Origin of the sequence: Tenacibaculum pelagium, from assembly GCF_014062345.1 — a bacterium.
GTDB lineage: Bacteria > Bacteroidota > Bacteroidia > Flavobacteriales > Flavobacteriaceae > Polaribacter > Polaribacter pelagius.
Genome location: NZ_JACGLS010000001.1, coordinates 57,672 through 519,044 on the forward strand (window position 1 = coordinate 57,672; position 461,373 = coordinate 519,044).

The 461,373-nt window shown below is 30.2% G+C and carries 439 protein-coding genes, 2 tRNA genes and 2 other RNA genes (1 of these 443 cut by a window edge); 232 read left to right on the forward strand and 211 right to left on the reverse strand.

The annotated features are described in order from the left end of the window. Window positions 1-43: 43 nt before the first annotated feature. From H3Z83_RS00235 to H3Z83_RS00260, 6 genes are all read right to left on the reverse strand, one after another. On the reverse strand, window positions 44-2,155 hold the full coding sequence (locus tag H3Z83_RS00235) for a M1 family metallopeptidase (RefSeq protein ID WP_182123471.1): 2,112 nt from the start codon (window positions 2,153-2,155) through the stop codon (window positions 44-46). A 64-nt stretch (window positions 2,156-2,219) separates the two neighbouring features. Next, a complete protein-coding gene (locus H3Z83_RS00240) occupies window positions 2,220-2,711 on the reverse strand; it encodes a DUF6702 family protein (RefSeq protein ID WP_182123472.1) in 492 nt (163 codons plus the stop codon). A 30-nt stretch (window positions 2,712-2,741) separates the two neighbouring features. Continuing rightward, entirely contained in the window at window positions 2,742-3,536 is a 795-nt protein-coding gene (locus tag H3Z83_RS00245; RefSeq protein WP_182123473.1) for a peptidase associated/transthyretin-like domain-containing protein, read from the reverse strand. Between the two features lie 92 nt (window positions 3,537-3,628). Beyond that, window positions 3,629-4,405 (reverse strand): carboxypeptidase-like regulatory domain-containing protein, encoded by a 777-nt coding sequence (locus H3Z83_RS00250; protein ID WP_182123474.1) that lies wholly within the window; start codon window positions 4,403-4,405, stop codon window positions 3,629-3,631. Beyond that, window positions 4,402-5,223, reverse strand: coding sequence for a carboxypeptidase-like regulatory domain-containing protein (locus H3Z83_RS00255; RefSeq protein WP_182123475.1), 822 nt, complete (start codon window positions 5,221-5,223; stop codon window positions 4,402-4,404). Before H3Z83_RS00255 ends, H3Z83_RS00250 begins: the two co-directional genes overlap by 4 nt. Before the next feature lie 4 nt (window positions 5,224-5,227). Next, the gene (locus H3Z83_RS00260) at window positions 5,228-6,007 is read right to left on the reverse strand and encodes a carboxypeptidase-like regulatory domain-containing protein (protein ID WP_182123476.1); all 780 of its coding nucleotides are present in this window, start codon (window positions 6,005-6,007) and stop codon (window positions 5,228-5,230) included. Window positions 6,008-6,077: 70 nt separating this feature from the next. Here H3Z83_RS00260 and pepE point away from each other — a divergent pair, with 70 nt between their 5' ends. Then, a complete protein-coding gene (gene pepE, locus H3Z83_RS00265) occupies window positions 6,078-6,785 on the forward strand; it encodes a dipeptidase PepE (RefSeq protein ID WP_182123477.1) in 708 nt (235 codons plus the stop codon). Between the two features lie 38 nt (window positions 6,786-6,823). Here pepE and folD read toward each other — a convergent pair whose 3' ends face one another. The 7 genes from folD to H3Z83_RS00300 all read right to left on the reverse strand — a co-directional run bounded on the left by folD (window position 6,824) and on the right by H3Z83_RS00300 (window position 12,368). Further along, the gene (gene folD, locus H3Z83_RS00270) at window positions 6,824-7,702 is read right to left on the reverse strand and encodes a bifunctional methylenetetrahydrofolate dehydrogenase/methenyltetrahydrofolate cyclohydrolase FolD (protein ID WP_182123478.1); all 879 of its coding nucleotides are present in this window, start codon (window positions 7,700-7,702) and stop codon (window positions 6,824-6,826) included. 71 nt (window positions 7,703-7,773) lie between these two features. Next, entirely contained in the window at window positions 7,774-9,102 is a 1,329-nt protein-coding gene (gene ffh, locus H3Z83_RS00275; protein WP_182123479.1) for a signal recognition particle protein, read from the reverse strand. Window positions 9,103-9,199: 97 nt separating this feature from the next. After that, window positions 9,200-9,724, reverse strand: a complete 525-nt coding sequence (locus H3Z83_RS00280) for a DinB family protein (protein ID WP_182123480.1) — start codon at window positions 9,722-9,724, stop codon at window positions 9,200-9,202. Between the two features lie 36 nt (window positions 9,725-9,760). Further along, window positions 9,761-10,363: a hypothetical protein gene (locus H3Z83_RS00285; protein WP_182123481.1), complete on the reverse strand. Its 603-nt coding sequence runs from the start codon at window positions 10,361-10,363 to the stop codon at window positions 9,761-9,763. 63 nt (window positions 10,364-10,426) lie between these two features. Then, window positions 10,427-10,981, reverse strand: a complete 555-nt coding sequence (locus tag H3Z83_RS00290; protein ID WP_182123482.1) for a DUF1572 family protein — start codon at window positions 10,979-10,981, stop codon at window positions 10,427-10,429. Between the two features lie 50 nt (window positions 10,982-11,031). Next, entirely contained in the window at window positions 11,032-11,499 is a 468-nt protein-coding gene (msrB, locus tag H3Z83_RS00295; protein ID WP_182123483.1) for a peptide-methionine (R)-S-oxide reductase MsrB, read from the reverse strand. 2 nt (window positions 11,500-11,501) lie between these two features. Then, window positions 11,502-12,368, reverse strand: coding sequence for an alpha/beta hydrolase (locus H3Z83_RS00300; RefSeq protein WP_182123484.1), 867 nt, complete (start codon window positions 12,366-12,368; stop codon window positions 11,502-11,504). 125 nt (window positions 12,369-12,493) lie between these two features. Between H3Z83_RS00300 and H3Z83_RS00305 the strand changes: the two genes are divergently transcribed. Both H3Z83_RS00305 and H3Z83_RS00310 read left to right on the forward strand, forming a co-directional pair. Further along, window positions 12,494-13,300: a M48 family metallopeptidase gene (locus H3Z83_RS00305; protein ID WP_182123485.1), complete on the forward strand. Its 807-nt coding sequence runs from the start codon at window positions 12,494-12,496 to the stop codon at window positions 13,298-13,300. 70 nt (window positions 13,301-13,370) lie between these two features. Further along, window positions 13,371-14,666, forward strand: coding sequence for an MFS transporter (locus H3Z83_RS00310; protein ID WP_182123486.1), 1,296 nt, complete (start codon window positions 13,371-13,373; stop codon window positions 14,664-14,666). Window positions 14,667-14,668: 2 nt separating this feature from the next. On the opposite strand, the gene H3Z83_RS00315 is transcribed toward H3Z83_RS00310, so the two are convergent. The 8 genes from H3Z83_RS00315 to H3Z83_RS00350 all read right to left on the reverse strand — a co-directional run bounded on the left by H3Z83_RS00315 (window position 14,669) and on the right by H3Z83_RS00350 (window position 27,154). After that, a complete protein-coding gene (locus H3Z83_RS00315) occupies window positions 14,669-16,291 on the reverse strand; it encodes an RluA family pseudouridine synthase (protein WP_182123487.1) in 1,623 nt (540 codons plus the stop codon). A 45-nt stretch (window positions 16,292-16,336) separates the two neighbouring features. Next, window positions 16,337-18,106: an AMP-dependent synthetase/ligase gene (locus tag H3Z83_RS00320; RefSeq protein WP_182123488.1), complete on the reverse strand. Its 1,770-nt coding sequence runs from the start codon at window positions 18,104-18,106 to the stop codon at window positions 16,337-16,339. Between the two features lie 73 nt (window positions 18,107-18,179). After that, a complete protein-coding gene (locus H3Z83_RS00325) occupies window positions 18,180-19,952 on the reverse strand; it encodes an AMP-dependent synthetase/ligase (RefSeq protein WP_182123489.1) in 1,773 nt (590 codons plus the stop codon). Window positions 19,953-20,029: 77 nt separating this feature from the next. Beyond that, window positions 20,030-21,316, reverse strand: a complete 1,287-nt coding sequence (gene thrC / locus H3Z83_RS00330; RefSeq protein ID WP_182123490.1) for a threonine synthase — start codon at window positions 21,314-21,316, stop codon at window positions 20,030-20,032. 8 nt (window positions 21,317-21,324) lie between these two features. Next, window positions 21,325-22,257, reverse strand: coding sequence for a homoserine kinase (locus H3Z83_RS00335; protein WP_182123491.1), 933 nt, complete (start codon window positions 22,255-22,257; stop codon window positions 21,325-21,327). Next, a complete protein-coding gene (locus H3Z83_RS00340) occupies window positions 22,254-22,889 on the reverse strand; it encodes a class I SAM-dependent methyltransferase (protein WP_182123492.1) in 636 nt (211 codons plus the stop codon). Before H3Z83_RS00340 ends, H3Z83_RS00335 begins: the two co-directional genes overlap by 4 nt. 9 nt (window positions 22,890-22,898) lie before the next feature. Then, window positions 22,899-25,340 carry a bifunctional aspartate kinase/homoserine dehydrogenase I gene (thrA, locus tag H3Z83_RS00345; RefSeq protein ID WP_182123493.1) on the reverse strand — a complete coding sequence of 814 codons (2,442 nt, stop codon included), beginning with the start codon at window positions 25,338-25,340 and terminating at the stop codon, window positions 22,899-22,901. Between the two features lie 251 nt (window positions 25,341-25,591). After that, the gene (locus H3Z83_RS00350; protein ID WP_182123494.1) at window positions 25,592-27,154 is read right to left on the reverse strand and encodes a hypothetical protein; all 1,563 of its coding nucleotides are present in this window, start codon (window positions 27,152-27,154) and stop codon (window positions 25,592-25,594) included. A gap of 134 nt (window positions 27,155-27,288) precedes the next feature. On the opposite strand from H3Z83_RS00350, the gene H3Z83_RS00355 reads away from it, so the two are divergent. The 10 genes from H3Z83_RS00355 (at window position 27,289) to ilvA (ending at window position 39,645) form a co-directional block, all read left to right on the forward strand. Continuing rightward, window positions 27,289-28,464 carry a 2-isopropylmalate synthase gene (locus H3Z83_RS00355; protein ID WP_182123495.1) on the forward strand — a complete coding sequence of 392 codons (1,176 nt, stop codon included), beginning with the start codon at window positions 27,289-27,291 and terminating at the stop codon, window positions 28,462-28,464. Next, window positions 28,464-29,846: a 3-isopropylmalate dehydratase large subunit gene (gene leuC / locus H3Z83_RS00360; protein WP_182123496.1), complete on the forward strand. Its 1,383-nt coding sequence runs from the start codon at window positions 28,464-28,466 to the stop codon at window positions 29,844-29,846. Before H3Z83_RS00355 ends, leuC begins: the two co-directional genes overlap by 1 nt. 1 nt (window position 29,847) lies before the next feature. Beyond that, window positions 29,848-30,426, forward strand: a complete 579-nt coding sequence (gene leuD, locus H3Z83_RS00365; protein WP_182123497.1) for a 3-isopropylmalate dehydratase small subunit — start codon at window positions 29,848-29,850, stop codon at window positions 30,424-30,426. Window positions 30,427-30,432: 6 nt separating this feature from the next. After that, window positions 30,433-31,548, forward strand: a complete 1,116-nt coding sequence (leuB, locus tag H3Z83_RS00370; RefSeq protein WP_182123498.1) for a 3-isopropylmalate dehydrogenase — start codon at window positions 30,433-30,435, stop codon at window positions 31,546-31,548. A 474-nt stretch (window positions 31,549-32,022) separates the two neighbouring features. Further along, window positions 32,023-32,937, forward strand: a complete 915-nt coding sequence (locus tag H3Z83_RS00375; RefSeq protein WP_182123499.1) for a branched-chain amino acid transaminase — start codon at window positions 32,023-32,025, stop codon at window positions 32,935-32,937. Then, on the forward strand, window positions 32,915-34,597 hold the full coding sequence (ilvD, locus tag H3Z83_RS00380) for a dihydroxy-acid dehydratase (RefSeq protein ID WP_182123500.1): 1,683 nt from the start codon (window positions 32,915-32,917) through the stop codon (window positions 34,595-34,597). The genes H3Z83_RS00375 and ilvD overlap by 23 nt, the downstream gene beginning before the upstream one ends. Before the next feature lie 10 nt (window positions 34,598-34,607). Next, on the forward strand, window positions 34,608-36,341 hold the full coding sequence (gene ilvB / locus H3Z83_RS00385) for a biosynthetic-type acetolactate synthase large subunit (protein ID WP_182123501.1): 1,734 nt from the start codon (window positions 34,608-34,610) through the stop codon (window positions 36,339-36,341). Between the two features lie 2 nt (window positions 36,342-36,343). After that, the gene (gene ilvN / locus H3Z83_RS00390) at window positions 36,344-36,868 is read left to right on the forward strand and encodes an acetolactate synthase small subunit (protein WP_182123502.1); all 525 of its coding nucleotides are present in this window, start codon (window positions 36,344-36,346) and stop codon (window positions 36,866-36,868) included. Between the two features lie 4 nt (window positions 36,869-36,872). Beyond that, window positions 36,873-38,378, forward strand: a complete 1,506-nt coding sequence (gene ilvC / locus H3Z83_RS00395; protein WP_182123503.1) for a ketol-acid reductoisomerase — start codon at window positions 36,873-36,875, stop codon at window positions 38,376-38,378. 4 nt (window positions 38,379-38,382) lie between these two features. Next, window positions 38,383-39,645: a threonine ammonia-lyase gene (gene ilvA / locus H3Z83_RS00400; RefSeq protein ID WP_182123504.1), complete on the forward strand. Its 1,263-nt coding sequence runs from the start codon at window positions 38,383-38,385 to the stop codon at window positions 39,643-39,645. Here ilvA and H3Z83_RS00405 read toward each other — a convergent pair. Further along, entirely contained in the window at window positions 39,642-40,820 is a 1,179-nt protein-coding gene (locus H3Z83_RS00405; RefSeq protein WP_182123505.1) for an aspartate aminotransferase family protein, read from the reverse strand. The genes ilvA and H3Z83_RS00405 overlap by 4 nt on opposite strands. A 5-nt stretch (window positions 40,821-40,825) precedes the next feature. After that, window positions 40,826-42,466 (reverse strand): OstA-like protein, encoded by a 1,641-nt coding sequence (locus tag H3Z83_RS00410; protein WP_246337424.1) that lies wholly within the window; start codon window positions 42,464-42,466, stop codon window positions 40,826-40,828. A gap of 138 nt (window positions 42,467-42,604) precedes the next feature. Between H3Z83_RS00410 and H3Z83_RS00415 the strand changes: the two genes are divergently transcribed. Next, complete coding sequence (locus tag H3Z83_RS00415) at window positions 42,605-44,038, forward strand: pyridoxal phosphate-dependent decarboxylase family protein (protein WP_182123506.1); 1,434 nt, start codon at window positions 42,605-42,607, stop codon at window positions 44,036-44,038. A gap of 19 nt (window positions 44,039-44,057) precedes the next feature. Here H3Z83_RS00415 and H3Z83_RS00420 read toward each other — a convergent pair whose 3' ends face one another. From H3Z83_RS00420 to H3Z83_RS00435, 4 genes are all read right to left on the reverse strand, one after another. Then, complete coding sequence (locus tag H3Z83_RS00420) at window positions 44,058-44,630, reverse strand: DUF1572 family protein (protein WP_246337426.1); 573 nt, start codon at window positions 44,628-44,630, stop codon at window positions 44,058-44,060. Window positions 44,631-44,633: 3 nt separating this feature from the next. Then, window positions 44,634-45,905, reverse strand: a complete 1,272-nt coding sequence (locus H3Z83_RS00425; RefSeq protein WP_182123507.1) for an adenylosuccinate synthase — start codon at window positions 45,903-45,905, stop codon at window positions 44,634-44,636. 33 nt (window positions 45,906-45,938) lie between these two features. After that, complete coding sequence (locus H3Z83_RS00430; protein WP_182123508.1) at window positions 45,939-46,388, reverse strand: Fur family transcriptional regulator; 450 nt, start codon at window positions 46,386-46,388, stop codon at window positions 45,939-45,941. Window positions 46,389-46,460: 72 nt separating this feature from the next. Next, entirely contained in the window at window positions 46,461-48,677 is a 2,217-nt protein-coding gene (locus tag H3Z83_RS00435; RefSeq protein WP_182123509.1) for a RelA/SpoT family protein, read from the reverse strand. 143 nt (window positions 48,678-48,820) lie between these two features. On the opposite strand from H3Z83_RS00435, the gene mqo reads away from it, so the two are divergent. The 4 genes from mqo (at window position 48,821) to H3Z83_RS00455 (ending at window position 53,019) form a co-directional block, all read left to right on the forward strand. After that, window positions 48,821-50,296 (forward strand): malate dehydrogenase (quinone), encoded by a 1,476-nt coding sequence (gene mqo / locus H3Z83_RS00440; RefSeq protein ID WP_182123510.1) that lies wholly within the window; start codon window positions 48,821-48,823, stop codon window positions 50,294-50,296. A 229-nt stretch (window positions 50,297-50,525) separates the two neighbouring features. Continuing rightward, window positions 50,526-51,086 carry an RNA polymerase sigma factor gene (locus tag H3Z83_RS00445; RefSeq protein ID WP_182123511.1) on the forward strand — a complete coding sequence of 187 codons (561 nt, stop codon included), beginning with the start codon at window positions 50,526-50,528 and terminating at the stop codon, window positions 51,084-51,086. Continuing rightward, window positions 51,073-51,891 carry a hypothetical protein gene (locus H3Z83_RS00450; protein WP_182123512.1) on the forward strand — a complete coding sequence of 273 codons (819 nt, stop codon included), beginning with the start codon at window positions 51,073-51,075 and terminating at the stop codon, window positions 51,889-51,891. Before H3Z83_RS00445 ends, H3Z83_RS00450 begins: the two co-directional genes overlap by 14 nt. Window positions 51,892-51,957: 66 nt before the next feature. After that, complete coding sequence (locus H3Z83_RS00455; RefSeq protein ID WP_182123513.1) at window positions 51,958-53,019, forward strand: hypothetical protein; 1,062 nt, start codon at window positions 51,958-51,960, stop codon at window positions 53,017-53,019. Between the two features lie 16 nt (window positions 53,020-53,035). On the opposite strand, the gene H3Z83_RS00460 is transcribed toward H3Z83_RS00455, so the two are convergent. Further along, window positions 53,036-53,932 (reverse strand): sterol desaturase family protein, encoded by an 897-nt coding sequence (locus H3Z83_RS00460; RefSeq protein ID WP_182123514.1) that lies wholly within the window; start codon window positions 53,930-53,932, stop codon window positions 53,036-53,038. Between the two features lie 133 nt (window positions 53,933-54,065). On the opposite strand from H3Z83_RS00460, the gene rpsF reads away from it, so the two are divergent. Genes rpsF through rplI form a run of 3 tightly spaced genes read left to right on the forward strand, consistent with a single transcriptional unit; the run spans window position 54,066 to window position 55,172 of the window. Continuing rightward, complete coding sequence (gene rpsF, locus H3Z83_RS00465) at window positions 54,066-54,407, forward strand: 30S ribosomal protein S6 (RefSeq protein WP_182123515.1); 342 nt, start codon at window positions 54,066-54,068, stop codon at window positions 54,405-54,407. Between the two features lie 3 nt (window positions 54,408-54,410). Further along, window positions 54,411-54,707 carry a 30S ribosomal protein S18 gene (gene rpsR / locus H3Z83_RS00470; protein WP_068705048.1) on the forward strand — a complete coding sequence of 99 codons (297 nt, stop codon included), beginning with the start codon at window positions 54,411-54,413 and terminating at the stop codon, window positions 54,705-54,707. Between the two features lie 15 nt (window positions 54,708-54,722). After that, window positions 54,723-55,172: a 50S ribosomal protein L9 gene (gene rplI / locus H3Z83_RS00475; RefSeq protein ID WP_182123516.1), complete on the forward strand. Its 450-nt coding sequence runs from the start codon at window positions 54,723-54,725 to the stop codon at window positions 55,170-55,172. A gap of 259 nt (window positions 55,173-55,431) precedes the next feature. Here rplI and lysA read toward each other — a convergent pair whose 3' ends face one another. The 3 genes from lysA to H3Z83_RS00490 form a co-directional block, all read right to left on the reverse strand. Then, entirely contained in the window at window positions 55,432-56,637 is a 1,206-nt protein-coding gene (lysA, locus tag H3Z83_RS00480) for a diaminopimelate decarboxylase (RefSeq protein ID WP_182124357.1), read from the reverse strand. A gap of 288 nt (window positions 56,638-56,925) precedes the next feature. Beyond that, window positions 56,926-58,164 carry a peptidase T gene (gene pepT / locus H3Z83_RS00485; protein ID WP_182123517.1) on the reverse strand — a complete coding sequence of 413 codons (1,239 nt, stop codon included), beginning with the start codon at window positions 58,162-58,164 and terminating at the stop codon, window positions 56,926-56,928. Window positions 58,165-58,275: 111 nt separating this feature from the next. Next, a complete protein-coding gene (locus tag H3Z83_RS00490; protein WP_182123518.1) occupies window positions 58,276-59,346 on the reverse strand; it encodes a DUF3810 domain-containing protein in 1,071 nt (356 codons plus the stop codon). 128 nt (window positions 59,347-59,474) lie between these two features. On the opposite strand from H3Z83_RS00490, the gene dnaB reads away from it, so the two are divergent. From dnaB to bshA, 5 genes are all read left to right on the forward strand, one after another. Then, window positions 59,475-60,989, forward strand: coding sequence for a replicative DNA helicase (gene dnaB / locus H3Z83_RS00495; protein ID WP_182123519.1), 1,515 nt, complete (start codon window positions 59,475-59,477; stop codon window positions 60,987-60,989). Between the two features lie 80 nt (window positions 60,990-61,069). Beyond that, a complete protein-coding gene (locus H3Z83_RS00500; protein WP_182123520.1) occupies window positions 61,070-61,831 on the forward strand; it encodes a hypothetical protein in 762 nt (253 codons plus the stop codon). Continuing rightward, window positions 61,832-63,091, forward strand: a complete 1,260-nt coding sequence (locus H3Z83_RS00505; RefSeq protein WP_182123521.1) for an asparagine synthetase B — start codon at window positions 61,832-61,834, stop codon at window positions 63,089-63,091. It begins immediately after the preceding gene. 62 nt (window positions 63,092-63,153) lie between these two features. Continuing rightward, complete coding sequence (locus H3Z83_RS00510) at window positions 63,154-63,999, forward strand: transketolase (RefSeq protein WP_182123522.1); 846 nt, start codon at window positions 63,154-63,156, stop codon at window positions 63,997-63,999. A 132-nt stretch (window positions 64,000-64,131) separates the two neighbouring features. After that, complete coding sequence (gene bshA, locus H3Z83_RS00515) at window positions 64,132-65,262, forward strand: N-acetyl-alpha-D-glucosaminyl L-malate synthase BshA (RefSeq protein ID WP_182123523.1); 1,131 nt, start codon at window positions 64,132-64,134, stop codon at window positions 65,260-65,262. A gap of 88 nt (window positions 65,263-65,350) precedes the next feature. Here bshA and aroB read toward each other — a convergent pair whose 3' ends face one another. Continuing rightward, window positions 65,351-66,409, reverse strand: a complete 1,059-nt coding sequence (gene aroB, locus H3Z83_RS00520) for a 3-dehydroquinate synthase (RefSeq protein ID WP_182123524.1) — start codon at window positions 66,407-66,409, stop codon at window positions 65,351-65,353. Between the two features lie 102 nt (window positions 66,410-66,511). On the opposite strand from aroB, the gene H3Z83_RS00525 reads away from it, so the two are divergent. From H3Z83_RS00525 to hisIE, 12 genes are all read left to right on the forward strand, one after another. Further along, complete coding sequence (locus tag H3Z83_RS00525) at window positions 66,512-67,675, forward strand: proline dehydrogenase family protein (RefSeq protein WP_182123525.1); 1,164 nt, start codon at window positions 66,512-66,514, stop codon at window positions 67,673-67,675. Continuing rightward, entirely contained in the window at window positions 67,675-67,977 is a 303-nt protein-coding gene (locus H3Z83_RS00530; RefSeq protein WP_182123526.1) for an LETM1 domain-containing protein, read from the forward strand. The genes H3Z83_RS00525 and H3Z83_RS00530 overlap by 1 nt, the downstream gene beginning before the upstream one ends. 62 nt (window positions 67,978-68,039) lie before the next feature. Continuing rightward, window positions 68,040-69,812: a translational GTPase TypA gene (typA, locus tag H3Z83_RS00535; RefSeq protein ID WP_182123527.1), complete on the forward strand. Its 1,773-nt coding sequence runs from the start codon at window positions 68,040-68,042 to the stop codon at window positions 69,810-69,812. A 95-nt stretch (window positions 69,813-69,907) separates the two neighbouring features. Next, a complete protein-coding gene (locus H3Z83_RS00540; RefSeq protein WP_182123528.1) occupies window positions 69,908-70,489 on the forward strand; it encodes a hypothetical protein in 582 nt (193 codons plus the stop codon). 235 nt (window positions 70,490-70,724) lie between these two features. Then, the gene (gene hisG / locus H3Z83_RS00545; protein WP_182123529.1) at window positions 70,725-71,582 is read left to right on the forward strand and encodes an ATP phosphoribosyltransferase; all 858 of its coding nucleotides are present in this window, start codon (window positions 70,725-70,727) and stop codon (window positions 71,580-71,582) included. Window positions 71,583-71,587: 5 nt separating this feature from the next. Next, entirely contained in the window at window positions 71,588-72,877 is a 1,290-nt protein-coding gene (gene hisD / locus H3Z83_RS00550) for a histidinol dehydrogenase (protein ID WP_182123530.1), read from the forward strand. Next, window positions 72,870-73,895, forward strand: a complete 1,026-nt coding sequence (gene hisC, locus H3Z83_RS00555; protein ID WP_182123531.1) for a histidinol-phosphate transaminase — start codon at window positions 72,870-72,872, stop codon at window positions 73,893-73,895. The genes hisD and hisC overlap by 8 nt, the downstream gene beginning before the upstream one ends. Before the next feature lie 3 nt (window positions 73,896-73,898). After that, window positions 73,899-75,032, forward strand: coding sequence for a bifunctional histidinol-phosphatase/imidazoleglycerol-phosphate dehydratase HisB (gene hisB, locus H3Z83_RS00560; RefSeq protein WP_182123532.1), 1,134 nt, complete (start codon window positions 73,899-73,901; stop codon window positions 75,030-75,032). Between the two features lies 1 nt (window position 75,033). Next, window positions 75,034-75,621: an imidazole glycerol phosphate synthase subunit HisH gene (hisH, locus tag H3Z83_RS00565; RefSeq protein ID WP_182123533.1), complete on the forward strand. Its 588-nt coding sequence runs from the start codon at window positions 75,034-75,036 to the stop codon at window positions 75,619-75,621. After that, a complete protein-coding gene (gene hisA / locus H3Z83_RS00570) occupies window positions 75,618-76,331 on the forward strand; it encodes a 1-(5-phosphoribosyl)-5-[(5-phosphoribosylamino)methylideneamino]imidazole-4-carboxamide isomerase (RefSeq protein ID WP_182123534.1) in 714 nt (237 codons plus the stop codon). Before hisH ends, hisA begins: the two co-directional genes overlap by 4 nt. Beyond that, window positions 76,325-77,077: an imidazole glycerol phosphate synthase subunit HisF gene (gene hisF, locus H3Z83_RS00575; protein ID WP_182123535.1), complete on the forward strand. Its 753-nt coding sequence runs from the start codon at window positions 76,325-76,327 to the stop codon at window positions 77,075-77,077. Before hisA ends, hisF begins: the two co-directional genes overlap by 7 nt. Then, the gene (gene hisIE / locus H3Z83_RS00580; protein WP_182123536.1) at window positions 77,074-77,661 is read left to right on the forward strand and encodes a bifunctional phosphoribosyl-AMP cyclohydrolase/phosphoribosyl-ATP diphosphatase HisIE; all 588 of its coding nucleotides are present in this window, start codon (window positions 77,074-77,076) and stop codon (window positions 77,659-77,661) included. The genes hisF and hisIE overlap by 4 nt, the downstream gene beginning before the upstream one ends. A 129-nt stretch (window positions 77,662-77,790) precedes the next feature. On the opposite strand, the gene H3Z83_RS00585 is transcribed toward hisIE, so the two are convergent. Continuing rightward, complete coding sequence (locus tag H3Z83_RS00585; RefSeq protein WP_182123537.1) at window positions 77,791-78,411, reverse strand: hypothetical protein; 621 nt, start codon at window positions 78,409-78,411, stop codon at window positions 77,791-77,793. Between the two features lie 120 nt (window positions 78,412-78,531). Next, window positions 78,532-79,326, reverse strand: coding sequence for a tRNA 2-thiocytidine(32) synthetase TtcA (gene ttcA, locus H3Z83_RS00590; RefSeq protein ID WP_182123538.1), 795 nt, complete (start codon window positions 79,324-79,326; stop codon window positions 78,532-78,534). Window positions 79,327-79,413: 87 nt separating this feature from the next. Here ttcA and H3Z83_RS00595 point away from each other — a divergent pair, with 87 nt between their 5' ends. The 3 genes from H3Z83_RS00595 to H3Z83_RS00605 are packed head-to-tail and all read left to right on the forward strand — an operon-like array spanning window position 79,414 to window position 82,108. Continuing rightward, window positions 79,414-80,565, forward strand: coding sequence for a class I SAM-dependent methyltransferase (locus H3Z83_RS00595; protein WP_182123539.1), 1,152 nt, complete (start codon window positions 79,414-79,416; stop codon window positions 80,563-80,565). A gap of 38 nt (window positions 80,566-80,603) precedes the next feature. Further along, window positions 80,604-81,188, forward strand: a complete 585-nt coding sequence (locus H3Z83_RS00600; protein ID WP_182123540.1) for a Crp/Fnr family transcriptional regulator — start codon at window positions 80,604-80,606, stop codon at window positions 81,186-81,188. Further along, window positions 81,185-82,108, forward strand: coding sequence for an EamA family transporter (locus H3Z83_RS00605; protein WP_182123541.1), 924 nt, complete (start codon window positions 81,185-81,187; stop codon window positions 82,106-82,108). Before H3Z83_RS00600 ends, H3Z83_RS00605 begins: the two co-directional genes overlap by 4 nt. Here H3Z83_RS00605 and H3Z83_RS00610 read toward each other — a convergent pair. From H3Z83_RS00610 to H3Z83_RS00655, 10 genes are all read right to left on the reverse strand, one after another. After that, window positions 82,083-82,898, reverse strand: a complete 816-nt coding sequence (locus tag H3Z83_RS00610; RefSeq protein ID WP_182123542.1) for a DUF1853 family protein — start codon at window positions 82,896-82,898, stop codon at window positions 82,083-82,085. The two genes, H3Z83_RS00605 and H3Z83_RS00610, sit on opposite strands and share 26 nt — an antisense overlap. Before the next feature lie 9 nt (window positions 82,899-82,907). After that, the gene (locus H3Z83_RS00615; RefSeq protein WP_182123543.1) at window positions 82,908-83,411 is read right to left on the reverse strand and encodes an OmpH family outer membrane protein; all 504 of its coding nucleotides are present in this window, start codon (window positions 83,409-83,411) and stop codon (window positions 82,908-82,910) included. Window positions 83,412-83,473: 62 nt separating this feature from the next. Continuing rightward, window positions 83,474-84,376 (reverse strand): tRNA (adenosine(37)-N6)-dimethylallyltransferase MiaA, encoded by a 903-nt coding sequence (gene miaA / locus H3Z83_RS00620; protein WP_182123544.1) that lies wholly within the window; start codon window positions 84,374-84,376, stop codon window positions 83,474-83,476. Continuing rightward, window positions 84,377-85,195: an ion transporter gene (locus tag H3Z83_RS00625; RefSeq protein ID WP_182123545.1), complete on the reverse strand. Its 819-nt coding sequence runs from the start codon at window positions 85,193-85,195 to the stop codon at window positions 84,377-84,379. It lies immediately after the preceding gene. Window positions 85,196-85,234: 39 nt separating this feature from the next. After that, complete coding sequence (locus H3Z83_RS00630) at window positions 85,235-86,332, reverse strand: exonuclease domain-containing protein (protein WP_182123546.1); 1,098 nt, start codon at window positions 86,330-86,332, stop codon at window positions 85,235-85,237. 31 nt (window positions 86,333-86,363) lie between these two features. Next, window positions 86,364-87,044: a YggS family pyridoxal phosphate-dependent enzyme gene (locus H3Z83_RS00635; protein ID WP_246337428.1), complete on the reverse strand. Its 681-nt coding sequence runs from the start codon at window positions 87,042-87,044 to the stop codon at window positions 86,364-86,366. Then, on the reverse strand, window positions 87,034-88,272 hold the full coding sequence (locus tag H3Z83_RS00640; RefSeq protein ID WP_182123547.1) for a DUF1015 domain-containing protein: 1,239 nt from the start codon (window positions 88,270-88,272) through the stop codon (window positions 87,034-87,036). The genes H3Z83_RS00635 and H3Z83_RS00640 overlap by 11 nt, the downstream gene beginning before the upstream one ends. Before the next feature lie 3 nt (window positions 88,273-88,275). Further along, window positions 88,276-89,229, reverse strand: a complete 954-nt coding sequence (locus H3Z83_RS00645; protein ID WP_182123548.1) for a D-2-hydroxyacid dehydrogenase — start codon at window positions 89,227-89,229, stop codon at window positions 88,276-88,278. Window position 89,230: 1 nt separating this feature from the next. Then, complete coding sequence (gene serC / locus H3Z83_RS00650) at window positions 89,231-90,295, reverse strand: 3-phosphoserine/phosphohydroxythreonine transaminase (protein WP_182123549.1); 1,065 nt, start codon at window positions 90,293-90,295, stop codon at window positions 89,231-89,233. Between the two features lie 54 nt (window positions 90,296-90,349). Further along, on the reverse strand, window positions 90,350-91,411 hold the full coding sequence (locus H3Z83_RS00655) for an acyl-CoA reductase (RefSeq protein WP_182123550.1): 1,062 nt from the start codon (window positions 91,409-91,411) through the stop codon (window positions 90,350-90,352). Window positions 91,412-91,482: 71 nt separating this feature from the next. On the opposite strand from H3Z83_RS00655, the gene H3Z83_RS00660 reads away from it, so the two are divergent. The 3 genes from H3Z83_RS00660 to H3Z83_RS00670 all read left to right on the forward strand — a co-directional run bounded on the left by H3Z83_RS00660 (window position 91,483) and on the right by H3Z83_RS00670 (window position 93,800). Beyond that, complete coding sequence (locus H3Z83_RS00660) at window positions 91,483-91,833, forward strand: 4Fe-4S dicluster domain-containing protein (protein ID WP_182123551.1); 351 nt, start codon at window positions 91,483-91,485, stop codon at window positions 91,831-91,833. A 114-nt stretch (window positions 91,834-91,947) separates the two neighbouring features. Further along, the gene (ychF, locus tag H3Z83_RS00665) at window positions 91,948-93,039 is read left to right on the forward strand and encodes a redox-regulated ATPase YchF (protein WP_182123552.1); all 1,092 of its coding nucleotides are present in this window, start codon (window positions 91,948-91,950) and stop codon (window positions 93,037-93,039) included. A gap of 89 nt (window positions 93,040-93,128) precedes the next feature. Continuing rightward, a complete protein-coding gene (locus H3Z83_RS00670; RefSeq protein ID WP_182123553.1) occupies window positions 93,129-93,800 on the forward strand; it encodes a DUF2461 domain-containing protein in 672 nt (223 codons plus the stop codon). On the opposite strand, the gene H3Z83_RS00675 is transcribed toward H3Z83_RS00670, so the two are convergent. Next, entirely contained in the window at window positions 93,792-95,129 is a 1,338-nt protein-coding gene (locus H3Z83_RS00675; protein WP_182123554.1) for an MATE family efflux transporter, read from the reverse strand. The two genes, H3Z83_RS00670 and H3Z83_RS00675, sit on opposite strands and share 9 nt — an antisense overlap. Before the next feature lie 102 nt (window positions 95,130-95,231). On the opposite strand from H3Z83_RS00675, the gene H3Z83_RS00680 reads away from it, so the two are divergent. The 4 genes from H3Z83_RS00680 to H3Z83_RS00695 are packed head-to-tail and all read left to right on the forward strand — an operon-like array spanning window position 95,232 to window position 97,865. Continuing rightward, window positions 95,232-95,624 carry an acyl-CoA thioesterase gene (locus H3Z83_RS00680; protein ID WP_182123555.1) on the forward strand — a complete coding sequence of 131 codons (393 nt, stop codon included), beginning with the start codon at window positions 95,232-95,234 and terminating at the stop codon, window positions 95,622-95,624. A 30-nt stretch (window positions 95,625-95,654) separates the two neighbouring features. After that, the gene (locus tag H3Z83_RS00685; protein WP_182123556.1) at window positions 95,655-96,773 is read left to right on the forward strand and encodes a DEAD/DEAH box helicase; all 1,119 of its coding nucleotides are present in this window, start codon (window positions 95,655-95,657) and stop codon (window positions 96,771-96,773) included. Beyond that, window positions 96,773-97,399, forward strand: a complete 627-nt coding sequence (locus H3Z83_RS00690; RefSeq protein WP_182123557.1) for a trimeric intracellular cation channel family protein — start codon at window positions 96,773-96,775, stop codon at window positions 97,397-97,399. Before H3Z83_RS00685 ends, H3Z83_RS00690 begins: the two co-directional genes overlap by 1 nt. 4 nt (window positions 97,400-97,403) lie before the next feature. Continuing rightward, the gene (locus H3Z83_RS00695) at window positions 97,404-97,865 is read left to right on the forward strand and encodes a MaoC family dehydratase (protein WP_182123558.1); all 462 of its coding nucleotides are present in this window, start codon (window positions 97,404-97,406) and stop codon (window positions 97,863-97,865) included. Between the two features lie 56 nt (window positions 97,866-97,921). Here H3Z83_RS00695 and H3Z83_RS00700 read toward each other — a convergent pair whose 3' ends face one another. Continuing rightward, window positions 97,922-98,353, reverse strand: a complete 432-nt coding sequence (locus H3Z83_RS00700) for a hypothetical protein (protein ID WP_182123559.1) — start codon at window positions 98,351-98,353, stop codon at window positions 97,922-97,924. Window positions 98,354-98,468: 115 nt separating this feature from the next. Between H3Z83_RS00700 and H3Z83_RS00705 the strand changes: the two genes are divergently transcribed. Next, window positions 98,469-99,044, forward strand: a complete 576-nt coding sequence (locus H3Z83_RS00705; RefSeq protein WP_182123560.1) for a LysM peptidoglycan-binding domain-containing protein — start codon at window positions 98,469-98,471, stop codon at window positions 99,042-99,044. A 180-nt stretch (window positions 99,045-99,224) separates the two neighbouring features. On the opposite strand, the gene H3Z83_RS00710 is transcribed toward H3Z83_RS00705, so the two are convergent. After that, complete coding sequence (locus H3Z83_RS00710) at window positions 99,225-100,436, reverse strand: RsmB/NOP family class I SAM-dependent RNA methyltransferase (RefSeq protein WP_182123561.1); 1,212 nt, start codon at window positions 100,434-100,436, stop codon at window positions 99,225-99,227. 61 nt (window positions 100,437-100,497) lie between these two features. On the opposite strand from H3Z83_RS00710, the gene recG reads away from it, so the two are divergent. Further along, window positions 100,498-102,594 carry an ATP-dependent DNA helicase RecG gene (gene recG / locus H3Z83_RS00715; RefSeq protein ID WP_182123562.1) on the forward strand — a complete coding sequence of 699 codons (2,097 nt, stop codon included), beginning with the start codon at window positions 100,498-100,500 and terminating at the stop codon, window positions 102,592-102,594. 4 nt (window positions 102,595-102,598) lie between these two features. Here recG and H3Z83_RS00720 read toward each other — a convergent pair whose 3' ends face one another. Then, the gene (locus H3Z83_RS00720) at window positions 102,599-102,997 is read right to left on the reverse strand and encodes a hypothetical protein (protein ID WP_182123563.1); all 399 of its coding nucleotides are present in this window, start codon (window positions 102,995-102,997) and stop codon (window positions 102,599-102,601) included. A 102-nt stretch (window positions 102,998-103,099) separates the two neighbouring features. Here H3Z83_RS00720 and H3Z83_RS00725 point away from each other — a divergent pair, with 102 nt between their 5' ends. Together H3Z83_RS00725 and H3Z83_RS00730 are read left to right on the forward strand one after the other, a co-directional pair. After that, window positions 103,100-103,759 (forward strand): class I SAM-dependent methyltransferase, encoded by a 660-nt coding sequence (locus H3Z83_RS00725; RefSeq protein WP_182123564.1) that lies wholly within the window; start codon window positions 103,100-103,102, stop codon window positions 103,757-103,759. 89 nt (window positions 103,760-103,848) lie between these two features. Beyond that, window positions 103,849-104,283, forward strand: a complete 435-nt coding sequence (locus H3Z83_RS00730) for a hypothetical protein (RefSeq protein WP_182123565.1) — start codon at window positions 103,849-103,851, stop codon at window positions 104,281-104,283. A 70-nt stretch (window positions 104,284-104,353) separates the two neighbouring features. Here the strand turns inward: H3Z83_RS00730 and H3Z83_RS00735 are convergent, their stop codons facing one another. The 11 genes from H3Z83_RS00735 to H3Z83_RS00785 form a co-directional block, all read right to left on the reverse strand. Continuing rightward, entirely contained in the window at window positions 104,354-105,844 is a 1,491-nt protein-coding gene (locus H3Z83_RS00735) for a hypothetical protein (protein WP_246337430.1), read from the reverse strand. A gap of 55 nt (window positions 105,845-105,899) precedes the next feature. Then, entirely contained in the window at window positions 105,900-106,532 is a 633-nt protein-coding gene (locus H3Z83_RS00740; protein WP_182123567.1) for a hypothetical protein, read from the reverse strand. Between the two features lie 49 nt (window positions 106,533-106,581). Next, window positions 106,582-108,882 carry an FdhF/YdeP family oxidoreductase gene (locus tag H3Z83_RS00745; protein WP_182123568.1) on the reverse strand — a complete coding sequence of 767 codons (2,301 nt, stop codon included), beginning with the start codon at window positions 108,880-108,882 and terminating at the stop codon, window positions 106,582-106,584. Then, the gene (gene fdhD / locus H3Z83_RS00750; RefSeq protein WP_182123569.1) at window positions 108,872-109,675 is read right to left on the reverse strand and encodes a formate dehydrogenase accessory sulfurtransferase FdhD; all 804 of its coding nucleotides are present in this window, start codon (window positions 109,673-109,675) and stop codon (window positions 108,872-108,874) included. Before fdhD ends, H3Z83_RS00745 begins: the two co-directional genes overlap by 11 nt. A 160-nt stretch (window positions 109,676-109,835) precedes the next feature. Continuing rightward, window positions 109,836-111,017 carry a class I SAM-dependent methyltransferase gene (locus H3Z83_RS00755; protein ID WP_182123570.1) on the reverse strand — a complete coding sequence of 394 codons (1,182 nt, stop codon included), beginning with the start codon at window positions 111,015-111,017 and terminating at the stop codon, window positions 109,836-109,838. Window positions 111,018-111,019: 2 nt separating this feature from the next. Further along, the gene (locus tag H3Z83_RS00760; protein ID WP_182123571.1) at window positions 111,020-111,706 is read right to left on the reverse strand and encodes a hypothetical protein; all 687 of its coding nucleotides are present in this window, start codon (window positions 111,704-111,706) and stop codon (window positions 111,020-111,022) included. 2 nt (window positions 111,707-111,708) lie between these two features. Then, the gene (locus H3Z83_RS00765; protein WP_182123572.1) at window positions 111,709-112,611 is read right to left on the reverse strand and encodes an ATP-grasp domain-containing protein; all 903 of its coding nucleotides are present in this window, start codon (window positions 112,609-112,611) and stop codon (window positions 111,709-111,711) included. Between the two features lie 38 nt (window positions 112,612-112,649). Beyond that, entirely contained in the window at window positions 112,650-113,309 is a 660-nt protein-coding gene (locus H3Z83_RS00770) for a pyridoxamine 5'-phosphate oxidase family protein (RefSeq protein WP_182123573.1), read from the reverse strand. Between the two features lie 2 nt (window positions 113,310-113,311). Next, window positions 113,312-113,827 (reverse strand): GNAT family N-acetyltransferase, encoded by a 516-nt coding sequence (locus H3Z83_RS00775; protein WP_182123574.1) that lies wholly within the window; start codon window positions 113,825-113,827, stop codon window positions 113,312-113,314. Further along, window positions 113,824-114,114, reverse strand: a complete 291-nt coding sequence (locus H3Z83_RS00780) for a DUF1272 domain-containing protein (protein ID WP_182123575.1) — start codon at window positions 114,112-114,114, stop codon at window positions 113,824-113,826. Before H3Z83_RS00780 ends, H3Z83_RS00775 begins: the two co-directional genes overlap by 4 nt. Then, window positions 114,114-114,632, reverse strand: coding sequence for a DinB family protein (locus H3Z83_RS00785; RefSeq protein WP_182123576.1), 519 nt, complete (start codon window positions 114,630-114,632; stop codon window positions 114,114-114,116). Before H3Z83_RS00785 ends, H3Z83_RS00780 begins: the two co-directional genes overlap by 1 nt. Window positions 114,633-114,713: 81 nt before the next feature. On the opposite strand from H3Z83_RS00785, the gene pdxR reads away from it, so the two are divergent. Next, complete coding sequence (pdxR, locus tag H3Z83_RS00790) at window positions 114,714-116,192, forward strand: MocR-like pyridoxine biosynthesis transcription factor PdxR (protein WP_182123577.1); 1,479 nt, start codon at window positions 114,714-114,716, stop codon at window positions 116,190-116,192. On the opposite strand, the gene prmC is transcribed toward pdxR, so the two are convergent. Beyond that, a complete protein-coding gene (gene prmC, locus H3Z83_RS00795) occupies window positions 116,182-117,024 on the reverse strand; it encodes a peptide chain release factor N(5)-glutamine methyltransferase (protein ID WP_182123578.1) in 843 nt (280 codons plus the stop codon). The two genes, pdxR and prmC, sit on opposite strands and share 11 nt — an antisense overlap. A 1-nt stretch (window position 117,025) precedes the next feature. Continuing rightward, entirely contained in the window at window positions 117,026-117,517 is a 492-nt protein-coding gene (locus H3Z83_RS00800; protein WP_182123579.1) for a GNAT family N-acetyltransferase, read from the reverse strand. 53 nt (window positions 117,518-117,570) lie between these two features. Here H3Z83_RS00800 and H3Z83_RS00805 point away from each other — a divergent pair, with 53 nt between their 5' ends. From H3Z83_RS00805 to H3Z83_RS00860, 12 genes are all read left to right on the forward strand, one after another. Then, window positions 117,571-118,035, forward strand: coding sequence for an NDR1/HIN1-like protein (locus H3Z83_RS00805; protein ID WP_182123580.1), 465 nt, complete (start codon window positions 117,571-117,573; stop codon window positions 118,033-118,035). A 4-nt stretch (window positions 118,036-118,039) separates the two neighbouring features. Then, the gene (gene ribD, locus H3Z83_RS00810) at window positions 118,040-119,080 is read left to right on the forward strand and encodes a bifunctional diaminohydroxyphosphoribosylaminopyrimidine deaminase/5-amino-6-(5-phosphoribosylamino)uracil reductase RibD (RefSeq protein ID WP_182123581.1); all 1,041 of its coding nucleotides are present in this window, start codon (window positions 118,040-118,042) and stop codon (window positions 119,078-119,080) included. Further along, window positions 119,073-119,684 carry an HAD-IA family hydrolase gene (locus H3Z83_RS00815; RefSeq protein ID WP_182123582.1) on the forward strand — a complete coding sequence of 204 codons (612 nt, stop codon included), beginning with the start codon at window positions 119,073-119,075 and terminating at the stop codon, window positions 119,682-119,684. The genes ribD and H3Z83_RS00815 overlap by 8 nt, the downstream gene beginning before the upstream one ends. Further along, the gene (locus H3Z83_RS00820; RefSeq protein WP_182123583.1) at window positions 119,681-120,544 is read left to right on the forward strand and encodes a DMT family transporter; all 864 of its coding nucleotides are present in this window, start codon (window positions 119,681-119,683) and stop codon (window positions 120,542-120,544) included. Before H3Z83_RS00815 ends, H3Z83_RS00820 begins: the two co-directional genes overlap by 4 nt. Beyond that, complete coding sequence (locus H3Z83_RS00825) at window positions 120,544-121,158, forward strand: IMPACT family protein (protein ID WP_182123584.1); 615 nt, start codon at window positions 120,544-120,546, stop codon at window positions 121,156-121,158. The genes H3Z83_RS00820 and H3Z83_RS00825 overlap by 1 nt, the downstream gene beginning before the upstream one ends. An 88-nt stretch (window positions 121,159-121,246) precedes the next feature. Continuing rightward, the gene (locus tag H3Z83_RS00830; RefSeq protein ID WP_182123585.1) at window positions 121,247-122,062 is read left to right on the forward strand and encodes a hypothetical protein; all 816 of its coding nucleotides are present in this window, start codon (window positions 121,247-121,249) and stop codon (window positions 122,060-122,062) included. A 203-nt stretch (window positions 122,063-122,265) separates the two neighbouring features. Continuing rightward, on the forward strand, window positions 122,266-124,038 hold the full coding sequence (gene rpsA, locus H3Z83_RS00835; RefSeq protein WP_182123586.1) for a 30S ribosomal protein S1: 1,773 nt from the start codon (window positions 122,266-122,268) through the stop codon (window positions 124,036-124,038). A 148-nt stretch (window positions 124,039-124,186) separates the two neighbouring features. Beyond that, window positions 124,187-125,578, forward strand: a complete 1,392-nt coding sequence (glmM, locus tag H3Z83_RS00840) for a phosphoglucosamine mutase (protein WP_182123587.1) — start codon at window positions 124,187-124,189, stop codon at window positions 125,576-125,578. A gap of 100 nt (window positions 125,579-125,678) precedes the next feature. Continuing rightward, window positions 125,679-127,145, forward strand: a complete 1,467-nt coding sequence (locus tag H3Z83_RS00845; protein ID WP_182123588.1) for an aminotransferase class V-fold PLP-dependent enzyme — start codon at window positions 125,679-125,681, stop codon at window positions 127,143-127,145. A gap of 1 nt (window position 127,146) precedes the next feature. Next, window positions 127,147-128,199 (forward strand): M14 family zinc carboxypeptidase, encoded by a 1,053-nt coding sequence (locus tag H3Z83_RS00850; RefSeq protein ID WP_182123589.1) that lies wholly within the window; start codon window positions 127,147-127,149, stop codon window positions 128,197-128,199. Between the two features lie 82 nt (window positions 128,200-128,281). Continuing rightward, window positions 128,282-128,761 (forward strand): Lrp/AsnC family transcriptional regulator, encoded by a 480-nt coding sequence (locus H3Z83_RS00855; RefSeq protein WP_182123590.1) that lies wholly within the window; start codon window positions 128,282-128,284, stop codon window positions 128,759-128,761. A 123-nt stretch (window positions 128,762-128,884) separates the two neighbouring features. Next, complete coding sequence (locus H3Z83_RS00860; RefSeq protein ID WP_182123591.1) at window positions 128,885-129,427, forward strand: PepSY-associated TM helix domain-containing protein; 543 nt, start codon at window positions 128,885-128,887, stop codon at window positions 129,425-129,427. Here H3Z83_RS00860 and H3Z83_RS00865 read toward each other — a convergent pair. From H3Z83_RS00865 to H3Z83_RS00915, 11 genes are all read right to left on the reverse strand, one after another. Continuing rightward, entirely contained in the window at window positions 129,424-130,119 is a 696-nt protein-coding gene (locus tag H3Z83_RS00865; RefSeq protein WP_182123592.1) for a pseudouridine synthase, read from the reverse strand. The two genes, H3Z83_RS00860 and H3Z83_RS00865, sit on opposite strands and share 4 nt — an antisense overlap. A 2-nt stretch (window positions 130,120-130,121) precedes the next feature. After that, the gene (locus H3Z83_RS00870; protein WP_182123593.1) at window positions 130,122-131,327 is read right to left on the reverse strand and encodes a multidrug effflux MFS transporter; all 1,206 of its coding nucleotides are present in this window, start codon (window positions 131,325-131,327) and stop codon (window positions 130,122-130,124) included. 87 nt (window positions 131,328-131,414) lie between these two features. After that, complete coding sequence (locus tag H3Z83_RS00875; protein WP_182123594.1) at window positions 131,415-131,804, reverse strand: DUF6438 domain-containing protein; 390 nt, start codon at window positions 131,802-131,804, stop codon at window positions 131,415-131,417. A 90-nt stretch (window positions 131,805-131,894) separates the two neighbouring features. Beyond that, the gene (locus H3Z83_RS00880) at window positions 131,895-132,911 is read right to left on the reverse strand and encodes a hypothetical protein (protein ID WP_182123595.1); all 1,017 of its coding nucleotides are present in this window, start codon (window positions 132,909-132,911) and stop codon (window positions 131,895-131,897) included. Window positions 132,912-133,916: 1,005 nt separating this feature from the next. Further along, window positions 133,917-136,190: an ATP-binding cassette domain-containing protein gene (locus H3Z83_RS00885; RefSeq protein ID WP_182123596.1), complete on the reverse strand. Its 2,274-nt coding sequence runs from the start codon at window positions 136,188-136,190 to the stop codon at window positions 133,917-133,919. Window positions 136,191-136,199: 9 nt separating this feature from the next. Beyond that, window positions 136,200-136,763 carry a TetR/AcrR family transcriptional regulator gene (locus tag H3Z83_RS00890; RefSeq protein WP_182123597.1) on the reverse strand — a complete coding sequence of 188 codons (564 nt, stop codon included), beginning with the start codon at window positions 136,761-136,763 and terminating at the stop codon, window positions 136,200-136,202. A gap of 3 nt (window positions 136,764-136,766) precedes the next feature. Next, entirely contained in the window at window positions 136,767-137,318 is a 552-nt protein-coding gene (locus tag H3Z83_RS00895; protein ID WP_182123598.1) for a dihydrofolate reductase family protein, read from the reverse strand. Window positions 137,319-137,549: 231 nt separating this feature from the next. Then, a complete protein-coding gene (locus tag H3Z83_RS00900) occupies window positions 137,550-138,551 on the reverse strand; it encodes a metal-dependent hydrolase (RefSeq protein WP_182123599.1) in 1,002 nt (333 codons plus the stop codon). Between the two features lie 171 nt (window positions 138,552-138,722). After that, on the reverse strand, window positions 138,723-139,973 hold the full coding sequence (locus H3Z83_RS00905; protein WP_220455429.1) for a phosphatidylserine decarboxylase: 1,251 nt from the start codon (window positions 139,971-139,973) through the stop codon (window positions 138,723-138,725). 101 nt (window positions 139,974-140,074) lie between these two features. Continuing rightward, the gene (locus H3Z83_RS00910; RefSeq protein WP_182123600.1) at window positions 140,075-143,368 is read right to left on the reverse strand and encodes an ABC transporter permease/M1 family aminopeptidase; all 3,294 of its coding nucleotides are present in this window, start codon (window positions 143,366-143,368) and stop codon (window positions 140,075-140,077) included. A 2-nt stretch (window positions 143,369-143,370) separates the two neighbouring features. Beyond that, complete coding sequence (locus H3Z83_RS00915) at window positions 143,371-144,258, reverse strand: ABC transporter ATP-binding protein (protein ID WP_182123601.1); 888 nt, start codon at window positions 144,256-144,258, stop codon at window positions 143,371-143,373. A gap of 208 nt (window positions 144,259-144,466) precedes the next feature. Between H3Z83_RS00915 and H3Z83_RS00920 the strand changes: the two genes are divergently transcribed. Both H3Z83_RS00920 and H3Z83_RS00925 read left to right on the forward strand, forming a co-directional pair. Further along, a complete protein-coding gene (locus tag H3Z83_RS00920; RefSeq protein ID WP_182123602.1) occupies window positions 144,467-145,255 on the forward strand; it encodes a sensor histidine kinase in 789 nt (262 codons plus the stop codon). Continuing rightward, window positions 145,252-145,944, forward strand: a complete 693-nt coding sequence (locus H3Z83_RS00925) for a LytR/AlgR family response regulator transcription factor (RefSeq protein ID WP_182123603.1) — start codon at window positions 145,252-145,254, stop codon at window positions 145,942-145,944. The genes H3Z83_RS00920 and H3Z83_RS00925 overlap by 4 nt, the downstream gene beginning before the upstream one ends. Before the next feature lie 26 nt (window positions 145,945-145,970). Here the strand turns inward: H3Z83_RS00925 and H3Z83_RS00930 are convergent, their stop codons facing one another. Beyond that, entirely contained in the window at window positions 145,971-146,522 is a 552-nt protein-coding gene (locus tag H3Z83_RS00930) for a 1-acyl-sn-glycerol-3-phosphate acyltransferase (protein WP_182123604.1), read from the reverse strand. A gap of 105 nt (window positions 146,523-146,627) precedes the next feature. On the opposite strand from H3Z83_RS00930, the gene rmuC reads away from it, so the two are divergent. Next, window positions 146,628-147,971 carry a DNA recombination protein RmuC gene (gene rmuC, locus H3Z83_RS00935; protein WP_182123605.1) on the forward strand — a complete coding sequence of 448 codons (1,344 nt, stop codon included), beginning with the start codon at window positions 146,628-146,630 and terminating at the stop codon, window positions 147,969-147,971. A gap of 43 nt (window positions 147,972-148,014) precedes the next feature. Here the strand turns inward: rmuC and H3Z83_RS00940 are convergent, their stop codons facing one another. Continuing rightward, window positions 148,015-150,021 (reverse strand): IPT/TIG domain-containing protein, encoded by a 2,007-nt coding sequence (locus H3Z83_RS00940; protein ID WP_182123606.1) that lies wholly within the window; start codon window positions 150,019-150,021, stop codon window positions 148,015-148,017. A 26-nt stretch (window positions 150,022-150,047) separates the two neighbouring features. Then, window positions 150,048-151,322 carry a serine hydroxymethyltransferase gene (gene glyA, locus H3Z83_RS00945; protein WP_182123607.1) on the reverse strand — a complete coding sequence of 425 codons (1,275 nt, stop codon included), beginning with the start codon at window positions 151,320-151,322 and terminating at the stop codon, window positions 150,048-150,050. A gap of 201 nt (window positions 151,323-151,523) precedes the next feature. Here glyA and fahA point away from each other — a divergent pair, with 201 nt between their 5' ends. The 4 genes from fahA to H3Z83_RS00965 all read left to right on the forward strand — a co-directional run bounded on the left by fahA (window position 151,524) and on the right by H3Z83_RS00965 (window position 155,649). Further along, window positions 151,524-152,804 carry a fumarylacetoacetase gene (gene fahA / locus H3Z83_RS00950; protein WP_182123608.1) on the forward strand — a complete coding sequence of 427 codons (1,281 nt, stop codon included), beginning with the start codon at window positions 151,524-151,526 and terminating at the stop codon, window positions 152,802-152,804. 186 nt (window positions 152,805-152,990) lie between these two features. Continuing rightward, window positions 152,991-153,677 (forward strand): hypothetical protein, encoded by a 687-nt coding sequence (locus H3Z83_RS00955; protein WP_182123609.1) that lies wholly within the window; start codon window positions 152,991-152,993, stop codon window positions 153,675-153,677. 134 nt (window positions 153,678-153,811) lie between these two features. Then, window positions 153,812-154,816 (forward strand): AraC family transcriptional regulator, encoded by a 1,005-nt coding sequence (locus H3Z83_RS00960; protein ID WP_246337432.1) that lies wholly within the window; start codon window positions 153,812-153,814, stop codon window positions 154,814-154,816. Further along, a complete protein-coding gene (locus tag H3Z83_RS00965) occupies window positions 154,816-155,649 on the forward strand; it encodes a DUF2911 domain-containing protein (RefSeq protein ID WP_182123611.1) in 834 nt (277 codons plus the stop codon). The genes H3Z83_RS00960 and H3Z83_RS00965 overlap by 1 nt, the downstream gene beginning before the upstream one ends. A 47-nt stretch (window positions 155,650-155,696) precedes the next feature. Here the strand turns inward: H3Z83_RS00965 and H3Z83_RS00970 are convergent, their stop codons facing one another. Beyond that, window positions 155,697-157,253: a DEAD/DEAH box helicase gene (locus H3Z83_RS00970; RefSeq protein WP_182123612.1), complete on the reverse strand. Its 1,557-nt coding sequence runs from the start codon at window positions 157,251-157,253 to the stop codon at window positions 155,697-155,699. A 71-nt stretch (window positions 157,254-157,324) separates the two neighbouring features. Beyond that, window positions 157,325-157,717: a bacillithiol system redox-active protein YtxJ gene (gene ytxJ / locus H3Z83_RS00975; RefSeq protein ID WP_182123613.1), complete on the reverse strand. Its 393-nt coding sequence runs from the start codon at window positions 157,715-157,717 to the stop codon at window positions 157,325-157,327. A 140-nt stretch (window positions 157,718-157,857) separates the two neighbouring features. Here ytxJ and clpB point away from each other — a divergent pair, with 140 nt between their 5' ends. From clpB to H3Z83_RS00995, 4 genes are all read left to right on the forward strand, one after another. After that, window positions 157,858-160,461 carry an ATP-dependent chaperone ClpB gene (gene clpB, locus H3Z83_RS00980; RefSeq protein ID WP_182123614.1) on the forward strand — a complete coding sequence of 868 codons (2,604 nt, stop codon included), beginning with the start codon at window positions 157,858-157,860 and terminating at the stop codon, window positions 160,459-160,461. A 109-nt stretch (window positions 160,462-160,570) separates the two neighbouring features. After that, the gene (locus H3Z83_RS00985; protein WP_182123615.1) at window positions 160,571-161,131 is read left to right on the forward strand and encodes a DUF4956 domain-containing protein; all 561 of its coding nucleotides are present in this window, start codon (window positions 160,571-160,573) and stop codon (window positions 161,129-161,131) included. After that, complete coding sequence (locus H3Z83_RS00990; RefSeq protein ID WP_182123616.1) at window positions 161,131-163,032, forward strand: PEP/pyruvate-binding domain-containing protein; 1,902 nt, start codon at window positions 161,131-161,133, stop codon at window positions 163,030-163,032. The genes H3Z83_RS00985 and H3Z83_RS00990 overlap by 1 nt, the downstream gene beginning before the upstream one ends. Window positions 163,033-163,035: 3 nt before the next feature. Then, window positions 163,036-163,533 (forward strand): SixA phosphatase family protein, encoded by a 498-nt coding sequence (locus H3Z83_RS00995; RefSeq protein WP_182123617.1) that lies wholly within the window; start codon window positions 163,036-163,038, stop codon window positions 163,531-163,533. Window positions 163,534-163,536: 3 nt separating this feature from the next. Here the strand turns inward: H3Z83_RS00995 and H3Z83_RS01000 are convergent, their stop codons facing one another. Further along, window positions 163,537-164,259 (reverse strand): DUF6503 family protein, encoded by a 723-nt coding sequence (locus H3Z83_RS01000; protein ID WP_182123618.1) that lies wholly within the window; start codon window positions 164,257-164,259, stop codon window positions 163,537-163,539. 99 nt (window positions 164,260-164,358) lie between these two features. Between H3Z83_RS01000 and smpB the strand changes: the two genes are divergently transcribed. The 5 genes from smpB to H3Z83_RS01025 all read left to right on the forward strand — a co-directional run bounded on the left by smpB (window position 164,359) and on the right by H3Z83_RS01025 (window position 168,025). Next, entirely contained in the window at window positions 164,359-164,817 is a 459-nt protein-coding gene (gene smpB, locus H3Z83_RS01005; protein ID WP_182123619.1) for an SsrA-binding protein SmpB, read from the forward strand. Beyond that, entirely contained in the window at window positions 164,817-165,710 is an 894-nt protein-coding gene (locus H3Z83_RS01010) for a UbiA family prenyltransferase (protein ID WP_182123620.1), read from the forward strand. Before smpB ends, H3Z83_RS01010 begins: the two co-directional genes overlap by 1 nt. Continuing rightward, window positions 165,697-166,278, forward strand: a complete 582-nt coding sequence (locus H3Z83_RS01015) for a Maf family nucleotide pyrophosphatase (protein ID WP_182123621.1) — start codon at window positions 165,697-165,699, stop codon at window positions 166,276-166,278. The genes H3Z83_RS01010 and H3Z83_RS01015 overlap by 14 nt, the downstream gene beginning before the upstream one ends. Before the next feature lie 53 nt (window positions 166,279-166,331). Further along, window positions 166,332-167,282, forward strand: coding sequence for a transketolase family protein (locus tag H3Z83_RS01020; RefSeq protein WP_182123622.1), 951 nt, complete (start codon window positions 166,332-166,334; stop codon window positions 167,280-167,282). 116 nt (window positions 167,283-167,398) lie between these two features. Beyond that, on the forward strand, window positions 167,399-168,025 hold the full coding sequence (locus H3Z83_RS01025) for a porin family protein (protein ID WP_182123623.1): 627 nt from the start codon (window positions 167,399-167,401) through the stop codon (window positions 168,023-168,025). Window positions 168,026-168,092: 67 nt separating this feature from the next. Here the strand turns inward: H3Z83_RS01025 and H3Z83_RS01030 are convergent, their stop codons facing one another. Further along, entirely contained in the window at window positions 168,093-168,971 is an 879-nt protein-coding gene (locus H3Z83_RS01030; protein ID WP_182123624.1) for an FKBP-type peptidyl-prolyl cis-trans isomerase, read from the reverse strand. Window positions 168,972-169,050: 79 nt separating this feature from the next. Between H3Z83_RS01030 and H3Z83_RS01035 the strand changes: the two genes are divergently transcribed. Beyond that, window positions 169,051-169,440, forward strand: coding sequence for an RNA-binding S4 domain-containing protein (locus H3Z83_RS01035; protein ID WP_182123625.1), 390 nt, complete (start codon window positions 169,051-169,053; stop codon window positions 169,438-169,440). Window positions 169,441-169,466: 26 nt separating this feature from the next. Further along, window positions 169,467-169,970, forward strand: a complete 504-nt coding sequence (locus H3Z83_RS01040; RefSeq protein WP_182123626.1) for a phosphoribosyltransferase domain-containing protein — start codon at window positions 169,467-169,469, stop codon at window positions 169,968-169,970. Here H3Z83_RS01040 and H3Z83_RS01045 read toward each other — a convergent pair. After that, on the reverse strand, window positions 169,962-170,480 hold the full coding sequence (locus H3Z83_RS01045) for a shikimate kinase (RefSeq protein ID WP_182123627.1): 519 nt from the start codon (window positions 170,478-170,480) through the stop codon (window positions 169,962-169,964). The two genes, H3Z83_RS01040 and H3Z83_RS01045, sit on opposite strands and share 9 nt — an antisense overlap. A gap of 107 nt (window positions 170,481-170,587) precedes the next feature. On the opposite strand from H3Z83_RS01045, the gene H3Z83_RS01050 reads away from it, so the two are divergent. The 6 genes from H3Z83_RS01050 to H3Z83_RS01075 all read left to right on the forward strand — a co-directional run bounded on the left by H3Z83_RS01050 (window position 170,588) and on the right by H3Z83_RS01075 (window position 177,934). Then, window positions 170,588-170,660 (forward strand) — tRNA-Lys (locus tag H3Z83_RS01050). A 40-nt stretch (window positions 170,661-170,700) separates the two neighbouring features. Continuing rightward, a tRNA-Leu gene (locus tag H3Z83_RS01055) sits at window positions 170,701-170,784 on the forward strand. A 135-nt stretch (window positions 170,785-170,919) separates the two neighbouring features. Continuing rightward, window positions 170,920-171,711, forward strand: a complete 792-nt coding sequence (locus H3Z83_RS01060; RefSeq protein ID WP_182123628.1) for a carboxypeptidase-like regulatory domain-containing protein — start codon at window positions 170,920-170,922, stop codon at window positions 171,709-171,711. A 99-nt stretch (window positions 171,712-171,810) separates the two neighbouring features. Beyond that, window positions 171,811-175,476, forward strand: a complete 3,666-nt coding sequence (gene purL, locus H3Z83_RS01065; protein WP_182123629.1) for a phosphoribosylformylglycinamidine synthase — start codon at window positions 171,811-171,813, stop codon at window positions 175,474-175,476. 206 nt (window positions 175,477-175,682) lie between these two features. Continuing rightward, window positions 175,683-177,101, forward strand: coding sequence for a cytochrome P450 (locus tag H3Z83_RS01070; RefSeq protein WP_182123630.1), 1,419 nt, complete (start codon window positions 175,683-175,685; stop codon window positions 177,099-177,101). A 410-nt stretch (window positions 177,102-177,511) separates the two neighbouring features. Then, a complete protein-coding gene (locus tag H3Z83_RS01075) occupies window positions 177,512-177,934 on the forward strand; it encodes a helix-turn-helix domain-containing protein (RefSeq protein ID WP_182123631.1) in 423 nt (140 codons plus the stop codon). Between the two features lie 271 nt (window positions 177,935-178,205). Here H3Z83_RS01075 and fabG read toward each other — a convergent pair whose 3' ends face one another. The 9 genes from fabG to H3Z83_RS01120 form a co-directional block, all read right to left on the reverse strand. After that, on the reverse strand, window positions 178,206-178,952 hold the full coding sequence (gene fabG, locus H3Z83_RS01080; RefSeq protein ID WP_182123632.1) for a 3-oxoacyl-[acyl-carrier-protein] reductase: 747 nt from the start codon (window positions 178,950-178,952) through the stop codon (window positions 178,206-178,208). Window positions 178,953-179,046: 94 nt separating this feature from the next. Continuing rightward, a complete protein-coding gene (locus tag H3Z83_RS01085) occupies window positions 179,047-182,016 on the reverse strand; it encodes a M16 family metallopeptidase (protein WP_182123633.1) in 2,970 nt (989 codons plus the stop codon). 105 nt (window positions 182,017-182,121) lie between these two features. Beyond that, a complete protein-coding gene (sucD, locus tag H3Z83_RS01090) occupies window positions 182,122-182,994 on the reverse strand; it encodes a succinate--CoA ligase subunit alpha (protein ID WP_182123634.1) in 873 nt (290 codons plus the stop codon). Window positions 182,995-183,056: 62 nt separating this feature from the next. After that, window positions 183,057-183,983: a UDP-3-O-(3-hydroxymyristoyl)glucosamine N-acyltransferase gene (locus H3Z83_RS01095; RefSeq protein ID WP_182123635.1), complete on the reverse strand. Its 927-nt coding sequence runs from the start codon at window positions 183,981-183,983 to the stop codon at window positions 183,057-183,059. 37 nt (window positions 183,984-184,020) lie between these two features. Continuing rightward, window positions 184,021-184,587, reverse strand: a complete 567-nt coding sequence (gene efp, locus H3Z83_RS01100) for an elongation factor P (RefSeq protein WP_182123636.1) — start codon at window positions 184,585-184,587, stop codon at window positions 184,021-184,023. A 52-nt stretch (window positions 184,588-184,639) separates the two neighbouring features. After that, complete coding sequence (gene lpxA, locus H3Z83_RS01105; RefSeq protein WP_182123637.1) at window positions 184,640-185,425, reverse strand: acyl-ACP--UDP-N-acetylglucosamine O-acyltransferase; 786 nt, start codon at window positions 185,423-185,425, stop codon at window positions 184,640-184,642. 4 nt (window positions 185,426-185,429) lie between these two features. Further along, entirely contained in the window at window positions 185,430-186,821 is a 1,392-nt protein-coding gene (locus H3Z83_RS01110) for a bifunctional UDP-3-O-[3-hydroxymyristoyl] N-acetylglucosamine deacetylase/3-hydroxyacyl-ACP dehydratase (RefSeq protein WP_182123638.1), read from the reverse strand. Further along, window positions 186,814-187,854 (reverse strand): UDP-3-O-(3-hydroxymyristoyl)glucosamine N-acyltransferase, encoded by a 1,041-nt coding sequence (gene lpxD, locus H3Z83_RS01115; RefSeq protein WP_182123639.1) that lies wholly within the window; start codon window positions 187,852-187,854, stop codon window positions 186,814-186,816. Before lpxD ends, H3Z83_RS01110 begins: the two co-directional genes overlap by 8 nt. A gap of 57 nt (window positions 187,855-187,911) precedes the next feature. Next, window positions 187,912-189,147: an HD domain-containing protein gene (locus H3Z83_RS01120; RefSeq protein ID WP_182123640.1), complete on the reverse strand. Its 1,236-nt coding sequence runs from the start codon at window positions 189,145-189,147 to the stop codon at window positions 187,912-187,914. A 148-nt stretch (window positions 189,148-189,295) separates the two neighbouring features. On the opposite strand from H3Z83_RS01120, the gene porX reads away from it, so the two are divergent. The 5 genes from porX to H3Z83_RS01145 are packed head-to-tail and all read left to right on the forward strand — an operon-like array spanning window position 189,296 to window position 193,472. After that, the gene (gene porX, locus H3Z83_RS01125) at window positions 189,296-190,843 is read left to right on the forward strand and encodes a T9SS response regulator signal transducer PorX (protein WP_182123641.1); all 1,548 of its coding nucleotides are present in this window, start codon (window positions 189,296-189,298) and stop codon (window positions 190,841-190,843) included. Further along, a complete protein-coding gene (locus tag H3Z83_RS01130; RefSeq protein ID WP_182123642.1) occupies window positions 190,843-191,406 on the forward strand; it encodes a DUF1287 domain-containing protein in 564 nt (187 codons plus the stop codon). The genes porX and H3Z83_RS01130 overlap by 1 nt, the downstream gene beginning before the upstream one ends. Window positions 191,407-191,445: 39 nt before the next feature. Next, window positions 191,446-191,859 carry a tRNA (adenosine(37)-N6)-threonylcarbamoyltransferase complex ATPase subunit type 1 TsaE gene (gene tsaE, locus H3Z83_RS01135; protein WP_182123643.1) on the forward strand — a complete coding sequence of 138 codons (414 nt, stop codon included), beginning with the start codon at window positions 191,446-191,448 and terminating at the stop codon, window positions 191,857-191,859. Window positions 191,860-191,863: 4 nt separating this feature from the next. Next, window positions 191,864-193,060 carry an alanine dehydrogenase gene (locus tag H3Z83_RS01140; protein WP_182123644.1) on the forward strand — a complete coding sequence of 399 codons (1,197 nt, stop codon included), beginning with the start codon at window positions 191,864-191,866 and terminating at the stop codon, window positions 193,058-193,060. 40 nt (window positions 193,061-193,100) lie between these two features. Beyond that, the gene (locus tag H3Z83_RS01145; RefSeq protein WP_182123645.1) at window positions 193,101-193,472 is read left to right on the forward strand and encodes a DUF4258 domain-containing protein; all 372 of its coding nucleotides are present in this window, start codon (window positions 193,101-193,103) and stop codon (window positions 193,470-193,472) included. Here the strand turns inward: H3Z83_RS01145 and H3Z83_RS01150 are convergent. Together H3Z83_RS01150 and H3Z83_RS01155 are read right to left on the reverse strand one after the other, a co-directional pair. Continuing rightward, on the reverse strand, window positions 193,469-194,059 hold the full coding sequence (locus tag H3Z83_RS01150) for a YdeI/OmpD-associated family protein (protein ID WP_182123646.1): 591 nt from the start codon (window positions 194,057-194,059) through the stop codon (window positions 193,469-193,471). The two genes, H3Z83_RS01145 and H3Z83_RS01150, sit on opposite strands and share 4 nt — an antisense overlap. Before the next feature lie 13 nt (window positions 194,060-194,072). Then, complete coding sequence (locus tag H3Z83_RS01155; RefSeq protein ID WP_182123647.1) at window positions 194,073-196,271, reverse strand: RecQ family ATP-dependent DNA helicase; 2,199 nt, start codon at window positions 196,269-196,271, stop codon at window positions 194,073-194,075. 146 nt (window positions 196,272-196,417) lie between these two features. On the opposite strand from H3Z83_RS01155, the gene H3Z83_RS01160 reads away from it, so the two are divergent. The 7 genes from H3Z83_RS01160 to H3Z83_RS01190 all read left to right on the forward strand — a co-directional run bounded on the left by H3Z83_RS01160 (window position 196,418) and on the right by H3Z83_RS01190 (window position 201,726). After that, window positions 196,418-196,618, forward strand: a complete 201-nt coding sequence (locus tag H3Z83_RS01160; RefSeq protein WP_182123648.1) for a hypothetical protein — start codon at window positions 196,418-196,420, stop codon at window positions 196,616-196,618. A 1-nt stretch (window position 196,619) separates the two neighbouring features. Further along, window positions 196,620-197,441 carry a twin-arginine translocase subunit TatC gene (tatC, locus tag H3Z83_RS01165; protein ID WP_182123649.1) on the forward strand — a complete coding sequence of 274 codons (822 nt, stop codon included), beginning with the start codon at window positions 196,620-196,622 and terminating at the stop codon, window positions 197,439-197,441. Further along, the gene (locus H3Z83_RS01170; protein ID WP_182123650.1) at window positions 197,416-197,766 is read left to right on the forward strand and encodes a carboxymuconolactone decarboxylase family protein; all 351 of its coding nucleotides are present in this window, start codon (window positions 197,416-197,418) and stop codon (window positions 197,764-197,766) included. Before tatC ends, H3Z83_RS01170 begins: the two co-directional genes overlap by 26 nt. A gap of 76 nt (window positions 197,767-197,842) precedes the next feature. Further along, the gene (lptB, locus tag H3Z83_RS01175) at window positions 197,843-198,577 is read left to right on the forward strand and encodes an LPS export ABC transporter ATP-binding protein (protein WP_182123651.1); all 735 of its coding nucleotides are present in this window, start codon (window positions 197,843-197,845) and stop codon (window positions 198,575-198,577) included. A 105-nt stretch (window positions 198,578-198,682) separates the two neighbouring features. Beyond that, window positions 198,683-199,966: an APC family permease gene (locus tag H3Z83_RS01180; protein ID WP_182123652.1), complete on the forward strand. Its 1,284-nt coding sequence runs from the start codon at window positions 198,683-198,685 to the stop codon at window positions 199,964-199,966. Further along, window positions 199,967-200,857, forward strand: a complete 891-nt coding sequence (locus H3Z83_RS01185; RefSeq protein ID WP_182123653.1) for a mechanosensitive ion channel family protein — start codon at window positions 199,967-199,969, stop codon at window positions 200,855-200,857. It abuts the gene before it with no gap. Continuing rightward, the gene (locus H3Z83_RS01190) at window positions 200,857-201,726 is read left to right on the forward strand and encodes a YihY/virulence factor BrkB family protein (protein ID WP_182123654.1); all 870 of its coding nucleotides are present in this window, start codon (window positions 200,857-200,859) and stop codon (window positions 201,724-201,726) included. Before H3Z83_RS01185 ends, H3Z83_RS01190 begins: the two co-directional genes overlap by 1 nt. 40 nt (window positions 201,727-201,766) lie before the next feature. Here the strand turns inward: H3Z83_RS01190 and H3Z83_RS01195 are convergent, their stop codons facing one another. After that, window positions 201,767-202,507, reverse strand: a complete 741-nt coding sequence (locus tag H3Z83_RS01195; protein ID WP_182123655.1) for a CDP-alcohol phosphatidyltransferase family protein — start codon at window positions 202,505-202,507, stop codon at window positions 201,767-201,769. 106 nt (window positions 202,508-202,613) lie between these two features. Between H3Z83_RS01195 and H3Z83_RS01200 the strand changes: the two genes are divergently transcribed. The 3 genes from H3Z83_RS01200 to H3Z83_RS01210 all read left to right on the forward strand — a co-directional run bounded on the left by H3Z83_RS01200 (window position 202,614) and on the right by H3Z83_RS01210 (window position 205,237). Continuing rightward, entirely contained in the window at window positions 202,614-203,003 is a 390-nt protein-coding gene (locus H3Z83_RS01200) for a hypothetical protein (RefSeq protein ID WP_182123656.1), read from the forward strand. After that, on the forward strand, window positions 203,003-203,977 hold the full coding sequence (locus tag H3Z83_RS01205; RefSeq protein WP_182123657.1) for a YheT family hydrolase: 975 nt from the start codon (window positions 203,003-203,005) through the stop codon (window positions 203,975-203,977). Before H3Z83_RS01200 ends, H3Z83_RS01205 begins: the two co-directional genes overlap by 1 nt. 75 nt (window positions 203,978-204,052) lie before the next feature. Next, entirely contained in the window at window positions 204,053-205,237 is a 1,185-nt protein-coding gene (locus H3Z83_RS01210; RefSeq protein ID WP_182123658.1) for a lipoprotein N-acyltransferase Lnb domain-containing protein, read from the forward strand. Here H3Z83_RS01210 and aroQ read toward each other — a convergent pair. From aroQ to H3Z83_RS01225, 3 genes are all read right to left on the reverse strand, one after another. After that, complete coding sequence (aroQ, locus tag H3Z83_RS01215) at window positions 205,214-205,630, reverse strand: type II 3-dehydroquinate dehydratase (RefSeq protein ID WP_182123659.1); 417 nt, start codon at window positions 205,628-205,630, stop codon at window positions 205,214-205,216. The genes H3Z83_RS01210 and aroQ overlap by 24 nt on opposite strands. A 101-nt stretch (window positions 205,631-205,731) precedes the next feature. Beyond that, window positions 205,732-206,235 carry a hypothetical protein gene (locus tag H3Z83_RS01220; RefSeq protein WP_182123660.1) on the reverse strand — a complete coding sequence of 168 codons (504 nt, stop codon included), beginning with the start codon at window positions 206,233-206,235 and terminating at the stop codon, window positions 205,732-205,734. Window positions 206,236-206,405: 170 nt separating this feature from the next. After that, the gene (locus H3Z83_RS01225) at window positions 206,406-206,936 is read right to left on the reverse strand and encodes a DUF3575 domain-containing protein (protein ID WP_182123661.1); all 531 of its coding nucleotides are present in this window, start codon (window positions 206,934-206,936) and stop codon (window positions 206,406-206,408) included. A gap of 99 nt (window positions 206,937-207,035) precedes the next feature. Here H3Z83_RS01225 and H3Z83_RS01230 point away from each other — a divergent pair, with 99 nt between their 5' ends. Then, a complete protein-coding gene (locus tag H3Z83_RS01230; RefSeq protein WP_182123662.1) occupies window positions 207,036-207,956 on the forward strand; it encodes a tyrosine recombinase in 921 nt (306 codons plus the stop codon). A 23-nt stretch (window positions 207,957-207,979) separates the two neighbouring features. On the opposite strand, the gene ffs is transcribed toward H3Z83_RS01230, so the two are convergent. Further along, window positions 207,980-208,078, reverse strand: an RNA gene (gene ffs, locus H3Z83_RS01235) — signal recognition particle sRNA small type. 162 nt (window positions 208,079-208,240) lie between these two features. Between ffs and H3Z83_RS01240 the strand changes: the two genes are divergently transcribed. The 4 genes from H3Z83_RS01240 (at window position 208,241) to H3Z83_RS01255 (ending at window position 213,368) form a co-directional block, all read left to right on the forward strand. Then, on the forward strand, window positions 208,241-208,759 hold the full coding sequence (locus tag H3Z83_RS01240; protein ID WP_182123663.1) for a DUF4199 domain-containing protein: 519 nt from the start codon (window positions 208,241-208,243) through the stop codon (window positions 208,757-208,759). Window positions 208,760-208,839: 80 nt separating this feature from the next. Beyond that, window positions 208,840-209,796, forward strand: coding sequence for a glycosyltransferase family 2 protein (locus tag H3Z83_RS01245; RefSeq protein WP_182123664.1), 957 nt, complete (start codon window positions 208,840-208,842; stop codon window positions 209,794-209,796). Between the two features lie 33 nt (window positions 209,797-209,829). Continuing rightward, window positions 209,830-211,539: a phospho-sugar mutase gene (locus H3Z83_RS01250; protein WP_182123665.1), complete on the forward strand. Its 1,710-nt coding sequence runs from the start codon at window positions 209,830-209,832 to the stop codon at window positions 211,537-211,539. Then, a complete protein-coding gene (locus tag H3Z83_RS01255) occupies window positions 211,539-213,368 on the forward strand; it encodes an ABC transporter ATP-binding protein (protein ID WP_182123666.1) in 1,830 nt (609 codons plus the stop codon). The genes H3Z83_RS01250 and H3Z83_RS01255 overlap by 1 nt, the downstream gene beginning before the upstream one ends. Before the next feature lie 37 nt (window positions 213,369-213,405). Here the strand turns inward: H3Z83_RS01255 and H3Z83_RS01260 are convergent, their stop codons facing one another. From H3Z83_RS01260 to H3Z83_RS01270, 3 genes are read right to left on the reverse strand one after another with little or no spacing between them, the layout of a single operon-like run. Next, entirely contained in the window at window positions 213,406-214,827 is a 1,422-nt protein-coding gene (locus H3Z83_RS01260) for a CCA tRNA nucleotidyltransferase (protein ID WP_182123667.1), read from the reverse strand. A 3-nt stretch (window positions 214,828-214,830) separates the two neighbouring features. Beyond that, a complete protein-coding gene (locus H3Z83_RS01265) occupies window positions 214,831-215,379 on the reverse strand; it encodes an L-threonylcarbamoyladenylate synthase (RefSeq protein ID WP_182123668.1) in 549 nt (182 codons plus the stop codon). A 3-nt stretch (window positions 215,380-215,382) separates the two neighbouring features. Next, entirely contained in the window at window positions 215,383-216,333 is a 951-nt protein-coding gene (locus tag H3Z83_RS01270; protein WP_182123669.1) for a Stealth CR1 domain-containing protein, read from the reverse strand. Window positions 216,334-216,537: 204 nt separating this feature from the next. On the opposite strand from H3Z83_RS01270, the gene pseB reads away from it, so the two are divergent. Genes pseB through pseI form a run of 5 tightly spaced genes read left to right on the forward strand, consistent with a single transcriptional unit; the run spans window position 216,538 to window position 221,435 of the window. Next, on the forward strand, window positions 216,538-217,569 hold the full coding sequence (gene pseB, locus H3Z83_RS01275; RefSeq protein ID WP_182123670.1) for a UDP-N-acetylglucosamine 4,6-dehydratase (inverting): 1,032 nt from the start codon (window positions 216,538-216,540) through the stop codon (window positions 217,567-217,569). Next, window positions 217,569-218,720 carry a UDP-4-amino-4,6-dideoxy-N-acetyl-beta-L-altrosamine transaminase gene (gene pseC, locus H3Z83_RS01280; protein ID WP_182123671.1) on the forward strand — a complete coding sequence of 384 codons (1,152 nt, stop codon included), beginning with the start codon at window positions 217,569-217,571 and terminating at the stop codon, window positions 218,718-218,720. Before pseB ends, pseC begins: the two co-directional genes overlap by 1 nt. Further along, entirely contained in the window at window positions 218,713-219,408 is a 696-nt protein-coding gene (gene pseF / locus H3Z83_RS01285) for a pseudaminic acid cytidylyltransferase (RefSeq protein WP_182123672.1), read from the forward strand. The genes pseC and pseF overlap by 8 nt, the downstream gene beginning before the upstream one ends. Then, a complete protein-coding gene (locus H3Z83_RS01290; protein WP_182123673.1) occupies window positions 219,398-220,432 on the forward strand; it encodes a GNAT family N-acetyltransferase in 1,035 nt (344 codons plus the stop codon). Before pseF ends, H3Z83_RS01290 begins: the two co-directional genes overlap by 11 nt. Further along, on the forward strand, window positions 220,416-221,435 hold the full coding sequence (pseI, locus tag H3Z83_RS01295) for a pseudaminic acid synthase (protein ID WP_220455430.1): 1,020 nt from the start codon (window positions 220,416-220,418) through the stop codon (window positions 221,433-221,435). Before H3Z83_RS01290 ends, pseI begins: the two co-directional genes overlap by 17 nt. A gap of 116 nt (window positions 221,436-221,551) precedes the next feature. On the opposite strand, the gene H3Z83_RS01300 is transcribed toward pseI, so the two are convergent. Together H3Z83_RS01300 and H3Z83_RS01305 are read right to left on the reverse strand one after the other, a co-directional pair. After that, complete coding sequence (locus tag H3Z83_RS01300) at window positions 221,552-222,565, reverse strand: hypothetical protein (RefSeq protein ID WP_182123674.1); 1,014 nt, start codon at window positions 222,563-222,565, stop codon at window positions 221,552-221,554. Window positions 222,566-222,673: 108 nt separating this feature from the next. Continuing rightward, window positions 222,674-223,489, reverse strand: a complete 816-nt coding sequence (locus tag H3Z83_RS01305; protein WP_182123675.1) for a 2,3,4,5-tetrahydropyridine-2,6-dicarboxylate N-succinyltransferase — start codon at window positions 223,487-223,489, stop codon at window positions 222,674-222,676. A 115-nt stretch (window positions 223,490-223,604) separates the two neighbouring features. Here H3Z83_RS01305 and ruvX point away from each other — a divergent pair, with 115 nt between their 5' ends. The 6 genes from ruvX (at window position 223,605) to H3Z83_RS01335 (ending at window position 227,663) form a co-directional block, all read left to right on the forward strand. Continuing rightward, window positions 223,605-224,015 carry a Holliday junction resolvase RuvX gene (gene ruvX, locus H3Z83_RS01310; protein ID WP_182123676.1) on the forward strand — a complete coding sequence of 137 codons (411 nt, stop codon included), beginning with the start codon at window positions 223,605-223,607 and terminating at the stop codon, window positions 224,013-224,015. A 54-nt stretch (window positions 224,016-224,069) separates the two neighbouring features. Beyond that, entirely contained in the window at window positions 224,070-224,657 is a 588-nt protein-coding gene (gene def, locus H3Z83_RS01315; RefSeq protein ID WP_182123677.1) for a peptide deformylase, read from the forward strand. Between the two features lie 27 nt (window positions 224,658-224,684). After that, entirely contained in the window at window positions 224,685-225,104 is a 420-nt protein-coding gene (locus H3Z83_RS01320; protein ID WP_182123678.1) for a DUF5606 family protein, read from the forward strand. Window positions 225,105-225,198: 94 nt separating this feature from the next. Further along, window positions 225,199-225,978, forward strand: coding sequence for a nucleoside triphosphate pyrophosphohydrolase (mazG, locus tag H3Z83_RS01325; protein WP_182123679.1), 780 nt, complete (start codon window positions 225,199-225,201; stop codon window positions 225,976-225,978). Window positions 225,979-226,016: 38 nt separating this feature from the next. After that, a complete protein-coding gene (locus H3Z83_RS01330) occupies window positions 226,017-226,742 on the forward strand; it encodes a (S)-benzoin forming benzil reductase (RefSeq protein WP_182123680.1) in 726 nt (241 codons plus the stop codon). Between the two features lie 219 nt (window positions 226,743-226,961). After that, complete coding sequence (locus tag H3Z83_RS01335) at window positions 226,962-227,663, forward strand: DUF3667 domain-containing protein (RefSeq protein ID WP_182123681.1); 702 nt, start codon at window positions 226,962-226,964, stop codon at window positions 227,661-227,663. Window positions 227,664-227,723: 60 nt separating this feature from the next. On the opposite strand, the gene H3Z83_RS01340 is transcribed toward H3Z83_RS01335, so the two are convergent. From H3Z83_RS01340 to H3Z83_RS01370, 7 genes are all read right to left on the reverse strand, one after another. Beyond that, the gene (locus tag H3Z83_RS01340) at window positions 227,724-228,332 is read right to left on the reverse strand and encodes an alpha-ketoglutarate-dependent dioxygenase AlkB family protein (RefSeq protein WP_182123682.1); all 609 of its coding nucleotides are present in this window, start codon (window positions 228,330-228,332) and stop codon (window positions 227,724-227,726) included. A 60-nt stretch (window positions 228,333-228,392) separates the two neighbouring features. After that, on the reverse strand, window positions 228,393-229,589 hold the full coding sequence (locus H3Z83_RS01345) for a hypothetical protein (protein WP_182123683.1): 1,197 nt from the start codon (window positions 229,587-229,589) through the stop codon (window positions 228,393-228,395). 86 nt (window positions 229,590-229,675) lie between these two features. Continuing rightward, a complete protein-coding gene (locus H3Z83_RS01350) occupies window positions 229,676-232,114 on the reverse strand; it encodes a M1 family metallopeptidase (protein WP_182123684.1) in 2,439 nt (812 codons plus the stop codon). A gap of 119 nt (window positions 232,115-232,233) precedes the next feature. Next, window positions 232,234-232,815 carry a DUF4252 domain-containing protein gene (locus H3Z83_RS01355; protein WP_182123685.1) on the reverse strand — a complete coding sequence of 194 codons (582 nt, stop codon included), beginning with the start codon at window positions 232,813-232,815 and terminating at the stop codon, window positions 232,234-232,236. Window positions 232,816-232,876: 61 nt separating this feature from the next. Then, window positions 232,877-233,380 carry a DUF4252 domain-containing protein gene (locus tag H3Z83_RS01360; RefSeq protein ID WP_182123686.1) on the reverse strand — a complete coding sequence of 168 codons (504 nt, stop codon included), beginning with the start codon at window positions 233,378-233,380 and terminating at the stop codon, window positions 232,877-232,879. A gap of 12 nt (window positions 233,381-233,392) precedes the next feature. Then, complete coding sequence (locus tag H3Z83_RS01365) at window positions 233,393-233,872, reverse strand: hypothetical protein (RefSeq protein ID WP_182123687.1); 480 nt, start codon at window positions 233,870-233,872, stop codon at window positions 233,393-233,395. Beyond that, window positions 233,859-234,368, reverse strand: a complete 510-nt coding sequence (locus tag H3Z83_RS01370; RefSeq protein WP_182123688.1) for an RNA polymerase sigma factor — start codon at window positions 234,366-234,368, stop codon at window positions 233,859-233,861. The genes H3Z83_RS01365 and H3Z83_RS01370 overlap by 14 nt, the downstream gene beginning before the upstream one ends. A 159-nt stretch (window positions 234,369-234,527) precedes the next feature. Here H3Z83_RS01370 and H3Z83_RS01375 point away from each other — a divergent pair, with 159 nt between their 5' ends. Next, window positions 234,528-235,979, forward strand: coding sequence for a S41 family peptidase (locus H3Z83_RS01375; RefSeq protein WP_182123689.1), 1,452 nt, complete (start codon window positions 234,528-234,530; stop codon window positions 235,977-235,979). Here H3Z83_RS01375 and H3Z83_RS01380 read toward each other — a convergent pair. Together H3Z83_RS01380 and H3Z83_RS01385 are read right to left on the reverse strand one after the other, a co-directional pair. Continuing rightward, entirely contained in the window at window positions 235,976-236,869 is an 894-nt protein-coding gene (locus H3Z83_RS01380; protein ID WP_182123690.1) for a DUF72 domain-containing protein, read from the reverse strand. The two genes, H3Z83_RS01375 and H3Z83_RS01380, sit on opposite strands and share 4 nt — an antisense overlap. A gap of 3 nt (window positions 236,870-236,872) precedes the next feature. Beyond that, window positions 236,873-237,826: a patatin-like phospholipase family protein gene (locus H3Z83_RS01385; protein ID WP_182123691.1), complete on the reverse strand. Its 954-nt coding sequence runs from the start codon at window positions 237,824-237,826 to the stop codon at window positions 236,873-236,875. A gap of 49 nt (window positions 237,827-237,875) precedes the next feature. Here H3Z83_RS01385 and H3Z83_RS01390 point away from each other — a divergent pair, with 49 nt between their 5' ends. The 6 genes from H3Z83_RS01390 (at window position 237,876) to H3Z83_RS01415 (ending at window position 246,322) form a co-directional block, all read left to right on the forward strand. Beyond that, entirely contained in the window at window positions 237,876-238,919 is a 1,044-nt protein-coding gene (locus H3Z83_RS01390) for a WD40/YVTN/BNR-like repeat-containing protein (protein WP_182123692.1), read from the forward strand. 88 nt (window positions 238,920-239,007) lie between these two features. After that, window positions 239,008-241,947, forward strand: coding sequence for an amidohydrolase family protein (locus H3Z83_RS01395; RefSeq protein WP_182123693.1), 2,940 nt, complete (start codon window positions 239,008-239,010; stop codon window positions 241,945-241,947). A gap of 19 nt (window positions 241,948-241,966) precedes the next feature. Beyond that, window positions 241,967-243,262 carry an amidohydrolase family protein gene (locus H3Z83_RS01400; protein ID WP_182123694.1) on the forward strand — a complete coding sequence of 432 codons (1,296 nt, stop codon included), beginning with the start codon at window positions 241,967-241,969 and terminating at the stop codon, window positions 243,260-243,262. A 173-nt stretch (window positions 243,263-243,435) separates the two neighbouring features. Further along, window positions 243,436-244,227 (forward strand): TrmH family RNA methyltransferase, encoded by a 792-nt coding sequence (locus tag H3Z83_RS01405; protein ID WP_182123695.1) that lies wholly within the window; start codon window positions 243,436-243,438, stop codon window positions 244,225-244,227. A gap of 14 nt (window positions 244,228-244,241) precedes the next feature. Further along, on the forward strand, window positions 244,242-245,456 hold the full coding sequence (locus H3Z83_RS01410; protein ID WP_182123696.1) for a peroxiredoxin family protein: 1,215 nt from the start codon (window positions 244,242-244,244) through the stop codon (window positions 245,454-245,456). 77 nt (window positions 245,457-245,533) lie between these two features. Next, a complete protein-coding gene (locus H3Z83_RS01415; protein WP_182123697.1) occupies window positions 245,534-246,322 on the forward strand; it encodes a hypothetical protein in 789 nt (262 codons plus the stop codon). A 331-nt stretch (window positions 246,323-246,653) separates the two neighbouring features. Here the strand turns inward: H3Z83_RS01415 and H3Z83_RS01420 are convergent, their stop codons facing one another. From H3Z83_RS01420 to H3Z83_RS01435, 4 genes are all read right to left on the reverse strand, one after another. After that, window positions 246,654-247,052, reverse strand: a complete 399-nt coding sequence (locus H3Z83_RS01420; RefSeq protein ID WP_182123698.1) for a GlcG/HbpS family heme-binding protein — start codon at window positions 247,050-247,052, stop codon at window positions 246,654-246,656. Between the two features lie 159 nt (window positions 247,053-247,211). Continuing rightward, on the reverse strand, window positions 247,212-248,045 hold the full coding sequence (locus H3Z83_RS01425) for a helix-turn-helix domain-containing protein (RefSeq protein ID WP_182123699.1): 834 nt from the start codon (window positions 248,043-248,045) through the stop codon (window positions 247,212-247,214). Window positions 248,046-248,094: 49 nt separating this feature from the next. Beyond that, a complete protein-coding gene (locus tag H3Z83_RS01430) occupies window positions 248,095-249,090 on the reverse strand; it encodes a PLP-dependent cysteine synthase family protein (RefSeq protein ID WP_182123700.1) in 996 nt (331 codons plus the stop codon). A 90-nt stretch (window positions 249,091-249,180) separates the two neighbouring features. After that, a complete protein-coding gene (locus H3Z83_RS01435) occupies window positions 249,181-251,277 on the reverse strand; it encodes a S9 family peptidase (protein ID WP_182123701.1) in 2,097 nt (698 codons plus the stop codon). Between the two features lie 138 nt (window positions 251,278-251,415). On the opposite strand from H3Z83_RS01435, the gene H3Z83_RS01440 reads away from it, so the two are divergent. The 4 genes from H3Z83_RS01440 to H3Z83_RS01455 all read left to right on the forward strand — a co-directional run bounded on the left by H3Z83_RS01440 (window position 251,416) and on the right by H3Z83_RS01455 (window position 255,533). Then, window positions 251,416-251,739 (forward strand): YbaB/EbfC family nucleoid-associated protein, encoded by a 324-nt coding sequence (locus H3Z83_RS01440; RefSeq protein WP_182123702.1) that lies wholly within the window; start codon window positions 251,416-251,418, stop codon window positions 251,737-251,739. Between the two features lie 5 nt (window positions 251,740-251,744). Then, window positions 251,745-252,038, forward strand: a complete 294-nt coding sequence (locus tag H3Z83_RS01445; protein WP_246337437.1) for a DUF2752 domain-containing protein — start codon at window positions 251,745-251,747, stop codon at window positions 252,036-252,038. Between the two features lie 6 nt (window positions 252,039-252,044). Further along, complete coding sequence (locus H3Z83_RS01450; protein WP_182123703.1) at window positions 252,045-252,374, forward strand: CCC motif membrane protein; 330 nt, start codon at window positions 252,045-252,047, stop codon at window positions 252,372-252,374. A gap of 180 nt (window positions 252,375-252,554) precedes the next feature. Beyond that, the gene (locus H3Z83_RS01455) at window positions 252,555-255,533 is read left to right on the forward strand and encodes a DEAD/DEAH box helicase (protein WP_182123704.1); all 2,979 of its coding nucleotides are present in this window, start codon (window positions 252,555-252,557) and stop codon (window positions 255,531-255,533) included. Between the two features lie 65 nt (window positions 255,534-255,598). Here the strand turns inward: H3Z83_RS01455 and rocD are convergent, their stop codons facing one another. The 3 genes from rocD to H3Z83_RS01470 form a co-directional block, all read right to left on the reverse strand. After that, on the reverse strand, window positions 255,599-256,843 hold the full coding sequence (gene rocD, locus H3Z83_RS01460; protein WP_182123705.1) for an ornithine--oxo-acid transaminase: 1,245 nt from the start codon (window positions 256,841-256,843) through the stop codon (window positions 255,599-255,601). A 140-nt stretch (window positions 256,844-256,983) separates the two neighbouring features. After that, window positions 256,984-257,367, reverse strand: coding sequence for a DUF6768 family protein (locus tag H3Z83_RS01465; protein WP_220455432.1), 384 nt, complete (start codon window positions 257,365-257,367; stop codon window positions 256,984-256,986). Between the two features lie 5 nt (window positions 257,368-257,372). Further along, complete coding sequence (locus tag H3Z83_RS01470; RefSeq protein WP_182123706.1) at window positions 257,373-257,918, reverse strand: RNA polymerase sigma factor; 546 nt, start codon at window positions 257,916-257,918, stop codon at window positions 257,373-257,375. Between the two features lie 171 nt (window positions 257,919-258,089). Here H3Z83_RS01470 and H3Z83_RS01475 point away from each other — a divergent pair, with 171 nt between their 5' ends. Both H3Z83_RS01475 and H3Z83_RS01480 read left to right on the forward strand, forming a co-directional pair. Further along, window positions 258,090-258,566, forward strand: a complete 477-nt coding sequence (locus tag H3Z83_RS01475; protein ID WP_182123707.1) for a lipocalin family protein — start codon at window positions 258,090-258,092, stop codon at window positions 258,564-258,566. A gap of 17 nt (window positions 258,567-258,583) precedes the next feature. Beyond that, on the forward strand, window positions 258,584-259,279 hold the full coding sequence (locus H3Z83_RS01480) for an OmpA family protein (RefSeq protein ID WP_182123708.1): 696 nt from the start codon (window positions 258,584-258,586) through the stop codon (window positions 259,277-259,279). 70 nt (window positions 259,280-259,349) lie between these two features. Here the strand turns inward: H3Z83_RS01480 and H3Z83_RS01485 are convergent, their stop codons facing one another. Next, window positions 259,350-259,646 carry a hypothetical protein gene (locus H3Z83_RS01485; RefSeq protein WP_182123709.1) on the reverse strand — a complete coding sequence of 99 codons (297 nt, stop codon included), beginning with the start codon at window positions 259,644-259,646 and terminating at the stop codon, window positions 259,350-259,352. A 103-nt stretch (window positions 259,647-259,749) separates the two neighbouring features. Between H3Z83_RS01485 and H3Z83_RS01490 the strand changes: the two genes are divergently transcribed. From H3Z83_RS01490 to H3Z83_RS01510, 5 genes are all read left to right on the forward strand, one after another. Next, a complete protein-coding gene (locus H3Z83_RS01490) occupies window positions 259,750-260,379 on the forward strand; it encodes an NUDIX hydrolase (RefSeq protein WP_182123710.1) in 630 nt (209 codons plus the stop codon). Between the two features lie 54 nt (window positions 260,380-260,433). Next, on the forward strand, window positions 260,434-261,264 hold the full coding sequence (locus H3Z83_RS01495) for a lysophospholipid acyltransferase family protein (protein WP_182123711.1): 831 nt from the start codon (window positions 260,434-260,436) through the stop codon (window positions 261,262-261,264). A 14-nt stretch (window positions 261,265-261,278) separates the two neighbouring features. Then, window positions 261,279-262,370 (forward strand): M42 family metallopeptidase, encoded by a 1,092-nt coding sequence (locus H3Z83_RS01500; protein WP_182123712.1) that lies wholly within the window; start codon window positions 261,279-261,281, stop codon window positions 262,368-262,370. 34 nt (window positions 262,371-262,404) lie between these two features. Then, complete coding sequence (locus tag H3Z83_RS01505) at window positions 262,405-262,947, forward strand: NUDIX hydrolase (protein WP_182123713.1); 543 nt, start codon at window positions 262,405-262,407, stop codon at window positions 262,945-262,947. Between the two features lie 133 nt (window positions 262,948-263,080). Then, window positions 263,081-264,709, forward strand: coding sequence for a class I SAM-dependent methyltransferase (locus tag H3Z83_RS01510; RefSeq protein WP_182123714.1), 1,629 nt, complete (start codon window positions 263,081-263,083; stop codon window positions 264,707-264,709). 46 nt (window positions 264,710-264,755) lie between these two features. Here H3Z83_RS01510 and H3Z83_RS01515 read toward each other — a convergent pair whose 3' ends face one another. The 4 genes from H3Z83_RS01515 to H3Z83_RS01530 all read right to left on the reverse strand — a co-directional run bounded on the left by H3Z83_RS01515 (window position 264,756) and on the right by H3Z83_RS01530 (window position 269,580). Beyond that, window positions 264,756-267,275 carry a PIG-L family deacetylase gene (locus tag H3Z83_RS01515; RefSeq protein ID WP_182123715.1) on the reverse strand — a complete coding sequence of 840 codons (2,520 nt, stop codon included), beginning with the start codon at window positions 267,273-267,275 and terminating at the stop codon, window positions 264,756-264,758. Window positions 267,276-267,359: 84 nt separating this feature from the next. Beyond that, on the reverse strand, window positions 267,360-267,812 hold the full coding sequence (locus H3Z83_RS01520) for a hypothetical protein (protein WP_182123716.1): 453 nt from the start codon (window positions 267,810-267,812) through the stop codon (window positions 267,360-267,362). A gap of 25 nt (window positions 267,813-267,837) precedes the next feature. Further along, window positions 267,838-268,101 carry a hypothetical protein gene (locus tag H3Z83_RS01525; protein WP_182123717.1) on the reverse strand — a complete coding sequence of 88 codons (264 nt, stop codon included), beginning with the start codon at window positions 268,099-268,101 and terminating at the stop codon, window positions 267,838-267,840. A gap of 54 nt (window positions 268,102-268,155) precedes the next feature. Continuing rightward, window positions 268,156-269,580: an ATP-dependent DNA helicase gene (locus tag H3Z83_RS01530; RefSeq protein WP_182123718.1), complete on the reverse strand. Its 1,425-nt coding sequence runs from the start codon at window positions 269,578-269,580 to the stop codon at window positions 268,156-268,158. A gap of 103 nt (window positions 269,581-269,683) precedes the next feature. Here H3Z83_RS01530 and H3Z83_RS01535 point away from each other — a divergent pair, with 103 nt between their 5' ends. The 3 genes from H3Z83_RS01535 to H3Z83_RS01545 are packed head-to-tail and all read left to right on the forward strand — an operon-like array spanning window position 269,684 to window position 271,771. Then, window positions 269,684-270,418 carry a hypothetical protein gene (locus H3Z83_RS01535; RefSeq protein WP_182123719.1) on the forward strand — a complete coding sequence of 245 codons (735 nt, stop codon included), beginning with the start codon at window positions 269,684-269,686 and terminating at the stop codon, window positions 270,416-270,418. Further along, window positions 270,402-271,223: a DUF3822 family protein gene (locus H3Z83_RS01540; RefSeq protein ID WP_220455433.1), complete on the forward strand. Its 822-nt coding sequence runs from the start codon at window positions 270,402-270,404 to the stop codon at window positions 271,221-271,223. The genes H3Z83_RS01535 and H3Z83_RS01540 overlap by 17 nt, the downstream gene beginning before the upstream one ends. Beyond that, entirely contained in the window at window positions 271,223-271,771 is a 549-nt protein-coding gene (locus H3Z83_RS01545) for an RsmD family RNA methyltransferase (protein ID WP_182123720.1), read from the forward strand. The genes H3Z83_RS01540 and H3Z83_RS01545 overlap by 1 nt, the downstream gene beginning before the upstream one ends. A gap of 41 nt (window positions 271,772-271,812) precedes the next feature. On the opposite strand, the gene H3Z83_RS01550 is transcribed toward H3Z83_RS01545, so the two are convergent. Then, window positions 271,813-273,432: an ABC-F family ATP-binding cassette domain-containing protein gene (locus tag H3Z83_RS01550; RefSeq protein WP_182123721.1), complete on the reverse strand. Its 1,620-nt coding sequence runs from the start codon at window positions 273,430-273,432 to the stop codon at window positions 271,813-271,815. A gap of 181 nt (window positions 273,433-273,613) precedes the next feature. Between H3Z83_RS01550 and H3Z83_RS01555 the strand changes: the two genes are divergently transcribed. Both H3Z83_RS01555 and H3Z83_RS01560 read left to right on the forward strand, forming a co-directional pair. Then, complete coding sequence (locus H3Z83_RS01555) at window positions 273,614-274,975, forward strand: hypothetical protein (protein ID WP_182123722.1); 1,362 nt, start codon at window positions 273,614-273,616, stop codon at window positions 274,973-274,975. Between the two features lie 164 nt (window positions 274,976-275,139). Further along, window positions 275,140-276,966, forward strand: a complete 1,827-nt coding sequence (locus H3Z83_RS01560) for a DEAD/DEAH box helicase (protein WP_182123723.1) — start codon at window positions 275,140-275,142, stop codon at window positions 276,964-276,966. A gap of 70 nt (window positions 276,967-277,036) precedes the next feature. Here the strand turns inward: H3Z83_RS01560 and H3Z83_RS01565 are convergent, their stop codons facing one another. The 6 genes from H3Z83_RS01565 to H3Z83_RS01590 all read right to left on the reverse strand — a co-directional run bounded on the left by H3Z83_RS01565 (window position 277,037) and on the right by H3Z83_RS01590 (window position 283,981). Further along, the gene (locus tag H3Z83_RS01565; RefSeq protein WP_182123724.1) at window positions 277,037-277,876 is read right to left on the reverse strand and encodes a prohibitin family protein; all 840 of its coding nucleotides are present in this window, start codon (window positions 277,874-277,876) and stop codon (window positions 277,037-277,039) included. A 33-nt stretch (window positions 277,877-277,909) separates the two neighbouring features. Continuing rightward, window positions 277,910-278,809 carry a cation diffusion facilitator family transporter gene (locus H3Z83_RS01570; protein ID WP_182123725.1) on the reverse strand — a complete coding sequence of 300 codons (900 nt, stop codon included), beginning with the start codon at window positions 278,807-278,809 and terminating at the stop codon, window positions 277,910-277,912. 68 nt (window positions 278,810-278,877) lie between these two features. Continuing rightward, complete coding sequence (locus H3Z83_RS01575; RefSeq protein WP_182123726.1) at window positions 278,878-281,031, reverse strand: TonB-dependent receptor; 2,154 nt, start codon at window positions 281,029-281,031, stop codon at window positions 278,878-278,880. A gap of 109 nt (window positions 281,032-281,140) precedes the next feature. Continuing rightward, a complete protein-coding gene (locus H3Z83_RS01580) occupies window positions 281,141-281,473 on the reverse strand; it encodes a hypothetical protein (protein ID WP_182123727.1) in 333 nt (110 codons plus the stop codon). Window positions 281,474-281,500: 27 nt separating this feature from the next. Further along, window positions 281,501-281,893, reverse strand: coding sequence for an acyl-CoA thioesterase (locus H3Z83_RS01585; protein ID WP_182123728.1), 393 nt, complete (start codon window positions 281,891-281,893; stop codon window positions 281,501-281,503). 66 nt (window positions 281,894-281,959) lie between these two features. Then, complete coding sequence (locus H3Z83_RS01590; protein WP_246337439.1) at window positions 281,960-283,981, reverse strand: vWA domain-containing protein; 2,022 nt, start codon at window positions 283,979-283,981, stop codon at window positions 281,960-281,962. A gap of 131 nt (window positions 283,982-284,112) precedes the next feature. Between H3Z83_RS01590 and H3Z83_RS01595 the strand changes: the two genes are divergently transcribed. Next, window positions 284,113-284,451, forward strand: a complete 339-nt coding sequence (locus tag H3Z83_RS01595; protein WP_182123729.1) for a hypothetical protein — start codon at window positions 284,113-284,115, stop codon at window positions 284,449-284,451. Here H3Z83_RS01595 and H3Z83_RS01600 read toward each other — a convergent pair. Further along, window positions 284,441-284,839, reverse strand: a complete 399-nt coding sequence (locus H3Z83_RS01600; RefSeq protein ID WP_182123730.1) for a group III truncated hemoglobin — start codon at window positions 284,837-284,839, stop codon at window positions 284,441-284,443. The genes H3Z83_RS01595 and H3Z83_RS01600 overlap by 11 nt on opposite strands. A gap of 70 nt (window positions 284,840-284,909) precedes the next feature. Here H3Z83_RS01600 and H3Z83_RS01605 point away from each other — a divergent pair, with 70 nt between their 5' ends. From H3Z83_RS01605 to H3Z83_RS01630, 6 genes are all read left to right on the forward strand, one after another. Further along, window positions 284,910-285,506, forward strand: coding sequence for a Crp/Fnr family transcriptional regulator (locus H3Z83_RS01605; RefSeq protein ID WP_182124365.1), 597 nt, complete (start codon window positions 284,910-284,912; stop codon window positions 285,504-285,506). Between the two features lie 73 nt (window positions 285,507-285,579). After that, window positions 285,580-286,923: an adenylosuccinate lyase gene (purB, locus tag H3Z83_RS01610; RefSeq protein ID WP_182123731.1), complete on the forward strand. Its 1,344-nt coding sequence runs from the start codon at window positions 285,580-285,582 to the stop codon at window positions 286,921-286,923. Continuing rightward, a complete protein-coding gene (locus H3Z83_RS01615; protein WP_182123732.1) occupies window positions 286,923-287,339 on the forward strand; it encodes a hypothetical protein in 417 nt (138 codons plus the stop codon). The genes purB and H3Z83_RS01615 overlap by 1 nt, the downstream gene beginning before the upstream one ends. Window positions 287,340-287,342: 3 nt before the next feature. Then, entirely contained in the window at window positions 287,343-288,119 is a 777-nt protein-coding gene (locus H3Z83_RS01620) for a TerC family protein (RefSeq protein ID WP_182123733.1), read from the forward strand. Between the two features lie 448 nt (window positions 288,120-288,567). Beyond that, window positions 288,568-290,976 carry a TonB-dependent receptor gene (locus H3Z83_RS01625; protein WP_182123734.1) on the forward strand — a complete coding sequence of 803 codons (2,409 nt, stop codon included), beginning with the start codon at window positions 288,568-288,570 and terminating at the stop codon, window positions 290,974-290,976. A 12-nt stretch (window positions 290,977-290,988) separates the two neighbouring features. Continuing rightward, window positions 290,989-291,549, forward strand: a complete 561-nt coding sequence (locus H3Z83_RS01630) for a Ger(x)C family spore germination protein (protein ID WP_182123735.1) — start codon at window positions 290,989-290,991, stop codon at window positions 291,547-291,549. Window positions 291,550-291,641: 92 nt separating this feature from the next. On the opposite strand, the gene msrA is transcribed toward H3Z83_RS01630, so the two are convergent. Further along, window positions 291,642-292,298, reverse strand: a complete 657-nt coding sequence (gene msrA / locus H3Z83_RS01635; RefSeq protein ID WP_182123736.1) for a peptide-methionine (S)-S-oxide reductase MsrA — start codon at window positions 292,296-292,298, stop codon at window positions 291,642-291,644. 139 nt (window positions 292,299-292,437) lie between these two features. Between msrA and dnaX the strand changes: the two genes are divergently transcribed. Further along, window positions 292,438-294,135, forward strand: a complete 1,698-nt coding sequence (gene dnaX / locus H3Z83_RS01640; protein ID WP_182123737.1) for a DNA polymerase III subunit gamma/tau — start codon at window positions 292,438-292,440, stop codon at window positions 294,133-294,135. Here dnaX and H3Z83_RS01645 read toward each other — a convergent pair. Then, a complete protein-coding gene (locus tag H3Z83_RS01645; RefSeq protein WP_182123738.1) occupies window positions 294,132-295,949 on the reverse strand; it encodes a cation:proton antiporter in 1,818 nt (605 codons plus the stop codon). The two genes, dnaX and H3Z83_RS01645, sit on opposite strands and share 4 nt — an antisense overlap. Window positions 295,950-296,031: 82 nt before the next feature. On the opposite strand from H3Z83_RS01645, the gene H3Z83_RS01650 reads away from it, so the two are divergent. The 3 genes from H3Z83_RS01650 to H3Z83_RS01660 all read left to right on the forward strand — a co-directional run bounded on the left by H3Z83_RS01650 (window position 296,032) and on the right by H3Z83_RS01660 (window position 300,071). Then, window positions 296,032-296,859 carry a universal stress protein gene (locus H3Z83_RS01650; protein ID WP_220455434.1) on the forward strand — a complete coding sequence of 276 codons (828 nt, stop codon included), beginning with the start codon at window positions 296,032-296,034 and terminating at the stop codon, window positions 296,857-296,859. Then, window positions 296,859-299,054 carry a SulP family inorganic anion transporter gene (locus tag H3Z83_RS01655; RefSeq protein WP_182123739.1) on the forward strand — a complete coding sequence of 732 codons (2,196 nt, stop codon included), beginning with the start codon at window positions 296,859-296,861 and terminating at the stop codon, window positions 299,052-299,054. The genes H3Z83_RS01650 and H3Z83_RS01655 overlap by 1 nt, the downstream gene beginning before the upstream one ends. A gap of 69 nt (window positions 299,055-299,123) precedes the next feature. Beyond that, complete coding sequence (locus H3Z83_RS01660) at window positions 299,124-300,071, forward strand: tRNA dihydrouridine synthase (RefSeq protein WP_182123740.1); 948 nt, start codon at window positions 299,124-299,126, stop codon at window positions 300,069-300,071. Window positions 300,072-300,252: 181 nt separating this feature from the next. On the opposite strand, the gene H3Z83_RS01665 is transcribed toward H3Z83_RS01660, so the two are convergent. From H3Z83_RS01665 to H3Z83_RS01680, 4 genes are all read right to left on the reverse strand, one after another. Further along, window positions 300,253-301,314, reverse strand: coding sequence for an alanine/ornithine racemase family PLP-dependent enzyme (locus tag H3Z83_RS01665; RefSeq protein WP_220455435.1), 1,062 nt, complete (start codon window positions 301,312-301,314; stop codon window positions 300,253-300,255). After that, window positions 301,311-302,390: a DUF1611 domain-containing protein gene (locus H3Z83_RS01670; protein ID WP_182123741.1), complete on the reverse strand. Its 1,080-nt coding sequence runs from the start codon at window positions 302,388-302,390 to the stop codon at window positions 301,311-301,313. Before H3Z83_RS01670 ends, H3Z83_RS01665 begins: the two co-directional genes overlap by 4 nt. A 24-nt stretch (window positions 302,391-302,414) precedes the next feature. Further along, window positions 302,415-302,588, reverse strand: coding sequence for a hypothetical protein (locus H3Z83_RS01675; protein WP_182123742.1), 174 nt, complete (start codon window positions 302,586-302,588; stop codon window positions 302,415-302,417). A 360-nt stretch (window positions 302,589-302,948) separates the two neighbouring features. Then, window positions 302,949-303,509 carry a helix-turn-helix domain-containing protein gene (locus tag H3Z83_RS01680; RefSeq protein ID WP_182123743.1) on the reverse strand — a complete coding sequence of 187 codons (561 nt, stop codon included), beginning with the start codon at window positions 303,507-303,509 and terminating at the stop codon, window positions 302,949-302,951. A 252-nt stretch (window positions 303,510-303,761) separates the two neighbouring features. On the opposite strand from H3Z83_RS01680, the gene H3Z83_RS01685 reads away from it, so the two are divergent. Next, on the forward strand, window positions 303,762-304,067 hold the full coding sequence (locus H3Z83_RS01685) for a hypothetical protein (protein ID WP_182123744.1): 306 nt from the start codon (window positions 303,762-303,764) through the stop codon (window positions 304,065-304,067). Between the two features lie 187 nt (window positions 304,068-304,254). Here the strand turns inward: H3Z83_RS01685 and H3Z83_RS01690 are convergent, their stop codons facing one another. Both H3Z83_RS01690 and H3Z83_RS01695 read right to left on the reverse strand, forming a co-directional pair. Continuing rightward, a complete protein-coding gene (locus tag H3Z83_RS01690; protein ID WP_182123745.1) occupies window positions 304,255-305,568 on the reverse strand; it encodes a DEAD/DEAH box helicase in 1,314 nt (437 codons plus the stop codon). Between the two features lie 92 nt (window positions 305,569-305,660). Next, complete coding sequence (locus H3Z83_RS01695; RefSeq protein ID WP_182123746.1) at window positions 305,661-306,320, reverse strand: hypothetical protein; 660 nt, start codon at window positions 306,318-306,320, stop codon at window positions 305,661-305,663. 103 nt (window positions 306,321-306,423) lie between these two features. Between H3Z83_RS01695 and miaE the strand changes: the two genes are divergently transcribed. Both miaE and H3Z83_RS01705 read left to right on the forward strand, forming a co-directional pair. Further along, the gene (gene miaE, locus H3Z83_RS01700) at window positions 306,424-307,005 is read left to right on the forward strand and encodes a tRNA-(ms[2]io[6]A)-hydroxylase (RefSeq protein WP_182123747.1); all 582 of its coding nucleotides are present in this window, start codon (window positions 306,424-306,426) and stop codon (window positions 307,003-307,005) included. Beyond that, window positions 307,005-307,442, forward strand: a complete 438-nt coding sequence (locus tag H3Z83_RS01705) for a DUF4268 domain-containing protein (protein WP_182123748.1) — start codon at window positions 307,005-307,007, stop codon at window positions 307,440-307,442. Before miaE ends, H3Z83_RS01705 begins: the two co-directional genes overlap by 1 nt. A gap of 42 nt (window positions 307,443-307,484) precedes the next feature. Here H3Z83_RS01705 and H3Z83_RS01710 read toward each other — a convergent pair whose 3' ends face one another. Next, window positions 307,485-307,823 carry a DUF4870 domain-containing protein gene (locus tag H3Z83_RS01710; protein ID WP_182123749.1) on the reverse strand — a complete coding sequence of 113 codons (339 nt, stop codon included), beginning with the start codon at window positions 307,821-307,823 and terminating at the stop codon, window positions 307,485-307,487. Window positions 307,824-308,004: 181 nt separating this feature from the next. Here H3Z83_RS01710 and H3Z83_RS01715 point away from each other — a divergent pair, with 181 nt between their 5' ends. After that, on the forward strand, window positions 308,005-308,502 hold the full coding sequence (locus tag H3Z83_RS01715) for a CAP domain-containing protein (protein ID WP_182123750.1): 498 nt from the start codon (window positions 308,005-308,007) through the stop codon (window positions 308,500-308,502). 4 nt (window positions 308,503-308,506) lie between these two features. Here H3Z83_RS01715 and acs read toward each other — a convergent pair whose 3' ends face one another. Further along, the gene (gene acs / locus H3Z83_RS01720; protein ID WP_182123751.1) at window positions 308,507-310,414 is read right to left on the reverse strand and encodes an acetate--CoA ligase; all 1,908 of its coding nucleotides are present in this window, start codon (window positions 310,412-310,414) and stop codon (window positions 308,507-308,509) included. A gap of 78 nt (window positions 310,415-310,492) precedes the next feature. Between acs and H3Z83_RS01725 the strand changes: the two genes are divergently transcribed. Then, window positions 310,493-311,269, forward strand: a complete 777-nt coding sequence (locus H3Z83_RS01725; protein WP_182123752.1) for a sulfite exporter TauE/SafE family protein — start codon at window positions 310,493-310,495, stop codon at window positions 311,267-311,269. Here the strand turns inward: H3Z83_RS01725 and H3Z83_RS01730 are convergent. Then, window positions 311,266-311,736, reverse strand: a complete 471-nt coding sequence (locus H3Z83_RS01730) for a Dps family protein (protein WP_182123753.1) — start codon at window positions 311,734-311,736, stop codon at window positions 311,266-311,268. The genes H3Z83_RS01725 and H3Z83_RS01730 overlap by 4 nt on opposite strands. 113 nt (window positions 311,737-311,849) lie before the next feature. On the opposite strand from H3Z83_RS01730, the gene H3Z83_RS01735 reads away from it, so the two are divergent. Next, window positions 311,850-312,791: a hydrogen peroxide-inducible genes activator gene (locus H3Z83_RS01735; RefSeq protein WP_182123754.1), complete on the forward strand. Its 942-nt coding sequence runs from the start codon at window positions 311,850-311,852 to the stop codon at window positions 312,789-312,791. 36 nt (window positions 312,792-312,827) lie between these two features. Here the strand turns inward: H3Z83_RS01735 and H3Z83_RS01740 are convergent, their stop codons facing one another. Beyond that, the gene (locus H3Z83_RS01740; RefSeq protein ID WP_182123755.1) at window positions 312,828-314,489 is read right to left on the reverse strand and encodes a SulP family inorganic anion transporter; all 1,662 of its coding nucleotides are present in this window, start codon (window positions 314,487-314,489) and stop codon (window positions 312,828-312,830) included. Window positions 314,490-314,634: 145 nt separating this feature from the next. Between H3Z83_RS01740 and pyrR the strand changes: the two genes are divergently transcribed. Genes pyrR through H3Z83_RS01765 form a run of 5 tightly spaced genes read left to right on the forward strand, consistent with a single transcriptional unit; the run spans window position 314,635 to window position 317,780 of the window. After that, the gene (gene pyrR / locus H3Z83_RS01745; protein WP_182123756.1) at window positions 314,635-315,189 is read left to right on the forward strand and encodes a bifunctional pyr operon transcriptional regulator/uracil phosphoribosyltransferase PyrR; all 555 of its coding nucleotides are present in this window, start codon (window positions 314,635-314,637) and stop codon (window positions 315,187-315,189) included. A 24-nt stretch (window positions 315,190-315,213) separates the two neighbouring features. After that, window positions 315,214-316,146, forward strand: a complete 933-nt coding sequence (locus tag H3Z83_RS01750; protein ID WP_182123757.1) for an aspartate carbamoyltransferase catalytic subunit — start codon at window positions 315,214-315,216, stop codon at window positions 316,144-316,146. A gap of 2 nt (window positions 316,147-316,148) precedes the next feature. Further along, complete coding sequence (locus H3Z83_RS01755) at window positions 316,149-316,481, forward strand: hypothetical protein (protein ID WP_182123758.1); 333 nt, start codon at window positions 316,149-316,151, stop codon at window positions 316,479-316,481. 36 nt (window positions 316,482-316,517) lie between these two features. Then, window positions 316,518-316,838, forward strand: a complete 321-nt coding sequence (locus H3Z83_RS01760; RefSeq protein ID WP_182123759.1) for a T9SS type A sorting domain-containing protein — start codon at window positions 316,518-316,520, stop codon at window positions 316,836-316,838. Continuing rightward, window positions 316,839-317,780, forward strand: a complete 942-nt coding sequence (locus H3Z83_RS01765; protein ID WP_182123760.1) for a ribonuclease Z — start codon at window positions 316,839-316,841, stop codon at window positions 317,778-317,780. It begins immediately after the preceding gene. On the opposite strand, the gene H3Z83_RS01770 is transcribed toward H3Z83_RS01765, so the two are convergent. Continuing rightward, a complete protein-coding gene (locus H3Z83_RS01770; RefSeq protein ID WP_182123761.1) occupies window positions 317,777-318,139 on the reverse strand; it encodes a CoA-binding protein in 363 nt (120 codons plus the stop codon). The two genes, H3Z83_RS01765 and H3Z83_RS01770, sit on opposite strands and share 4 nt — an antisense overlap. Window positions 318,140-318,233: 94 nt before the next feature. Here H3Z83_RS01770 and H3Z83_RS01775 point away from each other — a divergent pair, with 94 nt between their 5' ends. Further along, entirely contained in the window at window positions 318,234-320,684 is a 2,451-nt protein-coding gene (locus H3Z83_RS01775) for a TonB-dependent receptor domain-containing protein (RefSeq protein ID WP_182123762.1), read from the forward strand. 77 nt (window positions 320,685-320,761) lie between these two features. Here the strand turns inward: H3Z83_RS01775 and H3Z83_RS01780 are convergent, their stop codons facing one another. Continuing rightward, window positions 320,762-321,769, reverse strand: coding sequence for a 3-oxoacyl-ACP synthase III family protein (locus H3Z83_RS01780; RefSeq protein WP_182123763.1), 1,008 nt, complete (start codon window positions 321,767-321,769; stop codon window positions 320,762-320,764). Between the two features lie 147 nt (window positions 321,770-321,916). On the opposite strand from H3Z83_RS01780, the gene H3Z83_RS01785 reads away from it, so the two are divergent. From H3Z83_RS01785 to H3Z83_RS12900, 6 genes are all read left to right on the forward strand, one after another. Continuing rightward, window positions 321,917-324,163, forward strand: a complete 2,247-nt coding sequence (locus H3Z83_RS01785) for a carboxypeptidase-like regulatory domain-containing protein (protein ID WP_182123764.1) — start codon at window positions 321,917-321,919, stop codon at window positions 324,161-324,163. A gap of 123 nt (window positions 324,164-324,286) precedes the next feature. Continuing rightward, entirely contained in the window at window positions 324,287-326,197 is a 1,911-nt protein-coding gene (gene htpG, locus H3Z83_RS01790; protein ID WP_182123765.1) for a molecular chaperone HtpG, read from the forward strand. 90 nt (window positions 326,198-326,287) lie between these two features. Next, window positions 326,288-327,616 carry a hypothetical protein gene (locus H3Z83_RS01795; RefSeq protein ID WP_182123766.1) on the forward strand — a complete coding sequence of 443 codons (1,329 nt, stop codon included), beginning with the start codon at window positions 326,288-326,290 and terminating at the stop codon, window positions 327,614-327,616. A 61-nt stretch (window positions 327,617-327,677) separates the two neighbouring features. Continuing rightward, a complete protein-coding gene (locus tag H3Z83_RS01800; protein ID WP_182123767.1) occupies window positions 327,678-329,474 on the forward strand; it encodes a DUF885 domain-containing protein in 1,797 nt (598 codons plus the stop codon). A 155-nt stretch (window positions 329,475-329,629) separates the two neighbouring features. Then, the gene (locus tag H3Z83_RS01805) at window positions 329,630-330,475 is read left to right on the forward strand and encodes a T9SS type A sorting domain-containing protein (protein WP_182123768.1); all 846 of its coding nucleotides are present in this window, start codon (window positions 329,630-329,632) and stop codon (window positions 330,473-330,475) included. Between the two features lie 87 nt (window positions 330,476-330,562). Beyond that, window positions 330,563-331,735, forward strand: a complete 1,173-nt coding sequence (locus H3Z83_RS12900; RefSeq protein ID WP_220455436.1) for a nuclear transport factor 2 family protein — start codon at window positions 330,563-330,565, stop codon at window positions 331,733-331,735. Between the two features lies 1 nt (window position 331,736). Here H3Z83_RS12900 and H3Z83_RS01815 read toward each other — a convergent pair whose 3' ends face one another. Both H3Z83_RS01815 and H3Z83_RS01820 read right to left on the reverse strand, forming a co-directional pair. Next, entirely contained in the window at window positions 331,737-332,156 is a 420-nt protein-coding gene (locus H3Z83_RS01815; RefSeq protein ID WP_182123769.1) for a hypothetical protein, read from the reverse strand. Then, window positions 332,143-332,721, reverse strand: coding sequence for an RNA polymerase sigma factor (locus tag H3Z83_RS01820; protein WP_317167209.1), 579 nt, complete (start codon window positions 332,719-332,721; stop codon window positions 332,143-332,145). Before H3Z83_RS01820 ends, H3Z83_RS01815 begins: the two co-directional genes overlap by 14 nt. A gap of 148 nt (window positions 332,722-332,869) precedes the next feature. On the opposite strand from H3Z83_RS01820, the gene H3Z83_RS01825 reads away from it, so the two are divergent. From H3Z83_RS01825 to H3Z83_RS01850, 6 genes are all read left to right on the forward strand, one after another. Further along, window positions 332,870-333,214, forward strand: a complete 345-nt coding sequence (locus tag H3Z83_RS01825; RefSeq protein ID WP_182123771.1) for a DUF6249 domain-containing protein — start codon at window positions 332,870-332,872, stop codon at window positions 333,212-333,214. Window positions 333,215-333,306: 92 nt separating this feature from the next. After that, window positions 333,307-334,632, forward strand: coding sequence for a hypothetical protein (locus H3Z83_RS01830; RefSeq protein ID WP_182123772.1), 1,326 nt, complete (start codon window positions 333,307-333,309; stop codon window positions 334,630-334,632). A 59-nt stretch (window positions 334,633-334,691) separates the two neighbouring features. After that, window positions 334,692-336,023 carry a M28 family peptidase gene (locus tag H3Z83_RS01835; RefSeq protein ID WP_182123773.1) on the forward strand — a complete coding sequence of 444 codons (1,332 nt, stop codon included), beginning with the start codon at window positions 334,692-334,694 and terminating at the stop codon, window positions 336,021-336,023. Beyond that, a complete protein-coding gene (locus H3Z83_RS01840) occupies window positions 336,023-336,601 on the forward strand; it encodes a YdeI/OmpD-associated family protein (RefSeq protein WP_182123774.1) in 579 nt (192 codons plus the stop codon). The genes H3Z83_RS01835 and H3Z83_RS01840 overlap by 1 nt, the downstream gene beginning before the upstream one ends. Continuing rightward, entirely contained in the window at window positions 336,595-337,482 is an 888-nt protein-coding gene (locus tag H3Z83_RS01845) for a TIGR01777 family oxidoreductase (RefSeq protein ID WP_182123775.1), read from the forward strand. The genes H3Z83_RS01840 and H3Z83_RS01845 overlap by 7 nt, the downstream gene beginning before the upstream one ends. After that, a complete protein-coding gene (locus tag H3Z83_RS01850; RefSeq protein ID WP_182123776.1) occupies window positions 337,475-338,152 on the forward strand; it encodes a GNAT family N-acetyltransferase in 678 nt (225 codons plus the stop codon). Before H3Z83_RS01845 ends, H3Z83_RS01850 begins: the two co-directional genes overlap by 8 nt. Window positions 338,153-338,181: 29 nt before the next feature. Here H3Z83_RS01850 and H3Z83_RS01855 read toward each other — a convergent pair whose 3' ends face one another. Continuing rightward, the gene (locus H3Z83_RS01855) at window positions 338,182-339,009 is read right to left on the reverse strand and encodes a hypothetical protein (RefSeq protein ID WP_182123777.1); all 828 of its coding nucleotides are present in this window, start codon (window positions 339,007-339,009) and stop codon (window positions 338,182-338,184) included. Window positions 339,010-339,221: 212 nt separating this feature from the next. Then, window positions 339,222-339,959, reverse strand: a complete 738-nt coding sequence (locus H3Z83_RS01860; protein WP_182123778.1) for a hypothetical protein — start codon at window positions 339,957-339,959, stop codon at window positions 339,222-339,224. A gap of 273 nt (window positions 339,960-340,232) precedes the next feature. Here H3Z83_RS01860 and H3Z83_RS01865 point away from each other — a divergent pair, with 273 nt between their 5' ends. After that, entirely contained in the window at window positions 340,233-342,233 is a 2,001-nt protein-coding gene (locus H3Z83_RS01865) for an alpha-ketoacid dehydrogenase subunit alpha/beta (protein WP_182123779.1), read from the forward strand. A gap of 70 nt (window positions 342,234-342,303) precedes the next feature. On the opposite strand, the gene H3Z83_RS01870 is transcribed toward H3Z83_RS01865, so the two are convergent. The 10 genes from H3Z83_RS01870 to hemA form a co-directional block, all read right to left on the reverse strand. Further along, a complete protein-coding gene (locus tag H3Z83_RS01870) occupies window positions 342,304-343,608 on the reverse strand; it encodes a dihydrolipoamide acetyltransferase family protein (protein WP_182123780.1) in 1,305 nt (434 codons plus the stop codon). 228 nt (window positions 343,609-343,836) lie between these two features. Then, the gene (hemF, locus tag H3Z83_RS01875) at window positions 343,837-344,739 is read right to left on the reverse strand and encodes an oxygen-dependent coproporphyrinogen oxidase (protein WP_182123781.1); all 903 of its coding nucleotides are present in this window, start codon (window positions 344,737-344,739) and stop codon (window positions 343,837-343,839) included. 28 nt (window positions 344,740-344,767) lie between these two features. Next, a complete protein-coding gene (locus H3Z83_RS01880; RefSeq protein ID WP_182123782.1) occupies window positions 344,768-345,514 on the reverse strand; it encodes an EI24 domain-containing protein in 747 nt (248 codons plus the stop codon). 60 nt (window positions 345,515-345,574) lie between these two features. Further along, window positions 345,575-346,192: a TlpA family protein disulfide reductase gene (locus tag H3Z83_RS01885; protein ID WP_182123783.1), complete on the reverse strand. Its 618-nt coding sequence runs from the start codon at window positions 346,190-346,192 to the stop codon at window positions 345,575-345,577. 20 nt (window positions 346,193-346,212) lie between these two features. Continuing rightward, complete coding sequence (gene hemE, locus H3Z83_RS01890) at window positions 346,213-347,244, reverse strand: uroporphyrinogen decarboxylase (RefSeq protein WP_182123784.1); 1,032 nt, start codon at window positions 347,242-347,244, stop codon at window positions 346,213-346,215. A 1-nt stretch (window position 347,245) separates the two neighbouring features. Continuing rightward, window positions 347,246-347,692, reverse strand: a complete 447-nt coding sequence (locus H3Z83_RS01895; RefSeq protein ID WP_182123785.1) for a protease complex subunit PrcB family protein — start codon at window positions 347,690-347,692, stop codon at window positions 347,246-347,248. A 12-nt stretch (window positions 347,693-347,704) separates the two neighbouring features. Continuing rightward, window positions 347,705-348,994, reverse strand: coding sequence for a glutamate-1-semialdehyde 2,1-aminomutase (gene hemL, locus H3Z83_RS01900; protein WP_182123786.1), 1,290 nt, complete (start codon window positions 348,992-348,994; stop codon window positions 347,705-347,707). A 2-nt stretch (window positions 348,995-348,996) separates the two neighbouring features. Continuing rightward, a complete protein-coding gene (gene hemB, locus H3Z83_RS01905) occupies window positions 348,997-349,962 on the reverse strand; it encodes a porphobilinogen synthase (RefSeq protein ID WP_182123787.1) in 966 nt (321 codons plus the stop codon). A 3-nt stretch (window positions 349,963-349,965) separates the two neighbouring features. Beyond that, window positions 349,966-351,552: a hydroxymethylbilane synthase gene (hemC, locus tag H3Z83_RS01910; RefSeq protein ID WP_182123788.1), complete on the reverse strand. Its 1,587-nt coding sequence runs from the start codon at window positions 351,550-351,552 to the stop codon at window positions 349,966-349,968. After that, entirely contained in the window at window positions 351,536-352,804 is a 1,269-nt protein-coding gene (gene hemA, locus H3Z83_RS01915; protein WP_182123789.1) for a glutamyl-tRNA reductase, read from the reverse strand. The genes hemC and hemA overlap by 17 nt, the downstream gene beginning before the upstream one ends. 212 nt (window positions 352,805-353,016) lie before the next feature. Here hemA and H3Z83_RS01920 point away from each other — a divergent pair, with 212 nt between their 5' ends. Genes H3Z83_RS01920 through H3Z83_RS01935 form a run of 4 tightly spaced genes read left to right on the forward strand, consistent with a single transcriptional unit; the run spans window position 353,017 to window position 356,058 of the window. Beyond that, the gene (locus H3Z83_RS01920) at window positions 353,017-353,904 is read left to right on the forward strand and encodes a helix-turn-helix domain-containing protein (RefSeq protein ID WP_182123790.1); all 888 of its coding nucleotides are present in this window, start codon (window positions 353,017-353,019) and stop codon (window positions 353,902-353,904) included. A gap of 23 nt (window positions 353,905-353,927) precedes the next feature. Then, window positions 353,928-354,434: a TrmH family RNA methyltransferase gene (locus tag H3Z83_RS01925; protein ID WP_182123791.1), complete on the forward strand. Its 507-nt coding sequence runs from the start codon at window positions 353,928-353,930 to the stop codon at window positions 354,432-354,434. Then, on the forward strand, window positions 354,434-355,465 hold the full coding sequence (gene hemH, locus H3Z83_RS01930; RefSeq protein ID WP_182123792.1) for a ferrochelatase: 1,032 nt from the start codon (window positions 354,434-354,436) through the stop codon (window positions 355,463-355,465). The genes H3Z83_RS01925 and hemH overlap by 1 nt, the downstream gene beginning before the upstream one ends. Window positions 355,466-355,467: 2 nt before the next feature. After that, the gene (locus H3Z83_RS01935; protein WP_182123793.1) at window positions 355,468-356,058 is read left to right on the forward strand and encodes a CopD family protein; all 591 of its coding nucleotides are present in this window, start codon (window positions 355,468-355,470) and stop codon (window positions 356,056-356,058) included. Between the two features lie 15 nt (window positions 356,059-356,073). On the opposite strand, the gene recR is transcribed toward H3Z83_RS01935, so the two are convergent. Next, window positions 356,074-356,691: a recombination mediator RecR gene (gene recR / locus H3Z83_RS01940; protein WP_182123794.1), complete on the reverse strand. Its 618-nt coding sequence runs from the start codon at window positions 356,689-356,691 to the stop codon at window positions 356,074-356,076. Window positions 356,692-356,784: 93 nt separating this feature from the next. On the opposite strand from recR, the gene H3Z83_RS01945 reads away from it, so the two are divergent. The 21 genes from H3Z83_RS01945 to H3Z83_RS02045 all read left to right on the forward strand — a co-directional run bounded on the left by H3Z83_RS01945 (window position 356,785) and on the right by H3Z83_RS02045 (window position 380,271). Beyond that, window positions 356,785-358,248 (forward strand): aminoacyl-histidine dipeptidase, encoded by a 1,464-nt coding sequence (locus tag H3Z83_RS01945; RefSeq protein WP_182123795.1) that lies wholly within the window; start codon window positions 356,785-356,787, stop codon window positions 358,246-358,248. Between the two features lie 195 nt (window positions 358,249-358,443). Further along, complete coding sequence (locus tag H3Z83_RS01950) at window positions 358,444-359,136, forward strand: hypothetical protein (protein WP_182123796.1); 693 nt, start codon at window positions 358,444-358,446, stop codon at window positions 359,134-359,136. A gap of 5 nt (window positions 359,137-359,141) precedes the next feature. Continuing rightward, window positions 359,142-361,892, forward strand: a complete 2,751-nt coding sequence (locus H3Z83_RS01955; protein WP_182123797.1) for a TonB-dependent receptor — start codon at window positions 359,142-359,144, stop codon at window positions 361,890-361,892. Window positions 361,893-361,898: 6 nt separating this feature from the next. Further along, on the forward strand, window positions 361,899-363,164 hold the full coding sequence (locus H3Z83_RS01960) for a DUF4249 domain-containing protein (RefSeq protein WP_182123798.1): 1,266 nt from the start codon (window positions 361,899-361,901) through the stop codon (window positions 363,162-363,164). Window positions 363,165-363,175: 11 nt separating this feature from the next. Further along, complete coding sequence (locus H3Z83_RS01965) at window positions 363,176-364,849, forward strand: hypothetical protein (protein ID WP_182123799.1); 1,674 nt, start codon at window positions 363,176-363,178, stop codon at window positions 364,847-364,849. A gap of 42 nt (window positions 364,850-364,891) precedes the next feature. After that, window positions 364,892-365,482 (forward strand): acyl carrier protein phosphodiesterase, encoded by a 591-nt coding sequence (locus H3Z83_RS01970; protein ID WP_182123800.1) that lies wholly within the window; start codon window positions 364,892-364,894, stop codon window positions 365,480-365,482. Then, window positions 365,483-366,337 carry an RluA family pseudouridine synthase gene (locus H3Z83_RS01975; RefSeq protein ID WP_182123801.1) on the forward strand — a complete coding sequence of 285 codons (855 nt, stop codon included), beginning with the start codon at window positions 365,483-365,485 and terminating at the stop codon, window positions 366,335-366,337. A gap of 52 nt (window positions 366,338-366,389) precedes the next feature. Beyond that, entirely contained in the window at window positions 366,390-366,881 is a 492-nt protein-coding gene (locus H3Z83_RS01980; RefSeq protein ID WP_246337443.1) for a hypothetical protein, read from the forward strand. A 55-nt stretch (window positions 366,882-366,936) separates the two neighbouring features. Beyond that, window positions 366,937-367,617, forward strand: a complete 681-nt coding sequence (gene trmD, locus H3Z83_RS01985; protein ID WP_182123802.1) for a tRNA (guanosine(37)-N1)-methyltransferase TrmD — start codon at window positions 366,937-366,939, stop codon at window positions 367,615-367,617. Beyond that, window positions 367,607-368,353: a glycosyltransferase gene (locus H3Z83_RS01990; RefSeq protein ID WP_182123803.1), complete on the forward strand. Its 747-nt coding sequence runs from the start codon at window positions 367,607-367,609 to the stop codon at window positions 368,351-368,353. Before trmD ends, H3Z83_RS01990 begins: the two co-directional genes overlap by 11 nt. Window positions 368,354-368,360: 7 nt before the next feature. Further along, entirely contained in the window at window positions 368,361-369,749 is a 1,389-nt protein-coding gene (locus tag H3Z83_RS01995; protein ID WP_182123804.1) for an ArnT family glycosyltransferase, read from the forward strand. 143 nt (window positions 369,750-369,892) lie between these two features. Next, window positions 369,893-370,240 carry a 50S ribosomal protein L19 gene (gene rplS / locus H3Z83_RS02000; protein WP_182123805.1) on the forward strand — a complete coding sequence of 116 codons (348 nt, stop codon included), beginning with the start codon at window positions 369,893-369,895 and terminating at the stop codon, window positions 370,238-370,240. Between the two features lie 743 nt (window positions 370,241-370,983). Continuing rightward, a complete protein-coding gene (locus tag H3Z83_RS02005) occupies window positions 370,984-373,209 on the forward strand; it encodes an NADP-dependent isocitrate dehydrogenase (protein WP_182123806.1) in 2,226 nt (741 codons plus the stop codon). Window positions 373,210-373,426: 217 nt separating this feature from the next. Then, on the forward strand, window positions 373,427-374,242 hold the full coding sequence (gene murQ, locus H3Z83_RS02010) for an N-acetylmuramic acid 6-phosphate etherase (protein WP_182123807.1): 816 nt from the start codon (window positions 373,427-373,429) through the stop codon (window positions 374,240-374,242). Beyond that, window positions 374,235-374,474 carry a DUF6095 family protein gene (locus H3Z83_RS02015; RefSeq protein ID WP_182123808.1) on the forward strand — a complete coding sequence of 80 codons (240 nt, stop codon included), beginning with the start codon at window positions 374,235-374,237 and terminating at the stop codon, window positions 374,472-374,474. Before murQ ends, H3Z83_RS02015 begins: the two co-directional genes overlap by 8 nt. A gap of 1 nt (window position 374,475) precedes the next feature. After that, window positions 374,476-375,528 carry an ATP-grasp domain-containing protein gene (locus H3Z83_RS02020; protein WP_182123809.1) on the forward strand — a complete coding sequence of 351 codons (1,053 nt, stop codon included), beginning with the start codon at window positions 374,476-374,478 and terminating at the stop codon, window positions 375,526-375,528. A gap of 134 nt (window positions 375,529-375,662) precedes the next feature. Then, the gene (locus tag H3Z83_RS02025; protein ID WP_182123810.1) at window positions 375,663-376,604 is read left to right on the forward strand and encodes a hypothetical protein; all 942 of its coding nucleotides are present in this window, start codon (window positions 375,663-375,665) and stop codon (window positions 376,602-376,604) included. Between the two features lie 43 nt (window positions 376,605-376,647). Continuing rightward, entirely contained in the window at window positions 376,648-377,466 is an 819-nt protein-coding gene (locus H3Z83_RS02030; RefSeq protein ID WP_182123811.1) for a hypothetical protein, read from the forward strand. A gap of 5 nt (window positions 377,467-377,471) precedes the next feature. Continuing rightward, entirely contained in the window at window positions 377,472-378,125 is a 654-nt protein-coding gene (locus H3Z83_RS02035) for a hypothetical protein (protein WP_182123812.1), read from the forward strand. Between the two features lie 17 nt (window positions 378,126-378,142). Beyond that, on the forward strand, window positions 378,143-379,087 hold the full coding sequence (locus tag H3Z83_RS02040; protein ID WP_182123813.1) for a hypothetical protein: 945 nt from the start codon (window positions 378,143-378,145) through the stop codon (window positions 379,085-379,087). Then, window positions 379,084-380,271 (forward strand): gliding motility-associated C-terminal domain-containing protein, encoded by a 1,188-nt coding sequence (locus H3Z83_RS02045; protein WP_182123814.1) that lies wholly within the window; start codon window positions 379,084-379,086, stop codon window positions 380,269-380,271. The genes H3Z83_RS02040 and H3Z83_RS02045 overlap by 4 nt, the downstream gene beginning before the upstream one ends. 5 nt (window positions 380,272-380,276) lie before the next feature. Here the strand turns inward: H3Z83_RS02045 and H3Z83_RS02050 are convergent, their stop codons facing one another. Then, window positions 380,277-380,771 (reverse strand): DinB family protein, encoded by a 495-nt coding sequence (locus H3Z83_RS02050; protein WP_182123815.1) that lies wholly within the window; start codon window positions 380,769-380,771, stop codon window positions 380,277-380,279. A gap of 241 nt (window positions 380,772-381,012) precedes the next feature. Between H3Z83_RS02050 and H3Z83_RS02055 the strand changes: the two genes are divergently transcribed. Further along, a complete protein-coding gene (locus H3Z83_RS02055) occupies window positions 381,013-381,759 on the forward strand; it encodes a hypothetical protein (protein WP_182123816.1) in 747 nt (248 codons plus the stop codon). Between the two features lie 57 nt (window positions 381,760-381,816). Here H3Z83_RS02055 and rny read toward each other — a convergent pair whose 3' ends face one another. The 4 genes from rny to H3Z83_RS02075 all read right to left on the reverse strand — a co-directional run bounded on the left by rny (window position 381,817) and on the right by H3Z83_RS02075 (window position 384,203). Further along, window positions 381,817-383,382: a ribonuclease Y gene (gene rny, locus H3Z83_RS02060; protein ID WP_182123817.1), complete on the reverse strand. Its 1,566-nt coding sequence runs from the start codon at window positions 383,380-383,382 to the stop codon at window positions 381,817-381,819. 47 nt (window positions 383,383-383,429) lie between these two features. Next, window positions 383,430-383,556: non-coding RNA, 6S RNA (gene ssrS / locus H3Z83_RS02065), on the reverse strand. A 56-nt stretch (window positions 383,557-383,612) separates the two neighbouring features. Beyond that, window positions 383,613-383,900 carry a cell division protein ZapA gene (locus H3Z83_RS02070; protein WP_182123818.1) on the reverse strand — a complete coding sequence of 96 codons (288 nt, stop codon included), beginning with the start codon at window positions 383,898-383,900 and terminating at the stop codon, window positions 383,613-383,615. 12 nt (window positions 383,901-383,912) lie between these two features. Further along, complete coding sequence (locus tag H3Z83_RS02075; protein WP_182123819.1) at window positions 383,913-384,203, reverse strand: hypothetical protein; 291 nt, start codon at window positions 384,201-384,203, stop codon at window positions 383,913-383,915. A 146-nt stretch (window positions 384,204-384,349) separates the two neighbouring features. Between H3Z83_RS02075 and H3Z83_RS02080 the strand changes: the two genes are divergently transcribed. The 4 genes from H3Z83_RS02080 (at window position 384,350) to H3Z83_RS02095 (ending at window position 389,508) form a co-directional block, all read left to right on the forward strand. Then, the gene (locus H3Z83_RS02080) at window positions 384,350-386,041 is read left to right on the forward strand and encodes a M23 family metallopeptidase (RefSeq protein WP_182123820.1); all 1,692 of its coding nucleotides are present in this window, start codon (window positions 384,350-384,352) and stop codon (window positions 386,039-386,041) included. Between the two features lie 12 nt (window positions 386,042-386,053). After that, on the forward strand, window positions 386,054-388,498 hold the full coding sequence (locus H3Z83_RS02085) for a TonB-dependent receptor (RefSeq protein WP_182123821.1): 2,445 nt from the start codon (window positions 386,054-386,056) through the stop codon (window positions 388,496-388,498). Between the two features lie 185 nt (window positions 388,499-388,683). Next, a complete protein-coding gene (locus tag H3Z83_RS02090) occupies window positions 388,684-389,088 on the forward strand; it encodes a hypothetical protein (RefSeq protein ID WP_182123822.1) in 405 nt (134 codons plus the stop codon). A gap of 18 nt (window positions 389,089-389,106) precedes the next feature. Then, window positions 389,107-389,508, forward strand: a complete 402-nt coding sequence (locus H3Z83_RS02095; RefSeq protein WP_182123823.1) for a hypothetical protein — start codon at window positions 389,107-389,109, stop codon at window positions 389,506-389,508. 34 nt (window positions 389,509-389,542) lie between these two features. On the opposite strand, the gene H3Z83_RS02100 is transcribed toward H3Z83_RS02095, so the two are convergent. Then, window positions 389,543-389,971, reverse strand: coding sequence for a DUF3995 domain-containing protein (locus tag H3Z83_RS02100; protein WP_182123824.1), 429 nt, complete (start codon window positions 389,969-389,971; stop codon window positions 389,543-389,545). A 48-nt stretch (window positions 389,972-390,019) separates the two neighbouring features. On the opposite strand from H3Z83_RS02100, the gene hutI reads away from it, so the two are divergent. From hutI to H3Z83_RS02115, 3 genes are all read left to right on the forward strand, one after another. Further along, on the forward strand, window positions 390,020-391,252 hold the full coding sequence (hutI, locus tag H3Z83_RS02105) for an imidazolonepropionase (protein ID WP_182123825.1): 1,233 nt from the start codon (window positions 390,020-390,022) through the stop codon (window positions 391,250-391,252). Window position 391,253: 1 nt separating this feature from the next. After that, window positions 391,254-392,252: a formimidoylglutamase gene (locus H3Z83_RS02110; RefSeq protein WP_182123826.1), complete on the forward strand. Its 999-nt coding sequence runs from the start codon at window positions 391,254-391,256 to the stop codon at window positions 392,250-392,252. A gap of 111 nt (window positions 392,253-392,363) precedes the next feature. Further along, window positions 392,364-394,451 carry a tetratricopeptide repeat protein gene (locus tag H3Z83_RS02115; protein ID WP_182123827.1) on the forward strand — a complete coding sequence of 696 codons (2,088 nt, stop codon included), beginning with the start codon at window positions 392,364-392,366 and terminating at the stop codon, window positions 394,449-394,451. 73 nt (window positions 394,452-394,524) lie between these two features. Here the strand turns inward: H3Z83_RS02115 and H3Z83_RS02120 are convergent, their stop codons facing one another. The 4 genes from H3Z83_RS02120 to H3Z83_RS02135 form a co-directional block, all read right to left on the reverse strand. Beyond that, window positions 394,525-395,463, reverse strand: coding sequence for an NAD(P)H-dependent flavin oxidoreductase (locus tag H3Z83_RS02120; protein ID WP_182123828.1), 939 nt, complete (start codon window positions 395,461-395,463; stop codon window positions 394,525-394,527). Between the two features lie 76 nt (window positions 395,464-395,539). Further along, window positions 395,540-396,043 (reverse strand): hypothetical protein, encoded by a 504-nt coding sequence (locus H3Z83_RS02125; protein WP_182123829.1) that lies wholly within the window; start codon window positions 396,041-396,043, stop codon window positions 395,540-395,542. Window positions 396,044-396,047: 4 nt separating this feature from the next. Further along, window positions 396,048-397,235 (reverse strand): tRNA 2-thiouridine(34) synthase MnmA, encoded by a 1,188-nt coding sequence (gene mnmA / locus H3Z83_RS02130; RefSeq protein WP_182123830.1) that lies wholly within the window; start codon window positions 397,233-397,235, stop codon window positions 396,048-396,050. A gap of 102 nt (window positions 397,236-397,337) precedes the next feature. After that, window positions 397,338-398,033: a toxin-antitoxin system YwqK family antitoxin gene (locus H3Z83_RS02135; protein ID WP_182123831.1), complete on the reverse strand. Its 696-nt coding sequence runs from the start codon at window positions 398,031-398,033 to the stop codon at window positions 397,338-397,340. A 51-nt stretch (window positions 398,034-398,084) separates the two neighbouring features. On the opposite strand from H3Z83_RS02135, the gene H3Z83_RS02140 reads away from it, so the two are divergent. After that, entirely contained in the window at window positions 398,085-398,681 is a 597-nt protein-coding gene (locus tag H3Z83_RS02140) for an adenylosuccinate lyase (protein ID WP_182123832.1), read from the forward strand. Continuing rightward, a complete protein-coding gene (locus tag H3Z83_RS02145; RefSeq protein ID WP_182123833.1) occupies window positions 398,668-399,732 on the forward strand; it encodes a serine hydrolase domain-containing protein in 1,065 nt (354 codons plus the stop codon). The genes H3Z83_RS02140 and H3Z83_RS02145 overlap by 14 nt, the downstream gene beginning before the upstream one ends. Here the strand turns inward: H3Z83_RS02145 and H3Z83_RS02150 are convergent. The 3 genes from H3Z83_RS02150 to H3Z83_RS02160 form a co-directional block, all read right to left on the reverse strand. Then, window positions 399,729-400,568 (reverse strand): sterol desaturase family protein, encoded by an 840-nt coding sequence (locus tag H3Z83_RS02150; protein ID WP_182123834.1) that lies wholly within the window; start codon window positions 400,566-400,568, stop codon window positions 399,729-399,731. The two genes, H3Z83_RS02145 and H3Z83_RS02150, sit on opposite strands and share 4 nt — an antisense overlap. Before the next feature lie 99 nt (window positions 400,569-400,667). Then, a complete protein-coding gene (locus H3Z83_RS02155; protein WP_246337445.1) occupies window positions 400,668-401,090 on the reverse strand; it encodes a GNAT family N-acetyltransferase in 423 nt (140 codons plus the stop codon). A gap of 29 nt (window positions 401,091-401,119) precedes the next feature. After that, window positions 401,120-401,644, reverse strand: a complete 525-nt coding sequence (locus H3Z83_RS02160) for a YkgJ family cysteine cluster protein (RefSeq protein ID WP_182123835.1) — start codon at window positions 401,642-401,644, stop codon at window positions 401,120-401,122. Between the two features lie 101 nt (window positions 401,645-401,745). Between H3Z83_RS02160 and argS the strand changes: the two genes are divergently transcribed. From argS to H3Z83_RS02180, 4 genes are all read left to right on the forward strand, one after another. After that, complete coding sequence (gene argS / locus H3Z83_RS02165) at window positions 401,746-403,521, forward strand: arginine--tRNA ligase (protein ID WP_182123836.1); 1,776 nt, start codon at window positions 401,746-401,748, stop codon at window positions 403,519-403,521. A gap of 34 nt (window positions 403,522-403,555) precedes the next feature. Next, entirely contained in the window at window positions 403,556-404,944 is a 1,389-nt protein-coding gene (gene lpdA, locus H3Z83_RS02170; protein ID WP_182123837.1) for a dihydrolipoyl dehydrogenase, read from the forward strand. 80 nt (window positions 404,945-405,024) lie between these two features. Further along, window positions 405,025-406,794: an amidohydrolase gene (locus H3Z83_RS02175; protein ID WP_182123838.1), complete on the forward strand. Its 1,770-nt coding sequence runs from the start codon at window positions 405,025-405,027 to the stop codon at window positions 406,792-406,794. 120 nt (window positions 406,795-406,914) lie between these two features. Continuing rightward, on the forward strand, window positions 406,915-407,370 hold the full coding sequence (locus H3Z83_RS02180; protein WP_182123839.1) for a heavy metal-binding domain-containing protein: 456 nt from the start codon (window positions 406,915-406,917) through the stop codon (window positions 407,368-407,370). A 328-nt stretch (window positions 407,371-407,698) separates the two neighbouring features. Here H3Z83_RS02180 and ettA read toward each other — a convergent pair whose 3' ends face one another. From ettA to H3Z83_RS02240, 12 genes are all read right to left on the reverse strand, one after another. Further along, window positions 407,699-409,390 carry an energy-dependent translational throttle protein EttA gene (gene ettA / locus H3Z83_RS02185; protein ID WP_182123840.1) on the reverse strand — a complete coding sequence of 564 codons (1,692 nt, stop codon included), beginning with the start codon at window positions 409,388-409,390 and terminating at the stop codon, window positions 407,699-407,701. Window positions 409,391-409,409: 19 nt separating this feature from the next. After that, window positions 409,410-409,592, reverse strand: coding sequence for a CAL67264 family membrane protein (locus H3Z83_RS02190; RefSeq protein WP_182123841.1), 183 nt, complete (start codon window positions 409,590-409,592; stop codon window positions 409,410-409,412). 153 nt (window positions 409,593-409,745) lie between these two features. Then, window positions 409,746-410,291: a dihydrofolate reductase family protein gene (locus tag H3Z83_RS02195; RefSeq protein WP_182123842.1), complete on the reverse strand. Its 546-nt coding sequence runs from the start codon at window positions 410,289-410,291 to the stop codon at window positions 409,746-409,748. Between the two features lie 101 nt (window positions 410,292-410,392). Continuing rightward, window positions 410,393-412,420: an NADPH-dependent 2,4-dienoyl-CoA reductase gene (locus H3Z83_RS02200; protein WP_182123843.1), complete on the reverse strand. Its 2,028-nt coding sequence runs from the start codon at window positions 412,418-412,420 to the stop codon at window positions 410,393-410,395. 97 nt (window positions 412,421-412,517) lie between these two features. After that, window positions 412,518-413,387 carry a pirin family protein gene (locus H3Z83_RS02205; protein ID WP_182123844.1) on the reverse strand — a complete coding sequence of 290 codons (870 nt, stop codon included), beginning with the start codon at window positions 413,385-413,387 and terminating at the stop codon, window positions 412,518-412,520. A gap of 139 nt (window positions 413,388-413,526) precedes the next feature. Next, window positions 413,527-413,964 (reverse strand): MarR family winged helix-turn-helix transcriptional regulator, encoded by a 438-nt coding sequence (locus H3Z83_RS02210; RefSeq protein WP_182123845.1) that lies wholly within the window; start codon window positions 413,962-413,964, stop codon window positions 413,527-413,529. Window positions 413,965-413,999: 35 nt separating this feature from the next. Next, window positions 414,000-414,248: a glutaredoxin family protein gene (locus H3Z83_RS02215; RefSeq protein WP_182123846.1), complete on the reverse strand. Its 249-nt coding sequence runs from the start codon at window positions 414,246-414,248 to the stop codon at window positions 414,000-414,002. Between the two features lie 100 nt (window positions 414,249-414,348). Beyond that, window positions 414,349-414,579: a GNAT family N-acetyltransferase gene (locus H3Z83_RS02220; RefSeq protein ID WP_182124371.1), complete on the reverse strand. Its 231-nt coding sequence runs from the start codon at window positions 414,577-414,579 to the stop codon at window positions 414,349-414,351. Between the two features lie 48 nt (window positions 414,580-414,627). After that, window positions 414,628-415,056 (reverse strand): (4Fe-4S)-binding protein, encoded by a 429-nt coding sequence (locus H3Z83_RS02225; RefSeq protein WP_182123847.1) that lies wholly within the window; start codon window positions 415,054-415,056, stop codon window positions 414,628-414,630. Window positions 415,057-415,074: 18 nt separating this feature from the next. Next, window positions 415,075-415,605, reverse strand: coding sequence for an NADPH-dependent FMN reductase (locus H3Z83_RS02230; RefSeq protein WP_182123848.1), 531 nt, complete (start codon window positions 415,603-415,605; stop codon window positions 415,075-415,077). Beyond that, on the reverse strand, window positions 415,606-416,016 hold the full coding sequence (locus tag H3Z83_RS02235) for an OsmC family protein (protein ID WP_182123849.1): 411 nt from the start codon (window positions 416,014-416,016) through the stop codon (window positions 415,606-415,608). It abuts the gene before it with no gap. Next, window positions 416,016-416,366, reverse strand: coding sequence for a DoxX family protein (locus H3Z83_RS02240; protein ID WP_182123850.1), 351 nt, complete (start codon window positions 416,364-416,366; stop codon window positions 416,016-416,018). The genes H3Z83_RS02235 and H3Z83_RS02240 overlap by 1 nt, the downstream gene beginning before the upstream one ends. A 162-nt stretch (window positions 416,367-416,528) precedes the next feature. On the opposite strand from H3Z83_RS02240, the gene H3Z83_RS12995 reads away from it, so the two are divergent. Beyond that, on the forward strand, window positions 416,529-417,488 hold the full coding sequence (locus tag H3Z83_RS12995; protein WP_182123851.1) for a bifunctional helix-turn-helix transcriptional regulator/GNAT family N-acetyltransferase: 960 nt from the start codon (window positions 416,529-416,531) through the stop codon (window positions 417,486-417,488). 47 nt (window positions 417,489-417,535) lie between these two features. Here the strand turns inward: H3Z83_RS12995 and H3Z83_RS02250 are convergent, their stop codons facing one another. After that, complete coding sequence (locus tag H3Z83_RS02250; RefSeq protein ID WP_182123852.1) at window positions 417,536-419,155, reverse strand: isocitrate lyase; 1,620 nt, start codon at window positions 419,153-419,155, stop codon at window positions 417,536-417,538. 83 nt (window positions 419,156-419,238) lie between these two features. Then, window positions 419,239-420,834: a malate synthase A gene (aceB, locus tag H3Z83_RS02255; RefSeq protein ID WP_182123853.1), complete on the reverse strand. Its 1,596-nt coding sequence runs from the start codon at window positions 420,832-420,834 to the stop codon at window positions 419,239-419,241. 150 nt (window positions 420,835-420,984) lie between these two features. Between aceB and H3Z83_RS02260 the strand changes: the two genes are divergently transcribed. The 4 genes from H3Z83_RS02260 to H3Z83_RS02275 are packed head-to-tail and all read left to right on the forward strand — an operon-like array spanning window position 420,985 to window position 426,946. Then, window positions 420,985-422,463: a helix-turn-helix domain-containing protein gene (locus tag H3Z83_RS02260; RefSeq protein ID WP_182123854.1), complete on the forward strand. Its 1,479-nt coding sequence runs from the start codon at window positions 420,985-420,987 to the stop codon at window positions 422,461-422,463. 60 nt (window positions 422,464-422,523) lie between these two features. Then, window positions 422,524-424,152: an acyl-CoA carboxylase subunit beta gene (locus tag H3Z83_RS02265; protein WP_182123855.1), complete on the forward strand. Its 1,629-nt coding sequence runs from the start codon at window positions 422,524-422,526 to the stop codon at window positions 424,150-424,152. Window positions 424,153-424,175: 23 nt separating this feature from the next. Further along, on the forward strand, window positions 424,176-426,173 hold the full coding sequence (locus H3Z83_RS02270) for a DUF3352 domain-containing protein (protein ID WP_182123856.1): 1,998 nt from the start codon (window positions 424,176-424,178) through the stop codon (window positions 426,171-426,173). A gap of 56 nt (window positions 426,174-426,229) precedes the next feature. Then, window positions 426,230-426,946, forward strand: a complete 717-nt coding sequence (locus tag H3Z83_RS02275) for a YebC/PmpR family DNA-binding transcriptional regulator (protein WP_182123857.1) — start codon at window positions 426,230-426,232, stop codon at window positions 426,944-426,946. Window positions 426,947-427,048: 102 nt separating this feature from the next. Here H3Z83_RS02275 and H3Z83_RS02280 read toward each other — a convergent pair whose 3' ends face one another. The 3 genes from H3Z83_RS02280 to H3Z83_RS02290 form a co-directional block, all read right to left on the reverse strand. Beyond that, complete coding sequence (locus H3Z83_RS02280; protein ID WP_182123858.1) at window positions 427,049-427,222, reverse strand: hypothetical protein; 174 nt, start codon at window positions 427,220-427,222, stop codon at window positions 427,049-427,051. Between the two features lie 393 nt (window positions 427,223-427,615). Further along, window positions 427,616-427,759, reverse strand: a complete 144-nt coding sequence (locus tag H3Z83_RS02285) for a hypothetical protein (RefSeq protein WP_182123859.1) — start codon at window positions 427,757-427,759, stop codon at window positions 427,616-427,618. A gap of 500 nt (window positions 427,760-428,259) precedes the next feature. Further along, window positions 428,260-430,293 (reverse strand): vWA domain-containing protein, encoded by a 2,034-nt coding sequence (locus tag H3Z83_RS02290; RefSeq protein WP_182123860.1) that lies wholly within the window; start codon window positions 430,291-430,293, stop codon window positions 428,260-428,262. 214 nt (window positions 430,294-430,507) lie between these two features. Between H3Z83_RS02290 and H3Z83_RS02295 the strand changes: the two genes are divergently transcribed. Then, window positions 430,508-430,786: a hypothetical protein gene (locus H3Z83_RS02295; RefSeq protein ID WP_182123861.1), complete on the forward strand. Its 279-nt coding sequence runs from the start codon at window positions 430,508-430,510 to the stop codon at window positions 430,784-430,786. Here the strand turns inward: H3Z83_RS02295 and H3Z83_RS02300 are convergent. The 10 genes from H3Z83_RS02300 to H3Z83_RS02345 all read right to left on the reverse strand — a co-directional run bounded on the left by H3Z83_RS02300 (window position 430,774) and on the right by H3Z83_RS02345 (window position 440,478). Next, complete coding sequence (locus tag H3Z83_RS02300; protein ID WP_182123862.1) at window positions 430,774-431,835, reverse strand: AMP-binding protein; 1,062 nt, start codon at window positions 431,833-431,835, stop codon at window positions 430,774-430,776. The two genes, H3Z83_RS02295 and H3Z83_RS02300, sit on opposite strands and share 13 nt — an antisense overlap. Further along, window positions 431,825-432,742 carry a CPBP family intramembrane glutamic endopeptidase gene (locus H3Z83_RS02305; RefSeq protein WP_182123863.1) on the reverse strand — a complete coding sequence of 306 codons (918 nt, stop codon included), beginning with the start codon at window positions 432,740-432,742 and terminating at the stop codon, window positions 431,825-431,827. The genes H3Z83_RS02300 and H3Z83_RS02305 overlap by 11 nt, the downstream gene beginning before the upstream one ends. 3 nt (window positions 432,743-432,745) lie before the next feature. Then, a complete protein-coding gene (locus tag H3Z83_RS02310) occupies window positions 432,746-433,783 on the reverse strand; it encodes an o-succinylbenzoate synthase (RefSeq protein ID WP_182123864.1) in 1,038 nt (345 codons plus the stop codon). Beyond that, complete coding sequence (locus H3Z83_RS02315) at window positions 433,780-434,295, reverse strand: SRPBCC family protein (protein ID WP_182123865.1); 516 nt, start codon at window positions 434,293-434,295, stop codon at window positions 433,780-433,782. The genes H3Z83_RS02310 and H3Z83_RS02315 overlap by 4 nt, the downstream gene beginning before the upstream one ends. A gap of 5 nt (window positions 434,296-434,300) precedes the next feature. After that, a complete protein-coding gene (locus tag H3Z83_RS02320) occupies window positions 434,301-434,978 on the reverse strand; it encodes a metal-dependent hydrolase (RefSeq protein WP_182123866.1) in 678 nt (225 codons plus the stop codon). 27 nt (window positions 434,979-435,005) lie between these two features. Continuing rightward, window positions 435,006-435,938, reverse strand: coding sequence for a 1,4-dihydroxy-2-naphthoate octaprenyltransferase (gene menA, locus H3Z83_RS02325; protein WP_182123867.1), 933 nt, complete (start codon window positions 435,936-435,938; stop codon window positions 435,006-435,008). A 58-nt stretch (window positions 435,939-435,996) separates the two neighbouring features. After that, on the reverse strand, window positions 435,997-436,776 hold the full coding sequence (locus H3Z83_RS02330; RefSeq protein ID WP_182123868.1) for a (Fe-S)-binding protein: 780 nt from the start codon (window positions 436,774-436,776) through the stop codon (window positions 435,997-435,999). A 61-nt stretch (window positions 436,777-436,837) separates the two neighbouring features. Continuing rightward, window positions 436,838-438,154 (reverse strand): 4Fe-4S dicluster domain-containing protein, encoded by a 1,317-nt coding sequence (locus tag H3Z83_RS02335; RefSeq protein ID WP_182123869.1) that lies wholly within the window; start codon window positions 438,152-438,154, stop codon window positions 436,838-436,840. Between the two features lie 42 nt (window positions 438,155-438,196). Continuing rightward, window positions 438,197-439,162, reverse strand: coding sequence for an MlaD family protein (locus H3Z83_RS02340; RefSeq protein ID WP_182123870.1), 966 nt, complete (start codon window positions 439,160-439,162; stop codon window positions 438,197-438,199). 65 nt (window positions 439,163-439,227) lie between these two features. Continuing rightward, the gene (locus H3Z83_RS02345) at window positions 439,228-440,478 is read right to left on the reverse strand and encodes an N-acetylmuramoyl-L-alanine amidase family protein (protein WP_182123871.1); all 1,251 of its coding nucleotides are present in this window, start codon (window positions 440,476-440,478) and stop codon (window positions 439,228-439,230) included. A gap of 93 nt (window positions 440,479-440,571) precedes the next feature. On the opposite strand from H3Z83_RS02345, the gene H3Z83_RS02350 reads away from it, so the two are divergent. Together H3Z83_RS02350 and H3Z83_RS02355 are read left to right on the forward strand one after the other, a co-directional pair. Further along, a complete protein-coding gene (locus H3Z83_RS02350) occupies window positions 440,572-443,280 on the forward strand; it encodes a putative LPS assembly protein LptD (protein WP_182123872.1) in 2,709 nt (902 codons plus the stop codon). 15 nt (window positions 443,281-443,295) lie between these two features. Further along, window positions 443,296-443,676: a Rid family detoxifying hydrolase gene (locus tag H3Z83_RS02355; RefSeq protein WP_182123873.1), complete on the forward strand. Its 381-nt coding sequence runs from the start codon at window positions 443,296-443,298 to the stop codon at window positions 443,674-443,676. A gap of 153 nt (window positions 443,677-443,829) precedes the next feature. On the opposite strand, the gene H3Z83_RS02360 is transcribed toward H3Z83_RS02355, so the two are convergent. Then, window positions 443,830-445,002, reverse strand: a complete 1,173-nt coding sequence (locus H3Z83_RS02360) for a THUMP domain-containing class I SAM-dependent RNA methyltransferase (RefSeq protein ID WP_182123874.1) — start codon at window positions 445,000-445,002, stop codon at window positions 443,830-443,832. 113 nt (window positions 445,003-445,115) lie between these two features. Between H3Z83_RS02360 and H3Z83_RS02365 the strand changes: the two genes are divergently transcribed. From H3Z83_RS02365 to H3Z83_RS02385, 5 genes are all read left to right on the forward strand, one after another. Next, entirely contained in the window at window positions 445,116-445,841 is a 726-nt protein-coding gene (locus tag H3Z83_RS02365; protein ID WP_182123875.1) for an SAM-dependent methyltransferase, read from the forward strand. Further along, window positions 445,838-446,521 (forward strand): ZIP family metal transporter, encoded by a 684-nt coding sequence (locus H3Z83_RS02370; RefSeq protein ID WP_182123876.1) that lies wholly within the window; start codon window positions 445,838-445,840, stop codon window positions 446,519-446,521. Before H3Z83_RS02365 ends, H3Z83_RS02370 begins: the two co-directional genes overlap by 4 nt. Before the next feature lie 104 nt (window positions 446,522-446,625). Next, on the forward strand, window positions 446,626-447,132 hold the full coding sequence (locus H3Z83_RS02375; RefSeq protein WP_182123877.1) for a hypothetical protein: 507 nt from the start codon (window positions 446,626-446,628) through the stop codon (window positions 447,130-447,132). A 48-nt stretch (window positions 447,133-447,180) separates the two neighbouring features. Next, entirely contained in the window at window positions 447,181-448,821 is a 1,641-nt protein-coding gene (locus H3Z83_RS02380; protein WP_182123878.1) for a sensor histidine kinase, read from the forward strand. A gap of 64 nt (window positions 448,822-448,885) precedes the next feature. Further along, a complete protein-coding gene (locus H3Z83_RS02385) occupies window positions 448,886-449,527 on the forward strand; it encodes a response regulator (protein WP_182123879.1) in 642 nt (213 codons plus the stop codon). On the opposite strand, the gene H3Z83_RS02390 is transcribed toward H3Z83_RS02385, so the two are convergent. The 3 genes from H3Z83_RS02390 to H3Z83_RS02400 are packed head-to-tail and all read right to left on the reverse strand — an operon-like array spanning window position 449,524 to window position 452,069. Continuing rightward, window positions 449,524-449,892: a cupin domain-containing protein gene (locus H3Z83_RS02390; RefSeq protein WP_182123880.1), complete on the reverse strand. Its 369-nt coding sequence runs from the start codon at window positions 449,890-449,892 to the stop codon at window positions 449,524-449,526. The two genes, H3Z83_RS02385 and H3Z83_RS02390, sit on opposite strands and share 4 nt — an antisense overlap. Window positions 449,893-449,942: 50 nt before the next feature. After that, window positions 449,943-450,491, reverse strand: coding sequence for a hypothetical protein (locus tag H3Z83_RS02395; protein ID WP_182123881.1), 549 nt, complete (start codon window positions 450,489-450,491; stop codon window positions 449,943-449,945). Window positions 450,492-450,545: 54 nt separating this feature from the next. After that, window positions 450,546-452,069, reverse strand: coding sequence for a helicase HerA-like domain-containing protein (locus tag H3Z83_RS02400; RefSeq protein ID WP_182123882.1), 1,524 nt, complete (start codon window positions 452,067-452,069; stop codon window positions 450,546-450,548). 85 nt (window positions 452,070-452,154) lie between these two features. Here H3Z83_RS02400 and H3Z83_RS02405 point away from each other — a divergent pair, with 85 nt between their 5' ends. Further along, the gene (locus H3Z83_RS02405; protein ID WP_182123883.1) at window positions 452,155-452,787 is read left to right on the forward strand and encodes a 7-carboxy-7-deazaguanine synthase QueE; all 633 of its coding nucleotides are present in this window, start codon (window positions 452,155-452,157) and stop codon (window positions 452,785-452,787) included. Between the two features lie 29 nt (window positions 452,788-452,816). Here H3Z83_RS02405 and H3Z83_RS02410 read toward each other — a convergent pair whose 3' ends face one another. From H3Z83_RS02410 to H3Z83_RS02445, 8 genes are all read right to left on the reverse strand, one after another. Beyond that, window positions 452,817-453,338 (reverse strand): hypothetical protein, encoded by a 522-nt coding sequence (locus H3Z83_RS02410; protein WP_182123884.1) that lies wholly within the window; start codon window positions 453,336-453,338, stop codon window positions 452,817-452,819. 97 nt (window positions 453,339-453,435) lie between these two features. Further along, window positions 453,436-454,389, reverse strand: coding sequence for an acetyl-CoA carboxylase carboxyltransferase subunit alpha (locus tag H3Z83_RS02415; protein ID WP_182123885.1), 954 nt, complete (start codon window positions 454,387-454,389; stop codon window positions 453,436-453,438). A 98-nt stretch (window positions 454,390-454,487) separates the two neighbouring features. Continuing rightward, window positions 454,488-455,387: a DMT family transporter gene (locus tag H3Z83_RS02420; RefSeq protein WP_182123886.1), complete on the reverse strand. Its 900-nt coding sequence runs from the start codon at window positions 455,385-455,387 to the stop codon at window positions 454,488-454,490. Continuing rightward, the gene (locus H3Z83_RS02425) at window positions 455,374-456,459 is read right to left on the reverse strand and encodes an LptF/LptG family permease (protein WP_182123887.1); all 1,086 of its coding nucleotides are present in this window, start codon (window positions 456,457-456,459) and stop codon (window positions 455,374-455,376) included. Before H3Z83_RS02425 ends, H3Z83_RS02420 begins: the two co-directional genes overlap by 14 nt. Window positions 456,460-456,471: 12 nt before the next feature. Next, window positions 456,472-457,602, reverse strand: coding sequence for a tRNA guanosine(34) transglycosylase Tgt (gene tgt / locus H3Z83_RS02430; protein WP_182123888.1), 1,131 nt, complete (start codon window positions 457,600-457,602; stop codon window positions 456,472-456,474). Between the two features lie 54 nt (window positions 457,603-457,656). Then, window positions 457,657-458,550: a 23S rRNA pseudouridine(2604) synthase RluF gene (gene rluF, locus H3Z83_RS02435; protein ID WP_182123889.1), complete on the reverse strand. Its 894-nt coding sequence runs from the start codon at window positions 458,548-458,550 to the stop codon at window positions 457,657-457,659. 66 nt (window positions 458,551-458,616) lie between these two features. Next, the gene (locus H3Z83_RS02440; protein WP_182123890.1) at window positions 458,617-459,564 is read right to left on the reverse strand and encodes a PorP/SprF family type IX secretion system membrane protein; all 948 of its coding nucleotides are present in this window, start codon (window positions 459,562-459,564) and stop codon (window positions 458,617-458,619) included. Window positions 459,565-459,571: 7 nt separating this feature from the next. Further along, a protein-coding gene (locus H3Z83_RS02445) for a T9SS type B sorting domain-containing protein (protein WP_182123891.1) crosses the window boundary here: on the reverse strand, window positions 459,572-461,373 show its 3' end. It continues 12,751 nt past the right edge of the window; only the last 1,802 of its 14,553 coding nucleotides appear in the window; its start codon lies beyond the right edge, outside the window; the stop codon is at window positions 459,572-459,574.

The window sequence follows — 461,373 nt, forward strand, 5'->3', positions numbered from 1 at the left end:
AGGCGATATAATTAATTATATCGCCTTTTTAAATTTATGGTTTCTAGCTTTTTATTTTATTCTTAAACTTATCAAACTTATTCATAGTTTTCTTTGGCCAACTATTATTTGTAGTATCAACATCAGCAGTTTCCAAATCAGGATCTATAGTAATACTTTTTAGTTCTTTATCTGATGAAAAAACTTTACTAATTTCTTTATCATTTAATCTCCAAATTTCAGCAGGGTATGTTTTTTTCTCTTTTGTTCCGTCTTTATATGTAAATTCAACTATAATAGGCATTACTAATCCACCAGGTTTGTTGTAAGTTATTTCATAATGATACTTATTTTGTTTTTTTGAAAACCCTAAACCAGCAGAAGTATCTTCATTAAAATTAACAGAACCATCGTTGTTTTTAGAAGTATAAAACTTTTTAACTCCTTTAATTCCAATATCAGTTACATCAGTTGTATAAAACCAACCTCTCCAGAACCAATCTAAATCCATTGCAGAAGCATCTTCCATTGTTCTAAAGAAATCTGCAGGAGTAGGGTGTTTAAACTTCCATCTTTTTGCATAGGTTTTAAAAGCATGGTCGAATAACTCGTGCCCCATAATGGTTTCTCTTAATATCCATAAGGCAGTTGCAGGTTTACCATAAGCATTGTTTCCAAACTCATATACATGATCTCCTTTAGACATGATAGGTGCGATTTTAGATTGATCACCAGCCATGTATTTTACAATGTTTTTAGGGTAACCTCTAGTGATAGGGAAGTTCTTGTCATAATCTAACTCTGCTAACATTTCCATGTAAGAGTTTAAGCCTTCATCCATCCAAGTCCATTGTCTTTCATCAGAATTTACAATCATAGGGAAGAAGTTGTGTCCAACTTCATGAATGGTAACTTTAATCATTCTATATTTGGTTCTATCAGAATACGTTCCGTCTGGATTTGGTCTTCCAGGATTGAAACAAATTTGTGGGTATTCCATTCCCATTTGTCCATCAACAGATATTGCTTTGTGATAAGGATAGTCAAATGTATATCTAGAATATGTTTTTAATGTTTGTGCAACGGCTCTAGTAGAGTGCTCACCATAAAGCGGATTAGCTTCTTTAGAATATAAAGATTCTGCCATTACAGTTTTACCATTTATATCAACCGCCATAGCATCGAAAATAAATTTACGTGAAGTAGCAAACGCGTAATCTCTAACATTTTTAGCTTTAAATTTCCAAGTTTTAGTTTTGTTAGAACGACCTTGTTCAATTTTTGTAGCCTCTTCTTGAGTTCTTACAATAACAGGATTATCAAAGGTTTTCCTCGCTTTTTCAAAACGTTTTAATTCTGTTTTAGAAAAAACTTCTTTTCTGTTTTGTAGTACTCCTGTTGCACCTAACATGTGATCAGCAGGAACAGTAATATTTACATCAAAATCTCCAAATTCTAGAGCAAATTCACTACGTCCCCAAAATTGATCGTTTTGCCAACCTTCTACATTATCATAAACACACATTCTTGGGTAGAACTGTGCAATAACGTAATTGTTATTTCCGTCTTTTTCAAAATGCTCAAAACCTGATCTTCCTCCTTGAGTTCTATGATTATTGATGTTATACCACCAAGAGATATTAAATTTAAACGTTTCTCCAGATGCTAATGGTTTCGTTAAATTAATACGCATCATAGTTTGATTGATCGTATGTGATAAATTACTTCCATCTGTATTTGTTACACTTGTAATTTTAAATCCACCATCGAAAGGCTTTTCAGGAAAAGCTCTATCAAATCTTCTTTTACTTAGCTTTTTTCGAACTTTACCAGAACTGATATCTGGTGTTTTAGAATCAGCAGCACGCATATTTTGATCTAACTGAACCCATAAATATGGTAATTCATCTACCGAATTATTATGATAGGTTATTGTTTCGTTACCAGTAATTCGTTGTTTATCATCGTTTAAAACAATATCCATCGTATAATCAACCTTCTGTTGTGTGTACTCTTTTCCTGGAGCACCAGAAGCTGTATGTTGATTGTTAGGAGTCGGTAACTCTTGTTTTAATTGTCTAAACTTATTCTTATTGGTATGTCCTTGTTTTGTTTGTGCAACTAAAGCGGTTGTAACAAATAAAAAAGCAAGTACAAACGAAGTTATTTTCTTCATGAGTTTGTTGTTTGTTTAATTGTGGTTGAATTTAATAATTAGTAAAAGATAAACTCATAAAATGTTAAAAATTTAACAAACCTTTATCGTTTTTTTTTGTTAAAAATAAACTTTTACGCTCTTTTTTAATTGATGCTTTTATTAGGTTTTGTTGGTCTGGAAAGTATTTTATTAAAACATCATTTTGAATTTCGATAGATTCTATAGATAAAACATTTTCTATTTCAAGATAAAAATAAACAATGTTTCCATCGTATTCTTTTCCAATAAAATTATATTCAATTTTTTGATTATTAATAAGAACTTTAAAATGCTCTTTTAAATACTTGAAGAAATATTCATCAGAATTTTTTAGTTCTTTTTTAGTGGATAACTGTAGGTCTACATTATAATCTTGATTGATGGCAGTTTCTATATCATCCATAAAAACATTCATAATCATTTGAACAGAATGTGTTTCTTCTTTATACTCAATTTCTGTTAAAGCTATGTAGTATTTGTGAACCGAAAAAGATAATAGTGGCACTATTAATAAAACAACGAATAATTTTTTCATACTTCGTTAAAAATCAATTATTGCGCCAAATTAGTGTTTTTCGATAAGTTTAAGATAATTTGTGTGTTCTTTTCTTAGGATATTAATAACTTTTAAAGTTTCATTTTTTTTGTACAAGTTCTCAATACCTAATGGATTGCAATATTCAAGAAAATGATAATATCTATCAACTGGAATTTTTAATTCTATAAAAAAGAAATCTTCACCTAACTCATTTAAAAGTTTAGCGGGTAAATTTTCTTTAAAAGCTAGTTCACTTCTAAGTTTTTTTAATTCTCTTACTTGTTTAAAAGGAATAACATTTGTTGTACCGAATCCTTCAAAAGCTTTTGTAGGGTCAGTTCTAGCTATAATAGGTTTTACGCTAGTATTTATATGATCTTTTGAGTTATTTGTATACTTTATTTCAGTAAAATCACTGGCTTTTTTAGCAACCTCTAATTTAGGATTGCGTTTTACTTTTTTTAAATCACTACTAAGTGAACCGGAAAGGTTATTGTTTTGAAGAGAAACTTCTTCTAGCTCATAAACTTCTTTTTCTAAAGTTGTTCTTTTTCTATAAACATTAAAATCGTTTGGAGAAAGTTTTTCGAATATAATTTTATATCCTATTGATGAGAAACGAATGGAATCACCTGGTTTAGCAAAAATTCGATATTCTCCTTTCTCGTTTGAAAATGTTGCTTGACTTGTTGTGAAGTTTACAACGTGTGCATTTTCTAAAACGCCGCTTTCGTTGTAAATAATTCCAAATAATGTTTTACGTTCTTCTTGAGAAAAAACAACTTGGGATAGAAAGATAAAGAGAAGCAGTACTTTTTTCATGATAATCTATGATTAGTGTACTTCTAAAGATACGAAAAATTTAGTAAAAATTAAAGTGCTTAAATTTGCGGGAAATGAAAGGTAAACTTAATTTATTGATATGTTTTTGGGTTCAATTTTTTAAAATCAATGGCTTTTTGTTCTAAAAATTTGAACATAGCAATTTTTTCACGGTAATTAATTGTACTAAAATCATTATCAGATTCGCAATAATGTACAAATCGTAAAACATCTTCATTTTTAAGGTTTAAGTGATGTTTAATATAATCTTTATAGTTAGCATGTATGAATGTAATTCTCTTTTCTTCTTCTTCGATAGCCTTTAGCTTACGAAGTTTTTTAATTCTACCAGAAATTCTATTAATTATGTGATCGATAGAAAGTAAATTACCGCCTCCTAAAGCTGTGTATAATTTTCTTTCAGCTGGAGTAAGAATTCTTGAGCCTGCATATGGCAACTTTAAAGATTTAGCATCAATAGTTTTTTCCGTTTTTATTTTTTTACTGTCTGAACTTAAATAGCCCAATAAATCATGATTTCTAATTTTAACTTCATCTAATTCATAATTTATTTTTTCTAGAAAAATATTATTCTGCTGTATCCCGAAATGAGTGATTTTTACTTTATAGGTTTTAGTTTTATAACCTATAGATGAAATTTTTAAACTATCGTTTGATTTGGCTAAAATTCTGAATTCTCCAGATTCATTAGAGAATGTTCCTTGATTGGTGTTTTTATTAATGATATGAGCATTTACAATAGGCCCTATTTTATCTTTAATTTCTGCATACAAAAACTTTCTACTTTCTTGAGCTGTGGCTTTTGTAAAAATTATTAATAAAGAGAAGAGTAGTAACTTAAGTTTCATTCTCGTAAATTTATAATTTTTAAATAACCTTTGCTTTCTTCTTGTAGTATTTTTATTACATCAATTTTTTTATCATCCTTATATAATTGTTCAATATTTAGAGTATTACAATACTCTAAAAAATGCAAATAATTTTCTTTTGGAATTTTTAATTCATTAAAAAAGAAACTAGCACCAAATTCAGAGATTAACATTTTAGGAAAATTTTCTTTGAATGCAATTTCTTTTCTGACTCTTCTTTTTTCGGCAGCATGCGCATCTGGTCCAGACCCAAATGAACCACCTACACCAGCAAACTTGGTTGTAGGGTCAGTTTCTTTTCTCATGTCAGGAGCTTTTGATCTATCAATTTCATCAATAGTATTAATAACAGCTTTTTCAAAATCAATCATAGAAAAATCTAAGGCTCCTTTAGATTTTACTATCGCAACATCTTCGGGAGTTTGTTTCATATCTCTAGAAAGTATTCCGAATAGATTGTGTTTTTTTAGAGCTACTTCATCCAATTCAATTATATTTCTTTCAAGAATAAAAGAGTTCACTTGCATCCAAAAATGATTAGAATTTACAATAATGATCTTGGTTTTATAACCTACAAATGAAATTTTTAAACTGTCATTCGGTTTCGCTAAAATTCTGAACTCTCCACCTTCATTTGTATAAGTACCTTGATTTGTGTTAGTGTTAATAATGTGCGCATTACTAATTTCAGCGATGTTATCTGTAATTTTAGCGTATAAGAATTTTCTTTTTTCTTGTGCTAAAGATTTTGAAATTATAAATGATAAAATAAAAGTTACGAGTAGTTGTTTTTTCATGCAATTATTTTTGAGTTACTCTGGTATTTTCTTTTTCTATTAAGTAAGGAGAGTTTTTACTGTTATCAATTAAAACTGAAGTTAACTCTAAAAGTTTCTCTTTATAAAATAAATTCATAATGCCTTTAGAAATACAGTGTTCAATGAATGGATTGATGCTTTCTCTTTTAATTTTTAACTGTTGAACAAAGAAACCATCAGTAAAATATTGTCGTATTTTTTTTATGTTTTTATCTTCAGCTTTTAACTTTCGGAGTAATTTTTTCTGTTTTGTTTTTCCGTTTAAAGCATTTATTAATCCAACAACACTAAAAGATAAACCAGATTCTATTTCTACGGTATTATCTTTATCTGGTTTTTTAGAATTTGCGTATGGTAGTTTTAATGTTTTTGCATTTACAATTGGCCCATTATGCGGAAGTATATCTTTATCTATTTCAAAAATTCCTTTTTTCCTTTCAAGAACAACTTCATCTAGCATATAGTTTTTACTATCAAGAAAAATATTGATTTTTTTAGTACTAATATTTTTATCAGTTATTGCTTGCTCTTTAAATTCAATATTTAAATGAGATATAATCAGGATATCATTTTTTGAAGCAAGAATTTCAAACTTTCCATTCTCGTTTGAAACTGTACCAATGTCTAATTTTTTATTGATGATGTGAACATCTTGCACAGGAATACTGTCCAAATAAATATGCCCAGAAATAATTTTCTGATTATTCTGAGATAGAATTGTAGAGGTTATAATTGTAAATAATATGAATGCAATTTTTTTCATCTAACAAATAAACTACCTAACAGTCTTAAAAATGTTTTAATAGAGTGGTAATTTTTTGTTAATTTGAAGTATGAAGAAATTAATAATCGCAAGCACATCAACAGTTCACGGTAGTGGATATTTAGAATATATTTTACCACCACTTTCTACTTTTTTTAAAGAAGTAAAAACGATTTTGTTTATTCCGTATGCTCGTCCTGGAGGTATTAGTTATGATGATTACACTGAAATAGCTAAAAAGGCATTTAATAAAATTGATAAAAGAGTAATTGGAATTCATGAGTTTGAAAACCCTAAAGAAGCTATAAAACAAGCTGAAGGTATTTTTACTGGAGGTGGTAATACTTTTGAATTGGTAAATCAATTGTATAAGAATGATATAGTTGATACTTTAAAAGAAACTGTTGATAGTGGAACCCCATATTTAGGCACAAGTGCCGGAAGTAATATTTGTGGCGTAACGATGATGAATACTAATGACATGCCAATTGTATATCCACCAAGTTTTAAAACGTTAGGTTTAATTCCGTTTAATATCAATGCACATTATTTAGATCCAATAAAAGGATCTACACATATGGGAGAAACTCGTGAAACAAGAATAAAAGAGTATCATGTTTTTAATGAAACAGCTGTTTTAGGATTAAGAGAAGGAAGTTGGCTAGAGGTTAAAGGAGAGTCAATAGTACTAAAAGGTAACCTAACAGCAAGATTGTTTAAAAAAGATAAAACTCCAGTTGAATTAGAAGCGAATAAAGAAATCAATAATTGGTTTTAATAAAAAAACTCCAAACTAATGTTTGGAGTTTTTTTATTTTATGAGTTTCTCCTATTACAAGCGAGTAATGTATTTTTTAAAAGCATAGCAATTGTCATTGGTCCAACACCACCAGGAACAGGTGTAATGAAACTTGCTTTTTCGGACACTTCTTTAAAAGCAACGTCACCAACCAAACGGAAACCTCTTTTTTTAGAAGCATCTGCTACACGAGTTATTCCAACATCAATAATAGTTACGTCTTCTTTAACCATATCAGCTTTTAAGAATTCTGGTATTCCTAAAGCAGCAATGATTATATCTGCTTTTAAAGTTATTTCTTTTAAGTTTTTAGTTCTACTATGTGTTAAGGTAACAGTAGCGTTACCAACTTTTCTTTTTTGAGCAAGTAAAATACTCATTGGGCTACCTACAATATGACTACGTCCAATAACGACAACATTCTTTCCGCTAGTTTCTACATTGTAACGATCTAATAATTCTAAAATTCCGAAAGGAGTAGCAGAGATAAAAGTAGGTAGATTTAAAGCCATTTTACCCACATTTGTTGGATGAAATCCATCTACATCCTTATCAGGATCTATCGCCATTAAAATCTTTTGTTCATCAATATGATCGGGTAGAGGTAACTGAACTATAAATCCGTCAATCTCTTTATCTACATTTAAAATAGCAATTTCGTTTAACAATTCTTCTTCGGTTGTATCTTCAGAAAGTCTTATTAAAGTTGATTCAAATCCAACGCGTTCGCAAGCTTTTACTTTTGCATTAACATAGGTTAAACTTGCTCCGTCGTTACCAACTATAATGGCTGCTAAATGAGGTGTCTTTTTCTCGTTACTTTTTAATTCTGATACTTCAAGAGCAATTTCTTCTTTAATATCTGCGGATGTTTTTTTACCGTCTAGTAAAATCATTGTTGTTGTGTTGTTGTGTGTTTGTTGAGTTGTGTATATAAAAAAAGAGAAGCCGAAGCCTCTCTTTTGCATTATCTCATGCCTTTCATCATTTGCATCATTTTTCTTCCGCCGCCACCTTGCATCATCTTCATCATCTTGCTCATTTGGTCAAATTGCTTCATTAATTGATTTACTTCTTGCACTGATGTACCAGAACCTTTTGCAATTCTTTTTTTACGGCTTGCATTTATCGTAGTCGGTGTGCTTCTTTCTACTGGAGTCATCGATTGAATGATTGCTTCAATTCCTTTAAAAGCATCGTCATCAATATCTACATCTTTCATGGCTTTACCAGCACCAGGAATCATTCCAACTAAATCTTTCATGCTACCCATCTTTTTGATTTGTTGAATCTGATTTAAGAAATCATCAAAACCAAACTGATTTTTAGCAATCTTCTTTTGTAATTTTCTAGCTTCGTCTTCGTCGTATTGTTCTTGAGCACGTTCTACTAACGAGATAACATCTCCCATTCCTAAAATACGATCAGCCATACGATCAGGGTGGAATACATCAATAGCATCCATCTTTTCACCTGTACCGATAAATTTAATAGGCTTGTCTACTACTGTTTTAATAGATAATGCAGCCCCACCACGAGTATCACCATCTAATTTAGTAAGTATAACCCCATCAAAATTTAAAACATCATTAAAGGCTTTAGCTGTGTTTACGGCATCTTGCCCTGTCATAGAATCTACAACAAATAATGTTTCTTGCGGCGTAACAGCTTTGTGAATGTTAGAAATTTCATTCATCATTTCTTCATCAACAGCTAAACGACCAGCGGTATCAATAATTACCACATTTTTGCTATTCGCTTTTGCATGTTTAATTGCGTTTAATGAAATTTCAACAGGATTTTGGTTTCCTTCTTCCGCATAAACCTCTACACCAATTTGTTCGCCAACTACACGTAACTGATTAATAGCGGCAGGACGATAAATATCACAACCAACTAATAAAACATTCTTAGATTTTTTAGTTTTTAAGAAGTTAGCAAGCTTACCAGAAAAAGTAGTTTTACCAGAACCCTGTAAACCAGACATTAAAATTACAGTTGGAGATCCCCCTAAATTAATACCAACAGTATCACCACCCATTAATTCGGTTAATTCGTCTTTAACCAATTTAACCATTAATTGCCCTGGATTTAATGTAGTTAATACATCTTGACCAAGAGCTTTTTGTTGTACTGTTTTAGTAAATTGTTTAGCTATCTTAAAGTTAACATCGGCATCTAATAAAGCTCTACGAACTTCTTTTAGAGTTTCTGCAACGTTAACTTCGGTAATTTTCCCGTGTCCTTTTAGCGTATGTAACGCTTTATCTAACTTTTCGCTTAAATTATTAAACATGTATCGGCTTCATTTTTAGAGGCACAAATATAAGAATTTTGTTGATAGATTCTGGCTTTTTTTTAAGCTCTTTATGAGGTTGTTAACTTTAATAAGGTTAGTGTTTCTCTTTTAAAATTGTAGCATGATGCTCTGTATGATAAGCTGTCCACATAATAATTTCACGCACAGGCATTTTACCAATTAAAGGATGTGGTAAAATCAAGTTATCTAGATATTTATCTTTCCATTTATTCGTTTTATGTTGCAATTTTTTATTTTGTATTTGTAGTGTATTAAGTAGTTGTTGATACTTCTTTTGATCTGGAGTTTTTACCCCAATATTAAACTCTCTTGCTTTATCTTGATTTTTAGACAACTTTTCTTGATAACGATTTACGACATCATTATAAGCTCTAACTTCTCTATTTGAGTTTCCGAATTTATATTTTAATATGAATTTAGGAAAACTTAAAGCATGATTTACTTGTTTAATCGAATCTACTAAATGATCTATATGCTGTCCCGTTGTCCATTTACCTTGAGGTCCTTTATTAAAACTATCCTCAGGTTGATCTTCTAGCCAGTTAAATAACTTTTGGTGTTTTTCTTCTAATAAATCGATTATAGCTTCTTTGTTCATTCTCTATAAGTTAAAAGTTAAATATACAAAGAATAATTAGTATAGTTTTCTTCTTTTATAACCAATAATCAACCCAATTAATCCAATAATCGGAAAACTAATAAATAAAGGCATTAGAGCTGTTGTACTAATTATAAACTTAACACTGATTGTAGCTATAAAGAAAATTATTCCTAAGATGATCCAAATAGAATCATGTTCTAACCTTTTTTTATCTGAAGCAGTTGGTTTCTTGTTTACTAATACTTTTAACGAATCCCAATCCCAGAATAATAATAGAATAGTTGCCAATAGCATAAGTCCTGTAATAATTGGTGTTCCATTAAAATCATACGAAATAGTAATTATAAAAACGTTAGCTATGATTGGTAAAAACATCACAGCTCCTAATTTTGGATAACGTTGGGTGATTAATAATGAACCAGCAACTAATTGAACGAAACCTAGAAATTTCCAGTATATACCAGACAGATATAAAGTTTCAAAAAAATGCCATGCGCTGTTAATTGGACTTTCAGCTCCGCTTTCAGCAGTGAAACGCAACCCTTGTAGTTTAACAATACTAGCAAAAATAAATGCAAATCCGATTAAATAGCGAGTGTAAATGATAAATAACTGTGCCCAAGTATTTTGTTTCATCAGAATAAGTTTTAGTAGTTTAGTTATTCTGAAGACGATAGACACATAAAAATGTTACCTAATTTATAAGTCATCAGTAAAATGAACTCTTTTTTTTTCTTTAGAAAATTTATCGGAATTATATTCTTTTGAGGTGCCTTTTGCTACCGATAATGTTTTCCATTTATCACCCAATAAAAGCTTACCTAAAAAAACAATTTGACCTATGTGATATGAATAATGGCATAGTTGTCTGTTAATGGCTTCTGTTACTGTATGTCCATGATTTCTGATATAAACAATGGTATCTTTATTCTCTTCATCAATAGAGTTTATAGCTTTAAATAAACATTCCCATCCCATTTCCCAGTAAGCAATAACTTCTTCTTTAGATGTAAATGAATTGATAAATTCATCATCTCTATTACGCCATTCTTTTTCTCCATCTTCAGTTAAAAAATTGGTCCAACGAGATTTCATATTTCCAGCGATATGTTTTACAATAATAGCAATAGAATTATCATCAATATTTGATAACCAGAAAAACTGATCATCTGTTAATTGAGCAAAGGTTTTATCACCTAATAGTTTATAATATTCAAATTGTTTTTTTACACTTGGTAAGTAAGATGCATCCATAAAAAAAAGCTGATATTTAAATCAGCTCTAAGTTACAATATTTTAATAAATTATTTCTTTGGAATAAACTCTAATGCGGCTCCATTTATACAATGTCGTTCTCCTGTAGTTTCTCTAGGACCGTCGTTAAAAGAATGCCCTAAATGACCGCCACAAGTATTACATTTTAATTCAGTACGAGCATATCCAATTTTATAATCAACATCTAATTCAACATTGTTTTTTATGGCTCTATCAAAAGAAGGCCACCCAGAACGAGAATCATATTTATGATCTGATTTATACAAAGGTGTTCTACATGCAGCACACACGTAAATTCCTTTTTTATAGTTTTTATTTAAAGAGCTAGAATTTCTATGTTCAGTGCCAGCTTCTCTAAGAATATAATATTGTTTAGGAGTTAATAGTTTTTTCCATTCTTTATTGGTTTTTGAAACCTTGTACGTTTTTTTGCTTTGAGCGTTTCCTGAAAAATTAAATAAAAAAGTTAAAATAAATATTGATAAAAGTCTTTTCATGCTTACTGAGTAATAAAATCCACAATACTGGAAGTTACCTTTTGATTACGTAAGATTTTGGTATGTCCTAATCCGTTAGTAATTAAAAGTTTTCCATTTTGTAGATTTTGACGTATTTGTATAGCACTACTTACAGGAACATCTCCATCATTTGAGTCATGAACAACTAGCGTAGGTATCGTGACCTTTTTAGCAACTACACTAGAAGAATGTAAATCAATATCTGTTTTCCATTGATTATCAAATCCGTTCTTTATTTTTTTTGCTACAATTGGTTTAACCTTTAAGTTGTTTATGAAATTTAAAATAACTTCAGAAATTTTATCTGCTGAACCTACAGTAACTAACTTTTTAATTTCAAAGTCTTCTGCTATAGCATTTAGTAGGCACATGCCTCCAAATGAATGTCCAACTGCAGCATCAAAAGGACCAAATTGCTTGTTAATTTCTTCAATTGTATCTAAAAATTCAGGCATCATGGTAGTTTTTCCTGTTGATTCTCCATGAGAAGGACCATCGAAAGAAATAACCATATATCCTTTTTCGAGTAATTTATCGGCAATCATAAATAATTGTGTACTTCTTCCTGCCCATCCATGAACTAATAAAACTTTCTTTTGAGAATATCCGTAAGATAAAACTTGTATTTCTTTTGATATAGCTGGTACGGTTATTGTTTTCTTTTGTGCACTCTCTAACATTACCTTTTCTCTTTTAGGCATTGAAAATTTTACAGGAGTAATAAAAAGTTTTGTGCCAAATTTAGCAGCTAATGAAGTGGAAAAAAACTGTAAGGCTTTAGCAATTGCAATAACTGATTTTGGTATAGTTAAGCTAGGAGGTAATATTTTTGAATTTTTAAAATTCATAAAAATAGATTTTTAAGATAAAGATAGAATTTGTAATTTTAAAGACACAATATGTTTGTTAAAATGTGACATTTTTTTAAATCTGTGTCATAATAACATAACTGAAATTAATAAAAACATAAAAAATGAAAAGAATTATAGCTTTAGCATTTCTAGCAGTATTTTTAGTAGACTGTAGTACAGTACCTATTACGGGTAGGAAAAGAGTAAACTTTGTTAGTGATGCCCAAATATTACCAGCAAGTTTTGCTCAATATCAAGGTTTTTTAAAAGAAAATAAATTATCAACTAATGTTACAGAAACAAATGAAGTAAAAAGCGTTGGTAAAAGAATTGCATCCGCTGTAGATAGATTTATGAGAGCCAATGGTATGCAAGCTGAAGCAAATTCTTATAAGTGGGAATTTAATTTAGTAGAAGATAATACAGTAAATGCTTGGTGTTTACCTGGAGGTAAAGTAGTTTTTTATACAGGTATTATGCCTATTTGTGCGAATCAGAATGGTGTAGCAGCTGTTATGGGGCACGAAATTGCGCATGCTTTTGCTAAGCATGGTCAAGAGCGTATGTCTTCAGCACAAATGCAACAAATAGGAGGGTTGGCTGTAGCTTTAGGTACCCAAAATAGCAAAAAATCGCAGTTATGGAATATGGCTTACGGTATTGGTTCGCAAGTAGGAATGCTAGCATTTAGTAGAACTCATGAAACCGAAGCAGATAAATTGGGTTTAGTATTTATGGTAATGGCTGGTTATGACGGAAATGAAGCTGCTGAAGTATGGGTTCGTATGAGTCAAAGAGCAGGATCTAAAAATGCTCCACCAGAATTTTTAAGTACACACCCATCTAACCAAACAAGAATTCAAACATTAAGAGCTTTCTTACCTGAAGCTAAAAGGTTAGCTGCTAAATACAATGCAACAAGGAATTAAGTAGTACAATAAATTTATAGTATATTGCAAACCGTTCATTTTTAATGAACGGTTTTTTTATTCAATATATATGTACAAAATAGGAGATAAGAAATTAATTAACGCTTGGGCATTTTACGACTGGGCAAACTCAGTATATTCATTAGTAATTAGTACAGCGGTTTTTCCGTTATATTATAGTGCAGTTACTAAAGGTAAAACTGTTCGTTTTTTAGGAATGGATTGGGAACATCCTGATAGTTTGTATAGTTATGCTTTATCTTTTTCTTTTTTAGTAGTAGCTTTAATTTCTCCTATATTATCAGGTATTGCAGATTATACGGGAAGTAAGAAGAAGTTTATGAAGTTCTTTTGCTGGCTGGGTGGTTTATCGGTAGCAGCATTATATTTTTTCGATGGAGTAGATACTGTATGGATAGGTATTTGGTTTACTATTTTAGCAAGTATTGGTTTTTGGGCTAGTTGGGTGTTTTATAATGCATATTTACCAGAAATAGCATTGCCAGAACAGCAAGATAGAGCAAGTGCCAAAGGATTTATTTATGGATATATAGGGTCGGTAATTTTATTATTGATCAATTTAGGAATGATTATGTTCCCTGATACTTTAGGCATTACTACAGGAATGGCTTCTAGGCTTTCTTTTGTAATGGTTGGTATTTGGTGGATTGGTTTTGCACAAATTACTTTTCGTAAATTACCTGACGATATCTATAATAAACAACCAGATAATGATTATATATGGAAAGGATATAAAGAGTTACAAATTGTATTTAAAGAGGTGTTGAATTATACAACTTTAAAACGATTCTTATTAGCCTTTTTCTTTTTAAGTATCGGAGTACAAACAATTATTTTAATGGCAGCTATTTTTGGTTCATCAGAATTAGGATTACCATCTGTAAATATGATTATTACTATTTTACTAGTTCAAATTGTTGCAATTTTTGGTGCTTTTTTCTTTTCTAGATTTTCTGATAGGTATGGAAATTTTACTGCACTTAAAGTTACCATAGGCATATGGATGTTAGTTTGTTTTGCAGCTTTTATGTTAGATAAAAATCAAGAAAATGTTGCTTTATATTTTTATGGATTAGGTGGATTATTAGGTTTAGTACAAGGAGCAATACAATCATTAACTCGTTCTACTTATTCAAAATTATTACCAGAAACAGAAGATCATGCTACTTATTTTAGTTTTTATGATGTTACTGAGAAAATAGCAATTGTACTAGGAACAGCAGTGTACGGAGCTTTATATGCAATTACAAACTCAATGCAGTGGAGTGTACTTTGTTTAGCGGTTTTCTTTCTAATATCATTTATTATTTTAAGTACGCTTAAGAAAACTAAATACGTAGAATAATCTTAGAAAGAAACAGGTGAAGTAATATTCATACTCTCTTTAGTTTTTGGATGCACAAATGTTATGCTCTCAGCATGTAAGTATAATCTATCCTCTTTTTGTCCATATAAATCGTCTCCAATAATCGAAGTATTTAGACCTAAAGAATGAGCAGCATGTATACGTAATTGGTGTGTACGACCTGTAATAGGGTAGAAGTAAACTTTTGTTTTGTTGTTTTTTACCTCAATAGTTTCCCATTTTGTCACAGCATTTTTACCATGCGTATAACAAACCAATTGCTTCGGTCTATCTTCAAGGTCTACTCGTAACGGTAAATCGATTTCTCCATTGTTTTTAGAAAGTTTTCCATTTAACAAGGCAACATAGCGTTTATGAATAGTTCTATTGATAAATTGGGCTTGAAGAGCTTTGTACGTGTCTTCATTTTTAGCTATCAATAAAATTCCAGAAGTAGACATATCAAGTCGATGTACAACTAATGGACCTGTAGCTTCAGGGTATTTTTTTTTCATCCGAGAATGGACAGAATCTTCAATTTCTTTTCCAGAAACAGTTAATAAATCATGAGGTTTATTAATAACTGATATAAACTCATCTTCATAAATAATTGAGATCTCTTTCTTTATTTTTAATTGAACATATAAAGGGTTCTCATTTACAGTAATCCCTTTTAACATGTGAGTTAAAATAGGTTTGCATTTACCAGTGCAAGCTGGATAGTAGTTTAAATGCTTTCTAACGTAAGTTTTTGAAGGTTTGCCCCACCAAAATTCTGCCATACAAATAGGAGTGAGGTTATTTAAAAAAGCATATTGTAATAGTTTAGGTGCACAACAATCTCCAGAACCAGCAGGTATATTTTGTGTAGAATCTTTAAAAATGTCTAATGAATTTTGTTTTTCATTTGAATTATTTAAAAAAATATAGTGCTTAAAAATTTCTTGTTGCACCCAAGCAGATAGTTCTTTTCGTTGATTTTTTAATTGTTCAATTTTATTTTGAAAACCTAAATACTCTTTTTTGACAGGAGCAATTTTATGTTTTAAATATACTTCATATTCTCGTAAATAGAATTCTTCATTTATATTTAATTGATTGTCTTGTTGATGTTCTAATTTTCTAAGTTTTCTTCTTTCTTTAACCTTAGTTTGTTCTTCAGTTAGTAAACTTTCATGAGAAGCCTTTGTAGTTAAGTATCTACTTTTGATATCTTGATAATCAATACTGTTTTCTAGTTCTAAAATTTGTTTGTTTATCCGATTAAGATTCTCTTCAGTTTTTAAATAAAAACCATTTTTTTCTAAAACATCATAAACTGGGGGTACAAAATGTTTGTGCTGTGTACTATTAGCAATTTTACCAGAAAAAGCTGCTAGATAGCCAATACTTCCTTCAGTATTTTTAACAACCAAAACTCCAAACATTTTACCTAAAGCATCATTGCTATAAGGATTTTTAATTCCAAAGTCATGAGAGAAGTCTGATTGTGTTTTTAAATATTCTTGTAATTCATCAGAAGCTATTTTAGCTAGCGTATGGGGAGTGTAATTGTAAGGGTAATCAAACGCATCTGGTAATGAAATAGAATTAATATCTGAATTGAAATGAATAAACTTAGTCATAATGAAAAAAGAAAAAGTGTTGCTTTCACAACACTTTAAATATTATTATTTATAAATTTTATCGTATAAATCTTTATAAATCTCTTTAATAATTTTACGTTTCATTTTCATGGTAGGAGTAAGGTGTCCACCATCTATAGACCACTCTTCTGGTGTAAGTTCAAAACGTTTAATCATTTCCCAGTTTCCAAACTTAGAGTTACATATGGTAACTTCTTCTTGAATACGTTCAATTACTTTTGGATTTTGAATTAAATCAGCATTGTCTTTTAAATTTAAGTCATGTCTTTGTGCCCATTCTCTTACAAATTCAAAATTTGGTTGAATAAAAGCAGCTGGCATTTTTTCTCCTTCACCAATTACCATTACTTGTTCGATAAAACGTGACTGTTTTAATTCTCCTTCTAATAACGGCGGAATAACATATTTACCTCCTGATGTTTTAAACATTTCTTTGGTACGTCCTGTTATTTTTAAGAAGCCATCTTTACAGATATCTCCTTTATCACCAGTATGAAAATAACCGTTTTTAATAACCTCAGCAGTTTTTTCAGGGTCTTTGTAATATCCTTGCATTACATTAGGTCCTTTCACTAAAATTTCACCGGTTTCAGCTAATTTTATTTCAACTCCTTCAATAATTTTACCTACAGTACCAACTCTAAATCCACCATTACGTACATCGTTTACTGTAATTACTGGAGATGTTTCGGTAAGTCCATAACCTTCCATAACAGGCATTCCTGCAGCAGCAAAAACTCTAGTTAAACGAGGTTGTAAGGCAGCAGAACCAGAAACCATTAGTTTTAATTCTCCCCCTAAAGCAGCTTGCCATTTTGAAAAGATAAGTTTACGAGCAACACCTAATTGCTTTTCATACCACCATCCATTAGCTCCGTATGGTTCGTATTTTAACCCTAAATCGATAGCCCAAAAGAATAACTTCTTTTTAACACCAGTTAAATCAGTTCCTTTGGCATAAATTTTATCGTAAATTTTCTCGTATAATCGAGGTACTGCAGTCATTACGTGAGGCTTGATCTCTTGAGCATTTTCACTTAATTTATCAATAGCTTCAGCAAAATAAATTGAGACTCCACAATACTGATATAAATACAAGATCATGCGCTCGAAAATATGACAAATTGGTAAGAAGCTTAAACCACGTTCTTGACCATAAGTAAGAGGAACTCTTTTTTCACTTGCTAAAACATTCGATACGATGTTACCATGAGAAAGCATTACACCTTTTGGTCTACCTGTAGTTCCAGAAGTATAAATTAAAGTAGCTAAAGTATCTGAAGTTACAGCGTTTTTACGTTCTTCAACTTCATTTTGATTGCTATCATCTTTTCCTAACTCTAAAATTTCATTCCAACTTTTCTCGTTAGCAATGTCATCAAAAGTAAAAACTTCTTTAAGCTTAGTATTTCCTTTAATTTGGTTTAACTTCTCTAAAATAGTTTCGTCAGAAACAAAACAATAAGTAGCCTCTGAGTGATTTAAAACATATTCATAATCTTCTTTAGAGATTGTAGGATAAATAGGAACATTTTGAGCTCCTGTTTGTAAAATACCTATATCACAAATATTCCACTCTGTGCGGTTATTTGTTGAAATTACTGCAATTTTATCATCTGGTTGAACCCCTAATCTAAGTAAACCTCTACTAATTGTATTAGCTTTGTCAATATATTCTTTGGTAGATATAGATTGCCACTTACCATTGTACTTGGTAGTAAAAGCTTTTTCTAAGTTATAAGTTTCTTGTTGATAATAGGGAAAGTCAAAAAGACGTGTAATTTCAATCGACATAAATTCATTTTTTTTGCGCCATGCAAATTATGAAAAATACCCCGATTGCACAAGTTAAACCTTAAGGGTTGATTTATTGTGAATTATATATTTTTTTATATAAATCGTTATATTTTTCTAAGATAATTTTCCTTCTCATTTTTAATGTTGGAGTTAAATGTCCAGCATCTGTTGTCCATTCGTCAGGTGTAATTTCAAACTTTTTAATTTGTTCCCATTTACCAAATCTCTTATTGTAATAATCTATTTCTTTCTGAATACGATCTACTAGTTTTTGATCGGTAGAAATACCATTAATTTTATGATTGTGTCTTTTAGCCCATTCATTTACAAAATCGAAAGATACTTGAATTAATGCTGCTGGCATTTTTTCACTTTCTCCAATAACCATTACTTGCTCTATAAAGCGAGACTTTTTTAATTCACTTTCTAAAACAGCAGGAGCAATGTATTTACCACCTGAAGTTTTAAAAATTTCTTTTTTTCTATCTGTGATTTTTAAAAATCCATCCTCATCAATTTCTCCAATATCTCCTGTGTGAATATACCCGTCTTTAATAGTTTCATTGGTTTGTTCAGGGGTTTTATAATAGCCCATCATTACATTTGGCCCTTTAACCAAAATCTCTCCATCATCAGCAATTTTAACCGTTACATCTTGAATAACTCTGCCAACGGTTCCTATTTTAAATCCTTTACTACGCATATCTGTTACCGATACTGCAGGAGAAGTTTCGGTCATACCATAACCTTCAAAAACCGGAATTCCAGCTGCTGTAAAAACTCTAATTAATCTAGGTTGCATTGGTGCACTACCAGCAAGCATAAAGTCTAAATTTCCACCCAAAGCTTGTTGCCATTTTGAAAAGATAAGTTTACGAGCTATTTTTAATTGAAATTCATACCACCAGCCATTTTCTTTATAAGGTTTATAGTTTTCTCCTAATTTTAAAGCCCAAAAGAATAAACGTTTTTTTAAACCAGATAAATCACTTCCTTTATCTACTATTTTATCAAATACTTTTTCTAATAAGCGAGGTACTACTGCCATAAAGTTAGGTTTTATTTCTCGAAGATTATCACCTATTTTTTCAATACTCTCTGCAAAATGTATTTCAAAGCCCATGTATTGACAATAATATGAAGATGCTCTTTCGAAAATATGACAAATAGGTAAGTAACTGATAGCTATTTTTTTATTATCGTTTAAATTTATTGCCTTTGCTGTAGAGAAAATATTACTCACTACATTATGATGAGAAAGCATAACACCTTTAGGTGTTCCAGTAGTTCCAGAAGTATATATTATAGTTGCTAAATCAGATGCTTGTATTGACTTTTTTCTCTGTTCAACTTCAGGTTGTATATCATTATTTTCTCCTAATTCTAAAAATGAATTCCAATCATAGTCAGTCTTAATCTCTTCAAAAGTAAATACATTTTTTAACTGAGTTTGATCTTTTACAGCCATTACTTTTTGATACAAATCATCATCAGAAACAAAACAATAAACACTATCAGAATGGTTTAAAATATAGGCATAATCTTTTTCAGAAAACGTTGGATATAACGGTACATTTATCGCTCCAATTTGCATCGTTCCAATATCTAAAACATGCCATTTGGGTTGATTGTTAGTTGTAATTACAGCTATTTTATCTCCTTTTTTTATGCCTAAACTTAATAAAGCTCTACTTACTTGATTAGCTTGTTGTATGTACTCTTGCGTTGAAATATTTTTCCAAGTTTCATTTTCTTTATACACTAAGCATTTTTGCTGTGGATAGGTTTTTAATTGATGATAAGGAAAATCGAAAAGACGCGTAATCTCAGTAGATTTATGCATAAGGGAAAGTTGATTTGGCATAAATCTATGAAAAAAAAGTGAAAGGAGGTTTCTAAAAACCTCCTTTCACTATATGATTAAGAATTTAAAAAAGTTTTTAAATTTTTATAAGAACTTATTTGTAAAGAACTCTTTTTCTTATTCATAATTGATTGAATTTGCTTCGGAATAGCTACTTGTAAGTCCAAAGTCTCTTCAACCACTTCTAAAAACTTTACAGGATGTGCTGTTTCTAAAAACAGACATAATGTGTTTGAATTGTTCTTTAAATACTCTTTAGCACCTAAATAACCTACAGCTCCATGAGGATCGGCGATGTATTTGCTGCTTTTGTAAATAGCCTTCATTGCTTCTCGCGTTTCTTTATCAGTAAATGAGTAAGATGAAAAAGTATTTTTTAGTGAGTCTAAATCGTTATTAAACAATTCTTGAATACGTATAAAGTTACTTGGGTTTCCAACATCCATAGCATTAGAAATTGTAGCTTTAGATGGCTTAGGGTTATAAACACCATCTTTTAAATAATTAGGAACGGTGTCATTTACATTAGTAGCTGCTACAAAATGCTTAATAGGTAATCCTAATTTTTGAGCCATGATACCTGCACAAATATTTCCGAAATTTCCACTAGGAACCGAAAATACTACTTCCTTTTGCTGTTTGTGTACTTGTTTGTACGCAAAGAAAAAATAAAACAATTGTGGTAACCAACGTGCAATATTTATAGAATTAGCTGAGGTTAAGGTACGTTCTATTTCGCTATCTAAAAAAGCAGTTTTTACCATATCTTGGCAATCATCAAAAACACCATTTACTTCCAAAGCAGTAATGTTTTGGCCTAAAGTAGTCAGTTGTTTTTCTTGAATGTCACTTACTTTTCCACTTGGATAGAGTATTACCACGTCTACACCTTTTACTCCTAAAAAACCATCGGCAACAGCACCACCTGTATCACCAGAAGTAGCTACTAATACAGTAACTTTATTGTTGTTATTTCTATTAAAATAGCCCAAGCAACGCGCCATAAAACGAGCACCTACATCTTTAAATGCCATGGTAGGACCGTGAAAAAGCTCTAAGATTCCAATATTTTCTTCAACTTGAACAATAGGAAAATCAAAGGATAATGTTTCTTTGATAATTTGCTGCAAGGTTTCAGTAGGTATTTCATCACCTACAAATTGTTTGATCGCTTGATAGGCAATTTCCTCATTGGAATAATCTTCAATATTTTGAATGAAATCGTTATCTAAAGGAGTAATATTCTCAGGAAAGTACAATCCACGATCAGGAGCTAATCCATTAACAACAGCTTCTTGAAAGCTAACCTTTGGTGATTTTTTATTAAGACTATAATAGTTCATTGTTGTATTTATTTTGTTTCTAAAACTTTAACTCCTAGCGTATTTATTTTTGACGTAAAAAGATTAAAATCAATGTTTTTGTCACTGTAAGCATTTTGTATAGCTTTGTATACATTAGTTGCTGATTTTTTACCTTTACATAAGGCAAAAATTGTAGGGCCAGAACCAGATATTCCTGCTCCTAAAGCCCCAGCTTTGATAGCTTCATTCTTTACTAAATCAAAATGAGGAATTAAATGTTTTCTCGCAGGTTCTACAATAACATCTGTTAACGAATTAGCGATTAGTTGATAATCATTGGTATGCAACCCACTTACTAATCCGCCTACATTAGCCCATTGTGTAATGGCATCTTTTAAAGGAACGTTTTCAGGTAAAACTTCTCTAGCATCTTTTGTCTTTACTTCAATTTGAGGATGGATGGCAACCAATTGTAGTTCATCAGGTACGGGAAGTTTTACAATGTCTAAAGGTTCATAACTTCTTATTAAAACAAACCCACCAAATATTGCGGCTGCAACATTATCAGCAATAGGAGTACCGCAAGCAGCTTCTTCGCCTAGCATAGCGAATTTTGTTAGTTCTAAAGTAGAAAATGGTTTACCTAATAATTCATTAACCCCAAAAGCAGCTCCACCAGAACTTGCAGCGCTACTTCCTAAACCACTACCTGGAGAATATCCTTTGTGCATGGTAATTTCAATACCAAAATCAACTGGATGTTGTTTTAGCATAGCCAATGCAACTACACCTGCTACATTTTTAGTAGGGCCTGAAGACAAACCATTAGCACCGGTTATTTGTGTTATTTTTACTCCTTTTTTTACTGTTTTTGTAAAAGTCATTTCGTCTCCAATGGTATCTACGGCAAAACCCATAGAGTCAAAACCACAAGAAACGTTAGCAACAGTTGCTGGAGCAAATATTTTTATATAATTCATTTTTTTGCAATTAAAAACAAGTCAGTATCACCTTTGATAGTACCTTCTTGATATTCTTTTGTATAATTTTCTAGTAACTGAAATTTATTATCCTGTATAGCTTCAATTAAATATTCTGGATTATGGTAATGAATAAACATGCGATTTTTTCCATCAAAACTTGTTTTAAATACTGAATCAGTATCATAATCTCCGATCATTGTACTTATGTAAAGTATCCCATTTTTGTTTAAGCAGCTATATGCCTCATTAATTAATTGAACACTTTCTTCCTTTGAAATATAAGGGAAACAAAAACCAAAAACTATAATATCAAACTTCTGATGTAAATTTTTAATATTCCTGCAATCTAAGAGTTTAAAATTTGCATTAGGCACATTCTCTTTTGCTAATTGAATCATGTTTTCAGTAGCATCAATACCCAAAATTTTAAAATCATTCCTGCTAGAAAGTAAATACTTTGTAATATTAACAGGGCCAGAAGCCACATCTAAAACCGTTTGATGAGCTTTTTTAGTGTGTTTTAAAAGTTTATTATAGCTATGATGGTACACCGTAGCATCCATGAATTTATCATGATATTGCTGTGATATCTTATTATAAGTTTCAATGATATTTTTATACTTATCCACTACCATAATTTAATTGTTGCCTATTCTAATTACATCAGCAAAAATTCCAGAAGCAGTTACATCAGCACCTGCTCCAGCACCTTTTATTTGCAAAGGGTTTATAGAGTATCTATCTGTAAAAAATAAAACAATATTATCACTACCTTCTAAATTATAAAAAGGATGATCAGCTGGAATATGTTGTAAACCAACATTAGCTTTACCATTTTCAAATTCAGCAACATATTTTAATCGACAATTTTTATCATTAGCTTCTTTAAACATTTTTTGAAAATGTGCTTCAAATTCAGTTAAACTTTTGTAAAAGGCATCATTATCACTTGTGTTTAAGCTTTTTTCAGGTAAAAAAGAGTTGTTGTCTATGTCAGATAACTCAAGTTTATAACCACTTTCACGAGCCAGAATTAGAATTTTTCTAGCAACATCAACTCCACTTAAATCAATTTTTGGATCAGGTTCAGTAAATCCTTGCTCTTGTGCAACTTTAACTACATCATGAAAAGTGTTTTGATTATTAAAATTATTGAAAACAAAATTTAATGTACCTGATAAAACTGCTTGAATTTTATGAATTCTATCACCAGAAGCAACAAGGTTTTTTAAAGTATCTATAACTGGTAATCCAGCACCAACATTAGTCTCAAATAAAAACGGCGCGTTATATTTACTAGAAACTCTCTTCAGTTTTTTATAATTATCTAAATCAGATGCACAAGCAATTTTATTACAAGTAACTACAGCTATATTATTACGTAAATAGTTTTCATAAACTTCAGAAACTTTCTGATTGGCTGTATTGTCAACAAAAACAGAGTTACGAAAGTTATAGGATTTTACTTCTTCAAAAAATGATTGTAAAGAACTTTCTTTTCCATTTGCTAAGCTATCTTTCCAAATAGATAAATCAATACCCTCTTCATTAAAATACATTTTTCGTGAATTTGAAATTCCAATTACTCGAATATTTAATTTCAAATTTTCTTTTAAGAATTCTCTTTGTTGATGTATTTGTGCTAAAAAGCGTTCTCCTACATTTCCAACTCCAGTAACAAATAGGTTTAATTGCTTTATTTTTTCTTCAAAAAACTGCTCATGTAAAGTATTCAAGGCTTTTTTAGCATCAGAACTATTAATAACAGCTGAGATATTTTTTTCTGAAGCTCCTTGTGCAATGGCTCTAACATTTACATTATTTTTACCCAAAGCACTAAACATTTGACCACTTAAACCTTGGTGGTTTTTCATGTTGTCACCTACCAATGCAATAATTGCTAAGTTATTTTCTACTAAAACTGGATTTAGTTTATGTTGTTGAATTTCAAAAGAAAATACTTCGTTTAAAGACTTTTCAGCAAGCAAGGCATCTTCTTCATAAATACCAATACATATAGAATGTTCTGATGAAGCCTGTGTTATCAATACTACATTAATATTTTGTTGTGACAACGTTTCAAACATGCGTTTAGAAAAACCAGGAATGCCCACCATACCACTACCTTCTAGGGTAAGCAAATTAATATTTTCAATATGTGTAATTCCTTTTACAGGCTTGTTATTTGTTGATTCTTTTGAAATAAGAGTTCCTTGGTTTTCTGGGTCGAAAGTATTTTTTATTCGAATAGGAATTTCTTTTTCTAAAACAGGCTGAATAGTAGGAGGGTACAAGACTTTTGCACCAAAATGAGATAATTCCATAGCTTCTTCATACGAAATCTGAGTAATTGGAAATGCTTGTTTTACCACTCTTGGATTCGCAGAGTACATACCGCTAACATCTGTCCAAATTTGTAATTCATTGGCTCCTAAAACAGCTGCATAAATAGCTGCAGAATAATCAGAACCTCCACGGCCTAAAGTAGTTGTTTCGCCTTTTTCATCAGCAGCTATAAAACCACCTAAAATAGTTATGTCAAACGAATTATCTTCAAAATAATTGATGCAATTTTTGTAAGTAAGATTAAAGTTTACTTGTGCGTTTAAAGAGTCATTATTTGTAATTATAAGTTCTCTACTGTCTTTATGAGTTGCATTTAATAATTCTTTGGCAGCATTTGCAATAATGTAAGAAGATAACCTTTCTCCGAAACTAGCAACTTTTGCAAGTGTTTTAGAAGAGAGTTCTTGTAATAAAAAAACACCTTCATATATCGCCTTTAATCGATTAAACAATTGTTGAACTTCTTGAATTACTTCTGATTGATTTTTAGAAATAATAAGTTCTTTAATTATAGAAAAGTGCAATTCTTCTAATTCGCTAATAGGTTTAGCGATTAGATTGTTATCTTTTAATGCTAATTGTGCGGTGGTAAGTAGTTTATCGGTAGTTTTTCCAAAAGCAGATACTACAATAACTGTTTTTTCTTGATTAGAAACTTGTTTTACAATGTGTAAAACTTTTTTAATGTTTTGATGATTGGCAACTGATGATCCACCAAATTTTAAAACTTTCATAATAAAATATGTAAAATTATAAACTGATTTTGTGTGAGTTATCTTTTTTGAATCTTTCAAAAATATAACTATAGCCTAAGATGATATGTAAATGTAGAACCCCTAAAGGGTACCCGTAATAATTGTAGAAAATGTTGTGCCAACAAAAGAGGTCGTAAGATTCACGACTGATAAAGAATTAATATTTTCTTTGTTGTTTAACATCAATCCAAAGTTATACTTTTTTTTTAATAAAGCTTATTTTTTATAAATTATTTTCTCAGACGCTTTTTAGCTTTCTCTTGAATAATTTCAGAAACAGATTTGTTTTCTATTTTACTTTCTAACCATGAAAGGATATCTAGGTACAAAAAAGCTCTTTTTTCATATGGATGATTTTCGTATATTTTTAATCGACTATGAATCTTTTTAAATTCATTTTTTATTTGATGTGGAAAAACATCGCCTAGAGATTTAATAGAAATAATAAATTCTTTTTGAACTTCCTGCAAGTTTTCCATTTTTAATAAAAACTTATAGGTTTCTTTAAACTGTATTTCTAAATGATAGTCCAAACCACATTCGTAATGAGCAATTAAATTTAAAATTCTGGCAAAACATTGTAAATCTTCCCCTACATACAATTTTTTTGCATTAATAATTTTAGAGAGATATTCAATACACTTTTTATTTTCTCCCATTCCAAAATATAAACAAGCAATTTTGTAGTATAATGTTATAATATGATGTCTGTCTAAACGATTATAGTACTCTTTAATTTTAGAGTTAATAGTATTAACTAAATACTCACCATCTTTAAATGTTCCTTTTAAGAAATGTTTATGTAATTGATTTGTGTAGAAATATTGAAAAATTAAAATTTCAGTATTACCATTTATTGGAATTCTCTTTTCATCTATAGCAGATTCAAAATAGGAAAGCTCTTTGTTAAACTCTTTTTCATGCTGAATGAAAAACAAAGATTCTAGTAAGTAATTCATTCCTTTTAAATAAAAAATAGGATTGAGCTGTATCATTTTTGGATACTCTCTAAAAAGGTTCATCCAATTAGAGGAATACTTATAACCATGTAAGAAATTCTGAGTTAAAAAACTTCGCCATAAATGTGCTTTGTATAACCATAAACGTTCTCTAAAACCTAATAAGTTGAAATCAAAAGAAGGCAAGTGTGACTCAAAATAAGTGTTGATTTTTATTAGTTCTTTGTCGTTACGAGCATACCCTGTTTTTAGTAAAATACCATAGAGTTGAAGTGATAAATTAGACAACTTACTTGTAATAACATTTTGCTGACTTAATTTTTTTGCTTGTATTGTTAATTCGTCAGCTCTAGTATCTATGCTTCTAGTTATGTATTGACTTTCAATTACCTTTTCGAACTCTACAATTTCATAAGCAACATTTTTTTCCTCATTTTCAATAGCCATTATTTTTGCTTTGTCTAGCAATTTTAAGCTTTGTTTATATAATCCTTTTTGATACAATACTGTAGCAAAATCTATTTGTTCACGTATTTGCACCCTTATGTTTTTATGAACAGGGTTCATTCGTAAACTAATCAATATTTGTTTATACAAATGAGCTTTTAAATTAGAAAGTTGTTGTTTGCTAACAATACCACTATTAATAATAGATTTCTCATCATATTTTTTTTGCTTTTCTAAAAATTTAAAAAGAGTGAAAAATTTAGCTTCCATATTACCATCTAAACGACCAATATACAGGTGGAATTGACGCTTTTCTGATTTTGTTAAAGATTGAATCAGAATAAATAAAGAATCATTTTGTTGGTTAGCTCTTGTAAAATAATTCATTTTAAGATGTTATTGGTCAGTTTATTAGCTTTTTGTTATTGTTTTTTGATGTCGTAAATGATATTTGAAAAAATAGCACTTCTGAAAAGCCAATATATACATTTGATTGATATAATGACAATTATTTAAATAGAATGAATAACGATAAAATCCAAATTTTCGATACTACTTTAAGAGATGGAGAACAGGTTCCTGGTTGTAAACTGGATACTAAACAAAAATTAGTAATAGCGGAACGACTAGATTTTTTGGGAGTTGATATTATAGAAGCTGGTTTTCCTGTTTCGAGCCCAGGTGATTTTACTTCTGTTAATGAAATAGCAAAGATTGTTAAGAACGCAACAGTTTGTGGATTAACCAGAGCCGTTAAAAAGGATATTGAAATAGCAGTGGAGGCATTAAAAGTAGCTGTGAAACCCAGAATTCATACAGGAATAGGAACTAGTGAATCTCATATTAAATACAAATTTAATTCTTCTCAAGAGGAAGTAATAAGAAGAGGAAGAGAAGCAGTTTCATATGCTAGAAACTTTGTAGATGATGTAGAGTTTTATGCAGAAGATGCTGGTAGGACTGACAATGCATTTTTAGCTAAAGTTTGTGAAGAAATGATTAAGGCTGGAGCTACAGTATTAAACATTCCAGATACTACGGGATATTGTTTACCAGACGAATATGGAGCAAAAATCAAGTATTTAAAGGATAATGTAAAGGGTATTGATAATGTAACTATTTCTTGCCATTGTCATAACGATTTAGGTTTGGCAACTGCAAATTCAATTGCTGGAGCAATCAATGGAGCTCGACAAATAGAATGTACGGTAAATGGAATTGGAGAGCGTGCTGGAAATACTGCTTTAGAAGAGGTGGTGATGATTTTAAAACAACACCCTTATTTGAATTTACAAACCGACATTAATACTAAATTATTATACGATACAAGTATGATGGTTCGTGAAAGCATGGGAATGCCTGTTCAGCCTAATAAAGCAATTGTTGGAGCAAATGCTTTTGCACATAGTTCAGGAATACATCAAGACGGAGTGATTAAAAATCGTGAAACCTATGAGATTATTGATCCTGCAGATGTAGGAGTTACAGAAAGTGCTATTGTATTAACAGCTAGAAGTGGTAGAGCAGCTTTGGCTTATAGAGCTAAGAGAGTAGGATATGAGCTTACCAAAATTCAGTTAGACACGGCTTATAAGACCTTTTTAAAATTTGCAGATAAGCAAAAAGAAGTAATAGATGAAGATATTCATCTAATAATGAAACAAGTCAATAAAATCTCTAAAATAGCTATTGCCTAATGGGAAAAACATTATTTGATAAAGTTTGGGATGCCCATGTGGTAGATTCAATCAAAGATGGACCACAAATTTTATACATAGACAAGCATTTAATTCATGAAGTAACAAGTCCACAAGCGTTTAACGAACTTAAAGAACGAAACATACCAATAGCGAGACCTGATAAAATTGTGGCTACAGCTGATCATAATACGCCTACAGTAAATCAACATTTACCTATTAAAGATGAGCTTTCTAGAAATCAATTAGAACAGTTAACAAAAAATTGTAAGGAGAATGGTATTACTTTGTATGGTCTAGGTCATAAATACAACGGAATTGTACATGTAATGGCTCCGGAGTTAGGAATTACACAACCAGGTATGACGATGGTTTGTGGAGATAGCCATACATCTACTCATGGAGCGTTTGGAACTATTGCTTTTGGTATAGGCACGAGTCAAGTAGCACAGGTATTTGCTAGTCAATGTTTATTGTTAGAAAAGCCAAAAAGTTTACGAGTATCTGTTAACGGAAAACTTAAAAAAGGTGTACTACCCAAAGACGTAATTCTATACATTATTTCTCAATTAGGAACGAATTCAGGAACAGGATATTTCTGTGAATATGCAGGAAATGTTTTTGAAGAAATGTCTATGGAAGGCAGAATGACGGTTTGTAATATGAGTATTGAAATGGGAGCAAGAGGAGGAATGATAGCTCCTGATGAAACTACTTTTAAATATGTGAAAGGAAGAGAGTTTGCTCCTAAAGGTTCAAAGTTTGATAAGAAAGTAGCGAAGTGGAAAATGTTAAAGACTGATGAAAATGCAGTTTTTGATAAAGAATACACTTTCAAAGCAGAAGATATTGAACCAATGCTTACTTACGGAACAAATCCAGGAATGGGAATTAAGATTACTGAGACTATTCCACAGGAAAATGATGCTTCTTTTGAGAAATCTTTATCATATATGAACTTTCAAAAAGGAGAAAGTTTAGTTGATAAGAAAATTAATTATGTTTTTATAGGTAGCTGTACAAACTCTAGAATTGAAGATTTTAGAGTTGCAGCTTCATACGTAAATGGAAAACAAAAAGCACAAAATGTGAATGCTTGGTTGGTACCAGGATCACAACAAATCGCTAGACAAATTCAAGAAGAAGGTTTACAAACTATTTTCGAAAGCGCTGGTTTTGAGTTAAGACAACCTGGATGTTCAGCTTGTTTAGCGATGAATGATGATAAAATTCCGGAAGGAGAGTATTGTGTTTCAACTTCAAACAGAAATTTTGAAGGGCGTCAAGGACAAGGTGCAAGAACTATTTTAGCAAGTCCTTTAATGGCAGCTGCAACTGCAATAGAAGGTAGAATTATAGACATCACAAAACACTTAAATTAAGATGGAAAAGTTTGTAAAATTGATTGACACGGCGATTCCGTTATCAACAGAGAATATAGATACAGATCAAATAATTCCAGCACGCTTTTTAAAAGCAACTGATAAAAAAGGTTTTGGAGATAATGTATTTAGAGATTGGAGATTTCATAAAGATGGAACAACTAATGAAGATTTTGTTTTAAATAATGAAAAATATAGAGGAAGCATATTAGTTGCGGGCGATAATTTTGGTTGTGGTTCTAGCAGAGAACATGCTGCTTGGGCATTAGCAGGCTATGGTTTTAAAGTAGTAATTAGTAGCTTTTTTGCAGATATTTTTAAAGGAAATGCATTAAATAATGGAATCTTACCGATACAAGTATCACAAGATTATTTGAAGAAGCTATTGCGAAAAACAAGCAATGACCCTGAAGCAATTCTAATTGTAAATTTAGAAAATCAAATATTGAAAACACCAGTAGGTAATACTGAATTTGAAATTAATTCATACAAGAAATTGTGCTTATTAAATGGATATGATGACATTGATTTTTTAATCAGTAAAAAAGATAAAATTAAAAATTTTGAAGAAGCAATTTAAAAGTATATGAAATTTAATATAGCAGTAATTCCAGGTGACGGAATAGGACCAGAAGTAATAGAACAAGCTAAAAAAGCATTAAATGCTGTAGCAGATGTTTATGATCATACATTTTTATATAAAGAAGCTTTAATGGGAGCTTGTGCTATTGATAAAACAGGAAACCCTTTACCTGATAAAACATTGACTTTGTGTAAGCAATCGGACGCTATTTTATTTGGAGCTATTGGAGATCCTAAATATGATAATGACCCAACAGCTAAAGTGCGCCCTGAACAAGGGTTGTTACGTTTACGAAAAGAGTTAGGTTTATTTTCTAATCTACGACCTGTAAAAGCTTATGATAAGTTGATTAAAAATTCACCCTTGAAAGAGGAAGTTATAAAAGGAACTGATATTGCTATTTATAGAGAGTTAACAGGTGGTGTTTATTTTGGAATTAAAGAGTTAAGTGATGATGGAAAAATAGCTTTTGATGGATGTTCATATTCAGAGGAAGAGATTGAAAGAGTTGCCCATTTGGCATTTAAAGCATCACAAACCAGACGTAAAAAATTAACCTTAGTTGATAAAGCAAATGTTTTAGAAACTTCAAGATTGTGGCGTAAAACTGTGACTAATTTAGCAACTCAATATCCAGATGTTAAGCTTGAATTTTTATTTGTAGATAACGCTGCAATGCAACTAATTTTAAATCCAAAACAGTTTGATGTAATTTTAACTGAAAACTTGTTTGGAGATATTATTTCAGATGAAGCAAGTGTTATAGGAGGTTCTATTGGTTTGTTAGCTTCAGCATCCATAGGAAAAGAAAATGCTTTATTTGAGCCAATTCACGGATCGTTTCCACAAGCAAAAGGGAAAGATATTGCAAATCCGTTGGCTTCAATTTTATCAGCAGCGATGTTATTAGAGCATTTAGGTCTACATGAAGAGGCTCAAACAATTGAAAAGGCTGTTGAAAAATCTTTAGAACTAGGAATTACTACAGAAGATATTAATTCAGAAAAGGCATTTTCAACAAGTAAAGTAGGAGATTTTATTGCAGATTATATTCAGCATCAAGAAGATAGTAATTTAAATTTCCAGAATATTCATATGGGACAAATCACTATTATTTAATTAATTTTTAAAAATTAATTAGGATAATTAAAATTTTATTCTAAATATTTGTGGCATCAAATGAAAAAACAAATTTTAAATATCATTTCTATTATTGTCATTGTGATTATTTCACAAGGATAGGGAATGCATTTAGATAACTATAAATTATAAAAAGGCTTCCTACATGTAGGAAGCCTTTTTTAGTTAGAACAAATATGAATTTAAGCATACATAACGTAGTAATCTTAATTATTGTCATTATTAACTCACCACCGAGTTGATACAGATAATTATTGCTATACAATAAAGCCTGTGTCAATTTTGATACAGGCTTTTTTTATGCATTGAATATGAGAGAATTAAAATCATAACTAACTGAAAATCAAAGATATTTGTTTTGAATCCGTCAAGTAGATATCATCAATAAGAACAAAAAAAATCATTTATAAAAAGACAATAAAATAATTTCGAATAGCAAAACAACAAGCAACAATGTATTACAACGAAGAAAGTGTAATTTATTATAACGGAAAATTTATCAAAGCAAAAGAAGCATCAGAAAATCCATATAGTCAAAGCTTACACTATGGAAATGGTGTTTTTGAAGGCATAAGAGCTTACAACACACCAAATGGAACAAGAATTTTTAAATCAGAAGAGCATTATAAAAGATTAAAATATGGTGCCGAAGTAATGGGTATCCAATTTAATTATACAGCAGATGAATTAACAAAGCTAACCTATGAGTTATTAGAGCGCAATGGATTAAAAGATGCCTACATCCGTCCATTAATTACTACAGGAGCTAATATGAGTTTGTTAACTTCTAATGAAACCAACTTAATTATTCAGTGTTGGGAATGGGGAAAGTATATGGGAGATAAGTTACTCCGAGTGAAAACATCTTCGTTTCAACGTCCAAACCCTAAGTCTTGTTTTGTAGAAGCTAAAGTAACTGGGCATTACATCAATTCAATTTTATCAACAAATGAAGCAAAGAATAATGGCTATGATGAAGCTTTATTGTTAGATATGAACGGGAACGTAGCAGAGTGTTCGGGAGCAAATATTTTTATGCAAAAAGGAGGGAAATTATATACACCACCAAGAGGTCATATTATGGCAGGAATTACAAGAGCAACAGTAATTGATTTATGTAAAGAGACAGGTATATCTATTGAAGAAAAACATTTCACATTGGAAGAGCTTAAAAATGCAGATGCTTGTTTTTTTACAGGTACAGCTGCTGAAGTAGTAGGACTACAATCATTAGATGACTACAAGTTTCCTTTAGATTGGGAGAAGTCATACGGGTATCAATTAATGAAATTATATAAAGACGAAGTATTAGGCCTTATGTCAAAAAAGAAAAGCGAGTTAAGTAATGAAATTAAACAAGCACAGTAGTAGATTAACGCAAGACGAATCTCAACCAGCATCACAGGCAATGTTATATGCGGTTGGGTTAACTGATGAAGACATGAGTAAAGCTCAAGTTGGTATTGCGAGTACAGGTTATGATGGTAATCCGTGTAACATGCATTTAAACAATTTAGCAGCAGAAGTTAAAGTTGAGTGTAAAATTACCGATATGGTTGGATTAGGTTTCAATACTATTGGAGTCTCAGATGGGATTTCTATGGGAACATCGGGTATGAATTATTCGTTAGCATCTAGAGATATTATAGCTGATTCAATTGAAACAGTTATGAATGCACAAAGTTACGATGCATTAGTTTCTGTAGTTGGTTGTGATAAAAATATGCCAGGAGCAGTAATAGCAATGTTGCGGTTAAACCGTCCATCAATTATAATGTACGGCGGAACCATTGCCTCTGGAAATTACAAAGGAAGGAAATTAAATATTGTTTCTGCTTTTGAAGCTTTAGGTCAAAAAGTTGCAGGAGAGATTGATGAAGATGAATATATGGAAATTATAAAAAGAGCCATTCCTGGAGCTGGAGCTTGTGGAGGTATGTATACCGCAAATACAATGGCTTCTGCTATAGAGTGTATGGGTTTTTCATTACCATATAATTCATCAATTCCTGCAGAAAACCCTAATAAATTATCGGAAGCTGAAAGAACAGCTTTAGCCATTAAAAACTTATTAGAATTAGATTTAAAACCATTAGATATTATTTCTAAAAAATCATTAGAAAATGCAATTGCATTAGTAAACGCCCTTGGAGGTTCTACCAATGCAGTACTACACTTTTTAGCAATTGCACATGCTGCTGATATTGAATTTACTTTAGATGATATTCAAAAAGTCACTGATAGAACTCCTTTAATAGCTGATTTAAAACCATCAGGAAAATATTTAATGGAAGATGTACATGGAGTTGGAGGAACGCCAGCAGTAATGAAATACTTATTAGATAATGAATATTTACATGGAGATTGTTTAACGGTAACAGGAAAAACTTTAGCCGAAAATTTAGCAGATGTTGAACCTCTTTCTTTTGAAGATGAGCAAGATGTAATATATCCAAAAGATAAAGCTCTAAAGTCATCAGGAAATATTCAGATAATTTACGGAAATCTAGCCGCTGAAGGAGCTGTAGCAAAAATATCTGGAAATGAAGGTTTACTTTTTGAAGGAAAGGCTGTGGTATATGATGGAGAACAAGCTGCCAATGAAGGAATATCAAATGGTGAAGTAGAAAAAGGAGATGTAGTAGTTATTAGATACGTTGGTCCAAAAGGAGGTCCAGGAATGCCAGAAATGCTAAAACCAACTTCATTAATAATGGGAGCAGGTTTAGGAAAATCAGTCGCTTTAATTACAGATGGTCGTTTTTCTGGAGGAACTCATGGATTTGTAGTAGGACATATTACACCCGAAGCACAATCTGGAGGAACTATAGGTTTACTAGAAACTGGAGATAAAATAAGAATTAGTGCGGAAGATAACTCTATAAATGTTTTGATTTCTGATAAAGAATTAGCAGAAAGAAAATCAAAGTGGATAGCTCCAGCATTAAAACATAAAAAAGGAATACTATATAAATATGCAAAAACTGTTGCATCAGCATCTAAAGGATGTGTAACGGACGCATTTTAACATCATAAATATGAATACAAAGACCCAAACACAATCTAAAACAGATTCAAAACAGAAAGTACATGTTTCAGGTGCAGAAGCTGTTGTAAAATGTTTATTAGAAGAAGGAGCCGATTTAATTTATGGATATCCTGGTGGGGCAATTATGCCTGTATATGACGAATTATATAAATATCAAGACAAGATTAATCATGTATTAACTCGTCATGAGCAAGGAGCAACACATGCAGCACAAGGATTTGCAAGAGCAACAGGTAAAGTAGGGGTCGCCATTGCAACTTCAGGGCCTGGTGCTACGAACTTAATTACTGGTATTGCAGATGCACAAATAGATTCTACACCAATGGTATGTATTACAGGGCAAGTGACAGAACATTTATTAGGGTCTGATGCATTTCAAGAAACAGACATTGTAGGAATTTCTACACCAGTTACTAAATGGAATTATCAAATAACAAAAGCGTCAGAAATACCAGAAGTATTTGCAAAAGCATTTTATATAGCTAAATCAGGAAGACCAGGACCGGTACTAATTGATATCACTAAAAATGCACAATTTGAAACTTTTGATTTTGAATATGAAAAATGTACTTCAATACGTAGTTATAAAGCAAAATCTAAAGTCAATATAGAAGAAGTAAAAGAAGCAGCAGCACTAATCAATAGTGCTAAAAAGCCTATGGTAGTTTTTGGGCAAGGAGTTATTTTAGGAGAAGCAGAAGAGGGGTTTAAAAAGTTTATAGAAAAAACAGGAATTCCATCAGCATGGACAATTTTAGGTTTATCAGCATTACCAACAGATCATGAATTGAATGTAGGTATGGTAGGAATGCATGGTAATTATGCACCTAATAAATTAACCAATGAATGTGATTTATTAATTGCTGTAGGAATGCGTTTTGATGATCGTGTTACTGGAAATTTAAATACCTATGCTAAACAAGCAAAAGTAATTCATTTTGAAATAGATCCAGCAGAAGTAGATAAAAATGTAAAAACAGATGTAGCAGTTTTAGGAGATGTAAAAGAGAGTTTAGCAGAAATTTTACCGTTTGTGAATAAAAACTCGCATGAAAACTGGCTTCAAGAATTTAGAAAATTAGATGCTATTGAGTTTGATAAAGTTCAAAAAGATGATTTATACCCTACTAAAGAAGGACTTACTATGGGAGAGGTGTTGAAGGAAATTAATAATGCTTCAGGTGGAGATGCAGTAATTGTATCTGATGTAGGGCAACATCAAATGTTTGCTTGTCGCTATGCTAAATTTAATCAAACTAAAAGTAATATAACTTCAGGAGGATTAGGTACGATGGGATTTGCACTACCAGCAGCAATTGGAGCAAAAATGGGAGTGCCAAATAGAGAAGTGGTTATGATAGCTGGAGATGGAGGTTATCAAATGACAATTCAAGAGTTAGGAACTATTTTACAAACGAAAGCAGCTGTTAAAATTGTTGTTTTAAACAATGAGTATTTAGGAATGGTACGTCAGTGGCAACAATTGTTTTTTGATAAAAGATATGCATCAACAGAGATGACGAATCCTGATTTTATAGCTATTGCGAAAGGGTATAGTATAGAAGCAAAAAGAGTTACAAAAAGAGAAGATTTAGAAAGTTCAATTCAAGAAATGATGGAATCTAAAGACGCATACTTTTTAGAAGTTTGTGTTGAAAAAGAAAACAATGTATTTCCAATGATACCAACAGGAGCATCAGTTTCAGATATAAGATTAGAATAATTATGGAAAATAGACAAACATATACAGTTTCGGTTTATACAGAAAATAATGTGGGATTGTTGAATAGAATTTCAGGAATCTTTTTAAGAAGACATATTAATATTGAAAGCATGAATATTTCTAAATCGGAAATAAAAAGTGTTTCAAGAATCACATTGTTAGTAAAAGTAACTGAAGAACAGATTAAAAAGATTATTGGACAAATAGAAAAACAAGTAGAGGTAATCAAAGCTTATTATCATACAGATAAAGATACAATATATCAAGAGTCTTGTATGTTTAAACTAAGCTCAGATTTACTGATGGAAAATGATGAAATACAAACTATTATTAATAATAGTAAATCTAGAGTAATTAATATTAATAAGGAATTTTTTGTGCTTGAAAAATCAGGAACAAAAGAAGAAATAGAAGAATTATATCGCACATTAGATAAACATGGAATTATGCAGTTTATTCGTTCAGGACGTATTGCAATAACCAAAGATGAAATGAGAATATCCACTTTATTATCAACAAACAACTAAAAAAATGACAACAAATTATTTCAACACGCTATCGTTAGCAGGAAAATTAGAACAACTTGCAAAATGTAGGTTTATGGATTCTTCGGAATTTTCAGAAGGAGTTAAAGCATTAGAAAATAAAAAAGTCGTTATTATTGGTTGTGGTGCTCAAGGTTTAAATCAAGGTTTAAATATGAGAGATTCAGGTTTAGATGTATCTTATGCATTACGACCTGCTGCAATTGAAGAAAAGAGAGCTTCTTATAAAAATGCTACTGAAAACAATTTTAATGTTGCAACATTTGAAGAGTTAATACCTACTGCAGATTTAGTATTAAACTTAACACCAGATAAGCAACATACACGAGTTGTAAAAACAGTAATACCTTTAATGAAAAAAGGAGCAACATTATCGTATTCTCATGGGTTTAATATTGTTGAAGAAGGAATGAAAATTCGTGAAGATTTAACAGTAATAATGGTAGCACCTAAATGCCCAGGAACAGAAGTAAGAGAAGAGTATAAAAGAGGTTTTGGAGTACCAACATTAATAGCGGTTCACCCAGAGAATGACCCAGAAAATAAAGGATGGGCACAAGCAAAAGCTTATGCAGTGGCTACAGGAGGACATAAAGCAGGAGTTTTAGAATCGTCTTTTGTAGCTGAGGTAAAAAGTGATTTAATGGGTGAACAAACCATTTTATGTGGCGTATTACAAACAGCATCTATTTTATCTTTTGATAGAATGTTGGAGGAAGGAATTGAACCTACATATGCTGCTAAGTTAATTCAATATGGTTGGGAAACAATTACAGAAGCTTTAAAACATGGAGGAATTACTAATATGATGGATCGCTTATCAAATCCAGCAAAAATAAAAGCATTTGAAATATCGGAAGAGTTAAAAACAATATTAGAACCATTGTTTGTTAAACATATGGATGATATTATGTCTGGTCATTTTTCTAAAACAATGATGGAAGATTGGGCAAACGATGATGTAAATTTATTATCATGGAGAGCAGCAACTGGAGAAACAGCTTTTGAAAAAACTGAAGCAACAGAAGTAGAAGTGAGTGAACAAGAATATTTTGATCATGGAACTTTAATGGTAGCTTTTGTAAGAGCAGGAGTTGAGCTAGCATTTGATACAATGGTAGCATCTGGAATTAAAGAAGAATCAGCGTACTACGAGTCTTTACATGAATTACCATTAATAGCAAATACAGTAGCAAGAAAGAAATTATATGAAATGAATCGTATTATTTCAGATACAGCAGAATATGGGTGTTATTTGTTTGATCACGCAGCAAAACCGTTATTAGTTGATTTTATGAAAAAAGTGAATACTTCTGTCATAGGTAAATCATATGCATCTTCTAATGAAGTAGATAATTTAAATTTAATTAAGGTAAACGAAGCTGTGCAAGGCCATCCAATTGAAAAAATAGGAAAAACCTTAAGGGCGTCAATGACAGCAATGAAAACAATAAGTCAAGAAGAGAAAAAAGAAGCAGTAGTTTTCCATTAAAAATATGCAAATCCAAACAACATATACACCAACTATAAAAGCAGTTGAGGAAGCTGTAGCTACATTGAAAGGTGTGGCTGCAGAAACTCCTCTGTTAAAAAATTATATTTATTCAGAGAAATTTAAAGCAAATATTTTTTTAAAACGTGAGGACTTACAACAGGTTAGATCTTATAAAATTAGAGGAGCCTATAATAAAATAAATTCAATATCTGATGAAGAACGGCGAAATGGAATCATTTGCGCAAGTGCAGGAAATCACGCTCAAGGAGTAGCCTTTGCTTGCAAAAAATTGAAGATTCATGGTACAATTGTAATGCCATCACCAACTCCAAAACAAAAAGTAGAACAAGTTAAGATGTTTGGTGGTGATTATGTTGATATTGAATTGACAGGAGATACTTTTGATGATGCATATAAACTTGCAAAACATGTATGTGATACACTTGGAAAAACTTTTGTACATCCATTTGATGATGAAAAAATTATTGAAGGACAAGCAACAGTTGGTTTAGAGATTATTAAACAATTTGAAACCCCTATAGATTATGTATTTGTACCTGTAGGAGGAGGAGGGTTAGCTTCTGGATTATCAAGTGTGTTTAAACAGTTATCACCTCGTACAAAAATTATAGGAGTAGAGCCTGAAGGAGCTCCTTCCATGAAAACATCTATTTCAGAAAATAAAAATGTGAAACTAGATAAAATTGATAAATTTATTGATGGTGCTGCTGTACAACAAGTAGGGAATTTAACATTGAATATTTGTAAAGAAAATTTAGATGACATGATAACGGTTCCTGAAGGGAAAGTTTGTCAAACTATTTTAGACTTATATAATAAAGAAGCTATTGTAGTAGAACCAGCAGGTGCTTTAACTATTGCTGCATTAGATTTTTATGCTGAAGAAATTAGAGATAAAAACGTTGTTTGTGTAATTAGTGGTAGCAATAACGATATTACAAGAACAGCAGAAATAAAAGAAAGAGCTTTATTGTATAATCAATTAAAACATTATTTTATTATTCGATTTCCACAAAGAGCAGGAGCTTTAAAAGAGTTTGTAATAGACGTTTTAGGGAAAAATGATGATATTACATACTTTGAATATTCCAAAAAAACAAGTAGAGAAAACGGGCCCGCTGTAGTTGGGATAGAACTAATTAGACGAGAAGATTTAACTCCTTTAATTAGACGAATGAAGCAGCGTAATTTTTATGGAGAGTATTTAAATGATAAACCTAACTTATTTGAGTTTTTGGTTTAGAGTCTATTTAATTCTTTTAAAATAATATCACATCCTTCATTAATTTCTTCGTCTGAAATAGTTAATGGAGGAGTGATTCTTATTGCAGAACCTTCAAAAAGCAACCAAAAAAGAATAACTCCTTCTTCTAAACAATTTAAAATAACTTTTGAAGCTATTTCAGGAGAATCAACTAAAAGAGCTAACATTAACCCTTTGCCTCTAATTTCTTTAACAGCTTTATGATTTTCGAACTTACTTCTAATCAACTCTTCTTTTCTTAAAGTTTCTTCGACGAGGTTAGTAGAAGTGACTTCTTCTACAGTAGCTAATCCAGCACTTGCAATAACAGGATGCCCACCAAAGGTAGTGATATGTCCTAGTTTAGGGTTTTCTTTAAGGCAATTCATTATATCAAAAGAAGAAATAAAAGCACCAATAGGCATACCACCTCCTAATCCTTTTCCTGTAATAATTATATCAGGTGTTACGTTGTAATTTTCAAATCCCCAAAACTTTCCAGTGCGTCCAATTCCAGTTTGGATTTCATCTAAGATTAATAAAGCTCCAACTTCTTCACAGCGTTGCTTAACTTTAGTTAAAAAATCGTTTTTAGGCTCAATAAAACCAGCACCACCTTGAATGGTTTCTAAAATTACTCCTGCTGTATTTGTAGTAATTTTTTCTATATCTAATTCATTATTAAACTCGATAAATTTAGTTCCAGGAATTAAAGGTCTAAAAGCACGATTTTGTTGTTCAGCTCCACAAACACTCATGGCACCTTGTGTATTACCATGATATGCGTTTTTAGCAGCAATAATTTCACTTCTATTAGTAAAACGTTTGGCTAATTTTAAAGCTCCTTCAGTAGCTTCGGTACCTGAATTTACTAAATAAACAGAAGATAAGTTTTTAGGTAGTGTATTGGCTAAAGCTTTGCACAATTCTAATTGAGGTTTTTGAATGAATTCCCCATAGACCATCACATGAGTGTAAGTATCTAACTGGCTTTTTATAGCTTCATTTATTTTTGGATGATTGTGACCTAAACTATTAGCGGAAACCCCAGCAACAAAGTCTAACATCTTTTTACCATTACTATCATAAATATAGCTTCCATTTGCATGAGAAATCTCTATAGCTAAAGGATATGGAGTTGTTTGACCTTGGAATTTTAAAAAATCTTCTTTCATTTCAATTATTTAATTTTAATATCATTGAAATTTATTTTCTTAGATTTTTCTTTTTTTACACTTTCTTCAATAAACTGTTTTTTAGCTTTTTTTATAGCTTCTTTCGAGCTTTTAACTTTAGAAGGTATTTTTGAATTATCTTTCACAAAAATATCTTCAACTGTTTTTGGTTGTTCATCTCCTCTCCAAATAAATCCTTTAAATTTTTTCTCTTCTGCAGGAAATTCAGAAGGAGGAAATGTTTTACCTTCAGTGTTTTTGAAATATTTAGTTTGCGTTATCTCACTATCCTTCAGGGTAAATTCAATATCACTGGCTATCTCTTTAGTAATGGTTTCTAGTTTTTGAGACTCTTCATTTCTATTATAATATAAAGATTCTGCGTTACCTTTTACCAACATAGTTCTAAGATCATTACCTTCAAATTTACCATAAATGTTACGTCCTTTAATTTGATTGTAATCGTCTTCAGCAATAGAATCTTTCTGAATCATAAAGGCATTTTTTAGCACTTTTAAAGAGTCTAGTTTATTAGTTTCTTTATTGGTAAGTATTTGAATACTATCACCCGTAATCTGGCTTTTACCCGACCAAAGAATTGGGTTGTTAAACATTCGGGTTACTCCGGTAACTTGACTTGTATATATAGAATCGCATTTTCCTTGTAAATCTGATTTAAATATTTTAGCATTGTTAAAAATTCGTACAATTCTATTTTCAGGTTTACCAGTCAATAATATTTTATCACCAGATACATACATAGAATCTTTATCAATCTCTGATATAGCTACAGCTCTGTTAATAATAAATAAAGAATCTTTATGTTCGAATAATTCAGCATAATTACCTTTGGTTACCATTTTCTGAACAGTATCTATAACTTTTATGTTATTGGTTGCAGATGCAAATCCTTTTCTTTTATCATAATATAAACTATCAGCTAAAATGGTTCTTTCTTTTAAAAAGAGCTTTGCGTTTTTCACAAAGTATGAAATGTCAGTATTGGTATCAAAAAAGCCTTTTTCAGAATATATTCTAGTACTATCTTTTAAATTAGTAATCGTACTTGGTCCATACAAATAAGCTAAGTTTGAGTTTGTGTAATAATCTAAATGATCAGATTCAAGATTGTTTTCTGGATTTACAACTGTTACTTTCGATTTTGCGGTGAACTTTTTATCTTTTAAGAAATAAGTACCTCTAATACTTTTTAACGTGTTTTTTTTATCACGAATTGTACCGCCGTTTGGATAATATAAAAGTTGATTAATTCTATCGAAATGAAGGGTATCTGTATTCATCTTCATCTCTTTATCATTAATCTCTACATTTCCCCAAGATTTAGCTTTTTTACTATTTCCGTCATAAATTGAAAAGTCACTATATTGAATAATACTATCTCCTTGTTCAATTACAACTTCTCCTATGGCTTTAAATAAGTTCTTTTTTTGAAAAAACAACGCTCTTTTACAATCTAAGGTAGCGCCTTCATGCTCCATTTTAACCTTACCAATTAATATAGTTGCTCCAGGAAATTGATCTTCGTCGGCAGTACTTAATTCAGTAGAAAGTATTTTAATTTTTTTCGTTTGAGAAAAACTTCCAAAGGCGAATAATAAAAATGTTAAAAGAAATAGTCTTTTCAAAATAAAATAATTTGATGCACAAAAATAATGAAAAGAACGTGCCATATTTCTTAATAAACAAATAAAATTATTCAATTAAAATAGAGTAGAGGTTTTGTAATTGACTAATTTTGTTACTTAATTTAAAAACTTGTTTTTATGAGCGCCCATTTTGATTTGTCTTTAGAAGAAATGAAATCTTATGGTTATAAAATTGTTGACCTAATTGCTGAACATTGGGATACCTTAAATGATAAAAAGCCAGTTACTTCTGCAACTCGTAAAGAAATGGACAATCTATTTTTACAAGAGGCACCAAATACTGGAATGAAAGCAAATGAAGTGTTGGATTTTGTGATGGATAATGTAATACCAAACAGTACTGTTATTTCGCATCCAAAAGCATATTCTTTTGTGCCTGGTCCAAGTAATTTTATAAGTACTATGGCAGATAGTTTGGCTACAGGTTTTAATATTTTTTCTGGCGGATGGGTAGCTTCACCTGCTGCAGCTGAACTAGAAATAGTAACCATGAACTGGCTATTAAAAATGTTTAATTTTCCTGTAGAAAAAGGAGGAGGGATTTTTACTAGTGGTGGTTCTATGGCAAATTTAACAGCTTTAGTTACTGCTCGTAGAATTAAATGTGGAGATGATTTTTCGAAAGCGGTAATTTATTTGTCAGATCAAGCGCATTCATCAAATATAAAAGCGATTCGTGTTTTAGGATTTAAAAAAGAGCAAATACGAATTTTACCTACAGATATTGAGTTTAGAATTAGTATTAATAAATTAAAAAACGCAATTGCCAAAGACAGGTTAGAAGGTTTACAACCATTTTGTTTTATAGCATCCGCAGGAACTACAAATACAGGTACCGTTGATCCGTTACATGATATTGCTGATATTTGTGAAGAAGAAAATTTATGGTTTCATATTGATGGAGCTTATGGTGGTGCAGCAATATTATCTAAAAAAGGGGCAAAGGCTTTAAGAGGAATAGATAGAGCAGATTCTTTAACTGTAGATCCACATAAATGGTTTTTTCAACCTTATGAAATAGGATGTTTATTAGTAAAAGATGCTTCATGGTTAAGTAATACTTTTAGCGAAAAACCTGAATACTTACGTGATATTGAAGGTAATGAGTCTGAGATTAATTTTTATGATTACGGTATTCAATTAACGCGTCGTTTTAGAGCGTTAAAATTCTATATGTCTATTAAAACGTATGGATTAGATACTTTTAAAGAAGCGGTAACTTATAACATTCAGTTAGCAGATGAAGTTGAAAAGATATTGCGAAAAAGTAGAAATTGGGAAATAATTTCTCCAGCAACTTTAGCCGTGATTAATTTTAGATACAATCCTATTGGATTGAATTTATCTGAACCAGAAATAGATGCCTTAAATCAACAGATTTCAAAAAGAATGATGGAGTCTAAAGAAGCTCTCTTAGTAACAACTATTTTAAATAAACAAGTTGTGTTGCGAATGTGTTTAATTAATCCGAAAACAACAATAGACCATGTAAAGGAAACATTTCTTTTATGTAATAAATTTGCTGAAGAGGTTTTAGCAGAAAAGAAATAAAATAAAAGAGGAACTCTAATTAATGAGTTCCTTTTTTATTTTGTTCAAATTGAGCTTGCATAAACTCTTTAGATTTTCCTTTAGCGATAGAGGCTGTTTGCCATTTATCATTCAAAATCATTTTACCAACATAAGCAATTTGTCCGATATGATATGGATAATGTGCTATTTGTCTTGTAATACTATCGATTAATTTATGCTGTTTATTTCTTATATAAATTGGCTGCTCAAAATTAGATTCATTTATTGAGTTTAAAGCAGTAAATAAGCAATCCCAACCAAGCTCCCATTTTTCTTTTAATTCTTCTTTTGATAGGTTTTGAGGTTCAAATTCTTGGTCTCTGTTTCGAGTATTTTTTTCTCCGTCGGAAGTAAAAAAGTCTGTCCAACGAGATAACATGTTTTCAGAGAGATGAATGATAATAGAAGCAATGCTATTACTTTCTTCGTTGTATCTCCAATGGAAATCTTTTTCTTCTAATTGTGCAATTGTTTTGTCTGCGACTTCTTTATAAGAAAGAAATTGCTTTATAATATTATCTAAATAATCTTTTATCATAATAAAAAAAGGAGCTCCTAAGAGCTCCTTCAATTTTTATCTATTAATTGTTTGTTTTCTATCAGGACCAACTGAAACTATTTTAACCGGAACTCCCGTTTCTTTTTCAATAAAAGCAACATAGTCTAGTAAGTTTTTAGGTAATTGATCAGCAGAAGTCATTTTTGTTAAATCCTCATCCCATCCTTTAAATTCAGAATAGTTTACCGATACGTTTTCTGGTTCGATATTGTATGGTAAATGTGTAATCTCTTTTCCTTTATAATTATATGAAGTACATACTTTTAAGGTGTCGAAACCAGAAAGTACATCTCCTTTCATCATCATTAATTGTGTAACACCGTTTACATCTACAGCATATTTTAAGGCAACTAAATCTAACCATCCACAACGACGCGGGCGACCAGTAGTTGCTCCAAATTCATGACCAACTTTAGCCATAGTTGCTCCATCCTCATCAAATAATTCAGTAGGAAAAGGACCAGAACCAACACGAGTAGTATATGCTTTAAAAATACCGAATACATCTCCAATTCTGTTTGGTGCCACTCCTAAACCAGTACAAGCACCTGCAGCTGTAGTGTTAGAAGAGGTAACAAATGGATAGGTTCCGAAGTCAATATCTAATAAAGAACCTTGTGCTCCTTCAGCTAAGATTGATTTTCCTTCTTTAATTGCATTGTTTAAAAACTCTTCAGAATCGATAAACTGTAATGTTTTTAATTTTTCAATTCCTTTAGAAAATTCAGCTTCTAATTCATCTAAATCATAATCTATCTGAACATTGAAAAAATCTAGCATTTTAATATGCTTAGCAGTTAAAGCTTTGTATTTTTCTTTCCAGTTATCTAATTCTAAATCTCCAACACGCATACCGTTTCTACCAGTTTTGTCCATATATGTAGGGCCAATTCCTTTTAATGTAGAACCGATTTTAGCTTTTCCTTTCGAAGTTTCAGAAGCAGCATCTAGTAAGCGGTGTGTTGGTAAGATTAAATGTGCCTTTCTTGAAATTAATAATTTAGAAGTATAATCGATATTATGAACATCTAAATTTTCTAATTCTTTTTTAAAGATAACAGGATCAATTACGACTCCATTACCAACTACATTTAAAGCTGTTTTATGAAAAATACCAGATGGAATTGTATGTAAAACATGCTTGTATCCATCAAAAATTAAAGTATGACCTGCATTGGGTCCTCCTTGAAAACGTGCAATAATATCATAGTTTCCTGTAAGAACGTCTACAATCTTACCTTTTCCCTCGTCTCCCCATTGAAGTCCGAGTAATAAATCTACTGCCATTTTAGTGTGTTGTTAAGTGTGTGTTTGTTGTTGTTATTTTGTGTTTCGTTTTGTTCCGTAGAAATAAAGAGAGTGGTTGTGGATGTCTATATCAAAAACGTCTTCAATCGTTTTTTTGATAATTTGAATTCTCGGATCGCAAAATTCTTTTACTTCACCAGAATCAGTAAGTATTACGTGATCATGATTTTTATCGAAGTAACTTTTTTCATAACGCGCCATAGACTGTCCGTCGAATTGATGCTTACGTACCAGACCACAATCTAATAGTAAATCCATTGTATTATAAAGCGTCGCTCTACTAACACGATAGTTTTTATTCTTCATTTTGATATATAATGATTCAATATCAAAATGCTCTTCAGCATCATATATTTCTTGTAAAATAGCATAACGCTCAGGCGTTTTACGATGCTTGTTTTCTTCTAAAAAAGAAGTGAAAACTTTTTTTACAATTTCTTGATTTTCGGCTGAGTTACTCATTTAATTTAAATTTACGAAAGAACAAATTTACTGTTATTTATTGATAATAAAACAAGTAATTTAAAATGATATTTACAAAGTATTAACACGATCAACTTTTTGTACACCTTCAACCTTTTTCATGCTTTCAATCAACTTGTTAAGTTGCGCTTTGTTTTTTACACTTAATGATAGCTTACCGTCAAATATACCATCGTCTCCAGAAATATTAATACTATGAATAAACACATCCATACTGTTAGAAATTATACGAGTAATATTGTTAACAATCCCTTTATTGTCAATTCCAGATAAATGCAAAATAGCTGTAAACTCTTGTTTAGTAGAATCGATCCATTTTGCAGGCATTATTCTATAGGCATAATTTGATTGCATAGAAATTGCATTCGGGCAATCTTTTTTATGAACTTTGATACCTTCGTTTATCGTAACGAAACCGAAAACTTTATCTCCCGGAATTGGTTTACAACATTTGGCTAATGTGTAATCTAAAGTTTGCTCATCTTTACCAAAAACTAAAGCGTCATAGTTACTTGTAACTTCTTCTTTATCTACAATCTCTTTAGAAGGATTTCTTCTAAATGTATTTTTAAAGAAGCCCATTAAGCCACTATTTCGTTGAGCTACGTATTCTTTTAATTTTGTGTTATCAATAGCTCCATTACCAACTCTAAAAAATAAGTCAAAACTGGTTTTTAATCCGAAATAAGAAGCAATCTCATGTATAATTTTATCATTTGTATTTATTTTTAAATGACGTAGTTTACGTAACAATATAGCTTTACCTTCTTCAGCAATTACTTTCTCCTCAGCTTTTAAGGCTGACTTAATTTTGGTTCTTGCACGTGCCGTCATAACAAAATCTAACCAACGAACATTTGGTTTGTTGTTGTTAGCTGTTAGGACCTCTACTTGATCACCACTTTTTAACTCGTAACTTAAAGGAACTAATTTTCCATTTACTTTTGCACCACGACATTTTAGTCCAACATCTGTGTGTACAGAAAAAGCAAAATCTAAAGCAGATGCTCCTTTTGGAAGCGACTTTAAATCTCCTTTAGGTGTGAATACGTAAATCTCTTTAGCATATAGGTTTAGTTTAAAATCCTCAACGAAATCAACAGCATCTAAACTTTGATTTTCTAAGGTTTCTTTTAAACGATTTAACCAACCTTCAAGACCGTTTTCTTTTACTTGTCCTTGCTTATATTTAAAATGAGCTGCATATCCTTTTTCTGCAATTTCATCCATTCTTTCCGAACGAACTTGTACTTCAACCCATTTAGCTTTAGGTCCGATTACTGTAATATGTAAGGCTTCGTAACCAGTTGATTTAGGTTGAGAAATCCAATCTCTTAAACGTGCTGGATTAGGTTTGAAAAAATCTGTTACGATGGAATAAATTTTCCAAGCATCAAACTTTTCATCTAGAGAAGTTGGTTCGTAAATAATTCGTATTGCGAACTTATCATACACTTCATCAAAGGTTACATTTTGCTTTCGCATTTTTCTACGAATAGAAAAAATGGATTTAAAACGACCTTTAATTTCGTACTTAAAACTTTCTTTGTCTAAAGCCTCTTTTAAAATAGAAGTAAAACTATCAATATATTTTTGTTGCTCTTCTTTACTATCTTTTATTTTGGTTAAGATATCGTTATAAACATCAGGCTCTGTATATTTTAACCCTAAGTCTTCAAGTTCAGTTTTAATATTGTACAAACCTAATCTGTGAGCTAATGGAGCATAGATATATAAGGTTTCAGAAGCTATTTTTACTTGCTTATGAGCAGGCATCGCATCCATAGTTTGCATGTTATGCAATCTGTCAGCAATTTTAATTAAAATCACTCTTACATCATCGTGTAATGTAAGCAGCATTTTCCTGAAATTTTCTGCTTGAATAGAGTAATCTTGCTCTTTTTTTAAGTTAGAAATTTTGGTAAGACCACTAACAATTCGAGCAATGTTTTCTCCAAACAAACGCTCCATGTCGTCAATAGTATAATGTGTGTCTTCAACAACATCGTGAAGTAAAGCAGCAGCAATCGATGTAGCTCCTAAACCAATTTCATCAGCAACAATTTTAGCCACTGCAATGGGATGAAAAATATAAGGTTCCCCAGTTTTTCTACGCTGTTCAGAGTGCGCTTCTACAGCAATATCAAATGCTTTACGTATCAGTTTTTTATCTTCATCAGATAATGTTTGGTAGGTTCCTTTTAATAAATCTTTATACCTATTTGCTATTTCTTTATTTTCCTCTTCTATCGTTGCATTATAACTCATACATTAAAACTCTTTTGTTAGTTTCCAATCAAAATAAAAGTAATGTAAAGAAACTGATTGAGCAAGTTTTCTTAAGAAATGTTCTACGGTAATTTTGGAATGATAAAATCTTATTATTTTTACGTTCAATCAATCAAAAAAATATGAATTTAGAAAAGGAGTACGATTTAATTTGTGTTGGAGGAGGCATAATGAGTGCTAATTTGGCATTGTTATCTAAGTTACTGAATCCAAAAATGAAGATTTTAATCTTAGAGCGCTTAGATGAAGTTGCTAAAGAAAGCTCTGCTGCCTGGAATAATGCAGGAACAGGGCATTCTGCTTTATGTGAATTAAATTATTGTCCTGAGGATAAAGATGGAAAAATTTCTATTGATAAAGCAGTTAAAATTTGTAAACAGTTTGAAATTTCAAAACAGTTTTGGTCGTACTTGGCAAATGAAAATTTGATTGAAAATCCTACTGATTTTGTTTCATCAGTAAAGCATCATAGTTGGGTTTTAGGAAAGATGAATAGTGATTATCTTGAAAAAAGGTATGAAACCTTAAAAGAGCATTTTATGTTCGACTCTATCAAATTTACTCGTGATTTTGATAAAATGAAGACTTGGTTTCCTTTAATTATGAATAATAGGAAAGATGATGAAGTAATGGCTGCTTCAAGAATTGATAGAGGAACTGAAGTAAATTATGGTGTTTTAACAAAATCACTTTTTTCAATTTTAGAGAATGAATTTGATACTCCGGTGCATTGTAATATGGAAGTGTTAGATGTAGATCCAGATACAGATTTGGATTGGACTGTTGAAGTAAAGAATACAATAACTAAAGAAGTTTATCAAGTAGATGCAAAACATGTATTTATTGGTGCTGGTGGAGGAAGTTTATTATTACTTCAAAAAGTTGAGATTGAGGAAAAAGAAGGTTATGGAGGTTTTCCAGTAAGTGGTGAGTGGTTGGTTTGTAAGAATGAAGAGATTATTAAACAGCATAACGCAAAAGTATATAGTAAAGCAGGAATAGGAGATCCGCCAATGTCTACACCTCATTTAGATACTCGTTATATTGATGGTAAACGTCAATTAATGTTTGGACCTTTTGCAGGTTTTAGCCCTAAGTTTTTAAAAGAAGGATCGAATTTAGATTTATTAAAATCAATTCAATTTGATAATATTTCACCAATGCTAGGGGCTTTTTGGCATAATTTACCTTTAACAAAATATTTGCTAGAGCAAGTTACCATGTCTCATAAAGACAGAATGGAATCTTTAAGAAAGTTTGTAAAAGACGCTAAAGATGAAGATTGGGAATTAATGGTTGCAGGTCAAAGAGTTCAAATTATTAAGAAAGATGATTTTGAAGGCGGAAAGTTGCAATTTGGCACTGAGGTTATAAGTAGTAAAGATGGTAGTATAACTTGTTTATTAGGTGCTTCTCCAGGAGCATCAACTGCAACAGCAATTATGTTAGAGGTTTTAGAAAAAGCATTTCCAGAATTAATAACTTCTATAGAAGGAAAAAGGAAACTTGAAAATATAATTCCTTTTTATAAAAAGAAGCTAAATGAAAAGTTTTTTAAGGAAGAGTTAAAAAAGTGTAAAAAAACACTAAGGCTTTAGATATAGAGTGTTTTTCCTGTAAGTCAATACGTTAAATAACAATATATTTGCAGTATAATTCAGTGGTAAAGACTTGAAACTTATAAGTCCCCCTGAAATATCATTCTATTATGATATTTAAATCTCCAACTTTATTTTAAAGTCGGAGATTTTTTTTGTTCTTCAAGCAACCCTTTTTTAAATTGTGGAGTCTATATATTTGTAAGCAATGAAAACTTAATTATTTGAATTGAAAATTATTCAACTACATAACAAACAATCTACACTAATTAAAAAAGCAAGTGAGCAAAATAGAGAAGCTCAACAAGTTTTATTTGATCAGTTTTCACCTAAAATGTTAGGAGTTTGTAGACAATATGTAAAAGATATTCATCATGCAGAAGATTTAATGCTACAGGGTTTTTTGAAGGTTTTTAATAATCTGAAGAAATTTAAAGGTGATGGAAGTTTTGAGGGATGGATTCGAAGAATAATGGTAAATACTTGTATAAGTTATTTGCGTAAAAAGAATCCGATTCAATTAACAGATGAAGATTATGTTTTTAATGACGCTTCTATCGATAATATTGAAAATACTTCAGTAGAAGATATTCAAAAGCTAATAGATCAATTACCAGATGGATATAAGTTAGTTTTTAACATGTACGCTATTGAAGGTTATAAGCATTCTGAAATTGCTAATAAGTTAAATATTTCAGAAGGTACATCAAAGTCGCAATTATTTAAAGCTAGAAAATGGTTGCAAGAGAGTTATATTAAAGTTAATGAGGTTAAAAATGCAGACAAATAAAATAGATAAACAAATTGCTAATAAGCTTAAAAATAGAGAGCTTAAGCCATCAGTATCAGCTTGGGAGCGTTTAAGCAATCAGTTAGATGAACAACAGGCTTCTAAAAAAAGTATTTGGTATAAATATGCTGGTTATGCTGCAAGTATTTTGTTGTTAATTAGTTTAGGATTTTCATTTTTTTCTGAAAGTACAGTTGAGAATAGAAAAGAAATTATATCAAACGTTACTATAGATACTTTGCAACTTAATGATGATAAAGTTGACGTTAAAGAAATTATTAATGTAGAAAATGCTCTTGCAACGAAAGAAGAAAAAGAGGTAGAAGATAAAGTTACAGAAAAGAAAATAGAAGATAAGGTAATTAACTACCAACAAAAGAAAAGTTATAGCATTGCAAGCGTAAATAAAAGTTTAAACAGAGTAGAGGAGATTAAAAAAGAAGATGTTCCTAATCAGGTTATGATTGCGATTGCTGATAAAAAAGTAATTAAAGAAACAAGTGTAATAAAAAAAGAAGGTATTAAATCAAGAGTAAAAGTGAATGGAGATGATTTATTATTTGCAGTTACGCATTCACCTCAAGAAGTACAAGAGTATTATGCTAAGTACAAAATAAACAGAAAAGAAGTTTTAAATACCATTCAAGAAGAGTTGATAAAATCTAATTTAAAAATTGATCCAGAAACTATTTTAGCAGAAGTTGAATTAGATATTGAAGAAACTGATTTTCAACAAAACTTTATGAATAAATTAAAAGTAAAACTATCAGATGTAATTGTTGCATTTGCAGATAGAAATAAATAAAGCGCTTACCAATTATCGATAATTAAACTAACCTAATTATTATCCGTTTAATTTAAAATTTAAGAAATGAAAAGAATACTATTATTAGTGTTGTTTGTAACAACTATTGCCCAATCTCAAGAGAAAACATTTGAGAATGAAGTTCAAAGAATCTCTAGAAAAATTGATAAAATAACGAAGCAACAAAAAGATTCGTTAAAACAAAAAGTTAAAGAGATTAATTTAGATCTTGAAAAAAATAAGATTACTTCTGCAGAAGCTACAGCGTTAAAAAAAGAAGCAGCCGCATACCATGCTGCACAAATAGAAAAAAGAGTAAGTGTTCAAGAACAAAACTTACAACAGTTAGTTCAAGATAAAATTGATGGAAATATTGCTAGTAGCGATGAAGATTTTGAAGATAATTCATTTAGCATTGGAGGAGCAAAATTTAAACTAGACTTCTCTAACAAGGATAAAGAGAAAAAGAAAAGAAGAAAAGATAAACGAACTACAACACAACTTGTTTTTGCCTTAGGGGTAAATAATGTGTTAACCGATAATAGTTTTAGTTCTTTAAACGATTCTAATTATAAATTTTGGCAATCACATTTTTATGAATTAGGATTTACTTGGAAAACGCGTATATCAAAAGAACCATCAAAAACCTATTTTAAATACGGACTTTCATTTCTTTGGAATAATTTAAGAGCAGAGAATAATCAGTATCACGTAGTTAATGGAGACGAAACATTATTAAACGTAAATGCAAATAATCTTAGTGAAAGTAGATTAAGACACGTACAAATGACTTTTCCAATGTATTTAGAGTTTGATTTTTCTAAAAACAAAAAATATTCAGATGATAAGATTGTAGATAGAACACATAAGTCAGTTCGATTAGGAGTAGGAGGGTTCTTCGGATTTAAACTAGGAACACGTCAATATCTTGAATATAAAAATGCTGAAGGTGTAAATATTGAAGAAGTTCAGAAAGATGGATTTAACACCAATACCATAAACTATGGTTTAAGTGCCTATATAGCTTACAAAGGTTGTGGACTATATGCTAAGTATGATTTGAATCCATTATTTAAAAACACAGATACTAGAAATATTTCATTAGGATTACGATTTGATATTAATTAACAAAAAAGGAGAAGCATTAAACTTCTCCTTTTTTATTTTCTTCCCATTCTTTGCGTAAATCTCCAGATAATTTACCGCTTCCATCATGCCTCCATCCCGGAGGTTTTAAAAAATATAAAATACGTTTATTAAAGGAGGTTTTAGAAGTAAAAGAATCTTTAAACATATTATACCATTCTATAAAGGCAATTTTAATAGGATTGTAAGTGTTGATATTTGACACTAAACCATAAACAGGTTTTTCTACTTCAGGTTCAAAGGTACCAAACAGTTTATCCCAAATAATAAAAATACCAGCATGATTTCTGTCTAAATATTGCGGATTTGTAGCATGGTGTACTCTATGATGACTAGGCGTGTTAAATATAGCTTCAAACCAATTAGGCAATTTGGTTATTAATTCGGTATGAATCCAGTATTGATATAATAAACTAACACTCATTTGCATTAATATCATTATTGGATGAAATCCTAAAAGAGCTAACGGAGCCCAAAAAATAAAAGTATAAAAACTACCAGACCAAGTTTGTCGTAAAGCAGTACTCAAATTATATTTTTGAGACGAATGGTGTACAACATGGCTTGCCCAAAACAATCTACTTTCATGCGCAATTCTATGATTCCAATAATACACTAAATCTTCAGCAAATAGCAGAAGTATCCATGACCACCAAACAAACGGAATTGTAAAAAAACGATATTGATATAAAAAAGTAAAAAAAGCAAGAACTAAAGCTTTGGTAAATAGTCCTATAAAAACATTACCTAATCCCATAGTTATTGATGTTATCGCATCTTTAAATTCATAATCAGCTAGTTTTACTTTAACAGTTAAAATAACTTCAATTATAACTGTAGCAATAAAAAAAGGAATAGCATAGTGTATTATATTTGGTAGCTCAGGAACTTGCATAAAGACATTCTAATTATAAAAGGAAACAAACTTACATAAAATCAATAAAATAAATAAGTACTAAATACTTGTTAATAGGATATAATATAACTATATTTGCAGGCTTAAAAATAAAATTTTAAACATTTTAATTATGAATCATTACGAAACTGTTTTCATTTTGAATCCCGTTTTATCTGAAACTCAGATAAAGGAGACAGTAAAGAAGTTTGAGGACTATTTACTTTCTAAAGGTGCTGAAATGATTTCTAAAGAAGATTGGGGCTTAAAAAAATTAGCTTATCCAATCGAAAAGAAGAAAAGTGGATTTTACCACTTATTAGAGTACAAAGTAGCAGGAGAAGCTATTACTGCTTTTGAATTAGAGTTCAGAAGAGATGATAGCGTTATGCGTTATTTAACTGTAAAGTTAGACAAGCATGCTGCAGCTTGGGCTGAAAAAAGAAGAAATCGTGTTAAATCTGCAAAAAAGTAAGAAATGGCATCAATAGATCAACAAGCAAAAGGAAACAAGCAAGGAGAAGTACGTTACTTAACTCCGCTTGATATTGAGACAAAGAAAGAAGCTAAATACTGTCGTTTTAAAAAGAATGGTATTAAATACATCGATTATAAAGATGCAGACTTCTTAATGTATTTAGTAAACGAGCAAGGTAAAATTTTACCAAGACGTTTAACAGGAACATCATTAAAGTATCAACGTAAAGTGGCACAAGCTATTAAAAGAGCACGTCACTTAGCATTAATGCCATACGTTGGTGATTTGTTAAAATAATAAAGAAGTAGAAACATGGAATTGATATTAAAACAAGACGTAGAAAACTTAGGTTTTAAAGACGATGTTGTAACTGTTAAGAATGGTTATGGTCGTAACTACCTAATACCTCAAGGATATGCAACTTTAGCTACTTCTTCAGCTAAAAAAGTATTAGCTGAAAATTTAAAGCAACGTGCTTTTAAAGAAGCTAAATTAGTAGAAGATGCTACTAAAATAGCTGAAACTGTTAAAGGTTACGAATTAAAGATTGCTTCTAAAGTAGGATTTGGAGATAAGTTATTTGGTTCAGTAAACAACATTGATGTTGCTGCTGCCATAGCTAAAGCTGGAACTGAAATTGATAAGAAATTTATCAAAGTTACTGGAGGTAACGTAAAAAGATTAGGAAAATACAACGCTGCTGTACGTTTACACAGAGCAGTAGTTGCTGATATTGTATTTGAAGTAGTTGCTGAAAAGTAATCTTTAAATAACATATAACACCTATAAAGCCTACTCATTTGAGTAGGCTTTTTCTATTTTAAGAACGTCTTTTTAAGAGAGAAAAGTGATTAAACTATAATAAAGGGGGATTTTCCTATTAGTTTAATTGAATTAATTCGTGATATTTGTAATGTAATTAAAGATAGGGGACTTTATTACAACGTTTTAAGATATAGTCTTTTGAGGGGTTGATTATATTTTAAAAAAACTCTGATCTTAGTAGATCAGAGTTTTTATTTTATATAATATGTTCTTCTTGATTATTTAAAATATCGTTTATAGTTTCTCTTTTTCGTATTAAAAAATCTTTTCCTTTATAAATCATTACTTCTGCGGGTTTGTATCTTGAATTGTAATTTGAAGCCATTGAAAAACAATAAGCTCCAGCATTAGAGAATGCTAAAATATCATCTTCAGATATTTCATTAATCCTTCTATTAATTGCAAAAGTATCAGTTTCGCATATATAACCTACAACACTATAAAAGCGCTCTCTACCAGTTGGGTTTGAAATGTTTTTTATATGATGGTAAGAATCGTATAGCATAGGTCTAATAAGATGATTAAAACCGCTATCGATACCTGCAAAAACAGTAGACGTTGTTTGTTTTACCACATTTACTTTTGTTAAAAAATGACCAGCATCACTAACTAAATACTTTCCAGGTTCAAACATTAAGGTAATATCTTTACCATATTCTTTACAAAACTGATTGAATCGAAGTGATAGTTTTTTTCCTAACTCTTCAATATTCGTAGAAATATCACCTTCTTTATAAGGTACTTTAAAGCCACTACCAAAATCAATAAAATCTATATTTTTAAATTCCTTAGTAACATTAAATAAAATTTCTGCAGCTCTTAAAAAAGTATCAATATCTAATATATCAGACCCAGTATGCATATGAATTCCATTAATGTGCATACCAGTGTTTTGAATCACTCTTTTTATATGTGGGATTTGATGAATAGAAATTCCGAATTTAGAATCGATATGACCTACCGAGATTTTACTATTTCCACCAGCCATAATATGTGGGTTAATACGAATACATACTGGTGTTTTAGGATGTTTTTGTCCGAATAATTCTAATATAGAAAGATTATCGATATTTATTTGAACTCCTAATTTAGCAACATCTTCAATTTCTTTTAACGATACGCAGTTGGGTGTATAAATAATATCTTTAGGGTTAAAGCCAGCTAGTAATCCTAATTTTACTTCTTGAATAGAAACTGTATCTAAACCACTTTTTAAATTGTTAAATACTTTTAATATATTAATGTTTGAAAGTGCTTTTACTGCATAGTTTATTTTTAATTTTTTTACCTTAGAAAAAGCGCTAACGAATTTAGTATACTGACTAATTATTTTTTCAGTATCGTAAACATACAAAGGTGTTTCATACTTTCTTGCTAAATTTAATAAGCTATTTTCATCCATATTATTTGCTTTTAATGAAGCAAAAATATTTAAGTAAATATGTACAGAAAATAAAATATAAAAATCATACAAATTGTTGTTTTTTGTAAAATACAGGAAATTACTATTGAGAAATAGGGGGTTTTCCTATCGTCTGATATTCTAAAAAAAAACATATTTGCAATGAAATAAATATAAGGGGATTTATTTCACATGATTGATATTTTCTTTAAGGGGTAGAAAAATATCATAAAAAAACTCTAGCTTCGGCTAGAGTTTTTGATTTTTATAACTGAAATGTTATTTTGATTAACTATTCTTTTCAGCTACTTTCTGAGCAATACCAACAATTACTTCAGTAGCTTTTAAAATGCTTTCAACAGGAACATATTCATAGCGTCCATGAAAATTATGACCTCCTGCGAAAATATTAGGACATGGTAATCCTTTATATGATAATTGAGAACCATCGGTACCACCACGAATTGGTTTAATTAATGGAGTAATTCCCATATCTTTCATTACTTCTTCAGCGATATCAACAATATGCATTACAGGAGTAACCTTTTCTTTCATATTATAATACTGATCTTTAATATCAACAGTAATTAGTTTTTGACCACGTTTAGCGTTTAAAACTTCAGCTAAATCTAATACAGCTTGCTTACGTTTATTAAACAAATCCATATCATGATCTCTAATAATGTACTGTAATGTAGTTTGTTCTACTTTTCCTTCCATATTATGTAAATGGAAAAAACCTTCGTAACCAGATGTTCTTTCAGGAACTTCATCTTCTGGTAAAGCGTTGATGAACTCACTAGCGATGGTCATAGAGTTAATCATTTTTCCTTTTGCATATCCTGGGTGTACAATTTTACCATTAATAGTAACCTTTGCTCCGGCTGCATTAAAGTTTTCATATTCTAATTCACCAATCTGACTACCATCCATCGTATAAGCCCATTGAGCTCCAAATTTTTCTACATCAAACATGTGAGCTCCTTTACCAACTTCTTCATCAGGAGGGAAGCATACTCTAATTTTACCATGTTTAATTTCTGGATGCTGAATTAAATATTCCATTGCTGAAACAATTTCAGTAACACCAGCTTTATCATCTGCACCTAATAATGTTGTACCGTCAGTAGTAATAATAGTTTGTCCTTTGTACTGTAATAAATCCTCAAAATAATCTGGAGATAAAACTATGTTTTGTTCTTCATTTAAAACAATGTCTTTACCATTATAATTCTCATGGATTTGAGGCTTAACATTAGCTCCAGTAAAATCAGGACTAGTATCAATATGCGCTACAAAACCAATTGTTGGTACTTCGTAATCTAAATTACTAGGTAGTGTTGCCATTAAATAACAGTTCTCATCTAAATCAACATCTTCCATTCCAATCTCTTTCAATTCTTTTTCAAGAACACGAGCTAAATCCCATTGTTTCTCTGTACTAGGAAAAGCTGGATTGTTTGGATCACTTTCAGTATCAATAGTTACGTATTTTATAAATCGATCGATGATATGTTGTTTGTTCATTGGTATATTTTTAAGAAGTTCAAAAATAGTTATTTCAGTTGTATTTTATCAATTAATTTTATGACTTTACAAATACATTTATACACTAAATAGCCTCAGTTTATTTAAGTTTTAATTATCCTGTTTATAATAAGCAATTAATAAATCTACCACATAACTGTAAGACTTAATTCCTTTGGTTTGATTATTTGCTTTTAAATAAGAGTTATAGCCTTTTTTTAAATAAGGCTCAATAGGGTTATCAAACTGTTTCCAGTGTAAATAGCTATCTCTATAATCTTTGTAAATACCTTTGTTTACTGACTTTTTAATTTCCTTAGCGATTTCTTTATCGTGCTTATAAACTTGACCAATGCAATAATTATAAGCCATTCGATACCCCGAATATTTAAAGTACAAATCATCATTTGCAATTGATGATAGAAAACCAACAAAATTAGCATCATTTTCTGCTGCCCAACCTATTTGATGTGCCATTTCATGGCAGGTAGTTGAGGGATATCCTGTTTTTGGAATCATATCGTTTATTTGAGCTTCACCAGTAATAGGATTGATATAACCTGCAGTTCCGTTATAAGATTGAAACAAGCTCACTAAGGAGCTTTTTATAGAGGGAATTTTATAAATTAATTGAGGGTAAGTCTTCGATAAATTATCATATCCATTAGGAGCTAGTTTGTAAATTTCTTTTTGAGAATATGGAGTTTCAATTTTTAAAGTATCATTTTTTGTAATTTGTAAATGAACTTTATTTAGTTCAGAAACAATTTGTTTTGTTGTTTTTACTAACTCTTCAGTAGAATATTTTGATTGTTGTAAGCCTAAATTTTCAGCTAATGGCTCTCTAAAATAATTTAAGCCCCAAAAAGCATAAAAACAAAAATAAACGATTGATAAAATTGCTATAAACTTTAAAGTATGATGTAAAAGGTTTTTAAATCTGTTTTTAATTAATTGATATAGTCCTCTTGCAAAAAAGAAAATTAATATAAAGCCTAAAACATCACCAAAAGAAAATGGAACCCATCCTAAAATGAAACGAAAGAATTTTGAGATGTATTTGTAAATTCCATTACTATAATATTGTTCAATTATTGATGACCTTTGGCTTAAAAATTGCACTAAAAAGATCTGAATTGGTAATGCTATTGCAAGGAAAAAATATTTTTTTTTGTGATGCATGACATCAAAAATAAGAAAGTTGATACGTTATCAACAAGTTAATAACAATTTTGTTTACAAAATTTGTGTATAAAGAAAGTTGAACATCGCTCCTACAAATATCATCTTAAAAATTTACATTTGCTGTTATGGAAAGAACTCAATCCGTTAGGGGAACAAAAATTGACAAGTCAAAAATAATTAGTTTAGAAAAAGGAAAACTCCCTCCGCAAGCTTTAGAATTAGAAGAAGCTGTGTTAGGGGCAATGATGATAGATAAGAAGGGGATAGATGAAGTAATTGATATTTTACACCCTGATGCTTTTTATGACAAACGCCATCAAGAAGTATATGCGGCGATTTATGCATTATTCCAAAACTCGGAGCCGATTGACTTACGTACGGTTTCAAATCAATTGAAAAAAGATGGAAAGTTAGATTTAGCTGGAGGAGACTTTTATTTGATCGGTTTAACCCAAAAAGTTGCGTCATCTGCACACATTGAGTTTCACTCTCGTATCATATTAGAAAAATATATTCAGCGTAAGCTAATTAGTATTTCTTCTGAAATCATTGAAAATGCTTACGATGAAACAGTTGATGTTTTTGATTTATTAGACGATGCAGAAGGAAAATTGTTTGAGGTAACACAAGGTAATCTTAAAAAAGGAGCGGAGAAAGCCGATTCGTTAGTACAACAATCGATTAATAAAATTCAAGAGATTTCTACCAAGGAAGGTATGAGTGGTTTAGCCACTGGTTTTACCAAATTAGATGCGTTAACTTCTGGTTGGCAACCTTCCGACTTAATTATTATCGCTGCGCGTCCAGGTATGGGTAAAACAGCATTTGTAATTTCGATGGCTAAAAATATGGCAATTGATTTTAACCATGCAGTTGCGGTATTCTCATTAGAGATGTCGTCGGTACAGTTAATTACGCGTATGATTTCTTCTGAGACTGGATTAACATCAGAGAAGTTACGTAAAGGTAATTTAGAACCACACGAATGGGAGCAGTTAAATGTGAAAGTTAAAAAGCTTTCTGATGCACCTATTTTTATTGATGACACGCCAGCCCTTTCAATTTTCGATTTACGTGCAAAAGCACGTCGTTTAGTATCGCAACATAACGTTCGTATTTTAATTATTGATTATTTACAGTTAATGACAGCTGGTGGATCTGGAGGAAATCGTGAACAAGAAATTTCAACAATTTCGCGTAACCTTAAAGCATTAGCAAAAGAATTAAGTGTACCTGTAATTGCATTATCACAATTATCGCGTGCGGTTGAAACCCGTGGAGGATCTAAGCGTCCGTTACTATCCGATCTTCGTGAATCTGGAGCGATTGAGCAAGATGCCGATATTGTATCGTTTATATTTAGACCAGAGTATTATGGAATGACAGAATGGGATGATGATGATCATTCTCCATGTGAAGGACAAGGAGAGTTTATTGTTGCAAAGCATCGTAATGGTGGATTAGATAATATTCGTTTAAAATTTACAGGGCATTTAGCAAAATTCTCAGATTTAGAAGAAGGTTTTAGTAGTGAATTCCAATCGAGTATGAACTCTAGTTTTAACGATGAAATTTCATCGAATAATTTCCCTTCGGCAGAAGATGCTTTTGGTCCAAGTGATGATGGAGTTCCGTTTTAAACTTAAATAAATTATAAAATATATAAGAATACACAATTGCTAATTAGTAATTGTGTATTTTAGTTTTTAAAAGAATTTTTATGAAGAACTTTTTATTTTGTTTGTCAATACTATTGTCAAATAGTATTTATTCTTGTGATTGTGGGGTTGAGACAGTAGTGAATAAATTTGCACATTCAACTTTTGTAGCTAAAGGGAAAATAATAAAAAATTATAATAATTTAAAAGGAGAAAATATATACAAAGCGGATATTGAAATAAAAGACCTTTATAAAGGGAGCAAAGTAAAGTCTGTTTTTGTTTATGGTAGAAGTGATAATAAAATAGGGACATCCTGTGATATTTTTATACCAGAAGGAACAGAATTAATTCTTTACGCTCACAAAGATAAATTTAATAGGCTGATAATAGGTATGTGTTCGGGACTACTTTATCTAAATAGAAAAACTTATTATAGTAAAGAGAAAAAGACAAGAGAGTTAAAGATGTTAAAATCTTTATCTAAGTTGAAAGAAAAAGATATAAACAAAGTTAAGTTATATTCTTCTGAATTAAGTGATTCATTAGCTACTTTAAAAGGCGTTGATTCAAAAAAGAAATATGGAGTTTATAAATTAAAATTTTCTAAAAAATTAAAACTAAAAGATATAAAAACTGTAGATGGTTTCACAGAAAAAAGTATTGATAAAAGAGTGAAAAGAATCTTAACTAATACTACTTGGGAGCTTTTAAAAGATAGAGATTCAGTAAAATTAGAAAGTAATTACAACTATTTTATAGATATTTATCATTATCCAAAAGATAAAAAAAACAAAAGTTTTTACACTAAATTTAATTTATAGATGAAAAAACTTCTTTACACATTAGTATTGCTACTATTCTCAAACTCAATTTGGGCATCATTTATTTATGTACCAATGAGTCATGATAGTCAGAAAAATCATTTAAAAGCGTATGGCATTGTTTATTATGCGTTGCAAAATGGTTTAAAGGCAAAATGGTTATTAAATTACGATGGAGGCGCTTTTTTAATTGAGAATAACGAATCAGTAGAAAAAGAGTGTAAAATTAGAGGAGTTTCATACCAGTTAATTTCTGATGCGAAGTCGGCTTTAATCTTAGAAGAAATATCTTCCCCATCTAAAAATCAAGAAGCAGTAACTTTAGAAAAAGCACCGAAAATAGCGGTGTACTCACCAAAAAGTAAAATGCCGTGGGATGATGCGGTTACAATGGTGCTAACCTATGCAGAGATTCCGTTTGATGTAATTTATGACGAAGAAGTTTTAAATGATAAACTGTTATTATATGAGTGGTTACACTTACATCACGAAGATTTTACAGGGCAATACGGTCGTTTTTATGGAGCTTTTAGAACAGCGCCATGGTATATACAGCAAAAGAAAGATGCAGAAGCATTAGCTACAAAATTAGGATACGCAAAAGTTTCAGATGAAAAAGGAGCAGTGGCTAAGAAAATCCGAGACTATGTTATTGGAGGTGGATTTATGTTTGCCATGTGTTCTGCAACCGATAGTTTCGATATTGCTTTAGCAGCCGATGGAGTAGATATTTGTGAAGGAATGTTTGATGGTGATGCATCCGAACCTAATTATCAATCGAAGATAGATTTTAATAAAACCTTTGCTTTCAAAGACTTCGAACTGATTCGTAATCCAACTACTTATGAATTTTCTTCTATTGATATGACTCGTAAGCGAAGAATAAAAAAAGAAGTAGATTATTTTACATTGAATGAATACTCTGCAAAATGGGATCAAGTTCCTACGATGTTAACGCAAAATCATACGCAATTAGTAAAAGCGTTTATGGGACAAACAACTTCTTTTGATCGTAATACTATAAAATCAACGATCATGGTTTTAGGAGAAAATAAAACCAACGGAGAAGGACGCTATATTCATGGAACCAAGGGAAAAGGAATGTTTACGTTTTATGGTGGGCATGATCCTGAAGATTATCAGCATAGAGTAGGAGATCCTAAGACCGAATTAGACTTGCATCCAACTTCGCCAGGTTATCGCTTAATCTTAAATAATGTGTTATTTCCAGCTGCTAAAAAGAAAAAGCAGAAAACCTAAAAAAAGTAATTGGCAATTGTATTTTAAACTGTTACTTTTGTCCGTATAAAACAAAAACAATAATGTCAACAACACAACAGCTTCAAGATTTTACACAACAGGTTCGTAGAGATATCGTTCGTATGGTACATGCAGTTAGCTCAGGACATCCAGGAGGTTCTTTAGGGTGCGCAGAGTTTTTTACTTGCTTATATCAAGAAATCATGGATTATTCTACTGATTTTAAAATGGATGGTGAAAACGAAGATTTATTCTTTTTATCCAACGGACATATATCACCAGTTTACTATAGTGTATTAGCTCGTAGTGGATTTTTTCCTGTTGCTGAGTTGGCTACTTTTAGAAAATTAGATACACGTTTACAAGGACACCCAACAACGCATGAGCATCTACCAGGTATTCGTATTGCTTCAGGTTCTTTAGGTCAAGGAATGAGTGTTGCTATTGGTGCAGCTCAAGCTAAGAAGCTAAACGGAGACGATAAAACTGTGTATACTTTACATGGTGATGGTGAGTTACAAGAAGGTCAAATTTGGGAAGCTGCAATGTACGCTGCTGGTAAAAAAGTTGACAATTTAATCGCAACTGTTGATGTAAATGAAAAACAAATTGATGGCACTACAGATCAAGTATTAGCAATGGGAAGTTTAAAAGCAAAGTTTGAGGCTTTTGGATGGGATGTTTTAGAAATAAAAGAAGGAAATAATGTAGAAGCTATTTTAAGTGGAATGGCAGACGCAAAAACTCGTACAGGTAAAGGAAAACCAGTTTGTGTGTTATTATACACAGAAATGGGGAATGGTATTGATTTTATGATGCATACACATGCGTGGCATGGTAAAGCACCTAACGATGAGCAATTAGCTGAGTCTTTAGCGCAAAACCCAGAAACATTAGGAGATTATTAATAGTTTCTTTTTATCATAAAAATTAAATCCCGCTTTTTACAGTGGGATTTTTTTATGTTTTTCTTCACAAATAAGCGTAAGTAATAGCTTAAATTTACGTCATTAATTACAGATAAATAACCAAGCATAAATATGAGAATAGGAATTGTATGTTATCCTACATTTGGAGGAAGTGGAGTAGTAGCTACAGAATTAGGAATGGCATTAGCAAATAAAGGTCATGAAGTTCATTTTATAACCTATAATCAACCTGTTCGACTTGATTTTTTCTCTCACCGCTTACATTTTCACGAAGTAGTTTTAGAAGAATATCCACTATTTCAATATCAACCTTATGAATTGGCTTTATCAAGTAAAATGGTTGAAGTCGTAGAGAAATATAATTTAGAAGTTTTACATGTGCATTATGCGATTCCACATGCTTACGCTGCTTATATGGCTAAAAAGATGCTGGAAGATAAAGGCATTAACGTAAAAGTAGTTACTACTCTACATGGTACCGATATTACTTTAGTTGGTAGTCACCCAACCTATAAAACAGCAGTAGAGTTTAGTATTAACAAATCAGATGAAGTAACTACGGTTTCTAATAGTTTAAAAGAAGATACTCTTCGTTTATTTAATATTGAAAAAGATATTAAAGTCGTTTATAATTTTATCGATGGTGAAAAATATGCAAAAGCACACCAAACAGAATGTAAGCGTATCGCTTTAGCAAAACCAGAAGAAAAGATACTAACACACGTTAGTAATTTTCGCCCAGTAAAACGTACTAATGATGTAATTAGAATTTTTAATAAAGTTCAAAAAGAAATTCCTTCTAAATTATTAATGGTAGGCGATGGACCTGAAAGATTAAATGCTGAAAACCTAGTAAAAGAGTTTGGTTTAGAAGACAGAGTTTTGTTTTTAGGAAATAGTAACGAAGTAGAGAAAATATTATGTTATTCTGATGTGTTTTTATTACCGTCAGAAACGGAAAGTTTTGGACTAGCTGCTTTAGAAGCTATGGCAGCCAGTACTGCTGTTATTTCTACAAATAGAGGAGGTTTACCAGAAGTTAATATTCATGGAAAAACTGGATATTTAAGTGAGTTTGGTGATGTTGACGATATGGCTAAAAATGCAATTGCTATTTTAAAAGATGAGGCAGTTTTAGAGAGATTTAAAAAGAATGCAAAAGAACATATTAAATTATTTTCTTTACAAAACATATTACCAGTTTACGAAGAAATATATAAAAGTTGTTCTGTAACAGTTTAATCACAGGGCTATAGCCTAGGATTTAATTCTTTTGTTCTTGAGCCGAAGTAATTTATTAAAAAAAGGCGGCCAAACTTGGTCGCCTTTTTTAATTTGTATAAAACTGTAAACTTTCTTTAATTAATTGGCTAGACACTTTACAATCTATTTTAAAATTTTCGTAATTATTTAAGAGTACAAAATTGATTTCTCCTCCTACATTTTTCTTATCGTGTTTCATTAATTCCATAATAGAAGAAAAATCTTCATCTAAAATTTCAACTTTGCCATAAATAGCAATTATGGATTCTTTAATTTCTTTTAATTTATCCTTTGGAAAACCTAAGAGCTCTGATGATATATATGCTTCGCAAATCATACCAATAGCAATGGCTTCACCATGCGTAAGGTTTTCTTTATGTTCACTATCTAAAAAGTAAGATTCAACTCCGTGACCAATAGTATGCCCCCAATTTAAAACTTTACGAACATTTTGTTCTTTCGGGTCTTTTAAAACAACGTCGTTTTTAATTTCTATCGAGCGATGAATTAAATCGATAATATTTAATTCAGCATTATCTTTTATATCATTAAATAACCGAATGTCGTGAGTCATACCATATTTAATAATCTCAGCGGTACCAGATCTAATTTCTCTAGCGTCAAGTGTGTGTAAATATTCAGGATCTAATACGATCATTTCTGGATTTGCAAACAAGCCAATTTGATTTTTTAAAACCCCTAAATCTATTCCAGTTTTTCCACCAACTGATGCATCAACCATACTTAATAAGGTAGTAGGAATGTTTACAAAATCAATTCCGCGCTTAAAAGTTGAAGCTACAAATCCACCTAAATCAGTAATCACCCCACCACCTAAAGTTATTAGTAAACTTTTACGATCTGCACCTAATTCTGTCATCACATTCCAAACACCAACACAAGTTTCTATATTTTTATGAATTTCACCAGCATCAATCTGAATCACTTCAATATTTTTATCTGTCGCCAATAATTGCATAAATCTAGGATAACAATGTGTTAACGTATTGTCATCTACCAGAATAAAAATAGAAGAGTAGTTTTTAGCAGCGATTAAACCTGCTAATTCAGCATAAGCTTTCTCATTAAAATGAATTGGATATGTTACTGCTTGAATTGACGTCATTTCTTTAATAAGTTTAAAGCGAAATTAAAGAGAAAAAGTTAATTTATTTCATAGTTCTCTTTTATATTTGCGATACAACAACTAATATTTATTCAAGGTAAAATGAAACTTTTTGATAATACTGAGATAGCTTTTAAATTAAAGTCAGATTCTGAATTAGAGCGTGCTTATTTTTTATTTAAAATGATACAAAACCAACCAATGGTTCGTATCGGTACTGCTGTAACAAATTTTGCTTTAAAAGCACATTTACCAGTTGAGGGTTTAATTCGTTCTACTGTTTTCGATCATTTTTGTGGTGGAGTAACAGAAGACGATTGTTTACCTAATATTGAAAAAATGTATGAAAAAGGTAATGTTCATAGCGTTTTAGATTATTCGGTAGAAGGAAAAGAAGACGAAGCTCAGTTCGACGATGCTTTAGCAATGACTTTAAAAACAATTGATTTTGCTGAAGAGAAAAAATCTATTCCTTATGCTGTTTTTAAACCAACAGGTTTTGGACGTTTTGCTTTGTATCAAAAATTAACAGAAGGAGAAGAACATACTGAAGAAGAAAAGATAGAATGGAACAGGGTAGTAGAGCGTTTTCATACAGTATGTAAAGCAGCGGTAAAAAAGGATGTTCCTTTATTAATTGATGCTGAAGAAAGCTGGATGCAAGATGCAGCTGATGATTTGATTGAAGAGTTAATGGAAGAATACAACAAAGAAAAAGCGATTGTATTCAACACCTTACAAATGTATCGTCATGATCGTATGGAGTATTTACGAGGTTTATACCAAAAAGCGCATCAAAAAGGATATCATATAGGAATGAAAGTTGTTCGCGGAGCTTATATGGAAAAGGAGCGAGAAAGAGCTGAAGAAAAAGGATATGCTTCTCCAATTTGTAAAGATAAACAAGCTACTGATGATAATTATAACGAAGCAATTCGTTTTATGATGGAACATAAAAACATGGCTATTTTTGCAGGAACTCATAACGAAGAGAGTTCTTATTTATTAATGGATTTAGCAAAGGAATACAAAATTGAATCAAACGATAATCGTATGTGGTTTGGTCAGTTATACGGTATGAGCGATCATATTAGTTTTAATTTAGCCAAAGGAGGTTATAACGTAGCTAAATATGTTCCTTTTGGTCCAGTTAGAGATGTAATGCCTTATTTAATTCGTAGAGCAGAAGAAAATACTTCTGTTGCAGGACAAACATCAAGAGAGTTAAATTTATTGAAAACAGAAAGAAAACGTCGTAAAGTATAATGAATACGGTTGACGAAATAAAAGAAGCCATTCAAAAAAATAAGAAAAGGCTAGCTAAAGAACTTACCGAAAGTAAGGAGCTAGTCTTTTTAATAAAAAAGTCAATGACTACTTCGCTTTCATCCGAAGAAAAAGATAAAATTAAAGAGCAGTTATTAGATATTTGTAAAGCCGTACCAGCATTTACAGTTTTTATGTTGCCAGGAGGCGCATTATTACTCCCATTATTAATAAAATTAATTCCTGATATTTTACCTAGCGCCTTTAGAGAAAATGATGAAGAATTAGAAGAAAAAAAATAATTTCATTTCATTATCGTATTCATTTTTAAAACACTAATTTTGCAGCTTCAAAATAAGCAAGAATGCAATCAATTAGAAACATCGCTATTATAGCCCACGTTGACCACGGTAAAACAACTTTGGTAGATAAAATTATAGATCAAGCTAAAATTTTAGACGATCGTAAAGAACGTACAGATTTATTGTTAGATAATAACGATTTAGAGCGTGAAAGAGGAATTACGATTCTTTCTAAAAACGTATCTGTAAACTATAAGAACACTAAAATTAATGTAATTGATACACCTGGTCACGCCGATTTCGGAGGAGAAGTAGAACGTGTATTAAAAATGGCTGATGGTGTTTTATTATTAGTTGATGCATTTGAAGGACCTATGCCACAAACTCGTTTTGTATTAGGTAAAGCTTTAGAATTAGGATTAACGCCAATAGTAGTTGTAAATAAAGTAGATAAAGAAAACTGTACTCCTGATTTAGTTCACGAAAAAGTTTTCGATTTAATGTTTGCTTTAGAAGCAACTGAAGAGCAATTAGACTTTACTACCATTTATGGTTCTGCAAAAAACAATTGGATGAGTACTGATTGGCAAAACGAAACTGATAACATCGTACCTTTATTAGACGCTGTATTAGAATCTATTCCAGAAACTAAATACAATGCTGGTACACCACAAATGCAAATTACTTCTTTAGACTTTTCATCTTTTACAGGAAGAATTGCAATCGGACGTATTTTCCGTGGAGACTTAGAAGCTGGTAAAGATTACATGTTATGTAAAGCTGATGGTTCTAAGAAAAAAGTAAGAATTAAAGAATTGCACGTATTCGAAGGAATGGGTAAAGTTCAAGTAGATAAAGTACCTTGTGGAGATATCTGTGCTATTACAGGTATTGAAGGATTTGAAATTGGTGATACAATTGCAGATTTAGAAAACCCAGAAGAATTACCAAGAACAGAGATTGATAAGCCAACAATGAGTATGTTGTTTACCATTAACAATTCTCCTTTCTTTGGTAAAGAAGGTAAGTTTGTAACATCTCGTCACTTACGTGATCGTTTATTTAAAGAGATGGAGAAGAACTTAGCGTTACGTGTTGACGAAACAGATTCAGAAGATAAATTCAACGTTTTCGGACGTGGAGTATTACACTTATCTGTATTAATCGAAACAATGCGTCGTGAAGGATACGAATTACAAGTAGGTCGTCCACAAGTAATCATTAAAGAGATTGACGGAAAGAAACACGAACCAATGGAAACATTATCTATCGATGTTCCTGAAGATGTTGCTTCTAGAGCGATTAACTTAGTTTCTCTTAGAAAAGGAGATTTATTAGTTATGGAGCCAAAAGGAGATTTACAACATTTAGAGTTTACAATTCCATCAAGAGGTTTAATTGGTTTACGTAATAAAATATTAACTGCAACAGCAGGTCAAGCAATTATTAACCATAGATTTAGCGAATACGGACCTTATAAAGGTGATTTCTCTGAAGATTTAAAGGGAGCTATCGTTTCTTCTATTACAGGTAAAGCAACTGCTTATGCTATCGATAGATTACAAGATAGAGGACGTTTCTTTATTGATCCTAACCAAGAGATCTATGCAGGTCAGGTTGTAGGAGAAAACAGTAAAGTTGACGATATGGCTGTAAACTTAATTAAAGGAAAGAAGTTAACAAACGTTCGTTCTTCAGGAAATGACGATTCTGTTAAGATTGCTCCGAAAATTGATTTCTCTTTAGAAGAATGTATGGAATACATTAGAAATGATGAGTATTTAGAGGTTACTCCAGAGAGTTTACGTATGCGTAAAATTAACTTTGTGAAGTAATTTATTATACAAAATATACTATATTTAAAAACCACCTATTTAGGTGGTTTTTTATTTTCTAATTATACAGATTCTTATATTTGAAAAAAAATGATATGAAAAAATTACTTATAATACTTTTTTTAATATTTACTTCAGTTAGTAATTCACAAAGCATTAAAGAGAAAGAGTATCATCCTTATGGAAGTATAAAAGAAAGGCTAGAGTATTATGAGATAAGACAGAAGAATTTTAAAGACTCTGATTATAAAGAAGCATTTGATGCTTCATTAAAAAAGAATAAAGAAAATCTTATAAAGAGGTTGAAAGGTAAATGGATTTTGAGAGATATAAAGACTGACCCTTATATATACAGAAAGGAAGTTACATATTATACTAATCCACATGAATCATTACTTGAAATCACTAACGATAGTATTTTTAAATATTTATTAAATCTAAAAACCCAAAAAAAATTATACCAAAGAAAAGAGAAAATTAATTTTATAGATATTTCATTAAATTATTGGAGTGATTGTACCAATTTAGTTTTTTCTAATAATCAGATATGGAGATTTTCATTAACTGAAGATTTTAAATTTTTAAGAACTTCTTGTGGAGAAATGAGTATTAATGGTAAGGCAGTACTTGTTTCTCATATAGGAGAAAACACAACCTTTTATGAAAAAGTAAAATAAGTTTGCATAAATCAATTTATTTTCTAAATATTTGTAGCAACAAAAAATAAGACATGATTTTTAATCAATTACATCATCATTTTCATACTTGTACTCAAGCGAGCTGAAAATGTATTGATTAAAAACAACATATATTTTAAAACCCGTTTGAGTAAATCAAACGGGTTTTTTGTTTCTACAGGCGCCAAGAAATAAAACTTCACCAAACGATTTACTCAAACACATTCAATTAAAAATGAGTAAATTAAAAATAGCCATACAAAAATCGGGAAGATTAAATCAGGATTCTCTTCAAATACTAAAAGAATGCGGAGTTTCTATAGACAATGGTAAGGATCAGTTAAAAGCTTCCGCAAGTAATTTTCCTATCGAAGTATTCTATCTAAGAAATGGAGATATTCCGCAATATTTAAACGACGGTGTGGTTGATGTTGCTATCATAGGTGAGAACCTATTAATAGAAAAAGGAGAAGGAATTCAATTTGTTGAAAAGCTAGGATTTTCAAAATGTAAGGTTTCTCTTGCAATTCCTAAAAATGAAAATTATAGAGGAGTAAACTTCTTTCAAAACAAAAAAATAGCTACGTCTTACCCTGAAACCGTTAAAAAATTTCTTCAACAGAATAAAATTGAAGCTCAGTTACATATTATAAATGGTTCTGTTGAAATAGCACCAAATATTGGATTAGCAGATGGTATCTGTGATATTGTATCGAGTGGTTCTACATTGTTTAAGAATAATTTGAAAGAGGTAGAGGTGTTATTAAAATCAGAAGCAGTTTTGGCAGTATCACCGAAAATTGAACAAGTGCAAAAAGAAATATTAGATAAGCTTCAGTTTCGAATTCAATCTGTTTTAAAGGGAAGGAAATCAAAATATGTATTGTTAAATGCACCCAATGACAAGCTTGAAAAGATCATCAGTATTTTACCAGGAATGAGAAGCCCAACTGTATTGCCTTTAGCTGAAGAAGGTTGGAGTTCTGTTCATTCCGTATTAAACAGAAATGAGTTTTGGGAAATAATAGATGAATTAAAAAATAATGGAGCTGAAGGAATTTTAGTTTGTCCAATAGAAAAAATGGTTGTGTAAATAGTATGAAAACAATTAAAAATCCACCAATAAAAGAATGGACTTCTATTTGTAAAAGAGCCACTTTTGATCAAGGTAATCTAGAGAAAAAAGTAATTACAATTTTAGAAGATGTTAAGCAAAATAAAAACGAAGCATTGATTCGATATACTGAATTATTTGATAGAGTTGAGCTTTCTTCTGTAGAAGTAACCAATGAAGAAATAGCATTGGCAAAAACTTTAGTTTCGGAAGAATTGCAAGAAGCAATTCAACTAGCAAAAAGTAATATTGGAATGTTTCATGCTTCTCAAAAAGAACAAGAAACAAAAGTAGAAACAACTAGGGGAATTACTTGTTGGAGGAAAAGTGTGGCTATTGATAAAGTAGGATTATATATTCCTGGAGGAACAGCACCTTTGTTTTCAACCATTTTAATGCTAGGTATTCCGGCAAAAATAGCGGGATGTAAAGAAATAGTTTTGTGTACTCCGCCGAATGTAAAAGGAGAAATTGATCCAGCTATTTTGTATACCGCATCTTTAGTTGGAGTAACTAAAATATTTAAAGTTGGAGGGGCTCAAGCAATAGCTGCAATGGCATATGGAACAGAAACAGTTCCAAAAGTGTATAAGATTTTAGGTCCAGGAAATCAGTATGTAACTAAAGCAAAAGAATTGGTGCAACAAGATGGTGTTGCCATTGATATGCCAGCCGGACCAAGTGAGGTATTGGTGATTGCCGATGAAACTTCCAATCCAGGATTTATAGCGGCAGATTTACTCTCTCAAGCAGAACATGGAGAAGACAGTCAGGTTGTGTTAGTAGGAACAGATGAGTCCGTTATTGAACAAGTTAATAATGAGTTAAAGCTTCAGCTTAATCTTTTAGACAGAAAAGAAATAGCAGAAAAAGCTCTTGGAAATAGTTTTTCAGTTGTATTAAACTCTAAAGAACAATGTATTGAGTTTAGTAATGTATACGCTCCAGAACATTTAATCATAGCATCTTTAGAGCCTTTCAATTATATCGAAGGAATCACGAATGCAGGATCTGTTTTCTTAGGGAATTATAGTTGTGAAAGTGCAGGAGATTATGCCAGTGGAACTAATCACACATTACCAACTAACGGATGTGCTAAAAATTATAGCGGAGTTTCTTTAGACAGTTTTGTAAAGAAAATTACATTTCAGGAAGTAACTCAGCAAGGAATATTAAATATAGGAAATGCCATAGAGTTAATGGCAGAAGCTGAAGGCTTACAAGCACACAAAAATGCAGTTACCATAAGATTAAAAGAGATTAACAATGTTTAATTTAGAGAAAATAGTTCGTTCAAATATTCAACAGTTAAAAGCTTATTCGTCTGCGAGAGATGAATTTAAAGGCGTTGCTGATGTATATTTAGATGCCAATGAAAATCCGTTTGGAACTTTAAATCGTTATCCAGACCCACAACAAATTCGTATTAAAGAAAAACTTTCAGAAATTAAAAAAGCCAATTTAGATCAGATTTTTGTTGGTAATGGAAGTGATGAAGTAATTGACTTAGCTTTTCGAATTTTTTGTGAACCGGGGAAAGACAAAGCTTTAACTTTTTCTCCTACATATGGTATGTATGACGTATCTGCTGGAATAAATAACATTGAGTTAATCAAACAGCGACTTTTAGCCGATTTTCAAATTAATTTAAATCAGTTACAACCATATTTAGAAATGGATGATGTAAAACTGATTTTTATATGCTCACCAAACAACCCGACGGGCAACATTATTAACAAAGACGATATCATATATATCCTCAAAAATTTTAATGGAGTTGTTATCATTGATGAGGCTTATATTGATTTTAGCACAAAAGAATCTTTTATCAGTGAAATTAAGAATTATCCAAATTTAATCGTGAGCCAAACTTTTAGCAAAGCATGGGGATTGGCTGGAGCAAGAGTGGGTACAGCATATGCAAATTCAAATATTATAGACCTATATAACAAAGTAAAGCCACCGTATAATGTGAGTTCTTTGAATCAGAAAGCCGTTTTAGTGAGCTTAAATAATCAATCAAAATTCGGAATTGAAAAGAACATCATCTTAATAGAAAGAGCAAAGGTAATTGATCAATTATATAAAATCCCAATGGTGAAAAAGATATATCCTACAGAAGCCAATTTTGTATTGATTGAAGTTGAAGATGCTGATAAATTATACAAAGACTTAGTGGAAAAGAAAATAATTACAAGAAATAGGAATACAGTTATAAACAATTGTTTACGTATCACAATTGGTAGTCCAGAAGAAAATCAAAAACTAATCAACACACTAGAAGAACTATAAAAAATGAAAAAAGTATTATTTATAGATAGAGACGGAACTTTAATTAAAGAACCAGCAGACGAACAAACAGATTCTTTTGAAAAGCTTGAATTTTATCCGAAAGTATTCCAAGGATTGAGTAAAATAGCCAAAGAATTAGAATTTGAATTGGTATTGGTAACCAATCAAGATGGACTGGGAACAGAAGTATATCCAGAAAATACATTTTGGCCAGTGCACAATTTTGTAATGAAAACGTTGAAAGAAGAAGGAATAGAATTTTCCGAAGAAATCATAGATAGAACCTTTGCAAAAGATAATCAACCTACTAGAAAACCGAATACAGGTTTATTGAATAAGTATTTTTCTGAAGAATATGATTTAGCCAATTCATTTGTAATTGGAGATCGATTAACGGATGTTGAACTTGCCAAGAACCTAGGTTCAAAAGGAATTTATATTAATGATGAAACTTATTTTGGTGCTGATGAAATAACTGTTAAAAGAAGCGAGCTAGATGAGTTCATAGCATTAGAAAGTAATGACTGGAATACAATATACGAGTTTCTTAAACTAAAGGACAGGTTTGCTACTATAGAAAGGAATACGAATGAAACCAAGATAAAAATAGCCGTTAATTTAGACGGAACAGGAAAGAGTGATATCAATACAGGAATTGCTTTTTTTGATCATATGTTAGATCAAATCGCAAGACACGGGCAAATGGATTTAACGATTAAGGTAAATGGAGATTTAGATGTTGATGAGCACCACACAATAGAAGATACAGCAATAGCTTTAGGAGAGGTTTTTGCAAAAGCTTTAGGTAATAAGTTAGGTATAGAGCGTTATGGGTTTTGTTTACCTATGGACGATTGTTTGTCTCAGGTTGCTATAGATTTTGGTGGACGAAACTGGTTGGTTTGGGATGCTGAATTTAAACGTGAAATGATTGGTAAAATGCCAACGGAAATGTTCTATCACTTTTTTAAATCATTTACCGATGGAGCAAAATGTAATTTGAATATAAAAGCAGAAGGCACCAATGAACACCACAAGATAGAAGCAATATTTAAAGCATTTGCAAAGGCTATTAAAGTGGCTGTTAAAAGAGATACCTCTAAGATGATTTTACCATCAACCAAAGGAACATTATAAAATGATAGTCATTATAAAATATAACGCTGGAAACATTCGATCTGTACAAAACGCAGTTGCTCGTTTGGGATATGAAAGTATCATAACCGACAACCCAAAAGAGATTAGAGAAGCTACTAAAGTAATTTTTCCAGGAGTTGGAGAAGCCAGTTCAGCTATGAGTTATCTAAGGGAAAGAAAGCTAGATGAAGTTATTTTGTCTTTAAAACAACCTACGTTAGGTATTTGTTTAGGATTACAATTAATGTGTAAATCTTCAGAAGAAGGAAATACTATTTGTTTAGGAATTTTTGATACGGAAACAAAACAGTTTCTACCCGAAGATAAGGTACCGCATATGGGGTGGAATAGTTTTTCAAAAAAAGAAGACACTACCTTGCTAAAAGGAATAAACTCAACTGATGATGTATATTATGTACATGGCTATTATGCAGAAACCTGCAACGAAACTATTGCTACTTGTAATTATATCAAAGAGTTTAGTTCAGTAATGCAAAAAAATAATTTTTACGCGATGCAGTTTCATCCAGAAAAGTCGGCAAGTGTGGGAGAACAATTATTAAGGAATTTTTTAGAATTAGAAAAATGAGAATTATACCAGCTATAGATATTATTGAAGGAAAATGTGTTCGTCTTACAAAAGGAGATTATAATACAAAGAAAATATATAATGAAAACCCAGTAGAGGTTGCCAAAGAGTTTGAAGCCAACGGAATTCAATACTTACATTTAGTAGACCTAGATGGAGCCAAATCGAGTAAAATAATCAACTATAAAGTGTTAGAGGAAATAGCTTCTAAAACTAGTTTAAAAATAGATTTTGGAGGAGGTTTGAAGTCTGATGAAGATTTGAATATAGCTTTTGAATCAGGAGCAAGTCAAATAACAGGAGGAAGTATTGCTGTAAAAAAACCAGATACTTTTATCAATTGGTTATCAAAATATGGAAGTAGTAAAATTATACTGGGGGCAGATTGTAAAAATAGAAAAATAGCAACCCATGGATGGATGCAAACATCGGAAATAGATGTAGTAGATTTTATTAAGGATTATGAAGAGATAGGGGTGCAAAATGTTATTTGTACTGATGTTGCTAAAGATGGAATGTTACAGGGGACTTCTAATAATTTATACAAAGAAATTCTTAAGAATTCCAAGGTGAATTTAATAGCAAGTGGAGGAGTTTCTAATATAGAAGACTTATACAAAGTTAAAGAGATTGGGTGCGAAGGAGTCATTATAGGAAAGGCGATTTACGAAGGTAGAATAACGCTAAAAGAATTACAGGAATTATGCTAAAGAAAAGAATCATACCTTGTTTAGATATAAAAAACGGAAGAACCGTTAAAGGAGTAAACTTTGTTGATATCAAAGATGCTGGTGATCCCATTGAATTAGCAAAGAAATATGTAAAAGATGGAGCAGATGAATTGATTTTTTTAGATATTACTGCTACACTAGAAGATAGAAAAACCTTAATAAGTTTAGTTGAAAAAATAGCTGAAGAAATAAATATTCCGTTTACTGTTGGTGGTGGAATTAGTTCTGTGGAAGATGCATTAGCTCTGATTAAGGCTGGCGCTGATAAAGTTAGTATTAACTCTTCGGCGGTAAAAAATCCACAACTAATAGTTGATTTAAAAGAACGTTTCGGAAGTCAATTTGTGGTGGTGGCAATAGATACAAAAAGTGTAGATGGAAGGGGTAAGGTATTTACCAAAGGAGGTACTTATGAAACCAGATGGGAAACCCTACAATGGGCAAAAGAGGTTGAGGAATTAGGTGCTGGTGAAATACTATTAACCTCGATGAATAGTGACGGAACTAAGGGTGGGTTTGATATTGACATAACAAAGAAAGTTAGTGAACTAGTAAATATACCAGTGATAGCCTCTGGTGGTGCAGGGAAAGTAAAACACTTTGAAGAGGTTTTTACAAAAACTCAAGCCAGTGCAGGATTAGCAGCGAGTATTTTTCACTTTGGAGAGATTCCAATACCAAGATTGAAAGAAGCATTAAAAACAAACAACATACTAGTAAGATGAATATAAATTTCAATAAAAATAAAGACGGATTAGTCCCAATAATTATACAAAACAATAATACTCTACAAGTGTTAATGCTAGGGTACATGAATGAAGAAGCTTTTATAAAGACTAAAAAAGAAGGAAAAGTTACTTTTTATAGTAGAAGTAAAAATAGATTATGGACAAAAGGGGAAACCTCAGGGAACTATTTGTTTGTAAAAGATATTTTATTGGATTGTGATAATGACACTCTTTTAATAAAAGCTGATCCGGTCGGACCAACATGTCACAAAGGTTTTACATCATGTTTTGCAGAAGAAACATCTAAAGGTTTTTTATATAGTTTAGAAAGTACAATACACAATAGAATAGACAATAATATAGAAGATTCGTATACCAATAAATTATTCAAAAGAGGAATTAACAAGGTTGCTCAAAAGGTAGGTGAAGAGGCTATAGAATTAGTTATAGAGGCTAAAGATGATAATGAAGAACTATTTAAAAATGAAGCTGCTGATTTATTATACCACTACATTATTCTTTTAAAAGCAAAGGGTTATAAAATAGAGGATATTGAAAATGTATTAAAGCGAAGAAATTGAATTTTCTTCGCTAACGGTTTTGTATATGAAAAGTAGCGAATTTTTTGCACTAACTTTAGCAATTCCGAGAGGATTCGGACTTAGTCGAATTCGCCGTAATTGCGGTTATACATTGTTACCAAATAGTTTTTACATTCCAACATAATCAGTTTTATTAATTTCTAAATTCCCAATTCGGTCGTTTTTAATTTTTATAGAGTACCAAACTCTCCAAATGTTACTTGTGTCAGGAACTCCTAAATTTGAATTCAAATAAACTGTGTTCCCTTTAGTACTGTCTATTTCGGTTGTCAAAAGATTACATTTTTCGTAGAATTCTGGAATAAGTGATTTTTCAAAATTAGTTCTATCGATTTGTTTTTTGTAAACAATAGAGTCGGTCAAAAGTTTAAAATCAGTTACCATTTTGTGAGAATGGTCTAAATAAGCTTGTTCTCCGTTTTGAGCTAAATTCCGAACAATTGAACTATCGTTTAAACTATAAGTTTTTAATTCAAGAGTATGTTTTAAATCAGAAATTTTAAATTCTTTTTTACTGGAAATGGTATCAAGAATTATAGCCCAATAATTATTAATTGTATCATTTTTCTTTTTCGATTGGATAGTTTCTATTTCTTTTTTTAGTTCAGATTTCGTTTCTACTTTTATTTCCGTTTTTGACTTAAATTCAGATTGTGTTTTCTTCGATTTTTTTTGGTTACAACTTGATAGAATCAAAAGTGTTAATGTTAAAATTAAAAGTTGTTTCATTGTTCGGTTTTCAACTGTTTGGTACTTTTTTAGGAATATGAATTCGTTTTAATAATTTATATCCAACGTTAGCGAAGTTATGTTTTTAATATTAGAATATCAAGAGTAGAAAAACTGCTTTTAATAAAGAGTTTCTACAGTTATTCTATCATTCAAATTCTCAAAGTCATATAAGTTTTTATCTAATAAGTGAGAAGGAAATACATTTTGTAGGGCATTCATCATAATCGCATTTCTATTAGGAAAATCATTTTCCCAATCAGCAATCATTTGTTTTACTTTTTTACGCTGTAAATTTTCTTGAGAACCGCATAAATTACAAGGAATTATAGGAAAGTTCATGATATCAGAATACTGTTCAATATCACATTCCTTACAAAAAGCCAATGGTCTTAAAATAACTAAATCGCCTGCATCATTTTTAAATTTAGGCGGCATTGTTTCTAACTTTCCAGAAAAGAAAAGGTTTAAGAAAAAGGTTTCTAAAATATCGTTTCTATGATGTCCTAAAGCCAATTTATTACATTTTAAATCTTTGGCAGCTTCATATAAAGTTCCTCTTCTTAGTCTAGAACACAAGCTACAAGTAGTTTTTCCTTCAGGGGTTTTATCCATAACTACTTTATACGTATTCTTTTCTATAATTTTATATTCAACTTTTAAATTTTCTAAATAATTAGGCAAAACTTCTTCTGGAAATCCTGGTTGCTTTTGATCAAGATTTACCGCAATAAGGTCAAAAGAAATTGGCGCTACTTTTTGAAAATACATTAACATATTTAATAAAGTATAGCTGTCTTTACCACCCGATAAACAAACCATAATTCTATCTCCATCATCAATCATTGTGTATTGGTTGATTGCTTCTGCAACCGAACGTTGTAACTTCTTTGTTATTTGCTTTGTATTTTCCATAGTACAAAATTACTATTTTGATGTAAGAAGTGTAAAATGTATTTGAATAATAATTTATTAAATCATAATCTTATTTACATTTGCAGTATGAATGAATTCCAACAATTAAGAGATACACTTAATCAAAGTGTTTTAGATAACAATTTTGTTAAACTTACTTTAAGTAAACCAACTCGTAAGAGTGATGGTTTACCTAATGTGTATGTACGTTTAATAAAAATTAAAGGAGCTGAAATGTTTCAGTTTACCTATCATTATACTACGAATGATAAAGTGAAAAATTATACGCTTTCTGAAGCAATATCTGAATTAGAAATCTTATTGATGGATAATTTTAGAGCAGCTACCTTATTTACTTTAAAAAACGACCTGTTGGTATTTATTTCTAAAAAGAAAAAAGTATCCTATAAACTAAACGCAGCCAGTTTTAAAAACAAGTTACCAGAAACACACGATAAACCTAAAGAGCGTTTAGCAGAAGCAGGAAGTTATTTACAACATCTAGGAATTACTGATAAAAACGGAAAGGTAATTCATAAAATGGCGGATAAATACCGTCAAATAAATAAGTATCTAGAGATTATTGAAGGTTTACTAAAATCTACCAAGTTGCCTAAGAAGATTAATATTGTTGATATGGGTTCTGGTAAAGGTTATTTAACATTTGCTTTGTATGATTATTTAGTAAATCAAAAGAAATACAACGCTACAGTAACCGGAATTGAATTGCGTACAGAGTTGGTAAACTATTGTAATGGTGTTGCACAAAAATCTGAGTTTAAAAACTTATCGTTTGTAGCAAAACCTATTCAAGAATACGACAATAATAAAATTGATATACTAATTGCTTTACATGCCTGTGATACAGCAACCGATGACGCTATTTATAAAGGTTTATCAGCAAAAGCAGAATTAATTATTTGTGCACCTTGTTGCCATAAACAAATTCGTCAGCAAGTAAAAGGAAAAGAGCAGGAGAGCCCGTTATTAAAATATGGTATTTTTAAAGAGCGTCAGTTTGAAATGGTAACCGATACTATAAGAGCTTTAATTCTTGAAAAGAACAATTATAACACTAAAGTTTTCGAGTTTATTAGTAACGAACATACACGTAAAAATGTGATGTTAGTTGGTACTAAATCATCTAAAAAAAATGATGAAGTTAGAATTGATAATAAAATAGCTAGTTTAAAAGAAGTATATTCAATTGACAATCATTATTTAGAAACTCTTTTATAAAGTTTAATTAAGTTATTTTTTATACTTATTTTAGATTAATGAAAAGAGATATCTCCATAGCTTTTAAAGATTTAAATTTATCTGATAAAGATCTTAATTTCTTGTTCAGTATTTTTAAAGAGGAAGTTTTTGAAAAAGGGAGTTATATTCTAAACACCAATGAACAAATAAAACATCAATATTATGTCTTAAATGGCTGTTTAAGAACTTTTTTTATTGATGAAGCAGGTAAAGAGCATACAATTCAATTTGCGGTTAATGATTGGTGGATTACCGATTATATTAGTTATTTTTTAGAAGAAGAATCAACATTAACTATAGAAGCTATTGAAAAATCAGTTCTATTAAGAGTAGAAAAAAAAGATTTTGAAGAAGCCTTAGCTAGAATTCCACAAATAGAGCGTTTTATTAGGAAAAAGGTAGAGCGCTTTTTAGCGAAGTCTCAAAAGAGAACTTTACAAGCCTTGTCTCAATCAGCAAAACAACGTTATCTTAATTTTTCTAAAACCTATCCAAATATTGAGCAGCATGTAAAGAACTATCATATTGCTTCTTATTTAGGTATTGCTACTCAAAGTTTAAGTAGAATTAGAAAGAAAATTGCTAAAAAATCAGATTTATGAAAAATTCTAAGCTATTAATTATAGCTGCTTTTTTCTCAATATATTTTATATGGGGATCAACTTATTTATTTAATAAAATTGCTGTTACCGAAATTCCTCCATTGTTTTTAGGCGGTATTCGTTTTTTTACTGCGGGTGTATTAATTATGTTGATCGCTAGATTTATGAAAATCTCCTTAAAATTATCAAAAAGTCAATTCATCAATTCAGTAATTGCTGCTTTTCTATTCTTAGTATATGGTAATGGTGTTTTTGTTTGGGCGCTAAAATACGTTGATAGTGGTTTTGCAGCACTTTTAGCTTCAACGCAACCCTTGTTTGTACTTTTTTTATTACGCTTAATAGACGGACAAAAAATGCAGCGAAAATCGGTAATTGGTGTATTACTTGGTGTTTTTGGAATGTATTTATTGGTAAGTCAGAAAGAAATTTCTACTTCAGAAGGTAGTGTTTTAGGTATTTTTATGATTTTAAGCTGTGTACTAAGTTGGAGTTATGGTAGTGTTTTTGTTTCAAAAGCTGATTTGCCTAAAAACTACTTAGTAAGTACAGGTTATCAAATGTTAATTGCTGGTTTTTTACTTGGAGTATCTAGTTTAATATTTAAAGAAACATGGATTTCTCCATTAAGTTGGTCAAATAAAGCACAAGTTTCAGTAACAGTTTTGATAATTTTTGGAAGTATTGTTGCCTTTACCGCATTTAACTATTTACTAAAAGTAGTGTCTCCAGAAAAAGTAGCCACATCTGCATATGTAAACCCTGTAATTGCTTTATTATTGGGATGGTACTTGTTAGATGAACAGCTTACAGAACAATCGGTAATTGCTTCAATTATTCTATTAACTGGGGTTTATTTTATTACTTCAAGAAAAAGAATAGCAAAGATTAAAGTTACCACCAAGTCACAAAAAATTTAAAAAGTTCTCCATTCGGTTTTTTAATCCAACAAAGAGGAGCGTTTTCTTCTTTTATATAGATATCTAATCTATTTGTGTATTCTGTAAAATTCAACCAAGTAACATTTGCATGAGGTTCAATTAGCCAATTATGTTTATTGGGCATATAAAATTTACATTCACTGAATTGTTGAAGCTCTTTTGAGTTAATATAAAATCCACGAATACAATCGTTGTTTATTAAGGTAAATTCATTTTCAAAATCATTAAAAGGAACAAATAATTGTGCTTTAAAATATACCCGCTGTTCAATTTCTTTAGCGGTTAAATTTAATTTTTCTAAATATGGTTTACACTGGTTAGAATAGAGTAGAGGAAGCTGTTTATTCTTTAACTTATTTAACTTTTGAATAAAAGAATCTCGTCTATTTGGTCCAATCCAATGCTCAATTTCTGAATTCCCTACAGTTTTATCATGCAAGTAAAATTTGTAGATAATTTCTAAGTGAATTGGCTTTTTATCTTTTAGTAAAAGGCAATCTAATTCACCAAGAGTCCTTTTTCCTTCTTGAATTTGAATGTTTTCAGAAAGCATTTTTATAGATGAATCTTGTTGCAATTCAGAAGATACAAATCGTTCTACTAATTTACCCAAACGTAATTTTTGCGTAATTGTACTAGAAAAGGAAGTTGTTTTTATTGATTTATTTTCAAATTGTTGTAAATCTAAAACACCTTTTCCATGCCATAGAAAAGGTGTTTTTAAAAATCCTTCGTATTGAAGTTGTATATCTTTAGAATTTTTATCCATTAATGATAATTATTCTTTAATGCCTAATTTATCTAATACTAATTGAGTGATGTCAAACTTTTCATCAATATAACCGAACTGATTTCCGTTTGTAGTTAAAATCTGAGTATATCCGTTTGCTTTGGCAACTTCAGCAATAGTTTCACTTAGCTTTTTGTATAGAGGACGCATATTATTATCTCGTTGAACTTGTAACATAGTAGACCCATTTTTACGAAATTTTCCTATTTCTTGTTCCATATTTTGTAACTCTTGGATTCTATTATTTTTATCAGTTTCTGTCATTATATCTTCTTCAGCTTTAAAAGAGTCAACTTTCGCTTTATATTCTTTAGCTTTTATTTGAAATGTTGAATCTAATTTTTTGCCATAGTTTTCAACTCTTCGTAAAACATTTTTCATTTGTGGCATTTTACCAATAATTAAGTCACTATTTACAGTACCTAATTTAGTTTGAGAAAAAGTAATCGTTGATAAAAGCGTTACAGCTAAAAATAAAATTTTTGATTTCATGTTTTTTTGATTGTTTTGTCGCAAATATATAAAAGTGAATGCCCTAAGTTCTTTAAAATTCGTTAAATTTTAGTTTCAAGTATTTTAATGATGTTTTGAACATCGTCTTGAAAATCAAACCAAATAATGTTTTTATCTTTTCGAAACCAAGTGCCTTGTCGTTTTGCGAATCGACGAGTATTCTTTTTAATTTCTTCAATAGCAAATTCTTTAGTGAAATTTCCATCAAAATACTCGAATAACTCTCTATAACCAACAGTTTGTAGTGCATTAAGTGCTTTATTAGGATACATATTCTTAGCTTCGTCTAATAACCCATTGTTAATCATAATATCTACACGACGATTTATACGATCGTACATAATTTCTCTATCAGCAGTTAATCCTATTTTTATAGAATTGAAATTACGTGGGGTTTTTGGTTTATTTTTATAGGAAGCATAAGTATTACCAGTACCGATACAAATCTCTATTGCTCTAATTAATCGATGAGGGTTATCAATAGCTATTGAATTATAGGTTTCAATATCTAATTCTTTTAATTTTTCTTGTAAATGTTTTATTCCTTTTTCTTGTAGTTCTATATTTAGGTTTTCTCTGATACTAGCATCTACCTCAGGAAAATAATCTAAGCCTTTTAAAACAGCATCAACATATAATCCGCTACCGCCAACCATTATTTGAATTGGGTTTTTCTTAAATAATTCATCTAATTTAGATAGAGCATTTTTTTCAAATTGACCAACTGAATAATCATCGAAAATACTTCTATTTTGAATAAAATGATGTGGTGCAGCATCCATTTCTTCTGGATCAGGAACAGCAGTTCCAATACTCATTTCTTTATAAAACTGACGAGAATCGCAAGAAATAATATCACAACCAAAATGTTTCGCCAATTTAATACTTAAAGCTGTTTTTCCGATAGCAGTTGCGCCAACAATGGTAATTAATGTGTTTTTCATTTATTCATGTAATTTACCACCACATTGATTACAAAAAACAGCACTATCATTATGTCCTTCGTAAGAGCAACTAGGACAAGATTGTGTATTTAAATCAATATCATTAACCTTTACCATTTCGGAGCTTACAATTCCTGTAGGTACAGCTATAATACCGTAACCTAAAATCATAATAATACTAGCTACAAATTGTCCCAATGGTGTATGAGGAGCAATATCTCCATAACCAACAGTTGTTAGTGTAACTATTGCCCAATAAACACTTCTAGGAATGCTTGTAAATCCATTTTCTCCACCTTCAATCAAATACATTACCGTTCCTAAAATGACACATAGAATTAATACAAAGAATAAGAATACTGCTATTTTAGCTTTACTAGCTCTTAACGCTTTCATGAAATTATTAGATTCTCCAATAAATCGAGCTAATTTTAAGATTCTAAAAACTCGTAATAATCGTAGTGCTCTTAAAGCAACTAAACTATGAGTTCCTGTAAAGAAAATTGCTAAATATTTTGGAAGCGTAGATAATAAATCAATAACTCCATAAAAACTAAAAATGTATTTACTAGGCTTTTTAATTGAGATAATTCGAACAATATATTCTATGGTAAAAAGGATGGTAATTATCCATTCCGAAATATTTAAAAGTTCTCCATGTTCTTTTCCTATTGACGGAACACTTTCTAGCATTACTAAGACAATACTCGCTATAATTGCTATTAATAATACAACATCAAATAGCTTTCCAGCCGGAGTGTCTGCTTCATAAATTACTTCATGAAGTTTTTCTTTCCAATTTTTATTGTTTTTTTTCAAAAGAAAAAGTTTGATTAAAATGAATGGTTTAAAACAATATTACAAATTATTTTCAACTTGCAATCTTACTATTTTTGAAACCTTATTTTTAAGCAAATAGTTTTTTATAATTGTTTTAGCGAGTTCCTTATTTTCAATAGGAGTAATCATCGACTTTAAAATAGCCATTTGATTTTCTTGAAATGCTAAATTGGTATAGGTGTAACCAATAACCTCATTGTTCTCAACTAAAATAACTGCATGTTCTTCAGGTATACGACCTTTATCAATAATTAATAGATTATCATGATTAAAGTTTTTATCAGTAATTTTCTTCTTACGGATAATATTAAACTTAGGATTTAACTTCTCTAATTCTTCATGATATTTTAAACGAGTAAATAGCAAATTACCAGTTTCTTCATAGCTAACATCATTAATTCTTTTTATTATTTTTTGAGCTTTACTAGTATCTTTTAAAAACAATTTATTTACTTCTTGTTTTAAGTTTTTACCTCTACCAATAAAAATAATATTCCCTTCTTGATTATGAACATAAAACACACCTTGTGTTTCAGGTAATTTTTCAAGAATCTTTACATAACGTTGTTTTTCTTGTCTGTTGTCGTGGTATTTAATTGATTGTTGAACAATCTCTTTATCCACATCTTTTTCTAATAATAACTTAAACAACTGTACCGTTGCTAATGCATCTCCGTTTGCTCTATGACGATCAGACATTGGTATTCCAACAAACCTACATAACTTACCTAAACTATGTGAGGGAGCTTCAGGAATTAACTTCTTACTTACGACTACAGTACAGATCGTATTTCGCTTATAATCATAGCCTAAGCGTCTGTATTCCGTTCCTAATATTCGATAATCAAAAGCAGCGTTATGAGCGATAATTGTACAATCTTTAGTGATTTCAACTATTCGTTTTGCTACCTCATGAAATTTAGGAGCATTACGTAACATCTTATTGTTAATACCAGTAAGTTTAACAACAAACTCTTGAATTTCCTTTTCAGGATTTACTAAACTAATAAATTGATCTATGATTTGATGACCATCAAATTTATGAATAGCAATTTCGGTAATGCCTTCTTCATTAAATTTTCCTCCTGTAGTTTCAATATCTAAAATTGCGTACAATCCTTTTTCTTTTTAGCTAATTAATGTAAAACTAAACAATATAATTTCTAACTCCAAAAATAGAACTACCAATACGTACCATATTACTTCCTTTTTCTATAGCCAATTGATAATCACCACTCATTCCCATTGAAAGCGTTGATAAATTCGGGTATTTTTCCTGATTTTTAGAAAAGAAGGTCTTTAACGATAAAAATTCTTCTGTTAATTGTTCTTGATTATCAGTAAAAGTTGCCATCCCCATTAAACCTACCACCTTAACATTTTCTAATTCTGATAATTCTTCTGAAGTTAATATATCTTCGATATCAGTAAATGATAATCCAAATTTAGTGTCTTCTTTAGCGATTCTTGCTTGTAGCAAACAATTAATTATTCTATCGTGTTTTTTTGCTTGCTTATTAATTTCTTTAAGCGTTTTAAAACTATCTACACCATGAATCAAATTAACAAAATGCGCCATGTATTTTACCTTATTACGCTGTAAATGTCCAATCATGTGCCATTCGATGTCTTTTGGTAAAACATCGAATTTAGTAACCATTTCTTGAATTTTATTCTCTCCAAAAACTCGTTGACCAGCATCATATGCTTCTTGTATGTCTGCAATGGGTTTTGTTTTAGAAACTGCAACTAGTGTTACATTCTCAGGTAAATTAGATTTTATTTTTTGGAGATTTTCTTTAATTCCAGTTATCATATCAAAACTCATAAATAGTTAAAGCACTTCTTAATTTAGGTTCTATATAAGTAGTTTTTGGAGGCATTAATAAACCTGCATCAACGATTGTTTTTAATTCATTAATATCTGTAGGCAGCATACCAAATGACACTTTAAAATCTCCACTATCTACCTTTGTCTTTAATTCTAAACCATCCGATTTATCTTGAGAATATAAAATCTTAGAAGCATTTCTAATATCATTAATTCCTAAAATAGGTTTTAGTACCGTGGTGTATAAAATTTGTGCATCTAATTGACTCAAAGAATCTGTAAAATTATAGGCTGATTTACGTAAATATAAAGCGTAAAACTCCCCATTTAAATACATACTAAAATGATGCTTCTCTTTAGGTTTATATAATTCTTGACCTCGGTTTTCAATTCTAAAAAAAGTGTCTAATTCAATCAAGAACTCATCTGGAGTTAAACCATTTAAATCTTTTATAAATCGATTGAATTCATAAATGCTTAATTGGTTTTCTGGAAGTAAATAACTCATAAAAAAGTTATAATCTTCATCACCAGTATGATTTGGATTTTCTTTTTCTAAACGTTGTGCTAATAAACAAGAAGATGTTGAGCGATGATGGCCATCTGCAATATATAATGTATCAATATTTGCAAACGCATTTGCAATTTGCTGAATATCGCTTTTATCATTTACTACCCATAACAAATGTGTGTCTTTATCAGTTGTTGCAAATTGATATTCTGGTCTTTTGTTTTTATATTTTTGAATAACTCCATCAATAGAATTGTTATCTGGGTAGGTGAGGAGCACTGGTTCTGCATTGAAGCCTGTATTCTTCAAATAATTTTCAAATAATAATTCACGTTCTCTTAAAGTACCTTCATGTTTTTTAATAACATTATTATGATAATCGTCAACAGAAGTTGCCGCAATAATACCGCAAAAAGAATTGGTAGGAGTTATCTTTTGATAAATATAAAAACCTGGTGTTTCATCTTGAGTAAAGATATCATCTTCTTTAAATTCTAAATAGCGATTGTGCACCAATTTAAAACGTTGCTCTCCACTAATATCTTGTTTATGATATTTATAACCTGGGTTAATAACATGCAAAAATGTATATGGGTTAAATGCTAATTTAGCATCTAACATTTCAGGAGTATAAATCTCGTAAGATTTAGAGGAAACTAAAGCTATTTTATCTCGTGTAGCTCTAACTGCTTTAAAAGGTTTTACAATTGCCATAAATTATTCAGAAAGTAATTCGATAATTTGTTTTGCTAACTCTATGCCTATTCTATCTTGAGCTTCAATAGTTGAAGCACCAATATGTGGTGTAAAAGAAATCTCAGGATTCATTAATAACTGAATTTCTGGAGTTGGTTCATTTTCAAAAACATCTAATCCTGCGTATTTTACTTTACCGCTTTCAATAGCATTTACTAAAGCTACTTCATCAATAGTGCCTCCTCGTGATGTGTTAATAATACCAACACCATCTTTCATTGAATTAAATTGATCTTCTTTTAAGATATATTCTTCTTGAGAAGGAACATGCAACGTTATAAAATCAGCAGTTTTTAATACCTCATTAACAGGTTGCGTGATTATATCGATATCAATTGATTGACCATTAAAGAAAGAAATGTTTATGGTTTGCTGCTCGATTAAAGAGTCTGCAGCAATTACATTCATTCCAATACCTAAAGCTATTTTAGCTACTTCCTGTCCAATATTTCCTAATCCAATAATTCCTAATGTTTTACCTTTTAATTCAACTCCATTAGAAAATTGTTTTTTTAATGCTTTAAAACGAGAATCTCCTTCTAAAGGCATATCACGATTAGATTGGTGTAAAAAGCGCGTTATTCCGAATAAATGAGCAAATACTAATTCGGCAACAGCATTCGATGAGGCAGATGGCGTGTTAATAACATGTACACCATTATCTGTAGCGTATTCAGCATCAATATTATCCATACCAACACCTGCACGACCAATTAATTTTATACTAGGACAAGCTTCAATCAACTCTTGACGCACTTGCGTTGCACTTCGTACTATAATTGCATCTATATTGTGTTCGTTAATATAATTTTCTAATTGATTTTGAGCAACCTTGGTTGTAATTACTTCAAATCCTCCTTTTTCTAAAGCTTCTTTACCGCTGTTAGAAATTCCATCGTTTGCTAATATTTTCATTCTATGCTTTTCGTTCTAATTCTTGCATTACATTTACTAATGCTTGTACGCTGTATAATGGCAATGCGTTATACATACTTGCTCTATATCCGCCAACGCTTCTGTGACCATTTAAACCATTAATATCGGCTTCTTTCCACATGGCATCGAACTTTTCTTTTAATTTTTCATCAGTTAAATTAAAAGTAGCATTCATGTGACTACGATCTTCATTAACTACAATTCCTTTAAATAAAGGATTTCTATCTATTTCGCTATATAAAAGAGCTGATTTCTGTTCATTTACTTTTTCAATAAACTCTATTCCTCCTAATTCTTTTAACCATTTTAAAGTTAACATTGAAGTATAAACTGCAAATACAGGCGGAGTATTAAACATACTATCTTTATCAATAAAAACTTGATAGTTTAACATTGAAGGAATGGTACGTTCTACTTTTCCTAAAATATCTTCTTTTACAACCACTAATGTAGTTCCTGCTGGTCCCATATTTTTTTGAGCCCCTGCATAGATTAAATCAAATTTTGAAAAATCTAACTGACGAGAAAAAATATCTGAACTCATATCACAAATCATAGGAACTGAAGCTTTAGGAAAACTTTTCATTTGCGTTCCGTAGATTGTATTATTACTGGTGCAATGAAAATAATCTACATCAGTTGGTATTTCATATCCTTTAGGAATATAGTTGAAATTTTTATCTTTAGATGAAGCTACTTCTATTAACTCTCCAAACAATTTAGCTTCTTTAATTGCTTTAGAGCTCCAAGTACCTGTGTTTAAATATGCTGCTTTATTATTTAATAAATTATAAGCTGTCATTAAAAACTGAGCACTTGCTCCACCTTGTAAAAACAACGCTTTATATCCTTTGTTTTCTAATCCTAATAATTCTAGAACTAAACTACGAGCATTTTCTATGACATCAACAAAAGGTTTACTCCTGTGAGATATTTCGATTAAAGAAAGATTATCATCATTAAAATTGATAATAGCTTCAGAAGCTTTTTGTAACACTTCTTCAGGTAAAATACATGGTCCTGCGCTAAAGTTATGCTTTTTCATTAGTAAGTTGTGTTTTGTTACCACAAAGGTGCAAAATTTATAAAGAGTTATTCTTTAAATTTTTGATAAAAATTCTAAAGTATTCACTCCATCAGCATAATCCCATAATTGTGGATTTTGCGTTTGTCCGAAAGCAATTTCATTTTCAATAAAATCTTTTGCTACTATACATTGAATTTGTTCACGTTCTTCCCAAAGCTTTATTTTTAAATCATCTACATTATCATAATATTCATAAAAAACAGAAGCAATAGGAGAGGCGTAGCTTGCATCTTCTTTAATCATTAAAAAACCATTTTCTAAAATATCGAACTCACTCATTAAATACACTGCTTTATTATAATCATAATTATTAGCGTATTTAGCGTTATTGATTATTTCTTGCTGATTGAACATTCCTTTAAAGAAATTATCAAAATCATATCCTTTCGGAATAAATAATTTAGAAACCGAACGACAGCCTAAACCGAAATAACGAAAAATATCTTCACTCAGGTTTTCAAAATCTTTTTCAGACTCATTACCAGTAATTACTGCAAGTGAATTTCTGCTTTTTCTAATAATACTCGGTTTATCTTTAAAATAATATTCAAAATAACGAGCGGTATTATTGCTTCCTGTTGCAATTACAGCATCAAATCCGGTTAGTTTTTGTTCCGTAAACTCAATTCTACCTTTTAATTCAGGTTCAACGTATTCTAGATATTTTGCTAAGAAAGGTAGTAAATGCTTATCATTTGAAGATTGCTTAACCAAAACTGAATGCCCAGAAATTAAAACAGAAAGAAAATCATGAAATCCAACTAAAGGAATGTTTCCTGCCATAATAACAGCAACTTTTTGGCTTTTATTATTCCCTAAACTTTCATCAATAATCCACTTATTAATATTCTCTTGTGTTAGTGCTTTCGACCAACTTTCAGTTGCAAACAATAAGTTTTCTTTGGTAAACCAAGTGTTATTTTCTCCAGCAACTTTTAATTGATGTTTAAATCCATCAAAAAACAAATCGTTATGCTCAATGTTTTCTTTTTTAGCAATTTTTTTTTGAGAGAATTGACTTAAAAAAACACCTAATTTTACAAAAGCAGAGATTCTATTTTGGATTGTATCCATTTATTTTGTTTATAAATTAATTTGGAACTATTTTTGCGCATGCAAAGTTACAAAACTGAAAGAGATTTATTATGGCAATTATTATAACAGATGAATGTATAAATTGTGGGGCTTGTGAACCTGAATGCCCGAATACAGCAATTTATGAAGGAGCAGATGATTGGAAGTATGCTGATGGTACTGATTTAGAAGGTGATGTTATTTTACCAAATGGTAAAAAAGCAAATGCAGATGAAGATCAAGAACCAATTTCTGATGAAATATATTATATCGTAGCAGATAAATGTACAGAATGTAAAGGGTTTCATGAAGAACCTCAATGTGCAGCTGTATGTCCTGTTGATTGTTGTGTACCTGATGACGATAATGTAGAAACAGAAGAAGAATTATTAGCTAAGCAAAGTTTTATGCATAACGAATAGTATATAAATTTAAAAATAAAAAATCCCAAATTATTTATTTGGGATTTTTTTATATCTAGATTTGAGAAGAAAACAACTATATTTGCACTCGCAAATTTTCAATAAAACAATAGAATGAAAGCTGGAATTGTAGGATTACCAAACGTAGGAAAATCAACTTTATTTAACTGTTTATCTAATGCAAAAGCACAAAGTGCAAACTTTCCTTTTTGTACTATAGAACCTAATATTGGAGTAGTTAATGTTCCTGATACTCGTTTAGAAAAATTAGAAGAGTTAGTAAATCCTGAAAAAGTAATTCCTGCTACAGTAGAAATTGTTGATATTGCTGGTTTAGTAAAAGGAGCAAGTAAAGGAGAAGGTTTAGGAAATCAATTTTTAGCAAATATTCGTGAAACTGATGCCATTTTACATGTTTTACGTTGTTTTGATAACGATAATATTATTCACGTAGATAATTCGATAGATCCTGTAAGAGATAAAGAAACGATTGATATTGAATTGCAATTAAAAGATTTAGAAACTGTTCAAAAACGTTTAGAACGTGTAAAAAGAACAGCTAAAACTGGTAATAAAGAAGCTCAGGTAGAATTAGAAATTTTATTAAAAGTTGAAGCTACTTTATTAGAAAGTAAATCGGTTCGTTCGTTAGAATTTTCTGAAAAAGAACTAGAGTTTGTTCAACCTTTACAGTTTATTACTGCGAAACCAGTATTATATGTTTGTAATGTTGATGAAAACTCGGCTGTTTCAGGAAATGCATATGTTGATAAAGTAAAAGAAGCTGTCGCACATGAAAATGCTGAAGTAATTGTTTTAGCAGTTGGTACAGAAGCAGATATTACTGAGTTAGAAGATTATGAAGAGCGTCAAATGTTTTTAGCTGATATCGGTTTAGAAGAACCAGGTGTTTCTCGTTTAATTCGTTCAGCTTATAAATTATTAAATCTACAAACATATTTTACAGCTGGTGTAAAAGAAGTAAGAGCTTGGACTGTTTTTATTGGAGCAACTGCACCACAAGCAGCAGGGGTTATTCATACTGATTTTGAAAAAGGATTCATTAGAGCTGAGACAATTAGTTATAGCGATTATGAAAAATATGGTAGCGAATCAAAAGTAAAAGAAGCTGGTAGAATGCGTGTAGAAGGAAAAGATTATGTTGTGCAAGACGGAGATGTTATGCATTTTAGATTTAATGTATAATCTAAAATTATTTATAAAAATCATAAACGCTATTGATGTAATTCAGTAGCGTTTTTTTGTATCTTAGATTTTTAAAATTCGAATTTTTTATGCAATTAGATAAAACCGCTTTTCAATTTTTAAAGGAGTTAAATAACAATAATAATAGAGATTGGTTTGCTGACAATAAAAAGCTATATGATGCTTCTTTAGCAAACACAAAAGATGTCTTTTCTAACATACATCAAAATTTAGAAAAGCATGATGATATTGAAAAGCAAAAAATATATCGTATTTATAGAGATGTTCGTTTTTCTAAAGATAAAACGCCTTATAACCCAAGATTTGCTGTTTCTTACTCTAGAAGTGGGAAACAATTACGAGGTGGTTATTTTTTACAAATTAAACCTGGTGATACTGTTTTAGGGGGTGGATTTTGGCAGCCTGAAAAGGATGATTTATTTCGTATCCGTAAAGAATTTGAATTAGATGATTCAGAGATTAGGGATATTTTAGCTGAAGAAAAATTTGTAAAATATTTTGGAGGTAAATTAGAAGGCGAGGAGTTAAAAACAGCTCCAAAAGGATTTGACAAAGAACATAAATCCATCGATTTAATTCGTAAAAAAGGATTTATAGCTGTTCGTAAGTTTACAGATAAAGAAGTTCTTTCTCCAAATTTCATCACCGAAATAGATAATTCATTTAAAGCTTTACGTCCTTATTTTAATTTAATGAGTGATATTTTAACAACCAATTTAAACGGGGAGAGTTTAATTTAAATTCAATCTTATTTCCTTTTTCAAGTATAAATAGGTAACCAACGTTGATAAAATATCAGCTATTGGAAAAGACATCCATACACCATTTACACCATAAAATTTAGGTAATATATAAACTAGTGGTATTAAAAAGATTCCTTGCTTTAATAACGTAAGTATTAATGCAGGAAAAGCCTTTCCTGCTGCCTGAAAATATGCAGAACCTATTAATTGCGTAGTAATAACTGGTGTTGCCAAAAAAGCAATGATTAAAGCATTTGGTGTTAAACTTAATAGTTCTTTATCATCTGTAAAAACACTTACTAATTGATCTGGAAATAGCATAATTCCAATAAAAACTAGCGTAGCTATTCCAGTTCCATAAAGAATAGATGTTTTAATCGTTTCTTTTACACGTTTAGAATCATTAGCTCCGTAATTATAACCAGCAATAGGTAAAAAGCCTTGTGTTACTCCTAAAACAGGAAATAAAGCAAACATCATAACTCTATTAATAATTCCATAAATAGCGATTGATATTTCTCCTCCGTATTTGAATAAAGTATAATTTAAGATGATAATTAATAAGCTTATGGTACCTTGCCTTATAACAGTTATACCCCCCAATGCTACAATTTCTTTTAAAATTGATATGTTAATTTTAAAATATTTAGGAACAATTTTAAGCTCCGTATTTTTTGATAAGAAAAACCATAGCACAAACAAACCGCTTACAGCGTAAGAAATGGAAGTTGCTAAACCGGCTCCAAACATTCCTAAATCCATAATTTTTATAAAAACTATATCTAGTATGATATTAGAAATTGCTGGGAAAATCATGGTAAACATTGCATAATTAGGTTTACCTACAGCTCTTATTACTGGATTTCCCATCATGGCAAATGCTAAAAAAGGAACTCCCCAAATAATTACATGAAAATATTCGGTTGCAGGAAATACAATATCTCCATTTGCACCAAATAATTGTAGAATAGGGAAGCAAAAAAAAGTACCTATAAAAACAAATAAGAAAGATAACGCAACTGTTAAACTAATTTGATTACCAAAAACTTCAAAAGCTTTCGGTATGTTTTGTTTTCCTAAGGCCCTAGAAATTATTGAACTTCCTCCAATACCAATTCCCATACCAATAGATGAAATTAAAAAAGCTATAGGTAAAACAACTGTTATTGCCGCAATTGCCATAACGCTAATCCATCTTCCAACAAAAATGGTGTCAACAATCATGTTTAAAGACATCACTAAAATTCCAATTGAAGCAGGAATAGCTTGCTTTAACAAGAGTTTGCTTATTTTTTCTGAGCCAAATTTGCTGGTTATTTTGTTCATATTTAATTTCTAGCACTCGAATATCTAAAATATTCTAATACCGAAACCAAATCACACTAACATTTAAGTAATAATTAACACCAATCGTTGTAAGTTTGTTAAATGAACTTTTTTGAAAAGAAACACATAGTATCTCCTCTTGAAATAGATGAATATAACCACGTAAATAATGTAGTTTATGTACAGTGGATGCAAGATGTATCTAACGATCATTGGCATTTATTAATCAAAGATATTCCAAAACCTGATTATGTTTGGTTTGTAATCCGTCATGAAGTTGATTATAAAAGTCAAGCAATTTTAGGTGATGAAGTGAGAATTAATACTTGGGTAGGGAAAACAGAAGGAATAAAATCTATCCGCCATTATGAAATTTATAAAGGAGAAACTCTTTTAGTAAAATCGCAAACTACTTTTTGTTTGTTAGATGCTAAAACACAAAGACCTAAAAGAATTACACAAGAAATTAAAAACCTATTATTACCTGTAAAATAAGCAATATCTTTGCACTTATAAATATAGAAAATGACAACATTTAAAGCATTAGGAGTAAGAAACGAATATGTTAAAGGATTAAAAGAGTTAGGAATAACAACTCCGACGGATGTGCAAAGAGAAGCAATACCTTATTTATTAGAAAATAACGCTGATTTTATTGGGTTAGCTCAGACTGGAACAGGAAAAACAGCAGCTTATGGTTTGCCAATTCTTCATAAGATAGATGCTTCTAAGAATACTACACAAGCGTTAATTCTATCTCCAACAAGAGAGTTAGTGCAGCAAATAAAAAAACAACTATTTAAGTTTACTAAGTATGTAGATGATAGAATTTTTGTTGAAGCTGTTTATGGTGGAGAGAAGATTGAACGTCAAATAAAAAACTTAAAAAGAACTACCCATATAATCGTAGCAACTCCTGGTCGTTTAATTGATTTAATAGAACGTGGTGACGTTGATTTAAAAAATATTCAAACTTTAGTTTTAGATGAAGCCGATGAAATGCTAAGCATGGGATTCAAACTAGAGTTGAATCGTATTTTAAAATATACCTCAGGAACTAGAAAAACCTGGTTGTTTTCTGCAACAATGCCAGAAGAGATTAGAAGTATTGTAAAAAAATACATGAATGCTTCAGCAAAGCAAATTGAAATTAATAAAAACACATTGGTAAATGCCAATATTACACATCAGTTTGTACAAACTACAATTCCTGAAAAAGTAAATGTTATTATTAAGTTTTTAGAAAAAAGACATGCTGAAAGAGGTATCATCTTTGCTAGAACCAAAGCAGGAACTCAAAAAATAACTAAGCAGTTAAAAGAGGAAGGTTTTTCGGTTGAAGCTTTAGAAGGTGATATGCAACAGAAAGAGCGTGATAAAGTAATGCGTGCTTTTAAAAATGAGAGCCTTCAGGTTTTAGTTGCTACAGATGTTGCAGCAAGAGGTATCGATGTGCAAAACTTAGGATTTGTAGTTCATCATCAATTACCAGAAAAATTAGAATATTATACACACAGAAGTGGGAGAACTGCAAGAGCAGGGAAAAAAGGAGTTTCTTTAGTTTTAGTTCTAAACAATGAAAGAAGTAAAATTAAAGAGGTTGAAAGAACACTACAAATTCAAATTTCTGAAATAAATATCTAATGAATATTATTTACGCCATAGACATTGCTGGTACTTTTGCATTTGCTATAAGTGGAGCATTGGTTGCGATAAAAAAAGACTTTGATGTTTTTGGAGTAATTATTATTGCCTTTGTTACTGCAGTTGGTGGAGGTATGATTCGTGATGTTTTAATTAATGCACATCCAATAAATTGGATTGGAGATATTAATTATATCTGGACAATCTTAACCGCTGTAGCTATAACTTTTCTATTTAAAAGTAAAATAGCTCCACTTAGAAAAACAATGTTTTTGTTTGATACCATTGGTATAAGTGTATTTACCTTACTTGGTTTGCAAAAAGGACTAGCCTATAATTTGCATCCATTTGTTGCTTTAGTTATGGGAATGGTTTCAGCTGTTTTTGGTGGTGTAATAAGAGATGTACTTACTAGAAAAGTTCCACTAATATTTAAAAAAGAAATTTACGCTTCAGCATGTTTAGCTGGTGGGGTAATCTATTTAGTTCTATTAAAATTTAATATTAATGAAGATGTTCGATTTATAATTGCAGCATCAGCAATTATTTTGATTAGAACCGTTGTCGTTAAATATGAATTAGAATTACCTAGAATTAAGAAAGATATATTAGGAAACAAAAATTAATAACATGAGTAAATTAGTTCTTTCAAATTTAAATGAATTAGAAAGTTTACATGGAAAATCATTACCAGTAGGTGAGTGGTTTACCGTAACTCAGCAAATGATTAATGATTTTGCCAATGCTACTTTAGATAAACAATGGATTCATGTTGATGAAGAAAAAGCAGCTAAATATTCGCCAACAGGAACAACCATAGCTCACGGATTTATGTCGGTTTCTATGCTATCAGAGTTAATTTCAGATTTAATAGAAATTAAAAGTGTAAAAAAGGGATTGAACTATGGATTAAATAAAGTTCGTTTTCCTAATTCAGTACCAGTAAATAGTAAATTACGGTTAGTTAGTTCAATAAAACATATTGAAGATATGCATAACGGAAAAAAACTAACTTTCGATTGTAAAATAGAAATTAAGGGGCAAGAAAAACCAGCTTGTGTAGCCGAATTTATTTTTGTTTTGTTTGAATAAAAAAACGCTGCCTAAAAACATAGACAGCAAATAGAATATTTAAAATTTAGTTTTCTTTAAGAAAGCCAACCTTTTGCTTCAGATTTTTTAGCATAGTAGTATAAGAAAACTCCAATAATAATTACCATTATTGGCATAACCATTCCACCAGGTCCATATACTTCGGCAGCTCTACTCATAAAAAAATTATAAAACATTTGAATTACAATACCAATTAATGAAATTAAAAAAACTGGTTTTGCTAGTTTCTTTTTCATCAAAAGTAAAACACATCCAAGTAGTCCTGCAAAAACTGCAATAGCAAAAGCGGCTGTATACCAAGCAGGAATATCATCGTATAAAGCTCTTTCTGCTTCTGGTAATGCAGCCTTCATCTCATCAGTCATATAGGCTTGAGCCACATATGCCATTACACCCATAGCGTTCCATATTAAAGCAATAATACCTGTTACCCAAAATACGGTATTGGGTTTGTTTGAATTTGTCATAAGAAAATTTTTAAGTTAGTTGATGTTAAAAATAAGTAATTAACTGAACTAAATCAAAACTTGAATTTTACGTAAAGATTTATATATTTGAGAATGACTATTTAACATTACTGTTATGAAAGTAAAATTAGCTTTAATTATCACTCTTTTTTTTGGTATAAATATTTTTTCGCAAAGCAATAAACTTCCTGAAGGATGGGATCAGATTTTATTAGAAGGTAAACCTGCTTATATGAATTTAATTACTGGTGATGTTTCTAAAAAAAGACCTACTAAGCCAGCCACTAAGCCAATTAAAAAGAAAGAATTTGATCCAACAATAACACACATAGTTAAAAAAGGCGAGACACTAAGTAGTATTGCCAGGAAGTATGGTTTTAATTTGGCAAAATTGTATCAGTTAAATAATATGACCAATTTTGACAATGTAGAAATTGGTGATGAAATAGTGATAGGTTATGTTAAAAATGAAAAAGAGAAAGAAGCTTTTTTTAAAGGGAATATAAATTCTTCAGATAATGTACCTGAGAGTATAGATGAAGTTAAGAATAATAATCACCATGTTGTTGCTTCTGGTGAAACATTATATAGAATTGCCACAAACAATAAAATATCAGTAAATAAATTAAAAGCTTTAAATAACTTAAAGAACAACGCCATTTTTGTGGGTCAAAAGCTAAGAATTAAATAATCAATCTTAAAATACTGTTAAACTGAATGATTTATCGTAACGAATTAAGAAAACCATCGTCATATAAGTGTAATTACTTAACGAGTTAGTTTAGTGATTAGTTAGTTTTTAATAGTTGATTGAAAAAAGGCTCGAGATATTATAATCTCGAGCCTTTTTAATTTTATTGAATTGTATTGTTTACTTTCTAACTAATTGAGCCATATAAAATCCATCATAACCAGATTGATGAGATAACACTTTATGGTCTTTAACAAAAGTAAAGTCTTTTCCTTCGTCTGAAGCTAAGAAAAATTCAACTTGCTGTTGATTTTCTGATGGTAATACAGAACAAGTGGCATATACTAATTTACCACCAGGTTTAACCATTTTAGAATATTTTTGTAGAACTTCTTGTTGTACTCCTTTAATATTTTCTAAAAATTCTGGTTGCAATTTCCATTTACTATCTGGGTTTCTACGAATAACTCCTAAACCAGAACATGGTGCATCAATTAAAACTCTATCCGCTTTTCCATGTAATTTTTTAATCACTTTTGTAGAGTCGATAACTTTACAATCTATATTATGTACTTTGTTTCTACGAGCTCTAACTTTTAATTTTTTTAATTTGCTCTCGTAAATATCCATTGCTATAATTTGCCCTTTATTTTCCATTAAAGAAGCAATATGCAGTGTTTTACCACCTGCACCTGCACAAGTATCAATTACTTTCATACCAGGTTCAACATCTAAGTAAGAAGCTACTAATTGTGAAGAAGCATCCTGTACTTCAAAGTAACCTTTATGAAAAGCCTCTGTTTTAAAAACATTAGCACGCTCTACTAAACGTAAGGCATCATCATGACCTGCTATAAATTCAGTATCAATTCCTTCTGCTTTTAAGTCTTTTTGTAAGTGTTCTTTCGTTACATTTAAAGTGTTTGTACGTAAAATAACTTCCGCTTTTTTATTTAAAGCAGCAATTTCTTTCGTCCAAATTACTTCTCCTAATTCTTCAACACCTAATTCATCAATCCAATCAGGAATAGACTCTCTAAATTTTCTGATTTTAGATAGCTCATCAAAGCGTCCTTTTATTCTTCTTGTAGGCGTATCTTCAATTTGATTCCAATCCGGTAATTTAATTCCTCTTAAAACACACCAAACAACAAATAAACGCCATAAATCAGGACGTGCATAAGGTACTTTTACATTTGCAATTTCAGCATATAAACGTTGCCATCTAACAATATCATATATGGTTTCTGCAACAAACTTTCTATCGCGTGCTCCCCAACGTTTATCTCTTTTTAAAGCTTTTTCTACAGCCTTATCAGCATATACTCCGTCATTAAATACGTCACGTAAACTATCAATCACAGCATACGTTAAATTTCTATGTAATCTCATTTGATGAATTTAAGAGTGCAAAGATAGTTGATTTTAATGGCTTTTTGTATTTTCGTTCTTAATGAATTTAAATCACCCTGTAACATATATAAAAGGTGTTAGTGTTGCTAGAGCAGAGCTATTATATACCGAATTAGGTATTAAAACTTGTAACGATTTATTGCACCTTTTTCCGTTTAGATATATCGATAAAACTCAGTTTTATACGATTAATCAATTACAACAAAATTCTTCTGAAGTTCAGATAGTTGGTAAAATTACTGGGGTAAAAGAAGTAAAGCAAAAAAGAGGAAGTAGGCTGGTGGCTACTTTTGCTGACGCTACAGGTTCTATCGATTTAGTTTGGTTTAAAGGAGCTAAATGGATTAAAGATAGTTTAAAAATTGATACACCTTATGTAATTTACGGTAAGTTAAACTGGTATAATAACACAGCCAATATGCCGCATCCAGAAATGGAAACGGTTAAAGAGTATAAGAGTAAATTGCAAATGGCAATGCAGCCAGTATATCCATCAACTGAAAAGCTAAGCAATAAAGGGATTAGTAATAAGGTGATGCGCAGCATGCTCCAAAATTTATTACAACAAGTTTTTAGTAATATTGAAGAAACACTTCCTAACAGTTTATTAAACGAACATCAGTTATTAGGAAAGCGAGATTCATTGTTAAATATACATTTTCCTAAAAATCAAGAATTATTAGCCAAAGCTCAGTATCGATTAAAGTTTGAAGAGTTATTTTTTATTCAGATGCAATTATTGCAAAAGAAACTCATCAGAAAATCAAAAATTAAAGGATATGTTTTTGAACAGGTAGGAGAGGAGTTTAATAACTTTTATAAAAACCATTTACCTTTTGATTTAACAAGCGCTCAGAAAAGAGTTTTAAAAGAAATACGAAAAGATATTGGCTCTGGTGCACATATGAATAGATTGTTACAAGGTGATGTTGGCTCTGGTAAAACGATTGTAGCTTTATTGTCTATGCTAATAGCGATTGATAACGGATATCAAGCAACTATAATGGCGCCAACAGAAATTTTAGCCACACAACATTACAACGGAATAGTTGAATTACTCGCTGAAACTGATATAAAAGTTGATTTACTAACTGGGTCGAGTAAAACTAAAAAAAGAAGAGAGATTCATGCAGGATTAGAAGATGGAACTTTACATATTTTAATAGGTACTCATGCAATTTTAGAAGATAAAGTAAAATTTAAGAATTTAGGAATTTCAATTATTGATGAACAACATCGTTTTGGAGTAGCACAACGCTCTAAAATGTGGCAAAAAAACGAATTACCACCGCATGTTTTAGTAATGACAGCAACCCCAATTCCTAGAACATTAGCAATGTCTGTTTACGGTGATTTAGATATTTCAGTAATTGATGAATTACCTCCAGGGCGTAAAGAAATTAAAACTGTACATCGCTATGACAGTAATCGTTTAGGGGTATTTAAATTTTTAAAAGATGAAATAGCCAAAGGCCGTCAAGCTTATGTTGTATATCCATTAATTCAAGAATCGGAAGCAATGGATTATAAAGATTTAATGGATGGTTATGAAAGTATTGTTCGCGATTTTCCTGCTCCAGAATATCAAATAAGTATTGTTCATGGTAAAATGAAACCTGCGGATAAAGATTATGAAATGAATCGTTTTGTAAAAGGCGAAACGCAAATAATGGTAGCTACAACGGTTATTGAAGTAGGAGTTAATGTACCTAATGCTTCTGTTATGGTTATAGAAAGTGCTGAACGTTTCGGATTGAGTCAACTACATCAATTAAGAGGTAGAGTAGGGCGTGGAGCTGAACAGAGCTACTGTATTCTGTTATCTAGTTATAAACTTTCTTCTGATGGTAAAACTCGTTTACAAACCATGGTCGAAACTACTGATGGTTTTAAAATTGCTGAAGTTGATTTAAAATTACGTGGACCCGGTAATATTATGGGAACTCAGCAAAGTGGAGTTTTAAATCTTAAAATTGCTGATGTAGTGAAAGATACCTCAATATTATATGCTGCCCGTCAAACAGCAATAAATGTATTACAGGATGATCCTGCTTTATCTAAGTCAGAAAATGCTAGTTTATTAAAAGTTTTTACTCAAATTCAGAAAACAAGTGGTCTTTGGAGCAATATTAGTTAATTTTTTAAAATTCAACAGTAATTGAAGTATCATGATATTTTTTATTACTAACAAAATAATCGTATTCGATAAATAAAATCTTTTTATATTTTCCTTTTAAAATAGATTTATAGTATTTCAATTCATCAATTGATTTTGCATTGTGTAAAACTCGTTCATCATTATTGTTAACCTTACCATGAATGGAAATCTGATAAATACTTTTTAGTTTTGAACCTTTGTAACTAGTAGAAAAAACAATTTTATCTACTTTAAATATCTGTTCTTGATTGTTATACTTTTTAGGGTTTTTATAAAATAGATTTTTGTATTTCTCTTTTATCTTATTCGTTTTTATATTTGTTTTTTGAGCATAAGAAACTCCACATGTCGCTAAAATCAATAAAATTATTATTTTCTTCATTTTAATTAAGTTTTTGATTATGTGATGATTACCTATAAAGCTACTAAAAATAAATTAAAGTTATGAATTTAGATCTTACAATAATCTGCATTACAGTTAATTATGGTTGAAAAAGTAAAAAAGCCATGGCCAACAAAAAAGGCAATGGAACAAGTTTATGAAATGAATCTTTGGGGAGGTAACACATCAGAGTTTTATTCTGGAGAAGGCTCTCACAAAGCAAATATTATTGAACCATATTTAGCTGTGATAAGGTCATTTTTAAAATCATTTAAAGAACCACTTACAGTGTGTGATTTAGGCTGTGGTGACTTTAATGTAGGGAAAGAGTTAGTTCAGTATTCGAAAAAATATATAGCAGTTGATATTGTTCGAAATCTTATAGAGTATAATAAATCTGTTTTTCAAAAGGACAACTTAGAGTTTCATTGTTTAGATATAGCAAAGGATGATTTACCTATGGGAGATTGTGCCATAATAAGGCAAGTGTTACAGCATTTATCAAATAAAGAAGTGAAAAATGTAGTAGAAAAACTATCCGTTTTTAAATACATTATTTTAACTGAACATGTTCCTGAAGGAGAATTTATTCCTAATAAAGATATTATTTCAGGACAAGGTATTCGATTAAAAAAACAAAGTGGTATAGACTTGTTAGTTTCTCCATTTAATTTAAAAATTAAAAAGAAAAGACAATTATTGAGAATTCCTTTAAAAAACAAAAAAGGAGTTATTATTACTACTCTGTATAAAATGTTTTAGAAAACAAAAAACATTAAATTATAATTTTTTACTTTTAAGGACGTTCTATTAACTAATTAAAAATCAATAATTCCAAATCTTTAACCCTTATGAAAAAAATAATCCTTTTAGCAACTTTATTTATCTCTGCAGTTGGTTACTCTCAAATAGAGTTTATTGATACTGCCAGAACAGAAGTAGTAGCACATGTAGAATTTGTATACATAGAAAAAGTTGGAGACGAATCTTATAGTATATTTTATAAGAATATGAATGACCCAATAAATGAATATGTATCATTTACATTTAAAAACGAGAATGATGACTTTAATAAATTACATCAGTTTTTGGTAAGTGGTTTTGAAAATCCGGGACAAGTATATAAGGTTAAAGCAAATGGAGACGCTGTTTATTTTAGATACGAACGTCAAGATGATAATGAAGTAAAAGTTCAAATAAAACAATATATAAGTAGAGATCCTGATGTAACTACGGTTTCTAAATTTATTAGTGTAGATGAAGTAAATAAGTTATTTCAAAAATAATTTCAATTTATAATAAAAAAGCAGCTAATAAATATTTATTAGCTGCTTTTTTATTGAATCAATTATATAATTACTTCATACTTAAAAAAGAAAAGTTATAACTCATCCCGAAATTTAAATAAGTGCTACTTAAACTACCGCCACGAGCTTTAACATATCCAAGACCTCCTCTTATATTTAATTTATCTGTAAGTTTATAATTTATTCCCATACTTGGCTTTACAATTAAACCTTGCCCTGTACTAATTCCACCACCTCCAGCAGCTCCTCCTAACACTTGAGCAAAAATAGATGTCGTATTGTTAAAAAATGTATTTGATTGTACACCTAAACCAACAATACCTTCAGCATAAGCACCAGCATCACCAAAATTAGCAAAAGATGTTTGTCCTGCTCCGTAGATGTATTTGTTTAAGAAAAAGTTGATCTGCAACGATATTTGATGCATGTTTTGATTAAATCCACCATTTCTAGCAGCATCAAGATATAAATCTTGTTTTATTATTGCTTCAAAACCTTTAAGTTTTCCGTTATCAAATTCTCTTTGATCAGAAATAGTTCCATCTTTATCTACATAATATTTTAAACCAAATCCTAGAGTAGAGGAAATAAAGTGAGAATCTGGACTCATCATGTACCCTTTATTAATAGAAGCGTAAACATTATCAAATAACTTTTGTTCTATCGATAAGTCTGGGTAAATTAAAAAACCTCCTTTAGTATCAACGCCACCGCCACCTCCGGCACCGACTCCAAATTTCGCTAAGATATTCGTTCGGTTTTTATTCATTGATAAATGATAACCTCCTCCTAAGAAAACATCCATATAACCAGCTTGAATACCATGATAAGCACCGTCAGCTTTTACAAAAAAGAAAACATTATCATTTACATAAGAATTCAATTCAAATCCTGCTAAGCGAATTGTACGCCCTTTAATCATTTCTCCTCCAGTAAACTGAGATTCACCCTTAACTGATAAATTATTTAAATGCACTAAAAGAGAAAGTCTATTTGCTTGAGACTTCCATGAAGACTCTTTTAGATTTTCAATTGAAAAACTATTTTCTCTATCCTTAAAGTTAGATGCTTCGAATGATAATGGAATTTGAACAGCAACATTAAACTGATTGCTATTAATATCTCCACCATCAAAAAAGTTAACATAGCTATATCCTGCTGTAGCAGAAAAATGTTTAAAATCGTATCCTAAATTAAAGTGAGGTAATATGAATGCGCCTCCACCATCAGGTGCAGCAGCTCCACCACCTCCTCCAAAATGGAAGCCAGCATCGATAAATAATTTATCTGTTAATTTTTGTTGAATACCTGCGTTAACACCTAAGGTAAAAAAACCACCTCTAATACCACCTACAGCACCATAAAGTCCAACACCAGCATAACTCCAATCATTGAGTTTTAAATTATAATGAAGCCCTGTGAAATCCATATTAGCTTCATTGTCTGGCATTTTAATAGATAGAAAGTCTACTTGTCCAAAACCTATTTGGGTCTTTTTTTCTGGGGCTTCAGTTTGAGCATAAAAAAAATGAACACTCATAAAAAAACTTAGTATGAGTGTTCGTTTGAAAATTTTATATTTCATTAAAATTTAATTAATTGTGTATTTTTTGACGTTCACCATCAACATAAGAAGCAATAAAGGCATCTTTAAAACCTATCTTAATAAGTTCTCTTTTTAGATATTTAGCTTCATTTAAAGTTTCAAACAATCCTATAGAATATTTGAAGAATCCATTGTCTTTAGTAACTGTTGAAGGTATGGTTGAAGACGATAATAATGGGTAGTTTTTACTTGAGAAAATCCCTATTTGCACAGAGTAAATTGTTTCTCCAGAAGATATATCAGCTTTAGCATCTGCTACAGAAAGACCGTTATTACCTGCGTTAAAACCATCTTCAGAATCAAAAGATTTACCGTTTCTTTTTGCTCTAGCTTGAGCTCTGCTAATACTATCAATAACTCTTATTGATTCTTCTTTTTTAATTTCAGCTATATCAGACGAAGACATTGAAGCACCTCCCTTGGTATAAAAATAATACGTTGCACCTAATGCTGCACCCAATAATAATCCTAATAGAATAGGAGTAATTTTAGATTTCTTTTTAAAACTAGAAAAATCTTCTTGAACTTTGGTTAATTCAGTTTCAGCTTCTTCTCGTTTTAATTTTGAGTTATCTAAATCTTCTTGTATTAACTTAAACTTGTCTTCTTCAATAAAAGGCATAATTTGGGCTTGATTTTGTTAAATTCAACGACTAAAATACAAATCTTTTTTAATTAACGTTTTTTTCAACAGTTATTATTATTGTTTTTGAAGCTGGCGTATGACTTATTCTCGCTTTACTTTGAATAGGAACTAGCACATTCGCTTCTGGAAAATACGTTGCTGTACATTGTTTTGGTATGCTGTAAGGAATTACTAAAAACCCTTTAGCATATCTTTTTTCTCCTTTAAAATGACTTATTAAATCTACTTTATTGAGTTTAGATAAACCTTGTTCTTTCATGTCATCAGGATTCATAAACACAATTCTACGTTCGTTTAAAACTCCTCTATAACGATCATCTAATCCGTAAATAGTGGTATTATATTGATCGTGCGTACGAATAGTCATCAGCATAAACTGATTATTTTCTAAAACAATATCTGTAGGTAAATTATTTGTAAAATTTGCTTTACCTGTTAGTGTAGGAGAGAAGTTATTATCTCTAGCATTATTAGGTAAATAAAATCCTCCTTTTTTGCGCACCCTACTATTATAGTTATCAAAACCAGATATCGTTGCTTCAATTTTATCGCGAATTAAATCGTAATTTGAAGCTAAATCACTCCATTTTACAATACTGTTTTTTAAAGTAGCTTCAGCCATTTTAGCAACAATAGTAGGTTCGCTTAACAAGTATTCTGATAAAGGATCTAAATGCCCCTTAGATTGATGCACAACACCCATTGAGTTTTCTACTGAAACAAATTGTTCACCAGAACTTTGAACGTCTTTTTCTGAACGTCCTAGACAAGGTAAAATTAAAGCTTGTTTACCATGTATTAAATGACTTCTGTTTAACTTGGTAGAAACGTGTACTGTTAAATCACAATTTCTTAAAGCATCAGCTGTGTATTCTGTATCGGGAGTAGCAGAAATAAAATTACCTCCCATACCAATAAATACTTTTGCTTTATTAGCATGCATAGCTTCAATAGCAGCTACTACATCATAACCATGTTTTCGTGGAGTTTTAAATTTAAATTCTCTCTCTAGACTATCTAAAAAAACGTCTTTAGGTTTTTCCCAAATACCCATAGTACGATCTCCTTGTACATTAGAATGACCACGAACAGGACAAGTACCAGCTCCTTTTTTACCAATACTCCCTTTTAAAAGTAATAGATTTACAACTTCACGAATATTATCAACAGCATTTTTATGCTGTGTTAACCCCATGGCCCAACAAATAATTATCTTATCGTTATTTATTATAAGCTCAGTAGCCTCTTTTATTTCTTTTAAACTTAAACCAGTTTGAGGGAGCAAACTTTCAATACTATAATTGTCTAAATCTTCTAAAAACTCATCTATTCCATATGTTTTTTCTTTGATAAACTGATGATTGAAAACTGAATTTGGTTTCTCATTTTCTCTTTCTTTCATCAATTTTAAGATGATTTTTAATAATGCTACATCACCATTGATTTTAACTTGAAGAAATAAATCGGTTAATTTTTGACCTGAACCTAACCATTTTAAAGGATTTTGAGGATCAACATAATTCATTAATCCAACTTCTGGAAGTGGATTAATAGTCATTATTTTACCTCCATTCTTTTTAGTTTCTGATAATGCTGTTAACATTCTTGGATGATTTGTTCCAGGATTTTGCCCCATAACAATCACCAAATCAGCATGATTAAAATCGTCTAAAGTAACCGATCCTTTACCAATGCCTAAGGTCTCTGAAAGTGCACTACCACTACTTTCATGACACATATTAGAACAATCTGGTAAGTTGTTAGTACCAAACTGACGCACAAAAAGTTGATATAAATAAGCGGCTTCATTACTCGTTCTACCAGAAGTGTAAAAAATAGCTTCGTCTGGTGAGTCTAAATCGTTTAATTCTTTCCCTATCAGCTTAAAAGCATCATCCCAAGATATTTCTTCATAATGAGAACTTCCTTCTTTTAAAACCATTGGATGTGTGATTCTTCCACTTTTTCCGATTTCATAATCAGACCATTCAGACATTTCTTCAACAGAATGCGTAGCAAAAAATAGGGGAGAAACTCTATTTTTAGTAGCTTCTTCAGCTATTGCTTTTGCTCCGTTTTCACAGTATTCAGCTAAAAAAGCTCTTTTTTCATCTGGATCGGGCCATGCACAACCAGGGCAATCAAAACCATTTATTTGATTGATGTTTTTTAGTAAACTGATTCCTTTAGCAACACCAGTTTCAGTAAAAACATGATTTAAAGCTGATTTAATTGCTTTTGTTCCTACTGCTTTTTCAGGAATATCTATAAGCTCAATTCCTGTTAATTTTTCAGGCGGTTGTGCCTGTATTTTTTTATCGCTCATAATTAATATATTGAGGATTTGAATAAATAGTCATTTTCTCGTCTCTGCTAAAACCAATCAAACAAATTCCGAATTCTTTAGCAAAATCAACAGCTAAAGATGAACATGCAGATACTGCAATTATTATTGGAATTTTTGCTAGAAAAGCTTTCGATACAATCTCGTAAGAAACACGTCCGCTAACCAACATATAATTGGCATTTTTAAGCTTATTATTATTAAGTAAATCACCAACACATTTATCAACTGCGTTATGACGTCCAATATCTTCTTTTATAGTTAATAGCTCTTTTTTTGAATTAAAAACTGCACATGCATGGCTTCCGCCAGTTTTCTTAAATAAAAACTGCAAATCACTCATTTTTAAAAACATATCAATACTTATATTAACTGATTCTTTAATATTGTTTTTTAATGAATTACCATTTGTTTTTAAATCACCTAATTCTTTTTTACCACAAATTCCGCAAGAGGAAACCGACAAAAGAGTTCGTTTATTTAAATAACCTTTACCTAAACTTTCTTTAGAGATATCCACATTTAAAACAGCTGAAAAATCATCATTGTTTTCAATAAAACTAATGTTTAAATTTTCCTCTTTTTTATATATGTCTTCAGCATATAATAAGCCTCTTACAAGCTCTACGTCATTGCCCGGAGTTCTCATAACAACGGTATAGGCTTCTTTATTTATATTAATTTGTAATGGAGCTTCAATAACTAAGTTGTCTTCTATTTTTGATGAAGATTTTTTTGAAAGCTTTATAGATTGGTAAACACTTGCTTGTTTCATGTTATAAACAAATGTACTTAAAAGTAAGGGAATTGAAAAGCCTTGTTTGAGTCAAGGCTTTTCGGCATGTTTTATTACCCCTTAACGAACAAAACACGCCTGAGATAGGGACTCATTTGCTTAACAAACGGTAAAAAACTAGATTTATTGCAGTAAGGGCCTAATTAATTTTTACACAATCAATAACAATTAATTCATTGTTCATATCTGTAGAAAAAAACAAATAAACATCTCCACCATCTTTTAACTTTGTTTCTTTTCTGATTTGAGCAACGGTTTTAGGGAAATTTCTTGTAGTAATATTTGCCTTTTTCGCGGTAATATGCTTTTTTAATTTCTTTTTATTGTAGGGAAATACATTTTGAATTTTAAAAATTCTACCTGGAAAATCTTCTAATACTTCTTTTGAGGTATATAAATGAGAATGTTGATGAAGCTTATTTACTTTTAACTGATGACTTACTTCAGAAAATCCACCAGATTTTAATATAGCAGCATTAGGTTCGTATAAGTAATTTTCAGGTAACGAGTAAGTTGAGTCAGCATCTAAACTTAATTTAAGATAAAAATATTGAATACTGTTTTTCAATATGTTAGATGTTTTTACCTCAATAACCCCTTTAAAACTTTGTTCGAGTAAAAAAAGCAACTCTTTTACTTCGTTATTTACCGATACTATATGAATTTCTTTGACAAATTTCAATTCATTTATAGTAGAAGTGATATCTAATATTGGAGAGTTTTTTATTAAAAGTGTATCTGATTTTTCAAACAAAAAATCAATATTTTCAGGAACATTAGGTAAACAATCTTTCAATAAAAAGACCTTTCCTTTTAAATCATTTCTTCTTGAAGGGTCAATATAAATACAATCGAATTTTTGAGTAGTTCTTTTTAAATATTCTAATCCGTCTTGTGCAATTGTTTTAATGTTATCTACTCCAAATTCTTGGTAGTTATAGTTGACTATTTCAGATAGTTTCTGATTAATTTCACAATGAATAACTTCATCAAAATGTTTTGAAAAAGCAAAACAATCAACACCAAAACCACCTGTTATATCAATAATTGATTTTCCTTCAATAATTTTAGACTTATAATTAGCAGTAATTTCAGACGAAGTTTGTTCAATACTTAGCTTAGGAGGATAGTAGATATTACTACAATTAAACCAAGTTGGTAGCTTTTTTTGAGATTTTTGTTTAGCTATTATTTGGTTCGCTAACTCTTGTATAGTTACATTTTTAAAAGGACTTCCTTTTAAAATTAACTCATTAATGTTTGCTTTTAAATTTTCGTTTATAAAAAGCTGAACATCTTTATGTAAAATATCTTTATTCAAAATTAATTATAACCTTTTACATCACCCATATCTAAAGTACCGATAGGCAACTGATGTTTCGTTGGTAAAATTGCACCCGACTGGGTTGTTGCCCAATCATTCCAAGTGGCTTTCATACCTCCAGTAGGTATAATAGATACCCACATTTTGAATGAAGTAGGTTTTCCTGATTCGTCTAAGATCCATAAATATGAATCTCCAGGAGTCGAACCTCCACTAGTGTAAGTTATCATTAATGCTTTTTTATCATTATATGAAACAACTTTACGTTTAATTCCATCTTCAAAAACCTTATAAGGAGCAACTAACCAAAAACTATCATTGTTAAAATAATCAGTTGCTTTTTTTAGTATTTCTGGATTATCAACCAATTTAGCATCAACGAAAACTTTACTTTTTTCAGGTGATTTTGTGTCTAGAATAATTTTATTATTATCCCAAGATACATCCACTGTATTTTCTTGTTTATCCCATTTATAAAAATGTTTACCTCTAAATGACCATTCTAAAAAGCGAGTGTTTTTATACGCTTCATAATTCAATATATTTAACATTTTCGAAGCTAAAGCATCTGCCTCAATACCTTCTTCACCTTTAGGTAAACTTTCATTACTAGTATAATATAAAACTCCTAGCCCTACTGTAACAAATAACAGTATTACTCCAATTATTTTAAAGACTTTTTTCATGATTAGGCAGTTATTAATTGTTTGATACCTTTAGCAAGTTCATCAGCAGCTTTTGGATAATTTCTAAACCATAATTCAGGTTCAATTAATTCTAATTCAGCAATCGCTAGTTTATTATCATTATCCATAAAAACATCTACACGCGCATAAATAGGCAGTTCTTTACAAGCTTTTACAGCATTTTCAGCAAATTCTATTTCAGACTGAGTAGGAGAGTAGTCGTGTACCGTTCCTCCAAAATCATCTTGCACTCTAAAATCTCCGTGTTTTGCTATTTTTAAAACAGCGTGGGTATACTTACCGTTCATTACCATTAAAGATATTTCTCCTTTATCAACGATGTTTTTTTGAAAGGGCTGTAGAATCATAGCTTCTTCTGAAATTAATTTAGAAAAAACTTCTTCATGCTCTACAATATTTTCTGGGTTAATCTTATATGTATGTCTTCCTCCACCAGAAATACATGGTTTTAATACAAACTCAGTTAACTTATACAGATTTGCTAATTCTTGTAAATTTCTTTTCTCAGCAAGTTCAACAAAATAAGATTCACAGATATGAACTCCGTTTTTTTGTAAATCTAACAAATAGTGTTTGTCAATATTCCAACGAATAATATTTTCAGAATTTAATAAAATTGTTTGTTGACTTACTTTATTTAACCAAACAGAAAATTCAGAAAAACGATCAAAATAATCCCAAGTAGTTCTGAATAAAATATATTTAGTTGACGACCAATCAAAAGTTGCGTCATCCCAAGCAAGTCTCCCAACTTTTAAACCTTGTTTTTCTAAAGCAATTTTTACATAATTGTCTTCATCTAAAACATTTTGAATATAAATATCAATTTCTTTAGGATTAATATACCTAGGGTCGGTAAGAATAATTACATCATAAATTTTCATAGGCGAAATTTACGATAATTTACGATGCAATAAAATGATTATTTGTTTTGTTGATAATAGGCTAAAACATGTTCTGGTATTGAAACACCTTCTATTAATTTTTCATCAGAAACAGGATATTCTGCAACTTGTTTTATAGGAACAACACCAGCCCATATCGGCAAACTGTAATCTTCTGGTTCATCATTAACCCCTACATCTCTAATTTTTGCAGAAGCAGTTTCTATGGTAAACTCTACGACTAAAGTTCTATCTAATTCTTTTTGATGCATTGGGCGAAGTGAACCCCAATGATTAGGCATCATTTGATTAACAATCCACCCTAAAATTTGCGATTTATCGCTGTCTTTTTCTATCTTTTTTAAGCTTCCAAAAAGTGTAGCAGAACGATAGTTAACAGAGTGATGTAATCCAGATCGTGCTAAAACTAATCCGTCTAAATGCATTACGGTTATTGATGTTTCTTCACTTTTTAAAATAGATAGCAGCATTCTGTTTGCTGTAGAGCCGTGAATATATATTTTATCATCTCTACGTGCATATGCCATCGGAATAGTAATTGGTTTACCGTCATATATGTAGCCTACATAACATAGAAAACCTGCATCTAAAATGGTATTAATTTTTTCTACATCATAAATAGCTCTATTCTGACCTCGCTTTACACGATTCAGTTTAGTTTTTTCGTATTCTTTCATAATTATATTTTTTTAGAGAAAACGATATTATCGTACCCTTTACCATTTACTAAAAAGCTTAATTCACCTACATTTTTAAATTCATTTTTTTCGTAAAATCGAATCGCTCTATTATTCTTAACATAAACTGAAAGCCACATCGTGTCAAATTGCAATTTCTTTGCTTTTTGCTCAGTGAAATCTAAAAAATGCTTCCCTAATTTCATCTGTAAAAAATCAGCAAGAATATAAATTCTTTCTAATCGACAACTGTTTTTTGACTCCACATTTTCGTGAGTGGCTTTTAATACAAGTTTTACGTAGCCAACAGGCAATTCATCTACATAGAGAATAAGAAATAAATTATTATTGTTTTTAATATCCTCTCTAGTTTTTACTACTGAAAAAGATTTAGTCAAGTATTTTAACAAATCTGTTTTATCTTCAATAAAATTCCCATGAGATTCTACATAAGTAACACGCCCTAGCAACGCTAAAATCTCAGCGTCAGATTCTTTTGCTTTTTTTATTTCAATCATCTTTTTTCCGGTGAAATATTTTTAAATTTTTCTGAATTTATTTTAGTCTTATCCAAATCTTTTGGTTTAAAAACTTTATCTGTAGATGCTGGATATTTCTCAATCATTTTTGAAGGTCGGATCGGTCTATTCACAAAATTACCTGAACAACTTGGGCACACATTCTCAAATATTTCTAAAGCACAAGTTTTACAATAAGTGCACTCAAAAGAACAAATCATTGCTTCTGTTGATGTGTTGGGTAAATCTTTACCACAATGCTCGCAGTTTGGTCTAATATCTAACATTATAAATAGCGTTCTTTAATAACTTCTATATGCCAAACACTATGACCTAATAAAATAAAAGCACAAGCTCTTGCAGAAACTGGTGAATTACTTGCTGCTCCCATGTTACTTAAATTTTCTTCAGAAATACTATTGATGAGATTTATAGAGTTTAAACGAGTTACAGTAAATTCATGAAGTAAAGCTTCGATAGTTTTTTCATTAGCTCCTGAAGGTTCTATATAAACATCTTGATCAAATCCTATTAAAGGAGTTGTGTCTTTTCTTGCAATTCGAAAAAAACGGTACATAAATATTCGCTCTGTATCAATAATATGTTGTAAAACTTCTTTAATACTCCATTTTTCTGGCTGATATTTATATTCTAATTTTTCATTTGGAATTGAAGAAAAGAAATCAATTACCATTTTTTTGTCATCTTCAAAACCAGTTGCTAATTCTGTATTATCAGATACTTTATTAATATATCTTTTATAGTACTCGTTGTATTCTGTTGATTTTAAATCTTGTTTAATCATTCTTTAGTTGTTTTGTTATCCAAAAATACTACTTTTATGGACTACAATATTCGTCCAGAATAAAAATAATAAATAGTCCAGATGTTTCCGTATAAAACCAGCTTAATATTAAATAGAAAAAGTAAAGAACCTTTGTATTTACAACTATCTAATCAATTTATTAATTTAATTAAAGAAGGGAAGTTGACTTCTGGAACTAAATTAATTGGCTCAAGAAGTTTAGCAGAATTACTAAATATACACAGAAAAACGGTGGTTTCGTGTTATGAGGAATTGAGTTTACAAGGTTGGGTAGAAAGCATTTCTAAAAAAGGAACTTTTGTACATAACAACTTGCCCTTATTAGATCAGTCTAAATTGATAGAAGCTCAATCAAAGAATGAGAAAAACAAATCAGGATTTACATTTTATGCTAATGAAATTTTTCCTCATAAAGTAAGTGTAAAAAAAGAAAACACAATCTACATAAATGACGGAACATCAGATGGAAGATTGATTCCTACTGAAGAAATTGCAAGAACATACCGAAGAATTGCATCTAAAAAGAACATCTATAAAGAAATGGGCTATGGCTCTACTTTTGGTAATGATAAATTACGATTAACTTTAGTAGAATACTTAAACACTACTAGAGGTTTACAAATTACAAAAGATAATATTCTAATAACTCGAGGAAGTCAAATGGGAATCTGGTTATCTTCTCAGTTATTACTAAAAAGTAAAGATGTAATTGTTGTAGGTGAAACTAACTACGCTTCTGCAGATTATAATTTTTTAGATCAAAAAGCTACTTTAAAAAGAGTTGCTGTAGATGAGAATGGGCTTGTAATAGATCAGATTGAAGAGCTCTGTAAAAAACAACAGATAAAAGCTGTTTACGTTACTTCACACCATCATCACCCAACAACAGTAACCTTATCAGCCGAACGAAGAATTCATTTATTAAACTTAGCTAAAGAGTATAATTTTGCGATTATTGAGGATGATTATGATTACGACTTTAATTACAATCATGCACCTATTTTGCCGTTAGCAAGTCATGATAATAACGGAAATGTTATTTACATTGGTTCTATTTGTAAAACTGTGGCACCAGTTTTTAGAATCGGTTATTTAATAGCTTCTAAAGAGTTTGTAAATGAAGCAGCAAAACTCCGTGGATTTGTAGATAGACAAGGAGATGCACTTTTAGAATTAACGTTTGCTGATTTTATTAAATCTGGTGATTTAGATCGTCATATAAGAAAGGTGATGAAAATTTATAAGCAACGTAGAGATTTATTTTGTCAATTATTAAAAGACAAATTAAGTAATTATTTTGAGTTTAAAATCCCAAAAGGAGGAATGGCTGTTTGGGTAAAACTAAATAAGAAATACTCTTGGAAACAAGTAGAAATTGAAGCAAGAAAGCATCAATTGGAAATAGGCGAGTGGCAACGCTATGATTTAGCAAACACAAAACATAATGCAATAAGAATTGGGTTTGCCTCTTACAATGAAGAAGAAATTCATAAACTGATTTCTGCTTTAAAAATAACAATGATTGCTATTACAAACTAGCTTTAATCATTCTATCATTACCAAATAAATCTTTACGAAGTTCTATGTTTTTAAAGCCCTTTTCTTTTAGCATATCAACGGTTTCTTTTCCTAAATATTGATTGATTTCAAAAAACAATAATCCCTTTTTAGTAAGCGATTTTTTAGCTAAATCAGCGATCTTATTATAAAAAATCAACGGATTGTCATCTTCTACAAACAATGCTAAATGAGGTTCATTTTCTAAAACATTGTTTTTTATCTCTATTTTCTCAAGGTTTCTTACATAGGGTGGATTTGAAACAATAATATCGTATTCTTTAAGCTCATCAGTTTTTAGAATATCCTTTTTAATAAAATCAACCGAAACATTATTTAAAGTAGCATTCTTATTTGCAATTTTTAAAGCTTCTTCAGAAACATCAATTGCACTAACCGTTGCTTCAGGTAAATATTCTGCAAGTGTAATAGGTATGCATCCCGTACCGGTACCAATATCTAAAATAGTAACATTTGAATCCTTATCAGCCTCAGATAAAATCCATTCTACTAACTCTTCAGTTTCTGGTCTAGGTATTAGAGTATTGGTATTAACTTTAAAAGGTAATCCATAAAACTCAGTATAACCTAAAATATACTGTATAGGTTCTTCATTTTTTAATCGAATAATAGCTTCATGAAATAATTCTTTCTTTTCTTTAGTAATTTCAAAACCTGGTTTCATTGTTAAATCAATTCGTTGAAAACCTAAATATTCTTCGATTAAAAAAAAGAAAAAAGTATCTATTTCTGTTTGAGGATATAAACCCTCAAGCTCTTTATTAAAAAAAGTTCTAATATTCTTAAGTCTCATTTTATAATTCTTTTAGCATCCATACACTACAAGAATAATGCCCTGTATTTCCCAAAGGCTTTTCTAAACTTACAAATCCGTTTTTTCTATATAAAACTCTAGCTGCTTCCATATAAGGCATAGTTTCTAAGTAACATTGCTCAAAACCTTTTGATTTAGCATTAGATAAGCAATGGTTTATTAATTTACTTCCTAATCCTTTTCCTCTCGCAATAGGCAAAAAATACATTTTCTGTAGTTCACAAACATTTCCTTCAAAATTATCAAGAGAAGCAAAACCTGCGCCTCCAATAATTTTATCATCTTGCTCTATTACAAAGTAAGAAGATTTCTCTTTTTGATATGTTTCAAACATTTCATCAGTAGCCTTATCTTCATAAGCTGTTCCTGTTTTTGGAGCTCCAAACTCAATTAAAACATCACGAATGACTTGTGCTATTTGTGCGTTATCTTCAGGTTTAATTTCTCTTATAATAAAATCAGAAGTAATCATAGGAATATAGTACTTTTGCAAGAGCAAAGTACCAAAAAAAAACACGAATACACATGAAGAAATTTGTTTATTTTTTAGCATTAATCGTATTAATTATTAGTTGTTCTATAAAAGAGAAACCTGTTTTCTTAAAGGTAGATGACATTAAAATAATTTCTTTTGTTTCTGATACTGTTAGAATTGGTGCAAATGCTTTCTTTAAAAACCCAAATGATATTGGAGGCAAGATTTCAACTGATGAAATTAAAGTTATCATAAACGGAGTTGAAGTAGCGCAAGTTTCATCTGATGAATTTAAAGTTCCAGCTCGTGAAGATTTCACAATTCCCTTAAAAGTAGTTATTCCTGCTAAAAAAGTATTTGATAACAATAAAAACGGAATTTTAGGAGGTATACTAACATCATTATTAAATCAAAGTTTAAAAGTGCAGTTTAAAGGTGATTTAAACTATAAAGTTTTTGGTATTTCTCATACGTATCCAATAGACAAAACTGAGGACGTTAAAATAAAGCTATAATTTTTTGAATCACGAAAAATACATACAACGCTGTTTACAACTTGCTAAAAACGGAATTGGAACCACAAGACCTAATCCATCTGTAGGTGCAGTTGTAGTTCATAATAATAAAATTATAGGAGAAGGTTATACATCTCCTTATGGAGGAAATCATGCTGAAGTAAACGCTATAAATTCTGTAACAAATACAGAACTTTTAAAAGAAGCTACTATTTACGTTACGTTAGAACCGTGTTCACATTATGGAAAAACACCGCCTTGCGCTGATTTAATTGTAAAAAGTAAGATTCCTAATGTTGTTATAGGATGTTTAGATACAAATAGTCTAGTAGCAGGTAAAGGAATCGAACGACTCGAAAATTCTGGTTGCAATGTAGTTGTTGGAATTTTAGAGAAAGAATGTAAAGAACATCACAAACGATTTTTTACAGTTCAAAATAAAAAACGCCCTTATATTATTTTAAAATGGGCAGAAACAACTAATGGATTTATAGCTCCGCTAACTAAAAATGCACAAAAACCTGTTTGGATTTCCAATCAATACTCACAACAGTTAGTGCATAAATGGAGAAGTGAAGAGCATGCTATCCTAGTTGGTACGAATACGGTTATTGCTGATAATCCATCATTAAATGTTCGTAGTTGGACAGGAAACAACCCTATTAGAATTGTTTTAGATAAAAATTTACGAATTCCTACAGATGTAAATGTTTTTGACAATAACGTAAAAACAATTGTTTTAACAGGTTCAAAAAACAAAATTGAACCCCAAGAAGATCTACTTTTTAAACAAATAGATTTTTCTCCTAATCTAGCTGAGCAAGTTTGTACTGTTCTTCAAGAAGAAAATATTCAATCAATAATTATAGAAGGAGGTGCTAAAACTTTACAAACTTTTATTGATGCTAATTTATGGGATGAGGCTAGAGTTTTTACTGGTCTAAATGAATTTAAGAGTGGGGTAGAAGCACCTGTTTTAAAAGGAAAATTAAAAAAAGAAGAAAGCATCGGAAGCGATGTATTAAAGATATATATAAATGATTAAAAATATCATTTTTGATTTTGGTGATATATTCATCAATTTAGATAAAGAAGCTACTTATAAAGAGTTAGCAAAATTAGGAGTTACTGAGATTACTGATGAAATGTTACAACAATATTATCAGTATGAGATGGGACTTATTTCAACTGAAGAGTTTATCAACTTTTTTTATGAAAAATTTTCAATCCCTAAGAAAGATTTAGTTTTTGCTTGGAATGCGATTTTATTAGATTTCCCTAAGCATAGATTAGCCTTTTTAAAGAAGTTAGTAGTCACTAATAAATACCGCATTTTCTTATTAAGTAATACAAACGACTTACATATTTCTTGGATCCAAAACGATTGGGGAATGAAATTATACAATGAGTTTAAAAACTGTTTCGAACAATTTTATTTGTCTCACGAAATCAATTTTAGAAAACCAAATGCTAATATTTATGAGTTTGTTTTAAATGAAAATAAATTAGAAGCTTCGGAAACTATTTTTATTGATGACACTAAAGAAAATACAGATGCAGCTAAAGAATTAGGAATGCATGTTTGGCACTTAATCCCTGGAGATGATGATGTAGTTGATTTATTAAAAAGAAAAGAGTTTATAGCGTGATTTATTTAGTTTTAAGTATTCTAATTTCGAGTTTATTATTTGTTATTTTCAAACTCTTTGATGTTTTTAAAATCAATACGCTTCAAGCCATTGTTGTTAACTACGCAATTGCTTTATCGTTTGGATTGTTTACATCAAGTACACCTTTATCTATTTCAGAAATTACACAACAACCTTGGTTTACCGGTGCTTTCTGTTTAGGTTTCTTATTCATATCGGTATTTAATGTGATGGGGATAACCGCACAAAGAAACGGATTGTCAGTAGCGTCAGTTGCAGGTAAAATGTCTGTAGTAATTCCAATTATTGTTGGAATATTTGTTTATAAAGAGAGTGTTGGTTTAGTAAAAATTATTGGAATCTTAATGGCTTTGATTGCTGTTTATTTATCATCAGCAAAAAGCGATACCTCTCCTGTAAAATTTAAAAACCTACTATTTCCTTTATTACTTTTCGTAGGCTCAGGTTGTATTGATGCTGGATTAAAATATGTAGAATCTACTTATGTTTCAGACGGAGCTGTACCAATGTTTTTAGCCACTATTTTTGGTTGTGCATTTATATTAGGAACTTTTGTTGTAATCACTCAAATGATTAATGGTAAATTTAAGTTTCATTGGAAAAATTTAGTAGGAGGAATTGCTTTAGGAATCCCTAATTATTATTCAATGGAATTTTTAATAAAAGCTTTACAAACAAAAGGTTTAGAAAGTTCAACATTATTTACCATTAATAATGTATCTATTGTAATATTAACCACAGTTTTTGCATTGGCTTTCTTTAAAGAAAAGCTGATTAAGAAAAATTGGATTGGTATTGGGTTGGCAGTAATTAGTATTTTATTAGTAGCTTCGGCATAATGAGCGAGATTAAAGACACTTATAAAACAATTGATGTTCCTTCAGAAGAAACATTATTTAAAGACCGTAATAGTAAATTTTTCGGATATGCTTTTCCTGTTTTTAATGAGAGAGATGTAAAAGAAGCTATTGAAGGCTTAAAAAAGAAGCATCATACTGCACGTCATTTCTGCTATGCATGGCAATTTGGCACAGAGACTATTCGATTTAGAGCTAATGACGATGGTGAACCAAGTAACTCTGCTGGAATGCCAATTTATGGTCAAATACAAGCTTTTGATGTGACTAATATTTTAATCGTATCTGTTCGTTATTTTGGAGGAACTAAACTAGGAGTAGGGGGATTAATTAATGCATATCGAAATTCAGCACAACTCGCTTTAGAAGCTTCAGAAATTATTGAAAAAACGATTGATATTCGATATAAACTTTCTTTTGGATACGATATGATGAATAAAGTACAACGTATTGTAAAAGAGCGAAACCTTAATATTATTGGTCAAAAATTAGAAATGGATTGTGAATACACGATTTCAGTTCGTAAAAAAGAAGCGCAAATGATTTTCGATATTTTTGATAATCTATTTAAAGTTGAGATTATAGAAATCGTATAGTAAGTTTAGTAAGCTCTTTAATATACTACACAAATGAAAATTTATATATTTATTGATTTTTAAAATGAGTTAAAAAAATATTATTATAATGGTAAAGAAAAAGAATAATATTCAAACATGGATAGCAATAGTTTCAATTATAGTCCCGATTTTAGTTACATTTTTCATTAAACTTATAGAAAATGAAAATAAAGAACTTAGTATTTATTTTAAGCAAACTGAAAAAGTTTTAATAAAAAAGACTACAATTAATAATAATATAGCATTATCCTATGATTCTATAAATGTTGAAAATATTTCTATAGCGGAAATTATAATTGAGAACTCTGGAAATACACCTTTAACTAAGTTAGATTTTGAAAAAGAGGGGTTTGAATTAATAGTAACGCCTAATGTAAAAAAAAATAAAAATAATACATTACCTTATTTGATGGATGTTACTTGCAGTGAAAATGCCAAGCAAAGAGGTTCTGAATTAAGTTTTTCAAGTAACGAAAAAAATGGAGTTATTGAATATCTGCCTTCTTTATTGAATAAAGGAGATAGAGTAATTCTTGAAGTTTACATTCCATTAGACACAAAAATTAATTTAGATTATAATGGAAAAATAAAAGGAGGCATGATAAAATCTCCTATTTTGTATTCAGATATTAAAAAAACGTCAAAATTAGAAGACTTAATCACTTCAATTAATAACATCTTTTTATTTAAATATTTTACAGTAATCTTATTTGCTTTGCTTTTTAGTACTATGATTATAGGAGCAATATCTTTAGAATCACTATCTACAAATGATACGAATAAGTGGTCAGACATGAATATTCAATCAAAGTTTTTTATGATTCTTATGATTCTTTTTTCTCTTTTATTTCTAATACTATTAATTGCTTCTGTTATAATATAATTTTTTTAATTAAAATTATCTTGTCACCCATTTAAAAACCTAAACCTTTGTAGGTTATCTCAATAAAACTTCGTAAATTTGCACGCCTTTTTACAAGAACAGATTTATAAAAGGTGTAAAACATATTTATATAAGTTTAATTTCTCTTGGCGTTAGTATTGTTAAAAATCTGACTAACAAAAAGATACAAAGTAATTTTCAGGATGTCTGAAGAAACAAAAACAGTAGCTGCTGAGGCAGTGAACCCAGCAGAATTTTTAGCAACTTTTAACTGGCACAAATACGAAGAAGGTATTGATGAAGTTGATGAAGCTAAATTAAAAGAATTCGAACAAGCGTTAGAAGGAACAGTAGGTTTCGTAAACGAGCGTGATGTAATCGAAGGTAAAGTAACAAGAATTACTGATAGAGATGCAATTATCGATATCAATTCTAAGTCAGAAGGAGTTATTTCTTTAAACGAATTCCGTTACAACCCTAACTTAGCTGTTGGAGATACAGTAGAAGTATTAGTTGACAAAAGAGAAGATTCTTCTGGTCAATTAGTATTATCTCATAAAAAAGCTCGTGTAATTAAAGCATGGGATAGAGTAAATAACGCTCACGAAACTGGTGAAATCGTTAACGGTTTTGTTAAGTGTAGAACTCGTGGAGGTATGATCGTTGATGTATTTGGTATTGAAGCTTTCTTACCAGGTTCTCAAATTGATGTGAAGCCTATTAGAGATTACGATCAGTATGTAGAAAAAACTATGGAGTTCAAAGTTGTTAAAATCAACCACGAATTTAAGAACGTAGTAGTTTCTCATAAAGCGTTAATCGAAGCTGATTTAGAAGATCAAAAGAAAGAAATCATCGGTCAATTAGAAAAAGGACAAGTATTAGAAGGTGTTGTTAAAAACATTACTTCTTATGGTGTCTTTGTTGATTTAGGTGGTGTTGACGGATTAGTACATATTACTGATTTATCTTGGTCTCGTATCAACCACCCGAACGAGGTTGTTGAATTAGATCAAAAATTAAACGTTGTAATCTTAGACTTTGATGATAACAAGTCTAGAATCCAATTAGGATTAAAACAATTATCTGCTCACCCTTGGGAAGCTTTAAACTCTGAATTAAAAGTTGGAGATAAAGTAAACGGTAAAGTAGTTGTTTTAGCTGATTACGGTGCATTCGTAGAAGTTGAAGAAGGTGTTGAAGGATTAATTCACGTTTCTGAAATGTCTTGGTCTACACACTTACGTTCTGCAGGAGACTTCGTAAAAGTTGGAGATACAGTAGAAGCTCAAATCTTAACATTAGACCGCGAAGAGCGTAAGATGTCTTTAGGTATGAAGCAATTACACCCAGATCCATGGACTGATATTACTACTAAGTACCCTGTAGGTTCAACGCATACTGGTACTGTACGTAACTATACTAACTTCGGTGTATTCGTAGAATTAGAAGAAGGTATCGACGGATTAGTTTATATCTCTGATTTATCTTGGACTAAGAAAATTAAGCACCCATCAGATTTCGTAACTGTTGGTGATAAATTAGAAGTTCAAGTATTAGAATTAGATGTTGAAAACCGTAAGTTAAACTTAGGACATAAGCAAACTCAAGATAACCCTTGGGATGCTCACGAAGCTACGTATGCTATCGGATCAACTCACGAAGGTACAATCAAAGAGAAAAATGATAAAGGTGCAACAGTAACTTTTGCTGATGGTATCGAAGCATTTGCTCCAACTCGTTTCTTAGAAAAAGAAGACGGATCTAAATTAGCTAAAGGTGATACTGTACAGTTCATCGTTACTGAATTTAGTAAAGAGTACCGTAGAATTGTTGTTTCTCATACTTCTATCTTTAAAGAAGAAGAAAAGAGAAATATCAAAGCTGCTGCTAAAAAAGCCAATGATGCTGAAAAAACTACATTAGGTGATATCGGTGGATTAGCTGAATTAAAGAAGAAAATGGAAGGGAAATAAATCTCTGATATTATAAACTTTATAAAACCGCTACATATGTAGCGGTTTTTTTATGCACTTAATTGTAACATTTGTTACAGTTAAAGCCTTCTAAGTTTTATCATATTTTCTTAAATACCGTTATATTTGTGTTCAAATAAAAATTAATATGACACTTATCAAATCTATATCAGGAATCAGAGGTACAATCGGTGGAAACACTGGTGATAATTTAACTCCTATTGATGCTGTAAAATTCGCTTCTGCTTACGGAGCTTTTATAAAAAAGAGAAATCCAGATGCTAAAAAAATCAAAGTAGTTTTAGGTAGAGATGCTCGTATATCGGGTAAAATGATAAGTAATTTAGTAGCAAATACTTTAGTTGGTTTAGGTATAGATGTAGTTGATTTAGGTTTATCTACCACACCAACAGTAGAAGTTGCTGTTCCGTTAGAAAAAGCTGAAGGAGGAATAATTTTAACCGCTTCGCACAATCCAAAACAATGGAATGCTTTAAAATTATTAAATGAAAAAGGAGAATTTTTAAATGGTGAAGATGGTGAAGAAATTTTAAAGCTAGCTGAAAGTGAAGATTTTTCTTTTGCTGAAGTTGACGATTTAGGTAAGTACAGAAAGAATAAAAAGTATTTAAAAAAGCATATTAAAGAAGTTTTAAAACTAGATTTAGTAGATGTAAAAGCTATTAAAAAAGCAAAGTTTAAGGTTGTTGTTGATGGAGTTAATTCTACAGGAGGAATCTTTATTCCTGCTTTGTTAAAAGAATTAGGCGTAAAATGTATTGAGTTATATTGTGAACCAAACGGAGAGTTTCCACACAACCCGGAACCTTTAAAAGAACACTTAACGGATATTTCTGAATTAGTCGTTAAGAAAAAAGCTGATTTAGGTATTGTAGTTGATCCAGATGTTGATCGTTTAGCTTTAATTTCTGAAGACGGTTCTATGTTTGGAGAAGAATATACATTAGTTGCTTGTGCTGATTATGTTTTAGGAAGATTAGGTGGAGGAAATACAGTTTCTAACTTATCATCATCAAGAGCTTTACGCGATGTAACAGAAAAACATGGCGGAACCTATACTGCTTCTGCAGTAGGAGAGGTTAATGTTGTACAAATGATGAAAGATACTAATACTGTTATTGGTGGTGAAGGTAATGGGGGTATTATTTATCCAGAATCTCATTATGGACGCGACTCTTTAGTTGGTGTGGCTTTATTCTTATCGCATTTAGCTCATAAAAAAATGTCTTGTAAAGAACTAAGAGATTCTTATCCAAGCTATTTTATGAGTAAAAATAAAATCCAATTAACACCACAAATTGATGTTGATAAGATTTTAGAAACCATGGCTAATAAGTATAAAAACGAAGATGTTAATACGATTGATGGTGTTAAAATCGATTTTGAAAACGAGTGGGTACATTTACGTAAATCGAATACTGAGCCAATTATTAGAATTTATACAGAAAGTACAAGTCAAGAAGCTGCTGATGCATTAGCTGTTAGAGTTATTGATGAAATAAAAGAAGTAATAAAATAATACTCTATTTAAACAAAAGATAGTATTTAGTTAATATTATAAATGTTTTAGAAAAGGTCATTTAAGAGCCTTAATTTTAAACCCCAATACGAATCAGATTATGAATTTAGAACAGTTTTTTGATACTTTTAGAAAAAACATTGTAGGTATCAACCAGACTTATAAATCACCTTATGGTGAGCAAAAAATGATTTATTCTGATTGGACTGCTAGCGGTAGATTGTATAGACCTATCGAAGAGAGCTTATTAAATAAATTTGGTCCATTTGTAGCCAATACACATACCGAAACTTCTACTTCAGGTGCTGCTATGACATTAGCATATCATGAAGCTAGAAATATTATTAAGAACCATGTGAATGCATCAAAAGATGATGTTTTAATCACGGAAGGATCTGGTATGACAGGAGTTGTAAATAAGTTTCAACGTATTTTAGGTTTAAAAATTACGGAGAGTTTAAAAGATCATACCGAAGTTCCTGAGGAATTAAAGCCAATCGTTTTTGTATCTCATATGGAGCATCATTCAAACCAAACTTCTTGGATCGAAACGATTGCTGATGTAGTAGTAGTTCCTTGTAACGATGCTGGTTTAGTATGTTTACATAAGTTTGAAGAAACGATTCAACAATATAAAGACCGACCTATAAAAATAGCTTCAATAGTTGCTGGATCGAATGTAACAGGTATTAAAACTGATTACCATAAAGTAGCTGCATTAATCCATAAATATGGCGGGCTTTGTTTCGTTGATTTTGCATGTTCTGCACCTTATGTAGATATTGATATGCATCCAGAAAAAGAAGATGAGTATCTAGATGCTATTTTCTTTTCTCCTCATAAATTCTTAGGAGGTCCTGGTAGTTCTGGCGTTTTAATTTTTAATAAAAAGTTATATAAAAACATGGTTCCTGATAACCCAGGAGGAGGCACAGTTAGTTATACTAACCCTTGGGGAGGTCATGATTATTTTGATGATGTAGAAACTCGTGAAGACGGTGGTACACCAGCTTTTTTACAAACGATAAAAATAGCATTGTGTATTCAGTTAAAAGATCAAATGGGAACTGATAACATGAAAAAACGTGAAGATGAAATTAATCCCTTACTTTTTGATTGTTTAGAAAATATTGATGGCGTTAAAATATTAGCACCAAATCATAAAGATAGATTGAGTATTTTTTCTTTCTATTTTGAAAAATACCATTTTAATTTAGTGGTTAAATTATTAAACGATCGTTTTGGTATTCAAACGCGTGGAGGTTGCTCATGTGCTGGTACTTATGGTCATTTTTTACTAAATGTAGATCAAGATACTTCTCACAAAATTAAAGATCAGATTTTAGAAGGTTGTAACACAGAAAAACCTGGTTGGGTTCGTTTATCGATTCACCCTACAATAACTAATGAAGAAGTAAAATTTATTTGTAATTCTTTAAAGACTCTTGCTAACAATATAGAAGAATGGTCTAAAGATTATAAATATGATATGATTAAAAACGATTATATACATACTTCTGTTGAACCTGTTGAAAAGGAATTAGTAGCAGATTGGTTTTCTTTATAATATGACAAAAGTAACTACCACTTTTTTAGAAGATAATTACTCAAAAATTAAAGAAACTAAGATTTCTGGTAGGTGGATTACCCTAAAAGATATTAAACCTTTATTTGATGATTTACATATATCTATTAATTTTAATATAGCTGGTAAATCTGAGGAAGATAGAGATATTTATAAATTAAAATTTGGCTCTGGTGAAAGAAGAATACTTATTTGGAGTCAAATGCATGGAAATGAAAGTACAGGTACTAAAGCTGTATTTGACTTTTTAAATTTTATAAAACTATATCCTGATTCAGAAATTGTAAAATCTGTTTTAGATAACTGTGAACTTATTATTGTTCCATTATTAAATCCTGATGGGGCAGAGGTCTATACAAGAGTTAATAGCAATAACATTGATTTAAATAGAGATGCAGTTGACTTAAAAGCTAAAGAAAGTAAAGTTTTACGTAAAATTTTAGACGGCTTTAATCCCGATTTTTGCTTCAATTTGCATGATCAACGAACAATATTTGGGGTAGAAGGAACCAATAACCCTGCAACAATATCTTTTTTAGCTCCATCTGAAGAAGAGACCAGAGAAATTACAAAAGGAAGAAAAGAGACAATGAATGTAATTGTAGCTATGAATTCTTTATTACAACAATTAATTCCTAATCATATTGGTCGTTATACGGATGAGTTTTATCCGACAGCTACAGGAGATAATTTCCAAAAATTAGGACACAATACAATCTTAATAGAAGCTGGTCACTTTCCGGATGATTACGAAAGAGAAATCGTAAGAAAGTATAACTTTTATGCTTTATTACAAGGAATTCATCATATTTCAATAGCTGATAATTTTAAAAACCATACAAGTTATTTAGCTATTCCAAACAATATCAAGAACTTCTACGATGTAATTTATCGTTCGAAAAATAATGAAAAAGATGTCGCTTATCAGTATGCAGAGAAAGTAGAAAATGGTAAATTTGCACTGGCTTTAACTAAAGAAAAAGAAGGCAATTTATCTTCATATCTTGCTCATAAAGAATTCAATAAAAAACAATAATCTTTAAATTTTTCTCAACAAAAGCTTCTTATAATTAGAAAAAATATATATTTTAGCAATACTACTTGAAGAAAACAAAAAAATGAAGAAGTTCGTATTAGATGAAATTGATCATCAAATTTTAGACATTTTAATCGAGAATGCTCGTACACCATTTACAGACATTGCAAAAAAGTTACTAGTTTCAGCTGGTACCATTCACGTACGTGTAAAAAAGATGGAAGATGAAGGTATTATTCAAGGTTCAACACTTACGTTGAATTATGAAAAAATGGGATATTCTTTTATTGCTCATGTGGGTGTATTCTTAGAAAAAACATCTATGACACAACATGTTTTAGATAATTTACGATTAATACCAAATGTTACCGTAGCCTATGTTACTGCTGGTAAGTATAATATTTTTTGTAAAGTAAGAGCAAAAAGTACTAACGATGCAAAAGATATTATTTATCAAATAGATGATATTCATGGTGTTAACAGAACAGAAACTATGATTTCTTTAGAAGAAAGTATTAACGATAAAAAACGTTTAATGCACGCTATTTTTAAAGAGATATAATCTTTTTATAGATTTTAGAAAAGAGTTACAGAAATGTAGCTCTTTTTTTTGCATTTAATTTACTCTTAACTTTACTTATTTAGATTAATTCTAATATATTTGAAAGCTGATAAACTATTTTAAATGAAAATCACAAACCGTAGCTTACACAGAGATTTCGCTTACTTTTATGTAGGTTTAATTATAGCTTTCTCTTTTTCTGGAATTATTTTAAATCATAGGCAAGATTGGTATCCTATGGATTATACTTATGAAAACCAAGATGTTGAATTGAGTCTACCAGAAGACGCTAAAAATATTACAAAAGAGTTTTTAATTGAACAAACCAAAGGTCTTAATGTAAAATACGATGGTCATAGAGTTCGTAATGAAAAACTTAGAATTTACTTTAAAGATAATGCAGTTTTAGACGCTGATTTAAAAACAGGAAAAGGTAGTTTAGAGTTTAAACGAAAAGTACCAATTATTGGTCATTCTATGTATTTACATAAATCAACAAATAGTTTTTGGATTTGGTATTCTGATATTTTCGGTTTGGCAATGTTATTAATAGCAATCACCGGAATTCTAATTCCAGTAGGAAAAAATGGATTTTCTAAAAGAGGGTGGAAGTTAGCTATAGTTGGCATGCTTTTTCCAATACTTTTTTTAGTTTTATTTTCTTAAATAGACCATTTAAAACGATCAAAAATAATAGACCAATCCATAGGAAATTCAGCTTTTATTAACTGATTTTCTTCTGAAAACGGATGTTTAAATTCAAGAGAATAGGCATGTAAAAAAAGGTTTTTACAATCAAAATTATCAATAAACATTACATTGTGATTTTTATCTCCGTATTTAGGATCTCCTATTAGCGGGTGGCTAATTTTATTTGTATGAATACGTAACTGATGTAATCTCCCAGTTTTGGGCTTCATTTCTACTAAACTATATCTTGAAGTATCATAAGGTTTTACAGGAATATCTACGATTGTTTTATCAATTGTTTTAAAATGAGTTTCTGCATCTTTATACACATTAGCATCTCTACCTTTAACAGGTGAATCTATAACTACCGATTCTGGTGAATGTCCTCTAACAACCCCATAATAAGTTTTCTGAATTTCATTATTTGTAAACAACTCTTGAAATTTAGAAACATATTTAGTTTCTTTTGCTAGCAATATTATCCCTGAAGTTTTTCTATCTAAACGGTGAATAGGATAAAACTTCTTTTCAAAATTTTTAAAGAGCAATTGTAATAGCGATTCTTCATCAGCAACATTTCTAGAATGGTGAGCGTGATGTACAACTACATTGTTAGGTTTAGATACACAGATGATATACTCATCTTCATATAAAATATCAACAGTCATAACTACTTAGTAAATGATTTTAAATAAACTAGATTAAATAAAATTAATGATAAAGTACCACAAATTAAAAACCCTACAAATAGAGGTAGAGTAGTGGTTACAACAAATTTACCTATATATGTCGCAATGGGTACTGCCATAATTGTAGATACAAATCCATTGATTGCTGCACCAATTCCAGCAATATGACCAACTGGTTGCATTGCTAAAGCTCTTAGATTTCCAAAAAGGAAACCGATGGCAAAAAATTGCAATCCAAAAAAGGTTAATAATATTGTTATACTAGGGTTTTCTTTCTGATAAAAAAGAAAAATATAAGCAACAGGAATTAAGGTAAATACAATTAAAAAAATAGAAACTAACTTTTGCATTCCTAGTTTCATTACAAGTGTTCCGTTTAAAAAAGTAGCAAATCCAACTGAAATTGCTAAACCAGCAAATATGTATGGAAATTCATCAACTAGATTATATTGCTCTTGAAAAATTTGTTGTGAAGCGCTTAAGTACACCATAAACGACCCTGTAATAAAACCAGAAATCAATGTAAAAACTATTGCCTGTTTATGTTTTACAAACTCTTTTGTTCCATCAACAAAAAGATTTAACGATAGTTTTATTTTATTCTCTTCTTTTAAAGTTTCCGGCTGACGTTTCCATAACCAAAACATTACTAAAACTCCAAAAATTAATTGACTATAAAATATTGATTTCCATCCATAAGCATCTAACATTAATTTACCTAAAGCTGGTGCTATTACCGGAACCAAAATAAAAATAACAACAATAAACGACATGATTTTCGCCATATAATCACCACTAAAACTATCTCTAACCATAGCGATACTTATGGTTCTTGGAGCAGAAAGTCCGATACCTTGTAAAATACGTCCAAAAACCATCATTTCTAAACTAGTAGCACTTACACATATAAAACTAGCGATGACAAAAAGTAAAAAACCTCCATAGATAACGGGTTTTCTTCCTAAACTATCAGAAACAGGGCCAGATATTAATTGACCAAACCCTAATCCTAAAAAAATCATGGTTACTAATAGCTGATTATCATTAGAGTTTTGTTGAACACTAAGACTAATTCCTATTTGTTCTAAAGCAGGTAATAACGCATCGATAGACAAGGCTACTAACGACATTAAAGATGCCATTAAGGCAATAAATTCAAGCTTTGATTGCTCTTTTTGTTTTTGCATTCAGCAAATGTACTGCCTTTATTGCGACTAGAAAGTTATTCGCATAAAAAAGACCACTTTTACATGGTCTTTTAAAACAAACAAAAATTATGACTTTATTTTTTCAAGCAATATCATTAAATTTTTAATCTTTTCTTTGTGCTGAGTAACTAACTTGTTTCCTTTTATTTTTAAAACTACATTAGGTACATCTCTTTTAATTTTCTCTTCAGATGAAAAAGCAATTGTTTCGAGCTCTTGTTTTATTTCTTCAATTTCTTTTGATGTTAGTTTAAACTCATGTTTACCTTTTAAATCAACATTTTTAAGACCTTCATACATTACTTTTCCATCCTCAAAAATGTACATATCAAACACAGGGCATTTTCCTAAACACGCTGTTTTACCATAATATAGTAATGCGTCTTCTTTTAAGTGCTTTGAAGAAGAGCAGCTTACTATAAAAAAAGTGACTAATATTATAAATGAATATTTCATATTTCTTTTTTAGATTAACGCCATCGAGAGCTTTTTAGTTAAGTTGAAGGGTAGAGGGGTTCTATACTCACTCTCAACAGCGTTTATTTTTTAATGTCTATGTCTACATTTAGTTTTTAATGGATTTCCAAACGTATTAGCTTGTTTCCATTTACCTGCCTCAGGTAACTCAAAAGAAGTTGAATTTCCTTTTCCTCTAAGTTGCAAGTTTTTACGAATATGATCTCTAAACTCTACTAATTCACTTCTATTATACATTAGTAAAATTTTCTTCTCAGCACCTGTATTTCCTGCAGGTTTTTCTTTTTTAGTTACAAATGTGGCAAATACTTCAGCTACATCTTCTCCAGGATTTGTAGAAGCATACTGTGTTACATATCTGTCCTTATACTTATCATAAAATTTTTGCTGTGAACTCTGATCTTTTTTAGCTTCTTCATATTCAGACCAAATGTCTTTCCAATGCTTACTATGCAATTCATTTATATAAGAATTCTCTTTAGCGCAACCTTCGCCAGGATAATAATTTTTACAATCTCCAGAACTAATAGAAGAGTCTAATTGAGTATTATCTAGCGTTAATACATGACCAAATTCATGAATAATTGTATACGCTAATTCTCCATTAGCATTAAAGCTTCCTTCGAAGGCATAATTAATTGCAATTCCCATTTTCCAGCTAGATAAATCTTGCTTAATTTCAACTACAAAACCAGCACTTCCTGTTATATCACCATTGTATATAAGGAATTCGCCCATTTTAGATCTTTGATTTAAAGGGACAATCTTTTTTACCAAATCCCAAATTTGATTGTGCTTAGCAACATCTTTTTGATATTCTAAATCTTGTCCAGAAACTTTATAGTCTTTAATTTTAGAAATGTTATCACCTTCAACTTTGTATAACGTTATTTCTCCTTCACTTCCTTGTTCTTGGTTTCCTGAGTTAGAGGAGTCCCCAGAATTTGAATTTCCAGAGCCAGAATCTCCTGAATTTCCGACAGCATCAGTTGGAGATAAAACAATTTCGTCTTTACTACACGAACTAACCACTAATATTGATAAAACAATGAAAAGAGGTATAATTAATCTTTTGATTTTTTTCATAATGTTTAAGTTTTAAATAGTTAAATAGTTCCGCGCGGCTATATTACTTAAACAGTGAAAGTTAAGATTACCCTCAAAAAATATTTCTGCATATTCATTGATTTATTTTACAATAAAATTCTATAACTAGCGTTCTTGTTAAAACTTCTATTTAACATAATATTAATTATAGTACAAATATAGAGTAATTTCTGTATAGTCGTATTTCAGGCTATTTACACATAATTGTAGATATAGTGCCTTTAGGTCTATATCGTCAACAATTATGTTAAAAGAAATTACGGCTATTTAACTTGTAGGTTTATTTGATAGCTATAATTCTCTATTATGTAAAATATCCCAGAAAGTTCTGTACTCTCTAATAAACTGTAGAACTTGGGTCATTAAACTGATAAGCGGTTTGCTTCGCAGAGTTGTTAAAACATTTGTATCTATAATTAGCCGTTATGTAAAATTGCCTCTTGCAAATGCTCGATTGCTTTTTAAAACTTAAAGCTAAAAAGCTTTTATTTTTAAACACAATTATCCAACGCTTGCCAACGCCAAAAAAAGCAAAACCTTTTAGCTTCTAATTAAATTCAGAAATTGCATTGAAGTTCTCGTTGTAAAAAAATCTCATAAACATTTAGTAAGCTTCACGCAACAGTATAAAATTTTCCAACCGCATTATCCACGCCTTAAAATTTCTATACACTTGCTCGTTTAGTCTTTCAATTGAACTTTTTTTAATAGTAACTTTTAATATTATGTAAAGTAGAATTCAATATTTTGAAGTTCTAATTGTTTAATTTTTATCTTTTTTTCTTGATAAAAAAAGAAACAAAAAAATCAAGACTGCACAAAACTTTGGAAACAATTAACGGTTAGCTACGCTATATTTTAGGAAACATTGTAACAAACCAAGACTGTAAAGAACTTGTTTTGGTGTATAGAAATACTAAGAATAATAGTAACTAAACCCCTAAAATATGGTCGCTCCACTCACCTATTGTTTTAGCCAAAGTTTTATGAGGTCGGCAAATTCGAACTATTATAAAGATTTAAAAATTTCGAAGTATAACTTTCGCTTTTCATCTGAAGTTCTATTGGTGTTCCTTCAAAAATCAATTCTCCTCCATTTTTACCGCCTTCAGGACCAATATCTATAATCCAATCTGCATTATTCATAATATCTAAACTATGCTCAATAACAATTACCGAATTTCCCTTATTCACTAATTTTTCTAATAGTTCAATAATCTTGGTGATATCAGATAAATGCAAACCTGTTGTTGGTTCATCAAGAATATAAATGTTTCCTTCTTTATGCAGCTCACTTGCCAATTTTACACGTTGACATTCACCACCAGATAAAGTTGATAATGGTTGCCCTAATTGCAAATAACCCAATCCTACTTCTTGAAGGACATTTAGTTTTTTTAGAATTTTCCTGTCGTTAAAAAAATCGATTGCTTGATTTACTGTTAATTCTAAAACATCTACAATTGTTTTTGTATTCAATTTGTGATATAAAACGTCACGCTTATAGCGATTTCCGTTACACTTTTCACAATTAGTTTTTATTGGATCCATAAATGCTAAATCCATTAAAATATATCCTAAACCTTTACAATTTTCACATGCTCCATCTGCATTAAAACTATACAATGAAGCCATGGTTGTTGGATTTTCTTTTTCGAATAAATCACGAATTTGATCGAATACTCCTGTATATGTTGCTGGATTTGATCGAATAGATTTACCTACAGGAGATTGGTCGATAACTATTGCATCTGGGTGTGCTTTTAAAAACTCCTTATGAATTAATGAACTCTTACCAGAACCTGCAACACCAGTGACACAAACAAATACACCTTTAGGAATCTTAACATTTATATTCTTTAAATTATTAGCTGTGGCATTCTTAATCTCAAAAAAATTAGACCAATTTCTAAAGTTCTTTTTTACTGGGATTTTTTGATTTATATATTTACCAGTTAGTGTTTTTGCTTTTAATAATTCATCAAAATTTCCTTGAAATACGACTTCTCCTCCTCTACTACCTGCGTGTGGTCCCATATCGACAATGTAGTCGGCAATTTTTATTAAATCTGGGTCATGTTCAACCATTAAAATTGTATTTCCTTGGCTACGTAACGCTTTTAACAAATCTGCAACTAAATCTACATCTCTTGGGTGCAAACCAACACTTGGTTCGTCTAAAACGTATAACATTTCAGTTAAACTATTCCCTAACTGCTTTGCTAATTGAATACGCTGTGCCTCACCACCTGACAATGTTCCAGTTGCTCTTGAGAGATTTAAATATCCAACACCAATTCTTATAAGGTTGTCTGTTCGTTTTATAAGTTGTTCTAAAACTGTTTCTGCTTCTTGACTTTTAATAGACTTTAAAAAACTATGTAATTCTGTAAGTTGCAAAGTCCCTAATTCATAGATGTTTTTATCATTAATTCTACACTCTAAAGCTTCTTTCTTTAATCGTGCTCCATGACAATCTGTACAGATTGTAGTTTTTACAAAATGTGTTATAATTTTTTGTCTTGATTTAGAAAGACTATTGAAATCTTTCTTTAAAAAACCTCTATTTATTTTTGTAACTATACCATTAAAGTTAGCATCAAATCCTTGTTCTCCTTCACTTAATTTAAACTTTAGACCATCTGCATAAAACAAGGTTTCCTTTTCTTTGGCAGTATACGCTTTTAATGGTTTATCAATATCAAAAAAGCCAGAGTTGACTATCAATTTCCAAGCTAAAGAATTGACTTTAAAATCTGGGAAGAGAATTGCTCCTTGCTTTAATGATTTGTTCCAATCAATGATTCCGTTAATATCTAAATCATTTATCGAACCTGCTCCTCCACATTTGTGACACATCCCTTCTGGTGAATTTGGAGAAAAATGATTTGACATACCAACTGTTGGAAAACCAATTCTTGAGAATAACAATCTTAAAAATGCAGAAATTTCAGATAATGTTCCAACATTTGAACGTGAATTACCTACAATTCGTTTCTGTTCTAATAGAATTACTGGAGAAAGGTTTTCAATTGAATCGTAGTCCGCTTGGTCGTATTTTGGCAAACGACTTCTTGCAAACGTGCTAAAAGTATCATATAGCTGTCTTTGAGCTTCAGCAGTTATAGTTTCAAATACTAAAGAAGATTTTCCGGATCCTGATAATCCTGTAAAAACTACTATTTGATTTCTTGGGATTTCAACATTGATATTCTTTAAATTATTTTGCCTCGCACCTTTTATCTTTATATGCTTCATTTTGTTGTGTTATATTCTTCCAAGTATCCAATCAATACCTTTATAAAAATCATGGATAGTTAATACTCCTATATCTGTTTTTTCATTTTGAGAGGCAGCAGCTAATGCAAAACCATGTGTGTAATCAACAATCACATCTGCAAACAGAATACCTTCAGTTTCATCATTAACTAACAAAATGGCATGTTCTCTAATAGAATTTGTAAGACTAATTAACTCCTGATTAATTAATGAGTGGTCTCCTAATAGTAATCTTGATACATTAGGGTGTTTAAAAACACATTCGCAATAGCTTCCTAATAGTTTTCTAATTACATCTTTAGAATCTTTAGTTTTAGGAATATTATTTACGTTCTTATAAACAATTTCGACAAGGCTTTTTATAATATCTTGACGTGAACCTACATGATGTTTTAAAGCCATAGCAGTAACTCCAAATACACTCGCTAATTTTCTAAACGAAAGCCCAGTTTCTCCTTGTTCATCAAGAATTTTAAGCGCTCCTTTTAGAATGTCATCTTTTGACAATATTAATTTATCATTTGTTGGCCTACCTAATGATTTACTTGTCATATTCTATGTATTTAATACTTTATAGTGATTTTGTATAAAGCCAAATTTCATAGGTTTTGAATTAATTAATTCTAAATCAATATCCTTATCCAATGTTCCAAATAATCGTTTTCCTTTACCAATTAGAATAGGAATTTGTGTAAGCGTAATTTCTTTAATAAAACTATCATTAATAAATGATTGCACTAGTTTTCCACCATCTATATAAGCTTTTTTAAGACCTTTCTTATAAAGCAGTTGCATTAAATCTTTAGGGTTTAAAGCCTTAATAGTTACTTGTTCTTGTAATGATTCTGGAACATTACCTTGAGTTAATGTTCTACTCAAAACATATACAGGTATTTTATAAGGCCATTGTTCAAAACCGAGTACAGTTTTAAACGTACCGCTTCCCATTACTAATACATCTATATTTTTTGTAAACTCCTCAAAACTATTATCATTCTCATCTATACCATACTTCATTAACCAATCTAAAGAGTTGTCTTGCCTCGCGACAAAACCATCTAAACTTGAAGCCATAAAGACGTAACCATTTGCATATTTATCTTCCATATTATTTGAATTAAAAATGTAAATATACAGTGTATAATTTAAACATCAAAACTATACTTTCCATTCCACACATATTACACTTCCCTCCTACGTCGTCATGTAAAAAGTGTTCCATTAACATTGTAGAAGAAACTTTTAGAGAAGGTTTTTGAATAAAATTACATTAGTTAAACTTTGCTTTACCCAAGCAAAGTAACATAACGCAAAACATTATAGAACAAATAAGAAACATTAATTCCCTTTTATACGTAACCACAATTTTTTCATTAAAAACTGAGCATCACGTTTAGTTTTAGGAACTTCAGTAACTAATAACTTATCATTATTCTCTTCTAATTTATAAGAAAATGAAAAGAAATGCTTGTCATCTTTTCTTGGAATTAATCCAAAACGTAAATCATTAAAAATCCAGTTCTCGTCCTTTTTTTCTATAATATACCATCCTTTACTAATAGCTAATAATCTTTTAGTATTTGGATATTTAAGTAAATGTTCTGATTGTTTACGTTGTTTTAAGAATGGCTTAAAACGTATTGGTTTGGTATCAAAAAAAGAATAATCTGCTATTAGGTATTCATTTGGAGTATCAATATTAGCATTCCATAATATTATATTTAATGGTGATGGTCTTGTGCTAATTTGCGTATAATCTATCTTTTGATTTTCTAATGCCTCCTTAAATCTTTTTTCAACAATAATTTTTATTACTAATGTTAAAACTAAGTAAGAAGTCGACATCAATAATCCAATAGTATTTAAACGGTGTCTTTTTTTAGAAGTACGCTTATAAAAAAGTACCGATATCGTAAATATTAAAAAAGGTAAAGTGTAAAAAGGATCAATTACAAATATTGAATTTAAGGCTAAACGTATTTTAAAAGGCCAAAATAATTGGGTTCCCCAAGACGTAAATGTATCTAAAAGTGGATGTGTAAATAGTCCTAAAAAAAACAATTTAGTCCAAGGTTTCCATCCAAGATTATATTGTTTCTCTACCTTATTTACAATCCAGCCTAAAATTGGAGCTACCAATACACAAAAAAGTATGGAATGACTAAAGCCTCTATGCCACTCTAAAGCTGTAACAGTATCGGTAAAATTACCCAAAAGAACATCTAAATCAGGAATAGTACCAGCGATAACTCCGTATAATAAAGCTTTATTCCCAACTTTTTTTCCTAAAATAGCTTCCCCTACGGCTGCTCCAAGTACAATTTGTGTTAATGAATCCAAATGAAGTTAATTGAGGTACAAAAATAAGTCTTTTAAAATCTCTTTTCAATAAGACTTTCATATGTTTTGTTTACAACATCTGATTCATTTTGCATAAAAAAAATACGACTAAACAGTTAGTTTAAGCTAATTGCTTAGTCGTATAGTAGATAAACAATATTATACTAAATACTATTTTGGGCTATCTGGGCAACCGCTAATACTTGTTCCATAGTAGCGATATTTATTACAGTCATCTATTTTTGGTGCTTTTCCTTCTTGGAATAGTAATATAATATCTGAACCTCCAAATAAAAAGTACCCAAACTCTTCTCCTTTAGCTATGTTTCTTCCTTGGGTAGCACTCATATGAACACCGGAGACTTGACACATTCCCACTGGAACAACAGCAACTATTCCCATATCACCTTCACTACTTGAAGTAGTATCTATGGTAAGAATCCCTCTAGCTTGATTAAATTGATACCCCTCACCAGGTTCTCCTGGCGAATCTGAATTGTCTGGAGCGTCAAATTGGTTGTTATCATTGATGTTAACTTCTAAATACGTTAATCCATTAACAGCTCTACATTCATCTACCATACCTGCTACAGGTGAATGAAAACGATGATAAGAATATGGTCCTAAAAAATAATGAACAAAAGTACCATTTGCAAACTTATCTGCATGTGGACTATCGTCTAACAACTTTTCAATATTACCTATAATATGAGTTTTCTTTAAAACTGTTTGAGTAATATTAGAGTCTGAACTTAAAATATTTGAATTTTCATCTATTTGATACATTTTTCTAAAAGTGCAATCTGCTGGAGCAGTTACTACTGCGCTATCGCTTGGAAAATCTATTGGTCTTAATCCTGGATTCAATTCTCTAGCAAAAAACTGATTGAACGTTAGCCAACCACTAGGACTATTAGGTTTTCCATTTACTAAAGAATCTTCAATTCTATAATAAGGTGCATACTGTTTAAAAGACTCCCAAATAGTATCGTTAAAAGACTCAGGGGTGTTTAAAAAATCTCCCCAAAGATTAGCATAAGCAACCAACCAATCATTAAAGCCATCTATATTTTGAACTATAATATTTTCATCTGCCCCAACTTTTTGATCTAACAAGAAATAAAAATGACACAATCGGTCATAAACCTCTTGCGCATATCCAGTCTCTGGGTCTTGCCATCCTTCGTGACCACTTTGATGAGGAATCCAACGACTAAACTCTGTGATAAAACTAATCCACCCAGGAATAGTCGTTGGCCAAGATAGTAAGTTAAATAGTTTTTCATTTAATCTTCCGTCAGCAAAGTTTTTTGCTTTGGTAATGGACTCTGTTAATAATTCTGAAAGAGAAGCATCGCTTTCTAGCCATTCTTTTATAAAAGCAATGGCATCATTTGTTGTTGAAAAGTTTTGAATTTTCATAATACATAAATTTAGTTAGTTAATTTCTCTATAAGGTAAAGTACTCTTAAATGAAAACCCAGAAGGTTTACCCTAATTTATATTGAGCTATATTCCTAAATTTAATTGAGTTTTATCTCGTGATTATTTTCAAACAAATCAGAAATAATATACTGATGTGAATCTAATGTAACCTCTCTAAAATATCCTAATAAATCTTGCGATGTGGAGTATCTATTTGTCGCTATCTTTAGTTTTCCATTTGCAGTATTCCAATCTTCAAGAAAACGTCTTAATGCTTTATTTACGTTCTCCTCTCCTATCATTTTTTGCAATTCATACATATTAATAGCACCCTTAGCATAGTACACATAATCTTGGTTTTCTACTAACGCAAGTGAAGGCTCATCAATAACTACTCTCTCTTTTCCCTTCTTATAATCATCTTTTTGAATCTCTAAAAACTGAAGTATTTTTTCTTCAGAATAATGTTGCTTCAAAACCATCATCGCAGCGTACTGTGACAAAGTTTCTAAAATAAAATGTCTACCTTTTACATTAGCTGCTTCTACTTGCATGCCAAACCATTGATGTGCAATTTCATGTGCAGTTACATAAAATGCCATATCAACCTCTTTTTCATCATCAATATCTAACACAAAACCTATAGATTCTGAAAAAGGAATCGTTCCTGGAAATGATTGAGCAAATTGTGCATAACGTGGAAACTCCATAATTCGTAATTGCTGGTATTGATAAGGACTGAAATTTTTACTGTAATAGTTTAAAGATGCTTTCATAGAAGCCATCATTCGATCAATGTTATACGTATGTTCTTTATGATAATAGATTTCAAGATCAACAGATTTTGCAATAGAATCTTGAATAGTATTCCATGTATCCTTCTTTACTTCATATGCAGCTGAAACTATAGAATAAAAATTAATTATTTGCTTTTCTGTTTTATAGTGAAAATAATTACGATTGTTTTCAGACCATTGCTTTAATAAATTACCTGGTACTAAAGCTGTTTGATCTTTTGATGTACCAATAACCATCTCAAAATTAATCCCGTTTGAATCACTTCCTGATCTAGCATTCACTAATTCGTTAGCATTATTTCTATTCAATTTATTAGATCGCTTAGGTAAATTATAATCTTCTCGTTCACGATTATCTTTAAGTTCATACTTGTTATTGTATCCTATCGTTGGTAAATCTGAGTTATTAAAAAATGTTCCGTTATTACTTATATTTACATTAGAGTCTCCTAATTCAAACCCTTTTGTAGTAAAACTTTGTTTAAAATACATTTTTACAGAGTCACCAGGTTTTAAAGCTGTATTTAGATTGAAAATTGAGTAACTAAATTTATTATAGCTATCATCAATTGTAAAACCACTTTCAAAAGATATACTATCTAAAGCAACATTATCTTCAATAAGTTTTTGAATATGAATAGATGTTATGTCATCAGCTGTTGTATTTTTTAAAATGTAATATCCTTCAGCAGTGTAATCTCGTGTTTCAGGGTATAATTCTAGTTGTAAGTTTACATCTACTAATTTAGGTTGTGATATGTATTCAAATTGCTTTAATTCTTTTTCATAATCTACTCTAAATGCTGTGGTCTCTGAACTAGTCCAATAGGTGTTTAAAATATTCGTATTATAAAATATAAAGCTTCCAAGAGCTATAAATCCAAGTAAAACTATACAAGTGAGTTTTAAAAGTGGACTACTCAATCTATCTTTAACAATTTTAATACGCTTTAATAAGTTTGTTTCAATTCCTCTAACTGAAACCAAAGATCCTATGATTAATAATAATAATCCGAAAAGAAACCAATACGATTTAATGAATAAATAAGGTTTTAAAAAATGATCGTAGCCATTCATGTCTGAATAAGTACCTAAAGAGTTCCCTCCAAACATATATAAATCGTGATTGAATCCGAATGCACCTAGAGTTATATTAGCTATAAAGAAGATAACAACTAACATAACACCAACAAACTTATGATTAACAACCGATTGAATAAAAAATGCGATGCACGTATATAATGACAAAAACGGTAAGATTTCTAGGAAGAAACCTGAAAAATAAACCTTAGGTTCATAGTTATAATAACCACTTAATGTTTGAAATATAATTCCTGAACAAATTAAGGCGAGTATTAAGACGATATAAATTAAATTTAATCCAATATACTTACCTAGCAGCTTGATAAAACTTGACATTGGTGTAGCATCATAAATTAAATTCAACTTAGCTCCTCTCTCCTTCCAAACCAATTCTCCTGAATAAAAAACTAAAATGATAAGAAAGAAATAAATGGATGTTTCTTGAAGCTCTTCAACAATAAAATAGGTTGCAGGATAGCTATCAACACCATAAACAGTACCTAGATTTACTGAATTGAATAAGATTATAATCATACCACAAATTACAATACCCCAAAATGAAGCTTGTTTGCAAATACTTATAAAATAAAACCAAGAAAATTGTTTTAACTGTGTCCATTTTGATAATAATCCATATTGTTTTTTAGTAGCAGGTATAGTTATATTACTAGCTTCATATGATTTCTCAATATCTAATACCTTTACTCTCTTTCTTTTAATTTGCTTTTCTTTAACTACATTAAAATTGAACTTTTTATAACCATAAATAAGTGCTATAATTCCAAGAAAAATCCAAAACAATTTATTTAACATTAATGCTCCTAAAAAAGGAAGTTCTTCTGTGCTCTTCTCTATTGCTGACCAAGATTTGGTTGCAAAAGTTGTGGTGGTTAATGAAAATGGATCTAGAATGGCTTGCCAAAAATCATTAGTAATGGCTTTGGTTAACATAAATACAACAAATAAAATGATACCTTGTGTATATACTACCACTAAATTTCGAGTTAAAGCACCAGTAACAAAAAATAGCGATGCTCCAAAAAATAAGGTTGGTAATGTTAATATTAGAAAGGTTTTTACATACAGAAAAGCATTAAATTCTAATAAATCCTCTGGAGTATTCCATGGCATAAATTCTCCCAACATCATACCAAATAAAATACCTGAAAATGCAAATAGTAAAACTGTAAAGGATCCTAAAAATCGACCTAATAAATAATCTTTTTTATGGATTGGTGTTGAAAAAACAAGAGATTCAATATTATACTCAAAATCTCTCAACACTGAAACTCCCATAATCATTGAGGCAAGAATCATAAATATCCCTGTAATGGCACCCATTGTTTTTGCAATTACTAATGGAGAGTTTTTTTTCATAAGCCCTATATCTGAACCTTGAGTAATAAAATCAACCCCTACAATTGAGAATAGAAACAGGAATAAAAAGAATACATAAGTATCTGAACGTTTAATTCTATATTGTATTTCGAACTTAAAAATTTGAAACCACATAATTAGTTAGATTTAAAGTTGTTATTACTAAATATTTGAGAAAAATACATGTCTTCTAACTCTGCATTAATTAAAGAAAATCCGTTTCCGGGATTCACTTCACTTAAAATATGTATCGTAGGTTTTCCAAGAAATAACTTTTCACTGATTACTTGATAGTTTTGCTTGTAAAGATCTAATTCTGATTTTTCGATCGTCTTTTTATAGACTTTATCTTTTAAGCCTTCAAGAATTTGTAACGGATTTCCTTTTAAACAAACTTGTCCTTGATTAATAATCGCCATGTTAGTACAAAGCTCTTTAACATCATCAACAATATGTGTAGATAAAATAACTACGGTATGCTCTCCTAGCTCACTTAATACATTGTAAAAACGATTACGCTCTAATGGATCCAAGCCAGCAGTTGGTTCATCTACAATAAGTAGTTTAGGATTATTAAGTAAAGCTTGTGCAATACCAAAACGTTGCTTCATTCCTCCAGAAAATCCTTTAAGGTTTTGCTTTCTTACGTCATATAAATTGGTTTTATGCAAAAGTGCTTTCACTAAATCTTTACGTTCTCCTTTATTTGAAATTCCTTTAAGCATTGCAAAATGATTCAGTAAAACTTCTGCCGATATTTTTGGGTATAATCCAAACTGTTGTGGTAAGTAGCCTAAAACCTGTCGCAATTCATTTTTTTGCTTTAACACATCAATATCTCCAAGAGTAATAGATCCTGTATCGGCTTCTTGTAATGTTGAAATAATTCTCATTAAAGTAGATTTCCCAGCTCCATTTGGCCCTAATAAACCAAACATTCCTGTAGGTATTTCTAACGACACATTTTGTAATGCTTTAACACCATTATCATAAGTTTTACTTAAGTTATCAATAATTAGTTTCATTATATTCTATTTAAGATTGATGCTGACAAACGTACTTATGCTATTAAATACCTGAAAGAAAGTGGGCTGTATAGAAATAAAGCTGGGATATACATATTTTAATAAGTGATGAAGTATGTTTATTTCGGTTTATAAAACGTTTATATACTGTTTTAGGTCGTTTATCAACTAATTTGTGTACGGAGCTTTATTTAAGTATTATTGACCCATGAATTTTAAATTTCTAAATAGAAAGAAAATAATTACGATACGTAATTTCCGCATAGTACTTACTGTTATTGGGCTAATCATTGTTTTTTTTAATGATATTTTTGGTAAACTTGAAGGTTTTGTAGAATTTCTTGCCTTCTATTTTATTATTGTTATCATAACAATTTTACATTGGTTATTTGTAAGTATAAGGTCTATTATCAACCTGAAAAATGAAAAACAGAAAACGGAATTAATGCATTTGCAATCGCAAGTGAATCCTCATTTTTTCTTCAATATGCTAAACAATTTATATGGGTTGGTTGACAAAGACAGTGAGAAAGCAAAAAAGCTGATTTTAAAACTATCAGACATGATGCGCTACAGTATATATGAAGGGCAAAAAGAATATGTAACTTTACAAGAAGAAGTAGATTTTATTAGTAACTATATTGAGTTACATAAAATGCGTTATCATAAAAACATCAATATAAAATTTGATACTACGATTGATGATGAGAATTTAAAGGTATTACCCTTACTCTTTATTATTTTAGTAGAAAATGCTTTTAAACACGGAGTTGAAGTTTTAAGAAATAATGCTTTTATAAACCTTTCAATTACCTCAAAACAAAATGAGATTTTTTTGAAAATTGAAAACAATTTTGACAAAGAAGAAAATAGTAAAAAAGGAATTGGTTTAGAAAATTTAAAAAGGAGATTAGAGTTAGTATATCCTAAAAAACATCAACTAACAAGTTCAATAAAAGATGATGTTTATACAACAGAGTTAAAGCTAAAAGTATGATTAACTATATAATTGTTGACGACGAACATATTGCACACGATATTATAAAAGGGTATTGTGATGCCTTACCTAATTTAAGCTTTATACAGCATTGTTATGATGCTATAGAAGCGATGGAATCTTTGAGAAATAACAATGTTGATCTGATATTTTTAGACTTAAATATGCCCAAATTAAAAGGTTTTGAGTTTTTAAAAGCATTACAAAATCCACCAAAAGTAATTGTTACAACTGCATATCAAGAGCACGCATTAGAAGGATACGAACTTAATATTGTAGATTATTTACTAAAACCTTTTAGTTTTGAGCGTTTTATAAAAGCAATTAATAAAATCGATGTGTCAAATACAAAAGCTAGTGTAGCCTCTACTCTAACTTCTAAATCTGATGAAAGAATTTTTGTGAAGTCTAGCAAAAAAATGATTCAAATTAATCTTAAAGATATTTTGTTTGTAGAAGCTATTGGGAATTATTGCAAAATAATCACAGTAGATGATGAGATTCAAATAAGAGAAAAAATTTCTGACTTTATCAATGTATTACCTACTGATAAATTCTTTCAAGTACACAAATCATTTATCATCTCTAAGAATCATATCAATTCTATTGAAGGAAATAGAATATTTATAAACGACTTTATTATTCCAATAGGAAAAGTTTACAAAACAAACCTTAATAAAATATTTTAGATGAAATTTTGTTAATCCGTAAAAAACTACGCTTTATCTGGAACATGAAATAATTCTGGTTTTGCTCCTTTAATCCCTCTATAAAAGTCATAGAAGTGATTAAAATCTTTTTTCATATCATCAGTTGTATAATAAGGTTCAGATAATTTTACTTGCTTGTTTTCAAAATCAAACGTAAACATTACTATTGGTACATTAGCCCCTTTAGCAATATAGTAGAATCCTGTTTTCCATTCTGTAACCTTTTTACGAGTACCTTCTGGCGATAAAGCTAAACGAAACTCATCATGCTTATTAAACACATCAACAATAGCATCTACTTTATTATTGCTTTTAGATCGATCTACAGGCGCACCACCTAAAGCTCTAAAAATGAATCCAAATGGAGGCTTAAATAACGATTTCTTTCCTATAAAGTTAATTTTAACATTCCACGAATTTCTAGCTAATACAGCAATAGGAAAATCCTTCCAGCTAGTGTGTGGCGCACCAATAACTATATATTTTTTTAAATCTCTAGGAAAATCACCTACTAGTTTCCATCCTAAAATTTTGGTGTATATAAATTTAGAAATCATTTACTTTTATTAAACGCCAATGATACGGTTTTCCTTATAAAAATCAAATAATTTTACCCTATCTTGTCTTATATTTGTTTACTTAATAAATTTACTGAAAATCTAATGAATACTACTCTTTTAATTGTATTAGTTGCTTTAACTACCCTAATTTTAGGTTTTATTATTGGCAACTTATTATCTAAATTAAAGCTAAAACAGTTTATTACCGATTTAGAAAAAGAAATTTCTTCTTTAAAAAATAATCACTCAAATATCGAGATTCAGAAAAAGGATATTCAAAATAGATTAGAAGAAAAATCGAAAGAAACAGAAGAGATTAGAAGAGAAAAAGAATTTTCATCAATAGAGCTTGCGAGGAAAAATGAAGAATTGAAGAATTTGCAAATAAAATTGAATGAAAACAAAGATGAAGTTGAAAAATTACAAGAAAAATTCTCCAAAGAATTTGAAAATCTTGCTAATAAAATTTTAGACGAAAAATCAACAAAGTTTACAGCTCAGAATAAAGAAAATATCCAAAATATTTTAAATCCATTACAAGAGAAAATCAAAACTTTCGAAAAGAAAGTGGATGATTCTCAAAAAGAAAGTATTTCGATGCACTCTGCCCTTAAAGAACAATTATTAGGTTTAAAGGAACTAAATACTCAAATGAGCAAAGAGGCTATCAACTTAACTAAAGCGTTAAAAGGAGATAGCAAAACACAAGGTAATTGGGGAGAGTTGGTATTAGAACGTGTTTTAGAAAAGTCAGGTTTAGAAAAAGACAGAGAATATTATGTGCAACAAAGCTTTACTAATGATGAAGGTGCTCGTGTATTGCCAGATGTTGTAATCCATCTACCTGACAATAAGAAAATGATTGTCGATTCTAAAGTATCATTAACTGCTTATGAACAGTTTGTAAATACTGAAGATGAAAATGAACAAGAGCGTTTTTTAAAAGAGCATGTAAATTCTTTAAAACGCCATGTAGAGCAATTGTCAGAAAAGAAATACGAAGATTTGTATAAAATTGAATCTCCTGATTTTGTTTTATTATTTGTTCCTATTGAACCTGCTTTTGCTGTGGCTTTAAATCAAGATAATACTTTATACAATAAAGCTTTTGAAAAGAATATAGTAATTGTTACTCCTACTACGCTATTAGCTACATTACGTACCATCGATACTATGTGGAATAACGAAAAACAACAACGAAATGCTATCGAAATAGCTCGTCAAGCAGGGGCTTTATATGATAAATTTGATGGCTTACTAAAAGATTTAATCGGAATTGGTAAGAAAATAGATGCTTCTAAAGCTGATTATAATTTAGCCATGAATAAATTAGTAGACGGACGAGGTAATCTAATTACAAGTGTAGAAAAGTTAAAAAAAATGGGAGCTAAAGCAAAAAAGGCATTACCCCAAAATATAATAGAAAGAGCTCAAGATGAAGAATAAAAAAAAGCGACCAAATGGTCGCTTTTTTTATTTTATATCAATGTTATTCAACGAGGTCTCCTATATATAAATTGTAATCTGTATAATAAGAATTTAATACTTTTGTTTCATAAATGTAGGGTATACTATTATGTTTAAAAGAAAAAACCCTTCTATGATCATTATAAGAAATTCTTAAACCAGGTTTATACATTTCAGTCCAGCTATTAGCAGTAGTGTCGTATTTATAAACTTTATCACTTACATAATGAATTTCATTATTAAAAACATAAGAGGCTGTTTTAGCTTTTGGATTAGGATTATCTGCTAATCGTTCCCAAATACCATTTTCTATATTTAATCTCCAAAAATCTGAATATTGATTTCCATCAGCTCCATTATTAAAATATACAAAATTGTCTTTTACATCCATACATACATAACGTCCTCTATATCTTTCTTTATTAAAAGGGATGTCTGTAAATTTAGACCAACTATCTAAATCAACATTATATTTCCACAGTTGAGAAAAATCTTTTCCTGCGACGAAATAAATATCATTTTTGTAGGTAAAACCATCACCAAAATTCGCATAATCATCCTTTTCTAAGGGGATATGACTTAGTTTAGTAACATTTCCTGTATTTATATCTAACTTAAAGAAATTTTCATGGGTTGCGGTTGATGTAACACCATAAATTTGATTTTGATATTCAGAATATACTAGTTTTTGGCTAAAACTATTAATTACTAAATCATCCTTAAATACGATTTTATGCTCAACATTCCATTTACGATCATTGAAGTTATAACTATAAAGGTATCTACCGTCAGTTGCTCTATCAGTAGCTAAAATATAAACTTTATCTTTTGAGGCGGTTAAATATGCGTCTCTAAAAGGAGGAAACTCTTTTTGCTTAATTTTATAAAAAGGATTGATTACTTTTATAGTAAAGTCTGAAACAATCTCTTTATCTGGAGAAACTTTCCAAACTAAAGGATGCTCTCTTTCTTCTCCTCCATAAATAGCTATTTCAGTTACTCCATTATTTTCAAAATAACCTATTTTCACACCACCAAAGTAAATAGAAGATCTAGCTTTAGATTCAGGTATTTTCCTATCAAAACTTACTACATGATTGTCCGCAAAATAAACTTCTCTAGGGAAATTGGTGAATTTCGGTTCATATAAAGAAAATCCATCATAAGAGGAATAATCATCTTGACTAAATACTCTAATTTTGGTGTTATTATAAACGGCATCATTAGGAACTATAATTCTCATGCTATCTCTATAAACCTTTACTATTTCTGCTCTAGCAGTTCCAATATAAGCCTTGCTATGGTAATTGTATGAAACATTATCAAAATGTTTTCCAACTACAGTAATGGTATCTGAATAAAACGCTGACTTTGGTTCTACACCTGTAATAATTGGCTTATAGAGCTGTAATATACCATCTTTAGCATATTCTTTTCTATAGGCTTCTATAGTAATAGTTGATCTTTCTTTTTCCGGTTTTGGAACTATAAACTCGATTTCATTTTCTGTTACCGATAATATTTTGGCATAAGAATATCCATATCTCAATTCTAAAGCTCTCATATCTTCAGCAGGAAAGTTCTCCCCTACAAGCTTTACGGTATCACCAATATGTGCTACGTTTGGTAAACAAGAGTTTAAGTTTATTTTAGCACTACCCTTAGACAGAAAAGAGAAACGCTCTCCTTGATACGTCTCATTTTCTGTCTCTATATATGCATTGTAAAAATATTCAACGTCAGGATATAAACCATGATTAATCCTGAGTGTGTATCTTCCATTCTTTATTTTGGTGTCAACCAAGTGATTTACATTATAATATATGTTGTTTGAATTAGCAAATAGCTCAAAACCATAGCTAACAACACTCTCTTTACCCATATCAACAATATTACCAGTTAAAATAACACCCCCTCCTGAAGGAATTGCTGCTGGTAATGTTTCAATAATCGGAATTAACGAGCCTTCTTCTTCATCCTTACATCCAATTAGTAATGTAAGAGCAATCAATAAAATACTCTTTCTCATTTTTTATTTAAAAACCTTTTTGAAGTTTACATTACAAATAATCTCTTATCATGCATTAAATCATATACCTTCTCTCCTATTTCTTCTAATTTTTCATCATTAGAGGCATTCATTAAAACTTCATCAATTAAATCTACAACTGTTTGCATGTCTTCTTCAACTAAACCACGAGTAGTAACTGCAGCAGTACCAACTCTAATTCCTGAAGTTACAAACGGACTCTGAGTATCAAATGGCACCATGTTCTTGTTAACCGTAATTTCAGCTTTACCTAAAGCTTCTTCAGCTTCTTTACCAGTAATATCTTTATTACGTAGATCAATTAACATACAGTGGTTGTCTGTTCCACCAGAAATAATATCATATCCTTTAGCTACAAATGCTTTTGCCATCGCTTGTGCATTTTCTTTTACTTGAATTTGATACTCTAAAAACTCATCAGTTAATGCTTCACCAAAAGCCACTGCTTTTGCTGCAATAACGTGCTCTAATGGTCCACCTTGATTTCCTGGAAAAACTGCTGAGTTAATCAATGTTGACATTTTCTTTAATTTTCCAGATTTTAATTTTAATCCAAACGGATTTTCAAAATCTTTACCAATCATAATCATTCCTCCACGAGGTCCACGTAAGGTTTTGTGTGTAGTTGTAGTTACAATATGACAATGAGGTAATGGATCAGATAAAATTCCTTTTGCTATTAAACCAGCTGGATGTGAAATGTCAGCCATTAAAACTGCACCAACACTATCAGCTACTTCTCTAAACTTTTTAAAATCTATATCTCTAGAATAAGCAGAAGCTCCTGCAATAATTAACTTTGGTTTGTGCTCTTTAGCTTGTTGCTCTAAATGATTATAATCAATGATTCCTGTTTCTTTATCTACTCCGTAAAAAACAGGATTGTATAATTTTCCTGAAAAATTTACCGAAGAACCATGGGTTAAATGCCCTCCATGTGATAAATCGAATCCTAAAATAGTATCACCAGGATTTAAACAAGCTGCAAAAACAGCCGTATTTGCTTGAGAACCTGAATGTGGTTGTACATTAACATATTCAACTCCGAACAACTCCTTAGCTCTATCAATAGCGATTTGCTCTACAATATCTACCACTTCACATCCACCATAATAACGTTTACCTGGATATCCTTCGGCATATTTATTAGTTAAAATAGAACCCTGAGCTTGCATTACTTGCTCGCTTACAAAGTTTTCAGAAGCAATCAATTCTAAACCGTTTAGTTGACGCTCTTTTTCTTCTTGAATTAAATCGAATATTTGATGATCTTTTTGCATCTGTATGTGTTGTTTATAAGTAGCCAAATGTACTAATTTTATCAATCAAACTTTATGCAAAAACTGCATTATTTTTAACCAAAACAATTCATTTATTAACTATGTAAATTTTAAGTAATCATTTAAAATTTCTAGTCTTTAAATTGATTAAAATTGAAAAAAAATATGTAGGTTTGGTATATAAAACAACAAACAATTTCAATGGAGATAACAGCTAATAATCCTAAAAGAAAATCTTGGTTACAAGTAAATAGTAACTCAGATTTTCCTATTCAAAATATTCCTTTCGGTGTATTTATAACTAAAGATGATATTATTACTATTGGTACTAGAATTGGTGATTTTGCTATAGATTTAGGGGCATTACATCAATTAGGGTATTTTGAAGGAATTCCACTTACTGATGATATTTTCTTACAAGATACTTTAAACGATTTTATTGCAGATGGTCGTAAAACATGGCGTTTAGTACGTAATAGAATTGCTGAAATTTTTGATGTAACTAACGGGAAGTTACGTGATAATGCAGAACATAAAGATAAAATTATCTTCAGAATGGAAGATGTTGAAATGCAACTTCCGGTTTCTGTTGGAGATTATACCGATTTCTACGCAAGTAAAGAGCATGCTACCAACGTAGGTTCTTTATTTAGAGATCCTGAAAATGCTTTATTACCAAACTGGTTACACATTCCAATTGGTTATCATGGTAGAAGTTCTTCTATTGTACCTTCTGGAACGCCTATTCATCGTCCAATTGGGCAACAAAGACCAAGTGAAGGTGAAACTACACCAAACTTCGGACCTTCAAAATTATTAGATTTTGAATTAGAAATGGCTTTCATTACTACAGTTGCGAATGATTTAGGTGATAGAATCCCTATCGAAGAAGCTGACGAATACATCTTCGGATTAGTATTATTTAACGATTGGTCTGCTCGTGATATTCAAGCGTGGGAATATGTTCCTTTAGGTCCTTTCTTAGGGAAGAACTTTGCATCTACTATTTCTCCTTGGATTGTGACTTTAGATGCTTTAGAGCCTTTTAGAGTTGATAACCCGAAGCAAGTACACGAGCCTTTACCATATTTAAAGAAAGAAGGTAAAGACAGTTTAGATATTAATTTACAAATGGCTATAAAACCAGAAGGTAAAGAAGAAACCGTTGTTTGTAATTCTAACTTTAAATATATGTATTGGACAATGGCACAACAATTAGCGCATCATACTGTTAATGGTTGTCCTGTAAACGCTGGAGATATGATGGGATCTGGTACAATTTCTGGACCTACAAAAGATAGTTTTGGTTCTATGTTAGAATTAACTTGGAGAGGTCAAAACCCAATTAAAATGAATGATGGTTCTGAGCGTAAATTCATAAATGATAACGATACTGTTATCATGAGAGGATACTCTCAAAACGACCAAGTTCGTATTGGTTTTGGAGAATGTACTGGTAAAATATTACCTGCTAAAGAGTAGTAAAATAATAAAATTAGTTTTTAAAAAGATGTTCGTTTCGAGCATCTTTTTTTATTTACAAAAATATCTAAAACCTATATAAATACTGTGCATATACCGTATTTGTACGCTTCTACCCTCTATATTTTTGATTCGAAACTGATTTCCTCATTTATTTGTTTTTGTAATTAATAAACATTTAATTTTATGAAAAAATCAGTATTATTTCTATTCACATTTATTTTGGTTAATGTCTATAGTCAACAAAATGTCAAATCTTTTAATTTCAAAAAAGGAGAAGTACTAGATATAATTTTACTAACTGGTAGTCCAGAATTTAAAGAAGGATTTGAAAAATATAAGAAAACTATATTACCTGTTGGATTTGAATATGGGTATCAACCCCAACCAGGTTTTAAAGCATCTAAATTAATTTTAGGTAATTATTTACCTAAAAGTTTTCTTATAGGTAAATGGGGAAATAAAGAAAAACGAGAAAATTTTCTCGAAAATATCGTAAATAGAGTTCCTGACTTTCATAAGCAACGTAGAAGCACATTTGCTTATTTTGGATTAAGCTATTATACTTTATCAAAAGATTTAAAATTTACCGTGAATTTAAATACATATAATGTGGTAACTTCTTTTTGGAAAAAAAATAATACAGATTTTTATACTTTTACTAAACAATGGGAAAAAGATGTTTTTGCTACTGGAGGTAAATTTATTTTAAAACTACCTAAAGGAATTTCACCAGTCGGTTATAATTATAATCCTGATTTATTTACCATTATTGAATGGAAAAATAAATCTGATTATGAGAAGTTTGTAGAAAAACATCCTCTAGGTTTTTATTCTAAATTAAAAAACGTTCATCAATTTATCATTGATTAACTTGCCTAAAAAATCAGCTTATTTTTATGCTAACTATTTTAAATCAATTAGTCTATTTTGGATTCTTTCAAAGCCTTTTTTTACTAGTAATTTACCTTTTTTCTTCTAAAAAAAGGACAAAAATAAATGGATTTATGGCTTTTTTAATAGCGATACTTTTTATTGGTCTATTAGGAAAAGTAGTTCATAACACTGAGGTTTTTGGCAAAAATTTTAGACTTATTGCGCTTTCTGAATTTTCAGCTTTACTATTTGGTCCTACAATCTATCTTTTCACGAGTAGTGTTTTAGAAAAGAAATATTATACTTTTAAAAGGCTTGTACATTATATACCTGGTTTTATGTACTCTGTATTTATTCTGATCTATTTTATAATTCCATCAGATGCAATTATTATAGAGCGCTCTAAAACAGGCGAATTAATGCGTGTAATTTATATGTGTCATGCAGTAGGATTAATAGTTAACCTAACCTATTGGTTTTTAAGCTGGAGTATTTTTAAAAATTTTTCTAAAAAAATGAAAAATGAAATTTCTTATGAAATACAAAATCAGTTTCTTTTTAGGTTTTTAATCATTATTGGTTGCTGTCTATTCATTTGGTCGGTATTATATATAACTAGCTTATTAGGTATTGATATGATTGAACGAAAAGCGCGTCCATACATATGGATTGTTTTAACTTTAATTATTCTTTTTATTACTTACTACTCTATGATATCTCCACAGGTCTTACAAATAATACCTGAAGAATTAGAAAATAAAAAGTACAATAAATCTAAACTAAGTTATCAAGATCTAAATACGTTAAAGCATGAGTTAGAACTTATAATGATAGAAAAAAAACCGTATTTAAATAGTAAGCTTTTAAAAAGTGAGTTAGCACAATTATTAGGCGTAAATAATCCTGAATTAGCACGTTTGTTAAATGAAAATATTGGCATGAACTTTTTTGAATATGTTAATTATTATCGTATTAAAGAGTTTGTAACCTTAGCCCAAACAGAAAAAGCTAAACAATTTACTTTTTTTGGTTTAGCCCAAGAATCAGGTTTTCATTCAAAAACTACTTTTAATAAATCTTTTAAAAAATTGATGGGAAGTTCACCTTCTGAATATTTTAATAAAAATTTACAATAATGAAAAAATATATAATTCTTCTTAGTTTAATTTTATCCAATGCAATTACTGCACAATTAAAAATTCCGCAACTAAGCCCGACTGCAACAATTACTCAAAATATAGGATTAACTGAAGTAACAATAAACTATTCGAGACCAAGCGTCAGAAATCGTGTTATTTTTGAAAAAAATGCATTACTTCCATTCAATGAAATATGGAGAACTGGTGCAAATACAGCCACCAAAATAAGCTTTTCTAATGATATTAATATTCAAGGTGATACATTAAAAAAAGGAAATTACAGTATTTTAAGTATTCCGAAATTAAATTCATGGGAAATAAGATGGTATTCTTATGATAGTGGGAACTGGAATACTTATGTTGATAAAACTCCTCTATTAACTATCGATGTTAATGTTAAAAAAGTACCGCAATTAATAGAAACTTTTGAAATAAGTTTTCAAGATATAACTTTAAAAAGTGCTTCTTTAGTTTTACAATGGGAACATACTGTTTTAAAGATTCCATTAACAATTAACGAAAAAGAAAAGATATTAAATTCAATTAAAAAAACTTTAGCTGGTGCCTCAAGTTTCGATTATTACCAAGCTGCTTTATATTTACATGAAACAAAAACAATGCTTCCAAAAGCTTTAGAATATATTAAAAAAGTAACCAAATCTAAAAAAGCTTTATTTTTTCAAGTTACAAGAGAAGCTTTAATACTAAAAGATTTAGGGGAAAATAAAGAAGCAGTAAAAGTAGCTAAAAGAGGGTTACTGCTTTCTAAAAAAGCAAAAAACAATGATTTTATAAAACTTAATAATAAAATAATAAAAGGACTTAATTAGGAAATAAAAAAGCTCATTTCGTTAAGAAATGAGCTTTTTTATTTTATTTATTCCTCCTCTGGTGGTGGATGACCATGAATTTCTTCATAAATCTCATCAAAATTATTTCGTAAGTGTGAATTTAACTTTTTACGATAATCATCTTGCAACCAATCTATAAAGTTATGCGTACTCTTACAAATACATTTAGAATATCTAAAAATTCTATCATCTATTTCTCCTCCCAGCTTTTTTGCTAAAATTAATGCATCAAAAACATCCTCACTATTTTCAATACACATTTTTGCATGATGAACTATCGACTTCTCTAACACTTTTTTTGATGATTGTCCAGCTTGAATCGTATCAATATAAACTCTTTTAACATCAAAATATAAATCTTTAGAATTTGAAAATTCAGCTTTTACCTCTGCTGGTAATTCATATCTAAAATCACTCTCAATTTCTTCGTCAGATAATAAGTTGTCTAAATAGAAATTCGGAGCTCTAAACATTTTTTGCCAATCTAAATCAGCTCCCCAAGGACCAAAACGATGGAAATTATTACCTAAATCAATAACATTAAATTCTGATTTCCCAGGTAAAATACGAGACCCTCTACCAATCATTTGATAATATAAAGTCAATGATTTTGTTGCTCTATTCAAAATAATTGATTTTACAGAAGGTTCATCAAAACCAGTAGTTAAAATACTTACTGATGTTATAATTGCATTTGGAGTTTTATGAAACCATTTTAAAATAAAATCACGTTCCTTTTTAGTGTTTGTATTATCTAAATGAGCAATTGGGTATCCAGCCTTTTTAAACGTATCAAATACGTGCAATGAAGTATTGATACCGTTATTAAATATCAACGTTTTAGTTCCCTTAGCACGTTCTTCATAAGCTTGTAAAAGCTTAGAAAGCATATCTGTATTGGTATATAAATCTTCAGAAGATTTAACTGTATAATCACCATTCGCTCCAATTTCTAAAGATGTTAAACCAACATTGTATGAAAATACATTTGCTTTAGCTAAAAACTCATTCTCAATCAAAGTCCCAATACTTTCTCCTGCAATTAACTCATTGTAATTGTCTCTCATCGGAAGTTTAATATTTGAACTTAATGGTGTAGCTGTTACACCAAGTACAAATGACTTATCGAAAAACTTGAATAATTTAGTAAATGAATTGTAATGAGCCTCATCAATAATAACTAAACCAACATCAGAAATATCAAGCATATCGTCATTTAAACGATTGTTTAATGTTTCAACCATTGCAACGAAACAATCATATTGATTTTGATCATCTAAACTTGCTTTAGAATCAATAATTTTATTATCAACTCCAAACTCTCCCAACATTTTAGCCGTTTGCTTACAAAGCTCAATTCTGTGGGTCATTATCAATACTTTCTTTTGATAATGCTTTAAATACTGACGAGTAATTTCAGAAAAGATTACCGTTTTACCACCACCAGTTGGTAACTGGTATAGTAAATGGTAATTTTCAGGTGCATTCTCAAAACTTTTAAAAATTCTGTGCAATGCCTCTTTCTGATAATTGTATAGATTTTTTCCTTTAGTTTCTTGTGAAGTTGTTGTCTCGTTACTCAATTACTTATAAATTTTGGAATACGCAAAAATACGAGCTATTTCTAGAAAAACCAGTGAAAACAGCATCTTTTTTAGAATTTTCTCAAATCAATTTGTGCAATATCATAATGTGATGCATGCGCAATCGCTTCTCCGTTTTTAATCACCAATAACTGAGGAGATTGGTGTAAAACTTGAAACTCATACCCTATTTCATTAGAAATCTCTCTGTAGTTTAACAAGTCTAAATAATAGACTTTAAAATCTTTTAGTTCTTCATCAAAACTACTTACAAAGCGCTTAATCACCATACTACTAATTCCACATCTCGTAGAATGTTTAAAAATAGCTACAGGTTCATTTTTAGATTGACTTTTAATCTGTGCTATTTGCTCTAAAGAAGTTAATGGAATCCATTTAATAAATGATTCTTGTTCTTCTTTTTTAACTGTTTTATTTCCAAATATTGAGTTTAATAATCCCATTTAATGTTTTTTTACTCTGTCGATTTATTATTCAAAACCTTTCAATCAGTCAAAAAGTCAGCAAAAACAACTCCTTAGCGACATTTTGACTGTTTCTGTTCTTTAAATTTGGTTGGTATTAATTTTGACTTTAGCCAAGTATGAATTTTAACAATTATACAATAAAATCACAAGAAACCATTCAACAAGCGCAACAATTAGTGCAAGCAAATGGAAATCAGCAAATAGAAAATGAGCATATTTTCAAAGCTTTATTTACAGTTGATGAAAATGTGTTACCATTTATATTAAAGAAACTCAACATTAATATTGATGTTGTTCAACAAATTTTAGACAAACAATTAGAAAGTTTTTCTAAAGTTTCTGGTGCAGAATTAATGCTTTCTCGTGAAGCAAGTAAAACGCTTAATGAAGCGTCTATAATAGCTAAAAAAATGAACGATGAATATGTTTCTATCGAACATTTAATTTTAGCAATTTTTAAATCAAAAAGTAATATTGCTCAAGTTTTAAAAGATCAAGGTGTAACTGAGAAATCATTAAAATTAGCAATAGACGAATTACGTAAAGGAGAAAGAGTTACTTCACAAAGCGCAGAAGAAACTTATAATTCTTTAAATAAATACGCTAACAATTTAAACCAACTAGCACAAGACGGAAAATTAGATCCAGTTATTGGTCGCGATGAGGAGATTCGTAGATTATTACAAATTTTATCTCGTAGAACTAAAAACAATCCAATTTTAGTTGGTGAACCTGGAACAGGTAAAACCGCTATCGCAGAAGGTTTAGCACATAGAATCATCCGTGGTGATGTTCCTGAAAATCTAAAAGATAAAGTAATTTTCTCCTTAGATATGGGTGCTTTAATTGCCGGAGCTAAATTTAAAGGAGAATTTGAAGAACGATTAAAATCAGTAGTAAAAGAAGTAACAACTTCTGATGGAGACATTGTATTATTTATCGATGAAATTCACACTTTAGTTGGTGCTGGTGGCGGTCAAGGTGCTATGGATGCTGCAAATATTTTAAAACCTGCTTTGGCTCGTGGAGAATTACGCGCAATTGGTGCCACTACCCTAGATGAATATCAAAAGTATTTTGAAAAGGACAAAGCTTTAGAACGACGTTTTCAAAAAGTAATTGTTGATGAACCAGATACAGAAAGTGCTATTTCTATTCTTCGTGGAATTAAAGATAAATATGAAACACACCATAAAGTTAGAATTAAAGACGAAGCTATTATTGGCGCGGTAGAATTATCGCAACGTTATATTACCAATCGTTTTTTACCAGATAAAGCTATTGATTTAATGGATGAAGCGGCTTCTAAACTTAGAATGGAAATCAATTCTAAACCAGAAGAATTAGACGTTTTAGACCGTAAAATAATGCAACTAGAAATTGAAATTGAAGCGATTAAACGTGAAAATGATGAAGTCAAACTAAAATCTCTAAACGCAGATTTAGCCAACTTAAAAGAAGAACGTAACGAGATTAATGCTAAATGGCAATCAGAAAAAGCTGTAGTAGATACTGTTCAGAAATTAAAAACTGATATTGAAAACTATAAGTTAGAAGCTGATAAAGCTGAGCGCCAAGGTGATTATGGAAAAGTAGCCGAGTTACGCTATGGTAAAATAAAAGAAGCGCAAGAAGTACTTGAAAAGCAACAAGAGGTATTAGCCAATCAAAGTGAAAATGCTTTAATAAAAGAAGAAGTAACTTATGATGATATTGCGGAAGTAGTTGCAAAATGGACAGGTGTACCTGTAACAAAAATGTTACAATCTGAACGTGAAAAATTATTAAAGCTAGAAGACGAATTACACAAACGTGTGGTTGGACAAGAAGAAGCTATTGAAGCGGTATCTGATGCAGTTCGTAGATCAAGAGCTGGATTACAAAATCCGAATAAACCAATTGGTTCTTTTTTATTCTTAGGAACGACTGGTGTTGGTAAAACAGAATTAGCAAAAGCATTAGCAGATTATTTATTTGATGATGAAAATGCAATGACTCGTATTGATATGAGCGAGTACCAAGAGCGTCATTCAGTAAGTCGTTTGGTAGGAGCTCCTCCAGGATATGTAGGTTATGATGAAGGTGGACAATTAACAGAAGCGGTTCGTAGAAAACCATATTCAGTAGTATTGTTAGATGAAATAGAAAAAGCACATCCAGATACTTTTAATATTTTATTGCAGGTATTAGATGAAGGTAGGTTAACAGATAATAAAGGGCGTGTTGCAGATTTTAAAAACACTATAATTATCATGACTTCAAATATGGGAAGTCATATAATTCAGGAAAAATTTGAAAATATGAAAGGTGATATCTATACAACTATGGATTTAGCCAAAACAGAAGTTCTTGGTTTATTAAAGCAAACGGTTCGTCCTGAGTTTATTAATAGAATTGATGATATTACTTTGTTCGCTCCTTTATCTCAAGATAACATCAAACAAATTGTAAAATTACAATTGAATAGTGTTAAGAAAATGATAGCAGAACAAAACATTACACTAGATGCAACGGATGAAGCTGTTGATTATTTAGCAAAAAAAGGATATCAACCAGAGTTTGGAGCGAGACCTGTTAAACGTGTTATTCAAAAAGAAGTATTGAATCAGTTATCTAAAGAAATATTATCAGGTAAAGTAACAACTGATAGTATCATTTTACTAGATGCTTTTGATGATAAGCTCGTGTTTAGAAATCAATCGGATTTAGTAGAGAATTAATAGTAAGTTTTTATAGTTAAACAAAAGCCAAAACCTTAGTGTTTTGGCTTTTATCATTAAAAGAAATGCTAAATATTTCTTATTTTAGTAGAAATAACACAACCAAACTATGAACGAATTTTTACTTAAATTGGTTATTAACATTATTATATCTGTTATAATAATTCGTTTTATCTACTACAAATCAACAAAAAACAGTGATTATGTCTTTACGTATTTTGTTATTGGTTTAATTGTTTTTTTACTGTGTTATTTACTTAAAAGCATAGAACTTCAATTAGGTTTTGCATTAGGGTTATTTGCTATTTTTGGGATTCTTCGTTATCGTACTTCTGCTATTAGCATTAAAGAGATGACTTATCTTTTTTCGATAATAGGCTTATCAATAATCAATTCATTAACAGAATGGTCTTATTATAAAGAGCTTTTAGTTTCTAATATTATAGTGATTGTTTTTATTGGAGTTTTAGAAAATATTTTCACCCATAAAAAACTAAAATCTACTACAATCACATATCCTAATTCAAATCAACTTAATTTAAAAAATCAAAGAGAATTAATAAAATCTATTGAGAATGATTTAAATGTTACTATTCAAAAAATTGACGTGAAGAAGATAGATTACCTTAATAACACTACGGATATAACGATACACTATTCCACAGCTTAATGAACTATAAACTTGTAATATTAGCTTTTTTATTATGCTCGCTTGGTGTAAACTCACAAAGCTATAAAAGTAGTTTAGCCTCCAAAGCTGATTTTGACAAACTATCATATAAACCTTTGTCTAATAAATACGGTATTGTTAAATCTTTAAAAGTTGTCTATGATTTAAAAAACAAAAAGCTTTATTACACTAATAGTGAACAATATAAATATCATTATGAATTTGTTATAAATTATTTAGGAATAACTCAAGAGCTTCAAAACTTCAACAACTATAACTATAATGAGGCTCATAAAAATAAACGCTATTTATTAGCTAATATAAATTACTACAATAACCTAAACACTTACACCTTAGAGCTCTCACCTGCTGATGAAATGAATATAAAAGACATTTCATTTTTATATAAAGAAATTAAAAGTACTTCTTATTTTAAAAAATTTAAGTTTTTTTTAAACACCTCAAGATTAGTCGCAGAAAAACAAAATTTAACTATACCCTTTATAACTGTAGATAAAATCTATGGAAATCAGATATATCAACCTATTTCATTAAATAAATCTTATGGAAAACTACGTTTTATCGATATTGATAATCTAAAAAATGAGAATATAATTAAAACAGATATTGTTGTTGTAAATAAACCAGTGTTAAGCTTACCTATTGTAAATGGGATTATAACAACTAGAATGCAAACTCCATTGAGCCATATTTCTGTTTTAGGAATTAACAGAAAAATTCCAGTAGCTACTTATAAAAAAGCATACACAAATAATCATCTTAAAAAGTTAAAGAATCAATATGTTTCATTTGAGGTAAAACTAGATACTTTTTACGTTAAACCTATTTCAGAAAAGAAATTTGAAAGAAAAACTAAACCCAAAAAGAAAAGGTTGAAAAACCTAAAAATAAGAGGAGATATTGACTCATTAATTTCAGGTAAATACCTAAATTATAAAATGATTGATATCGTTGGTGGTAAAGCAGCTAATTTTGGAGAATTATATAAACTTGCTCAAACAAATAATTTTAAAGTTCCTGAATGTTCATTTGCCATACCTTTCCATTATTATTTACAACACATTAAAAATCAAAACATTTACGAGTTAATAGACAAAACCATCAACGATTATAATACCAACAAAAATGATAGCCTTCTTTTTATCAATTTAAAAAACATTCGAAAGAAAATTAAAAAAGCTCCCATAAATACTTCCTTAATTACCAACACAAATAATAGAATTAGTAAAAATTGTGCATATAAAAGAATCCGATTTAGAAGTTCTACTAACGCAGAAGATATTATTGGTTTTAGTGGTGCTGGCTTATACACTTCGAAAACAGGTATTTTAAACGACACTAAAAAAACTTTTGAAAAAGCCATTAAAAAAGTATGGGCTAGTTTATGGAACAAAGAAGCATTTTTAGAAAGGGAATTATTTAATATAAATCAAAAAACTGTAGCAATGGGTATTTTAGCACATCGTTCTTTTCCTAATGAAATTGCTAACGGAGTCGCTATAACCAAAAATTTATATAGAAAAGATTTTTATGGAAATGTAATTAATATGCAGCTAGGAGAAGAACCTGTTGTGAATCCTAATAAAGATATTACGAGTGAGCAAATTTTGTGTTATGAAGGTGCTGATGTTGAGCTTTATAATAAAAAGAAAGCAATAGAAATAATAACTTATTCGAGCTTAAGTAAGAATAAATTAATACTTAATGATCAAGAGATTTTAAGTTTAGCAAAACAATTGAATGTTATAAAAAAGCACTTTTATAAAAAAGTATACAAAAGACGAAAATCCTTTCTTAATTTTGGTTTAGATATAGAATTTAAAATTGATGGAGACAATAGAGATTTATATATCAAACAAACCAGATACTTTAACGATTAGAAAATGAAATATTTTAAACTTTTTATACTATTATTCTTAGTAAGTTCATGTACTCAAAAAGAGACTGAAACAACTACTTACTATTTAATTCGTCATGCAGAAAAAGATAGGACTGATAAAACGAATAAAAATCCAGATTTAAATAATAAAGGATTAGAAAGAGCTAAAAAGTGGTCGGAAATATTAAAAAATGTAGAATTTGATATGATTTATTCCACTAACTATAATAGAACCCAACAAACGGCTAAACCAACTGCAGATAGTAATAACCTAGAAGTTTTATCATATAATCCAAATGATATGTATAATCTTAAGTTTCAAAAAGAAACTATAGGAAAAACAGTTTTAATAGTTGGGCATAGTAACACTACTCCATTTTTTGTCAATAAAATTTTAGAAAAAGAAAAACATCAACAAATAGATGATCGCAATAATGCTAACTTATATATTGTTAATGTTCAAAATGGTATAAAAACCGATATTCTATTAAAAATAGAGTAATATTTACTCTAGCTTAATATTTTCTAAAACAATTTCTGAAACTTTTTTAAGCTTTCCTTCTTCGTATAACTTATCAATAGTATAAAAATCTATCTCTTTGTTTAAAGGCTTGTAGTTATTGTAATCAACAAATCGAATTCCATCAATAAAATTCTCCTTTTTAACATCTCTAAAACGAATTCCTCCTCCGTTTGTATGATATTTATAGGCTAAATAATCTAGTTGAAAATTATCTTTAGCAAACCAATAAATAAACACGTCGTCAAAATCATCTCCTCCACCCTCTTCTGCAAAAGTTATTTGAATTTTAAAATATTCTTTTCCTTTTATTACTACTTCTCCAAGTAATTTTTTATAAACTGCATTATCGTTTAACCCAACAGGAAGAATAGAAAAATAATGTACCGAATTAACTGAGTTTCCATACCTATTTTGGTCTTTCTCAGACAATTCTACTAAACTATCATTTATAAATCGTTGAAATCCGTTATTTGATAGAATATCTTTTATTTTTATTGAATCTCTATCAATAAATCTTGTAAACTCATAATTTCCTTGACTCCTTTCAGCTTCATAATGATTTTTTCTAAAATCAAAAGACATCTTTGAGTTTAGGACTTTATTTAATTTCGAATGATTTATTGAATTGTCAACGATTTGCTGAGCTGTATATTCTGACTTGCAAGCCATAAATAATACTATTATTAGTAGAGAAAAATATCGCATAAAATTTGTTTGTTTTAGTCGTTTAATATTTCTCAAATTTACATTTCACAACACAAACTAAAGCTTTATATTTGTTAATATTATGTGAACCCCCAGAAGATGCAGAAAAACATTAACATCCAAAATAAAAAAGCTCGTTTCGAGTTTGAAATACTCGACAAATACACGGCTGGAATTCAATTAACTGGGACAGAAATAAAATCTATTCGTCAAAGTAAAGCTAGAATTACAGAGAGCTTTTGTGAGTTTAACGATCGCGGAGAGCTTTTTGTTGTTAATATGTATATTGAGGAATATGCTTTTGGAAATCACTACAATCATAAGCCAAAAAGTGAACGTCGTTTACTATTAAATAAGCGTGAATTAAAAAAGTTACATCGAGAAGTTGAAGCTAAAGGAAATACAATAGTTCCTTTGCGTTTATTTCTTAACGAAAATGGATGGGCTAAATTAGATATAGCTTTAGCAAGAGGAAAAAAGACGCATGACAAGCGTCAAACAATGAAAGATAGAGATAACAAAAAAGATTTAGCACGAATTAAAAAATCTTTCAATTAATGTTCGCTGTTTTTTTTAACATTATAAAATGGAAAAGACTTTTATATTTTTCATTTGTTTTATTTTTATTTAAGTACTGCTTTTTACATGGTTACGGTTTTAAAACTGCTCTTTCTTTTTTCGATTTAAGTCTTTTAACTCTTTCTTTTTCTTCATTATTTGCTTCTGGGCATTTAATTAATTACTCTTACCGGAAACATATTAAAAAAGTTTTTTCTGTAAAAAATTCTAAAATTGCAGCTTACACTTTAATGGCAACAGGTTTATGCTTTGGTATATTATTATCATTTAAAATCAATAAACCTTATTATAGTTTAATTTTTGTTTTTTTAGCCTTTATAGAATACATGTATTCTTTTAGTTTTTTTAAAAAGAACTTCTTCAATAACCTATTCAAATCTTTTTTAATTCCGTTTGCTTTAATTTGCCTTTTATGGTTTGATTCTCCTATAAATTTAAATTCTTCTCAGTGGGATTTATTCTTTCAGCTCGAGTTAACAGTAATTATATATGCTATAATTTCTTTTTTAAGCAATCTAGCTAAAGACTTACTAATGGATGTTAAAAATATTGATGAAGATAATTTTAAAAAGCATGAAACTATACCTATTTTATTAGGGAGAAAAAGAGCTAAAAACATAACTCTTTTATCATTAGTATTTTTATGTGTTATTGTATTTACTGTTGCTTTGATTTTTAGTCATAATAAATACATTTTCTATACTATTATTTTTCTAGGAACAGTTCCTGAACTATATCTTATATATCGTTTATTAAATTCATCTTCTTCTAAAGATTATGAATCTTTATATAAAATTGCAAACATTATCTATTTAATAGGAGTATTAAGTGTTCCTATTATTGCTTACTACTTTAAATATGTTATCGGATAAACTATCAAACTATAATATAATTCTTGCTTCTAAATCTCCTAGACGACAACAACTTTTAGCAGATTTAGATATCCCTTTTGAAGTTAAAACTAAAGAGGTTGAAGAAATTTATCCAAACGAACTTGAAGGTTCAGAAATAACTGATTTTTTAGCAGATTTAAAATCTAAACCTTTTATAAATGATTTATCTGAAAATGATCTTTTAATAACTTCTGACACTATTGTTTGGGCAAACAATAAAGCTTTAGGAAAACCTAAAGATTATACACAGGCCTTTAATATGCTTAAAGAACTATCTGATAATACTCATAAAGTTATAACTTCAATATGTATTACTGGTGAAAAATTTAAAAAAGTGATTAACGATACTACAATTGTTACATTTAAAGAATTAACCGATAATGAGATTGATTATTATATAAATACCTATAAACCTTTTGATAAAGCGGGGGCATATGGAATTCAAGAATGGATAGGTAAAATAGCAATTACTAAAATTGAAGGAAGTTATTTTAACGTCATGGGCTTTCCTGTTCATAAATTATATAAAGAATTAATAAAATTGTAGTTGTACATTTTTATAAAAGATTATTTTTGACACGTATTTACACAACATAACTGATGAAAAAATATACATATACAGAAAAGAAAGATACCCGATCTGGGTTTGGTGACGGTTTAACTGAACTAGGTAAAATAAATCCTAACGTAGTAGCATTATGTGCTGACTTAACAGGGTCGTTAAAAATGGGAGATTTTAAAAACAATCACCCTGAGCGTTTCTTTCAAATAGGAATTGCAGAAGCTAACATGATGGGGATTGCTGCTGGTTTAACCATTGGAGGTAAAATTCCTTTTACAGGAACTTTTGCTAACTTTTCTACTGGTAGAGTTTACGATCAAATTCGTCAATCTATTGCCTATTCTGATAAAAATGTAAAAATATGTGCATCTCACGCTGGTTTAACGCTTGGTGAAGATGGAGCTACACATCAAATACTAGAAGATATTGGATTGATGAAAATGCTACCTGGTATGACAGTTATTAATACTTGTGATTATAGTCAAACAAAAGCAGCTACTATTGCTATTGCTGATTATGAAGGACCTGTATATTTACGTTTTGGTAGGCCAAAAGTACCTGTTTTCATGACTGATGAGCCTTTTGAAATAGGTAAAGGAATTAAATTAACCGAAGGAGCTGATGTAACTATTGTAGCAACTGGTCATTTAGTATGGGAAGCTTTACAAGCTACTGAACAACTTGAGGCTAAAGGTATTTCTGCTGAAGTTATAAACATCCATACAATTAAACCTTTAGATGAAGACATCATATTAAAATCTGTAGCTAAAACTGGTTGTATTGTTACTGCTGAAGAACATAATAAATATGGAGGTTTAGGAGAAAGTGTTGCTCGTTGTTTAGCTACCAACAACCCTACTCCACAAGAGTTTGTTGCTGTAAACGATAGTTTTGGTGAATCTGCTACTCCAGCTGAATTAATGGAAAAATATGGTTTAAATGATAAAGCAATAATTAATGCTGTAGAGAAAGTAATTTCTAGAAAATAATTTTATTTTTCAATATTATAAGAAGCATCATTTTACAAGTTAAAATGATGTTTTTTAATTTTTACTCAATAATTTAATTAAAAATAAGTTTTAATAACACACTTAAATCAATAAACATGAAAAAAGTAATTTTAATAGTATTTCTATTTTTAGGAGGAATGCAATTAGCACAAAGTCAAATTCAATTTGGTATTAAAGGAGGTATAAACTATAACTCAGATTCTTTTCAAGACGTAAAAACTGATGTTCTTGAGGGTGCAAAAAGCAAAACAGGTTTTCATGCAGGTGTTTGGACTCGTATAAAAATTCCTGTTATAGGTTTATACTTAAGACCAGAATTAGTTTATACTCAATTAAGTAATAGTGCTACATTTTATCCAGAAGGGAAAAGTGTAAACGTAGCAAACAAAACGACAACTACTTTCGATTTTAAAAAAATTGATATTCCTGTTTTACTTGGTAAAAAGGTATTTAAAGTTGCACATATTTTTGCGGGTCCGTCATTTCAATACATTTTAAATTCAGATTTTGATATTAATGATTTAAAAGAAGTTGATTCTGAAGGTTTTTCACTAGGACTGCAGTTTGGTGCTGGAGTAGAATTAGGAAAATTAGGATTAGATGTACGTTGGGAAAGAGCACTATCTGATACTGAAATGAAATTTGTAGATAGTAATTCTTCTAATGTAAACTTTGATACTCGCGTTAATCAAATTATATTAGGTTTATCATATAGGTTTTAAACTAAATATTAAACCTAAAAAAACCGAAGTTTATAAACTTCGGTTTTTTTAAATCTAGAAAATATAATTATCTAATATTTCTATTTAAGTAATCTGGTAATGTTGGGTTATTAGGATCGCTAAAATCATTTCTTGGATCTCCATCTCCGTTTGCATCTTCATCTTTGGTTAATTTACCATCACCATCATCATCTGTATCCCTATAATTTGCAATTCTATCTTCATCTGTATCATCATTTCTAGGATCACCATCTTCATCAACATCTTCAAATATTGAAGGTACCCCGTCCTGGTCGTCATCTGTATTTTCTACAAAATCCCATAATTCAATATAAAATAATAAGTTTTCATTAGGTGCTATAGAACCATCTCTACTACCTAAATTTCTATAACCCAATCCAGAAGGTATAAAAATAATTCCTTTCCCTCCATTAACATAAGTGATTGGTCCATTATTTGTAACATTTTCACCTCCTTTAAAATGAACAAAACTATGAGTCCATCCTCTAATTACTCCACTTAAAGAAAACCAAGTTGTATTATTATCAAAATCAGGACTTAAACTGTCTTTTTTAATAATTCTTTGTCCTCTATATTTAGAGTAAACAGAGTCCATAACAGTAGGGTTCCCGTTTGGTGTAGGACTTACTGGAGTACCTACTCTATTTACATAATAATATAATGTATAATCTATATCATTTTCTTTAACTTCTTTAGTCACTAACTTTGGATCATCAAATAATGAAGTTTGACCATTATCAATTACTTTAACAGAATCTAAAGTAGCATTATAATAATTGTTCTTTAAAAAAGTAATTAAAGAATCTTTATCTTTCACCGCTTGAGCTTCGTGATCGAAATTAACTACAGAACCATTATCACTTCCACATGAATATAATAAAACACTAACTATAGCGAAATAAAAAATATGCTTAATTTTTATCATTTAATCTTGAAATTTTAACGCGCAATTTACCATTTTTATACCTTTGTAAAAAACGAAAAGATAAATTTTAACTTTTTATATGAGAATCGATAAATATTTATGGTGCATTCGTTTATTTAAAACGCGAAGTATAGCTACAGAAGCTTGTAAAAAAGGACATATTAAGATAGATGGTACTAATTTAAAACCTTCAAAAGAGATTTTTGGAAATGAAGAAATTACTGTTCGTAAAAACCAGATTAACTATAAAATAAAAGTTTTAGACATTCCTCCTAACCGAGTTGGAGCTAAATTAGTTGATTTATACCGAAAAGATTTAACTCCTAAAGAAGAATTTGAAAAAACAGAATTATTAAAATATTCTAAAGATTATTATCGCAAAAAAGGAACTGGAAGACCTACTAAAAAAGATCGACGTGATATAGACGATTATTATGAGGATTCTGATAAAAATGATGTTAATTTGTAATATCTTTCAAAAAAATAATAACAGATATGATTGCTTCTGATACTATTATACTTAACAACACAGAAATTGAACAAAAAACTCGTCGAATAGCGTTTCAAATATACGAAAGCAATAGTAACGAATCAGAAATAATTATTGCTGGTATTGCTGATAACGGTTATTTGTTTGCTGAAAAAATCGCTACAGTTTTATCACAAATATCTCCATTACAAATACAATTATGTAAAGTTTCTATAGATAAGAAGAATCCGATCAATTCTATCTCTACTTCTTTAGAAGTAGGACAATACGAAAACAAGTCATTAGTATTAGTTGATGATGTATTAAATTCAGGAACTACATTAATATATGGAGTAAAGCATTTTTTAAATGTTCCTTTAAAACGATTTAAAACAGCTGTTTTAGTGAATAGAAACCATAAAAAATATCCTGTTAAAGCTGACTTTAAAGGAATTTCTTTATCTACATCTATCAAAGAACATATTACAGTTCATTTTGATAAAAAAGAAACTATTGCTTACTTAACATAGTAGTTCATATATTTCTGTTATAGTCTCTTCTACAGTTTTATTATCGCTACCAACAATTATAACCGATTGATTGTAATAAAAGCTTCTTTCAAATAAATGTTTGGCTATATATTCTGGTATATCAGTATTTTTTAACTCTGCTACCAACGGTCTTTTAGATTTTTCATTTATCAATCGATCAACCAAAGTAGGAATTTTCAACCTTAAATAAATAGATCTTACTGATTTATTCTCGTTAATTAGATGCATATTTCCTGCATAACAAGGTGTCCCTCCTCCTAGTGCCAAAATAAAATCATCTTCTAAATTTAAAAGCTCTTTTAAATAGAAATGCTCTTTTTTTCTGAAATAAATCTCTCCGTTTATTTTAAAGATATCAGAAATTGATTTTCCTTCTTTCTTTTCAATATAATCATCTAAATCAATGAAACGAAGTTCCATTTTTTTTGCTAATAATCTCCCAATTGTAGATTTTCCACTGGCCATATAACCCACCAAAACTATTTTCATAAACTAATAATTAAGCAATTACAAATATGAGTAAAAATTTTATAAAAAAACCTTTTCTCATTTAAAGAACAGTTGTATATTTGCAACCGCTTTCACAAAGAAGCAATGACCGGGTAGCTCAGTTGGTAGAGCATCTCCCTTTTAAGGAGAGGGTCCTGGGTTCGAGCCCCAGCCCGGTCACTATAAAAAGTTAAGCTTCTGCTTAACTTTTTTAGTTTTAGCACATATGGCGGAATTGGTAGACGCGCAGGCTTGAGGGGCTTGTGTTCGTAAGAACGTGCAAGTTCGACTCTTGTTATGTGCACTCATTAATTATCAAGCGCCTATTCTTTTAGAGCGCTTTTTTTGTATAAAATATTTACGGAATAGTATTTGCATTTCATAAGCAATTTCACAGTTTATTAACTTGTTTCGTTCTAATAATTCTTATTATTGCATTATGCAGAAAACATACTTACCCCTACTAGTACTTTTATTTATATCTTTTATTGGTTTTTCTCAAAATCAAAAACTAAAAGGTCAAATTATTCACGCAGAAACTAAAAAACCTTTAAGTGCTGCTCATATATTGAATTTAAATACTGTTACTGGTACCATTACTAACGAAAAAGGGCTATTTGAATTAACCTCAAAAGCTAATGATACAGTTTTAGTATCCTTTCTTGGATTCTCTTCTATCAAGCTAAAAGTTACAAACGATCTTTTAAAAGGAAATGAAGTTGTTATTTCTTTAGAGGAAAAACCTGAAGAAGTAAAAGAAGTTGTTATTAAATCTACCAAGTTAATTGGTGTTTTAGAAGTAGATGTTAAGCAAGTACCTAAAGACCGTTTTACAAGAATTCATATTAATGGATTACCACAAACCTATGAAATTGGTAAACCTCAAAAAATATCATCTCCTATAGCTAAACTCTTAAATCCAGTTGATTTAGTTTATAATCTCTTTGGGAACAAACCAAAACAGCTCAAGAAGCTAAAAAAACTAAAAAAAGAAGATGACTTGCGTAAAATGCTAGCCGGTAAATTTGATAGAGAAGTAATGATGGAGTATCTAGAGATGGATAAACAGGAGTTAACCAAATTACTTTCTGACTGTAATTACTCTGAATACTTTATCAAAAAAGCAAGTGATTTACAGCTAATTGAAGCAGTACTTAACTGCTATGAAAATTATAAAGCTTTACAAAAAGGGAAAATAGAACGAGATAGAATTCCAGCGAATAGAAATTAAAATAAAAAGTAGCAAATTTTGCTGCTTTTTTTATGCTTTTATTTCATTTTAAAAAACTAAATTTACGCTCTTAAAACAACACACAAACACAACAACATAATGATTCATTTCTTCGGAAACCAAAACAGTAAAGTTTTTGCTGTTCAAGCAACAAAAGAATTATCTACTGAAACAATTTCTAAGTTATCTTGGTTATTTGGCAACCAATCTAAAATAAACACGGCGTCTCTTGACGCCTTTTTTATTGGCCCAAGAGCAGCTATGATAACTCCTTGGAGTACGAACGCAGTAGAAATTACACAAAACATGGGGATTTCTGATATTATCAGAATTGAAGAATTTGAAGCTGTAAATGCTGATTTTTCTGATTTTGACCCTATGATTTCTCAGAAATTTAATGGTTTAAATCAAGATACTTTTACAATTGATATTCAACCTGAACCTATTATAGAGATTGATGATATTAATGCATACAATCAACAAGAAGGATTAGCATTAAACACTGAAGAAGTTGAATATTTAGAAAGTGTAGCAGTAAAAATAGGAAGAAAATTAACGGATTCTGAGGTTTTTGGATTCTCTCAAGTAAATTCTGAACATTGTCGTCATAAAATATTTAACGGTACATTTATCATTGATGGAGAAGAAATGCCTACTTCTTTATTCAAGTTGATTAAAGAAACGTCAAAACAACATCCTAACGATATTGTTTCTGCATATAAAGATAATGTTGCCTTTGTAAAAGGACCAAAAGTGGAACAGTTTGCACCTAAAAGTGCAGATAAGCCAGATTTTTATGAAACAACAGACTACGAATCTGTTATTTCTTTAAAAGCGGAAACACATAACTTCCCTACTACGGTAGAACCTTTCAATGGAGCAGCAACAGGGTCAGGAGGAGAAATCAGAGATAGATTAGCTGGAGGAAAAGGTTCTTTACCTTTAGCTGGAACAGCTGTTTATATGACTTCGTATTCTCGATTAGAAGAAAACCGTCCTTGGGAACAAGGAATGGATGAACGCAAGTGGTTATACCAAACTCCAATGGATATTTTAATTAAAGCTTCTAACGGAGCTTCTGATTTTGGAAATAAATTTGGACAACCTTTAATTTGTGGCTCTGTATTAACTTTTGAGCATGAAGAGGAAGCTAGAAAATTAGGCTTTGATAAAGTAATTATGCAAGCTGGAGGTATTGGCTATGGTAAAAATGAACAAGCTTTAAAAGATACTCCAAAAGAAGGTGATAAAATTGTAATTCTTGGTGGAGAAAACTATCGTATTGGTATGGGAGGTGCAGCAGTTTCTTCAGCTGACACCGGTGAATTTGCTTCAGGAATTGAATTAAATGCTGTACAACGTTCTAACCCAGAAATGCAAAAACGTGCTGCCAATGCAGTTCGTGGTATGGTAGAAAGTAAAGAAAACTTTATTGTTTCTATACACGATCATGGTGCAGGCGGACATTTAAATTGTTTATCTGAATTAGTGGAAGATACTGGTGGTAAAATTGATTTAGACAAATTACCTGTTGGAGACCCTACCTTATCTAATAAAGAAATTATTGGTAACGAATCTCAAGAACGTATGGGATTGGTTATTGCTGAAAAACATATTGAAACATTAAATAAAATTGCTGACCGTGAACGTTCTCCAATGTACACTGTTGGTAATGTAACAGGCGATCATCGTTTTACTTTTGAATCTGAATCTAACGGAAATAAACCGATGGATTTAGCTTTAGAAGATATGTTTGGTAGTTCACCTAAAACAATTATGAATGACAAAATTGTAGTTCGTAATTATGAAGAAGTAAATTATTCAAAAGAAAATTTCACCAACTACCTAGAACAAGTTTTACAGCTAGAGGCTGTTGCTTGTAAAGATTGGTTAACTAATAAAGTAGACCGATGTGTTGGTGGTAAAGTAGCAAAACAACAATGTGTTGGTCCATTACAAATTCCACTGAACAATGTTGGGGTTATGGCATTAGATTATAAAGGTAAAGAAGGAGTTGCGACCTCTATTGGACACTCTCCTATTTCTGGTTTAATAAATCCAGAAGCAGGAAGTAAAAACTCTATTGCTGAAGCTTTAACTAATATTGTTTGGGCACCATTAAAAGACGGTTTACAATCGGTATCATTATCAGCAAACTGGATGTGGCCTTGTAAAAATGAAGGAGAAGATGCTCGTTTGTATAAAGCTGTTAAAGCTATTTCTGACTTTGCAATTGATTTAGGAATCAATGTTCCAACTGGGAAAGACTCTTTGTCAATGAAGCAAAAGTACCCTAATGAAGAAGTTATTTCCCCAGGTACTGTAGTAATCTCAGCAGCAGCCAACTGCAATGATATAACTAAAGTAATAGAACCGGTTTTAAAACCAAATAATGGAAGCATTTACTATATCAATTTATCGCAAGATAAGTTTAAGTTAGGAGGAAGTTCTTTTGCTCAAATTGTAAATAAAATAGGAAACACTACTCCTACTATTACTAATAACGACTTCTTTAAATCTGCTTTCAATGTAATTCAAAATCTAATTAAGGAAGATAAGATTGTTGCAGGTCATGATGTAGCTTCAGGAGGATTGATTACGACTTTATTAGAATTATGTTTTGCTGATGTAAATGTAGGAGCTGATGTTGATTTATCTCAAATCAATGAAAATGATAGTATCAAATTATTATTTGCTGAGAATTCAGGAATTGTATTCCAGGCTGATGCTTCCGTAGAAAATATCTTATCAGAAAATAATATTCAATTCTTTACTATTGGTACAGCTAATAATTCTGAAAAAATAACTATCAAAAACAATGAAGACAATTTCTCTTTTGATGTTGCTGAAATGAGAGATGTATGGTATAAAACTTCCTATTTATTAGATAATAAACAAACAGCAAACGGTTTAGCTAAAGATAGATTCGATAACTATAAAGTTCAACCTTTAAAATATACCTTTCCTACTAACTTTACTGGTAAGTTAAAAGATACGGTTGGTAGTGTAAGTAAAAGACCTAAAGCAGCCATTATTCGTGAAAAAGGTTCAAATTCTGAACGAGAAATGGCTAACGCTATGTATCTGGCAGGTTTTCATGTCAAAGATGTTCATATGACGGATTTAATTTCTGGTCGTGAAACTCTAGAAGATATTCAGTTTATTGGTGCTGTTGGTGGTTTCTCTAATTCTGATGTATTAGGTTCTGCTAAAGGATGGGCTGGTGCATTTTTATACAATGAAAAAGCCAATACAGCTTTAAAGAATTTCTTTAATAGGAAAGACACTTTATCTGTAGGTATTTGTAATGGTGCTCAATTATGGATGGAATTAGATTTAATTAACCCTGATCATAAAGTACACGGTAAGTTAGTTCATAACGATTCTAAGAAGCATGAAAGTTCATTTACCTCTGTCAAAGTACAAGAAAACAACTCTGTAATGCTATCATCATTAGCAGGAACAGAATTGGGTGTTTGGATTTCTCATGGTGAAGGAAAATTTGATTTACCTGAAGCTGAAGAAAATTATGATATAGTTGCTAAATATGGATATGAAGGCTACCCCAATAATCCAAATGGTTCTGATTATAATACAGCAATGTTATGTGACAAAACTGGTCGTCATTTAGTAACGATGCCACATATAGAGCGTTCTACTTTCCAATGGAACTGGGCTAATTATCCTGATGGTAGAAAAGATGAAGTTTCTCCTTGGTTAGAAGCTTTTGTAAATGCTCGTAAATGGGTAGAAAACGTTAAATAATTACTAAGTGTAACAAATGTTACATTCAATTATATGAATATTTATTAATTTAGTATTATAACTATTCTTAGTATAGAATTGAAGGGCTATATTAAAAATACTAAAGTTAGAAGGACACATTTTTAATGTGTCCTTTCTTTTTTTGCTATATATAAATAAGTGTCAAAAACTTTACATTATATTGTTACCTTATTATATATAAGGATATGAATACACCCGATACTACTCTAATTTCATTAAAAGATTTAAAAACTCCTAAAGGAAGTTTTCTTTCAGGAAATTTAAATGACTTTAAGAAGAAGAATAAACATCGTATTCTTGAAGAGTGGGTTAAGGAGTATGGCGAACTTTTTACTATAAAATTAGGTCCTATAAAAGCTTTAGTTTCAGCAAATCCGGATATTAACAACACTATTTTAAAACAGCGTCCTGAAAAATTCAGGCGACTTTCTAAAATCAATGAAGTCTTTATTGAAATGGGCTTTCATACAGTTTTTAATGCTGAAGGAGAACATTGGAAAAAACAACGTAAACCCGTTGCTGAAGCTTTAAATGTTAGAAAAGTTAAAGGCTACTACCCTATTATTAAAGAAAAAACTTCAAATTTAATTTCAAAAATTAACGGCTATAGTAATTCTAATAAAGATTCAATTGAAATAATTAATGACTTTATTGCTTTTACAATTGATGTTACTACCGAAATAGCTTTTGGTTATAAATTAAATACAATACATAATAAGGAAGATAGTTTTCAAAATCATTTAGAATTAATTTTTCCAATGATTAATGAAAGGATTACAGCCCCGATACCAATGTGGCGTATTCTACCAAATAAAAGAGATAAAAAATTAAAAGAATCTCTTAAATCTATTGAAGTTATTATTTATCAATTTATTAAAGAAGCTAAGCAACGTTTAATTGAAAACCCCGAATTAAAAGAAAATCCTTCCAACTTTTTAGAAGCTTTATTAGTTGAAAGCGAAAAAGAGGATACTGTGTTTGATGAGAAAACATTATACGGAAATGTTATTGCAATGCTTTTAGCGGGTGAAGACACTACTTCAAATACTTTATCTTGGACTCTTTACTACTTAGCACAACATCCTAAAATAGTTGATAAAATTAGAAAAGAGTCTATTAATTGTTATTCAGGTAATGTTGCTGACGAACATAATCAGTTAGTTAATTTAAAATATACTAATGCTGTAATTCAAGAAGCCATTAGACTTAAACCTACTACTCCAATATTATTTTTTCAAGCTAATGAAGATACTGTAATAAATAATTTATCTATCCCTAAAGACACTAGAATCATTTTACAGAATAGCCACGCATCAATGCAAGACAATAATTTCTCTAATGCTAAACAATTTAATCCTAATCGTTGGATAACTTCAGAGTGTCCATATAAAAACCACAATCCAAAAGTTATCAAAGCTTTTGGTGGAGGTTCTAGACTTTGTCCTGGAATGTATTTATCTATGATTGAAATGACAACTGTAATTTCTAGTATATGTAAACAGTTTGATTTAAATCTTTCTGTAAATCCTTCTAAGGTTGAAGAAAATTTTGCTTTTACCGTATTTCCTGAAAATTTATTAGTTAAGTTTACAAAAGTAAACTAACATTATACATTAAATTGTAACTACACATTGTTTTTAGCCGTATAAAACATCTAATTTATACATAAAAAGGTAAAATATATCCTTATAATTAAACTTTTAGCTTATAAAGAGTTGTTTACACTACTAAATCAGCTATAAATACAAATGTAAACACTATTTATTACTTAAAAAATCAGTTACATTTGTAAAAACCAATTGTTTCTTAATCTAACCTAAAAGAATAAGCTTTTTCTATTAAAACCACTTAAACAATTGTTTATTAGTTATTTAAGTGTTATCATCTCTAGCTCTTATTGGTGTTATTTCGGCTTTTTTTGAAAATAATTGCAATTTTATTTGTTTACAATTATAAAAACACATATCTTTACAATCGTAAACAGCAATTATCTGTTTACATATATAAACAACAAATGATTGAACGTTTAAAAACAATATTAGATTATTACAATTTATCTGCTTCAAGTTTCGCTGATATAATTGATGTACCAAGATCAAGTATTTCTCACCTGCTCTCTGGAAGAAATAAACCGAGTTTAGATTTTATAATTAAAGTTGAGAAAGCTTTTGATGAAATTGAATTGAATTGGTTAGTGTATGGTAAAGGAAGTTTTCCTAAAAGTGCCCTACCTCAAATAAATGAAGATTCTATAAAAAAAGACAAACCTTCATTGTTTTCTGAAAATAACGCATTTGAACAAATACCCGAAAAAAAATCAAATACGCGATTGTCAGAGACTCCTAAAAAAAAGGAAGAATCGGCTCATTTTAAAGAAATTAAAAATATTGTGGTTCTTTATGAAGATGGAACCTTTCAAGATTATAATAAAAGATAAATAAAAATGATTCCCTAAAACCCCTAACCCCTCTTTAATAAGGTATAAAATTCAAAAACCCCTTATTATTTGTTCCCCCGGCAAGTATTTGAATTTTATAATTTATTAAAAAACTAAACTCCCCTAGCTTTTCCCCTAAAGTTATGTTTAGTAATTGTCCCCCAGACAAACCCCTCATGCTTGCCCTTACAAGCACAAAACCTCTTAAGTAAAAAAAGTCTGTATCAAAATTTTGATACAGACTTTTTTATATAATTTATGTTTTGAAATACTATGTTAACATTCCTCCGTCTACAGATAAAGTTTGTCCTGTTACATAAGCACTCATATCAGATGCTAAAAACACACAAGCATTTGCAATATCTTTAGGAGTTCCTCCTCTTTTTAAAGGAATTTCGTTTCTCCATCCTTCAACAACTTTTTCATCTAATTTAGCTGTCATTTCAGTTTCAATAAATCCTGGAGCAACAACGTTACTACGGATATTTCGAGAACCTAATTCTAAGGCAACAGATTTTGAGAATCCTAAAATACCAGCTTTTGATGCTGCGTAATTTGCTTGACCAGCATTACCTTTTAATCCAACAACAGAACTCATATTGATAATAGATCCTGCTCTTTGTTTCATCATCGGACGAATTACAGCTTTTGTTAAATTAAAAACTGATTTTAAATTTACTTCGATTACTTTATCAAAATCATCTTCAGAAATACGCATTAATAAATTATCTTTAGTAATACCTGCGTTGTTTACTAATACATCGATTGTACCGAATTCAGTTAAAACATTTTTTGCCAATTCTTGAGCTGCATCAAAATCAGCAGCGTTAGATTGATATCCTTTTGCTTTTACTCCTAAATCTTTCAATTCATTTTCTAAAGCCGTTGCAGCATCTACAGATGAACTGAAAGTAAATGCAACATTACATCCTTGATTTGCGAACTCTAATGCAATTCCTCTACCAATTCCACGAGTGGCTCCAGTAATAATTGCTGTTTTATTTTCTAAAAGTTTCATTTATTAGTTGTTTTAATGGGTCAAATATAAAAAGAAAATCCCGCTAAAAATTAATCTTTAGCAGGATTTTAATATGATTTATAATTAAATCAACTTATGATTTAATCTTCTTTTTATCTACATAGTTAAATAAGTAATCAACATCTAGCTCTTTAATCTTACCTAACTTTTGTAAAGATTTTACATTTAAATCTTTCTTATTACCAATAACCATTACGTTATATGACTCTCCTTTTACGTTTTTATCGAAAAACGATTTTAAATCTTCGATAGTCATATCTTTAATAGTATTGTACATTGCTTCTCTATTGTCATTATCAATTCCTAATTTCTTTAATCTTTCGTAAGACCAAAAGATATTAGATTTTGTAATTCTTTGAGCAGCTAACTTTTTTAATGTTGCATTTTTAGCGGCATTAAATTGCTTTTCTGCTTCTGGCATGTTATTCATTAACTCCATCATAGCATCTACAGCCTGCTCTAATTTATTAGCCTGAGTACCAACATATGCCATAACATAATTTGGATCGTCTTTTTTTCTTGCATTACTATAAGATGCAAATGCAGAATATGCTAAAGATTTACTCTCTCTAATTTCTTGGAATACAATTGAAGATAATCCGCTACCAAAATAAGTATTGAATAATGTTGAAGCTGCTAAGTTTTCTGGTTTAAAAGGCTCTCCTTTTGCTAAAAATAACATTTCAGTTTGCACCATATCGTAATCAGTAAAGAAAACATTACCTCCTGTTTCAGACTCTGTATATTTTTTAGCAGCAGGATAATCTTTAAACTCTCCATAAACTTTATGAGATTTATTTAAAGCAGCTACAGCCGCATCAACATCTTTACCGTAGTAAAAAATACGTTGCTTATAGTTTTTAAGTCCCTTAATTACGTTAACTAAATCTGTTGGATCTATTGCTTTTAATTCATCAACTTGAAAAATATCTCTTAATGGTGAATTCTCTCCATACTTTCCATAGTTCATTAAACCTCCCCAAAGAATATTTCCTTTTTGAGTTTTACCATCTTGACGTCCTTTATAAATTTTTTCTACATACTTATCGTAAGCTTCTTGGTCTGCTTTTGCATTGTCCCATAAATCTTCTAATAATTCAAGTCCTTTAGGTAAATTTTCTTTTAAACCTCTTAAACCTACATATGTTTTATCATCTTGAGCACTAACATAATAATCTACTCCTAACTTATAAAACTCTTTTTTAATTTCTTCAGCAGAATATTTATCAGTTCCAATATATTCAAGATAACCAGCAGCTAAACTTAACTTCTTGTCATTATCTTTACCCATATCGAAAATAATGTTCAAATCAAATAAATCATTATTTTCATTTAAAACATAAGAAACTTTAATATCATTATCTGTTTTAGTTTCTTTAATTGCAGTTTTATAGTCTACAAATTTTGGTTGTAATGGCTCAGATTTTACTTTATTAAAAGCTGTAATAAATTCAGAACTCTTATCTCTATTTAACTTAACTGGAGTAATTCCTGGGTTTGATACTTTAACAATATTCTTATCTTCTCCCTTACGCTTATAAGTAACAACGTAATTATCTTGGTAAAACTTGTTTGCAAAGTCCACTAATTCTTGCTTAGATACTTTCTTTAGATCATCTAAAAATTTCACTTTATCTGCCCAGTTTTCATGGTGAATAAATGCATTAAAGTAAGCACCAGCTAAAGCAGTATTGTTTTCATATTGACGTGTTTGACTTAACTTTAAATCATTAACTACAGCCTCAATCATCCACTCATCAAACTCACCTTTCTTTAACTTTTCAATTTGCTCTAATAATAATGCTTTTACTTCGTCTAAAGTTTGACCTGATTTTGGACTACCAGTAAATGAATGGTAACCATAATCATTTAAAAATGTTGGTGAACAACTAGCTCTCTGAACTGCTTGTTTTTGATTTAAATTTAAATCAATTAAACCTGCATTACCATTAGCCATAATCATATCAACTAATGTAACTAACTTTTCATCTTTAGTATTTACTCCTCCAGATCTGAATGCAATAGAGATTGATTCAGAAGTTGGTCCAAAAACTTCTTTAATAATTGGTTGAGTTATTGGATCTTCTTTTGGTAATACTGGATGTTCTAATTCTTTCTTTTCAAATTTTCCAAAAGTTTCATTTACTTTTTTAATGGTAGCATCAAAATCTAAATCTCCAACTAAAACTACTGCCATATTATTAGGCACATAATATTTGTCGAAATAATTATTGATATCAATCATTGAAGGATTCTTTAAATGCTGTGCCGTACCAATAGTAGACTGCTGTCCGTAAGGATGTTTAGGAAATAAACCATCTAACATTGCTGCATAACGCTTACGCCAATCATTATCCTGACCTCTATTAAATTCTTCAAAAACAGCTTCTAATTCTGTATGAAATAAACGTAAAACTAACGTACTAAAACGCTCAGATTCTAAATCTAACCATTTGTTTAATTCGTTAGCAGGTATTTTATTTTTATATACTGTTTCTTCAAACCAAGTATGTGCATTTGTACCTGTTGCTCCTAAAGAAGCAGTCATTTTATCATACTCATTCGCAACAGAATAGTTAGATGCTTCTAAAGAAACTTTATCAATTTCTTTATAAAGTGCTAATTTTTTATCTGCATCTTCTTCTGTTCTATGCTGTTCATATAAATCAGAAATTTTCTTTAAATATTCTTTTTCTTTCTCCCAATCAGCAGTACCAATTTTATGAGTTCCTTTAAAAACCATGTGCTCTAAATAGTGCGCTAATCCTGTTGATTCTTTTGGGTCATAGTTTGAACCTGCACGAACTGCAATATAAGTTTGAATTTTAGGTTCATCAGTGTTTTTACTTAAGTATACTTTTAAACCATTGTCTAAAGTATACAAACGTAATCCTGTTGGGTCGTTTGTAACAGTTTCGTATTTAAAACCGTTTGCACTTGTGTGCTCTTCTGTTTTTACTTCATTATTTGAAGTTGTACTTTTTTTACAACTAACAACAGAAATAAATAACAAGCTAAGTAATAGCAATTTAAATGTTTTCATTCTTTTTTGGGTTTGATTAAATTAAAAAATCCGTTGAATTTACAAATTCAACGGATTCTAAAGAAATATATTTTATTCTTTTAACAGTTTTTTATCATAAAAAAACTAAGCTAAAACTTTTGCTACCATTTCCCCAATTTTAGCTGGAGAACTCACTACGTGCACTCCGTTTTCTGCTAAAATTTTCATTTTTGCTTGTGCTGTATCATCTGCTCCACCTACAATTGCTCCGGCGTGCCCCATTGTACGACCAGCTGGTGCAGTTTGACCTGCGATAAAACCAACAACTGGCTTACGGTTACCATCAGCTTTAATCCATTGAGCAGCTTCTGCTTCTAAGTTACCTCCGATTTCACCAATCATAACGATTGCTTCAGTATCCTCATCATTCATTAATAACTCAACAGCTTCTTTAGTAGTTGTTCCAATGATTGGATCTCCACCAATACCGATAGCTGTAGTAACTCCAAATCCTTGTTTTACAACTTGATCAGCAGCTTCATAAGTTAAAGTACCTGATTTAGAAACGATACCTACTTTTCCCTTTTTGAAGATAAATCCTGGCATAATACCAACTTTAGCTTCATCAGGAGTAATAACTCCTGGGCAGTTAGGACCTACTAAAGTACAATCTAATTGATCGATATAAGCTTTTACTTTTACCATATCAGCAGTAGGAATTCCTTCAGTAATACAAATAATTACTTTGATTCCTGCTTCTGCAGATTCCATAATAGCATCAGCAGCAAAAGCTGGTGGTACAAAAATAATAGAAGTATCTGCTCCTACTTTTTGTACAGCTTCATCAACTGTATTAAAAACTGGTTTACCTAAATGCTCTTGCCCTCCTTTACCTGGAGTAACACCACCAACAACGTTGGTACCATAATCAATCATTTGACCAGCGTGGAAAGTTCCTTCGCTACCAGTAAAACCTTGTACAATAATTTTTGAATCTTTATTTACTAAAACACTCATGGGTTTTTATTTTAATTTTTGCATCACAAAAGTAATCGTTTGATATTGATTTGTGAAAATTTTTATTTGTTTTTTTGCTCTTTTAAAAATCGTTTGATTCCTGCTATTTCTTTTAGCTTTTCTCTCGACTCTGAAATTGGAGTTCCGAAGTAGGTTTTTCCACCTTCTACAGACTTTGTTACTCCTGTTTGTCCAAGTATAACAGCTTTTTTCCCAATGGTTATTCCGCTGTTTGTTCCTACTTGCCCCCAAATAGTTACTTCATCTTCAATAATAACACAACCTGCAATACCTGTCTGCGAAGCGATTAAACACTTTCTACCAATAACAGTATCATGACCTACATGAACTTGGTTGTCTATTTTTGTTCCTGCTCCAATAGTTGTATCTCCAGTTACTCCTTTATCAATCGTACAAGATGCTCCTAAATCTACATTATCTTCTAAAATAACTCTTCCTCCAGAAATTAATTTATCAAATCCTTCTAGTCTGTTTTTATAGTAAAAAGCATCAGCTCCTAAAACAGTATTTGCATGAATAGTTACATTATTACCTATAACTGAATTACTATAAATTGTAACGTTTGGGTGGATAACACAATTCTTTCCTATAATAACATTATCTCCAATAAACACATTGGGTTGAATAATTGTTCCTTCTCCAATAATAGCAGATTCAGAAATACTTGCTTTTGAAGCTATAAATGGATTGAAATGTTTTGTTATTTTATTAAAATCACGAAAAGGATCATCAGAAATCAATAAAGCTTTTCCTTCTGGACAATCAACTTTTTTATTAATTAAAACTGTTGTTGCTGCAGAGTTTAAGGCTTTATCGTAATACTTAGGATGATCAACAAAAACAATATCTCCTGCTTCAACTACATGTATTTCGTTAATACCTGTAATTGAAAAATTTTTATCACCAACAAAATCTACATCCAATAATGTAGCTATCTGTTGTAAAGTTTGTGCTTGTTTAAATTTCATTTAAAAAAAGAAATTCCCGCTACTGCGGGAATAATGTTTATTCTTTTATACGCTCTTGGTAAGTACCTTTAGTCGTTTCAATTTTAATTTTATCACCTTCATTAATAAATAAAGGAACATTTACACGAGCTCCTGTTTCTACAGTTGCTGGTTTTGTTGCATTTGTAGCTGTATTACCTTTAACTCCTGGTTCTGTGTGCGTAACTTCTAATATTACACTTGTTGGCATCTCTACAGATAGAGGCATCTCATCCTCTGAATTGATGATTATAGTAACGATCTCTCCTTCTTTCATTAATTCTGGAGCATCTAATGCATTTTTTTCCAATGTAATTTGAGAATAATCAACTTGATTCATGAAGTGAAACGTATCTCCTTCACTATATAAGTATTGAAATTTGTGAGTTTCAACTCTAACTGCATCAATTTTTCTTCCTGAAGGAAATGTATTATCTACAACCTTACCACTGGTAACACTTTTTAATTTTGTTCTTACAAAAGCAGGTCCCTTTCCTGGTTTAACATGTAAAAATTCAACAACTTTATAAATATCGTTGTTGTATCTCATGCATAATCCATTTTTTATATCTGATGTTGTTGCCATTTTTATTTGTTATTATTTTTTAAAATTTACTATATATCTATTAGTAATTTTATTAGTTAGATTTAAAATATCCTTTCATAATTCCACGATGTGAATCTTTTATAAACTGAATTACTTCATCACGTTCTGAAGTAGCTTCCATTTCAGCCTCAATAATATCTATCGCTTGGGAATTATTGTAATTTTTTTGAAATAAAATTCTATATATATCTTGAATTTCTCTAATCTTCTCAGTAGTATAACCTCTTCTTCTTAAACCTACAGAATTGATACCTACATATGATAAAGGTTCACGTGCAGCTTTTACATAAGGAGGTACATCTTTACGAACCAATGAACCACCGGTAACAAATGCATGATTACCTACTGAAGCAAATTGGTGTACCGCTACCATACCCGCTAAAACTACATTATCACCTACATTTACATGCCCCGCTAAAGTTGTATTATTTGAAAAAATACAATTATTACCAACAAAACAATCATGAGCTACGTGACAATACGCCATAATTAAACAATTGTCCCCAATTACAGTTTTCATTCGGTCTGTAGTTCCTCTATTTATAGTAACACATTCACGTATTGTTACGTTATCACCAATCTCTACAGTTGTATCCTCATCATTATATTTTAAATCTTGAGGAATTGCTGAAATTACAGCTCCTGGAAAAATTCGACAGTTTTTACCAATCCTTGCTCCTTCCATTATAGTTACATTAGAACCAATCCAAGTTCCTGAGCCAATTTCAACATTTGCATGTATTGTTGTAAATGGTTCGATAACTACATTTCGTGCAATTTTTGCTTGTGGATGTACGTATGCAAGTGGTTGATTCATAGTCTTATTTTACTTTTGAAATTTGCGCCATTAATTCTGCTTCACATACTAATTTCCCATTAGCATATGTATAAGCTTGCATATGACAAATACCTCTTCTTATTGGTGTTATTAATTCAGCTTTAAAAGTTAAAGTGTCTCCTGGTAATACTTTTTGTTTGAACTTAACATTATCCATTTTCATGAAATATGTTAAATAGTTTTCTGGATCTGGCACTGTATTTAAAACTAAAACTCCACCACACTGCGCCATCGCTTCAACTTGTAAAACACCTGGCATTACTGGTGCTCCTGGAAAATGTCCCACAAAGAAATTTTCATTCATTGTAACATTTTTCATTCCCACTACATGCCTATCTGACAACTCTAAAATTCTATCAATCAATAAAAATGGAGGTCTATGAGGTAAAATATCCATTATTTGATGGATATCCATCAATGGAGGTAAGTTTAAATCATATTTAGGAACGTTGTTACGTTTTTCTTGCTTTATAATTTTAGCTAATTTCTTAGCGAATAAAGTATTAACTAAATGCCCAGGTTTGTTTGCTATTACTTTACCTCTAATTCGAGTACCTACTAATGCTAAATCCCCAATAACATCTAATAACTTATGTCTTGCAGCTTCATTAGCCCAATGCAATTCCAGGTTATCTAAAATTCCATTAGATTGAATTTTGATATCATCTTTATTAAAAGCCTTCTTTAATTTTTCTGTAGTAGAAGTAGATAATTCTTTATCTACATAAACAATTGCATTGTTTAAATCTCCACCTTTAATTAAATCATTTTCAAGTAGCATTTCTATTTCATGCAAAAAACTAAAAGTTCTTGCTGCAGAAATATGCTCTTTAAAATCAGACATTTTATTTAAAGTAGCATTTTGTGTTCCTAAAATTTTAGTTCCAAAATCTACCATTGTTGTTACTTGATACTCATCTGAAGGCATTAAAATAATTTCGCTTCCAGTAGCTTCATCTTTATATGAAATTATTTCTTTAACAACATATTCTTCAATTTCAGCTTCTTGCTCTACAATTCCTGCTTGCTCTAATGCTTCAATAAAAAATTTAGATGAACCATCCATAATTGGAGGCTCTGATGCGTCAATCTCAATAATTAAGTTATCAATATCTAAACCTACTGCTGCTGCTAAAACATGCTCAGAAGTTTGAATTTGTACTCCTTTCTTCTCAAGATTTGTTCCTCTTTGAGTATTTGTAACATACTCCGCTTTTGCTTCAATTACTGGCTTTCCTTCTAAATCAACACGTACAAACGCAAATCCATGATTTATTGGAGCTGGTTTGAAAACCATTGTTACCTCATTACCAGTATGTAAACCTACACCAGATAATGTAATTTCATTTTGTATTGTTTTCTGTTGTTTACTCATTGTTTGTTTTTTGAGTATTTAACTCTTTTTCAATTTTATGTATTGTTGATGCTAATTTAGGTAAGTTTTTAAAGTAAACATATGATTTACTATAATCTGAATACCCAAAAGCAGGTGTACCTTGTACTACTTCTCCTTCTTTTAAACTCTTGCCAATACCAGATTGTGCTTGAATTCTAACATTATTGCCTATTGTTATATGGCCAACAATACCTACTTGACCGCCAATCATACAATTCTCGCCAATTTTTGTAGATCCTGCAATACCTGTTTGTGAAGCTATTACGGTGTTTTTACCAATCTCAACGTTATGCGCTACTTGAATTTGGTTATCTAACTTTACTCCTTTTCTGATAATTGTTGAACCTAACGTAGCTCTGTCTATTGTTGAATTAGACCCTACATCAACATTATCTTCGATAATAACGTTTCCAATTTGAGGTATTGCCTTGTACTCTCCATCTTCATTGGGTGCGAAACCAAATCCATCAGAACCAATTACTGTTCCTGAATGAATCTTACAATTTTTTCCTATTTGAGATTCTGAATATACCTTAACACCTGCAAAAATTACTGAATTATCTCCAATTACTGAATTATCTCCAATATAAGAATTAGGATAAATTTTTACATTTTTACCTAAAACAACATTTTCACCAATATAAGCATAGGCTCCAACATATTCGTTTTCTCCTATTGTAGCAGAAGAAGCAATAAAATGAGGATTTTCTCTACCAGATTTATTATTCTTTACTTCATTATAAAACTCTAAAAGCTTTGAAAATGCTTTATATGCATCGTCAACTTTAATCAGAGTCGATTCAATTTCTTTTTCTGGCTGAAAGCTTTTATTTACTATGGTAACTGAAGCCTTTGTAGTATATATAAAAGAATTATACTTTGGGTTTGAAAGAAAGGTTAAAGAACCAACCGTTCCTTCTTCTATTTTTGAAAGTTTAGATACTTCAGCATCTGGATTACCCACAATGTTTCCTTCTAAAATATCGGCTATTTGTTTTGCTGTAAATTTCATCAATTGCAAAAGTAATTATTTTTGTTTAATTACTTATTATTACATCATTTTTAAAGATTAATTAATCATTTTTTTAGGGTAACATAAGAAATACTTTACCACAGGTTTGGTTAAAGCTTTTAAGTTCAACTGATCTGAAGCCTTTGCTATATCTTTTAATTTCCCTTTCTTTGTGTAAATTTTTATTGGCTTATCTGTATTATAAGCCTGATTTTTAATTTTATTTGAAAAAACAAAATAGTTTAAATCCTCTTCTTTAATTTCTAAATGACTTTTAACAGAGTCATTTACTTCTTTTAAGTATTTCTCTGTAAAAGGCTTCTCTTGAATTTCAATTTTAAAAAGATTTCTATGAATAATCATTTTAGCTAATGAGGACAAAATAAAATCATCGTGATGTACCCATTCTTTTATCGCTGACAATACATCATAATCATCTAACTGAGAAAAAACATCTAATGTATCATTCGAAAAATTACTTTCTGAAATTGGCGTATATAAAAAGTATTTAAAAGCGGAACTGGCTGGTAATTCAATACCTTTCATTGCTAATTCTTTCGCTCTTCTTAAAACATTTACCAAAATGTTTTCGGCTACTAATCCTGTTTTGTGCAAATAAACTTGCCAATACATTAAACGACGTGCAATGATAAATTTTTCTACAGAATAAATTCCTTTTTGCTCTATAACTAACTCATCGTTTACAACATTCATCATGGCTATTAAACGATCTGAAGATATATTTCCTTCTGTTACTCCTGTGTAGAAACTATCTCTTTTTAAATAATCTAACCGATCAATATCTAATTGACTAGAAATTAGTTGATATAAAAACTCTCTATGGTAATTCCCTTCAAAAATCTTGATTGCTAAACTTAATTTTCCATCAAATTCATCATTTAAAGCCTTCATAAACTTTAACGAAATCTCTTCATGAGTAATACCATTAACAATACTGTGCTCTAAAGCATGAGAAAATGCCCCGTGACCAATATCATGTAATAAAATAGCAATGTATAATGCGTTAGCTTCATCATCAGAAATTTCAACGTTTTTCATTCTAAGCACTCGTACTGCTTTCTGCATTAAATGCATACAACCTATAGCGTGATGAAAACGTGTATGATTTGCTCCTGGATACACTAAATTAGACAATCCCATTTGTGTAACCCTTCTTAATCGCTGAAAGTAACGATGTTCGATTATATCAAAAATTAATGAATTTGGTATGGTTATAAATCCATAAATAGGATCATTAATTATCTTTTGTTTATTCGTTTTTCTGCTTTTCAAAATTTATAAATACTACTATTCTAAACAAAAGAATCATAATTAATCTACAAAAGCAAATTAACAAAAGCTTTATTAACGTATTTTTAGCTTTTAAAACACAACAAAAACACTTTTCAGCGTTATTTTAGTGTAAATACATGAAAGCTATATGAGAAACATAGAAATACTTTGGGTAGATGATGAAATTGATTTACTAAAACCACATATTTTATTTTTAGAAAAGAAAAACTATTCCGTTACTACTTGCACAAACGGAACAGATGCTATTGACTTGGTTGAAGAACAAAATTTTGATATTGTTTTTTTAGATGAAAATATGCCAGGTATTACCGGTTTAGAAACACTTTCTGAAATCAAACAGAAAAACACTAACCTTCCTGTGGTTATGATTACCAAAAGTGAAGAAGAGTATATTATGGAGGAAGCAATTGGTTCTAAAATTGCTGATTATTTAATAAAGCCTGTAAACCCAAATCAAATATTATTAAGCTTAAAAAAGAGTTTAGATCATTCTCGTTTAGTTTCTGAGAAAACTACTTCAAACTATCAACAAGAGTTTCGAAAAATCTCTATGGATTTAGCCATGGTAAACTCCTATGAAGAATGGAATGACGTATATAAAAAGTTAGTACACTGGGAGCTTGAACTTGAAAACATTAATGACACTGGAATGTTAGAGATTTTAGAATCTCAAAAAGCAGAAGCAAATTCACTTTTTTTCAAGTTTATAAAAAAGAATTATCAAGATTTTTTAACTAGTGATGATAAACCCACTTTTTCTCATACGCTATTTAAAGATTATGTAGTTCCCAATCTATCAAAAGACAAAGGAGTTTTATTGGTTGTTATTGACAACCTTAGATTTGATCAATACAGAGTTTTAGAACCTTTTATTAACAACTACTATAAAAAAGAAGAAGAATATTCTTACTACAGTATTTTACCAACTGCAACCCAATATGCAAGAAATGCTATTTTCTCAGGTTTAATGCCTTCTGAAATGGAGAAAAGGCATTCTAATTTTTGGAAAAATGATACTGATGAAGGAGGTAAAAATTTATTTGAAGCTGACTTTTTAGATGCTCAAATTAAAAGGTTGAGTTTAAATATTCAACATGAATATTATAAAATAACTTCATTAAAAAGTGGAAAGGATTTAGCTGATAATTATAACGGAACAAAACAAAATGATTTAACTGTTGTTGTTTATAATTTTGTTGATATGCTTTCGCATGCTAAAACCGAAATGGAGGTAATTAAAGAACTTGCTGGAGACGATAAAGCTTACAGATCATTAACAGTTAGTTGGTTTAAAAATTCTCCTTTATTCGATATTATTCAAAAGGCACAAAAGCTAGGTCAAAAATTAATTATAACTACCGATCATGGAACCATTAACTCTAAGAATCCTACAAAAGTAATTGGTGACAAAAACATCAGTTCTAACCTTCGTTATAAAACTGGCAGAAGCTTAAGTTATGAGGATAAAGATGTGTATGCTATTAAAAATCCTAAAGACATATTTTTACCAACAATAGCTATAAATAGTCCATTCATTTTTGCTAAAGAGGATTTGTTTTTTGCCTATCCAAACAACTATAATCATTTTGTTAAATATTATAAGAATACTTATCAGCATGGGGGTGTTTCTTTAGAAGAAATGATTATTCCATGTGCTGTATATAATCCTAAGTAATGAGGTTTTTACTTTTCTTTTTATTAGTATCTCAACTTAGCTTTACTCAAGAGGACAAGTTAAGTTTAGCTGGTTTAGAATTAACACATCAAAAAGTAACTTATGATCCTAGTTATTTTTCAATTCCCTATCCTAATGGAGACGTACCAAAAAACAAAGGTGTATGTACAGATGTGGTAATTCGCGCTTATCGAAAATTAGGAATTGATTTACAAAAAGAAGTTCATGAGGATATGAAGAAAAATTTCTCTTTATATCCTAAAATTTGGGGATTAAAAAGAACTGATAAAAATATTGATCATAGAAGAGTTCCTAATTTAATGACTTTTTTCAGTAGAAAAGGTATTGTAAAATCAAAAACTCAAAACACCAAAGATTATATTCCTGGAGATATTGTTTGTTGGAATTTACAAGGTGGGATTACTCATATCGGTATTGTAGTCAATAAAAAGTCTAAAGATGGGTTACGATACATGATAGTTCACAATATCGGCGCAGGTCAAGTAATTGAGGATTGTCTTTTCGATTTTAAAATCATTGGACATTACAGGTACAAAAACTAAATTTTCTTAACATTTTATAGTTCATTATTTTTGCATTCTATGAACAAAAATTACTCTTTAAACGAATTAACTACAATAGCTCAAGAAGTTGTAAAAAAAGCTCAAAACAAAGTATTACTTTTTAATGGTGATATGGGGGTTGGTAAAACAACTTTAATAAAAGAGATTTGTAAAATTCTTGGTGTTGATGATGTTGCCCACTCTCCTACTTTTTCTTTAGTAAATGAATATAAAACGAATGATAATGAGACTGTTTATCATTTTGATTTTTATAGAATTGAAGATGAAGAAGAAGCTTATGATATGGGAGTTGAAGACTATCTTTATAGCAATAATTGGTGTTTAATTGAATGGCCCGAAAACGTTAAAAATTTACTACCTTTAGATGCTGTTGAAGTAAAAATCATGCTTTTAGATGATGGTCAACGTAATATCCAACTAAAAACCAACTAATTAAATGGGGTCTATCTCACCTTTTACCAAAGAACAGTTAATGCCACAGCCTGAAATGCTTGAAATACAAAAGCAAAAAGGTGAATTATTTATAGGGCTTCCAAAAGAAACTCATTTTGAAGAAAAACGTATTAGTTTATCTCCAGATGCTGTTTCAGCTTTAGTAGCTCATGGTCATAGAATTGTTATTGAAACTGGTGCTGGTGACGGGGCAAATTATAGCGATAAGGAATATTCTGATGCAGGAGCAAAAATATCATATGATATAAAAGAAGCTTTTGCGTGTAATATTGTGCTTAAAGTTGAACCACCATCGTTAGATGAGATTGAAATGATAAACCCACAAGCAATTTTAATTTCTGCTTTACAGCTTAAAACTCAGGATAAAAAATACTTTGAAGCTCTAGCTAAAAAACGAATTACAGCTATTGCTTTTGATTATATAAAAGATGAACACGGTGTATACCCAATTGTAAAATCATTAAGTGAAATAGCAGGTACTGCATCTATGCATATTGCAGCAGAACTGATGACTTCCTCTAATGGTGGAAATGGATTATTATTAGGTAATATCGGTGGTGTTCCTCCTAGTGATGTAGTTATTTTAGGCGCAGGTACTGTTGGTGAATTCGCAGCTCGTTCTGCTATTGGCCTAGGTGCTCGTGTTAAAGTTTTTGACAATTCGATTACCAAGTTAAGGAAATTGCAACACTGTGTACATTCTCCTATTTACACTTCAACTGTACAGCCAAAAACATTAGCAAAAGCTTTAATGCGTTGTGATGTTGTTATTGGTGCTATTCGTGGTAAAGATCGTTCTCCTGTAATTGTTACCGAAGGAATGATCGAACAAATGAAAGATGGTGCTGTTATTGTTGATGTAAGTATTGATCGTGGTGGATGTTTCGAAACTTCAAAAGTTACTACACATAGTAAACCTACCTTTACCGAACATGGTGTAATTCATTATTGTGTTCCTAATATACCGTCTAGATACGCACGTACAGCTTCAGTATCTATTAGTAATATTTTCACTCCTTATTTATTAAATATAGCAGAAGAAGGTGGATTTGAAAATGCTGCTCGTTTTGATAAAAGTTTACGTAACGGTATGTATTTTTATCATGGTATATTGACAAATAAAACTGTAGCTGATTGGTTTGACATACCTTACAGAGATATTAATTTATTGATTTTATAAACTCTTTTTTACTTACTTTTGCTCCTCTAAATTTTAAATTATGCAGTGGTTAAAACGTTTTGGTATTTACTTTATTGGTGTAGCATTAGGTACGCTTATTGTTGCCTTCTTTTGGAGTAAAAAGAAAGTTTCGTTTGATTATGGTATGGATGCACGTACACTAAAAACTATTCGCATAAAAAAACGCTTATTTTCTGATAATGCTAAACAGATTATAGAAAATTCTCAGATAGATACAACTACTATAAATACTATTTTAAAGTTTGGGGATGTTGATTTTGGAAAAAGTAAACCTCGAATAAAACCTTGCGCAGAGTATTTTATTACAGGAAAAGATAGTTTAAATCATATTGATTTATATGTAATACGTTGTGACTCTACTGCAACTATTGATAAAATTACAATAAACTAACAGTTTTTATATTTATCGTGTAACCCAACTCCATTTAAAATCATTGGGATAATTTTTTCTAATCTTTTTAATTTGGTAGCTTCTCGTTTTGCTTCAGTAATATGATCAGCAAATTCTCTTTTTTTACTTAAAGTAAATTTTTCAAAAGAAATTTTTAATTTCTCATCATCAAATGCTGATTGTAATTCTGGTGGAATTATTAAAGGTTTTGTATTTCTTGTTGGCTTTAATTCTTTTCCTTCCTCAGAATTTTTAATAGCTTCCAACGCATATTTCTTTACTAAATCAGGATTAATATCACTTAATTTATAAAACCTCCATTGACGCATAGCATTAGTTTTTCCTTCTTGAGCATTTTCTAAAACCTTTTCATCATCCTTTAAAAAACTCCCTTGAAAAAACCACATTCCACAATAGTTTTTAAAAGCTGCTATTCCTAAAATATTTTTCCCTTTATAAACATATACAGGAGCACTCCATTTTATAGTTTCTTTTAAAGGAAGTTCTAACAAAACAGAACGCAAGAGGTTTAATTCTTGCGTCCATGTATTTTTATCGTTAATATATTGTGTTACTTCTGAGTTCATTAATTATGAATCTTTAGTTAGCTATTTCGCTTGTAAACTTAATACGCATTAAACGTAATTCATCGTCATCATAATCACCGTCAAACTCATCTAAAGCTTCTTGAATTTTGTCGGTTTCAGCTTCCATAAAATACTCGTGAATTTCTTCTTGCTGATCTTCATCTAATAAATCATCCACAGCATAATTTATATTCAATTTTGTACCAGAAAATACAATAGCTTCCATTTCTTTAATTAACTCTGGCATTTCTAGCCCTTTTGATTTTGCTATATCATCTAAAGGTAATTTTCTATCCGTATTTTGAATGATAAACAGTTTCAATCCTGAATTTACACCAGTACTTTTAACAATTAAATCATCAGCACGCATGATATCATTCTCATCAACATATCTAGAAATCAACTTTACAAAGTCTTTTCCGTACTTTCTTGCTTTACCTTCACCAACTCCATGAACCTTGGCTAATTCATCTAAAGTTATAGGGTATTTGAGTGCCATATCATCTAACGAAGGATCTTGAAAAACCGCAAACGGAGGTACGCCTAAACGTTTACCTACACTTTTACGTAAATCTTTTAGCATTCCTACTAGCTTATCATCAACACTTGCACCCGATGATTTTTCATTAGTAATTATTGTTCCGTCATCATCTGTATCATACACATGATTTTCAGTCATCATAAACGGCTCAGGATTTTCAATGAATCTCTTTCCTTTCTCTGTTAGCTTTAAAACACCGTATTGCTCGATTTCTTTTTTTATCAAATCTACCACCAACACCTGACGAATTAACGCCATCCAGTAGTGATTATCCTTTTCTTTACCAATTCCAAAAAAAGGTTGCTCGTTTGTTTTATGAGAGTTTAATAATGCATTTTCTTTACCAATTATAGTATTTACCACCTCTTTCGGTTTATACATCTCAAGAGTATTTTTTATAACCGATAACAAAATAACTACTTCGTTTGTAGCTTCGTGCTTCTTTTTAGGATTACGCATATTGTCGTCCATATCAGCACCTTCTCCATTAACAGCATCAAACTCTTCTCCGAAGTAATGTAATATATACTTACGCCTATTCATAGACGTTTCTGCATAACCAACAACTTCTTGTAATAAAGCATGGCCAACCTCCTGCTCTGCTACAGGTTTGTTAGCCATAAATTTTTCAAGCTTCTCAATATCTTTATAAGAATAGAACGTTAAGCAATATCCTTCACCTCCATCACGACCTGCTCTACCTGTTTCTTGATAATAACTTTCTAAACTTTTAGGAATATCATGGTGAATTACATAGCGAACATCTGGCTTATCGATTCCCATACCAAAAGCAATAGTTGCAACAATAACATCACAATCTTCCATCAAAAACATATCTTGATGTTTGGCTCTTGTTTTAGCATCCAATCCTGCATGATAAGGAAGTGCGTTAATTCCGTTTACTTGTAGTACTTGCGCTATTTCTTCAACTTTCTTACGACTTAAACAGTAAATAATTCCTGTTTTTCCAATTCGTTTTTTTATAAAGCGAATAATATCTTTCTCTACATCTTTAGTTTTCGGACGAACTTCGTAAAATAAATTTGCTCTATTAAAGGATGCTTTGAACACATTAGCATCACTCATTCCTAAAGTTTTTAAGATATCTTCTTGAACCTTTTCGGTTGCTGTAGCTGTTAAACCTATAATTGGCACATTATCTATTTGCTTGATAATGTTACGTAAGTTTCTATATTCTGGTCTAAAATCGTGCCCCCATTCAGAAATACAATGTGCTTCATCAATAGCTACAAATGATATTTTTTGCTTTCTTAAAAACTCAACGTACTCTTCTTTTATTAAAGATTCTGGGGCTACATATAATAATTTGGTGATTCCTGACTCAATATCAGCCTTTACTTGTGCTACCTCAGACTTGTTTAAAGATGAGTTTAAAACATGCGCAATTCCATGATCTTCAGAAATACCTCTAATAGCATCTACTTGATTCTTCATCAAGGCTATTAAAGGAGATACAACAATCGCTGTTCCTTCTTTCATTAAGGCTGGTAATTGGTAACATAACGATTTACCTCCACCAGTTGGCATAATTACAAATGTATTTTCATTGTTTAAAATGCTGTTAACAACATCTTCTTGTAGACCTTTAAATTGGTTAAAACCAAATATTTTTTTTAATGATCCATATAAATCCGACTGCTCTATATTCATCTCCTAATATCAAAAATTAAAAATGCAAACTAAATTACAAAAAAACCTAATACAAATAGAAACAAACTTTCTTTTTATTAAAAAGATTTTCTTCTTAATTATTTCTATTTTTACACTTTAAAAATTACTTAAAACTTTTTATTAAATTGAAAGACGCAAACGCAATTCTCTCAACAGCAAAAGAAACTATACTTTTAGAAAGTAATGCTATTGCTAATTTAGTAAATTTATTAAACACTTCTTTTATTGATACTGTAAAAATCATTTATAACTTAATTAAAAAAGTTATAACTAATTATTCTGGTTATCTTTATTTTAATAATTTAATTAACCTAAAAATATTTTAAGATGGCAGAGAAAGAAATGTCTTTTTTAGATCATCTTGAAGAGTTAAGGTGGCATTTAGTTAGAAGTTTTGCTGCAATATTTATTTTAGCAATTATCATTTTTGCAAACATTAACTTTGTTTTTAATGATATCTTATTAGCACATTTAAAACCTGATTTTGCTACTTATAAATTCTTTTGCAATGTGTTTTCTTCAATAGGAATTGATAGTAGTTTTTGTAATATTAAATTTAAACAAACTCTACAAGCGCTTAACCCGACACAACAATTAATGACCGGTATTTGGTCTTCTCTAATTTTAGGCTTTGTTCTTGCTTTTCCATACGTATTATGGGAGTTTTGGCGTTTTATTGCTCCTGGGCTACATTCTAGTGAAAGAAAAAAATCTAGAGGATTTATTTTCACTTCTTCCTTATTGTTCTTTCTAGGTATTTTATTTAGTTATTATGTTATTTTACCAATGTCGGTATATTTCTTTTATAACTTTGAAATTTCTGATGCTATTGAAAATAACTTTAAGTTAGAAGCATATATAAATTTAATTACAAACACACTGTTAGGTGTCGCTGTTTTTTTCGAACTACCTGTTGTTATATTTTTCTTAACTAAAATAGGATTGGTTACTCCTGAGTTTTTAAAAAAATATAGAAAGCATGCTTTGGTCGTGGTTTTAATTTTATCAGCAATTATAACTCCTCCAGACATGGCTAGTCAAATAATTGTATCAGTACCCATTATGATTTTGTATGAATTAAGTATTCATGTATCAAAATTTGTATTAAAAAAACAACAAAAGAATGTCTCAAAAAGTCCAAGAGTTTAACGACTATAGAGCTAAAATGAATGATAAAATTTTAGCTTCTGACAATAAAATTGTTAAACGTATATTTAACTTAGACACGAATGCCTTTAAAGAAGGTCATTTACCTGTTAAAACCAAAGAGTTATTAGGTTTAGTAGCATCAGCTGTATTACGTTGCGATGATTGTATTGCTTACCATTTAGAAAGCTCTCATAAAAATGGAGTTACCAAAGAAGAAATGATGGAAACCATGAGTATTGCTACTTTAGTTGGTGGTACTATTGTAATCCCTCATTTACGTAGAGCTGTTGAATTTTGGGAAGCTTTAGAAGAAGAAAACAGTTAACAGATAATTAAGTTATCAATTCATAGATTTATAGTAATTTCGTACTGCTATCAACTTGAAAATTTAATCCACATTAATGAAATTAAGAGCAGAAGACATACAAAAAGTTTACGGTAGTAGAAAAGTTGTAAAAGGAATTTCTTTAGAAGTAGAACAAGGAGAAATTATTGGTTTACTAGGACCAAACGGAGCCGGAAAAACAACTTCTTTCTACATGATTGTTGGCATGGTAAAGCCTAATAACGGTCATATTTTTTTAGATGATGAAGAAATTACCGATGATGCCATGTATAAACGTGCTCAAAAAGGTATTGGTTATTTAGCCCAAGAAGCATCTGTTTTTAGAAAATTATCAGTTGAAGATAATATCATGTCTGTTCTAGAATTTACAGACAGAACAAAAGCTGAAAGAAAACAACGTTTAGAAGAGCTGATTGATGAGTTTAGTTTAGATCATGTTCGTAAAAACCGAGGAGATTTACTATCAGGTGGAGAGCGTCGTAGAACAGAAATTGCTCGTTGTTTGGCTTCTGACCCTAAATTCATTTTGCTAGACGAACCTTTTGCTGGAGTTGACCCTATTGCTGTCGAAGATATTCAAGGAATTGTAGCGCAACTTAAAAACAAGAACATTGGTATTTTAATTACCGATCATGATGTGCAAGCTACGCTAGCAATTACAGATAGAACTTATTTAATGTATAATGGAGGAATTTTAAAAGAAGGTACTCCTGAAGAATTAGCTGAAGATGAAACCGTACGTAGAGTATATCTTGGTAAAGATTTTGAATTGAAAAAGAAGAAGTTTTAATCGCAAGGCGATAGTCTATATTTATTTTCAGATGCTTATCTAGCGTAGATTACTTTCTTAAAATCTTAATTCCTATATTTAAGTTTTCTAACTAAACTTAAGATCATGCCTAAAAAAATTGGTTTAAAAGAAGCAATGTCTATCGGTATTGGCGGAATGGTTGGTGGTGGAATCTTCGCTGTACTTGGATTAGCAGCTGCATTAGCTAAGGGAGGAACTCCTATTTCGTTTTTAATTGCTGGTTTAATTGCCTTAATTACTTCATATAGCTATGTAAAATTATCTTTAAAATATCCAGATAGCGGAGGGACTGTTAAGTTTATAAATCAAGGATTTGGAATAACTGTTTTTAGTGGAGGAATTAATAACCTACTATGGTTTAGTTATATTATCATGCTATCTCTATACGCTTCTGCTTTTGGTTCTTATGCTCCAAATTTATTTCAATTGACGAGTGATAAGGTTATTGATTCTCATATTTATGCTACTGCTATTGTACTTATTGCTGCGTTTATTAATTATTACAGCATTGTTGTTGTTGGAAAAATAGAATCTTACGCAGTTATTATTAAACTAATTATATTATTAGGTTTTGTTGGTTTCGGACTGTATGGCTTATTTGGAAATCCACACTTAGAACAATTATCTCCTGAACACTGGGAATCTCCCTTCAAACTATTAACCGCCGGAATGGTGATTTTTGTAGCTTACGAAGGCTTTGAATTAATTGCCAATGCTGCTCCTGATATAGAAAACCCTGAAAAGAACATTCCGAGAGCCTATTATTGGTCAGTAATTTTTGTAATCTTTTTATACATAATAATAGCAGCAATCACTGTCGGCTCATTAGCATTTAGCGATATTGCTACAGCTCAAGACTATGTACTGGCAGAAGCAGCAAAACCTATGTTAGGTAAAGCAGGGTTTACCATTATTACCATTGCTGCATTAATTTCTACATTCTCAGCGATTAATGCTTCGCTTTATGGAGGAAGTAAAGTTAATTATGAAATAGCCGAAGATGACGAATTACCAAAGCAATTTACTTGTCAACTATGGAATCAGCCCATAGGTTTATTAATTACTACGATAGCAACAATAATTTTAGTAAATACTTTAGAGTTGGAAAGTATTTCAACAGCAGGAAGTGTTGGATTTTTACTAATTTTTTCTATTGTAAACTTTACTGGATTTAAATTATCAAAACAAATCAACGGAAAAAATAGCATTCCTATTATTGGAGCGATTTTATGTTTTTTAGCTATGATTGCCTTATTAATACAACATTACTCGACAAGTAAAACTGATGTATTCATAGCTATTGGAATTATTGCTTTTAGTTTTTTAGTTGAATTTATTTACAAAAAAACTGAAGAAAAAAAAGTTTAAATGAACGAAGGAATTAAAAATATCAACAAAACACTTTTACAATGGAAAGATGAAGCTATTAATTACTTACCAAAGATATTATTGGCTATTGTAGTTTTTCTTACTTTCTACTTTCTTGCTAAGTTTATTAGAAAATTTAGCATTCGATTTTATCAAAAATTATTTAAAAGTAAACCTGAAGCTGTAGGTCTTATATCTTCGATAATTTATTTTATCATCCTATTAATGGGCACTTTTTTAACGCTTGAAGTTTTAGGTTTAGAAAGTGTACTTACAAAATTACTTGCTGGTGCTGGAATTGTTGGTATAGTAGCTGGTTTTGCCTTTAAAGACATAGCTTCTAATGCTTTTGCTGGATTTTTATTAAATGTACAGCGTCCATTTAAAATTGGTGATTGGGTATCTCTTGATGAAACCTTTGGTACTATTCTAGAAATTGGTATGATTACCACATCGGTGAAAACTATTTCGGGACAAGAAGTCTTTGTTCCTAATCAACTTATTTATAATAATACCTTTACCAACTACTCCACTTTTGGCAAACGGCGTGTTATTTTTAAAAGTGGAGTGTCTTATGGAGATGATCTAGACTTAGTAAGACGGGCATCATTAGAAGAGGTAGATAAAATTGAAGCTGTGTTAAAAAATGAAGTAATTGATTTTTATTTTACTGAAATAGCGAGTTCTACTTATAATTTTGAAGTTCGTTTTTGGATTAAATTCAATTATCAAAAAGATTATTTAAATGCCATGAACGAAATTATTATGCGTATTAAAAAGCGTTTTGAACAAGAAGATATTTCTTTAGCCTATGCAGTTACTACGTTAGACTTTGGTGTAAAAGGAGGCGTGAATATTTTTGATAAACCCATTGTTACAAGAACAGAATAATGCTAACATTTTTCAAAAAAGTAGTTGACCATTTTTTCAATAGTAATACTTTTCAAAAAGGAGCTGCTTTAGCGTATTATGCAGTGTTTTCTATATTCCCAATCATTATTATAGTTATTTCAATATTAGGAATTGTTTTTGGTAAACAAGCAGTAACAGGAGAAGTTTTTCATCAACTTAAAGATATTCTAGGAACAGAAGGAGCTACTCAAATACAAAATATTATAAAACAACAGCATGTTAATCATAATTCTATCATAACTACAATTGTAGGGTTTGCTACTTTAATATTAAGTGCCTCTGGTATGTTTAGTCAAATACATAATGCTTTTAATAATATTTGGAATATTAAATCAAAACCTAAAAACAGCATTATTCGTTATTTCACTAAGCATCTTTCTTCTTTTGGACTCTTAATGCTTTTGTTTTTTACGCTAATAGTAAGTACTTCTGTTAATGCTTTTTTAATGAAACATTCCGATCGCTTACATAGTGATTATAGAATATCTTTTTTATATGAACATTTTTCCTCTTTTATCGTCATTGCTATTTTATTTGCAATTATGTTTAAGTTTTTAGGAGATGCTAAAGTTAATTGGAAACCTGCGATTTTAAGTGGTTTATTCACAGCATTCCTATTTATCTTAGGGAAAATTGGGATAGCAATAGTTATTGGTAAAAGTCATTTATCTACAACTTTTGGGTCAGCAAGTATTTTAGCATTAATAATGCTTTGGGTGTATTACCTTTCACAGATTATATTTTTAGGAGCTTCTTTTTTAAAAGTTTTATGCGATAAAATGAAACTACCTATTTTACCTAATCAAGATGCTGTAAAAATTGTACAACAAGAAATAAATAATAGCTAGAAGGTCTTATTCTTGATAAAAAATTAAAGTAAATAACTGTTTATACTTTCTTTAAATTATTAATCATTGATAATGCCACGTACATTATAATTATTAATGGAATCGCTACAAATTTTAATACAACTAGTATTAAAATTGATATTAATAAAAACACATACTTTAAAACATTCTCTTTAAATCCGTAGGTTTTAAACTTTAAGGCAAATAAAGGAATTTCAGCATTCATTAAAAAAGTTAACAACACTGTTATTAGTATTAAAAAATACTGATTATGAATAATATCTAAATAAAATGATTGTGCTGAAAACTCAGCAATTAACGGTAACGAAATAACAAATAGAGTCATTGCTGGAGTTGGTATACCTATAAAAGAATCTGATTGGCGGGTATCAATATTAAAATTTGCTAATCGATAACAGGCTCCTAGAGTTAACAACAAGCCTATATATGGTAAGTAACTCCCTGTTGATTCGTACATATCAATTCCAAAATAACCTGCTGCATCAATATTTAAAGCATTAACTAACAACTGCAACATAACAATACCAGGCACTACTCCACTAGTTACCATATCTGCTAAACTATCTAACTGTTTACCAAGCTCTCCTTGTACATTTAATATTCGAGCAGCAAAACCATCAAAAAAATCAAATCCTATACCTGTAGCTACTAAAATTGCTGTAGTAACAAAGTCTCCTTTTATTGCAAAAATTATTGCAATTGTACCACACAATAAGTTTCCTAAGGTTAATAAATTAGGAATGTGTTTTTTAATATTCATAGTATTCAATATTTGAAGCGAAAATAAGAAATCATTTTATGAGTTTTACATTTTAGGTATTTTTTGTCATATTTGTTATTAATCATACTAAATTTCAATTTTAAATATGACTTTCTCAACTTCTTTTATCAAAAAATTCTCTTGGTTTACAATTATAGTCGCTATTTTATATATTATTGGTGAAGGTTATTTTATGTTTCTATATGGACAACCTCATTTACATACATTAGCTGACTTAATTGCTGTACTGTTATTATTTTTTGGAGGGATTATGACTTTAAAGTATAATAACTTAGGAATTATTTGTGGTGCTTGGGGATATAGTTTTTGTATAAATTACAGAACTTGGGTTTGGAGGTATTACGCTAAAATTGAAGGAGTTTCAGATGCTAGTACAGATAATGTAGGTAATATTTTGTTTTTCCTGCTATTATTTTCTTTTATAGCTTTTTTAATTTCTATTTTATTAAATCTACCTAAAACAAAAATTAAATAATGCCTATTTTAACTAGCGATTTTAATCCAAGTTTGCCTTTTAAAAGTGCTCACTTTAATACAGTATATCGTCCTTTATTTATGAAGGATACGATTGATTATGAGCGAAAAAGAATTACAACTTGGGATCATGATTTTATTGATTTAGATTTTTCATTTATAGGCTCAAATTCTATTGTATTATTGATTCATGGGTTAGAAGGAAGTTCACAATCTAATTATATGATTACCAACGCTAACCATTTAAACAACTTAGGATTTGATACTGTTTGTATGAATTTAAGAGGTTGTAGCGGTGAGGATAATTTATTGTTAGAAACCTATCATAGTGGAAAAACTGATGATGTTTATTTTATCGTAAATCATTTAATTTCAAATTATAAATATGATAATATTATCATGCTTGGATTTAGTTTAGGTGGTAACTTAACTTTAAAATATTTAGGCGAATACGATACACCTTCAGTTATAAAAGGAGGAATAGCGGTTTCAGTCCCTATTGATTTAACAACTTCCCAAGCTGAGTTAACGAAACTTAAAAACAAAGTATATCTTAATGAGTTTCTAAGAACTATGAAGCTTAAATTATTAGAAAAAGCTGAGAAATTTCCTGATTACAAACTAAATAAAGATTTATTATTTAAAGCTACAAAATTCCGCCATTTAGAAAAACAATATACAGTTCCTGTTTTTGGTTTTGAAAGTTCAGAGGATTATTGGTTAAAGGCTAGCGCCAAACCTTTTATTCCAGAAATAACAGTTCCTACACTACTCATAAACGCTTTAGATGATAGTTTTTTATCAAAAGAATGCTTCCCTATAGAGGAAGCTAAAAACTTATCAAAATTCCATTTATTAACTCCAGATTATGGTGGACATGTTGGTTTTATGTCTTCATTTACAAATACAGAAAATTATTGGCTAGAACAGAAAATTGGTCAGTTTATAAAACAGCAAATTGGAATTCAATTTTAAAATATTAGTTCATAAAACTAATGAATTCTTAATTAAGATTTAGATATTTGTAAGCATCTAATTTAGATAACAATTATGATTAAAAAACACATTACCTTATTAGTTTTAGTACTTTGGAGTATCTTATCTTTTTCTCAAACTTCAAGTACGCTAAGTTTATCTAAATTTTCACAAATAAGTATTATTACTTCGGGTCCTGGTGAAGCTTTGTATGAAAAATTTGGTCATACAGCTATTAGAGTTAAAGACCCTATGCTGCAATTAGATTTAATCTATAATTATGGGATTATCAATTTTGAAAACCCTAATTTTTATATTGATTTTACTAAAGGTTTTATGAAATATAAGTTAGCTCGATATCCTTTTTATTTAGCCTTAAAAAGCTCACAAAAAGATAAACGTTGGGTTAAAGAACAAGTACTTAATCTAACTGAGAAGCAAAAAAATAAAGTTTTTCAATTTTTAGAAATAAATGCAGCTCCCAAAAACGCGAGTTATTTTTATGATCCTTTTTTTGATAATTGTGCAACTAAACCTCGTGATATTATTCAAAAAGTTTTAGGCAAAAACTTAGTTTTTAAAGATAGTTTTGTTAAAAATGACTTATCTATTAGACAATTAATGAATAGAGAAATTCACCCAAATACTTGGGGAAGTTTAGGTATAAACATTGCTTTAGGGAGTAAATTAGATAAAATTGCTTCACCTACCGAATATTTATATCTCCCAGATTATGTTTTTGAAGCTTTACAAGAATCAAAAGTTAAGAAGAATAATAAAGAAGAAAACTTAATTTCAAAAACGAATACTTTATTAGATTTTAAAGAAAAAGAATCTAACCCTGATTTAATATCACCTTTCTGGGTAATTCTATTATTATCAATAATAGGAATATTTATAACTTATAAAGATTACACAAAGAATAAAAGAAGTAAATGGTTAGATTTTTTAATTCTATTTATTACTGGGATATTTGGAGTCTTAATTCTATTTCTTTGGTTTTTCACCAATCACTCAACAGCGCCAAATAATTTTAATTTCTTATGGGCATTTGCCCCTAACCTAGTTATTTCTTTTGTTTTATTAAAGAGTAATTTACCAAAGTGGGTTAATTTATATTTTAAAATGACTCTTATTTTACTTTCTTTAATACCTCTTATTTGGGTTGTTAAAATACAGTTATTCTCTTATACACTAATTCCTTTCTTTATTTTCTTAGGAATTCGTTATTGGTTTTTACAAAAAACTTTGAATCGCTAATTCATAGCTCTGCAAACCAAAACCAGTTATTACTCCTCTTGCATTTGGAGCAATATAACTTACATGACGAAATTCTTCTCGAGAATGTACATTGGATATATGCACTTCTATAACAGGAGTTTCAATACCTTTAACAGCATCTCCTATGCCTACTGATGTATGCGTATAAGCAGCTGCATTTAAAATAACACCATCGTAATCGAAACCAATTTCGTGTAATTTATCAATCAACTCTCCTTCAATATTAGATTGATAATATTCTAATTGAATATTAGTGTACTTATCTTTTAATGCTTTAAAAAAGTCTTCAAAAGAATTAGCTCCGTAAATTTCGGGTTCTCTCTTACCTAATAAATTTAAGTTAGGTCCGTTGATTATAATCAGTTTCTTCATACTAGTTATTTCTGAAAAGTAAAAATACTGTTTTTAAATTTTAAGTATAAAAAAAAGGAAGCAATAAATTGCTTCCTTTTTCTCTTATTATCCTTATCAATTTAAAAGTATAATGCAAAACCGATTAATCCTTGAAATAAACCTTCTTGACCATCTTCAATACCAACATTATATCTTACTGCTGGCTTAATACTAACATTTTCTCCTAAAAAATAAACATAACCAGCCTGTAAACCTAACCAATTTACACTATTCCCATCAGATGAAGCTCCTGTAAAATCAATCCCTACTGGAAACTGACCTCCTAAATAATACTCAGCTCCTACTTTATAAGTAAAAGTTCCTTTAGTAAAAGAAGAGTCTCCATACCCTAAACCTCCTTTAATTGCGAAGTTTTCTGCTATAAAATAACCTCCGTCTAAGCCTAAAGACCAAGCTGTATTTCCATCAGAAGATGCTAAAGAAAATGCTGTGCTTCCTCTTGTAGCTGACCCTGTATTTGCTTCAATCACCCATTTTCCTTTTGCTGTTTGTCCATTAATCTCCTGTGCATTTGCACTAAAACCAAATGCTACCATAGCAATTACTAATAATATTTTTTTCATAATTTTTTATTTTATTACTACGAAAATAATTTAAAAACCCAATTACACAATGTTAATTATATACTTTATTTCTCCTAAAAAAACAATCATCTAATTACCAAGTCGTTATATTATTTAATAAAAAAAGGAAACAATTTCTTGCTTCCTTTTTAAGTTATATTTTGATTTAATTACCAAGCGTAACCTAAAGATAAACCTAATTTAGGTAAGAAACCTTCAATACCAGTTGAAGATATAGAACCACTTGTAGAAATTGATGCATATTGAGCTCCAAAGTTTAAATCTAATGCAAAACCAGAATCTCCTCCACCAAATACCCATTGGTATCCAGCAACTGCTCCAGCACCAAAGAAAGAAAAATCTCCAGACTCACCTGCAGAATCTAAAGAAGTTGTAGAGTAAGATACTACTGGTGCAGCATACCATCCTCTTGGAGTATTATCTGCAAAATAAAATTTATACTTTCCTTCAGCTCCGAAACCATTAGATTTAGCATCAACCTGACCTCCTGTTGTATTAACTTTTAAACTTGAATAAGCAACAGCTAATTCAATCGAACTGTTATCAGAAACAACTCTTTCATAACCTACTTCAAAAGATCCAAAAGCTAAAGCTAAAGGGTTAGCTTTAATTACATTTTTTTGCGCATTTGCTGTAAAAGCTCCTGCTACCATAGCAACTACTAATAATAATTTTTTCATGATTTTTTTTAATTTATAATTATAAGTTTGTTTTGCTAAAATAAATTTATTTTTAACTTCGGCATAAGTTTTTTTTAAAAAAAAAGCATATAAAAAATAATGATCTGGAAATCAACCCTATATGATTACTCTAATTTTCTTAAACTAGAAAGAGGACTCTCTAAAAACTCTATTTCTAGTTACCAAAGAGATATTAAAAAGCTAGTTTTATTCTTAGAATCTACAAATAATAATGTATCCCCTACTCATATCAATTCGGAAAACATTCAGCAATTCATTTATAACGCTAGTAAAAGTATTAATTCAAGAAGTCAGGCTCGTTTAATATCTGGATTGCGTAGTTTTTTTGATTATTTAGTTTTTGAAGATTATCGAAAAGATAACCCAACAGATTTAATTGAAAGCCCTAACATAACTAGAAAATTACCAGATACACTTGAAAAGGAAGAAGTAGATAATTTAATAGCTGCTATCGATTTAAGCAACCCCCAAGGAGAACGCAACAAAACCATTATTGAAACTATTTACAGTTGTGGATTACGTGTAAGTGAACTAATTAATTTACAACTATCAGATTTATTTTTTGACGAAGGTTATATCCGTGTTTTAGGGAAAGGAAACAAATACCGTTTTGTACCTATACATATAACTACCATTCTTCGATTAAATTTTTATACCAGAGAAATTCGTTCTCGAATTACACCTAAAGAAAATGAAGAAGATATTGTTTTTTTAAACAGAAGAGGAAAACGACTAACTAGACAAATGATTTTTATAATTTTAAAAGAGTTAGCAATAAAAACCAACCTTAAAAAGAGTATTGGTCCACACACATTACGTCATTCTTTTGCTACCTATTTATTAAAAAACGGAGCAGATTTACGTGTAATTCAACAATTGTTAGGTCATGAAAGTATAACAACAACAGAAATTTATGTGCATTTAGACACTAGTTATCTTCAAGAAGTTGTTGATATGCATCACCCTAGAAGTAGTTTAAATTTAAAAGAAGAAGAATAATTTACGAAACTATCGGGTACAAAAAAAGGCAAGCTACCTACATCACACTGCTACAACCTAATACCCTTGCTGCGTTCCCGCCCTGGGGGATTCAAAGGGAGCTAGTTGTGTAGGACTTGCCGCTGCAAATTTACAGCCTTTTTTGAAAAAAACAACGAAAAAAATATAGTATTTTTTGTAACATTTTTAACTCTTTGAATACTAATGTATTGTTTGGTATTTTTTTATTATAAAATCTACAAAACAAAAAACTATATATTTGTTAAACTAACTAAAATTAAACAATGGAAAATCAAACAAACAGTAAAAGCATTATTTTAAATTATGGTCTATTAACAGGTGGAGTTGCTATTTTATTAGGTTTAGTAGCTTATGCTATGGGGAATACATACAATCCAGGTGTTATACTTAGTATTTTAACCTATTTAGTCCCTATCGTTTTAATCGTTTTAGGAATTAAAAAATTCAAACAGAATAACAATGACTATTTAGCTTGGGGGCAAGCTGTTAAGATAGGTGTTGGTATTGCTTTAATATGGGGGTTATTAGCCGTTATTTTTGGTTACTTACTTGAAAATGTTATCGACCCGAATTTAATTGAACAAAAAATGATCGTTTTAAGAGAAGGCTTCGAAAAATGGGGTTTAGATGAGGATATGATTGAACAGCAATTGGAAGCACAACAAAATACAAATCCTCTTTTAGCGTCTTCTATGGCATTATTGTTTTTTGCTTTTATAGGCTTTGTAGTTTCTGCAATAGCAGGTGCAATTATGAAAAAAACTGAAGAAAACGATTATTAAGAATTGTTTAAGAAAGTAATGGTTATAATATCTGCCAAAGACTTCGTAACTTTACACTTTAAACATTTGGAATATATACTATGGATATATCGGTAGTAATACCACTTCTTAACGAAGAAGAATCTTTACAAGAATTACACGATTGGATTGCAAAAGTTATGCAATCCAATCGTTATTTATACGAACTTATTTTTATCGATGATGGTAGTACAGATACCTCTTGGGAAGTTATCGAACAGCTATCTTCAAAAAACAAGGCCGTAAAAGGAATTCGTTTTCAAAAAAACTACGGAAAATCACAAGCTTTAGATGCTGGTTTTGGTTTAGCTCAAGGACGAGTTGTCATAACCATGGATGCCGATTTACAAGATAGCCCTGATGAAATTCCTGAATTATATAACTTAATCGTTAACGATAATTTCGATTTAATTTCTGGATGGAAAAAGAAGCGTTACGATAATGTTGTTACCAAAAACATTCCTTCTAAACTCTTTAATTGGGCAGCTCGTAAAACATCAGGTTTAAAATTACATGATTTTAATTGTGGATTGAAAGCCTATAAAAATGAAGTAGTTAAAGCTGTAAAGGTTAGTGGCGAAATGCACCGTTACATTCCTGTTTTAGCAAAAAATGAAGGGTTTAATCGTATTGATGAAAAAGTTGTGCAACATCAAGCACGTAAATACGGCGTAACCAAATTTGGAATGGATCGTTTTGTTAATGGTTTTTTAGATTTAATTACCATTTCATTCCTTTCAAAATTCGGGAAACGCCCAATGCACTTTTTTGGTTTATGGGGTAGCTTAATGTTTATCTTTGGATTTTGCGCTGCTTTTTTTATTGGCGCAATGAAATTATACCGTTTATCTGCAGGTATAAAAACCATTTTAGTGACTAGTAATCCTTGGTTTTATATCGCACTAACTTCAATGGTTTTAGGTACTTTATTATTTTTAGCAGGCTTTTTAGGTGAGCTAATTATTAAAAGTAATCCGCAACAAAAACATTATAGTATTAAAGAGAAATTGAATTTTTAAAACTCGTATCTTTGTACGTTTTTAATTTGACACATGAAAGAGATCTTAAACAAGGCTAAACTATGGCTTTCTGATACATTTGATTCAGAAACAAGAAATGAAATTCAACAATTAATCGATACTAAATCTGATGATTTAGCTGATCGTTTTTATAAAAATTTAGAGTTTGGTACTGGTGGTATGCGTGGTATAGTAGGTGCTGGTACTAATAGAATTAATAAATACACTTTAGGAAAAGCCACACAAGGCTTAAGTAACTACTTACTGCAATCCTTTCCAAATAAAGAATTAAAAGTTGCTATTGGTTACGATTGTCGTCATGACAGTAAATGGTTAGCAAAGGTTGTTGCTGATGTATTCTCTGCAAATAATATTAAAGTGTATCTTTTCGAAGATATGCGTCCTACACCAGAATTATCTTTTGCTGTAAACCATTTAGGTTGTGATGCTGGTATCGTTTTAACTGCTTCTCACAATCCGCCAGAATACAACGGTTATAAAGTGTATTGGAACGATGGTGGGCAAATTGTACCTCCACAAGACCAAGAGATAATTAACGAAGTAAATTCTTTAGAGTATACAGATATTCACTTCAATGCTAATGAAAACTTAATTACTTCAATAGGAAGTGAAATTGATGAAGCTTTTTGGAAAGCATCTATAGAAAACGGAACTTTTGATATAAAAGGAAGAAAAGATTTAAAAATTGTATTTACTTCTTTACACGGAACTTCTATCAAATTAATTCCTGAAGTTTTAAAACGTGCTGGTTATACTCAAGTACATATTGTAGAAGATCAAGCAACTCCTGATGGAGATTTCCCAACTGTGGCTTCTCCAAACCCTGAAGAACCTGCTGCATTAAAAATGGCTGTAGATTTAGCCAATGAATTAGATGCTGATATCGTTTTAGGAACCGATCCTGATTCAGATAGAATTGGTATTGCTGTTCGTGATACTGATGGAAACATGAAATTGTTAAACGGAAATCAAACCATGGGTATGATGACCGATTTTCTAATCAATGATTGGAAAAAACAAGATAAATTAAACGGAAAACAATTTGTAGGTTCTACTATTGTTTCTTCTAATTTTGTAAATGAAATAGCTGATTCATACGGAGTAGAAACCAAAGTAGGTTTAACCGGTTTTAAATGGATTGCTAAAATGATTAAAGACCATCCTGAACTAAATTTCATAGGGGGTGGTGAAGAAAGTTTTGGTTATATGGTTGGCGATTTTGTTCGCGATAAAGATGCTGTAACCTCTGCCCTACTAGCTTGTGAAATTGCTGCAGACGCAAAAGCAAATAATAGCTCTTTTTATAAAGAATTATTAAATTTATATACCAAAAATTACTTTTACAAAGAACATTTAATTTCTATAGTTAAAAAAGGAATGGATGGCGCAGCACAAATCAAACAAATGATGGTTGATTTACGTAACAATCCATTTACTGAAATTGATGGCTCTAAAGTTGAATTTTTATGTGATTATCAATCTTCGATAAAAAAGAATTTAATCACTGGAGAAGAATTTGTTATGGATATTCCAAAATCTAATGTGTTAATTTATCATACTGAAGATGGAACTAAAATAGCTGCTAGACCAAGTGGAACTGAACCTAAGATTAAATTCTATTTTAGCGTGAAAGCTCCTTTAAATAAAATAAGCGAAGCTGTTGAAGTTGAAAATAACTTAGATGCTAAAATCCAACGAATTATTAAAGAATTAAACTTATAATGCAAAATTTTAAGCGAATATTAATATACACATATCCTTACAAAAAGTATGCTTTTCTAAACATACTTTTTAATATACTTTATGCCGTATTTAACGTTTTATCTGTTCTAGCTTTTATTCCTGTACTAGGAATACTATTTAACACTAGTGAAAAAGTTAGTACACCACCAAAGTATGATGGATTTGAAAGCTTATCAAACTATACACAAGAAAGTTTAAATTATAAAGTTTCTCGACTAATTGAAAGCGGTGGAGCTGAAGATGCATTATTATTAGTTAGTGGGCTCACATTATTTTTATTCTTTTTTAAAAATTTATTTAGATACTTAGCTTCTTATTTTATTGTCTTCTTACAAATGGAGACAATTCGTGATTTAAGAAACGTCTTATTTCAAAAATACATTAATCTACCTTTACCATTTTTTTCTGAAAAACGTAAAGGTGACGCTATTTCGAGAATCACTGCTGACATTAATGAAATACAAGCCTCTTATTTATCAACCTTAGAAACTTTAGTTAGAGAGCCCTTAACTATTATTTTCACCTTGATTTCTATGTTTTTAATAAGTGCAAAACTTACACTATTTGTATTTATTCTACTACCTGTTTCAGGATTAATCATTTCTTCAATTAGTAAAAAATTAAAAATGTCTTCTCTTTTATTACAAAGAGAAAATAGTAGTTTTCTTTCTATTATTGAAGAAAGTCTTTCTAGTTTAAAAATTATTAAAAGTTTTACTGCTGAAAATTTAATAATAAAAAAATATGAGAAAATAGTAGATAACCTATACAGGCTCACGACCTCTGTATGGCAGAGAAAACTATTAGCTTCGCCTTTGAGTGAGTTTTTGGGGACAATTACTATTGTTGCTATTTTATGGTTTGGTGGACGTTTAGTTCTTACAAATAACAGCGATTTACAACCCCAACAGTTTTTCGCCTATATAGGTTTATTTTATCTTATTTTAAATCCATCAAAAGCTATTTCAACTGCTTTTTATGCTATTCAAAAAGGAAATGCTTCGGCAGAAAGAATACTTGAGATTTTAGATACAGAAAATCCTTTAAAAGATATTGATGCTGCTATTGATAAAACTTCATTTGACTCGGAAATTAAAGTTGATAATATTTCTTTTAAATATGAAAACGATTATGTTTTAAAAGACTTCTCATTAACCATTCCTAAAGGTAAAATGATAGCCTTAGTTGGTCAATCTGGTAGTGGTAAATCTACTATTGCTAATTTATTAACTCGTTTTTACGACATAAATAAAGGAAGTATTTCAATTGACGGAGTTGATATTAAAAACATTAAAAAACATTCCTTACGCCAGTTAGAAGGTTTAGTTACTCAAGATTCAATTTTATTTAACGATTCTATAAAAAATAACATCACTTTAGGTATTGAGAATAAAACGGATGATGAAATTATTGAAGCTGCTAAAATAGCCAATGCTCACGAATTCATTAAGGACCTGCCTAACGGATATGATACTAATATTGGTGATAGCGGAAATAAATTATCTGGAGGACAAAAACAACGTTTAAGTATTGCAAGAGCTGTACTTAAAAATCCACCAATAATGATTTTAGATGAAGCTACATCTGCTTTAGATACTGAATCTGAAAAATTAGTGCAAGATGCTCTAGAGAAAATGATGCAGAACAGAACATCTATTGTTATTGCACATCGATTATCAACTATTCAAAAAGCTGATCTTATAGTTGTAATGCAAAAAGGACAAATTGTAGAGCAAGGCACACATGAAGAATTAATTTCTAAAAAAGGTACTTATAAAAAGCTTGTAGAAATGCAGTCTTTAGGATAAATAAAAAAAGAGAAGTTTAAAACTTCTCTTTTTTTATTTATCCTATTTCTAACCCTAACTTCTTCCCCTTCTCAATCATAAATTGATAAGAAGCTTCATGCTCGTTAGGTATTTTACCATCTAAAATAGCTTCTTTTATAGCCTCTTTTATCTGACCAATTTCTCTACATGGTTTTAAGTTAAATGCCTTCATAATTTCTTCACCTGTAATTGGTGGCTGGAAATTACGCACTCTATCACGCTCTTCAACTTCTTTAATTTTTAAACGTACAAGTTCAAAATTCTTATGATAACGTTTAAATTTCTTTGGATTCTTAGTTGTAATATCCGCCTCACATAAAGTCATTAAACTTTCTACATCATCTCCAGCATCAAATACTAAACGACGAACAGCTGAATCGGTAACTTCGCTTGCTAAAACAATAGGACGAGAACTTAATAAAACCATTTTTTGAACAAATTTCATTTTATTGTTCAAAGGCATGCGTAAACGTTTAAATAGTTTAAACACCATTTTTGATCCTACAAATTCATGCGCATGGAAAGTCCAACCTATTTTTTTGTGATAACGTTTCGTAGGTGCTTTACCTATATCATGCAATAATGCAGCCCAACGTAACCAAACATCATCTGTGTTTTTAGCAATATTATCAACAACTTCTAAGGTATGATAAAAGTTATCTTTGTGTTTTTGTCCATCAACATCCTCTACTCCTTTTAAATCTGTTAATTCTGGCAATATCCTTTTTAACAAATTTGTTTTTTCAAGTAACAAAAACCCTATTGAAGGAGTATTTGATTCTAAAATCTTATTTAACTCAACAATGATACGCTCTTTGGTAATAATATCAAGTCTCGATGCATTTCTTGAAATTGCTTCTAAAGATTCTTGCTCTATTTTAAAATTTAACTGAGTAGCAAAACGAATTGCTCTCATCATTCGCAACGGGTCATCAGAATACGTTATATCTGGGTTTAAAGGAGTTCTAATTACTTTATTATCTAAATCTTCTATTCCTCCAAAAGGATCTAACAATAATCCAAATGTATCTTTATTCAAGCTTAGTGCTAACGCATTGATTGTAAAATCACGTCTATTTTGGTCGTCTTGTAAAGTTCCTTCCGTTACTTCTGGATTTCTACTATCTTCAGTATAAGATTCTTTACGAGCTCCAACAAATTCCACTTCAATATCTTTTAAACGCAACATTGCAGTTCCGTAGGTTTTAAAAACCTGAACTTTGGGTTTATGAGGAAGTAATTCTGCTACTTTTTGGGCTAATTCTATTCCACTGCCAATTGTTACAACATCAATATCTTTTGCTGTTCCTCTTTTTAAAATAAAATCACGAACAAAACCTCCTATTACATAACTTTCTAGTTGTAATTCTTCAGTTGCTTTAGATATATATTGAAATATTTCAGCTGAAATCGCTTCTTTGTAATATTGTTGTTGCATCGATTATTCTCTTATCACAATCACAGAATCGCCATCTATTTTCAAAATTCTAGATGATTTTTCTGATTTCTTTTCCTGGTGCAAATCTACCACATAATCTACACTATTTAAAATAGCTTTACTTATTTCTGAAAATGATTTAGGGGTTGGTTCTCCACTAATATTAGCTGATGTAGAAACAATAGGTTTTCCAAATTCTTCAATTAAATCAACACAAAACTCATCTTTAGGAATTCTAATTGCTATAGTATTATCCTTAGCAATAGTATTATCTGCTAAATTTTTAGGAGCATTGTATATGATTGTTGTAGGTTTTGTTGCCTCTTTTAATATCTCTAAAGCTTTGTCAGAAACTTCGTTTAGATATTCTATCAACATTTCAATAGAAGAAACTAAAATGATTAAACTCTTAGACTCTTCTCTATTTTTAATCTCATAGATTTTTTTTACAGCTTCTATATTAGTAGCATCACATCCTAAACCCCAAACAGTATCTGTTGGGTATAAAATCGTCTTACCTTCTTTTAGTTTATTTACTATTTCCTTTAACATAAGTTATAAAATATATCTTTTATCAAGCCAATCCAAAAAGAATGTAAGTTTATCTTTCGGGCATTGATCTAAACTTTGTAAATTTAAAAACAACTTATTTGATTTATTTACCATTGTATTTAATTTATATTTAGATAAGAAAAAGAATTTATCTCTATTTATATAAATCAATTGATAATCGTCTTTTAAAGTGCAGGTTTTGTTTTTAATTTCTATATGGTTTGCTAATCCTTGTGGAGTAAATTGATCAACACTTCTAAATTTATATTTAATATTGTTTATTTCAATATCAGGATTATTTTCAAAAAAAGTTTTAAATGTTGATTTTCTTAGCGGAGCAGGAATATGTTGAAACTTATAAAACTTCTTTTTAAACCCTACTACTTCAGCAGCTTTTTGTTGTGCTCGCTTATGCTTAGGTTTAATTTTATCTTCTTCTGATGGAGGAAAAATTTTCTTACGAAGTTTTTCTTCTTCAAACTTTAACCATTTACCTCTTATTAATGGCTTTTTGTCTATAAAGAAATCAGAAACTTTAACTTCATTTAATAAAAAGAAATCGTCATTAAAATAGATAAAATGTTCGGCTAATCCTGGTATGTTATATAATTTAGTTTCTACTGGTCTATTAGAAAACACTGGTAAATAGCTACTATGTTCTTTGAAAATATCTTTATGATCAATTATAAAAACATTCTCATATTCTCCCGCATTTTTGTTTTTAATAAAATTAGGAGTTTGATTATCAGTTACAATAAAAATATTTCTAATAAACTTAGCATATCTAAGTATTGAATTAACAGAATATTTTATCTCTTCTACTTGATCTAAACGAGTTCTAAATTCTTTATTCTTAGTAATTTTTTTATCATTTAAATAAGGTAACATTTTTAACTGATGCTGTTCATCTTTACCATCAACCCAAGTAATTACTGCATCTATAGGATAACTCATAGTATCTTATTATTATAAATTATAAAAACTCATGCATTATCATTTATTTATGCCTGTTATAAACAATAAGTTTTCACTGACAAATTTACCATAATTTATACCATTCAAAAATTGATTTTAGGGTTTCTTAAGTTCTACACTTTTAAAAGCTATAAAATATGTATTTTTACAATCTATTTTAAATAGATTTAGAATTAAAAATTTATGTTAAACTTAAATAACCAATCTGTTTTAATTACTGGTGGTACTGGTTCATTTGGTAAGATGTTTACCAAATTAATTTTAAGCAGATTTCCAGATGTTAAACGTCTTGTAATTTTATCTAGAGACGAGCAAAAACATTTTCAAATGGCTCAAGAGTTTCCTGAGTCTAAATATCCTCAAATTCGTTATTTCATTGGTGATGTTAGAGATTTAAAACGATTAGAGAGCGCTTTTGAAGATATCGATATTGTAATTCATGCTGCTGCAATGAAGCACGTTCATTTGGCTGAATACAATCCAATGGAGTGTGTGAAAACTAATATTAATGGAGCTGAAAATGTTATAGATGCAGCTTTAAAATGTGGTGTGAAAAATGTGGTTGCCTTGTCTACGGATAAAGCCGCTGCACCTATTAATTTATATGGTGCTACAAAATTAGCTTCTGATAAATTGTTTATTGCTGCCAATAACATAAAAGGAAAAAGAGACATTAAATTCTCTGTTGTTAGATATGGAAATGTGATGGGATCTAATGGTTCTGTAATGCCTTTCTTTTTAAATAAAAAGAAATCTGGAGCAGATTTTTTACCTATTACGGATGCTGAAATGACACGATTCAACATCTCTTTAGAAGATGGATGTGAAATGGTTTTTTATGCTATTGCAGAAGCATGGGGAGGAGAAGTTTTTGTTCCTAAAATTCCTTCGTATAAAATTACTGATGTAGCAACTGCAATTGCACCTGAATTAGAACAAAAAACAATTGGAATAAGACCAGGTGAAAAGTTACATGAAGAAATGATAACTTCTTCAGATTCATACAATACAGTAGATTTAGGAAGATATTATGCAATTTTACCACAACAATCTCCATACTCTACTTACACAAAAGAAGAGTATAAAAAAGCTTTTAATGCTGTGGATGTACCTAAAGGATTTTCATATGATTCGGGTAACAACGAGGATTGGGAAACTATTGATAGTTTAAGAGAATTAGTAAAGAAACATGTAGATCCAAATTTTGAAGCTTAATGAGTGATTTTAAAATCCCATATGGAAGACAAAATATTCAACAAGATGATATAAACGCTGTTGTTGAAACTTTACAAGCAGATTTTTTAACTCAAGGTCCAAAAGTTAGAGAATTTGAAGAGAAGTTCGCAGCTTATGTTGGTGCTAAATATGCTTTAGCAGTAAATAATGCTACTTCTGGTTTACATTTATCAGTTTTAGCAATGGGCTTAAAAGAAGGTGAACGTGTAATTACAACACCAATTACTTTTGCTGCTTCTGCTAACTGTGTTCGTTTTGCTGGTGGTGAAGTTTGGTTTGCAGATATAGATCCTGACACTTATTTATTATCAATAGAAAGTACTCGAAAACTTATTGAAAGTAAGCCAAAAGGATTTTTTAAAGGAATTATTCCTGTCGATTTTGCTGGTTTACCAGTAAACTTAGAAGAATTTAGAAAGTTAGCCAACGAGCATGATTTATGGATTATTGAAGATGCTTGTCATGCTCCTGGTGGATATTTTGTAGACTCTAACAATCAAAAACAATATTGTGGAAACGGTAATTATGCAGATATTGGAGTATTTTCTTTTCACCCTGTAAAACATATTGCTTGTGGTGAAGGTGGAATGTTAACTACTAATTCCGAAGAAGTTTATAAAAAATTATCTCTATTAAGAACTCATGGAATTACAAAAGAAAATATGAGTGAAAACCACGGAGGTTGGTTTTATGAAATGCAAGAACTTGGGTTTAATTATAGGTTAACCGATTTTCAATCGGCTTTAGGAATAACACAATTAGCAAAGAATAATGACGGAGTTATTAGAAGAAATCAAATTTCTGATACTTATAAAAAAGCTTTTCAAGGAAAAATAAAATTTCAAAGTTTACCTGAAGGAAGTTATAACGCGCATCACTTATTTGTTATTGAAGTTGAAAATAGAAAAGAGTTATACGACTTTTTAAGAAGTCATAATATTTTCGCTCAAATACATTATATCCCTGTTCATACATTACCATACTATAAAGAAATTGGTTATGGAAATGCTGATTTATCTAATGCAGAAAACTACTATGCTAAATGTATTAGTTTACCAATGTTTCCTAGTTTAACTGATAAAGAACAAGAATTTGTAATAGCTAAAGTTTTAGAATTTATTAATGACTAAAATTGCCATTATACCAGCTAGAGGCGGAAGCAAGCGAATTCTAAAAAAGAACATTAAAGATTTTTTAGGAAAACCAATTATTGCTTATTCTATTGAAGCTGCAATAAAAAGTAATCTTTTTGATGAAGTTATAGTTTCTACTGATAGCGAAGAGATAGCAGAAATAGCAAAACAGTTTGGAGCTAAAACTCCTTTCTTAAGAAGTGAAAAAAACTCAGATGATTTCGCAACCACTTTTGATGTAATCAAAGAAGTTTTAGGATGGTATTCAGCCAATGATAAAAATATAGAAACAGCTAGTTGTATCTATGCAACTGCGCCATTTATTACTAGTGATTTATTAAAACAAGCAGAACAAAACTTAACAACTAATCAATTTGACACTGTTTTTCCTGTCATTCGCTTTGGTTTCCCAATACAAAGAGCTATTAAGAAAACAAACGATGCGGGTAAAATGGATTTATTTCAACCTGAACATTTAAACAGTAGATCTCAAGATTTAGAGCCTGCTTTTCAAGATGCTGGACAATTTTACTTCTTTAAACCAAAGGAAGTTTTGAAAAAGAAAAAATTGTGGACCAATAATTCTGGTATTATTGAAATTGATGAATTATTGGCTCAAGATATTGATACAGAAACCGATTGGAAATTAGCAGAACTTAAATATCAACTTGCTTTTGGAAAATAAAAAAAACGCATATAAAGTTTTAGATACTCAATCTTTTTCAAAAGACCACTACTCTATTGTACCTATTCGTTTTGAGGATAGATTACAAATAATGAAATGGCGCAATGAACAAATGTATCATCTACGTCAAGCTAAAATACTTACTGAGGAAGATCAAAATTCATATTTTAAAAACATCGTCTCAAAATTATTTGAGCAAGAAAAACCTAATCAGATTTTATTCTCTTATTTAAAAGGAAATGAATGTATTGGTTATGGTGGTTTAGTTCACATTAATTGGATTGATAAAAATGCTGAAATCTCTTTTATCATGGATACATCTCTAGAAAAAGAGCATTTTAACTTTCATTGGAAAACGTATTTAAGTTTAGTAGAACAAGTTGCGTTTAATGAATTAGTCTTGCATAAAATATTTACTTATGCATTTGATTTAAGACCTCATTTATATACTGCTTTAGAAGAAAGCAATTATAAAAGAGAAGCTATTTTAAAAGAGCATTGTTTTTATAATAATGAGTTTAAAGACGTTATTATTCATTCGAAAATAAACTACAACATCAATTTTAGAAAAGCTAAAAAAGAAGATGTTCGCTTATTATTTGATTGGTCTAATGATCCTTTAACACGTCAAAACTCATATCAGTCAGAAGAAATTAATTTTTATGATCATGAAAAATGGTTTCACAATAAAATCAATGATAAAAACTCTCTTTTACTAGTCGGAATAACTAACAATAAACCTGTAGGGTTGGTTAGATTTGATATAAAAAATGAAAATAGTACTATAGGTATAACTATTAATAAAAACTTTAGAGGTAAAAAATTAGCTCCAAAATTACTAATCGAGGCTAGTAAAATCTATTTTAAAGAATTTACAAAACCTGTTTTAGCTTATATTAAAAAGGAAAATATTGCTTCAGTAAAATCTTTCGAAAAAGCGAGTTTTTGTTATTATAAAGAAGAAAAAATTAATCAAATAGACAGTTACGTTTATAAATTAGAACAACATGATGCCATCAAATAGATGTTTTATTATTGCTGAGCTATCAGCAAATCACAATGGAAGTAAAAAGGTAGCTATTGAAACAATTAAAGCTGCTAAAAGAGCTGGTGCTGATGCTATTAAATTTCAAACTTATACAGCTGATACTATTACTTTAGATTCAAAAAAAGACGATTTTAAACTAAAACAGGGTACTATTTGGGATGGAATGTATTTACACGATTTATACAAACAAGCATATACGCCTTGGGAATGGTTTAAAGATTTATATAGAATTGCTAGAGAAGAAGGTTTAGAGGTTTTCTCTTCTCCTTTTGATAAAACTGCTGTCGATTTATTAGAATCTTTAGATAATCCAATTTATAAAATTGCATCCTTTGAAATCACGGATATTCCGTTAATAGAATATTGTGCTAAAACAATGAAACCTATTATAATTTCTACAGGAATTGCTACTGATGAAGATATTCAATTAGCAGTAGATACATGTAGAAATGTTGGAAATAACGATATTACTTTATTAAAATGTACATCATCTTACCCTGCTCCAATTGAAGAAGCTAATTTGGTAATGATAAAAGATTTAAAAGAAAAATTTGGAGTAAAACCTGGTCTTTCAGATCATACCATGGGAATTGTAACACCTGTAGTAGCTGTTACTTTAGGAGCTAAAGTAATTGAAAAACATTTTATTTTAAACAAAGAAATTGGTGGTCCTGATGCTTCTTTTTCTTTAGATGAAACTGAATTTACACAAATGGTAAATGCAGTGAGAGCTGCTGAAAAAGCTAGTGGAGAAATTAGTTATCAACTAACAGATAAAATGAAAAGTGGTAGAGAATTTTCTCGATCATTATACATTACTGCTGATGTTAAAAAAGGAGATATTCTTACAGAAGAAAATATTCGTTCAGTTAGACCAGGTTTCGGAATGCATCCAAAATATTATAATGATGCTTTAGGTAAAAAATTCAATAACGATTTTGAAAAAGGAACAGCTTTAAGCAAAGAATGTTTCGAATAAATTAAGCTAGTTCTTAATAATTTATAAAACCATCTTTCATTTTTAAAAGTAATGAAAGATGGTTTTATGCTTATGTTGGTTGATAAAATAATTTTGTTCAAAATATCTTATCACTTCTAATAATCTAACTTGTTATAGTTAATATATTTTTCTTGATATTTATAAACATCTATTATCACTTTCTTTTTATTTTCAATAATTTTAGTATCATCAAAATTAAAAAAGTCTATTATAGATTCTTTATATATACCTTTTAAAGTAATTAAGGCAGTACTAATAGTACCCGTAATGTGAGTTGGGTATTCATTATTTAACAAGAAATCTAACTCTATATTAAATTTATTTCTTCGGATTTTAAAACTAAGTTCTTTTTCTAAAATTTTCAATTCCTTATTATCTTCTCTTTTATGAGGAATATATAAGATCTCTTTATCTTTATAAAATTCTGAAATTCTTTTTAAAGTCGTAAAATAATCTTCAAAAAGTAAAATTTTACTATCTACAACAGCTGTTCCAATAAGATAAACCTTATTACTTTCCTCTTTTTTAGAGTCTTTTTTTAACGAATGCAACCAAGTAAAATCATTTTGAATGTATTCATGATTTTCATAATTGGGTAAATTATAAAACGTGAAGAAATTAACGTCGGTTACATCCTCATCAATTTTTATTTTATTTGAAGCATAAATTTTTTGAATTAAATCATATTTAAATCCAACTTTATTTTTTCCTTTAAATAATGAAAATCGTTTAGTTAAATTCCCTGTAGCTTTATATTCCTTAGCGATAGCAATAGTTGCAGCACCATCGTCTAAAATATATAGTTTCTTATAATTAAGATTATTTACAAAATAAGACGCTATTGGAAAAGCACGAGTAAATAAATATTGATATTTTTCTTTTTTTAATTTCTTTACCAACTTTAGCCAAGAAACACCATAAGAAGTCTTTTTTTTGGTTCTTATAATATTATTCCAATCTCCTGATTTTTCAATCAAAAAATTTATAGTGCCATCTTCTCTTTTATTAGACTTAATAATTAGTAAAGTATCAGCTATTTTAAATTGTTTTCGTGCTTCAATTGCTCCTAACATTTCAAGCGACGTTCTTATAAAAAAAACAGATTTCATTTTTTGAATTATAGTTTCCCTTTTAAATGTTAGGCTAATCTTATTTATATAAATCTTATCTCAACTACTACTCCAAGTAATAATCTCAGTGAATTGTTTAAAAATAATCTATACCGCTACATCATACTCTCTAAGAGCATCATTTAACGAAGTTTTCTTATTAGTACTTTCTTTACGCTTACCTATAATCAATGCACAAGGAACTTGGTATTCACCTGCAGCAAATTTCTTCGTATAACTTCCAGGAATAACTACTGATCTTGCAGGAACTCTTCCTTTCATCTCTACTGGTTCGTCTCCAGTAACATCAATAATTTTTGTACTCATTGTTAATACTACATTAGCTCCTAATACAGCTTCCTTCTCTACTCTTACCCCTTCCACAACAATACAACGAGAACCAATAAAAGCTCCATCTTCTATAATCACAGGAGCAGCTTGTAAAGGCTCTAAAACTCCACCAATACCAACACCTCCTGACAAATGCACATTCTTACCTATTTGAGCACAAGAACCAACTGTAGCCCAAGTATCAACCATTGTACCTTTATCTACATAAGCACCAATATTCACATAACTTGGCATTAAAATAGTACCTGCAGAAATATAAGCTCCATGACGTGCTACAGCGTTAGGAACCACACGAATTCCTTTAGCTTCGTAATCTCTTTTTAATGGAATTTTATCGTGATATTCGAAAATACCAGCTTTTAGAGTTTCCATTTTTTGAATAGGAAAATATAAAACTACTCCTTTCTTAACCCACTCGTTTACTTGCCATCCATCAGCTGTTGGTTCTGCTACACGTAACTCACCTGCATCTAATAAATCAACAACTTTTCTAATAGCATTAATTGTAGTTTCTTCTTTTAATAAATCGCGATTATCCCACGCTTTTTCTATAATTGATTGTAATTCAGTCATTTCAATAATTTTCTACAAATATAAAATCTCTATTTCAATATAACGCGAAGATACATTTTTTAAACAGATGCTTGTACCATGTTTAAAATCCGTATTTTTGCCAAAAACAAAGCATGTGGGAAGAATTTTAGCCATCGATTTTGGAAAAAAAAGAACTGGTATTGCGGTTACTGATGAATTACAAATAATAGCATCAGGATTAACTACTGTAAATACTAAAGAGTTAATTCCTTTTTTAAAAGACTATGCTAAAAAAGAAAACGTAGAGCTTTTCATTATTGGTAAACCAAAACAAATGGATAATACTGATAGTGAGAGCGAAGAATTAATACTACTTTTTTTAAAAAAATTAGAAAAATCAATTCCTAATATTCCTATAAAAAGAGAAGATGAACGATTTACTTCTAAAATGGCTTTTCAAACAATGATTGATAGCGGTTTAAATAAGAAGCAACGCCAAAATAAAGCTTTGGTTGATGAAATCAGTGCTACCATCATCTTACAATCGTATTTATACAACAAATAATTTTCTAGCAAAACCATTCTTTGTATTTTTGCACTCTTAAAAAATTAAAAATACATGATTTTACCAATTGTTGCTTACGGAGATCCCGTGTTACGTAAAGTAGGAACAGAAATCGATAAAGACTATCCGCAGTTAGAAAAGTTAATTGCTGATATGAAAGAAACGATGTACAATGCACAAGGTGTAGGTTTGGCTGCTCCACAAATTGGAAAAGCAATTCGTTTATTTTTAATTGATGCCTCTCCTTTTGCTGATGATGAAGATTTATCGGAAGAAGATAGAAAAGCTTTAGAAAACTTTAATCATGTATTTATCAACGCTAAAATTGTTGAAGAAACTGGTGATGAATGGGCTTTTAACGAAGGATGTTTAAGTATTCCTGATGTTCGCGAAGATGTATTTCGTCAAGAAACTATTACGATTGAATATCAAGATGAAAACTTCGAAAAGCATACGCAAACTTTAAGTGGATTAGCAGCTCGTGTTTTTCAACATGAATACGATCATATCGAAGGGGTTTTATTTACCGATAAATTATCTTCTTTAAAGAAAAGATTAATTAAAAAGAAATTAGAAAATATTTCTAAAGGAAAAGTAAACGCAGGATACAGAATGCGTTTTCCTAACGCCAAAAGAAAATAAGTCTTTAAGACATTAAAATATTATAATATGGAATTTAACAAAATTATTGCCGTAACTGGTAGACCAGGTTTATTTGAAATTTTATCTCAAACAAAAACAGGAGTAATCGTAAAATCTATCGTAGATGGTAAACGTTTTCCTATTACAGCTACACACAATGTTAGTTTATTAGAAAACATTGCTATTTATACGTACGAAACAGAAGTTCCTTTAGCTGAAGTTTTTAAAGCTATGGCAGATAAAACTGAAGGAAAAGAAGCTATTTCTCATAAAGAAAGTGGTAAAAAATTAGAAAGCTTTTTTGCTGAAGTTTTACCAGATTATGATAACGAAAGAGTATATACTTCTAACATTAAAAAAGTAGTACAGTGGTTTAATACTTTAGTAAAAGCTAATTTTGATTTTAGTACATTAGCTCAAGTAGCAACTACTGAAGAAGAAGAATAAAACAGTTCCTGTTATAGTTAAAACTGACTTCTTTAAGTTTTAAAAAGTTTGTTTTCTAACTTTAACAATAGTTTTAAACATTACAATTCGTTATATGAATACTCGTAAGGAACAATTAGACGCTTTTAATCGTTTGTTAGATATTATGGACGAACTTCGTGAGAAGTGTCCGTGGGATAAAAAACAAACTTTAGAAAGCTTACGTCATTTAACAATTGAAGAGACTTACGAATTAGCTGATGCTATTCTAGACAATGATTTAGAAGAAATAAAAAAAGAACTAGGCGATGTGCTTTTGCACATCGTCTTTTATGCTAAAATAGGAAGCGAAAAACAAGCTTTCGATATAGCCGATGTTGCCAATTCTATTTCAGATAAATTAATTGATCGTCACCCACATATTTACGGAGATGTTGTAGTTGAAAACGAAGAAGAAGTAAAACAAAATTGGGAAAAATTAAAACTAAAAGAAGGTAAAAATTCTGTTTTAGAAGGAGTTCCTAAAAGTTTGCCTGCGGTTGTAAAAGCCAATCGTATTCAAGATAAGGTGGCTGGTGTAGGCTTCGATTGGGAAGAGCCACATCAAGTTTGGGAAAAGGTTCAAGAAGAACTTGATGAACTAAATGAAGAAATAGAGAAAGGAAATCAAGAAAACATCGAAAAAGAGTTTGGTGATGTACTTTTCTCTATGATTAACTACGCACGTTTTATCAACGTAAACCCTGAAAATGCTTTAGAAAAAACGAATAAAAAATTTATCAATCGTTTTCAATACTTAGAAGAAGCTGCTAAAAAAGCAGGAAAAGATCTTTCTGATATGTCTTTAACAGAAATGGATGTTTTTTGGAATGAATCAAAAAAACTCTATAAGTAGATACTAGCTTCAAAAACACTTTTTAGTACCTTTACTCTATGAATATTATAATAATTACAGGAGGAAGTAAAGGAATTGGCAAAGCATTAGCTGAAAAGTATGCTCAAGAAAACTACAAAGTATATTCTTTATCTAGAAGTATTGTAGACTTACAAAACGTCACTCAAATTTCAGTTGATTTATCAGATACAAAAGCTACTCACAATACATTTAAAATGTTACTAGATGAAGTTAAAAAAAACGATATTTCATCCATAACATTGATTAATAATGCTGGTAGATTAGGCACTATTGCTAATATTGAAAACATTTCTTCTGAAGACATCACCAAAAGCATTCAACTAAACACCACCACTCCACTAATTTTATCTAGCTTATTTATTAAAGAAACACAACATTTAACATGTAAAAAACAGATTATCAATATATCTTCTGGCGCCGCAAAGAATCCTTACGAAGGTTGGTCTGTATATTGCACTTCTAAAGCAGCGATAGACATGATGACTAGAACCATATCCGCTGAACAAAATGAACTTAAAAATGGTATAAAATGCAATGCTATTTATCCTGGAGTTGTAGACACCAATATGCAAACTAATATTCGTAATACAGATGAAAAAGACTTTAAAAACTTACAACGTTTTATCGATTTAAAGAAGAATAACGAATTATACACACCTGAATTTGTTGCTGAGTCTATATATACCATAGATACTCAAAATAAGCTTAATAATGGAGATATTGTGGATATTAGAAGTTTTTAAAAAGACATTATTAAAATTACCCATCCTAAGTTATTACTTAATTATGAATTAACTTTCTTTGATTTGATTCTTAGCCTATTTTCTAATATCTTTCGCTAACAATTGAACATTAATCATTAAAAACGGATTTACATTTTCAAACAAGTTGTGTGTAATTAAAAAATAATACATTCTAGAATGAAACATTGGACTAAACTAGAAATACTAAAACTGAATTAAATGACTTGTATTTCTTGTAAAACTGAATTTAATACAAAATTTTGCCCTAATTGTGGAGAAAAATCTGAAATTAAAAAAATTACCTTAAAAACAATTTTTGAAGATGCTATTTCTTCTATTACAAATATGGATAAAGGATTTCTTTATAATTTAAAGACACTTTTCTTAAATCCTAAAAAAATATCAACCGATTATATTCTCGGGAAAAGAAAAGAAATACTTAACCCTATTTCTTTTTTAATTCTTTCTGTTTCAATTTATTTAATTGTAGAAGATTTATTACATATACCTAAAGAGAACACTGAAATTCATAATCTTCCTGAATTATACATTGGAAAAATAGCTTACGCTATGGGTAAATATATACATGTATACCTTAAATACTTTTGGATATTATCTATTATACCATTATCTATATCTACTCAATTAATTTTTCGGAAATATAATTTTATAGAACATCTAGCTATTAACTCATTTATTATTGCACAAGCTACTATTATAGGAATAGTTACTTTCCTTATTCTAAGAATAGATTTACCTATTAATCCTTTCGTATATCTATCAATATTATGGTTGGTTTATCAAGTATTTATGACAAAAAAAGATAAAATAGAAACATTTTTTATGTCATTTGCTGTCTTGGTAATATATATTTTATTGTTAATTATAATTGGTATTGGAATTGGACTAATTATGGTATAAAATACTTTTGTTAAATCATTTACCTTGGCCACATAATTATGTCAAATAATTAAAGAATAACTATCCCTCAATAGTTCTAAATGTTAAATTAATTCTTGGTTGGTGTTTCATTTTTGTAGGCGGTAAACGATGTAACCAATGAGTTTGTGTTTCATCTTTCATTACCAGTAAAGAACCATGTTCTAAAACTTTATAAACTGTTTCTTTTGTTTGTTTATGCTTAAATCCGAATTTACGTTCTGCTCCGAAACTTAATGAAGCTATTGCTCCATTTTCTTTTAAATCTTTTTCTCCATCCGAATGCCACGCCATTCCTTCTGAACCATCGTGATATAAGTTTAATAAACAGGAGTTATAAGTTTCGTTGGTTTCTTTTTCTACCAATGCTTTTAACTCTAATAATTCTTTGGTAAAAACTAGTGCTGTTTTTGTTCTGTTAGAATACGAGTATTCAAAAGGTTTTTCAGCATACCAAGCTACTTTACGTTTGGTGATTATTAGTTTTCCAAAAATAATTGCTTCATCATTTTTCCATTCGATATTATTTAAAAGATGCTCATAATAATTATTTGCTTTTTGCTTAGATAAAACAATTCCATAATAATTTACAGTACCATCTTTAGGTAATAAATTTACAGGTGATTCAGAAAATTGTGAGAATAAATCCATTATGATAAAAGTAAAAAACTCCTGCTATTTACAGGAGTTTTCTTACTTAATATTTAAATTTTAATTTCTAAACTTATTTCGTGTAATAATACGTTTGAGTTTTTCTTTTAAATCTCGTCCGGTATCATAGATCATTTGTTCGTTCGATGGAAAACGTTCTCGTCGTAATTGTGTTAAATTAAAAAACGAATCCTCTAGAGCTCTTCTATCGCCATCGTAATTTGCGTAAACATGTTCAAAAACAAATTCACTCTCTATTGGAAAACGTTCTAACAACTGATTATTTGCATTATTAATATATTTTACGACTCCAATGACCTTACTACTTTTAAACTGCGTAAATCGATAGAACTGACATCTTATCTTCTTAAACTTATCAACCTTAATCTTGTTACCTAAACTATCTTTTACAAATCCGCCATTATCATCTAATAAGTATTTATAACCGTCTTTAATTTGTTTCTCTTTAATGATTTCTTTTTCATGAATCTGTTCTGGCGAAACATCAATTCTTCTAAAGTTTAACTCCAAATCAAAATCATAACTAATTCGATTATCTCTTCTTGAATGATACTGTGTCCATAAATCATTTAAACCATACGTATCAATCGCTAATAAATCGTCTTCTAACCTTCTTGGAATAACTTGATGTGTGTCGTTATTTACAGATACAAAAACAAAATCGATTCCTTTTTGGTGTGCTTCTTCTATTAAAACTCTTGTGTCTTTATAATTAGAATTGATTTTATTTAAATATTGAAACTCATCGAAAGCTCTTCTATAATTCATTTTATTACGAGTTCCTTCTTTTAACAAGCTAACTGCATTTTCATATAAAGCTGCTGAATAATTTTCTTTAGCTTCTATAATTCTGTCATCGTAATTTACAATATCAAAATCGGCATTTCTACCAGAACGTAAAATTTTTAAAGGTAATAAAGGTTTTATCTTTTCTTGTCGGTTATTTAAACGCTGATATAATGTATAAATAGCTTCTAAATTATCAGGATGATTTTCTTTTTCTAAAAATGAAACCTTGGCTAAATCTCTATCCGTTGCTTTTTTAAATGCATCTCTAAGCATTACCACATAAGGCTGATTCTTTTCTTTAAACTTATTTTTAGCTAAGTTTTTTACTGATAAAGAAATTGCCTTATCATAGTTACCTGAATTAATCGCTTTTTCGGTAGATTTTACGCTACTACATGAAGAAATTATAATAGCAGTTAATAATAGTAGTAAAGTAGTTTTTCTCATGTTATTTTGGTTTCGATAGAAAAGACAAGTATTATGCCAAAACTAAGAATTCTATCACTTAAAAAATCAACTTTTATACTTTTAATTTACTCAAGCAGTTTAGCCATTGCAGTCTTAACAATTTCTACATTTCTTGCTCTATTTATAGGCTTAAATTCTTTTTGTTTTAAAACAATTTGGCGTAATAAATTTACACCTACCTGATCGAAATTATATTGCTTGTATTGAATTCCTTTAGAAACAATATCATCTGCTAAATTTTGAATAGCTTCTGAATTATTACTCTTTGCAATCTTATCGAAAGCTTTTTTGTACAAAGATTGTATTTTTTTATTCTGACTTAAAAACATTCCCGACATAACGTTACCTGCAATAAATGTTAGCTCATCATCATTTTTTTCTTCTAAATAAATACGAGTTAAAGGTGTAGCAATAATCTTTTTAACCTCAACTGGTAATGTTTTAGATTTTTGAATCGCTAATGCTTTATCTACATAATACATTCCCACTAACGACTTACCTAAAACCGAATATGATTTACTTTGTAGTCCTTTTTCGAAAACTGGTTTTAACTCTGGATCAGTTAATTTTCCTAAAGTTTCAATAGCAGAAGCTTGTACTAATGTTTTAAGATCATTCATTGCTATTTGTTTAATCTTAGCAATTACATTTTTCTTAGAATATTTATTTATTAAGTTGATGTTCTCTAAAGCTAAAATTCTGATTTTATAAAAATCATCACTCATTGCATTTGCAATTGCATTAAACGCTTTTTTATCATCTTGTCTTTGTGCAACTTCTAACAAAGCTTCTTTTCTATGCGCGTAATTATCTGCATATTTTAACTGATGAATATAATCGCTTAAAACTTTATTCTCTTTAATATCACATAGTAAAACACCATCAGCATTTACTTGAATTAAATTTGGTTGTTTTATAAATGGAAAGGTAAATGACGCATCTTTTCCTTCTACAAAAACATTATGACGTGTACGTTTTCCATCTTCAAAAATATCAATAGCAAAAGGGAATTTAAATTCATTTGCTTGATTTTGAATAACATTAACCGTTACTGTTTTTCTTAACTTATTATAATCGTAAGAAATCTCTAATTTAGGATGCCCGCTATTAAAATACCATTGATTAAAAAACCAGTTTAAATCTTTTCCGCTTATTTCCTCAAAAGCCAAACGCAATTGATGTGCTTCTCCAGTACTATATTTATGGTCGGTTAAGTATTTATTTAAGCCTGCATAAAAAGCTTCATCACCTAAATAATTACGCAACATGTGTAAGATTGCTCCCCCTTTGTTGTAACTAACAGCATCGAACATATCTTCTTTATCATCATAATTAAAACGTACTAAGTGCTTGTCATAATTTTGTCCACTTTTGTAACCTTCTATATCTTCTAATAAATGAGCATCTGCATTATCTTTTCCGTATTTATATTCTCTCCATAAATACTCACTGTAGTTAGCAAAACTTTCGTTTACTGTTAGGTTACTCCAGCTTTCTGCAGTAACTAAATCTCCAAACCAATGATGGAAAATTTCATGCGCAATTGTATTTTCTTGTACATTATCATCAATTAATTCACCAGGCATTTGGTATGCTTGTTCACCATGAATAACCGCAGTCGTATTTTCCATCGCGCCACTTATATAATCACGACCAACAATTTGGGCATATTTATTCCATGGATATTCGATTCCTGTTATTTTTGAGAAAAATTGAAGCATTTCTGGTGTATTACCAAAAATCTGTTTTGCAAAAGGTGCATACTTTTTCTCAACATAATAATCAACCGGAATATTCTTATAGGTATCTTTTACAATCTCATACTCTCCTACTCCCATAAAAAACAAATACGGAGCATGTTTTTGTGTAAAATTCCAATAATCAGTTCTTGTTCCGTTTGCATTTGCTGTTTGCTTCTCTAATTTTCCATTAGAAAGTGTTACAAACTTATTTGGAACAGTAATATAAATTTCTTGTGATGTTTTCTGATTTGGTGAATCTATTGTTGGAAACCAACAACTACTTGCTTCTGTTTCTCCTTGTGTCCAAACCTGTGTTGGTTTGTTTTTATCTAAACCTGTTGGATTGATAAAATACAATCCTTTAGCTGATGTTATTGCAGCACTTCCTTTTTGTTTTACTTTTTCTGGACGTGCTGTATATTTAATATAAACCGTAAAATCTTCTGTTCGTTTATACTTACGTGGTAAATCAATAATTAATTGAAAATCGTCATAATTATAATCTAAAGGCTGATTATTCATCGTTACTTTATGAATAATCATTGCTTTTGCATCTAAAGTTAATTTATCAGTTTCATAAAAATGAGGACTAAGAGTAATCCACTCTTCACCATTCAATTGTTTTTCTTTAAAATTAAAATCAACTTTAAGTTTTGTGTGAATTATATCGTGGATTTTATCTTTCTCTGCTTTATAACTTTGAGAAAAAAGAGCTAGTGCAAAAAGACAAACTAATAGTGTAAGGGTTTTCTGAAACTTCATAAAATCTTTTCTTTAGGTTTCAAAAATAGGAAAATCTATCGGGAGGCTTGTTAATGAGGCGTTAAAAAGAAAAGCCATCGCATATGCGATGGCCTAACATTATACTAAGTTTGCACTTTTTAACTCTTAGGAGCTATCATTAGTGTATCTGTTTGCATTTCTTTTCTAAAAAAGTCTTTAATTTTTACTAATCCTTCTCCAGTTTCTTCTGTCTTCACCTTCTGTAACATCTCCATCATTTTACCAGGATTCATTTTATCACCTAAAACTCTTGCTACTCCAACTCCAAATTCTTTCATATAAACCACAGCAATTACTTCTTTAATTGCATCTGCTTCACCCGAGTAATAAATTGTTCCTTTACCTCGCTTATCATTAACTCTCATCAATGGCTTATAATCGGTATTTTTCATTACCTCCTTTATTTTTTTAGCTTCTGATTTCATTTCAGTTTCTGAAGCTTTATTTTGAGGTAAAAAAGCGATATTAATTTTCTTGATAGAATTAAATGCTTCTTTCTCTTCTACAGAAACATTGTCTTGTATATAAGAACTTAATAAGCTTGCTGATAAATCTAAACGGAAGAATTGTTTTTTTTCTTGCGTTTCTATTAAATACCCTTGTAAGCTTTGTTCTTTTTTACAAGATGTAAAAAGAACAACTGCCATTAAAACGGTTAGTATGTATGCTTTTTTTATCATAGTTTGATTCATAGAAAAAGTATAACCAAATTGCTTCGGTTATACTTATGCTCTTTAATAATTATTTTTTCTTTTCGTAGTCATTAGCGATTTCTGCTAACTCGTTCATATTAATCTCTCCTAATAAGGATATTACTGTTGATGATGGCTTATCATCATTCTTGATAGATTTATTGCTTTTTACAAACATTAAAACTTCATTTACGATATCTTTATTTTTAGAGGCTTTAATATAAATTTTCACTCTATTTCCTTTGTCTTTAACACGAACTAACTGTGTCATTTTACCACTCTTAATTGCTGAGTTCACCATTCTTTCCATATCAGAAGCAATAGACATATTTTCTGTTGAAAAAACCTTTAACTCTTTTAAGCCTTTTGCGGTGTTAAACACTTTCATGTCTTTAGACTGTGCGTCTGGGAATTTTCTTAATAAATCGAAGGCGTCTTTAGTTACTACTACTGCAGATACATCATCTAAATCTTCTAATTTATCAAACATTCCTTGTGCATTTGCTGCTATTGTCGATAACATTAATGCGAATATAAATACTACTTTTTTCATCTTACTTTGGTTTTACTTGTTTACGTTTAAAATTTCGTTTGCTTTACTAAATGTATTTGGTAATGTGTTTAATTGTTGTACAGCGTTGCTACCTTTTGAAATGTTGTTTGAAACTGCATATAATGCTTCGTTTCCTTTGTTTAAATTGATTGAAACCATTTGCAATGCTTCTTTAATTTGTGCAAATTGTTTTCGTTGCTGATACTCTTTGTATTGTTCATTACCTATAAACACACTAAATAATAAGGCTACTGACGCTGCTACTGATAACCATTTCCAGTTCTTCTTAGTTTTCTCAGGTTTTAACTGAATGGTTTTAGTATAAGTTTCATCCTTACTTTGTTTAAAATAGTTAAACATCATACTGTACTCTTGCAAATGCGGTGCCACATTGTTCGAAGTAAAATACTGTTGTAGTATTTGTTCTTCTTGTAGCGTAGTTTCAGCGTCTAGATATTTATCTACTAATTTTTCTATGTTAGCTAACTCCATAGTTATGTTGTTTTATTAATTCTTGTCTTATTGTTTTTCTTGCTCTCGATAAAGCTACTCTAACAGCGGTTGGTTTCATGTCCACCATTTTACATATCTCATCAAAATCGTATTGTTCTATATCTCTTAATTGAATAATTATTTTTTGCTGTTCTGGTAATTTTTCAATTAATTCATGTACTTTATTTACAGTATCATTATGTTCTACTTTCTTATCTAAAGACGTTTCTTTTTCTTTATAATTACTATGAACTAAAGTTAAATTACTTGCTTGCTTTGATTTTAATCGATCATAACAATAATTTTTTGTCATGGTCATAGCAAACGCTTCTACATTTCTATAGTCAGATAACTTCTCTTTACTTCTCCATAATTTAAATAACAATTCTTGCGTAGCATCTTCAGCTTCTTCTGTAGAAACTAAAAGTCTTTTTGCTAAACGAAAGACTTTGTCTTTAAATGGTAGTACAACTTTTAAAAAGTCTGATTGGTTCATTGTTTAGTTGATTAATTTTGTAAACTTCATTTTAAAACTACGTCTTAATTATCAGGTTTACATAACTACGACGAAGTAGTTTCAAGTTTGTTACATCAATTATAAAAAAAATAATATTATTGATTAAATTGCGTTGGTATTATTACTAATATATTCCTTATGAAATTATTTAAAACAACTCTTATTTTATTTTTTTCAATATTAATTATTTCTTGCAGTAGTAAAGATGATACACCTGCTAATATTGAAGTACAGGATTTTGTTTGGAAAGGATTAAATGCATACTATTTGTGGCAAGATCAAATTCCTGATTTATCTGATAGACGTTTTAATAATGATCAAGAATTATATAGTTACTTATCAGGTTTTAACGATCCAAATAATTTATTTAATAGTTTATTGGTTGCTAATGATACTTTATCTAGACTAGTTGATGATCTTAATACCATCACAACTCCAGTTATAAGAAATAGTACAACTAATGGTCTTGAATTTGGTATTATTGCCGAACCAGGAAATGTCGACAATGTAATTGGCTATGTAACTCATATTTTGCCAAACTCTGATGCTTCAACCAAAAATATAGCTAGAGGTGAGTTTTTCTATGCCGTAGATAACACTCAATTAACAAGAGGAAATTTTGAATCTTTATTAATAAATGGCTCAAATAACTTTACGCTAAATATGGCTGATTTTAATGGAGTTACAATTACCCCAAATGCAAAAAATGTAGCTTTAGAAAAATTAAATCATGATTACTCTCCTATTTTTATGGAATCAGTAATTAATAATGGAGCGAACAATATCGCATATTTAATGTATAACAATGATTTTTCTACTAACTATTTAAATGATTTAAATAATACTTTTTTAAATTTTAAAAATCAATCAGTAAATCAATTAGTTTTAGATTTAAGGTATAATATCGGAGGAGGTAGTTTTGCTAAAAACATCACCAAAATTGGTTCGATGATTACAGGTCAATTTAAAGATGAAGTTTTTATAAGAGAACAATGGAATTCAAAAGCACAACCTTGGTTTGAAGCTAATCAACCTGACTCTCTATTAACTAAATTTACTGATAAATTAACACCTACTACTTTAATAAATAGTCTTAATTTAACTGATGTTTACATCATTTTAAACGGAAACAATTTTAGAGGCTCTTCTGCTATCGAACTTCTTGTTAATAGCTTAAAATCTCATATAAATGTGCATGTAATTGGAAATAACACAGCAGGACAAAACAAAGGATTAATTACTCTATATAATTCGGAAGATTATAACTTTTTAAATAAAAACAACAACCATACGTTTGCTTTACAACCTGTTGCCTTAACATATTTTAATAAAGATAATCAAACATATAATGATGGTATTACTGTAAATATGTCTCTTTGCCAAAATGAAGATGCTTTAAATCTTGGTATTTTAGGAGATAATACAGATCCTATTTTAAATAGAGTATTAAACTACATTACAACAGGAAGTGTTGGTGCAAATCCAACATGTAATGTCAATAATTTTGAATATTTATACAATTCAATAAGACCTCAAAGAGAAAACGATAGAGGTGTCTTTATTGAGCAAATACTACCTAATACTCATTAAAGTAAACTCATTTGTTGATTATTCTCTTCATTAGGTACTTTTAATTTAGTTCCTAACTCATTGTTTAGTTTTTTAATAAAGTATGCTGCCAATAAAGGAGATTCTACTTCTAAATTTTGATGGATAAAAAAATGAATGTTTTGCAAACCTAAATCTCTCCATTCTTTTAATCTCATAACCCAATCATCTAAACGAGTATAATCTGACGGATGATTAGCACCAACATAGCGTACAAAAGCTTCATTGTTTGTTAATCGCATATGTAACATATCTCTTCTTCCTGCTGTATCCACTAAAACATTTGCTATATTATTCTCTTCAAACAATTTAGTATAGTCGTTAAAAATTGCTTTATCCTCATACCAATCTTTATGTCTAAGTTCAATTGCTAAAGGAATTTCTTTAGGCCAACTCACTACAAAATTTTGAAGTGCATCAAAGTTTTTAGGGCCAAAATTAGAATGCATTTGTAAAAATATCGTTCCTAGTTTTTCTTGTAAGTGTGCAGAATTATCTAAATAAACATTTACAGTGTCTTGTACTCCTTGTAATCGTTTCCAATGACTTATTTCCTGCCCTATTTTTGGAAAAAACTTAAAATTATCAGGAGTCTTTAATTTCCATTTTTCAAATTGTTCAGCCGGGAATTGACGATAAAAAGTAGCATTCAACTCAATAGAGTTAAATTGTTTTGAATAATATTCTAATTCATCTTTTGTTCCTCTAGGATAAAATCCTTTTAAATCTGCTTTATTCCATTTAGCACAACCAACGTATACATTAGGAGCATCAACTTTATCATAAGAACTCAATAAATCAACAGTACTTTGATGAGTATTAGGTAACGAAAAATCTATTAATTCTGGATGATCTACTTTTCCAAATTTCATATACTAAGCATTTTCTAGACCTTCTTCTATCTCTTGATTATCGATCATTTCTGGTCTAAACTCACTCATCTTATCATCATTTAATTTTTTAGCATATTTATAACCAGATTTCCACCATTTTTTCATTTTCTCTTTTTCGAAAACTAATGAATTTGTGGTTAAAACTGTTGGTGTATAATATAGATTTAACTTAACATCGTTTTGTTTTGCTGATAACTTACCAATAGTAATATTATGTTTCTCAACATTTTCTAGCATAAAATCAAACGTATCCATCATTAAAGAAAACGGGTTCTTAGCTGGCAATCTATTAATTTGAGTTACCTCTGTGGCTAAAATAATAGCATCTACTTCTTTAGCTCCACGCAAAATAGCTTCACGAATTGGCACTAAACTTCCAAAACCACCATCGGCATATTGACAATGATTTTTCTCTAACAAACTCATAAAAGGAACATAATTACACGAACCCCAAATCCAATCGCAAAAATCATCATAAGAACAATCTAAAATAGATTTATATTCTATTTGATTTGCCGTTAAATTAGATACCGTTACTACAACATCTTTATTTGATTCTCTAATTCGGTTATACATTTTTTTAGTAACACTCTTTTTTATGAGTTTTCTTAGATTTTTACTTTCACCAAAAGTCTTACGTCCATTTAAAAAATTCCAAAAAGTATTTCTATGTCGAATAGAAATTACTTTAGCTCCATTTACTTTTTTTATCTTAAAAGGACTATTACTAAAAATTGCTTTTTGATCTACAGATGTATAAATTTCTTTTAATTCATCCACCATACCTAATGCCAAATGAGAAACCATTAAACTACCTGTTGAAGTTCCTAAAAACATGTCGTATTTCTTTCCTTTTTGCTTCATTAAATATTGAGCAACACCACCAGCAAATGCCCCTTTGCTTCCACCTCCAGAAATTACTAACGCTTTTTTCATGAATTAAATTTGATTTACCTATTTTTAGTTCTGTAAAAATATCAAAAAAATGAAGAGATTCTCACTTTTAATTTTAGTCGTAATTATTTCTTATTCCTGTAAAAAAGAATACCAACCTAGAAATATTGATTCCATTAAAATTATAGAATTTAAAAGAGATAGTTCTAGTATTAGAGCAATACATGTTATAAACTCAGATTCTATTTATTATACAGGATCTAAAGGAGATTTTGGAGCTACTTTAAATGGAGGTAAAACTTGGGATAATTTTACAATTAAATATCAAGACTCTATACTTCCTCACTTTAGAAGCATTGCTTATAGTAAAAATGGTGCCTATATTTTATCTATTTCAAATCCAGCTCTTTTGTACAATATAGGTTTTTATGGTCCCAAACTAGTTTACAAAGAAGAACACGAAAAAGTTTTTTATGATAGTATGAAATTCTTTCCTGATGGAGTTCGCGGAATTGCTGTTGGAGATCCTACCGAAAATTGTCCTTCAATTATTTTAACTTCTGATGGAGGAAACACGTGGAAAAAGCTATCATGTGATAAACTACCTCTATTTGAAGAAGGAGAAGCTTTTTTTGCTGCTAGTAATACTAACATTGCTATTATTAATAAAACCGTGTGGATTGCTTCTGGTGGTAGTAAAGCAAGAATTTTAAAATCTACTGATTATGGTAATACTTGGGAGATTTATGATACTCCTATAATCCAAGGTGATGGTCCGCAAGGAATATACTCAATCGATTTTTATGATGAAAATAATGGAATTGCCATTGGAGGAAATTACGCAAAACCAAATGACAATTGTGCTAACAAAGCTATTACCAAAGATGGTGGTAAAACTTGGACTATTGTAGCCGATAATCAAAACCCTAATTACAAAAGCTGTGTCCAGTATGTTCCAAATACAAACGGAAAAGAAGTTTTTGCAGTTGGCAAAACAGGAGTTTCTTTCTCTAATGACGGAGGACATACTTGGAACGAAGTGAGTAATGACTCATATTATACAATTCAGTTTGTAGATAGTAACTCTGCTTGGTTATCTGGACATCAAAAAATTGGAAAACTGACACTTAAATAGTTCTTAATTATTTGTTAAAATAAACGTCAATTCAGCACAAATAAATACCTTTAAAATACCTTTAAAAAAAATAATTAACCAACCTAAAATGAAAAAAACACTCATACTACTGTTATTGTGTGTATCCTCTATTTATTCGCAAGAATACTTTCCGAGTAATACAGGTGTAAAAACATCAAAAAACAAACTATATGCTTTTACAAACGCTAAAATTTATGTTAGCCCTAGTAAAATCATCAAAAAAGGAACTTTACTTATTAAAGATGGTAAAGTTGTAAATTCAGGTAAATCTGTAAATATTCCCAATGGTACAGAAGTTATCGACCTAAAAGGAAAAACTATTTATCCATCTTTTGTTGATGCTTATTCAACTTTCGGAATCACTGCTCCTAAAAGAGAAAGTGGTCGTGGTAAAGGTCCTCAATACGATGCTAATAGAAAAGGATATTACTGGAACGATCATATAAGACCAGATGTTGATGCTTTCAACGATTTTAAATTTGATGCAAAAAAAGCAAAAGAATTATTAAGTCTTGGTTTCGGAACAGTAAATACACATTTAGAAGACGGAATTATGCAAGGTAATGGAGTTTTAGTTGCTTTAAATCCGAATACTACAGATGCTTATAGAGTATTAAATAAGCAATCAGGAAATTATCTTTCTTTTAGTAAAAGTAAAAAATCACGCCAATCCTACCCTACTTCTCGTATGGGAGCTATGGCTTTGTTAAGACAAGCTTATATGGATGCTGATTGGTATGCTAAAGGTAATAGTAAGAATACTGATTTAGCATTAGAAGCTTTAAATAATAAAAAAGATTTCCCTCAAATTTTTAGAGGCGGAAATTACTTAGATGATTTACGTGCTGATAAAGTTGGAGACGAATTCGGAATTCAATATACAATTGTTGGTGGCGGAGATGAATACCAACGTATAAATGACATTAAAAACACTAATGCAACTTTTATCATCCCAATCAATTATAGAAAAGCATACGATGTTAGCGATGCTTTTTTAGCTGATAAGATAGCATTAAGCGATATGCGTAAATGGAACCAAGAGCCAGCAAATCCTTCAATTTTAGCAAAAAACAATATTCCTTTTGCTTTAACAACTTATAAATTAAAAAAAGCAAAAGACTTTACAGGAAATTTACAGAAAGCTATTAAGTATGGTTTAACTAAAACCAAAGCATTAGAAGCTTTAACAACCATTCCTGCAAATATTCTTAAAAACAATAAAATTGGTAATTTAAATGCAGGAAGTTATGCTAACTTCTTAATTACTTCTGGTGATATTTTTGATGCTAAAACGACTTTATATGAAAATTGGGTACAAGGTGATAAAAACATCATAAATCCAATGAATATTAAAGATATTACAGGAGATTATACTTTATCTATTAACGGAAAAACATATGATTTAGCTATTACTGGTAAAGGAGCAAAACAAACCGGATCAATAAAAAAAGGAGAAGAAAAAATAAATTCTAAGTTTACTTTTAAAGATAATTGGGTTTCAATTACTTTAAGAGAAGGTGATGATTTTACACGTTTATCTGGTATTATCGAAAATAATCAGCTAAAAGGTACTGCTATTGATAATAACGGAAACGAATCTAACTGGTCAGCTGTTTTTAAATCTAAAAAAGATAAAAAGAAAGATGACAAAAAGAAAGGCGAAAAAACTCCAGAAATAGTTGCGGTTTCGTATCCAAACATAGGTTATGGTAACTTTAATAAACCACAACAAGAAACTATTTTAATTAAAAATGCTACAGTTTGGACTTCAGAAAATGGAGAAACTTTAAACAACACTGATGTTTTAATTAAAAATGGAAAAATTGCTCAAATCGGAAATAATCTTTCAAGTCGTGGAGCTAAGGTTATAGACGGTACAGGAAAGTACTTAACTACTGGTATTATTGATGAACACTCACATATTGCTACAACTGCAGTAAACGAAGCTGGTCATAACTCGACTGCAGAGGTTACTATTGAAGATGTTGTAGATCCTGACGATATTAATATTTATAGAAACATTGCTGGTGGTGTTACTTCTATTCAAGTTTTACACGGTTCTGCGAACCCTATTGGTGGTCGCTCTGCTATTTTAAAATTAAAGTGGGGAGAAAATGCTGATGGGTTAATTTATAAAAACACACCTAAATTCATAAAGTTTGCTTTAGGTGAAAATGTAAAGCAATCTAACTGGGGAGATATGCAAACAGTACGTTTTCCACAAACTCGTATGGGAGTTGAACAAGTTTATATCGATTACTTTCAAAGAGCAAAAGAATACGATGCTAAAAAGAAAAGTGGACAACCGTATCGTAAAGATATCGAGTTAGAAACTTTAGCTGAAATTATTAATAAAGAGCGTTTTATTTCTTGTCACTCTTACGTGCAATCTGAAATAAACATGTTAATGAAAGTTGCTGAAAAATTCGGTTTTAACATCAATACATTTACCCATATTTTAGAGGGATATAAAGTAGCAGATAAAATGAAAAAACACGGAGTTGGTGGATCTACATTTGCCGATTGGTGGGCATATAAATACGAGGTTAACGATGCAATTCCTTATAACGCTGCAATTATGCACAATCAAGGAGTAACCGTTGCAATTAACTCTGATGATGCAGAAATGTCTCGTCGTTTAAACCAAGAAGCTGCAAAGTTGGTAAAATATGGCGACATGTCTGAACAAGATGCTTGGGCTACCGTAACTATAAATCCTGCAAAATTATTGCACCTAGATGATCGTACAGGTAGCATTAAAGTTGGTAAAGATGCTGATGTAGTTTTATGGAGTGGTAATCCTTTATCAATCTATACAAAAGCGGAAAAAACAATTATTGATGGTACTGTTTATTTCGATATCGAAAAAGATAAAGAAAAGCGTAAAGCAATTAAATCAGAACGTTCTAAGCTGATTAATATGATGTTACAAGAAAAATTAAAAGGTGCTAAAACACAAGCTCCTGTAAAGAAAACTAAAAAATTATTCCACTGTGATACCGAATAAAAATTTAAAAATATCAAACATGAAAATTAATTTAATTTATGGTTTATTATGTTTCTTATTTTTAGGAAACATCGTAGCACAACAAACACCAGCTCCTAAGCAAACTCAAGATTATAGCATTGAAGGTGCTACTGCTCATTTAGGAAACGGACAAGTAATAGAAAACTCATTAATCATGTTTTCTAACGGAAAAATATCTTTCGTAGGAAATGCTAATATGAAAATTGCACGTCAAGGTACTGTTATCAATGCCAAAGAAAAACATGTCTACCCAGGATTTATCGCAGCAAACTCTTCTTTAGGTTTAGCTGAAATTGATGCGGTACGTGCAACAAGAGATGTTGATGAAGTTGGTAGTATGTTACCTCATATTCGAAGTATTATTGCTTATAATACTGAGAGTAAGGTAATCGAAAGTATGCGTCCTAACGGAGTATTTATGGCACAAATAACTCCAAGAGGAGGTGTTATTTCTGGTACTTCATCAGTAGTACAATTCGATGCTTGGAATTGGGAAGATGCTACTTTAAAAACTGATGACGGTGTTCATATGAATTGGCCTAATAGTTTTAGCCGTGGTCGCTGGTGGTTAGGAGAAGACCCTGGATTAAAACCTAACAAAAATTATCAAAAAGGTATTACTAAAATTAAGGAATACATTAATAATGCTAAAGCTTATTTAAAAGGTAATAAATCTTCTAAGATTTTACCTTATGATGCTTTAGAAGGAGTTTTAAACGGATCACAAAAAATGTTTGTTCATGTTGGTGGACAGAAAGGAATTACTGATGCTGTAAATACTTTAAAAGAGTTAGGAATTAACAACATTGTTATTGTTCATGGTCAAGAAGCAGAAAAAGTAGCTGACTTATTAAAAAAGAACAATATTCCTGTAATTTTAGAACGTGCACATCGTTTACCAAATACCGAGGATGAAGATTATGATTTACCATTCCGTTCTGCAAAAATATTGTCAGATGCTGGTATCTTAATTGGTTTAGGTATGGAAGGCGATATGGAACGTATGAGTACTCGTAATTTACCTTTCTATGCAGGTACTTATGCTGCTTATGGTTTAGGTAAAGAAAAAGCTTTGCAGTTAATCACTCAAAACAACGCGAAAATCTTAGGTATAGATGATAAAGTAGGAACTCTAGAAGTTGGTAAAGATGCAACACTATTTATCTCAAAAGGTGATGCTTTAGATATGCGAACTAATATTTTAACCGATGCATTTATACAAGGGAGAAAAATTAGTTTAGAAACGCATCAAACAAAACTTTGGAAGCGATATTCTAACAAGTATAAAAAATAAATAAAAAGCTCGGTATAACTACCGAGCTTTTTTAATTCAAACAAATCTGTTAAAAATTATCCCCTTACTTAACTTTTAATCACAAAGTTTAAATTATTAATACAATATTGTATTGCAAATATTAAACGAAAAACTATAAAATAAAATACCTAATATTGGGTATTTTTGTAGCTATGAAACAAATTAGTAGTACACAGAATTCATATATAAAAGACCTATTAAAGCTTCAAGATAAATCTCGTGAAAGAAAAAAGAAAGGATTGTTTATTATTGAAGGTCAACGTGAAATTTCTTTAGCTATAAAAGGGAATTATCAGATAGACACTATGCTGTTTGTTCCTGAAATGTTTTCTAAAGAAAATTTAAATCAAATTCAGCAACACACTTCACAATGTATTGAAATTACCAAAGAAGTATATCAAAAACTAGCATATCGTGATACTACCGAAGGTGTTATTGCTGTTGTAAAATCTAAAAAATTTAGTTTAGATACTGTTAATTTTAACACCTCTACTCCACTTATTTTGGTATTAGAAGGAATTGAAAAGCCTGGAAATATTGGTGCTATACTTCGTACTGCCGATGCTGCTAATGTAGATGCTGTTTTTATTGCTGACCCAAAATCCGATTTATTCAATCCTAATATTATCCGTTCAAGTGTTGGCTGCGTTTTCACTAATCAAATCGCTGTGGGTTCATCAGAAGAAATGATTGATTTTTTACAAGCTAAGAATATCAATATTTATAGTGCTACCCTGCAAAACTCAAATCAATATCATAAAAACGATTACACGCAAGCAACCGCTTTAGTAGTTGGTACAGAAGCTACTGGAATAACTCAAATTTGGCGAGATAAAGCCACTCAAAACATCAACATACCTATGCAAGGAGAAATAGATTCTATGAATGTTTCGGTTGCTGCTGCTATTTTAACCTTTGAAGCAAAACGACAAAGAGGTTTTTAAATCACACATTTATTATGAGATACTATATTACTTTTATCGTACTTGCTATTTTTATTTCGTGTACTAAACAACAACCTCGAACCTTAGAGTTAGGAACGTATAGAGCTGTTTTAAAAATTCAAGACAATCAAGAATTACCATTTATTTTTAATGTTAAGAATGATACTTTAATTGAAATTTATAATGCAGATGAGATTATCGAAGTAGATGAAATCACTTATAAAAACGATTCTATTTATATTCAAACTCCAGTTTTCGAGGGCTATATAGTAGCCAAAATTACAAACGAAGAATCTTTAAATGGATATTTTATAAAGCCTAGTTTAAATAGAATAGTTCCTTTTAAAGCTGAAGGTCATGACAACACCAGATTTAAAATGAATAAAGATGCTTCTGTTAACATTAATGGAAATTGGGAAACTGTTTTTAGTCCAAATTCAAAAGAAGATCGCTATATAGCCAAAGGTATTTTTAAACAGATTGAAAATAAAGTAACAGGAACTTTTAGAACAACTACCGGTGATTACCGTTATTTAGAAGGTGTTGTTGATGGAGATTCTTTAAAGCTTTCAACTTTTGATGGTGCGCATGCATTCTTATTCACTGCTAAAGTTACCGATTCTACCATGACGGGTAATTTTTATTCTGGTAATCATTGGAAAGAACCATTTGTAGCCAAACTAAATAATAGTTATGAGTTACCAGATGAAAATAAATTAACTTCTTTAAACGAAGGATTTAAAACTTTTAATTTTTCATTTCCTGATGAATCTGGTAAGCTAGTTTCATATAGCGATGAACGTTTTAAAAACAAAGTAACTATTGTACAAATTATGGGAACTTGGTGCCCAAATTGTTTAGATGAAAGCAAATATTATGTGGAGTATTTGAAAAATAATCCTAACAAGAATATTGAATTTGTTGCTTTGGCTTTTGAAATAGATAAAACCCAAAAAAAAGCTTTCGAAAAAATTAATAGATTAAAAGATAGATTAGGCATTAATTATCCAATACTATTAGCACAATACGGAGGTTCTGATAAAAAGGAAGCTGCTAAAAAGCTACCAATGCTAAATCATATTCTTTCCTATCCAACAACTATATTTATTGATAAAAAAGGAATTGTACGTAAAATACACACAGGCTTTAACGGACCAGCAACAGGACAAAAATATATTGGTTTTAAAAATGAGTTTGAAGCTTTTGTTAATCTATTAGCTAAAGAATAAGTTTAGTTTGATTCTTAACCAAAAACAAATAACTTTCGCTAACGTTAAATATTAATCATTAAAACAACTCCGCCGTATTGAAAAAAATATTTACACTTTTATTAATCTTTACCTTTTCGAGTTCTTATTCTCAAGAGAAAATAAAATTAGTTGAATACACTTCAAGTAAATGTGAAGAGATATACTTTGAAAACATTAATAAAGTTAACTCCAGAATAATTAATAAAGAATTAATTAATGATATTTTAAATATTAGTGTTTTAACAACAACTAGCTGTGATAATACTGAGATTGGAGAAATTGAAGTTAAAAACGATACTTTAAACCTAATTCATCATACAAAAAGAGATTTCATAGAACCAATTACAAAAATTATTGTAAAAAATGATTCTATTCAAGTGATTGAAAAAGCCACTCATATTGAAGAAATTACAGAATGTGAGTGCGTATACAAACTCAACTATTTGATAAAAAACATTGAATTAGAGAAATTTATTGTGACTTTAAATAGTAAGATAATTGAAGAATCTGAACATCAATTTAAAATTAAAAGAGACAAAGCTACATTTGAAATTGTAAAAGGAGACACTATAAATTTAATTGATATTTACGGACTAAAACAAAAATTACATATTAAATACAGAAAAGATGGAAAACTAATTTCTAAACTATATTTTAAAGATGGAGAGAAAATTTCTGGTTTAGCAAGAGTCTTTTATGATTTTTTCGGTTTCGATAAAGCTGAAACTTATATAGAAAAAGGAAAGTTCACTAAGAGAAAATATTATAATAAAGGAAAACTAATAAAAACTTGTGATACAATGGGAGGATTTGAAGAAGACACTAAATGTGTATATCAAAAATAACTATTGCTAACAATAGCTATCGAAAACCCTTAATTTTTATTCCAAATTAACATTTATAACTTCTATAATATTTCACTAATTTCGAATTTCTAAATTGTATTACAAATACTTTAATTAATAATTACAGAGATGTAATATTTGTACTTAATTTATAAGTATTTAGATAATTAATAATTGTCCATATGGACTCCATATAATGAAAGTTTGTATCGCCGAAAAGCCGAGTGTAGCTCGCGAAATAGCTAATATATTAGGTGCCAATACCAAACTAGATGGTTATTTCATAAAAAAGGGGCAGCAATTGCTACCCCTTATAAATTTTGTTATATAATTAGATTGCGTTTGCACCAGCTTCAGCTACAGTATGATCGTTCTCTACAGAACTACCACTTACCCCTACAGCACCAATTACATTTCCGTTAGCATCTTTTAATGGTACACCTCCAGGAAAAGTAATTAATCCATTATTAGAGTGTTCTATATTATATAAAGCTCCTCCTGGTTGAGATAACTCACCAATAACACCCGTATTCATATCAAAGAAGCGAGAAGTTTTTGCTTTTTTAATAGAGATATCTAACGAACCTAACCACGCTCCATCCATACGTGCAAAGGCTACTAAGTTTGCTCCTGAATCAACTACAGCAATGTTCATCTTCGTATTAATTTCTATTGATTTAGCTTTTGCAGCTACTATAATCTTTTCTGCTTGCTCTAATGTAATATTCATAATATTTTATTTTTATTGATTTATTAATGATACTGCAAATTTAGTTTGACGATTCAGATAACGAGTTACTAGAAAAGCTCAATCAGTTATGAAAAAAGGTCAAACTAACTCAACATTCAATTTATCACCTGATTTTCAATAAAAATAAAATATTATTATTTAGATTTCTGAGGGATTTACCCCAAATTTATTCTTAAAAGCACTACTAAAGTTAGATAAATTATTGTAGCCCAAATCAAAATACACCTCTGACGATTTTAAACCCTCTCTTAATATTAATTCTTTAGCTTTTAACAATCTTTTATCACGAAACCATCTACCGGGAGAAACTTCAAATTCTTTTATAAAATGTCTCTTAAAGGTTGAAAGGCTCATATTACACAAAAAAGCAATTTCTTCTAACGTAAGTGAAGTATAAACGTTTTTCTCTACTACTTTTTTTAGTGGAGATTTTTCTTCTGTTATTAAGGACAATAAATAGTTTTCAAACTTAACTCCATATTTATTAATTAAATATAATAAAAGCTCTTCGAACTTAACAGTTAATAAAGTATCCATAAAACCAACAGGAGCATCCATTATAGTTGATAATGAATTTAGGTATGAATCGAAATACGAATCGTTTTCTATAACAAAATAAGAAATTGCTTCTTTATGTTCTTGATTCTCTTTTATATGCTTTTGAATAAACTCTTTTAAGCGTTTTTCTGAAAAAAAGAAAAGTTTGCAGTAATATGTTTCTTCAGTATCTAACAGCTCACTCCAAAGGCAGTTTCCTTTTTTTAAAAGTAATGATTGACTATTATCTACTAAAACAGAAGTATCAGCAAAATGAACTTGTTTTTTTCCTGTTTGAAGAAAACTAAATATATGTCTATTTAAATTGACCTTCGTTTTAATAATATCTTCGGTCATTTTAAAATCGTACACAAATAAATCAGGAATGCTTTCTTGATTTTTCATATACGATTCAGGAATATTTTCTATAGCCATTTAGTTCTTTTAAATACAGTATTTACATCAAACTAAATTACAAAAAAAATTACTCTAAAAAGCCTTGTTCTTTCATCCAAGTGTCTGAATAAATTTTATCCATATAACGAATACCGTGGTCTGGTAAAATAACTACCACAAAACTATTTTCATTAAAAATACCTTTTTCTGCATATTGTTTTGTTGCTTGAATTACAGCTCCAGAAGTATAACCACAGAATAAACCTTCTTCTTGTACCAGCTCTCTTGAAGCTAAAGCGGCTTCTTTATCTGAAACTTTTTCATATACATCTACAACATCAAAATCTGTTGCTCCTGGCACTAAATTTTTACCTAAACCTTCTATTTTATAAGGTGATATTTCGCTTTCATCAAGCTCACGAGTTTCATGGTATTTTTTAATTACCGAACCAATAGCATCAACTCCCAAAATTTGTATCTCTGGATTTTGTTCTTTTAAATACCTTCCAGTCCCAGAAATAGTTCCTCCGGTTCCACTAGCAACAATTATATGCGTTACCTTGCCTTGAGTTTGCTTCCAAATTTCAGGTCCTGTTGTATGGTAATGTGCTTCAATATTTAGCTCATTAAAATATTGATTAATATAAATAGAATTTGGAGTTTCTTTATGAATTCTCTTTGCTGTTTCGTAATACGAACGAGGATCATCTGCCGCAACATTTGCTGGACATACATGTACCTCAGCTCCCATTGTTTTTAAAACATCAATTTTATTTTGAGATGATTTATCACTTACAGCCAAAATACATTTATAACCTTTTACTAAAGCGATCATAGCTAAACTAAATCCAGTATTACCCGAAGTCGTTTCTACAATAGTATCTCCAGGAGTAAGAATTCCTTTTTTCTCTGCATTTTCTACAATATGTAATGCAATTCTATCTTTAGCAGAATGCCCAGGATTAAACGCTTCAACTTTTGCATAAAAATCACCTGGCAAATCTTTAGTTATTCTTTGTAGTTTAACAATTGGTGTTTGCCCTACTAAATCTAATATACTATTTGCTATATCCTGGTTTCTCATTCTCTATTTTAATAAAAAGCATCATTTCAAAAAAGGATTACTACATCAATCTTAAAATGACGTCTCCCTCAATCTAGGGCAAAAATATAATTATTTATCTAACTTGTCTTCTAACATTAATAAGAAAGTATACTCTTCTGCAGTTTCTTTTAAGGCATCAAATCTACCAGAAGCTCCTCCATGACCTGCATCCATGTTTGTATGCAAAAACAATTTATTATTATCTGTTTTTACATCTCTTAATTTTGCAACCCATTTTGCAGGCTCCCAATATTGCACTTGACTATCATGTAAACCTGTTGTAATTAACATATTTGGATATGCTTTCGCTTCAACTTGATCGTAAGGAGAATATGATTTAATATAATCATAATACTCTTTGTCATTCGGATTTCCCCATTCATCATATTCACCAGTAGTTAACGGAATACTATCATCTAACATGGTAGAAATTACATCTACAAATGGTACAGCTGCAATAATTCCGTTATATAATTCAGAGTTCATGTTAATAATTGCTCCCATTAATAATCCTCCTGCTGAACCTCCCATAGCATATAAATGCTCTGGTGAAGTATAATTGTTCTTAATTAGATATTTAGAACAATCAACAAAATCGTTAAAAGTATTTTTCTTGTTCAACATTTTCCCATCTTCGTACCAATCTCGTCCTAAGTATTGACTTCCACGAATATGCGCTAAAGCAAAAATAAATCCACGATCTAACAAACTTAAACGGGTAGTTGAAAATCCGTCGTTTACTGTATATCCATATGATCCATATGCATATTGTAAAATTGGCGTTGAATTATCTACTTTGGTTTCTTTATGACGTACAATAGATAGGGCTACTTTTTTACCATCACGTGTTGGAACCCAAATACGTTCACTTACATAATTCTCTTTATTAAACTTCCCTCCTAAAACTTCTTGTTCCTTTTTAATTTCTTTAGATTGATCTTTCATATTAAAATCAATCACTGAACTTGGAGTAGTCATAGAATTGTATGAATAACGAATTATATCAGTATCAAACTCTGGGTTCGCATATACTCCTGCTGAATATGTTTCTTCATCAAACGGTAAATAATAATCTTCTGAATTATCCCAACGTTTAATTCTAATTTTATTCAACCCTTCATTCCTTTCTTCTAAAACTAAGTAATCTTTAAAAATTGAAAAATCTTCAAATAAAGTATCTTCTCTATGTGGAATTACATCTATCCAATTTTCTTTTGAAGTTTTATTTTCAGGAGTTTTCATCAACTTAAAGTTAGTTGCTCCGTCTTTATTGGTTTTAATATAAAAATGATCTCCATAATGAGCTATATCATATTCCAAATTGCGTTCACGTGGTTGAATCATTCTAAACTCACCTTCAGAATTATCAGCTTCTAATACTTGATATTCTGTAGATACAGTGTTATATGAACCGATTACTATATATTTTTTAGACTTTGTTTTAGTAACAAAAGTTCCGAACGTTTCATCTTTTTCTTCAAAAACTAAAATATCTTCAGAAGCATCGGTACCTAAGATATGTTTGTAAATTTTTGAACTACGCAGAGTCTGCGGGTCTTGTTTTGTATAATAAATTGTTTTGTTATCATTCGCCCAAACAGAACCTCCTGTGGTATTTTCAATTTTATCTGCGTGAACTTTACCGTTTTCTAAATTTTTAATTTGAATCGTGTATTGACGACGACTAACAGTATCTACAGCAAATGTTGTTAATTTATTATTTGGTGAAATTCCTAAACCTCCTAATTGAAAATACTCATATCCTTTCGCCTCATCATTTACGTTAAACATTATTTCCTCTTCAGCACTTAAACTTCCTTTTTTACGGCTATAAATCGGATACTGTTGCCCTTTTTCGAAACGAGTAATATAGAAATACCCATTCTTTTTATAAGGTACAGATTCATCATCTTCCTTAATACGACCTTTCATTTCTTGAAATAATTGCTCTTGAAAATCTTTCGTTTCAGCAGTCATTTCATCATAAAATGTATTTTCGGCATTTAAGTAATCGTATACTTTTTGCGTTTGCTCATCTTTTTCTTTAGCGTTTTTTTGCTTATCGGTTAAACGCATCCAAAAATAATTATCTGTACGTACATCACCGTGTTTCTCTAAAGTAATTGGTTGCTTTTCAGCTACTGGAGCTTTTATATCTTTCTTCATTTCTTACTTTTTGCAGGATGCAAAAATAAGACTAAAAGCCATAGCAAAAAGCATATTCTTTTTCATTTTATTAACCATAACTAAATTCTTTGTGAAAATGCTATTTTTGTTTTCAAATAAACTATAAATAAAAGATAAATGTTTGGAGATATTTCGGGTATGATGGGGAAATTACAAGAAGCCCAACAAAAAGTTGAAGAAACAAAAAAACGTTTAAATACTGTTTTAATTGATGAATCATCAGCTGGTGGAAAAATAAAAATTACAGTAACCGCTAATAGAGAAATTAAAGCTATTAACATAGATGAATCTTTATTAGAAGATAAAGAGGAATTAGAAGACTACTTAATTTTAACTTTAAACAAAGCTTTACAAAGAGCTGGTGAAATTAACGAACAAGAGTTAGCAGTAGCGGCCAAAGCTGGAATGCCAAATATTCCTGGAATGGATATGTTTAAATAACCAGTATGTATATACAATTAGAAGACTATATGTTGCCTTGTTTAAATAAGAAACTCTTTGGAGTTGACTGTTTAGGTTGTGGTATGCAAAGAGCTTTAAATTTACTAATACATCGTGAGTTTATAGCCGCTTTTAAAATGTATCCTGCTATATATACACTGCTTTTATTAGCTCTTATTATCATTATAAATTTCTTTTATAAAATAAAGTTCGCTCAAAAAATAATTTCTATTTTAGCTATAATTAACGTACTTATTATTGTAATAAGTTATGTTATAAAAATGAATCAATTAATTTAAAAAACTATGGAAAAAGAGCAATTACCAAATTCAACAATTATAATTATTTTAGGGGTACTATCTATTTTAGGTTCTTGCTGTTTTGGTGGAGCTCTTGGTTTAATTATGGGAATTACAGCTTTAATTTTAGCTAAAAAGGCAAAAAACACTTATAATGAAACCCCTGAGCTTTACGAAGGATTAAGTAATGTAAACACAGGTAAGATTTTAGCTATTATTGGTATCATTTTGAGCCTTATTATTATTGCTATGGTGATTTTTATTGGAATGTATTTTGGATGGGACGTAATTAGTAATCCAGAGTTATTAAACGAGCGATTAGAAGATATGCAATAATAAATTATTGGATAATACCTGTTTTACATTTATTTACAACTGCTATTTTACTGAAAATTAACCTACTGAATCTTCCGCTTAAAAATCGTTAATAAAAAGGATAAAAAAAATAACTCTTCAATTATTATATCCTCTATTTTAGTCCTCTTTTTATTCAAATTTAGGGGACAAGAATAAATCATGAACAACGAAAAAAACTGGTTGCAATACTATAAAAATAGTTTATCAGATAGTGAAAATTTAGCTATCGATATTTCTAAAATTAAAAACTTATTTTATCAACAATCATCTGATTTAAGCAATGCACTTATTAACACTAAACAAGCTAATGAATTATTAGATGTTGAAGAACGAAGAATAAATCGTTTAAAAGGAATTACTAAAAAAGATAGTAATAAGTGGCATAAAGTAGAAGAAACCAAAATACTAATTGCACCTTTTTATTTAGAATATCAAACAGACAATACTAAGTTTAAACAACGTACTATTCATCCTTTTTGGTTAACAGCTGTTGTAAATCGTTCTGGGCAATTATCTGCTCCGAAAGATTTATTCCCACTTATTGTTCGCAATTACTTAACTCCGATTGCTGATGTTAAAAACGACTTTATTTTTTCATCTATCGACACCATTTTAAACGCGAAAGAATTAGAAACTCCTTTTGCTCAATATGAAGATGAAACCATTTCTTGGGATGTGTATTGGAATTATATAAACGAAATATTTTCTGCAATAACCCATAATAGCATCTATCATTATCGTGCAGAACGATACACTACAAAACATCAATTAACTTATTTTGCAATAAGTTCTAAAATATCTACCGCAAAAAGTATTCTTTTCTTATATGAAAATCTATTAAAAAACGAAGAGGAACTACCTGTGCTTTCTAAAGTTATTAATCCACATACAAGAGAACGAAAAAATGCTATTACTGACAATGGTTTTTTAAGAAATAATCATTTGCATTTAGGGCAGATGTCTAACGAGTTCCCGTTATCTATCAGTCAACGTAAAACTTTACTATCATACTTAACTGCAGAAGAAAATGCAGTAACTGCTGTAAACGGACCACCAGGAACCGGAAAAACAACCTTATTACAAAGTTTAGTAGCTACCGAATTTGTAAAAGCAGCTATTAAAGGAGAAGATGCTCCAGTAATTTTAGCTTGCTCAAACAACAATCAGGCGGTTACCAATATTATTGATAGTTTTATCAATTCTAAAAGTTCTATGGAAGGCTTATCAGAGCGATGGATTCCTGATTTTAACGGATACGCTACTTACCTCCCCTCAAATTCTAAAAACACTAAAAAATTAAAAGACATTAATTTTTTAAAAGGAAATTTATTTGGTCATGAAGGTACTTTATGTGATTTAGAAGATGAAAAATACGTACAAGAGGCAGAATATTATTTTCTAACCAACTACTGTAACTACTTCAATACAGAAACAAATTCTTTAGAAGGTGTTTGTGAAGATTTACAAGAAAAAATTATTGAGATAGAAAATACTTTAATTGATGGAGTAAATTATTCTACCAATTATATTAATTCTATTAATTCTATTAATAAAATCCTTTTAAAAGAAAGTGATTATATTAAAAAAGATGCTTTTAAAATTGGTAATCTAAAAGAGTGGAGAACCATACTTACAAACTTAAAAGCATCCATAAAAAAAATAGATTTTATAGAGCAAGTAAAGAAATATTTTAAAGTTAATTCTCTTACAAATATTGATAATCCAAATTGGATTTTTAAAATTACTGAAGAAGCCATTTCTAACGAAGAAAAAACCGCTTCTTTTATAAAAAAATGTCTTGCTGATTTAAACTTAGCCTTACAATCAAACTTACAATTAAAAAACTGGAAGTTTGAAAATAACATTAAAGGATTCCCTTTCGCATCAGAAGAACAAATGTGGAAGTATGAGTATGAAAAAATAAACTCTAACGACACCACTCAACGCTTCTTTTATGATGAGTTAGATATGGAGCTACGCCACAAAGCTTTTTTACTAGCAACCCACTATTGGGAAGCTCGTTGGCTACTAGCTACCCAAGAAACTATTGAACATAATACCGAAAAAGGAACTGGCGAAAATGCTATAAAAAACAAGTGGAAACGTAGAGCAATGTTAACTCCTTGTTTTGTAGCTACTTTTTATATGGCTCCGAGTCATTTTTTATACAGTCAGTATCAAGGGGAAGATGAAAATGGAAGACCTATTTTCGAATATCTTCCTTTGTATAACTTCTTAGATTTATTAATTATAGATGAAGCTGGTCAGGTAACTCCAGAAGTTAGTATTCCTGTATTTTCCCTAACTCAAAAAGCATTTGTTATTGGAGATTTAAAGCAAATTGAACCTATTTGGTCGATTCCTCCAAAAATTGATGTTGGTAATTTATCCAATCTTAATATGCTTCAAAATGAAAATGATAAAGAGTATCTAAACAAATTAGGTTTTTTAGCCTCTAGTGGAAGCATTATGAAGATGTCTCAAAATGCTTGTGAGTTCGAAACTCCTTTGGCTAAAGAGAAAGAACAAGGATTAGTTTTATTAGAGCACAGAAGATGTAATGATGAAATTATTAACTTTTGTAATGAACTTGCTTATAATGGTATTTTAAAACCAATGAAAGGAAAGGCAAAAGACACACAAGCTTTTCCATCTATGATGGCATATCATATAGAAGGATTTAGCGAGCGTAAGTTTAACAGTCGTTGTAATATAAAAGAAGTAAATGCGATTATATCTTGGCTACAACAAAACAAAGAAACTATCCAAGAAGCTTATAAAGTTGACAATATTGAAAGTGAATTAGGCATTATTACTCCGTTTGCTAGTCAAAAAGGAGAACTATCTAAAGCTTTAACAGATGCTGGTTATAACGTAAACGATATCAAATTAGGTACTGTACACGCTTTACAAGGTGCTGAGCGCAATATTATTCTATTTAGTTCTGTGTATTCTAATGAAGATGAAGGCACTATGTTTTTTGAAAAAGATAACAAACCAAACATGCTTAACGTAGCTGTTTCTAGAGCTAAAGAAAGTTTTATATTATTTGGTGATACACGCATTTTTGATGAAAATAAAAACACGCCATCGGGTGTTTTAAAAAGACACTTAAATGTATATGAAATGGTAAATTAAAACACCTCATAAATAAAAAAGGAGCGATTTTAAATCGCTCCTTTTTTATTAAAAACTTAAACAGTTTATTTCTTAAACTCAGAAATTGTTTTCTTAATAATAGAAATACAATCGCGTAATTGCTCTTCGTTCATTACTAATGGCGGAGCAAAACGAATAATGTTACCATGCGTTGGTTTTGCTAATAATCCGTTATCACGTAACTTGATACAAATATCCCAAGCAGTTGAGCTTTCTTCTGTATCGTTAATTAAAACCGCATTTAACAATCCTTTTCCTCTAACAGATTTTACCAAATCAGTAGTTTCAGCAAACTCTGCTAATTCAGCTCTAAATATTTTACCTAAACGCTCTGCGTTATCAGCTAAGTTTTCTTCTTGTACAACTTCTAATGCTGCAACTGCAACTGCTGCTGCTACAGGGTTACCTCCAAAAGTAGAACCGTGATTTCCTGGCTTAATAACATTCATGATGTTATCGTTTGCTAATACTCCAGAAACTGGATACGCACCTCCACTTAATGCTTTACCTAAGATTAAAATATCTGGTTTTACATTTTCGTGATCTACTGCTAACATTTTACCTGTACGTGCTATTCCTGTTTGAACTTCATCAGCAATAAATAACACATTATGCTTTTCACATAATGCTTTTGCAGCTGCTAAATATCCTTCAGAAGGAACATATACTCCTGCTTCTCCTTGAATTGGTTCTACTAAGAAACCTGCTATATTTTTATCACTCTCTAAAGCTTCTTCTAAAGTTTTTAAGTTATTATATTCAATTTTGATGAAACCGTCTGTGTAAGGACCAAAATTCTTACGAGCTACAGGATCGTTAGAAAAAGAAATAATCGTTGTGGTACGTCCATGAAAGTTATTTTCACAAACCACAATTTGTGCATCATTTTCGTTAATTCCTTTTACTTCGTATGCCCATTTTCTACATAATTTCAAAGCAGTTTCTACTGCTTCTGCACCTGTATTCATAGGTAATAATTTGTCAAAACCAAAAAGCTCTGCTGCAAATTTTTCGTAGTTACCTAATCTGTCGTTATAAAAAGCACGAGAAGTTAAAGTTAATGTTTGCGCTTGGTTTACCATTGCACCAACAATTTTTGGATGACAATGTCCTTGGTTTACTGCTGAATAAGCAGATAAAAAGTCATAATACTTTTTTCCTTCAACATCCCACACATATACTCCTTCACCTTTACTTAATACTACTGGTAATGGATGGTAGTTGTGTGCTCCATACTTGTTTTCTAAATCTATCGCTTGTTGCGAAGTTAATTGGTCTAAAACAGCCATTTTAAAATAATTTTTAATTCATAAAAAACTATTCCTGTTTACCTTTATCCTTTCGAAGAGTCTTCGAAAATTCAGCGTGGGAAAGAAATCATCCCTAAAAAGTGCTGCAATTTACTAAATATTACATGTGTTTTAAAATCTTAATCAGACATTTTTCCTGATAATGAAGAAACCTGTAATTCTAAACGTTTAATTTCTCTAATTAATGCTTTTTTATCCATTTGCATCCATGCAAATATTTTTAACATACTTACACCTAGTAAAAATATTAATGTACCGGTAGACCATTGAATAAACTCTTTAGTTGTTGTCGCTTCAAAAAACTGAACAATACAGTAAATAAATAATCCAAAAAACACTAAAGTCATAATATTCATTAGTACCATTATCCATTTATTTTTTCCTTGAAACAATCCACCAACCATTTGCCAAACATTTTGCTCTTCCAATTCTTGATAAAATTTTACTTCTTCTTCAGTTAATGTTTCTTTTATTAACTTGTCTATCTCTTCTGTTGAATTCATAATATTTACTTTTTTAAAATTGTTTTTAACTTTTCTCTTGCGTGAAAGAGTCTTGATTTGGCAGTACCTATTGATATATTTAATAGTTTACTAATTTCTTTTAACGAATATGATTCTGTATAAAATAATTTAATAACTACTTGTTGTTCTATAGATAATTTTTGAATAGCTTTTAAAAGTTTATTTTTTAATTTCTGCTGTTCATCCTGCTCTTCTTCAAGAATATTTCTTTTATTTTCTTTATAATATTTTTGATACTTACCTTCTACTCTTTTATTAGCCCGTAACCAATCGATTGCTTTTCTGTTAACAATACTAATTGACCAACTTTTAAATCGTTCAGGGTTTTCAAGCGTTGGTAATTTATATAATATCGTTTGCCAACTTTCTTGTGCTATGTCTTTTGCGATATCAGTATCTTTTACATACCAATAAGCCAACTTACAGAATTGCACATGCCATCTTTTAACTAATAAAGAAATTATTTGCTTATTTCCTGATTGAAATTGAAGAACCAATTCTTTATCAGTTATACTATCTAATTTTTTCATAATTGATTACATCACATAGACGTAGAAAAAGTTAAAAGGTTCATTTTTTATCTAAAATAAATCAATTTAAATAAATGTGACTTTATCTAAACATCTTGTGTCATAAACAAAAAGCTATAAACATTTAACCGTTATAGTTTTATTATCTTTATAAAAACTAATCTATAAATTATGAAAAAAACGTTATTCTTTGTTCTTTTTTTAGCTACGATTGTTGCATGTAAGTCTACTTCAACAGTTAATACTAAATTAGATAATAAAACCGAGCGCATGCTAAAAGGTAACTGGACAATTGCTTCAGTAAACTTTCCTGGATCTAATTACTTTAATGTAAATTCTTTTAATATAGAAGACTCTAAATGTTTTGTTGGTAGTAACTGGAGTTTCATTTCAAACAATAACAAAGGAGAAATGAATTTAAATAACCCAAGTACTAATTGTAAAGAATTTAGCTCTCCTATTACTTGGTATGTAAATAAAGATGGAAACTTTGTATTAAAAATAATAAATAACCATAAAGCTAAAGAAGTTAATAATGGTTTTGTTTTAGATGTAAAAAATGTAACCGAAAATAGTTTCGATTTAGTTGATAAAATAAATGTTGCTGGAGACATTAAAAATATTACATACTCATTTCAAAGAAAATAATCATAAAAAAATATATCATGAAAAAAGCAATTATATATAGTCTATCAATTTTATTTTTAACTGCTAGTATTTTTACTTCTTGTAGTTCTGTTAAAAATGCAAACAATACTCAAAAAGGTGCAGTAATTGGTACTACAGCTGGTGCAATTTTAGGAGCAGTAATTGGTAATAATGTAGGAAATGGGAAAAACTCTGAACTTGGTGCTGTTTTAGGTGGTGTTATTGGAGGTGTTGCTGGTGGTGTTATTGGTAACAAAATGGATAAACAAGCTCGTGAAATTAAAGAAGCTGTGCCTGGAGCTGAAGTTGAAAGAGTTGGAGAAGGTATTAAACTTACTTTAGGTGAAAATGCTGTTAGATTTGCAACAAACAAATCAACATTAACATCTACTGCAAAAGCTAATCTTGATAAATTAATTCCTGTTTTTAAAGACTACAGCGACACAAATATTGTTATTTACGGATACACGGATAGTACTGGTAAAGCCGAATACAATCAAACTCTTTCAGAAAAAAGAGCGAATTCTGTTAAAAGCTATTTAGCAAATAAAGGTTTAATCTCTACTCGTTTTGAAACGAAAGGATTAGGAATAAATGACCCTATTGCTTCAAACGAAACTGTTGAAGGAAGAAGTAAAAATAGACGTGTTGAATTTGCCATTGTAGCAAATGATAAAATGATTGAAGACGCTAAAAAAGAAGCTGGTCAATAAACACTTAATAGATTATCTGAAAATTATAATTTCATAAAAAAAGGGACTTAATAAGTCCCTTTTTATTTTTTTAAACCTCAATCGTTTTTTTAGGCTTATTAGAACTACTAAAAACGTGAGTATATAACCACATTAATGTAAACGTTGGTATAATATCTAACCCAGGCATAGCTTCCTCTATAAAAGTAACAGCTGCTGCTATTTTACCTTTATTTCCTTTGTACATTTTTGTCATTAAGTAAGCAGAAGCTGGCGCCCATACAACGTCAAAAAGTTCTCCTAAACCAGGAACAACATAAGACACGTATCCAACAGCATCAAATAATAGACTTAAAGCTAATTTTTGGTATTTATTTTCTGTATTCATTTATATAATATTAATTCTGTTAATTGCAAATCAAAATTCAAGCCAAATTATATGAGTTTTAACTCTGTAAATTAATAAGTTTGCTTAAAAATACTAAAACCAAATGATTTTTTCTGATTTTATAAATCAAATAGAAGAACTACAGAATAAACCTTTAGGAGGATTACCATCTCAATTTAAATTAGCTCCTAAATTAAGAATGCAATTTTCTGAGGAATTAATTCGAAGCAAAAATCCTAAACAAGCTGCAGTTCTGGCTTTATTTTATCCTGACGAAAATAATCAAACTCGTTTTTTACTTACAGAAAGAGCAAGCTATAATGGTACACATTCTGCACAGGTTAGTTTTCCTGGTGGAAAAACAGATAAAACTGATCAGAATATAGAAGCAACAGCTCTTAGAGAAACTTTTGAGGAGGTTGGAATTCTATCTGAAGACATTAAAATTATTCGTCAGATTTCGGATTCTTATATTCCTCCTAGTAATTTTTTAGTAGCTCCTTTTATTGGCGTAACGAATAAGAAACCAGATTTTAAACCAAACGAGGAAGTTGCAAATATTATTGAAGTTTTGATAAGTGACTTATTAAATGAAAATAGTTTAACCTCTGTAGAAATGGAAACTTCTTATATGAAAAATATCGATGTACCATGCTTTAAACTAAATAATTACATCGTGTGGGGAGCAACAGCAATGATGCTTTCAGAAATTAAAGACTTATTAAAGTCTTAATATTTTCTATATCTTTCGTAATTTAGCCTTTCCACTAATAAAAACACCAAGTAAATGCCTTTATTTAAAAGGAATCCTTTCGGACATATTTTATTCGTAAAACGTTTTCTTATTCAAGTTTTAGGAATTATTTCTCACGGTCGTTATCGTAAGTTTAATGACCTTCAAATAGAAGGAATGGAAGTTTTACGTAACCTACCTAACGAAAATGTACTATTCATATCTAACCACCAAACATATTTTGCTGATGTAGCTTCTATGTTTCATGTATTTAACGCCGCCTTAAAAGGACGTGATGATAATATTAGAAACGTTGGTTATTTATGGAACCCTAAGCTTAACTTATACTATGTTGCTGCAGGCGAAACCATGAGAGCTGGTTTATTACCAAAAATATTTGCCTATGTAGGTTCAGTTTCTGTAGAAAGAACTTGGAGAAGCTCGGGTAAAGATGTAAAAAGACAAGTAAAAATGTCTGACATCTCTAATATTGGTAAAGCTTTAGATGATGGTTGGGTAATTACTTTTCCGCAAGGAACCACTACTCCATTTAAACCTATTCGAAGAGGAACTGCGCATATTATAAAAACCTTTAAACCCATTGTTGTGCCTATCGTTATTGATGGCTTTAGACGTTCTTTTGACAAGAAAGGATTGATGATAAAAAAACGTAATGTATTACAATCTATGGTGATAAAAGAGCCTTTAGAGATAGATTATGAAAATGAAGATGTAGCTAGCATCGTTGAAAAAATTGAGTATGCTATAGAACAACATCCTTCATTTTTAAAAGTACTAACTCCAGAACAAATTAAAGAAGAACAAGAATATCGTGAAAAGCGACGTTTTTGGGGACCAGAATCTAAAACAGACGAAGAAGAATAATTAATAAAAATATTATGGCTAAAAATAAATCAATCTTAAACCAAAAGTCAATTGACTTTTTAGAGAAATATTTAAATAACGCTGCTCCTACTGGATACGAATGGGAAGGGCAAAAAATTTGGATGGACTATTTAAAACCATATGTTGATGAATTTATTACCGACACCTATGGCTCTGCAGTTGGGGTTATCAATCCAGATGCGAAATACAAAGTCGTTATCGAAGGGCATGCTGATGAAATTTCTTGGTATGTAAATTATATTTCAGATAACGGATTAATCTATGTAATCCGTAATGGAGGTAGTGATCATCAAATCGCACCTAGTAAAATTGTAAATATCCATACTAAAAATGGTATTGTAAAAGGGGTTTTTGGTTGGCCAGCAATTCATACTCGTAACAAAGCTAAAGAGGAAGCTCCTAAACCTGATAATATTTTTATTGATACAGGTTGTGCTACTAAAGAAGAAGTGGAAAAATTAGGAATTCATGTAGGTTGTGTAATTACATACCCAGACGAGTTTCATATTTTAAACGGAGATAAATTTGTATGTCGTGCGTTAGATAATCGTATGGGTGGATTCATGATTGCCGAAGTAGCTCGTTTATTAAAAGAAAATGGTAAAAAATTGCCTTTCGGTTTATACGTAACAAACTCTGTACAAGAAGAAATTGGTTTACGAGGTGCTGAAATGATTACGCAAACCATAAAACCTAATGTAGCTATTGTTACCGATGTAACTCATGATACTACCACTCCAATGATCGACAAGAAAAAAGAAGGTCATTTAGAAATGGGTAAAGGCCCTGTAGTAGCTTACGCTCCTGCTGTACAACAAAAATTACGTGATTTAATTACAGAAACTGCCGAAGAAAAGAAAATACCTTTCCAACGTTCTGCTTTATCTAGAGCTACTGGAACAGATACTGATGCTTTTGCTTATAGCAACGGTGGTGTTGCTTCTGCATTAATTTCTTTACCTTTACGTTATATGCACACCACTGTAGAGATGGTTCATAGAGAAGATGTTGAAAACGTAATTAAAATGATTTACGAGAGTTTATTAAAAATAGAAGACGGAGAAGATTTCTCTTATTTTAAATAATACAAATCCCGCCTTGTGCGGGATTCTTTTTTATATGGATGAAGTAATAGATATTCTAGACGACAACGGAAATTACACAGGTAAAACCTGTTTAAAATCAGAAGCTCATAAGTATGGTCGCTTTCATCCTACTGTACATATTTGGCTATATACTTCTGATAAAAAAATACTACTCCAAAAACGTGCTGCCACAAAAAAAGTATTTCCTGGTTTGTGGGATATTTCTGTTGCTGGACATGTAGCAGCTGGTGAAAAAATAGAAACTGCTGCCATAAGAGAGATTAAAGAAGAAATTAATTTTGATATTACTCCAGATCAGCTTCATAAAATTGGAACAAGAAAACATCAAGTAAACCATGCTAACGGAATTATAGACAATGAATTCCATCATGTTTATATTGCTCAATTAACAGTTTCCGTTAAAGAATTGACCGTCCAAAAAGAAGAAGTTGATTCTCTTAAACTATTCGAATTGGAAATACTTGAAAACACCAAAGATCTTGAAAACATATTACTACCGAGGTTTCATGATTATTATTGTTTTGTTTATAATGAGATATCTAAACTATTAAACTAAATATTTTAACTCTATTCTTCCAAACTAGTTTTTCTTCATTTTTAAAAATCAACTACCTCAGGTAATTAAAACCTTGGTTATCGCCCTGCGATTAAAAATCAATTAGTTATCTTTATTGAATAACTACCAAGAGATGCTATCAAAACAAGAAAAATCTATACTTAGAAGTAAGTTGTTTAGACACTTAGATGGTATAGTTACCTGTCCTGCTGCTCATGTTTTACATGAAAAAGGAATCACTAACTATTTATTAGAGAATAAATCTGTTAGTTTAACTGACCTTTCTAGTCTATTTAAAGCCAACGATGGTTATTTAAATGTTGCCTTAAGAACTTTATGTTCACAAGGATGGCTGATTCAGCATGTTGATAATAGTAATAACTCTGTTCGTTTTAAAATCAATGAAAATTCTACTGTAGCATTTTCTTATTTTCATTTATATAAAGAAGCTTTCTTACTACTTAAATTTACAGAAGCATATAGTATCAGAAAGTTTGAATCCGAACCTTTTTTAAAGCTTGAAAAGCTATATCATAACTTTAAAAACAAATTTGGCTTATCGGTTCCTTCAAACCCCAAAGAAAAAGAAATTTTAGAGCAAATTTTAATACATATTGAAGGAATTATTGTAGGACCTACCATTGTTTTATTAGGTATGAGTGGGATGTTTCATAAATATTTTATGCAAACAAAATTTTCTGCTGATGAATTTCATAAAGATTCAGAAAATTTTAGTCGTTTACTAAATATTCTTACCGATTTAAACTGGTTTGTTAAAACCAATGAATCCTATGAATTTACCGATAAAGGACTCTTTTTCGCCAGAAGAGCTAGTGCTTATGGTGTAACCGTTTCTTATATTCCTACACTTAGAAAGTTAGATAAACTTATTTTTGGAGATCCAACAATGTTTGATACTGCTAGCATTCATAACGAAGAAATTCATGTGGATAGAGAAATGAATGTTTGGGGAAGCGGAGGTGCACATGCAGCCTATTTTAGAGTAATTGATGAAATTATTATCAACTTATTTAATAAACCTATTGACGAGCAGCCTAAAGGAATTTTAGATGTAGGTTGTGGTAACGGTGCCTTTTTAAAGCATTTATTTAATGTAATTGAAAACCAAACCAATCGCGGAAAGGTTTTAGAAGACTATCCGTTATTACTTATTGGAGTAGATTATAACGAATCTGCGTTAAAAATTACTAGAAAAAACTTAGTACAAGCTGATATTTGGGCTAAGGTTATCTGGGGAGATATTGGAAATCCAGAAGCAATGTCTAACGACTTACATCAAAAATATGGAATTAACTTATCTGATTTATTAAACGTTCGTACGTTTTTAGATCATAATAGAATCTGGCAGAAACCAAAAAATCATACAAATATTAAAGTTACTTCGTCTACTGGAGCTTATGCATATAAAGGAAAACGTTTGAACAATAATTTAGTTATCGAATCTTTAAAACAACACTTTAATAAATGGACCCCTTACATTAGTAAGTTTGGGTTGTTATTAATAGAGTTACATACTTCAATACCTGAATTAGTAGCAAAAAATCTAGGAAAAACAGCTGCAACTGCTTACGATGCTACTCATGGATATTCTGATCAATATATTATTGAGCTAGATGAATACATGAAAACCATGGGAGAAATTGGTTTAGTTTCAGATAAAAATACGTTTAAAAAATTTCCAAATTCAGAATTAGCAACTGTTTCTGTAAATCTTTTTAAGCCTAAAAATAAAACTCAGTAAACAAATTGTTTACTGAGTTTTATTTCCTTTCAAAAGTTTAGTTATACTAAAGCTTCACTTTCTTCTTTTTAACTTCTTTTTCTTTGCCTACAGATAACATATTTGCGAACAATTTATATGCTCCAGAAACTCCAGCTGGTAATTCTCTAAAAAAACTTAATCCGGTGTACATATAATTTCCTTTTCCGTATTTAGCGATTAGTAAACTTCCGTCTTTAGCAGATTCACCTTTATCACTCATAGATAAAACTGGAGTGTATTCACTACTCCATTTATTTGGAAAATACAATCCACGTTCTTGAACCCATCCATTAAAATCGCTATTTGAAACTTTGTTTGGGTAGTTTAATATCGAATGATTCTTTGCTAACATCGTAACTTTAGCATTTTCATCAGTTACTCTATCTCTAGACAATTGTAATTCGTAAGGAGCCTTTACATCAACTCTTCTACTAGTATTATATTGTACAATCATATTACCTCCATTCTTTACATACTCTAACAAATACTTTTGTTTAAATTGTAATTCTGGTAATGTATTATATGCTCTTATTCCAACAACAACAGCATCAAAATCCTTTAAATTTTCTTCATTAATATTTTTAGGGTCAATCTCAATAACATTATATCCAATTTGACGTAAACTTTCTGAAACAGCATCTCCAGAACCTTGAATATAACCAATCGTTTTTCCTATTTTCTCAATATCTAAGCGAACAACTTTTGCTTGTGATGGCAATAAAACTGATTGCTTCGGAATATGATTGTAATTAATTTCAACTAACTCTTTATCATATTGCTTATTATCAACAGTTGCTATAGCTTTTAAAACGCCTTCCGATTGATTTTCTGATGGAGTTACTGTAAAGTCAACTATTTGAACATCATTTTTCTGCTCAATAGAAAATTCAGCATTATTAGGAGAAACCTCCCAACCATTAGGCACTTTTAATGAAACCGTTCCTGAAACATTTTTAGCTCCAGATCGCACTTCTAATGATACTTGTTGAGAAGCATTATCAGAAAATATAATCACCTTACTCTTTAGTTTTGTAGTTACTTTAGGTAAGATTTCGAAAGGCTCATAAATTTCTCCTTTATCTCTTTTAGAATAACGACGAACTACAGGAATTGTAAATGATATTGGTTTATTTTCAATCATCAAATTATATTCAACTTGAATAGGTCTTACCGATTCTGGGTTACCAATAATTGTTTTATCATCTACTTTATACATTCCTAAATCCCAAGGTTTGGTCAACCAATAAGGAGAAGAATATTCCATATTCCCTACAGTAATATTCTCTTTAAAATTTTGTTTTGAATTAGGTGCTAAATCTAAATTCTTAGAAATCAATTTACCGTTAGAGTTAAACTTTATAGATGTTAACTCCATTGAAATATTACTTCTATTTAATACTTCAAAATTTACATCGATAATAGAATTAGGTGTGGTACTTGAAGAATTCGCAGAAGCTTCTATATACAATCCTGCACAAGCTTTAATAATTTCTTTAAGCTCTTTAATTTTTATATTTCTCCAGTGCTTATCTTCTATCTTTTCAATTAAACCATAAGCTTTCATTAAAGTAGGTAAATGTTTAGACGGATTTACAAAATCGAAATTCTTTTCTACTTCATATAAAATATCTCCGATTTCACCACCTCCTTTTACACGATTCCAAGTAGTATTAATACCTGAAAAAATATCTTTCTTATCTTTTGGAAAATCTCCTTTTAAAAACTCTACCCATTCTGTCTGATTTCCACGAGTAGTTAATCGACCAAACCCTTGACATAAATGTTGGCTACTTGCAATAGAAGCTAATTCGTTATTAGACAATCCTTTTAATGGATAATAAGTGCCAATATCAAAACTCAACATCTTGCTTTTATCAGCTTTTGCAAACTTATCTCTACTACCGTAAAACCACCATGAAGTATTAAAAAATAATCTGTTTGGTTGCCAAGTACTTATATTTTTTAATTGAGATGGATATTTAGTTTTGTCATTTGCTAAATCAAAAGCCTCTACACTCAACATTGCTGAAGAAGTATGATGTCCATGCGTAGTACCTGGAGTTCTATGGTTAAAACGATTGATAATTACATCGGGTTTAAACGTACGAATTGCCCAAACAACATCGGCCAATACTTTATCTTTATCCCAAATTTTTAAGGTTTCATCTGGATGCTTTGAATACCCAAAATCATTGGCTCTAGAAAAACGCTGCACACCACCATCTACGCTACGCGCTGCTAATAATTCTTGCGTACGGATTACACCTAACAACTCACGGATTTCTGGTCCAATTAAGTTTTGACCACCATCACCACGAGTTAATGATAAATACCCTGTTCTTGCTTTTTCATGATTTGATAAATAAGCGATTAAACGAGTATTTTCATCATCAGGATGTGCTGCGATATACAAAGCGGAACCCAAAAAATTAAGCTTTTGTACTTTTTCGTAAATCTGATTAGAAGTTAATTTTTGAGGTTTTTGTGCAATTATTGATACAGAAATCAATAAAAAAGAAAAGCAAAAAAGCGTCTTTTTGTACATTTTGAGTGTTTTGATTGGTAAACAAATGTACTTTTTTTAGAGTTGCCTTTTTTTAAATTAACAAAACGCTAACATTTACTGTTACTAATTAATATTTTTGAGAACTAAAAATAAAATCCCTGCACTAAAAATCACCATTAGCAATAAACCAAGTATAGGTAAAATAGTCTTATTTATATTATTAATTGTAACCTTATTAGGGTTCTCATTTTTAGTTACATATACCTCTATTTCGTCTCCTAATTTTGGTAAAAACTTAAAATCTATTTTTTTATATTTAAAATGGATATCTGTTTCTGATTTCTCATACGCATCATTTTCTAAAACAAACCTAAAAGTAATTCTTAACTGCTCTTTAAGAAATAAATAACTAAATCTTGCAGGTGGTGTTTTTACCCATAATAAGTCTACTACTTTAGCCTTCATTTTATAACCTTTTTTATAATTATAAATACTTAAAACTCCTTTAACTATTTTATAAATAAAAAAAGTGGATAATGCTCCTAAAAGAAAAACAAAAATGTATAAATCGTTCAAAACTTAATTTTAATATTATTATTTATTAACTTTCTGGAGGAAAAGGATACTGATCTAATGGTAACCAACTGTCTCCTTTCATTGCTAAATATTTCTGTAAAGAGCCAAGTTTATAAGCAAACTTATAAATTAATTCAGCAGGTGTATCTTTAAAATCCATCGTAACAAATGGAGTTCCATCCATTATCTCTGTTTCAATAAATTCAATTTTAGTTAAATTCTCATTGTTGAATTTATAAATTAGTTGTTTTACAGCAGTTGGTGCGTAAACAATTTCTTTTAAAATCATAATTAATATTTTAAGTTATCAATTAATACTATTTTAACATTAGGAAACATGGTACTATTCTAAAAAACAATCATCCTTAAAACCTATTAAATATAATTTTTCTTGCGCACGGGTAACTGCAGTATATAACCAACGTAAATATTCTATAGAAGGTCCATCTGGTAAATAAGGTTGCTCAATAAATACTGTTTGCCATTGTCCTCCTTGAGATTTATGACAGGTCATTGCGTAAGAGAACTTTACTTGCAAAGCATTAAAGTATTTATTTTTCTTTACGCCCATAAACTGTTTATACTTCGTTTCATTAGCAAAATCTTCTTTTACAGTTTCATATAATTTATTAGACTCTTCATAGGTTAAAGAAGGACTTTCACTTGAGAGTGTGTCTAATAATAAAACGGTTTCAAAAGGTTTCATATCTGGGTAATCAATCATCCTCACTTCTACTTCGGCAAATTTGAATCCGTATAAATCTTTAATATTATTTATGCGCATCACTTCACAAATATCACCATTTGCTATAAAGCCTGCTGACGAAGAATCCTTTAACCAGTAATAATTGTTTTTTACCACCATTACATAATCACCCGTAGAAATTTCATTCTCTTGACCACGAATCTTAGTTCTAATTTGCTGATTATATTGATTCGCTCTTTTATTAGAACGAACAATTATAGCAGTATCCTCTACACCTATTTCACCGTCGTAAGCTGTTGTAATTGCATCTTGAATATCATAACCATCTTCTAGTCTTATAATATCAGGAAAACTAACATCAAACTTAAAATGTGTGGCATCATTCTGAATCAATAAACGTAAATCAGTTGCATTAGCTAAGATTCCTGAATTTTGTTGCTGACGTACAACTTCATCTAGCTCTATTTCTGTTACTTCTTTATTAAAATCAAAAGAAAGTTTATCTGCTTCTAAAGCAGGGCTCATCGTTAATTTAACAGGTGGTAACTGTGCTGTATCTCCAATAAAAACAATTTTACAATTCTTACCAGAATATACATAAGAGATTAAATCATCTAATAAAGAACCATTTTCAAACAACTTTGCATTTTGCTTCTCGTCAGAAATCATAGAAGCCTCATCAACAATAAACAGTGTATTTGAGTGCTTATTTGGTTGCATTACAAAGTTTACTGCTCCACTACTTTGCTTTTTAGGAAAGTAAATTTTTTTATGAATGGTAAATGCTTGTCTGTTTGAATATCCTGAAATAACTTTAGCTGCACGTCCTGTAGGCGCTAATAAAACAGCTTTTTTTCCTGCTTTCCATAAATTATGCACTACAGTACTTACTATCGTTGTTTTACCAGTACCTGCATACCCTTTTAATAAAAATAATGCACGATTATTGTCATCGAAAATAAAATGAGTTAACGAATCTAATAACTCATTTTGCTTTTGTGTAGGGTCGTAAGGAAACTTTTGTAATATTTCTTTATAAAATTGGGGTGCAGAATCTATCATATTTCAAATAATGCTCAAAGATATATCTATTTATAGATATTTGTTTTTATCATTCAAAAAAAATTGTAGATTTGCGAATATCATATATTAAAAATATAAAAAAATGAATTTATTATTAATGATTTTAGCAGCAGTTGTTGTTGCTATTCTTTTAGCAGTACTAATTGTTAAATTTGTACCATTAAAAATGAGATGGTTAATTTCTATTTTATTATTAGCTGCCACAGTATTTTTAGGTTATAAAATTTGGGGCGGTATTATGGAACCAATCAATTTTGATAAAGACAAAAAAGTACGTTATGCTAAGGTTATTAAGAATTTAAAATTAATTCGTGATGCTGAAGTAAAATACAAAGATGTACACGGAACATATACAAATAGTAAAGATTCTTTATTAAACTTTATTAAAACTGGTAAATTAGCTTTAACTGAAACTACAAACGTTGAAGAAAAAGTCGATAGAGGTGGTGGAATTTTTGTTACAATTTCTAAAAGACAAGTAGACACTATTGGTTATGAACCAGTAATGAAATACTTTGAAGGAAAAGATTTCGAAAACATGTTTAACGTACCTGGTACAGATAAGCAATTTGAATTAGCTACTAGTAAAGTAGAAAAAGTAGCTGGATTATTAGTTCCTGTTTTTGAAGCTAAAGTTGAAAAAACTCCTATTTTAAAAGGAATGAACAACTCTTTAGTAAAACAAGAATTAGAAGCAATTGAAACTGATCAGATTAAAGGTCAATTTGTTTCTGTAGGTTCTTTAACAGAAGTAACTACTGGTGGTAACTGGCCTCCATATTACGATAAAGGTCAAACAGTTGCAAAAGAAGACTAATAAAACTAGCGCTTTTGCGCAGCATAAAAATCTATCCATCCAATTTAGTTTGGATGGATTTTCTTTTTGTATTTCTAATTCAGAGACAAACGAAAGAGTATTATTCACAAAGTATTCTTTTGATAAATCTGTAAACTCACCTGAGTTATTACTAGAAAAAATAATTCATATTTTTGCTATTGATAAAGATTTACAACAAGATTTTACTTCTGTTTCAGCTGTACATCAAAATAACTTATCTACGTTAGTACCTGATGAATATTTTGATCGTAATAACTTAGCTCCCTATTTAAAATATTCGGTTAAAACTTTAGCTACCGATTTTATTACCTACGATTCTTTAGCAAATATAAATACTCATACAGTTTACATTCCATATGTAAACATCAACAATTATTTGTTTCAAAACTTTGGAGAGTTTGAATATAAACACCATTCAACTATTTTAATTGATAAAGTTTTAGAGTATTCAAAAGAAAATACTGAACGTCAGTTCTTTGTGCATGTTTTAGAAAATCAACTAGATATTGTTGTTTGTAAAAATGAACAATTAATATTTCACAATTCATTCTCTTTTACCACAAAAGAAGACTTTATTTATTATATTCTTTTTACTGCTGAACAGCTCCAAATGGATCCTAATGAATTTTATTTAACTTTTATTGGCGCTATTGAAAAGGAATCGGAATTATATGATATTACTTTTAACTATGTTAGAAATATTGATTTCATAAAAACTAAATCAAACTTCTTTACCAACAGTGAAGATTTTTCTAACCATTCTAATTTTATCTTAGCATCCTAATGAGAATTATTTCTGGAAAACATAAGAGTAAACGAATTTCTGCTCCTAAAAAATTACCTGTTCGTCCAACAACAGATATGGCGAAAGAATCGTTATTTAATATTATAAATAACTTGTATTATTTCGAAAACATTGCTGTTTTAGATTTATTTGCTGGTACCGGAAACATTAGTTATGAATTTGCATCTCGTGGTACAAAAACAATTCATGCTGTAGATGGACATTTTGGATGCGTGAAATTCATCAACCAAACCTCTGATGAGCTTGATTTAGATATTAACGCATATAAAAGTGACGTATATAAGTTTTTAGAAAAAACAATGCTTAAAAGCGATATCATTTTTGCTGATCCACCTTATGATTTCGAAGAGGAACAGTTTTTAAAAATTGCTGACCTTATTTTTGAAAGAGAACTTTTAAACGAAGACGGTATTTTAATAATCGAACATTCCAAACACACCGATTTAACGCAACATCCTAAGCATAGTTACGATAAACGCTACGGTGGTAATGTGTTTAGTTTTTTTGAAATAGAAAACGAAGAATAAATAAAAAAAGGAAGCTAATTAGCTTCCTTTTTTTATTTATATTATGAGTACATTTTTTGTCGCAACTCTTTTATTTTAGGATCATTTAAGTAATCATCAAAAGTTGAATATTTATCAATTACTCCTTTTGGTGTAATCTCTATAATTCTATTCGCAACCGTTTGTGCAAACTCGTGATCATGTGTTGAGAATAACACAGTACCTTTAAAATTAATTAACGAGTTGTTTAATGCCTGAATCGATTCTAAATCTAAGTGATTTGTTGGCTCATCTAATAACACAATATTAGCACGAGTCATCATCATACGAGATAACATACAACGAACCTTCTCTCCTCCAGATAACACATTACTTTTCTTTAATGCTTCTTCTCCTGAGAAAATCATCTTTCCTAAGAAACCTCTTAAAAATACTTCTTCACGCTCCTCTTCAGTTTGCGCGTATTGACGTAACCAATCTACTAAATTTAAGTCTCCATTTTGAAAAAATGAAGAGTTGTCTGCTGGCAAATATGATTGTGTTGTAGTTACACCCCAAGAATATTTTCCTGAATCTGCTTCTGTATTTCCTGTTATTACTTGATAAAACTCAGATACTGCTTTAGAGCTTTTAGAAATAATAGCAACTTTATCTCCTCTGTTTAAATTAATATCAACATTCGCAAATAATGCTTCTCCTTCGAAAGACTTAGATAAACCTTCTACATTTAAAATTTGATCTCCTGCTTCTCTATCTCTTTCAAAAATAATGGCTGGATATCTACGTGATGAAGGCTTAATTTCATCAACATTTAATTTCTCAATCATTTTTTTACGAGAAGTCGCTTGCTTAGACTTTGCTACGTTGGCAGAAAAACGACGGATAAACTCTTCTAATTCTTTCTTTTTATCTTCTGCTTTTTTGTTTTGTTGTGCTCTTTGTTTAGCAGCTAACTGAGAAGATTCGTACCAGAATGTATAGTTTCCTGAAAAGTGATTAATCTTTCCAAAATCGATATCAGAAATGTGCGTACAAACTGCATCTAAGAAGTGACGGTCATGCGATACAACAATTACTGTATTATCATAATTCGCTAAGAAATTTTCTAACCAAGCAATAGTTTCAAAATCCAAGTCGTTCGTAGGCTCATCCATGATTAACACATCAGGATTACCAAATAAACACTGTGCTAATAATACACGTACTTTTTTCTTAGAATCTAAATCTGCTAATAAAGTATAATGGTCTTCTTCTTTAATTCCTAAGTTAGACAACATGGTCGCTGCAGATGAATCGGCGTTCCAACCATCCATTTCTTCGAAACGGACTTGTAACTCCCCTATTTTCTCTGCATTTTCATCAGTATAATCAGCATATAAAGCATCAATTTCTGATTTAATCTTATGTAGTTCTTTATTACCCATTAATACAGCCTCTAAAGCAGTGTACTCATCAAAAGCGTAATGATCTTGGGTTAAAACAGACATTCTCTTTCCTGGCTCTAAATGAACTTGACCAGAAGTTGGGTCTTGCACACCAGATAAAATCTTTAAAAAAGTAGATTTTCCTGCTCCGTTTGCTCCGATAATACCGTAGCAATTTCCTTGTGTAAACTTCGTGTTTACTTCATCAAACAAAACACGCTTACCAAACTGAACTGATAAATTAGAAACTGATAACATTTATAATTTTTTAAATTTCGTGCAAAAGTATAAAATATACTGGCTTAAAAAGAATTTGCAAGAAAATATTTAACATCTTACATTTGACGCTTTTAATTCTTTTAACAACGAATTAACAAGCATATTATAAAGAGATAGTTATTTTTGAACACTATATCTTTATTAAGGTAACAACAAGAACATGACTAGATTTTTAGTACCCCTTATTATTATACTATTTATTGGATGCAATAATTCCGATAAGCCAAAGTCTACTCATTTTGGAGGTAAAATTATTAATCCTAAATGTAGTTATGTAACCTTATCTGATAACTATAATTTTAACGATACTATATTTTTAAATAAAGACAATACTTTTATTGGTTCTTATAAAGATTTTAAAGAAGGATTATACATTTTTGAACATGGTCCTGAACATCAATATGTATATCTTGAACCTAACGACAGTCTTCTTTTTCGTTTAAATACTTGGGATTTTGATGAATCTTTGGTATTTAGTGGTACCAATGCAGCTCGTAATAATATATTAATTGAGGCTTTTTTAGAATCTGAATATGATGATAAAAAAATTGCTGGCTTCTATAAGCTTCCACAAAAAGAGTTTTTAAGTAAAATAAATTCTATAAAAAAACTGAAACAAAAAGCTATTGATAATTATAGAAATAGTACTGAAGATGAATCTGAAGAGTTTTTAAAGATATTAGACATTGCAATGCTTTATCCTGTTTATAGTAAACTAGAAGAGTATGCTTCTCATAATTTCTCAAAAAAAGAATCAGAAAAATTAGTAGATACTTATTTTGATTATAGAACAACAACCTATTCGAATAGAGATTCTTTAATGTTTTTTGGACCTTATTACCGTTTTATAATTGAAAAATTATATAATGATGTATATCAAAAAAATCTTGAGAATGGAAATTCTGATAATTTTACCATTGATTTATTAAAGAATATTGATTCTAAAATATCTTCAGAAGAAATAAAGAATAAATTACTGTACAACACACTTATTCGCCATTTCTTTAAAGAGCCTAAAAACACAACTGAAAGTAAAGCCTTTCATACTTTTTTTAAGTTGAATACTGATATTGACCAGAAAAAGAATGTTCAACGATTAATTAACGATCTTAAGTTATTATCAACTGGTGATGAATTACCTTCTTTTAATTTAGTTGATGCTACTGGTGAACTGAAAAATATTTCTCAAATTACAAAAGGTAAAAATTCAGTTCTTCTATTTAAGAATTACAAACAAGCTTCTGATGAATGGGTTTCTTCTCGTGTCAATTTCTTGATAAAGAACAATCCTCAAGTAGAATTTGTTATCGTTAATTTATGTGATTCATCTAAGAGATACACTAAAAATATTGACATTAAATATCAATATAAATTACCTAAACAAAGTAATGTTTGTGATTTCTCTTCAAGCAAATTTCCTAGAATGGTTTTGGTTGACAAAAACGGAATAATCCAAAATGGTTACACCAGCTTATCCGCAAAGGATATAAACCTACAAATCAACGAGTTAAAAAATAAATAACCCACTTTATTTATTTTAATGTATCTTTGCCCGATTTTATTTTCGTAATAAATAAAATTATAGATTATAACTACCAGATTATTAGTAACATAATCTATTGTCCAAAATAAGAATCAGGTTTACAGATACTGGCGTCTGTGAATCTAAATGAACACAGACGCAATATGTCAACATTTTTAGATTTAGGCTTAAAGGAGCCTATAAACAAAGCATTAACAGATTTAGGTTATGAAAAACCTACTGTAATTCAAGAAAAAGCAATTCCTCAAATTATTTCTTCTACTGAAGATTTAAAAGCATTTGCACAAACAGGAACAGGAAAAACTGCAGCATTCAGTTTACCTATTATCGAACAAATTAATAGTTCTGATAAAAATGTTCAAGCAATCATCTTATCTCCTACTCGTGAATTAGCTGTTCAAATAGGTAATAACATCAAAGAATTTTCTAAATACATACCAGATTTAAAAGTGGTAACTGTATATGGAGGTTCTAATATCGAAGAACAAATTAGAGGCTTAAAAAGAGGCGCTCAAATAGTAGTTGGAACTCCAGGTAGAACGGTAGATTTAATAAACCGTAGAGCTTTAAAATTAGGAAACGTACAATGGTTAGTTTTAGATGAGGCTGATGAAATGCTAAATATGGGGTTCAAAGAAGAACTTGATAAAGTATTAGATGCTACTCCAGAAACTAAACAAACTTTATTATTCTCAGCAACCTTTCCTAGAGAAGTAGAAGCAATTGCGAGAAACTATATGACAAATCCTGTTGAGATTACATCAGGAGAAAAAAACCAAGGGTCAGATAACGTAACTCACGAATATTATTTAGTTACTGAAAGAACTCGTTACCCTGCTTTAAAAAGAATAGCTGATGTAAATACAGATATTTACGCTATTATTTTCTGTAGAACACGTAGAGAAACTCAAGAAGTAGCTAATAACCTAATAAAAGATGGTTATAGTGCTGATGCTTTACATGGAGATTTATCTCAAGCACAAAGAGATAGTGTTATGGGTAAATTCCGTAAAAAAACTATCCAAATTTTAGTGGCAACTGATGTAGCTGCACGTGGTATTGATGTGACTGATTTAACACATGTTATCAATCATAAATTACCAGATCAAATAGAAAACTACAATCACCGTAGTGGTAGAACTGGTAGAGCTGGTAACAAAGGTATTTCTGCCGTATTAGTAAATAATAAAGAAAAAGGTAGGTTACGTGCTATAGAACGTATTATTAAAAAGAAGTTTGTAGCTACCAAAGTACCTACTGGTAAAGAAATTTGTCAAAATCAATTAATGCACTTAATTGATAAAGTTCAAAACATTGAAGTTAACAACGAACAAATTGAAGAGTTTTTACCTAGTATCTACGAAAAGTTAGAAGAGTTAACTCGTGAAGAGCTAATACAAAAATTCGTTTCTTTAGAATTTAATTCATTCTTAGAATATTATAATAAATCAGCAGATTTAAACGATTTATCATCTAGAGATAATTCAAGAGGAAGGTCTAACGATGAAAACATGACGCGTTTCTTTATCAATTTAGGAAGAAAGGACAAATTAAATCCTGCTTCATTAATTGGTTTAATCAACGATCAAAAAATTGCTGATAAGATTGAAATCGGAGCGATTGATATTTTAGATACTTTTTCTTTCTTTGAAATTGACAAGAACTTTGAAAAAGAAACATTAGATGCATTTAGCGCTAATGATCCTGATTTTAATGGTAGATCTGTAAATATTGAAATCACCAAATCTAACCGCGGCGGAGGTGGCGGTAGAGGCGGAAGAAAACCTCGTAGAAATGGCGGAGGCGGATTCAGCGGAAAAAGAAGAAGTGGTGGAAACGACAGAGGAGGATCTAGGGATTCTAACAGAAGCGATTCTAGAAGACGTAGTGATAGTGGATCTTCTCCTAGAAGAAGCAGTGGTAACAGTAATGCTTCTGCTGGATTTGGCAGAAAACGTAGAAGAGATTAAATTATCAATCTTATATAATAAAAAACCAGCTCAAATGAGCTGGTTTTTTATTTCCTAAACTTTTAGTAATCTATTGATTACCTAAAATAATTGGCATTCCGCTTTTTCCAGCACCAATTAATACTACTTTACTGTTAGGTGATTCAGATAGTTTTAAAGTAGCTTCAATACCTTTGTCTTGTAAAATTTTATCAGTTAAAGAAGCACTTAAAATTTTGTTTGCATCAGCTTTACCTTTTGCTTCAATAATTTGTTTTTCAGCTTCTTTTTGAGCAGTTACTAATCTAAACTCATATTCTAAAGACTCTTGCTCTTGTTTTAATTTACGCTCAATTGCCGACTTAATAGTTACAGGCAAAGTAACATCTCTAACTAATACTTCATTTAATTGAATATGTTGCTTATCTAAAATCTTTTTAGTTTCCTCAAAAATTTCAGTTTGAATTACGTCTCTTTTACTAGAATATAATTGCTCAGGAGTATAACGACCAACGACACTACGCGCTGCAGAACGAATAGCTGGCTGAATAACTCTTGACACATAATTTTCTCCTTTTTCTTGATGTAATAATCCTAAATTTTCTGATTGAGGTTGAAACCATGCAGAAGCTTCTAATTGAATTTCTAATCCGTTAGAAGATAATACTTGCATTTTTTCAAATATCTCTTGCTGACGTACTTCGTATACAAATACTTTATTCCAAGGTGCTACTATTTGAAACCCCTCTCCCATTGGCGGTTCATCAGTTACAACTCCTCCTCCAAATGTTTTATATAAAACACCTGCTTCACCAGATTTGATTGTTACTGTTGATTTTGCAAACATTATAATTACTAACACTGCAATAATTCCTAGTAAAATTCCACCCTTAGGTAATTGAAAATCTAATTGTTGTCTATTATTATTCATTTTTAATTTTAATTTTTCTTTTCAAATATACAATTAATCACAATCAAGATACTCACAATCTTCATCTATATGTTCAAACTCTAAGGTAACATGCTCTAAATGAAATTCATCATGTAATATTTTTCTGATAGATTTCTTCAAACCTAAAGTGGAAAGCATATTCAACTCTTCATCACTTAAAACTACATGTACTGTTAATATATTATACTCTCCATCCATAGACCATAAATGGCAATCGTGAACATTACTAATTTCATTAAACGACAACAACCTTTTTTCAATTTCTTCTATATTTACCTCTTTAGGCGTTCCTTGTAATAGGATTCGTAAACTTTCACTTACATTCTTATACACATTAAACAACACAAAACCAGCTATTAATAAAGAGAGAATTGGATCTAAGACTGGCACGTCCCAAAACTGCATTATTATACTGGCTACCAATACTGCAACCCAACCTAACACATCTTCTAACAAATGAAGCATTACTACTCGCTCGTTTATTGTTTTACCCTTTTTTAAGTTTAAAACTGCCGCACCATTTACAATTACTCCTAAAATTGCTATCCACATCATTCCTCTAGCATCTGCTTGCTCTGGATTGATAATTCTTGGAATTGCCTCTTTAATGATAAAAATAGAACCAATAATTAATACAATTGAATTCACTATAGCTCCCATTAATGAAAACCGACGATAACCATACGAAAACTTAGGGGTTGAACCTTTTCCTGATAATTTTTGAAAATACCATGACAAGCCCAACGTTAAACTATCACCTAAATCATGCAATGCATCAGACATAATTGCCAAACTATTAGTTAAAAAACCACCTATAAGTTCGATAATAGTAAAACTTAAATTCAAAAAAAACGCTGTACGAATGTTTTTTGTTGTATTGTGATGAGAATGGTGATTATGATTATGCCCCATGTTTTTGAATTAAGACTTTTAAATTACTAAAAAGATGCAAAAAAGAGGAGCATTGCTCCTCTTTTATTTTATAATTTAATTAATATTCCTGTATTAAAAATAAAACCATCAGTTGGCGCCCATATATCAGTAAAAGAAGGATTGTTATGTGGTGGCATTACCATAGATTGGTAATTCTGTTGCTTAGTATCAGTAAAATTCTCAAAGTTAGCATACAAACTAACCTTCCCAAAAGTACGCATTACCATAAAGCCCATAATCCAATAATTAGGCGTGGTTGTTAAGTCATTTCTTAATTGAGAACTCTTATAATATGCCTCGTAACCAATTCGCCATTTATCATGAACTTCATACATTAACACCCCTCCAACACTATGTTTAGGCGTTAATGCTTTTTGTGTGTTATTCAATTCAACATTATTATATGCGTAATTCGTAAATAATACAAAATCTTTGTACTTAAACTTTAAATTAGTTTCCGCTCCGTAACTATTTAAAGCATTTGTAGCATTTGCAAACTCATAATTTACTCCGTTTTGTTCTAATAAAAGTGAGTTTTTTAACTGTGTATAAAACACTAATTGATTAAATGACATTGAAACATTATCATTAAATATTTTAGTTTTATAATTCACATCTGCATTAAAACCTATAGAAGTTTCCGCTTTAAAATTGTTTACATTTATTGGTAATACATTTTGATAAGAACGAAGTTCGGCATCTTCAGTAAAAATAGTTGGTAATTTGTAACCTAAACCACCACCAACTCTACTTGAAACAGCTTCATTGTATTTAATAAACAATGATACTCTTGGTAATACAAAAGTTCCGTAATTGTTATTATAATCGGTTCTAAGTCCACTTTCTAAAGTCATGTTTTCACTAAACTTCCAATTATTTTGAGCAAAACCACCAACCGTAAATTGATTATAACTACGATCTAAATTTGTTGTTTTTTCTTCTTCAAAATTTTCGGTAATTATATTTCCACCAAATACCCAATCAGAGTTATCCTTATATAAATTATAGGTTCCTTCTGTAAAAGTTGCTATTTGATTTCCTTTAAACTGAAAATTAGATAGAATTAAATCACGTTTAAAATAACTTACACTGTTTTTTAAAGTCAATGATTTATTTTCAGAAATTTCTTTATTATAAGTTATTTGAGAAGCATAACGTTGTGATTTATTTTCTTCAAAGAAATTATGCTCTGTCGACATGTTATCGTTAATAACATCAATGTCTCCCCCTATTCTTTTTTCGACAGAAGCATTTAAACTCAACCTTATTTCTTCTTTTTCATTCGGATAATAGAAAAAAGACGGATTAAAACTAATACTCCTTACTTTTGGAATATCAGTAAAATGATCATCATTTACATCCGTTGCTTTTTGAAGATTACCAGAACCATATAATGTAAGTCCAAACTTATTAAAACGTTGACTATAAAAAGCATTTAATGTTGATCCGTTTCTTGATGTTTGATCGAACATAATACTTAAGTCTCTTTCTTCTTTCGGTTTTTTTGATACTAAATTTACCAAACCAGCTATAGCTCCACCTCCATATAAAGTAGATGAACTTCCCTTAATAATTTCTACTTGTTGCAAATCTAAAGGTGGAATTTGCATAATACTTAATCCACTAGAAAAACCACCGAATAATGGAAAACCATCTTTTAAAAGTTGAGTAAATCGACCATCTAATCCTTGTATTCTAATAGATTGGTTTGCTGAATTTGCAGAGGTTTGCTGCATTTGAATTCCGGTACTTTCACGCAGTAGCATAGCAATATTGACTGAATTCATAACTGCTTTTTCACCTAATTCCTCTGCTCCTACTACTTCTATTCTTGTTGGTATTTCTGCAATACTTCGTTTACTTCTAGTAGATTGAATTACTACTTCTTCTAACGATTCTTCGTCTTCATGTAACTCTATAACAATTTGAGGTTTTTGAGTTGGGAATTCAATTGTTTTTTCTAATGTTTCAAAACCTATAAATGAAATTACGAAAGTTTGTATTCCGTCAGGAATATTATTAATCGTTGCTAATCCGTCTAAATTTGTTTCGCTACCAATTGTAGTATTTTTTATAAATATTGAAGCCCCTGGCAATGGTTCCTTTTCATCAGAAATTACTTTTATAGTAATTGAATTTTGTGCTAATAAATTGATTGTGAATAACCCTAAAACAAAGGTTAAAACTATATTCTTTATCATTTTTAAATGATTTAATTAATTATAAAATGTTTGTTATTAGACATCTTTTAATTTAAAAAGATGCACTTTAAATAACCTTTTATTAAGGTTATAATTATTTAATAATTAATTAAACTTTAGGAGGCTGAAAAATAGCACCTAAATAAGAATTGTAGTATTTATTTTGATAAAAATTGATTTCTTCTTTGCCTTCTACAAAAGACAATAAATCGAAATTATAAGTAACTGGAAGAAACTCTAAGGATAAACTAATTACGGTGCAGTGATGATGATGGTCGGTATCTTTATCTTCATTAGAATCATTTTCATGATGAATATTTTCGTGTAACTCATCAATGTCAGAATGATTTTCAACATTATCATATACCACAATATCATTATGTGCTTGCATTGGTGGTGCAAGAACTAATAATGTTAATATAATGATAATAAGGTTTCTCATAATCAGTGCAAAGATAGTAGGTTAAATTTAATTTTTATTTAACCTGTCTTTAACGTATTCAACCTTAGTTTTTCCATGTGCTACAGGGTTACCATCTTCATCTAAACTTACCATAATAATCTTATCAATAGCGATAATAGTCTTTTGAGTAATCTTATTACGAACTTCACAATTTAGTGTAATCGATGATCTACCAAATTTTACAACTTCAATACCAATTTCTATAATATCTCCTTGTTTTGCTGAACTCACAAAATCTATTTCAGACATAAACTTGGTTACCGTTTTTGGTATTTCTAATTGAATAATGGCATATAAGGCTACCTCTTCATCAATCCATTGTAATAAACGACCTCCAAATAAAGTTCCATTTGGATTTAAATCTTCTGGTTTTACCCATTTTCGTGTGTGAAATTTCATACTTCTTTCTTTTACTACAAATTTCGGCAACTATTCCATTAAAAAAGACTAATCGTAATTACTTTTTTAAATTTTACCATAGTATTTTCTAATAAACCATTCTAGTGCTAATAAACCTACCGCTAGAAATAAAATCCATTTCCAATCTATTAAGTTTTGCTTTTTTATAATAGACTTCTGAACCGTATAAAAAGAGGTATCGTCAGATAGTTTTTTTAATAATTCTGTGATGTTATTTTTATAAAACAACTCTCCATTGGTTTTTAAAGCCAATGAATTTAACTTTTTAACATTCGCATTGGTAAATTGTTCTTCTATTTGATAATCGGTAATTTTAAACTTACCATAACTTTTTATATTCTGATTCGCTACAGAAACTTGGTAAGAATAATCACCAGAAGAAAGCCCTTCTACCGAAACCTGATATGAGTTATTAACCAAGGAGAACGGAAGTGTTTTTTGTTCTTTAGTAGCTGTATTTGTAATTTTTAATTGTAAAGAAGCCCTATTGTCAAACTGGTAGTTCTTATCTACATAGAATGCCGAAACTGTTATTGGTGCATTTGCAGGATATAAGCGTTCTGCCTTTACCTCTAACCTTTTTCGTTTTTTGTTTGAAGCCAAATACTGTGTTACATTTCCTAAAAACTTATCAAAACTCTCAAAAGATTGCTCCTTTGAATAACTGGCTGCACGCCATTTCCAAATACCTTCACCAAATAAAACTGCAAATTTTTGATTGTTACTTTCAATTGAAGTAAACAAAGGTTGCTGTGTTTCTACACCTGCATATTTTTGAAACAACAAGGTTTGCCCTTCTTTTTTTAACTGTATTTCTCCAAACTTATCACGTAGTGGAGGAAATTGATTAAAACCTAAATCTTCTTGTAAAAAGGTTAAAAAACTTGAATTATATATAGCACTATACTCTTCTGGTTGATTTATTGCCTGTTTTTGGATTCCTCCTAGCTGTTGAGAGTTTAAAAAACTCCAATCTGTTTTTGTTCCTGAAACCAATAAATAATTAGAGTTTATTTTTTCAAAAACCTTTTTAAAATAACTATTTGGCTGGTAAAAAACATAAAACTGATAATCAGAAAAGTTAATATCTTTATCATTAATCAAAGTAATATCAACCTTTCGTTGTTTGTTTGATTCAATCGACTTTTTAATAGCTCCCAAATCAGGGTGTAAAAAAGAGCTTAGCAATAAAACTTTAGTCTGTTCATCAATTACTTCTACCGAAAAACTTTTAGAGTTATTCTTAGTATTCTTTTCATTACTAATTTTACTTATTGAAGCTCTATAATATTGTAAACCTTTTTCATTAGAAACTAAACTTATCGTAACCGTTTGTGTTGGATTTGAAGGAGAAAACTGTAGGGTTTTAGAAAATACCTTCCTCCCGTCTTTCGTAATAGAAAAATTGGCATTTACAGTTGATTTACCTTGATAATACAATAATGCTTCTACAGGAAACTTGTTTTTTATATAACTGTAATTATTAATATTTAACTGTGATATTTGAATATCCTGATACTGAGTTGTGTCACCAATAACGATTGGATAAACTTTATTTTTTGTAGTTAAATATTCATAGTCATTTCCTTTTGTTTGATTACCATCACTAATTAAAATAGTTGTGTTAATTCGGTCTTTATTCAGCTCTGCAACAGCATCAATAGCTTGCGAAATATTAGTTTGAGTTTCAGAAAAAGAAAGACTATCTAATACTTTTGTTGTATTTCCAAAAGAAAATAATTCAACATTAAATTTTTCTTGAATATTACTATTCTTTTTAATCTCTTTTAAAATTGATGTTACTTGCTCCTCTTCATTAAAAAATTTAGTAGAAATTGAATTATCAACCAAAACAGATACTACTGGCTTTATATTTTCTGTCTCTAATGTTTCAACTTTTGGATTTATAAATAGCAAACACAATAAAAACAAACTCAAAGCTTTTAAAGCAAAAAGTAAAATATTGATTTTCGGATTTCTTTTAACCTTATAGAAATATTGAAAAAAAGCAATTGCAACACTAACTAAAACCGCTAAAACTATATATATGAGAGTTGATGTTTCCAAATAAGATATTTTATTCTGTGAAGATAAAAAAAGCTGTGAAATAAAGTAACAATAACTTCTTTTTCATTTATGATTTAAGTCATAAATTAATAAGTATTTGACTGATAACTTTGTAGTAAAATACAACAGGCATGAACACAGTACAACAATTAACAGTAAACAATACAACTAGTAAAACTTTAAATTTAAACTTTATAAGTGCTATAAATAAAAGAATTAAAGCAGAAGAAAAAAACGCCATTGGTCTTTCAGTAATTTTAATAATGGCAGGAACAATGATTGCTTCGGTTACAGCTGCATTAGCTGCTCATGGAGAAATTAATATGTTCTTTTTAATGTTTGCTTGCATTTCAGCAATGGGCGCAAATGCAATAGCAATAAGTCAACGTTCTTTTAAAACAATAGTTTGGGCATTTATAATCAATATTCTAGGAAATATACTATCGATTATTTATTTGCTTACACTTTAGGTTTAGCATCAAACATTTTAAAAAAGAGCATGGATGCAATATTTCGTGCTCTTTCTTTAGCTTCATGAGCTTTTGTACCATAAAAAAAAGAATCAATAGTTTCAAACCATAACTGGAGCCATCGACCAAAGTGTTCTTGAGAAATTTCATGATTAAAATTACGATCTACATCCTTATGTACTTTCATCGGATTTCCTTTAAACTTACGAACAAAGAAAAGATTGGTTTCCCAAAAGTCTGTTAGCTTTTGCAAGTGACTTTCCCAGGTTTCATCAGGAATCGTTTTTAAAAATATTGGACCAATAAAATCATCTGCTTTTATTTTATCATAAAAAGTAGATACTAATTTATAAACGTCCTCTCTATTTTCAATTTCTTTTTTATCCATCTTAAAAGCCAATATTAATAAGCAGCAAAAGTATATCTTTATACAATTGCAATTTATGACTTTAATCATAATGATACCTGAACAACTTTTACTTAGCTATAACGCACAATATAAAAACTATAAAAAAGGAGAAATTATTTTTTCTGAAAATCAAACTGCCCATAATTACTATCAAATTAATAGTGGTGTAGTAAAAATGAATAATTATAACGACGACGGAAAAGAATTTATCCAAGGTGTTTTTTACAAAGAACAAAGCTTTGGAGAGCCTCCATTATTTATTGATGTAAAATATCCTGCTAATGCTGAAACTATTTCTGAAAGCAAAATTTTGGTAATTTCTAAAGAGCAACTTTTTAAACTATTACATGAAAATCCAGAAATTCACTTAAAAATCACACAAAGTTTAGCTAAACGTTTATACTATAAAGCAATTATAGCTTCAGAAATATCAAGTCAAGAACCTTCACATAGAGTGCTTCGTTTTATTGATTATCTAAAAAATGATGTATATAAAATAGTTGGTGATTTTTCTTTTAGAGTCGACTATACGCGCCAGCAAATTGCAGATACTTTAGGTTTGCGTGTAGAAACTGTTATTAGAGTTATTAAATCTTTAGAAAAAGAAGGGGAACTTAAAATCATAAAGCGAAAAGTGTACCGTTAAAATTTCCTCAACTATATCAGTTAATTAAAGTAAGTATTTTCTATTTTTGTTCCTTACAACACAACAACAAAAAATGAACTTAACACAATTAAATGCCATCTCTCCTATTGATGGTAGATACCGTAATAAAGTTGCGGATTTAGCCAAGTATTTTTCTGAAGAAGCTTTAATAAAATACAGAGTAAAAGTTGAAATAGAGTATTTTATTGCGCTATGTGAAATCCCTCTACCTCAGTTGGCAGATTTTAATAAAGATTTGTATGCTGATTTACGTAAAATTTACGAAGATTTTTCATCAGATGATGCTCAAAAAATTAAAAATATTGAGAGCGTTACAAATCATGATGTAAAAGCAGTTGAATACTTTATTAAAGAAAAGTTTGACGCTTTAAACTTACAACAATACAAAGAGTTTATCCATTTCGGATTAACTTCTCAAGATATTAACAACACTGCCATTCCGTTATCTATTAAAGATGCCATGAACGAAGTGTATTACCCAACTTTAGATACTTTAGTTAGTAAATTAGCTGATTTATCGGAAGAATGGGAAAACATACCAATGTTAGCACGTACACATGGACAACCAGCTTCTCCAACTCGTTTAGGAAAAGAATTTTTTGTTTTTGTAGAGCGAATTAACAATCAAGCTATTCACATACAGCATACACCACATGCTGCAAAGTTTGGTGGGGCTACAGGGAACTTTAATGCTCACAAGGTTGCATATCCAGATATTGACTGGAAAAACTTCGGAACTCATTTTGTAGAAGATATTTTAGGACTACATCATTCTTTTCCTACAACACAAATTGAGCACTACGACCATATGGCTGCTTTATATGATGGTTTAAAACGTGTAAACACTATTTTAATCGATTTAGATCGTGATGTGTGGACTTATGTTTCAAACGATTATTTTAAGCAAAAAATTAAAAAAGGTGAAGTAGGTTCTTCAGCAATGCCGCATAAAGTAAACCCAATTGATTTTGAAAATTCAGAAGGAAATTTAGGAATTGCAAATGCTATTTTCGAACACTTATCATCTAAATTACCTGTTTCTCGTTTACAACGTGATTTAACTGACAGTACTGTTTTACGTAACGTTGGTGTTCCTTTCGGTCATACTTTAATAGGGTTTGCTTCTACGTTAAAAGGATTAAACAAATTATTATTAAACGAAGCTAAATTTGCTGAAGATTTAGAAAATAACTGGGCGGTTGTTGCAGAAGCAATTCAAACAATTTTGCGTCGTGAAGCATATCCTAATCCTTATGAAGCTTTAAAAGGTTTAACTCGTACTAACGAGAAAATAACACAACAATCTATTGCTAATTTTATTGATACATTAGAAGTTTCTGATGCTATTAAAAATGAATTAAAAGTAATTACACCATCAAACTATACAGGAATTTAATGAAATATTTTTACGCTTTTTTAGTCTTATTCTTAGTTTTTTCATGCTCACCAGAAAAAAAAGGAGATCCATTACGATTTAAATTTGGAACTTTTGAAATACCTGCAAGCGATAACTACGGAAAAACCGTGATTATTAGAAAAGACAGTTTACAAATAGAGCAATACACTAAAAAGGTTAGCATTTCTACTGATAGCTTAGTTACAGAAAAAGAAACTACAAAAATAGATACGCTTTATATTAAATGGAAAAACAATTTCGCATATAGTTTGCGAATGAAAAACCCAAAAACAGATTTAGATAAAGATCCTATATTTGTACAAATTACAAAAGTAACTGATACTTCGTATAGCTTTACCGCAAGAATTGGTTATTCAAATTTTAAACAAAAAGGAACTGTATATAAAGTAAAATAAACTATGGAAATTTTCTTACAACCCGATACTTGGGGTGCTTTAGTAACCTTAACATTTTTAGAAATCGTTTTAGGTATTGATAACATTATTTTTATATCAATCGCTGCGAATAAGTTACCAGAAAATCAACAAAAAAAAGCAACTAATATTGGTTTGGTACTAGCTATGTTGCTACGTATTGTGCTATTATTTGGTATTTCTTTACTTATTGCCATGAATGCTCCTTTATTTCACATAGACCTATCTTGGTTTAAAGCTGGAATTACTGGACAGGCTTTAATTTTATTTGCTGGAGGACTTTTTCTATTATATAAAAGCACCAAAGAAATTCACCATAAAGTAGAAGGTCAAGAGGAAGACTCTAATGATGGAAAACCTAAAAAAGGATATACTCTTACGCAAGCTATTATTCAAATCACTTTAATTAATATCGTATTCTCTTTCGATTCTATTTTAACTGCCGTTGGTATGACAAATGGTGTTGAAGGTGCTATGATTATTATGATTACTTCTGTAGTTTTATCAATGATAATTATGATGTTATTTGCTAATCCGGTTGGCAAGTTTGTAAATAAACACCCAACTATACAAATGTTAGGGTTATCATTCTTAATATTAATCGGGTTTATGTTGATTGCTGAGAGTGCTCACTTATCGCATGCGGTATTATTTGGTGAAGAAATGGGAACCATTCCTAAAGGGTATTTATACTTTGCAATTACTTTCTCTTTATTAGTAGAAATGTTAAATATGAAAATGAGAGGAAATTCTAAAAAATAACATTAAGAAAACTTTAATAATTAAAAAACAAAGACTTGATAGCTTAATAACTATTAGGTCTTTGTTTTTTTCATACATTTGTGCTACAATTTATGTTTAGTATAAAAAGACATATTGCCCTTCTAAGTATTTTGATATTGCTGCTACCTTCAGCAATACTATTCGCGCATACTTTTGAAAACCATAAACATACTGTTTGTTCATCTACAAATGAACATCACTTTCATGAGCAAGAATTAGATTGTTCTATATTGAATTTTAATTTTGAAGTTTTTTCACTCGATTTTAATTCAGAATACAATTTAATACATATTGCTTATTTTAAAACTCGATTTAACTTACAACCGCAATTTATTCCGGTTCATCATGTTGTAAAAACCCTACCTAGAGGACCTCCTTTTAATTTAATTTAGTTATCACATAAATTAAATTAAAAATAAAATCTTAAATGAAATCAAAACGTATCATTTTGATTTTTTTACTGTTACTAAGTTTTAGTAAAGTAAAAAGTCAGAATTGTAACTACACATTTTCTGGTTTGGTAGAAGATTTCCATGATAAATCTCCAATAGTTGGTGCTACTGTTTATATAAAGAACCAAAACAAATACACCACAACTAATTTTGAAGGAAAATTTTCATTACCAAAAACATGTGCTGGTAAAATTATAGTCGAAATATCTCACGTTGCTTGCGACCCTCTAATTTTTGAATTAAACATTACTAAAGATGTTTATAAAATTATTGATTTAGAGCACCATGAAGAAGAATTAAATGAAGTTAATGTAAAAGGAGCTATTGGTTTAAAAACTAAAACAGCCCAAGAAACTTTAATTAAAACACAAACATTAGAAAAGTTTAGTGACGCTTCTTTAGGTGATGCTTTAAAAAACATCACTGGGGTTTCATCTATAAACACCGGTAATAGTATTGTTAAACCAGTAATTAACGGTTTAAACGGTAGTAGAGTTCTTGTTTCTTTCAATAATGTTAGACTTCAAGACCAAGAATGGGGAATTGAACACGCACCTAATATAGATGTTAACGCTGCTAAAACTATTTCAGTTATTAAAGGAGCCAATGCATTACAATATGGTGGTGATGCTATTGGTGGCGTTGTAATTATAAACCCTATTAAAAGTACTATTAATAAAGATACTTTATACGGAAAGAGTATAATTTCTCAGCAAACCAATGGTCGTTTATTTTCTGCAACTTCAAATTTAAATAAAAGTTTTAAAAGTGGGTGGTTTATTAATGGTCAAGCATCATTTAAAAGAGCTGGAGATTTTGAAGCTGCAAACTATAATTTAACAAATACCGGAATCAATTCAAAAGCTTTTACCTTTAATGCTGGTAAAAAAGAATTCGAAAAAGGTTTTGAATTATTTTACAGCTACCTAACTAATGAAATAGGTATTTTAAGAGCATCCCATTTTGGTAATATAGCTGATTTAGTTGATGCAATTGAAAGCCCAGTACCTCTTTTTATTAATAACTTTAGCTATGATATTGATAATCCTAAGCAAGATGTAACACATCACTTATTAAAAGCTGCTTATTATAAAAGATTTAAAGGTTTTGGTAAACTATCATTACAATACGATTTTCAATCTAACAACAGATTAGAGTTTGATAGAAGAATTGGAGATAGAAAAAATTTACAAGCAGTAGACTTAGATTTAACTACTCATAACTTTAAAGCTGATTTTAATTTAGATGCAGATCCAGATCATGTTTATAAATTCGGAATTAATGGGTTATATCAAAATAATTTTCCAGACCCTATTACAGAAGTTAGAAGATTAATACCCGATTATGATAAACTTAGTTTTGGTGCTTATGCAATTGCTAATTTAAAATTTGACGATATGATCTTATCTGGAGGAATTCGATACGATTTAGAGCATATTAATGCAAAGAAGTTTTATCTACAAAGTAGATGGGATAATTTGAATTATCAAAATGATTTTAGTAGTATAATAATAGATCCTAATGCACCAGGTTCTCAACTTTTAACAAATCCAAAATTTACATATAATAATATTTCTACATCATTAGGGTTGACTTATAATCTTAATGATACGAATTCATTTATTATTAACTATGGTTTGGCTAATAGAGCTCCTAATCCTTCTGAATTGTTTAGTGATGGTTTACATCATTCAGCTGCAAGAATAGAAATAGGAGATTTACGTATGAAAACAGAAACATCTAATAGATTTTCTGCCACATATGCTTACAATAATAACAAGTTGAATATTGTTGTTGAAGGATTTTATAATCATATTAAAGATTTTATTTATATAGAACCAACTGGTGATGAAGATACCAATAGAGGTGCTTTCCCAGTATGGACTTATAAACAAGTTAATGCACAGTTATTTGGGTTTGATACTAATATAGCATATCAACCAACAGATAACTTTCTACTAACTAACAAAAGTTCACTTTTAAAAGGAAGAGATTTATCAGGTAATAGACCGTTGATAGATATCCCTCCTTTTAAAACAGTAACTTCTCTAGTTTTTAAAAAAGAAAACTGGAACAATTTTTACGCTTCTATAGAAAGCGAATACAATGCTAAACAAAATGAGTATCCTAACAATAATTTTGAGGCTTTTTTGCCACTTGAAAATCGTTTTGTACTTGTAGATATTAGCACTCCCCCATCAGCATATCATGTATTAAATTTTTCTACAGGATTTGATTTTAATATGTCTAAAACAAATTTTAATTTAAATTTTTCGATAGATAATGTTTTAAATAAAAGCTATAGAAATTATTTAAATAGATTAAGATATTTTGCTGATGACCTTGGAAGAAATTTTAAAATTCAATTAAAAATTAATTATTAAAAAAACACAAAAATGAAACATATTAAATTATTAGCCGTATTATTTATTTCAGCATTAACTATTACTTCTTGTTCAGATGATGATCCAGTAGTAATAAATGAAGAAGAAGTAATTACTACGATGACTATTGAGTTAACACCTAATGGTGGTGGTGATAAAGTAACTTTACAAAGTAAAGATGCTGACGGAGAAGGACCAACTGCTCCTGTTGTTACTGGTGGTACTTTAGCTGCTAATACAACTTATACTGGTGTAATCACCTTATTAAATGAGTTAGAAAGCCCTGCTGAAAACATTACAGAGGAAGTTGCTGAAGAAGCAGATGAACATCAATTTTTTTATAGCTCAAACGGAGTTTCTGGTACCTTTACTTATGCTGGGACAAACGATTCGAATGGTAATCCAGTAGGTATTAATTTTACTGTTACTACAGGAAGTGCTGGCACTGGAGCTTATGTTGTTACATTAAGACATGAGCCTAATAAAAGTGCAAGTGGTGTAAAAGAAGGAAACATTGCTAATGCTGGTGGAGAAACTGATATTCAAGTTAGCTTCCCTATTACTGTACAGTAATTTAAATAATATTGTGAAAAATTAAGTTATAAGAAACTCCCCAAATTGGGGAGTTTTCTTTTTATATAAACAAACTTTAACTTAATAAAGTTTTAATGCTTTTCTTTTTTAAGCAATTCAGGAAACTTTTTCTTAAAACGATTTAATCTAGGAATCGATACATTTCTTACATAAGGATTATTAGGATGCAATCGCTCATAATTTTGATGATAATCCTCTGCAGGATAAAACTTTGTTAACTTAGTTACTTCAGTTGCTATTTTCCCTTTATAAATTTCTTTATTTAACTTCTTAATGGTTCTGTCAATAATTTCTTTTTCATTGTTATTATTATAAAATGCGATAGATCTATATTGACTTCCATAATCTGGATGCTGTCCGTTTTTAGTTGTAGGATTATGCGATCCGTAATAAACATCTACCAATGTTTGAAAACTTACTATTTTCGGATTATAATAAACCGCAACCGTTTCAGAGTGCCCTGTTCTACCAGTTCCTATTTTCTGATAGGTTGGATTATTAGTATGTCCGCCTGCATAACCAGAAATTGCTTCCTCTACACCTCTTACACTTTCAAAAATAGCTTCAACACACCAAAAGCATCCACTTGCAAAATAAGCTACTTTCAAATCTTTTTCTTGACCAATATTCATAGCCCTTTCTTTATCTTTATTACTATTATTTACTTTTACAAATGAAAAAGTTAGCAAAGCAATTGTTATTAAAATAACAGATCGTAATATTCTCATATATTATATACTTTTTTAAGTTGGTCGTACTAATAACTATGTACATACAATTGTTTACAACTTTAATCTTTCCTTAAGAAATTTGTTTGCGTGTTGTAATTCGGTTTTCTATTTTTGTTCATGTAAACTACAATAATTAATGGAGCATTTTATAGTATCAGCGCGTAAATATCGTCCTCAAAATTTTGAAGACGTGGTTGGCCAACAAGCCATCACCAATACGTTAGAAAATGCTATAAAAAATAACCATTTAGCACAAGCTTTATTATTTACCGGGCCTCGTGGAGTTGGTAAAACTTCGTGTGCTCGTATTTTAGCTAAGAGAATAAATCAAGAAGATGCAACGAATGCTGACGAAGATTTTGCTTTTAATATTTTTGAATTAGATGCCGCGTCAAATAACTCGGTTGATGATATTCGTAATTTAACTGATCAGGTTCGTATTCCGCCTCAAACTGGTAAATACAAAGTTTATATTATTGATGAGGTTCACATGCTTTCGCAAGCAGCTTTTAATGCTTTTTTAAAGACTTTAGAAGAACCACCTGCTCATGCGATTTTTATTTTAGCAACAACAGAGAAACATAAAATAATTCCTACGATTTTATCTCGTTGTCAAATTTTTGATTTTAAACGAATAGGTGTTTTAGATGCTAAAAATTATTTAAAATCTATTGCTGAAAAAGAACAGATTACTGCTGATGATGATGCTTTACATATTATAGCTCAAAAAGCTGATGGAGCAATGCGTGATGCTTTATCAATTTTTGATAGAGTGGTTAGTTTTTCTGGTAATAATTTAACTCGTGAAGCCGTTACTCAAAACCTAAATGTTTTAGATTATGATGTATATTTTAATATGACTGATTTATTGTTAGAAAACAAAATACCAGAAGTATTAATGGCCTTTAACGATGTCTTGAGCAAAGGGTTTGAAGGACATCACTTTATTAACGGATTAGCTTCTCATTTTAGAGATTTATTAGTGGCTAAAGATACTGCTACAGTTGCCTTGTTAGAAGTTGGAGATAATACCAAAAAAAAATACTTAGAGCAAGCTAGTAAAGCAAACATGCAGTTTTTATTACAAGCTATTGATAAGGCTAATGATTGTGATTTAAAGTACCGAGGTAGTAAAAACCAACGTTTATTGGTAGAACTTACCATAATGCAAATAGCCTCTATCACTTTTGATGGAGCAAAAAAAAAATCTAGCAACTACATAATTCCTGCTACTTTTTTTACTTCTTTATCCCCTACTGTAAAAAAACAAGTAGTAGTAAATAAAACTGTTCAAACTCCAAAAGAGGTTTCGGTTACCCCAAAAATTGCTGAAATAAAAACAGAAGTTGCCAAACCTATTTTAAAGAATATAAAACGTCGTACTTCTGCGCTGTCATTAAAAAGTATTCATCAAAAAAAAGAAATTAAAAGCACTTTAGATGAAGAAGAAAATTACGACAATCACCCAAGAACTCCTTTTACTCAGGAGCAACTAGAGGCTTCTTGGAAAAAGTACTTTTTTAAACTTCAAGAAGAAGGAGAGAAAAGTATTGCAGCAGTAATTGCTTCAAACACACCACTTTTAGGTGCTAATTTTGAAATACAATTTTCACTTCCTAGTGATTTCATGAAAGCTCAGTTAGAAAAAGGAAAACCTAAATTATTACGTTTTTTAAGAGAACAATTTAATAATTATGGTCTTCAAATTAACGTTGTAGTAAATGAAACTGTTGAAAAAAAGTTTGCCTATACACCTAATGAAAAGTATGAAAAATTAAAGGAGAAAAATCCTTTAATTGAGAAACTAAAAAATACGTTTGGATTAGACCTCTAAAACTCTATTTTCTTACCTAAATAAATAATACTATTATCTCCATTAATTGAAGCTACATTAAGCTCAGGAATTACCTCGATAGTGTTGTTGTTCTTAACAAATAAAGGAATCGATTTTAATTCACTATTAATCAAATCAAGTTTATTTTTAAAGTCCTCTTTAGAAGTTACTAATACCTCGTTAACATTAGGATAGTCTCTAGCACTCTCGTTTAAATTAATATAATCATCATTAGGCGTAAACAATACATCTTCATTCTCAGAGATTTTATTTTTCACTTCATTTAAACTTGCCAATCTATAGTTTCCTTTTTCACCATAGATTTCAGAAAACTGATTGATTGCGTATTTATTTACTTCATCACTTCCTGTCATTGCTATTAAATACCCTACATCATTCAGTTCTGCATTATCATCTAAAGAATCATTGTAAATATCAATATCAAAAGCTTCTATACCATTGTTTCTAGCTTTTTCAATATAACTCTTATTTTGATCTAGTAATACTACTCTTCTACCATTATTCATTAAGTATTTTGCTATAACTCTAGCCGCATCAGAAGCTCCTATAATTGCAATTGATTCTGAACTCTTTAAAAATACACCTACAACTTTTGCAAACATTCTTGCAGTAGTGGCGTTCAATAAAACAGTACCTAATACAATCATAAACACTAAAGGCGTAATATACTCTGCTCCTGCTACTCCTTGCTTCATCAATTTGGTACCAAATAATGAAGCTATACCAGCTGCAACAATACCTCTAGGGCCTACCCAACTAATAAATAATTTTTCATTTAATTTTAAGGTAGAATTATGAGTACTTAAAAAAACGGATAAAGGCCTTACTACTAAAATTACAATTGCAAAAAGTGCTAATGCTTTCCAATTAAAAATTAGCATTAACTCACTAATATTCATATTAGCTGCAAGTAAAATAAATAAAATTGAAATTAGTAATACCGATAACGATTCTTTAAAATATAATAGCTCATCTAAGCTTTTTAAATTGCTATTCGCTATTACCATACCCATTACTACTACTGATAATAATCCTGATTCGTGAGCAAATAAATCTGACAGTACAAATACAAATAACACTAACGATAACGAAACCACATTTAGTAAATAATGAGGAACTAATTTTTTATTGATAATAAAAATCAATCCATGTGCAAAGGTGAATCCAAAGGTTAATCCGAAAAGTAAAATTTTACCAAACTCTATTAACGCAGTTTTTGTAAAACCACTTCCCCCACCAACACTAATAAATTCAAAAACTAGTACAGCTGCTAATGCACCAATAGGATCAATTAAAATACCTTCCCATTTTAATACAGCAGCTACATCCTTCTTTAAAGGAATATTCCTTAGAATCGGAGAAATTACTGTAGGCCCCGTTACAATGATTAATGCAGAGAATAACAAAGAAATTTCCCATCCTAAGCCTAATAAGTAATGAGTAACTATTCCTGATACAACAAAAGTTACTGCCGAACCAAGTGTAATAAGCTTAGTAATTACTGGCCCAACTGTAGTTATTTCGCTTTTCTTCAACGTTAACCCTCCTTCAAAAAGAATAATACTAATTGCAAGTGACACAAAATAAAATAATCCATCTCCAGGAAACAATCCTTTTGTACCATTCCATATAGGTTCAATCCATTTACTTCCATCAGAACTTAAAAACTCTGCTGCAATCGGACCAACAAACAAACCTATTAATATTAAAGGCAAAATTGCGGGGATTTTAAACTTCCACGCAAACCATTGTGCTAAAATTCCTAAAATAATAATACCTGCCAGTTCTACCATAGTTAATTTTTTAAGTAAAAAGTACTCTTCTTTAAATTAGAATAATTATTCTATCTTCGAAAGCTTAAAAATAAACAATATTTTGATTAAAAAAATTTTAATTGGTATTGCCTTTTCACCTAATTTAAAAGCCAATTTATTTGAAGCTTTACGATTAGGTAATATGTTTGGAGCCGAAGTTATTGGGGTTCATGTTGGAGATAAAACAGAGAAAAAGGAAAAAGAATTACAAGGTTTATTAAATGAAAGTCCTGTAAAAGATCATACTTTTAAAACATTTTGGCAAAAAGGAGAACCTGTTGATGTAATTTTAAACATTGCTAACGAACAAGCTGTTGATTTACTTATTTTAGGTGCTATTCAAAAAGAAAACCTTTTTAAATATTATGTTGGTTCTATTGCTAGAAAACTTACCAGAAAAGCCAAATGTTCTGTTCTATTATTGATTAAACCATCAACAGACAGAATACAATGTAATCACATTGTTGTTAACGGTTTAAAAGACGAAAAAACTCAAGAAACACTTAAAACTGCTTTTAAAGTATCGCAAGATTTAGGGTGTAAACGAGTTACCATCGTTGAAGAAATTAGTCAAACTGAATTAAAAGTAAAAGTTAGTGATGATGCTACTTTACGTAAAAGTACAATTGCTAAAGAAAGATTAAAAACACGTGAAGATTTACGTGTAAATCACTTATTAAAAGATATAGATACAACAGACATAATTGTAAAAACTCAAAGTATTTTTGGACAAAGAGGTTATTCTATTGGACATTATGCTAAAGTTAAAAGAGCAGATTTACTTGTTATGAATGCTCCAAGTAAAATGGGAATATTAGATAGGATTTTTCCTCACGATATAGAACATATTTTAGCTGAATTACCAACCGATGTTTTAATTGTTAAATAATGGAAAAAAAGAATTTATTTAAAGCGTTTTTAGGCAAATTACCACAAAATATTTTTGCTGGTTTTGTAGTTTCTTTAATAGCACTTCCATTAGGTTTTGGTTTGGCTTTAGCTTCAGGAGCTCCTCCCATTTCTGGTGTTATTGCAGCAATTGTAGGTGGTACCGTTGTAGCTATTTTAGGTGGCTCAAATGTTACAATTACTGGACCTGGTAATGGATTAGTTGTTGTTGTTTTAGCTGCTATTACTACTTTAGGAGCCGGCGATATGCAACAAGGGTATTTATATACACTTGCAGCCATTGTAATTTCAGGAATAATTATGGTGATTCTAGGATTCCTACGCCTAGGGTCATTGGGAGATTTCTTTCCTTCATCTGCTATTCAAGGAATGTTAGCTGCAATAGGAATAGGTATTTTTGCTAAGCAAATACATGTTATGTTTGGTAACAATTCTGCTAAAGGTAGTATTGTTGAGTTAATAGGACAAGTTCCGAATGGAATTATAGATTTAGTAAATACAGATAACCAAAGTGTTTTATTTGCAGGAATTGTTGGTATTGTAAGTTTACTTATTATGGTTTTTTATAGTAAAATTAGAAATAAGTACTTTCAATTGATTCCAGCTCCAATGTGGATTGTAGTTTTAAGTGTTGGTATGTACTATTATTACGATATGTTCTCAGCATCAAACTACCCTATTGATAAAAGTTTACTAATTAACTTACCAGATGATGTTTTATCAAACTTTGCTTTTCCTGATTTCAGCAAAGCATATCAATGGGATTTTATCAATGCAGTAATCGCTATTACATTAATTGCCAGTATTGAAAGTTTATTAAGTATTAAGGCTGTTGACAAATTAGATCCTTTAAAAAGAAGATCTAATGTAAATAAAGATATTAGAGCACTTGGTTTGGCTACTGTAATTAGTGGTTTTTTAGGAGGATTAAATGTTGTTACCGTTATTGCTCGTAGTTCTGTAAACGTAAATCAAAAAGGTAGTAATCGTTCAGCTAATTTTTTTCACGCTATATTTTTAGTCTTATTTATACTACTATTTGCAACTGAATTACGTAAAATTCCGCTTTCTGCATTAGCAGCTATTTTAGTGTATACCGGTTTCAAATTAGCTTCTCCAGAAAATATTAGAAAAGTATTTAAAATAGGAAAAGAACAGCTAATTATTTTCCTAGTAACTTTACTTACTACTATTACTACAAGCTTAATTACCGGTATTCTAGTAGGTATTTTAGTTACTTTTATTATTCATTTAGTAATTAATAAAAGTATTACTTTGTTTACAAGAAACATTTTTAAACCTAATGTTTTAATGTTTAAAGAAGATGGTAAATATTATGTTTCAGTTAAAAACTTTTCAAGCTTTTTAAATTACACTAAATTAAAAGCTAAACTAGATCAGATTCCAGAAAATGAGGATGCTATTATCGATTTTTCAATGTGTGATTTTATCGATCATTCGGTAATGGAAAACTTAAATAATTATGCAGAAGGATTTAAACGTAAAGGTGGTCATTTTGAAGTAATTGGTTTAGATGGATATAAAACAGGAAGTGAGCATCCTTTTGCGCTTCGTAAAAACATTCCGCTTCAAACAGAAGAGAGTGAAAGTAAAAACAACTTAACCAAAAGACAGAAGTCGATACAATCTATAGGTAATGATTTAGGTTGGAATTATAAAAGACTTCCTAAAGTTCCTGTTACAATAATCCCTCATTTTGGGTATTTTAAAACACGTCAAATCAACAAAATATCTAATCTTTTATCAAACGAAAGCTGCACGCTTTTTGATGTTGAATTTTCTGAAGGTGAGTTAATCGCTAAACAAGTTGTAAAAGCAACCATGATGTTTATTAATATTGATAAGAATGTTCCTGAATTTACGCTAGACAAAGAAGGAATTTTTGAATACATCTATCATTTTGCAGGGTTTAAAGATATTAATATTGACAATCACCCAGATTTTTCTAAACGTTTTTATTTATCAGGAAAAGAGGCTACTGAAATTAAACAATTCTTTAGCGATGAGCTTGTACTATTTTTCGAAAGCAATAAATACTACCATATCGAAGGAAACGAAAAAGGTCTCTTAATAATTGGTAGAGAGCGTTTAGCTGGTATAAAGGAAATTAAATCTTTAGCTGATTTTGGTATTCGTTTAAAGAAAGTTGTTTAAAAAAAAGTATAAATAATAGTTACTCTTTATAAATGATAAGTAAGTTATATTTGCAGCTTACTAAACAATATGAGTTTTACCTTACTTTCTTCTCCTTTACAAGGATTTACCGATTTTCGTTTTAGAAATGCTCAACACAAGTATTTTGGCGGCATAGATACTTATTATGCTCCTTATATTCGGTTGAATGGTAAAATGAAAATAAAATCGAGTTATGAACGTGATTTATTACCTGAAAACAACAACACTTTAACGGTAATTCCGCAAGTAATCACCAACGATGCTGATGAGTTTTTGTTTGTTGCTAAATATGTACAAAGTTTAGGATATAAAGAGTTAAACTGGAATTTAGGTTGCCCCTACCCAATGGTTACAAAATCAGGTATGGGATCTGGCTTGATTTGTAATCCTGCTCGAATTGATGAAATATTACATAAAGCTCATAATGAAACTGATATTTTGGTTTCAATGAAAATGAGGTTGGGTTATGAAAATAGTGAGGAGATTTTGAACTCATTTGCTACACTAGATAAATACCCTTTAAAAAATGTAGCTATCCATGCTCGTATTGGTAAACAATTATACAAAGGAGGTGTTGATTTAGATGCTTTTCAAAAATGTATCGATGTTGCCAAACATCAATTATATTATAATGGTGATATCACTACTGTAGCAGGCTTTAATACTATGAAAGAACGTTTTCCGAGTATTACACATTTTATGATTGGTCGTGGTTTAATTGCAGATCCGTTTTTACCACAAATGATAAAAGACAACACCACTGAATATCCTAAAGACAGATGGAAAATATTCAAAGAATTTCACGATGAAATTTATGAGCAATATGATGCCTATTTATCTGGACCAACACCAATAAAAATGAAAATGTTAGGTTTTTGGGAGTATTTCTCACAATCTTTTTCCGATCCTCGTAAAACCTATAAAAAAATTAAAAAAGCTACGAACCCTAAGAAATATCAAGCGGCTGTTAAGGAAATCTTGGGTGGGGAGAGATAGATTTACATTAGTGTCCGACTAAAATACGTTTTTTCTTAAAATTGAAGTTGTTACCTAACTAAATATGTATAGTTAGAAAAGTTGATGGTGAATGGTTTTCTCTAATCTAAATTGAAGGAGTTAAAAGTTTATTTCTTTTATCTTTTGCTTCTACTACTTCACAATATGTTTTTACATTCATTTAATATATTATATTTTTAGTTATATACGAAGAATTTAAAACTCTTAACAGCGCTTTATAATTCAAAGAAAATTCAACAGTATCTGCTACGTTTAAGTTAGATTTTGTATTATCAATCATGATATGATCACTACTTGCTCCTAAAATTGATATGTTTTGTTTAGGTATAATTCCTGAAATAGCAACATCTTGCCTTCCTATAGCAAGAATACCTCTATTCATTACTCCTTTATCTTTAATTTTTCTGATTTTACCGTTGGCATTTTGATATATTTTCCCGTAAGGTTTAGAGGGTTTGATTTTTGTTTCAATAATTTCTACTACTAATGTAAAAGCATCTGTAAAAAGATTTGGTATTACTTTTCTACAAAGTGCTTCTCTACCTAAAAACATGGATTCTCCTATACGTAAATTATTAATTCTACCTGTATTCTTTGAAGATTTGAACCAATTATAATTTGCAGAATTTCCTCCAGAAACAATTGTTAGTCTAATTTTAAATTTGTTCTCTAAATGAATAGCTATTGATGAAAGTTCATTCATCTTATTTACATCTGGATTTACTCCACCATAGCAAGCTAAATTACTTCCTATTCCTATAAAATCAATTCCTTTTAACTCTAATACTTCTTTTACTGTATTATCAATGTCAACAGGCATAATTCCTTCTCGTAAATCACCCAATTCTACCATAAGAATTACTTTATGAATAGTCTGATGTATTAAGGCGTACTTTGAAAGCTCTTTTAGAATTTTTAATTCAGAATTTAAACTAATATCTGCATAGGTAACAACTTCTTCTACTTGACTTAAAGATGGTGTTCTAAGCAATAAATATTGTGCTTTAATCCCACTCTTAATCATTTTCTTAATATTTTCAATTCGCGAATCTGCAAGAATTTCAATACCATTTGCTACTAAAACAGCTGCTATTTTTGGGTTACCTCCAACAAGTTTTGTTACGCCTGTAATTTCAATTCCTTTAGTTTTGTATAACTTTTTTAATTGTTGGATATTATGAGTAATTTTTCGAATATCAATATCTATCCTTGGAGTTCTCAAACCAAGGCTAAATCTTTTTTTAAGTTTGGAAATTTTTTGGTTAATGCAGTAACTAATTTATCACATCCATACATTAAAGCATCTGTTGTAGGAAGGTTATATTCTAATTCATATTCTTTAATAACATTTTTAACCTCGATAGCTGTCATACACTCATGATTAATAGTAATAGCTATGACTTCTGTTTTAGAAAATGTTTCTATCATTTCTATTTCACCTTCTAATCCTAACATGGGTATTTTGGGGTAATCGCAATATTTTTTTCTTCTTGGTGGATGTTGAATAATAATTGCATCTGGCATTGCTCCTCGTATAATAGCACTTGAAGAAGTAAATGCTGGATGGCTTAAAGCTCCTTGTCCTTCTACAATAATAATATCAGGTTTCTCTTTTCTATACGCATTTAAAATAGCATTCTCTACTTCTCCTGATGCGTAACCTGATGTTAAAACATCAACCGCTATTCCATATTTTGAGCCTTGTAACAATCCTGTTTGTCCAGTAGTTATAAAAGACACTTTAATTCCCTCTTTCTTTAAAGCATTTACCAAAAGTAAGGCAGATGTTCGTTTTCCTACTGCACAATCAGTTCCCATGACAATAACAACTGGAACCTTAACTTCTTTTACCTCACCTGTGAAATGATGAAGCTTTTCTCGTCTTGGTGGCTTCCTTACATCTTGAATAGTAACTCTGTGTTTAATTGCCATATTTGCAAATACAGCATTGTCATTTAAAAATTCGGGCAAACCATTAACAATGTTCATTCCTCTTTTAATAGCTGATAATATTATTTCTTTTTGAGAAGCATCTAGAAAAGAAGTGAGAGGTGCAATACCATAAATAAAGTATCTAGGAATACTACCTAATATATCTAGTGCGCTCTCAGTGTTCTTAAAAATTGGAATTTCATTTCTTACACCATCGAGAATTTCTCCTGCATCTTGTCCTACTTTAGAACTATCTATAACTCCTACAATATTATACCTATCTGATTGACGAACTAAACCATTAGCTACTTTCCCATCTACCTTTCCAAATTCATTCTCACAATAAACTAATGCATCTACTTTCATTATACTTTGGTTTTTAACTCATTATTAAACTACTTTATATGGTTTTAGCTCTCTTTCAAAGTAAACTAACTCTTTACCTAATGGATCATTTTTAATTGTACAATAGTAAATTTTTCGAGCATATATTCTTATTTCTAATAATATCTCTGGCTTTACTATTGCAAAAACTAAATCTCCTGTTTTATATTTATTTTTCATATTATTTTTTTGATAAAAAATCAACTTTTATTCTGATCTATTTTTTAAATTTCTTTTTGCAATTTTAGCTGCTTTCTTTTCTTTGGGCGTTCGTGAAGGCGGTGTTTTTCCTGATTTTTGTTTTATTTGCTTCTCTTTGGACATTTGGATTGTTTTTATGTTTTAATATTAAGTTTTCAGTTCTTTGTTTATAAAAAAGGGTTAATCTTTCAAGCGTTCTTTTACTAAGATTACTATTTTTTGGTATCTCATTCATGTTAAATTATTTATCTAAATAATTATATAAAATATTGTAGTATATAAAGGTCTTAAATAACAAGGGTAAGTTTGTTACATAACTTTATTTAATTATTACATATATCATAGGTTTTCTAAATTTCTTTTTCGTTTCAATTTCATTTTTTTATAGAAAGAAGGAGTAAGTCCTGTTGATTTTTTAAATTGATTAGATAAATGGGCTGCACTACTATAATGAAGTTTATTTGCTATTTCTTTTATATTTAACTCATCGTATAACAATAACTCTTTTATCTTCTCTATTTTATGGTTAATTATATAGTGTTGTATAGTAATACCTTTTACTTCAGAAAAAGTATTCGCTAAATATGTATAATCATAACCTAACTTATTACTTATATAGCCTGAATAATTAATTTTTGGAATTTCTTCAGAATGATGAATCATATTAATAATTACAACTTTTATCTTTTCAATTAAAATACTTCGTTTATCGTCCAATAGTTCCAATCCCCACTTTAATAATTTCTTTTTTAATTGAATCCGTTTTTCCTCTGATACATTTTCTAAAACCTCAACCATACCAAGTTCTACTACAAAATAATTTAAACCTATTTTTTTTAGCTCTTTCTCTACCTGCATTTTACAACGCATGCTTACCATGTATTTTATATATAATTTCATTTTTTCATCTTGTTTTATTACTGAAAACTAAAGTAAAAGCTTACATTTTATTTTATATATTCTTAGGATTAAGAAGATAAGTTTAAGAGAGCTAAATATAGCTTTCTTAAATGAAGTGAATTAATCTTAAAGATAGTGAAAAACCACTCAATTAATACTTAATTAAATGAATTACAACAACTTAAACAAGACACCCTAATAATAAAAGCACTATCTTAGTAAGATTATTAATTTCTAACAGCAATTATTACCATGTGGATATATAACAAATACACTTTAGGAGATATAATAACACATAGTAATTTTATAGACTTAGATTTCCAAGTACATGATATATTAAAAACCGAACCTGATACAAAAGGAAGATATTTATATCATTGTGTATTAGTAGATGGCTATCCTGAAAAATTAGGTGAACAATTTAAATATCATGAATCTAGTTTATCTCTTATAAGAAAAGGAACTCAAAAAGAATTAGAAATTCTTTTAAATACATCAATTGTTAACGAAGAGTATGAACTTTCTCAAAAATTAAAAAACATTTTAGATAATTTTTAAAATAACTGCTAGTTATAAATCACTTTAAATATCAAAATTGAACTATTTGTAAATGAATAATAAATATTTAAAACTATTCTCAAATAATAATAGCAACAAACATTCTACTTAAATCCATCTCACTTACCAGAAAATAAACGTATAACTCAAAAACTTATTAATAAAAACAAAACACTACTCTTTTTCATTACACAATACTAATACGAACCTTCTTATTCTTTAAACGTCGGTTATTTAAATTTTCTATGAGTTGTTTAGCTTCCGTTACTGGTACTGCAATAAAAGCGCAATCTTGTTTTAACTCGATAACTCCTACTTGCTCTTTGGTTAAATTCCCTTTTTTAAAGAACAACCCAGCGATATCTCCTTTTGAGATTTTGTCTTTTCTACCTCCAGAAATAAATAAGGTTTCCCAATAACGTGGTTTCATTTTTTGTTTATTAGAAATATCAACATTCGGGGCATTTTTAATAAACTCAGGCAAACTTTCTTTTTGCCATTTTAAAATATAAGCGGTTCCTTTTGCGTTAACTCTTGCAGTTCTACCATTTCTATGCGTAAACTCTTCTATTCGTTGTGGTAACTCATAATGAATAATATAATTCATTTCTGGAATGTCAATTCCTCTTGCTGCTAAATCTGTCGCTAACAATACTTGACTTGTTCCATTTCTAAACTTAATCAAAGAACGTTCACGATCTCTTTGTTCCATTCCTCCAGAAAAACAACTATGAGCAATTTTATTCTTAGTTAAAAACTCACTTACCTGTTGTATACTATCTTTCAAATTACAAAAAACTATTCCTTGTTGGTTACCAATATGCTGTAATAAATCAACTAAAGTTTGATTTTTATTTTTAGCTGGAGAAACTACTGTTTTTAAGGTTAACTTTTTTGGTGTTTTACCTGTTAAGTAATTTAATACTGTTGGATTGTTTAAACCTACAAAATTTGGAATTTCAGCTTCTTGAGTTGCTGATGTTAAAATACGTTTACTAATATTTGGTAATTGGTTGATAATTCCTCTCATTTCGTACTCAAAACCTACTTCTAACGATTTATCGAACTCGTCTAAAATTAACGTTTTAATATGATCCTTAGAAAAACGATCGTTAGCAAAATGATCTGCAATTCTACCAGGTGTTCCTATTAAAATACTTGGTATATGTTTTAACTCTGTTTTATCTTTAGTCATTGAGCGTCCACCGTAAACAGCATTTACTTTTAAACCTGTTCCCATTTCACGAATTACTTGCTCTATTTGAATCGCTAATTCTCTTGATGGCACTAAAATTAATACTTGAACTTCCTTTTTATCAGGATCAATTAATTTTAATACTGGTAATAAAAAACTTAACGTTTTACCAGTTCCTGTAGGAGAAAGAATAATTGTATTTGTTGTTTTATCAACTGTTGAAATAGCATTCTGCTGCATTTCATTTAATTCATAGATATTTAGTTTTACTAAAATATCTTCTTGCGTTTTTATCGTACTTGCCATAATCCTTTTATATCTATGAAATTTATTTCGATAGCAAAGATAGGTAGTCTATACAAAGGTTTTAATAAAAAGAACTATTAAGTATAAATACACTAGGAAGTTTTTCCTGTCTTAATATATTTTACAGCATTTTCTATAGACCTTGCTTTAGCTTTTAACAATGTTTTGGTAAAATCAAACATAAAAACTGAACTCTCTCCAATAGCGTCAAACTCTAATAACTGTTTTTGTTTTTTAATATCATAAACAGCAAATTTTGTTGTTACAACACAAAATTCTGTAGAATTATGCTGCCCAAAACTTCCAGGTCCAAATCCTGGAGAATAAGAAGTTACTATTCTATTATCTATTTTAAAACCCTTTATATAAAACAAATAATTCTGATTAGTATTTAAAAATAATAAATTTATGCTATTCTGATTTCCTGCATTATATCCTTCTGCTAATAAATCCCAATTTTTATTAGCATCAATTTCTACTTTTGAATACTGATTGTTAAGTTTTATATATGTTCGAAATTCATTTAAATATGATTCTAAAAATGCTTTATCAGTTTTAAAATTTTTCTCGAACGTTTTTTTAAAGTTGTTTAATTCTACTTTATCATTACCTGCTATTAAAATTTGTTTGGTACTAGATTTATCAATCTCCCCTGTTTTAACAACATTATTTATATAATGCCTTGTTGGCATACAAGAACTTAAAAATAAAGTAATAAATAATAGTATAAGTATGTGTTTATTGTTTTTCATAGCAAATGAGTTAAAAAATCGATGGCAATAATAAAAACTTTATCATTTAAAAACAACATAAAGCTTTCTCCTTTTTTATAACTTTGCGCTTTCAAATACAATTATGTTAGGATTAAAATTCGAAACTGAAACTTCTTGGGCAGATATTGCCAAAGATAACTTACAACAAATATTAACAGATCATGCATTTTTAGAGCAAAAAGCGGCATCAAATGCTGTTTCTTTAATTATCAACTATTCTGAAGAAACAGAATTAGTGCAAAGCATGAGTGCAATTGCTATTGAAGAAATGGAGCATTTTAAAATGGTACATGATTTTATGGTTAAACGTGGAATGGTTTTAGGTAGAGAGCAAAAAAACGATTATGCTATTCAGTTACAAAAGTTCTTTACTAAAACTAAAGATCGTACTGAAGCTTTAATTCAACGTTTGTTAATTGCCGCTTTAATAGAAGCTAGAAGTTGTGAGCGTTTTAAAGTTTTTTCTGAAAATATGGAAGACGAAGAGTTATCGAAATTCTATAAAGACTTAATGATTTCTGAAGCGAATCATTATACTATATTTTTAGGATTTGCTCGTCAATATCAAGATAGAGAAATTGTAGATAAGAAATGGAATGATTTAATTGCTTTTGAAGCTGAAATGATGAGAAACCGTGGAACTGTTGCTAAAATCCATGGATAATGTTTAGTAAAGAAGAATCAGCTCGCTTACGAAAAGAATTTTGGACTAGTTTCGGAAAATCTTTTCCAAGAAAGTGGTTATTATACAATACTAAAATAAAAGGGTTTGCTTTTAAATTTCAAGCAGATCGTAAAAACGCATCTGTATGTTTAGATTTCGAAAACCCAGATGATGTTGCTAATGAATTATTATACGATCAGTTATTAGCATTAAAAAAGATTTTAGAAACTGAATATTTACCTGAAGTAATATATCACGATAGTTTTGAGTTAGATAATCGAAAAATTATCCGTCGTATTTATGTTCCTTTTGATAAAAAGTTTAGCATTCATAATAAAAATACTTGGAGAGATTGTTATGAGTTTTATGTTGAAACCATGGAACAATTTGAGTTATTTTATTATGAATATGAAGACTTTATAAAACAAGCTATATAAAAAAACGCCTCTAAAAGGCGTTTTTCTTTTTTAAAATATATACTAACTAAAAAATTGTATGCTTAAAGGATAGCTAGGTTCTTCGTTATTACTGGCTTTTACAGCATTAATTATTGGAAAAATAAAATAGAAGATTCCAATTACAACAAAACCTAATAGTCCTAAACCAAAAAGCAAAACTAATGGAATACATAATAATACGTATAAAAACATTGAAATTCTAAAATTTATAATTGCTTTTCCATGTTTATCCATTCCTAAAACTTCATCCTTCTTTACTGCCCATAATAGTAATGGTACAATCAATCCTCCTATTCCAGTTATAAAGTCTAATAATTGACTTAAATGAGTTATTACTAATAGTTGCTTGTTCTTCTTCATGGTTAATGTGGTATTGGTTTATTATATGACGAATATTCTCTTATTTTGTTACACTTTACATTATTTTTACCTCACAGGAAAAACACCCTTTTTGCTAAAAATCAGCGTTTTAACTTTTTTCAATTCAATAATTCGTTATATATTTGACCAGATTTTTTTAAAACCCCTAACCCCCAAAATAATGAATAACCATCCCCTAAGGTTATTAGTAGTGTTATGTGCACTAGTTTTAACATCATGTTCATCGAGCAATGAAATCGAATTGGCTGAAAACACTCCAGAAGTGACTACTACAATCAGCGAAAAAGCAATAGAATCAGATATTTTAAGTCGTATTAATGATTACAGAGTTAGTAATGGTTTTTCTCCATTAGACAAGCTACAAACGATTAAAACTCAAACTAATAATCATACAAACTATATGATTGATAAGAATGAGGTATCTCATGACTTTTTCTTCCAACGCAAAGAATATTTAACAAAAAATGCTAGCGCAATTGGTGTTGGTGAAAATGTAGCTTACGGATATTCTTCTGCAGAATCTGTAGTTAACGCGTGGATAAAAAGTGAAGGTCATAAAAAGAACATTGAGGGTGATTTTACTCACTTTGATGTTACTGCTGAAAAAAGTGCAGATGGTAAATGGTACTTTACTAATATCTTTGTTAAGAAATCATAAGTAGTTACAACCTATCATCAATAATACTTTGTACAACTTCAGGGTTTAGAAGTGTAGATACATCTCCTAAATTATCTAGTTCATTATGTGCTATCTTACGTAAAATACGTCGCATAATTTTACCTGATCGTGTTTTAGGAAGCCCAACAGTAAATTGAATTTTATTTAACTTAGCTATTGGTCCGATGTGCTCAGTAATAATTTGATTAATTTCTTTACGTAAGTTATCATGATTTCTACTTTCACCTACATCTTTTAAAATTACGTAACCGTACAAGGCATTTCCTTTTACATCATGCGGAAAGCCTACAATGGCACTTTCAGCTACTGCAGGGTGTTCATTTATTGCATCTTCTATAGGTGCTGTTCCTAAATTATGACCTGATACGATAATTACATCATCTACTCTACCTGTAATTCGATAATAACCTACTTCATCTCTTAAAGCACCATCTCCTGTAAAATACTTATTTTCAAAAGCTGAAAAGTAAGTATCCTTATATCGCTGATGATTGCCCCAAATTGTTCTTGCCATCGATGGCCATGGATACTTTACACATAAACGACCATCTACTTGATTTCCTTTTATTTCTTCTCCATTTTCATCCATTAATGCTAATTGTACTCCCGGTAATGGTAGCGTAGCATACGTTGGTTTTGTTGGAGTTATATAAGGCATTGGAGAAATCATCATTCCTCCTGTTTCTGTTTGCCACCAAGTATCTACTATTGGGCTTTTCTTTTTTCCTACATTATCATTATACCAATGCCAAGCTTCTTCATTTATAGGTTCTCCAACGGTTCCTAAAACTTTTAAAGAAGATAAATCATATTGGTCTACAAAGTCTAATTTTTCTTTTGCTAAGGACCTAATAGCAGTTGGTGCAGTGTAAAACTGATTTACTTTATGCTTTTCTACAATTTCCCAGAAGCGTCCAAAATCAGGGTAACTCGGTACACCTTCAAACATTACAGTAGTAGCTCCATTAGCTAAAGGTCCATATACAATATAACTATGCCCTGTTATCCAACCAATATCAGCTGTACACCAATACACATCGTTTTCTTTATAATTAAATACATTTTTAAAAGTATATGCCGTATAAATCATGTACCCAGCAGTAGTGTGTAGCATTCCTTTCGGACTACCTGTTGAACCTGAAGTATATAAAATAAATAGTGGATCTTCTGCATCCATTATTTCTGGCTCACAATTTTCTGAAGCTTCATCTAACAAAGGTTGTAACCATTTATCACGATTTTCTTTCATATTAATTTCTGAGTCGATTCGTTTAGCAACTAAAACTGTATCAATACACTCACAACTTTCTATAGCTTCATCAACAATTCCTTTTAAATCGATTGTTTTTGCTCCTCTATAAGAACCATCAGAAGTAATTACCATTTTAGCTTCGCAATCGTTTATTCTTGTTGACAATGCTGTTGAAGAAAACCCTGCAAATACAACCGAATGTACAGCTCCAATACGAGCACAAGCTAAAACAGATATTGCTAATTCAGGAATCATAGGCAAATAAATACAGACCCTATCTCCTTTTTTAATTCCATTTTCTTTTAAAACATTGGCAAACTTACATACTCTTTTATGCAATTCTTTATACGATATATGTTCAGCTCGTTCATCAGGGTTATTAGGCTCTAATAAAATCGCTGTTTTATCTCCTCTAATTTGTAAATGACGATCGATACAATTCTCTGTAATATTTAATTTTGCTCCTTCAAACCATTTAATTTCTGGTTTTGAGAAATCGTAACTTAAAACATTATTCCATTTTTTTCTCCAAACAAAATGCTCTTCAGCAATTTCTTCCCAAAACAATTCTGGGTTTCTTACTGATTTTCTATATACCTGAAAATATTCTTCTAAAGTTTTAACGTGATAGTTACTCATCTGTGTTGGTCAATAATTTTAGCCAACTAATCTACAAAAATCATTTATAAGAATTAAAATTCTAATATATTTGATTCAATGGAAATTTTGCTTGAAACTCTTACTTGTAATTGGCATATTATTTTGCTCTTTTTTACCGTTGCTATTTTATATTCATCTGTAGGTTTTGGTGGTGGATCTAGCTATTTAGCAATTCTAGCACTAACAGGTATAGCTTTTACGCAAATTAGAGCAACTGCATTATTGTGTAATATTGTAGTAGTTTCTGGGAATGTTTGGCTATTCTATCAACAGAAAATATTTAATTGGAAAAAAGTGATTCCGTTAGTTTTATTTAGTATTCCGTTAGCTTTTGTTGGTGGCTATTTAAAAATAAATCAAACATTCTTCTTTATTCTTTTAGGAGTTACACTTTTGTTCGCTGCAATTTCTATGTGGATATCAAAAAGATTTGTTTCTTCTAATAAAGAGTCAAATAATAAAATAAGTCCTGTTAAAAATGCTAGCTACGGCGGATTAATTGGTTTTATTTCAGGAATGGTTGGTATTGGTGGAGGAATTTTCTTAGCTCCACTACTCCATTTAACCAATTGGGATACTCCTAAAAAAATCGCTGCAACAGCTAGTTTTTTTATTTTGGTAAACTCAATTGCTGGATTGATTGGTCAATACTCAAATCCTAATTTCATGATTGATTGGAACTTGACTTCTATTTTGTTGATTACTGTTTTTATTGGAGGCCAAATTGGAAGTAGATTGAGTAACAAATTATTTACCCCTATTCAACTAAAAAAGGCAACCGCTATATTGATTGCCTTTGTTAGTATTCGTATTTTAGTTAAGTATTTATTTTAACCCAACCAAGCATTCATCATCCAAAGTGTTTTTTCTTGTTCTGAGATAAAATCACTCATCATAGAATTTGTTCCTTCATCATCTGCTTCATCAGACAATTCTAATATAGATCGTTCTATTTTTAATAATTCAGCTAATGAAGTAACTACTAATTTCACAGCTTCTTCATCATTAGAAATATTTTTACCTACAGGAACTGAAGCTAACTTTGTATAATCGTTAAAAGTATGTAATGGTGTTCCATGCAGTGTTAAAATACGCTCTGCTATCATATCAACTTTTTCCTGAGCATCAGTATAAAACTCTTCAAATTTTACATGTAATTCAAAAAAGTTCTTTCCTTTAATATTCCAGTGTAATCCTCTTACATTCTGATAATATACTTGAAAGTTTGCTAATAGTGTATTTAACTCATTTACTAACCCTATAGTTTTCTCTTTATCTAACCCTAAAATTGTTGTGCTCATTGTTTTTCTTTTTTATTGTTCTTGTTTTACACTCACAAAATTATTTCAATTTTAACTGCAAAAACTATAAATTTCATTGATAGTTTTAATATCTTTATCAAAAATTTTTATAGATGACTATTACACAACTAAAATATACACTTGCTGTTGCCGAATATAAAAACTTTACCATTGCTGCTGAACATTGTTTTGTTACCCAGCCAACTTTGAGTATGCAAATTCAAAAATTAGAAGATGAATTGGATGCTAAAATATTTAATCGTTCTAAAAAACCTATAGAGTTAACAGAAGTAGGTAAGAGAATTGTTGAGCAAGCAAAAGTTATTGTTGATGAAAGTAATCGCATTATTGATATTGTTCATCAACAAAAAGGATATGTTGGCGGTGAATTTAAACTAGGAATAATACCTACTATAATGCCGACATTACTTCCAATGTTCTTAAAAACATTTAGTAAAAACTATCCGAAGGTTCAATTAATTATTGAAGAATTAACTACTGAAGAAATTGTACGTAAATTAACTGATGGTCATATCGATGCTGCATTAGCTGCTACCCCGTTAGAAAATGAAGCAATAAAAGAACGTGTTTTGTATTACGAACCTTTTGTAGGATTGATTCCTAATGAGCATCGTTTATATGAAAAAACAAAAATAAATGTTGAAGATTTAGAAGTTGATGATATTCTTCTTTTAGAAGATGGTCATTGTTTTAAAGATAGTGTTATCAATCTATGTAGAACAAACAAACGAAGCTCTACCAATCACTTTCAATTAGAAAGTGGGAGTTTTGATACTTTAATTAAGCTTTCTAAAGATGGATTAGGAATGACTTTATTGCCTTATTTAAACACTTTAGATTTAAATGAAAAAGACAGAGAACATTTAAGAGAATTTGAAACACCTCCACCGGCAAGGGAAGTGAGTTTAATCTATCATAAATCACAATTAAAAATGCAGTTAATAGAAGCTCTTAAAAGCACTATTGATGGAGTTATTAGAGGTGCAATTGCTTTTAGTGATGTTGAAATTATTAGTCCGCTAAACAAAATGTAAATCATAAAAAAATCCCGCTCTAGCGGGATTTTTTATTTAAAACTTATATTCTGATAAAGGTTTTGGAAAATCTTCAGGGTTAGCCGCTAAATGATAACGAGGATCATCTACTGCTTCTTCAATAACTCCTGTAAAAATAGGACTTGCCTTATATAATAACACTTTACAGTCTTCACTTAAATGTTTTAATGTTACTTTTTTACCTGCTGCTTGATATTTTTCTACCAAAGCAAAAATAGCTTCAATGGCTGAATGGTCTGCAACTCTAGATTCTACGAAATCAATTTCTACAGTTTCAGGATCATTTTTAATATCAAACTTTTCATTAAAAGCTGTAATACTACCAAAGAATAAAGGTCCCCAAATTTCGTAAATTTTAGTTCCATCATCTTTCATACGCTTTCTAGCTCTAATCTTTTTAGCACTTTCCCAAGAAAATACTAATGCACTTACAATTACCCCAACAAATACCGCGATTGCTAAATCGAAAATTACAGTAACTGCCGACACAATAATCAATACAAATACATCTGATTTTGGAATCTTATTCATAATTCTAAAACTAGACCAAGCAAATGTTTCAATTACCATCATAAACATTACCCCTACTAAGGCAGCGATAGGTACTTGTTCTATATATTTATCAGCAAAAAGAATAAACGTTAATAATGTTAATGCCATTGTTACTCCTGATAAACGTCCTCTACCACCTGCATTAATATTAATTACAGTTTGACCAATCATACCACAACCACCTGTTCCACCAAACAATCCACTTACAATATTACCTGCTCCTTGAGCCACACATTCTTTATTTCCGTTACCCCTAGAATCTGTTAATTCATCTACTAAATTCATCGTCATTAATGATTCAATCAAACCTACCGAAGCTGCTAAGAAAGCATATGGAAGTATAAAAAATAACGTATCTAAATTAAATGGTAAGTTTTGCCATAACTCTAGATTTGGAGTAGGAAATTTTCCTGATAAACCATCTCCACCACCTTCTCTAATGTAAGATCCAACTGTACTTACATCCATTCCAGAAATAACCACAATAGCTGTAGTTACAATAATTGCTGTTAAAGCTGCTGGTACTTTCTTTGTTAACTTTGGTAATCCCCAAATAATTGCCATAGTTAATAATACCAATCCTAACATGGTATATAACTCAGCCCCTTGCATAAATATATTTTTATATTCTTTAACTCCCTCAGCAGAAACACTTAACTCTTTATGAGAAAACATTTTAACTTGAGCAATAAAAATCACAATCGCTAATCCGTTTACAAACCCCATCATTACAGGATGCGGAATTAAACGCACAAAACGTCCTAGTTTTAACACCCCTGCTAAAACCTGAATCAGTCCCATTAAAATAACTGCGCCTAACAAGTAGTAATATCCCATATTATCTATAGGAGTATCCATCAACATTCCTTTCTTGTGACCTTCAGCAATCATATAAACAAAAATTACTGCTACAGCACCTGCTGCTCCTGAAATAAGACCTGGTCTCCCACCAAATATTGCTGTAATTAAACCTATAATAAAAGCGCCTGAAAGTGCTACTAAAGGATCTATTTGAGCTACAAAAGCAAAGGCAACTACTTCTGGTATCATTGCAAGAGAAACTGTGATACCTGCTAACGTATCATCTTTAATGTTAATCTTCTTACTCTTAATATATTTCATCATAATATTGTCGACTATTGTAAAAGTTGGCAAATGTAAAGATAATTTTATTCATTTAGTTTTATCTTTCATCAACTTTAATTTTGTTGACGATATTTTTTGCTTTATTTTTGAACGTTGAACTATCAAACCAATTTGGTAGCAAAACATGAGCAGAAAAACACTACTTACTTCAAAAGAAATTGAAATCATTCTGCATCGATTAGCCTGTCAGTTAATCGAAAATCATAACGACTTTTCTAATACCGTATTAATAGGACTTCAACCAAGAGGTAGCTATTTAGCAAATCGATTAGCTAAATTATTAACTACAGATTATGGCATTAAAAACCTTCAATTAGGTTTATTAGATATTACGTTTTATCGTGATGATTTTCGTAGAAGAGATGAACCTTTAGAGGCTACATCTACTCAAATAGATTTTTTAATCGAAGGAAAAAAAGTAGTGATTATTGATGATGTTTTATTTTCAGGAAGAAGTGTACGAAGTGCTTTAACAGCTATTCAATCTTACGGTAGACCAGAAAATATTGAGTTACTAGTACTAATTGATCGTCGTTTCAGTCGTCATCTACCAATTCAACCTAATTACCGAGGAAGACAAGTTGATGCAATTAATGAAGAAAAAGTAGTAGTTAATTGGCAAGAAACTCATAAAGAAGATACTATTTACCTTGAACCCAAGCTATCAAAGCTTGATTAGTTATGATAAAAAAATTAAACTAAAATGAAGCAGTTAAGCGTTGAACATTTATTAGGTATTAAATACCTTAACAAAACCGATTTAGAGCTTATTTTTGAAACTGCTGCTCATTTTAAAGAGGTAATTAACCGACCAATAAAAAAGGTTCCTTCACTTCGCGATATAACTATTGCTAATTTATTTTTTGAAAACAGCACACGTACTAAGTTATCTTTTGAACTAGCTGAAAAACGTTTATCTGCAGATGTTATTAATTTTTCTGCAGGGCAATCATCAGTTAAAAAAGGAGAGACTTTAATCGACACAGTAAACAATATTTTATCAATGAAAGTTGATATTGTTGTGATGCGTCATGCAAGTGTTGGTGCTGGTATTTTCTTATCAAAACATGTTGATGCAAAAATTATCAATGCTGGTGATGGTACACATGAGCACCCTACACAAGCATTGTTAGATAGCTTTTCGATGCGAGAAGCTTTAAACAGCAATTTAAAAGGGAAGAAAATCGTTATTGTTGGTGATGTTTTACATTCTCGTGTGGCATTATCAAACATCTTTGCTTTACAATTACAAGGTGCAAAAGTTAAAGTTTGTGGACCAACTACCTTAATTCCTAGATATATTTCGAGCTTAGGAGTTGAAGTTGAAACTAACCTAAAGAAAGCTCTTGAATGGTGTGATGTTGCAAACGTTTTACGTGTACAGCATGAACGTATGGATATAAAATACTTTCCATCAACTAGAGAATACACTCAATTGTTCGGAATTAATAAACAAATACTTGATAACCTTGGCAAGGATATTGTAATTATGCATCCAGGGCCTATAAACCGTGGTGTAGAACTAACAAGTGATGTTGCCGATAGTAATCAATCAATTATTTTAAATCAAGTAGAAAATGGGGTTGCTGTACGTATGGCTGTTATATATTTACTAGCACAACAAATAAAAAGATAATAATGATTGTTGAAGACAAAAAAGAATATATTTTAATAAATCCTGATGAGAATTCTTTCTCTAGCTTCTTTTCGAACTTTGAAAAAGAACATTCTAGTTATGGGGAAAAACACCTTATTATTCAAATTTTAGAAAAATTCCCTGTTTCTAAAGAAAATATTTTCCTATTTTTGAGTTACGCGGTAGGTCATCAAGAGAATGGCACATCTTTTGTAATTATTGTAAATGATGTGGATATTGATGATTTTCCTGAAACATTAAATATCGTGCCTACTTTATTAGAAGCTCAAGATATTATTGAAATGGAAAATATTCAGCGTGAATTAGGTTTTTAACCTTATTATTTCATAATCCCCCTAAATGATTAACATATGGTAAAAAAAATACTTTTCTTATTTATTTTCTTAGTAACATTATCTAGTTTTTCTCAAGAAAAGTCTATCGATAAGTTAGTTGCTTCGCCTAATCCATTTATAAATAATACTACTATATACTTTAACGCTAAAAAAGAGCAATCTATTATATTTACTGTTAGAAATGTTTTAGGTAAAACTGTTTTTAGTAAAGAAATTACCACTAATAAAGGTCATAATTCATTTCCATTTGAGCGTCAAAATTTAAAAACAGGAATGTACATTTATGCTATTCAAAGTAAAGATGAAATTATTTCTAAACGCTTTGTTATTAGATAAATGAGTTTAAATTTAACGATTTTAGGGTGCCATTCTGCTACTCCTAGGGTTAATGCATATCCTACTTCTCAATATTTAGAAATAAACAATCGTCATTTTTTAATTGATTGTGGTGAGGGTACCCAGCGTCAAATGCGAAAGTATAAAGTTGGTTTTTCTAAAATAAATCACATCTTTATCTCTCATTTACATGGCGATCATTTTTTTGGTTTAATTGGTTTAATTTCAACATTCGGAATATTGAATAGAGAAAAAGACTTACATATTTATGGGCCTAAAGGAATCAAAGAAATCACAGTACTTCAATTAAAGTTATCTAAATCTTGGACAAAGTATCAATTAATTTTTCATGAATTAGAATCTAAAGAAAGTGAGCTGATTTTTGAAGATGATAAAGTAACAATTTATACAATCCCTTTAGATCACAGAGTATATACTAATGGTTTTTTGTTTAAAGAGAAGCCTAAACTCAGAAAATTGCATATCGCTAATATTCAGCAGTATGATGAAATAGAAACTTGCGATTATCATAATATTAAAGCTGGTAAAGATTATGTGCTATCTACTGGTGAAGTTGTTATGAATGATGAGTTAACTATTGACCCTCCGAAACCAAAAAGTTATGCTTTTTGTAGTGATACAGCATATAAACCTTCTATAATTCCTATTATCAAAAATGTAGATTTATTATACCATGAAGCTACTTTTTTAAACGATAGAGAAGATTTATGCGAAAAAACAAAACACTCAACAGCTGAACAAGCAGCTACAATTGCAAATAATGCTAATGTAGAAAAGTTGGTGATAGGACATTACTCTAGTAGATATTCGAACTTAAAAGGCTTTAAAAAAGAAGCACAAGCCGTTTTTAAAAATGTAGAATTAGCTGAAGCTGGTAATTTACATTCTATAAATTCATTTCCTGTAAAAGTTCTAAATTAGTATTGATTGGTCGACAGCAACACTAACGTACAAGCAATTTCTGATTCTACCCCTTTTTCTTTTAAAAGCTTTATAAATTCAAAATTTTCTGTTCCTGGATTAAAAATCACTCTTCTAGGGCTTAATTCTAATATATAATTGTAGTACTCCTCTTGCCTTTTCGGATTTAAATATAAAGTTACTGTATCAATACCTTCAAACAATATTTTTTCAGTTTCAACAGTAACCGTATGTATGTTTCCTTTTCTTAAACCAATTGCCTTGGTATTTATATTTCTGTCTATTAATCTTTTAATAGCAATATTAGAATATCTAGTGGGATTTAAAGATGCTCCTACAACTAAAGTAGTTTTTTTCATAATTGTTAATGATTCGTTAAACTCTGTTAAAGATAGTAACAAAAGTTATCAATAACGAGTCTATTAGGCATCAAAACAATTTAAAATAAACAAAATGAAAAACATACTACTAATCCTTTTAACAGCATTTAGTGTCAATTTAATGGCACAAATGCCGAAAAGTAATTTACCCAAACCCGGCTTAGTTTCTGGTAAAGTAATCGACCAAGCAACTAAAGAGCCACTACCATATGTAAATATTATAATCAAAGATACTGCCAATAAAATTTTAACTGGTGGAATTACCAATGATAATGGGACATTTTCTATCAAAAATATTCCTGAAGGTAATAATCTTGTTGAAATTCAATTTATTGGTTACAAGACAGTCACAAAACCTATTGCTATTAACAACAAAAGAAGAAGAGTTAACTTAGGAACTATTGCGCTTACCGAAGACAGCACTACATTAGATGAAGTTGAAGTTCGTGCTGAAACATCAACAGTAACTCAAAAAGTAGATAGAAAAGTTATTAATGTAGGTAAGGATTTAACTTCTGCAGGAGCTACTGCTTCTGAATTATTAAATAATGTACAATCAGTTAGTGTAGATAGTCAATCTGGTAACATTAGTTTAAGAGGTAACGAAAATGTACGTGTTTTAGTAGACGGAAGACCAACTAACATTCCTGCTAGTCAGCTTTTAAAACAAATTCCTTCTACTTCAATTAAAAGTGTGGAATTAATCACAAACCCATCTGCAAAATACAATCCAGAAGGTATGAGTGGAATAATTAATATTGTTCTTAACAAAAATGCCAATATGGGCTTTAATGGTTCTATTAACACTGGTGTAGAGGCAGGACATTTTGTACGTTATAATGCAGGTACTAATATGAATTATAAAACTGGAAATGTTAACTTCTTTGGTAACTATGGTTATAGAGGAGGAGAAAGGTATAATTTCGGTTTTGTAAATAGCGAGTCTAATTATCAAGATTTTATTTTTACAAATGATAATCAATCTCATTTATTAAAATTAGGAGCTGATATTTATTTAGATGATAAAAACACTTTATCCTTCTATACTACTCAAAATTGGTTTGACAGCGATGCTAGCGGTCGTTCATTAATTTTTGATGAGAATGATGTTTTAACAAATAATGCGCCTAACTCTCAAACTTCTGATAGTCATAATCAGACTTATAATGTAAATTATAAAAGAGATTTTAAAAAGAAAGGACATAATATAGAATTCGAAGCTACTTATTCTATTAACAAAAGTCCTCAATTTTTAAGAAACAACGATTTATTAAATACAACAAATGGTACTTTAAACTATTTTAATGATATTAATAATGAAAGAAATAATACTTTAATTAATATTGATTATACAAACCCTATTTCTAAAAACGGAAAGTTAGAATTAGGTTTTGAATATAGAGTTGATGGTACTGAAAACACTAATATAACAAATCAACAGCGAGTTGATATTACAACTAACCCTATTAGCTTTGTTGATTTAGGTAATTCAGATTTTACTTACGATAGAGACATTTACTCTGGATACGTAAATTATGCACACAAATTGGGAAAAGTTAATATGCAATTAGGTGCTCGTTTAGAACAATTTGAAATTGAAGGTGTTTTTAATGGTTTAGATGAAAGTGGTCAATTAAGGAGTGAAAAAGTTACTGATGAAATTTTCACAGTGTATCCATCTGCATTCTTTACTTATAACCCTAACGACAAAGATCAATTTCAATTAAGTTATAGTAAACGAGTAGATAGACCTAGCATACAACAAGTAAATCCTATCAGAGAATGGAGTACACCTTTAATTACTTCTGTAGGAGAAGAAACTTTAAGACCTCAATTTACTAACTCTATTGAATTTAACTATACAAGAAAAGTTAAAGGAGGGTCGATTACTTTAGGAAGTTTTTACAGAAATATTACAGACGTAATTAATAGAGTAACAACTTTAGATAAAGACAATGTAAACCCAGAAGCTCAATTATTAACCTTTAGAAATTTTGATGATACTGATTCGTATGGTTTAGAGCTTTCTGCAAACTATAGAATCGCTAAATGGTGGCGTGCAAATGCTAGTATGGATTTTTACTCTCAAAAGCAATTCGGAACAACAGAATTAGACAATCCAAATGCTGAAAGATTAGAAGTACAAAATGAAGTTTTTAATGCTCGTATTAGCAATAGTTTTACTGTAAATAAAAGATTACGTTTACAATTATTCGCTATGTATCGTGGACCTAGAAAAGATATTCAATGGGATGTAGACGCTATGAAGATGGTTAACGTTGGAGCTAATTATTCAGTATTTAAAGGGAAAGGAAATATTACTTTTAGAGTAAATGACATTTTCAATACAATGAGATTCAAATTTAATTCTGACAACTTATTTCCACAAAACGGACGTTTTAAATGGGAAAGTAGAACTACTTTCTTAGGATTCAACTATAGATTTGGTGGCGGTAAAAACAAAGCTAAACAACGCAGAAGAAGAGATAATAATGAAAAACAAGGAGGTGGAGGTTTCTTTTAAACCTTAAAGCTCTAAGTAAAAAATCCGAAGCTAATGCTTCGGATTTTTTTTTATACTATTAATTATGTAATTTTTTATTACCAACGAATCACTACAGATCCCCAAGTAAATCCACTACCAAAAGCAGCTAAAACTACTAAATCATTATCTTTTATTTTTCCTTTTTCCCAAGCTTCAGTTAAAGCTATAATAACAGAAGCTGCAGTAGTATTACCATACTTCATAATGTTATTATACACCTTATCATCTGATAATTGGAACTTCTTTTGGATAAACTGTGCAATACGTAAATTCGCTTGGTGAGGAATTAACATATCAATATCATCCTTTTCTAATCCGTTTGCTTGTAATCCTTCAACAATGGCTTCAGAAAAACGTCCGATTGCATGTTTAAATACAAACTGACCATTCATATAAGGATAGTAAGAAACATCATCTGGATCGTTCTTTTCTAAAATTTCAGGAACCCAACGTCCTGTAGATGGTCCTTCTAAAACTAACTCTTTAGCATGCTTACCTTCTGAATGCAAATGAGAAGATAAAATTCCTTTTCCTTCTTCTTCTGTACGAGAAAGTACGGCAGCTCCTGCTCCATCACCAAAAATAACTGTTACACCTCTACCTCTAGTTGATTTTTCCAATCCTCCTGAATGATTCTCAGCACCAATTACTAGAATGTTTTTATACATTCCTGTTTTAATAAACTGATCTGCAACAGACATAGCATATATAAATCCAGAACACTGATTACGAACATCTAATGCACCAATAGTTGGCATATCTAACATATCTTGTACTTGAACTCCTCCTCCTGGAAAATACATATCCGGACTCAACGTAGCGAAAATGATAAAATCAATATCATCTTTAGTTAAACCAGCACGCTCAATCGCAATTCTAGACGCTTTAGCTCCCATAACCGCAGTAGTATCTTCAGTTTTTGGGTCTATCCATCTACGCTCTTTAATACCAGTTCTTTCTTGAATCCACTCATCAGAGGTATCCATAAACTCTTTTAAGTCATTATTAGTCACCACATTATCTGGCACATAATAACCTAAACCTGTTATTTTTGAATTATACATAATTTTTATGTTGATTTTTTATTTGTTTGCAAATTTGTAGCTTGTAAAAATAGTGATTTTAAAGTTTTCTTACAATCCATGATATTTTACTTGATAATTAAAAAGTTATAAGTAAAAAAGTTAGATTTGCTCCTTAAAAAATTGAACATGAAACTAAACACCCCTTTTCTTAAAAAAATCACCTTCCTTTTACTTTCTTTATTTTTCATACTTTCTTGTGATAAAGATGATATTCCTCAAAAACAAACAACAGGAGTTAATACTGGAATTGAAGCTATTAATAATGAAACTTCTCGATTAGATAAAGTTTTAACTTCAGAAAGCATTACTACTAATTTCAGTATTACAGTTATTGATGAAGATAATAATTCAATCAGTAATGCCACTGTTAAAATAGCTAATAAAGAAAGCCATACAAACAATAATGGCTTTACTCTAATAGAGAATATAACAGTAAATAAAGATTTTCAAGCAATTAATGTTAATGCTAATGGATATACTCCTAGTATAAAAACAATAACTCCATCAACTAACGGAGTTTCAAATGTTACTGTTACATTATTAAAACCAACCTTTATTAAAATATTTTCAGCTGCTGAAGGCGGAGTAGTATCAAATGATAATATTTCAATTGAATTTCCTAAAGATGCAATCGCTGATCAAAATGGAAATTTATACGAAGGTGAAGTTAAAACTACCGTTACTTATTATAACCCAAATTCAGAAACTTTTGTTCAGTCTATGCCAGGAACATTAGTTGGGTTAGATGATAGTAATTCACTGCAATCTTTAATTTCTAAAGGAATGATTAAAGTTGATTTAACTGATAATTCAGGGAACGAACTAGAAATTTTTGAAGGCAAAGAAGCTACTATTAAATTACCTGCTGGTAATAATGATCCTACAACTATACCTTTTTGGCATTTAAACGAAGAAAAAGGACTTTGGGTACAAACAGGAACCGCAACTAAAAATGGTAATCAATATATTGCTAGTGTTAAACATTTCTCCACATATAATTTAGATGTTCCAGGAGAAACTATTGATTTAACTGTTGTTTTAAAAGATACTAATAATAATCTTTTAGCTAATCAAAAAGCAATATTAAAAGCGACTAATAGTAATGGTTCTTACGAAATTGAAGTAGAAACAGACAATAAAGGAGAGTTTACAGTAATTAAAGCTCCTAAAGGTGCTAATTATAATTTAAACATAATTACAGACTGTGAAACAATTACATTACCTGTTGGTATTATAAATCAGACTACTCAAAAAGAATTTTTAGTAAGCTTTAATAACGCTAGATACTTAACTTTAAATGGAGTATTAAACAAATGTAATAATGAAATTTGGGCTAATAAAGTTTTTACTATTGAATTAGAAAACGGTAATCAACAAGATTTAGTGACAGCTTATGCCGACACTGAAGGAAAATATAGTATAACAAAAGTTTTATGTAATTATGATACAACTACAACTTACAAAGGAAAAATTAGAGTTATCAATGGGGTAAATGATATTATAAAAGAGAATGATTTTATTTTTAATGTAAATAATTTAATTAAAAACATTATAGTTTGTAATGGTGCTGTAGAGATAGTTAACGAACGCATTTATGAAGGCGATTATGAAATTAATTCTGATCAAGATCTTGAAGAATTTATTGCAGGAAATTACACTAAAATTACTGGTACTTTAGAAATAGAAAATATTACTGCTACAGATTTAACCGGTTTAGAGAATTTAACTATTGTAGAAGATTATTTGTATATAAGATATAATAATAATTTAATTAATCTTAAAGGTTTAGAGAACCTAATTAAAGTTAATACATTTTTAGTTATTACTAGTAACTCTAGTTTAGTAAACTTACAAGGTATAGAGAAACTTACAGATACGGATATTTTAATTGATAGTAATACTAACTTAACTAGTTTAAAAGGTATTGAAAACATTAAAATTACAGACGAATATGCTAAAGAATTTAACTTTACTATAGCTAATTCTGACTTACTTACAGATATAACAGCTTTAAGCCATTTAGAAGAGTTTCAAACGTTAATCATTGCTAATCATGCAATATTACAAAACTTATCTGGTTTAGAATCTCTTAAGAAACTTAGTTCTTTAGTTATATCAAACAATAAACTATTAAATAATTTAAATGGATTGGAGAATCTTTCTGAATTAGGAACCATTGAAATTACAGACAATGTGAGTTTAATTAATTTTTGTAGTTTAAATACTCAAATGATTTCAAATATTGATGACACAGAAACAATAGTTACTGATCCAATTAGTAACATTACTTATACTATTTCTGATTTTGAAATATTAGAGAATAATTATAATCCTACAAAACAAGATCTTTTAAATGGTAATTGTAATCAATAGAGGCTTTCACTAAATAATACTTATAAAAACAACTCTAAAATGCCATCTTGTCACAAAATTTATTTTGGTATTTTTTTTGACTACTATATTATCAGAAAATAATATCAAACAAAATATATAATTATGAGTAAAGGAAACATTAATGTATCGGTAGAAAATATATTTCCACTGATTAAAAAATTCTTGTATTCTGATCACGAAATCTTTTTACGTGAATTAATTTCTAACGGAACAGACGCTACTACAAAATTAAAACACCTAATTTCTATAGGTGAAGCAAAAACTGAATTAGGAGATGCTAAAATTGAAATTAGCATTGATAAAGACGCTAAGACTTTAACTATTAAAGATCAAGGTTTAGGTATGACTGCTGATGAGGTTGAAAAATACATCAATCAGATTGCATTCTCTGGTGCTGAAGAGTTTTTAGATAAATACAAAGATGATAAAAATGAAACAGGAGTTATTGGTCACTTCGGTTTAGGTTTTTATTCAGCTTTTATGGTAGCTGATAAAGTAGAATTAATTACTAAATCATTTAAAGACGAACCAGCTGCACACTGGACATGTGATGGTTCTCCTGAGTTTACTTTAGAAGCGCACGACAAAGCTGACAGAGGTACAGAAATCGTTTTACATATCGCTGAAGATTCTTTAGAATTCTTAGAAGAGGCTAAAATCAATGGTTTATTAAATAAATACAATCGTTTTAACCAAGTGCCAATTAAATTTGGAACTAAAAAAGTAAACGATCCTTCGCACGAACCTCAAACAACTAAAGATGCTGACGGTAAAGAAACAAAAGAACCACACAGACAAATTGAGGTAGATAACATCATCAACAATACAAATCCGGCTTGGACTAAGAAACCAGCAGATTTAGAAGCTGAAGATTATACAAACTTCTATCGTGAATTGTATCCAATGCAATTTGAAGAATCTTTATTCCACATTCACTTAAACGTAGATTATCCGTTTAATTTAACCGGAATTTTATTCTTCCCTAAGCTATCTCAAAACTTAGATATGCAAAAGGATAAAATCCAGTTATATCAAAACCAAGTATTTGTAACGGATAATGTAGAAGGAATTGTTCCTGACTTTTTACAAATGTTGAAAGGAGTTATCGATTCTCCAGATATTCCATTAAACGTTTCTCGTTCGTATTTACAAGCAGACGGAGCTGTTAAGAAAATCTCTGGTTATATTACTAAAAAAGTAGCTGATAAACTTTCTTCTTTATTCAAGAAAGATCGTGCTGATTTTGAGCAAAAATGGAATGATATAAAAGTGATTATCGAATACGGAATGTTATCGGAAGATAAATTCTTTGACAAAGCTAAAAAGTTCGCTTTATATCCAACAGTAGCTGATTCTTACTTTACGTTTGATGAATTAGTTGAGAAAACAAAAGATGCTCAAACTGATAAAGATGGAAATCACGTAATTTTATATGCTTCTAACAAAGATGCACAACATAGTTATATTCAAGAGGCAACGGCAAAAGGATATGAAGTGTTGTTATTAGATTCTCCAATAGTATCTCATTTAATGCAAAAACTAGAAACTTCTGGTGAAACTAAAGTTCAGTTTACGCGTGTAGATGCAGATCATATTGATAACTTAATCAAGAAAGACGATACGGTTATTTCTAAACTTACTGATGAAGAAAAAGAGAAATTAAAACCAGTTATCGAAGGAGCTGTAAACAATTCAAGCTATACAGTTCAATTGGAATCTATGGATTCTTCTAGTTCTCCTTTCTTAATTACAGTTCCAGAATTTATGCGTCGTATGAAAGAGATGCAAGCTTCAGGTGGCGGTGGAATGATGGGGATGGGTAATTTACCAGAAATGTACAATTTAGTTGTAAATACAAATCACCCATTAGTTTCTGAAATTTTAAACGCTAATGAAGAAGATCAAAAACGTTTAACAACACAAGCATTTGATTTAGCAAAATTATCTCAAAACTTATTACATGGTGAAGAGTTAACAAACTTTATTAAACGTAGTTATGAGTTAATAAAATAAGTAACATAGTTACTTTAATATTTTAAAACCTCTTTGTTTATTCAAAGAGGTTTTTGTTTTTTTGTAGCAATCAACTACAAAAAAATTACTATGAATAACGATCCCAAAAGTTCAAAATTCAAGGAACTTCTAGACAAGCTTCAACAAGAAAGTTGGCAGTTAGAGTTACTTATAACTGGTTTTGCCATTTTCGGACTAATCAATTTAATTGAGCCTATTCAAGCTGCTTTAAATGAATCTAAAGCACTCCAAAGCTACGGAAGGTTTTTCTACCCAATTATTATAACCGCTTGTTATATATTAATCATTAACCTTGTAATTCATGTTATTTTAAGAGGTTTATGGATTGGTGCCATTGGACTAAGATATGTTTCTAATGACATTGATTATGATGAGTTAAATTACAGCAAACGTTTTACAAATTATCTAAAGAAAAAAGTAGGCTCTTTTGATGGATATATTGCTCGTTTAGAAAATTACTGTAGTATTCTATTTGCTGTTACTTTTTTAACACTATTCTATCTAATATCATTTTTCTTAGTTTTTTTCTTGTTAATGATAGCTGCTAATTTCTTTATAGAATCTGGTTTTTTTTCAAAATTTGTAGGAGTTACAATTTTTGGTTTTTTCTCTATTTTCTTTTTATTTCTATGTATTATTGTTTTTATAGACTTTATAACACTTGGTTATTTAAAGAAAAAAGAATGGTCTTCTTTTTTATACATGCCTATTTACAAAGTGTTTAGTATAATAACTTTATCGTTTCTATATAGACCTTTAGTATACAATCTTTTAGACAATAAGTTTGGTCGACGAATAGCCTTCTTATTACTTCCTTTATACATGTCTATCTTATATATTAGTACTTTAGATAATGTTAGATCTAATTATTTATCTATAAATTCACATTCTTCAGTAAACTATTCTAACAATAACAACTACCTTGATTTACTTGAAAAAAATGAGTTTGTAAAAAATGTTGCAATACCAACTAAAATAGTTAACAAACCTTATATAACTGTTTTTATTCCTTTTAAAAAAGAAACAGAAGATATTATTTTACAAAACAACAAAAAATTAGTTCCAGAAAAAGACGAAAGAGGTTTAAACAATCGTTTTTTTAAATCTTTCTCAAAGAAAAAAGGTTACTCACAAAAAAGAGACAGTATTTATAGTAAATATTTAGCTACTTTCAATAATACTTATAATATCGCAATTGACACAATCAAATTCTCTTCAGACTTCATCATAAACAAAACTAACAAACAACTTGGTTTTGAAAGTATAGTCTCCTTAAAAGACATTCAAGAAGGAAAGCACTTAATATCTATCAAAAGAAAAGTATTAAACTCAGAAACTCAAAAAGAAGAAATAGAAAGAGTTGCAGAAATTCCTTTTTGGTATTACAAGAGTAATTAGTTTTTAACAATTCCTTAGATTTTCTTTTTGGTATCTTTGTTTGCAATCAAAATACAATACCATGAAGAAAATCTTCTTAACCATAGTAGCTATTGCTACTTTATTTGTTTCTTGTAAAGAAGAAAAAAAGGAAGTTGTTAATACTCCTGTTAAAGAGAATACAGCTTTTAATCAGTTATTAAAAGACTATAATGAAGGAAAACTAAAGTTAAATCCACTAAATGCAACCTTTGCAGGAGACAATCGTTTTAATGATCGGTTTCCTAATTTTTTATCTGATGAATACGGTCAAAAAAGCAATCAATTTTTTAAAGACTATAAAAATAAATTAGCTCAGTTTAAAAATGAAGACTTAACTGAAAGTCAGCAAATGAGTAAAGCTGTTTTAGATTGGGATTGTAATATAGCTCTAGCTCAATCTAGTTTTAAAAATGACCTATTAATGCCTATTAACCAAATGTGGACGGTTAATTTAACAATGGGACAATTAGCAAGCGGAAGCAGTGCACAACCTTTTAAATCTCTTACAGATTATAAAAATTGGTTAAGCAGGCTAGAGCAATATAACACATGGTTACAATCTGCAGAAACTAGAATGAAACAAGGAATTAAAGAAGGTTACGTATTACCAGCTTCATTAATTAAAAAAGTAATTCCACAATTTGAAGGTTTATCAAACACTAAATTAGATGAGCACTTATTTTATTCTCCTATTAAAAAATTTCCATCAGATTTTTCTGAAGAAGATAAAAAGAAGTTAACTGAAGAATATGCTAGTTTATTAAATGAAAAATTAATTCCTTCATTTAAATCAATGTATAATTTCTTAAAAACCGATTATTTAAAAGCTGGTTTAAAAGAAAGTGGAATCTCTGCAATTCCTAATGGAAAAGCTTATTACGATCATGCTATAAAAAACTATACTACAACTAACATGACTGCTAAAGAAATTCATGAACTTGGATTAACAGAAGTTGCAAGAATTTTAGCAGAAATGGAAAAAGTTAAAGAGGAAGTTGGTTTTAAAGGAACATTAAAAGAGTTTTTTAATGACGTTCGTGAGAATAAGAAACTAATGCCTTACACTACTCCAAAAGAAATTATCGATAATTTTAATGCGATTCATGAAAAAATGAAACCGCAATTAGAAAAATTATTTGGTAACAAGCCTAAAACTCCATTTGTAGTAAAGCAAACAGAAAAATTTAGAGAAGCCTCTGCTAGTGCAGAGTATAATCCAGGATCTTTAGACGGAACGCGTCCTGGTGTTTTTTATACTCCAATTCCAGATGCAAGCAAATACAATGTGTTTTCAGACGAAGCCTTGTTTTTACATGAAGCGATTCCTGGGCATCATTATCAAATTTCTTTAACGCAAGAAAATCAAGATTTACCAGACTTTAGAAAAACACTTTGGTATAGCGCTTATGGTGAAGGTTGGGCTTTATATACAGAAAACTTAGGAAAAGAATTAGGATTATATACAGATCCTTATCAATATTTTGGGATGTTAGGTATGGAAATGCACAGAGCAATTCGTTTAGTAGTTGATACTGGCTTACACTCAATGGGTTGGACTCGTGAACAAGCTATTCAATACTCTTTAGATAATGAAGCTGAAAGTGAAGCGAGTATTATTTCTGAAATTGAACGTTATATGGCTAATCCTGGACAAGCATTGTCTTATAAAATAGGTCAATTAAAGATTAGAGAGTTGCGAGCTAAAGCTAAAACAGCATTAGGCGATAAATTTGATATTCGCGAATTCCATAATCAGGTTTTAGAAACTGGGTGTATTCCGTTAGCTCTGTTAGAAAATAAAATTGATAACTGGATTTCTTCTCAAAAACAAAGGTAAAATCCCTTTTATAAAAAAGAAATTTCATTTAAATAAAACATGTAAAAACCACCTAATTAAAATAAGGTGGTTTTTTAGTTTTGTAACTCAAATAGTATTTTCCATTTTTCCTCTTATTACCTAATAAAATTAGTAATCAATTAACCAAAAATAAAATGAAAAAAACTATTACCTTTTTAACAATCTGTTTAGCTATTAATTTAGGAATTAGTCAAAATGTACACATTCCAGATGCCAATTTTAAAGCTGCTTTATTAACAGCTCCTAATACAGGAATAGACACTAATGGTGACGGAGAAATTCAAGTTTCAGAAGCACAAGCATGGAACAGTCCTATTGATGTTACCAATAAAAACATTTCTGACCTTACTGGTATTGAAGCATTTATTAATATTGACATTTTAGCCTGTGGTGGAAATAATTTAACTAGTTTAAATCTAAATCAGAATACTAAATTAGAAAGGTTATTTTGCATGAATAACCAAATAGGTAACTTATCATTATATAACAATACTAGTTTAACTCTTTTGTACTGTTATAACAATAACTTAACAAGATTAAATGTTTCGAACAATAACAATAGTATATTAACTATTTTTAATGCTTCAAATAATCCTAATTTAAAATGTATTCAGGTTGATAGATATTTTACTCCACCAAGTTCTTGGGTAAAAGACGCTATAGCTGTTTATAGTGGATTTCCTTGTAAGCTAACTATAGATCCAATAAGAACTCTGCATGCACCAACTATTGGAGTATTAGGAGGTCCTTTAAAAACTACAGAGGATACTAACATATATCCAAACCCAACTAGTGATGTATTATCTATTAAAAGTACAGAAACAATTAAAAAAGTAGAAGTATATACCTTAAATGGTAATAAGGTCTTTGAATCAAAATCGAAATCTTTAAATATTTCCAAATTAGAAAAAGGAATATACTCAGTAAGGATTGTTTCTGATAAAAACGAATCTATTTACAGAAAGTTAATAAAAGAATAAATTTCTTTATTTAAAATATTCTTTTTACAAAATCCAGAGTTTTAAAACTCTGGATTTTGTATTTTAGAAATCTTATTATTACTACTCATGAGAAAACTATTACTATCGCTATTTATTACTTCTTTTTCTTTTGCTCAAACCAATACTGAAGTTCATTTATTTGATCTTAAATCTGAAAATGGAAAATGGGAAGTTTTGAACGGAAAAAATATTTCAAATAATGATGGATATGATAGTCAACCACATTTTTATGATGAAAACACAATCATATTTGCTACTACTAGAAAAGGGCAAACTGATATTTTAAAATATTCGATTGATAGCGGTGAAAAAAGTTTTATTAATAATACTATCAATGGTAGCGAATATTCACCGCAACGAATTCCTGGTTCAAAAAATATATCTGCTGTTAGACTAGATAAAGATGGACTACAACGTTTTTATCAATATGACTTTAAAACTGGTAAAGACACTGAACTAATCAGAGATTTAGTAGTTGCATACCCAATGTGGTATGATAAAAACACAGTTATATCATCAGTTATTGTAAATGATAGTTTGCATGTTTTTATAAGCAATTTAAAAAAGAAAACAAATACAACTATTACCAAACAAACTGGTCGTTCTTTTCATAAAATTCCAAATTCTAACTTGGTTAGTTTTATGAAACAAAATAAAGAGAATTGGGAAGTTTGGTCACTCAATCCAATTTCAAAAGAAACTAAAAAAGTTACTTCAACAGGTACTAGTCAAGATATGTGTTGGTTACCAAACGGAACCATTTTAGTTGCTTATCAGAATATGATTTTACAATATAATCCTAAAACGAATAAAAAATGGAGTGTATTTCATAAATTTAAAGATGAAAATATTAATAATATTTCAAGAATTACAGTAAATAAAAGTGCTACTAAATTAGCTCTTGTTGCTGAAGTTTCTCCTAGAATGTTAGCTCAAGAACAATTAGAAGGCTATAACAAAAGAGATATTGAAGCTTTCTTAAAACCTTATGCTAAAAACGTAAAAGTATATACTTATCCTGATAAATTAAACTACGAAGGAATTGAAGAAATGCGTAAACGTTACGCTCCTATGTTTGAGAAAACAAAAGATTTACACTGTAAAATTACAAGTAGAATTGTTAAAGGCAATGTTGTTATAGATGAGGAGTTAGTAACAGCAAATGGTAACACTTTTAAAGCAGTTGCCATTTATGAAATTACCAATGGTAAAATAAGTTCGGTTCGTTTTGTTAGGTAAATTAACTTCCTAATTTATTAGTAAAATGACTCTTTAAAAAGTGTACTTGTACTAAAACTAATATTGCAAGAAAAACAAATGAATATATTGTGGTAGTTGATACCGATAAAGAAACATCTGTAAAAAGACTTGGCATTTCTAAACTTGGCAGATAAGAATACCCTACTTTATCTAAAATACTTTCTGTACTTTCAGATGATTTAAACGGAATAAACAACAATGCTAACAAAGTACCTAAAACAACAAACCATGCTTTTTTAGATATTAATGGTGTAGCCTTGTATAGTGTTGTATTTTCTACTTTTAAAATACTTTGCATAATTGTATTTGTAAAATCTAATGAAGGTGTTTCTACTTCAACTTCTTTTATATACTTTTTTGCAAATGCATCTAATTCTTCAATATGTTTATTTTCTCCCATAATGATTGATTAATTCGGGTTCTACTTTTCGTTGTACTATCGTTAATAATCTTTTTCTAGCTCTGTGTAACTTTACTTTTACATTAGCTTCAGAAAAATCTGTAACATCAATAATTTCTTTTAAGCTTAATTCATCAAAATAAAACATCCATAAAATAGTACGTTCGTCTTCAGGTAAATCTTGCATACATTGTTTAATTACTACTGCGCGTTCTTTCTTTTCAATCGATTCTAAAATTCCTTCAGTAGTTTTAATTTTATTAATCGTTACTTCATCAATTGTATCAGTATTATACTTGTTTTTTCTTTTTTTTAAAGCATCTAAGCAAGTTCGGTACGCTATTTTATAAATCCAAGTAGAAAACTTAGATTCTCCTTTAAACTTGCTTAAATTTTTATATACTTTTATAAAAGTATCTTGACTGACTTCTTCTGCCTCTTCTTTATTCTGCATCATTTTAAAAGCCAAAGTATACACCATTACTTTATACTTATCTACAAGAGTAGCATAGGCATTAGTGTTTCCTTTTAAGATCTTTTCTATGTAAAGTTGGTCGTTAATAATGGTTGATTTTACATCTTAGACTTTACTATATTATAAAAGGTTACAACTTTTTACAAAAAACTTTTTTTCTAATTTTTTGTAACCTTTTTAAAAAGCATACTGTCTTACTTGCAAACACATAAAAATAATCATTTAAAAACAATTTATAATGGACGCAGAAATTTTTATCCCAATTAGCATGTTTGCTGCAATCTTCGGAATCGTTTATTTATATTTCACTACTAGACATAAAGAACGTTTAGCTTTAATTGAAAAAGGTGCTGATGCATCAATCTTTATGAGTGGTAAAAAAAGTAGCAGTTTCGGAAGATTTTTTATTTTAAATCTATCTCTTTTATTAATGGGTATCGGATTAGGCGTTTTCTTAGCTTTACTTTTAGATACTTATACTGCAATGGATGAAGACGCAATTTACCCTGCTTGTATTTTCTTTACGGGTGGTTTAGGTTTATTTGCAGGTTTTAATCTTACTAAGAAATTAGACACAGAATAAACCTTACTCTATACATCTTTAAAACCACCTTATAATAAGGTGGTTTTTTTATTTTAAAAAAGAAAGTATCTTTAACTCAAGACTAACAAACTATGAGTAACGATTACAAAAACAAAAACTTTAAACAATTATTAGATAAGCTTCAACAAGAAAGCTGGCAGTTAGAACTTATTATTTCTGGTTTCGCAATTTTTGGATTATTTACTGCATTTCCTCAAATAGATGCAGCTTTAAAAGTTGCCGAGAACGATAAACATATTTACGCGTTTGTTCTACTTCTTGTTGCATATATTGCTTGTTATATTCTCATCTTTAACTTACTTGTACATGTAATTTTAAGAGGCTTGTGGATTGGAGCCTTAGGATTACGATATATTTCTGGAGATATCGAATTTGATGAACTTAATTATCAAAATAAGTTTACCAACTACTTAAAAAAGAAAATTGTTTCATTTGACAGGTATGTAGCTTCTTTAGAAAATTATTGTAGTGTTTTATTTGCAACTTCTTTCCTTTTAATTTTTTATGTAATATCTATTACAATCATCATAGTATCTTTTGTTTTAGTAGCTACTTATATTCTTTCTAATGATAGCTTACCTGAAGGATTCAGAACTGTTTTGGGTATCATTTTAATGCTAATTATTAGCATAGGTTCATTTTTAGTTTTTATTGATTTTATTACACAAGGATACCTTAAAAAGAAAAAGTGGCTTTCAAAAATATATTTTCCTTTTTATTGGATCTTTAGTTTTTTAACGCTTTCATTTTTATATAGACCATTGGTTTACAATTTCTTAGACAATAAATTTACTAAACGACTTATCTTATTTTTAATCCCTATTTATATAGTTATATCTATTTTTAGTTCGGTAAACTATCAAAAATCAAACTACTTATCTAGTGCAAAACTCAATTCTAAATTACACATTGATAACAGAGAGTATGAAGATTTAAGAATAAAAGAGAATGATTTTGTTAAAACCGCTAGTATCCAATCAAAAGTTATTACCCAACCTTATATAAAATTCTTTAATGTATTTAAAGAAAATGTTGAAAATAGAATCTATAACTATAACCCTTCTTTAAAACCTGAAGAAGACAATAGAGGGTTTAAGATAGGTAATAAGATTTCTATTAATAAATCTATTTCACGCAAAAAAAGAGATAGCTTAGCTATAGCGTACTTAAAAACTGTTAACGAAATGTATCATATTAAAATTGACACTATTCAGTACAAAACGGATTTTTTAATTAGTAAAAACAAACAAAATCAAACTGGATTTGAAACGTATATACCAACCAATAAACTTAGTGAAGGAAAACATATATTAAAGTTATTTAGAAAGAGAATAAGAAATAAGGATACGATATCAATTACAGATGTGGTAATTCCTTTTTGGTTTTTTAAAGATTAGTTTGATATGAATACAATTTAAAACGTCTAACCTATAGGTTAACCTTAAAACTTATTTAAATGAAAACATTTATAACTACTCTTTTCTTAGTTCTTTCAGTCTTTATATCAGCACAAACAAATACCAAAATCTATGATATTATAAATGCTGTTTCTACTGATAGAATTAAAGCAGATATCACAACTTTAGCTAACTTTGGAACACGCCATACATTAAGCGATACAATTTCTAACACACGTGGAATTGGAGCTGCACGAAGATGGATTAAATCTGAATTTGAAAACATTTCAAAAAACTGTAATAATTGCTTGGACGTTTTTTATCAAAAAGACTTACTAGAAAAAGGAACTAACAAAAGAATTACAAAAGATGTTTGGGTAGTTAATGTTGTCGCTATTCAAAAAGGAACTAAAAACCCGAATAATTATATTATTATGAGTGGTGATATAGATTCTCGAATTTCAGATCCGAATGATTTTACAAACGATGCTCCTGGAGCAAACGACAACGCATCTGGAATGGCTGGAGCTATAGAAGCTGCTCGAGTACTCAGTAAATATAAATTTGATAATAGTATTATTTACGTTGGTTTGTCAGGTGAAGAACAAGGGCTTTTTGGCGGTAAAGGTTTAGCTGCCTATGCCAAAGAAAAAGGTTGGAATATTTTAGGTGTCTTGAATAACGATATGATTGGAAACATAAAAGGAGTAGATGGTATTATCGATAATCGAACATTTAGAATTTTTAGCGAACCAACCCCTCCAACCGAAACAGAGCATCAACGAAGAGCAAGACGTTTTTATGGTGGTGAAGTAGATGGTATTTCACGTCAATTAGCGCGTTATATATATAAAACTACCAATGCATACATGCCAGAAATGAATCCGAAAATGGTATATCGTTTAGATCGATTTGGTCGAGGTGGTCATCATCGTCCGTTTAATGATGCTGGTTATCCAGGAATCCGAATTATGGAAGCTCATGAAAATTACCCCCAACAACACCAAGATATTCGAAACGAAAACGGAATTGAATATGGGGATAAGCTAAAATTTGTAAACTTTGATTATGCTAAAAAACTTACTGCTGTTAATGCCATTAATCTAGCTTCTATTGCCACTGCTCCTATTTCTCCTAAAAATGTTTCTATTGGTGGAATTGTAGAACCTTCAGCAAAATTAAAATGGGATAGTGTTGAAGGAGCTAAAGGTTATAAAATATATTGGAGAGATACAACCTCTCCGACATGGGATCATAACAGATATGTTGGAAACATTAACGAATTTACTTTAGAAGGAATTGTGATTGATAATTATTTCTTTGGAGTTTCGGCTGTTGGAAAAGACGGACATGAAAGTATCGTTAGCTTCCCTTCAAAAATAATTAGATAATGATTAAGGCAAAACCACAACTTTATTTTAAAACAGATACTAAATGGAGAGCTTGGTTGCAAGACAATTATGAAAACTCTAATGGAATTTATTTAATTCTCTATAAAGTTGAAACTAAAATTCCATCTATGCGTTGGGAAGAAGCTGTAAAAGTTGCTTTATGTTATGGTTGGATAGATTCTACTGTAAAAAGTTTAGGGGGTGGTAAGCGTCAACAATACTTTTGTAAAAGAAAACCAAAAAGTGTTTGGAGTGCAGTAAACAAAAAATACATCAAAGAGCTTTCTTCTAAAAATTTAATCCATGAATCTGGATGGAAGTCAATTAATATTGCAAAAGAAAATGGTTCTTGGGTTGCATTAGATGATGTTGAAAACTTAGTAATTCCTCCAGAATTACAAATGGAATTTGATAAAAACTCAACAGCTTTTACAAACTATCAAAACTTTGCTCCATCTTATAGAAAAGGATATTTATATTGGTTAAATCAAGCCAAAAGAGAAACTACTCGTCAAAAAAGAGTTACAGAAATTATTAGTCTTTGTGAGAAGAATATAAAAACAAGAGGTACATGGTAAAAGTTCTCATTACTGGCGGTACTGGTCTAATTGGTCAGCATCTACAAAACACTTTAATAAATAATAATATTGAAGTAGCTGTTCTTACACGTACCCCTAAAAAGAGTAATGAGTTTCGTTGGAATCTTAACGAAAACTATATAGATAAAAATGCTTTTAATAATATTACTCATATCATTCACCTAGCTGGAGCTGGTATTGCAGATAAGCGTTGGACTCTAAAAAGAAAAAAAGAACTTATTAATAGTAGAGTAAAGTCAACTTCTCTTCTATTAAAAAAAATAACAGACCACAAAGTACCTTTACAAGGTTTTATTTCTGCTTCTGGAATTGGTTATTATGGTGCTGTAACTTCTGATAAAATATTTACTGAAGAAGATGCTCCTAAAAACGATTTCATTTCTACTATTTGTTCACAATGGGAAAAATCCGCTCATCAATTTAAAAATATAGATGTTCCCCTTACTATTTTAAGAACAGGAGTAGTTCTTACCAAAAAAAATGGTGCTTTAAGTAAAATGAACTCTCCTTTATTTTTATCTGCTTTAGGAACCGGAAAACAATACGTTCCTTGGATTCATATTGATGATTTATGCAATTTATATCTTGAAGCAATTCTTAACGATAATTTTAAGGGTATTTATAATGCTGTAGCGCCAGAACATCAAACCAATGAAAGCTTTTCCAAAACATTAGGAAACATCATTAAAAAACCTGTTTTACCAATGAATGCGCCATCTTTTATTTTAAAAACAGCCTTAGGCGAAATGGCATATATGTTATTAAATGGAAGCCGTGTTTCTGCTGAAAAAACAAAGCAATTTTATAATTTTGTTTACCCTGACTTAGTTACAGCTTTAAACAATATTTATCATGAATAACAAACTTAAAAATCCTGTTTGGCATTCTTTAAAAGAAACACATAAAAACTTTGCTATTCAATATGATGAAGTTCATTTTTATGACCCTAATATTTGTCCTTTTGGAGCATTTACAAATACAGAAAAAACTAAAGATGCTATAAATGAGTATGCCAAACTAACTGATAAATTCTTTTTAGTTTCTGAAAATGAAATTCCAATCTATGATACATCGAAAATAATACTTCATAAAAAAATTGATGGAGTTCAAATGGTTTTACAAAACCTACAAGAGATTGATATTACAGAAGAAATCATTCCATTAACAGAAAATCATATTGATGAAATTTATAATCTCGTTTGGCTTGTGATGCCTGGATATTATAAAAAACGAACTTTTGATATGGGAAAGTACTTTGGTATTTTTAAAAATAATCAATTAGTGAGTATTACTGGGCAAAGGATGCAAACTAATGATTTTATAGAGATTAGCGCGGTAGTAACTCATCCTGAATACACAAAGAGAGGTTATGCTAAACAATTAACACAATACGTTACTAAAGACATTTTAAAAGATAAAAAGCATCCTATTTTACATACCGACAAAGGGAATCCTGCAATTAAACTATATGAAAAACTTGGGTATGAAATTATTCGAGATATGAATTGGTGGTATTTTCATAAAAAATAAAAGCTCAGACAATGTCTGAGCTTTTAAGTTTATTTAGATAGCTCGGGAACTGAAGTATAAATAAAATCTCCATGAATTGGAGTAAAATATTTTTCCATTTTTTTACCAAATTCTTTTCTTTCTGTTTCGTCTGACTTATATGCTTTAAACAAGTCACCGTTCGTTTTTCCTAATTGATCTAAATCTTCCATCGATTCTACAGCAAAAACTCTTAAAAACTCTGTTTTATCACTTCCCCAAGCATGCCCATGTTGAAAGTAACCTTTAACTTTATCATTCTTTTTAATCACATTATCAACATACTCATTGGTTAAACTATCAAATTCTTCTTTAGATCCATCTTCTGGAAATGCAAAATGACTTTTAACCACTAACCAAATTAATTCTTTATTTGCATCTTCTGGTTTTAACTGTTTTGCCTTCCCTATTGGAGCATAAATTTCATCGGAATGATTAACAGAATAATAGGCGTCTTTCTTTTTAAAGTAAGCTTTTCTTTTTGCTTCATCCGGCCAATGTGCTTTTACTAGTTCTCCGTTACGCTTATTTGCTTTATCAATAGCTTCCCAAGAATCATAAGCGTTTACAAAAATAACCTCTGAATTATCAGGTGTATATCTATGCAAATAAACAAATGAGCCTAAAAGGTGTTCATTCTTTTTGGTAACGTTATCTAAAAACTCTTTTTCAACTGCAATCCATTTATCTTTATCGAAATTTTCATAGTCCATATTCCAATGTCCCGTTGTTACGGTAATATACTTTGGTCTTTTGTTCTCATCTTGAGAATAACTGGTTGATGAAGAAACTAAAAATAGTAAGACTACTATTAATAGTTTAATTTTTACTGTTTTCATGATAGTATAGTTTTAGTTAATATAAGCTTGCTGTGCAGAGAATTAGCTTTAAAAAGTATATTAACTAACCTCTTAATGAGAAGTATTATTAAGAGGCATACAAAATTAACAAAATATAAATCACTAGAATAGAGTGTTTTAACTATTTTATTAAAAAGAAAAAGCTCAGACATTGATTATCTGAGCTTTTATATTTTATGAATGTTTGGCTATTATAGCTTTGACATAGTGCCAACTACAGTATTCTTAACCACTTTACCCATCATATCTATCTCAATATTTATTACTGATTTAATTGGGATACCAGATGCTCTGTCGATATTTGTAGATCCGGTAATTTTTGCACCAGGCATCATTGACATATTACCAGAAAGAGTTGTAAATACTTTATCTTTTGTAATTTCTTTTACTGTATAAGTTAATTCCATACTTATACCTTGATTACTTTGAGTATTTGTCCATGTTGAGCCAACAGTTACTTCTTCTTTTGGATATACAACAGTTCTATTAGATTGATTCACATACTGCTCAATTCCTGGTGTATTTGGTTCAACCTTTATAATTTTTGCCTCTCCTAAATTACTTGTTTTAGAAAACATAACTGCTTCCATCATCGGTGCTATCTGACTCTTAAATTTCTTTCCTTCTGCACTTAACTCTTCATCCTTCATATTAGAATTATAATTCACCTTTTCTTCAGCTCCTTGTAATACTTTCATTGCCATATAAGTGAAACTAGTTTTTGTAAGAAAACTTTCTTCTTCTTTACCAGTAACTTCAATATTCATATTCATGTCCATATCCATTAAAGCAACTCCCATGTCATTATTCATTTTCATTGACATTTCATAGTTAGCTCCTACCTCATAATTTAAACGCAATAATACTTTTTCTTGCGACATACTTATTGCTGATACGCTTAACAACAATACAACTAAAAATTTCTTCATCTTTATTTTTTAATATTTAAGAAGCGAATATACAAAAACCTCAGGCAGTACATTAATCGTTAATAATCTATAACTATTACTCTTTAACCCGTTGATTAAAAATGAATACACCTACCCTAAAAACAAACAATATCATAATTTTTACAACTAATTTTTAACGACTTCATATTTTAATGATAGTAAAATTAAAAAAATATCAATTTATACTTTGATTCTATATTTTTTTTAATCACATTTGAAAACAATTAATTTTCTACACCCCTGTAAATTAAAATGGATAGTAATACAAAAACTTCAATGTTATATAATAAAGGGAAACTTTCTAATAAAGTTTTACTTGATCTTTATAAAAAAATGTTAGTTCCTAGATTAATAGAAGAAAAAATGCTTATTCTTCTTCGTCAAGGTAAAATCTCTAAATGGTTTAGTGGTATTGGACAAGAAGCTATTTCGGTAGGAGTTACTTCGGCACTTACTAAAGATGAATATATTCTTCCAATGCATCGTAATTTAGGAGTATTCACCACAAGAGAAATTCCTTTACATCGATTATTTTCTCAGTGGCAAGGAAAAGCTAACGGTTTTACCAAAGGTAGAGATCGAAGCTTTCATTTTGGTACTCAAGAATATAATATTATTGGAATGATTTCTCACCTAGGCCCTCAATTAGGAGTTGCAGATGGAATCGCCTTAGCCAATAAATTAAAAAATAATCAAAAAGCCTGTGCAGTATTTTCAGGTGATGGAGGTACTAGTGAAGGAGATTTTCATGAAGCTTTAAATGTAGCTTCCGTATGGAACTTACCTGTATTATTTTGTATAGAAAATAATGGCTACGGTCTTTCAACTCCTACTTCTGAACAATATAACTGTGAACATATTGCCGATAAAGGTATTGGTTATGGTATGGAGTCGCATATTATTGATGGTAATAACATCATAGAGGTTTATACCAAAGTTTCGGAATTAGCAGAAAGTATAAGAGAAAACCCAAGGCCTATTCTAATAGAATTTAAAACCTTTAGAATGAGAGGTCATGAAGAAGCTAGTGGTACAAAATATGTACCTCAAGAATTGATGGATTTCTGGGCAGAAAAAGACCCTTTAAATAATTATAAAGAATATTTAATCTCTGAAGGAATATTATCTATTGAAGAAGATGATAAACTAAAAATTGACATAAAAGAAGACATTAGTAATAACCTTAAAAGAACATTTGATGAAGAGGTTATTTCTTCTACTATAGAACAAGAATCTAAAGATGTATATAAAGAATACGAATATGTAGAAGTAAAAGAAAACTCTGAAACTGAAAATATTCGTTTAATAGATGCCATTTCGAAAGGTTTAAGACAATCAATGGAAAAAGATGATTCTATTGTTGTTATGGGACAAGATGTGGCTGAGTATGGAGGTGTTTTTAAAATTACTGAAGGCTTTGTTGATGCGTTTGGTAAAGAACGTGTTCGCAACACGCCTATTTGTGAATCTGCTATTGTTTCTGCTGCCTATGGATTATCAGTAAATGGGATGAAAGCCGTGATGGAAATGCAATTTTCAGATTTTGTTTCTACTGGTTTTAATCCAATTGTAAACTTATTAGCAAAATCTCATTACCGTTGGAATCAAGAAGCTGATGTAGTAATAAGAATGCCTTGTGGTGCTGGGGTTGGTGCTGGTCCTTATCACTCACAAACAAATGAAGCCTGGTTTACAAAAACTCCAGGTTTAAAAGTTATTTATCCTGCATTTCCTTATGATGCGAAAGGTTTATTAATATCTGCTATAAACGATCCGAATCCTGTGTTGTTTTTTGAGCACAAGAATTTATACCGTACAATTTATCAAGATGTACCAACTGATTATTATACGCTTCCATTAGGTAAAGCTTCTTTACTAAAAGAAGGGAATGACGTTACTATAATTTCTTTCGGACTTCCTGTACATTGGGCTTTAGAAACCTTAAATAAAAACAATGATATTTCAGCAGATTTAATTGATTTAAGATCATTACAACCGCTAGATACTGAAGCAATATTTAACTCGGTTAAAAAGACTGGTAAAGTAATCATCTTACAAGAGGATTCTTTATTTGGTAGTTTGTCTGGAGAAATTTCTTCACTTATTATGGAAAACTGCTTTGAATATTTGGATGCCCCAGTTAAGCGTGTAGCAAGTATCGAAACACCGATTCCTTTTGCTGGAAACTTGGAAAAAGACTACTTACCTAAAGATCGATTTGAAAACGAGCTTAAAGAATTATTAGCGTACTAAAAGCATAGATTTATAAAATAAAAAAGCTTAGCAATATTGCTAAGCTTTTTTATTTTATATATTTCAGAAATTAAAAATCTTGATTTACATCCCAAGATTCTAAAATCTCTTTTAATGTTTTTATAAACATACCTCCAAGAGCACCATTTACAACTCTATGGTCATAAGAATGAGAAACAAACATTTTTTGTCTTATTCCTATAAAATCACCTTCAGGAGTTTCGATTACTGATGGCATCTTTCTAATAGCCCCTAAAGCTAAAATAGCAACTTGTGGTTGATTTATAATCGGTGTTCCCATAATAGATCCAAAACCACCTACGTTTGTAACGGTGTAAGTTCCACCTTGAATTTCGTCTGGTTTTAATTTATTAGCCCTTGCTCTATTTGCTAAGTCGTTAACTTGCTTAGTCATTCCCATTAAATTCAACTGATCAGCATTTTTAATTACTGGTACAATTAAATTTCCATCTGGTAAAGCTGCAGCCATACCTAAATTAACATTTCCTCTTTTAATGATTTTATCACCATCTACAGCAATATTAATCATTGGGTGTTTCTTTATAGTTTGAGCCACTGCTTGCATAAAGATTGGAGTAAATGTTAACTTCTCTCCTTCTCTCTTTAAATAAGCTTCTTTTACTTTATTTCTCCACTTAACAATGTTCGTTACATCAATTTCAATAAACGATTGTACGTGAGCAGATGTTTGAATAGAATCAACCATATGTTTAGAAATTAATTTCCCCATACGACTCATTTCAATAATCTGGTCTTCACCACTCATAGTTACTGGTGCAGATTGAACTTTTGCTTTTGGAGCTTCAACTTTAACTGCTACTGGTGCAGGAGCTGCTTTTGGTTGATTGCCTCTATTTTCTAAGTAAGATAAAATATCGCTTTTTGTTACTCTTCCATCTTTACCTGTTCCTTGAATTGTATCTAATTCAGTAACTTGTATACCTTCAGTTTGCGCAATACTTTTTACTAATGGCGAATAAAAACGATCGCTTGATGAAGTATCTACTTGTGCTGATACAGTTTCTTTAGCTACAGCTACAGTTTTTTCTATCTCAGCTACCTCTTTAGGCTCTTCTTGTTTTGGCGCACTACCAGTTCCTGCGTCATCTCCTCCTTCTGTTTCAATAATCGCTATCGTTTCTCCTACTTGAACAACTGCATCCTTTTCGAATAAAACTTCAACAAGTTTACCTTCTACTTCACTAGGTACTTCACTATCTACTTTATCAGTAGCAACTTCAACTACTGTATCATCGATATCAATAGTTTCTCCAATCTCTTTAACCCAAGAAGTAATCGTTGCTTCAGCAACACTTTCACCCATTTTTGGTAACTTCAATTCGTATCTAGCCATAGTATGTGTTTTTAAACGTTTGCGAAGTTACTAAAAACCTAGCATTTTTTTAAATTTTTAAGCATAAAAAAACTCTTTAACCTTATCTTAAATTGAATTATTCATAAAAATAAGCTAAAAAAAGAGTTTTAATTAAAATATAACGCATCAAACATGCTTTATATTATATATTTCGTATTTTAAAGCAAATAGACTGATTATCAAGCTATATACTTAAAAAAGCATGTATTACACCCAATTTTTTGGTTTCGCTAAAACTTCTAACAATTTAGCTTCTTGACTTCCTTCTTCTGGATGATGATTGTATTTCCATTGAACTACTGGAGGCAAAGACATTAAAATACTTTCTATGCGTCCGTTTGTTTTTAATCCAAATAAAGTTCCTCTATCGTGCACTAAATTAAACTCTACATAACGACCACGACGAACCTCTTGCCAATCTTTATGTGTTTGAGTGTATTCTACACCTCTTCTTTTCTCTACTATTGGTACATATGAGTTTAAAAAACTGTTTCCTACTTCAGTAACAAAATCGTAACGATCTTGCATTGAAAACTCATCAGTCTTTTTTAAATAGTCAAAAAATAAACCTCCTACTCCACGAGCTTCGTCTCTATGCGCATTCCAGAAATAGTTATCACAAGTTTCTTTAAACTTCGGATGAAAATCAGGATGATGTTTATCACATGCTTCTTTACATACGGCATGAAAATGGATTGCATCTTCATCAAATAAATAATAAGGTGTTAAATCTTGACCTCCACCAAACCATTGGGTGACGATGTCACCAGATGAATTATACATTTCAAAATAACGCCAGTTAGCATGTACGGTTGGTATAAATGGATTTTTAGGATGCAACACTAAACTTAGTCCACAGGCAAAAAAATCTCCACTTTCAACTCCAAATTGTTTTCTTAAAGCTTCTGGTAACTCCCCAAAAACTTTTGAAATATTTACCCCTCCTTTTTCAAATATATTTCCGTTTTCAATTACACGAGTTCTACCTCCTCCGCCTTCAGCACGTTTCCATAAATCTTCTTGAAATTTGGCTTTACCATCTACTGCTTCTAACCTAGAGGTAATAGTATCTTGTAACTCTTGTATATATGCGTAAAATTGATCTTTCATTTCTTTAATTCTTCTAGTGCAAAAATACTTATTCTGGTAATTCTTTTAATTGAATTTTCTTAATAGTTTGTGTAGTAGCTGCAGTTACTGATAAAGGTAAAACGAGAATAACTCCAACAACTGGTATTAATAAAAATAACATAAATACAATTCCGTTTCCTATTGCCAATCCTTTATTTCTTTTTACAAACTCAACACTCTGTTTATATTTAAAATGACGTTCTAAAGTATAATCCATATTTCCAAAACCTGCATAATATGCTTGGGTTAAAAATAATAATACAGTTGAAAATATTCCTATCACAGGAATTAAACCCAACAACAGAATAGGAATCGTTAAAAAAATCTCTCTAATTAAATTCCGAAAATTAATTCGAATACCTCTAATTAATTGTTCTTGAAAACTTGTAACTCTATGTTTATGATCTTCGCCTCTATAATAATCTTCTATTTTCTCTGATACCGGACTCATAAAAGGAGCGGATAATGCCATTACAATATGTTTATAAAGTATTAGTCCTATTATAACTATTAATAATCCGCTAAAAAAAGTGCTGATTATTTCGAATGTTTGTTTACCAAATTCCCATTTCCAAAAGTTTGCTATATAGTGCCCTATATTATCTGATAGTCCGTAAGCTAAACCTACGATAACACCTGCAGTAATTAAACTTATAAAAATCGGAATAATAAAATATCTCCAAAGTTTTAGTTTAGATATTAATTGAAAAGCTCCGAAATAAGCTTGAATTCCTTTTAATATATTTTGAATCATTTTTTAAAACTAAAAAACCTCTTTCCGTTAAGAAAGAGGTTTGCATTATATATTATAATTTTATTTTAAAATTGGTTGAATAAAAGCTTCTAACTTTTCTTCATTTATTTTGTTTACTTCATCCCATCCCATTTTTTTAGATGGAGCTAAAGCACCTCTTTTAAAATCTAAAATTCTTTTATTACTTGAAATTAAATATGCTGATGGATAATCTAACTTGTGAATAAAACCAGATACATTTAAACTAGATCTGTCTTTCATTTTTTCTTTCGAAGCAACTAAAGCTATTCTTTTATCTAATTTATCTGAAACTTTTTTAACAGCAGCTTCATCATCCCAAAAAAGCATAATAAATTCAACTTTATCATTATACTTTTCTACTATTTTATTAATTGCTGGTATTTCACCTCTAAAAGGTGCATATCTACTCGAAGCAGCAAATAACATTATTGGTTTTTTAATTTGATTAGTGCTAATCGTTTTTCCGTCGATAGAAGTAAAATCATAATTAGAAATATACTTATCTCTGATACAATTGTACACAATATCGTCTAAAACAGCTGCATCATTACTTGCAACCGAGATACAATCATCTACGATATCCTTGTAATAAATCTTTTTTTGTGAAAAACTTTGCAAAGCTGAAAACAGCATTAACACAAGTAGTAAATTCTTCATTTTTAATTATTTAAGGGGATTTAAATATCGGCCTTATACTCTTTTACCGCATCGATAAATGCCTTCGCATTTTTTAACGGGATATTAGGTAAAATTCCGTGCCCCAAGTTAACAATATATTTGTCTTTACCAAACTCATTTATCATTTGGTGTACCATCTTTTTAATTTCAGCTGGCGGAGATAATAATCTAGAAGGGTCAAAGTTACCTTGTAAGGTAATATTTCCTCCTGATAAATAACGAGCATTTCTTGCTGAACACGTCCAATCAACTCCTAATGCAGAGGCGTTAGATTTTGCCATATCTCCTAAAGCAAACCAACATCCTTTACCAAAAGCAATTACTGGAGCATCATCTTTTAATGCTTCAATTATTTGATTAATGTATTGCCATGAAAATTCTTGATAATCTGTTGGAGATAACATTCCTCCCCAAGAATCAAAAACCTGAACAGCATTTACACCTGCCTTAACTTTTGCTTTTAAATAAGCAATAGTGGTATCTGTTATCTTCTGTAGCAATTGGTGTGCCAAAATTGGTTTAGTAAAACAAAATTCTTTTGCTTTGTCGAAATTTTTAGACCCCTGACCTTGTACAACATAACATAAAATTGTCCAAGGAGACCCCGCAAATCCTATTAAAGGAATTTCATCATTCAACTTTTCTTTGGTTGCTTTAATAGCATCCATAACGTAACCTAATTCTTCATTTACATCAGGAATTATTACGCTATCTAAACCTTTTTTATCTCTAACAGGATTTGGTAAATAGGGTCCAAAATCTGGTTTCATTTCCACTTCAATATTCATTGCTTGTGGAATTACTAAAATATCAGAAAATAAAATAGCTGCATCCATTCCGTATCTACGAATTGGTTGTACAGTTATTTCTGAAGCTAATTCTGGAGTTCTACAACGCGTAAAGAAATCGTACTTTTTTCTGATTTCCATAAACTCTGGTAAATATCTTCCTGCTTGACGCATCATCCATACTGGTGGACGATCTACAGTTTCACCTTTTAATGCTCTTAAAAATAAATCGTTTTTTATCATCTTATTTTGTTACAAAGACTATCTCTTTGTTTGTTTTATTAATCTTTATTACATGAAAAGGTTGCTCTATTGCCATCGTAACCATATCTGTCGGTTTTGGTCCGGAATACTTAACAACAACTTTCATTTTATTTTTTTCTACTTTAATACTGTCTACTCCTACAGAGTAACCGCCTGTATTTTTTACTGAATCTATTAATAGTAATATGGTACTTTTAGAAAAATCAATTGTAGGAATACTATTTTGAGAAACATTTAATTTTGAAAGCATAGACTGCCATTCATTATCAGAATCAACAATTTTATTTTGCTTTTCAATATTTCCAGAACCATTCATTCTCCCTTGATATACAGAAACAAAAGAATTGTCTTCTTGAGAATTTTGATTGTTATTATTCGGACAAGAAGTTAACATAACACTAAAAAGAATAGTCACTAAAAATTTCATATTAAATCAGGTTTACATTTTTGACACTGCTTCCATTGATTTATCGATTGCCTTCGCAATTTTCTCAATATCTTTTTCAGATAAAGCTGATGATAAGAACCAGGCTTCAAACTGTGATGGAGGTAAAAACACCCCGTTATGCATCATACTCCAAAAGAACGTTGCAAACTTTTTAGTATCTGAAGTTTGCGCTTCTTCGAAATTAGTTACTGTAACATTAGTAAAAAATGGATTGATCATAGAACCAAATCTATTTACAGTAATTTCTACTCCGTATTTTTTAGCAGACTCTAACAAGAAAACTTCAATAATTTGAGCAACCTCGTTAAATCTCTCATACGGATTTTGCCTCTTTAACTCTGTTAATGTTGCAATTCCTCCTGCCATAGCAATTGGGTTACCAGATAAAGTTCCTGCTTGGTACATTCCTCCTAACGGCGCCACCATTTCCATAATTTCATTACTAGCACCATAAGCTCCTACTGGGAATCCTCCTCCGATAACTTTACCTAAACAAGTAATATCAGCTTCAACATCAAATAACTCTTGAGCTCCACCAAATTTTGAACGGAAACCTGTCATTACTTCATCAACAATCAATAAAGCTCCTTTAGATTCTAAATATGCTTTTAATTCTTTTAAGAAATTATTTTGAGGAGTAACTACACCCATGTTTCCTGCAACTGGTTCTAAGATAACACCAGCAATATCATCATGCTCTTCGAAGTGTGCTTTTACACTATCTAAATCATTATAATTAGCAATCAACGTATTTTTTACAGCTCCTTCAGGTACACCTTTAGAACCTGGTAAACTTAAAGTTGCTAAACCAGAACCTGCTGCTACTAATAAAGCATCTTGATGCCCGTGATAACAACCAGAAAACTTAATGATTTTGTCTTTTCCTGTAAATGCACGTGCTAAACGAATTCCACTTAAAACAGCTTCGGTACCAGAGTTTACAAAACGAACTTTATCCATTCCAGGAAAAGCATCACAAACAATCTTCGCTAATTTGATTTCATTTTTTGTTGAAGCTCCGAATGAATAACCATTCTTTAAAGCTTTTGTAATTGCTTTTTGTACTTTTTTATGACGGTGACCTAAAATCATTGGTCCGTACGACAATACTAAATCTACGTACGAATTGCCATCAACATCGGTAATTTTAGATCCTTTTGCTTTCTTGATAAATAAAGGATTACCTCCTACAGAAGCAAATGCACGTACTGGTGAATTTACCGCTCCTACTAAGTTTACTAACCCTTTGTTATATAATTTTTGTGAATTTTTAAATTCCATAATTATCTTTTTTGTAAAATTCTAGCTGCTTCTTTTGCGAAATAAGTAATAATAATATCTGCTCCGGCTCTTTTCATAGAAAGTAAACTTTCCATCATTACTTTTTCGCCATCAATCCAACCTTTTTCAGCAGCAGCTTTAACCATTGCATACTCACCACTTACATTATAACATGCAATCGGACGATCGAAACTATTTTTTAAATCTCTAATAATATCTAAATACGATAAGGCTGGTTTTACCATTAAAATATCAGCTCCTTCTTGATCATCGAAAGTTGCTTCTCGCATTCCCTCATCTCTATTTGCTGGATCCATTTGATAGGTTCTTCTATCACCAAAAGTTGGCGCTGAGTCTGCAGCATCTCTAAACGGACCGTAAAACGCTGATGAATACTTTACAGAATATCCCATAATTGGTAAATTAGGGAAACCTGTATTATCTAGAGACTGACGAATCATATCTATAGTTCCGTCCATCATTCCTGATGGCGCCACCATATCTACTCCTGCTTTTGCATGAGAAATTACTTGCTTTGCAATGTTTATTAATGTTGCATCGTTATCCACATCATTATCATGAATGATTCCGCAATGTCCGTGTGAAGTATATTCACAAAAACATACATCAGTAATTACATATAAACTTGGATAATTCTTTTTGATAAAACGAATTGCTTGTTGCATAATTCCATTATCATTCCAAGTTTCTGTTCCTGCATCATCTTTTTCAGCTGGAATACCAAATAACAAAACTGCTGGAATATCTAATTCCACCACTTCATCTAATTCTTTTGAAATCCTATCTAAAGAAAAACGCTTGATTCCTGGCATAGAAACAATTTCTTTTTCTATGTTTTCTCCTTCTTCAATAAATAAAGGATAGATTAAATCATCAACAGATAATTTAGTTTCTCTAACCAATCTGCGAATTCCTTCTGTTTTTCTAAGCCTTCTTGTTCTGAACATAGTTTATGCTTTTACAAAATGTAAATTCACCATTTCAATTACACTCTCTACAGTTGGTAAGTTTGCTACTTGAACATTATCGAAATATTTACGAGCTTCTTTTGCAGTACTTTCTCCAATACAAAAAGCGATTTTATTTGCTTCGTTTTTCTGCATATAGCTTTCTACTGTTGAAGGACTATAAAATAAAACTCCACTTACTTTGTCTTCAACTTTTTCAGAACTATACATTGTTTTGTACGCCTCAACTTCGTTGACAGTAATTCCGTTTTCTTTTAAAATAGTTGGTAAAGTATCTAAACGTAAATCACTACAGAAATAAGTAACTTCACCTCCATTAATCTCTTTAGAAAGGTAATTTGCTAATTTTTCAGCATTTCTTTCTGACTTTACAACATTTCCTATTTTCTGCTCGATTAACTTTTTCGTTCTACGGCCAACACAATAAATGTTCTTAAATTTTAACTCGTCAGCAGTAAAAGAATTCGCTAAAGCCTCTACCCCATTCTGACTTGTAATAACAACATTTTCTATTTCGCTTTTTACAACCTTAGGTGCAATACGATTGAAACGTATTTTAATAAAGTCACTGTCTTGAACTGCTACTGAAGTTGGTAATAATTTCTTTTGAACTTCTGATAACTTCTTTGTTGAATAGATAGAAAATTCTTTTTCTATCCCTTCATCTTCAGCCATCAATTGCTTACCACCTCTATTTATTATGTAATCAGCACAATCTTTTGCTAAGAACTTATGACGTCCGACTTTAGCATTCTTAGTTACCGATAATTTCTTTTTACCATCTCTACTTAATAATAAACCTTTAAAGTTTATTTCTTCAGTTTTAGCATCAACGTATGCCAAAGCACCAATAGGCGCTGTACATCCACCCTCTAAACGATTTAAAAAATCTCTTTCTATACCAACACAAACTTGAGTTTCGTAATGGTTTAATTGTTCACATGCATCTTTAGAAAAATCATCGTTATCTAAAACAGTAATCATAATTGCTCCTTGTGCTGGTGCTGGAATCATCCAAGAAAGATTAATTGCTCCTGCTGGACGCTTACCTATTCTTTCTAATCCTGCAGCTGCGAAAACAGCTCCGTTCCATTCGTTGTTATTTAATTTTTCTAAACGTGTATTTACGTTTCCTCTTAAATCAACAACCTTATGCGTTGGATAACGATTTAACCATTGCGCTTTTCTACGTAAACTACCTGTTGCAATGACTCCGTTTGGCTGACCGAAAAACTCTTCGTTATCTTTCAATACCAAAACATCGTTATAATTTGCACGTTTTAAAACTGCTCCTTGTACAATACCTTCAGGTAAAACTGTAGGAACATCTTTCATAGAATGTACTGCAATATCAATATCGCCATTTAACATAGCGATATCTAGATTTTTAGTAAAGATTCCAGTAATACCTAATTCATACAAAGGTTTATCTAAAATGATATCTCCTGTAGATTTAATCGGAACTATCTCGCATTTATATTCTAATTCTTCTAACTCTTTACGAACTTTATTCGCTTGCCACAAAGCCAATTGGCTTTCTCGTGTACCTATTCTAATTATCTTCTGCATGGATAGTTTCTAAATTTGTTCCAAACACCTTAGCCATTACTTCTATACTTTTATTTACAGAAGTTTCTTCGTCTTTTAAGTGTTTTACAAACTGTGTAGTTATTTTTTGAATGATTCTTGATGTGATTACCTCAGCTTGAGATTCATCAAAATCTTTTATTTTTTTCTTGTGAAATGCTATTTCGTCTTGTTGAATTGTTTTCAACGATTCCTTTAACGCAGCAATTGCTGGCACAAACCTTCTATTATCTAACCATTCTTGAAACTCAAAATTATGGACCTCAATAATTCCTTCAGCAACGGGTACTTCTTGTTGACGGATTGCTAATGTTTCATCAGTAATTTTAGATAACTCATCAACATTTATTAAAGTTACATTCTCTAAATCAGCTACTTCTTTCGATACATTTGCTGGCATTGATAAATCTAAAATCAATAATTCTTTATTAGTTAAGATATGATCTCTTTTAATAGTAGCTTCTGATGCTCCTGTTGAAACAATTAAAACATCAGCATTTGCAATCTCTTTGTTTAGGTTTTCAAACTTAGCTCCTCTAATTATCGGATGCTCCTTTACAAACTCCTCAGCTTTCTCTTCAGTTCTATTAATTAAACTTACCGATTTATTTTGAGTGTACTCTGCTAAATTTTTACAGGTATGCTTTCCCATTTTACCCAATCCAAAAACTAAAATATTTTTTGAATTGTAGTCTGTAAAGTTTTTTATGATGTATTGTACTGCTGCGTAAGAAACCGAAGTTGTGCCCGAGCTTAATTTAGTTTCGTTCTTTACACGCTTACTCGCTTGCATCACATGATTTAACAAACGTTCAAAATAAGCATTCGTTGTTCCTACTTCTTTTGCTTGTTTAAATGCTTGACGCAACTGCCCTACAATTTCGTAATCTCCAAGTATTTGACTATCCAACCCTGTTCCCATTCTAAACAAATGATTGATAGCTTCTTTATTTTTATATACATTAGATACTTTAGCAAACTCTTCAACAGAACCATTAGAAAATTTACAAAGCATACTAATTAATTGAAAAGGATGCTCAGCAAAACCACATATTTCAGTTCTGTTACAAGTAGACAATACAAAAATACCGTCCATCCCATTTTTTTTAGCTTCTTTTAAAAGTTCAATCTGGTTTTCTTTAGAAATACTAAACTTCCCTCTAATACTAGCATCTGCTTTTTTATAGCTAACGCCTATGTTGTATAAATTGTTATGATGTTTATCTCCTGTCATTAAAGTCTTCTTCAAAAAAGGTCGGTCAAAAATATAAATATTCACAAATAAAAAGTATCGCTGAAAGAACTTTAAATGTCGTTATTTGATTTTTAGTATAAAAAAACTTAAAAAGTTATACAAATGTGTATTTTTGCAGTAGAATAGGCTATTAAACACATTTTTATTTAGAGTCATTCCAAATAAAATGATTTTAAATTATCTTTTGATCTATGTCAAAAAACATCGCAGAAAGTACATTTAGAGAAGTTACCTTAGAAGAAGGTTTTTTTGTCCTAAAATTTCAGAACAACTCTAACGAAACTGAGTATTATAAAAGAGATATAGACAACTCTTATATACAATTACATTACTGTGTAAAAGGTAATTGCAAGTTTCATTTTAACAATAATAATTATACATTTAATGTATTAGATAAGCATTCAATATTCTTATACAATCCGCAACAAGAATTACCTATTAACTTAGAAATTCTACCAAAAACATCATTAATATCGGTTTTAATATCAATCGAAAAGTTTCATGCTTTATTTTCAAGAGAGGCTAGCTATATTCCTTTTTTAAGTGACGATAATAAAAATAAGAAGTACTACGATAACGCTGAAATTAAACCGAACACTTTAATAGCTCTTCAACAAATATTAACAGCAAAAAATCATAGTTCTATGAGAGACCTTTATATAAAAGGTAAAACATATGAGCTTTTGAGTTTACATTTTGATAGTGGAGAAAACACAGAAAGTGAATACTGTCCTTTTTTAGTTGACGATAGAGAAATACTAAAAATAAGACAAGCCAAAGACATCATCATAGCAAGAATGAGTGAACCCCCAAGTTTACAAGAACTAGCAACAGAAGTTGGCTTAAATCTTAAAAAACTAAAAGAAGGTTTTAAACAAATTTATGGAGATACTGTTTATAGTTTCTTGTTTGATTATAAAATGGAACATGCACGTAAGCTTTTAGAGAGTAACTTACATAACGTAAACGAGGTTGGGTCGCAAGTAGGCTACAGTACTTCTAGTCATTTTATTGCAGCTTTTAAAAAGAAATTTGGAACTACACCAAAGCAATATGTAATGAGTCTTAACAATCAATAATCAATTCTTGAAACTTATTTAAAGTGAAACAACTAACACATTACGATATAGAAAACAAACAGCAAACATTTCCTATTACCATAGTTTGTGATGCTATAAGAACACCTGAGAATATCGGAATGTGTTTCCGAATTTCTGAAAGTTTTGGGGTTTCTAAAATATTTCTGCACGAAACCTCTCCTTCTCATGAAAACAGAATTGTAAAAAAAACTGCTCGTAATACATTAATACAAATTCCTTTTGAATACTATACTGATTTTGAGCAAACTATTACACAGTTAAAAAGCGAAGGAAACACAATCATTGGAATCGAAATCACCGACAAAAGTGTAAATATTCAGGGTTTTGATTTCGCCTCAAAAGAAAAAATAGTGCTGCTTTTAGGTAGCGAACGCAACGGAATTGAAAATATAAATTTAGTTGATGCAACTGTAGCGATTCCAATGTTTGGAAGAAACTCATCTATGAATGTTATTCATAGTTTAGCAATTGCATTGTACGAAACCACCAATCAACTAAAAAACAAATAATGAAAGGAGTTTTATTAGTAAACTTAGGATCACCAAAAAGTACAGATCCAAAAGATGTAAAAAATTATTTAGGCGAATTTTTAATGGATGAACGTGTAATTGACGTTCCGTTATGGTTACGAACTTTTATTGTAAAAGGGATTATTTTAAATACACGCCCAAAACAATCAGCTGAAGCTTATAAAAAAATATGGTGGAAAGATGGCTCACCTTTAATTGTACTTTCTGAAAGATTACAAAATAAAGTTCAGCAAAAAACAGAACTACCAGTAGCTTTAGCAATGCGTTACGGAAATCCATCTTTAAAAAGTGGATTACAAGAATTATACGATAAAGGAGTTACCGAAGTTATGTTAGTACCATTATATCCTCAATTCGCGATGGCTACTACTGAAACCATTGTTGTTTTAGCAGAAGAATTAAGAAAAGAATTCTTCCCTAACATGAAAATCACAGATGTTCCTGCTTTTTACAATAAACCAGAATACATTAAAGCTTTATCAAATAGCATTAAAGATTATTTAGAAGATATAGATTACGACCATGTATTATTCTCTTACCATGGAGTTCCTGAAAGACACATAAGAAAGTCTGACATAACAAAATCACATTGTAGACCAGAAATAGCTGGTGTAGCTAGTTGCTGCAACACACCATCTAAAGCACACGAATTTTGTTACAAACACCAATGCTACCAAACAACCAAAAGTGTAATTTTAGAATTAGGTTGGGACGCAGATAAAGTATCCACCTCTTTTCAATCTCGTTTAGGTGTTGACCCTTGGTTACAACCTTATACAGACAGAACCATAGTTAACAAAGCTGAAAAAGAAGGTATTAAAAAATTAGCCATTGTTACCCCTGCATTTGTTTCTGATTGTTTAGAAACTTTAGAAGAAATAGCAATGGAAGGTAAACATGAGTTTTTAGAAGCTGGGGGTGAAGCATTTTACACAGTTCCGTGTATTAATGACAATGATGAATGGGTTGATGTTTTAGCCAAATGGATTAATGAATTTAACAATAACTAATTATGGATTTTTACTACGTAAAAGCATTACATATCATTTTTATAGTAACATGGTTTGCTGGATTATTCTATATAGGTCGCTTATTTATTTACCATGTTGAAGCTGAAAAAAAAGAAGAACCTGCTAAATCTATTTTACAAACTCAATATAAGTTAATGTCTAAGCGTTTGTGGTACATTATCACGTGGCCTTCTTTATTTTTAGCTAGTTTCTTTGCCTTTTGGCTTCTTTATAAAGACCCAACTTATTTAGAAATGCCATGGATGCATGTAAAGCTAGCCTTTGTTTTAGCTTTATATTTCTACCACGGGTTTTGTCATAAAATTTATAAAGAATTACAGCGTGATGAAATCAACTACTCATCTACAAAACTTAGAATTCTTAACGAGGCTCCTACAGTAATTTTATTTGCTGTAGTGTTTTTAGTTGTTCTAAAAGATACCATTAACTGGATTTGGGGTGTTGTAGGTATTATTCTTTTTGGAGTTTTACTAATGATTGGTATTCGTTTCTACAAAAAAATAAGAGCTAAAAAATCTTGGGATAAATTTGAAAAAGAATTGATTAAAGAAGATAAAAAAAGCGAAGTTTAAACTTCGCTTTTTTTTTTATCCTTTAATTGATTGTTCAAATGGTATTCTATTCACAATACTCCTACCCAACGTAATTTCATCGGCATATTCCAACTCATCACCTACAGATATTCCTCTAGCAATCGTAGAGGTAGTTATATTATATTTTTCTATTTGCTTATAAATATAAAAGTTAGTGGTATCTCCTTCCATTGTAGAGCTTAAAGCAAAAATCAACTCTTTAATTTCTCCTGTTTTTACTTTTTCTACCAAAGATTCTATTTGTAAATTTTGAGGACCAATACCTTCGATAGGTGAAATCTTACCTCCCAATACATGGTACAACCCTTTAAATTGTGCTGTACTTTCAATAGCCATTACATCACGAATATCTTCAACCACACAAACTATCTCATTATTTCTCCTAGGGTTATTACAAATATCGCACAATACAGTATCTGAAATATTATGACATTTACTACATGATTTTACATCATTTCTTAAATGTATCAAAGCCTCCGCTAAGTACTTCGTATTCTCTTTAGGTTGCTTTAATAAATGCAACACCAAACGAAGCGCAGTTCGTTTACCAATACCAGGTAATCGACTTACTTCATTTACCGCATTTTCTAATATTTTTGAAGAAAAATCCATGTTGCGAATTTACAATTTTTCGATTAGCAAACCTTCATATAATTCGCTTAAAAAAAGTATCTTCGTGCTTTAAAATTAAACATTTCATTCACAATGAATTCAGATATAAAAAACTTAGAGCCTAAAGCAGTTTGGAAGAATTTTGCAGATTTAAATGCAGTACCTCGTCCATCTAAAAAAGAAGAAAGAGTTATTCAATTTATGGTTGATTTTGGTAAAAACCTAAATCTTGAAACTATAGTTGATAATGTTGGCAATGTAATTATTCGCAAACCAGCATCTTCTGGAATGGAAGATAGAAAAACGGTAGTGATGCAAAGTCATTTAGACATGGTACATCAAAAAAACTCTGATACTGTTTTCGATTTTGATACTGAAGGAATTAAAATGTTTGTTGATGGAGATTGGGTAAAAGCAGAAGGTACAACTCTTGGGGCTGATAATGGCTTAGGTGTTGCATCAATTATGGGAGTTTTAGAATCTACTGATATTGCTCATCCAGCAATCGAGGCTTTATTTACTATTGATGAAGAAACCGGTATGACTGGTGCTATGGGACTTGAAGGTGGAATTTTAAAAGGTGATATTCTATTAAACCTAGATACTGAAGAAGATGATGAAATCGGCATGGGATGCGCTGGTGGTGTTGATGTAACCGCAACAAGAACTTATAATGAAGAAACTACACCAGAAAACACAACTGCTTTCGAAATCTCTGTTACAGGTTTAAACGGAGGACATTCTGGAATGGATATTATTAAAGGGCTAGGAAATGCCAATAAAATAATGAACCGCTTATTATTTGACGGTTTTACAAACTTTGGTTTACGTGTTTCTGAAATAAATGGAGGAAGTTTACGTAATGCTATTCCTCGTGAAAGTTTTGCTTCAGTTGTTATAGATACGGTTTCCAAAGAACCTTTCTTATTTGAAATTCATGAGCTTATCAACAATATTAAAGCAGAATTTTTAGCTTTAGAGCCAAACTTAACAATTGAATTAAAATCAATTGAAACTCCTAAAACAGTTATGGATTTAGGTGTGCAAGAAGGTTTAATAAAATCTGTGTACACTGCCTTAAACGGAGTTTACAGAATGAGTCCGGACATTGAAGGTTTAGTAGAGACTTCAAACAATATTGCTCGTATTATCGTAAAAGAAGGAAAAATCAAAATAGGATGTTTAACACGTTCTTCATCAGAAACTAACAAATGGGATTTAGCAAATTCATTACGTGCTGCTTTTGAATTAGCTGGTTTCAACGTTGAGTTTTCGGGTTCTTATCCAGGGTGGTTACCAAATGTAAATTCTGAGATTTTAAAAACAGTTTCTGATTTATATGAAGAGTTACATGGAGAAAAAGCAAATGTAGCTGCATGTCACGCTGGATTAGAATGTGGTATCCTTGGTCAGAACTACCCAAAAATGGACATGGTTTCTTTTGGACCAAACATTAAAGGAGCACATTCACCAGATGAGCGCGCACAAATTTCGTCAACTCAAAAATTCTGGAAGTTTTTATTAGAGATTCTTAAGAATACTCCTGTTAAAAATTAACTTATTAGTTACATCTTTAATTTAATACTTAAAAAAATCACTCTTTTCGAGTGATTTTTTTATACCTACCATCCACGAAAAAGGAAAATATATTAACATATATATATGTTTTTTTTATATTTAAGAATACAACATCATTTTTAACAAAAAAACATTACTTTTATTTGATAAAAACTCACTTCAAATTAAAGTTAAATGAAGAAATTGTTATTATTACTGGTATTTTTTTGGAGCATTCATGTTAATATTTATAGTCAAAATCATAACAAAAAACTCTTTTATAGCTCTTTCGACAATACAGTTGGATTAAGCAACACTCTTTTAAGTTATGGTACTCTTTTTAAAGAAAAATACATAAAAAGGTTTAAAAATAATCATAACTTCTTTTTAAACAACAAATTTAACAAAGGAGATATTCACTATAAAGGAGAACCATTTTTTGATGTACATTTAAAATACGATATTGTTGACGATTTTGTTGTTTTAAAAATATTAAACCAAAAACAAAATATTTCTATAAAACCCAACAAAAGTCTTATAAAAACATTTCAAATAGGTAATTTCAAATTCGTAAATACAAAATTAGGCTTTCTTGAAGAACTTTATGTATTAAAAAACTTTTCTATATATAAAAAGCATCAAAAAGTCAGTAAAGAAAACCTTGATAAATTATACAAAAAATATACTTTCAAAGAAAAAGAACCTCAATTCATACTCTTTTACAAAGGAGAATACTATTCGATAAAATCTAAAAGAGACTTTATAAAAATTTTTCCAAGTAAGAAAAAAAATATAATAAAACATTATAGATCAAATAAGCTTTTAGCAAAAAAAGACTTTAAACATTTTGTAATAATATTAATGAAACAACTTCAAGAATTAACATAAAGAGAATGAAATTAGCTATAAAAAAAGCAATATTAATACTATTATTGATAACAAACCTTATTCCTGTTTTTTCACAAGAGAAAAGTAAAAATATTTCAGTAGAAATTTCCAATTTAAATAAAAAACAAATTATAGATTTGTTAGAAGAGCAAACAAATTATCATTTCTACTTTCTCGAAAATTGGTTAGACACTAGCACAATAAGTTTTTCTTTTAAAAACGCTACAATTCAACAGATATTAGATACTGTTCTTAATGATGGTAAAATAAATTACTTTATTTTAAATGATCACAACATTGTCTTAACTAATGGTAATTTAATAAAAGGTAGTATTTATGATACTACATCAGAAATAAACTCTACCAACTTAGATGATGCCCCAGTATTAGTTAATTCTAATAAAAGTTTTGATAATGAAATTATAAAAATTGGTAGAGAACAAAAAAACAAACAAGCTCAATACATTTTAACAGGTATAATTACAAATGATAAAAATGGAGAGCCTATGGAAGGGGTGACTTTTTTTGAAAGAAGCAAAAATATCTACACGACTACAAACAATAAGGGTTTTTATCGTTTAAAATTACCCTATGGAGCAAATAAATTAGAAACCTCTTTTGTAGGATTCAATAATCTAACTAAAGATTTAATTATTTACAATGATGGTAAATTAAACCTTTCTATTAGCGAAAAATCAGAACAATTAAACGAAGTTGTTATCAACGCTAATAAAACAAGGAATATTCGTCAAACTATAGCAGGTATTAGTCAGATTAAAGCGCAAGAAATCAAAAAAATTCCTTTAGTTTTAGGTGAAAGAGATATTTTAAAAGTAGCTATTACTTTACCCTCTATTAAATCTGCAGGTGAAGGTTCTGAAGGTGTAAATGTTAGAGGTGGTAAAGTAGACCAAAATTTGTTTTTACTAGACAATGGTGTTATTTATAATCCCAGTCATTTTTTAGGATTATTCTCTGCTATTAATCCATTTACTACAAATAGCTTAAAAGTATACACCGGTAATATACCTTCTGAATATGGAGGAAGACTATCTTCAGTTTTTGATATTAAAACACACGATCCTAACACAAAGAAATTTACAGGTGAAGCTTCTGTAGGCCCTGTTACAGGTAATGTAAACATTGATATTCCGATTGTAAAAAATAAGTCTGGACTAATTTTAGGTGTGAGAAGTACATATTCTGACTGGATTTTAAGGCTTGTAGATAATAAAGATATTAAAAACAGTAGTGTTTCATTTTTTGATATAATCGGAAAATACAAACATACATTTAATGAAAAAAATAGCTTAAGCACTACTGGATATTTTAGTCAAGATAAATATCAAATTGCTTCTGACACCATAAATAGATATGGAAATGCAATGATTTCTTTAAATTGGAAGCATAAATTTAATGATAAAAATAGAGGTAGTTTAACATTATCTAATAGTAAATATTCTTTTGATATTGATTTTGAAAACGATGACACAAATAAAGGGTTCAATCTTAAATATAGAATTAACGAAACTGGTTTAAAAATCAAAATGAACTACAACTATTCTAATGTGCATAAATTTGATTATGGTTTAGAGTCTAAATTATACAATATTAATCCAGGAAATATTAACCCAAGTAATCAAAACTCTACAGTGGTTCCAATTTCAATTGCAAAAGAAAAAGCATTAGAAAATAGCCTATTCATATCGGATGAAATAATAGTTAACAAAAAATTAAACTTTAATGTCGGGTTACGATTGAATCAATATTTAGCTTTAGGCCCCTCTAATCAAAAAGAATATCAAAGTGACACTCCAAAAAACGAAACTACTTTAATAAACACGACAGAACATGGTAATAATAAAGTTTTTAAAACTTACTATGGACTTAGTTATCGTTTTGCAACCAGATACTCATTAAACAACACCTTATCTTTAAAGGCTAGCTTTAATAAATCTTTTCAATACATACATCGTTTAAATAATAATACCACTGCTACCCCTGTAGACACATGGAGGCTTTCAAATTCCAATATAAAACCTCAAGAAGGAACACAGATATCTTTTGGTGCTTTTAAAAATATTAATGGAAACGATTATGAGGTTAGTTTAGAAGGATATTATAAACAATACCAAAATCTGTTAGATTACAAAATTGGGGCAACTTTATTATTAAATGAAAATATTGAAACAGAAATTTTACAAGGTAAAGGAAAGTCTTATGGAGTTGAATTTCTAATAAAAAAGGATAAAGGAATATTAAATGGATGGCTGGGATATAGTTATTCTAGATCTTTAATTCAACTAAATAGTATTTTCCAGGAAGAAACCGTAAATAATGGTGATTTTTTTCCCACCAACTATGACAAACCTCATGATTTCAATGCTGTTTTAAATTATAAATTCACAGAAAGGTATAGTTTTTCTACTAACTTTACCTATCAAACAGGTAGACCTGTCACCTACCCTACTGGGAAATTCGTCTTCCAAGGAGCTGAATTTTTAACTTATAGTAATCGAAATCAATTCAGAATACCAGATTATTATCGTTTAGATATAGGAATCAATGTTGAAGGGAACCATAAAATTGAAAAACTATCACATAGTTTCTGGAACATCTCTATCTATAATGTATTAGGAAGAAATAACCCATATTCTGTTTTCTTTCAAACAAATGCAAATGGAAATGTAGAAGGCTATAAAAGTTCAATTTTTTCAGCCCCAATTCCAACCATCACATACAATTTAAAATTTTAAAATAGTATGAAAAAACTTGAGATTAAAAAAAATAAAAACATAAAAGAAAAAATTTTGAAGCGCTTTAAATTATTCACATATATACTAATAACTCTCATCTTAAATAGTTGTATTGAACCTTTTAATTTTACAAATATAGAAGTTGAAAGAAATTTAGTTGTAAAAGCAATACTTACTGACGAAGTTAAACACCATACAATAGAACTTTCTAATACAGTACCTATAGACGCTACAGAGCTTAGCAAAGAAGAAAATGCGATTGTAAGTGTTACTGACAATACAGGTAATACATATAACTTCACTGACTCGGGGCAAGGAATTTATACTTCTTCTACGCAGTTTGCTATAGCTCAAAATACTATGTACACATTAAATATCGAAACTCAAGATGGAAAATCCTATAGTTCTACTCCAGAAACATTACCTCAATCATCTCAAATACATGACTTAAAAGCAGTTATAAAGAAAAATAAGGAAGATATACCTATGATTACCTTTAAAACTAGTGGTAATGGCAATGACCCTGAAGGAAGTTTTTACCGTTATGAATATGACGAAACTTATAAAATTAAAACCCCTATTTGGAAGACTAGAAGAATAAATGTCTTATCGTCAGTTAGCCCTTTTCAATTCGAGTTAGTAACTAAAGACCCTAATATTTATGGAGTTGGATTTTGCTACCCTACTAAACAATCTAAAAATATTTTATTAACAGAAACTAAGACACTATCTTCTAATCAAATATCTAATTTCACTATTAGAGAAATACCAGAAGATAGCTATTTTGTAGGAATTCGTTATAGTATTCTTCTAAAACAATACACATTAAATAAAAACACTTATGATTTTTATTCTTTATTAAATACTTTTTCTAATCCAGATGATATTTTCTCTCAAACACAAGTAGGAAATATTCCTAGTAACATAACTTCAAATATAAACCCTACGAAAGATAAAGTTATTGGTTTTTTCGAAGTTTCTTCTATTACTTCAAAAAGGTTTTTTTTCAATAGAGAAGATATTACAAGTGAAAGTTTTATAACTTATGTAGATATACAAGAAACATGTAACGAAGGTGAACTTAAAAGGCCTGAAAAAGAAACCTCAGGTTTTTCTCCTTTACTAGATTTATTAAATAACAACTATACTTTTTATGCTGAGGCACCATATATAACCACACCTCCTAATGCCCAATACATATTAATCCCTAAATTTTGCGGAGATTGTTCGCATTTAGGTTCTCCAATACAACCAAGTTTTTGGGTAGATTAAAAAATGAAAAAATGAAAAGAATACTATTAATATTTACTTTTTGTATTTCTATTACAGGAATATCACAATCAAACAGATCTCTAACTGATAATTTTAGCAAATTACCACAAGAAAATATTTATACTCACATTAATAATAATTTTTTACTTAGTGGAGAGACTCTTTATTATAAATTATATTGCTTTGACTCCAATGGAAATTTTTCAAATTATAGTAAAGTAGCTTATGTTGAACTTATAAACTCAGATAACATTTCTGTATCGAAACAAAAAGTAAATTTAAAAAAAGGAAACGGTAACGGCGACTTTTTTATAAATACTAATATTAAAACTGGTACATATAAATTAATATCCTACACACAATGGATGTTAAATAAACAAATCTTTTCTGAGAAAAATATTTTAATCGTTAACCCTTTTTCAAATAAATTAAATAACATTATAAAGAATGAGAATAGCCTACTTATATCTAAACCATCAATAATAAACTCTCCTAACAGCTTATTTAAAGGCTTACTGCCAGAATATAAGACACGACAAAAAATCACTTTAGAATTCACAAAAAAAATAAATTTCAACAGTAATATTTCAATATCTGTTAAACAAAAAAACAACTTAAACTTACCTTTAATAATAAATAAAGGTCATCAAGTAATCTCTTCTAATCAAACTAATAAATCTAATATTTATTTACCCGAATTAAGAGGAACTCTTATTCAAGGAACAGTAATTACAAAAACTGAAAAATATAAAGTTCCAAATGTGTTATTATCTTTATCTATAAAAGGAGAGTATAACCACCTACCAAAAACAGCTTTAACTAATAAACGTGGAGAATTCTACTTTAACATACTTGATTTATACACTGATAAAGTTTTTATTCAAATATTAGATGATAAAAAAGCTGACTATGATATCTTTTTGAAAAAGAATATAATTAGAAAACCAAAATTTCACAATTTTCCAGAAATAACTCTTGATCAAAACATTATTAAAATTATTAAGGATAGAAGTATTTATTCACAAATAGAAAATGCATTTTTTTCGGTAAAAAAAGACTCTATAATAAAAGTACTAAAAAAAGCTCCTTTATTTAATCAAATTAAAAAAACTTACCTTCTAGATGAATACAAACGATTTAAAACAGTAAAAGAAACATTTGTTGAAATTATTGAAGGAGCTGGAATTATTAAACAAAAAGATAGTTACAAGATAAGTATTAGAGATTCTCATGCTTTAGAAACCTTAAGTGATCTTCCTTCTTTACTAATTGTTGATGGATCCATCGTTTATGATCACAGTGATTTAATTGACTTCAATTCTAAAAAAATTAAATCTATTTCTGTTGTTCGCGATAAATACTATTATGGAAATGCTATTTATCAAGGAGTTGTTATTGTTAAAACTTTTAAAAAAGATTTTTTATCCAACATAAATGATTTTAGAGATTTTACTGTTTTACCAATTCAATTTCAAAAAAAATATTTCTTTCAACAACATAAAAAGAATAATCAAAGAGTGCCTGATTACAGAACACAATTATATTGGAATCCTAATTTAAATTTAACAAAAAAGCAGTTTAGCTTTTATACTTCAGATGTAAAAGGAGTATTTGAGATAGACATACAAGGATTTAGCAAGAACGGAAAATTTATTTTAGAGAAAAAAACATTTACTGTAAATTAAATAACAAAACTATAAGTCCTTGTTTTTATTTACATTTACCCAATGAATTTTTTAGCGCATTTATACCTTTCTGAAAACAATACAGAAATTATGATTGGAAATTTCATTGCCGATCATATAAAGGGCAATAAATTTTCCCACTTTCCAGAAGGCATTAAAAAAGGAATTATTTTACATCGTGAAATAGACACTTTTACTGATGCGCACCCCATTGTAAGAAAAAGTAAACGTAGACTACACGAAAGGTACCGTCATTATGATGGAGTTATCATTGATATTTTTTTCGATCATTTTTTAGCCAAGAACTGGAAAGAATATTCTGAAATCCCTCTAAACGTTTATGCGAATTCAGTATATAAATTATTACAAGAAAACATCAATATTCTTCCAGAAAAAACACAAGAACTTTTACCTTATATGATAAAATATAATTGGTTATACAATTATCAGTTCGCAAAAGGAATACAAGAGGTTTTAAACGGAATGAACAGGCGTACTCAAGGTAAATCTCAGATGAATTTAGCCTCAGAAGACTTACTAATTCATTACAATTTATTTGAAGAAGATTTTAGTACCTTTTTTCAAGAATTAAGAGCATTTTGCGCAAGCAAAACCCTTTATTTTAATAAATAATTGATTTTAATCGAATCACATAAAGTTCCAAAATCAGAAGACCATACTCGACTACAAGAATACGGTGTTGGAATATTTAGCAAAAACCCAACCAAATCAGGACTTAAAAAAGCTATAAAAAAAGGATTGGTTTTTGTGGATGGTAAGCTAGCTTCAACTGCACTTTTTATTAAAGGAGATGAGACCATTGAACTTTTTGAAATCGAAAATAACAAGAGAGAATTTCATTTTCCATTAGAAGTTTTATTTGAAGACGATTACTTAGCTATTATTTATAAACCTGCTGGGATTTTAGTCAACGGAAACTCTTTTGCTACCATTGATAATGCATTATCTCAAAACCTACAAAAAAGCTCACAATCAGACGCTGTTCGTCCAAGACCTGTGCACCGTTTAGATTACCCTACAAGCGGACTATTATTGACAGGTAAAACAAACGCATCAATTATTGCCTTGAATAAACTTTTTGAAAACAAAGAAATTCAAAAAACTTACCATGCCATTACTATTGGCCGTATGAAACAAGGTGGAGGTATTGATATCAACATAGACTCTAAAAAAGCGCTTACACAATTTAAAGTTTTACAAACCGTAAAATCAGAGCGATTTAAGTTTTTAAACCTAGTTGAACTTAAACCTAAAACAGGAAGAAAGCATCAATTAAGAAAGCATTTATTAGCTATAAATAATCCTATTCTAGGAGATAAAGAATACTACATTAAAGACCTGATTTTAAACGGAAAAGGATTATACCTTCATGCTTCTTCTTTAGAATTTACACATCCTTTTACTAAAGAAGAAATTTCAATATCAAAAGAACTAACTAAAAAATTTCAAAAAATATTTTCTACTTAATAATCTGTCAGTTATAAGTTTATAATCCGACCATATAAAAAATAATTTCTGGATGAAAAATTTCTTACTTATTTTATTATTAGTTTCATTTTCTGCCTTTTCTCAAGAAATGAGTATTGAAAAATTAAATGAAATTATAAAACAAAAGTCTGATACTTTACAAGTAAAAGGAAATTCGTGGCATTTTACATTAAATGATAGGTTATTAATATGTATCGCCGATAAAAATGCAAATAGAATGCGAATCATATCTCCTATAGCCAAGAAAGAACAATTAGATGACACTCTAATTTTAAACTCATTGATTGCTAATTTCCACACAGCTTTAGATGTTAAATATGCAATTTCTGATGACGTTTTATGGTCTGTATTTATACATCCTTTAAAAGAATTATCAGTACATCAAGTAGAAGATGCTATTTTACAAGTTTACAATGCCAATATCACTTTCGGAACCATATTTTCCAGCACATCACTCACTTTTCCTGGCAACACAAAAAAGAATCTTCCAAAAGAAAAGAAATATTTACAAAACAAAATTTAACTTTACTTTTAAATACCGTCTATAAAAAATATAGAATTCTTGTACATTTGCAGTTATGCGAATAGATATTATTACTGTAGCTCCAGAACTACTAAAAAGCCCGTTTGAACATTCAATGATGAAGCGTGCTATTGACAAAGGTTTAGCCGAAATTCATTTTCATAATCTACGTGAGTATGGACTGGGTAATTACCGTCAGTTAGACGACACACAGTTTGGAGGTGGGGCTGGTATGGTTTTAATGATTGAACCAATTGATAAATGTATTTCAAAACTACAATCTGAAAGAGATTATGATGAAATCATTTATATGACTCCTGATGCTAAAACTTTGAATCAAGTTACAGCGAATACCCTTTCTTTAAAAGAGAATATCATCATACTAACAGGGCACTATAAAGGTGTGGACCAACGTGTTCGTGATAAATTCATCACTAAAGAAATTTCTATAGGTGATTATGTTTTAACAGGAGGTGAATTAGCAGCCGCTATTTTATGTGATGCAGTTATTAGATTAATTCCTGGAGTTTTAGGAGATGAGCAATCTGCTTTAACAGATTCTTTTCAAGATAATTTACTCTCTCCTCCTGTATATACACGTCCTGCTGAATACGACGGAATGAAAGTTCCAGAAATTTTACTTTCGGGAAACTTTCCGAAAATTGAGGAATGGAGAAGCGAAAAAGCAATTGAACGCACACAACAAATAAGACCAGATTTATTAGATGAAAACTAATTCTACCTATAATTTAGTCATTGTTGTTCCTTGTTACAACGAACAAGACAGGCTACCTGTATCGCAATTTAAAACTTTTGCTAAGTCGAATCCTGAAACACTTATTTGTTTTGTGAATGACGGATCTAAAGATAACACAGAAGAAGTTTTATCTAAACTAGAAGAAGAACACCCTAATACTATAACACAACTTTCTTTAATGAAAAATGCTGGAAAAGCAGGAGCTGTTAGACAAGGTTTTTTACATTGTATTGAAAAATTCAATTTTAACAAAATTGCATATTTAGATGCAGATTTAGCTACATCTCTTGAAGAATGTGTTAGAGTAAGTGAATCTGTAAAAGATGATATTATTTTTTCTTTTGGCTCTAGAATATCTAAAATAGATAATAATATTGATCGTAAATTTTATCGTTTTTTTATAGGTAGGTTTATCGCAACTCTTATTTCAAGACAATTAAAAATAGCCGTTTACGACACGCAATGTGGTTGTAAAGTTTTTAATCAAAAAATTGTTTCTGAAATATTTAAAGATAATTTTATTTCAAAATGGCTTTTTGACGTTGAGATTTTCCATAGAATCATCGCTATTTATAAAAAAGAAAATATAAAAAACATCGCTAGAGAAATCCCCTTAAAAGCTTGGGTTGACACTGATGATTCTCGTGTAGAGTTTAGCTACTTCTTTAAACTTTGGTTCGATTTATTGGCTATTGGAAAAAAATATAAAAAATAACTTTTCTATGAATACTGGTTTTATAAAAAAGCACTTTTTCGCTATTGGTGTCTTCTTATTGGTTTTATTAAGAGTAATCTTAAATACTTTTATTCCTTTAATGGATAAAACTGAGGCTCGTTATGCAGAGATTGCACGTGTAATGGCAGAAACTAATAACTATATAACTCCTCAGATAGATTATGGAATACCTTTTTGGGCAAAACCTCCACTTTCTACTTGGCTATCTGCAATGAGTATTGAAATTTTCGGAGCCAATGAGTTTGCTGCTCGTTTACCTTATTTATTACTATCTATTTTAATTGTTTTTTTAATTGGTAAATACGCAACAAAAGAAAAACTTCCTTTCTATTTACCTGGATTCATCATTTTAACTATTCCACAATTTTTAATTCATGCAGGTGTAGTATCAACCGATACTGCTTTAATGTTTTGTACCACATTAGTTATGCTTTCTTTTTGGGAAGGCATGAAAGAGTATGCTAATAAAATGTGGAAATACTTAATTTTCTTAGGATTTGGGTTAGGACTTTTAGCCAAAGGACCCATTATATTTATTTTAACCTTACCTCCTATTTTCTTTTGGTCATTATATACAAAGTCATTTTTTAAAATATTCAAACATTTTAATCTTTTAATAGGATTACCTATTGTAGCTATCATCGCTCTGCCTTGGTATTATTTTGCTGAACAAAAAACACCAGGTTTTATAGATTATTTTATTGTTGGTGAACATTTTAAACGTTTTTTCGACAGTTCATGGAGCGGAGATAAATACGGTTTTCCTAAACAACAACCATTAGGTATTATATGGCTATTTCTTTTAGCCTTTGCCTTACCATGGATACAAGTGGTGATAGGTAAAATATGGAAACATAGAAAAACTGTAAAAACAAATTCTTGGGTAATTTTCTTATTATTCTGGTTACTATGGACTCCTTTATTTTTCACTATTTCTAAAAGTTTAATTCACCCATATATAATGCCAATAATCGTACCTATAGCATTGTTGGTTACTCATTTTTGGAAAGAGTTACAACAAAAGAAACTAGTTATCGGTATCGCCTTAATAATACCAGTATTGGCATTCTTTGCACTCATTGCAGGAACATTTACTAATAAAATTGAATACTTATCAAAAACCGATAAATATTTAATTGAAAAAAACTACGATAATCAAATCCCTTTATACTATTACAATACAAAGAGTTATTCTAGTCAGTTTTACTCAAAAGGGAAATCGAAAAGTATTACTAAAGAAGAATTAGAAAAACTTGTAAATAATTCCAATACTTTCTTTATTATAATACCAAAAAAGAAAAAAGTAGATAGTATTAACGATTCTTTTGTTTTATTAGAGGAAAGTAAAAAAAATCAAATATTTAAAGTCAATTAACACCTAATTAAACTTTAAAGCTATAATTATTTAAGTTTTATACTTAAATTTAGATAACTTTTTTTTAAATTTGCAGCCACAAAATCAACCTCTGACGAAAAAATCGTGAATGTTGTTTTTAAACAACCATAAATATTAAAGAAATGGATTTAGTAAAATTTGTTCAAGACGAATTTGTAACAAGAAACGAATTACCAGAATTTTCAGCTGGAGACACTATTACAGTGTATTACGAAATTAGAGAAGGTGAAAAAGTACGTACTCAGTTTTTTAGAGGTGTAGTTATTCAAAGAAGAGGTTCAGGATCTTCTGAAACTTTTACTATCAGAAAAATGTCTGGTACTATTGGTGTAGAGCGTATCTTCCCAATCAACTTACCTTCTATCCAAAAAATCGAAGTAAACAAAAGAGGTACAGTTCGTAGAGCTCGTATTTATTACTTTAGAGGTCTTACTGGTAAAAAAGCAAGAATTAAAGAAAAAAGAAACTAAGATTTTCTTTTTCTCAAGAAATTTAAAAAACACCATGAAATTCATGGTGTTTTTTTTATTCACAATTGTTAATAACTACGGTTTATAATTTGTTGATTACTAATTAGTTAAAATTAACAAATGAGAATAAAAATTACTTATATTTACAATAGATTTTATTAAGTAAGTAATATCACATTAAAGTTTAACTATAATGATTACTGAAAGATAAATTGTAAAGTAACGTTCTTTATATAAAGTTTTTAAACACTAATTAGTTTGTGAATCAAAATAAGTTTGTTCTAGTTATAAACTATTCTTTAGTTTTATAATTAGTAGTTATAAGTAATTATTGATGCGTTTAGCTTTAATTAGTTCGTTTAAAAGCAAAAAGAAACATTAATTATACAGATAGAATGTTTGTAGAACAATGTTTCGAAATGAAATAGGAAAGTAGTTTTATCTACGGATGTAAACATAAAACATCGTTTTTATTTGATTATGTAGCAATACAACTCAGTGCGAATACTATTTCAAAGAAAGCCATATTATTACAAGAAATTGTTTGATATGGCTTTTGTTTTTATCAACCTTTTTAGAGATTTAACTTATTATTTTATCAAATTCATAATGAAACAAGCTAATTAATAACAATTTAGCATCAAAAAATTCATTGTGAATTCTTAAATTTGCAACACTTCAAAATAAAATTTAATGATTATTGTGTGCATTAATTAATAATGCCACCTTAAAACAACAAATATATGAGCAAAACTGCTAAAATAATGTACACAAAAACGGATGAAGCTCCAGCATTAGCTACACGTTCGTTTTTACCAATAGTAAAAGCTTTTACAAAATCTTCAAACATAGAAATTGAAACTAAAGATATTTCTTTAGCTGGTAGAATTCTTGCTAACTTTTCAGATTACTTAACGAAAGAACAACAAGTGGAAGATGCATTGGCTTTTTTAGGTGAATTGGCTAAGAAACCTGAAGCTAACATTATCAAGTTACCTAATATCTCTGCTTCTGTACCACAATTAAAAGCTGCTATTAAAGAATTACAAGCTTTAGGGTATGCTTTACCTGATTTCCCGGAAGAAGCTAGCACAGATGAAGAAAAAGCAATTTTAGCTCGTTACAACAAAGTAAAAGGATCTGCAGTAAATCCTGTTTTACGTGAAGGTAACTCTGATCGTAGAGCTCCAAAAGCTGTAAAAAACTATGCAAAAAAGAATCCTCATTCTATGGGAGCTTGGAGTGCTGACTCTAAAACTCACGTAGCTACAATGGCAGATGGAGATTTTGCGCACACAGAAAAGTCTGTTACGGTAAACAATGCTACAGACGTAAAAATTGTTCATACTGATACTAACGGAAACACAACTACTTTAAAAGAAAAAGTTTCTTTATTAGACGGAGAAGTTATTGATGCTTCAGTTATGAATAAAAAAGCTTTATTAGCCTTTTTAGCAAAACAAGTAGCAGATACCAAAGAAAAAGGATTATTATTTTCTTTACACATGAAAGCAACAATGATGAAGGTTTCTGACCCTATCATTTTTGGTCATGCTGTACGTGTTTTCTTTAAAGACTTATTCGTAAAACACGCTCAAACTTTCGAAGAAATTGGAGTTGATGTGAATAACGGATTCGGAAACTTATTAAGCAACCTAGAAGAATTATCAGCAGATAAAAAAGCAGAAATTTTAACTGATATCGAAGCTATTTATGCTAACAATCCTGATGTAGCTATGGTAAATTCAGACAAAGGAATTACCAATTTACACGTTCCTTCCGATGTAATTATTGATGCTTCTATGCCAGCAATGATTCGTACTTCAGGTCAAATGTGGAATAAAGAAGGAAAGCAGCAAGACACAAAAGCTGTAATTCCAGATAGTTCGTATGCTGGGTTATATCAAGAAACTATCGATTTCTGTAAAAAGAATGGTGCTTTCGATCCAACAACAATGGGAACTGTTCCTAATGTTGGTTTAATGGCTCAAAAAGCTGAAGAATATGGTTCACACGACAAAACTTTTGAAATTGCTGCTAACGGTAAAGTTCAAGTGATTGATGCAAACGGAACTATTTTATTAGAGCATACTGTAGAAGAAGGAGATATTTGGAGAATGTGTCAAACAAAAGATGCTCCTATTCAAGACTGGGTGAAGTTAGCCGTTACTCGTGCTAGAGCTTCTAAAACTCCTGCTGTTTTCTGGTTAGGAAAAAATAGAGCGCACGATGCTGAAATCATCAAGAAAGTAGAAAAATATTTACAGAACCATGATACAAATGGTTTAGAAATTAAAATTTTATCTCAAGAAGAAGCTACTAAATATACTTTAGAAAGAGTTAAGGAAGGAAAAGATACAATCTCTGTTACAGGAAACGTTTTACGTGATTATTTAACTGATTTATTCCCAATTTTAGAATTAGGTACATCAGCAAAAATGTTATCTATCGTTCCTTTAATGAACGGAGGTGGTTTATTTGAAACTGGTGCAGGAGGTTCAGCTCCTAAGCACGTTCAGCAATTAGTTGAAGAAAATCACTTACGTTGGGATTCTTTAGGAGAATTTTTAGCTTTAGCGGTTTCTTTAGAGCACTTAGGAGAAACTAACAATAATGATAAAGCGAAAGTTTTAGCAGAAGCTTTAGACGATGCTACTGATAAATTATTAGACAATAAAAAAGGTCCGTCAAGAAGAACTGGTGAATTAGATAATAGAGGTTCTCATTTTTATTTAGCAATGTATTGGGCAGAAGCATTAGCTTCACAAGATTCAAATACTGAATTAAAAGCTCAGTTCGCTCCTATTGCAGAAAAAATGGCTGCTAATACAGATACTATTGTAAATGAATTAAATTCAGTTCAAGGGCAAGCTGTAAATATTGGTGGATATTATGAACCTACTGATAGTTTAGCTGATCCTATTATGAAGCCAAGCACTACTTTAAATGCTATCTTAGAAAGTATTTAATAGTACGTAAATATAAATTCAAAAGCAGGTGAGAAAACTCACCTGCTTTTTTGTTGCTAATAATAAATAACCAAACAAATTAATAAACAGTAGCAACAATATGTTGTCCTCTATAATTTTCAGCTATTAAATCAATCGCTATAGTTTTTAAGACACTTAAATTTTAATATTGTCACTTTATAATTTTCAAAAGCTGAATTATTAGTAAATTTGATTTATGAACTTTACCAAAACAACAGAACAAGATTCAAACTATAATAATTTAGAACAAATGAGTGTTTCTGAATTATTAACTAACATAAATAACGAAGATAAAACTGTACCATTAGCTGTAGAGAAGTCTTTGCCGCAAATAGAACGATTAACAGAACAAATCGTTTTAAAATTAAAAGAAGGCGGAAGACTTTTTTATATAGGAGCAGGTACAAGCGGACGATTAGGTATTGTTGATGCTAGTGAGTGCCCTCCTACTTTTGGTGTTCCTCACGAATTAGTTGTCGGACTTATTGCTGGAGGCGATATTGCTATTAGAAAAGCTGTTGAATTTGCAGAAGATTCTAAAGAACAAGGTTGGACAGATTTGCAAGAACATAAAATTTCTAACAAAGATGTGGTAGTTGGTATTGCTGCTTCTGGCACAACACCATACGTAATTTCAGCTTTAGAAAAATGCAATAAAAATGGAATTATTACAGGATGCATTACTTGTAATCAAGGAAGTCCGTTAGCACTAACAGCACAATTCCCTATTGAAGTTATTGTAGGGCCTGAGTTTGTAACCGGAAGTTCAAGAATGAAAGCAGGAACGGCTCAAAAGCTTGTTTTAAATATGCTAACTACTGCTACGATGATTCAATTAGGAAAGGTAAAAGGAAATAAAATGGTTGATATGCAACTATCTAACAATAAATTGGTAGACAGAGGTGAAAAAATGTTAGTATCAGAATTAAATATCGACCAAAAAAAGGCTAGTGAATTACTAAAAAAGCATGGCAGTGTTCGCGCAGTTATTAAAAACTTTAAACATGAGTAAACCAATCACATCAGATAGAGTAGTAAAACGATTCGTTATTTTATTAGGATTATTAATCCTCTCTCCTATTGTATTAAGTTTTGGATTTAAAGCGCTACGAGTTTTTACAGAGAGCCCAAAAAACTTCATTGCCTACTTTTTATTAGGCTTAGGTATTTTTTTAATTTTATTTACCGTTTATTTCGGATTTAAAACAATCAAAACTTTTTTAGATAACTTATTTCAAAAATAAATTGAAGTCGAATAACACCATAGAAAAACTTATAAACTGGGAACATTGGCCATCGTACATGTTCTATCTTCCAAACATCCCTTTTGCTTTTTATCATGCGGTAAAAGCTAGAAGTTTAGTTTTTTATACGGCTGCAAACCCAAGTATTGAAAACTCAGGAATTGGAACAGAGTCTAAATATAAAACACTTCAATTATTTCCTGAAAAATATTTACCTAAAACAGTATTTCATAAAGCTAACTCAAGCATAGAAGCGACTTTATTAAATATTGAACAAAAAAAAATATCGTACCCTTTAATCGCAAAACCAGATATTGGTTTTCGTGGGCTATTAGTTAAAAAAATAGAAAACAAAAATGATTTAGTCAATTATTTAAACAAATATCCAATCGATATTATTGTTCAAGAGTTTTTAACTGAAGAGAATGAGTGTGGTATTTTTTACCACCGCTTGCCAAATGAAGAAAAAGGCAAAATTACGTCAATTACCTTAAAAGAGTTTTTGCACGTTATTGGAGATGGGAAATCTACACTAGAGCAATTAATAAATAATGATAAAAGAGTAAAAATCTACTTGAATCTAATTAAAGAAGATGCTTCGTTAGATTTACAAAAAATCATTACAAAAGGAGAAAAATTTAAACTTTCTGCTATTGGAAATCATTCTAAAGGAACGCGTTTTATTAATGGAAATCATCTAATATCTAAAGAATTAGAAAACTCTATAGACAATCTAAACAATCAAGTAAACGATTGGTATTATGGTAGATTGGATATTAAATACGACTCTTTTGATGATATTTTAAATGGAAGTTTTAAAATACTGGAATTGAACGGAATTCTTGCAGAACCTACCCATATTTACGATGCAGAATGCACTAATTATTTTAAAGCTTTAAAAGAAATCAGAAAACATTGGAAACAATTAAACAAAATAGCAAGATTTAACCATGACGAAAAACAAATACCTTACAGAACAACTTTTGGTTTACTAAAAGACGTCAATAATTTAAGAAATTACACTAAATACATTTCTAAATTAACAAGAGGCTAATGTACTCAGTTTATATACTACAAAATAGATAACATTAAGTTAAACTAAAATATAGGATAATCACCCATTTGTAATTTACTTTTGCTGAATACAATAAAAAATACTATTATTGTAATGTTAACCCCCAAACATGTATGAAGACTAACCTCTCGTTTTTACTTCTTATTTTACTTAACATTTCTCTTTACGCTCAGGTAAAGATTGGGGATAATCCTGCTGTAATACATCCAAATTCAATTTTAGAACTCGAAAGCATCGATAAAGCTTTAGTGATTAGTCGTATGACAAATACGCAAATGAATTCGGTAACACCTTTACGTGGTGCCTTAGTTTTCAACACTGATCAAAACTGTGTTTTTATGTACGATGGAACTGCATGGAGAAGTTTATGCAATACTGGCGCAGGGATAAATGTAACCACAGCTGCAACAGCACCAACTAGCAATAACTTAGGAGATTTTTGGATTAACGACTCTCTAAACAATGCCACAAGTATTTGGGATGGTCTTAATTGGATATCTATAGATAATAATCCTAGAAGAGGAAATGGAGCTCCGAATGCTACTTTAGCCCCTAACCCAACAGCAGGTGATGTATATGTAGATAGTGCTAATGGAAATATTTACGCTTACGACGGTACAACTTGGATAAACTCTAACACTACAGTAAGTGCCAATAATGGATTATTAATTGATGCTACTAACACCATTCAACTTGGTGGAGTATTAATTAATCCTACTACCATACAAACTGACGCAACCAGCACGTTAGCTATAACTGGCTTAGAAGATGGAGATACTACTCAAGATGACATTGTAACTGTTAACAGAACTACTGGACAATTAAGAAAAGTAAGCGCTGCTAATTTATTAACTGAAGAAGTTACTGAACTGACAGCAATAGACGGTCAGTTAATTTTCAACAACGGATTTACCTTACAATCTACCGATAAAGTAAATGTATATAGAAACGGAGTACGTATAGATTTTACTATAGTAAACAACACTACTATAGAAATAGAGCCTGAAGCAATTTGCTACGCAGGTGACCAAATAAGAATAGTTCAATTTTATTAATAATAAAAACCCCTAATTATAAACCGAAAACAATTATTTAATTATGAAAACAATTACAAACAAATTTAAAATCGCATTAGTCGCCGTTGGTTTACTTGCCGTTGGTACAGTTAATGCACAAACAACTGGAACAGACATAACCAAACAAGCACCTACTGTATTAGGTTCTTCAACTACAGCTACAGCAGCTACTCCAGGAGCAAGTGCTATAGTTGCTCCAACATCAGGAGCAACTGTACAAGGAGGGTCAGTTAGAGTTATAGATAACAAAGGAACAATGAAATATCTACAAGTTCAAAATGGATTAACTCAGATGACTAATACTGCACCTGATGGAGGTATTACAACAACCTGGCAATTGGGAGGTCAAATAGTTAGTGATACAGATATAGACTTTAATGGTAACGTTTTTTCTTTTAACAATGTTGTTCAGATTGATGGTACGGATGCTGTAAATGGGATTGCTGCTACAACTACAACTACTGCTAGTGGGCAAGGTAATACTGGATGGACATTATTAGTAAGAGATGAAGGTACTGGTGAAATAAAAAAATTATTAGCTTCAGACTTAGTGGTTAGTGGTCAAACATATTTCACTGCCGCAGTAGCTGATGCAGTTGCTGGTGCAACCGCAGCAGAACTAACATTTGATGTTACTGCAGGAACTCCTGCTTTAGCTGGAGCACAGCTTCCATTACCTGATTACAGTAAAGTTTGGGTATATAGAAATGGAGCAAAGTTAATTGCTAATTTAGATTATACAATTGTTGGATCTACGGTTGTTTTAGCTGAGAATGCTACAGCCCCAAGTGATTGGAGTTTATTTTCTGGCGATATTATTGAAGTACAATATGTTAAATAACATTAATGCCTAAAAACATTAAACATATAAAATTACTTATACTAACTTTTGCATTGGTACTGTTAAACACAAGTACCAATGCACAAGAAGTTAGGGTTATTGATAACAAAGGAACTATACAAACTGTTAAAAGTAATACAGTAAATACCTCAATTACTGAAAGTACACCTGCTGATTATATAGCAAATGTAGATGCCACCTACTCACCTATTGAAAACGACACTTACATATACACTCCTGCTAATGGAGAAAAAGTGTACTATGTTTATGATGGAGTAAATTGGAATATGATAGCACCTACAAAAGCTGCTAGGGTATTTTACCCACCATCTATAGCTATTGACGCTTCTTCTATTTCCGCTGACCCAACAATACCAAGTTCAGGTGATGAATCTATTGACCTGTATAATGATTATTATAGACAATTTAGATTAGAGGCAAACCTTTTACCAACACCTGGAAAATCTGCCCAAAGTACTGGATCTCCAAATATAGTACCATACTATGAAAGGAATGAATTATATTATTATGTTACTTATTATGATCCATCTGTAATTGAAAATGTTTCTATTGATGCTGACGGAAATATGAGTTATGATATTATATCTACACCTACAGACGACAATACAATTATAAATGTAGTATTTGTTGTAAAATAATACTTAAAAGAAAGCTTATGAAGTTTTTAAAAACATATATTTTTTTCTTTTTAGTATTTAGTTATACATTAATTTCTGCACAAACCACTGGAGATTTTAGATCAAGACAAAATGGTAATTGGAATGATCCTAATAGCTGGGAGTATTATAATGGAACTATTTGGGTTAATCCTGCTACAACTTACCCTGGACAAATAGCAACTACAGCTAACGATGTTGTTATTAGAAATAGTCATAGTATTTCATTAGGAGTTGACTTATCAACAAGTGGAACAATTAATTCTGTTACCATAGGTGATAGAAATGGCTCAGGTTTGGCTAGTATTGAAACATTAACTATAACAAACACTGCTGGTTTAAATACTACTAGCTTTACTATAGCTTACGATGGTTTTGTTACTTGGCAAGCAAGTGTAAATAAGTCTTTAAAGTTTCCTGCTAATACAAACATTGTTGTAGAACCTGTTCACCCAGATGAAGGAGTTGGCGGCGTTGCTTTACATGACACCCATGGTTTACATGCTAACACTACACCCTGTAGTAATTCGAGAGCTTTAGAAATAGGTACTTCAAAGTATAGTAGTTGTCAAGGAGCAGGTTCATTATTAACTTTTGATCAAGTAAATAATGCAGGTGGTAATTTAAATGTTTCTCCAAGTTTTACAGCACCAGCTTGTATAAACCAAACACTAAATCTATTTGCTAACCCAGGAGGAAGTGAATTAGATGACACTCCTATTAATTATAGCTGGAATGTAATCCCTCCTTCAGGAGCTAACTACGCTATAACAGCTACAGAGAACCCTACAGACACCCCTTTATTACTTGGATCTTATATCTATGAAGTTACAATAACCAATAATTCTGGAATTACAAATACCAACTCAGTTACTATAGAAGTTACTTCTTGTAATAAAAAAGTAATCACCAACCGCCGTATAACTTATAGAGTTAAAAAATGATGCTATTTAAACGATACATATCATTTTTATTTTTCATTAGTATAACAGTTGCTAGTGTGTCGCAAAATGCATTTTATAATTCTGGTGTGGTACAATTACACGATGGAGCTAAAATTGGTTTTCATACCGATGTAATTAACGATGGTGTTTTAGATAACTATATTGGTTTTGCTGGTTTTTATGCAGATACCGAATTAAGAACAATTTCAGGAAATAACAGAATTACTTTTTTTAATGTTGAAATTGATGCCTTAAATAATTTAGAATTACAAAATTCATTAGGAGTCCGTAATCAACTCGATTTTATTAATGGTTTAGTAATTACACCTAGAGATAATCCAGATATCTCTCTTGATTTTATAGAATACGACATGTATGCAGGTGAAGACAACCTAAGACATACAAACGGATATGCATCAACAAAAGAAGGTAGTAGAAACGATAATTTTTCTTTTCCTATTGGTGACGGATCACAAATCCGCCCGATGATTATACCTAATCATCAAAAATATTATTTATTTAAAGGAGCTTACTTTTATGAAGACCCTAACTTCCCAACAACTTTTTCTTCTGATTTTTTAACCGATCAAAAACAAATTCTGTTAGAAAACATTAGTAATGTAGAATTTTGGGATTTAAATGGAAAAAACGAAACGAGAGTTACCTTAACATGGAATACTCGTAGTGATATTTCAACCATTTCTAATGACATTAACTTACTTACAGTTGTTGGGTGGAGTATTTCTGAAAACAGATGGGTAAATTTAAGTAGCACAAATGTTACTGGAGATTTAGACACAGGAGAAATTACATCCGAAACTTTTGTGCCAGATGAATATGAAGCAATTACTATAGGTTCAATTGTAAACGATGAAATACCTGATGATAACAATAGTGATAACATCATTATTTCACCTAATGGAGATAATTTAAACGATTTCTTACAGTTTGATGAAATTAGCGAATACACCAATAACAAATTAACGATCTATAATCGCTGGGGAAATATTGTATATCAGACAGAAAATTATTTTAATAATTGGGATGGTACTTCTAATGGTAGAGCTACTATAAACAAAGAAGATAAGCTACCTGAAGCTACTTATTTTTATTATTTAGAATCTGGTAACGACCCTAATAACTTAGTTAAACTACAAAAAGGTTGGGTGTATATTCATAGATAAACAACCTACCCTACTAAAACTTTCTTCGGTGTAGTTGGGTTATAGCCAAAATCGGCATCAGGTAATTCAATTCCTAATTGATTTATAATAAAACCAATACTTGCAAAATGGTGAATTGCATGACTATGTGCCTGTATTAATGCACTACCAACGGTATAATTTGCTGTTAACTTACCCAAACCTAAATCGTCAGTTACAGGAATAACTCTATCAAAATCTTCAGTATTTAAACAGTGAAGTTGAGAAATTACATCATTAAAATATAAAATACCAAATTCTGTTTTTTCTTCAGCTAGCTGATTACGCTCTCTATCAGAAAAATCTACACAACTTTTTTCTAAGCCTTTAAATATACAGGTAAAAACATCTAGAATATGACGCATATTAGCTCCTATGCTTGAATAATATGGAGGCACAGTTTTATCACTATACTGTTCATCTGTTATTGAATTAAGGAGTTTTATTCCTCTCTCAAGGTTTTTTTCAATGGCATCAATCATAAGTAACTGTAAAATCTTTCAAGTATGTCGTATAAATATAGAGCTTTTTACACATAGTACTAAGCTTTTAAATAAACATTTTTCAATGCGTTAAAAATCAAAGCCTTACAAGTAAACAACTAATATTAAAACCTTATAAAATCTATCATAAATATTTTTATGGCACGCTCTTTGAAAATTAAACATCAAATGCGGAAGCCGAAAAGCATATAGAGTAAGCATAACCCTAAAATTAGCAATTATGAGAACAGGGATACTTTTATTATTAGCAATGATGTCATTAGCAACAGTAAACGCTGATAACATAAACAAATCAACTAGCAAAATTGGGGTTACAAATCGTTTTGACGATGCAGTTACCTTTGTTGAAAGAGGAGTACAATTCCATGTATTTTTAAATGGAGACTTTGATTTCAATACTCACAGTAGAAACACAAGATATGTAGATTATTACGGAAGACGTGTAAAAACAAACCGTGGAGTACGTATTGAGCGAGACTTTAGAGGACGTATAAGACGTGTAGGTAATGTATTTGTAAATTATGATGTAAGAGGAAACGTAACTCGTATTGGTAACGTATTTATTAGATATAAATTCGGGCAATTATTTAAAGTTGGAAGCTTACGTGTAAAATATGATCGATGGGGAAACCCTCAATATAGAGGCTTTGTAAAACCAGGTCATCATTACGAAGACGATTATTATTATGAAGATGATGTTTATTATGGTAATGGAGGAATTGATATTGATGTAAACATTGGTATATTCGATTATGATGATAGATACTTTTACAAAAGAGATTTTAGAAACAACTATCGTCAATTTAAAGAAGACAACAACTTCTTTTACTACAGAGCAAAACCTAATGCTAAAATTGGTAAACGAAGTAAAATTTTAAAGAGACGTAAAAACAAAAGTTACTCTAAGAAATTTCATCACAAAAAAGAAAAGGCTGAACAAAAAGGAAGGTCTAGAAGAAATAGATAAAATAAAAAAACCGTATCAAAATTGATACGGTTTTTTCTTTATTTGATAAGTGACAAATTACTTTGCTACATTCACTGCTCTTGTTTCACGAATCACAGTTACTTTTACTTGTCCTGGATATGTCATATCATTTTGAATCTTTTGAGAGATATTAAATGATAATTCTGCTGCCTTAGTGTCGTTTACCTTAGCACTCTCAACCATTACACGTAATTCACGTCCTGCTTGAATAGCATAGGCTTTTTGTACACCTGTAAATCCGAAAGCAATATCTTCTAAATCTTTTAAACGTTGTATGTAAGAATCTAATACCTGACGACGTGCTCCCGGTCTTGCTCCTGAAATAGCATCACAAACCTGAACTATAGGTGATAATAAACTCTTCATTTCTATCTCGTCGTGGTGAGCTCCAATTGCATTACATACATCTGGTTTTTCTCCATATTTCTCAGCCCATTGCATACCTAATAATGCGTGTGGTAATTCACTTTCAGTTTCTGGCACTTTACCAATATCATGCAATAAACCAGCTCTTTTAGCAGCTTTAGCATTTAAGCCCATTTCTGCAGCCATAATACCACATAAATTCGCAACTTCTCTAGAGTGCTGTAATAAGTTTTGACCATAAGAAGAACGGTACTTCATTCGTCCAACTGTTTTAATCAATTCAGGATGTAATCCGTGAATCCCTAAATCAATAACTGTACGCTTACCAACTTCGATAATTTCTTGGGTAATTTGCTTTTCGGTTTTCTTAACAACCTCTTCAATTCTTGCTGGGTGAATTCTTCCATCTGTTACTAATTTATGCATTGATAAACGAGCAATTTCACGACGTACAGGATCGAAACAAGATAAAATAATTGCTTCTGGAGTATCATCAACAATAATCTCAACACCAGTAGCTGCTTCTAAAGCACGAATATTACGACCTTCACGACCAATAATTCTACCTTTTACATCATCAGATTCTAAATTAAAAACTGAAACACAATTTTCAACAGCCTGCTCTACCCCTACTCTTTGAATGGTATTTAAAACAACTTTACGTGCTTCTTGTTGTGCAGTCATTTTAGCTTCTTCAACCGTATCTTGAATAAAAGACATGGCATCAGCTTTAGCTTCATCTTTTAAATTCGCTACCAATTCAGTTTTAGCTTCATCAGCAGATAAACCAGAAATTTGTTCAAGCATATCAACGTGACGCTTGTGCAATTTTTCTAATTCTGATTCTTTCTTATCTAAAAATTCTAACTTGTAATCGAAATCCGCTTCTTTTTTCTCTAAAGAAATGTTTTTCTTTTTATTTCTATCTAATTCAGAAGAAACTTGACTTTCTTTGTCGCGTATTCTTTTTTCAACATCAGACATTTTCTTTTCTCTTGATAAAATTACCTTTTCATGCTCAGCTTTAAGTTCAATAAACTTTTCTTTAGCTTGTAATATTTTATCTTTCTTTATCGCATCCGCTTCAACCTTTGCTTCTTTTACAATGTTTCTAGCTTCTTTTTTTGTTTCTTGTATTAATTTATTAGCATTAGATTTCTCTAACATTTTAGCAATAAAAAAACCTATTGCTATCCCTATAATTCCTGCTAGCACAGGAAATAATATTCCTTCCATAATTTTGATTTGATTGTATAAAAAAACCTACATTAATAGGGTCTTATAAACTCCGAAAAACAGGTTTAGGACTAACTGGCTTATCAAGGATCCGTTCTGGGCATCAAATAAATTGATACATACGGCTTGCTCTACGAACCAAGACTCATCCTTTCTAAATAAATAGTGTTGAGTTTAACAAACAATGTACTAATGTAGGTAGTAATATTAATAATATATTTTAAAGAACGTTATAAATGCTTATCTAATAAATTAGATAATTCATTTATTTTATTTGATACTTCGGTGTTTTCTATAGTATTGTTTATCGATACTATTTTTGCTTTCGAAGCAAACTGTAAAGCACTCATTGCTAATACATCTTGCTTGTCTGCCACCGCATAATTTTGCTCAAATTTAGCGATTAATTCGTTAATATCTTTTGCTGCTTTACGCATCCCCTCTTCTTCTTCAGTGCTATTAACACTTAACGGATACGTTCTACCAGCAATTACAACATTAACTTTTATTTTCGCCATGTAAAGAACTTTTTATGAATTCAAAAGAGCAATGCACTTATCAATCTCTCGAACTAATGTATTTATTTTGAGTTTTGTTTCTCTTGTATTTTCGCTACTACCTTCAATAGTTTTTGCAATTTTAAGTAATTTAAACTCTTCTTGTTTTTTACTTAACTCTTGCTCTTTCTCTTGTAATAAAACTTGCAACTTTGCATTGTTTTGAAGCAAAACTTGATTTTCTTCTTTTAAAAAATCATAATTAGAAAGTAAGGTTTTTAACTTATCTTCCAGTAAATGAATTGCTTCTAAAGGGTCACTCATTTATTTTTGAGAATAAAACTATATCCACAAAGTTATCAATATAGATTTTAAATAGCAACTCTTTTCTACTTTTTTACTAAAACACTGATGTTTAGCCTTTAAAGCTTTGACATAATTTTAGTATTTTTGTTAGAAACTGTTACGATTTGAGATTTTATTTTTCTATTATTTTACTGTTCTCTTTTTTTTATGGAACTGCTCAAAAGCAATATCCTAAAGATTACTTTTCGCCTCCTTTAAAAATTCCAATTATTTTATCTGGTACGTTTGGTGAACTAAGAAGTAATCATTTTCATTCTGGTTTAGACATTAAAACTCAAGGAAAGCAAGGAATTCCTATTTATGCTCCTGCAGATGGCTATGTGTCTCGTATAAAAGTTCAACAATATGGATTTGGAAAAGCAATATACATTAAACACCCTAATGGATATACTACCGTTTATGCACATCTAAAAAAGTTTGTTCCAGCTATTCAGAAATATGTAAAAAGCGTACAGTATAAAAAAGAAAACTATTATACAGGTAATCTTTTTCCGAAACCTGAAAAATTCCCTGTTAAAAAAGGAAAATTAATTGGATATACTGGAGATACAGGAGGCTCTGGAGGTCCACATTTACATTACGAGATTAGAGATACCAAAACAGAACATATTATTAATCCAATGCATTTTGGTTTAGTGCCCAATGACGATAAATCGCCAACAATTCAAAAGTTAATCGCTTATCCTCTTAATAACGGTTCGCGAATTAACAATTCAACTTCAAAAACAATTCTTTCTTTTAAAAATATAGAGAATGGTAAATACGTTAGTGAAAAAATAACTGCTAGCGGAGAAATTGGTTTTGGAATTAGTGTTTTCGATCGATTAAACGGAGCTTTAAATAAAAACGGTATCTACAGCCTAGAAATGAAAGTAAATGGCAACAGAGTATATTATCATGATGTTGAAACATTTTCGTTTGCTGAAAGTAAGTACATCAACTTATTAATTGATTACAAACATTACAAAACCTATCGAAATAGAGTTCAAAAAACTCATAAAGTAAATGCTAATCGATTAAGTTTGTATGAGGATTTAGTTAATAATGGTAAAATCTTCATTGAAAATGGAAACAGTTATAATATTGAAATCATTGCCAAAGATTTTAAAAACAATACTTCATCAATTAAAATACCTGTTCGTGGTGTAGCAAGTAATTTAATTTTTCAAGAAAAAGACACTACTGCTTATAAAATAGTTGCTAAAGACTTTGTTAAATTCAGTAAAAACAATGTAACTATTGCGTTTCCTAAAAATACTTTTTATGAAGATTGCTTTATTGATTTCTCGGTTGAAAACGGTATAGCTAAGGTTCATAATCGTACCATTCCTTTAGACAAAAGATATACATTAACATTCAATACTTCTTTTTTAAACGACAAACAGAAACAGCAAGTATACATTGCGAATGTAACTAACAAGAAATACCCAAGATATACATCTACCAAGAAAAAGATTGATAAAGTATATACTACCACTAAACTTTTAGGAGACTATACTTTAAAATTCGATGCTGTTAATCCCACAATTCAGTTATATAATTTTAAAGACAAACAGTGGCTCTCTAAAAATAAAACTTTAAAAGTTAAAATTAAAGATCGGGAATCTGGTATTAAAAATTACCGTGCTACAATTGATGGCAAATGGGTTTTAATGGAATACAATCATAAAAAAGGAATACTTACTTACGATTTTAATGATAAAAAGTTGGTTGGTAGCAAACATCTTTTTAAACTTGTAGTCTCTGATAATGTAGGAAATACAAAAACTATTTCTGCTACATTTTTCAAAAAGTAAATAATAAAACCCTTGAAAAAACTACTTATTTTACTACTGTTCCCTTCACTTATTTTTGCCCAAAAAACAGCAACAGTAAAAGGAAGAATTATCAATAAATACAATACTCCTATAGAAGGCGTAGCTATTTCTTACTTATCAAAAGGTACTACTACTGATGCTAATGGTAATTATAGTTTTACCATACCCATGCGTAAAACAGTTACTGTTACTTTTAGTCATGTTTCTTATAAAACAGTGGTTAAGAAATTTACTTCTCGAGGACGAAAAACATTTAACTTCTCTCCTAGTTTAAATTTTAAAACGCAAGAATTAGAAGAAGTTGTACTTAAAAATCAAAAAAAGGAAGTACAAGGGATAACAAAAATTGAAACTAAGAAAGTTAAAAATTTAGTTGGAGCCAATGCTGGAGTTGAAAATGTTTTAATGACACTTCCTGGGGTAAGTAATAACAACGAACTGAGTACACAGTACAATGTTCGTGGTGGTAATTTTGATGAAAACTTAGTGTATGTTAACGGAATTGAAGTCTATCGTCCGTTTTTAATTCGTTCAGGGCAACAAGAAGGGTTGAGTTTCATCAATCCACATTTAGTACAAAATATTAATTTCTCTGCCGGAGGATTTCAAGCCAAATATGGTGATAAGCTTTCTTCTGTTTTAGATATCACCTATCGTAAACCTGTTGATTTCGGAATTCAAATAGACGCTAGTTTATTAGGTGGTAGTTTTACAATAGAAGACACCTTTTTAAACAACAAGCTAAGCGCAATACTTGGTGTTAGATATCGAGACAATAGTTTATTTGTAAATAGTAAACAAACTGAAGTAAACTTCAGACCAAAATTTACTGATGTTCAAACATTTTTATCATATAAAGCAAATAAAAAGTTAACACTTAACTTTCTAGGAAACTTTTCTTTAAACGATTATAACTACAAGCCATTGACAAGAAAAACTCGTTTTGGTACAATTGCAAACCCGTTAGAATTAATTGTTTTTTATCAAGGACAAGAGCAAGATGAGTTCCAAACACTTTTCGGAGCATTCTCTGCCGATTATCAAGTAAATGATGATTTAAAAATTACAGGAACTATTTCTTCTTTTAACACCCAAGAGGAAGAACATTTTGATATTGCTGCATCCTATAATTTAGGTGAAGTAGATAGTAATATTGGTTCAGAAAATTTTGGAGAAGTTGCCTTTTCTCAAGGAATCGGTTCACAAATAAACCATGCTCGTAATGATTTAGATGCATTAATTAGCAATATTCAATTAAGAGCAACTTTAAAAGATGGTAACAACGAATGGAGAGCTGGTATAAAATACCAAACAGAAAATATTAAAGATCGTATTCGTGAATGGGAAGTTATCGATTCTTTAGGCTTTTCTGTGCGTCCGCCTCATCATATAGGTAACAATCAACCTTACGAACCTTTTACAGGACCTATTGAGCCTTTTAGAAATGTTAGAGCAGAAAATGAAGTCGACATTAATCGTTTATCAGGTTTTGTTCAATTTAGTAGAAAAACAAACTGGAACAATCATCAGGTATGGATGAATCTTGGTGTGCGTGCACATCAATGGAATGTAAAAACTGCTACAGCTAGTTCTAAAAATCAACTTACATTTAGTCCGAGAGCTCAATTTGCAATAAAACCAGATTGGGATAAAGACTTGCTGTTTAGAATTTCTGGTGGATGGTATTCTCAACCTCCTTTTTATAAAGAATTACGTGATTTTGACGGAAACATAAACCCAGAAGTTAAAGCTCAAAAATCTATTCATTTAGTAGCTGGTAACGATTATAGTTTTACCATGTGGGAGCGTCCTTTTAAATTAACCACTGAATTATATTATAAAAACTTAACTGATGTTAATTCATATTCTGTAGATAATGTTCGTATTCGTTATCGTGCCGATAATGTAACTAGTGCCTATGCTTACGGGTTAGATGTTCGCTTAAATGGTGAGTTTGTACCAGGAAACGATAGTTGGGTTAGTATTGGCTATTTAAAAACTGAAGAAAATATTAATAACCAAGGTTATATTGCAAGACCAACTGATCAACGTTTTAAATTTGGTGTATTATTTCAAGATTATGTACCTAATTTACCTGATTTAAAAGCGTATTTAAACATTGTGTACAATACAGGGTTACCTGGTGGAGCACCAGCATATGCTAATGTATATCAGTTTCAAAATAGATTAAACGATTATAAACGTGCCGATTTAGGTTTATCTTATGTTTTTGCTGATGCAAATAAGCAACACAAAACTGGATTCCTACGAAGTTTTAAAGAGTTAACAATTGGTTTCGAACTCTTTAATATTTTTGATATCCGTAACTCTATAACCAATACTTGGGTTCGTGATGCGTATAGTAAACAACAATACGGAATTCCTAATTTTATGACAGGAAGAGTTTTAAATTTTAAAGTTGGAATGCAGTTTTAAATTTAGTTTGATTCTTAATCTTATTTCTAACGCCTTTCACTAAGGTTAAATGTTAATCACCTAAAAAAAATCTTTTATCCGGAATCAGGTAATCAAAATGCAATATATTTGATTACATATAACTAGTTGTAAGTAATTAAATGATAGAAAAGAATAAAATATTCACAAACCTAAAAGAAGGTCTATTGATTGAGAACCAAAGTTGGAACCTTAAATGGGGAACACCTCTTTCAGAACTTCTGTCTTATGCTGAATCCTATTCTTTAGAAACGGATAATTTACCTTGGTTAAACTTTGGGGCAGTTTCAATTCTCGATGGAATTGAATTAAAACTTGTGACGCCATTTGACACAATGAAATCTAATAATAATGAATCTGCACTCAACCATGTAGGACAAAATTTGAATCTTGAAGACGTTGACAGATTAGTAGATGAGTTAACAAAAAGATTAGGAGAACCTGACACCTCTAATGATACTTATGGAAAATTTAGAGAATGGATACAAGACGAACTTTACATCAGAATTATGCCAAGAATGGCTCATGGTGGCGATTGGAGTTCAATAATTATTGGAAAAGAATTGAATTAAATTTGATGAACAAGTAAAATGGGGTTCAAATCACTTAATAAATCGGATAAACATTTCGAAGTCGCTAGACAACATATACTGAACACTGATGGGTTTACAACTGAATATTGCATAAAGGATTCAAATAAAGTAACTCCCTTTCATTTTAATTGTCAAGGTTGCACTAACAGTAGTGTTAGTATTGATCATTCAAACTGTAATCCATTTGATTATGAAAAAATTAAAATTAATGTGAACTCAATTATTGAATTAGGGGGAACAGGTACAATCTGCAAAATTATTGAATGTGAAAATTGTGCTACTAATTACTTTGTTGGAATCGGCTACATAGAGCCAAATAATGGGCGAGATGTGCTTTTACTACATACGATAATTGAATTAAAAGAAAAACTACTTACAACAACACCTAAACTGTATTAAAACGCAGCTTAGCCAAACCGTTAGTGAAATTACCTTATTTATAGATCTCAATTAGCATTCCTACTACCCCTAAAAACAAACATAAAGGAGAAAAATACTTCGTGTCATTCTTAGCAAACCTTGTATTCTTAATTCTTTTAAAAAAACCAACATAATTAAACTCTCCAATAGCTCTAATAATAAAAATACTTACCACTATATACATACCATAATCTAGTAACCAGTTTGGCAAAAACAATAAAGAAACAAGCTTCATTTTTTCGGCATATATTGCAGTAAAACCAACCATAACTACAGCTACTATAAGTGTTGCAATCCAAGGGGGACATATTATTTTTTCATCCTTTGTTTTAGTAGGTGAAACATCCTTCATACCCCAAATTCCACCAAAAGCCCAATAAAAATGGATTCCAGATATAAAAATTAACTGTAGTATAGCTATCCATCCTAAAAAATAAATCATAATTGTTGTTTTTAATGTAAGTTTGTTCTACAAAACTAAGTACAATACATGACAACTTTATTGATAAATATCAAGGAATTAATTCAAGTTCGAGAAGCATCTATAAAAAAAGTTTCTGGTAAAGAAATGAGTATTTTACCAACTATAAAAAATGCTTTTTTACTTTTAGAAAATGATACAATTATTGATTTTGGTTCTATGGATGATGTTCCTTCATCAATAGACAATATAATTGATTGCACTGGTAAAATGATTTTACCTACTTGGTGCGATTCTCATACGCATATTGTTTATGCTGGTAATAGAGAGCAAGAGTTTGTTGATAGAATTAATGGGTTGACTTACGAAGAGATAGCGAATAACGGTGGTGGAATTTTAAATTCTGCTAAGAAACTACAGGAAACATCAGAAGAAGAATTGTATAAACAATCTGCTGTTCGCTTAGAAGAAGTAATGAAATTAGGTACCGGTGCTGTTGAAATTAAATCAGGTTATGGTTTAACTGTAGATGCTGAACTAAAAATGTTGCGTGTAATTAAGAAGCTACGCGAAAATTATAAACTACCTATAAAAGCTACTTTTTTAGGTGCACATGCATTTCCTGCTGAATATAAAAACAATAAGGAAGGTTACATTAATTTAATTATTAACGAAATGTTGCCTAAAATAGCTGAAGAAAATCTTGCTGAATTTATCGATGCTTTTTGCGAAACGGGTTATTTTTCTGTTGAAGATACTGACAGAATTTTAGAAGCAGGAAAAAAATATGAACTAACTCCAAAAGTACACGTGAATCAATTTACAACTATTGGTGGTGTGCAAGTAAGTGTTAAACACAATGCTTTGTCTGTAGATCATTTAGAAGTGATGAATACTGAGGATATTGAAGCTCTAAAAGGAACTCAAACCATGCCTGTAGCTTTACCATCTTGCTCATACTTTTTAAGTATTCCGTTTACACCAGCAAGAGAAATTATGAATGCTGGTTTACCATTAGCTCTTGCAACAGATTTTAACCCAGGTTCTACTCCATCAGGTAACATGAATTTTGTGGTAGCAACTGCTTGTATTAAGATGAAAATGACTCCAGAAGAAGCGATCAATGCAGCCACTATTAACGGAGCTTATGCTATGAATTTATCTGATGAAGTAGGAAGTATTACCAAAGGTAAAAAAGCCAATTTTATCGTCACGAAAGAAATTTTAAGCTACGGAGCTATTCCGTATAATTTTGGTTCAGTTTTAATAGATTCAGTTTTTATTAACGGAAAAGCCATTTAATATGTTACGTATTTTCTCTAAACACGACATTAATAATTTTGTAAATCCACGAGATGGAGAAACTAAAATTGGAGAGTTAGTTCAATCTGTTTCTAATATTGAAGAACTTAAAAATTCTTCAGCTAAATATGTCATCCTTGGAGTTCCTGAAGATATTGGTGTAAAAATGAATTATGGTAATGCAGGCGCTCAAACTGCCTTTATCCCTGCATTAAAATCGTTTTTAAACACCCAGCAAAATCAGTTTATTAACGGGCAAGATGTTGTTATTTTAGGTTACCTAGACTATGCTGATGAAGTTTCTAAGTTTGATGGATTTGATAGAGAAAAAGGTGATTTATTGGTAAAAGCTATCGATCAGAAATTATCTTCTATTATAAAAACAATTATAGAAGCTGGTAAAACTCCAATTGTAATTGGTGGTGGGCATAACAATGCATACGGAAATTTAAAGGGATTATCCGAAGCAAAAAATCAATCGATAAATGTTATCAATTTAGATGCGCATACAGATTTAAGAAAATTAGAAGAGCGTCATAGTGGCAACGGGTTTTCATACGCCTTAGAACATAATTATCTAGACAAGTATTTTATGTTTGGGTTGCATGAAAATTATACACCTCAGTATATTTTTGATTTTATTCATAGCAATACCAATATCGATTATAACACCTATGAAGAGTTAGAAGTTTATAAATCTGTTCCTTTTGAAAACGAATTACAAAGAGCTAAAACGTTTATAGAAGAAAAACCTTTTGGTATTGAAATAGATTTAGATTGTATTCAACATTTTCCTAGTAGCGCAATGACACCAAGTGGATTTTCACCTCAACAAGCACGTAGATTTGTGTATGAATTAAGTAAGCTTAAAAACAATTCATATATCCATATTTGTGAAGGTGCACCTGCAGTTATGAAAGATGATATTGCTAACGGACAAGTAGGTAAATTTATAAGTTATTTAATTTCTGATTTTATAAAATCTAATAATATTAAATAAAACATCACATTGAATAAATTTGAAAGAAATTTAATCATACTTACAATAAGTACTTTTATAGTATCAATGTTTTTTGATTTTTGGGGATTTTCTATATTATTTTATTGCGAAATGGGTTTACTGGCTATTTCTTATTTTTTATTTGGGAATTATTTTTTCTATAAAAACGATTATAATAAACTAATAAGAATAACTGCTGGTTTTACACTTTCAATGTTAATCATTACTCTTTTATATTCATTTAACTTATCTATATCTACTTATTCTAAACTAATTACGACTATTGGTTTTATTTATAGTTTTACCCTTTTTGTTTTTTGGTTAAAAAAAAGAGACTCTTTTCCTAACGAATTAAAGATCATTCTATTTAGACTTAGTTCCCTATCAATTATCACTTCTTTTTTCGTGTTTTCTTCAATTCAAAATGATATTTATCGCTATATAATCAAAAACCTTACTGATCATGAATCTTATTTATATTTCAATATTAAAATGTTTGATGAAGTTAGTAAATATGAGGATAACATAGCTAACAACAATTATGATACCGCTATTCAAGCTGCTAAAAGTGCAATTACTTATGGTAAAAAATGGAAAAATTATGAAAAAAATGAATATCAATATTTTTCAGGAACTTATGATATGTTATATAAGTCTTACACAAAAAAAGCACAGCATTTATATGACAACAAAAAATACAATGAAGCTTTAAAAAATTACTTTTTAGTTGATAGTATATTCAATTTAAAAGAATATAAAACAGATTTTCTTAAAAAAAAGAAAACTAATCAATATTGGAATAGGTTCGATATTCTCAAATCTTATAATAAAATTAATGACTTTACTTCATATGATATTGAAATAAACTATATAATAGAAAACTATTCTAAGCACAATGATTCTATTAGTATAGATTACTACTATATATTAGAGAATATGATTGACAACTATTCTAAAAGAGATTTTCATAAAGATGTAATAGAATTAAATAAAACTTCTTTTAAGATATTAAGAAAAGATAGTCTTAATAATATATCTTATTATAAAAGTAGATACTTAAGTCTTGTTAAAACTTATTTAGTAACAGATAGTATAGATAACTCCAAAAAATATTTGAAAAAATATTTGAAAATTTCAAAAGAAAAAGATTGTACTTATTTATTATACAACTCTCTTATTAATGAAAAGAGTAATATAAATTTAGCTTTAATTAGTGCAAAAAAGTGCTATGATTGTTTTTCTAAAAAAGAAAAATTAAACATCCTAAACACCTTTTATTCTAGCTTATTATTGTCAAGATTATATCTTGCCAACTCTAATTATTCAGATTTTAGTAAACAACTTAAAGTAACAAAAAAATGGCTTTTAAAAAATAAAGATTATAAATTGAACTTACCTTATACTACTCTTTTAGAAAGTAACTACAATGATATAATTGGGAATTATCATAATGCAAAACAATTATATTCAAAAACTAAAAAAGAATTTAAAAATATTGAAACTAAAGGTGATGAGCTCTTTTTTATTGATTTAAAAATAGCTTTATTAAACAATGAACTTAATATCGATTTTAATAGAAGAGATATAAATAAAGAAGGAATAAATTATATCTCTAGTTTTGATTATATGTTTCCTAGCAATACGGATATTTATAATGACATCGCTAATCTTAACATTAACTTTAAACAAACTTTAGCTGATTCTTTATTTTCTATAACACTAGACATACATAAAAAATATAATATTAAAAACTCTCCTAATATAGGAATTGCTTTAAATGGCTTGGGTTTAATTGAGTTTAATAATAAAAATTACACAAAGGCTGATTCTCTATTTACTAAATCTATAAAAACATTTGACAATTATTATCCAGAAAATAATAATTTCAATCAAATTATAAGCTACTTAAATATTTCCGAATCCAAATTAAAACAGAAAAAAACTTCATTAAGCTCTTTTTATTTAAAAAAAGCTATTCAGGTTAATAATAATAGTTTTGGAAAAAAACAATCAGTATATAATTTTTATATCACAGTATTAAATGCAGATATCTATTTTGAGAATAAAAAGAAAACATTAGCTATTAAAGAATATGAAAAGGCATTAATTTTGGGAAAGAAATATTACTCGAAAGATCATCCATTAATTTTAGATTTAACAAAAAAAATTGATAATCTTAATTTTAATAAATTAAAGTAGACCTATATAAAACAATAAATACTAAATAAAAAAGAGAAGCAATTTGCTTCTCTTTTTTATTTGTTCAACTATTTTAAAACAGCTGCTCCTTTTTTACTTTTTGATATTCTTCAACAATCTCGTTTAAAACGTCTTTTGCTGATTTAATTTCATGTATCAATCCAGCTACTTGTCCTATCTCTAGTTCTCCCTCTTCTAAATCCCCCTCAAACATTCCTTTTTTAGCTCTTGCGCGACCAAGTAACTCTTTTATTTGTTCTATTGTAGGGTTTAGTTGATACAACTCTTGTACCTCTTGATAAAACTTATTCTTTACCAAACGCACAGGAGCTAACTCTTTTAAAGTTAAATGTGTTCCGCCATCTTTAACATCAACAATAGTTTGTTTGAAATTATCATGCGCCGAAGATTCTAAAGTAGCTGCAAAACGACTTCCAATTTGCACTGCATCAGCACCTAAAACCATTGCTGCTAACATACCTCTACCCGATCCTATTCCCCCTGCAGCAATTACAGGAATCTTAACCTGTTCTTTCACCATAGGAATCAACGTAAACGTTGTTGTTTCTTCTCTTCCGTTATGTCCACCAGCTTCAAAACCTTCGCAAACTACAGCATCTACTCCAGCAGCTTCCGATTTTAATGCAAACTTTACAGAACTTACGACATGAACTACTGTGATTCCTTTTTCTTTTAAAAAGCTCGTCCAAGTTTTTGGATTTCCTGCCGATGTAAAAACAATCTTCACGCCTTCTTCTACAATTATATCCATGATTTTTTCAATATCAGGATACAGCATTGGTACATTTACTCCAAAAGGTTTATCTGTTGCTTTTTTACATTTTTGAATATGTTCTCTTAACACATCAGGGTACATAGATCCCGCACCGATTAAACCCAATCCGCCAGCATTAGAAACTGCAGATGCTAATTTCCATCCACTCACCCAAATCATCCCTCCTTGAACAATTGGATATTGTATATTAAATAGTTTGGTTATTTTATTTTGCATAAGGTAAATGTACAATCATTAAATAATAAGCACAAAAAAACCTCGAGTAAATCGAGGTTAATGTTATATATGTAATTTATTTAATTTTTTTTTCTACAATCACTTCAAAACCAAATAAGCCTTTTATCGTTTTCAGATAAACTCTATTGTTAAGTCTAATAATTTCGCCTTTAGGAAATAAAATATTCTTCCTCTTATTCTCAATATTTACTACAGCATATGGTGTTCTTCCTCTACCTCCTAATATCCCTTTTTCTCTTATTATTAAATCATAATCGTTTATAATATCTTTATTGGCAAAATGAAAATTTAGCATTAAAAATATAGTAACTGAAATAAATCCAGCAGATGTAATTGATACACAAAAAGGATAAAAATATTTACTTACATCATATAAATTAGCATAGTGATTTCTAATAAAAAAATATAAAGGGATTGAAAAAATAATTATTCCAAGTAATAAAAGATACTCGTTAATCAAAGTTAATTCATAAAGTACTATCCCATATACTAACATTCCTATTCCAATAAGAGATATTATAGTATAAATGAATTTCCAAAACTTTTTAGACTGTATCATCGCTTTAAGAAATCACTCCCGAACCTAACAACTCTTCATTTGTATACCAAGCTACAAATTGTCCTTCTTGTATGGCTGATTGCGTATTTTCAAACGCTACGTATAATCCACTCTCTACTTTATATAAACTAGCTTTTTCTAATTTTTGACGGTAACGAATACGCGCTTCCACTTCCATTGATTCTCCTGTTTGTAAAGTTAAATCTTCACGAACCCAATGCAACTCTTCGTTAGAAACAAATAAGACTTTTCTGTATAAACCTGCGTGGTTTTTACCTTCGCCTGTATAGATTATGTTTTCATCAACATCGGTTTCAATAACAAATAGAGGCTCTTTAGTTCCTCCAACTGCTAGTCCTTTTCGTTGTCCTTTCGTAAAATAATGTGCTCCTTGGTGTTTGGCTACTACCTTTCCGTCTTCTTTTTTATAAAAATACTTGGTTGAAAAATATTTCAATTCCGCTTCTTTATTTTCAAACTTTGGAGTTGAACGATTATACTGTTCAAAGCTAGAAGGTATTTGAACTATTACACCTTCTTTAGGCTGTAACTTTTGTTGTAAAAAATCTGGTAAACGAACTTTACCTATAAAACACAATCCTTGAGAATCTTTTTTATCAGCTGTAATTAAATCGGCTTCTTTAGCAATTTCTCTTACCTCTGGTTTTGTTAATTCACCAATAGGAAACAATGCTTTAGAAAGTTGCTCCTGAGATAATTGACATAAAAAATACGATTGATCTTTATTACTATCTTTACCTGCCAATAATTTATATACAGGCTTACCATCAATAATCTCCTCTCCTTTTCTACAATAATGACCAGTAGCTACGTAATCTGCTCCTAAACTTAATGCGATATCCATAAACACATCAAATTTAATTTCACGATTACATAAAACATCTGGATTCGGAGTACGTCCTTTTTCGTACTCGTTAAACATATAATCTACAATACGTTCTTTGTATTGCTCGCTTAAATCTACTGTTTGAAAAGGGATTCCTAATTTATCAGCAACAATCATAGCATCGTTACTATCTTCTAACCACGGGCATTCATCGGATATTGTTACGGAATCATCGTGCCAATTTTTCATAAACAGCCCGATTACTTCATAACCTTGTTCTTTTAACAAATGTGCGGTTACACTACTATCTACACCTCCTGAAAGTCCTACTACTACTCTTTTCATTTTTTACTTTTGAAGCTGCAAATTTACGAAATATTAAACGTTTTTAATATGGAAAGAATTGATGCTACTATTGAATAAATTGATTACTCAAATAAACCGCTATTATTTATTTTTAAGTTCGGAAAGTCTTTTTCTTTTTTTCTTAGTAACTAATTCTCCATCCATGTAAAATTCCCACTTTCCATCTCGCTTTCCATTCTTGTACATTCCTTTTTCTTTCAAACCTCCTTTTAAATCGTAGTATTTACCTTCTCCATCTAATTTTCCATTTACATAATAGACTTCTTCTATTAAAATCCCTGCATCAGTAAAAGTTTTAGACAATCCGTTTTTCTTACCATTTTTATATAAAGATTCTATTGTAATCTTTCCGTTTGGATAATAATTTTTCAGCACTCCATCTAACTTCCCATCTACATATTCTTCATCAGAGAAAATCTTTCCATTCGTGTAATAATAAACCCATTTACCCACTCGATTTTTACCTAACATGTTACCTTCACTCTTCAGTTTACCTAACTCATTGTAAAACTTAACTGAAGCGGTATCTGCTTTATATGTTTTAATAATTGTTGGTTGCGAAGACGAAATTCGAGAGTAAAATTTAAAAACACCAACTTCTTTTCCATCTTTAAACTGACCTGAATATCTTATTTTATTATTTTCATAATACTTTTTCCACACTCCAGTTCTTTTTCCATTGGCATCAAATTTATTTATTTTTTGTGCGCTTGATGAACCAGCAAAAATTACCGACAATACAATGGTTAATGAAAATATCCTTTTTATATTTAACATGTATAAATATTTTATTACTTACAATTTCAAAAATACATAAACCATACCAATATGAGTATTTCTTTTTTAACTTCTGTACTTAACGACATGGACAATGCTGCTAGAGTAAACAGAGATAAAGCTGCAAATATTGTATTAAACCAACCTGAACTAGTAAAAAATTTAGTCGATTTAACTTTTGACACAGACAATAAGCTTTCTATAAAAGCCGCTTGGGTATTGGAATGGATGTGCACACACCAAGGGATTTCTCATATTATACCTTATTTAGATATCTTTACTCAAAACATTTCTAAAGTCCATTTTGATAGTGTGATAAGACCTTGCGCTAAAATCTGTGAGCATCTTGCAAAAGCCTATACTTCTAAAAGCGATAATGCAGTTAAACATAAGCTTACCCAAGATCATATTGATTTGATTATTGAAACTGGATTTGATTGGTTAATTAGTGATCAGAAAATTGCCGTTAGAGCTTATACAATGACAAGTTTATATCTGTTTGGCTTAGAAAAAGATTGGATACATCCAGAACTAAAACATTTAATTTCTACTAAAATTATTCATGAAAGTAAAGGTTGTAAAGCTCGAGGAAAACATGTTTTAGAAATGATTGAAAAACAAAAAAACAATAGCCATGAAACTATATAACAAACTAATAGTATTAGTTCTTTTTTCTACTGCTTTAGTACATGCTCAATTTAATAAGAAAGAAGCTATAAAAGCAACTCAAAATTTTATTAAAGAACAAAACATACCTGGTCTTTCTGTTACGGTATCTCATAAAGGAAATAATATTTGGTCAGAAGGTTTCGGATATTCAGATATTGAAAATAAAAAAGAGGTATTACCAAGTTCAACGCAATTTAGAATTGCTAGTATCTCTAAAACCTTAACTGCATTGGGCTTAGCAAAACTTGTTGATAATAAACAATTAGGGTTTGATGAGAGCTTATACAAATATGTACCTGATTTTCCTCAAAAAGAATATGATTTTACTATTAGACAAATTGCTGGACATACTGCTGGAATTAGACACTATAATGGACGTGAATTTTTAATCAATAATAAAATGTCAATTGTAAAAGGACTAGATGTTTTTAAAGACTCTGACCTTTTATTTAAACCAGGAACAAGATTTAAATACAGTACATATGGCTGGAACTTACTAAGTGTAGTTATTCAAAACGCTGCTAATAAAGATTTTTTTGAGTTTATGGATGATGAAGTTTTTAGTCCTTTAAAAATGAATCATACTAAACTAGATATAGCTGATGAACAAAATGCAAATAGAACAAAATTCTATATGATAAGAAAAGGTAAAATCACTACTGGACCTCAAGTAAATAATGAATTCAAAGCTGCTGGAGGTGGTTTTTTATCTACAACTGAAGACTTAGTATTATTTGGAAATGAATTTATTAAGCCTCAAATAATTAGTAATAATTCTTTATCTGAAATTACTACATCTAACATAATTAGTGATAATAAAAAAACAAATTATGGAATTGGAATCAGTATATCTAAAACTAAAAACAACACTTTAAAACTTAGTCATTCAGGAGGTGGAATCGGAGCCTCATCAATGCTTTTAATTTATCCTAAAGAAGATATTACAATTGCTATTCTTACAAATTTATCTAGAGTAAAAATGAGAAATTATATTAAGTCTTTGGAAAATATTTTTCTAAAAAAAGATTAATTCAATTCCTCTAAATTAGTAGGCTTACGATATCCTGCAAAAGGTTGTTTTAATAATTCTTTTAAGCTAGAATTCTTTACTTCATCAGGAAAAGTATCAACACCGTAAACAATTTTTTCTCTATCAAGTTCCATATACGTCCCTAATAGTCGATCCCAAACAGAAAAAATGTTTCCGTAATTAGAATCTGTATAAGGCAATAAATTATGATGATGTACTTTATGCATATCTGGGGAAACGATAATATAACTTAATATTTTATCTAGTTGTCTAGGCATTTTAATATTTGCATGCGTTAACTGAGTGAAGATTAATGACATTGATTGATATAACATTACAATTGCAATCGGAGTACCTACTAAAAATACACCTAATAAAGTAAATGTAAAACGGATAACACTTTCTAAAGGATGATGTCTATTTGCCGTAGTAGTATCAACTTTATGATCGGTATGATGTACTAAATGTACCATCCACAACGGTTTTACTTTGTGCTCTGTATAATGTGCTAAATAAGCTCCGAAGAAATCTAAAAACAATACACCTAAAACTACGTATAACCATAACGGCATTTCTGGTAGCCAATTAATTAATCCGAAATCATTAGCTTGAACCCAATCTGCTGTTTTTAATAACAAAAAAGCCAGTATAAAATTGATAACAATCGTGGTTCCTGTAAAAAATAAGTTTGGCCATGCGTGTTTCCACTTATTATATTTAAAACTAAATAAAGGAACAGCGCTTTCTAGTAGCCAAAAAAAAGTGATTCCTCCAACAACAATAGCTGCTCTATGTGCTGATGGAATGGTTTCGAAATAATGAATAAGGGTTTCCAATGTATTTTATTTTTTGACTAAAATACAGAAAACTTAGTAAAATAACGATTTTGAATTTCTATTTAAAGTGAAGAGTGCTTTATAGGTTTTGATATTACTTTATTTAAAATACCTTTCCATAATTACAAATTCAATGCCTCCTTTTTCATATACTTTGTTAGTTCTTCTTAAATTGAATTTCTTATAAAATTTTGTCTTTTCTATACGAGCATTACACCATAATTTCTTTACTCCTTCTTCTTTAAGTAAATCAATAATATTTTGTAACAATAAAGTTCCGTAACCTAACCCTTGAAATTCATTTAATGTTGCAAACTTTCTGAATTGAGCTTCATTATTAGTGATAAATACAGATATGATAGCAGTCATTTTTTCGTTTACAAATAAACCATAATGTTTACCTAACTGATCATTTGGTAGCTTAACATAAGTTAATAGTTTATCTGGCCACATAACTTTATGTCGAATTGGTAAAGTTTCTGAAGAAGTAATTTGTTTAATTATAATAGTTGGACTTTTCATACAAGACAAAATTCTACCCTATCTAATACTTAAAACCTTTTAACCTTCTCATTATATCTAACAGGCAAACGTTTTTTTAACTCTTCAACTATTCTATAAGTTGCAGGACAAATTTCTGTATTCTTAATAGTTAAATCGGCAATTTGGATGAATTTCCTTCTATTTGTATGTGGATATTCTGCACATGCTTTCGGACGCACATCATAGATAAAGCAGCTATTGTCACTTTCATCTAAAAAAGAACAAGGCGCAGTTTTAAGTACCATAAAATCATCTGAATCTCGCTCTAAATATTGTTCAGTAAAATCGCGCACTTTCATTTTTAAATACTTAGCGATTCGCTCAGTGTCTTTATCTGTAAAAATAGGACTCGTTGTTTTACAGCAGTTTCCACAATCTAAACAATCAGTTCTTTTAAACTCTTCATCATGTATTTGTTGCACTACAACATCTAAGTTTTTAGGTGTGCGCCTTTTTAACATCGAAAAATATTTCTTATTCTCTTTCTCAACATCTTTTGCTAACTTCTGTAAGTTCTCTAAGTCTTTATCCATCTTACAAAAATACCTATATAATTCATAAGAATCAGTTTAAATATCAACTGAATAAAATCAAATAATTTATGTAATTTTGCACTTCAATTTTTAATAGCAGAATGAGTATTCAAAACCTAATCGAAACCAAAGTAAAAGAAGGATTTTTAAGTTTATATGAAACTGAAATTCCTTCGGTAGAATTTCAAGCAACCCGTAAAGATTTTGAAGGAGATATCACCGTAGTGGTATTCCCACTTTTAAGGTACAAGAAAGGAAACCCAGTACAAATTGGTGAAGACTTAGGTAAATACTTAGTTGAAAACATTAAAGAAATTACCAATTACAATGTGGTAAAAGGTTTTTTGAACTTAGTTATTGATGATGCTTTTTACACAAATTTCTTTAATCAAATAGCTACGGATACTACGTACGGGTTTGTTTCGCCTTCGGCGGATAATTCTTCTCGTATGGTTGAGTATTCTTCACCTAATACCAATAAACCTTTACACTTAGGGCATGTTCGTAATGTGTTATTAGGATATTCGGTTGCTGAAATTTTAAAAGCTTCTGGTAAAAAAGTTTATAAAACACAGATTATTAACGACCGTGGAATCCATATTTGTAAATCGATGTTGGCTTGGGAGAAGTTCGGAAACGGAGAAACTCCAGAATCAACAGGTTTAAAAGGTGATAAATTAGTTGGTAACTACTATGTAAAGTTCGATCAAGAATATAAAAAAGAAATAGCCGATTTAGTCGCTTCTGGTATTTCTGAAGATGATGCTAAAAAGCAAGCTCCTTTATTTGTTGAAGCACAAGAAATGTTGCGTAAATGGGAAGCTGGAGATAAAAAAGTAGTTGCTCTTTGGGAAACCATGAATGGATGGGTGTACAAAGGTTTCGATGTAACGTATAAAAATATCGGAGTTGATTTCGATAAATTATATTACGAAAGCAACACCTATTTATTAGGAAAAGATGTTATAGAAGACGGATTAAAGTCTGGTGTTTTCTATAAAAAAGAAGACGGTTCGGTTTGGTGCGATTTAACTGAAGATGGTTTAGACGAAAAACTAGTGTTACGTTCAGACGGAACAGCAGTTTATATGACGCAAGATATCGGTACTGCGATTCAACGTGCTAAAGATTTTACAGATTTAGGCGGAATGGTGTATACCGTAGGTAACGAACAAGATTATCATTTTAAAGTATTATTCTTAATACTTAAAAAATTAGGATATTCTTGGGCAGAGCAATTATACCATTTAAGTTACGGAATGGTAGATTTACCTTCTGGAAAAATGAAATCAAGAGAAGGAACTGTTGTAGATGCTGATGATTTAATGAATGAAATGACGAATACAGCTCGCGAAATTTCTGAAGAATTAGGGAAATTAGAAGGATATTCTGATCAAGAAAAAGAAGAATTATATAGAATTATCGGCTTAGGAGCTTTAAAATATTTCATTTTAAAAGTAGATCCTAAGAAAAGAATTTTATTCGATCCGCAAGCATCTGTAGATTTTCAAGGAAACACAGGTCCTTTTATTCAATATACCTATGCTAGAATTCAATCAATTTTAAGAAAGGCTGATTTTGATTATTCAAACCCAGTTTCGATTGAATTACACGCAAAAGAAAAGGAGTTGATCAAACAATTAGAGCTATATCCTGAAGTAATTCAGCAAGCAGCTAAAAATTATTCACCAGCTGTAATTGCAAATTACACATACGACTTGGTTAAAGAGTTTAACTCATTCTATCAAAACGTACATATTTTAGGAGAAGAAAATCAAGATAAAAAAATATTTAGAGTTCAGTTATCTAAAAAGGTAGCAGATACTATAAAATCAGCATTCTCATTATTAGGAATTCAGGTTCCTGAAAGAATGTAAAAAATAAACAAACAACAAGTAAAAAATAAACGACATGAAATACGACGTATTAATAATAGGAAGTGGTCCTGGAGGTTATGTAACAGGAATTAGAGCTTCTCAATTAGGTTTTAAAGTTGCCATTGTAGAGAAAAGTGAACTAGGTGGAATTTGCTTAAACTGGGGATGTATTCCTACCAAAGCATTATTAAAATCTGCACAGGTTTATGATTATTTAAAACATGTTGATGCTTACGGATTAAAAGCGGAAGCAATCGATAAAGATTTCGACGCTGTTATTAAACGTAGTCGTGGTGTTGCAGAAGGAATGAGCAAAGGTGTTCAGTTCTTAATGAAGAAAAACAAAATTGATATTATCAACGGTTTTGGTAAGGTAAAACCTGGGAAAAAAGTTGATGTAACTGATGCTGACGGAAAAGTAACTGAATATTCTGCTGATAATATTATTATCGCAACTGGTGCTCGTTCTCGTCAATTACCAAACTTACCTCAAGATGGTAAAAAAGTAATTGGTTACCGTGAGGCAATGAGCTTATCAAAGCAACCAAAATCTATGATTGTTGTAGGTTCTGGAGCAATTGGTGTTGAGTTTGCTCATTTTTACAACTCAATGGGAACTGATGTGACTGTTGTTGAGTTTATGCCAAATATTGTTCCTGTAGAGGACAAAGATGTTTCTAAACAAATGGAGCGTTCTTTCAAAAAAACTGGAATTAAAGTGATGACAAATTCTTCTGTAGAATCTGTTGACACTTCTGGTGATGGCGTAAAAGCTACTGTGAAAACTAAAAAAGGAGAAGAAATTTTAGAAGCTGATATCGTTTTATCTGCAGTTGGAATTAAAACAAATATTGAAAACATCGGATTAGAAGATGTTGGAATTATTACTGATAGAGATAAAATCTTAGTTAACGACTGGTACCAAACAAATATCCCAGGATATTATGCAATTGGTGATGTTACTCCTGGTCCTGCTTTAGCACACGTTGCTTCTGCTGAAGGAATTACTTGTGTTGAAAAGATTGCAGGCGTTCATACTGAAGCTATCGACTATGGAAATATTCCTGGATGTACCTATGCAACTCCAGAAATTGCTTCTGTTGGTTTAACTGAAGAAAAAGCTAAAGAAGCCGGATATGAATTAAAAGTAGGAAAATTTCCTTTCTCTGCTTCTGGTAAAGCCAAAGCTGCTGGAACTCCTGACGGATTTGTAAAAGTAATTTTTGATGCTAAATATGGTGAATGGTTAGGATGCCATATGATTGGCGCTGGTGTAACCGATATGATTGCAGAGGCTGTTTTAGGTCGTAAATTAGAAACTACTGGACACGAAGTATTAAAAGCAATTCATCCTCACCCAACAATGAGTGAAGCGGTAATGGAAGCTGTAGCTGATGCTTATGATGAAGTAATTCATTTATAAGATTATTTTAAATAACTAAAATAAAAGACCTCGCCTATATTGGCGAGGTTTTTTTATATTTGAAAATCAACTTTTATCAAATGAAAAAAAAGCATTACCTATACTTAGTTTTAGTACTTATTTTATCCGTATTTTCTATTTATTGGTTTTCTGATGAACCTTTTCAATCAAAAAAACATTCTACTTTATTAATAAAAAACGGTAAAATTTATACTTCAAATCCAAAACAACCTTGGGCTGAAGCTATGTTAATTAAAGATGAAAAAATAAGCTTTATAGGAAGTAGCAAAGAAGCTCTAAAAGTTAGTAATAATGTATCTGAGACAATAAATTTAAATGGTAAATTAGTTTTACCTGGACTTATTGATTCGCATACGCATCCAGGTTTAGTTGCTCTTTTTGCTGATGTAAACCCTATACCCGAAGGTTCTATAAAAGAAAAACTGGAATGGTTAAAAAGTTTTAATAAAGAGAATCCTGATTTACCATACATTATTGCAGGAACTTGGTTTTGGGAAGATTTTGATAAAAATGGTCCTCATAAAAGAGATTTAGATGCTATTGTAAATGACAAACCTGTTATTTTAGTTGAAGACTGGGGACACAGTATTTGGGTAAATAGTAAGGCTTTAGAAATGATGGGGGTAAATAAGAGTACAAAAGATCCTGTAGCAAATTTGTCTTTTTTTTATCGTGATAAAAACGGTGAGCCTACTGGTTGGATTAAAGAATTTGCTGCATTCCCATTTTTAAAAAAGCTTTTAAAAATAAATAAAGAAGATTTAGAGTTTGTATTAGAATTCTTCTTAAACTACCTAAGCTCAAATGGTGTAACTACATTATTCGATGGAGGCAACTTTAATTTTGATAACGATGTTTACGAAGCACTAAATAAATTAGACAAAGAAGGAAAACTTCATCATACTTATGAAGCCAGTTATCATGTATTTTTACCAGAGCACATAAATATAGCAATAGATGAACTAAAAAAACTTAAAAAAAAATATCAAAGTGATAATTTAAATTTCAACACTATTAAAATTCATTTTGATGGTATAAAAGAAATAAGAACTGCAGCAGTTTCTAAAGTTTATAATGATGATTTACATAATAAAGGAAATATTTTAGTTGCTGAAGACGTTCTAACAAATTTTATTGAAGAACTACACAAAGAAAAGATTGATTTACATGTACATACTGTTGGAGATTTTGCTATAAAAACAGCTTTAAACGCTTATGAAAGAGCAACTGAAAAATTTGGGAAATTAAACACTAAACTTACATTAAGTCATTTAGAAATAATGGACCCAAAGGATATTGATAGAATGAAAAAGCTTAATGTAGTTGCTAATTTCACTCCACATTGGCATGGAGACCCAGCTCCTTTTTTAGATGATGTTTTAGGAGAAAGAAACAAACATATTATGAAAGCTCAACCTTTAATAGATAATCAAACAATAGTTACTTTTTCCAGCGATATAACTTCTCCAGCAGAATACAATCGTTCAAATCCTTTTTTAGGGATGCAAGTTGCACACAATCGTCAAGATATTGAAGGTGGTAAAACTGCACCAATCATGGAACCCCTTTCCGAAAGATTAGATTTAAAAGATTTAATTAAAGGTTATACAATAAATGGAGCAAAACAATTAAAGTTACAAAATAAATTAGGTTCTCTAGAAAAAGGCAAAAATGCAGATTTTATTATTCTTGATCACAATATCTTTAATTCTGACAGATATGATATTCACAATGCTAAAATTAAATACACTTTTAAAAATGGAAATAGAGTTTTTATAAGAAACTTTAAAGCAAATGTAAATGAGAAACTAATTGAATGGTTGTATTAACATTTACAAACTAACTATGAAATACGAACTAAACATCAGTTTACATTCAGTGGGATAATTGTTATGAAAAAGAAGTCTAAAAACCGGAGTTTACTACTTCGGTTTTTTTTATATTTGAGCATGAAGAAATTAATCCCAATATTCGTACTCTTAATTGTATGTTTCTCTTCTTGTAAAAAGGAAGAAGAAAAAAAAACGCCTGTACACCCTTTAAACATGCCTTTAAATGAACGTCCAATACCTACCCTTCCTAACTCAAATAATCTTGCAACAGGAGTTGTAGGCGGAGCACATTATATATGCCCTAAAAAATGTAAAGGAGGAACTTCAAGTGCTAAAGGAGCTTGTCCTGTATGTAAAACTGCACTTGCTCACAATCAAGCTTTTCACAATACAGCTACTCCAACTACTAGTACTCCAGCAGCATCACCTATAGCTAAACCTGCTTCAGGTCCAAATGCAAAAGGCATATATCATTATACCTGTAAAAATGGTTGTGCTGGAGGTGGAGACGCCGCAGGTAAATGTGCTAGTTGTAGTTCAGACTTAGCACACAACGCTGCTTATCACAATTAATAAACACAAAAACTTATATCATATATAAACCTCATCAATTAAAATTGGTGAGGTTTTATTTTGTTAAAGCTCAATACATCAATGACTTATACTGAACTCAATAACAAAACAGTTAAATATTTATCATTTTAATAAAAAAAAACGCCAATCATTACATTTTCGGCACGTTTATTGCATTTAACAAAGCTTTAACACAAATCACAAACTATGAAAAACTATCTACTAAACAGTTTTAATTGGTGGGAGAATTGTTAATGAAAAAGAAAGAAAAAACTCGAAGTATGCTAGCTTCGAGTTTTTGTTTTTTATAACGATATGTAAAACTAATTTACCTAATCAGTTTTTTATACTTAATACGTTTTGGCATTAAATCTCCTCCTAAACGTTTCTTTTTATTCTCTTCATAATCTGAGAAAGAACCTTCAAAGAAATATACTTGACTATCTCCTTCGAAAGCCAAAATATGTGTACATATTCTATCTAAAAACCATCTATCGTGCGAAATTACCACAGCACAACCAGCAAAGTTTTCTAAACCTTCCTCTAAGGCTCTTAATGTGTTTACATCTAAATCATTGGTAGGCTCATCTAAAAGTAATACGTTTCCTTCTTCTTTTAATGTCATAGCAAGGTGTAAACGATTACGCTCACCACCAGAAAGTGTGTTTACTTTCTTATTTTGCTCACTACCTCCAAAGTTAAAACGACTTAAATAAGCGCGAGAATTTACTTGTTTACCTCCCATCATTACTAAATCTTGACCATCAGAGAAGTTTTCCCAAATAGATTTTTCAGGATCAATATTAGAATGCGCTTGATCTACATATGCAATCTTAGCAGTTTCACCTACTTTAAAGCTTCCTGCATCAGGAGTTTCTTCACCCATTATCATTTTAAAAATAGTGGTTTTACCAGCACCGTTAGGTCCGATAATTCCAACTATTCCAGCTTGTGGCAAGTTAAATTCTAAGTTTTCGTATAATAATTTATCTCCAAATGCTTTTGAAACACCAGTAGCCTCAATTACATTGGTACCTAAACGAGGACCATTAGGAATATAAATCTCTAATTTTTCCTCTGTTTGTTTTTGATCTTGACTCATCAATTTCTCATAGTTCTTCAAACGCGCTTTTTGCTTTGTTTGACGACCTTTTGCTCCTTGACGAACCCAGTCCAACTCTCGTTCTAATGTTTTTTGACGCTTAGAAGCTGTTTTGCTTTCTTGCGCCATTCTTGTAGATTTTTGATCTAACCAAGAAGAATAGTTTCCTTTCCATGGTATACCTTCTCCTCTATCTAATTCTAAAATCCATCCTGCTACATTATCTAAGAAATATCTATCGTGCGTTACAGCAATAACAGTTCCTTTATATTGTGCTAAATGATGCTCTAACCAGTGTACAGATTCTGCATCTAAGTGGTTGGTAGGCTCATCTAGTAATAAAATTTCTGGCTCTTGTAATAACAATCTACAAAGTGCAACTCTACGACGCTCTCCTCCAGATAATACTCCAATCTTTTTATCAGGATCTGGAGTACGTAATGCATCCATCGCTATTTCTAACTTAGTATCTAATTCCCAAGCATTAGAAGCATCAATTTTATCTTGTAATTCAGCTTGCTGGTTCATTAACTTCTCCATCTTATCTGGATCAGAATACACTTCTTCTAAACCAAACATGTCGTTAATTTTGTTGTATTCATCCAAAATAGCTACCGTTTCGGCAACTCCTTCTTTTACAACTTCCATTACTGTTTTTTCATCGTCTAATTTAGGCTCTTGCTCTAGATAACCAACTTTATAGCCTGGAGAAAAAGTAACATCTCCTTGATAGTTTTTTTCAACACCAGCAATAATTTTTAGCAATGTTGATTTACCCGATCCGTTTAAACCTAAAATTCCAATTTTAGCTCCGTAAAAGAAACTTAAATAAATATCTTTTAAAACTTGTTTTCCTGTACTTTGATAGGTCTTAGAGACCTTATTCATTGAAAAAATGACTTTTTTATCGTCGCTCATTTTCTAATATTTTCTTTAATTAAACTCTACCTTTTAATGCGTTAAAAACCCAAGCGTTTGCAAAGAAACCAACACCAACAGCTCCAAACCCCCATCCTGCTACATCTTGATATCTATATATTCCCATTAAAACTAATAGGATTCCCATTAAAATCATTATAAGAGTCGCCCAACCTAGGACTGTATTTTTATTCATTGCCATAATATACTTTTTACAAAAAATATGAACTACAAATATCGGTATTTATTTAGACTTAACCATATTGAAATAAAGTATAAAACCTCTGTTAAAACAGACATAAAAATTAATCATCTATTTCTATTGATAAAATACTCAATAATAAATATTGTAAAACTAGTTTTCTATTCTTCTAAAATGATTTTGAACTACCTTATCTAGGTATATTTGAGTCTTAACACATTCAAAACTAAGTTTATTGGGAAGGCTAGAAAATAAGGAAGATCCTTCTCCTAAAAGAACAGGAATTCTTGTAAGAATAATTTCATCTATCAAATCCTCTTTTAGAAAACTTTGAATGACTTTTCCTCCATCTATATAGAGTTTATTATATCCTTTTTTATGTATTTGCTCTAAAACACCTTTTAAAGCTCCATTTACAAAAAAGACTTTTCCTTCTAAGTTTTTCGGTACCTTAGTAAGAGTAGTACTTAACACAAAAACTGATTTTTGATAAGGCCATTCGATACCAAAACCTAAAACGGTTTCATAAGTAGTTCTTCCCATCACTAATGCGTCTATCTTTGAAGTAAATTCTTGATACCCCATATCTATATTCTCTGGGTTCGGAATTTCATGTAACCAATCTATATTTCCATTTTTATCTGCTATAAACCCATCTAAACTTGTTGCTATGAATACTTTATTGCTTTTTTGTTTCATAATAAATGATTCGATTATTTTTAAATATAATTCATTCTTAGTTAAGAAAAAAGCCCGTCAATTACGACGAGCCTCTTACAACATGATTTTAAATTTATAAACTATAGCTCAGCAGCTAATCTACTACCTTGGTTTATCGCTCTTTTAGCATCTAACTCAGCAGCAACATCAGCTCCTCCAATTACATGTGTAGTAATTCCTTTTGCCTCAAGTGGCTCTAATAATTCTTTAAACGGTAATTGACCAGCACAAATAATTACATTATCAACATCTAACACCTTTTGCTCTTCATTTTGAACATAATGCAAACCTTCATCATCAATCTTAGTGTACTGTACTTCATTAATAAAATTTACTTTTTTCTTTTTTAATACAGCTCTATGAATCCATCCTGTAGTTTTTCCTAGTTTACCTCCAAACTTTCCTTTACTACGTTTAAACATAAAAATTTCTCTAGGAGAAGGATGAATCTCTGCTTTTACACCTTCAATTCCAGCTCGGGCTTCTAAAGTTTTATCGATACCCCATTCTTGTAACCAAGCATCAATATTTTGAGAAGTACTTTCTCCTTCATGAGCTAAATACTCAGAAACATCAAAACCAATACCACCAGCTCCAATTACTGCCACTCGCTTACCTACTGGTTTTTTCAGTTTAACCACATCAATATAATTCAACACTTTTTCATGTTCAACTCCTTCAATACGAGGTGTTCTTGGTGAAATTCCTGTTGCCAAAATTACCTCATCAAAATTACCTCTTGCTAAATCATCTGCGGATACTCTCGTATTTAATTTTAGATTAACATTATGTAACTCTATTTGCTTATTGAAATAACGAATAGTTTCATAAAACTCTTCCTTCCCAGGAATTTGTTTTGCAATATTAAACTGGCCTCCAGTTTCTTTATCAGCATCAAATAAAGTTACTTCATGACCTCTTTGAGCTGCAACTGTAGCCGCTGCTAAACCTGCAGGTCCTGCACCAACAACTGCTATTTTCTTTTTGTTATTTGTTGGTAAATAATTTAATTCTGTTTCATGACAAGCTCTTGGATTCACCAAACAACTTGCTACCTTCTTTTGAAAAGCATGATCTAAACAAGCTTGATTACAAGCAATACAGGTATTTATTTCATCATCACGATCTTCTTGTGCCTTATTTACCCATTCTGAATCTGCTAAAAATGGTCGCGCCATAGAAATCATATCTGCATCTCCTTCTGCCAATACTTTTTCAGCAGTTTCTGGCATATTAATTCGATTAGAAGTAACTAAAGGAATTGATAATTCTTCTTTCATTTTTTTAGTTACCCAAGTAAATGCAGCTCTTGGAACCGAGGTTGCAATAGTAGGAATACGTGCTTCGTGCCAACCAATACCAGTATTGATAATAGTTGCTCCTGCTTTTTCAATCTCTTTACCTAACTCAACCACTTCTTTCCATGAGCTTCCTTTTTCAACTAAATCTAACATTGAAAGACGGTAAATAATTATAAAATCTTCACCAACTGCTTCTCTAGTTTTACGAACTATTTCAACAGCCAATCGCATTCGATTTTCATAAGAACCTCCATAATTATCTTTTCTTTGGTTGGTTCTGTTTACAATAAATTGATTGATCAAATATCCTTCTGATCCCATTATCTCAATTCCATCGTAATTTGCTTCTTTGGCTAAAACTGCACAATTCACAAAATCTTTAAGTGTTCTTCTAATACCAGATTGCTTTAAAGCAAATGGTTTAAAAGGGTTTATTGGCGCTTGAATTTTTGAAGGAGCAACTGTAAATGGATGATATCCATAACGACCAGAATGTAGTATTTGCATACATATCTTACCTCCTTCTTTATGAACAGCTTCTGTAATTTTTCTATGCTCACGAGCATGTTTTTTAGTGCTCATTCTTGCTGAAAATGGTGCTGTCCAACCTTGAATATTTGGAGCTATTCCTCCAGTTACAATGAGCCCAACTCCTCCTTTTGCTCTTTCTGCATAATATGCCGCTATTTTTTCTATACCGCTTTTTTCTTCTTCTAACCCAGTATGCATAGACCCCATTAAGATTCTATTTTTTAAGGTTGTAAATCCTAAATCTAACGGTTCAAAAATATGCTTGTATTTTGTCATTGTATCTTTTTTTAATTTATTATGCATGCATAACATTTTGCAAGATACGATTTTTTAGAAAACAAAAAACTCGAAGCATATACTTCGAGTTTAATAATTAATATAAATATCCCATTTTGCCTTTTTGGTAATCACGTAGTGCTTCCATAATCTCAGTCTGCGAATTCATTACATAGGGTCCCCAAGAAGCTACTTTTTCTTTAATTGGCTCCCCAGATAATACCAATAGCGTACTTTCTTTTTTAGCTTCAATTTCTATAGAATCACCATCTTGAAGAAAAGTTACCATCTGCGTAGCTCCCTTTTTTAATGTTGCTTCGTTATTAATTAAAACTTCACCATCTAATAGATATACTAAAGATTCGTGTGTTTTAGACAAATCTATTTCCATCTTTCCTTTTTTAGCAGTTTTAACTGTAAATACATTTACTTCTGTCTGAGTTTTAATTAACCCTTTTTCACCTTTTTGTTCTCCAGCAATTATCTTTAACGCTATAGTATCATCACTATTTTTTACAACTGGAATCTGTTCGCTTTTTAAATGCTGATAATTTGCAGGCATCATCTTTTTCTCCGCTGGAAGGTTTAACCAAAGTTGAATACCTTCTAGTTCTCCTCCTTTTTTTACAAACTCTTTTGTCGGCCCCTCAGCATGTACTATTCCTCTACCAGCTGTTGTCCATTGCACATCTCCTGCTTTTACTAACATCTCATTTCCTAACGAATCTCTATGTAATTGTTCTCCTTTAAACAATAATGTAATTGGTTCAAATCCACGATGAGGATGTGCTCCTAAATCAAAAGGATTGTTAAATTCGCTTATTGCATAGGGTCCGTAATGATGTAATAGTAAAAATGGATCTACATTCTCTACTCCTTCTGTTGGTAATGGTTGACGTAATTTTATTGGTCCCATATTTACTAAAGGACTTCCTACTTTATGCTGTATTGTTTTTAAATTTTTCATTTTTATATTTTTTAGATTTTACTTTCTTTTATCTTTATTAAAATGAAAAACTGCTTGGTATTTTTTGTTTTTTATATACTCGCTTCATGATTAGTTACTTTTAAAATATTTTCCAAGGAAAATATTTTAAGAAATTTTTTTACCTTATTTTATCTAATAAATCACTTAATTGAATTGCTTCTGTTTCTGAAAGATTTTCTAAAAAATCTAAGTCAATTGATGCATCTATTTCTGAGAGTAACTTTAATCCTGATTTAGAAATATTAATATAAACTACTCTCCTATCATGCTCACATCTAATCCTTTCAATAAGATTTTTATCACATAACTTATCCATTAAACGAGTAGCATTTGGCGCGCGTTCAATCATTCTATCTTTAATAATTTGAACTTTTGTTGGTTCTCCTGCTCCTCTTAAAATTCTAAGTATATTAAATTGTTGTGGAGATATTCCGTAAGGTTTAAAAAACTCGTTCTCTTTACTACTTAACCAATTTGCTGTATACTTAATATTGATTAATGCTTTCACCTTATTATTTGGAAATTTAGATTTTATATCTTTAGAAATATCCCCCATTTTTTATTCACTTAAAACTTGTTATTGACGTAATACTATCCTCTTAAATTTAAATCTTTCATGATTTTATTAAAATCATCAGATGTAGGTGTTAAATAAACTTTTTTATCAATAAATAGTGTTGGGTATTTTAATTGTCCTTCATACAACTCTTTACTATGGTCTTTAGCTTCAATATTTTCACTAACATCTTTGTAATTAAATGGTACTTCTGCCATTCTTAAAAAATTTTTAAAAGCCACAGTATGTGCATGCCCTTTTCTACCGTATAGTGTAATCTTCATTTCTTACCTCCTTTCTGAGTACAAAATTACGAAAAAAACTCATACTTTCCAAGGAAACTATTTTAATAGTAAATAATTAGACTAAGAAGTGTTAATTATGTTAAAACATCTGAATACTCTGGCTTTTATCAAAAATTGATTTTGCAAACGGGCATAATGGAATAGCTTTTATACCTTTTTCTCGCATAAAGTTTACGGAAGCTTCTACTAATTTATAACCAACACCTTTTCCACGAAGATTATCTCCAACTTCGGTATGATCTATAATTATTTTATCGGTTCCTACCGAAGTATAGATTATTAACGCATCTCTACTTCCATTTACTTCTATGTAAAATTCTCCTTTTTTTTTCGTTGTCTTCTTGTTGAACTAGCATTTTTATCCTTTAAATTCAGCTTTTACATGAGCCCCATCACAATAAGGTTTATTTTGTGAAGCACCACATCTACAAAAAGCGGTTGTTTTATTTTTCTTTTCAGTTATTCCATCAGAATTAGTAATGTGCAACGTACCATACACTAATAACGGTCCATTCTCTAAAGCTTCAACTTTTGTTTCCGTATGCATAGTTTCTTGACTTTCTCCTTTAGAAATGTATGATAATGCACCTGAAGGACAAGCTTCTACTTGTTTTTTTATACGAGCTGTTGTAGCTCCTTCCATATTTACCCAAGGTCTATTCTGAGGATTAAATACTTGCAATAATTCTTTCCAACATTTTTTGGCATGAATACAAGTATTGGGTTTCCAAACTACAGTAATATCATCATTACTATACTCTTTTACAATCTCTCTTTTTTCTGCCATAATTAGTTAATTTTAAGGTTAAATTGATTTTTGAAAAGTTACAACTGCTTCTTTTAGTTTTTCATTTTGTTCTTCGTTTACAATTCTTCCATCTTTAAAGTTATCATAAAAACTTGGTAATGAAAAATCTGTAACTACATTTCCTCCCATATGAGGAAACCCTGCTTTTGCAATTGATAAAACGGAAGCTCCCCCTCTTCCTCCTGGAGAAGTTGCCATTACTAAAATTGGCTTATGACTCCAAAGTTTCTGATCGATGCGAGACATCCAATCGAAAACATTTTTAAATGCTACTGAAAAATTTCCATTATGTTCTGCCAACGATAAAACAACTCCGTCTGAATCTTTAATCTCGTTTAAAAAATTAGTCGCATTTTCTGGAATTCCATTTTCAGCTTCTTCATCAATACCATAAACTGACAACGGGTAATCGTTTAAATCTAAAACAGTTACACTAACATCTTCTAATAAATTAGCAGCATAAGTTGCTAATTGTTTATTGATTGAATTCTTGCTATTACTACCTGCAAAGGCTATTATTTTTTTCATCTATGATATTATTTTTGTGGCTATTGGAGTTTCTCCTTTTACCATTTTTGCAACAGGGCATTTACCTGCAATTTCTAATAATTTTACTCTTTGTTCTTCAGTAATTTCTTTTTCAAAAGAGATCTCTTCAACTAATGATTTTTTTATTCCTTCTTTAGTTAACTCTTCTTTTTGTGTAACATTAACAACGATTTCTCCAACGTCCCATTTTTTTCGTTGCGCATACATTCTTAATGTAATTGATACACAACTACCAATAGCGGTTAGTAAATATTCTACAGGAGTTGGTCCATTATCATCACCTCCTTTATCTAAAGGTTCATCTATAACAGCAAAATGATTTCTCATTTTTGCTTCTGCTAAATAATTACGATTTGTTAAAGTTACTTTTGAAGAAGTTTTAGCTGCCATTATATTTTTTTACTATAAATGTAAGAAACTACTAACAAAACCATTGCCATTACAGCTCCCATTTGCTCTCCATCTCCAATCATAAAATGTGCAAAGAATGCTAATATAAAAGCAAAGAAAAAACCTGCGTATGCCCATTCTTTCAAAAAACTATCTTTTAAAAACCAAATAGCAACCAATCCTAAAATTTTAGCAATTCCGTATGGATAAATTATATAAGTAGGATATCCAAATCCTTCAAACATTTTTGCAACTTCAGCATTATTAAAAAAATACATTCCTGCAGAAAAAAGCATTAATAAAGTTAATAATCCAGTTGCTGCGTAATAAATAATTTTGTCTCGTTTCATTCTTAATTAGTTTTAAATTCGATTCAAAGATATAAAAAATATTTTTATTTACCATGGAATATATTTTCCAGGTATTTAAATTTGTTTTTTATCACTTTTAAATATACAGATAAAAATATATATTTGCATAAGTGCTTATATAATTAATTATAGTAATATATTATGGATGCTTTAAAAGGGTTTGGAGAAATCGGGATGGGTTCTCGATTAAAGAGAGTAAGTGAATATATGATGAGAGAAACTCAACTTGTATACAATAAGTATAATATTGATTTTGACCCCTACTTATTCCCAACTTTTAAGATTATTAAAAACAAAAACGGAGTTACGAACTCTGAAATTACTGCTAGCCTTCAAATATCTCAACCCGCTACGACACAGGCGATCAATAAACTTTTAAAAAAAGAATTAATTTTTTTAAAAGAAGATAAAATTGATAAACGAAAAAAAGTAATCGTTCTTTCTAAAAAAGGAAGAGAGCTTATACAAAATGTAACTCCGATTTGGGATAGTATAGAACAAACTATAAAAAACTACACCAACATTACATCAAACTCTTTAGTTGAGCACTTAAATATATTAGAAGAAAAATTTAATACCAAAGCTTTTAGCAAAGCTATCATAGAACACATACAAATGAATACTATAAAAAAACACAACCTAGAAATTGAAGAATTTAAAAAAGAGTATGCTTCTTCTTTTTACGATTTAAACATCGAATGGCTAAAAACTTTCTTTTACGTTGAACCTTATGACGAAGAAGTATTAAGTAACCCTGATAGATATATTATTGATAAAGGAGGACATATTTTTTTCGCGAAACTAAATAATGAAATTGTAGGCACAGTAGCATTAATGCCTATGAAAGAAAAGAATGTTTACGAACTAACTAAAATGGCTGTTTCTCCTAAACATCGAGGTTATAAAATTGGACAGCAATTAATGCAAAAATGTATTGATTTTGCCAAAGAACAAAGTTTTGATAAACTCGTTTTATACTCTAGTACAAAACTTGAAAATGCAATCTACATCTATAGAAAATATGGTTTTATAGAAATTCCTGTTGAAGAAAATTCCCCTTATGTTAGAAGTGATATTAAAATGGAATTAAAGACTAGTTAGAAAAAACTCCAGCATTCAGCTGGAGTTTTTTATTTTCAACTTTATACTTACACTACTTCTAATTCAATTTTTCTTACCTCTGTGGTCTCAAACTGATTAGAAGTGTTCTTTTCTCCACCAGCTTTTAAGGCTTTGTCTCCTGCAAAGAATGTTTTATGGTCATCACCTAAATCAGAACCTGCCATTCTTTGATGTTTTACACAAGACACTCCTTTTCTTATTTCTTGACGTTGTACTCCCTTAACATAAGCTAACATACCCTCTTCACCAAAATAACCTTCAGTTAAATCACTCATATGTAATGCTGTAGTATGGTAAGTTGGTAAAGTAATTAAATGATGAAATATTCCAGCTTCTCTAGCTCCATCCATTTGGAAGGTTCTGATTTTTTGATCTGCTAAATGGCATAATTCTGATCCGTCATATTGAGCATCCATTAAATTATTTCTATCATAAGCAGTCATATTTTCTCCCTCCTCTAACATTTCATCATAAGCTTGATTACGGAAATTCAATGTCCAGTTAAATGATGGAGAATTATTATAAACCAACTTCGCATTTGGAATTACTTTTCTCACTCGATTTACCATATGCGCAATTTGTTTTACGTTTGGCGTTGGCGTTTCTATCCATAGTAAATCTGCTCCGTTTTGAAGACTTGTAATACAATCTAATACTACTCTATTAATATTAGATCCGTCTTTAAACTTATATAATCCATTTGATAACCTTACAGGACGAACCAGTTTACCGTCTCTTTTTAACAACACATCATCTTCTCTAGCATTTTCAATAGCAATTTCTTCTGCTTCAACAAAAGCTAAATATTGAGATGCTAAATCTCCTGATTCTCGACTTACTGGTAGTTTTTGTGTAAGTCCTGCTCCTTCAGAATCCGTTCTAGCTACTATAATTCCATCTTCTATACCTAACTCTAAAAAAGCGTAACGAATCGCATTTAGTTTTGCTATAAAATCCTCATGTGGTACTGTTACTTTTCCATCTTGATGTCCACATTGTTTTGCATCAGAAACCTGATTTTCAATTTGAATTGCACAAGCCCCAGCCTGAATCATCTTTTTAGCCAATAAATAGGTAGCTTCTTCATTACCAAAACCAGCATCAATATCCGCAATAATTGGTACAATATGAGATTCAAAATTATCTATTTCATCCTGCATATCTTCTCCTTCTTCTAGTCTTCTAAATAAGTCATTCAACTCAATTGCATCTGCTTGACGTAAAAAATCATAAATCTCTTCAATAAGAGAAGACACCGCTGTTTTTTCATGCATTGATTGATCTGGTAATGGTCCAAATTCTGAACGCAATGCAGCTACCATCCAGCCTGAAAGATATAAATATCTTTTACTCGTTGTTTTATGATGTTTCTTTACTGAAATCATTTTTTGCTGGGCTACAAACCCATGCCAACAACCTAATGACTGCGTGTATTGTGAATTATCTGCATCATATGCCGCCATATCTTCTCTCATAATCGCTGCAGTATATTTAGCAATATCTAACCCCGTTTTAAAACGATTTTGAGTAACCATTCTTGCTGCACTCTTTGGGTTTATTGCATTCCATGTGCTCCCATACTTTTTCTTTAAAGTTTTTACAGTTTCTAAGGCTGAACTATAACTTCCTTGAGCTAAATTTTTCATAATTTTGTGTTGTTAAATAAGTTATTGATTTTGTTAATAGCTTACCCCTTTAAATGTTGCCGCATTTTTAGGGGCTTTTTTATTTATAAATATTGATATGCTGGCAAGGTTAAAAACTCTACAAACTCTTCATTAAGAATTAGATTATCAAATAATTCAATTGCAGTTTCAAACTTTCCTTTAGCATATCTTTCATCTCCTACATAGTTTTTAATTTTTTGGATTTCTTCTTTTTTGTATTGCTCATACATATCTTTTGTAAACCTTCTACCATCTTCTAACAAAACTTCTTTATGCAACCATTGCCAAACTTGAGTTCTTGAAATCTCTGCAGTCGCTGCATCTTCCATTAAATTGTACAAAGCTGCTGCCCCTTGCCCCATTAACCAAGATTCTATGTATAAAATTCCAACATTAATATTATCCCTAATTCCTTCTTCTGTAATAGTTCCTTTTGGCAATTCAACTAACTCACGCTCAGTAATTGATAATTCTTCTAATTTTTTATCTATCTGATTCGCATTTGGCATCGCTTCATTAAATACATCCATAGCTACTTTTACCAATCCTGGGTGCGCTACCCATGTACCATCGTGCCCATTTTTTGCTTCTTGTAATTTATCATTATATACTTTTTTGAAAGCCAACTTATTTGCCTCTTCATTATTTCTCACAGGAATTTGCGCTGCCATACCTCCCATAGCATGTACACCTCTTCTATGACATGATTGTATTACGCGTAGCGAATAGGCTTTCATAAAAGGACTACTCATTGTAACTTGAGCTCTGTTTGGTACAATAAAACTTTTATGATTTCTAAATTTTTTGATATATGAAAAGATATAATCCCAACGACCACAGTTTAAACCAACCATATGATTTCTTAACTCATAAATAATTTCATCTAACTGAAAACTAGCAGTAATTGTTTCAACAAGCACAGTAGCTTTTATTGTTTTTTGAGACACTCCTAAATAATCTTGAGCAAATACAAATACATCATTCCACCAACGAGCTTCTTTATAATGTTCTAACTTTGGTAAGTAGAAGTAAGTTGCACTTCCTTTTTTTAACAATGCTTCAATATTGTGAAAGAAATACAATCCAAAATCTACTAAAGAAGCTGACATTTCTTTTCCTTCTATAACAAAGTGTTTTTCATTTAAATGCAATCCTCTAGGTCTCACCAATAAAGTTGCTATATCTTCATTTAATTGATATGTTTTATCCTTCTTTTCGTTATAAAAAGAAATGGTTCTGTTTACTGCATCTCTTAAATTTACTTGTCCATCTAAAACATTAGCTAGAGTTGGTGAATTACTATCTTCAAAATCAGCCATAAATGTTTTAGCCCCAGAATTCAAAGCGTTGATAATCATTTTTCTCTCAACAGGTCCAGTAATCTCCACTCTACGATCTAATAAATCTTTTGGTAATGCTGCACATTTCCAATCACTTTCTCTAACAGCTTTTGTTTCTTCTGGAAAACTTGGATAATACCCTGCATCGAAATAAGCCTGTTCAATTACTCTTTCTTCTAATAACTGATATCTCTCTGCATCAAATTTTTCATGAAGCCGAATTAAAAATGCTTTAGCCTCATCTGTTAAAACACTTTTATACTCAACTTCATCAAAACCATTAAATTGAATTCCTTTAACTAAAACATCCTGATTCATAATAACTTATTTTTAATTATTGACACTTCAATATTATAAAAAAGAACTCAAAACAAAAAGCGAACGTTCGCTAAATTTATAATTTTAGCTAATTTTTATTAATTCGCTAATTTTTATACCTTTGAATTGCGAATCTTTTAATAAAATAATTTGGAAGAAGAATACATTAGACTTGTTTTTGGTTTAAAACTAAAACAAATACGAACCGATAAAAACCTATCACTCTTTGGATTAGCCAAACTAACAGGCTTATCTAAATCGTATTTAAATGAAATTGAAAAAGGAAAAAAATACCCTAAAACAGATAAAATTGTAATTCTTTCTGAAAAACTAGAGGTTCCTTACGACCATTTAGTTTCTTTAAAACTTGATAAGAACCTTGCCCCTATCGGTGAAATTTTGCAATCTAAAATTTTAAAAGAAATTCCTTTAGAGTTATTCGGCATTAAAGAAAACAACTTAATTGATATTGTTGCCAATGCTCCAGCTAAAGTAAACGCCTTTATAAGTACGATTATAAAAATTTCTCAAAATTATAATTTAACTAAAGAAAGTTTCTTCTTAGCTTCTTTACGATCTTACCAAGAAGCCCACAATAATTATTTTGAAGATATTGAAAACAATGCCGTTGCTTTTGCAAAAGCATACCACATCAACCTTGAAAACCCTATTAAATATAAAGATTTAGAAGATATTTTAATTGAAGAATATGGATATACCATAAATAAAGAGGAGCTATCTAAACATCAAAAGTTATCAGAATTAAGAAACATCTTTATTCCTAAAAATAAGACGCTACTTATTTATAATAATATCAACGAAGCTCAAAAAACCTTTATCTATGCAAAAGAAATAGCCTATAACTATTTAAATATTGAGAATAGATTATATACTTTTCCTTGGATTAAGTTTGAAAGTTTTGACCAAGTTTTAAATAATTTCATTGCTTCTTATTTTGCAGGAGCATTAATCATCCCAAAGGATAATATTACGAAGAAACTGACTCATTTATTTTCGCAACAAGAATGGCAACCGATTCAACTACATAAAATTATAAAAAGCTTTAATTGCTCAGATGAAACTTTTTACCAACGCTTAACCAACATATTACCTAAGTTTTTTAATATTAAAAACTTGTTCTTTTTACGTTTTACACATAAAGAAAACTCCCCTATTTTTAAACTAACAAAAGAGCTACACATTACACAACAACAGGCTCCACACGCAAATAGAAATAATGAGCATTATTGTAGACGATGGGTTTCTTTAAAAACTATTAATAACTTAGAGGAAGTTTCTGAAAAAAAATCAGCATACGGAATTCAAATATCTTCTTACGAAAACTCTAAGAACGAATATTTAGTTCTTTCTGCCGCTACTTCCGATCCTTTTAAAGAAAAAATAAATCGTAGTGTTAGTTTAGGTATGCTACTATCACCACACTTAAAAAAGAAACTTCAGTTTTTAAAAGAGGATACTTTTAAAAAGAAAACAGTAGGTGTTACCTGCGAATCTTGCAACATTCAAAACTGTAAAGAACGTGTTGCTGAACCTAGGGTTTTAAATAAAGAATTAAGAAACAAGGAAATTGAAAAAGCAGTAGAAAACATCATACAATCCTATAGCTAAACACCTTGTTTTCTACACTGTTTTTCTTATTTTAGCAATCGCAAAAACAAATAACTCACAATGGATCTTAACTTCAATAAAAACGAAGACCACAATAAACTTTTAGCATCAGATTTACGTACACGCTTTGCCAAAGTAAAATTAGGTGGCGGACAAAAACGTATTGATAAACATCACGAAAAAGGAAAATTAACTGCAAGAGAACGAATAGACTATCTTTTAGATAATGACTCTAAATCTATAGAAATTGGAGCTTTTGCTGGAGATGAAATGTACAAAGAGCACGGAGGATGCCCTTCTGGTGGAGTTGTAGTTAAAATAGGATATGTTAGCGGAAAGCAATGTATTGTTGTTGCCAATGATGCAACCGTAAAAGCTGGAGCTTGGTTTCCAATTACTGGAAAAAAGAATTTAAGAGCTCAAGAAATATCTATAGAAAATAAACTTCCAATTATTTACTTGGTAGATTCTGCGGGTGTTTATTTACCAATGCAAGATGAAATTTTCCCTGACAAAGAACACTTTGGAAGAATTTTTAGAAACAATGCAGTAATGAGTAGTATGGGAATTACGCAAATTTCTGCCGTTATGGGAAGCTGCGTTGCAGGTGGTGCTTACTTACCAATTATGAGTGACGAAGCTTTAATTGTTGATAAAACAGGTAGTATTTTCTTAGCTGGTAGTTATTTAGTTAAAGCCGCTATTGGAGAAAGTATAGATAACGAAACTCTTGGAGGTGCAACTACACATTGTGAAATTTCTGGAGTTACCGATTATAAATCTAAAGATGATAAAGATGCTTTAGATACCATTAAAAATTTAATGGATAAAATTGGAGGTTACGACAAAGCTGGATTTAATAGAAAAGAGTCTTTTCCTCCAAAAGAAAATGAAGAAGATATTTTTGGAATTCTTCCAAGAGAAAGAAATGCGCAATACGACATGTTAGAGATTATTAATCGTCTGGTTGATAATTCTGAATTTGAACAATACAAAGAAGGTTACGGGCAAACAATTATAACTGGTTACGGACGTATAGATGGATGGGCAGTTGGTATTGTTGCCAATCAACGAAAATTGGTGAAAACTAAAAAAGGAGAAATGCAATTTGGTGGAGTTATCTATAATGACTCTGCTGATAAAGCAACTCGTTTTATTGCGAATTGTAATCAGAAAAAAATACCGTTAGTATTCTTACAAGATGTTACTGGGTTTATGGTAGGTTCTAAATCTGAACACGGAGGAATTATAAAAGACGGAGCTAAAATGGTAAATGCTGTTAGTAACTCTGTGGTACCTAAATTCACAATCGTTATTGGAAACTCTTACGGTGCAGGAAATTATGCTATGTGCGGTAAAGCTTACGACCCTAGGCTAATTGCTGCATGGCCAAGTGCAGAGTTAGCTGTAATGAGTGGTAATTCAGCAGCTAAAGTTTTATTACAAATAGAAACTGCATCATTAAAAAAGAAAGGCGAAGAAATTACTCCTGAAAAAGAAGCTGAGTTATTCGATAAAATAAAATCACGTTACGATAATCAAATCTCTCCTTATTACGCAGCTGCAAGAATTTGGACAGATGGAGTTATCAATCCGTTAGATACAAGAACTTGGATTTCTATGGGAATTGAAGCTGCAGACCATGCTCCGATAGAAAAGAAGTTTAACTTAGGTGTTATTCAAGTATAAATAAAACAACAGCATCTTTAGCTATGAATAAAAAAATTATATGGGCGATAGTTATCTTCCTTTTTGGATTTATTCTTTATCAAACGTATATTTTTACATTAGCTGATGAAGACAATATCAATCCTATATATCTTATACCTAAAGATGCTGCAATTATTTTACAAACCGAAAGACCAATTGATACTTGGGATGAAGTAAATTCCAGCCCAATATGGCATCATTTTAGAACTAATCATTACTTTAAAGAAGCCACAAAAAATCTTGATGGATTTAATAAACTTTTCAAAGACCAAAAAGAAGTTATAGATTTTATTGGCGAAAGAGATTTATTAATTTCAATACATACTTACAAGCCAAAAAAATATGGTTTATTATATGTCGTAGATCTTCAAAAATTATCAAAACTTCGCTTTTTAAAGAGTGCTATCCAAAAACTTACGGACAATAATTTTAAAGTTACTCAAAGAAAATATAGAGAGCATGAAATTATAGAACTCTACAATAAAAAAGATAGAGAAACGCTATACTTAAGCTTTGTAAAAAACCAATTAATAGCTTCTTATACGCATGTGTTAGTTGAACAATCTATAGACCAATACAAAACGCCAACTATTGGTAGAGATCTTAATTTTATTGAAGTAAAAAAAGAAACCGATACAGATGGTTTTTTTAATGTATATGTACAATATCAGTACTTAGATGTATATTTATCTTGCTTTACAAATCCAAATAATCTTAAAGACTTTAAAAACGTAAAAGACGCTTTATTTTATTCTGGTTTCGACATTTCTATTATAGAAGGTGTTACTTTACAAGCTGTAGGTTATACAAACGTAAATCAAACTCCTCAAAGTTTTTTAAAAGCGATTCAGAAATCTGGAAAAGGAAAGCGATCTATCGCTAAAATTGCTCCTAGAAACACATCCCTTTACCTTAGTTTTGCTTTTGAGAGTTTTGAAGAATTCCACAATAATCTTGATGAATTAGAAAAAGAGAATCCTTCTACATTTGAAAGCTACACCAATCAAATTAATGAAATAGAGAAACAATTAAATATTGATTTTAAAAAACATATTTATAGTTGGATTGGTAATGAGATTGGTTTGTTACATTTTAACTCTGAGCTTTCTAGAAATAAAAAAGACATTGCTGCTGTAATAAAGGCTGATGACATTGATGACGCAAAAGAAAACCTTCAACATATACTTTCAAAAATAAAAGAAAACACTCCTTTGAAATTTAAGCAAATAAACTACAAAGGGTTTCCAATACATTATTTCGATTTAAAAGGATTTTTTAAAATGTTAGCAGGTAATACGTTTGCTAAAATGGAGAAACCGTATTTTACAATTATTGATGATTTTGTAATATTTAGTAGTAGTCCAAATACATTAAAAGAGATCATCAATAATAATTTAATAAACTACACTTTATCAGAATCTGAAAGATTCGATGACTTTAATTATCATTTCGAAAATAAATCTAGCGTCTTTGCATATGCCGAAACTGCCAACTCTTATAATGATTTATTAAGCTTATTAGATACTAAAACAAAACAACAGCTAAGAAGTAATAAAAACTATTTCAATTCTTTTTCTCAAGTAGGGATACAACTTATATCCACTGGAGATTTATTTAAAAGTAACATTACTCTTTCTTACCAATCTCCTGAAGAATTAGCTATTCATCAGAAAAAAGAAACCGCATTAAAAAAAGAACTGTATAAAAAATTGATTCCAGAAAAAGATTCAATCATTAAAGAAACATCTGAAACAATTTTTAACATACAAGCTATTCATCCTTCAGATTTAAGCGCAAAAGAGTATAAAGAGTATTACGATAATAAAAAATTAAAATTTAACGTTGAGTTAGATAACGGAACTTTAGATGGTGATTTTAAACTATATTATCCTAGCGGTAATTTAAAACTTAAAGGACAGTTTAAAAACGGAAAACAATCTGGCACTTGGCGTGCTTATAGTGACGATAAAGGAAAACAAATTTTCAAGAAAAGATTTTAATTGTAAATATTTATGGCTTTGTTTACATTTGCCATTACGAAATAAAATAACAAGAAATGGGTAGAGCATTTGAATTTAGGAAAGCAAGAAAAATGAAGCGTTGGTCGGCGATGGCAAAAACATTTACCAGAATTGGTAAAGACATTGTTATGGCGGTTAAAGATGGTGGTCCTAATCCAGAAACTAACTCTCGTTTAAGAGCTGTAATACAAAATGCTAAGGCTGCCAACATGCCTAAAGACAATGTTGCGCGTGCTATAAAAAAAGCAACAGATAAAGACACTGCTAACTATAAAGAAACCTTATTTGAGGGATATGCACCTCATGGAATTGCAGTAGTTGTAGAAACAGCAACCGATAACAATAACAGAACTGTTGCCAATATTCGTGCAGCTTTTAATAAGTGTGATGGTAATTTAGGAACTTCTGGTTCGGTAGTTTTTATGTTCGACCATGTATGTAACTTTAGAATTAGCGAAGAAAGTTTAAAAATGGATTTAGAAGAGTTCGAATTAGAAATGATTGAATTCGAAGTTGAAGAAGTTTTTAAAGATGAAGATGGTATTTTAATCTATGCTCCTTTTGAGCAAAATGGTTCTATTCAAAAATATTTAGAAGATAATAATATTGAAATTTTATCTTCTGAGTTTGAAAGAATCCCTACTACAACAACAAAACTTACCGAAGAGCAACAAGCTGATGTTGAAAAGCTTTTAGAAAAACTAGAAGAAGACGATGATGTGAATAATGTTTACCACTCTTTAGAGATGTAGAAAGTTTTTATTTCTAATAAACTAATTAAGCGGACTTCGGTTCGCTTTTCTTTTGCTTATATTCTTCATTCTACAATTTAATTTTTTCTGGAATTATTATATTTACCAAATGATAAAAAAAATATTTGGTGTTTTCTTAATTTTATTAGGTACACTTCTTTTAGGTATATTATTATTGTCAATTCCTGATTTTTTTGGATACTGCATTTTATTAACTAGTTCATTTCCTTCTGAAAACTTCATTAAAGGTGTTGTAGGTATTAGTTTTATAATCATTTTCTCTTTATTATGTTTCTTGTCATTTCGTTTTGGAATTAGATTGATAAAAAAGAAATAACTACAGTTATTTGTTAATTTTAGTTAAGTAAGGTTCTGCCTTACTTTTATTACGGTTTTTTCTTATCATTCTTATTTTTTACTTTTTAGATTTGAGAAATTTAAAACTCATATTATGTTAAAGAACATTTTAAAATTAGGTTCAACTTTGAACAAAAATGAACAGCAATCAATTAAAGGGGGTAATAATAATGACTGCGATGGTTGTTATGACAGATATGGCATATGCGTACCTTTTTCAGAGATGTTTGAAATCCCTGAATCTTGTGATAATTATTAACTTATTTATAAGCGAGCTTCGGTTCGCTTTTTTTTCATCCTTCATTCTACTGTTTAAAAATGTTTATCTAATATTTCAGTTGCTTCCCAACATTCATTGCAAAACCAATTTGCATCTTCTTGATCTTGCCTCATCTTTTCTATATCAAAATTCTTTTGACAACATTCACATTTTTGTAATTCTTTATTTCTACTCATAATTCTACAGTTTTGTAACTACTTAAAGTTACTCTGCTACTCTATTTTAAACTCCTCTTTGGCTTTTCATTTCAAAAGAAAATCTTTCTCTTTTTTAATATTAATAACCAACACAAAAACCTTCTACCTATAGAGAGTTTCCATAATCAAAATTCTTAAAATCAGTTAATTAAGTTATAATATTTAGTTAAACAAGGTGTAAACATGTAACATAACTACATGAAATACTGTCTATTAAGCATAACCACCTAAAACTATTTATTATGATAAGCAACAGAACAATTAGAAGATTAAAAGATTTAACCGCACATTCTAAAAAAATAATTTGGAATAGCAGAAGAAATTACAATCACAGATACAGAATTACATTATTTAGTTAACCAAGTAGTATTTTGTTTTACATGTAAGCGTTTTAAGTTGATTTAATTATTCAGTTTATCATAATTATAGTACAAATAAACTCCAATAAAAAAAATCCAGCAATTGCTGGATTTTCTATTTTATAATGATTTTACTAACCTAACAAACTCTTTTCTATATCCATTTTCATCATTCAAGCTCCCAGAATTCGCAAGTTTTAAAACATCTTTCTTTTTTGCATTATTCGTAAATGCTGATTTTTTTAATTGCATTCCGAACAAAGCGACTGAGGCTATAAATTTCATATCATCTGATGCATTTATAGTTACATCCTTCATTACTTTTACAATCTCTTTACTTACACTTTTAGATGGTTCTTTATACCTAAACTTTACCGTTAGCAATTCCTCGTTATACTTATCCTGATTATTATTTTTTGTATACTTTAATTTAGGAATGTTTTTTAAATATTTACTTTCTACCCCTACAGGAACTACTTCATATAGTGCAGTAACAGTATGCCCACTACCTAACTCTCCTGCATCTTTAGTATCATCAACAAAATCCTCATCGTTTAACAAACGGTTTTCATAGCCTATTAATCGATATGCTTGTACTTTTTTAGGATTAAACTCTACTTGAATTTTAACATCTTTCGCTATTATAAATAGCGTTCCCCCGAATTCTTTACCAAACACTTTTTGCGCTTCTTGCATAGTATCTATATAAGCATGATTTCCGTTACCTTTATCTGCTAAAACCTCTAATTTATCATCCTTATAATTTCCATAACCAAACCCTAACACTGATAAAAACACTCCGGATTTTCTTTTTTCTTCAATCAACTCCTCCATTGCTTTATTGCTAGAAGCGCCAACATTAAAATCTCCATCTGTTGCCAAAATAACGCGGTTGTTTCCGTTTTTAACAAAATTCTTTTTTGCTAATTTATACGCTAACTCTATACCTCTACCTCCAGCTGTAGAACCTCCTGCTTCTAAATTATCTAAGGCTTTTAAAATTCTGTCTTTATTGTTTCCACTAGTAGGTTTTAATACAACTCCAGCGGCTCCAGCATAAACAACGATAGATACTCTATCTTTTTCTCTTAATTGATTCGTTAATAATTTAAAAGCCTTTTTTAATAATGGTAATTTATTTGAGGAACCCATTGATCCAGAAACATCAATTAAAAAAGTAAGATTAGATGCTGGCAGATTTTCTTGCTTATACTCTTTTCCTTGCAAACCAATTCTAACCAATTTTGTATTGCTATTCCAAGGTGTTTTTACCAATTCAGTATTAATAGAAAAAGGATGTTCGTCTTGTGGCTGCGGATAATTATAATCGAAGTAATTAATCATTTCTTCTATTTTAACAGCATCTGATGGAATTTTTTGTCCATTGTTAATCATTCTTCTAATATTACTATAAGAAGCCTTATCAACATCAATAGAAAAAGTTGACAATGGTGAAGTATTTACATTTTTAAATTGGTTTTCGTAAATTCTTGCATAAGCATCTTCATCCTCAATTCTATAATTACCCTTTTTCGTTGTAATTACAATGCAACCATTTTTAGCTGATTCTCCAAAAAATCTTTTTGCTTTGTATGACTTATAAACGTTAACACTTTCTATTTCTTTACTATCTATATTCTTAATAATAGAATTATAATTAGACTTTATAGGAACTCCATCAATAATGTATAATGGTTTACTTAGATTACAACCAGAACAGTTTGTTCCTCTTATTCTAATATTTTTATTTACTGAAGAACCTCTTTGTAACTGATTACTTATTTTTTGATGTAGTTTATTTATCCGTTTAGGCTTTCTTGTAGAGCGACTAGAGATTCCATAGGCAGCAACAACCACTTCCTCTAAAAGGTTATCACCTTCCATTAGAACATTAACTATTGTTTTGTTTTTTATTTTAACTTTAGTGGTTTTCATTCCTACAAATGAAAAAACCAAAGTAGCTTTTTCAGATACTTTTAATGAGTATTTTCCATCAAAATCAGTTTCAGTTCCATTGGCAGTTCCTTTTTCCAAGACTGTTACTCCTGGTAAAGGTCCTGATTCATCAGAAACAATACCTGAAATCATTTTTGTTTGTCCATTCAATATTAACACACTGAATAATAAAATTGTAAAAGTTAGTTTTTTAAACATAGCTTATCGTTTTAAAGTTTAGAGTAAATCTATAGTTAACCTCTTTTATATAAAACCATAAATGAGTGAAGTGACCTTTTAAACAAGTAAAACAACTATTTTATTGAGTAACCTTATTAATTAAATTTTATCGGTAAACCACATTAATAACTGCGGATATCCCCTTTTAAATCAATAAATACAATTATAATTTTGTTGTAGAAAAAATAGAATTATGATAGAAACTGTTTTTAAAGCTTTAGTATTTAGAACTAAATATATTGAAGTAGATAATTTTATTAATGAAATAGCCGAAGAGCATTCGAATATTGAAGATGCTCACAATCAAGTAAAAGAGTCTTTAATAAAACTTGTGCTTTACAAGTTTATAAGTATTAAAGAAAAAGCACCTAAAGGAAGTTATGTTTTTAAAGAGCATAACTTTTATAAAGCTAGAGAAGTTGGAAGCATTGAAACATGGTTAGAACAGCAAAGGCATTATCAAGAAGCATAACATTTTTTCAATGTTTTTGTTCGCTGAATTTTCTTTGTTTCAGTCTCTATAAACTCATCTATAAAATAAACTTGCTTTGGTGTTTCGTATTTAGTTAAGTTTTTTATTGCACTAAAATCAATCAATTTCTGTTCTCCTTCAACTACTAAAACCAAACGCTCTCCTAAAACCTCATCTTGTACACCAGCTACAAAAAAGCGATTTGAGATTAGTGATGATAATTTCTCTTCAATCTTTTCTGGGTGTAATTTCACACCTCCTGAATTTATCACATTATCAAAACGCCCAAGCCATTCAAATGCTGTTTTAGAAACTATCTTAACTACATCGTTGGTTATAACTCTTTCACCTGACACTTTCGGAGCTTCGATTACCAAACAATTACGTGTATCTTGACTTATATCTACGTTTGGTAATAATTTATAGAAAGATTTAGATTGCTTCGTTCCTCGCAATGACGAAAAATTGTTCAACTTTTTAACTGCTATATGCGTAATTGTTTCTGTCATTCCGTAAGTAGCATATACTTTAGTTGGAATATTTTGAATCGCATCTATCAAATCGTTTGAAACTACTCCTCCACCAACAATTAACTGCTTCAGTTTATATAATTCGCTTAATGAATTACTTAACTGCAACGGAACCATTGCTGAAAAATCATAATGCTTTTCCAAATCTTTTAACGGGTTTGAAATAGCACCAACAACATCAAGCCTCCAACCTAAAGTTAAAGCTCTCACCAACATCATTTTACCTGCAATATAATCAGTAGACAAACACAATAAAGCGGTGGTGTTTTCTTTCAAATTGAAAAACTCGCCAGTTGCTAATGCTGAGTTTATCATAAACTCTTTTTTCAATTGAATCAATTTTGGCTTACCTGTAGACCCTGAAGTTTGTACAATTACATAATAATCTTCTTTAAACCAATCAGATAGAAATGAAAATATGGATTCATTAATTTCTTTAGAAAAACTTAAAAGCTCCTCTTTAGTTGTAAATGAAGTATCGTTTAATTTAAAACTTTTATGAAAACTATTACTCTTCAACAATAATCGGTTTTTCTATTTTTCCAAATAGTTTTTCTTTCCAGTTTTTCCAACCATATTTTTTTGATAATAGTAAAAGATATAATGGATATACAACAAAAACTGGAAGCATCATTAACAACAACAAACTAGGTTCTGAATGATCGATAAATAAAGCATCTGTTTGAAAAACTGCCCAATTAGAAGCAACCAATGTTGCTGCAACAATATTATTAATCGCATGAATTCCTAAAGCCAATTCCGTTCCTTCATCCATTAAAGTAATAATACCGAATAAGAAACCTGTACCTATGTAAAACACCATGATACTAGATCCTAATTTCGTAACTTCTGGATTTAAAATATGCATTACTCCAAAAAGTACTGAAGTAATAATTAAAGGAACCCATCTGTTTTTTGCTAAGATTCCGATTCCTTGCATTAAATAGCCCCTAAACAATAATTCTTCTAATGATGTTTGTATAGGAATTAATAACAACGAAATTATAAGTAAAAAGAAAAAAGGACCTGCTTTAAAATTCCAAACATAATCTTCTGGAGTTAAAAAATATCCTAAAGACAAAAATGCTATAGATATAAGTCCCCAAGAAAAGAAACCATAAAAAAATCGTTTCCAATCTACTTTATTCCTACTCGTTATCAATGATTTTATTGAACGTTGATGTAAAAATTTAACGAAGAGAAATAACAACACCAATAAAACAGCAAAAGGAATTAAATTCTCGATTAAAAAAATATTTTTATCTCCTTTAAAATCTTCCGTTTCATTCATCAATTCATCATATGCTTCTGGCATTAAAAAATAAAACATGAAGTTAAAAATAAACGGAGACATTACAACAAGAATCGTAATTAACCATTTCCAAAATTGATTTTCACCTTTATATGCTTGCTCTATAAAATTCATATCTTATAATTTAAAATCCCACTTTTTATTATTGTTATAACCTAAGCTTCCGTTTAATACTTCTAATGGACTCTCAAAATTATTGGTAAATAAACTACCTGTTCCTAGTCCTTGTGGCAACGGATTACCTAAAGTGTAGGTCCATTGCGCAATAGCATTTAAACCAATATTACTTTCTAAGGCAGAAGTTATCCAATTATCAGCTCTGTGTTTTTTGGCAATTTCAATCCATTCTTGACTTCCTTTAAAGCCTCCTACTAAACTTGGCTTTAAGATAATATATTGTGGTTTAATGGTATTGATACATTTCTCTTTGTCTTCTGATGAAAACACACCTATCAACTCTTCATCTAAAGCTATTGGCAACGGGGTTTTCTCACATAAACTTGCCATTTCTTGCCATTGCCCTTGTTTTATTGGCTGCTCAATAGAATGCATTTCTAATTCCGACAACCTTTCAAGCTTTTCTAAGGCTTTATTCGGAGTAAACGCTCCGTTAGCATCTACTCTTAATTCTATTTCTTTAGGGGAAAACTCTTTTCTTATAGATTTTAACAAATTGATTTCTGTATCAAAATCAATCGCGCCTATTTTCATTTTTATACAAGTAAACCCTGTTGATAATTTTTCTCTAATTTGGCTCTTCATGAAGTCCTTATCTCCCATCCAAATTAATCCATTGATAAAAATACTTTCTTTACTTTTTGTAAAATCAGAAGGAAATAACTCGAAAGGATTCTCTGATTCTAATGATAAAAAAGCTTGTTCTAATCCAAATTGAATAGACGGGAAGCGAATCGCTTCTGACAATAACTTTTCTAAACCTAAATTAATATTTTCACAAACCCACTTTAGTTTCTCTTCATAATCTGGTCTATCATCAGCACTTAAACCTCTAAACAAACCGCACTCTCCATAGCCTTGTTTACCATCTTTTTCAAGAACTATAAACCAAGTTTCTTTGGTTCGCAAAATTCCACGAGATGTTCCGCTTGCTTGCTTAAAATTTAAAATATATTTATGGTAGGTTGCTCTAATCAATTTTTCTCTACAGCTTCTTTAAATTTATTCATATAGCTTAAGCTCAAATCTTTAAGCGAGCCTTTAAAATATGGAAGTAAACATCCCATTAAAAAAGACTTACTATTTACCGAACAATGTTGCACTACTTTTGTACTATTACCATTGGCAATAAAATTATAGTCGTCAACTTTTATCATTTGATCAGAATCGAATTGAAAAGTCATTTTTTTATTTGGTATATAATCAATGATCTTTTCTTTCATCTCTATTTCTTGACCTTGATTTGTAACTACCATTTTATAAGTGCTACCAATAATCCCTTCTTTTTCCTCTATTGGATCGATAGATTTAACTTCTGGCAACCATTTTTTTCTCAACTCATCATTTTGAAAATCTTCAAAAACCTTTTCAATTGGCTTGTTAATTTCAACTTCGGCTGTATATTTTACATCTGTAACGATTAATCCCGTTAGCAAGAACATTACAATTAATGCGGTTACAATTCCTAAAACTATTTTTACCGCTTTCATATTTCTCATATAGTTATTGATTTTCCTATTTCTAAAATAGTTAATTCTTTATTAGCTTTCGAAAATTGACTTTTTGCGACTTCTGTATCTATTTCAATCGGAGGAAATGTATTGAAATGACATCCGATTACTTTATTGCATTCAACCAAATCAGCTGCAATAATTGCATCGTCAATTCCCATAGTAAAGTTATCTCCAATAGGAAAAATAGATGCTGTTAATTTTGTATTCATTGATATCAATTTCATATCCATTGTTACAGCAGTATCACCAGCAACATAAATAGATTTTTCTCCACTAGATATTACGAATCCTCCTGGTTGCCCACCATAACTTCCATCTGCAAAAGACGAAGTATGAATTGCATTTACGTATTTAGCAGAAAAAGTATCCGTTTTATAAGTTCCTCCATGGTTAACTGGATGTCCTTTTAAGTTTTTAGCACCGTAGTACATTACAATCTCGTAATTCGAAATTATGGTTGCTCCTGTACGTTCTGCAATTACCTCAACATCTAACACATGATCTTGATGTGCGTGTGTTAGTAAAATATAATCAGCTTTAACATCATTAATATTAATGTGAGATGCTAATGGATTTCCTGTAATAAATGGGTCAACCAATAAATGTGTTCCGTTTATTTCGATACCAAAACAAGCATGACCGTAAAATGTAATGTTCATATTATTTAAAGTTGGTTTCTATGCAATTTACAAAACTTGACCTAGTCCGAAAAGAATTGAAAATAAAAATGTACTTAAGGCTACCTTTTTTAATTCTCCATCTAACAAGGCTTCTTCTTTGTTTTTATAAACAAAAATCAAATGCTTTAGTAAAGGTAAATAAGCAATTATAAATAAAAATTGATACGGTGTTTTATAGTTGATTACAACATACAACATCGCAAATAAAAATGAAGCTATAATTAAATTATACTGGTATACTTTTCCAAATACTGCCCCCATTTTTACAACTAAAGTGTTTTTACCAGATTTAGCATCGTTTACTCTATCTCGCATATTGTTTAAATTCAACACAGCTGTACTTAATAACCCGATTGTAAAAGCTGGTAGAAAAACAGTGAGATTTAACTGTTTAGTGTAGAGAAAGTAAGTTCCTACAACTGCAAGTAAACCAAAGAATACAAAAACAAACACATCTCCAAACCCGCTATAACCATAAGCCGATTTACCTACAGTATATTTAATAGCCGCTATAATTGATGCAACTCCTAATCCAAAGAAGATTACAGAATATAAGAAATCGTCTTTTCCAAAAGCCACATAAATCAGTAATAAAGCTACCACTAAAGTTATCACTCCAGTTATAATCATTGTAGATTTCATTTGCTTTGGAGTAATAGCTCCTGAAGACACCATACGTGCTTCTCCTTCTCGATTATCATCAGTTCCCTTTATACCATCTCCATAATCGTTTGCAAAGTTTGATAATACTTGAAAACCTATGGTTGTTAATATTGCTAGCCAGAAAACATCAGAAGTCAACAAAATTGGATACTCTACACAATCTTCATAATTATTTTTAATAAAGTCTTCAAGCCCTAAAGCACCACCTACAATAATCCCTGAAACTGATAATGGAAGCGTTCTTAAACGAGCGGCTTTTATAAAGTTTTTAATCATTTTTATTCCATAAAAAAAGGAAGAGTAATTCTTCCTTTTATTTTTAAGTTATATACTCCTATAAATTATTTGCCTCAGCAATTAACTCTGCAATATCTTTTACAACAACTTGATCTTCTTTTAATTTGAATTTCACACCATCTGTCATCATGGTATTACAATATGGGCATCCAGTTGCAATAATTTGCGGGTTTGTCTCCAAAGCATCCTCTGTACGTAATACATTAATATCCATATCCCCTTTTTCTGGCTCTTTGAACATTTGTGCACCTCCTGCTCCACAACACAAAGCAGTAGATTTATTACGTTTCATCTCCGTCATTTTAACGCCTAAACGATTAATTAACTGACGTGGAGTTTCATATACATCATTCGCTCTACCTAAATAACAAGGATCGTGATAGGTAACTCGTTTTCCTTTTAAGTTAGTATCATCAATAGATAAACGACCATCCTGAATTAACTTACTAATGTATTGTGTATGGTGATATACTTTATACTTTCCTCCTAATCCTGGGTATTCATTTTTTATAGTATTAAATGAATGTGGATCGCAAGTAACTATTGTTTTTACTTCGTATGCATTTAAAACCTCAATATTGGTCATTGCTTGCATTTGAAACAAAAACTCGTTTCCTGCACGTTTAGCTGCATCACCTGTTGAACTTTCTTCGGTACCTAATACAGCAAAATCAACTCCTGCCATATCTAATATTTTCACAAACGCTTTGGTAATTTTTTTCGCTCTATCATCATAACTTCCTGCTGCGCCTACCCAAAACAACACTTCTGGTTGTTTTCCTTGAGCCATCATATCTGCCATTGTTGATACGTTCATAATCTTATATTGTTTAATTGTTGATATGCTTCTTATTTAACTTTTTAATTGATAGATAAAACTATTCGTCTTTCCAGTTTAATCTATCCATTTGGCTGTATTGCCAAGGTGCTCCGTTATTTTCAATATTCGTCATCATCATATTCAACTCTTGAGGAGCTGCAGACTCTTCCATTACTAAATAACGACGCATTTCCATAATGATTGATAACGGATCGATACCGATTGGACATTCTTGTACACATGCATTACAACTTGTACATGCCCATAATTCTTCTGGAGAAATATAATCGTTTAATAACTGCTTACCATCATCTTTAAACTCTCCTCCGTTAGCATCAATATTCTTACCTACTTCTTCTAAACGATCACGAGTATCCATCATAATTTTACGAGGTGACAACTCTTTACCTGTTAAGTTTGCAGGACATGAAGAAGTACAACGTCCACATTCGGTACACGTATATGCGTTCATTAACTGTACCCAGTTTAAATCTGTTACATCAGAGGCACCAAACTTTGCTGGCACTTCATCCTCTGCTCCTTCTTCTGGCATTGCATACGGATCTGCATCTGGATCCATCATCATTTTTACTTCGTTAGTTACTGCCTCTAAATTATCTAACTGCCCCTTAGGATCTAACTTCGCAAAGAAGGTATTAGGGAAAGCTAATAAAATATGTAAGTGTTTAGAATAGTATAAGTAATTTAAGAAAATTAAGATTCCTACAATATGTAACCACCAAGCAGTTTTTTCGATTGTATGTAACTCTTCATGTGAAAAACTACTAAACCAAGGAGCTATAAATTGTGAAACTACATTTCCTGCCCCAGCTTCTTGAAAATTAACATCGGTTGCATTCATTATTAAGAATAATGACATTAATACCATTTCAAAATATAAAATGATGTTTCCATCATTCTTTGGCCAACTAGTCATTTCTTTACTCCAAAAACGTTTTACTCTTTGAATATTTCTACGTAGCCAAAATATTATTACAGCTACAAAAACTAAAGCCGCTAATACTTCGAAATTACCAATTAAGAAACCATAAATGGTATCTCCTAAAATTGGTTGAAAAACACGGTGTGTACCAAATAAACCATCAATAACGATTTCTAGCATTTCGATATTGATTAAAATAAATCCTACATATACTACAATATGTAAAATTCCTGAAACTGGTCTACGCACCATTTTGTACTGACCTAAAGCAATTTTAGCCATGTTTTTCCAACGTTCAGGTTTCCTATCAGTTCTATCAATATCTTTTCCTAGCTTAATGTTTCTAATAAGCTTACGAACATTCATTACAAAATATCCAATTCCTGCAATTAAAATAAGTGCAAAAAAGATGTTTGGTACGTATTTCTCCATCGTTCTTTAATTATTAAGTTTTGTTAGTTTATTAATGTAAGCCTATTTATTACTTACATTTTTAGTGTTATTCTCTTCGTTAAATGGTTTTGCTTTTTTACCAAATAATGAAAAATGTACAAAGCGTTTAGGGTTTAATTTCATTTCACGTAATAATTCTTCCATTTCTTTAGATGCATTCGTTAAATTAGTATACATCTTATCATCTGTCATTAACTTACCTAAAGTTCCTTTACCAGACTTCATATTCGCTAATAAACCATTAACGTTTGCTAAAGTTGACTCTAATTTCTTAACTGTTTCCCCTAAATTTGATTTTGCTAAATCTTCTGAAACTTTCGAGAAATTATCAGTTATTTTTTTAGCATTTATTAATGTAGAATCTAGATTACTTTTATTATTTTCTAATAAACCATTAACTGAAGACAATGTTTTACGAACATCAGTAATAGTACCTTCTAATCCAGAGATACTTCTATTTAAACTTTTACGAGATTTTTCGTCTAGAACCTGATTTAATCCTATTAATAAAGAATCTGCTCCCACTAATACATTCTCAAGTTTTGCTTGAATAGGATTTAATTTTTCTCCTACCGAAGAAAAGATATCTGACTCCACTTCTCCTTTTAAGAAATCACCTGAAACAGCATTTTCTCCATCATATTTTGGAACGATTGCTAAATTTTGCCCGCCCATTAAACTTGCAGAGTAAATTTTAGCAATACTATTTTTTGAAAAGTTAAAATCGGTTGATAAAGAAATCTTAACTATTAGATTTCCTTTTTTCTCTGGAGAATTATTAAAAACTATTTGATCTACCTTACCTACTTTTAGTCCATTAATGGTTACCTGACTAGCTTCATTAAGCCCATTAATATTGTTGTATTCTACAAAAAAGTGTCGGCTACCAGCGCTAAATAAGTCTTGCCCCTTTAAGAAATTATACCCCCAAATAAATAAAGCAATAATAACTACAGCAACAATTCCTGTTTTAAGTTCTTTAGACATAAACATAATTTATACCAGCGAAAATACTAATAATTTTGTGAGTATAAATATAGAACTTCTCTAAATTAACGGTTTTTCAAGGCTTCTTTTATAGTTATTCTTTGCCCATCTTTAAAAGCAACAACCCAAGCATCTTTGTAACCAGTTTTTCTAACTTTGGTTAAAACCTTTTTAATTTCAAGAAAATCAGAAGTATTACCGTAGTAATATTTGTAGTAATCGTCTATAAACATAGACTCTACATTTTTTAATCCTTTAAAGTTGAAATTACTCTCATCTAAATATTTTTTTGATGCTGCTATCTGTACTTTAAACTCAACTACTGAAATCGCCTTCTTTTTAACCTTTGGTGATTTTTTTACAGGAGCCTTAACAACAATTTTCTTAGGAGTTCTCTTAATTTCTTTTTTTGCTACTACAACTTCCTTCGTCTCCGTCTTCTTTGGAGGAGTTTTTTTAACTATTGGTTTTGTTATTTTAGGAGTTGGCTTCTTTTTAGTAACAGCAACTGCATTATTTACATCGTTTAATTTTACACCTTGAATATATTTTTTAATAGCTTTTGCAATTGCTTTAGCCATTTTTATTTGACCAGATCGAGTATTTAAAAACCGCCCTTCAGCTTTATTCGTTAAAAAACCTAACTCTATTAAAACACTTGGCATTACGGTTTCTCTTAATACTAAAAAATTAGCTTGTTTAACTCTTCTATTATTTCTTTTAAGTGAAACAAAATTTTCTTGAACTATACTAGCAATTCCCAAGCTATTATCAAGGTTTTCATCTTGAAGTACCGATAATCCAATAACTGATTCTGGAGAATTTGGGTCATAATCATAGTTTTGCTGATAATTATCTTCATATAAAATTGCAGCATTTTCTTTCCTCGCTATTTCTAAATTTTCTTTATTTCCGCTTAACCCTAAAACAAAAGTGCTTGCTCCATGGGGTGATTCTTTTGTAAAAGCATCACAATGAATCGACACAAATAAGTCTGCTTTTTTACTATTCGCAATTTTTGCTCTGTTATGTAACTCTACAAAAACATCTTTCTTACGAGTGTAAACAACATTAATATCTTTTGCAGTTAACAATTCTCTTCCTACATCTAAGGCTACTTGTAAGGCTATTTTCTTTTCTCTATAGCCATTACCAATATTACCAGAATCTTTTCCGCCATGACCAGCATCTAAAACTACAGTATACTTTTTTTGCGCTGATACTTCAACAGAAAAGCTAAAAAAAACACAAAATGTTATAAAAAAAATAAAGGATAATTTCGAGAGATTATATTTACAGGATTTTAAGAATTGCATCAATAAAATTTAACTATTTTTGATTTTTATTTTAAGGCATTCAAATAGCACGCCAAAGTTTTTAAATATAACACAAAAATAGTATTTATAACATTGCGAACAAATCTAACTTACATACTTTTAGCTTTCTACCTCTTTTGTTTTCAAATAGGTAATGCTCAAGATTTTGGCAAAACAAATGTACCCCCTCAAAAGCCTGCTAAAAAACCTGTTTTAAATATTAAAAAAGATACTTTAATCGTTTTAAAGAAAGGTGATTTATTAGATTTAAAAAAGGACACGATAGCTAACGATTCTATTAAACCTAAAGAAGTTATTGACGGAATTATCACGCACGATGCTGAAGATTACACCATTCAAAACGCAAAAGACAAAACTGTTACATTATACAACAAAGCACAAGTAACTTATACTGATATTGACCTAAAAGCAGGAATTATTATTCTTGACTATAAAAACAATACTGTTTATGCTAAAGGAATTAAAGACAGCTTAGGTTATCATCAACGACCAGTTTTTAAACAAGGCAGTCAAGAATCTGAACAAGACTCAATACTTTTTAACTTTAAAACTAAAAAAGCTTTAGTTTATGGTGTAAAAACTGTTCAAGGAGGAATTATCACTTACGGTGAAAAAACAAAAAGAGTGAACGACTCTACCATTTATATGCGTCGTTTACGCTTTACAACATCACAAAAAGAAAATCCAGATTATTATATTCAAACCAACAAAGCAAAACTAGTCCCTGGAAAAAAAATTATTGTAGGTGGAAGTAATTTAGTTTTAGCTGATGTACCTACACCTGTATATTTACCTTTTGCTTTTTTTCCGTTAACTGATAAAAGAACCTCTGGTTTTATTATTCCTTCATATGGTGAAAGTAATAGACAAGGTTTCTTTTTGCAAAATGGTGGGTATTACTTTGCTTTAAGTGATTATTTTGACTTAACAGTTTTGGGTGATATATATACCAATGGAAGCTGGGGGCTAAGAGGGGATTCAAACTATTATGTTCGTTATAAATTTAGTGGAAACTTCAGTATTCGTTTTGAAAATATTATTCAAGGTATTCGCGGTTTAAGTGACTTTAGTAAATCATCTAATTTTAATCTTCGCTGGAGTCATAATCAAGATCAAAAATCAAGTCCTAATTCTCGTTTTTCTGCTTCTGTTAATTTGGGTAGTAGTACCTATTACCGTCAATCCCTTAATGAATTTAATAGTTCACAATTCTTAAATAATACTTTAAGCTCTTCTATTTCATATTATAAAAATTTTGTAGGCACACCGTTTAATATGAATGTTACTGCAACACATTCACAAAACACAAATACCGAGCAAATTACCATGACACTTCCTTCATTACAGTTAAATATGGATCGTATTTATCCTTTTACTGGTAAAGATGGGGTTAAGAAGAACCCTATTCAAAAAATGGGATTGACTTATAGTATGCAAGGTGAATTTAGAATAAATACTACCGATGATGAGTTTTTTACTCAAAAAATGTTTAACACAGCAAAAAAAGGTATTCAACATAATTTAAGTACAAATACAAACCTAAAAGCTTTTAAGTATTTTACACTATCACCTAGTATTAGCTACAAAGATGTTTGGTATTTTGATAAAATTAATAAACGATATGATGCTACTGCCACAAATTCAAGTGGTAATCTTGGAGCTGTTATTAATGATACTATTAGCGGATTTAATCGCTTTCATGAATATAATTTCGGAGTTTCTTTATCAACAAATATTTACGGTACTTTCCCTTTCAAAAAAGGAAGATTAAAAGCGATACGTCACACATTTAGACCTTCTATTTCATACGGTTACAGACCTAACTTTGCTCAAAGTCATGAATTACAAGTACAGCAAAGTAACGACCCTAACGATTTATTAACGTATTCACCTTTTGAAGGTGGTATTTACGGCACACCTGAGAGCGGATTATCTAATTCTATAGGAATTTCACTGAACAACGTTTTAGAAGCTAAAGTTGCTCCTAAAGATCCCGATAGTGATGAAGATGATAAGAAGGTAACCATACTTAACAATTTAAACTTTAGCTCTAGTTACAATATTGCAGCAGATAGTTTACGTTGGAGTCCTGTAAGTGCAAATGCAGGTACCCGTCTTTTTAAAGACAAGTTAGCCCTAAACGTAAATGCTACTTTAGATCCTTATCAAGTAAATGACAAGGGGCAAAGAATTAATAAATTTAATTCAGATATTTTCAGATTAACAAACTTTGGTATTACAGCAAATTATTCTCTTTCAAGTAAAGATTTTCAAAAGAAAGAAGAAGAAGGAGAAGATAATTCAGATGAAAGTAATGGTAATGGAGCACAAGACACTCCAGATGTATTTGGTCAAAATACACCACCTGTAAATGGTTTTGCTAATAACCCCAATAATCAACAAAATAAACAAAACGAAACTAAAGAAACAGAACTTTATAAGTTAAAAATTCCATGGACATTAAACTTAGCCTATGCCATGAATTACACTAACAACGGACTTACAAGTAGTATTGGAAGTAATACGTTAATGTTTAGTGGTGATGTTGAATTATCTCCTAAATGGAAAGTAGGTTTTTCATCTGGTTACGACATAAAAGATAATGATTTTACCTATACACGTTTAAACTTTGCTAGAGATTTAGACAGTTGGCGATTTAATTTTAGCTGGACTCCTTTTGGAACCAATTCTTCTTATTACTTTTTTATCGGTGTTAAGTCTGCTGTGTTAAGTGATTTAAAATGGGATAAAAACAAACCGCCAGATAGAAGACTTTTTTAAACTATTTAAAATAAAATGAAAAAAATAATAACTACCGATAAAGCTCCGGCTCCTATAGGTCCATACAACCAAGCAGTATTAAGTGGTAACACACTTTATACTTCTGGTCAAATCGCTATCAACCCTGAAACTGGAAATTTAGTTTTAGATTCTATTAATGCAGAAACGAAACAAGTAATGGAAAACATGAAAGAAGTTTTAGCGGCAGCTGAAATGACTTTCGAAAACGTAGTTAAAACTTCTATTTTTATTTCCGACATGCATAATTTCAACGAAATTAATACTGTATATGCTACATATTTTAATGAAGCTACAGCTCCAGCAAGAGAAACAGTTGAAGTTGCCAACTTACCTAAATTTGTAAACGTAGAGATTAGCATGATTGCTATTAAATAGCTGTTTAAATTTAGCTCGATTCTTAACCTAAATTCTACCACCTTTCACTAACGCTGAATATAAATCATTAAAACGGATTCATATTCTCAAAAATTCAAGAGTTTTAAAACTTCTGAAAGTAAAAAAATCCGCTGAAATTATCAGCGGATTCCTTTATTCTCCAATATCTATTTGTTTTTTCATCTTCTTACTTCCTTCGTATAGCTCGTACTTTACAAAACGACAATCTAAATCGGCATTTTTAAGAGGTACTCTTTTCGAAGTTCTCAGTCCAACATATTTTAATGCCTGTATATCAGAAGTAATTAACCAAGCTGTAGAATTTTCGTAATTATGCTTTAAAGTATCACCTATCTTTCTGTAAAACTCTTCAACATTAATATTTAAACGCTCTCCATAAGGTGGATTAAATAAAATGGTTGTTTTACCAAATACTTCTTTTTTCGAATTAAAAAAGTTTACATGATGTACACCAATAAACTCTTCTAAATTTGCATTAATAATATTTTGTTGCGCTTTTTTAATTGCCGATGGCGCTTTATCAAATCCCATAATTTTAAAGTGAGAACTCGTAATCTTTTTCAATAAAGCATCTTGAATTACGAAGTACAAATCTTCATCATAATCCTTCCAATTTTCAAAAGCAAAATGTTTACGATTAATATTGGCAGGTATATTATTAGCAATCATAGCTGCTTCAATTAAAATAGTACCTGAACCGCACATTGGGTCTATAAAATTCTCATCTCCTTTATAACCAGAAAGCATTACCAAACCGGCTGCTAATACTTCATTAATAGGCGCAATATTGGTAGCGCTTCTATATCCTCTTTTATGCAAAGAGTCACCTGAAGAGTCTAACGAAATTGTTAACCATTCTTTATGAATGTGAATATGGATTTTTACATCTGGGTATTTTAAATCTACATTTGGACGCTTTTTATACTTATGCATAAAATAATCTGCAATAGCATCCTTCGATTTTAAACTGATGTAATGTGAATTTGTCGTGAAATTCTTAGAGTTTACAACTGCACCTATAGCAAAAGTACCTTCAACATCTAAATAACGCTCCCATTTAATACGTTGAATAGCTTCATATAAATCTTCCTCATCAAAAACTTTACTTGTCTTAATTGGTTTTAACACACGAATCGCTGTACGCAACGCAATATTTGCTTTGTACATAAAACCTTTGTCTCCTTTAAAAGAAACATTTCGTATACCTTCTTTAACGTTTTGCGCTCCCAGTTTTCTTAGCTCATCTGCTAAAACCTCTTCTAAACCTGCCATAGTTATAGCAGTCATTTTAAAATCTCTCTCCATTGTAAATGTAAAATTTCACTGCAAAAGTACAGTTAATTTTGTGTTGAAGTGAATCTTTTCTTCTTTCAATATAAAAAACGTAAGATTTCCTTATTTTTGCAGACCTTATAGTTATGAAAACAACAGATTGGTTTACTTCTTGGTTTGACACCGCTTACTATCATATTTTATATAAACATAGAAATGACGAAGATGCGCAGTTTTTTATGCGAAATATTACGTCGTTTTTAAACTTGCCGGAATCAAATCACATTGCAGATTTACCTTGTGGAAAAGGACGTCATTCGGTATACTTAAATTCTTTAGGTTATAAAGTTACTGGTGGAGATTTAAGTAAAAACAGTATTGATTACGCAAAACAATTTGAAAATGAATCGCTTGATTTTGAAGTTTGGGATATGCGTAATCCAATACAAAACAAGTATGATGCTATTTTTAACCTTTTTACTAGTTTTGGTTATTTTGATGATGACAATGAAGATATTACCATTTTAAAAAGTATCAAAAACGGATTAAAGTCTAATGGTGTTTTTGTGATGGATTTTTTAAATGTTGAAAAAGTAAAAAACTCTTTAGTTAAACAGGAAACTAAAACGATAGATGGAATTGAATTTCAGATAGAAAGAGAAATTAAAGATGGTTTTATCTTAAAGCACATTTCTTTTATAGCTGATAACAAACAACATTCGTATACCGAACAAGTAAAGTTTTTAACCTTAGAAAAAATGCAATCATACTTTGAAAAAGCAGGATTAAGAATAAAACATATTTTTGGAGACTATAGTTTAAATGAGTTTAACACAAATACATCTGATAGATTAATTTTAGTTGCTAAATGAGTTACATTTTATTAATATTTTCTGTTTTAATAGGTTCGCTATTGGTTTTGGTTATAAAACCCAATAATAAAATAGTCCGTTTATTATTAGCTTTTAGTGGAGCTTATTTACTTTCTGTAACCATTTTACATTTATTACCAGAAGTGTATACTCATAGTCATGAGCATGGTGCTAAAAAAATTGGAATTTTAATTTTAGTCGGAATTATTATTCAGTCAGTTTTAGAATCTTTCTCTAAAGGAGCAGAACACGGACATATACATTTACATTCTGACAAATCAGAGTTTCCATGGTTATTATTCGTTAGCTTATGCTTTCATGCATTCTCTGAAGGTTTACCAATACATCATGCTAACGACAATTTATTATGGGCAATTATCGTCCATAAAATTCCGATTGCTATTGTATTAACAACCTTTTTATTAAAAACAAATTACAGTAAACAAACTATTATTCTATTTTTAGGTATATTCTCATTAATGAGTCCGTTGGGAGTTTTTATTTCTGATAAAGTGAATTTATTTAACGTATATCACGAAGAAATAACCGCTTTAATTATTGGTGTTTTCTTACATATTTCTACAATCATACTTTTTGAAAGTTCAGAAAATCACAAATTTAATTTTCAAAAGTTTACTGCTATTATTTTAGGAATTTTATTGACAGTTTTTACATTATAATTTCTTTTTCTATATTTAAAAAGCAAAAATTACCTACTTGTAGGTACCTATGCTAAATTTTTTTTATGGAAATTTGAAAAAGTATTAACCAAATAATTTATAATATGAGTAATAAATCATATAGTATAAGACAAACAACTTCAAATCAATTAAATGATTTTAGCACAAAAAAAAATTTAGATTTGGCGAAAAAAAATTCTGGAAGTACAAGTTATTATAATCATAATAATGGTGAATTTAAATTAGTTTTTCCTATTCCTGATAATTTATTTCGTCCTGAAGATATCTTTTTGGTTAAGAATACAATTTGGATCTTAATCTCTCATGTAAATTCGACCTCTGATTCAGCTAGAGATAATCAAAAAAAAGATTATGTCATGACTTTAAGTTTTAACAAAGAGGACATTTTAACTCCTGAAAAAGGAGAGGAAGAAATTTTGATTCCTACGAGTAAAGAAATTAATTGTGTTATTTATTATGACAATAGAATAAATAGTAAATGGAAACGAGGTACTATTGAAAAAATTACTAACCATTTCAAAAACCCTAAGGAAATGGAAGGATTTGAACCAAATGATCATGGTGGAGGTATAATTATAAAAATCCCGTAATTGAATAGTAAGATAATATCTAAAAGAAAATTACAAATCGTGTTTTTTATGATTTGTAATTTTTCATTTGCTCAAAATTTTAAAAAAGATTCAGCTTATTTTTATTTTAATAAAGCTAAGCAATTTGATGTAGAAAACAAACATTTTAAAGCTTACGAAAACTACATTAAAGCTTTAAAAAGCTATCAAAAGTTAAAAATTGAAGATAGTGTAGTCATTTGTAATTTAGAGTTGTTTGACCTAATTGAATCTCAAAATAATTTAAAATATAATTCAAAACCATTTCTAGATAAATATTATTCTTTAGCTCAAAAAAAAGCAGATACAAGTATGCTTATAACTTCAAATAATAGATATGCCGAATATTACTGGAACATTGACACTATTGAAATTACTAGTAGATATTACAAAAAATCTTTAAAATTAATTAAAAATGAAAAATTTTTAAAATATAAGCCTGTTATTTATGCTAATTTAGCGTACTTATACACAAAAAACAAACCAGACTCTGCTAGTATATTTTTTAAAAAAACTTTAGAATTACTCCCTGATAAATTAATTGATCAACGTTTCGGCATTTATATAAATTATGCAAACTTCTTTCAACAAAGAAAACTTTATGACAGTGCAATTCAACAATTAAAAAAAGCTGAAAAAATAGAACCTTTAAAATATAAATTAAAATATAAGAAAATATTATATGAAAAATTTGCCAGGTGTTATAAAGAATTAAATGATTATGAAAATGCTTATAAAAATTACACCTTATATAACTCTTATAGAGATAGTCTTAACAATACACAACAAAATATAGCAATTGCAGATCTAGATAAGAAATATGAAATTGCTGAAAAAGAAAAGCAAATACTTATTGAGCAGCAAAAGAAAAAACAAAATCGTAATTTATTCTTAGGTTCTTTAAGCTTTTTAGTTCTTGGTGGTGGCATAGGTTTATTAACTTTAACAAATTCTCGAAAAAAAAGACTCCTTGCTGAACAACAACAAGAGTTAGAAAAGCAAAAAAACTTAACTCTATTAAAGGAACAAGAAATTGTTTCTATTAACGCAATGATTGATGGTCAAGAAAAAGAACGTATACGAATTGCTGAAGATTTACATGATAATATTGGTAGTGTTTTAGCTACTCTAAAACTACATTTTGAGAATCTAAAATTTAATAGAGAAAAAAAGCAATTTAATCAAGATGAGTTGTACCAAAAAACTGAAAAACTCATTGATGAAACCTATTTAAAAGTACGCAGTTTAGCACATGCAAAAAATGCCGGTGTTATCGCTAATAAAGGTTTGTTAGTTGCCGTAAAATTAATGGCTAAAAAAATATCAGACGCTAACAAAATTACAATTCATGTCTTAGATTTTGGCTTAGTTAAACGACTAGATAATAACTTAGAGATTTCAATATTTAGAATCATTCAAGAATTAATAACAAATATTATTAAGCATGCTGAAGCTACAGATGCAACTATAAATATAGCACTCTATGACCAGAACTTAAACATTATTATTGAAGACAATGGAAAAGGGTTTATTTATGATAAAACAACTTTAAAGGAAGGTATTGGACTAAGCTCTATTGGAACTAGGGTTCAACATTTAAATGGTACATTTACTATAGATTCAACTATAAGCAAAGGAACTTCTATTATTATCAATATTCCTATAACATAATACTTAAGCTTAGGTATATTTTTTAATGAATGCATTTCTTATCTTTGATACAAACAGATAGAATATGATAAGTATTGCTATGGCAGAAGATCATCAAATGTTAATAGATGGTGTAAAATCGTTTTTTGAATATGACGAGAATATCAATATTATTGGTACCGTTAATAATGGTGAAGATTTAGTTAAGCTTGTTAATTTAAAACAACCTAGATTAGTAATTACTGATATTCGCATGCCTAAAATGGATGGTATCCAAGCTACAAAGCTTATTAAATCTCAATTTTCACATATTAAAATATTGGCTTTAACTATGTTCGACCAACCTGATGCCATTAAACAAATGTTAGATGCTGGTGCTTCAGGATATTTATTGAAAAACTCTGGTATTAAAATGTTATCAAAAGCAATTGTTATTGTAGCTAATGGTGATACTTTTTTTGATCCAAATGTTGCTTTTAATTTTATGAACGATTACATCAATGAGAACGTTACCATTGGTAAATCTGAAAAAGTAATTTTATCGAATAGGGAAAAAGAAATCTTACAACTTATTGCTAATGGAAATACTTCAAAAGAAATTTCTGAAACTTTATTTATTGCTAAAACAACTGTTGACACTCATAGAAAAAACATGATTCGAAAACTCAATTTAAAAGGTGGTAACGAACTTATGAAATATGCTATTGATAAAAAATATAAATTTTAAACCTCTTCTCTATTTACTAAATCGATAGAAAAAGCTGGTAAACAAATTGCTAAATATTCACAAGGCTCTGTAAATGGATTTGAATATTGAACACGTACATTTTTCTCTATTTTAATAGATTGCCCTTCTTCTAGAACAACGATATCTCCATCAATATTAAATTGTTTTTTACCTTTAATTATGTAAGTGTACTCTTCAAATTCTGGTGTTTGAAAAGGCTCACTCCAACCAGCAGGAGCGACCATATGTGCAATACTTACTTTAGAATTCTTATCGGTAGCATTACCAAAATGTTCTTCTATTAATTTCCCATCAGTAGTTGGTACTACAAACGGACTATTCTGAATTATATATTTTTTACTCATGTTATAAAAATAAAAAAACCGAAACAAATGTTTCGGCTTTTGATGTAATTTTAATTAAACCAAATGGTTAATGATTTTATTTTAGCTAAATCAGGAATTTGTTCTTTCGTTACTTTTTGAGTGCTAAACGCTTTTAATCCTAAATCTTCTTTATCTATCGCAATTGTTGCATTTAAATCATCAATAAATAAAGTTGCTGATGATAATGTAGACTCAACCTTGTTAATCGTGTTATTTGCGTTAATTTCTTGGAATGTAGAATTAATATTTAATCCTGATTTTGTTTTATAACGATCGTCAAAAATCTCAACACTCTTAATAGTTGACACAGAATCTAATTGCTCTTGTGGAATAATAGTTAATAAATGCTTCCCTCCTTTTTCATAGATTTTATATTTATCATCCTCTTGAAAAAGATTATCTCCTTTAATTCCTTCACTTAATATTTTTACAACAGAATCATTTTTAAAAATTCCGTCAATCTCTTGCATCGTGGTTTTAGTCGTTAAGCTTCCTACTTTACCTTTTGCTACATCAAATTTACTTTTACCACATTGAATAAATAAAATTGATATTATTGCAATTACTAGGGGCTTCATTATATTTTTCATTGATTTACTTTTTATTATAACGTCTTTAATTTACTATTTGTTTTATTTCAATACCTTTTTTAAAATTCCGAAAGCTGCTCTTATAAAAGTTGCACTCGTTAATACTTTAATAATTGGGTTTTGTCTTGTACTTCTACTTCTTGTTGACGAAGATTTTCTTCTCGTTTTTTCTTCTTCTTTTTTACGTGCCTCTTCTGTTTTCTCTTTATTAATCTTATCTATCTTGCCGCTCAGCATCTCGTAAGCACTTTCTCTATCAACTGTTTCGTTGTACTTAGGAATCAATCTAGAATTATCTAAAACTTGCTTAATCTCTTTTTCTGTTAATACATCCATTCTACTCATCGGTGCACGTAACATTGTTCTTGCTAATGGCGTTGGAATTCCTTTTTCGTTTAATACCGAAACTAAAGCTTCACCAATTCCTAACTGCGTTAATACTTCTTTAGTATCGTAATATTCTGAATCTGGATAATTCTCAGCAGCTAATTTAATTGCCTTTCTGTCTTTCGCCGTAAACGCACGTAACGCATGCTGTATTTTCATACCTAATTGCGCTAACACATCTTCTGGAACATCTTTCGGGTTCTGAGTTACAAAGTACAATCCGATTCCTTTAGAACGAATTAATTTTACGATACTTTCTATCTGACTTAACAATGCTTTTGATGCTTCATCAAATACTAAATGTGCTTCGTCTATAAATATTACTAATTCTGGGCGACCACTATCTCCTTGCTCAGGGAAAGTTTCATATACCTCTGCTAATAATTGTAACATAAAAGTTGAAAACAACTTTGGCTTATCTTGAATATCTGTTAAACGCAAAACAGATATCAACCCTCTTCCGTTTTCATCTATTCTAGTTAAATCATCTACTTCAAATGATTTTTCCCCAAAAAACAAATCTCCTCCTTGCTGTTCAATTTCAATTATCTTTCTAAGAATAGCTCCTGTACTTGCTGTAGAAATTCGTCCGTACTCTTCTTGAATTTCCTCTTTACCTTCATTAGTAACAAATTGAAGAATCTTTTTAAAATCTTTTAAATCTAATAATGGTAATTTATTATCGTCACAATATTTAAAAATAATCGCTACAATACCAGATTGTGTATCGGTTAAATCTAAAATACGAGATAATAATACTGGTCCAAATTCAGAAACCGTTGCTCGTAAGCGAACTCCGTCTTGCTCTGAAATTGATAAAATTTCGATTGGAAACTTTGTAGCATTAAAAGGAATACCAATTTTTTCGTGACGTTCATCAATTTTTGGATGCCCAGGACTTGGTTGCGCTAATCCACTTAAATCACCTTTTACATCCATCAATAAAACCGGGATCCCTTTTTCTGACATGTTCTCAGCCAACACCTGCAAGGTTTTAGTTTTACCCGTACCAGTTGCCCCAGCTATCAATCCATGACGATTTAAAGTTTTTAAAGGAATATTTACCAATGCATTCGTTACGGTTTCTTCACCTAACATACCTGCTCCTAGTGTAATAAAATCACCTTTAGATTTATATCCTTCGTTTATATAATTGAAAAACTCTTCAGTTTTACTCATTTTCGCGATTCTTTTTATTGATAAAACACGTAAAAGTAACAAAAATCATTCATTAAATTTTAATGTTGACTATCTTTGCATCCTTATGTTGAAAAAAGAAGTACAAGAGTTAATTGATAAAGGTGAAATGCTTCCTTTAATGGAAGAGTTTTACACAATACAAGGTGAAGGAAGTCATACAGGAACCGCTGCTTATTTTATTCGTATTGGTGGTTGCGATGTTGGTTGCCACTGGTGTGATGTGAAAGAAAGTTGGGATGCAAATTTACACCCGCCAACAAAAACGGATCTTATTGTTGAGAATGCCAAAAAATATGCTAAAACAGTGGTTATTACAGGTGGTGAGCCTTTAATGTGGAGTTTAGATTATATTACGAAAGAACTTCGTGATAAAGGAATGAAAACGCATATTGAAACTTCTGGAGCTTATGATTTTTCTGGAGTATGGGATTGGTTTTGTTTATCACCTAAAAAAACAAAATTACCTACAAAAGAATGTTATAAACAAGCAGATGAATTGAAAATGATTATTCATAATAAGAATGATTTTCAATTTGCTGAAGAACAAGCAGAAAAAGTAGGAAAGAAATGTCAGCTCTTTTTACAACCGGAATGGAGTAAAAAAGAAAAAATGACACCAATGATTATAGATTATGTGATGAAAAATCCTAAATGGAGAATTTCTTTACAAACTCATAAGTATTTAAATATCCCGTAAATAAAAAAGCAACCAAATTAGGTTGCTTTTTATTTAATCGATTCTCCATCCCATATATACTCTTTAATTACTTTTGATGATTTCCTTTTAATCTCCTTAGAATTATTTAATTCATCTTTATATTCTAATAATTTAATCTTATTCTTTTCAAAAACATATTCTCTCGACATTAAAGTCAATTCATAATCTTCTTCTTCAATTACTGGCAACGAAACCCATTTCTCATTGTTTGTAAGAATCCAAACATATGTATATGTATCACAATAACATGCACATTGATATATTTCAACTTCAATTATTTTTGATACATTTTTTAATAATGATTTAGTTTTTATTTTAACAACTCCATCATTTTCATAAGTCTCTAAATAAATATCTATTTTTTGATGTTTAACTCCAAAGTTATCGACTAAAAATATTGGTTTAGTACCTTCCTCTAATTTTTCATAATTACGAGAAACTTTAGTTAAACTATACTCTTTTGAAACATTTACTTGTGAATATAAGTTATTGATTAAAATGACAACTATTAAAAATATAATCTTCTTCATTAAACTTTCTTTTTAACACTAAAATAAGTTAAAAAATAAAACTCGTTACAAAAAATTGTAACGAGTTTCTAATTTATCTTTTTATAAAGTGATAATACTATTCTTTATAAACTCCCATATTAGCATATTTATCCATACGTTGGGCAACTAAATCAGTATCATTTAAATCTTTTAATTCATCAAAAGCTTTTAAAATTTGATCTTGTACAGCATCGAAAGCTCCTTGTCTATCTGAATGTGCTCCTCCAATTGGTTCTTCGATGATTCCGTCAATTAATTTTAACTTCTTCATATCTTCACCTGTTAATTTTAAAGCTTCAGCAGCTTGCTCTTTATACTCCCAGCTACGCCATAAAATTGATGAACAAGATTCTGGAGAAATAACTGTATACCAAGTATTTTCCATCATATATACCTTATCTCCTACACCAATCCCTAAAGCTCCACCTGAAGCTCCTTCACCAATTACTATAGTAATAATAGGCGTTTTTAAACGTGTCATTTCAAAGATGTTACGTGCAATTGCTTCCCCTTGTCCACGCTCTTCAGCTTCTAATCCTGGATAAGCACCTGGAGTATCTAATAAAGTAACTACTGGAATTCCGAATTTCTCAGCCATACGCATTAAACGTAATGCTTTACGGTAACCTTCAGGATTTGCCATACCAAAATTACGGTACTGACGTGTTTTAGTATTGTAACCTTTTTGCTGACCAATAAACATAAAAGATTGATCGCCTATTTTACCTAAACCACCAATCATCGCTTTATCATCCTTTACACTACGATCTCCATGCAACTCCATAAAAGTATTCCCACAGATTGCGTTGATATAATCTAGCGTATACGGACGATTTGGGTGACGTGACAATTGTACACGCTGCCAAGGCGTTAAGTTTTTATATATATCTTTCTTCGCTTTTTCAAGCTTCTTTTCAATTTTATTACAAGTTGCAGTTACGTCAACTTCGCTTTCTTTTCCTATCTCAAAACATTTTGCCAATTGATCTTCTAATTCTTTTATTGGCATTTCAAAATCTAAATATTCCATTTTGTATAGTTTGATTTTCTAATTTTATCGTTAGTCGTTTGTAATAGCAAACATACTAAAAAATTGCACAGCTTACCTTGCAATGAATTCTTAAAATACTATTTTTTATTGATTTTCTTTTTTAATGTAGATGCATTTTTAAGTAACCCGTTTAATAACACTACAAATAAGACTATAAATGCTCCGTAATAAAACTCAGGATTCATTTGTTCTTTTTCTCCAAAAATTATCAATGCTAATATAATCGCATAAATAGGTTCTAAATTTATAGTTAGCATCACAGTATACGGCGTTAAGTATTTCATTACTTGCACAGATGCTATAAAAGCATAAGCTGTACAAAAGCTACTTAAAATTAATAAATACATCCAATCTGATGATGATAATTGAAAAAACTCAATTGTAAACTGTTGTGTAAATAACATGTAGATTGTTACTCCTAAAACACCAAATAATAATTGATAAAAAGAAATTGTATTTGCATCATGTGTTTTTATAAAAAGTCCGTTTAAAACTGCAAATAATGCTGATAAAAATGCTGAAATTAATGCATAAATAATTCCTAAAGAATATTGGCTTTCGAAATTAAAGATAATATACAGTCCAACGATTACTAATAAACCTAATATTATTTCTATTGATTTTATTCTTCTTTTAAAAAATAAAGGTTCAATAAGAGATGCGAAGAATGCACCTGTACTCATCGTTACCAAAGCAACAGATACGTTTGATACTTTTATCGCTTTAAAAAATGTAATCCAATGTATCGCTATGATTACTCCTGAAACAGCAAATTTTAAGAGTGCTTTTTTATCTACTTTAAATGATTTTTTACGAATCAAAAAATACAACGCGATAAACCCAACTGCTAATAGCATACGATACCAAACAAGAGGAACGGCATCAATAGATATTAAAGCTCCTAATATTGCTGTGAACCCCCAAATAAAAACAATAAAATGTAAATGGAGATAATTTTTAAGCTTATTTCCTTGCATTGATATACAAATAGATGGCATAAATACCAAAAAATATATTTGGTACCCATACATTTAACAATGGATTCGCTCCTGCAACACCACCCAAAACTTCAGCTACTTTTAAAAAGAAAACATAAACAAACATCACAGAAATACCCAATGCTAAGTTTAAACCGACGCCTCCTCTTCTTTTCTTATGTGCTAAAGCAACTGCTATTAAAGTTAATATATAACAAGCTATTGGTAAACTAGTACGCTTATATAATTCTACTAGATATACATTTAAGTTTTTAACCCCTCTTTTTCTTGATATTTCAATAAAATCTATTAATTCAGGAGATCTCATCTCTTGAGCTTGAACATTCTTATAGTTTAAATCTTTAGGCGTAAATGCAAAAGTAGTATCTAAACTATTACCTGAAAAAATACTATCTCTATCTTTAAATATTCTACGTTCTTTCCAAGAGTATAATTTAAAAGTACTATCTTTTTTATTCCAATTAATGTTGTCTGCAGTAAACTTATATTTTAATTGAATTCCATCATAAATTTCTGTAGAAAAATTGTACCCAGAATTTCTTTTTAAATCAAAGTTTTGAAGGTACACATAGGTGCTATCATTTAGCTGCAAGCTAAATTCTCGAATAGAACGATCGGTATACTTCTTTTTAGAAAGGTATTTTTTCTCAAAAGCTTTTCTAGTTTTACTACTAGAAGGAACAAAAAAATGGTTCATACTTAATGCTATACCACAAACTATAGTTGCTCCAATAAAATAAGGATATAAAAAACGGGTAAAAGATATTTGAGAACTATTGATCGCTATAATCTCAGTATTATTTGCTAATCGAGATGTAAATAAAATTACTGCTATAAATAATGCCAAAGGCATAAAAGTATTTGCATAGTAGATTATAAAGTTTTTATAATAATCTATAGCCACTTCTGCAAAGGTTAAGTTTTCGTGGCGTAAAAACTTATCTATTTTCTCGGCAATATCAATTGCTACCGCAATAGGAATCAATATTAATAAGGTAAACAAAAATGTTACCAAATAACGCTTTAATATGTACCAATCTAGTTTTTTCAAAAAAGCTAATTTTTACAAACGATTATCCATTTGTTTTACCATTTTATCTTTCCACTCAGCAAAATCTCCTGCTAAAATATGTTTTCTAGCTTCTCTGGTAAGCCATAAATAAAAACCTAGATTATGAATTGATGCAATTTGCTTACCCAACATTTCTTTTGCTGCAAAAAGATGACGTAAATAGGCTTTTGAATACATAGTATCTACCCAAGTAATTCCCATTTCATCAATAGGAGAAAAATCTTGTTCCCACTTTTTATTTTTTATGTTGATTGATCCATGTGCAGTAAACAACATACCGTTACGTGCATTACGCGTTGGCATTACACAATCGAACATATCGATACCCAAAGTAATATTTTCTAATATATTTATTGGGGTACCAACTCCCATTAAATAACGTGGCTTGTCTTCTGGTAAAATTGCGGTAACAACCTCAGTCATTGCATACATTTCTTCAGCTGGCTCACCTACAGAAAGCCCACCAATTGCGTTTGCTTGTTGATTTGTATTTGCAATATATTCGGCAGATTGTTTACGTAAATCTTTATATGTACTTCCTTGTACAATTGGCATAAACGTTTGCTCATACCCATATTTATAAGGTAACTTTTCTAAATGATTTATACAACGATTTAACCATCTATGCGTCATATGCATAGAACGTTTCGCATAATTATAATCACAAGGATATGGTGTACATTCATCAAAAGCCATGATAATATCTGCTCCAATGGTACGTTGTGTTTCCATTACATTTTCTGGACTAAAAAAATGAGTAGAACCGTCGATATGACTTTTAAATTTTACTCCTTCTTCTTTGATTTTTCTTCTACCAGAAAGTGAATACACTTGATAACCACCACTATCAGTTAAAATATTACGATCCCAATTCATAAACTTATGTAAACCTCCAGCTTTCTCTAAAGTATCTAATTTTGGACGTAAATATAAATGGTAGGTATTCCCTAAAATTATATCAGGGTTTATTTCGTTTTTTAATTCAGACTGATGCACTCCTTTTACTGTACCTACAGTACCTACAGGCATAAATATTGGAGTTTCTATAGTTCCGTGATCGGTTGTAATTACACCTGCACGAGCTTTACTTTTTGGGTCGGTAGTTTTTAAATCAAATTGCATAGTTGGCAAAGATACGCTTATTTAAGAATTGAAAAATTAAAAGAATTATAAAGTTTATCTACGTTTTCTTCCAAATTTTGAATTCGCATTTGAATTCCTTTTCGATTTTGGAGAGTTCTTTCTAAAAGCTGCACTTTTTCTATTAAAATCATTCGATTTTGGTGTTTCCTTCTTTTTTTTTGGTTTTGGCTTCTGTTTTTCAATAATAGTTGATGCTTCTTCTGTTTTTGAAGAGCTAGAAATCATTTGATTGATTTCTTTCATCTCTTCCTCTGTTAATTCACGCCAATCTCCAGTTTTAAGTTTACCTAAAGAAACATTCATTATACGTTCGCGCTTTAGCTTAGTTACTTCGTAACCTAAATATTCGCACATTCTACGTATTTGACGATTTAATCCTTGAGTTAAAATAATTTTAAAAACAAAATCAGTGATTTTTTCAACTTTACAATTTTGAGTTACAGTTCCTAAAATTGGAATTCCGTTACTCATCTTCTCGATAAAATCATCGGTAATTTTTTTATCAACTGATACAATATACTCTTTTTCGTGGTTGTTACCAGCTCGTAAAATTTTATTTACGATATCTCCGTCATTCGTTAAAAAAATCAATCCTTCTGATGGCTTGTCTAATCTTCCTATTGGGAATAATCGCTCAGGATGTCCAATAAACTTAACAATATTCTTTCGTTCTTTACTATCAGTCGTACAAACAACACCTACGGGTTTATTTAGCGCTATATATAACGTTTTTGGCTTCGCCTTTAGCAATCTACCATCAACACGAACTTCATCTCCTTCAAAAACTCTATTACCTAATTGAGCTACATTTTTATTTATAGTAACTCTTCCAGCTACAATAAATTTCTCTGCATCTCTACGAGAGCAAATTCCTGTACTGCTAATAAACTTATTTAAATTCGTTGAATTTTGATTTTTATTTTCCATCAGTGCAAAGAAAAAGAAAATCCTCAAGTTTTAGCTTGAGGATTTTACTATTATTAGTTTTTGAATTTAAAAAATCATCATTTTTTGTGTACAACGTGCTAAACTTGGTCTTCTATCATAATCGAAACCTAATGTTATCATATGCGAACCATAGTTAAAATCTTGTGTTTTATTCATATTTACGCTAAACCCGTAAGATAAATATAAACCATTCTTTTTTAAACCAACTAAAGGCGCTATTGCATTAGGCTGAAAAAACTGATCATTTAAGAAAGTATAACTTAAACCTGCCCATAAATAACCGTCGTTAATTCCTTTTCTCACTTTAACATTCATATCAGTTCTAGATCTCTTATCTGCCTCATAATACTCTACAAGCATAGATGGTTCTATTTCGACACCTCTACTAACTCTTGCAAAAACATAAGAGGTAAACATGGTATACCTTCTTAAAATATCTGGTTCAGTAAGTGAGAAATTATCTACTTTTTTATTTAAAATGTTATTAATATTAGCACTAAAACTAAAACGCTCATAACGGTAGAGTAAACCTACATCGAAATTGGAGTTGTTAATTGCTCTATTAGGTAAAGTCTGACTCGTATTATTCTCGGAAGTGTCGATACCAAACTGTACAAAACTATAACTTAATGCAAATGATAAAAAGCTATCGTGAAAATCGCTCAATGTTAAATGACTTGCAAAAGAAAGCTTTGCTCCTTTTTGAGTTGTAAATCCGTTTTTATCGTTAAATAAAGTAATACCTCCTCCAAAACGATCAGCTAAACGAGCTTCTACAGTTAACGATTGCGTATCTGGTGCTCCTTTAACACCAATCCACTGGCTTACACCATTCAACCTAATTTGTAAACCTGAACCAATACCAGCGTAAGTAGGCGATATTAAAAAAGGATTATCGGCCATATGACTTACATATTGTGGTAAGGCAATTTCTTGCGCTGATAAATTTACGCTACAAAATACTATACTTAAGGCTATAATTATCTTTCTCATTTTCATCTTATCTATATAGTGTAAAGTGACCCATAACTTTCTTCTCCTCACCTGATAACTCGTTATAATAAACTGTATACCAATAATCTCCTGAAGGCAAAGGCTTACCATCATATAAACCATCCCATCCTTGTTGCACTCCTTCGAAGTTTTGAATCTTACGAGCATATCTATCGTAAATAAATACTCTTATGTTATGATAATCTTCAACTTCTTCTGGATACCAGTAATCATTAGTTCCATCTCCATCTGGTGTAAAGATGTTTGGTATTTTAATAGTTACATATACTCCTTCTGTTATTTCTTCAACAATACATCCATCTCCTCTAGAATCTTTTACAACAATATGATAATCTCTAGTTTGTAAAATTAAATGTTCGTTATCTGAACTAAATGTTTCACCTCCATCAAAACTATAAAAATATGGTTCTAAACCTCCAGTTACATTAACAATTAATTTATTCTTTTGAGATTTATCAATATCTATTACTAAAGGATCAATGTCTATTATATCTATAGGATTACTTGTAGAGTCTTCTGCACAATTGGTTACTGTATGTGTTGCTATAACATAGTACCCATTACCAGCTGCTACATCTACAAACTCACCTGTATTATTTGTTTCTACCGAACTACCAGCACCATCATATAACGTATAAGACATTGAATTCTTATACAAGTCATCGACAATTGCTTTAATGATATTTCCTGATGGACAAGTATATTCAAAATCTACCGTTAATTGTAAATCTACTGGTTCAGCAGTTTGAAATGTAATTGGTGCTGCAGGATCACAACCTACTCCACTATCTCTTACTGAGAAAAAGTATGATTGACCTCCAACGATACCTTCTGCTGCTCCAATTGTAATTGTATTAGTGTTATATGGACCGTATTCTGTTCCGTTATTAATTCTTACAAAATAAGGCATCGTGCCTCCTTGAACATCTAAAGTAACTACAGGAGTAGGATCATTTATACAATCCTGCTCATCTACTGATACTAATGTTGCACTGAACTCTATAGGTTCTTCTATTGTAACCTCTATTGTGTCTGGACAACCTTTTTTATCTTTAACTGTAATAATATAAGTTCCTGCTGGTAAGTTTCTAAATACGTTATCTGTTACAAACTTATCAGCTGGTTCTGTATTAATATTATACTCATAACCTAAAGCTTGGTTAGCTCCGCTTGCAAATATTGTAATAGTACCATTACTACCACCAAAACAAGTAACATCTGTATGCTCCTCATCTATCACCAATGGCGTTGGCTGTGTAATCTCTTCAATTCCTGTTTCAGCCTCACATACATCTCCAGCTGCATTGGTACTTCTTACTCTAATTTTATAAAAACCTACTGGTAAATCTCCAAATAAATTAGATGATTGCCATGTTCTTATTTCAACATCGTTTTCGTCTAATAATTGGTATTCATAATTACCTAAACCTCCAACTACATCGGCTGATACTGTTCCATTTTCATCGTTATTACAAGTAACAACATTTATAACATTTAATGTTGGCGTTAAAGCTTCATAAGCCGCGACAGTTACAATCACATCATCAACACAACTATTTTCATCTCGTACATAAAAAGTATGCTGACCAGCATTTACATTAAAAGTATTACCTAGAACGAAGTTAACTCCGTCTTCACTAAACATATAAGTCGTACCTGTACCTCCTTGACCAGAAAGTGTAACTTCTGCCTGACTTCTATCACAAGTAATCGCTGCTGTAACATTAGCTGAAGCTTGTACTACAGAAGGGTCAACAATGTCTCTAGTATCTCTAAACTCACAATTGT

Bases quoted from the DNA above. Each gene is read 5' to 3' on its own strand.
- H3Z83_RS00235 (WP_182123471.1), bottom strand. From the start codon at position 2,155: ATGAAGAAAATAACTTCGTTTGTACTTGCTTTTTTATTTGTTACAACC.
- H3Z83_RS00240 (WP_182123472.1), bottom strand. From the start codon at position 2,711: ATGAAAAAATTATTCGTTGTTTTATTAATAGTGCCACTATTATCTTTT.
- H3Z83_RS00245 (WP_182123473.1), bottom strand. From the start codon at position 3,536: ATGAAAAAAGTACTGCTTCTCTTTATCTTTCTATCCCAAGTTGTTTTT.
- H3Z83_RS00250 (WP_182123474.1), bottom strand. From the start codon at position 4,405: ATGAAACTTAAGTTACTACTCTTCTCTTTATTAATAATTTTTACAAAA.
- H3Z83_RS00255 (WP_182123475.1), bottom strand. From the start codon at position 5,223: ATGAAAAAACAACTACTCGTAACTTTTATTTTATCATTTATAATTTCA.
- H3Z83_RS00260 (WP_182123476.1), bottom strand. From the start codon at position 6,007: ATGAAAAAAATTGCATTCATATTATTTACAATTATAACCTCTACAATT.
- pepE (WP_182123477.1), top strand. From the start codon at position 6,078: ATGAAGAAATTAATAATCGCAAGCACATCAACAGTTCACGGTAGTGGA.
- folD (WP_182123478.1), bottom strand. From the start codon at position 7,702: ATGATTTTACTAGACGGTAAAAAAACATCCGCAGATATTAAAGAAGAA.
- ffh (WP_182123479.1), bottom strand. From the start codon at position 9,102: ATGTTTAATAATTTAAGCGAAAAGTTAGATAAAGCGTTACATACGCTA.
- H3Z83_RS00280 (WP_182123480.1), bottom strand. From the start codon at position 9,724: ATGAACAAAGAAGCTATAATCGATTTATTAGAAGAAAAACACCAAAAG.
- H3Z83_RS00285 (WP_182123481.1), bottom strand. From the start codon at position 10,363: ATGAAACAAAATACTTGGGCACAGTTATTTATCATTTACACTCGCTAT.
- H3Z83_RS00290 (WP_182123482.1), bottom strand. From the start codon at position 10,981: ATGGATGCATCTTACTTACCAAGTGTAAAAAAACAATTTGAATATTAT.
- msrB (WP_182123483.1), bottom strand. From the start codon at position 11,499: ATGAAAAGACTTTTATCAATATTTATTTTAACTTTTTTATTTAATTTT.
- H3Z83_RS00300 (WP_182123484.1), bottom strand. From the start codon at position 12,368: ATGAATTTTAAAAATTCAAAAATATTACCTCCTAGCTTAACTATACCA.
- H3Z83_RS00305 (WP_182123485.1), top strand. From the start codon at position 12,494: ATGAAAAGAATTATAGCTTTAGCATTTCTAGCAGTATTTTTAGTAGAC.
- H3Z83_RS00310 (WP_182123486.1), top strand. From the start codon at position 13,371: ATGTACAAAATAGGAGATAAGAAATTAATTAACGCTTGGGCATTTTAC.
- H3Z83_RS00315 (WP_182123487.1), bottom strand. From the start codon at position 16,291: ATGACTAAGTTTATTCATTTCAATTCAGATATTAATTCTATTTCATTA.
- H3Z83_RS00320 (WP_182123488.1), bottom strand. From the start codon at position 18,106: ATGTCGATTGAAATTACACGTCTTTTTGACTTTCCCTATTATCAACAA.
- H3Z83_RS00325 (WP_182123489.1), bottom strand. From the start codon at position 19,952: ATGCATAAATCTACTGAGATTACGCGTCTTTTCGATTTTCCTTATCAT.
- thrC (WP_182123490.1), bottom strand. From the start codon at position 21,316: ATGAACTATTATAGTCTTAATAAAAAATCACCAAAGGTTAGCTTTCAA.
- H3Z83_RS00335 (WP_182123491.1), bottom strand. From the start codon at position 22,257: ATGAATTATATAAAAATATTTGCTCCAGCAACTGTTGCTAACGTTTCT.
- thrA (WP_182123493.1), bottom strand. From the start codon at position 25,340: ATGAAAGTTTTAAAATTTGGTGGATCATCAGTTGCCAATCATCAAAAC.
- H3Z83_RS00350 (WP_182123494.1), bottom strand. From the start codon at position 27,154: ATGAATTATTTTACAAGAGCTAACCAACAAAATGATTCTTTATTTATT.
- H3Z83_RS00355 (WP_182123495.1), top strand. From the start codon at position 27,289: ATGAATAACGATAAAATCCAAATTTTCGATACTACTTTAAGAGATGGA.
- leuC (WP_182123496.1), top strand. From the start codon at position 28,464: ATGGGAAAAACATTATTTGATAAAGTTTGGGATGCCCATGTGGTAGAT.
- leuD (WP_182123497.1), top strand. From the start codon at position 29,848: ATGGAAAAGTTTGTAAAATTGATTGACACGGCGATTCCGTTATCAACA.
- leuB (WP_182123498.1), top strand. From the start codon at position 30,433: ATGAAATTTAATATAGCAGTAATTCCAGGTGACGGAATAGGACCAGAA.
- H3Z83_RS00375 (WP_182123499.1), top strand. From the start codon at position 32,023: ATGTATTACAACGAAGAAAGTGTAATTTATTATAACGGAAAATTTATC.
- ilvD (WP_182123500.1), top strand. From the start codon at position 32,915: ATGAAATTAAACAAGCACAGTAGTAGATTAACGCAAGACGAATCTCAA.
- ilvB (WP_182123501.1), top strand. From the start codon at position 34,608: ATGAATACAAAGACCCAAACACAATCTAAAACAGATTCAAAACAGAAA.
- ilvN (WP_182123502.1), top strand. From the start codon at position 36,344: ATGGAAAATAGACAAACATATACAGTTTCGGTTTATACAGAAAATAAT.
- ilvC (WP_182123503.1), top strand. From the start codon at position 36,873: ATGACAACAAATTATTTCAACACGCTATCGTTAGCAGGAAAATTAGAA.
- ilvA (WP_182123504.1), top strand. From the start codon at position 38,383: ATGCAAATCCAAACAACATATACACCAACTATAAAAGCAGTTGAGGAA.
- H3Z83_RS00405 (WP_182123505.1), bottom strand. From the start codon at position 40,820: ATGAAAGAAGATTTTTTAAAATTCCAAGGTCAAACAACTCCATATCCT.
- H3Z83_RS00415 (WP_182123506.1), top strand. From the start codon at position 42,605: ATGAGCGCCCATTTTGATTTGTCTTTAGAAGAAATGAAATCTTATGGT.
- H3Z83_RS00425 (WP_182123507.1), bottom strand. From the start codon at position 45,905: ATGGCAGTAGATTTATTACTCGGACTTCAATGGGGAGACGAGGGAAAA.
- H3Z83_RS00430 (WP_182123508.1), bottom strand. From the start codon at position 46,388: ATGAGTAACTCAGCCGAAAATCAAGAAATTGTAAAAAAAGTTTTCACT.
- H3Z83_RS00435 (WP_182123509.1), bottom strand. From the start codon at position 48,677: ATGAGTTATAATGCAACGATAGAAGAGGAAAATAAAGAAATAGCAAAT.
- mqo (WP_182123510.1), top strand. From the start codon at position 48,821: ATGAATTTAGAAAAGGAGTACGATTTAATTTGTGTTGGAGGAGGCATA.
- H3Z83_RS00450 (WP_182123512.1), top strand. From the start codon at position 51,073: ATGCAGACAAATAAAATAGATAAACAAATTGCTAATAAGCTTAAAAAT.
- H3Z83_RS00455 (WP_182123513.1), top strand. From the start codon at position 51,958: ATGAAAAGAATACTATTATTAGTGTTGTTTGTAACAACTATTGCCCAA.
- H3Z83_RS00460 (WP_182123514.1), bottom strand. From the start codon at position 53,932: ATGCAAGTTCCTGAGCTACCAAATATAATACACTATGCTATTCCTTTT.
- rpsF (WP_182123515.1), top strand. From the start codon at position 54,066: ATGAATCATTACGAAACTGTTTTCATTTTGAATCCCGTTTTATCTGAA.
- rpsR (WP_068705048.1), top strand. From the start codon at position 54,411: ATGGCATCAATAGATCAACAAGCAAAAGGAAACAAGCAAGGAGAAGTA.
- rplI (WP_182123516.1), top strand. From the start codon at position 54,723: ATGGAATTGATATTAAAACAAGACGTAGAAAACTTAGGTTTTAAAGAC.
- lysA (WP_182124357.1), bottom strand. From the start codon at position 56,637: ATGGATGAAAATAGCTTATTAAATTTAGCAAGAAAGTATGAAACACCT.
- pepT (WP_182123517.1), bottom strand. From the start codon at position 58,164: ATGAACAAACAACATATCATCGATCGATTTATAAAATACGTAACTATT.
- H3Z83_RS00490 (WP_182123518.1), bottom strand. From the start codon at position 59,346: ATGCATCACAAAAAAAAATATTTTTTCCTTGCAATAGCATTACCAATT.
- dnaB (WP_182123519.1), top strand. From the start codon at position 59,475: ATGGAAAGAACTCAATCCGTTAGGGGAACAAAAATTGACAAGTCAAAA.
- H3Z83_RS00500 (WP_182123520.1), top strand. From the start codon at position 61,070: ATGAAGAACTTTTTATTTTGTTTGTCAATACTATTGTCAAATAGTATT.
- H3Z83_RS00505 (WP_182123521.1), top strand. From the start codon at position 61,832: ATGAAAAAACTTCTTTACACATTAGTATTGCTACTATTCTCAAACTCA.
- H3Z83_RS00510 (WP_182123522.1), top strand. From the start codon at position 63,154: ATGTCAACAACACAACAGCTTCAAGATTTTACACAACAGGTTCGTAGA.
- bshA (WP_182123523.1), top strand. From the start codon at position 64,132: ATGAGAATAGGAATTGTATGTTATCCTACATTTGGAGGAAGTGGAGTA.
- aroB (WP_182123524.1), bottom strand. From the start codon at position 66,409: ATGACGTCAATTCAAGCAGTAACATATCCAATTCATTTTAATGAGAAA.
- H3Z83_RS00525 (WP_182123525.1), top strand. From the start codon at position 66,512: ATGAAACTTTTTGATAATACTGAGATAGCTTTTAAATTAAAGTCAGAT.
- H3Z83_RS00530 (WP_182123526.1), top strand. From the start codon at position 67,675: ATGAATACGGTTGACGAAATAAAAGAAGCCATTCAAAAAAATAAGAAA.
- typA (WP_182123527.1), top strand. From the start codon at position 68,040: ATGCAATCAATTAGAAACATCGCTATTATAGCCCACGTTGACCACGGT.
- H3Z83_RS00540 (WP_182123528.1), top strand. From the start codon at position 69,908: ATGAAAAAATTACTTATAATACTTTTTTTAATATTTACTTCAGTTAGT.
- hisG (WP_182123529.1), top strand. From the start codon at position 70,725: ATGAGTAAATTAAAAATAGCCATACAAAAATCGGGAAGATTAAATCAG.
- hisD (WP_182123530.1), top strand. From the start codon at position 71,588: ATGAAAACAATTAAAAATCCACCAATAAAAGAATGGACTTCTATTTGT.
- hisC (WP_182123531.1), top strand. From the start codon at position 72,870: ATGTTTAATTTAGAGAAAATAGTTCGTTCAAATATTCAACAGTTAAAA.
- hisB (WP_182123532.1), top strand. From the start codon at position 73,899: ATGAAAAAAGTATTATTTATAGATAGAGACGGAACTTTAATTAAAGAA.
- hisH (WP_182123533.1), top strand. From the start codon at position 75,034: ATGATAGTCATTATAAAATATAACGCTGGAAACATTCGATCTGTACAA.
- hisA (WP_182123534.1), top strand. From the start codon at position 75,618: ATGAGAATTATACCAGCTATAGATATTATTGAAGGAAAATGTGTTCGT.
- hisF (WP_182123535.1), top strand. From the start codon at position 76,325: ATGCTAAAGAAAAGAATCATACCTTGTTTAGATATAAAAAACGGAAGA.
- hisIE (WP_182123536.1), top strand. From the start codon at position 77,074: ATGAATATAAATTTCAATAAAAATAAAGACGGATTAGTCCCAATAATT.
- H3Z83_RS00585 (WP_182123537.1), bottom strand. From the start codon at position 78,411: ATGAAACAACTTTTAATTTTAACATTAACACTTTTGATTCTATCAAGT.
- ttcA (WP_182123538.1), bottom strand. From the start codon at position 79,326: ATGGAAAATACAAAGCAAATAACAAAGAAGTTACAACGTTCGGTTGCA.
- H3Z83_RS00595 (WP_182123539.1), top strand. From the start codon at position 79,414: ATGAATGAATTCCAACAATTAAGAGATACACTTAATCAAAGTGTTTTA.
- H3Z83_RS00600 (WP_182123540.1), top strand. From the start codon at position 80,604: ATGAAAAGAGATATCTCCATAGCTTTTAAAGATTTAAATTTATCTGAT.
- H3Z83_RS00605 (WP_182123541.1), top strand. From the start codon at position 81,185: ATGAAAAATTCTAAGCTATTAATTATAGCTGCTTTTTTCTCAATATAT.
- H3Z83_RS00610 (WP_182123542.1), bottom strand. From the start codon at position 82,898: ATGGATAAAAATTCTAAAGATATACAACTTCAATACGAAGGATTTTTA.
- H3Z83_RS00615 (WP_182123543.1), bottom strand. From the start codon at position 83,411: ATGAAATCAAAAATTTTATTTTTAGCTGTAACGCTTTTATCAACGATT.
- miaA (WP_182123544.1), bottom strand. From the start codon at position 84,376: ATGAAAAACACATTAATTACCATTGTTGGCGCAACTGCTATCGGAAAA.
- H3Z83_RS00635 (WP_246337428.1), bottom strand. From the start codon at position 87,044: ATGAGTTTTGATATGATAACTGGAATTAAAGAAAATCTCCAAAAAATA.
- H3Z83_RS00640 (WP_182123547.1), bottom strand. From the start codon at position 88,272: ATGGCAATTGTAAAACCTTTTAAAGCAGTTAGAGCTACACGAGATAAA.
- H3Z83_RS00645 (WP_182123548.1), bottom strand. From the start codon at position 89,229: ATGAAAATATTAGCAAACGATGGAATTTCTAACAGCGGTAAAGAAGCT.
- serC (WP_182123549.1), bottom strand. From the start codon at position 90,295: ATGAAAAAGCATAACTTTAGCGCAGGACCATGTATTTTACCTGAAGAA.
- H3Z83_RS00655 (WP_182123550.1), bottom strand. From the start codon at position 91,411: ATGGATACAATCCAAAATAGAATCTCTGCTTTTGTAAAATTAGGTGTT.
- H3Z83_RS00660 (WP_182123551.1), top strand. From the start codon at position 91,483: ATGGCAATTATTATAACAGATGAATGTATAAATTGTGGGGCTTGTGAA.
- ychF (WP_182123552.1), top strand. From the start codon at position 91,948: ATGAAAGCTGGAATTGTAGGATTACCAAACGTAGGAAAATCAACTTTA.
- H3Z83_RS00670 (WP_182123553.1), top strand. From the start codon at position 93,129: ATGCAATTAGATAAAACCGCTTTTCAATTTTTAAAGGAGTTAAATAAC.
- H3Z83_RS00675 (WP_182123554.1), bottom strand. From the start codon at position 95,129: ATGAACAAAATAACCAGCAAATTTGGCTCAGAAAAAATAAGCAAACTC.
- H3Z83_RS00680 (WP_182123555.1), top strand. From the start codon at position 95,232: ATGAACTTTTTTGAAAAGAAACACATAGTATCTCCTCTTGAAATAGAT.
- H3Z83_RS00685 (WP_182123556.1), top strand. From the start codon at position 95,655: ATGACAACATTTAAAGCATTAGGAGTAAGAAACGAATATGTTAAAGGA.
- H3Z83_RS00690 (WP_182123557.1), top strand. From the start codon at position 96,773: ATGAATATTATTTACGCCATAGACATTGCTGGTACTTTTGCATTTGCT.
- H3Z83_RS00695 (WP_182123558.1), top strand. From the start codon at position 97,404: ATGAGTAAATTAGTTCTTTCAAATTTAAATGAATTAGAAAGTTTACAT.
- H3Z83_RS00700 (WP_182123559.1), bottom strand. From the start codon at position 98,353: ATGACAAATTCAAACAAACCCAATACCGTATTTTGGGTAACAGGTATT.
- H3Z83_RS00705 (WP_182123560.1), top strand. From the start codon at position 98,469: ATGAAAGTAAAATTAGCTTTAATTATCACTCTTTTTTTTGGTATAAAT.
- H3Z83_RS00710 (WP_182123561.1), bottom strand. From the start codon at position 100,436: ATGAGATTACATAGAAATTTAACGTATGCTGTGATTGATAGTTTACGT.
- recG (WP_182123562.1), top strand. From the start codon at position 100,498: ATGAATTTAAATCACCCTGTAACATATATAAAAGGTGTTAGTGTTGCT.
- H3Z83_RS00720 (WP_182123563.1), bottom strand. From the start codon at position 102,997: ATGAAGAAAATAATAATTTTATTGATTTTAGCGACATGTGGAGTTTCT.
- H3Z83_RS00725 (WP_182123564.1), top strand. From the start codon at position 103,100: ATGGTTGAAAAAGTAAAAAAGCCATGGCCAACAAAAAAGGCAATGGAA.
- H3Z83_RS00730 (WP_182123565.1), top strand. From the start codon at position 103,849: ATGAAAAAAATAATCCTTTTAGCAACTTTATTTATCTCTGCAGTTGGT.
- H3Z83_RS00735 (WP_246337430.1), bottom strand. From the start codon at position 105,844: ATGAGTGTTCATTTTTTTTATGCTCAAACTGAAGCCCCAGAAAAAAAG.
- H3Z83_RS00740 (WP_182123567.1), bottom strand. From the start codon at position 106,532: ATGCCTTTTATTGAAGAAGACAAGTTTAAGTTAATACAAGAAGATTTA.
- H3Z83_RS00745 (WP_182123568.1), bottom strand. From the start codon at position 108,882: ATGAGCGATAAAAAAATACAGGCACAACCGCCTGAAAAATTAACAGGA.
- fdhD (WP_182123569.1), bottom strand. From the start codon at position 109,675: ATGAAACAAGCAAGTGTTTACCAATCTATAAAGCTTTCAAAAAAATCT.
- H3Z83_RS00760 (WP_182123571.1), bottom strand. From the start codon at position 111,706: ATGAAAAAAGTCTTTAAAATAATTGGAGTAATACTGTTATTTGTTACA.
- H3Z83_RS00765 (WP_182123572.1), bottom strand. From the start codon at position 112,611: ATGAAAATTTATGATGTAATTATTCTTACCGACCCTAGGTATATTAAT.
- H3Z83_RS00770 (WP_182123573.1), bottom strand. From the start codon at position 113,309: ATGAAAGAATACGAAAAAACTAAACTGAATCGTGTAAAGCGAGGTCAG.
- H3Z83_RS00775 (WP_182123574.1), bottom strand. From the start codon at position 113,827: ATGATTGAAATAAAAAAAGCAAAAGAATCTGACGCTGAGATTTTAGCG.
- H3Z83_RS00780 (WP_182123575.1), bottom strand. From the start codon at position 114,114: ATGTTAGATATTAGACCAAACTGCGAGCATTGTGGTAAAGATTTACCC.
- H3Z83_RS00785 (WP_182123576.1), bottom strand. From the start codon at position 114,632: ATGATTAAACAAGATTTAAAATCAACAGAATACAACGAGTACTATAAA.
- pdxR (WP_182123577.1), top strand. From the start codon at position 114,714: ATGTTTCCGTATAAAACCAGCTTAATATTAAATAGAAAAAGTAAAGAA.
- prmC (WP_182123578.1), bottom strand. From the start codon at position 117,024: ATGAGACTTAAGAATATTAGAACTTTTTTTAATAAAGAGCTTGAGGGT.
- H3Z83_RS00800 (WP_182123579.1), bottom strand. From the start codon at position 117,517: ATGATTACTTCTGATTTTATTATAAGAGAAATTAAACCTGAAGATAAC.
- H3Z83_RS00805 (WP_182123580.1), top strand. From the start codon at position 117,571: ATGAAGAAATTTGTTTATTTTTTAGCATTAATCGTATTAATTATTAGT.
- H3Z83_RS00815 (WP_182123582.1), top strand. From the start codon at position 119,073: ATGATTAAAAATATCATTTTTGATTTTGGTGATATATTCATCAATTTA.
- H3Z83_RS00825 (WP_182123584.1), top strand. From the start codon at position 120,544: ATGAGCGAGATTAAAGACACTTATAAAACAATTGATGTTCCTTCAGAA.
- H3Z83_RS00830 (WP_182123585.1), top strand. From the start codon at position 121,247: ATGGTAAAGAAAAAGAATAATATTCAAACATGGATAGCAATAGTTTCA.
- rpsA (WP_182123586.1), top strand. From the start codon at position 122,266: ATGTCTGAAGAAACAAAAACAGTAGCTGCTGAGGCAGTGAACCCAGCA.
- glmM (WP_182123587.1), top strand. From the start codon at position 124,187: ATGACACTTATCAAATCTATATCAGGAATCAGAGGTACAATCGGTGGA.
- H3Z83_RS00845 (WP_182123588.1), top strand. From the start codon at position 125,679: ATGAATTTAGAACAGTTTTTTGATACTTTTAGAAAAAACATTGTAGGT.
- H3Z83_RS00850 (WP_182123589.1), top strand. From the start codon at position 127,147: ATGACAAAAGTAACTACCACTTTTTTAGAAGATAATTACTCAAAAATT.
- H3Z83_RS00855 (WP_182123590.1), top strand. From the start codon at position 128,282: ATGAAGAAGTTCGTATTAGATGAAATTGATCATCAAATTTTAGACATT.
- H3Z83_RS00860 (WP_182123591.1), top strand. From the start codon at position 128,885: ATGAAAATCACAAACCGTAGCTTACACAGAGATTTCGCTTACTTTTAT.
- H3Z83_RS00865 (WP_182123592.1), bottom strand. From the start codon at position 130,119: ATGACTGTTGATATTTTATATGAAGATGAGTATATCATCTGTGTATCT.
- H3Z83_RS00870 (WP_182123593.1), bottom strand. From the start codon at position 131,327: ATGCAAAAACAAAAAGAGCAATCAAAGCTTGAATTTATTGCCTTAATG.
- H3Z83_RS00875 (WP_182123594.1), bottom strand. From the start codon at position 131,804: ATGAAATATTCATTTATAATATTAGTCACTTTTTTTATAGTAAGCTGC.
- H3Z83_RS00880 (WP_182123595.1), bottom strand. From the start codon at position 132,911: ATGAAAAAAATCAAAAGATTAATTATACCTCTTTTCATTGTTTTATCA.
- H3Z83_RS00885 (WP_182123596.1), bottom strand. From the start codon at position 136,190: ATGAAGCATATAAAGATAAAAGGTGCGAGGCAAAATAATTTAAAGAAT.
- H3Z83_RS00890 (WP_182123597.1), bottom strand. From the start codon at position 136,763: ATGACAAGTAAATCATTAGGTAGGCCAACAAATGATAAATTAATATTG.
- H3Z83_RS00895 (WP_182123598.1), bottom strand. From the start codon at position 137,318: ATGGAAGATAAATATGCAAATGGTTACGTCTTTATGGCTTCAAGTTTA.
- H3Z83_RS00905 (WP_220455429.1), bottom strand. From the start codon at position 139,973: ATGAAAATTCAAAACTTTTCAACAACAAATGATGCCATTGCTTTTATA.
- H3Z83_RS00910 (WP_182123600.1), bottom strand. From the start codon at position 143,368: ATGTGGTTTCAAATTTTTAAGTTCGAAATACAATATAGAATTAAACGT.
- H3Z83_RS00915 (WP_182123601.1), bottom strand. From the start codon at position 144,258: ATGAAACTAATTATTGATAACTTAAGTAAAACTTATGATAATGGTGTT.
- H3Z83_RS00920 (WP_182123602.1), top strand. From the start codon at position 144,467: ATGAATTTTAAATTTCTAAATAGAAAGAAAATAATTACGATACGTAAT.
- H3Z83_RS00925 (WP_182123603.1), top strand. From the start codon at position 145,252: ATGATTAACTATATAATTGTTGACGACGAACATATTGCACACGATATT.
- H3Z83_RS00930 (WP_182123604.1), bottom strand. From the start codon at position 146,522: ATGATTTCTAAATTTATATACACCAAAATTTTAGGATGGAAACTAGTA.
- rmuC (WP_182123605.1), top strand. From the start codon at position 146,628: ATGAATACTACTCTTTTAATTGTATTAGTTGCTTTAACTACCCTAATT.
- H3Z83_RS00940 (WP_182123606.1), bottom strand. From the start codon at position 150,021: ATGAGAAAGAGTATTTTATTGATTGCTCTTACATTACTAATTGGATGT.
- glyA (WP_182123607.1), bottom strand. From the start codon at position 151,322: ATGCAAAAAGATCATCAAATATTCGATTTAATTCAAGAAGAAAAAGAG.
- fahA (WP_182123608.1), top strand. From the start codon at position 151,524: ATGGAGATAACAGCTAATAATCCTAAAAGAAAATCTTGGTTACAAGTA.
- H3Z83_RS00955 (WP_182123609.1), top strand. From the start codon at position 152,991: ATGAAAAAATCAGTATTATTTCTATTCACATTTATTTTGGTTAATGTC.
- H3Z83_RS00960 (WP_246337432.1), top strand. From the start codon at position 153,812: ATGGCTTTTTTAATAGCGATACTTTTTATTGGTCTATTAGGAAAAGTA.
- H3Z83_RS00965 (WP_182123611.1), top strand. From the start codon at position 154,816: ATGAAAAAATATATAATTCTTCTTAGTTTAATTTTATCCAATGCAATT.
- ytxJ (WP_182123613.1), bottom strand. From the start codon at position 157,717: ATGGGATTATTAAACTCAATATTTGGAAATAAAACAGTTAAAAAAGAA.
- clpB (WP_182123614.1), top strand. From the start codon at position 157,858: ATGAATTTTAACAATTATACAATAAAATCACAAGAAACCATTCAACAA.
- H3Z83_RS00985 (WP_182123615.1), top strand. From the start codon at position 160,571: ATGAACGAATTTTTACTTAAATTGGTTATTAACATTATTATATCTGTT.
- H3Z83_RS00990 (WP_182123616.1), top strand. From the start codon at position 161,131: ATGAACTATAAACTTGTAATATTAGCTTTTTTATTATGCTCGCTTGGT.
- H3Z83_RS00995 (WP_182123617.1), top strand. From the start codon at position 163,036: ATGAAATATTTTAAACTTTTTATACTATTATTCTTAGTAAGTTCATGT.
- H3Z83_RS01000 (WP_182123618.1), bottom strand. From the start codon at position 164,259: ATGCGATATTTTTCTCTACTAATAATAGTATTATTTATGGCTTGCAAG.
- smpB (WP_182123619.1), top strand. From the start codon at position 164,359: ATGCAGAAAAACATTAACATCCAAAATAAAAAAGCTCGTTTCGAGTTT.
- H3Z83_RS01010 (WP_182123620.1), top strand. From the start codon at position 164,817: ATGTTCGCTGTTTTTTTTAACATTATAAAATGGAAAAGACTTTTATAT.
- H3Z83_RS01015 (WP_182123621.1), top strand. From the start codon at position 165,697: ATGTTATCGGATAAACTATCAAACTATAATATAATTCTTGCTTCTAAA.
- H3Z83_RS01020 (WP_182123622.1), top strand. From the start codon at position 166,332: ATGAAAAAATATACATATACAGAAAAGAAAGATACCCGATCTGGGTTT.
- H3Z83_RS01025 (WP_182123623.1), top strand. From the start codon at position 167,399: ATGAAAAAAGTAATTTTAATAGTATTTCTATTTTTAGGAGGAATGCAA.
- H3Z83_RS01030 (WP_182123624.1), bottom strand. From the start codon at position 168,971: ATGATAAAAATTAAGCATATTTTTTATTTCGCTATAGTTAGTGTTTTA.
- H3Z83_RS01035 (WP_182123625.1), top strand. From the start codon at position 169,051: ATGAGAATCGATAAATATTTATGGTGCATTCGTTTATTTAAAACGCGA.
- H3Z83_RS01040 (WP_182123626.1), top strand. From the start codon at position 169,467: ATGATTGCTTCTGATACTATTATACTTAACAACACAGAAATTGAACAA.
- H3Z83_RS01045 (WP_182123627.1), bottom strand. From the start codon at position 170,480: ATGAAAATAGTTTTGGTGGGTTATATGGCCAGTGGAAAATCTACAATT.
- H3Z83_RS01060 (WP_182123628.1), top strand. From the start codon at position 170,920: ATGCAGAAAACATACTTACCCCTACTAGTACTTTTATTTATATCTTTT.
- purL (WP_182123629.1), top strand. From the start codon at position 171,811: ATGATTCATTTCTTCGGAAACCAAAACAGTAAAGTTTTTGCTGTTCAA.
- H3Z83_RS01070 (WP_182123630.1), top strand. From the start codon at position 175,683: ATGAATACACCCGATACTACTCTAATTTCATTAAAAGATTTAAAAACT.
- H3Z83_RS01075 (WP_182123631.1), top strand. From the start codon at position 177,512: ATGATTGAACGTTTAAAAACAATATTAGATTATTACAATTTATCTGCT.
- fabG (WP_182123632.1), bottom strand. From the start codon at position 178,952: ATGAAACTTTTAGAAAATAAAACAGCAATTATTACTGGAGCCACTCGT.
- H3Z83_RS01085 (WP_182123633.1), bottom strand. From the start codon at position 182,016: ATGAAAACATTTAAATTGCTATTACTTAGCTTGTTATTTATTTCTGTT.
- sucD (WP_182123634.1), bottom strand. From the start codon at position 182,994: ATGAGTGTTTTAGTAAATAAAGATTCAAAAATTATTGTACAAGGTTTT.
- H3Z83_RS01095 (WP_182123635.1), bottom strand. From the start codon at position 183,983: ATGAAATTTAAACAAGCACAAACTTTACAACAGATAGCTACATTATTG.
- efp (WP_182123636.1), bottom strand. From the start codon at position 184,587: ATGGCAACAACATCAGATATAAAAAATGGATTATGCATGAGATACAAC.
- lpxA (WP_182123637.1), bottom strand. From the start codon at position 185,425: ATGAATCAACCACTTGCATACGTACATCCACAAGCAAAAATTGCACGA.
- H3Z83_RS01110 (WP_182123638.1), bottom strand. From the start codon at position 186,821: ATGAGTAAACAACAGAAAACAATACAAAATGAAATTACATTATCTGGT.
- lpxD (WP_182123639.1), bottom strand. From the start codon at position 187,854: ATGAAATTTACAGCAAAACAAATAGCCGATATTTTAGAAGGAAACATT.
- porX (WP_182123641.1), top strand. From the start codon at position 189,296: ATGAGAAACATAGAAATACTTTGGGTAGATGATGAAATTGATTTACTA.
- H3Z83_RS01130 (WP_182123642.1), top strand. From the start codon at position 190,843: ATGAGGTTTTTACTTTTCTTTTTATTAGTATCTCAACTTAGCTTTACT.
- tsaE (WP_182123643.1), top strand. From the start codon at position 191,446: ATGAACAAAAATTACTCTTTAAACGAATTAACTACAATAGCTCAAGAA.
- H3Z83_RS01140 (WP_182123644.1), top strand. From the start codon at position 191,864: ATGGGGTCTATCTCACCTTTTACCAAAGAACAGTTAATGCCACAGCCT.
- H3Z83_RS01145 (WP_182123645.1), top strand. From the start codon at position 193,101: ATGCAGTGGTTAAAACGTTTTGGTATTTACTTTATTGGTGTAGCATTA.
- H3Z83_RS01150 (WP_182123646.1), bottom strand. From the start codon at position 194,059: ATGAACTCAGAAGTAACACAATATATTAACGATAAAAATACATGGACG.
- H3Z83_RS01155 (WP_182123647.1), bottom strand. From the start codon at position 196,271: ATGAATATAGAGCAGTCGGATTTATATGGATCATTAAAAAAAATATTT.
- tatC (WP_182123649.1), top strand. From the start codon at position 196,620: ATGGCAGAGAAAGAAATGTCTTTTTTAGATCATCTTGAAGAGTTAAGG.
- H3Z83_RS01170 (WP_182123650.1), top strand. From the start codon at position 197,416: ATGTCTCAAAAAGTCCAAGAGTTTAACGACTATAGAGCTAAAATGAAT.
- lptB (WP_182123651.1), top strand. From the start codon at position 197,843: ATGAAATTAAGAGCAGAAGACATACAAAAAGTTTACGGTAGTAGAAAA.
- H3Z83_RS01180 (WP_182123652.1), top strand. From the start codon at position 198,683: ATGCCTAAAAAAATTGGTTTAAAAGAAGCAATGTCTATCGGTATTGGC.
- H3Z83_RS01185 (WP_182123653.1), top strand. From the start codon at position 199,967: ATGAACGAAGGAATTAAAAATATCAACAAAACACTTTTACAATGGAAA.
- H3Z83_RS01190 (WP_182123654.1), top strand. From the start codon at position 200,857: ATGCTAACATTTTTCAAAAAAGTAGTTGACCATTTTTTCAATAGTAAT.
- H3Z83_RS01195 (WP_182123655.1), bottom strand. From the start codon at position 202,507: ATGAATATTAAAAAACACATTCCTAATTTATTAACCTTAGGAAACTTA.
- H3Z83_RS01200 (WP_182123656.1), top strand. From the start codon at position 202,614: ATGACTTTCTCAACTTCTTTTATCAAAAAATTCTCTTGGTTTACAATT.
- H3Z83_RS01205 (WP_182123657.1), top strand. From the start codon at position 203,003: ATGCCTATTTTAACTAGCGATTTTAATCCAAGTTTGCCTTTTAAAAGT.
- H3Z83_RS01210 (WP_182123658.1), top strand. From the start codon at position 204,053: ATGATTAAAAAACACATTACCTTATTAGTTTTAGTACTTTGGAGTATC.
- aroQ (WP_182123659.1), bottom strand. From the start codon at position 205,630: ATGAAGAAACTGATTATAATCAACGGACCTAACTTAAATTTATTAGGT.
- H3Z83_RS01220 (WP_182123660.1), bottom strand. From the start codon at position 206,235: ATGAAAAAAATATTATTAGTAATTGCTATGGTAGCATTTGGTTTTAGT.
- H3Z83_RS01225 (WP_182123661.1), bottom strand. From the start codon at position 206,936: ATGAAAAAATTATTATTAGTAGTTGCTATGGTAGCAGGAGCTTTTACA.
- H3Z83_RS01230 (WP_182123662.1), top strand. From the start codon at position 207,036: ATGATCTGGAAATCAACCCTATATGATTACTCTAATTTTCTTAAACTA.
- H3Z83_RS01240 (WP_182123663.1), top strand. From the start codon at position 208,241: ATGGAAAATCAAACAAACAGTAAAAGCATTATTTTAAATTATGGTCTA.
- H3Z83_RS01245 (WP_182123664.1), top strand. From the start codon at position 208,840: ATGGATATATCGGTAGTAATACCACTTCTTAACGAAGAAGAATCTTTA.
- H3Z83_RS01250 (WP_182123665.1), top strand. From the start codon at position 209,830: ATGAAAGAGATCTTAAACAAGGCTAAACTATGGCTTTCTGATACATTT.
- H3Z83_RS01255 (WP_182123666.1), top strand. From the start codon at position 211,539: ATGCAAAATTTTAAGCGAATATTAATATACACATATCCTTACAAAAAG.
- H3Z83_RS01260 (WP_182123667.1), bottom strand. From the start codon at position 214,827: ATGCAACAACAATATTACAAAGAAGCGATTTCAGCTGAAATATTTCAA.
- H3Z83_RS01265 (WP_182123668.1), bottom strand. From the start codon at position 215,379: ATGTTAAAGGAAATAGTAAATAAACTAAAAGAAGGTAAGACGATTTTA.
- H3Z83_RS01270 (WP_182123669.1), bottom strand. From the start codon at position 216,333: ATGAGTTATCCTATAGATGCAGTAATTACTTGGGTTGATGGTAAAGAT.
- pseB (WP_182123670.1), top strand. From the start codon at position 216,538: ATGTTAAACTTAAATAACCAATCTGTTTTAATTACTGGTGGTACTGGT.
- pseC (WP_182123671.1), top strand. From the start codon at position 217,569: ATGAGTGATTTTAAAATCCCATATGGAAGACAAAATATTCAACAAGAT.
- pseF (WP_182123672.1), top strand. From the start codon at position 218,713: ATGACTAAAATTGCCATTATACCAGCTAGAGGCGGAAGCAAGCGAATT.
- pseI (WP_220455430.1), top strand. From the start codon at position 220,416: ATGATGCCATCAAATAGATGTTTTATTATTGCTGAGCTATCAGCAAAT.
- H3Z83_RS01300 (WP_182123674.1), bottom strand. From the start codon at position 222,565: ATGAAATCTGTTTTTTTTATAAGAACGTCGCTTGAAATGTTAGGAGCA.
- H3Z83_RS01305 (WP_182123675.1), bottom strand. From the start codon at position 223,489: ATGACTGAATTACAATCAATTATAGAAAAAGCGTGGGATAATCGCGAT.
- def (WP_182123677.1), top strand. From the start codon at position 224,070: ATGATTTTACCAATTGTTGCTTACGGAGATCCCGTGTTACGTAAAGTA.
- H3Z83_RS01320 (WP_182123678.1), top strand. From the start codon at position 224,685: ATGGAATTTAACAAAATTATTGCCGTAACTGGTAGACCAGGTTTATTT.
- mazG (WP_182123679.1), top strand. From the start codon at position 225,199: ATGAATACTCGTAAGGAACAATTAGACGCTTTTAATCGTTTGTTAGAT.
- H3Z83_RS01330 (WP_182123680.1), top strand. From the start codon at position 226,017: ATGAATATTATAATAATTACAGGAGGAAGTAAAGGAATTGGCAAAGCA.
- H3Z83_RS01335 (WP_182123681.1), top strand. From the start codon at position 226,962: ATGACTTGTATTTCTTGTAAAACTGAATTTAATACAAAATTTTGCCCT.
- H3Z83_RS01340 (WP_182123682.1), bottom strand. From the start codon at position 228,332: ATGGATTTATTCTCACAATTTTCTGAATCACCTGTAAATTTATTACCT.
- H3Z83_RS01345 (WP_182123683.1), bottom strand. From the start codon at position 229,589: ATGAGAAAAACTACTTTACTACTATTATTAACTGCTATTATAATTTCT.
- H3Z83_RS01350 (WP_182123684.1), bottom strand. From the start codon at position 232,114: ATGAAGTTTCAGAAAACCCTTACACTATTAGTTTGTCTTTTTGCACTA.
- H3Z83_RS01355 (WP_182123685.1), bottom strand. From the start codon at position 232,815: ATGATAAAAAAAGCATACATACTAACCGTTTTAATGGCAGTTGTTCTT.
- H3Z83_RS01360 (WP_182123686.1), bottom strand. From the start codon at position 233,380: ATGAAAAAAGTAGTATTTATATTCGCATTAATGTTATCGACAATAGCA.
- H3Z83_RS01365 (WP_182123687.1), bottom strand. From the start codon at position 233,872: ATGGAGTTAGCTAACATAGAAAAATTAGTAGATAAATATCTAGACGCT.
- H3Z83_RS01370 (WP_182123688.1), bottom strand. From the start codon at position 234,368: ATGAACCAATCAGACTTTTTAAAAGTTGTACTACCATTTAAAGACAAA.
- H3Z83_RS01375 (WP_182123689.1), top strand. From the start codon at position 234,528: ATGAAATTATTTAAAACAACTCTTATTTTATTTTTTTCAATATTAATT.
- H3Z83_RS01380 (WP_182123690.1), bottom strand. From the start codon at position 236,869: ATGAAATTTGGAAAAGTAGATCATCCAGAATTAATAGATTTTTCGTTA.
- H3Z83_RS01385 (WP_182123691.1), bottom strand. From the start codon at position 237,826: ATGAAAAAAGCGTTAGTAATTTCTGGAGGTGGAAGCAAAGGGGCATTT.
- H3Z83_RS01390 (WP_182123692.1), top strand. From the start codon at position 237,876: ATGAAGAGATTCTCACTTTTAATTTTAGTCGTAATTATTTCTTATTCC.
- H3Z83_RS01395 (WP_182123693.1), top strand. From the start codon at position 239,008: ATGAAAAAAACACTCATACTACTGTTATTGTGTGTATCCTCTATTTAT.
- H3Z83_RS01400 (WP_182123694.1), top strand. From the start codon at position 241,967: ATGAAAATTAATTTAATTTATGGTTTATTATGTTTCTTATTTTTAGGA.
- H3Z83_RS01405 (WP_182123695.1), top strand. From the start codon at position 243,436: ATGAAACAAATTAGTAGTACACAGAATTCATATATAAAAGACCTATTA.
- H3Z83_RS01410 (WP_182123696.1), top strand. From the start codon at position 244,242: ATGAGATACTATATTACTTTTATCGTACTTGCTATTTTTATTTCGTGT.
- H3Z83_RS01420 (WP_182123698.1), bottom strand. From the start codon at position 247,052: ATGAATATTACATTAGAGCAAGCAGAAAAGATTATAGTAGCTGCAAAA.
- H3Z83_RS01425 (WP_182123699.1), bottom strand. From the start codon at position 248,045: ATGGCTATAGAAAATATTCCTGAATCGTATATGAAAAATCAAGAAAGC.
- H3Z83_RS01430 (WP_182123700.1), bottom strand. From the start codon at position 249,090: ATGAGAAACCAGGATATAGCAAATAGTATATTAGATTTAGTAGGGCAA.
- H3Z83_RS01435 (WP_182123701.1), bottom strand. From the start codon at position 251,277: ATGAAGAAAGATATAAAAGCTCCAGTAGCTGAAAAGCAACCAATTACT.
- H3Z83_RS01440 (WP_182123702.1), top strand. From the start codon at position 251,416: ATGTTTGGAGATATTTCGGGTATGATGGGGAAATTACAAGAAGCCCAA.
- H3Z83_RS01445 (WP_246337437.1), top strand. From the start codon at position 251,745: ATGTATATACAATTAGAAGACTATATGTTGCCTTGTTTAAATAAGAAA.
- H3Z83_RS01450 (WP_182123703.1), top strand. From the start codon at position 252,045: ATGGAAAAAGAGCAATTACCAAATTCAACAATTATAATTATTTTAGGG.
- H3Z83_RS01455 (WP_182123704.1), top strand. From the start codon at position 252,555: ATGAACAACGAAAAAAACTGGTTGCAATACTATAAAAATAGTTTATCA.
- rocD (WP_182123705.1), bottom strand. From the start codon at position 256,843: ATGGCTGTTTTAGACCAATTAACTTCGCAACAAGCGATAGATTTAGAA.
- H3Z83_RS01465 (WP_220455432.1), bottom strand. From the start codon at position 257,367: ATGAATTCAACAGAAGAGATAGACAAGTTAATAAAAGAAACATTAACT.
- H3Z83_RS01470 (WP_182123706.1), bottom strand. From the start codon at position 257,918: ATGAAAAAATTAGATAGTATAACTGATAAAGAATTGGTTCTTCAATTT.
- H3Z83_RS01475 (WP_182123707.1), top strand. From the start codon at position 258,090: ATGAAAAAAACGTTATTCTTTGTTCTTTTTTTAGCTACGATTGTTGCA.
- H3Z83_RS01480 (WP_182123708.1), top strand. From the start codon at position 258,584: ATGAAAAAAGCAATTATATATAGTCTATCAATTTTATTTTTAACTGCT.
- H3Z83_RS01485 (WP_182123709.1), bottom strand. From the start codon at position 259,646: ATGAATACAGAAAATAAATACCAAAAATTAGCTTTAAGTCTATTATTT.
- H3Z83_RS01490 (WP_182123710.1), top strand. From the start codon at position 259,750: ATGATTTTTTCTGATTTTATAAATCAAATAGAAGAACTACAGAATAAA.
- H3Z83_RS01495 (WP_182123711.1), top strand. From the start codon at position 260,434: ATGCCTTTATTTAAAAGGAATCCTTTCGGACATATTTTATTCGTAAAA.
- H3Z83_RS01500 (WP_182123712.1), top strand. From the start codon at position 261,279: ATGGCTAAAAATAAATCAATCTTAAACCAAAAGTCAATTGACTTTTTA.
- H3Z83_RS01505 (WP_182123713.1), top strand. From the start codon at position 262,405: ATGGATGAAGTAATAGATATTCTAGACGACAACGGAAATTACACAGGT.
- H3Z83_RS01510 (WP_182123714.1), top strand. From the start codon at position 263,081: ATGCTATCAAAACAAGAAAAATCTATACTTAGAAGTAAGTTGTTTAGA.
- H3Z83_RS01515 (WP_182123715.1), bottom strand. From the start codon at position 267,275: ATGTACAAAAAGACGCTTTTTTGCTTTTCTTTTTTATTGATTTCTGTA.
- H3Z83_RS01525 (WP_182123717.1), bottom strand. From the start codon at position 268,101: ATGATTTTAAAAGAAATTGTTTACGCACCAACTGCTGTAAAACAACTA.
- H3Z83_RS01530 (WP_182123718.1), bottom strand. From the start codon at position 269,580: ATGATAGATTCTGCACCCCAATTTTATAAAGAAATATTACAAAAGTTT.
- H3Z83_RS01535 (WP_182123719.1), top strand. From the start codon at position 269,684: ATGAATTTATTATTAATGATTTTAGCAGCAGTTGTTGTTGCTATTCTT.
- H3Z83_RS01545 (WP_182123720.1), top strand. From the start codon at position 271,223: ATGAGAATTATTTCTGGAAAACATAAGAGTAAACGAATTTCTGCTCCT.
- H3Z83_RS01550 (WP_182123721.1), bottom strand. From the start codon at position 273,432: ATGTTATCAGTTTCTAATTTATCAGTTCAGTTTGGTAAGCGTGTTTTG.
- H3Z83_RS01555 (WP_182123722.1), top strand. From the start codon at position 273,614: ATGACTAGATTTTTAGTACCCCTTATTATTATACTATTTATTGGATGC.
- H3Z83_RS01560 (WP_182123723.1), top strand. From the start codon at position 275,140: ATGTCAACATTTTTAGATTTAGGCTTAAAGGAGCCTATAAACAAAGCA.
- H3Z83_RS01565 (WP_182123724.1), bottom strand. From the start codon at position 277,876: ATGAATAATAATAGACAACAATTAGATTTTCAATTACCTAAGGGTGGA.
- H3Z83_RS01570 (WP_182123725.1), bottom strand. From the start codon at position 278,809: ATGGGGCATAATCATAATCACCATTCTCATCACAATACAACAAAAAAC.
- H3Z83_RS01575 (WP_182123726.1), bottom strand. From the start codon at position 281,031: ATGATAAAGAATATAGTTTTAACCTTTGTTTTAGGGTTATTCACAATC.
- H3Z83_RS01580 (WP_182123727.1), bottom strand. From the start codon at position 281,473: ATGAGAAACCTTATTATCATTATATTAACATTATTAGTTCTTGCACCA.
- H3Z83_RS01585 (WP_182123728.1), bottom strand. From the start codon at position 281,893: ATGAAATTTCACACACGAAAATGGGTAAAACCAGAAGATTTAAATCCA.
- H3Z83_RS01595 (WP_182123729.1), top strand. From the start codon at position 284,113: ATGAACACAGTACAACAATTAACAGTAAACAATACAACTAGTAAAACT.
- H3Z83_RS01600 (WP_182123730.1), bottom strand. From the start codon at position 284,839: ATGGATAAAAAAGAAATTGAAAATAGAGAGGACGTTTATAAATTAGTA.
- H3Z83_RS01605 (WP_182124365.1), top strand. From the start codon at position 284,910: ATGATACCTGAACAACTTTTACTTAGCTATAACGCACAATATAAAAAC.
- purB (WP_182123731.1), top strand. From the start codon at position 285,580: ATGAACTTAACACAATTAAATGCCATCTCTCCTATTGATGGTAGATAC.
- H3Z83_RS01615 (WP_182123732.1), top strand. From the start codon at position 286,923: ATGAAATATTTTTACGCTTTTTTAGTCTTATTCTTAGTTTTTTCATGC.
- H3Z83_RS01620 (WP_182123733.1), top strand. From the start codon at position 287,343: ATGGAAATTTTCTTACAACCCGATACTTGGGGTGCTTTAGTAACCTTA.
- H3Z83_RS01625 (WP_182123734.1), top strand. From the start codon at position 288,568: ATGAAATCAAAACGTATCATTTTGATTTTTTTACTGTTACTAAGTTTT.
- H3Z83_RS01630 (WP_182123735.1), top strand. From the start codon at position 290,989: ATGAAACATATTAAATTATTAGCCGTATTATTTATTTCAGCATTAACT.
- msrA (WP_182123736.1), bottom strand. From the start codon at position 292,298: ATGAGAATATTACGATCTGTTATTTTAATAACAATTGCTTTGCTAACT.
- dnaX (WP_182123737.1), top strand. From the start codon at position 292,438: ATGGAGCATTTTATAGTATCAGCGCGTAAATATCGTCCTCAAAATTTT.
- H3Z83_RS01645 (WP_182123738.1), bottom strand. From the start codon at position 295,949: ATGGTAGAACTGGCAGGTATTATTATTTTAGGAATTTTAGCACAATGG.
- H3Z83_RS01655 (WP_182123739.1), top strand. From the start codon at position 296,859: ATGGAAAAAAAGAATTTATTTAAAGCGTTTTTAGGCAAATTACCACAA.
- H3Z83_RS01660 (WP_182123740.1), top strand. From the start codon at position 299,124: ATGAGTTTTACCTTACTTTCTTCTCCTTTACAAGGATTTACCGATTTT.
- H3Z83_RS01670 (WP_182123741.1), bottom strand. From the start codon at position 302,390: ATGAAAGTAGATGCATTAGTTTATTGTGAGAATGAATTTGGAAAGGTA.
- H3Z83_RS01675 (WP_182123742.1), bottom strand. From the start codon at position 302,588: ATGAAAAATAAATATAAAACAGGAGATTTAGTTTTTGCAATAGTAAAG.
- H3Z83_RS01680 (WP_182123743.1), bottom strand. From the start codon at position 303,509: ATGAAATTATATATAAAATACATGGTAAGCATGCGTTGTAAAATGCAG.
- H3Z83_RS01685 (WP_182123744.1), top strand. From the start codon at position 303,762: ATGTGGATATATAACAAATACACTTTAGGAGATATAATAACACATAGT.
- H3Z83_RS01690 (WP_182123745.1), bottom strand. From the start codon at position 305,568: ATGGCAAGTACGATAAAAACGCAAGAAGATATTTTAGTAAAACTAAAT.
- H3Z83_RS01695 (WP_182123746.1), bottom strand. From the start codon at position 306,320: ATGAAAAACAATAAACACATACTTATACTATTATTTATTACTTTATTT.
- miaE (WP_182123747.1), top strand. From the start codon at position 306,424: ATGTTAGGATTAAAATTCGAAACTGAAACTTCTTGGGCAGATATTGCC.
- H3Z83_RS01705 (WP_182123748.1), top strand. From the start codon at position 307,005: ATGTTTAGTAAAGAAGAATCAGCTCGCTTACGAAAAGAATTTTGGACT.
- H3Z83_RS01710 (WP_182123749.1), bottom strand. From the start codon at position 307,823: ATGAAGAAGAACAAGCAACTATTAGTAATAACTCATTTAAGTCAATTA.
- H3Z83_RS01715 (WP_182123750.1), top strand. From the start codon at position 308,005: ATGAATAACCATCCCCTAAGGTTATTAGTAGTGTTATGTGCACTAGTT.
- acs (WP_182123751.1), bottom strand. From the start codon at position 310,414: ATGAGTAACTATCACGTTAAAACTTTAGAAGAATATTTTCAGGTATAT.
- H3Z83_RS01725 (WP_182123752.1), top strand. From the start codon at position 310,493: ATGGAAATTTTGCTTGAAACTCTTACTTGTAATTGGCATATTATTTTG.
- H3Z83_RS01730 (WP_182123753.1), bottom strand. From the start codon at position 311,736: ATGAGCACAACAATTTTAGGGTTAGATAAAGAGAAAACTATAGGGTTA.
- H3Z83_RS01735 (WP_182123754.1), top strand. From the start codon at position 311,850: ATGACTATTACACAACTAAAATATACACTTGCTGTTGCCGAATATAAA.
- H3Z83_RS01740 (WP_182123755.1), bottom strand. From the start codon at position 314,489: ATGATGAAATATATTAAGAGTAAGAAGATTAACATTAAAGATGATACG.
- pyrR (WP_182123756.1), top strand. From the start codon at position 314,635: ATGAGCAGAAAAACACTACTTACTTCAAAAGAAATTGAAATCATTCTG.
- H3Z83_RS01750 (WP_182123757.1), top strand. From the start codon at position 315,214: ATGAAGCAGTTAAGCGTTGAACATTTATTAGGTATTAAATACCTTAAC.
- H3Z83_RS01755 (WP_182123758.1), top strand. From the start codon at position 316,149: ATGATTGTTGAAGACAAAAAAGAATATATTTTAATAAATCCTGATGAG.
- H3Z83_RS01760 (WP_182123759.1), top strand. From the start codon at position 316,518: ATGGTAAAAAAAATACTTTTCTTATTTATTTTCTTAGTAACATTATCT.
- H3Z83_RS01765 (WP_182123760.1), top strand. From the start codon at position 316,839: ATGAGTTTAAATTTAACGATTTTAGGGTGCCATTCTGCTACTCCTAGG.
- H3Z83_RS01770 (WP_182123761.1), bottom strand. From the start codon at position 318,139: ATGAAAAAAACTACTTTAGTTGTAGGAGCATCTTTAAATCCCACTAGA.
- H3Z83_RS01775 (WP_182123762.1), top strand. From the start codon at position 318,234: ATGAAAAACATACTACTAATCCTTTTAACAGCATTTAGTGTCAATTTA.
- H3Z83_RS01780 (WP_182123763.1), bottom strand. From the start codon at position 321,769: ATGTATAATTCAAAAATAACAGGTTTAGGTTATTATGTGCCAGATAAT.
- H3Z83_RS01785 (WP_182123764.1), top strand. From the start codon at position 321,917: ATGAAACTAAACACCCCTTTTCTTAAAAAAATCACCTTCCTTTTACTT.
- htpG (WP_182123765.1), top strand. From the start codon at position 324,287: ATGAGTAAAGGAAACATTAATGTATCGGTAGAAAATATATTTCCACTG.
- H3Z83_RS01795 (WP_182123766.1), top strand. From the start codon at position 326,288: ATGAATAACGATCCCAAAAGTTCAAAATTCAAGGAACTTCTAGACAAG.
- H3Z83_RS01800 (WP_182123767.1), top strand. From the start codon at position 327,678: ATGAAGAAAATCTTCTTAACCATAGTAGCTATTGCTACTTTATTTGTT.
- H3Z83_RS01805 (WP_182123768.1), top strand. From the start codon at position 329,630: ATGAAAAAAACTATTACCTTTTTAACAATCTGTTTAGCTATTAATTTA.
- H3Z83_RS12900 (WP_220455436.1), top strand. From the start codon at position 330,563: ATGAGAAAACTATTACTATCGCTATTTATTACTTCTTTTTCTTTTGCT.
- H3Z83_RS01815 (WP_182123769.1), bottom strand. From the start codon at position 332,156: ATGGGAGAAAATAAACATATTGAAGAATTAGATGCATTTGCAAAAAAG.
- H3Z83_RS01825 (WP_182123771.1), top strand. From the start codon at position 332,870: ATGGACGCAGAAATTTTTATCCCAATTAGCATGTTTGCTGCAATCTTC.
- H3Z83_RS01830 (WP_182123772.1), top strand. From the start codon at position 333,307: ATGAGTAACGATTACAAAAACAAAAACTTTAAACAATTATTAGATAAG.
- H3Z83_RS01835 (WP_182123773.1), top strand. From the start codon at position 334,692: ATGAAAACATTTATAACTACTCTTTTCTTAGTTCTTTCAGTCTTTATA.
- H3Z83_RS01840 (WP_182123774.1), top strand. From the start codon at position 336,023: ATGATTAAGGCAAAACCACAACTTTATTTTAAAACAGATACTAAATGG.
- H3Z83_RS01845 (WP_182123775.1), top strand. From the start codon at position 336,595: ATGGTAAAAGTTCTCATTACTGGCGGTACTGGTCTAATTGGTCAGCAT.
- H3Z83_RS01850 (WP_182123776.1), top strand. From the start codon at position 337,475: ATGAATAACAAACTTAAAAATCCTGTTTGGCATTCTTTAAAAGAAACA.
- H3Z83_RS01855 (WP_182123777.1), bottom strand. From the start codon at position 339,009: ATGAAAACAGTAAAAATTAAACTATTAATAGTAGTCTTACTATTTTTA.
- H3Z83_RS01860 (WP_182123778.1), bottom strand. From the start codon at position 339,959: ATGAAGAAATTTTTAGTTGTATTGTTGTTAAGCGTATCAGCAATAAGT.
- H3Z83_RS01865 (WP_182123779.1), top strand. From the start codon at position 340,233: ATGGATAGTAATACAAAAACTTCAATGTTATATAATAAAGGGAAACTT.
- H3Z83_RS01870 (WP_182123780.1), bottom strand. From the start codon at position 343,608: ATGGCTAGATACGAATTGAAGTTACCAAAAATGGGTGAAAGTGTTGCT.
- hemF (WP_182123781.1), bottom strand. From the start codon at position 344,739: ATGAAAGATCAATTTTACGCATATATACAAGAGTTACAAGATACTATT.
- H3Z83_RS01880 (WP_182123782.1), bottom strand. From the start codon at position 345,514: ATGATTCAAAATATATTAAAAGGAATTCAAGCTTATTTCGGAGCTTTT.
- H3Z83_RS01885 (WP_182123783.1), bottom strand. From the start codon at position 346,192: ATGAAGAATTTACTACTTGTGTTAATGCTGTTTTCAGCTTTGCAAAGT.
- hemE (WP_182123784.1), bottom strand. From the start codon at position 347,244: ATGATAAAAAACGATTTATTTTTAAGAGCATTAAAAGGTGAAACTGTA.
- H3Z83_RS01895 (WP_182123785.1), bottom strand. From the start codon at position 347,692: ATGAAATTTTTAGTGACTATTCTTTTTAGTGTTATGTTAACTTCTTGT.
- hemL (WP_182123786.1), bottom strand. From the start codon at position 348,994: ATGGAATTTAAAAATTCACAAAAATTATATAACAAAGGGTTAGTAAAC.
- hemB (WP_182123787.1), bottom strand. From the start codon at position 349,962: ATGTTCAGAACAAGAAGGCTTAGAAAAACAGAAGGAATTCGCAGATTG.
- hemC (WP_182123788.1), bottom strand. From the start codon at position 351,552: ATGCAGAAGATAATTAGAATAGGTACACGAGAAAGCCAATTGGCTTTG.
- hemA (WP_182123789.1), bottom strand. From the start codon at position 352,804: ATGACAGGAGATAAACATCATAACAATTTATACAACATAGGCGTTAGC.
- H3Z83_RS01920 (WP_182123790.1), top strand. From the start codon at position 353,017: ATGTCAAAAAACATCGCAGAAAGTACATTTAGAGAAGTTACCTTAGAA.
- hemH (WP_182123792.1), top strand. From the start codon at position 354,434: ATGAAAGGAGTTTTATTAGTAAACTTAGGATCACCAAAAAGTACAGAT.
- H3Z83_RS01935 (WP_182123793.1), top strand. From the start codon at position 355,468: ATGGATTTTTACTACGTAAAAGCATTACATATCATTTTTATAGTAACA.
- recR (WP_182123794.1), bottom strand. From the start codon at position 356,691: ATGGATTTTTCTTCAAAAATATTAGAAAATGCGGTAAATGAAGTAAGT.
- H3Z83_RS01945 (WP_182123795.1), top strand. From the start codon at position 356,785: ATGAATTCAGATATAAAAAACTTAGAGCCTAAAGCAGTTTGGAAGAAT.
- H3Z83_RS01950 (WP_182123796.1), top strand. From the start codon at position 358,444: ATGAAGAAATTGTTATTATTACTGGTATTTTTTTGGAGCATTCATGTT.
- H3Z83_RS01955 (WP_182123797.1), top strand. From the start codon at position 359,142: ATGAAATTAGCTATAAAAAAAGCAATATTAATACTATTATTGATAACA.
- H3Z83_RS01960 (WP_182123798.1), top strand. From the start codon at position 361,899: ATGAAAAAACTTGAGATTAAAAAAAATAAAAACATAAAAGAAAAAATT.
- H3Z83_RS01965 (WP_182123799.1), top strand. From the start codon at position 363,176: ATGAAAAGAATACTATTAATATTTACTTTTTGTATTTCTATTACAGGA.
- H3Z83_RS01970 (WP_182123800.1), top strand. From the start codon at position 364,892: ATGAATTTTTTAGCGCATTTATACCTTTCTGAAAACAATACAGAAATT.
- H3Z83_RS01980 (WP_246337443.1), top strand. From the start codon at position 366,390: ATGAAAAATTTCTTACTTATTTTATTATTAGTTTCATTTTCTGCCTTT.
- trmD (WP_182123802.1), top strand. From the start codon at position 366,937: ATGCGAATAGATATTATTACTGTAGCTCCAGAACTACTAAAAAGCCCG.
- H3Z83_RS01990 (WP_182123803.1), top strand. From the start codon at position 367,607: ATGAAAACTAATTCTACCTATAATTTAGTCATTGTTGTTCCTTGTTAC.
- H3Z83_RS01995 (WP_182123804.1), top strand. From the start codon at position 368,361: ATGAATACTGGTTTTATAAAAAAGCACTTTTTCGCTATTGGTGTCTTC.
- rplS (WP_182123805.1), top strand. From the start codon at position 369,893: ATGGATTTAGTAAAATTTGTTCAAGACGAATTTGTAACAAGAAACGAA.
- H3Z83_RS02005 (WP_182123806.1), top strand. From the start codon at position 370,984: ATGAGCAAAACTGCTAAAATAATGTACACAAAAACGGATGAAGCTCCA.
- murQ (WP_182123807.1), top strand. From the start codon at position 373,427: ATGAACTTTACCAAAACAACAGAACAAGATTCAAACTATAATAATTTA.
- H3Z83_RS02015 (WP_182123808.1), top strand. From the start codon at position 374,235: ATGAGTAAACCAATCACATCAGATAGAGTAGTAAAACGATTCGTTATT.
- H3Z83_RS02025 (WP_182123810.1), top strand. From the start codon at position 375,663: ATGAAGACTAACCTCTCGTTTTTACTTCTTATTTTACTTAACATTTCT.
- H3Z83_RS02030 (WP_182123811.1), top strand. From the start codon at position 376,648: ATGAAAACAATTACAAACAAATTTAAAATCGCATTAGTCGCCGTTGGT.
- H3Z83_RS02035 (WP_182123812.1), top strand. From the start codon at position 377,472: ATGCCTAAAAACATTAAACATATAAAATTACTTATACTAACTTTTGCA.
- H3Z83_RS02040 (WP_182123813.1), top strand. From the start codon at position 378,143: ATGAAGTTTTTAAAAACATATATTTTTTTCTTTTTAGTATTTAGTTAT.
- H3Z83_RS02045 (WP_182123814.1), top strand. From the start codon at position 379,084: ATGATGCTATTTAAACGATACATATCATTTTTATTTTTCATTAGTATA.
- H3Z83_RS02050 (WP_182123815.1), bottom strand. From the start codon at position 380,771: ATGATTGATGCCATTGAAAAAAACCTTGAGAGAGGAATAAAACTCCTT.
- H3Z83_RS02055 (WP_182123816.1), top strand. From the start codon at position 381,013: ATGAGAACAGGGATACTTTTATTATTAGCAATGATGTCATTAGCAACA.
- rny (WP_182123817.1), bottom strand. From the start codon at position 383,382: ATGGAAGGAATATTATTTCCTGTGCTAGCAGGAATTATAGGGATAGCA.
- H3Z83_RS02070 (WP_182123818.1), bottom strand. From the start codon at position 383,900: ATGGCGAAAATAAAAGTTAATGTTGTAATTGCTGGTAGAACGTATCCG.
- H3Z83_RS02075 (WP_182123819.1), bottom strand. From the start codon at position 384,203: ATGAGTGACCCTTTAGAAGCAATTCATTTACTGGAAGATAAGTTAAAA.
- H3Z83_RS02095 (WP_182123823.1), top strand. From the start codon at position 389,107: ATGGGGTTCAAATCACTTAATAAATCGGATAAACATTTCGAAGTCGCT.
- H3Z83_RS02100 (WP_182123824.1), bottom strand. From the start codon at position 389,971: ATGATTTATTTTTTAGGATGGATAGCTATACTACAGTTAATTTTTATA.
- hutI (WP_182123825.1), top strand. From the start codon at position 390,020: ATGACAACTTTATTGATAAATATCAAGGAATTAATTCAAGTTCGAGAA.
- H3Z83_RS02110 (WP_182123826.1), top strand. From the start codon at position 391,254: ATGTTACGTATTTTCTCTAAACACGACATTAATAATTTTGTAAATCCA.
- H3Z83_RS02115 (WP_182123827.1), top strand. From the start codon at position 392,364: ATGGGTTTACTGGCTATTTCTTATTTTTTATTTGGGAATTATTTTTTC.
- H3Z83_RS02120 (WP_182123828.1), bottom strand. From the start codon at position 395,463: ATGCAAAATAAAATAACCAAACTATTTAATATACAATATCCAATTGTT.
- H3Z83_RS02125 (WP_182123829.1), bottom strand. From the start codon at position 396,043: ATGATACAGTCTAAAAAGTTTTGGAAATTCATTTATACTATAATATCT.
- mnmA (WP_182123830.1), bottom strand. From the start codon at position 397,235: ATGAAAAGAGTAGTAGTAGGACTTTCAGGAGGTGTAGATAGTAGTGTA.
- H3Z83_RS02135 (WP_182123831.1), bottom strand. From the start codon at position 398,033: ATGTTAAATATAAAAAGGATATTTTCATTAACCATTGTATTGTCGGTA.
- H3Z83_RS02140 (WP_182123832.1), top strand. From the start codon at position 398,085: ATGAGTATTTCTTTTTTAACTTCTGTACTTAACGACATGGACAATGCT.
- H3Z83_RS02145 (WP_182123833.1), top strand. From the start codon at position 398,668: ATGAAACTATATAACAAACTAATAGTATTAGTTCTTTTTTCTACTGCT.
- H3Z83_RS02155 (WP_246337445.1), bottom strand. From the start codon at position 401,090: ATGAAAAGTCCAACTATTATAATTAAACAAATTACTTCTTCAGAAACT.
- H3Z83_RS02160 (WP_182123835.1), bottom strand. From the start codon at position 401,644: ATGGATAAAGACTTAGAGAACTTACAGAAGTTAGCAAAAGATGTTGAG.
- argS (WP_182123836.1), top strand. From the start codon at position 401,746: ATGAGTATTCAAAACCTAATCGAAACCAAAGTAAAAGAAGGATTTTTA.
- lpdA (WP_182123837.1), top strand. From the start codon at position 403,556: ATGAAATACGACGTATTAATAATAGGAAGTGGTCCTGGAGGTTATGTA.
- H3Z83_RS02175 (WP_182123838.1), top strand. From the start codon at position 405,025: ATGAAAAAAAAGCATTACCTATACTTAGTTTTAGTACTTATTTTATCC.
- H3Z83_RS02180 (WP_182123839.1), top strand. From the start codon at position 406,915: ATGAAGAAATTAATCCCAATATTCGTACTCTTAATTGTATGTTTCTCT.
- ettA (WP_182123840.1), bottom strand. From the start codon at position 409,390: ATGAGCGACGATAAAAAAGTCATTTTTTCAATGAATAAGGTCTCTAAG.
- H3Z83_RS02190 (WP_182123841.1), bottom strand. From the start codon at position 409,592: ATGGCAATGAATAAAAATACAGTCCTAGGTTGGGCGACTCTTATAATG.
- H3Z83_RS02195 (WP_182123842.1), bottom strand. From the start codon at position 410,291: ATGAAACAAAAAAGCAATAAAGTATTCATAGCAACAAGTTTAGATGGG.
- H3Z83_RS02200 (WP_182123843.1), bottom strand. From the start codon at position 412,420: ATGACAAAATACAAGCATATTTTTGAACCGTTAGATTTAGGATTTACA.
- H3Z83_RS02205 (WP_182123844.1), bottom strand. From the start codon at position 413,387: ATGAAAAATTTAAAAACAATACAGCATAAAGTAGGAAGTCCTTTAGTA.
- H3Z83_RS02210 (WP_182123845.1), bottom strand. From the start codon at position 413,964: ATGGGGGATATTTCTAAAGATATAAAATCTAAATTTCCAAATAATAAG.
- H3Z83_RS02215 (WP_182123846.1), bottom strand. From the start codon at position 414,248: ATGAAGATTACACTATACGGTAGAAAAGGGCATGCACATACTGTGGCT.
- H3Z83_RS02225 (WP_182123847.1), bottom strand. From the start codon at position 415,056: ATGGCAGAAAAAAGAGAGATTGTAAAAGAGTATAGTAATGATGATATT.
- H3Z83_RS02230 (WP_182123848.1), bottom strand. From the start codon at position 415,605: ATGAAAAAAATAATAGCCTTTGCAGGTAGTAATAGCAAGAATTCAATC.
- H3Z83_RS02235 (WP_182123849.1), bottom strand. From the start codon at position 416,016: ATGGCAGCTAAAACTTCTTCAAAAGTAACTTTAACAAATCGTAATTAT.
- H3Z83_RS02240 (WP_182123850.1), bottom strand. From the start codon at position 416,366: ATGAAACGAGACAAAATTATTTATTACGCAGCAACTGGATTATTAACT.
- H3Z83_RS12995 (WP_182123851.1), top strand. From the start codon at position 416,529: ATGGATGCTTTAAAAGGGTTTGGAGAAATCGGGATGGGTTCTCGATTA.
- H3Z83_RS02250 (WP_182123852.1), bottom strand. From the start codon at position 419,155: ATGAAAAATTTAGCTCAAGGAAGTTATAGTTCAGCCTTAGAAACTGTA.
- aceB (WP_182123853.1), bottom strand. From the start codon at position 420,834: ATGAATCAGGATGTTTTAGTTAAAGGAATTCAATTTAATGGTTTTGAT.
- H3Z83_RS02265 (WP_182123855.1), top strand. From the start codon at position 422,524: ATGGATCTTAACTTCAATAAAAACGAAGACCACAATAAACTTTTAGCA.
- H3Z83_RS02270 (WP_182123856.1), top strand. From the start codon at position 424,176: ATGAATAAAAAAATTATATGGGCGATAGTTATCTTCCTTTTTGGATTT.
- H3Z83_RS02275 (WP_182123857.1), top strand. From the start codon at position 426,230: ATGGGTAGAGCATTTGAATTTAGGAAAGCAAGAAAAATGAAGCGTTGG.
- H3Z83_RS02280 (WP_182123858.1), bottom strand. From the start codon at position 427,222: ATGATTATAAAACTAATACCTACAACACCTTTAATGAAGTTTTCAGAA.
- H3Z83_RS02285 (WP_182123859.1), bottom strand. From the start codon at position 427,759: ATGAGTAGAAATAAAGAATTACAAAAATGTGAATGTTGTCAAAAGAAT.
- H3Z83_RS02290 (WP_182123860.1), bottom strand. From the start codon at position 430,293: ATGTTTAAAAAACTAACTTTTACAATTTTATTATTCAGTGTGTTAATA.
- H3Z83_RS02295 (WP_182123861.1), top strand. From the start codon at position 430,508: ATGATAGAAACTGTTTTTAAAGCTTTAGTATTTAGAACTAAATATATT.
- H3Z83_RS02305 (WP_182123863.1), bottom strand. From the start codon at position 432,742: ATGAATTTTATAGAGCAAGCATATAAAGGTGAAAATCAATTTTGGAAA.
- H3Z83_RS02315 (WP_182123865.1), bottom strand. From the start codon at position 434,295: ATGAAAGCGGTAAAAATAGTTTTAGGAATTGTAACCGCATTAATTGTA.
- H3Z83_RS02320 (WP_182123866.1), bottom strand. From the start codon at position 434,978: ATGAACATTACATTTTACGGTCATGCTTGTTTTGGTATCGAAATAAAC.
- menA (WP_182123867.1), bottom strand. From the start codon at position 435,938: ATGATTAAAAACTTTATAAAAGCCGCTCGTTTAAGAACGCTTCCATTA.
- H3Z83_RS02330 (WP_182123868.1), bottom strand. From the start codon at position 436,776: ATGAACGTATCAACAATGGCAGATATGATGGCTCAAGGAAAACAACCA.
- H3Z83_RS02335 (WP_182123869.1), bottom strand. From the start codon at position 438,154: ATGGAGAAATACGTACCAAACATCTTTTTTGCACTTATTTTAATTGCA.
- H3Z83_RS02340 (WP_182123870.1), bottom strand. From the start codon at position 439,162: ATGTCTAAAGAACTTAAAACAGGAATTGTTGCTGTAGTTATTATTGCT.
- H3Z83_RS02345 (WP_182123871.1), bottom strand. From the start codon at position 440,478: ATGCAATTCTTAAAATCCTGTAAATATAATCTCTCGAAATTATCCTTT.
- H3Z83_RS02355 (WP_182123873.1), top strand. From the start codon at position 443,296: ATGAAAAAAATAATAACTACCGATAAAGCTCCGGCTCCTATAGGTCCA.
- H3Z83_RS02360 (WP_182123874.1), bottom strand. From the start codon at position 445,002: ATGGAGAGAGATTTTAAAATGACTGCTATAACTATGGCAGGTTTAGAA.
- H3Z83_RS02365 (WP_182123875.1), top strand. From the start codon at position 445,116: ATGAAAACAACAGATTGGTTTACTTCTTGGTTTGACACCGCTTACTAT.
- H3Z83_RS02370 (WP_182123876.1), top strand. From the start codon at position 445,838: ATGAGTTACATTTTATTAATATTTTCTGTTTTAATAGGTTCGCTATTG.
- H3Z83_RS02375 (WP_182123877.1), top strand. From the start codon at position 446,626: ATGAGTAATAAATCATATAGTATAAGACAAACAACTTCAAATCAATTA.
- H3Z83_RS02380 (WP_182123878.1), top strand. From the start codon at position 447,181: ATGATTTGTAATTTTTCATTTGCTCAAAATTTTAAAAAAGATTCAGCT.
- H3Z83_RS02385 (WP_182123879.1), top strand. From the start codon at position 448,886: ATGATAAGTATTGCTATGGCAGAAGATCATCAAATGTTAATAGATGGT.
- H3Z83_RS02390 (WP_182123880.1), bottom strand. From the start codon at position 449,892: ATGAGTAAAAAATATATAATTCAGAATAGTCCGTTTGTAGTACCAACT.
- H3Z83_RS02395 (WP_182123881.1), bottom strand. From the start codon at position 450,491: ATGAAGCCCCTAGTAATTGCAATAATATCAATTTTATTTATTCAATGT.
- H3Z83_RS02400 (WP_182123882.1), bottom strand. From the start codon at position 452,069: ATGAGTAAAACTGAAGAGTTTTTCAATTATATAAACGAAGGATATAAA.
- H3Z83_RS02405 (WP_182123883.1), top strand. From the start codon at position 452,155: ATGTTGAAAAAAGAAGTACAAGAGTTAATTGATAAAGGTGAAATGCTT.
- H3Z83_RS02410 (WP_182123884.1), bottom strand. From the start codon at position 453,338: ATGAAGAAGATTATATTTTTAATAGTTGTCATTTTAATCAATAACTTA.
- H3Z83_RS02415 (WP_182123885.1), bottom strand. From the start codon at position 454,389: ATGGAATATTTAGATTTTGAAATGCCAATAAAAGAATTAGAAGATCAA.
- H3Z83_RS02420 (WP_182123886.1), bottom strand. From the start codon at position 455,387: ATGCAAGGAAATAAGCTTAAAAATTATCTCCATTTACATTTTATTGTT.
- tgt (WP_182123888.1), bottom strand. From the start codon at position 457,602: ATGCAATTTGATTTAAAAACTACCGACCCAAAAAGTAAAGCTCGTGCA.
- rluF (WP_182123889.1), bottom strand. From the start codon at position 458,550: ATGGAAAATAAAAATCAAAATTCAACGAATTTAAATAAGTTTATTAGC.
- H3Z83_RS02440 (WP_182123890.1), bottom strand. From the start codon at position 459,564: ATGAGAAAGATAATTATAGCCTTAAGTATAGTATTTTGTAGCGTAAAT.